Raw genomic sequence first — 451,378 nt, forward strand, 5'->3', positions numbered from 1 at the left:
CCCAGATCGAACAGGTCATTCTGAATGCGCGACAGCGCGATTTCGACATCGCCTTCGGCCTCGGTCCGTGCCACGCCTACAAAAGCGTTCAGCTCGTCCACTGTGCCATAGGCTGCGACGCGGCCCGAATACTTTGCCACGCGCTCTCCGTTGCCCAGGGCGGTTTTCCCGTCATCGCCGGTGCGCGTGTAGATTTTGTTGAGTACGACCATTTATTGAACTCCCTGTCCGCGCAGATACACGAAAAGCACGATCAGCAACACGGCGATGAACTGAAAGAGAATGCGCAGGCGCATCATCTTGTTGCTTCTCTTCGCCGCCTCCATGCCGCCTTTGCCGAAATTCGCGATGCCCAAGGCCAGCACGACGACAACTGCCGCCATGGCCAGAAGAAGAATGACCATTACAAGGTCCATTTGAAGTCACCGTCCGGTTTTTTCGATTACCACCCATCTAGCGTCCGGAGGTCGAAAAGCGAACGGGAAATATCGTCTCAGATATCCGAAAGGATTCGATCAGTGGCGTTTGTAGGCAGAATCCGGCGCAGGATTCCGGCGATGTATGTCGGAGTGGTCACATAGTAACGTGGTCTGGGGCGTCGGGCCTCGACCGCATGGGCCAGCTTGTCCGTGACGGCAGAGGCGGGCAGTTCAAACCGGTCCGGCCCACTGCTTTCGTAAAGACGCTTCAGCAGTGATCCTTCATACTTTTCCCGAATGGCCGAGTTTTCCCAGTCGATGTATTTCTCGAACATGGGGATCGCCTTTTCCCGGAGTTTCGAGGTGATGGGGCCGGGCTCGATCAGGGAGACGTGGATGTCGGTATCCCGAAGCTCCAGCCGCAGCGTGTCGGTCAGCCCTTCGATCGCGTATTTCGTGGCGACATATGCGCCGCGCCACGGGAAGGCGACAAGACCCAGAACCGAGGAACACTGCACGATCCGGCCATGACCCTGTTCCCGCATGACGGGAATGACCTGTCGGGTCAGCTCGTGCCAGCCAAAGACATTGGTCTCAAATATATGGCGCAGGCCATCCGTCGGAACATCCTCTACCGCGCCGGGCAGGCCATGTGCGCCATTGTTGAACAGGGCATCCAGCGAGCCGCCTGTTGCCTCAAGAACATAAGACAAACCCGACGTGATGCTGTCTGTATCGGTGTAGTCGATTCTGGGGCTTTCAAAGCCTTGTGCGCGTAGGCGATCACAGTCGCGTTGCTGGCGGCAGGATGCAAAAACACGCCAGCCTCGTGCACGCATGCCGTGTGCCGCGTCCAGACCGATGCCTGACGAGCATCCCGTGATAAGAATCGATTTCTGCATATGCCTTCCGAGCCTGATCCCCGCCCATAGCTATGGCGGGGTTTGCGGCAGGGCAATGACACTTCGATGTCAGTTCGTTGTTTTCCGGACGAGTGATGCCGAAATCCACCCAACCTGTTGCCCCGGCAACACGCGCAGGCGCAACCAGCCGGTACCTGAATCCCCAAAGACTTCAACCTGCTGACCGATCCTGGCCTTGCCGATGATCGGATAGATCGTCCCCGGTCCATCGCGCAGGTTCACGCGGGTTCCCGATATTTCGCGGATATCCTTGGCGGCCTCGACAGGCGCGGGCAGTTCAACCGTTGGCAGCTCGGCGTCGGTGGTGACCTGCTCGAGAGAGGCCAGACCCTGTTCCAGCGACGCAAGGGTCAGAGTGACGTTTTCGTCAGCGAACAACGAGGGGTTTGCCTTCAGGCCAGCCGCAACTTGCGACAACAGCGCTTTGGTTTCTGCTTCATCCAGCTCGGCGACGGGTTCAGTGACCGGTGCGACCGGCACCGAGGGCTTCACCGCAGCACGCGCGACCAACGTTTCCGCGGGCGCGGGTTCGATAGCTGGCTTTGAAGGTCTCGGGGCATTGGCAACACGCTCGGGCTCTGTGCTGCGGACCCCGCGCGGCTCAAAGTCGGGGCCTCCGCTCATCACGTAAAAAGTCCAGCCGAGTGCGGCGAAGGTAACAAGTACAAGGCGCGTCATGGCGCATCCCCCAATTCAATCGTAACAACAAAATAGGCAGCAATCATTCAATTGTTGGAATGGTAGCATAATAGAAGGGCAGAGTCGAAAATTCGGGGAAAACACCGACTTGCCTCCCCCTGTTGCAAAAAGCCCGACTTGTCCCCAGTAAAATACGCGTTGCTTGCTTTACCAAGGCGTCCTTGCGTCGTATCACATCATATATGAACGATACGATCGACGACCCCAACATGGAGGCCCCCGACCACGGGGGTGAGGTGGCAGAACCGCTGCGCCGCGCGATAGGTGAGCGTTATCTGACCTATGCGCTGTCCACCATCATGCATCGTGCCCTGCCGGATGCGCGGGACGGATTGAAGCCGGTGCACCGGCGAATCCTCTATGCGATGAGAGAGCTGCGACTCAGTGCAACCGGAGGTTTTCGCAAGTCCGCCAAGATTTCCGGCGACGTGATGGGCAATTACCATCCGCACGGCGACGCCGCGATTTACGATGCAATGGCGCGCCTGGCGCAGGACTTCAACGTGCGTTACCCGCTGGTCGACGGTCAGGGGAATTTCGGCAATATCGACGGCGACAACCCGGCGGCCTCGCGTTACACCGAGGCGCGCATGACCATCGTGGCCGAGGCGCTGCTTGAGGGTCTGAACGAAGACGCCGTGGATTTCCGCGACAACTATGATGGCACGCTGACCGAACCGGTGGTGTTGCCTGCGCAGTTTCCGAACCTGCTGGCCAACGGCGCCAGCGGTATCGCCGTCGGCATGGCCACGAACATCCCGCCGCACAACATCTCGGAGCTTTGTGACGCCTGCCTGCACCTGATCAAGACGCCGGATGCGCGCGACGACACGCTGCTGAACTACGTCCCCGGACCGGATTTTCCGACCGGTGGCGTGATCGTCGAACCGCCCGAGAACATCGCCCAGGCCTATCGTACCGGGCGCGGCTCGTTCCGGCTGCGCTGCAAGTTCGAGGTCGAGGATCTGGGCCGCGGTCAGTGGCAGATCGTCGTTACCGAGATTCCCTATCAGGTTCAGAAGTCCAAGCTGATCGAAAAAATCGCGGAACTGATCCAGAGCAAGAAAATCCCGATCCTCGCGGATGTGCGCGACGAATCCGCCGATGACATCCGTCTGATCCTCGAACCGCGCTCCAAGAACGTGGACCCCGAGGTGCTGATGGGCATGCTCTATCGCAACTCGGACCTCGAGGTGCGGTTCAGCCTGAACATGAACGTGCTGATCGACGGGGTGACGCCCAAGGTCTGCTCGATGAAAGAGGTGCTGCGCGCCTTCCTCGATCACCGGCAAGAGGTGCTGCTGCGCCGCTCGCGTCATCGCATGGCCAAGATCGACCACCGGTTGGAAGTGCTCGAAGGCTTCATCGTCGCCTTCCTGAACCTCGACCGTGTGATCGACATCATCCGCTATGACGACGACCCCAAGGCCGCGCTGATGCGCGAGGACTGGGGCATCGATCATGTCCGGGCGACCAGTGAGGCCGACTATGTCTCTCCCAAACCGGGCGAGGGCGAACTGTCGGAAGTTCAGGTCGACGCCATCCTCAACATGCGCCTGCGCAGCTTGCGCCGTCTGGAAGAGATGGAGTTGGTTCGCGAACGCGACGCGCTGATGGAAGAACGCGCCGAACTCGAAGATCTGCTGGCCGATCCCGCCCTGCAATGGGCCAGGATTGCCGAGCAGTTGAAAGAGACCAAGAAGACCTTTGGCAAAGACTACGAAGGCGGTGCGCGTCGAACGCAGTTCGCCGAGGCCGGGCAGATCGAGGAAGTTCCGCTTGAGGCGATGATCGACAAGGAACCGATCACGGTCGTCTGCTCTCAGATGGGCTGGATTCGCGCCATGACAGGCCATATCGACCTGAAGCGCGAGTTGAAGTTCAAGGACGGCGACGGCCCGCGTTTCATCTTCCACGCGGAAACGACCGACCGGTTGCTGGTCTTTGCCTCGAATGGCCGATTCTATACTGTCAGCGCAGCCAACCTGCCGGGTGGGCGCGGCATGGGCGAGCCTTTGCGCCTGATGGTGGATCTGCCCAACGAGGCGCAGATCATCGACATTCTGATCCACAAACCCGGCCGCAAGCTTTTGGTGGCTTCGGACGCGGGCAACGGCTTCGTGGTGCCCGAAGATGATGTGCTGGCGCAGACGCGCAACGGCAAACAAGTGCTGAACGTCAAGGGTGACGAGACCGCGATGATCTGCAAGCCGGTTGACGGAGACCACGTCGCCGTGGTGTCGCAAAACGGCAAGTTCCTTGTTTTCCCAACCCAGGAGCTGCCCGAGATGACGCGCGGAAAAGGCGTGCGTTTGCAAAAGTACAATATGGCGCGTGGCCGGCAGGGAACGCTCGAGCTGGATGGCGGTTTGTCGGATGTAACGACCTTCAACTGGGAAGAGGGCCTGAAATGGTCCATGGGCGGCGACAAGACCCGACATGAGGCGGATATGACGCAATGGCTGGCAAAACGGGCCAGCGTCGGGAAAAAACCGCCCTATGGCTTCCCGCGTGACTATAAGTTTTCGTGATCGCGCAGCAGCGCGGGTGAATTTCCGCCGATACGGCTTGGCACAACCCGTATCGGTGCGCTAGATCAATAAAAAACAGGCCTATCGAGACGAGACATGTTGCGCATTCTGACGCTGATCACCGGACTGGCCCTGATGGCCGCTTGCACACAGACACAGGTGTATGAGCCGCCTGAATCCCTCGGAGAATTCAAGCTTCGTGTGAATTATGCCTTTGCGGACAAGGCCGTTCAGGGACCTGTATCGCGGGACGCCACACCTGAAGAATGGACAAAAGCGATCCAGAACGCGGTTGATATTCGCTTGGGGCGTTACGACGGCTCGCAGGAATATGACGTCGGCATTAGTCTGGAGGGCTACATGCTGGCTCCGCCGGGGATCCCTGTGATTTACAATCCCAGAAGCACTGCGATTGTGCTGGTCAACGTCTATGACGTGAAGAATAAAGAGTTTCTGGCCAAGGGGAAGCAATTCCAGGTGCTGGAAGACACCACCGGCGGAAGTGCATTTAAAGGGTCAGGGCACGAGCGCACTAAAGAAGAACAGATGAGCGGCCTGGCCCTCAAAATAGCCGACCGTGTCGAGGAATGGCTGGCTGAAGAACATGAAGAAAATGGCTGGTTTGACAAAAGGCCGGACCTGATCCAGCCGTTGGAATCTGTCGAGGTTACGCAAAATCCAACGTGATCGGCGCATTTCCCTCAGGATGTGCTTGATTTTCCCCTTTGAACCAAATATCTCGCGCGCGCAGATGTAACCACGGGACCAAGGGTCCCCCAAATCGCAAAAGGGCGCCTGAGGAATGGCAAAGGAAAAGTTTGAGCGTACAAAACCGCACGTCAACATCGGCACGATTGGCCACGTTGACCACGGCAAGACCACGCTGACCGCAGCAATCACCAAGTATTTCGGTGACTTCAAAGCGTATGACCAGATTGACGGTGCGCCGGAAGAGAAAGCGCGCGGCATCACCATCTCGACCGCCCACGTGGAATACGAGACCGACAACCGCCACTATGCGCATGTCGACTGCCCCGGCCACGCCGACTACGTCAAGAACATGATCACCGGTGCGGCGCAGATGGACGGCGCGATCTTGGTTGTGAACGCCGCAGACGGCCCGATGCCGCAAACGCGTGAGCACATCCTGCTGGGCCGCCAGGTTGGCATCCCGAAGATGGTTGTGTTCCTGAACAAAGTTGACCAGGTTGATGACGAAGAGCTGCTGGAACTGGTTGAGATGGAAGTTCGCGAACTGCTGTCCAGCTACGACTACCCCGGTGACGATATTCCGATCATCGCAGGTTCGGCTCTGGCGGCGATGGAAGGCAACAACCCGGAAATCGGCGAGAACAAGATCCGCGAACTGATGGCGGCTGTTGATGAATATATCGACACCCCTGAGCGTGCCGTTGACCAGCCGTTCCTGATGCCGATCGAAGACGTGTTCTCGATCTCGGGCCGTGGTACCGTTGTTACGGGCCGTGTCGAGCGTGGCGTGATCAACGTTGGCGACGAGATCGAAATCGTCGGCATCCGCGACACCACCAAGACCACCTGCACCGGCGTTGAAATGTTCCGCAAGCTGCTGGACCGCGGCGAAGCGGGCGACAACATCGGCGCGCTGCTGCGTGGTGTTGACCGTGACGGCGTTGAGCGTGGCCAGGTTCTGTGCAAGCCGGGTTCGGTGACCCCGCACACCAAGTTCGAAGCCGAAGCCTATATCCTGACCAAGGAAGAGGGCGGCCGTCACACTCCGTTCTTCGCGAACTACCGTCCGCAGTTCTACTTCCGTACGACGGACGTGACCGGCACCGTGACCCTGGCCGAAGGCACCGAGATGGTCATGCCCGGCGACAACGTGTCGTTCGGCGTTGAGCTGATCGCGCCCATCGCGATGGAAAACGGCCTGCGTTTCGCGATCCGCGAAGGCGGCCGCACCGTGGGCGCCGGCGTTGTTTCCAAAATTATTGAATAATTCGCGCAAGCGAATGATCAGACGGAAAGGGCGTCCCGCGGGGCGCCCTTTTTGTTGCTGTGATTTATTGCTTCGACTGTTGAACGGCAATAAACTGCATCGGCATTTGTTAAAGTAGTCTGCGACAAGGAGTAGATTGGGTGGAGGAAGGCGAGACTGATATTGAAGAAAGTGGGCCCAAGTTGCCACTTCAAAATGCTAAAGGAGAACTGACTGAGGCGTTAGAACTGCGATACAAGAAGTATGAATTGCGGCTTGTTGGCTTGGGTGTTTTGATCTCATTGTTGGGATTGGGTTTTCTGGGATGGCAACTAATAATCTTAAACAAGCAAACGATTGTGCTAACTCAGTCAGTTTATAACCAAGAAAGGTCAATTTCGTCTAAGGACAAGATGGATGACTTTGGAATAAAGCGCTTTTTACTCGAAAGATTTTCACCAGATGTATCACCTGAATTTGTCGAAGGGCGGTATTCAGGTGAGTTTGAACATTTTGAGTTTGAGTGGAAGGTCAGAAACAATGGAATTAATCGTTTAGCTGCAGCAAACTATTTCACATTCGATTTTGTGCGTTGCTTTAATAGAGACTTCTGGACCGGAGCGCATTGGGAAACTTTCGCGGAATACCAAACAGCCCAAGACATTACAAATAATGACGGTGAAGGCAGCGCGCTCCTAGGCCTCGACTTAGAAAAGGAAAAGACCACTTGGGTAACGCTACATTCGGACGTTGCCACGCCTGTTAAGTACCACATCCCTTTTTCGGGAAGTGACTACGCTAATTTTCAGGAAGGCGAGAGGATAGGAGTTCAGGTGCTTGCGACTATTTTCGACCCAGACCAGTCATATTTTAGAGATGAGCTAGAAGCACTTGAGTATAGATATGGCACGCAAGTAATCGTAAAAGGCCGTCCATTGGTATTTCCTGCAATTGTCTACACACTTAGTCGAGTTGAAATGTTCGAACTTACATCTGAAGGTTGGTCCAAAATACCCAGTGATGAATCCTGTACGAAATTCATCTTGGAAGATACTGATTGATTGGCTCTTATTGCTTCCAACTTCCCCCTTACCAAACTCTACCAACCCCACCAACACGCGCGCGTTCTCAACGAGAACATCAAGGCGGGGTGATTCCCGCTTTTGAGGCGTGACGAAGGTTGGCGATGCGCGTCTGTCCTCCTCTTGCCGCAACGTCAAGGAAACGGGCAGAGCGTCTCATGTGGGCGCGGTCCGCGCGGATTGAAGCCCCTATTTGGCAAGGGCTGTGATCCAAACCGGCGGCTGACGGTCTTGCCGACAGCCGCTGGTGATTGCAAATCAGGACAGTGCTGATTCAGCCGCCGCCCGAACAGCCCGGATGTTCTCACCATAAACCTCCGGCTGATCCACCGATCCGCCCTTGAACACCGCGGAACCGGCCACCAGCACATCCGCACCCGCCGCGGCCACCAGCGGGGCGGTATTCGGGTCGACGCCACCGTCAATCTCGATATGCACCGGACGATCACCGATCATCTGGCGCAGTTTTTTGACCTTGCCGGTCATGTCGATGAATTTCTGGCCCCCAAAGCCGGGGTTCACGGTCATCACGCAAACCAGATCCGTGAGGTCCAGCAGATGCTCGACCGCTTCGGCGGGGGTGCCGGGGTTCAGGGCAACGCCGGCTTTCATTCCGGCACCGCGAATGGCCTGCAAGGTGCGATGGGTGTGGGGGCCAGCTTCGACATGTGCGGTCAGAATGTCCGCTCCGGCATCGGCATAGGCCTGGATGTAGGGATCGACCGGCGTGATCATCAGGTGAACGTCCATCACCGTTTTCACATGCGGGCGAAAGGCTTTCACGGCTGGAGGGCCAAAGGTCAGGTTTGGAACGAAATGGCCATCCATCACGTCAACATGAACCCAGTCGGCGCCCTGCGCTTCGATGGCCTGAATTTCCTGTCCGAAATTGGCGAAATCGGCGGACAGGATAGACGGCGCGATCTTGATGGTGCGGTCAAAGCTCATGGTGGCCTCGTATCAGCTGAAGAGTCGCGGATGCGTATACCCGTGAGCCGGTGGGATGGATAGCCCCCGCAAACGCTGTGTTGCCACAAAACTCTCACCGCGTGGCATCTGACCCAATGGGCTGAGACCTGGGACCGGCGGTCGGATGCGGCTGAGAACCTTTGTTGGCTTATGCCTCGTTCAGGGTCAGCGTTACACGCTCACCCGCGAAAACCGTGCGGCCGTACTCGACTGGCCGTCCATCCGGGTCGGCATTGATGCCGACCGAGAAGAGAACAGGAGCACCTTCAGACAATTGAAGTTGCAACGCCTGCGTTGCGGTCGCCCCGCGGGCGGTCAGGCGAGTCGACACGCGGACGTAATCCCTGACGCCGCAGGCTTGCAGCGCTTTGGTGACAGATTGGGTTTCGGTCAATGTCTGCAAGATATCCGGAAATCGTTCCGCGGGGAAAACGCTCTGAAACAGGGCTATGGGCTGCCCGTCTGCCAGGGACAATCCGTCATAGACGTGCACTGGATCACCCTTGTTCAGGCCCAGAGCTTCGGCTTCGGCTTCATCGGCGACGCGCGTGGTCAAAGCCAGGATTTTCTTGCCCGGTATCTTGCCGCTGGCCGAGATGTTCTTGTGATAGCGCACCCTTTTGCCGATCGGATAATCCGTTGGCCGTGCCGCAACAAAAACGCCCGCACCGCGCCGAGCGTGCACCAGACCCTGATCAGACATGTCAGCCAAAGCGCGCCGTACCGTGTGGCGGTTGACGCCATAGGTGGCGGCCAGCTGGGCTTCGGTCGGCAGGCGATCTCCGGTTTGATAGCGTCCCTCGGCGATGTCCGAGGTCAGGCGCAGGGCAATACTTTTCCAGATCGGCGTTTTGCTCACACCACCAAACCTTCAAACGGTCGCAGATTGCGTTTTGACAACCTGTCAGTTAACATTTGTCTAGTTGTATAGTTCATGTAGACAACCTGTCCAAGAGGCTTTGATGGCAAACCAGACGGAAATCGGGATCAAGGCACGGAAGGAATGGATGGGTCTGCTGGCGCGCGCGCCGGACGCCGCCCTGATGACGCTGTGGGACGGCATTCAGGACTGCCCGAGTTTCGAATGGCTGCGCAGGCCCGAAGTGGGTGGTGTCATGGTGCGTGGCCGCATCGGAGGAACCGGCGCTTTGTTCAACCTGGGCGAAATGACCGTTACGCGCTGCTCGGTCGTGTTGCAGGATGGTACGGTCGGTCACGGATATGTTCAGGGCAGGTCGAAATCCAAGGCAGAAGCGGCGGCATTGATTGATGCGATGATGCAGACGGTCGCTTCTGATGATTTGCAGGAACGGCTGCTTGATCCGTTGAGGCTGCAAATGCAGTCGATCAAGACAGCGCGCGCCGCAAAGGCAGCGGCCACCAAGGTCGAGTTTTTCACGCTGGCTCGGGGGGAAGACTGATGCCTGATCAAATGCGGTTCTCGGGGGGCTTTATAGACGCACCTGTCGGCGCGGCACATGCATTCCGCGCGGCCATGACCGTCATGGCGCGTCCGGGTGAAATCCGCGCGCTGGCTGGCTGTGAACCACCTGCGCCCTTGTCCGTCGCGGCTGGCACGCTGCTTCTGACGCTTTGCGACGCCGAGACAAATGTTCACCTGGCGGGTGAAGCCGATACCGGTTCGGTGCGCGAATGGCTGACCTTTCACACGGGTGCACCGATAGTGGCGGCGGAAGAGGCTGATTTTGCCCTAGGCACGTGGGATGCATTGGCGCCGCTCAAAACCTATCGTATCGGGACGCCGGAATACCCGGACCGGTCCGCGACGCTTGTTGTGGAATGCAGGCGGCTGGAGCAGAATGGTGCGGTTCTGAGCGGCCCCGGCATCCGGGACACGGCGCGGCTTTCTCTGCCGGATGTTCAGGCTCTTCAGAACAATGCGCTGCTTTACCCTTTGGGGTGTGATTTTTTCTTTACCTGCGGTGAGGCGGTCGCGGCTCTGCCGCGTAGCACGCAAATCAGGTCCAGGGGGTAAGCCATGTATGTCGCTGTCAAAGGAGGCGAAAAAGCCATCGAGAATGCCCATGCGTGGCTTGCCGAAGAACGCCGCGGTGCAACAGATGTCGCGGAACTGAGCCTTGCGCAGATCCGTGAACAGTTGAGCCTTGCGGTGAACCGGGTCATGGCCGAGGGGTCGCTGTACGATCCCGACCTTGCCGCGCTGGCGATCAAACAGGCACGCGGCGATCTGATCGAAGCGATTTTCCTCGTCCGCGCTTACCGCACGACCCTGCCTCGTTTCGGCTGTTCCAATCCCGTCAAAACCGGCGACATGGCCTGTGATCGCCGGGTCTCGGCCACGTTCAAAGATGTTCCCGGTGGTCAGGTTCTGGGGTCAACCTTCGACTACACCCACCGACTGCTGGATTTCAAGCTGGCGGCCGAGGGCGAAATTCCAAAGGCGCCTGAAGGCCCCGTGCGGCTGGAACCGACGCCGCATATTACCGCATTCCTGAAGGATGAGGGTATCATTCAGGATGAACCGGCCCGCGATGACGTTCCGGGCGATCTGACCCGTGAACCGATGGAGTTCCCGTCCACCCGCCCGGTGCGCCTTCAGTCGTTGACCCGTGGGGACGAGGGTTTTGTGCTGGGCATGGCTTATTCGACCCAGCGCGGTTACGCCCGCAACCACGCCTTTGTCGGAGAATTGCGTATCGGCAAGGTCGTGGTTGAGCTGGACATCCCCGAGCTGGGCTTTGCCATCGATATCGGCGAGGTCGAGCTGACCGAATGTGAAACGGTGAACCAGTTCACCGGTTCGAAAACGGAACCGCCGCAGTTCACGCGCGGCTATGGGCTGGTCTTTGGCCAGTCTGAACGAAAATCCATCGCGATGGCACTGGTCGATCGGGCCTTGCGGTGGGAAGAGTTGGGTGAAGACAACGTGGGCGCGCCCGCGCAGGATGAAGAATTTGTCCTGAGCCATGCGGACAACATTCAGGCTACCGGCTTTCTCGAACATATCAAACTGCCGCATTACGTCGATTTCCAGTCCGAGCTGGAACTGCTCCGCAAACTGCGCCGAAAGGCCCAAGAGCGCATGTCAGAGGAGGCCGTGGAATGAAAGCCGTCGTTTTTGATATCGGAAACGTGCTGGTCCAGTGGGATCCGCATCTGGCATGGCTGGAGGAGATGGGCAGCCGCGAGGCGGTGACAGAGTTCCTGACGCGCATCAATTTCCCCGAACGCAACCTGAGGGCCGATGGAGGAGAGATGTTCGCCGATCTGGCCGCTGAACTGGATAATGCGGAAGATCGGCAGCGCCTCAGTGTTTACGTTGAACGTTATGCCAGAACCGTTCCGCAAAAGATCGAGGGGACCTGGCAGGTGCTCTATCGGTTGAAAGAAAAGGGCACTCCGGTTCACGCGATCACCAATTGGTCAGCGGAAACCTGGCCTGTCGGAGTGGGGGCACATCCTGAATTGGGCGAAGTGTTTGGTGTCACCGTCGTGTCGGGGCAGGAGAAGCTTTTGAAGCCTCAGCCAGAGATTTTCAATCTGCTGTGCAAGCGGGCCGGGCTTTTACCTGAGAACTGCATTTTCATCGATGACGGGCTGCACAATGTCGAAGGCGCGCGTGCTGTGGGCATGGATGGGATCCACTTCTCCGCGCCGCACGCGCTGGAACGTGCTCTTGCAGAAAGAGGCTGCTTATGAGCGCATACAATTTCGCCTATCTGGACGAGCAAACCAAGCGGATGATCCGCCGGGCGATCCTCAAAGGCTTGGCCATCCCGGGGTACCAGGTGCCGTTTGCCAGTCGCGAGATGCCGATGCCCTATGGCTGGGGTACCGGGGGCGTACAGGTTTCAGCCGCTGTGTTGACGCCCGAGGATACGTTCAAGGTGATCGATCAGGGCGCAGACGACACGACCAACGCCGTATCCATCCGCAAGTTCTTTGAAAACACCGCAGGGGTCGCCACCACGGAAAAGACGGAAAAGGCCACAATCATTCAGACCCGCCACCGCATCCCCGAGACGAAGTTGCGCGAAGACCAGATCATAGTTTATCAGGTGCCGATTCCGGAACCTCTGCGCTTTCTGGAACCGCGCGAGACCGAGACGCGCAAGATGCACAGTCTTGAGGAATACGGGCTGATGCATGTGAAACTGTACGAGGATATCAGCCAGCACGGGGCGATTTCGACCGCTTATGCCTATCCGGTGAAGGTGTCGGGGCGCTATGTGATGGACCCGTCCCCAATTCCGAAATTCGACAATCCAAAGCTTGAGATGGACGCGATCCAGCTGTTTGGCGCCGGGCGCGAGCAGCGCATTTATGCGGTGCCACCGCATACCAGGGTCGTGAGCCTCGATTTCGAGGACTATCCGTTCGAGGCCACCAAGGCCGATCATCCCTGCGACCTGTGCGGGGCCGAAGACAGCTATCTGGATGAGGTCATCATGGATGACGCGGGCAGCCGGATGTTTGTCTGTTCCGACACGGATTACTGCCGGTCACTCCGTGAGGCGGGGCATGCAGGCCGATTGGCCGGAAAGAACGCGCAATGACTCCTTTGTTGCAAGTCAAGGGCGTTGAAAAACGCTATGGCCGCCGGATCGGATGCGCGGATGTGAATTTTGATCTCTTCCCCGGAGAAGTGATGGGAATCGTTGGTGAAAGTGGGTCCGGCAAGTCGACCTTGCTCAACTGTATGGCCGGTCTTCTGAAGCCTGACGCCGGGCAGGTGATTTTTGATACCCGTGCAGACGGCCCGGTCGATACGGTCACAATGTCCGAGCCAGAGCGCCGGATGCTGAGCCGCACCGACTGGGCCTTTGTCCATCAACACGCGCGCGACGGGTTGCGGATGTCTGTCAGCGCAGGAGGCAACATAGGCGAGCGGCTGATGGCCGTCGGCGAACGCCACTATGGCAGCATTCGGGGTAAGGCCATTGACTGGCTGAGCCGGGTCGAAATTGACGAGAGCCGCGTCGATGACCGCCCCAGCGCGTTTTCGGGCGGGATGCAGCAACGTTTGCAGATTGCGCGCAATCTGGTGACAGGTCCTCGGCTGGTGTTCATGGACGAACCGACTGGTGGTCTGGATGTGTCGGTGCAGGCGCGTTTACTGGATTTGTTGCGCGGACTCGTGCGTGAAATGAGGTTGAGTGCGATCATCGTCACCCATGATCTTGCCGTGGTGCGTCTGCTAGCGGACCGGTTGATGGTGATGAAACGCGGTCGCGTGGTCGAGGCCGGGCTGACGGATCAGGTACTGGACGACCCGCAACATGCCTATACGCAGTTGCTGGTATCCAGCGTTTTGCAGGTTTGAGGCTTTGGGGAAAGATGAAGCGATGATTGAACTTGTTGATGTCAGCAAAAGCTTCACCCTGCACAATCAGGGCGGCGCCACGATCCCGGTGGTGAAAGGCGCGTCTCTGAAAGCGGAGCCGGGTGAGTGCGTCGCCCTGACCGGGCCGTCGGGCGCAGGCAAATCCACGCTGATGCGGGTGATCTACGGCAACTATCTGGCGGCCTCTGGTCAGGTGCTGGTTGCCGGGTTGGACGTGGCCCGGGCTGAACCGCGACAGATCCTGTTGCTGCGTCGTGACACTTTGGGCTATGTCAGCCAGTTCCTGCGGGTCGTGCCCCGGGTGCCGACGCTGGACGTTGTGGCCGAGCCGCTGCTGGCCGTGGGCTGTGACAGACAAGTGGCAATGGACAGGGCAGCCGGGTTGCTGAAACGGCTGAATATTCCCGAACGCCTGTGGACCCTCAGCCCAACGACCTTCTCGGGCGGCGAAAAGCAAAGAGTGAACATCGCGCGGGGCTTTGCGCCCGAATATCCGGCAATGCTGTTGGATGAACCGACGGCAAGCCTGGATGCACAGAACCGGGAAACCGTTTTGTCCCTGATCGAAGAGGCCAAGAACAAGGGCGTGACGATTGTCGGGATTTTTCATGATCTCGACGCACGCGAACGGGTCTGTGACCGCGAGGTCGATGTCTCGGACTTCACGCCGGGGAAGGCTGCATGACGCTTGCTCCGGTCATAGCGGTCGTCGGCCCTTCGGGTGTCGGAAAGGACAGTGTAATGAACGCGTTGGTGGCCCGGGCGTCGGGTGTTCAGCAACTGCGGCGGGTGATTACCCGCCCCGAAGGCGAAGACGGCGAAGATTTCGACCGGGTCTCGGTCCAAACATTTCAGCGGATGGAACGGGATGGTGCGTTTGCGCTGAGTTGGCATGCGCATGGGCTTTGTTACGGCGTACCGAAGACGATCACGCGGCAGCGGCAGGTGGCCGAGGCCGTTCTGGTCAACCTGTCACGAACGGTGTTGCTTCAGGCGCAGGAAGTGTTTGGTGATCTGATCGTGATTTCCCTGACGGCAAAGCCCGAGGTTCTGTCCGAACGCCTGTCCTTAAGAGGGCGGGAAAGCAAGGCGGAACAGACGCGGCGTCTGGACCGGGCCCAAACGTCTTTGCCCAACGGTTTGAACCGGGTCTTGGAAATCGACAACTCTGGTGCGATGGAAGATACGGTTGCCGAAATCCTGTCGCAGCTTCAACCGGAGAGCGCGTAGCGATGGATCAGGTGAAACCGCCCGTCCTCAGCCTCGCCCGCAAGGGCCAGATCCGTGATCTGGAAGGGCTGCGGCAGCAATGGGGCCAGATGGGTTTGCAGCGCGTTTCGAGTTGCTCTCAGGGTTGGTTTGTCCAGCTTGCCGCTCAGCGTGATGTGAAAGCGGAACGCGTTCAGTACGTAAGGATAGCCCCACTGAACCAGGTTGGCGTCTTGCTCTGGGGTCAACCCGGCGGCGCGGCGGCGGGCCAGTGCGGCCTCGGAGGTGGGCGCACGAAAACTGTCCAGTTCCCGAACACAGGCCGCGGCAAGCGCATTCAACGCCCGCGTCTCACCCAGCGGGCGCAAGGCCAGAAAACGGCCAAACCGAGCGATCTCGAGGCCACCCAGCGACACAGTCGGTTGGCGGGAGGCGAGCGAGATGCACGCCTCTTGCAGGGCTTCGAACGTTTTGCCGTCGCGCAGTCTGAACGGTGGCTTCAGCGTCGCGTGCAGCCCGTACTTGCGCGGCACCTCCGTGACAGCGGCAACGTCGATGCCTTCGACAATCGGATGGGCAACCGGCTTTCCCGCCTCCATGTCCCAACCCAGCCAGCTGGTTGCAAATTTCGCCCATTCCGCGCCCGCCGGTGGCGCAAAATAGATCGCGTATCGCGTGAATGTCATATCGGCCTCCGTTTGCGTGGCCTGCCTCGGTCTCAACATGCGTGAAGTTCAGATGACAGAAGACTTGATCCTTGCCAATGCCACGCTTGTATTGCCGCATGAAACCGTAACCGGCAGTGTCCGGATTGTGGGTGGGACCATCGCTGAAGTCGACACCGGAAACGGGGTTCCCGCGGGTGCGATAGACTGCGAGGGCGACTATGTCAGCCCCGGCCTTGTCGAGTTGCACACGGACAACCTTGAACGTCACATTCAACCGCGTCCACAGGTGAACTGGCCCCATGCCGCCGCCATTCTTGCGCATGATGCGGAATTGGCCAGCACCGGTATCACGACAGTGTTCGATGCCATGCGGGTTGGATCGATCCCGTCGGGCGCGCGGCGGTACGGGAAGTACGCCCGTGGCCTGTCGCAGGAGTTGTGGGACCTGCGCGAACAGGACGCGCTCAAGATCAGCCACTTTCTGCACTTGCGGGCCGAGGTGTGTTCGGAAACTCTGGTTGAAGAGCTGAACGAATTTGGACCGGAAGACAGGGTTGGGCTTGTGTCCATAATGGATCACACACCCGGACAGCGTCAGTTTCGCGATATGGGCAAGCTGGAAACCTATCTGAAAGCCAAATATGCCATGGACGATGACATGTACTTTCAGCACGTGGCGCAACTGAAAGGGCTTCGAGATCGCAATGGCGATCTGCACGAGGCCGAAGCTGTCAAGGCGGCCTGCCGTTTCGGAGCAGTATTGGCCAGCCATGACGACACGACGGAAGATCAGGTGAAAGTGTCCGCAGGTCACGGCATCCGTCTGGCCGAGTTCCCCACGACCGTCGAGGCGGCACGCGCCTGCCACGAAAACGACATTCAGATCATGATGGGTGCGCCGAACATAATCCGTGGGGGATCGCATTCTGGCAATGTTGCGGCCTGTGAGCTGGCCCAGCTTGGGTATCTGGACATCCTGTCTTCGGATTATGTGCCGTCGGCCTTGTTGCTGTCGGCGGTTAGGCTGGGCGAAATCTGGGGCGACATGGCACGCGGGATGAAGACGGTAACGCTGGCTCCGGCTCGGGCGGCAGGGTTGGAGGAACGGGGTGAACTGCGCGCCGGCGCCCGCGCTGATGTCATCCGCTTCCGGATGCGCGCGGGTGTACCCGTCCCGAGTTCGGTCTGGGTGCGCGGTCGACGCGTGGCGTAATCAGGCCGTGTAGAACAGGTAACGGTCCGGGGCGATTGTCCTGGGCCCCTGGATCTGGGCAAAGCCGATCAGGGGCTGACCTGAAATCAACAACCCTCCGGGCTGCATGACTTTCGCGATCAGCGGGCTGAGCCGCTCTGCTTCGGCAACGTCCTCGTGCTTGATGCCGCGTCCGAAATCGTAATGCGCCAGCGCGATCCGATGCCCGCCGGCTACCAGTCTGTGCAGCATTGGTTCGGCTTCACCCATCAGGAAATCCTCGGCCGGGGGGGTGCTGTCCGGATGGCATTGCAGGACCCGGTCCATCACCCAGATCCGGCGTTCTGGCAGGATTTCACGCAGGTGATCATAGGTGCGGCCATTGCCCAACCCCATGTCCAGCACATCGCCCGGCTGACCGCTGATCCGCTCGGCTGCCCAGTTCAGTCCGTCACGTTGTGCCGTCAGTCGGCGCAGCATGGAATCCAATCGGCTCATGGTGATGTCCTCATTCGTTCTTTGGCGCGATCCAGGCTGTGGCAGGCCCGCTCAGCAATTTGTTCAGCAGGGCCTCGGTAAAGGCCCAGATGCCCTGGTCATGGACCAGATGATGGGTCAATATGCCAAAGGGCTCGGTGTTGTCTGAACGGCCTTCGCGTCGGTCTCGCAGAAGACCAACAGTCTGTGCGATCAGGGCATCGGGTGAGATCAAGCCACGCGACCCGCGCCAGTCGATCGGGTCAAGGTGGGTGTTGATCTGCTCAAGCCCCGGTGCGGCCAGACGCGATTTGCGGGGCGTTGCGGTGGACAGGATGCGGTATCCCAGCTTTGGCAACTGTTTGGCCATCTCGGGCGCAATGCGATTCCAGGGGGGCACGAACATCTGTCGCACATTGTCACCAAACAGGGACCGAAGACGCGCCATCCCGGCCTGCGCATCCGTCACCATCACGTCCAGCGGACGGTCGAGCCGAAACTCGGCCTTCTTCTCACCACGGGGCGCATGGTTTGTATGCGCCCACCCGTGCACGACCGGAACAAGTGACGTGCGCCCGGCAACGTATTCCGCCAGCGCAGGCGTCGCGTCGCGTGGGATGACGGCCAGATGCACGGGCAGGCCCAGTTTGTCGGCCAGCCCGGAAAGGCGGTCCAATTGCGGTGTTGGCGCAATGGCATCATCATCGCGCCACCACAGAGGCAAGGGCAAGCTTTCGGCACGCCAATGGTTCAACTCGATATCAAGTGGGCGCCAGTCGGGGTTCATGTACGCTGCTCCAGCAGGCGCTTGGCGATGTGAACGGATTGGATGGCCCCGTCAAAACCGAAATCCTGTTGTACACGGGGGCCGTCGGCCAGGACACGCTCCACCGCCTGCGCCAATGCCGCCCCGCTCAACGCTCTGCTTTCCAGAACTTCGATTGCGGGCAGATCGGACAGGCTCTGCCCGCGCAGCCCCTGTTCCACCTCTTTGCCGTCGTCGAAAGGCACAAACACGGCGGCGGTACCACTTTGAAGGATATCCATGGCAGTGTTGTAGCCGCACATGCTTACCGATGCCGCTGCAAGGGGCAGCATCTGGCGGAAATCCGGCCGCACAGGTTCCAGAACAACCGAAGCTCCTTCGGCCATCCGGGACAATTCCGCGATCCGCGCCTTCGCATCCGTTCCACCGACCAGCAGGCGCCAGCGCCTGTTGGGCATCTTTCGGGCGGCCTCGATGGCCGCGCGAAAGATCGGTTGCCCAACGGATCCGCCGCCAGCGCTGACCAGGATTTCATTCTGACCCGCCGCGTCGGGGTGCGGTCGGGGCAATGCAGGCGCCACAAAGCCAGTGTAGTGAAGTCGCTTGGCCAGTCGCTCCGACACCGGCCAGCTGACCGACAGGGGCGTAACGCTTTCGGTGGAATGAACCAGAATGCCGTCATAATACCGGGACACGATTTCATCCGCGCGCTCGACTTTGGCAGGTTTGGAGGGCGGAGCCAGAATGTCCCGGATCGATCCGAGAATGACGGGACGCTCAGGCAACGCGATCGCCGCATTCAGGGCCGCATCGAACTCGGCCGACAGTGATCGTCGGCCAAAGGGGTAAAGCTCGGTGATCAGGATCTGAGGCTGGAAGCTGTTCACCGCCTGCACCAGGGCGGCCTCACGCGCGGCGTGATAGGCCGCGTCAGCCTCGTCGCCGCTTTCGGTCAGCAAACGGGTGAAGTTGGTTCCGTCTGACCTGAGCGGCGGCAAGCCGAACAGGGTCATGCCCGTGTTGTCCAATTGCGGCGCGGGCATGCCACCGGTCACGACCATGACGTCGTGACCATCATCCCGAAAGGCCCGCCCCAATGTCAGCGCCCGGCTGAGATGCCCAGTGCCCAACAGGTGCGTGACGATGATCATCACCTTCATTGCGGGGCCTCGCGTTTGATCAGGCGAACGGGGTCGGCGGCGGCGGTCATTGTTTTCATGTCGACGATATACAGCCGATTGCGTTTGATCTTAAAGGGGGCAGGCCCTTCAAAATTCCAACCCCAGGCCTGAGCCAGAATGACCCGCATGATACCGATATGGCAGACCGCAACCGTATCTTGCCGCAACTCGGACAGCCACGGGTCAAGCCTGTCCCGAACCTCGGCCGGGCTTTCCCCGTTTGGTGGGCGGAAACCCCAGCTCCAACTCTCGATGTTACGATATCCGCTGGATGTGTCCGCGATCAGGTCAACCCCGCGCTGACCTTCCCAATCGCCCCAGTTCATCTCGGTCAACGCGTCCGAGGTGTTCGGGTCGCGACCTGTCACAATCCGCGCCGTCTCACTGGCGCGGTGCAGGGGGCTGGACCAGATGTCAGCCCTGGCCCAGTCCTGCGGCAATCCAAAGCCCGCCAATTCGGCTCGGGCGTCATCGTCCAGCGGTATGTCGCTGCGCCCCTGGATCCGTCCCGCGCGGTTCCAATGGGTGTGCCCGTGGCGGAGCAGTGCAAGCCGGGTCATGATGCGTCCTTCAGCAGGGGTCGGAGGGTTGCCCACAAGCGCTCGGTCGCCTGTGGCATCAGGTGGCGCTCTGCCACGTAGTTGCGTGCCGCAGCGCCGAGAGAGTGGCGCAGCATGGAATCCGAAAGAAGCGCTTGCATGCCTTCCGCAAATCCCCTGGCACCGCTTTCGACAGACGGATAGGCCGCAGGGGACAGAACATCGCGTACACCGGGCCGATCCTGCGCGACGACAGGCAATCCCGCGGCCTGCGCCTCAAGGTAAATCATCCCGTAAGCCTCCTTCACTCCGGGCCATGCAAGCAGAGATGACTGTTGATAGGCGCGTTGCAGTTCTTCTCGGTCAAGCTGACCCAGAAAACGCACCCGCTGTCCGAATGGTGCCATCAGGGCCTCAACCTGCCTGCGCGCCGGGCCGTCTCCTGCGATGTTGAGGTGCCAGTCCCCGATCAAATGCGCCAGGGCTTCGGACAATATCTGATAGGACGCCAGCTTGTCCCCATGCCGCATCATGCCGACGGTCAGCATGGGTTTGCCCCCGATGGCGGCGGGGGGCAATTCGGCCATTGGCAGGAACGGAGGCAATTCGACCAAAGCCTGATCGCCAAAACGATCCCGCTCCAAAGTGATCAGGTCGTTGGCCGTGTGATAAAAGATCACATCCGCTGCATCGCAGGCCTGATGCGCAGCCCTGGCAAACTCAGCCCACGGCCCGCTTAACCGGCTTGATGCGCGGGTGCTTTCCAGCTGCACATAGGGAATGCCACGCGCCTTGCAAACCCGAGGGCCCAGCAGGTCAGGTGCCTTGTAATAGTTGTGGTAGGTCACCCACAGACCTGTATCTGATGGCATGTCAGCGACAAGTCGTTTCGCTTCTTCTTCTGCTGCGCGCCTCAGGGTATGTTGCAGGTCTTCGTCGCCGCTTTTGTCATAGATGCGCAAGTCGGACGCCAGATCGACCGTATCACCCTCGGCGGTCAGCGCCTGCATCAGATTCCGGGCCATTTCACGGTCGCCCGAAGGTTTCGGGCTGTCAGGAGATTTCATCGGGGCATAAAACGCGACCCGCGCCATTACGCGTTTTCCATGCACATGGAATTGAGGCGTTCAGACAGCCGTGCGATGCCGGGGGCCATCCGGAACTCGGCGATCAGGCGATCATAGGCCGCATGCGCCATCTTTGACGCTTGCTGCGGATTGGCTGACAAACGTTCCATGGCCTCTGCAAGTGCAGAGGGGTCGTCATCGGACAAAACCCCATGTGTTCCGGTTTCAATAAATTCGGGGATCGCCGAGACCGGAGTCGACAGGATTGGCAACAGCTGAGACGCGGCCTCCATCAGCACATTCGGCAACCCGTCGCGGTCTCCGTCCTTCGCGATGCGGCTGGGCAGAACGAACAGGTCGGCATCACGCATCGCTTCGATGACTTCGGGCTGGTCGCAGGCCCCTTTCCAGGTGATCCGGTTCGCGATGCCGGCTGCGTTCGCCTGTGCCCGCAAAGCGTCACCCAACACGCCACCGCCGATATGGGTCCAGTGCCAGTTCAGGTCATCGGGCAGCAATGCAAAGGCCGCGATCAGACGATCGAAGCCTTTTTTCTCGACCAGCCGCCCGACGGAAATCATGTGAAAAGGACTGCCCGCAGCCCGCAGGTTTCGCGTTGGGGGCTTGGGAAAGCGAGACAGGTCCAAACCGTGATAGATCAGGTCCACGCGCTTGGGGTCATCGGCCAGGCTGCGCAGATGCTCGGCTCCGATGGCCGTGCAGGTGGCGCCGAACGTGGCCCCGCAGGATGCGGCTTGCAGCTTTTCACGTTTTTCCCAATCCGGCGACGTCCAGATATCCTTGGCATGAGCCGAAAAACTCCACGGCAATCCGCGCATGATGGCGGCGTAACGGGCAACGGAAGACGGCGTGTGCATGAAATGAGCGTACAACCCTTGCGTCCGGGCAGGCAATTCAGCGGCCAGAACACAGGCTTGCCCAAACCGGCGGATGCGATTGGGTGTCGGGTCGCGCTTCAAGTCCTGACGCCAGATCCGATAGGCCCTGTCGTAACCGGGAAGCGTTTGGGCCAAAGCCCGTGCCGCCCAGACCCGTTTGGGTTCGTCATGAAGATACTCGGGAAGGTATCGGACCTGCCCTGTGAAACGGTCATGCAAAGGATGGCGTTTCGTGTCGGTCGGGTGCCGCAAAGACCAGATGTCAAAATGATGCCCGGCATCCAGCAAGGCGACAAGTTCCTGCGCAATGAAAGTTTCAGACAGTCGTGGCCAGCCTTTGACCACAACCGCCAATCTAGGAAAATCTGAGGTCATCCGGTGGCTCGTTCCTGTTCCCAGGTCAGCAGGCTCTCGATGCGGTCGGTGACATAGTCCAGCCCGTCCAGCAATCCGCTCTGGATGGCTTGGGACGGCAGGGACTGGTGCGGCAGTTCCCGAATGGCGCGGATCATCGCCTCGGGCGTCAGGCCATCCCGGTTTTCATCCAGCATTCGGACAAGGCCCAGCCCTTCTGCACGCGAGGCCCGTATCCACTGTTCCAGACGGGGCGTGGTGCGCGGGACGATGACGGCGCGTTTGTCAAAGGACAGAACCTCGCAGAACGTGTTGTAGCCGCCCATGCAGACGACGCCTTCGGCGCCTGCAAACAGTGTTTCGATCTGGGATTCGAAACCAACGGCGGTGACGCGACCGTTCAATGCGGCAACGCGGGTTTCGAAATCTTCGCGCAACTCGCCAGACAGGAAGGGGCCGTAGACCAAAACCGCGCGCGGCGACAGATCCGGATCTTTTTCATATGCAGACAAGACAAGATTGACCATCGCCTTGCCGTCGCCGCCACCGCCGGGCGTGATCAGGATATAGGGTTGTTGCGGAGGCTCGCCGACCGGACCAAGATCGCGGCGCAGATATCCTGTCCAGTGGATGCGGGACTGCGCCGCAGCGCTCAGCGGCAACCCCTGTGTGGGGTCATGAATCGACTGCAAGCCGTAAACCCAGATTTCGTGATAAAACCGTTCGGTGGCTTCAACGGCTTCCTTGCGCGCCCACTCGGCGGCCAGGACTTCGGGTTCATCTAGAACATCGCGCAGCCCAAGCACCATTTTGGTTCCGCAGTTCTTTTGCAGGTATTTCAGTGTCGGCAGCAGCTCACCCCGGAACCCCGTCGGTTCCTTGTCGACGATCAGAACATCGGGGTCGAACTGCTGAACAGCGGTTTGAATCAGACCCGACCGCAATTCGGTCACTTCTTCGATGCCCATTCCGATCGTGCGTGCAGCATAAGACCCGTCTGCGCGTTTGGTGACACCGGGCAGGCGCACGTGATCAACGCGACGGGGAAAGGTAAACCGTCCGGCCACGGGTGATCCCGTCAGGATCAGCGCCGACGCGCTTTGGTCCGCCTGCGTGATCGCGGCCGCCAAGGCCCGAGACCGGCGAAGATGGCCCAGTCCGAACGTGTCGTGACTGTAAAACAGGATACGCGGCGCGCGGCCCGGTTTGGAATTGGTTTTGCCTAGGCTCATCGTGTTGCCTGTCTTCTTGATCCCGGTTCGAAATCCGCGCGTTTGCAAGCGTTACTGTATATATCCCCGTCACGCTTGCCAAAGGAGGAAATGCTCTTCCGCAAATGTTCCAAGCATTGCGATTTGGCAACAGCATATTGACGGTTTCGCGTCATGTCGCACCAAGGCTTGAGAGGGATCGCAAAAGAACCGGTGAACTGGCAAAGGGGCAGGGCCTTCAAACTCCGTTCATATTCAATTTTGGCCAGATTGAAAACATCCGGAATCAGGCGGTGCGCCAAGAACACGCCGGAACACGATATTGAGCAGGGCGCGCCCGAGTGTTTGAACTGCCTGAAACGCTTCTGTAATCTGACCGCTATCGGAAAAACTGGATACAAAACCCTATGAAACACACCTTTCCGGCCGCAGTATTTCTGGCTTTTTGGGCTTTTGTTCTGGCACTTCCGGTCAGCGTCTCAGCGCAGTCGTCCTTGATTCCGGGGTATAGCTCGGGCAGTTCGTCTGAAGCCACGCAAGAAAGTGATTTGGCGGCGGCAATTCGCGCGGCCAGTGAAGCCGGGGCAAGTGTGATCGTCATCGACAGCGCCGGGCAGGTTGTGACAACAGCCGGCAGCACGGATGCGGGCACGGGTGATGCGGCGGGCGATTCGAACAATCCCATGGGTGAGGGATCGCAGCTGATGAAGGCGCAGGAGCGGTTCTCGAAATTCCGTGAGTCCATGCAGTCCCGGCTCGAGGCGTTGCCGTATTCGGTGTTCGAAGTGAAGTATGTCCTGCGTCAGACCAGTCCGGACGGTCGCATTCAGACCTATGTGGAAGTTCTGGGCTGGAACATCCTGTTCCTGCTGTTGGGGCGCTGGCTGTCTATCGAGATTTACGGAAAACGCATCGCGCGCCGCTGGGTTGTTGCGCGGATCAAGGATGAACCGCAGGGCTACCGTGAAAAGATGCCTTTCCTTCTGTTCCGGTTCCTGATGGGTATCGGAGCGACCATATTTGCCATGCTCATGGCCCTGATCGTCGGATATCTGTTTTTTGGCGAAGCAGACGATATCTCGATCCAGTTCACGGTCACGGCGATCTTCACGGCGTTCTTCCTGTCGCGCACGGTGTCCGATCTGTGGCGGATGGTTTTGTCACCCTACCTGAGTCAATACCGGCTGCCACCGTTCTCGGACCGGGATGCCAAGCGACTGTATCTGTGGGCTTCGGCACTCGCGACCTATGACATCACGGTTGTTCTGTTTTCGACCTGGGTTGCGGATTTCGGGCTGAACTACAACGTCTACGCCATGGTCTATGGCTGCCTGACAATGGTGGGCGCTTTGGGCAATATTCTGATGATCCTGTTCAATGCCCGGGCCATTTCAAATGCAATCCGTGGCGGACGAGCGCCGGATCAGGTGTCCTGGTTGTTGCGGTTCGTATCCTTCGGCTGGGCGCCTGCACTGATCGTCTATGTCGTGTTCAGCTGGTTCCGTCTGGCGGTTGATCTTGCACTGGAGAACCCCACGCCGCTGCCGCTGATCGCAAGCAGCTATATGATCTTCATGTCCGTCGTCGTTGCCTATGGTGCAATGAACTACGTGCTGGAGCGGTATTTTGACCGTTCACGCAGGATCAACGAGATAAACGAAGAAACCGCCGCTGCCGAAGCAGATGCAGAGCCCGTGGAAACGCCCGAGGCAGAACAGCGCAAACAGTATCTTCTGACCTATGAAGATCTGGCCCGCCGGGTGGCTGGAATTCTGGCCTTTGTGATCGGTGCCTATGCCCTTGTGGTGATTTGGTATCCCGATGCGGACTGGAGCGAGGACCTGCCGATTGCACGCATGCTGGACGTGATGGTCATCATCTTCATCGGCTATATTCTGTTTCATTTCTTTCGGATCTGGATCGACAGCAAAATAGCGGAAGAAGTCGATGATGGCTCCGAGGCCGAACTGGGCGATGAGGGCGGAGAAGGCGGCCAAAGCCGTCTGGCGACACTGCTGCCATTGTTCCGCGGCGCTATTCTGGCCGTTGTGGTCGTGACGATCATGCTGATCGTTCTCATGGAACTTGGTATCAATGTCAGCCCGTTGTTTGCAGGTGCCGGTGTGGTTGGTCTGGCCGTTGGCTTCGGGTCTCAAACACTGGTGCGAGACATCTTTTCAGGGGCGTTTTTCCTGATGGATGATGCCTTTCGGAAGGGTGAGTACATTGATATCGGAGACGTCAAGGGAACGGTCGAGAAAATCTCGGTCCGGTCCTTCCAACTGCGTCACCATCTTGGCGCGCTGAACACGATTCCTTTTGGCGAAATCAAGGTTCTGACGAACTATTCCCGTGACTGGGTGATCATGAAACTGCCGCTGCGCGTGACCTATGACACCGACGTGGAAAAGGTGCGAAAGCTGATCAAGAAGCTGGGGCAGGAATTGCTGAGCGATCCTGTGATCGGCGAAAACTTCATACAGCCGCTGAAGTCCCAGGGTGTTATCGAAATGCAGGATTCAGCGATGATCATCCGGGTCAAGTTCATGACCAAACCGGGCGATCAGTGGCTGGTACGCAAGAGGGTCTATCAGGAGATTCGCGAGCTGTTCGCGCGGGAAGGCATCAAATTCGCGCATCGCGAAGTCACCGTGAGGTTGGCGGATGGCAAAGAGGCCGATGACCTGACGCCCAAACAACGTGAGGCCGTGACAGGTGCGGTGCAGGCGGCGATTGATGAGGATTATCTGGACGATATCGGGCCAGGCGGCGATGATCGTTAGGGGCGCTCCCGTCGCTTTGGACTGCGTCTCTGACGAGACGCCACCCAAAGCCTTGGGCCCGGCCGCGCGTCCCGCGCGGCGGATGGTCAGTTGGCGGTGAAGGGCCAGACAGGGTCCGAAGCGCCCAGTTTCGACGCAGGCAAATCCCAACGCATCGTCGCTTCGCCGACCCTCAGCGCAGGGTTGAGGCGATGGCCCGGCCCCCAGCCGGAAGTCTCTGTCGCCGTGCCGTAATCTGTTGTTGCCGGGCTGATGGGCGCGGTTTCTGCTTCGTCCTTGCCGAGCACGGCCAGAAGTTCGGCGGTACGCGCCAGAGAGAGATGTGCGTGCATGATGGAATTGCCCGATGCGGCCTCGGCCAGCGCGGACAGGACGGCAGCAGCCATCAGGTAGCCCGTTGCGTGGTCCAGAGCCTGAACCGGCAACGGGGTCGGCTTGTCCGCGTTCGCCCAACCCATCCCGGCATGGGCGATACCCGCGCTCATCTGGACAAGGCTGTCAAACCCGCGCCGGGTCGACCATGGACCTTGCCAACCATAGGCATCCAGCGTGACTTCGATCCGGTTCGGAGCCAGCTCGTCACGTTTGGCCCGTGTCAATCCCAGTGCATCCAGCGCGCCGGGCCGATACCCGTGTACGAACACATCGGCCTGAGACAACAGCCCGTGCAGACGTTCAAGGCCGGTTTCGGATTTCAGGTCAAGATAGGCGCAGTGTTTCCCCAGCGAGATGTCAGGGATCACCCCCGGTTCATCCCAGCCAGGTGGGTCGATGCGCAGAACTTCGGCCCCAAAACCGGCCAACGTACGCGTTGAAACCGGACCGGCCAGAACACGTGTCAGATCAAGCACCCGCAACCCTGCCAGAGGCCGATCAGGGGTTGCCTGAGGTCTGTCGCGCAAATTGACATAGCGCGGTCCCTGCCATCCGATCAATGGGTCGCGCGACACGGCGCGGCCTTGCGGATGATCAAGCCATTCCACTCGGCTGCGCATGGCAGCGGCCACCCCACCTTCGGCAACAACCGCCGTTTCCAGATCCGATATTGCCCAAGACCTGACGGCTTTTACCACGGCTTCACGCTCTGGCCGGGTACCAAGGACTTTCAACGCGGCAGAGCGATGGCGGGGCAGGTTTGTGTGCAGCCTGATCCAGCCATCCGCGGCTTTGTAATCGCCCGCGACCGGGTCCCACAAACTGGGCATGTCCCAACCATCCGGCTTGAAGGAATAGCCGAACCACAGAGATGCCAGCCGGTGATCGATTGTGACCTCAGGTGTCTTCGGAGACAGGTTGAGAGCCTGGATCAACCGGGCCATTTCCCGCCCCACGGCTGCGAAACTGGCGGTGGCCAGTTCGGAAACGGCGAAGGCGCTTGGCAGAACACCGGCACCGACCCTGTGATAGCTGTCAGCAGCGGGAAGCGTGGCCAGAAGACTCATTGCTGATAGGGGTCGAGACTGTCGCGCAGCCCGTCACCAAGGAAGTTGAACGCCAACACCACGACAATGATCGGCAGCATCGGGATTGCCGTCCAGGGATAGATCTCGATCGAAGCGAGGTTCTGCGCGTCATTCAGCATCACGCCCCAACTGACCGCAGGTGCGCGCAGGCCGAGGCCAAGAAAGCTGAGCGCCGTTTCCCCCAGAATCATGGCCGGGATCGACAATGTGGCCGATGCAATCAGGTGCGACATGAAGTTGGGCAGCAGGTGCTTGCGGATCACACGGCCCGAACTTGCGCCCATCATCTCGGCGGCTCTGACGTATTCCTCTTCCCGCAAAGACAGGAATTTCGCGCGAACCGAGCGCGCCAGGCCCGGCCAGTCAAGGATGCCCAGAATGATCGAAATGATGAAGAACACCGCGACCGGGCTCCAGTTCGAAGGCACGGCGGCAGAAAGGGCCAGCCACAGCGGCAGTTCCGGCAACGAACGCAGGATTTCGATGACACGGTTGATGGTCCAGTCGATACGCCCGCCGAAATAGCCGGCCATCGAACCGAACAGGATGCCAAGAAAGAAGGACACCGAGATACCGATCAGACCCACCGTCAGAGACAACTGCGCGCCATAGAGAATACGGCTGAAGATGTCTCGGCCCAGCCGGTCGGATCCCCACAGGAACAGCGTGGTTCCTTCCGGCGGGCAGAACAGGTGTGTGTCGGACGGTATGAAACCGGCCAGCTTGTATTCAGAGCCTTCGCAGAAGAACCGGATCGGGCGCGGGTCTTCCGTGTCGGGGACGAACTTCCATTGGAAGGTTTCAAGGTCCGCTTCGGCGACGATCGGGTAAACGTGGGGGCCGATGAACTCACCCTCGTGAAACCAGTTTACCGATTGTGGCGGCGCGTACAGGTGCTCTCCGTTTCGGTCATTTGGCCCGTAAGGCGCAACAAACCCCGCAAAGGGCAGCATAAGATAACAAAACAGCAGGAAGATACCCGAGATCAGGCCCAGCTTGTGGGTTTTGAACTTGCGCCAGACCAGAACCCAGTTGGGGGCATCCAGATCGGCGCGTTCCAGTTGCTGAATCGAGGCCTGCGGATCAAACGGCGCATCATCGACGTAGCGGTTGTCAGGACGGTTAGTCATGCTTCGCGCCCCTCATACCGAATGCGCGGATCCAGCATCACCAGCAGGATATCCGAAATCATCGTGCCGATCAGCGTCAGCAGGGCGACGAACATCAGGATGAACGCTGACAGGAACTGATCCTGCGTCTTCAAAGCAGTCAGCAATGTAGGGCCGATGGTTTGCAACCCCAGAACGACCGATACCAGAACCGAGCCGGACACCATCGATGGCAGCAGGTTGCCGATATCGGCGACAAAGGGGTTGAAGGCCACCCGCAGCGGATACTTGGTCAGCATCCGTGACGGGGCCATGCCCTTCGCGATGGCGGTTTCCACATAGGGCTTGCCCAACTCGTCCAGCATGTTCGCGCGCAGACGCTGCATCATCGCCGACGCGCCTGAAGTGCCGATGACGAAGGTCGGTACGATCAGGTGGATGAGGATGGATTTCAGTTTCTCCCAACTCATCGGCTGGCCTTCGAAACTTGGATCCATCAAGCCCCCGATCGGCAGGTTGAAATACTGGTGGCCGTAGTAGAACAGGATCAGCGCCAGCAAAAAGTTCGGCGTTGCCAGCCCCAGATACCCCACGAAGGCCGAGGTATAATCGATCCATGTCCGGGACCGCGCGGCGGCGATAACGCCCAATGGTAGTGCCACGGCATAGACAAACAGGATCGCAGCCAGATTGACCACAACCGTCAACCAAAGCGTGTCACCGACGATTTCGGAAACGGGGCGGTCGAATTCAAAAGACCAGCCATAATTGCCCTGGATCAACCCCGAAAACCCGTGCGGTCCGGGCCAGAAACCCATCCAGATCAGGTATTGTTCCCACATGGGGCGATCCAACGCATATTCAGCGCGCAGGAACTCTGCCTTTGCGACACCCGCCGACTGGCCCGAGGCCTGAAGTTCGGCGATCTGGTTGCTCAGATAGTCGCCGGGCGGAAGGTTGATGATTACGAAAACCAGAACCGAGACCACCAACAAAGTCAGCAGCATCGTGAAAAAGCGATACACCACGTAGCGCAGCATGATCATTTAGCTGCTCCTGCTCAGTCGGCGAAAAAGAATTCGTCCGGCCGGTGAATGCCGAAATGTGCACCGGGTTCCCAGGCCCACATAGCTTGTTCCGGAACATTGCGCAGACGGTTTGACACCACAATGGGCTGGGGAGCGCCGTTCAGGATGCCTATGGCATAGACCTGATCGGCGTGGATGTTCAACATTTCGCTCCAGACAGCTGCGCGTTCTTCATCGGTCGTGGCGATTTGCCATTCATGCGCCAATTCCATCAGGCGCTGCGCCTCTGGCATGTCGGGGGCCTCACCCGCTTCGCCACCGGTCTGGTAGTATTGCCCCCATTTTGGCCAGGCCAGGAACACCTGGTCAGTCGGGGCCAGATAAGCCGGGGAGGTGTGCGCCTGCGGAATCCCGTCATCCCAACCGTACCAGACGGACGCCATTGAGTTGCCCGCGAACACGCGGTTGCGCAGGATGTCCCTGTCCAGCGGGCGCATGACCAGTTTGACCCCAATATCGCGCCAGGTGTCGGTTACGATCTGAAGGGCGTTTTCGACCTCCTGCCGCTCGCCTGCGGTTTCGATCACCAGCTCCATCGGACGGCCGTCAGGCAACAGGCGAATGCCGTTTTTGTCGCGCTGATCCAGACCAGCCTCATCCAAAAGCGCATTGGCCTGATCGATATCGTATTGCGCCCAGGCCGCGGCGTTTTCTTCACTGTAGAAGGGCGAGGCGGGAAGAACCGAGTTCGCGGCAGGGTGTGCGAGTTTGAAATATAGGGCCTGATTGATGGTCTGCCGGTCGATGGCCAGCGACAAGGCGCGCCGCACGCGAACGTCCCTCAGTACATCGCGCCAGACGTCATCAGAGAAGTTCAGGTTCGGGTAGATCGCGATCTGCGAGGCCACGCCGGTTTTCCACAGCAGCGTTTTGTATCCGCCTTGTGCTTCGCCTTTCTTCAGGATCGACGCGTCTCGGAAGGCAAGGCCACGGCCTTGCAGATCGCTTTCACCGGCGTTGGTCTTGGCGGCAACAAGACCGGGGGCGACGATCTCCATCTCGACCACGTCAATATAGGGAAGCTGCACCCCCTTGCTGTCGATGCGGTGATAATAGGGGTTGCGCACAAAGTTGTGACGGATTTTCTTGCCCGAGCTGGCGTTCAGCCACGGCTGCAACGTGGGAAGTTCGTGGTTGTCGAATTTGTAAAGATTATCCAGCTTGTTGTGCAGCGCCGCCCAACTTTTGACCCGGGCATCTTCAACCTGAAAGGCAAGCTCTTCCGCGTCCGCGTATTTCTCGTGATACTGTTTCAGAAACGCGGCCGGCCGGTAAATAAACGGTGGTCGTGCTTGTGCCAGAGATTGCAGGAAGTCCGGGTTGGGGTCATCCCATTCGAAGATCACTGTGGTCTCGTCAGGAAACGTGACCTTGGGGGCTTTGCCTTCGACGATCAGAAAATCAGGTGGGCCAGACGGGCTGAGCAACTCGTTGTTGGCGACGTCCTCCCACCAATAGCGGAAGTCTTCCGAGGTAAAGGGTGAGCCGTCCGACCACTTGTGCCCTTCACGCAGTTTCAGGGTGAATTTGCGATTGCCCTCGTTTTCATACGAGGCCAGCAGGTCGGGTACCAGTTCGTAATCCTGGTTGAACCCGACCAGCCTTGCATAACCATAGACAACCATCTGCCGGATATCTTTGGATCGCGTGACCATGGTGCGCAGAGTACCGCCCGGTTTCCCGAATTCTCTTCCTTTTGCGGCCAGATCCACGATCAGAGGGTCCTTGGGCAAACGCTCCTGCACCGGCGGAAGATTGCCGCTTTCAACCTCGGCGCTCCAGAAGGCGCTTTCCTGAGGTGTCGGGATTGTCTCTGCCGCCGCGGACAGGGTCCCGGAAAACGCCAGCATTGCAGCCAGCAGCAGAGGGCGAATGGTATCAAACATGGCAACGTACCTTATGGCCCGGTTCCAATTCCACCAATGAGGGTATCACGGTGTCCGAGAAACGAAAGGCTTCATCCCAACTGTCCGGCGCGCCGGCACCCTGAGAAACCAATTGCAGGTCAATCGGGCGATTGATGTCGGGTTCGGGTTGAGCGGCAATCAGCGCCTTGGTGTATGGGTGGCGCGGATTGTAGAAAAGAGTTTCAGGCGGTGCCTGTTCGACGATCAGACCCCGCCGCATGACGGCAACTTCGTCAGCGATCCGTGCGACAACGGCCAGATCATGTGAGATGAACAGGTAGGACAGATTCAGGCTGTCCTGCAGGTTTTCCAGCAAGGTCAGGATTTGTTCCTGAACAGATACATCCAATGCCGAGGTGGGTTCGTCGCACACGATCAACTGCGGGTCCAGCATCATGGCGCGGGCCACGGAAAGGCGCTGTCGTTGCCCGCCGGAAAACGCGTGCGGATAGCGTTTGAGCATATCACCCGTCAGGCCGACGCGCTGCAACATCTCGGCGGCTTTGTCGCGCTGTTCGGCTGTTGTGCCGATGCGGTGGATTTCCAGTGGTTCGGTCATGGCGTCCTGGATGCGCATCCGGGGGCTGAGCGAACTATAGGGGTCCTGAAACACCATCTGCGCCTTGCGCTGAAACGCCGTGCGCTGGGCTCGGGTCATGTTGTGCACCGTGATCGGGTCGGCATCGGGGGCGGTACGAAACAGGACTTCACCACCGGGGTCGGGCAATTCAGCCCCCAACGCGATGCGGGCCGCCGTCGTCTTTCCCGATCCGCTTTCACCGACAATTGCCAAAGTCTTGCCGCGCGCCAGATTCAGGTCGACTCCACGGCAGGCATAGATTGCTTTGTCGGACTGCCAGCCTTTGCTGGATCGCATGGTGTAGGTCTTGGACACATCCTTCATCTGAAGGATCAGATCCGTGTCGGGCATCGGTATGCCCACCGCATCCTGATCCGGTATTTCCGGCGCGGCATCAAACAGCTGCTTGGTATACGGGTGTGCGGGCGCGGTCAGGATCGGGGCGGCGGGGCCGGCCTCCATGATACGTCCCTTGTGCATGACGACGACCTGCTCGGCCATGTTGGCGACGACACCCAGATCATGAGTCACCAGAATGAGCGCCATGCCAGTTTCGCGCTGCAATTCCTTGATCAGGCCAAGAACCTGCGCCTGGGTGGTCACGTCCAGAGCGGTGGTTGGCTCATCCGCGATCAGCAATTCGGGTTTGGACACCATGGCCATGGCGATCATGGCACGTTGGCGCATACCGCCGGACAACTCGAAAGGGTACGAGTCATAGGCCCGTTGTGGATCTGGGAAACCGACGCGTTCGAACTGCGTCAGGACCTTTTTGCGTGCCGCGGACTCGGACAGCCCGCGATGCAGCCACAAAACCTCGCTGACCTGATTGCCGATCTTGTGCAGCGGGGACAGCGATCTCATGGGCTCCTGAAAGATCATTGAAACCCGATTGCCGCGGATGTCGCGCAACGCACGTTCGGACACTGTGGTGAGCTCGCACATGCCCTTGGAATCGTTCAGGGTAATCGTTCCGCTTCGAATCTGCGCCGTGCGGGGCAGAATGCGCAAGGCGGCGCGGCAGGTGATTGTTTTCCCCGATCCCGATTCACCGACCAGGGCCAGCGTCTGTCCCGCTTCGACATCGAAGTTCACATTCGTGACCACGGAATTGCCCGTACCAAAGCCGATACTGAGGTCTCTTACGGACAACAACGCGCTCATGCGGGTTTTCCACCCGTTTGACCGTTCGATGACATCGGTTACTTCAACTCCCCGTGATTTTTTGTTCAGTGTCGCGCGGTTCCGCCCGTCTAGTCAAACCCGTTCTTGGGCCGAAATGTCGCGAAATCGTGAAACTATGGGCTTCGTCGCTACACAAAGTCTTGAGATTTTGTCATCAAGGGCGGCATCGGGCGCATTTATGCTCTCGATTGGTATCAAGGAGATATTTTCCGGTGTCCGAGAATCAAAGCCGTCTGGATCTGTTCATCGATCGCATGGTGTCACAGCGCGCTTGTCTGGATCACGCAATCCGGCTCACTGCGGGCATGACGGGTCCGGTGTTCGAATTGGGTTTGGGCAACGGGCGTACATATCACCATCTTGTGCAGCACATGGATGGCCGCCCGGTCTATGTGTTCGAACGCGCGGTGGCCTCGCACCCCGACTCGACCCCGCCCGAAGATCGCGTGATTCTGGGCGATGTGCGGGACACCCTGCCTGCATCGGTTGAACGGTTCGGCGCGTCAGCCAGCCTGATCCACGCGGATCTTGGTGGGCACAATCGCGAAAAGAATGACAAATTCGCGCGGTTTGTATCTCCGCTCATCGAGCCTTTGCTTGCTCCGGGCGGGCTGATGGTCTCGAGTGATCGGATGTATTTCGAGGGGCTGACCGAGATGCCGTTGCCCGAAGGCGCCGTTGAAGGGCGCTGTTTCATCTATCGCCGCTGACCGAAAAGGGGTAACGGCATGATTTTTTACGACTGCTCCACTGCTCCGAGCCCGCGCCGCGCGCGGATGTTCATTGCCGAAAAAGGGTTGGATATCGAAACCCGTGAGGTCTCGATTGCGAAAGGTGAACAATTGAGCGAAGCCTTTCGCGCCGTGAACCCACGGGCCACGATACCGGTTCTGGTAACGGATGACGGAACCGTTCTGACGGAAAACCTGGGCATTGCCGCTTTTCTTGAGGCGCAGTTTCCTGAACCGCCTTTGATGGGCCGAACCCCCGAGGAAAAGGGTCTGGTCCTGATGTGGAACGCGATTGTCGAACAGCAGGGCGGGGCGCCGATTGCCGAGGCTTTGCGCAACGGCCATCCCGCCTTCAAGGATCGCGCCATTCCGGGCCCCTCCAATCATGCGCAGATCCCCGAACTTGCGCAGCGCGGGCGCGAGCGTGTGGCATCCTTCTTTGAAATGCTGGAGTCACGTCTGACGGAAAGCCCGTTTGTGGCCGGTGATGTATTCTCCTTGGCGGATATCTCGGCCTTTGTTTTTGTCGATTTCGCCCGCGTCATCAAGATGCGTATCCCGGAAGACAACGCCGCCACCCTGGCGTGGTTTCAAGCCATCCAATCTCGACCAAGCGCAAGCCTGTAAAACTGCCAAGCCGAGCCGGGTTGCGTTGTGGTTTGTACTGTACAGAAATGTCTAGACAGATGTGAACAGTGCCACTAGCGTCTCCTCAGATTCTGTTCAGGGGAGGTCGGGATGAAATCCCAATATCGCGTCGTGGTCATCGGAGGAGGCGTTGTCGGGGCCTCGGTTCTGTATCACCTGGCCAAGTTCGGCTGGTCGGATGTGGTCATGTTGGAACGCCGGCGGCTGGCGTCTGGGTCGTCCTGGCACGCGGCGGGGGGCATTCATGCTTTGAATGCCGATCCGAACATGGCGTCTTTGCAGGCCTATACCATTGATCTGCTCAGCGAGATCGAAAAGGAATCGGGCCAGAATATCGGCCTGCACATGACCGGTGGTCTGACGCTGGCGGGAACCCCCGAGCGGTGGGAGTGGTTGCAAGCCAATTACCGCATCTTCCAGTCCATCGGCATCGACGATTGTGAATTGCTGTCCCCGGAAGAGGCGCAGAAGCGCTGCCCGATCATGTCCACCGACGGCATTCTGGGCGCGATGTGGGCCGACCGCGAAGGCTATATCGACACCACCGGCACCGTGCAGGCCTATGCCAGTGCCGCCAAGAAGCGCGGTGCCGAGTATTATGAGGAAACCAAGGTTGAGGAACTGATCCAGACGGCGGATGGCTGGCAGGTGGTGACCGACCGGGGCACGATCACCTGCGAACATGTGGTCAACGCTGCCGGCCTGTGGGCCAAGCAGGTGGGGCGCATGGCAGGGGTCGAACTGCCGGTTTCTCCGCTGAAACACCATTACCTGATCACCGACACGGTGCCCGAGGTCGCAGCGGCTGATTTCGAGATGCCGATGACCGTGGATCTTGAGGGCTTCACCTATATGCGGCAGGACCAGAAGGGCGTTCTGGTGGGCATCTACGAGGTCGATCACGAACACTGGGCCATGGACGGCGCGCCGTGGAATTATGGCGAAGAGCTATTCCAGGAGCAGCTGGACCGCATCGAAAACGAACTGACGCTGGGGTTCGAACGCTATCCGGCGATCCAGAACGTGGGCATCAAGACATGGGTGAACGGCGCGTTCACCTTCTCGCCCGACGGCAACCCTCTGGTCGGTCCGGTGCCGGGCAAGCGCGGCTATTGGACCGCCTGCGCGGTGATGGCCGGGTTTCTGCAAGGCGGCGGCGTCGGCAAGACGCTGGCCGAATGGATGATCCATGGCGAGCCCGAGGCCGACGCCTGGCCGATGGATGTGGCGCGCTATGGCGACTATGCCCAGAACAAGCGCTATATCCGCGAGACGACCGGGCAGTTCTATTCCCGCCGCTTCGTGATGACCTATCCGAACGAGCAACTGCCCGCCGGACGGCCGCTGAAAATGGCACCGGCGCATGATGCAATGACCGAGGCGGGTTGCAAATGGGGCGTTAGCTGGGACCTTGAAGTACCGCTTTATTTCGCGCCGAAAGGGTTCGAGGAAACGCCGACGCTCAAGCGTTCGAACGCGCATGACATCGTGGCCGAGGAATGCAAAGTGATCCGCGAAGGTGCGGGCTTGCTGGATATTTCGGGCTTTTCGCGGTTCGAGGTTTCCGGTCCGAATGCGGAAGCCTGGCTGGATAAAGTAATGGCCTCCAAGCTCCCCGCTCCGGGTCGTGCGAAACTGGCCCCGATGCTGGGTGAGGATGGGCGCCTGAAGGGCGATCTGACGGTGCTCAACTGGGGCGACGGGACCTGGTGGATCATGGGCAGCTATTACCTGCGGGCCTGGCATATGCGCTGGTTCGACGATCACATGATGGATGGGGTCAATATCCGTGATCTGGGCGAGGAATACTGTGGCTTTGCCGTGGTCGGGCCGAAGTCACAGGCGATTGTCGAAAAACTGGCGGAACAGGATATTTCGGGCTTGAAATTCATGGGCTGCGGCGATTTCGATATCGGCCTCGTGCGCGCCCGCGTCGCCCGCATGTCGGTGACCGGAGAAAAAGGGTACGAGATCAACTGCCGCTATGGCGACCACATCAAGCTGCGCCGCATCCTGCTGGAAGCGGGGGCCGGGGAAGGTATCCGCGAATGCGGCTTCAACGCGATGCTGTCAACACGGCTCGAGAAGAGCTTTGGCATTTGGTCGGCAGAGTTCACGCAGGCCTATACACCGGGCATGACCGGAATGGATCGCTGGATCGACTGGGACAAGGACTTTGTTGGAAAGGCGGGCGCGATTGCCGAACGTGACGGCAACGGCCCCGCGCAAGTTCAGGCGACACTGGAAATTGATGCACTGGATGCAGATGCCAGCGGATACGAACCGGTCTGGGCCAATGGCGAGCGTGTTGGCTTCGTAACCTCGGGCGGCTACGGGCATTATACCGGCAAGTCTTTGGCGATGGCCCTGATCGATCGGGACAAGGCGGAACCGGGCACGGAACTGTCCGTCCATGTGGTGGGCGTTGAACGTCCGGCGCGCGTGATTGCGCCGTCGCCTTATGATCCTCAGGGCAAAGCGATGCGAGGCTGATCATGACTGCTGCGGAGCGCGGACGCCGACGGCGGGGGCGGGGGGCTGAAGCCGCCCCGCAGCCCGGTCGCGATGTGAACTATCGCCAGCTCAGGAATCCTTTTCCATTGATGGAAGTGTTCCCGGCCGACCAAATCGCGGACATGCATGACACCGCGTTGCGGACTCTGGAAGAGTTGGGGGTAAAGACCCTGCTTCCCGAGGCGCGGAAACTGTTCAAACAGGGTGGCGCGCGGGTGGATGAAGACAGTGAGATGGTTTTTTTCGGGCGCGAGATGGTTGAAGCCGCAGTCGCGTCAGCGCCCAAATCCATCGGCTGTCGCGCCGGTGCCCGGCGTCGCGATTTCACGCTGGAATTGGGCTCTTTGGTATTCCAGCCCGGAGCCGGCGCCCCGAATGCCACCGATCTTGAACGCGGTCGGCGCCCGGCGACGGGTCAGGATTATCTGGAGTTCCTCAAGCTCACCCATCATTTCGACGTGTTCCAGATGATCTCGCCACAGGTCGAGCCGCAGGATGTGCCGACCCATCTGCGTCATTACTTCACGACTCGGGCGCAGATGGAACTGACAGACAAGTTTCCGTTCTTCTTTTCGCGTGGAACCCCGCAGGTGATGGACTGCTTTGAGATGCTGACCACGGCCCGCGGTCTTTCGGATGATGCGTTCCGGGGCCATGCCCACTGCTACACCATCATCAACACCAACAGCCCGCGCACGTTGGATATTCCCATGGCGCAAGGTCTGATCGACTTTGCCCGCCACGGTCAGATGTCGATCATCACACCCTTTACCCTGATGGGCGCGATGGCACCGATCACCGTGGCCGGGGCGATCACCTTGTCTCATGCCGAGGCCCTTGCCGCGCTGACTTTGACCCAACTTGCCAATCCTGGTGCTCCGGTCTGCTATGGCACGTTCACCAGTAATGTTGACATGAAGTCCGGCGCGCCCGCCTTTGGGACGCCGTCGCACTTTCAGGCATCGCTGGCTGCCGGTCAACTGGCGCGGCATCTTGGTTTGCCCTGGCGTTCGGCTGCCGGATCGGCGTCAAACATCAACGACGTGCAGGCCGCGAACGAGAACCAGTTTGGCCTTTGGGGATGCCTGATGGCCGGGGCAACGGTGATCATCCACTCCGCAGGCTGGTTGGAAGGAGGGTTGACGGTTTCCTTCGAAAAGCTGGTCTGCGATGCGGAAGTGCTGAACATGGTCGCCGAACTGTGCGCAGGTGCGCAGGCGGGGCCGTCCGAGATTGGGTTTGAATCTGCATTGAGTGAGGTTGAACCCAGTGGCCATTTCTTTGCATCAAGCCAGACGATGGAGCGCTACAACACTGAATTCTATCAACCGCATGTCCATGACTACGCCAATTTCGGCACATGGGCCGAGCGCGGGTCGGTGGACGCAAACCATCGGGCAACGGACGTTTGGAAGGGCATTCTGAATGACTTTCAGGCGCCCGCTGTCGACAATGATCGGATAGGTGATTTACATGACTTCATTGCCCGTCGTACCGCCGATGGCGGGGCACCGCCGGAGAGTTGAATGAGCCCGAAACCGATCCTTCATCGCGATGACCCCGAGGCCGAGCCCTTGATCGGCAACATCAAGGTCACGCGTGACGACTGGCTGAACGTGGCGATGGATGTGCTGATTTCGGACGGGGTGGATCAGATCAAGGTTCTGAACCTGGCCGAACGGATGGCAGTATCGCGGTCGTCGTTCTATTGGTACTTCAAATCCCGACAAGAGTTGCTGGATGCGCTGCTGGCCCGCTGGCAGGCCACCAACACAGCCGCTTTGATCGCGCAGGCCGAAGCTCCGGCCAAGACGATCACAGCGGCCGTCTGCAACGTTCATCGGTGCGTGGTGAACACCGATTTGTTCGATACTGCGCTGGATTTTGCCGTACGTGACTGGGCGCGAAAATCAGGCAAGGTGCGGCGTATGCTGGACCAGTCGGACGCCCGCAGGCTGGAAGCCCTGCACGCCATGTTCGCCCGCTACGGCTATTCCGAGATCGAAGCCGAAACCCGGGCACGCGTGCTGTATTACATGCAGATCGGTTATGATCTGGCGCAATTGAACGAACCTATCGAGATGCGGCTGTCGATGGTGCCGCATTACCTTTACGCCTTCACAGGTGTCGAGCCGAAGCCTGAAGAAGTTGAAGAATTCAGCGCGTATTCTCTGCGCTTTTGGAAAGGAAACCAGACATGAGCCAACCAGACGCAATCATCATCGGTACTGGCGTGATCGGCGCGGCCATTGCGTTCGAGATGTCCAAGGCAGGTTGGAAAACCCTGTCATTGGACCGGAATTCTCAGGTCGGGCACGGTTCTACCGCGGGGTCCTGCGCAATTATCCGGATGCATTATTCCACATTCGATGGAACCGCGTTTGCCTGGGAAGGCTACCACTACTGGCGCGACTGGGCCGAGTATCTTGGCTTGCCGCAAGACGCCAACCTTGCGCAGTTCCGCGAAACCGGCTGTCTGGTCATGAAGACCGAGGCGAACGGGATGCTGGAGAAGCACATGCGCAATTCGTCCGAGCTGGATTGCCCGTTCGAGGAATGGTCAGGTGAAAAAGTGCTGGACCGTTTGCCGGTCTATTCGCTGGACAGCTTTGCCCCGGCGCGGCGCATGGACGATCCGGAATTCGGCCAGCCCAACGGGCGCAAAATGACGGGCGGGGTATACTGGCCTCAGGCGGGCTATGTCACCGACCCGGCCCTGTCGGCGCAGAACCTGATGGATGCTGCGAAGCTGCACGGGGCCGAGGTGCGTACCGGCGCTGAAGTCACGGAGATCCTGACCGAGGGCGGGCGCGTTTCCGGCGTCAAGCTGGCTTCGGGCGAGGAAATCCACGCCAAGGTCGTTGTCAATGTTGCGGGACCTGGTTCGTCGATCATCAACAAGATGGCCGGCGTTCTGGACGATATGACCATCAAAACCCGGCCCTTGCGGCAGGAGGTCGTGCATGTTCCCGCCCCCGAAGGGTTCGATTTTGAACACGACGGAACCATCGTTTCGGACAGTGACATCGCCTGCTATTGCCGCCCGGAACACGGCAATCACATCCTTGTCGGATCGGAAGACCCGGAATGTGATCCGCATCAGTGGTGCGAGGACGATGTGAACTACAATCGGGAATTCACCGACCAATGGACCACACAGGCCATGCGGTACGCGCAGCGTGTGCCCAGCCTTGGCATTCCTTCAAAAACGCGGGGCGTGGTTGACCTGTATGATGCGTCTACCGACTGGATTCCGATCTATGACAAATCCAGCCTGCCGGGGTTCTACATGGCCTGTGGTTCCAGCGGAAACCAGTACAAGAATGCGCCGATTGCGGGCAAGATGATGGCGGCACTGATCGATTACTGTGAAAACGGCGCCGATCACGACGCGAACCCTTTGCAGTTCGAATTGCCATACATCAAGCGGGCAATCGACGTGGGTTTCTACTCACGCAAACGCCCGATCAATGAGGAAAGCAGTTTCTCGGTTCTGGGCTAGCCGCGTTTCGCAAAAGGTCTATGTCATGTGGGGCTGTCAACAAGCGTGGCCTCACTATGACCGACCCAAAGACCACCGTATTGATCCTTGGCAGCGCCCCATCGGCGCTGGCGGCGCGGGCATGGTCGCGCGCGCCTTTCACACATATCGTCGCCATCAACAACGCATGGCGCATCCGAGAAGACTGGGATTACCTGATCCATCCCGAAGACTTCCCGGCAGAGCGCCGCCCTGATAAAGTTCTTGGTACTCAACACATAGTCACTGCCGACGAATACGTCCCAAGACAGAATGACTATGGTGGGTTCGTCTATGCCGGCGGAACGATGGCTTTCACGGCAGGCTATTGGGCTTTGTCAGCCCTGAAGCCGGATGTTCTGGCTTTTTCCGGCTGCGACATGATGTATTCAGGATCGGGGCGAACACATTTTTACGGAAACGGCACAGCGGACCCTTTGCGAGAGGACGTGACACTGCGTTCGCTTGAAGCGAAATCCGCCCGTCTGGGGCTTTACGCAGCCGCACAGGGGTGCAGAACCGTGCGGTTGTCCAGCGCGCCAAGCCGGCTTGTATTTCCGTCCGTCAACATATCTGACCTGACGACCGTACCGCTTCCCGATGTAACTGCCATGCATAATGTGCGGCAAACTGAAGATGAACTTGGATACTATGTTGCTTCGGGCCGGTATTGGGAAGTTGAACACAGGTTCGATCCTGATGAGATTGATGTGTTGGATCGGATGTGGCTAAGGGCCTATCAGCTAGCCGTATCGGAAAACGCGGCCTGGCACGGTCAGGCGGCGGCGAAGGTAACCCAGGCCCAAACCATCGCAACATAAGTCAGGTTGTGCATCAACTGATCCAAACCGGCGGCGCGCCAAAACGCGGGTTGCGTTGGCTCAAGCCGCTTTTTGTCTGAATAGCTGGCCTTGACGAAATCGATATTGAAATGGATGAACCATTCCAGCGCCGCGACGATCAGAATAAAAAGCAGCGGCGCGCCGAACACCAAAAAAACGACGACAGAACCCACAACATGCACAGCGGCATGTTGCGCGCGTCCCAAATGAAAATACTCACCCCGGCCGGAAAGCATCTTCGGTGTCTGGAGGTAATAGTCAGCGAACATATGCTTGATCAGCAAAAGACAAAGCATAAGAAACACTGCGCCAATACTGGCAGTCAAAAGAACCCTCCCGATATCGTTCTCAAGCCAACATTAGGCAATAAAACGGGCGCGCGTAAATGAACTAGTTCACATACGGTCAAGAAATTTTCCAAAAGGGAAAAATTTGCTTATCCTGTCTGGATGGTATTTGATTCATGCTGTTGAAATTGCATGCATTACGTTCAATCCGCGTCGTCGGTCAGCAGCAGGGGCAGGTTCCATAGAACGCACGATTTTCCGCTTTATCTGGAAATACTCCAAACGCGAACAGCTGATCCTGCTGGCCGTGACGGCGACGTTGTTTCCTTTGCTGTACCTCACACTTGAGCTGCCAAAACGAATAATCAATGACGCGATCGGGTCGTCCACCACTGAGGTAACGGTCTGGGGCTATTCCATGTCGCAGACCAATTTTCTGATTGTTCTGTGCTTTGCCTTTCTGGCGGCTGTGCTGTGCCACGGCCTGATGAAAATGCGCATCAACACCATGAAAGGCGTGCTGAGCGAACGGATGCTGCGGCGCTTTCGCTATCAGTTGATCAGCCGGGCGCTGCGCTTTCCTCAACCCTATTTCGAGCGTGTCAGCCAGGGTGAAATGGTGTCAATGATCACCGCCGAAAGCGAGCCGATGGGCGGCCTGATGGGCGACGCGATCAGCCAGCCGGTTCTTCAGGCCGGCCAAATGATCACCATACTTTCCTTCCTGTTCCTGCAAAGCGTCTGGTTCGGGCTGGCCGCCGTGGCGCTGATACCCTTGCAGGCCTGGTTGATCCCCAAGCTGCAACGCCAGATCAACCTGCTGAACAAAAAACGCATTCAGGAGGTTCGCGTTCTGGCGGCGCAGATCGGCGAGAACGCGGTGGGCGCGTCCACCCTGCGGACCAATGGCGGCTGGCGTTATCGCCGGTCGATGGTCTCGGAGCAATTGGGCCGTCTGTTCGGCATCCGTTTCCAGATCTATCAAAAGAAGTTCTTCATGAAGTTCCTGAACAACTTCATCTCGCAACTTACACCGTTCATGTTCTATCTGGTTGGCGGTCTGTTGGTGCTTCAGGGTTCGGTTTCGCTGGGGGCGCTGGTTGCCGCATTGGCCGCGTACAAGGATCTCAGCTCACCATGGAAAGAGCTGCTGACCTATTACAACCAGACCCAGGACATGTCGCTGCGTTGGGATGTGGTCATTGACCGGTTTGCTCCGGCCGGAATGCTCGATGAAGCCTTGTTTGAAGGTGAACCTGCCGAGTGGCCGCACCTGAACGGCAACATCGTGCTGGACCACGTTTCGGTGCGTGACATGGATGGCAATCAGGTGCTCGATGATCTGGACCTCAGCTTTCCTGCCGGAAAGACAATCGGGATCGCCGCCCCCAGCGAGGAAGATCGACGCGCCATCGGCGAATTGCTGACACGGGAAATACGCCCCAGTGCTGGCCAGGTGCGGATCGGGGACCTGAAACTGGCCGAGCTGCATCAGGCGGTTGTCGCCGCGCGTATCGGGTATGTCACATCACGCCCTGTCATGTTTCAGGGTACGCTGGGCGACAACGTGATGATGCCGATGCGGTTCAAACCGCTGACTGACCCGCCGGACGATCCGGACTTTCTCGAAACCCTGAGGGCGGGAAACAGTGCCGATCCGTTCAGAGCGGAATGGCTGGACCCAACTTTGGCCGGCTTTCAGGACGCCGCGGAACTGCGTGCCTGGTGGTTGCAGCTGATTGACGGAATGGGGTTTGGCGCAGCGCTGTTCCAACGGGGCGCCGAACAGAGTTTCGATGCGGCCGAGCATTGTGAACTGGCAAAGAAACTGATCGAGCTGCGCCCGGTCGTTCAGCAGGCTGTTCGTGATGCCGGGCTGGAACAACAGGCGCTTGTCTTTGACCGGAACGCGTATAACGCGGCCCTGCCCGTGGCTGAAAACCTGCTTTTCGCAACGCCACGTGTTCCCGTGACACAAGCTTTGCTTGCGCAACAGAAGGTTTTTCTGGGACAGTTACGCGAATTGGGGCTGGACGAGACACTGATCGCGTTGACTCGCGACGTGATCGAAATGCTGCGCCAGATCTTCGGGATCGATGGAACGGACCACCCGCTGTTTCAAAAACTTGGTCTTGATGCAAAAACCTATGAAATTGCCGTGGATCTGGTGGACCAGACTCGCAAAGATGGTTCGGACGGGCTGGATGACGAGCAGCTTGCAAACATGTTGGCGGTGCCATTTGTGATCTCTGCCGAACAGATCGGACCTGCGTTCACCGATGAACTCAAGGATCGCATCCTCGAACTGCGGCACAGCCATTCCGAGAAACTGATGGAGCGTTTGCAAGACGTCTTCGTTCCATTGGATCCAAATGTCTTTGCGCCCGGACTGACGGTCATGGAAAATGCGCTATTCGGAAAAGTCAGCCAGATTGGCGGTTCCCGTTCAGACGAAGCCCGCAAGCTGATTGTCGATGTGTTGGCTGAAAACGGCGCGCGCCCATTGGTCACAGAGTTGATATATGATGTCCAGGTTGCTTTGGGCGGTCAGAATCTTCCGGCGGTATTTGCCGAGCCCTTGGCCTTTACCCGTGCGACGATCAAGAAACCTGACATCCTGATTCTGGAAAATGCGCTGGCCAGCTACGACATGAAAACGCAGGTGGCGGTCTATAAACGGCTCCGTGAACTGCTGCCGGACACCACTGTTGTCTATCTGAATGATCAGTTCGAAAACCCCGGTGCATTCGACATGTATGTTGAAATCCGGCAAGGTCGTGTGGTCTCGGACGGAGGGCCTGTGGAGGTGGAGGAAGACAGTGCGGCATCGGCGGACTTGACGCGGAAACTACGCGCCTTGGAGCAAACCCCCTTGTTTTCGGGTCTGGATCGGCGTCAGCTGCGCCTGCTGGCCTTTGGCGCGCGCTGGTTTGATGCCGAGCCGGGGCAGGTGGTGTTCTTGAAAGATGACCAGCCCACCGACGGTGCCTATGTGGTGCTGGAGGGCGAAGCAGGTCTGTACCTGCCACAAGAACAGGGGCCTGACCAACTGATCACCAAAGTCGGGCCCGGCGCATTGGTCGGAGAGCTGGGCCTGATCAGAAAAGAACCACGTGCGCTGAGCATGGTGGCGGAAACGCCGCTTTCCTGTTTGCGGATCGGTGAAGAAGAATTCCTTGCCGTTGTGGAAAACGATGCAGCGACCGCATTCAAGCTGTTGCAGGTTATCGCCGGTTATGTGTCCAATTAGCGATCAGCAGTCCGTGCCGCAGAACAAATCGTAAAGCAGACGGATCACTTTTTCCGTGGCTCCGTCGCGCAATGAATAATAGATCGTTTTGCCTTCCCGACGCGTCGAGACCAACTCTTCCTCGCGCAGGCGCGCCAGCATCTGGCTGACTGCGGCCTGCCGCAACTGAAGCAGCTCCTCAAGCTGGCCGACGGATTTTTCACCTCCGCCAAGATGGCACAAGATCATCAGGCGCCCCTCATGCGCCAGTGTTTTGAGAAATGCAGCCGCGCGTGCAGCATTGTCTTTCATGTCCGGCAGAGCGTCCGTTGGGCGTGCCTGAGCTTCGGTTTCGTTAAGTGCCACTTTCTGACCGTCATATCGCGATTTGTGATGGCAATATGCATCAAGGCGACTGGTATTGTCACCCCTCGGTTGCCGGAGCACCCCCCTGAAAAGCATTGCCTTCAACGTAATTACATGGGTCCTCCTGCATTTGCAGATGCAACCCGTCGCCGTCATATGGGTGCGCGCGGGCCAGGTCTTCATCGACATCGATCCCAAGGCCCGGAGCATCCGGGGCGGCGACGAACCCATTCTCGATCCGGATCGAGCCCTTGATCAGTTGATCGTGGAACGGTGTTTCGATGGTTTCCAGAAGCAGCAAGTTGGGAATGGAAGCGGCCAGATGGATGTTGGCGGCCCATTCGACCGGACCGGCATACAGATGCGGTGCCATCTGAGCGTTGAAGACCTCGGCCATGGCTGCGACTTTCTTCATCTCCCAGATTCCGCCTGCACGTCCCAGCGCCGGTTGCAGAATCTCGGCGGCTCCAGCGCGCAGGACGGCTCCGAATTCGGCCTTTGTGGTCATCCGTTCTCCGGTGGCAACCGGAATGCGTACATTGCGGGCGACGCGGGCCATATCTTCGATATTGTCAGGCGGTGTAGGTTCCTCGAACCAAAGGGGCTGATATGGTTCCAACGCCTGTCCCAGCCGAATTGCCCCGGCCGTGTTGAACTGGCCATGGGTGCCGAACAGCAGATCGGCCCTGTCGCCCACGGCCTCGCGGATCGCCTTGCAGAAGGCGACGGACATGGAAATGTCGCTCATCGCGGGCATGTGCCCGCCGCGGATCGTATAGGGGCCGGCCGGGTCGAATTTCACGGCGGTGTAGCCACGTTTTACCATTTCGGCCGCCGTTTCACCGGCCTGTTCGGCAGAGGTCCAGAAATCGTTCAGGTTGTGCCGGGGCAGGGGATACAGGTAAGTATAGGCCCGGATCCGGTCATTCATCCTGCCACCCAGCAGCGCATGGACCGGTCTGTCCCGATCTTTGCCCAGAATGTCCCAGCAGGCGATTTCCAACCCCGAGAATGCGCCCATCACCGTCAGGTCCGGGCGCTGCGTAAAGCCGCTGGAATAGGCGCGACGGAACATGAGCTCGATGTTTTCGGGGTTCTCGCCCAGCATATGCCGGTCGAACACGTCCTGAATGACATGACGCATCGCCTCGGGCCCCACGGACGAGGCATAACACTCACCCCAGCCCGTGATGCCAGTATCGGTCGTCACTTTGACAAGTATCCAGTAGCGCCCGCCCCAGCCCGGGGCGGGCGGGGCGGTGACGATGACGTCGAGATCCCGAAGTTTCATCCCAAATCCTTTCGGTGGGTCAGGTCCTGTCGAACAGGATCACATTTCGCTTGGCCGATCCGGTTTTTGTGTCGGCGATGGCCTCGTTGATCTGATCCAGTGACCAGCGGCCCGAGATCAGCTCATCCAGTTTCAGCCGTCCCTGCTTAAACAGGTCCACCATCCAGGGTATGTCGCGCTGAATGACAACGTCGCCCATTTTCGACCCGACAACGCCCTGACCCAGGGCTGCCAATACAACGGGTTCATAGCTGGCCATGTCACCGGAATGTGGCATCCCGATCATGATCGCCTTGCCGCCGCGCCCAAGATAGCGCGGGGCCTGATCATAGGCGGGAATCGCGCCGACAGTGATCAGAACGGCATCGGCGCCGCGTCCCCCCAGCGCCCTGTATGCGGCTTTCCATGGTTGATCCAAGCTGGCGAGGACGCCGTGGGTTGCGCCGAACTCCTTGGCGATCTCAAGCTTTTCTTCGGTCATGTCCACGGCCACGATCCGCCGCGCGCCTGCAATCCGCGCGCCTTGAATTGCGTTCAGGCCGACACCACCCGCCCCAATGACCACCACGTCCTGACCGGGGCGCACGCCCGCCGCATTCACCGCAGCGCCGACTCCAGTAATTACACCGCAGGACAGCAGGCTGGCCAGTTCCTTGGGCAGGTCATCCGGGATTTTGACGATCTGGCGGTGGCTTACCACGACCTTTTCGGCAAAGGCCCCGCATGCCATCGCCTGTTCGAGCGGGCCGCCATCGCCTGTTTTCAACGGACCTTTGACAGTATCGTAGGGTGTTTCGCAAATAGTCGGTTGCCCGCCTGCGCAGGCAGGGCAAGACCCGCAGGCGCGGATCAGGGTCACCACCACTGGGTCGCCGACCTTGAAGTCCCCGGCCGCCTCTCCGACCGCGCTGATCACGCCTGCGGCTTCGTGCCCGTAAACGGCTGGCAGGAACCCTCCCCATGCGCCGTCGGCATAGGAAATGTCCGAATGGCAGATGGCCACGGCATCCAGTGTCACCTCGACCTCGCCCGAGCCGGGGGGGGCCAGATGAACGTCTTCGATCACCAGTGGTTCGCCAAATGCCCGGCAGACTGCGGCTTTGATTTTTTGCATGTTTTCCCTCATTCCCGTTGGGTTCACGGTGGCGCGGGAAAAGGCGGCTCGCAAGGCAGAAACCGCCATTTGCGTGTCGTTGTTACGCTACGACAGGCCGGGACCGTCTAAACAGAAGAAATCCTGCCAGCATCAACAAGAGTGCCAACAGAAAAGGGGCGCCGGGCAGGTAGAGCGGGGTGTCGGGTCGAATGAACTGCGCGAATACGCTGGTCATCACCAACGGTGAGATCACCATGGAAAGCGCATGCAACGCAGTCAGGACACCTTGCAATTCGCCTTGCTGCGAATCTGGAGTGGCCCTTGACATCATGGCCTGAAGAGCGGGCGTGATGACCGCCCCAATGGCGGTGATTGGGATGAGAAGCAGTGCGATCAGGCCGTTGGTCAGAAAGGCCAGAATGGCGAAGCTTATGATTTCGAAAACCATGCCGTAGATGATTGTACCCCGCTCGCCTAAAAGCCGGATGGCCGGGCGGATCAGGCCGCCTTGCACGACGGCCATGCCGATACCATAGACACCAAGCGACAGGCCGATCATCTGCGCGGACCAACCGAAGCGCTCGGTTGTGAAGTAAGACCAGATGGCGGGATAGACGTAGATTGAAACCGAATACAGGAAATAGACCCACAGCATCGGCCGGATTCCCGGCAATGCTGCAATGGCGCGAAGCGAGTTCACCGGATTTGCACGCCGCAGGTTGAATTCACGCCGATTCTCGGTGGTCACTGTTTCGGGCATCACGAAATACCCGATGCAAAAGGTCAGCGCCGCCAACCCTGCCGCAGCCCAGAACGGCGCCCGGGTTCCAAATTCGCCAAGCAATCCGCCGATCACCGGACCCAGGACGAACCCCACGCCAAAAGCGGCACCCAGAAGGCCGAAATTTGCGGCCTTGTCTTTTGGGTCGGACACATCCGCCATGAAAGCCGCCGCTGTAGAATGGGTGGCCGCCGTGATGCCTCCAATGATGCGTCCGACCAGCAAAAGCCAGATGCTGCCCGCCACGGCCATGACCATGTAGTCCAGCGCCATGACGAACAGGGACACCAGCAATACCGTTCTGCGTCCGTAAGCATCGGACAGGTTTCCCAGAATGGGTCCGAAGATGAATTGCATTGCCGCAAACGCAGTACTCAGCACTCCGCCCCAGATTGCGGCATTGGCCAGGGTGCCGCCCTGAACCTCGACAATCAGTTGCGGCATGATCGGCATCACAAGGCCAATGCCCATGGCATCGATCATGACGATGCTGAGGATGAAGAAAAACGGCAGACGCATGGGACCAGAACAAATGAGTTGTGTGCGGCACCCTAGGCGCGCCCGACGAATGAGGGAAGAGAGAGTTCGCCCTCATGCCCCATGTCGTCGCGACAGGTTGCTAAAGTTCGTTTGCCAGTTCGGTCAAAAGCTTGGCCAATTCCTGCGGATGTGAAAAAAAAGGTGAATGTGAGCTGTCGATTGCGCGCCGAAGATCTTCGGGAACGCAGGCACTCATGTCTGCCTGGTACTCGGTTGGAATCGTGCGGTCATCGGTTGTTCGGATATAGGCCTTGGGGACTTTGGCAAAGCGCGGACCAACCGGCAGCGGTGTTTCTTGTGGATGGATGGCTTGCGGACACAAGCGCGCGTATGCGTATGGCAGGATGTCGTCCGGGCAATCGTGATAAAACAGCTGTGGGATGGCATCCACGGATACGGTGTAGGAAAGCCCGTCCGCAGATTTTTCCACTGCGTGCGCAATGGTTTGCCGTGGCCCGCGCCTGCGCATTTCCGCCATCGAAAGACCATCCCGAGGGACATAGGCACACAGGTAAATCAAGGCACGCATTGCATCCGGGCGGGCCTCGGCCGCGGCGCTGATCGGAAAGCCGGCCCAGGAATGGCCGACGACAATCGTATCGGGTGTACAGGCGTTCAAAATGGCATCGCGGCAACTGTCCAGCGTGACGTCGGCCACCGGTGTGGGATCTGCACCATGGCTGGGCATGTCGATGGCGCGGGCGGTATGGCCCAGGGCTTCCAAGGCGGGGATCAGGTCGCGCCAGCACCAGGCACCGTGGCAGGAGCCGTGGACCAACAGGAAGGATGCCATTGTCATTCTCCTTCAGCCATGTCCGATTTCGGTCAGAAATCCGGTCAGGATTTCTGCGTATTCCGCGGGTTTCTCAACACAAGGCAAATGCCCTGCGCGGCGCATCAGCTGGAACCGGGATCCGGGAACCAGATCAATCGTTTCCCGCACCAGATCGGGTGGGGTCGATCCGTCTTCGCTGCCCGCAATCCCAAGCGTGGGCAGGCGCAGGCCGCTTGTGGGCGCATAAAAATCGGTACCGGCAATGGCGGCACAGCAGCCCAGATACCCTTCGACTGGTTGGCTGACCATCATATCGCGCCAAGGCAGGTGGTTTTGCGCGCGGCGGAATTCGCGCGAGAACCAGCGCTCCATCGTGGCATCGGCCAGAGCTTCGATCCCGCCCTCTCGCACCGCCTGAATGCGCTCTTGCCAGATCGAAGGCGTGGCGATCTTGGCAGCGGTATTCGACAGCACCAGCGCACGTATCTGGTCCATGCGTTTGACCGCCAGCCCTTGTGCGATCATCCCGCCAATCGAGAGGCCGACAAAGACGCAATCGCGAACCTGAAGATGATCCAGAAGCGCCTCTGCATCCCGCACCAAAACGCCCATCGAATAGGGTGCATGGGGCACCGAGGATTGCCCGTGCCCGCGCTTGTCATATCGGATGATGCGCAGCCCGTCGGGAATGTATGGCAGCACCGAGTCCCAAAGATGCAGGTCGGTTCCCAGGGAATTGGCAAACACAATGGGTGCACCGTCCGGGGGGCCGTCGATGCGATAGTTCAGTTTCACGTCGCCCAGATCAGCGATCATCATGACAAAGGTCCTTGTCGTCACGGCGGTCCAGATGCAATTTGCACGGCTTTCGCACCCATGTCAGGTCAGGAATTCCAACGCCTTAGCAAATATTCCCGGATCGACATTCCCACCCGATGTGACGACGATCACATCGTCACCCTCGATCTCGTCACCCCGGAAAAGGGCCGCGGCCAGGGCTACGGCGCCGCCGGGTTCCAACACGATTTTAAGGCGCAGAAAGGCATGGGCCATGGCCTGCAACGCCTCGTCTTCAGTGACAGAGAGTCCGGGCCCACAAAGACGATGGAGGATCGGAAAGGTGATATCGCCGGGCTGCGGTGTCAGGATCGCATCGCATATGTTACCCGACGCCGCAGTGTTGTTTTGAATGCGACCTGACGCCAATGATCGTTTGACGTCATCGAACCCTTCCGGCTCACAGGGGCGCGCCCGCAAATTCGGCGCGTGTTTCTCCAGCGCCAGCGCAATGCCCGAGGTCAAACCTCCGCCGCCGCAACAGATCAGAACATCCGCCTGCGAAACCCCAATTTCCGCTGCCTGCCTGGCGATTTCCAGCCCGGTTGTGCCTTGCCCCGCAATGACTTGCGGTTCGTCATAGGGGCGGATCAGGGTCAGACCACGTTCTGCCGCGATGGCTTCGCCAATCTCCTCCCGGCTTTCATTCGCGCGATCGTACAAAACGACTTCTCCGCCCAGCGCGCGGGTATTGTCGATCTTGAGTTGCGGCGCGTCCGACGGCATGACAATGACCGAGGCAATCCCGTGCTTCGAAGCGGCCATCGCAACGCCCTGCGCGTGGTTGCCCGATGAATATGCGATCACGCCGCGCTTGCGTATGCCCACATCCAGCGCCGAAATGGCCGACCACGCGCCGCGAAACTTGAAACTGCCGGTATGTTGCAGACATTCCGGTTTGATCCAGATCCGGCGGCCCGCGAGGGTGTCGAGAAAGGGCGACGACAGGATCGGTGTTTCGCGGACATGTCCTTTCAGCCGATCTGCGGCGGCTTCGATCATCTCAAGTGTGCTCATGCGGCGTTCTTCAATACCTTCTGTATCAGGTCCAGTGATTGGGGTTCGTTCAGGAACGGAACATGCCCGCGATCCGGTACCTCGACCGAGATCAGGTCCGGGTGTCGATGCCGCATCTCGGCCAGAGTGGCCACGCCCAGAACATCGGAATTCGCGCCCCGGATCACACCGGTGGGAATGTCGCGCAAGGCTTCGAAGAACATCCATAGATCAGGGGCTGCCCCGCTTGCAGCTTGTTCAAGAAGCGCCTTGCGCAGGGCTGGATCGTATCGCAGCTTCAGCCCATCTTTGCGCATTTCATACTGAAATTCTGCCTGTTTGCGCCAGGTTTCCAGTGGAACACCGGGAAACTGCGGCTCCATTACGTGTTTCAATGCGGCGGCGGCTTCATCATAGGTTTTGGCCGTGGGTTGCGCCCCCACGTAGGCCATGATCTTGGCGATACCTGACGGCTCGATAACCGGCCCCACGTCATTCAGAATTACGGCGGCCAGACGTTCAGGATGGCTTGCGGCCAGCGCCATGGCGATCAGCCCGCCGCGCGATGTTCCCAGAATGACTGCTTTCGCGATCCCCAGATGATCGAGCAGTTCAATCGCGTCATGGGATTCGCGAAAGATATTGTAGTTCATGAAATCAGGGTCGTACTCCGAACGCCCGCGCCCCCTGTAATCCATAGCGATCATGCGCAGGCCCGAGGCATGTGGCGCAAAAAACGAAAAATCGCGGCTGTTTCGGGTCAGACCGGTCAGACACAAAAGCGGCGTACCGGTGCCGGTCTCTTCGAAATAGATGCGCCTGCCGTCCGTTGTCATGAACTCTGACATCAGAGACCGGCCAGTTTGGGAATCGAGGTCAGATCAGACAGCACATGCGCAGGTGTCCAGGGAAGGCGGTCCATGGGTTCACCAATCCGATTGACCCATGCGGTCACAAAACCGTACCCGCTGGCCCCGGCAGCATCCCAGCCATTCGAACTGACGAACAACACGTCACCGCGTGCGCAGCCAAACCTGTCTTGCACCAGATCATAGACGCGTGCATGGGGTTTGAAGACGCCGACGCTTTCGACCGACAGCACATCATCCAATACATCCCCGATTCCGGCGGATTTCACGGCTCCATCCAGCATGGGGGGTGACCCGTTGGACAGGATCGCCGTTTGCAGCCCGGCTTCCTTGAGGGCTTTCAACATGGCCGGAACTTCGGGATAGGCCTGCAATTCCCAATAGAGATCAAGCAGACGTTGGCGCAGGTCCGGGTCGCCTTGCAGGCCTGCGGCCTCCAGAGCCCAATCCAGCCCGTCCTGGGTAACGTCCCAGAAATCCGCATGTGCATCCGCCACGGCGCGCAGCCATGTGTATTGCAGTTGTTTCAGACGCCAATGCGCCGCAACTGTGGTCCACTTGTCTTTCAGGGCTTCGAAACCCGGCTCGTCTGCCGCCTGTCGGGCAGCGGCAGCAACGTCGAACAGTGTTCCGTAGGCGTCGAACACACAGGTCGTGATCGCCATATGATCCTCCTCTGATTGCGCGCAGGTTGGCACATCGGGGAATGGGGTGAAAGGGCCGAGGCTTTACAACATTGTGGCAACCTCTAGGGTTGGCTGCTTAACCCCTTAGAACGGCCGGAGGCCACGATGACTGAAATAAAACAGGGCGACACGGTTCGCATCCACTACACCGGGACGTTGCTGGACGGCAAAGTCTTTGACAGCTCGGACGGGCGTGATCCGCTGGAATTCGTGGTCGGGTCGGGCCAGATCATCCCAGGTTTGGACAGTGCCATGCCGGGTCTGTCCACCGGGGACAAGACGCGGGTCGAGATTGCCTGCACGGACGCCTACGGCCCGATCAACCCTGCGATGCGCCAGGAAATTCCCCGCGAAGGCATTCCAGACGACATTCCCCTGGATCCCGGGACACAATTGCAGATGCAAACGCCAGAAGGTCAGGCCGTGCCTGTAACGGTCGTGGATGCAAACGAAGCCACCGTTACCCTGGATGCAAATCACCCGCTGGCAGGGCAGGATCTGATTTTCGAGATCGAAGTCGTTTCAGTCAACTGAGACATGTTTCGGGCCGGACGTCCGGCCCGGATATCACCCTATCAGAGCGTGAATCGCGGCCCGCACCTGTGGCTGCGTAAAGAAGACAAACACCAGCAACAGTGAAGTCAACGTAAGCAATAGCACCCTGGCCCGTTGGCTGAGAAAGCCGGGCTTTCGCCGGCTTTGCGTCGCGCGTGCATTGTTTGCAATGATTTGGTCTAGCTTGCTCATATTGATTTCCTGCCGCGAAATGATGGTGAAATCTGGGCAGCGGCAGGGAAAGATATGGTCACATGGCTTCGGGCTGTGGCATGCCCAGTACGTGGAAACCACCGTCAACGCGGATGATCTCACCCGTTGTGCAGGCGCCGGCATCTGACGTCAGGTACACTGCCGTTCCGCCGACAGCTTCAAGTGTGGCGTTAGAGCGCATCGGTGCATTCTGATCGCAGAATTTGTAGGTCTTGCGGGCGCCGCCGATGGCTGCACCGGCAAGGGTTCTCATCGGCCCCGGGGAAATCGCGTTAACGCGGATGCCATCGGGGCCAAGATCGTTGGCCAGATAACGCGTTGCTGATTCCAGCGCAGCCTTTGCGACACCCATCACGTTGTAGTTGGGTACGACCCGGTTGGAGCCCTGATAAGTCAGGGTCAGCAGAGACCCGCCATTGTCTTTCATCAACGGATAGGCGCGGCGCGCGACCTCGATGAAGGAATAGGCCGAGACATCCATCGAATGCTTGAAATTTGCTCGTGTGGTATTCAGGAACCGACCTGTCAGCTCGGACTTGTCCGAATAGGCGATCGCATGGACCAGGAAGTCTATCGTTGGCCAGCGTTCGGCCAGCTCGCCAAAAGCGCGATCCAGCGACTCGTCGTCGGTGACATCCGCATCGACCATGAAATCGCTGCCCAGGCTCTGAGCCAGCGGCTCCAGCCGCTTTCCGAATGCCTCGCCCTGGTAGGTGAATGCCAGTTCGGCGCCAGCCTCGTGCATGGCCTTGGCAATGCCCCACGCAATCGAGCGGTCATTGGCCACGCCCATGATCAGGCCGCGTTTACCTTTGAGAAGATCCGACATTACTTTCACCCGTTATACCTTGACAGAACCATGGATCCGTTCGTGCCGCCAAAGCCGAAGCTGTTGGTCATGACACTGTCCAGTCCTGCATTTTCAACCACTTGAGTTGCAATTTCACCGGGCTGAATGCCTTCGGCAAGCGTTTCGACATTGATGGATGGCGCAATGAAATCATTGTCCAGCATCAGCAGGCAGAAAATCGTCTCGAGCGCGCCAGCTGCGCCCTGAGCGTGGCCTGTCATAGACTTGGTCGACGAGATGGGGGGCACATTGCCTTCGCCAAAGATGCGGCGCACGGCCTCGACCTCACCCACATCGCCGACGGGGGTCGAGGTGCCGTGGGCATTGATATAGCCAACCTTGCGCCCCTCGGGCACGGTATCCAGCGCAAGACGCATCGCGCGCTCGCCGCCCTCACCTGAAGGGGCAACCATGTCGTGGCCGTCTGAAGTTGCGGCATAACCCGTAACTTCAGCATAAATTTTGGCGCCGCGGGCCAGGGCGTGGTCCAGCTCTTCCAGAACAACGATTCCGCCGCCGCCCGAGATCACGAAACCGTCGCGGTTTTCGTCGAACGCGCGCGAGGCTTTGTCGGGTGTGTCATTGTATTTCGACGACATCGCGCCCATTGCGTCGAACAGGCAGGACAGGGTCCAGTCCAGTTCCTCGCCGCCACCGGCGAACATCACATCCTGCTTGCCCAGCATGATCTGTTCGGCCGCGTTGCCGATGCAATGCAGCGAAGTCGAGCAGGCGGACGTGATCGAATAGTTGATGCCCTTGATCTTGAATGCCGTCGCGAGATTTGCCGAAATCGTCGAGCACATGCATTTCGGCACGGCAAATGGCCCGATCCGTTTGGTCGCGCCCGTCTTCAGAACGGTCTGATGCGCCGTCAGCATGGCGCTGGTCGATGGTCCGCCAGAGCCCGCAACCAGTCCGGTGCGGGGATTGACGATCTGGTCTTCGGTCAGCCCGGAATCGGCAATCGCCTGGCTCATGGCGATATGTGCATAGGCGGCCCCGGGACCCATGAAGCGCAGTGTACGCTTGTCCACATGCTGGGCCACGTCGATCTTGAGCGTACCCGCGATCTGGCTGCGAAAACCATGTTCCGCCATCTGCTCGCTTGCCACGATCCCGGATTTACCTGCTTTGAGCGAGGTCAGAACTTCTTCGGCATTGTTCCCGATCGAGGATACAACCCCCAGACCGGTGACGACTACTCGACGCATGTGCGCACTCCTTGTTTCAGACCGTTCGGGCTCAGGCCTCGGAAAGAACGACCTTCATGTCCTTGACATCATAAATCATCTCGCCATCGGCTTCGACAATGCCATCTGCCACACCCATTGTCAGGCGACGCGTTTGAATCGCTTTTTTGAAATCGATTTTGTACGTCAGCATCTTGCGGTCCGGGCGCACCATGCCGGTCAGCTTTACTTCGCCGACGCCGACGGCCATGCCGCGCCCCTGCCATCCACGCCAGCCAAGGTTGAAACCGGTCAGCTGCCAAAGCCCGTCCAGCCCCAGACAGCCCGGCATGATCGGGTTGCCCGGGAAGTGGCATTCAAAGAACCAAAGGTCGGGTGTGATGTCGAATTCGGCCAGCACATGGCCTTTGCCGTGCAGGCCGCCATCGGCAGAGATGTCGGTGATCCGGTCCATCATCAGCATCGGTGGGGCGGGCAATTGTGCGTTGCCGGGGCCAAATAACTCGCCGCGAGCGCATTTCAGCAGATCATCTTTGTCAAAACTGCTTGGGAACTGGGCCATTCTGCCGCCTTTCCTGCCGGGGGTCTGTCTTTATATCTGGCCTCGTCTAGCACCCGTTTGCAAGGTCCTGCAAGAGCGGTGCGCCACATCATGTTGTGTTGGTTCTTATCCTGCGAATGAATTTCATTTGTAATTGCCGGTGATGCGCCCCTATATATAAAGGCAGCAATAATGGGTATCGGATCGATGACACCTCAGAGCCGCGAAATCGCAACGGGTTGGCTGGTGAATGCCGGCTTGCGACCGACGCGTCAGCGCGTGGCGCTGGCCGAGCTTCTGGTGGGCGACGGCCGCCATCGCCATGTCACCGCAGAAAGCCTTTTTGAATCGGCAAAGGCGAATGGTGATGCCGTGTCTCTGGCAACGGTCTACAACACTCTGCGTGCTTTTTGCGATGCAGGTGTGCTGCAAGAAATCACAGTGGACGGATCCAAAAGCTATTTCGACACGAACACGCATGATCATCCCCATTTTTATTGGGAAGACGACGCAAGGCTAAGTGATGCGCCATCGGATCAGCTGGTCATTCAGCGTCTTCCCGAGGCGCCGGAAGGTGTCGAAATCGCGTCTGTCGATGTCGTCATTCGCTTGCGCAAGAAGTAAAAGACCTTAAACGCCTGTCAGCCCGGCCACCAAAACACGTTCTGTCTTTTCTATGACCGTGTCAGAGGGTCCCGTTCCGTGCCGTGCCAGAACGACGGATTCTGCTGTGTCCGGATTGGCAATCGGCACGCTGACCAGATGCTTGTTGTCATAACTGAAGCTGCTGGGTGGGCTGGCATAGCTGATCCCGATTCCCTCACCATGAGCCGCAAGGCTGCGTTGAATCTCAAGGGATGCGGCCCGGTGCGCGACGGTAGGGCGCAGCCCGTGTTGGCGGAACAGGCCGAGAATGTGTTGAGCGGACAATCCTTCCGAAGACAGAATCAGCGGATAACCTTCCAGCGCTGCAAGGGTGACTTCTGTGGTTGCCGCCAACGGATGATCCGGGGACATCAAGGCCTTTGGTCTGCTGTCGAACAGCTTTGTACGGGCGAACCCCGCATCCATGGTCAGGTCGTATGTGATTGCGATGTCAATCTGGCCATCCATCAATCCATTCAGCAGCCCTTCGAAGGACCCGGCCACATACGTAAGGTTGATATCGGCGAATGTGTCGCGAAGAAGTTGCAGGGCCGGAGCCAACAGGAAGGGGGCCAGGTCCGTAAAGCAGCCCAATCTCAGTTTGGTTGTTTCCGGTACGGAGGTATCGGACGCCTCGATTCGGGCGGCATTTTTCAGCAGGACCTCGGCATGATCTATGAACGTACGCCCCTGAGGTGTCAGTGCCATGGCCGCCCCGCGCCGGCGGACGAACAGCGGATACCCCAAATGGGCTTCAACGCGCGTCAGCGCAGTAGACAAGGCCGGTTGTGAAACGTTGAGATGTTGGGCCGCCGCCGACAAACTGCCGTGACGCCCGACTGCACAGACATATTCATATTGGCGCAGCGAAATATATAACATGAGATTAATAATAACTTCGAAAGATATGATTTGAACAGAATACATTTTTCCGGGCAAAAACAAAAAAACTTCAGGAGCTTCCAATGCCACACCCTCTTGTTTCTCAGCGGATGATCGACACTTATCAGGCGGATGGCGTCGTACTGGTCAAAAGGCTGTTTGCCGATTACGTGGATCAGTTGCGGGACGGGGTGGCTGCGAATATGGCCGATCCCGGTCCGTATGCGTCCGAAAACAAGAAGGCCGGTGAAACAGGTCGTTTCTTTGATGATTATTGCAACTGGACCCGGATTCCACAGTTCCGCGAAGTGATTGAGACATCTCCCGCAGCCGAGGTCGCCGCGGATCTGATGCAATCGAAACGTGTTCAGATGTTTCACGATCACGTGCTGGTCAAGGAACCCGGTACGTCGATGGCGACACCATGGCATCAGGACGGTCCCTATTATTTCGTCGAGGGTCAGCAGACGATCAGCTTCTGGTCTCCGCTTGATCCGGTCAGGCAGGCCACGCTGCGTTGTGTTGCCGGGTCACACCGTTGGAAGAAAGAGGTTCTGCCGACCCGCTGGGTTTCCGAGGACGGCTTCTTCCCGGATGAAGGTCAGTACATCCCCGTGCCGGATCCGGATGCCGAAGGTATGAAGGTCATCGAATTCGAGATGGAGCCCGGCGATGCCGTTGCATTCAACTATCGCACGCTGCACGGCGCGCGCGGAAACCAGTCAGACAGCCGTCGCCGCGCCTTTTCCTTGCGGCTGGTTGGCGACGATGCCCGGTATGTAGAGCGCCCCGGCCGAACCTCGCCCCCGTTTCCCGGTCATGACATGACGCCGGGGCAGCGCCTGCGCGAGGATTGGTTTCCGATTTTGTTGCAGCGCCAGGCCGGCTCAGAACCACTGTCCTGATTCGATCAGTCCGAGATCCAGCAACTGGCGGGACTGCCATTCAAACGGTACCGAGTTGCGCCAGCGAAAGCTTCGGATGTCAAATGTTGACCCTGCATTGGATTTCAGCGCTTTCGCGGCCCGGAAGGAACAAATGGCGGCCGTCAGGTTGTGATGCCAGGGACAGGAATAGGTATTGTATTCCGGTTCGTTGAAGGTGTGGTCGGGCCTCAGCACCAGGTGCTTTTGCGCCTTGAACACTGCGATACGGTCGATCCTGCGACGTTCGTAGGGAATGTGGTCCTCGAACCGCCACCGCAACCCGCCGGAAAGATCCACCTGACGGTCCAGCGGTTGGCCGCTTGGGTCGTGGCGGGTATGGGCATAATACCCAGCGCTGTCGAACATGGCCTGATCGGGGGCCACGCCGTTGGGATGTGCGATCAGATCCTCTGCGTACAGGTCGATGACATAGCTGAGCATCGCATTGCGACGCTCTTCACCGTGAAAGACAAGCATCTCGCCGACGCTACGCGTTTCGCAGTAGGGAAAAAACAGGTATTCGGCGTTGTAGCAATAATACATCCAGATACCGGGTGCGGCCTGAATGATCCTGTTTATGGTTTCGAAGACGACCAGCCGGGGAAAACACTTCAAATTGACCCGATGCACCTTGGCGGACAGGTCTTCTGTCAGGTGAAACTCGTCCGGTGCAAAGACGATGACGGATTTGAAGCCCAGCCTCAGATGATGGTGCAGCGTGCTGGCCAGCTCCACTTCGTCCTCGGCAAAAATCAATGCTACGGGGCCTTTGGCCAGTGCGGCCTGTCCCGATTTCAGGAAATGGTCGAGGGAATCGTACGTCATCGGGTGCTTTTTGGTCCGGCCTTTCTGGAAAGTCCTGCCAAATTCGGGTAAATGCGCCCGCATTGCAAGCGGCGTTCGAAGCGTATAGATGACGCCGATCCAGCGAATGCAAAGGCCCGTCCCATGTCCGAACCGAAAAAGCTGTTTATCAAGACTTATGGCTGTCAGATGAATGTCTATGACAGCGAACGCATGTCCGAGGCGCTGGGCGGGCAGGGCTATGTCGAAACCAAAACGCCTGACGATGCCGACATGATTCTGCTGAACACCTGTCACATCCGCGAAAAAGCGGCTGAGAAAGTGTATTCGGAACTCGGTCGCTTCAAGGGGCTGAAGGCCGAAAAGCCTGACCTGAAAATCGGTGTGGCGGGATGTGTTGCACAGGCCGAAGGTGAAGAAATCATGCGCCGCCAGCCGCTGGTCGATCTGGTCGTTGGCCCGCAAAGCTATCACCGTCTGCCCGAGATGGAGGCCAAGACCCGAGCGGGCGAAAAGGCGCTGGACACTGATTTCCCGGAAGAAGACAAGTTCGAAAAGCTGAAGAACCGTCCCAAGGCCAAACGCGGCCCGACGGCGTTTCTGACGGTTCAGGAAGGCTGCGACAAGTTCTGCGCCTTCTGCGTCGTGCCTTATACACGTGGGGCCGAAGTCAGCCGTCCGGCGGATCGCATCATCCGCGAAGCCCATGATCTGGTTGAACGCGGCGTGCGCGAGATCACGCTGTTGGGTCAGAACGTCAACGCCTATCACGGGGCCGGACCCGACGGAGATATGACCCTGGCCGGGTTGATCTGGGAACTGAACAAGGTTGACGGGCTGGAACGTATCCGTTTCACCACGTCCCACCCCAATGACATGGCCGATGACCTGATCGAGGCGCATGGCACCTGTGACAAGCTGATGCCGTATCTGCACCTGCCGGTTCAGTCGGGCTCGGACCGTATCCTCAAGCGAATGAATCGCAGCCACACGGCAGAAAGCTATCTGCGCCTGATCGAGCGCATTCGTGCGGCACGCCCGGATATCGTGATGTCGGGGGATTTCATCGTCGGCTTCCCCGAAGAAACCGAAGAGGATTTTCAGGCAACGATGGATTTGGTTGAAGAGGTCAAATACGGCTACGCCTATTCCTTCAAATACTCCACACGCCCGGGAACACCTGCGGCCGAGCGGGCTCAGGTTGATCCGGCTGAGGCGGATGATCGGTTGCAGCATCTTCAGGCCCTTATCACCCGTCATCAAAGGGAAATTCAGGACGGTATGGTTGGCCGTACAGTCCGCGTCTTGTTCGAAAAACCGGGCCGTCTGCCTGGTCAAATGGTCGGAAAATCCGAGTATCTTCACTCGGTTCACGTAAAAGGCCCCGAGATTGCCGTTGGTGATCTGAAAGAGGTCCGGATCACCGAGTCAGGCGCCAACTCTTTGGCGGGCGAACTGCTCTGAGTCGGTGAGATTCCGCCGTTCAGGCACCATAGTTGGTGTTTGTTTCCAAAATTTACCCTTGATTTATTGCTTGGAACTATGTTCCGAGAGGAGCCATGTTTTTTGGGGCGCCAGTTTTTGCGTCTAAAAAACGATTATACGCCGATCCGAAGGTCGGAGTGATGGAGGTATGAGTGTCAATCTTGAAGAGCTTCAGGGCCTTGAGCCTGGTGAAAACCTTGCCCGTGGCTTCCGCGGTCACTCTACTTGCCAGCGCGACGATTGCCGGGGATTTGAAAGGCAAAACAACCGATCCAGTTGTAATTAGCCCCAAGAAATTCAGCAGTGACGTCAGTGCATTTTACCTGGGGATTTCTGGTGGCTACGGTTCGGGCAGGGACGATCGATTTGGTCTGAGAACGCCCGCCGGGCTGTTTGATGTCGGCGACCTCAAAGTGTCCGGAACTTATGGTGGCTTTCGCGGTGGTTGGCGCGGTGTTCTGCCTTCCAGGTGGGGGCGTGATTTCGTCTATGGTTTTGAAGTCAGTTATGATTTCGGATCCTTGGATGACAGTGTACGGGCCCAGATCGGCGGGTCAAACGTCGAGGGTGGGGCCGAGATATCTGACGTTTTGTCCCTCAAATATCGAAGCGGCCTGACAAGCCGAAACGGTCGGGTTCTCTACTTTTTCAGCGTCGGGTACCTGTGGGGCGATGTTGAAACGACCAACAGCATCACATCGGGAACTTCGGTACAGAGCTTTTCGGCGTCGGACAGGCGGGGCGGATACACCGCAAGCATCGGTGCCGAACACAAGCTGACCGACAATTGGTCAGTCACCGGCGAATACGAATACGTCCAGTTCAAATCCGAGGACGTTCAATTCGGTTCGGGCTTTTCCACGAAGTCGACACCGAAATACGGCGGTTTGAGATTCGGGCTGAACTATACTTTCTGATGCCCGTCTGACATGAATTTTTCTTTACCGTGATCGGCGCTTTTGTCATCCGTGGGCTTATTTTTGAAACTGTGGCTTGCGCCCACCGAGATTTGTTGGCTACGCTCGGGGTGAACCGCCAAGACAGGAGAACGGATTGGCCATCGGTGCCCTGACCCCACCGCAAGATGAAATGCCCCAACGCGAGGCGTTTGTAGAGTTTCCCGACAACCGATTGTTGATTGACCTGTGTGGCGAATACGACCGCAATCTGACCGACATCGAAAGCAAGCTTTCCGTCCAGATCGTACGCCGCGGCAATCAGCTTGTCGTGATGGGCGATGAGGACGCTCAGAAGCAGGCTATCGAGGTGCTGCAATCGCTTTACACGCGGCTGGAAGGCGGGCGTGAGGTCGAGGCCGCGGACGTGGACCGGGAACTGCGGATGGGTGGTTCGGAACAGGGGACCGGCAGCCGAGACGGCGATCAGCTGGAAATGTTCAAGGGCGGTTCAGTCGAGATCAAAACCCGCAAGAAACTGGTGGAACCGCGCACGGACGCCCAGAAGGCTTATGTGCAGTCACTGTTTCAAAACGAGCTTGCATTTGGCATCGGACCTGCCGGCACGGGGAAAACCTATCTGGCTGTCGCCGTGGGCGTGTCGATGTTCATTGGCGGACATGTGGATCGAATCATCCTCAGCCGCCCGGCGGTCGAGGCGGGGGAAAAACTGGGCTATCTGCCCGGTGACATGAAAGACAAGGTCGATCCCTACATGCAGCCGCTGTACGACGCGCTGAATGATTTTCTGCCCGGCAAGCAACTGGCCAAGCTGATCGAGGAAAAGCGAATCGAAATAGCGCCGCTGGCGTTCATGCGTGGACGCACGTTGGCCAATGCGTTCGTGGTGCTGGACGAAGCACAGAACGCCACGACCATGCAGATGAAGATGTTCCTGACTCGTCTGGGCGAGGGCAGCCGCATGGTAATCACCGGCGACAGGTCTCAGGTCGATTTGCCACGCGGCGTTCAGTCCGGGCTTCAGGATGCGGAAAGACTGTTGAAAACGATTCCCAATATCAGCTTCAACTATTTCACGTCCAAAGACGTGGTTCGCCACCCGCTTGTGGCCGCGATCATCGAGGCGTATGAGGCGGATGCGGGCCGCGAAACCAGTTGATTGCAAGGCTCATTCACAGGGCTGTTGTGCGATAAGATGAATCTGGAACTCACTGTCGAAGACGACCGGTGGCAAGGGCTTGAAGCTTTGTCGCGGCAGGCGATATCCGCCGTCCTGTTCCATGCGGAACTGGACCCGGAGTGTTGCGAGGTCAGCGTTCTGGGTTGTGATGACGCGCGCATTTCGGAACTGAACGCCGAGTTTCGCGGCAAACCTACCGCCACCAATGTTCTGAGCTGGCCGGCAGAAGATTTGGCCCCGGACAAAGCCGGGCAAGCGCCGCATCCGCCAAAGCCGGATTTCACCGGTGAAATTCCTTTGGGCGATATTGCGATTTCCTTCGACACATGTGCGCGAGAGGCCGATGAGGCAGGCAAGGACATTGACGATCACGTCATTCATTTGCTTGTTCACGGAACGTTGCATTTGCTGGGATATGATCACATTCGTGACCCCGATGCCGCTTTGATGGAAGGGATTGAGGTCGAGATACTTGGCAAGTTGGGTATAGATGACCCATATAAGGTATAAAGTGGGTCATGTGACCCGATCAGTTGGAACAAGGTAATGGGCGAAACAGACGGCAGTTCTGGGGCAGCGCAAAGCGCGCAACCTCAGGACAGCGGCAATGATACAGAAGAGAAAAGCGGGTTTATTTCCCGAATTTTCGATGCGTTTTCGGGTCAGGAGACTCCTCAAAACCCGGTGATGAATGGGCAGAGCGCAGCGGCAGCTCGGCCTCATGGGATGATGAACTTGCGCCGGATGCGCGTCGAAGACGTGGCCATTCCAACGGCCGAGATCATCGCGGTTCCTTCTACCATCACCAAGGATGAACTGGCCGACGTGTTCCGGGACAGTGGGTTGTCCAGAATCCCGGTCTATGAAGGAACGCTGGATACGCCGTTGGGTTTCGTTCACCTCAAGGATTTCGCACTGACCCATGGTTTCAATGGCGGTGCGGACAAGTTTGACCTGAAATCCATGTTGCGCACGCTTTTGTTCGTGCCGCCTTCAATGCCGATCGGGGTCCTGCTGACCAAGATGCAGACCGAACGTCGCCATATGGCGTTGGTGATTGATGAATATGGCGGAGTCGACGGGCTGCTGACGATCGAAGACCTGATAGAACAGGTCGTGGGTGAAATCGCGGACGAACACGATGCAGACGAAGATCAGCTCTGGGTGCAGGAAAAGCCGGGCTGTTACGTTGTGCAGGCACGTGTGCCGCTTGAGGACTTCGAGGCCGAGATCGGCAGATCCCTGACCAGCCACGAGGATGTGGATGAAGAAGACATCGACACGCTTGGCGGGCTTGTGTTCATGCTGTCCGGGCGTGTTCCGGCGCGGGGTGAGGTCGTGATCCATCCGGAAGGACCGGAATTCGAAGTGATCGAAGCCGACCCGCGGCGCATCAAACGGTTGCGCGTAATGCTGCCGGACGTGGCTGCATGACGCCTGTCCGGGGCTGGCCGTCATCGTTGAGATTTTTTGCCGCGGCCGCACTGGGCGCCGTCAGCGCTTTTGGCCAGGCGCCGCATGGGTATTGGGGCGCTACGGTTCTTGCGCTGATTTTGATCGTTCCGGTTTTCCTTGCCAGTGAAACCCGCGCTCGCGCGGGGTGGATCGGCTGGTTCTTCGCCACCGGCTATTTTGCACATGCACTAAGCTGGATCATCGAGCCCTTTCAGGTGGACGCAGAGCGCCACGCCTGGATGGCACCGTTCGCGCTGGTGTTCATGGCCGGCGGGCTCGCCCTGTTCTGGGCGGTTGCGTTTCGACTGGCGCGGCATGTTGGCGCGACCGCCATGCAGCAAGGCGTTTTGCTGATCGCAACGCTGTCGCTGGCCGAACTGGCACGGGGATATGTGCTGACCGGATTCCCCTGGGGCGGAGTGGCGCAAATCTGGGTGAATACGCCCGTGGCGCAAGTGCTGTCTCTGGTGGGGCCATATGGCTTGAATGCGCTGACATTTGCCGTGGCGTTTCCGATAGGGGCAGCACTGGTTCAGGAAAGACGCGTGCGTGCACTGGTCCGGCCACTGGGATTTGCGGTTGCGGCGGCGGTGCTGGCGATTGGCTATGGGTCGATGCGGCCAACGGTTCAGGACAGCCCGCAAACAGTTCGTGTTGTTCAGCCCAACGCGCCGCAGCACCAAAAGTGGGACCCGGCTTTTGCGCCCTTGTTTTTCGCCCGTCAGATTGAGTATTCAGCCGCTTTGCCCGGACCGGACCTGATCGTCTGGCCCGAGACCTCAGTTCCAGCCTGGCTGGGCAGCGCACAACCGTATTTGACGGCCATCGCGGATGCCGCTCAGGGGACGCCCGTGGTTTTGGGGATCCAGCGCGGAGACGGCCCGAGGATCTTCAACTCGATGGTCTATCTGGATGAAGCCGGGCAGCAGGGCGGTCTGTATGACAAACACCATCTGGCCCCTTTTGGGGAATATGTGCCTTTTGGCGAGTTGATGGGCCGTTTTGGGATTTATGGGATGGCGGCCACGACGGGGCATGGATTCAGCGCGGGGCCGGGGCCTGATCTTTTGGACCTTGGCGAATTGGGAAAGGCGTTGCCTCTGATCTGTTACGAAGCCGTGTTCCCGCAGGATGTGAACGGTGCGCCGGGCCGGGCAGACTTTCTGTTGCAGATCACCAATGACGCATGGTTCGGAACGCGTTCCGGACCGTTTCAGCATCTGGCGCAGGCCCGGATGAGGGCGATTGAGCAAGGTCTGCCGATGATCCGTTCGGCCAATACCGGCATATCGGCCATGATTGACCCGCTGGGTCAGATCACGGCCTCATTGGCTTTGGGCAAGGCGGGATACGTGGATGCGATCCTGCCGCAGCCACAACGGCCAACAGTTTATTCCCGCATCGGGGACAGCCCCGTTCTTGCTGCGCTATTGTTTCTTGCTGCACTGGCGTGGTTCAACATCCGCCGCCTGACCAAATAATTAGAGATTGACCCCATCTTGAAGCGCGCGTATGCGTCTGTGACCTGTCACAACGGCTTCCTGGCGTGGCGGAGAAACCCCTAATGGAGCGCATTTATGTCCCGACAGAACTATACATTTACTTCGGAATCCGTTTCCGAAGGGCATCCTGACAAGGTCTGCGACCGTATCTCGGATGCTGTCCTTGATGCATTTCTCAACGAAGAACCAGAAGCCCGTGTGGCCTGCGAAACCTTTGCAACAACCAACCGGGTTGTGATCGGTGGCGAAGTAGGCCTGTCTGATCAAGACAAGCTGCACGACTACATGGGGCGCATCGAACAGATCGCTCGTGATTGTGTGAAAGACATCGGTTACGAGCAGGACAAGTTTCACCACGAAACCGTCGAAGTAACCAACCTGCTGCACGAACAATCCGCCCATATCGCTCAGGGCGTTGATGCGGCGGATGACAAGGACGAAGGTGCCGGCGACCAGGGCATCATGTTTGGTTATGCCACGACTGAAACTCCGGCGCTGATGCCTGCACCGATCCAGTATTCGCACGCTATCCTGCGGCGTCTGGCGGAAGTACGCAAGAACGGCACCGAACCTGCTTTGGGCCCCGATGCAAAGTCGCAGTTGTCGGTCGTTTATCAGGATGGCAAACCGGTTGGTGTCAGCTCGATCGTTCTTTCTACGCAGCATCTGGATGAAGCGCTGTCTTCTGATGATATCCGCGCCATCGTAGAACCTTACATCCGTGAAACCCTGCCCGACGGCTGGCTGTCGGCAGAAACCGAATGGCACGTCAACCCGACCGGCAAGTTCGTTATTGGCGGACCGGATGGTGACGCGGGCCTGACCGGGCGCAAGATCATCGTGGATACCTATGGCGGCGCGGCCCCGCATGGCGGCGGCGCGTTCTCGGGCAAAGACCCGACCAAGGTTGACCGTTCGGCAGCTTACGCAGCACGATACCTGGCCAAAAACGTCGTGGCGGCCGGCATGGCCGAGCGCTGCACGATTCAGCTGAGCTATGCGATTGGTGTGTCCAAGCCGCTGTCGATCTATGCCGACACGCATGGTACCGGCCAACTGGCGGATGCGGCTATCGAGAAAGCCGTGGGTGAGGTCATGGATCTGACGCCGCGCGGCATTCGCCAGCATCTGCAACTGAACAAGCCAATCTATCAGCGCACTGCTGCTTACGGCCACTTTGGTCGTCAGCCGAGCGATGATGGGGGGTTCAGCTGGGAACGCACCGATCTGGTCGATGCGTTGAAATCCGCAGTCTGATCTGAACAACACAAAGCGCGCCTTTCAGGGCGCGCTTTTTCCTCGTGTGTACCGCGCGCCCTTGCAACGTTCTCTGGCCCGCAGTATGGCGACCGCCATGAGCACCGAGACCCCACAACGCCCGCGCAGAAACTTCTATGGCCGCTTTAAGGGCAAGACCCTGAAGCCCAGCCAAAAGACCTATCTGAACGAAGATCTGGCGGCTTTGTCGCCCGGCGCGGTGGATTGGGAAACAAACCCTGAACGCAGACCGTTGGACCTGAACAAGTTGTTCGGCGGCAAGCCGGTCTGGCTGGAAGTCGGCTTTGGCGGTGGCGAACATCTGGTTCATCAGGCGCAAAGCAACCCCGACATCGGCATCATCGGGGCCGAGCCCTATATCAACGGCGTTGCCATGCTGCTGGGCAAAATCCGGCAGGCGAGGGTTGAGAATCTTGCTGTACATCCCGGCGATGCCCGTGACCTGTTCGACGTGCTGCCAGAGGCCAGTATATCGCGCGCCTTCCTTCTGTATCCTGACCCGTGGCCCAAAACCCGGCATCACCGTCGCCGTTTCGTGACACCGGAACATCTTGAACCGTTGGCGAAGGTCCTGAAGCCCGGATCGATCTTCCGGGTCGCCACGGACATCCCCGACTATGTGCGGCAGACGCTGGAGGAAGTCCCCCGCGCCGGGTTCGAGTGGCTGGCCGAACGCCCCGCAGATTGGCGCGAGCCGTGGGAAGACTGGATTTCCACACGCTACGAGCAGAAGGCCTTGCGTGAAGGTCGCACGCCCCATTACCTGACCTTCCGCCGCAAAGACTGATTGCCGCTGGACCAACCGGTGCCAATTCGCTAATCGGCTTGAGCACTGATAGCGCAAAAGGAGCCCCCATGTCCGGACACGGAACGCCCATCCCGATGACCTCGCATCCCTGCGGCCCGCTGACCGGCACGGCAGAGGTGCCGGGCGACAAGTCGATTTCGCACCGGTCGTTGATCCTTGGTGCGATGGCCGTGGGCGAGACCAGGATCTCGGGATTGCTCGAAGGTGAGGACGTCTTGGACACCGCAAAGGCAATGCGGGCATTCGGGGCAGAAGTCACAGATCATGGCGGCGGCGAATGGACCGTGCATGGCGTGGGTGTCGGCGGGTTTGCCGAACCGGATCAGGTGATTGACTGCGGCAATTCCGGCACCGGGGTGCGACTGATCATGGGTGCCATGGCGACCTCGCCGATTGTGGCAACGTTTACCGGGGATGCCAGCCTGAACAAGCGTCCCATGGCGCGGGTAACGGATCCGCTTGCGTTGTTTGGTGCGCAGGCCGTGGGCCGCTCGGGGGGGCGTTTGCCAATGACGATCGTCGGTGCGGCGGACCCGACTCCGGTCCGGTACGAAGTTCCGGTGCCCTCGGCCCAGGTGAAATCCGCCGTCCTGCTGGCGGGGCTGAATGCCCCCGGCAAAACCGTGGTTATCGAGAAAGAGGCAACCCGCGATCATTCCGAGCGGATGTTGTCCGGGTTCGGTGCCGAAATCACGGTGGAAGACACCGATGAAGGCCGGGTCATCACTTTGACGGGGCGCCCCGAATTGAAGCCGCAGGTCATCGCCGTACCGCGCGACCCGTCCAGCGCGGCCTTCCCGGTTTGCGCGGCGCTGATCACGCCCGGTTCGGACGTTCTGGTGCCGGGTATCGGCCTGAACCCCACGCGCGCGGGCCTGTTCACGACGCTGCGCGAGATGGGCGCCGACCTGACCTATGAAAACGAACGCGAAGAGGGCGGCGAGCCAGTTGCCGATCTGCGCGCGAAATACTCGCCAAACATGAAGGGCATTGACGTGCCGCCTGAACGCGCGGCCTCGATGATCGACGAATACCCCGTTTTGTCCGTGGTTGCCGCAAACGCCATGGGCACCACGATGATGGGCGGAGTGAAGGAACTCCGGGTGAAGGAAAGCGACCGCATCGATGCCATGGCGCGCGGTCTGCGCGCCAACGGCGTCACGGTCAACGAGGGTGACGACTGGTGGTCGGTCGAAGGGTTGGGCATCGGCAAGGTTCCGGGTGGCGGAACGTGCGAAAGCTTCCTGGATCACCGTATTGCCATGTCCTTCATGGTGATGGGCATGGGCGCGATGAACCCGGTAAGCGTGGATGATGGTGGCCCGATCGCGACCTCCTTCCCGATTTTTGAGCCGTTGATGGCGTCGCTTGGTGCAAAGGTAGAGCGCAGGTGAGCTTCACTGTCGCGATTGACGGACCTGCGGCTGCGGGCAAGGGCACGATCTCCAAGGCCGTTGCGGCGCATTTCGGGTTCGCACATCTGGACACCGGCTTGCTGTATCGCGCCGTCGGGCGGCGTACCCTCGAAGGGTTTGGTGCGCTTGAAGCTGCGCAGGCCCTGACCGCCGAAGAGCTTGAGCAGGGTGATCTGCGCACGGCTGAAATCGCGCAGGCCGCCTCCAAAGTGGCGGTGATCCCCGAGGTTCGCGCTGCCTTGGTGGATTTTCAGCGCGCCTTTGCCCGAAGGTCAGGCGGGGCGGTCTTGGATGGGCGCGACATCGGGACGGTGATTTGTCCCAATGCCGAGGTGAAGCTGTTTGTAACGGCCAGCCCGGAGGTAAGAGCCGAACGCCGGTTTCTGGAGCTTAGCGCAAAAGGGGCTGACGTGACGCGCGAACAGGTTCTGGCAGATGTCAAAGAGCGGGATGCGCGGGACGCAGAGCGCAGCGCTGCGCCGATGAAGCCAGCTGAGGATGCAGTGCAACTGGATACAACAGACCTAAGCATCGAGGCTGCATTGGCCAAAGCGCTTGAAATCATCAGCGCGAAACTGCCCGCGACGCGCTGACGTCGCAGGCAGGGGGGCAGAATTTACAGCTCGCCAACGGCGATGCTTTTGATGTTTGCCCACTGTTCATCCGCCGTTTTTGCGGTGGCGGGAACGTCTTTCAGGAAGGCCGCGCGGGTTTCTGCGTTCAGGAACAGGTACAGTTTTCCATCTGCTACCAGGTACTGATCCGGGTCACCGTCGAACTTCTTGCCGACCGATACGCCGAATGAACAGAACCCACCATGCTGCGGCAGGTAGGCCTCCGGGTTTGCTTCGAACGCTTCGAGGTTGGCGGCGGTGGTGAAGTAATAGGATGCGCCATCATAGGTCGCCGTGTGGGTGGCGAAGCCTTCGACCGGGTTGCCATCATTGACCAATGCAACCAGATCGACCCCATGTGCGGCAAGCGGGGCGCCTGCGGCCGAGATGCCGTTCGACACGTTGATTTCGTCGGCGGCAAAAGCCGGAGTGGACAGGGCGATAGCAGCTGCCAGGGCGGTGAAGACGATGGTTTTCATTACACGTTTCCTTTTGGTTCTGGGTTCGGGTCGATCGGATCGTCGACCGGTGAAACATAGTTAGGGGATGAAAGTTGTACGTGTAATCGCAGATAGCCCATCAGATATTGCAGATCGTACAAGTATCTGAATTGAGGGAAGGCGCATTCACCAAGCTTTGTTTGGTCAGTGTGGTTTTCGGTACCTATGCTGAAAGAATGCCCTCAGGAGTGTCATCATGATCCGATTAGCCCTCATTCTTGTTTTCATTGCCCGAAGCCTTGCCGCGCAAGAGACAGTGCAAAGCCCACCCGAAGCTGAACCGCCGATGACGTATGAACGGCTGGGCAACATTCTTTTTGCACTTGACCCCGAAGCAGAGCCGAGCGGCCCCGGGTTTCAATTGACGATTGCAGGGGTGCAGGTCTTGGTCATCACCGACACCAATGCGGATCGGATGCGGGCCATGGTCCCGATCCGCAGCGCCGAGGCCCTGTCGGAGGAAGACTTGATCCGAATGATGCAGGCCAATTTCGACAGCACGCTGGATGCCCGGTACGCGATCGCCAATGGCACCTTGTGGGCTGCGTTTATCCATCCGTTGTCCCTGTTGGAAAAAGACCAGCTGATCTCGGGGCTGGCCCAGACTGTGAACATCGCCAGGACATATGGCACCCTGTATTCCGGCGGCGCGGCAGAGTTCGGAGGCGGCGACAGCACCGATCTGCAACGAGAGCTGATTGAAGAGCTGCTGAAGAAAGGCGAAGAGATCTGAGCGGCACCGTGAATTTGGGATTGGCGTGACGCCAGCGGACTGGCCGTCGTTGCACGGCCGGGTCTTCAGTCCGGTTCGTCATAGGCCCTAGATGGATTCGGGAAAGCTGTTATAGTTTCTTCCCAGCGAAAAGGGAAAGCTGCGACACAACCCGCACATAAAACGGGGGCGCAGCAAAAAATTCCCAAGCCAACAGGGACAAAACTACATGAACAATCGTTTGAACAAAATCACCATCGTGGGTGGCGGTACGGCTGGATGGATGACCGCGCTGATCCTGGACATGGTATTTTCCCGCACGTCAGCGCCCAAGGATCGACCGAAAATATGCCTGATCGAAAGCCCGAATATCTCGACCGTGGGGGTGGGTGAAGCTACGGTTCCGCGCATGCCTGTCACGCTGCGTCAGGCGGGCATTTCAGAGCGGAGTTTCTTCCGCGAGACCAACGCGTCCTTCAAGCTGGGCGTGAAATTCTGCAACTGGAACAATGACGCCAAGGGCAATCGCATCGATTACATGAATCCCTTTGCGCACGGCCAGATGCTTGAAGGGCTGGAGGCCGCCGAGTATTACCTGCGCTTCGGCAATGGCGACAGGGATTTCACGCAGTCCATATCACCGCATGATGATCTGGCCCGTTTGTGCAAAGGCGCGCGTCCGTTGGGCCAGCCGGAATTCGAGCAACGGTTTGGGTATGCCTATCACCTGGATGCCGTAAAGTTTGCAGGCATGCTGACCAGGGTCTGCACGAAGCGCGGAGTGGAGCATATCCGGGATGAGGTGCAAACGGTCGAGTTGGATGAACAGGGCAATGTCAGTCATCTCATGCTCGAGGCAAAAGGCCGCCATGACATTGAGATGGTCGTGGATTGCACCGGGTTTCGCGGGCTGATCATCAACAAGGCACTCGGTGAGCCATTTTTGGATTACTCTGACTACTTGCCCAATGATCGAGCCATGGCGTTGCAGATCGAACATCCGGATCCTGACAAGATCGAAAGCGCCACAAGATCCACTGCCTTGGGCGCAGGTTGGACATGGCGCGTACCGCTTTTTAACCGCGTGGGCACAGGATATGTCTATTCGTCGGCACACCGCACGGACGATCAGGCCGCGGACGAATACCTTGAATGGCTGGGTGACAGCGGCAAGGGTTTGACACCGCGCGTGATCCCGATGCGGGTCGGTCGCGTGCGCAATGCCTGGGTCAAGAATTGCGTGGCCATAGGCCTGTCCGGCGGGTTCATTGAACCGCTGGAAAGCACGGCGATCCATATGATTGACCATGCGATACGCTGGTTCGCCGAGCATTTGCCTACGCGAGACATCGAGCCTTCGCTGAGGGACAGATACAATCGGCAGATGGACAAGCTCTATAACGAGGTTCTGGAATTCATCTGTTTGCACTATCGGTTGGGCAACCGTACCGATGACCAATACTGGATCGATGCGCGCACCGAGATGAAGATACCGGATCGGTTGGCCGAAAATCTTGAATTGTGGCAGTATCGCCTGCCGATGGACCACGATATCGAGTTCGCCACATTGTTTGACAGCCGCGTTTATCAAACCGTTCTGTTGGGCAAACAGGTCTATGATACCGGCTATGGTTCAGGCATCCGTGATCGACTTCGACCATTGAAGAAACCGATCTGGTTCCAGGGCATGAAGAACGCAAAAATGGATCTGGCGAAAATCATCAAGTCGATGCCGGATCACAAAACACTGTTGCGCGATATCCGGGGGGAGCTTGAGCAACCTGCCTTTGGAATGGCCGCGGCAATGAAACCGACAGTGGCGATGCCGGGCACGGCGCCAGCCCCTGTTGTCATCGAGAACATGCCGAACTTTGCTGAAATTCAAAGCGGCAAAAAGGATCTGCAACTGTTCTGAATGCTTCCTGCCCGTTGCGCAGGGAGTGTTTGCAGGAAAGGCGGGGCGTAAACTCCCCGTCTTTTTTGCTTCCGCCTGCTTTGTCGATGTGTAATGTAATTACATATAAACTGCGAAAGGCGACCGTATTGCGACAACAGAAGAAACAAGGGCAAACAAGGGGGCGGAACTTGCGGAGCACCCTCAAACGTCGGAGACGAAAGGCATCGCCTATGCAGGCTTACGACTCTCTGCCGTCAGGGCTGCGCCAGTGGTTGGCCTCGGCAAGCTTGCCGTGGAGCCCCGTTTCTGCGCAGAAAATCTGGAACCGGGCTGGGGGTGCGCGCAACCCTTCCGCAGCGTTGATGCGATTGGACGCAATCGAACAGGCCATGCTGCGGCGCGATGCCGGGGTTTGGAGTTTCAAAACCGGCAACGCGCCTGGGCACAGGGCCGCCAAACCTTGAAAATATGGGCTTTGCCCTTGCACATACCGGGGAATCCGCCTATACGCGCGCTGTCGATACACGGGCGGTCAACGTCCGGATGACGTTTCTGAGCAGGGCCGGGTTACCTCGGCCCTTTGTGTTTGTTTGCTCAGGGACGCACCGGATCACGCCTGAAGACATCATGAAACAAGACCGGCGGAGACAACCGCTCGGCCAGCAAAAACGTATTGTAAAGGAAAACAACGCCACATGGCTAACGCATCCATGGAGGAATTCGAAGCCCTCCTGAATGAAAGCTTCGAAATGGACACGCCCGAAGAGGGTTCTGTTGTCAAAGGCAAGGTTCTGGCGATCGAAGCCGGCCAGGCCATCATCGACGTCGGCTACAAAATGGAAGGCCGCGTTGATCTGAAAGAATTCGCAAATCCCGGCGAAGCCCCTGAAATCGCTGTTGGCGACGAGGTCGAAGTATACCTGCGCGCCGCAGAAAACGCCCGTGGCGAAGCCGTCATCTCGCGCGAGATGGCCCGCCGTGAAGAGGCATGGGACCGTCTGGAAAAAGCATATGCCGACGACCAGCGCGTCGAAGGTGCAATCTTTGGTCGCGTCAAAGGTGGTTTCACCGTTGATCTGGGTGGAGCAGTTGCATTCCTGCCCGGCAGCCAGGTTGACGTGCGCCCCGTGCGCGACGCCGGCCCGCTGATGGGTCTGAAGCAGCCGTTCCAGATTCTGAAAATGGACCGTCGCCGTGGCAACATCGTTGTGTCGCGTCGCGCAATCCTGGAAGAATCGCGTGCCGAACAGCGTGCGGAAGTCATCGGCAACCTGTCCGAAGGTCAGACCGTCGAGGGTGTCGTCAAGAACATCACCGAATACGGCGCATTTGTTGACCTGGGCGGCGTTGACGGCCTGCTGCACGTCACCGACATGGCATGGCGCCGTGTGAACCACCCATCCGAGATCCTGTCGATCGGCGAAACCATCAAGGTTCAGGTCATCAAGATCAACAAAGAGACCCACCGCATCAGCCTGGGCATGAAGCAGCTGCAGGAAGATCCGTGGGATCTGGTTGCGGCCAAGTACCCGCTGGGCTCGGTCCATCAGGGTCGCGTCACCAACATCACCGACTACGGCGCGTTTGTCGAGCTGGAAGCCGGTGTCGAAGGTCTGGTGCACGTGTCCGAGATGTCCTGGACCAAGAAAAACGTCCACCCTGGCAAGATCGTTTCGACCAGCCAGGAAGTCGACGTCATGGTTCTGGAAATCGACGGCGCCAAGCGTCGTGTGTCTCTGGGCCTGAAGCAGACCCAGCGCAACCCATGGGAAGTGTTTGCAGAAACACACCCCGAGGGCACCGAGGTCGAAGGCGAAGTCAAGAACATCACCGAATTCGGTCTGTTCATCGGCCTCGAAGGCGACATCGACGGCATGGTTCACCTGTCCGACCTGTCCTGGGACGAGCGTGGCGAGGATGCCATCCAGAACTACCGCAAGGGCGACGTCGTTCAGGCGGTCGTCTCGGAAGTTGACGTTGAAAAAGAGCGTATCTCGCTGTCGATCAAAGCCCTGGGCGGTGACAAGTTCGCCGAAGCCGTGGGCGGCGTGAAGCGTGGCTCGGTCATCACCGTCGAAGTCACCGCGATCGAAGATGGCGGCATCGAGGTCGAATACGAAGGCATGAAGTCGTTCATCCGTCGTTCGGACCTGTCGCGTGACCGTGCCGAACAGCGCCCCGAGCGTTTCTCGGTCGGTGACAAGGTCGACGTCCGCGTCACCAACGTCGACAGCAAGACCCGTCGTCTGGGCCTGTCGATCAAGGCGCGCGAGATCGCCGAAGAGAAAGAGGCCGTGGAGCAGTACGGTTCCTCCGATTCGGGCGCATCGCTGGGCGATATCCTGGGTGCAGCGCTGAAATCCGGCGACTAAGCTCGGGTGCAATCCCGAACAAGAATTACGGCCTCGCGCACCCGCGCGGGGCCGTTTTTGTTGCGAATCAATATGTTCCGATTCATCGGCTTGTTCGTGGTATTGCTCGCGCATTAAGTGTGGAAATTGGCCTGACAGGTAAAATTTCGCGCGAGAATGTGGCAAAATAAAGCCTCAAAACTCAGAGTATCCGTTCCCCCCTTCCGGGTTTTTTCCTATACTGTCAAAACAGTAGACCTGTCACACCGGCTGCCTGGGAGGGTATCACGCATGATCCGTTCAGAATTGATTCAGAAAATCGCTGACGAAAACCCGCATCTCTATCAGCGTGATGTGGAGCGGATCGTGAACACCGTATTCGAAGAAGTCACGGACGCCATGGCGCGCGGTGACCGTGTCGAACTGCGGGGCTTTGGTGCCTTTTCCGTGAAAAAACGCGACGCACGTGTTGGGCGCAACCCGCGCACGGGTGAAACGGTGCAGGTCGAAGAAAAATGTGTACCGTTTTTCAAAACTGGGAAGTTGCTCAGGGATCGATTGAACGGTAAAGCCTGACACCATGATGCGTTACCTTCGATATGCTTTTCTGGCGGCCCTCGGGATCGTTCTGATTTCCGTGTCTCTTGCCAATGTTCAGTCTGTTGAACTGAAACTGATGCCGGATGCTCTGGCCGAGCTTCTGGGTTTTAACCTCAGCGCGTCACTGCCGCTGTTTCTGGTGGTTTTGGGCGGTGTGGCAGCAGGATTGGTTATTGGCTTCCTGTGGGAATGGCTGCGGGAACACAAGCACCGCCGCGACGCGACCGTGAAGAAGACCGAAGTGCGCAAGCTTGAGCGCGAAGTCAAGAAACTCAAGAAAAAGCAAAACGAAGGCAAGGACGACGTTCTTGCCCTTCTGGATGAGGCGAGCTGAGCCTGATCGCTATGCCTGATGTTCGGTTCAAAATCTGCGGCCTGACCGCACCTGATCACGTGCGCGCAGCGGCGGAAGCCGGGGCAGGCTATGTCGGGTTTGTTTTCTTCCCGAAATCGCCGCGCAATCTGGATGTTTCGCGTGCCGTAGAACTGGCGCATCTGGTCCCAGTTGGCGTTGCCAAGGTGGCTTTGGTCGTGAATGCCACTGACGAAGAATTGGACGGGATCGTTTCGACTGTACCGCTTGATATGCTTCAACTGCATGGCAGGGAATCGCCCGAACGGGTTTCCGAAATTCGCGAGCGATTTGGTTTGCCGGTGATGAAAGCCATCGGTGTGGCCGAGGCCGAGGATCTGGCGGCCATCGATCTTTACTCGGAAGTGGCCGATCAACTGCTGATCGATGCAAAACCGCCCAGAGAATCCGAATTGCCGGGCGGCAATGGGTTGGCCTTTGATTGGCGGCTGCTGGCCGGACGGAAATACTGGCGGCGCCCTTGGATGCTGGCCGGTGGCCTGACACCCCTGAATGTTGCCGAAGCTGTCCGGATGACAGGTGCCCGTCAGGTGGATGTGTCATCCGGTGTTGAAAGTGCGCCGGGTGTGAAAGATGCGGACTTGATCCGCAACTTTGCAACCGCTCTTGGGTGATCTGATACACAACTTGCTGCGTATCTCTCGAAACGGAGGGATGGCGTATGCTGGCAACAGACCGCTTGGCCGATATGAACAGTTTTCACTACTTCTCATGGATCGGTATCGCCAGCTCTGAGCAGGCGATACAGGTCTGGCGTCAATGCACGCAGGCGGCAGAATGATGCGTTTTGCCCATGGCAAATCCCGCAGCCACCACCTATGAACAACAGATACGACGAGGGAGACACCCATGGCCAACGATCTTTTCAATTCCTTCATGTCCGGCCCTGACGAACAGGGACGTTTCGGCATCTTCGGCGGGCGTTTTGTCAGTGAAACACTGATGCCGCTGATCCTGTCGCTGGAAGAGGAATACAACAAGGCCAAGGATGATCCGACCTTCTGGGCAGAGATGGATGACTTGTGGGCAAACTATGTGGGGCGTCCGTCGCCCCTGTATCATGCCGAGCGCCTGACCGAGCATCTGGGCGGCGCCAAGATCTATCTGAAACGTGACGAGTTGAACCACACCGGCGCACACAAGATCAACAACGTGCTGGGCCAGATCATTCTGGCGCGGCGCATGGGCAAGACCCGGATCATTGCTGAAACCGGGGCAGGGCAACACGGTGTGGCGACCGCTACCGTGTGTGCCAAGTTTGGCTTGAAATGCATCGTCTACATGGGCGCACATGACGTACAGCGTCAGGCCCCGAACGTATTCCGCATGCGTCTTCTGGGGGCCGAGGTGATCCCTGTGACCTCGGGTCGTGGCACGCTCAAGGACGCGATGAACGATGCATTGCGCGATTGGGTGACAAATGTGCGTGACACGTTCTACTGCATCGGCACCGTGGCTGGCCCGCACCCCTATCCGGCAATGGTCCGCGATTTCCAGTCAATCATCGGCAAGGAAGCGAAAGAGCAGATGATGAAGGCCGAAGGCCGGTTGCCCGATACGATCATTGCGGCCATCGGCGGCGGTTCGAACGCGATGGGCCTGTTCTACCCGTTCCTCGACGACAAGGACGTCAATATCATAGGCGTCGAGGCGGGCGGAAAAGGTGTGAACGAGAAAATGGAACACTGCGCTTCCCTGACCGGCGGTCGGCCGGGCGTGCTGCATGGCAATCGGACCTATCTGTTGCAGGATGACGATGGCCAGATTCTCGAAGGTTATTCGATCTCGGCCGGGCTGGACTATCCGGGCATCGGGCCCGAGCATTCCTGGCTGCACGAAATTGGCCGTGCGAATTACGTCTCGATCACCGACAAGGAAGCGCTTGAGGCGTTCCAGCTGTGCTGCGCAACCGAGGGGATCATCCCGGCGCTCGAGCCAAGCCACGCATTGGCCCATGTGATGAAGATCGCACCGGAATTGCCCAAAGATCATTTGATCTGCATGAACATGTGTGGTCGCGGAGACAAGGACGTTCAGACCGTGGCCAAGTATCTGAACTTCGACATGTCCGATACCGAAGGCCGTTCGGCAGATTGATTGGAAACCGGGGCGGCATGTCCCGGTTGCTCTGACTTGGGATCGATGGCTCAAGCAGCCTTGAAAACATTTTTTTTTGGCGAAACGTCCTGAATGTCCAAAGCAGGACGTGCAGGGTAGTCAAACATGTGACATGTCCGCCGAAAGCAGGTTGCCCTGCAACAAAGATCGCCGCCAAGATGCATGTGAAGACACGTCAGAAGCCGGAGGAATCGCCGCCTGCCGTGAAACCTGGATCATTCATTGTGCGCGCATTTTGTTTCCCGACGGCTGCCAGTTGCTATCTCTATCTGAGATTGTTGCGAATACCCCGGCAGAAGCCGAGAATTTGTCACCGGCACATTTTGAGCTTGTGACTTGAACAGTCACGGCTTGCCGTGACCTTTCGCCGTGAAGACACCCTGAAAACACCGGGGTCCGAAGTGTTTTACGGCATTTTTCACCTTTGCCTTGCGGTTTGTGCGCGGCCATGTGGCCCGCACGCCAAAGTTGAGTCGTTTCCAATTCTATACAGCGTCTCAGAATTGAATTAACTATTGGGTAACTGGCGGTGTTGCGGCCGGTTCAGGGGCGTCTCTGCAATGGATGGGACAAGGGATGACGCGGTTCGGGGCACAGTAAAACTGCCCGGATACCCTGGTGTTTAGCACCCTCGCGGTGTTGTAGGAGGTAAAATGGTTAGGTCCGTTATTTCGAGGCTGTTGTGCCTCTGTTTTCTGATTTCAGCACTCATGATCGGAAGTGCGAAACAGGGCGCGGCCCTTGGGGGCGGCTTCATCATAACCTCGATTCCGACACCGAACGGCGGAAGTATCTTTTTCAACAATATCCCGCCTTCAGGCACTGCCTTTGTGTCCCTGGGGGGATCGGGGCAGGTTCCCGGCGGCAGTTTCTATTTCAACAACAGCATTCTGAACCTGACTGCAATCACGCCTGCCGGCCTTGCTTCTCTGGGCTATATCGGCGCGACCATTCTCAGCCAGGATGGCGCGGATTCCACCTATGCGGCTGACGGGTATCTGGGGATTACGTTCACCGCACGCGAATCCGTCGGCGGGCCGCTTTATCGCTATGAGATCGCGTTGTCTGGTGTAACAAACACCCAAATCGTCAACACGCGCGTTCTGGTGGATACCACGCAGCCGACCGCAGCGATCGGAGCCTTGACGCCGACCGGCAGCGGAACGTTTCAAGCAACCATTACGCTGAGCGAACCAAGCACCGATTTCACCGTGGGCGACCTGTCCGTCACCAATGCAACGGCCACTCTGACCGGGTCCGGCACCAGCTATGTCGCCACTTTGACGCCCCAGAGCAACGGCACCATCGAGCTTTTCATTCCCGCAGGGGTGTTCTCGGACGCGGCTGGAAATCTGAACCTGGAATCAAACAGGGTCAGCACGCTTCAGGCCGTGACAAATGCTCAACGTCAGATTCAGGCGTTTCAGAACGCCCGGGCCAACAGCCTTGTGACGAACCAGCCGAAACTGACCCAGTTTCTGCAACGGTCCGGGTCGGGTGTTCTGGACACGTCTGTCACGCAGGGCTCAGGGTATCTGAATTTCGCCAGTGATCCGTCGCGTCCCGTCTGGTTCAGTGTGACCGGCAACTGGAGCTCGCAGGATGATTTTGATAGCTCCTATGCACTGGCTGTTGTCGGGGCGCATCGTCAGGTCAGTTCGAACCTGTTGATCGGAGCCATGCTTCAGTTCGACTATGCCGAAACGGAAAACGGCCCGGCCAGCGTGGATGGTACGGGCTGGCTGGTTGGTCCCTATGTGGTGGCAAAAATGCCCAATCATGCGGTGTTTTTCGAGGGGCGTGTTCTTTATGGACAAGCCGACAACAACATCTCACCGTTTGGCACCTACGAGGACAGTTTCGACAGTGATCGCTGGCTGGTCCAGTCGCGCGTGACCGGTGAGATAAAGCGTGGTGCCCTGACATTGATGCCATTGCTGGACGTAAGCTATGCCAGTGACGATCAGAAAGCTTATACCGATAGTCTGGGCAATCTGATCCCACAGCAGGATTTCAGTTTGACGACGGCACGGCTGGGTATGGATTTCAGCCACCCGCTGCAAGTGTCACGCGGAGAGATGATGCTGACGGGCGGGCTTTCAGGGATTTGGAGCACGACTTCCGGTACCGGCACCGCCCCGGGCGTGACACCGATTGGCGACACCGCCCGTGCCCGCGCGGATCTGGGCTTGGATTACCGGCTGGAAAACAACAGCTTGCTTGCTGCAAACGTGTTCTACGATGGCATCGGTGAAAGCGGTTTCGAAAACTACAGCATCAGCCTGATCTGGCAAATGGCATTCTGACCTTGGGGCGAAACTGGATCGCGGATCAGGTCTCGCCCGGGCGCAATGGCTGTCAGGCATTCGCCTTGTTCTGAAGCAAGATCTCAAGCGGCACAATCTCGAGTGCGCGTTGGTGTGTTGCTTCCAGGTGAACCTTTGGGGCGCATCCTTCGTCATGGGCCTGTAGGAACCGGCCGGCACACAGACACCAGCTGTCACCGGGCTTGAGGCCCGGGAAATCGAATTCGGGCCGAGCGGTGCTCAGATCATTGCCGACGTATTTCGAGAATGCCAGAAACTCGGCCGTCATCACGGCACAAACGGTATGGCTGCCCTGATCCTCGGGGCAGGTATTGCATGCACCATCCCGAAAGAACCCGGTCAGAGGGTCGCGTGAGCAGGGCGCCAGAACACCGCCAAGTACATTGATACTGTCTTGCTTTTGCATGAAGGCACCTTACAGGCTTTCTGCGATCTTGCGGAACATTTCGATATTCTGGTCATTTACGCCAGTGTCGCGGAATTTCCGATCAGCGCCAGTAGACACAATCAGAACGCCGCGAGGTTGATTGAAATAAATGTATTGCCCATACACGCCCCGGGCCAGAAACTCTCCCTCATGCGCGCCTCGTGGAATCCACCACTGATACCCATACCCAATCTTCCCCTGAGCGGTCGGGGCGCTGGGTTGAGTTGCCTCGAATATCCAGTCGGCGGGCACCACTTGCCGACCGTTCAATACCCCATCTTGCAGGATCATTTGCCCGAACCGCGCAAAGTCACGTGTCGTGAAGTTCAAACCACCCAGAACGAAGGCGACACCAGCGCCGTCGGTGACATAGTATCCGTCGCGCTCAAGGCCTAGGGGCTGAAGGATTTTTTCCGTCAAAAGATCCGCAACACTGCGACCGGTCGCCCCGCGTATCACCATGCCCAAAACATGAGTGTCTATGGAAACGTATTGCCAAGTTTCACCGGGCGGTGCGAAACTGTCCTGCAATGAGGCTGCGAAATCGTCCAGTTCACCGCCCAGGGCAATCACACGGCCCATCCTGTTGATGTCAGACTTCGGGTCCAGATAATCCTCGTCGAACATGACGCCGCTGGCCATGTTCAGAACGTTCCGAATTGTCGCCGCGTTATATGCGCTGTCTGCAAGTTTGGGGGCGTATTTGACGACGGGATCATCCAACGACTCGATTGCGCCCTCTTGCAGGAGAATGCCGAAAAGCGCCGACAGATAGCTTTTTGCCACTGACCAGGAAATCCGGCGGTCATCGGGACCGGTGCCCAGATAGTATTCCTCGAACCGGATCTTGCCGTTGTGCATGATGAGCAAAGAAGTGACCGAGCGTTCATTGATCCAAGTGTCGGTGCCTTCAGGAAGATCGAAACCTTCGCCGTAGGGCAGTTCCCATGTTGGGGCGTTTCCGCGTGGCAGATCCACGGTCAGAAATGCTTCATCCATGTGGGAAAAGTTGTGAACGATCCTGTCCTCGGCAAACAGAGAGTTCACCGCCATCAGGCGCTGTAACTCTTCGCGTTTCCAAAGCCCAACGGCAGCGGCGGCCAGAGCCAACGCCAGCACAATGCGCAGAACCCACTTCAATATGGACCGCATCGCATAGCCTCCCTTGCTTGCGGGTATTGGAACGCGGACGTCCCGCTTTCGCAACGCCGACGTAACGGAAAGAGGGCGACGCGCTATTTGAACCTGTCCAACAGCTTTTGCATGGCGGACCGTTCGTCGGCCGGTGGTTCAGGAGGTGCCTTAGGCGCGGTTTCGGCTTTCGGGGCAGCCGTCTTGGACGACCGGGGCGGCGCAGTGCGCAGGGCCACCGCGTTCATGAATTTTCCACCATCGTCCCGCGCCAGATGGGGCGCTCCGTCCGAAACACCCCGAAGGACGTCATCCAGCCAGTCCGCCTCGGATTTCGCAAAGTCGCTCAGGACATAAGCCGAGACCATCTCCTTGCGCCCCGGATGTCCGATCCCAAGCCGGACACGATCATAGGCGGCGCCAATATGGTCGTGAATCGAACGCAGACCATTATGCCCCGCATGTCCACCGCCCGCCTTTACCCGCACTTTGCCCGGGGCGAGGTCCAACTCGTCGTGGAACACGACAACATCAGTGGACTCGAGCTTGTAGAACCGCATCGCTTCACCCACGGATTGACCGGACCGGTTCATGAAGGTCTGCGGTTTCAGCAACAGGATTTTTTCAGAGCCCAACCGCCCTTCCGAGATTTCGCCCTGAAACTTGGATTTCCATGGGCCAAACCCATGGTCTTCCGCAATCCGGTCCACGGCCATAAACCCGATGTTGTGCCGGTTCCGGGCGTATTTCTGCCCAGGGTTTCCCAATCCGACAAAGAGTTTCATGACCATGCTCCGCCTCTGTAGCCTCGAGGCTATGTGATGCCCGGAATCGCCATGGAAATCCAGCCAGCGCCGCGCGTGTTGACCATAAAAAAACGGGGCTCGTCAGAACCCCGTTTCAAAATCCAGACGTTTGATCCGGATTTATTCTTCTTCTTTGCCGACGACTTCGACTTCATCGGCTGCAACTTCCGCTTCTTCACCTTCTTCGTCGTCGCTCGTGGACAGACCGGTCGGTGCTGAGACGTTTGCGATTACGAAGTCGCGGTCGATGGTCGGCTTGGTGCCTTCGGGCAGGTCAACCGACGAAATGGTGACGACGTCGTTGATGTTCATTCCGGCCACATCAACGGTGATCTTCTCAGGAATGTCACCTGCGGTGCACAACAGCTCGACTTCCGGGCGGACAACGGTCAGCACGCCGCCCTTCTTGATGCCGGGGGCTTCATCTTCGTTGATGAATTCAACCGGAATATACAGTGCGATCTTGGTGGTCCGGCGCAGGCGCATCAGGTCCAGGTGGGTCGGCAGGTCTTTGACGACATCGCGCTGAACGTCGCGGCAGATGACGCGAACGTCTTCATGGCCTTCGACCTTCAGGTTCCACAGGGTCGACTTGAAGCGACCGGCCTTCAGGCGCTTGAACAGTTCGTTGAACGGAATCTGAATCGGCAGCGGATCTTTGTCGCCGCCAAACACAACGCCCGGAACCATGCCTTCGCGCCGTGTTTTGCGAGCGGCGCCCTTGCCTGTCCCCGTCCGTTCCAGAGCTACGAGATCAGGAATCTCTCCAGCCATGATAATTCTCCAATGTTAGGGCGGGTATCCTCCAAGGCTGTATACCCGCGTGAAGCCGCGTCCTTATCTCGATTCATCCGGTTTGGAAAGGGGTAATTCACAGCTTGCCGTATTGTGGGGCTCAGCCGCGCGTTCCGAAGTGTTCTTCGCCAGATCAGTGAAGGGTCCGCTGCTTCATCTGGCCAGAAATATCCCGGGGGAGGCGCCCGGAACGGGCGGCGGGGGCAGAGCCCCAAAACTCCCGCGGAATCAACCTTGCCAACGACCACCGAAATCTTCAGGTACCAGAAGACTGTGCGCCCCCAGCGCGCCGACGGTTTTTTCACCGCACAGCGCCATTGTTGTGTCGAGTTCCTTCTGGATCACTTCCAGCGCGGTGGTGACGCCTTTCTGGCCCATGGCGCCCAGCCCATAAACAAATGCGCGGCCGATATACGTCCCCCTGGCCCCCAGCGCCAACGCTTTGAGCACGTCCTGGCCCGAGCGGATACCACTGTCCAGATGCACTTCGACATCATCGCCAACAGCGTCCATGATCTCGGGCAATACCCGGATCGAGCTGAGCGCGCCGTCCAGCTGACGTCCGCCATGGTTCGACACGACAATGGCATCGGCCCCAAGCTTGGCCGCCATTTTGGCATCTTCCGCGTCGAGTATCCCCTTCAGGATCACCTTTCCGCCCCACTGTTCCATCAGTTTTTCGACTTTGCTCCAGTCGAGGGTGGGGTCGAACTGTTCAGCGGTCCAGGCCCCCAGTGAAGACGCGTCCGAGATACCTTGCACATGTCCCACGATGTTGCCGAACTCGCGCCGCTTGGCCCCCAGCATTTCAATGCCCCAGGCCCATTTGGTCATCAGGTTCGCGATGGTCTTTGCGGTCAGCTTGGGTGGTGCGGACAGGCCGTTCTTCAGGTCTTTGTGCCGTTGGCCCAGAATCTGCAGATCCAGAGTGATCACCAGCGCCGAACACTTGGCGTCTTTGGCCCGCTGGATCAGACGGCTGACATAGTCAGCGTCTTTCATCGTATAGAGCTGGAACCAGAATGGTTTTTCGGTGTGCTCGGCCACGTCTTCGATCGAGTTGATCGACATGGTTGAAAGGGTGAAGGGTACTCCAAACTCTTCGGCAGCTTTTGCAGCCTTCATCTCTCCGTCCGCATGCTGCATCCCCGTCAAACCAACCGGGGCCAGCGCAACCGGCATCGAGACCTGCTGCCCAATCATTTCCGAGGCAGTCGAACGTCCGGACATGTCAACGGCAACCCGCTGGCGCAGGCGAATCTTTTCAAAGTCGGAACTGTTTTCGCGGAATGTCTGTTCCGTCCAGCTGCCGCTTTCAGCGTAATCATAGAACATCCGCGGCACGCGACGCTCGTAAATGCGCTTGAGGTCTTCAATATTGGTTATCACAGGCATGACTCAGACCTCCGAACTTACTGGTTCGTTTTCCTTACCAATGCATGTCAAAGGCTGCAATGATCTGGCCTTGTGTCGGGCGGTCAAAAAAAGCCTGCCCCAGAACATTCTGCGGCAGGCTTTCGAGCGTGTTGTTTTAACCGCCGGATCAGGCGCTGTGGGCGCCATCCGACAGGGACTTTACAAAACCCAGCACTTCGTCGACCGGTTTGCCTGCACCGATCTGGCTGACGATTGCCGATCCGACTACGGCACCATCTGCCACAGACGCGATATTGCGGGACTTCTCGGGTGTGTTGATGCCAAAGCCCACGATCACCGGCAGTTCGGTCGCGGCCTTGATGCGGGCAACCTCGGGGGCCACATCCGTTGCCTGCGCCTCGGCCGCACCGGTGATGCCTGTGATCGAGACGTAGTACACGAAGCCCGAGGTGTTTTGCAGAACGCGCGGCAGGCGCTGGTCATCCGTGGTAGGTGTTGCAAGACGAATGAAGTTCAGCCCGGCCGCCTGAGCAGGCAAGCAAAGCTCTTCGTCTTCCTCGGGCGGCAGATCGACGATGATCAGCCCGTCAATACCGGCATCTTTGGCATCGGCCAGAAAGGCCTCAACACCCCGGCTGTAAATCGGGTTGTAGTACCCCATCAGGACAATTGGCGTTGTGTCGTCTGTTTCCCTGAACGCGCGGGCCAGATCCAATGTGCGCTGCAACGTCATCCCGCCATCCAGCGCGCGTTGGCCCGCCGCCTGAATGGTGGGGCCATCCGCCATTGGATCAGTGAAGGGCAAACCCAGTTCGATAATGTCCACACCGGCACCGGGCAGGCCTTTGACCACGTCGAGCGAGGTGTCATAGTCTGGGTCCCCTGCCATCACATAGGCAACAAAAGCCTTCTTTCCTTCGGCTTTCAGGGCGGCAAACTTAGCGTCGATACGGGTCATCGGATGTCCTTGCACTCGGGTTTGGACCCGTGTGCAGAAACTTTGACCGAAAATCAATCCCGCCAACGCAGGAATAGGTCAGAAGCCCAGATGATACCGCAGCAGAACCGCGTTTACACCAGGGTTCTCATCATTGGTGCTGGCGTTGGATTTATGCGTGATCGCAACCGACATTCTGTTGCCGTTGTTCAGGCTGTATCCAAGGCCCAGAAGGCTGCGGATCTGAAAGTCTCCGCCCAGGTCGTTCTTGTCATCGCTAGCGTGATAATAGCCTGGCATGACGCTGCCTTCGACAAACCACCGCTCGTTCAGCGAATACAGGCCGATCAGGCCTGCGCCGACATGTGTATTCCCGCTTTCATCAACCGACAATGCGGCCCCCCAACCCGCGCTGAACCGGGCTGCCTGGTGAAACGGGCTGTGCTGATATTCAAGTGAAATCAGGCCCTGATCCTCGGATGTGTCTTCGGAATAATCAGCATATCCAGCACCAAAAACAACCGTTTGAGCCTGGGCCGCAGCAAATGTGGAGACCGTCAATACGGCCCCAAGAAGGAGCTTTTCCATTATTGTCTTTCTGCCATTTTATTTGGTCGCGCTATGTTAATTGTTTATCCTACCCTTCGTTTTTGAGCACCGACAAGAACACGATTTGAGAACAATTTCGTGATGTGGCCGAAGGGACTCGAACAAAGTAGTCCGGCAATCACTTGCGCATTGATGCGGACCTGCATAGAAGCTGCGTTCGTATTCTATGCAGGAGGCCGTTATGGGCTTTAAGATGGGAATCGTGGGTCTGCCGAACGTGGGCAAGTCGACCCTGTTCAATGCGTTGACCAAAACCGCTGCCGCGCAAGCCGCGAACTTCCCGTTCTGCACGATCGAGCCCAATGTAGGCGATGTGGCCGTACCGGATGAGCGGCTCGACAAGTTAGCCGCAATCGCATCGTCAAAACAGATCATCCCGACGCGCATGACATTCGTGGATATCGCCGGTCTGGTGAAAGGGGCCTCGAAAGGCGAGGGGCTGGGGAACCAGTTTCTGGCAAACATTCGCGAGGTCGATGCCATCGCCCATGTGTTGCGCTGTTTCGAAGATGGCGACGTGACCCATGTAGAAGGCCGCATCGATCCTGTGGCCGACGCCGAGACCATCGAGACCGAGCTGATGCTGGCCGATCTGGAAAGCATCGAAAAGCGCCGTGCCAACCTGGTGCGCAAGCTGAAAGGCAACGACAAAGAGGCACAACAGCAGGACCGCCTGCTTGCCGAAGCGCAAAAGATGCTGGAGAGCGGCAAACCTGCGCGTCTGGTCGAGGTTTCGGACGAGGACACCAAGGCCTGGAAGATGTTGCAGCTGCTGACCACCAAGCCGGTTCTTTATGTCTGCAACGTGTCCGAGGAAGAAGCCGCTGAAGGCAACGAATATTCGGCGAAGGTCGCCGAGATGGCTGCCGCCCAAGGCAACTCTCATGTCATCATCAGCGCCAAGATCGAAGAAGAGATCAGCCTGCTTGAAGCGGACGAGGCGCAGATGTTCCTTGAGGAAATGGGTCTGGAAGAGCCCGGCCTCGACCGTCTGATCCGTGCCGGTTACGACCTGCTCAAGCTGGAAACCTATTTCACGGTCGGTCCGAAAGAAGCCCGCGCCTGGACCATCCGCACCGGCACTGCCGCACCGCAGGCGGCTGGTGTCATTCATGGTGATTTCGAAAAGGGTTTCATCCGCGCCGAGACCATCGCCTATGACGACTTCATCGCCTGCAACGGCGAGCAAGGGGCGAAAGAGGCGGGAAAGATGCGGGCCGAAGGAAAAAGCTACATCGTCAAGGATGGCGATGTGATGCATTTCCTGTTCAATACCTGAGATTGCGTCACAACCCGCAATCGCATTGGTGTATCGAGGCCCGCCAACTCAAATCAGGAATTGAACTGTCCTGTGCTTTTACGTCTGTCCGACGACTGAGGTTGCATCCCAGGATTGCGCAGACTCCTGATAGATTGATTTTTCTGGATTGTATTTTCGCGGATCATCCAACGACGATGCGTGAACATAGATACGATCATTCATAAGACTGCTGCGCCTTGTAAGCTGCGCTCCACAGTTCGGGCAGAAGCCGCTGAACGTTGGTTTGCCCGACCCGCCCAGCATTTCGTAAGTTTTGCAAGCATTGCTTACTTCAAAAGAGCCAAGGACCAGTGGCATCATCTCTGAATGCCCCGAACCTGTGAGTTGCTGGCAGTCGCGACAGTGACAACGAAACATTGGCACATTCAGTCGGGTGCCTGCATAGCGAACCAGACCACATTTGCACCCACCTGTTATTCGTTCCGTCATCCTGAACCTCCGCCTCTGGAAGTTAAGACAATTTCCGGGTTTTGTCAGCTTTGTTTCGCTTGGTTGAGGCCATCATGCGTTTAACTGTTCCTGCATGGCAAATGACTTGAGTTCGGGAATCACAAGTCGCAGCCGGTGCAAAATTTGTGCTCTTTTCTCCTCCGTCGAATATCCGATACTCTGACGAACGACCTGCCAACAGGAACGCCCTGAGATGATCGAAATTCGCGACCTGCAATTGCTCAGTGCCTTGGCACGGCATCGGCATTTTGCCAAGGCGGCAGAGGAATGCGGGATTTCGCAGCCCGCCTTTTCCATGCGCATACGCAACCTCGAGGATCGGCTGGGCGTGTCCATCGTCCGTCGGGCCAACCGGTTTCAGGGCCTGACAGAAGAGGGCGAGATGATCGTCCAGCGGGCGCGGCGCATCCTCGACGACACCAAGGCGCTCGAGCAGCAGGTGCTGGCCACCAGAGGCGAGATCACCGGCACGTTGATTTTGGGCGTGATTCCGACGGCCATCGCCTTTACCGGGCGCCTCACCAAACGCTTTCGACAAGCGCATCCGCGCATCGTTACGCGCATCGAAACCATGTCTGCCACCGCCATTCAACACCGGCTGGATGAAGGTAGCCTGGATGCCGGGATAACATATGGCGACAGCATCGGGACCGACCTGCGACAGGTGCAACCTTTGTACGAGGAAACCTATGTTTTGTTGGTTCCGTCGCATATGACGGACGAATCCGGTCCGATACCTTGGGCGCGCGTGGCCGAATTCCCGCTAAGTCTGCTCGAGCCCCAGATGCAGAACCGGCGTATTCTGGATCATGTATTCGAAGATCAGGGTTTGTACCCGGACGTGGTTGCCGAAACCAGCGGATTTACCGCTTCGATGGTGATGGCACGCGAGGGGCTGGCCGCCACGGTTGTGCCCCGTGTCCTTGTGCGGGCATTGGGCGAGTTGAAAGGGACAAAGGTGCTGCCGCTGATCGAGCCCATTGTCAGCAAACCGATTTGTCTGGCGACACGAAGCCGCGATCCAGAACTGCCAACGGTGCAGGCGCTGCGCGCTGTGGTGACGTCTTTACGGTGATAAGATGTCGTTATCGTGTGATTGCAAAAAGCGATTTGACGATATGCTAGCCTGATGAGACACGGGGCCTGAATCGGAGGGCATCATGGCACCATTAGACACCAAGCCATCAGGCGCACCCAAGGGCGTCTGGAAGTCAGGTAAAGGCAAGGGGCGGCACACGCCCAAAGGTCGTCAGTTCACGGATGAGGCGCAGGCTGAAATTGCAAGCTTGCTGGGCGACCGCCCACGCCGCCGCGACCTGCTGATCGAGTATTTGCACCTGATTCAGGACACGCACGGTCATATCAGCGCCGACCATATCGCCGCGCTGGCCGTCGAGATGCGGATCGGGCAGGCCGAGATCTACGAGACCGCGACTTTCTATGCCCATTTCGACGTGGTGAAAGAAGGTGAAACACCGCCGCCCGCGCTGACCATTCGAGTCTGTGATTCCCTGTCCTGCGAAATGGCCGGCGCGCAACAGCTGAAAAAAGCGCTGGAGGATGGGCTGGACCCGTCCGAAGTGCGCGTTCTGCGCGCGCCCTGCATGGGGCGCTGCGACACCGCGCCGGTGCTGGAAATCGGTCACAACCATATCGACCACGCGACCCTCGAAAAGGTGCAGGCCGCGATTGCTGCGGATGACACCCATGCCCATTTGCCTGATTACGAGACCTTCTCGGCCTATGTCGAGAATGGCGGTTACGCCAAGCTGAATGAATTGCGCGAGGGCGGCGATTGGGAAGAGGTTCAGGAACAGGTTCTGGCCTCGGGCCTGCGCGGTTTGGGTGGCGCAGGTTTCCCGTCGGGCAAGAAATGGGGCTTTGTCCGCATGAATGACGGCCCGCGTTACCTGGCCGTGAACGGGGACGAGGGCGAACCCGGCACGTTCAAGGACCGCTATTACCTGGAACGCACCCCGCATGTCTTCCTTGAAGGCATGTTGATCGCCGCCTGGGCGGTCGAGGCCGAGACCTGCTTTATCTACATGCGTGACGAATACCCTGCGGTTCTGGAAATTCTGCGCCGCGAGATCGCCGCGCTGGAAGATGCCGGAATTGTTGAGCCTGGCTATATCGACCTGCGCCGTGGTGCAGGCGCCTATATCTGCGGTGAAGAATCCGCGATGATCGAGTCGATCGAGGGCAAGAAGGGCCTGCCGCGTCACCGCCCGCCTTTCGTGGCACAGGTCGGCGTATTCGGCCGGCCGACGCTGGTGCACAATGTCGAGACGCTCTACTGGGTATCCAAGATTTGCCGGGAAGGCCCGGAAATCCTCAATTCTGTTGAAAAGAATGGTCGCAAGGGGCTTCGCAGTTATTCGGTCTCGGGCCGGGTGGCGAAACCCGGCGTCTACCTGCTGCCGGCAGGGTCGACCATTCTTGACGTGATTGATGCAGCCGGAGGCATGGCCGAAGGTCATGTGTTCAAGGCGTATCAACCGGGCGGGCCGTCGTCAGGTCTTCTCCCCTCCAGCATCGACGACGTCCCGCTCGATTTTGACACTCTACAGCCGCTGGGCACGTTTATCGGGTCTGCTGCGGTTGTGGTTCTGTCCGATCAGGACACCGCCCGCGATGCGGCGCTGAACATGCTGCGGTTCTTCGAGGACGAAAGCTGTGGCCAATGCACCCCCTGCCGGGCGGGCTGCGAAAAGGCGGTGAAGCTGATGCAGGCCGACACGTGGGACACAGACCTGCTGGAAGATCTGTGCCAGGTGATGGGCGATGCCTCGATCTGCGGCCTGGGGCAGGCGGCCCCGAACCCGATCCGCCTGGTCATGAAACATTTCGCCAATGAGATCTGAGGGAGACAGAGCCATGCTTGATGCAAGCCCAAACAAAACCGTCACCTTCAACCTGAACGGCGATGACGTCACCGTGCCCGAAGGGACCACCATCTGGGAAGCGGCCAATGGCCGTGGGCTGGTGATACCGCATCTGTGTCACAAACCGGCGCCGGGTTACAAACCCGATGGCAACTGCCGCGCCTGTATGGTCGAGGTGGAAGGCGAGCGCACGCTGGTCGCCTCGTGCATCCGCCCGGCTGCTGACGGGATGGTGGTCAAGACCGACAGTGACCGCGCCGAGAAATCGCGCGCCATGGTCATGGAACTGTTGGTGGCCGACCAGCCCGAGGTGGCGCATGACAAATCGAGCCACTTCTGGGACATGGCCAAGCTGAACGATGTCAGCGACAGCCGTTTTCCGGCGAAAGAGCCCGAGAAGATTCCGCTGCTGGATGACAGCCATGTGGCAATGCGGGTCAATCTGGATGCCTGCATCAACTGCAACCTCTGTGTCCGCGCCTGTCGCGACGTGCAGGTGAATGACGTGATCGGCATGGCTGGTCGCGGGCATACCGCTCAGGTGGTGTTCGACCAGAACGACCCGATGGGCGATTCAACCTGTGTCGCTTGTGGTGAATGTGTTCAGGCCTGCCCGACCGGCGCCCTGATGCCTGCAACCGTGCTGGACGACCAACAGCAGGGCGACAGCAAAGATTACGACTCTGAGACCGAAAGCGTCTGCCCGTTCTGCGGAGTGGGCTGCAAGGTTTCGCTGAAGGTCAAGGACGGCAAGGTCAAGTATGTCGAGGGTATCAACGGCCCGGCAAACGAAGGCCGTCTGTGCGTCAAGGGCCGGTTCGGGTTCGACTATATCCACCACCCGCATCGTCTGACCAAGCCGTTGATCCGGCGCGAGGACGCGCCCGAGAAGGGGCTGAACGTCGATCCCGGCAACCTGTCGACCCATTTCCGCGAAGCATCATGGGAAGAGGCGATGGATCTGGCCGCAACCAGGCTGAAAGCCCTGCGCGACGAAGACCCGCGCAGCGTTGCGGGCTTTGGTTCAGCCAAATGCACCAACGAAGAGGCCTATCTGTTCCAGAAGTTCATCCGTCAGGGTTTCAAGCACAACAATGTCGACCACTGCACGCGGCTGTGCCACGCGTCGTCTGTTGCCGCTCTGATCGAGAATGTCGGCTCGGGTGCCGTGACCGCGACGTTCAATGAGGTCGAAAATTCGGACGTGGTTATCATCATCGGCGCCAACCCGATTGAAAACCATCCCGTCGCGGCGACCTATTTCAAACAGTTCGCCAAGCGCGGCGGCAAGCTGATCGTGATGGACCCGCGCGGCGTTGGTATGCGCAAGTTTGCCGACGAAATGCTGCAATTCCGGCCCGGTGCCGATGTCTCGATGCTGAACGCAATCATGAACGTGATCGTCGAGGAAGAGCTGTATGACAGCCAGTACATCCACCGCTGGACCGAGAACTGGGAGGCCGAGAAAGAGCACCTGCGCCAGTTCACGCCCGAGGCGATGGCACCGATCTGCGGCATCGAACCGGATCAGCTGCGCCGCGTTGCGCGCACCTTTGCGCAGGCCAAGGCCGGTCTGATCTTCTGGGGCATGGGCGTCAGCCAGCATATCCACGGCACCGACAATTCGCGCTGCCTGATCAGCCTTGCCCTGATGACGGGCAATGTGGGCAAGCCGGGCGCGGGTCTGCACCCGCTGCGGGGGCAGAACAACGTGCAGGGCGCGTCGGACGCAGGTCTGATCCCGATGTTCCTGCCGGACTACAAGACTGTTACCGATGACAGTATTCGCGCGCAGTTCACCAGTGTCTGGAACTCGGACGACTTCTCGAACGAGAAGGGCCTGACCGTCACCGAGATCATCGACCAAGCCTATGCGGGCAACATCAAGGGCATGTACATTCAGGGTGAAAACCCGGCCATGTCCGATCCGGATGTTGGCCACGCACGTGAGGCGCTGGCCAAGCTGGACCTGATGATCGTGCAGGACATCTTCCTGACCGAAACCGCGAACTATGCGGACATCATCCTGCCGGCCTCGGCGCTGTATGAAAAGAACGGCACGGTGTCGAACACCAACCGTCAGGTTCAGCGTGTCCGTCCGGCCGTGGCTCCTCCGGGTGAGGCACGCGAGGATTGGAAGATCACAGTCGAACTGGCACAACGGATCGGTCTGAACTGGGATTATCCCGATGTGTCTGAGGTCTTTGCCGAGATGAAACTGACCATGGAGTCGCTGGACAATATCACCTGGGAACGGCTGGAAACCGAGACGATCACCTATCCGTCGCTCAGCGAAACCGATCCCGGCCAGTCAATCGTGTTCGGTGATGGTTTCCCCCGCGCGGGCGGCAAAGCAAGGTTCACACCGGCCAGCGTCATCCCGCCCGATGAGGCGCCCGATGACGAGTACCCGATGATTGCCACCACCGGCCGTCAGCTGGAACATTGGCATACCGGTTCAATGACCCGCCGGGCAACGGTTCTTGACGCGGTCGAGCCCGAGGCCAACTGCTCGATGAACCCGCGCACTCTGAAGCTGATGGGAATTGATCCGGGCGAAATGATCCGCCTGACCACGCGTCGCGGTTCGATTGAAATCATGGTGCGCGCTGACCGGGCCATTGCCGAAGACATGGTGTTCATTCCGTTTGCCTATGTCGAAGCGGCGGCGAACATCCTGACGAACTCGGCCATCGACCCTTACGGCAAGATCCCCGAGTTCAAATTCTCGGCCATTCGTGTCGAAAAGATCGAGGATGCGATGGCAGCGGAATAAGATCGCGGCCAGACTGAATGAAGGCGGCCTCTGGCAGGGGGCCGCTTTTTTCTTTGCCGCGCCGTCGTTCAAACGATTGCCCCATCTGACTTGCCCCGGCAATTCGTTGGGTTTTCAATTGGCCGCAGCACCACGCAAGTTTCAGCACTGGCGATGGCATCGCGACCACCAACGAAATCGGAACCAGGCGTCCATTTGGCAATTTGAACACCCGTCACCGGATCGTGCGAAACAAACGGATGGCTCACCTCGGCTTTTTTGACGGTTGGTCAATAGTCACGCTCGAAGAACACACCCACGCCGGTTTCTCCTCGGCCATCGACCGTACCGCGCACCGTGAAATTGTCCGTGACATCAAGGTTCAGGTTCACTTCGGTGTCACCTTCGGTGTTCACGGTGAAGTCTGTATAAAGGTTTTCACCCAGATACGCGCCTGCGCCCAAACGGCCCGCGCCGCTTTCCGTAGCACCTATGTCAACCGTATCCACTCCGGTGGAGTCCCGCAGGCCTTTGGTTGCATCACCTCCCGCACCGCTGAGCTGCGCCAGCGATGCCGCCATCTGCGCGATCAGGAACGGCGAGATTTCCGAAAACCGGTTCCCGAACAACAACATCGCCAGCGCTTCTTCAGCCGGACGTTCAGGGTCGGAAAACACATTGACCTCAGGTGAATCCAGCGGACCAGCAATTTCGATTGTCGCCGTGCCGTCAGACGTGCTGGCTGAAGACTCGAACTCGATATACGGGGTCAGGTCGCCCTGCAACGTGACGATCCCCTTGGTCAGCGCCAATCTGCGGCCCAGGATGTCGAAATTGCCCCGGATCAGTTCGATCTGACCGGACGGAACAACAGATGCTGTGGTGCCGCCGATGAGAATCCGACCGCCCAGTTCTGCATTCACGCCTCGCCCTCTGACAAAAACCGCCTTGGGTGCAAGCAGGCTGATATCCAGCGCAATACGTGATGCGCTTTTCTCGGATCCTTCGGTCACGACCAATCCGGCACGCTCTCGCGTGACGAAACCGGCACGACTTTCGTTGATGTGCTGGATGTCCGGGATAGGTGCCGCGCCCACGGCGCCGGACGCGGCTGCAAGGTTGATGTTGGTTTCGTCAAACGTGATCTGACCGGCCAAAGAACTGTCTCCGGCCAACGCCCCGGTCATGGCAATCTGACCGTTCAGGGTGGTTTCATACAGCAACCGATCCGTCAGCACGAGGTTGTTCAGAGTGGTGGTGATCTGGGCGTTGAACGGAGGGGTCAGGTCAACAGGTCCGTCGACGGTAAAGTTGCCGCCCGCCCGAACCCCGCCATTCAGTGTGATGGTTGCGCGGCTTTGCGCCAGATCCACCTGACCACTGATCCCGGTAATGGTCTGGCCAGCACCCGGAACGGCAAGAGATGTGCCCGAAGTGGTGATCGATCCGCTCAGCGACGCCAGCGCCGGAGCACCTTTGAGTGCCAGATCGAAGCGCGCCGACCCGTCGATCTTGTTTGGTGTGATGAAGACATTCGCGATTCCAAGGTTTATGCCGCCCTGAGCCGTCAGATCCGCCTGACCGCGGGTTTCATCAAAGGTGCCGGCCAAGGTGGTGTCTATGTCGGCGGGCCCTTGCACCTTGGCGTCGATCGTCCAGACTCCATTGTCGCGCTGGGCCGTCCCTGTTGCTGCAACGGTGCCGGGAAACTCTGGAACAAACCGCTCGATCTGGTTCAGTTTGGCGTCAAAGTCGACGTCGGCAGACCCATCCCGCTCAACCGTTCCCTGAAGGCTGGCGTATGAGCTGTCAGGTCCGTCCAGGCGGGCAGTGCCTTCCAGCCCAGAACTGGTCGGAGCGACGTTCCCGCTCAGGTTAAGCGGGCCGGACAAGGTTTGCGACAGACGAGCAAGGTCATCCAGTTTGGCGGAAAAGTCCAAGCCGCCAGCGTTTCGGTCCAACTTGCCTGATGCGTTTGCCGACAGGGCGGTTCCAATCAGTTGGAACGTGCGGATGTTCAGGCCTTCGTCGTTGTTCACCGCGTCCACGGTCAGGTTCGTTCGCCCCTGGATCAGGTCGTCAACGGCGTCGATCCCGGTTTTGATATCGTCCGCAGCCAAATTGCCTTTTACGTCGAACGCCTTGCTGCCGACCGCGCCCTGGCCGGCAACATCGGCCCGGATCGCCCCAGCCAGATCGCGTTTGGCAAGGTTTGAAAACGGTGACAGGTCCGGGATGTTCAGATTGGCCTGCCCGTCAATAGCCAAAGCATTCTTTGGATCGTCTATGGTGGCAGAGACCTTGGCGGTCAGGGCAGAACCGTTCACCGTCGCGTCGCGGATCACAATCCGTTCCTGGTTCAGCGCACCGTCGAACGTAATCTCGTTGCGACCGACCAACAGCGGGTCGATCTCGGCCAGACCGGTCTTGATATCCCGGCCCGATACGCTGGCCGTGCCGTCAAACTCCAGCGTCTGAACGGTTCCTTTTCCGTTCAGTTTTGCTTGCACTGCGCCTCCGAGTTCGCGTTGGGCAAGGCCGGAAAACACGGACAGGTCCCGGGAATTGACCGTCGCCTGACCATCGATCGTCACGTTGCCATCAGGGGTCGTTACCGTGCCGTCGGCCTGGGCGCGCATGGTATCTCCGATCAGGGTGAAATCTCGGATGGTTACGCCATCTGCGCCGCGCCTGGCGTCGAGCGTTATCGTTGTATTGCCCTTGATCACCGGATCGATGTCATCACGCCCGGTCGAGAGGTCGGTTCCTTCGACCTCCAGCTTGCCGTCGAAACTGCCTTCCAGTGGCGAGCCCCGACCGGTCACCTTGGCCGAGACCTCGCCTCCCAACTCCAGTTGCGCCAGTTCCGAAAACCGGGACAGATCCGTGGCTTTCAAAGTGGCGGTGCCGTCGACGGCCAAGCCGGTGGACAGGCCGCTGACCAATGCGTCGACGCCCAATTCGTAGTCCGAACCGACCAGTTCGAGACCGGTCAGGTTCAGGGATTGGTCACTGCCATATTCGAAAGTGCCATCCAGAGTGACGAGGTCGCCTATTGCTGCATTCAGGGCCTCGTCCGCCAGACTAATACCGTCCAACGCGGCCTGCAGGTTGCCATTGATTTTTAGCGCTGCGCCCTGTTCCAGGGTCCCGTGAGCAGTAATTTGCGCGCGCTCCAAATCAACCTGCTCGGCCTGCACGGCGTTTGCAGTCAGACTCAAGTCCCAATGATTGCCGTTTTTTTCGTCGTACAGCGCCGAAATCTGTGCTGCTCCAACGGACGTGTCACCGCCCGAGGCTGGAAGAGTTACCCTTTCACCCTCCGGTGGCGTTATGCGTCCTTGCAGGGCCGCGAGTTGCAATCGCCCACCTGCCGCCAATTGTAGCTGGCCTTTCAGGTTCAGTGCTTGTGACGAGATCTCAAGCTCGTCAATTTCCAGCGCACCCTCAGGTTGGGTTCGCCCATCCACATAGAGCTGTGTTTTGGCACCGAAAAACGTATCCATTTCTTCGGCGACAAAAGGTGTCAAATCACCACCGAGATCGGCAGTAAACGCAATGCCATCTTCTGCGCTGGCCGCGGCAGTCGGGGCCGAGCGTAACCGAACCTGCCCTGTCACCCGAGGCTGACCATCGCTGCTGAGGCCGATATCTGCGGTGAAGTCGGTCACCGGTCCGGACCCTTTCGCGGTCAACCCAATCGGTGGACTGTCCGGAATTTTCAGAGTGGCCGAGATCAGGCCGCCCGCTGCCTCTGTCACCTGAAGGTCAAGATCGATCTGGCTGGTTGAATTCTGGAAGCCCGCTGCCAGCTTGATTTCATCGCCCGCCCGGTCCAGCCGGGTGATATCCAGATCGGTGTCCAGCGTCCCGTCGGCAAGTGACAGGTTGCCATTGACCGCCAGTTCTGCGGCTACTCCGATCAGAGGCTCGCCCAAAGCCAGCTCGTCGACACGAATTTCACCGATTTCGATAGCAACGGGCAGTTCAGGCAGTTGGAAACCTTTTGCCTCTGCGGTTGGCGGCGGCGTATCTTTGGTGGTGGTGCCCGGCGCGCGGGCGACGTCGATCTCTTGTGCAGTCAAGGCATTGACCGAGAACCGCCCACGGATCAAAGCCAGCCGGTTCCAGTCAAGTTCGGCATCCTTTATGGTCAGCCAGACCCCTTCGTCATCGGCAACCGTGATCTCTGCAATCGTGGCACGTGAACTCAGCGCACCTTGCAGGCCTTTGACGGTGACGTTCTGATCGTCGCCCGACAGTGTATCCTGTAGGAACCGCTCGATCATGCTACCGCCTTGGTCCTCCTGCGGATGTCCGGCCACAGGCACGACCGCCAGCGCGCCGATCAGCAGAGGGTATGAAAGGTACCGTCTCAAAATGCCTGTCCGATCCCGATGTAGAACTGTAGCCCGTCCCCGGTGGGGCCGCTGACAGGATAGGCCAGATCAAGACGCAGGGGGCCAAACCCGCCCAGATCATATCTTACGCCGATACCGGCGCCCGAGTGGTCTTCCGCGCCGCTGCCGACAAAGGAAGACGTATCGACGACACCGTAGTCATAAAACCCGACCAGCGACAGGCTGTCGGTAACCTTGCCTCGGATCTCACCGGACAAGCCAATAAATGACTTGCCGCCTGCGACGCCGGTCCCGACCGGAATGCCGAGGCTTTCATACGGCTGCCCGCGCACGGTTCCCGCGCCACCGGAAAAGAACAGAAAGTCAGGTGTGACACCGTCTGCGGGTGGGCCAATCACGGATCCCAATTGCGCCCGCCCCGCCAGTACAATCCGTCCTCCGGTGCCAAGGCTGGTATAGGCGCGGCCATCGAAAAACAGACGAATTCCAGTGTCGCTGCCGGAAAAGCCGACAAAAGGCATGATCTGGGAATCCAGATAGAAACCGCGCGTGGCGCTGACTTTGCTGTCACGCTCATCCCATTCGGATCGGAACGGCACGATGAAATACCTGAACTTGCGCCCGCTGCCATATGCGTCATCTGCATCCGACCACTGAAATCCGGCCGATGCCTCGGCGTAAAGATTGTCCGAGAACGTTCGGCGCGCACCATAGGCCAGCGACGCCACCGTCACATTGTAGTTTTCCGTGTTGCGGCGTTCCAGCAGGGCGCTCCAGAAGGTGTTGTCATCAGGGCCAAGCCGGTCGGGTTGATCCAGACGCAATCCGATCCGGCCATCAATATCCTCTGCACCGCCAATATTTCGGACCGCCGCTTCGAAGCGCAGACGTTCTGCGCGCCTGAACATGTTGCGATGGGTCCACGTCGCGGTCACATCCACACCATCACGAGAGGCCAGTTCGACACCAAAGGTCAACCGACGTTTGGGCAGGTCTTCGAACGTGGCATCGAAATCCAGTGTGCCATCCGGATTCGGCGTCTCTCGTTCCTGCAACGAGACCACGTTGAACGTGCCGGTCCGGCGCAACCGTGTTCCCACCTTCTGAATTTTCTCGGGCGAATAGACCTCGCCACTGGGGAAGCCGGCGATCTTTTCGATGGATCTGTGGCGCACGTCTGAATTGCCCTTTATGAGCATTTTGCCAAATGTCAGCCTGCGCCCGGGGTCAAGATCGATCTGAGCATCCAGGCGGGCCTGGGCGTGGCGCGCGATGATTGTCTGACCCGCAATTCCGGCTTTTGCGTGACCCGCGTCCCTCCATCCCTGAACACCGGCCGAGGAGGCCTGTTGAATGGCACCGGTCGTCGCCAGTTTCCCTGGGGCAAAGTCCTCGGGCAGTTCCGTTTCAGGGGCCAGGGGCTGAACTGTGGCGGTGCCTAATTTGAAGCGTGGCCCGGTTTCGACGGTAATCGCAGCACGGTTGATTTGTGCAGGCACCGTGAGAGAGCTCAGCTCGGCCGCTTCCTGTCCATCAAGCTTGATGCTGACGACCGGGCTGAAATACCCTTCGTCGTACAGGATTTGCACAATCGTTCGGTAATCCGACAAGGCTCCCGAGAGGATTTCAAGCGGGGTGTCGAGGCCGCGTTCTTCAGCCGTGGTTACCGAGGATGTCTTTTCGAGGCGTTCAACCAGTTCTTTCGATGCGCCGGGGGCGGAAAGTGAGGTTTCCAGCGCCGCCAATGTGGTTGGGGCCAAAGTCACGACTGCGGCCATCAGCCAGCGCCCCAGACGGCATTGCCGCTTGCTCCTTCGCATGAATTGCCCCAACTGTCCCAATTCCAGTTCTCTTGCCCGCGTCATGCACGGTCGTTTGAATTCAGGTTAGAGCATCTGAATGCGGATGGGGAAAGGAATTATGCATGAGACGCGTTTTTTTGGGCCAAATTGTGTTGACGTCACCGCCCGGCTATTCGGCTGCCATAAGGCGGGCCACGTCCAGCATTCGCGCCGAAAACCCCCATTCGTTGTCGTACCAGCCAAAGACCCTGACCTGATTTTCACCCACCATACGGGTCTCGGGCCCGGCAATGACCAGCGATTCAGGGCGGGCCCGCAGGTCGGACGAGACCAGCGGCAAGTCAGTCCAGCCAAGCACAGGCGATGCAGCAACGGCCTGCTTCAGGGCATGATCGAAGGTTTCGGCACTCATGCCGCGCTGCAATGTGACCACAAGGTCCACGGCTGACACACTTGCCGTGGGAACGCGGACAGCCGCGCCCGAAATGCGCCCGGCCAGATGAGGCAGGACGACATCGATCAGGTGCATCGCGCTCGATGTGGTCGGCACCATCGACAGTGCCCCCGCCCGAGAACGGGCCAGGTCGCCGCGCGGGGCATCTACCATTGGCTGGCTGTTGGTATAACAGTGGATGGTGGTCATGTGCCCCGATGCGACGCCGCCGATCTCGTCTATGACCTTGACCAGTGGCACCAATCCGTTGGTGGTGCAGGATGCGTTTGACACAATCCGGGCGCTGCCCAGCTGGTCTTCGTTCGCACCCAGAACGATGGTGACATCAGCGGCGGGGGAGGGGCCCGAGATCAGCACTTTGCCTGCGCCCGCGGTCAACCCGCGACGCGCAACGTCCGAACTGCGGGCGATACCGGTACAATCCAGCATGACGTCAACGCCCGACAGATCAACGCGGGACAGATCGGCGCTGTGGGTCATGGGAATTGAGTGCCCATCCACGATCAGCGCAGCGTCCCCCCCGGACACATCGCCGGGATAGGGGCCGAATGTGCTGTCGTATTTGAACAGGTATGCGCAGGTTTCCAGCGGCGCGATGTCATTGATCAGCACCAACTCGATATCTGCCCCTTCCGGCAGGGCCAGAACCTGCCGCAGGATCGTGCGGCCAATGCGGCCGAATCCGTTAATCGCGAGTTTCATGCGCAAGCTATGGCAGGCCGGTCGGGCGACCTCAATGCCTGATCTGACGCCGTGTCAGTTGCAGCTGACCTGCGAGAAAAACTGGCCCGAAATGTTCTGATACATACTGGCCACGATCGGTTTGCACCCGGTTGCCTGCTGAATCGCGGCGATGGCCTGAACGGTGCGCAGGCGCGGCGGCGGGCCGAAGGGGTTGAGGTTGTTGTTGTCACGCGTGGCGCGATAGACGACCGGCGCATCGGAAACCTGTGTCACCGCCCAGGTGCGGCTCATGACGAACACGGATTTGGTTTCTTCTTTGGCCGAGATGGGTGATGCAAAAAGGGCCGCGGATGAAGCGAGTGCTGCGACGGCCAGCAGGGCAGGGCGTAGTTTCATGGAACAATCTCCAGTGCTCAAAATCAGAATTTACTTGGATTTCAGCAAATTCCAGCCCGCCTGTGAAGCCCCAAGGTCAGAAATATGCGGCGCCACCCCGTCGGCCAGGTGTTCCCGGCAAGCTGTGGGCAATGGCAAATACCGGTTGCAGCCGTTGTGCCGCCAATGCCTGAACCACCCCGAATCCCCGCGTTGCGGGCTTGCGAACAGAAGTCTCGCAGACGGGTTTGGTCGCGAGGTTTTGAAGGTTCGCCACAGGGGCTTGGCCCTGCCGGGTTAGGGGTATAACCTTGACCACAAATGATTTCAGCTCTGCGAGGCCGCCATGAATGCCACATTTTTTACCGCCGTCGCCGCATGCGGCATTCTATTGATGAACACCGTGGTCGAGGCCAAGCCTCTGTCCCGAATCATAGCCGAGATGGGGTTGTCTCCGGCAGATTTCGAAGTGGTCAACGCAGCCTCGAACGCGCTTTTGACCAGTGGCACACCATCCGTGGGTCAGGAACGGTCATGGAAGAATGACGACACGGGATCAAAAGGAACAATCCGGGTGCAATCGGTACAGGGAAATTGCGTTGGCCTTCAGCATGTGATTCAGCCGGACGGTGGTGATCAGAGTAGGGAAATCCGAACCCGCCGATGCAACGATGGCAATGGCAACTGGATCCTTACGCCCTGATCATCGGGTCAGGTTTCAATAGCCCTGATCGCGATTGACTTCATGCAGCAAGGGCGCGCCAGAACAGAGGCGTTGGAAGTTTTCAGCCACATCCGACAACGCATCGCCCAGATGCCAGCCTGAAACATGAGGCGTGATCGTCACGCCGGGGTGGCGCCACAGCGGGCTGTCTTGTGGCAGGGGTTCCCGCGAGGTGACGTCCAACACGGCATGCCCCGGAATACCTGCGTCCAGTGCCGCGATCAGGGCGCCCTCATCAATCAGATTCCCGCGCCCCGCGTTCAGCAACTGACTGCCGGGTTTCATCGCCGCCAGCATTCGGGCATCAAACAAGCCTGCGGTTTGAGGGGTCGAGGGCAGGATTGCGCAAACGTGGTCACATTGTCCTAGAAGCGCGGGCAACGCGTCCTGCCCGTGCAAACAAGTTACGCCGTCAATGACCTTGGGCGTACGGCTCCAGCCCATCACCTGAAAGCCCACGGCGCGCAGCATCCGCGCGGTGCGGGCACCGATGTGGCCAAGACCCAGAACGCCGACCACGGTGTCTGGGGTGAAAACCGGTGCGCGCGGGGACCACTCGGCGCGGGATTGGGCCGCTTCGTGAAATGCCATGTGTCGCTGAGCGCGCAGGATATAGGCCAGAAACCACTCGGCAATGCCCTGTGCCGGCGCGTCGGGCTTCAGGCGGGCGATGCGAACACGACCGGGCAGACCGGGATGGCTGACAATGGTTTCAACCCCTGCGCCCAGCTTTTGAACCAGTTTCAGGTTGGGCAGTCGCGTCGGGTGGTCACGTTGCATATCAACCACGGCCAGCATCGTTATGTCATCCGGGTTTCCCAACGTTTCCGCGGTGCGAATATCCGCATCCGGCAACACCGCCCGTAAACTGCGGGCAATTTCGTCATCACTTATCCAGTTGGACAGCCCGGTTTCGATCAACAACGCCATGTACGGCTCCTGCTTGGGTTTGATGCGGTGACGTCCCGTCACTACGGTGGACAGGGCCCGGGCAGTTAAGCCATCCTTGCGGCAAAAGTATAGCCCGGACCCGGTGCTTGACAGGGACAATTCCGAAAACATGACATTCAGCCTGGCCGCGCAAATTCATGATCATCTGCAAGACGTTGCCGATATGACCGGGTTCGAGATCATGCGGCTGGAGGACACATGTTTCCCGGGAGGTGAAAGCGAAACTGATCGCAAGGCCGGTGTGTCCAACATTTTCGCCCCCCGCCGTCGGAATGGCGAAAGTGGTTAAACACCCGGGCCCAGATGAATTGAAACGATTTGCACAAGAATAGACCCGAGGAACACATGGCGGAAGCGCTCGATTTTACGGACAAGACCTATTTTCATCAGCGCGATGACGGGGCCTTTATTGGCAACGATGCCGCGCGCGGGCCGTGGTCTGCCGCTCATTGCCACGCGGGGCCGGTCAGCGGCTTGATCGTACGGGCCGCAGAAACCGAAATCGGCCCCGAAAAGATGCTGACCCGACTGACTGTCGATTTGTTGCGGCCACTTCCATTGGCCGGGCTCCGTGTCGCGGCAGAGACCACGCGCCATACCAAGACGCTGGGCACCACGCGGGTCACGGTACACGATCTTGATGACACGCTCTGCGCCACGGCCACCACGATGCATCTTTTGCGGCGCGATCTGGGGCAGGTGCCGAATGTCGAGATAGATGCGCCGAGGATAGAGGACGTTGTCGAGGGCCCATTTCCGATAGGTGAAATTCGCCACGATTTGCCCGGTTTCGCCCATTACAGCGATATTCGCTATCCGGCAGGGGGAAAACAGGGTGCCGGGCCCAAAACAATTTGGATGCGCACTCCGCAGCTTTTGCAGGGCGAGGATCAGTCGCCCATACAGGCCCTGTGCCCGTTGGCGGATTGTGGCAACGGTATCTCGTGGAACGCGCCAACCTCGGAAATGGGGTTCATGAACACCGACCTGACCGTGCATATCCACCGTGAACCGGTTTCAGACTGGCTGGCATCCGAGTCGGTTTCGCATTGGCAGCCTTCCGGCATCGGCATGTCTCAGTCCGTGCTCTTTGATACGCAAGGTCCAGTGGGTACTGCGCTGCAAACACTGGTTCTGTTTCCGCCGACCTGATGTCGGGCCGGATTTCGCATCGGGATTGAAAATGTCGTTGCCGCCAAACGGAGGGAGACCTATCTTGATCTCATGCGTTACCTTATAACCACTTTGATCCTTTGCTTGCCGATGCAGACCAACGCCCACCCGCATGTCTTCATTGATACCGGGCTGGAATTTATCGTGGATGACGCTAGTCAACTGACCCATGTCCGCGTGACCTGGGCGTATGACGAATTCTACTCGTTGCTGGTTCTGGAAGACATGAAGCTGGATCAGGATGCCGACGGCGTTCTGACACAAAGCGAAGAACGGTTCCTGACCGGGTTCGATACGCAGTGGGTGGAAGGATACAACGGCGATCTTGTCGTTACCGCAGACGGAAACCCGGTTGCACTTTCCGGTCCGATGGAGGCGCACGCGACAGTTGAAGACGGGCGCGTTGTCACCACGCATCTCAGGGCGGTGGAAGCCGGTGCCGTGCCTGCCACGGCATTGTCCGCAAAGGCATTTGATGAGACGTTTTACACCGCCTACGAGGTGACGCGGCCCGTCACCGTCACAGGCCCTTCTGCGTGCCGGATGGATCGGTTTGACCCGGACATCGACGGGCAACTTGCGCAGATGCAGGCGTTCCTGCTGACACTGGACGCAGATTATGACCTCGAGGAAAACGATATTCCTCTGGTCGGTGAAAGCTTCGCGACCGAGATCCGTGTTTCATGTCCCGCTACCTGATTGTTCCGGTTGCTCTTGCCTGCGGTCTGCTGCTCTGGTTCTGGGGCAGCGGAGGTTTTGAAAGTCTTGCGGCCTGGGCCGCGGGGGAGCAACGAGAATTCCAGAACCAGATCGCCCGGTCCTTGCGTGCCGCGCGCGCCGAGCAGCCCGAGGCGGTGGCAACGCTGCTGACGGTCTGTTTCGCCTACGGGTTCTTTCATGCCATCGGCCCCGGCCACGGAAAGGTCCTGATCGGGGGCTACGGTTTGGGTCGGCGTGTTGCTTTCTGGAGGCTATCGGCGATCAGTGTATTGTCCAGCCTCGGGCAGGCGGTGACGGCCGTCGTACTGGTCTATGCCGGGGTGCTGGTGTTCCAGATGTCCCGCGAAAGCCTTGTTGGAACGACGGAACAGGTCATGGCTCCGATCAGCTACGGTGCAATTGCCCTTATCGGTCTTTGGCTGGTGGTCCGGTCCTTGCGCAGTTTCGCAAGGAGACGGAAAACCGCGTCGTCCCATGATCACCATCATCGTGAAAACGATCACACGCATCATCACCACCACGAAGGAGAGGTCTGTTCAGATTGCGGTCACCGCCATGGCCCCACCGCGCAGGAAATTGCAAATGTGGGTTCACTGCGCGAGGCCCTGATCCTGATTGCGGGCATCGCGGCGCGACCGTGCACAGGGGCTTTGTTCGTGCTGATCCTGACGTGGCAGATGGGCATCGCGATGGTCGGTATCGCCGGGGCCTTTGCCATGGCATTGGGCACGGCGTTGGTGACGACCTTGGTGGGATGGACGTCCTTTGGCCTTCGCGGAGGTCTGCTGGCCTCAGCCTCGGCCACACGGTTCGCATCGGTGTTGGCCCCAACCATCGAACTGGTCGCCGGGCTGATCATTGCCGTGATCGCAAGTGGATTGCTTCTGCGAGCGATTTAGGTCAGTCGAATACCGGTTCCGGGTAACCAACCCGCGCCAGATACAGCCCTTGCGGCGGGCACACTGGCCCGCAGGCCGCACGGTCGGCGGCTTCCAACGCCTTGCGAACATCTTCCGGCGTCCACGCGCCGGCGCCCACACGTTCCAGGGTTCCGACGAAACTGCGCACCTGATTGTGCAGGAATGACCGTGCCCTAACGTGGAAAAGGACCTCGGGGCCGGAAAATCCCTGAACCTGTTCAACCCGCAACTCATCCAGAGTTTTGACCGGGCTGGCCGCCTGACAAATCGACGACCTGAAGGTCGTGAAATCATGGCGACCCAGCAGCATGTTCGCCCCTTCCTGCATGGCCTCGACATCCAGCGGATGATTGATCTGCCAAACCTGCCCTTTGTCATGGGTTGCAGGCGCGCGCCGCATCAGGATGCGGAACAGGTATTGCCGTTCGACCGCCGAAAACCGGGCGTGCCAATCCGCGTCGACCCGTGCTGCCTTAACAATCGCCACCGGCTGCGGTTTGAGGTGATAGTTCAGCGCTTCGGACAGGCGGAAAGGATCCCAGTCCTTGGCCATGTCGCAATGAGCAACCTGTCCCAATGCATGAACACCGGCGTCGGTGCGCCCTGCGGCAGCAATCGTATGCGCACCCGGTTGAATGCGGGACAGGGCCTGTTCGATTGCTCCCTGCACGGACGGTTGATCCTTTTGCCGCTGCCATCCGGCAAACAGCTCCCCCTGGTATTCGACTTTCAACGCGTATCTGGGCATGTGCCGCTGGTACAGCGCGGCGCGGGAACGGGCAAGGGGGCGAAAGCGCTGGTATGTGCGGTACCCTCTACCTATCTTGGGTGAAACGATAATTGCGGGGCGACGGATTGGTCATCTCATCACTGGCAGACAGTCTTGTGCGCGGCGTCGAAAACATCGGCGACAGCGTCTCCGAGACATTTTTTGAGCCTGCCATCCGCCTGGGTGTCACCGGGTTGGCGCGGTCGGGCAAGACGGTTTTCATCACCTCGCTGGTGGCGAACCTGCTGGATCGGGGGCGTATGACCGGGTTGGTTGCGCAGCAGGAAGGACGGATCAACGCCGCCTATCTGCAACCGCAGCCTGATGACACCGTGCCCCGGTTCGATTATGAAACGCACCTGTCCGCCCTGACCGGTCCGACACCGCACTGGCCGGACAGCACGCGCGCGGTGTCAGAACTGCGCCTGTCCTTCAAAGCCCGCCCAGCCGGCTTGCTTGCCGGCTTGCAGGGACCGCGCACCGTTCATCTGGACATTGTCGATTACCCCGGCGAATGGCTTTTGGATCTGGCCTTGCTGGACAAGTCGTATGCAGACTGGTCTCGGGAAACACTGACACGTATCGAGGCCCGCTCGGAGGCTGCCGGGTATCTGGCCCAGGTCAATGCCGCAGACCCGTCCGGCGCACATGACGAGCCGACGGCGCAAGCGCTGGCATCGTCTTTCACGACCTATCTCAATCAGGCGCGTGAAGCGGGGTACTACGACTGTACCCCCGGGCGTTTCCTGTTGCCGGGCGATCTGGCAGGCTCTCCGGTTCTGACCTTTGCGCCGTTGGTGGTGCCTGGCCCGTCGCGGCGCAGAACGCTTCAGCGCGAGATGGAACGGCGATTTGAAGCTTACAAAGCGCAGGTCGTGAAACCGTTTTTTCGGGATCACTTCTCGCGGATCGACCGGCAGGTGGTTCTGGTTGACGCGCTGGGCGCAATTCACAAGGGACCGCAGGCGGTCGAGGATATGCGCCGCGCCATGGCTGATATCCTGTCGGCCTTTCGCCCCGGCCGAAATGCATGGCTCAGCCAATTGCTGTTGGGCAAGCGGGTCGAACGCATTTTGTTTGCGGCGACAAAAGCCGACCATTTGCACCACACCCAGCATCCCCGCCTCACCGCGATCATTGAAGCATTGACGCGCGAGGCGCGCGATCGGGCGAGTTTCGCCGGGGCCCGGACCGAGGCCCTGTCTCTGGCATCGCTGCGCGCAACGACCGAAGAATTGCGCAATCACAACGGGACAGACTTGCCATGCGTTCGGGGTACCTTGTTGGATAGTGGGAAACAGGCCGCCTTCTACCCCGGTGAATTGCCCGAGGATCCAGCGCATCTGTTGGGCCCGGCCCGAAATGGGGCTGATACGTGGTTGGGCGAAGACTTCGGCTTCATGGCTTTTGCCCCGGCCCGGCTGACCATGAAACCCGGTGACGGCCCGCCGCATATCCGACTGGATCGTGCCGCCCAGTTTTTGATTGGAGATCGGTTGTGACGGTACTTCTGCGTCCCGCACGCCCAACGGATGCAGGTACCATCGGGACAATCCTGCATGGCTTCGCCCGGGAAAACGACTGGATGCCTGAATTGCACAGCTGCGCCGAGACCATCGCCTTCTGTGGTCGAATGATTGATCAGGAATGGGTGACCGTGGCTGAAACCGAGGCCGGCGTTGTAGGTTTTTTGGCGCTTGACGGTCGTGAAATCCATTCGCTTTATCTGGATGTTTCGGTTCGGGGCCGCGGGATTGGCCAGCAATTGCTGGATCATGCCAAATCGGCCCGCTCAGAGCTGAGCTTGTACGCGTTTCAGGACAACGCCCGAGCCTGCCGGTTTTATGAACGTAACGGCTTTGCCGAGGTGGCCCGCAGCGATGGGGCGGATAATGACGAAAACCTGCCGGACATATTGTTTGTCTGGCGCAGTGAGGGTGTGATCCATGGCTAAAGGCCCGGTTTTGATCGATCTTGAAACGGATGAGCCCCCTGCCGATGTCGCCAAGGCCCCGCCGGTGCCGGACATCGCGCAACCGCAAGGGCAGGCGATGCAAAGCGCGGCACGGCTGGCGGCGCGTAAACCATCGGCTCTGGCACGCTGGTTCTGGGGGCTGGCCCTGGCAGTGGTCGGGGCGGCCGTATCGGTGGCCGCGTGGGATTTTGCAACCTCGCTGGTGGCGCGGACACCTGTATTGGGTTGGATCGTAACCGGATTGATCGCCGCGCTGGTTCTTGTGGCGCTTATGATTGCTGTCCGTGAACTGGCCGCACTGGGGCGATTGTCCCGCGTAGATGGCCTGCGTCGGGCCGCAGACACCGCATTGGCCGACGACGATCTGGCTCAGGCCCGTGCGGTCACCAACCGTATCATCGTATTCTACAAAGGCCGGGAAGACACGCGCTGGGGCCGCGAACGATTGACCGAGCGGATGGCGGACCAGTTCGATGCGTCAGCTCTGCTGGAGCTTGCCGAAGATGAACTGCTGGCCCCTCTGGATCAAGCAGCCAGCCGCGAGGTCGAGGCCGCGGCCCGGCAAGTTGCAACCGTGACCGCATTGGTGCCATTGGCGCTTGCGGATGTGATAACCGCGCTGGCCGCGTCGTTGCGGATGATCCGCCGGGTTGCGGAAATCTATGGCGGGCGTGCGGGTGCGCTGGGCGGCTGGCGTCTGACCCGCAGTGTATTTGTGCATCTGGTGGCGACAGGGGCCGTGGCCGTCGGCGATGATCTGCTGGAGCCTGTCCTGGGCGGTTCCGTTTTAAGCAAACTGTCCCGCCGGTTCGGAGAGGGTCTGGTCAACGGGGCGCTCAGCGCCCGTGTGGGTGTGGCCGCGATGGAGGTGTGCCGTCCGCTGCCCTTCTCGGACAGGCACAAACCTTCGACGCGGGGCATCATCAAACGCGCCTTGCAGGGCCTGTTTTCCAAGGGTTGATCCAAAGCAAGGCGCCCCGGCCTGCGCTTCGACACACTGAAAGTGTCAAAGGAGCCAGCCATGACGGATCACGGTCACAGCCCGCAGGAAATCGCCGAACGGATCAACGCACCGCCTGGACGAGGTGTGTTGCGCGATGTCGTCTATGGCGGCATCGACGGGTCCGTCACCACATTTGCCATTGTGGCAGGCGTTGCAGGGGCAGGTCTTTCCCCGTTCGTTATCGTGGCGCTTGGCCTGGCGAATGTTCTGGCTGACGGGTTTTCGATGGCTGCGGGCAATTATTCGGGCACCAAGGCCGAACTGGACAACATTCGCCGCATCCGCGCGGTCGAGGAACGCCACATTGCGTTGTACCCGGATGGCGAGCGCGAAGAAGTGCGAGAGATCCTTGCGCAAAAAGGGCTGTCTGGCGGCATTCTGAATGAGGCCACGGCAGAGATCACCTCGAGCACCGAAAACTGGATCAACCTGATGATCGAAGGTGAATATGGTCTGGGCAGTGTCGACCCGCACCCAATGAAAGCCGCAGTGGCCACCTTCTTTGCGTTTCTGGTGGCGGGGATGATCCCTTTGCTGCCGTTCCTGGCGTCCTTGCCAAACGCATTTGCGATCTCGGCCTGGATGACCATGGCTGTATTCTTTGCGATTGGCGCGCTCAAAAGCCGGTGGTCACTGGCCCCCTGGTGGCGGTCGGGGATCGAGACGTTTTTGATCGGCGGGCTGGCCGCGCTGATCGCGTATCTCGTCGGGTCCCTGTTCCACCCATGAGTTTTGCAGCGCTGGGATGACGGTTCTTGCGGCAGGCGTTACCGGAGATCCCGGACCTTTTCAGGCCAACGATCGCGCGCCTGACGATTTCGGTGTTTTAGATCGGGTCACGGCTTTCCTGACTGTCACTTTCGGACGGCTCAAGATAGCCTGACCTTCAAAAGGATCGGAGACTCGGTTGGAATCGCTGCTTGTTCTTGTTGGCCTGATTGTTCTGGCCATCCCTGTGACATTGATTGCCCTTTTGGTCGGGCATTCCCGTTTGCGGCGCCGGGTAGAGCAGCTGGAAGCGCAAATCGACGCCTTGGCCTCAGGTGATGCGACCGTCCTGCCGCAACCGGAACAGGAAACGCCTGAACCGCAACCTTCTGCTGAAGAGAAGCCGCGCAGGCCAGCGCCCTGGTCAGCACCAAAGCGGCAGGAAGACAACAGTGCCGACGCTCAAGATGCAGAGGTTTCTTCTCCGGCTATCGTGTTTCGCCATGACAGGTTTGCGGCCTTGGGCGCGTGGCTGCGCGAGAACTGGTTTTATGTGGTTTCGGCCCTGTCTCTGGCGCTGGCCGGTATTTTCCTTGTGCAATACGGCGTCGAAAACGGTTTGCTGCCTCCGGCGGCCCGTGTTTTAGCGGCCCTGGGTTTCGGCGCTGTTCTGATCCTTGCAGGCGAGGTGTTGCGCCGCAAGTTCGGTGATGACGAAGCGGTGGCAACCGCCTATCTGCCCTCGGTCTTTTCCGGTGCCGGGCTTGTCAATTTGTTCGGGGCGATCCTGTCTGCCCGCCAGCTGTACAACCTGATCGGTGCCGAAACGGCACTGGCAGGGATGGTCGTTGTCGCGCTGGTGGGCCTTGTTCTGGGGTGGTTCCACGGTCCGCTGCTGGCTGCGGTCGGTCTGATCGGAGCCTTTGCCGCTCCTTTCCTGGTTGGGGGCGCGTCTGATGATCCCTCTTGGCTTTATGCGTATTTCCTGCTGGTTGCCGTCTTGGGGCTGGGTATCGACACGGTACGGCGCTGGGCATGGATCTCGGTCCTGACGCTGTTCGGGGCCTATGCGGCGAATCTGCTTCTGGTGACCGGGGCGCCGAGTACGGAATCGGGATACCTGATCGCCGCAACGGTGCTGGCGCTTTTGGCAACCGCCATCCCGGTGCGGCGCATTTGGCCTAATCACGCGGGCCCCATGCTGTCTGAGATGATCCGCCGCCCAAAGGCCCGCCCCTGGCCCGAATTCCCAACCCGTCTGGCTGCCGGGGCCATCGCGGCAAGTACGGTGATCCTGTCCTGGCATTGGGCGGATACGGAGCCCGAATTCTGGTTGGGCGTCAGCTTGTTGTCCACCCTCGTTCTGGCGTTGCTCCTATGGGCCAAGGATGCACCGGCCCTCCGGGACCTGACTGTCCTGCCTGCGGCCGGTCTGGTCGTCTTTGTCGCCTCTCACGGGCTTGAGAACGGCGCGGTTCTGGACAGGTTCGCGGGCACTTACGCGGAAACACCCGAGGCCGACTATCCGATGGTGGTGACTGTTCTGGTCGCCTTGGGAGGTTTGATGTCGGCCCTGATGGCCTGGCGTTCATTCACGACCAGCCAGTATCGCGCCGTCTGGGCCGGAGGAGCCGCGCTTTTTGCCCCTGTGCTGGCCATCGCGCTGGAAATAGGCTGGCATCCGGCTTCGGTGATCGGAGCCTACCCCTGGGCGCTCCATGCGATCGCACTGGCGGTGCTGATGGTGGTTCTGGCAGAACGTTTTGCCCGTGTTGACGGCGATGACCGGATGCGAGCGGCTCTGGCCACTCTGTCCGCGCTGTCGTGTCTGGTGTTCGCTTGCGTCATCGTGCTCAGTTCATCGGCGCTCACGGTTGCTCTGGTTGCCAGTGTCGTGGTTGCGGCAGCGTTGGACCGCAGGTTCATCCTGCCGCCGATGAGCTGGTTCATCTGGGCGGGTGTCTTTACCGTCACGGTGCGTCTGGTGCTTGATCCCGGGCTGGACTGGGCCAATTCCGCTCCGGTGTCTGAGATGGCGATGGTCTATGGCGCGGCCACATTGGGATTTGTCGTGGGCTGGTGGCTTTTGCGTCCGTTGAAGCGCCCTCTGGCGGCGCTGCTGCTGGAAAGCGCGGCCTGGGCGACAGCGGGTATCCTGCTTTCATTGCTGCTGCTGCGTTGGCTCGAAGGCTTCGGAGATGGCGGCGCTGACAACAGCCATTGGGGCCTGGGTCTGCTGGCCGTCATCTGGCTTTTGCTTGCGTTCGCGCAGGTGCAGAGGTTCGGGCTGGGTGGCAAGCTGAACTATTTGCGATACCTGCTTGCTCTGTTCTTTGCGGCTCATGGCCTATTCTATCTGTTGCTGGCATTGGCGGACCAGAACCCCTTGTTTGATCCGAATGCAGATCCGGTGCTGGGGGCGCCGGTTTTGAATACGCTGGCCGTTGCCTATCTGTTGCCCGCATTGGCCATCGGCGGTTCGGCCTGGAGGATCCGGGAAATGCCGAAACCGATCATGCAAGCAAGCTTTGCTGCCGCAGGGATTTTGGCCGCAGTTTGGTTGGGTTTGACGATCCGCCACGTCTGGCAGGGTGCGGCGGGTATGTATGAAGGCAACGGCGTCACGCAGCCCGAGCTCTACACCTATACCATCGTTCTACTGCTGATCGGGGCCGCTCTGTTCTATCAATCTCTGGCCCGCCGATCCGACCTGATGCGCAAGGCCGGGCTGGCGGTGATCGGGTTGGCGGTTGCCAAGGTCTTCCTGATCGACATCGCCGGTCTGGGCGGCCTGATCCGGGTGTTTTCGCTGTTGGCGCTGGGCCTTGCGCTGGCCGGTCTTGCGTGGCTGAACCGGTGGGCGAAACTGCGCCATTCGCCGCAGCGGGCAGAACCTCTGGACCATTAGGTGCAGGCGTCATATAAGCGCGGCCATGCATGACCGGATGGCCATCATTATTCGAATTATATCCCCGGCGCTCTGATATCGCGAGACGCCGGGCAAAGGTGTTTGAGACTTCGCACCGACCGCTTCGATCCAATAGACGACCAGATCATCCAAAGGACGCCCCAAATGTGCGCCGACACGATCCAGACACCTGACTACAAAGACACGCTGAACCTGCCCAAAACCGATTTCCCCATGCGCGCCGGTCTGCCGAAACGCGAACCCGCATGGCTGGAACGGTGGGAGACCATCGGCGTCTATGACCGCCTGCGCGAGAAAAAGGGCCGCACACCCTTTACCCTGCACGATGGCCCCCCTTACGCGAATGGTCATCTGCATATCGGCCACGCGTTGAACAAGACCATCAAGGACATGATCGTGCGCTCCCATCAGATGATGGGCTTTGACGCGCGATACGTCCCCGGCTGGGACTGTCACGGCCTGCCGATCGAATGGAAGATCGAGGAACAGTACCGCAAGAAGGGCAAGAACAAGGACGAGGTGAACATTGTCGACTTCCGTCAGGAATGCCGCAAGTTCGCCGAAGGCTGGATCGACATCCAGCGCGAAGAGTTCAAGCGTCTGGGCATCACCGGCAACTGGGCCGATCCCTATATCACAATGGACTATCACGCCGAAGCCGTGATCGCGGACGAGTTCATGAAGTTCCTGATGAACGGCACGCTTTATCAGGGCTCGAAACCCGTTATGTGGTCGCCGATCGAAAAGACGGCGCTGGCCGAGGCCGAGGTCGAGTATCACGACAAGGAAAGCTTCACAATCTGGGTGAAGTTCAAGGTCGTGAATGCGGGCGATCTTGATGATGCCTATGTGGTGATCTGGACGACGACCCCATGGACCATGCCGTCGAACAAGGCCGTCGTCTATGGCAAGGACATTTCCTACGGTCTCTACGAAGTTACTGACACGCCCGAGGAATGCTGGGCCAAGGTAGGCGACAGGTTCCTGTTGGCCGACAACCTGGCCGCCGATGTACTGGGCCGTGCCCGTCTGAACGACGATCAGTGGACCCGTGTGCGCGACGTGACCGCTGACGAATTGGAGAGCGTTCAACTGCTTCACCCGTTGGCCGGGGCCGAAGGCGGCAACGGTGAATGGGACGACATCCGCGATTTCCGCGCCGCTGACTTCGTGACCGATACCGAAGGCACCGGATTCGTCCATTGTGCACCGTCCCACGGGATGGAGGAATTCGAGCTGTACCGTGATCTGGGCATGCTGGAGCAGGTCATCACCTATAACGTGATGGATGACGGCTCGTTCCGCGCTGACCTGCCGTTCTTCGGCGGCAAATACATCCTGTCCCGCAAGGGCGGCGAGGGTGACGCCAACAAGGCGGTCATCGACAAGCTGGCCGAGGTCGGCGGGCTGCTGGCGCGCGGCAAGATCAAGCACAGCTATCCACATTCGTGGCGCTCCAAGGCGCCGATCATCTACCGCAACACGCCGCAGTGGTTCGCATCCGTCGACCGCAAGCTGGACGACGGTATGGGCGAGATGGGCGACACCATCCGCGAACGTGCCCTGCGGTCGATTGACGAGTTGGTGAAGTGGACGCCGCAGTCCGGCCGCAACCGTCTGTATTCGATGATCGAAGCACGCCCGGATTGGGTTCTGTCGCGCCAGCGTGCATGGGGTGTGCCGCTGACGTGCTTCACCAAGAAGGGCGCTCTGCCCACCGATGCGGATTACCTGCTGCGCAATGAAGAACTGAACGCCCGCATCAAGGCGGCGTTTGAAAAGGACGGCGCAGACGTCTGGTATACCGAAGGCTTCAAAGAAAAGATCCTCGACGGCATCGTCAATCCTGACGACTACGATCAGGTCTTTGACGTTCTGGATGTGTGGTTTGACTCGGGTTCCACCCACGCGTTCGTTCTGCGGGATCGCGAGGACGGGACCGAGGATGGCATTGCCGATGTCTACATGGAGGGCACCGACCAGCACCGCGGCTGGTTCCATTCGTCCATGCTGCAAGCCTGCGGCACCAAGGGCCGCGCACCGTACCGGAACGTGGTGACTCACGGTTTCACACTGGATGCCAAAGGCAACAAGATGTCCAAATCGCTGGGCAACACCATCGTGCCGGAAGAGGTCATCAAGCAATATGGCGCCGATATCCTGCGCCTGTGGGTGGCCCAGACCGATTATACCGCAGACCAGCGGATCGGGCCGGAGATCCTGAAAGGCACCGCCGACAGCTATCGCCGCCTGCGCAACACCATGCGGTTCATGCTGGGATCATTGGCCGACTTCACCGAGGCAGATCGGGTTGATCCCGCAGACATGCCGCGCCTTGAACGCTGGGTTCTCAGCCGTCTGGCCGAGTTGGACGAACAGGTCCGCAAGGGCTATGCCGCGTTCGACTTCCAGGGCGTGTTCAGCGCGGTGTTCAACTTTGCCACCGTAGACCTGTCGTCCTTCTATTTCGACGTTCGCAAGGACGTTTTGTATTGCGACGGGGACAGCACACGCCGCCGCGCCGCGCGCACTGTTCTGGACATTCTGTTCCATCGCCTGACCACATGGTTGGCCCCTGTACTGGTCTTCACCATGGAAGAGGTCTGGCTGGAGCGGTTCCCGGGCGACGACAGTTCGGTCCATCTGGTAGACTTCCCGGACACACCGGCCGATTGGCGCGATGCCGAGCTTGAGGCCAACATGGCCAAGGTGCGCCGTGTGCGCCGGGCCGTGACCGCCGCGCTGGAGGTTCAGCGTCAGGACAAGGTGATCGGTTCCAGCCTCGAAGCGGCACCGATCGTGCATGTCGAGGATGGCGATACCCGCGATCTGCTGGCCACGTTCGACGTGGACGACATGTGCATCACTTCGGGCCTGACGGTGACCGGCGATCCCGCCCCGGCCGAGGCGTTCCGTGTGCCGGAAATCGAAGGCGTTGCCGTCGTATTCGAAAAAGCAGAAGGCGAGAAATGTCAGCGCTGCTGGAAAATCCTGCCTGATGTGGGCCGTCACACCCACGCGGGCGTCTGCGGGCGCTGTGACGAAGCGCTTGGATAAGTCAATTCGCCCCCTCGGGTTCACTCGGGGGGGCTTTCCTGCCTATGTCTGCACTGCCTGCGGGACAGGATTGAACAGATCAAAGCCAATGGCAGGGTCCGTCAGCGCTTTCCAAACCTGGTAATCCGTGAAGTAACCGGTATGCCCTCCGGGATCGACCGGGATGTTCCGGTTCGCAAAAATCAGCCCCCCCTCGATTTCCGTTCCAACAAAATCGTCCTGCCGGAAGATGTTGAACCACGCGGCGTTCAGATGACTGGCCGCAAGTGTGAACATTTCGGGAAAATAGCGCTGATAGATATGCGTGACCGGGGAACCCATCGTAACGAGAGTCAGAGGTCGGTTGCCAATACGCTTTTGGACACGTGGGTCCGTAAGCATCTGTGTGGCAATCACGGTGCCCTGCGAATGGGATATCACCGTGATATGATCCGCTGGAAAGATATCGAGAACATAGTACAAAGTGCGATAGAAACGCTCGTCTATCGCCTTGCGATCCGGATAGTTGCGTTGCCGCGTTTCCAGGTCTTTTCCCAGATAGCACTTGTCGCGAATGGCGTAGGTGACGATATCCCGTGCCACGCCCAGCCCGGCGGAAACAAAATCAGAAAACCGGTACATCAATGCAGTTGCACCAAGAACGACCAGGCCGATTTCGCCCTGCGAACAGGCCAACCTGTCCAAAGCCCAAGAGATCAGGTTGGTTTCACCTATTCCCAAGTTGCATGCGGCCTCAAAATTCTGGTTGGCCGCGATCTCTCGGATCGTGACCAGAACCAGCACGATTGTACCAAACAGAAAGACCCACTGTGCCAGCCGGTTCACAATCGCCCGGCTGATCAGACCGCTGCGGGTGTGAAGGTTGGCCTTGTATGTCTTGCGGCCTGCAAAAAGCCCGACGCCAACGAACCCCAACAGAACGATGGCCACAAAGGCCACGCTGAGTGTTTCGATGGACTCGTTCAAATTGCTTTCAAAAAGACGTTGCAGTTGACCGCCGGACAGGCCCGTAACAGTTTCCAGCAATTGCTCTATGGTCAACCAGAGACCGGAAATGAAGAACATCCAGAAAACCAGCATGCCTGCGCATATGCTGGGGTACAGGCGCCTGTGCTCTGTTAGCGTATCATTGATCTGAAGTTTCGCCAGAGACAGCGCGTAAAGGATGATCGTCAGGAAGATAAGTACAGCCCAGAAGATGGACAGCAGAAAAACCTGAAAAGCCACGAATTGCTCCAGGGCCGGTGGGCAGCTTTCCGTGTCGGAAGGGACGCAGGCCCAAAATTTCAGGCCCAGCGGTCCAATGACCAGGCACAGGGTCAGTGCTGTTCCTATTCCGAGCATTCCGCGCCAGAAAACCCGCCTGAGATAGGTCGGCGCGGATCGGCCTTGCCCCAGCCCGACGATGGCCCCGCCGGCGTACAGCCCGAACAGCAGCCAGAACAACAGGGTAGGGTTCTGGAAAACCGAGACAGGTATCCGGTCGGTCATGACCGCTGCGGCACCGATCAGCAAAAAGACGTTCAGCGTCGCAACCGCACCGAAGAAGATCCATGTGAAAAGATGTACCAGCTGTGCCGCCAGTGTATTCCTGCCATTTGGTTGGTCCGAGGCAACGCCCCTGCGGCTGTGGGTTTGCTCGACATTGTCCATCGCCAGATATCCCAACGCCAGAACGACCCAGATCAGATCCAGCACGGTTTTGATCGCTCCTTTCGGGGCCGGAGAGCGATCAGCCCAATAAACTTCGGCAAACAGGGCCTTGTCCTGAGGAACAGCCGGGTCGGTCACCGTGCGCAGATTGACTTCGAACAGCTCTGCATTTCTTGGATTTCCGTCGAAGGTGGATTCGGCAAGTTCGATCATGCCGCGTTCGACTTCGATCGGTGGTCTGGGGTTTCCATCCAGCCAGGTTGTGGCCGCGCCGACCACCTGGTCGACGGTTTCGCCGGGTTTTTGTTCACCGATTCCATGTACCGTGAGGATCAAATGCCGACCCATTGCGTTCTCCAAAATCTCTTTAAGTAACGGCAGAAGCGTATCATGAATGGCACCAATGCCCAAAAATGACGTTTTGCGTAGCCTTGCACACTCCCGCGCTTGCGCTGGGCGCTTTGATCTGAAACCGTCGGTCCATGGCGATGATTTCCGTTGAAACCCGGTTCGGGCGACTTGGTGTTGAAGAAACAGACGGGGCCCTTACGCGGCTTGTCTGGAACGGCAGGGACGAAGGAGAGCCGACCGCGCTGCTGCGCGAAGCCGCCGCCCAGTTGATGGCCTATGATGAAGGGCGGCTTGACCGTTTCGATCTGCCGTATCGCATTGACGGATCAGAGTTTCAAAAGCAGGTCTGTGACCTGATGTATGCCATCCCTCTAGGAGAAACGCGCACCTATGGCGATATCGCCAAAGAACTGGGGCAGTCCGCCCAGCCGGTTGGCCAGGCCTGCGGCGCAAACCCCATTCCCGTGATCATTCCCTGCCACCGGGTTCTGGCCGCAAATGGCCTGGGTGGTTTCTCGGGCGACGGTGGTGTTGAGACGAAAGTTGCCCTGTTGCGGCATGAGCGGGCGGCAGGTCTTTTGATCTGAGCGTCGAAATTCGGTTGCAATCCGCTTTTTGCAGACACAACTTGTAACCGTTGCTGAATTTGAAGGACCGCATTGCATGACCACTGAACAAGACCGTGCAGCCCGCAAGAAGGCCATTATCGACCGGTTGATGTCGCTTGAAGCGCAAGAGCTTGCAACAGCGCAGGCGCATTACGACGCGTTTTTGAAAGATGCTCAATTGGACGACCGGGAAGGTCACGACAAGGATGACATTGCCGCATCGCGTGAGAACGCCGATCTGGCGGCTGCCTTTGACGCCCCGGTCCATGCGCATCATGCCAAGATTGACGTCATCGAAAATACCGATTTCAGTCTGACCGACACGGTCAAGCCGGGTGCCGTGATCAAGTTCAACAACCGCAGATTTGTCGTGTGTGTCTCGACGACGCGGTTCGAGGTGGACGGCAAGACCTATATGGGCATTTCAACCCAAAGCCCGATTTATCTGGCGATGGCAGGTCTGCAAAAGGGCGACGTCTTTACCCATAACGGCACCGAATTCGAGGTTCAGGACGTTCTGTAAAACGGGACGGGCAGCGCTGCGTCAGGCGTGGCGCTGCGGAACAACCTGTTGGGCGATGCCTGCGAAGGTCAGGTACAGGCTGGTGATGACCAGCCCCCAATGGGCCCAGCTTTCGGGGTGAAAATCGACCCAGGCGGCCCAACCCGCGAAGAACGTCCATGCCAGCGCCATCGGCAAGGTCAGGCTGCGCCAGCGCTCGGTGCGGACGGGATGAACGAATTTCAGTGGCAGAAACATGGCCAGCGACAGCAGCGTGACCAGCAGCAGGATGATCCAGAAGTTCGGCTCCAGCGCGAAGATCACGATGACGAACATGTTCCAGCACCCGGGAAAGCCGGAAAAGGAATTGTCCTTGGTCTTCATGCGTGTATCCGCGAAATACATCGCACTGGCAAAGGTGATGACGATGATCGCGAACCATCCGGTCCAGCCGTCCATCAGCCCCGACTTGAACAGGGCAAAGGCCGGGATGAACACATAGGTCAGGTAATCGATGATCAGATCCAGCAGAACGCCGTCGAACTCGGGCGCGTTGTGCTTGACGTGATAATGTCGCGCCAGCGGGCCATCGATACCGTCCACGATGAAAGACACGACCAGCCAAAGATACATAAGGCTCCATTTCTCTTCGACGGCAGCCAGCATGGCCAGCATGGCAAAAACAGCGCCTGTTGCAGTGAAGAGATGAACGGAAAGAGCTTTGAATCTGAGTGTCATGCAAGCGTCATGACCGATGCGCGTCCGAGATGCAAACCAAAAGCCCGGGTTTTCGAATGATGGATAAGTCAGGCTTTGGGATGCGCGCGGTTGTAGACCTCCATCAACCGCGCTGTGTCCACTGCCGTATAGGTCTGCGTCGTCGACAAGGAGGCGTGGCCCAGAAGTTCCTGAATGGCACGCAGGTCGCCTCCGGCTGTAAGCAGGTGGGTGGCAAAGCTGTGCCGCATGGCGTGGGGCGTTGCAGTAGATGGCAGGCCCAATTGCATACGTGCCTTGGCCATGACCCCTTGGATCGCGCGCGGGTTCAGTGCCCCTCCTCGGACGCCGCGAAACAGGGCTTTGTCCTGTGCTTGCGGATGGGGACATAGCTTCAGGTATCTGTCGACCGCTTCCCGAGCCGCGGGAAGAACCGGTACGACCCGCTCTTTGTCGCCTTTGCCGACGATGCGCAGCGTGGCGGGCAAAGGTGCGTCCGAACCGGTCAGGGACAGTGCCTCGGATATGCGCAGTCCGCATCCATAAAGCAGCGTGACAACCGCGACGTCGCGGGCTGCGACCCAGTCCGACGTGGATTGCAGTTCCACTGTATCGATCATGGCGCGGGCTGCGTCTTCGGCCAGTGGACGGGGCAGTTTCTTGGTGAATTTTGGCGCGCGGGTGGACAGAACGGCGGTGGGCTCGAACCCCTCACGCTCTGCCAGCCAACGGTAGAAGCTTTTGACCGCCGACAGTTTGCGCGCCAAAGACCGCGCGCTGACATCTGCGCCGCGCTGATCCGCCATCCAGGCGCGCATATCCGACACCGTGATCCGTTCCAGTGCTTTCAGGCCATGCCGTTCGGCGTGATGCAGGGTCATGAACGACAGAAACTCGACGACATCGCCTCGATAGGCGTTTTGCGTGTTCTCGGATCGTCCGGCCAGTGCGCCGAGGCTGTCCAGCCAATGCTGAAGCGCGTCGCGGCAGGCGGGTGAGATCAGGCTCACGACAGCCAGTGGCGCATCGAGCGTTCGAATACGCCGGCAAAAAAGGCCAGAAGATCGGTGCCCAGCTGCGGAGTGAAATGCCGCGGGTCGCGGGCTGCCATGACGATCATGCCCGGAAGACGACCGGCCCCGAGGTCAAGCTTCAGGCAGGCCTCGGAACGAAGCTGATCGGCCTGTGACCCGAAAATGCGGCGGCTTGGCTGATGGATTTCCCGCAAGATCACGTCCCGTGCGGGGCCACCGCGATCAATGGTCAGATATCGGTCGATGAAGCCGGGTTCCGCGATCGTCAGGACACCACCCAGCGTGTCAATCGCAGGATCGTTCTGAACCACGGTGGTTTCCAGAACCAGCGTAACGCTGTCGACGCGCAGGATGTCCGCCACATCGGCGCCCAGCGCGCGCAGGAAATCTTCGAACTCGACAGGTTCCAGCAATCGCAGAATGGCGCGGTGGACCTGATTGGTGCCCGCAAGGTTTTCATAGGCCGCGGCGATGACGGAACGGTGGGTGTCTTCCAGACGATCCAGCCGGGCCTCGAGCCGTTGCATCGCAATGCCGCGCAGATCAATCACGTTGTCGCCGCGTGCTTGCTCGTTGGCTGCGACAAGCGCCTGCATCAGGTCTTTGTCGTCCAGCACGACATCCGGCTCGGCCAGAATTGCCGCGCGGAGGTTATCCTCGAGTTTGGGATTGCTGCTCATGTTCCGTCCGGTCTTTTTTGTTGTCGCGGCTTATAACATGCCGGTCCGGATTTGCCTTGGAAAAAATGCATGCAAGGGTGGGTTTCCTTGCATGCTGTGGCGCAGGGGCTCCCGCCCGCCATGCCTGATCACAGATCAGGCATTTGGCCGTTGGGCCGGGCGCGGCGCCTTTCGGCGCCGAGCGGTCGGGTCTGGGATCAGAGGATCTTCTGACCGGTTTTGGCCCAGTCCGCGAGGAAGGTTTCCAGACCTTTGTCCGTCAACGGATGGTCGGCCAGTTTCTTGATGACGGCAGGCGGCGCAGTGATCACGTCGGCCCCGATGCGGGCGCTGTCGGTCACGTGGTTGACGGTACGGATCGATGCGGCAAGAATTTCGGTCTCGAACCCGTAGTTGTCATAGACCTGACGGATGTCTGCGATCAGGTCCATGCCGTCGAGGTTGATATCGTCAAGCCGTCCGATGAATGGCGAGATGAATGTCGCGCCCGCCTTTGCAGCCAGAATCGCCTGATTGGTCGAGAAACAGAGGGTCACGTTGACCATCTGGCCTTCGTCGCTGAGCGTTTTGCAGGTTTTCAGGCCCGCCCATGTCAGCGGAACCTTCACGGCGATATTCGGCGCGATCTTGGCCAGCTTGCGGCCTTCGGCGATCATGTCGTCAGCTTCGGTAGCGACAACCTCTGCCGATACCGGGCCGTCGACCAGCTCACAAATTTCTTTGGTTACTTCCAGAATGTCGCGACCCGATTTCAGGATCAGCGAAGGGTTGGTGGTTACGCCGTCCACCATGCCCAGATCGTTCAGTTCGGCGATGGCGTCGATTTCGGCTGTGTCTACGAAGAATTTCATGAGGGCAGTCCTTTGATGGGTTGGCCTTGGTCGCGGATGGCTTTACCTCAAAGAGACCCCTGCTGGAACCCCCTGCGAAGGACATGCCGTGAGCGCTAACGGATTTTTCGACCAAGGAGAGCTGGTTGCGGTGCTGACAACGCAGCCGCTTGACCGGACGCTGGATTACAAAGCGCCCGAAGGCGGGTGCGTTCTGGGCGCGTTTGTCGAGGTTCCTTTGGGCCCGCGCAAGGTGCTGGGGGTGGTCTGGGGGCCGGGGCAGGGTGGTTTTGATCTGAGCAAGGCGCGGTCGGTGATCCGGGTTCTCGAAGTTGCTCCGATGCGCGAAGAGATGCGGGTGTTTCTGGAGAAGGTTGCCGATTACACTCTGACGCCAATGCCTGCGATGCTGCGTCTGGCGACGCGGGCACCGGGCCTGGGTGATCCGCCGTCTATGCGCAAGGTCTACCGGCTGGGTGATACTGAACCTGACCGAATGACCGATGCCCGGACCCGGGTTCTGGAGGTATTGCGGGATTATGGCGGGCTGGCCTTTACCTTGAAGGAACTCGCCGAACAGGCAGGTGTAACGTCATCTGTTGTCAAGGGGTTGGTCAAACAAGGCGCCGTGCGCGAAGAGGACAGCCCGCGCGACCTGCCTTATCCGCATCTTGATCCGGACCTGCCCGGGAAAGACCTGACCGCGGATCAGGCAGCGGCGGTCAAACGGCTTCAGGCCGGGCAGCGGACAGGCGATTACGGCACCACGCTGCTGAAAGGCGTTACCGGTTCCGGCAAGACCGAGGTCTATTTGGAGGCCGTGGCCGAGGCGTTGCGCATGGGGCGGCAGGCCTTGGTTCTGCTTCCCGAGATTGCCCTGACCGCAGAATTTCTGACCCGGGTCGAGGCGCGGTTCGGTGCGCGCCCGGCGGAATGGCATTCCGGCGCGACGATGACGGAACGGCGCCGGGTCTGGCGGATGGTCGGACAGGGGAATGCGCAACTGGTCGTGGGCGCCCGGTCGGCGCTGTTTCTGCCATTCCGCGATCTGGGGCTTGTGGTGGTCGATGAAGAACACGACACGTCCTACAAACAGGAAGACGGCGTGCACTACAGCGCCCGCGACATGGCAGTTCTGCGCTCGGCGATCTGTGGCGCCCGGGTGATTCTGGCCAGCGCGACGCCTTCGCTGGAAAGCTGGGCCAATGCCGAGGCCGGCAAATATGAACGGCTCGACCTGACCTCGCGCTTTGGAGCGGCGGTATTGCCCGAGATGAAGCCCATCGACATGCGGGCCGAACAGATGACTCCCGGAACGTGGGTTTCTCCGTCTTTGCGGCAAGCGGTGCAGCAGCGGATCGAAAAAGGCGAACAATCGCTATTGTTCATCAACCGCCGTGGCTATGCGCCGGTCACGTTGTGCCGGGCCTGCGGTGAGCAGATCGCCTGTGATCATTGCGACGCACGCATGGTCGAGCATCGGTTTCTCAAGCGGCTGATGTGCCACCAATGCGGTGAAACCAAGCCGATGCCCGAAGCCTGCCCCTCTTGCGGCGTGGAAGGCAAGCTGGCCCCGGTCGGGCCGGGGATCGAACGGCTGGCGGAAGAAGCCGAGGCGACCTTCCCAGAGGCAAACATCGCGATGCTGAGCTCTGATCTGTTCGGTTCGGCGCGGGCCTTGAAGGCCAAGATTGAAGAGATCGCCGCCGGGGATGCCGATATTATCATCGGTACGCAGCTGGTGGCCAAGGGCCACAACTTTCCCAAACTCACATTGGTCGGTGTGATCGACGCTGACCTTTCCCTGCATGGCGCGGACCTGCGCGCGGCTGAGCGTACGTTTCAATTGATGCGGCAAGTGGCCGGGCGCGCGGGACGGGCGGACAAGCCGGGGCAGGCGTTGTTGCAGACATTTCAACCGGAACACCCGGTGATCCGGGCCATCCTGTCGGGTGACGAGGAAGGGTTCTGGAAAGCCGAGGCAGCGGGTCGGCAGGCGGCAGGCGTGCCGCCCTATGGTCGCATGGCCGGGATCGTGTTGTCGGGCCCCGAGGTCGGGCCGGTTTTCGATATCGGCAATGCAATGGCACGCAACGATACACCTTTGACGCAGATCGGTGCTCAGGTCTTTGGCCCGGCGCCGGCACCCATTGCACGTATACGTGGCCGCCACAGAGTACGCTTATTGGTGAAAGCCCCGAAAGGGGCGCCGATTCAGGATGCCATTGCCCGCTGGATCGCCCCATTGCGTCTGAAGGGTGATATCCGTCTGACCGTCGATATTGACCCACAGAATTTTTATTGACCTCTGCATCTGTGCAGGGTGATTGTGCGCAGACCGCTTCCCTCTCGCCAAAGCGGTGAAATGGGCGTAGAGGGGGCTCATGCTGAAACCCATGCCCCTTGCCGAGGCTAAGAGCCTGCCGTTCTGGCGCCGCCCCATCACGCTGTTGTTCATGATGGCGCTGACCATGCCCATTGCGTTCAACGCATGGAGCGCGCTGCTGAACAACTTCGTTATTGAGGTGGCGAATTTTGATGGCGCGGATATCGGTCTGCTGCATACGGTGCGCGAGATTCCGGGGTTTCTGGCGGTTGGCGTGATTGCCGTCATCATTTTCATTCGCGAGCAGGTGCTGGCGATGATCTCTCTGATGATGCTTGGTGTCGCAACGGCGGTGACCGCGTGGTTCCCCAGCCTGGGCGGGTTGCTTTTCGTGACCTTGTTCAGCTCGATCGGGTTCCATTACTACGAGACCGTGAACCAGTCGCTTCAATTGCAGTGGCTGCCCAAGGATCGTGCTCCGCAGGTGCTGGGATGGCTGGTTGCGATGGGATCGGCGGCGACCATGGTGGTGTATGGGCTGATCGTACTGACCTGGGATCGCTTTGATCTGTCCTACAACTTTGTATTCATGGCGTCGGGTGGTGTTACGGCTGCGCTGGCCCTGTTCTGTCTGTTCGCCTATCCGCAATTCGATGCGCCCACGCCGCAGACCAAGAAGCTGATCCTGCGCCGCCGGTATTGGCTGTATTATGCATTGCAGTTCATGGCAGGCGCGCGGCGGCAGATATTTGTCGTCTTTGCCGGGTTCATGATGGTCGAGAAATTCGGCTTTGAAGTGCATGAGCTCACCAGCCTTTACCTGATCAACCTGATGATCAACATGCTGGCCGCCCCATTGCTGGGAAAGGCGGTTGCAAAGTTCGGTGAGCGGCGCACGCTGATATTCGAATACACCGGTCTGGCCATCGTGTTCGCAGCCTATGGCGGCATCTATTGGTTCGGCTGGGGTGTTCTGCTTGCGGCGACCCTTTATGTGATCGACCACGTGCTGTTTGCACTGGCTTTGGCGTTGAAAACCTATTTCCAGAAAATCGCCGACCCTGCCGATATCGCGCCGACCGCTGCGGTGGCCTTCACGATCAATCATATTGCGGCGGTGTTTTTGCCCGCTTTGCTTGGCCTGCTTTGGGTCGTGTCGCCGGGCGCCGTGTTTGGCCTGGCCACGGCGATGGCGATCGTTTCGCTGCTGCTGTCCCTGTTGATCCCGCGTCATCCCGAGCCCGGCAACGAGACCATCCTGACCAAATACGCCCCCGCCCCTGCGGAATAGGCCTCGGCGCTTGACCTTGACGGCGCGGCGTCCTAGGCGCGGTGTCAATCGAGACAGGAGGCCCCAATGCCCACATTCACCGCACTGACGACGCTGACAGGTAAGAAGGCCGCCGAAGGTCTGGGCGAGGCGATGGAACGTCTGGAGCCGGAACCAACCGGCGTTGGTGTGTTCGAGGTCGAAGACGGATCCGGCCTGTGGGAGGTCGGCGGATATTTCACCGAAGCCCCGGACGAAACCGCACTGGCGGTTCTGGCCGCCGCGTTCGACGCCAAACCGTTTGTTGTTTCAGAGCTGCCGGAAACCGACTGGGTTGCGCATGTGCGACGCGAGCTTGCGCCCGTCGAGGCGGGGCGTTTCTTTGTCTATGGAAGCCATGATGCCGACAAGCTGCCCGAAGGCCGCATCCCTTTGCTGATCGAGGCCGCAATGGCCTTTGGCACCGGCCACCATGGTACGACGTTGGGTTGCCTCAAGGCCTTTGACAGATTGCTGGACGAAGGCTTCACCGCGACGAAAGTGGCGGATATCGGCTGCGGCACCGCCGTTCTGGCCATGGCCGCAGCCCGGGTCTGGGACGGTGACATCATTGCCAGCGATATTGATGAAGTGGCCGTTGACGTGGCCGAAGCCAACCTCAAGGCGAACGGGATGTCCGGTGCCGTGCGGTGCGTGGAAGCCGCGGGTTTCGACCACCCCGATCTCAGGGCGCACGCGCCCTACGACCTGATCTTTGCCAATATTCTCAAAGGTCCTCTGGTCGCCCTCTCGCCGGAAATCGCGGCGAATCTGCGTCCCGGAGGGTATGCAATCCTGTCGGGGATCCTCAACGAACAGGCCGATGATGTGGTGTCCGTTTATTCTCAAAATGAATTCAATCTTGCTCATAGAGGTGAGATTGGTGAATGGACGACCCTAATCTTAATGAAACAGGGCGCAAACTAGGCCATTTGCAGGAGTTTTGTGGAATTTTGCCACGTTTTTGTCGTAATCTCTTTTTACCGTTTTCTGACTGAAGTCGAGGGGGGCGGTTTTTGGAGGCTGCCATGACGGGTAAACAACTGGAGTTCACTCAGCGCGTTAATCGCCTGAACAAAAAACATCAAAAGATGAGCCGTGGCTATCGCGCGACGATGCGCAGGGATGGTCTGGTCGTCATGAAACCGCAGCGGGTAAGCTCGGCAGTGCCGGCCAGGGTGCTGTTGCTTACGCTGTTGGGTGTCATAGCGTTCAAAGCGTTTCTTTTGTCCAGCCTTGGCCCGACCGGATACCAATACCGGATCGACAGTTTGAACGAAGGCACATCGGTCGAAAAAGCCGGTGCCTGGGTGATGCAGATCGACCCGGTGTCACAGGCGATTGCCGCCCAGCTCAACAAGATTATGTACTGAATCTCGGTTTTCGGAAAAAAACACCGCGTGCCTGGGGCGCGCGGTGTTTCTGTTTGCCCCTCAAGGGAGGAAGTAGGGGCGAATGCGAGTGGTGGTCGGTATTACCGGCGACCTTGAGCGATGGCGTCGATGTCGCCACGGCACAGGCCGATATCTTCCAGTTCACGATCGCTCAGACCGGTCAGCGCGTTGCGGGTAACGCGGGCGTCATTCCATTCGACGGCGGCGTTCACGGCCGATACGAAAAATGCGCCGATACGGCCAACGAGGCCGAACGAGCCAGTGGAGGCGAAGCGGGTGGTGTCCAGTGCAGCCATATCCTGTTTCCTTCTGGTTGGTGTTCACTTTGCAGTCTTGCGATCTGCCCGGCATCTAGTGCCGCCAAATCACCTGCACAAGTTCAGTTTTTGCATGTGTCCTATGCGTTTCCTGCAATGCTCGAAAAGGCTGAAATCCCCTTAAAAAATTGGTGAAAACGCGTTCACAAAAGTGTCGAATTCAGACTTTTTGAAGTCGCAAATGGCGCGTTGAGTCGCCCATGGGACAGGTGTGTCGTTTTCAGGCCTTGGGTCAATTCGCTTGGAAAATGTTCACGCTTCGTGCTAGGCGTTGGAAAAAGATCACAGAACCCGAGCAGGCCGAGGCAAAACATGCGAATTCTGGGCATTGATCCGGGGCTTAGGACCCTGGGGTGGGGCGTCATCGAATCAAATGGCAGCCGCCTGAGCCATGTGGCCAACGGTTTGTGCAAGTCGGATGGGGATGATCTGGGTGAGCGGCTGTTGTCTCTTCACAACCAGATTGTCGAAGTCATCGCCGATCACCGACCGGACCAGGCGGCCATCGAACAGACCTTTGTGAACAAGGATGGCGCCGGTACGCTCAAACTGGGCCAGGCGCGGGGTGTTGCGCTGCTGACGCTGGCACAGGCCGGATTGCCGGTGGGGGAATACGCACCCAACCGCGTCAAAAAGACCGTGGTTGGTGTGGGTCATGCCGAGAAAGAGCAGGTGCTGCACATGGTCAAACTGCAATTGCCCGGATGTCAGCCTAAAGGGCCGGATGCGGCAGATGCGCTGGCGATTGCGATCTGCCATGCCTATTACGGCAAGACGCAACAGGTGCGTGTGAAAGAGGTGCGGGCATGATTGGCAAACTTACAGGTCGCTTGGACTACCGCGCGGCGGATCACGTGCTGATCGATGTGCGTGGCGTTGGCTACATCGTCTATTGCTCTGATCGGACCATGGCCGCACTGCCGGGTGTGGGCGAGGCGGTCTCGATCTATACGGACATGGTCGTGCGCGAGGACCTGATGCAGCTTTATGGCTTTCTCTCGCTGGTCGAGAAGGAATGGCACCGCCTTTTGTGCTCGGTTCAGGGGGTCGGAGCGAAAGTCTCTCTGGCGATCCTCAGCGCGCTGGGGCCGGACGGTGTCAGCCGCGCAATCGCACTGGGAGATTGGGCGGCGGTCAAGGCGGCGAAAGGCGTGGGGCCGAAAACGGCGCAGCGGATTGTTTTGGATCTCAAGGACAAGGCGCCGGGCGTAATGGCCATGGGCGGCACGGTGACCGATGCGATGGATGGCCCTTCGATCGAAGTTGTCGAGCCTGTCGAGGCAGCGCCTGTTGCGAAGCGAACGCCAAAACCGGCCTCCGGGGCCGCTGCGGCATCAGCGGGTGCGCTGTCAGCCTTGTCCAATCTGGGTTATGGGCCGTCGGATGCAGCAGCCGCGGTTGCCGAGGCGGCCGCCAACAACCCGGATGCAGACGAAGCGGGTTTGATCCGTGCTGCCCTGCAATTGCTGGCTCCGAAAGGCTGAATCAATGGTAGACGCTGATCCCACTGTGCGCCCGGACCCATTGCCCGAGGACAATGACCGCGCATTGCGCCCGCAGGGCTTGGATGAGTTCATCGGTCAGGCCGAGGCACGCGCCAATCTGCGCATCTTCATCCAATCTGCCCGCCAACGGGGCGAGGCGATGGATCACACGTTGTTCCATGGCCCTCCGGGATTGGGCAAGACGACGCTGGCGCAGATCATGGCGCGTGAACTGGGGGTGAATTTTCGCATGACGTCCGGGCCGGTTCTGGCGAAAGCGGGTGATCTGGCTGCGATCCTGACCAATCTCGAAGCACGTGATGTCCTGTTCATCGACGAAATCCACCGCCTGAACCCGGCGGTGGAAGAGGTGCTTTACCCCGCGATGGAAGATTTCGAGCTTGATCTGGTGATCGGCGAGGGGCCCGCTGCGCGAACCGTACGGATCGAGTTGCAACCCTTCACGCTTGTCGGAGCCACGACGCGCATGGGTTTGCTGACCACACCTTTGCGCGACCGGTTTGGTATTCCAACCCGGTTGCAGTTCTACACCGTGGACGAGCTGCATGAGATCGTAACCCGAAACGCGCGGAAACTCGGCGCTCCGGCGGATGATGAGGGCGCACGCGAGATTGCGCGCAGGTCGCGCGGGACACCGCGCATCGCCGGACGTCTGCTGCGCCGGGTGGTGGATTTCGCCATTGTCGAAGGGGATGGGCGGATCACGCGCGGTCTTGCGGATGGCGCACTGACGCGCCTGGGTGTAGACAAACTGGGGCTGGATGGCGCCGACCGGCGTTATCTGAAACTGATCGCCGAAAACTATGCCGGCGGGCCGGTTGGAATTGAGACCTTGTCGGCGGCGCTATCGGAAAGCCGGGATTCGCTGGAAGAAGTGATCGAGCCCTATCTGTTGCAACAGGGGTTGATCCAGCGAACACCGCGTGGGCGGATGTTGGCGCAGAAGGCCTGGACGCATTTGGGAATGGCTGCGCCCAAGCGGCAGAGCGATCTGTTTGGTTGAAGCTTGCGCTTGGAAAATTTATGCCTTCGGCGAGAGTATTTTCGAAAAGATGAAGGGCGGGGCGTGACACCGGAAGAGATTGAGGCGCTGTTCACGCGCGAAAGCGGTGAGTTTCTGTTTGCGCGTTGGGGGCGGCCGATCGTGCCGATTGTGTTTGGTGTTGAAGATGAAACGCTGTCCACTGTGAAGGGTGCCTTCGAGGCTGTTGTCACCTTGGCCGGTCACAAAATGGCCGAAACCGACCCCGAGCTTGGTGCCAACTGCATGATCTTCTTCTTTCGGGATTGGCAAGAGCTGCTGGACGTGCCGGATCTTGATCGTCTGATTCCCGAACTGGCACCGTTGGTCGGGCGCTTGGTTGAAGCGGATGCAAACCAGTACCGCGTTTTCCGGTTCGAAGAAGATGGCGCGATCCGAGCGGCTTTTGTTTTTCTGCGCATGGACACGCAGTTGTCCAAGATACCGGCGGAAACGCTGGCGCTGAGCCAGGTAGTGCAGACCATCCTGCTTTGGTCTGATACTGCGTTTCGGAAGCAATCTCCGCTGGCTGTGGCAGGTGAAACGACGATCCTGCGCCCCGATATTGCTGCGTTGATTCGGGCAGCCTATGATCCGGTTTTGCCGGGTTCTGCGCAGGATGCGTCTCATGCGCTCAGGTTGTTTGCCCGGCTGGAGCCACTGCAATGAAACATACCTATCCGGTTCGCGTATATTATGAAGACACCGACATGGGTGGCGTCGTCTATCACGCGAACTATCTGCGGTATATCGAACGTGCGCGTTCGGATTGGGTACGCAATCTGGGCAATGACCAGAACGCGATGCGGGAAGAGGGCATTGTGTGGGTCGTGCGGCGGGTCGAGGCCGATTACCTTGCGCCCGCCAGGTTCGATGACGAGTTGATCGTTGAAACCGAAGTCACGGAAATCTCGGGCGTGCGGCTGACCATGGCGCAGCTGGTCCGGCGTGGCGAGACCGAGATTTTTCGCGCCTCGGTCACTGCCGTTTGCATCAACAAGGACGGCAGGCCGATCCGGCTTCCGGCAGAGATTCGCGCATTGATGTAACAATTTGCGTCTCAGGGGTGGTTATGTTGGCATTTCAGCCCCAACTGCGTTAGCGTTTGGCAAAACAAGGCCAAACAAACGGCCGTCAGGCAAAACAAAGAGCAGGTTCATGGAAGCTGAAACGCTGGCGCTGGCGCAGGAGATCGATTTCTCCATGTGGGGGCTGTATGCCCGCGCGACCTTTATCGTCAAATTGGTGATGTTGATGCTGATCGGCGCATCCATCTGGTCCTGGGGCATCATCATCCAGAAGCTGATCAATTACCGCGCGGCCCGTCGCGAGGCGCAGGCATTTGACGAGAGCTTTTGGTCCGGCAACCCTTTGGACGAGTTGTTCGAGCAGATCGGAACCCAGCCGGATGGCAGTTCCGAAAAGATTTTTGCTGCCGGAATGATCGAATGGCGAAGGTCGCACCGAAACGACGGGGGATTGATTGCCGGAGCGACCGCGCGGATAGACCGGTCCATGGATGTGGCCATTGCGAAAGAGGCAGAGACTTTGCAGAAAGGTCTGCCCATTCTGGCCACGGTTGGATCGACTGCGCCGTTCATCGGCCTGTTTGGTACCGTCTGGGGCATCATGAATGCCTTTGTCGAAATCGCAGAGCAGCAGAATACCAACCTGGCGGTCGTGGCCCCAGGTATTGCCGAGGCCCTCATGGCGACGGGGCTGGGCCTTCTGGCGGCGATCCCGGCAGTAATTTTTTACAACAAGCTCAGTGCAGACTGTGACCGCATCGTGGGCGGGTACGAAGCCTTTGCCGATGAATTCGCCACCATCCTGTCGCGCCAGTTGGACAGCTGACAATGGGCGCGGCGGTTCAGCAATCCTCGGGTGGAAACGGGCGCAGACGCGGTCGACGTCGCGGTCGCGCGCAGCCCATGGCCGAGATCAACGTGACCCCGTTTGTGGATGTCATGCTGGTTTTGCTGATTATCTTCATGGTGGCCGCGCCACTGCTGACCGTCGGTGTTCCGGTGGATCTGCCCAAGACCGCTGCCAGTGCTTTGCCCGGTGACAATGAAGAACCGTTGACCGTGACCCTGACGGCAGATGGACGGGTGCAAATTCAAACAACTGACGTGTTGCGCGAAGAGCTGATCGGCAAACTGCGGGCCATCGCCGCAGAGCGGAGCAGTGACCGGGTTTTCCTGCGCGCCGATGGCGCAATTCCTTACGCCCAGGTCATGCAGGTCATGGGTGCGCTGAACGCAGGCGGGTTTTCCAACGTTGGGCTTGTGACCGATACGGGCGGGCCGACGCTGGATGAAGGTGGAGAGTGAGGCCGCACGGTGGATACCGGCACCAAGATTTCGGCGATTGCGCATGTCAGCCTGATCGGAGCGGCGCTGTTCGGCGGCACCTTCCGGTCCGAGCCGTTGCCGATGGCCGTACAGGATGTGACCGTGATCACCGCTGAACAATTCGCTGCCATGACGGCGCAGCGGGATGCGCCTGCGATCCCGGAGGTGCCGACGGCATTGCAACAGCCGCCCGAACCACAGGCTGAGACCAAGCCGCCCGAACCTGTGGTCGAGGAACAGCCGCGCCCTGAACCTGTTGCGCCCGCCGAACCCGAACCTGAGCCCGCTCCTGTTATCGTCGAAGCGCCGCCGGAACCGGACGTGCCGGATGAGCCGCCGGTACTGACAGAGCCCGAGGTCGAACCTGTTGCACAGCCTGTGCCACCAGGGCCCGAGGCGCAGCCGCGCCCGTCGGATCGTGTCGCCCCCGAGGCCATAGCGCCACCACCGCCCGAGGCAAAACCGGATGATTTCGAAACGCCGCCGGTGTCTCTGGACGAAGGCGCCGAGGTTCAGCAGGAACAACAGGATCAGACTGCGCCGGAAGAAGCGGCCCCCGAAATCGTGACCGAGGCAGAGGAAACCAAAGAGCAGTCTCCGCTTACGTCACCGCGACCGCGGGTGCGTCCGAACCGCCCAAGCCCACCGCCCGAACCTGTTGTGGCGCAGACGCCCGAGGCGGCACCTGAACCTGACGCGCAAGCCGACGAGGCCGCGATCAATGACGCTCTGGCCGAAGCTTTGGGCGGCGGAACCGAGCCTTCCGGCCCACCGCTGACCAGCGGCGAGAAGGACGCGATGCGATTGGCCGTGTCCAAATGCTGGAACGTGGGCTCTTTGTCTACGGATGCGCTGAGCACCGTGGTCGTTGTAGCTTTTTCGCTGAACCGTGATGGTACGGTTGTGGATGGCAGCATTCGGATGCTGGACAGTTCCGGCGGGTCTGCTGGCGCGGCCAATCAGGCCTATCAGGCCGCCCGGCGCGCGATTTTGCGCTGCGGGGCCAGAGGATATGACTTGCCTGCTGACAAATACGCTCATTGGCAGGATGTTGAGATTACATTCAATCCCGAGAGGATGCGGATCAAATGATGAAACTTCTGACCAGCCTCTTTGTCGGCCTGACGCTGATGTCTGCGCCGGTTCTTGCACAGAACGGTCCCCTGCGACTGGAGTTGGACCAGGGCATTATCGAACCCTTGCCCTTTGCGGTACCGAACTTTGTCCCCGATGGCCCGTCAGCGTCGCAATATGCACAGGACATCTCGCGCGTGGTGGCGGCTGATCTGACGGGAACGGGGTTGTTCCGCGAGATATCTTCGGATGCCTTCATCAGTCGGGTCAGCAGTTTCGAAGCACCAGTTCAGTTTGCCGATTGGAAAGCGATCAATGCGGATGCGCTGATCACGGGGGCGGTCAATGTTTCGGGCAAGAACCTCACGGTTCGGTTCCGGGTCTGGGATGTGTTTTCGGGTCAGGAACTGGGCAATGGGTTGCAACTGGCGGGTACCACCGAAGGTTGGCGGCGTATGGCGCATAAGGTGGCGGACCAAGTTTATAGCCGGATCACAGGTGAGGGCGGGTATTTCGACAGCCGTGTGGCCTTCGTTTCGGAAAGCGGGCCGAAAAACCAGCGCCTGAAGCGACTGGCGATCATGGATTATGACGGGGCGAATGTGCAGTACATGACTGACAGTGCCGCAATCGTTCTGGCACCGCGGTTTTCGCCTACCGGCGATCGGTTGCTTTACACCAGCTATGAAAGCGGCAGCCCGCGTATCTATGTTCTGGATGTGGGCCGCGTGAAACGGCAGGAGCTGAAGACGCAGGACGGAACCATGAGTTTTTCGCCCCGCTTTTCGCCAGATGGCCGGTCGATCGTGTATTCTCTGATTCAAGGCGGAAACACGGATCTGTGGAAAATGGATCTGGCCTCGGGGAAAAGCACCCGTCTGACCAACACTCCGGCGATTGAAACCGCACCCAGCTATTCGCCGGATGGCAGCCGGATCGTGTTTGAAAGCGACCGTTCTGGTACGCCGCAGCTTTACGTGATGCCCGCGAATGGCGGCGAGGCAACGCGGATCAGCTTTGGCGCAGGGCGTTACGGCACGCCGGTATGGTCGCCGCGCGGCGATCTGATTGCCTTTACCAAGCAAAATCAGGGCCGCTTCCACATTGGGGTGATGCGCACGGACGGATCAGAAGAACGCTTGTTGACCGCCTCATTTCTGGATGAAGGCCCAACCTGGTCGCCCAATGGCCGCGTCATCATGTTCACCCGTGAAACGCAGGGGGCCAGTGGCCGGGCCTCGCTGTATTCAGTGGACATCTCGGGTCGAAACCTGCGCCCTGTGCGTACGCCGGATGGCGGCAGTGATCCGTCATGGGGCCCACTACAGAATTGATCGCAGCAAAGTTCACAACGAATCGTCCCTGTGGTAGACAGGCGGCAATAATCAAAACACGAGGCACTTGAAATGAATGTATTGAGCAAAGTCCTGGCGTTGGGCGCGCTGAGTGTGATCGCCGCCTGTACGAACAATGACCCATCCGCATTGGGCGGTGCCGGTGGCACTGGTGCGATCGTACCGGGCTCGCCCAGTGACCCGCGTTCGCCTGCGTATTTCCAGCAGACCGTCGGGGATCGTGTTCTGTTCGCAGTGGACCAGTCGACCCTGACACCACAGGCGCAGACCGTGTTGCAAGGGCAAGCGGACTGGCTTCTGGCCAATCCGGATTTCGTTGCCACGATCGAAGGTCACGCGGACGAGCAGGGCACCCGCGAATACAACCTTGCGCTGGGTGCGCGTCGCGCAAATGCCGCTCGGGAGTATCTGATTTCGCGCGGTGTTGCAGGCAACCGTCTCAAAACCGTCAGCTACGGCAAGGAGCGCCCGATTGAGATTTGCAGCACCGAGGAGTGCTATTCCAAAAACCGCCGCGCAGTGACGGTGCTGACCGGATCAACGCTGGGGTAAGACGATGCGTATGGCAGGATGGGTATTGGCGGCAGTCATGGCGACGGCCGGTGTTGCACAGGCACAGGATCAACAGACCCTGGCCGACATACGTCAGGAACTGACGGTGCTGCATGTGGAAATTCAGCGTCTGAAGCGCGAGTTTTCCACCACAGGATCGCCCGCGCCAAACCTGTCCGGCAGTTCGATTCTCGAACGGGTTGACGCCATTGAAGCGGAACTGCAACGCCTGACCCGTCAGACCGAGCAGCTGAACCAGCGTGTGCAGAACATTGTCTCGGACGGGACCAATCGCATCGGAGATCTGGAGTTCCGCCTGTGCGAGCTGGAGGCAAATTGCGAGATTTCAGGCGAACCGACCAGCACACTGGGCGGAGAGGACGCAGATGTAGGTACGGCCGTCATCACGCCTGCCACACCATCCCAAACCGATCAGAGTGAACTGGCCGTGGGCGAGCGGGCGGATTTCGACGCGGCATCGCAAGCACTGGCCGATGGCGATTACCAGACTGCGGCTGATTTGTTTGCGCAGTTTGACGCGAACTATCCCGGCAGTCCTCTGGCGCCCGAAGCGAATCTGAAACGGGGTCATGCGCTTGAAGGTCTTGGCGACACCCGCGAAGCGGCACGGGCATTCTTGGCAAGCTTCACCGGAGATTCCGAAGGAGCATTTGCCCCCGAGGCCCTGTTCGAGTTAGGCGCGGCGCTGGGGCGTCTGGGGCAGACCGATCAGGCCTGCATCACGCTCAATGAAGTTGGCGTGCGCTTTCCATCCGCACCGGCGTTTGCGGCTGCGACGCAAGAGATGTCTGCGCTGGGGTGTTCTTGAAACGACACGGCGAAAACCTGCTTGCAGAGCTTCGCGCCCGGCTTCCCGAAAGGCTTCCGCGTAAACTGGGCGTGGCGGTCTCGGGCGGTGGGGATTCCGTTGCGTTGATGCATTTCTTGCATCAAGTCGCCCAAAACGAAGAGATCACCCTTTTTGTGGCCACGGTCGATCACGGTTTGCGCCCCGGCGCAGCGCAGGAGGCCGTGACAGTGTCCCGCCAGGCCGCTGCATTGGGGTTGCCGCATGACATTTTGCATTGGGCGGGTTGGGACGGAGCCGGCAATGTTCAGGATGAGGCCCGCAAGGCGCGTTACAGCCTGCTTGCCGGTTGGGCACAACAGCGCGGAATCGAGGCCATCGCGTTGGGGCATACAGCGGATGATCAGGCGGAAACGTTGTTGATGCGACTGGGTCGTTCATCAGGTGTCACGGGACTGTCCGGTATGTCGGCAAGTCGGCAACGGGAAGGTGTGACATTGCTGCGACCTATGCTGGGGATCACCCGAAAGGACCTGCGAACCTACCTGTCCGGTATCGGCGCAACATGGGTCGAAGATCCGTCGAATCAGGACCCTCGTTTCGACCGGATCAAGGCACGAGAGGCCGTGTCCGGCCTCAAACCTCTGGGAATTGACGCGCTTTCACTGTCGCGAGTGGCCGACAATCTGGCGCAGGCCCATGCAGCCCTGGGTGTGTTTGCGCAGGAATCCGCAAGGAAGGTCGCCCAGGTCGAACAAGGCGACGTAAGGGTGGACAGGGCCGGTTTTACCGCATTACCCAAGGAAATCCGGCGCCGCGTATTGGTAGGATGCATTGCCTGGATCGCAGGGCAGGGATATCCCCCGCGTCAGGCGGCGGTCGAGCAGGCCATGAAGGCCATAACCGACGGGCGGGCGGGTTCGCTCAGCGGCTGCCTGTTGGTGCCAGAAGGGATGAGTGTTTGGATTTGCAGGGAATTCAAGGCCGTGGAGGCTCGGGTTTCGGCACCTGACGAAGCTTGGGATGGCAAATGGGTCTTGGCCGGGCCCGAGATTTCCGGTGCCAAGATCCGCGCTTTGGGTGAAGAGGGGCTGCGACAGGTGCCCGAATGGCGCGAAACAGGCCGCCCCAGGCTGGCCTTGAGCGCGACGCCCGCGGTCTGGAAGGGGGGCGCGGTGCTGGCCGCTCCGCTTGCGGGATTCGCGAACGGATGGCGCGCGGACATGACGCCGGAATGGCCCGAGTTCCACGCATCTTTTTTATCGCATTGAACATACCACAATCCTCTCTATTTTAAGAGGTAACTTGGCAGTTCCTCACCTGCCGGAACTTTTGGGAGAATTTCCTTGGGCAACGCTCGCAATATCGCGTTTTGGGTCGTTCTGTTTCTGCTGATCCTTGCACTGTTCAATCTGTTCAGTGGACCAGGCGGAACGCTTCAGAGCAATGAAAGAACTTACTCCGACTTTGTCGGCGCCGTGCAAAGCGGTGAAGTCAAGAACGTCACACTGGATGGCGAACAGATCCGCTATACCACCGAAAGCGGTGCGACTTACGTCACGATCAAACCCGGCGACGCCGAGGTCACCAAGCTTTTGATCGATGAGAACATCCCGGTTCAAGCGGTCAAGCAACAGCAGTCGGGCTTCCAGTCTTTCCTGATCACGCTCTTGCCCTTCCTGCTGCTGATCGGTGTCTGGGTTTACTTCATGAACCGGATGCAGGGCGGCGGCAAAGGCGGTGCGATGGGCTTTGGCAAGTCGAAGGCCAAGATGCTGACCGAAAAGCATGGCCGCGTCACATTTGACGACGTCGCAGGCATCGACGAAGCCAAGGAAGAGCTGGAAGAGATCGTCGAGTTTCTGCGCAATCCGCAGAAGTTCAGCCGCCTTGGCGGCAAGATCCCGAAAGGCGCGCTGCTGGTCGGCCCTCCGGGTACCGGTAAAACATTGCTGGCCCGAGCCATCGCGGGTGAGGCGGGTGTGCCGTTCTTCACCATTTCGGGGTCCGACTTTGTCGAGATGTTCGTCGGCGTCGGTGCATCCCGTGTCCGGGACATGTTTGAACAGGCCAAGAAGAATGCGCCCTGTATCGTTTTCATCGACGAGATCGACGCCGTGGGCCGCCATCGTGGCGCCGGTTACGGCGGTGGTAACGACGAACGCGAACAGACCCTCAACCAGCTTCTGGTCGAGATGGACGGCTTTGAGGCCAACGAAGGCGTCATCATCCTGGCCGCGACCAACCGCAAGGACGTGCTGGACCCGGCGCTGCTGCGCCCCGGCCGGTTCGACCGCCAGGTGACCGTCGGCAACCCCGACATCAAAGGCCGCGAGAAGATTTTGGGCGTACACGCGCGCAAGACACCTTTGGGGCCCGATGTCGATCTGCGCATCATTGCGCGCGGTACGCCGGGCTTCTCGGGGGCTGATCTGGCAAACCTCGTGAACGAGGCCGCGTTGATGGCCGCCCGCGTGGGTCGCCGCTTTGTCACCATGGAAGATTTCGAGAACGCCAAGGACAAGGTGATGATGGGCGCCGAGCGCCGCTCGATGGTGCTGACACAGGACCAGAAGGAAAAGACCGCCTATCACGAGGCGGGGCATGCCGTTGTCGGTCTGACCCTGCCACTGTGCGATCCTGTCTACAAAGCCACGATCATTCCGCGCGGTGGTGCGCTGGGTATGGTTGTTTCGCTGCCTGAAATGGATCGCCTGAACTACCACCGTGATGAGTGTGAGCAAAAGCTGGCCATGACCATGGCCGGCAAGGCCGCCGAGGTTATCAAATACGGTGAAGACCACGTTTCGAACGGCCCGGCCGGGGACATCATGCAGGCCAGCCAACTGGCGCGTGCCATGGTGATGCGCTGGGGCATGTCGGACAAGGTCGGCAACATCGATTATGCCGAGGCTCATGAAGGCTATCAGGGCAACACCGCAGGGTTCTCGGTTTCCGCCCATACGAAAGAGCTGATCGAAGAAGAGGTGAAGCGATTGATCCAGCAGGGTTATGAGCGCGCGCACCAGATTCTGACCGAACGGCACGAAGAATGGGAACGCCTGGCGCAGGGTCTGCTTGAATACGAAACCCTGACTGGGGATGAGATCAAGCGCGTTATGAATGGTGAATCACCCAGCGAGGATGACGAAGGCGACAAGCCGGATGAAGGCAGCGCGCCCAGTGTCACGGCCATTCCCAAGACAAAGGCCAAGAAATCTCCGCCCGATGGCGGAATGGAGCCTGAACCCTCCGCATAGTCAAAAAAAGACCCGGCGCATAGTCCGGGTCTTTTTTCTTTTCATCGGTGTTTTGCCGGGCAATATTCGCGCAAGAAAAAGATCGAAAAGGGAAGGCTATGCCATTTTTGCGCGAAACCGAGTTTGCCGCCGAAACCGTCTGGCTTGGCCTTGTTCCTGCGGGGACCTCCTTGCGGGCCAAGGCTGTTGACACGCTGGATCTGGGCTTTGACGGCGTGAAGGGTGAGCGCCACGAGGGGCTAAATCGGGCGTCCTGTGTCAGGGTCTCAAATCTTTATCCAAAAGGCACTGAAATTAGCAATGTGCGTCAGCTTTCAGTTTTGTCCGAGGAGGAGTTGCAGCAGATTGCCCGGGACATGGGGTTGGACCAGCTTGACCCGTCCTATCTTGGGGCTTCCATCGTGCTGCGCGGGATCCCGGATTTCTCACATATCCCCCCGTCTTCACGTCTTCAGGCAAAAAGTGGGATGACGATAACAGTGGACATGGAAAATGCCCCTTGCGTTCTGCCGGGGCGCGAGATCGAAGCGGATCAACCGGGGCATGGTGCGGCTTTCAAACCTGCGGCGGCCGGACGTCGGGGCATCACTGGATGGGTAGAGCGACCTGGACGCATTCAACTTGGGGATCGGCTAAAGCTGTTTGTTCCGGATCAACCTGCCTGGGCTTGTGAAAACGGGCTTGTTTCCGATTAGAAACCCCGGAAACGAACTTACGACGCTTCGCGACGCCAGAATGTCGGAATCCATGGCTATCGGGATTGTACACAAGGGTATGGAATGCACAGCGCCGACGCCCCGCGTCGGTTTTGCACGGTATTCAATCAAGGACCCCGGCCAATGAGCTACAAATCCGATATCGAAATCGCCCGCGAAGCGAACAAAAAGCCGATTCAGGAAATCGGTGCCAAGATCGGCATCGACTCTGCGGATCTGCTGCCTTATGGCCATGACAAGGCGAAGGTCAGCCAGAACTTCATCAACTCGGTGCAGGACCGCGAAGACGGCAAGCTGATCCTGGTGACTGCAATCAACCCGACCCCGGCAGGTGAGGGCAAGACCACGACCACAGTGGGTCTGGGTGACGGCCTGAACCGCATCGGCAAGAACGCGATGATCTGTATCCGCGAAGCCTCGCTTGGCCCGAACTTCGGCATGAAGGGCGGCGCCGCGGGTGGCGGTTACGCGCAGGTTGTTCCGATGGAAGAGATGAACCTGCACTTCACCGGTGACTTCCACGCCATCACCTCGGCGCACTCGCTGCTGTCGGCGATGATCGACAACCACATCTATTGGGGTAACGAGCAGGAGATCGACACCCGCCGCGTCGCATGGCGTCGTGTGGTCGACATGAATGACCGAGCCCTGCGTCAGATCACCGCCAGCCTGGGTGGTGTGTCGAACGGCTTTCCGCGTGAGGCAGGTTTTGACATCACCGTGGCGTCCGAGGTCATGGCGATCCTCTGTCTGGCGAACGACCTAAAAGACCTGGAAAAGCGTCTGGGTGACATCATCGTCGCTTACCGCCGCGACAAGACCCCGGTCTATTGCCGTGACATCAAGGCCGAAGGCGCAATGACCGTTCTGCTGAAGGACGCAATGCAGCCGAACCTGGTGCAGACGCTGGAAAACAACCCGGCCTTCGTCCATGGCGGCCCGTTCGCGAACATCGCGCATGGCTGTAACTCGGTCATCGCGACCAAGACCGCTCTGAAAGTCGCCGACTATGTCGTGACCGAAGCTGGTTTCGGTGCGGATCTGGGGGCCGAGAAGTTCATGAACATCAAATGCCGCAAGGCGGGCATCGCTCCGTCGGCAGTTGTTCTTGTAGCCACCGTGCGCGCGATGAAGATGAACGGTGGCGTGGCCAAGGCTGATCTGGGTGCCGAAAACGTTGAAGCCGTCAAATCAGGCTGTGCCAACCTGGGCCGTCACATCGAGAACGTGAAATCCTTCGGTGTACCGGTTGTCGTCGCCATCAACCACTTCGTCACCGATACCGATGCCGAAGTTCAGGCGGTGAAAGACTATTGCAGCGAGCACGGCGTCGAGGCGGTTTTGTCGCGTCACTGGGAGCTGGGTTCCGAAGGGTCTGCCCCGTTGGCCGAGAAAGTCGTCGAAATCGTCGAAGGTGGCACCGCGAACTTCGCACCGATCTACCCCGACGAAATGCCTCTGTTCGAGAAAATCGAAACCATCGCCAAGCGTATTTACCGCGCTGACGAAGTTCTGGCCGACAACAAGATCCGCAACCAGCTGCGTGAATGGGAAGAAGCCGGATACGGCAACCTGCCGGTCTGCATGGCCAAGACGCAGTATTCCTTCTCGACCGACCCATCGCTGCGCGGTGCGCCCACCGGCCATTCGGTTCCGGTGCGTGAAGTTCGCCTGTCCGCAGGCGCCGGTTTCATCGTGGTCGTCTGCGGCGAGATCATGACCATGCCCGGTCTGCCTCGCAAACCGGCTGCTGAAACCATCTGCCTCAATGACGCAGGTGAGATCGAGGGCTTGTTCTAAGCTGCTGAATAAGACATCTCGTGGTCCGGGGATTCATTCCCGGGCCATGAGGAGATGACGATGCCCACTCTGACACCGCCCCAGAACTGTAACACGATGCAGGACCTGCGGGCCGAGATCGACAAGCTGGATCGCCAACTGATCGAAATGTTGGTGACACGCGCGAGTTACATTGACCGCGCGTCGCAGCTGAAGCCGGGCGAGGGCCTTCCGGCCCGTATCCCGGAACGCGTGGAAGAGGTGGTGCAACGCGTGCGTGCAAGCTCGGATGCGCTGGGGATGGACCCGGATCTGGCCGAGAAGCTATGGCGCATATTGATTGACTGGTCGATTGCACGCGAAGAGCGCGTGATTGGCACCGACTGACTGACCGGGCGCTTTGTGCGCCCGATCCGTTTTTTGAAAGAAGGGATCGAAACATGGTAGCTCAGGTTATCGACGGTAAGGCCTTTGCCGCAAAAGTGCGCGCGCAAGTGGCCGATCAGGTTGCAAAGCTGAAAGAGGAAAACGGCATCACTCCCGGCTTGGCCGTGGTTCTTGTGGGCGAAGACCCAGCCAGCCAGGTCTATGTCCGCTCGAAGGGCAAAATGACTGTTGAAGTCGGCATGAATTCGTACGAGCACAAACTGGATGCCGATACCTCGGAAGAAGATCTTCTGGCGCTGATCGACAAGCTGAACAACGACCCGGCCGTGCATGGCATTCTGGTCCAGTTGCCGCTGCCCAAGCACCTGAATGAAGACCTGGTGATCAATTCCATCGATCCGGCCAAAGACGTCGACGGGTTCCATATCTCGAACGTGGGCCTGCTGGGCACCGGTCAGAAATCGATGGTGCCCTGCACCCCGCTGGGTTGCCTGATGATGCTGCGTGACCACCACGGTTCGCTTTCCGGCATGGACGCGGTTGTGATCGGCCGCTCGAACATTGTGGGCAAACCGATGGCGCAGCTGCTGCTGGGCGATAGCTGCACCGTGACCATCGCGCATTCGCGCACCAAGGATCTGCCGGATGTCGTGCGCCGGGCCGATATCGTCGTGGCCGCGGTGGGTCGTCCTGAAATGGTACCGGGTGACTGGATCAAGGAAGGCGCGACCGTGATCGACGTAGGCATCAACCGCATCGAACGCGACGGAAAGAACAAGCTTGTCGGTGACGTGGACTATGCCAGCGCGTCCCAGCGTGCTGGCGCCATCACTCCGGTTCCGGGCGGTGTAGGTCCGATGACCATTGCCTGCCTGTTGGCCAACACTTTGACTGCGTGCTGCCGCGCCAACGCTCTGCCCGAACCAGAAGGTTTGACGGCGTAAGGTAATCTGGTCGGGTCGATCATGTCGGCCCGGCACACTGCTCGGTTGTGCATGACCTCGTGGGACAATCATTGCACGCTGTGGTCATTTTGCCCTGAATGGGTTTGACAGCTTTGAAAATCGTGATATCCCCGTATTCCCAGTTGGTTACAGGTAAGGTGCCTAAGTGCTTGTCGTGCTAAGGTTGAATTCTGATAAATCGTGCACAAAAGCGGTATGACATCCAAGATCAAAGTTGTCCGGAATGCTTGTACCCCACAGCGAGTGACGGCGGGCGTTGTCTTTCTTCCATTGCTTGCCTACGCGTTTCCACCGTTTCTGGTTGCTGATCTGACCTTTGGATTGCGTCTTCTTTTCTGGACCGGGGTGATGGTTCTTGCCCTGACGGTCACCGGGCTGGCGCGCAAGCTGATGCAGAAAAACCCTGTTCTTTTGAATGTTCCTGCCCGTGATCTGGCATTTGCGGCACTGATCCTGGTTCTGTTCACGCCGTCCCTTTGGATGTTGGCATGGGTCCTGTTCACGTGTGGAGGTCACATGGCACCAGGCGCCCAGACCGTAGCGGTGTATGGGGTCTTGTTTGCAACGGGTCTGGTTCTTGTGCAGCGCAATGATCTGAATCCATTGATGGCCTCAACGCCTGAAATCGAGAAGCCGCGCCTGATCAGGCGTCTGCCGCCTGATTTCGACGGCCAAATCCATCGTCTGACGGTCAGGGATCACAATGTGGATGTTGTGACCTCGGAAGGCACGTTCACGATCCGCTCACGCTTTACGGACGCAATTGCCGAGATGGAGCCGGTTCCCGGGCACTGTTCGCACCGTTCACATTGGGTGGTGGACGCGTCCATCGTTAGGGTTGAAAAAACGGCGGGCAAAACCTTTTTGCGCCTGGCGAACGGCGATCTGGTTCCAGTGAGCCGCAAGTACAAACCGAAGTTGGAAGAAGACGGGTTGATCTGAATTTAACGTGGCATTGGAATCATCCGCGGATGCGGGCCGGTCAGAATGGCCATGGCGTCCGCGCCCAAAAGATCGGAAAGTGCCCGATCCGAACTGCGCAATCCCCCGGTATAAGCTCCGTAGGCAGGCAGGATCAGCCGATTTCTGTCCAGCAGAAAGGCGGGCCGGGAAATGTGCCGGCCTTTTGTCCGAATCTGTGCTTTCGGATGAAAATGGCCTGAAACCTCGCCTTGTGGCCGATCCTGGGCGATATGACGAAAGATAAGCGGGCCACACTGCGATTCGACCAAATGAGAGCCCCCCATCTCGATCGGGCCTGGATCGTGATTTCCTTCGATCCAGATCCACTGACGCCCGGCCTGCAAAGTTGCAATCCTCAACCCTTCTGCGTCGGGCAAGGCCCGGGCCGCTTCGAGATCGTCAAAGCTGTCGCCAAGGCAGATGACGGTTTCGGCGCTGGTGTATTCCAGATCGCGCGCCAGACGGTCTAGCGTCTCGCGACTGTCATAGGGGGGCAGCGTAGCCCCGCCCCGACGGGCCATGCGCTCGGATTTCCCCAGATGCAGATCCGAGACACAGAGCAGTCGCCGCGCCGGCCACCATAATGCGCCAGACGGCAGCGCATCGAGTTGCTGGCCTGCAAAGGAAAATTTGAACACGTTCATGATACGTTCTTGGCCCGATTCCACATCTTGCGCAAGGGGGATCAAAGCTGGTCCAACCCGGCGGCTTCCATCAGGCGCGCGCTTTCTTCGGCAAGCAGCCTTTCTTCGGCTGCCCCTTTGACAGGCACTTTTCCAACCTCAAGAAAAAGCGGCGCGGCCAGTGGGGAAACGCGATCCAGACGCAGCAGGTCTATGCGGTCGCCGATGCGCGCCAGCATCGCCTCGATACGACCGAAGTCAACCAACCCGCGCATGGCCTCTTCGCGGGTGATCTGCATCAACAGATGATCGGGATCATATTTCAGCAGTGTGTCATAGAGAATGTCTGACGAAAACGTGGCTTGCCGTCCGGTTTTACGCTGTCCGGCCATGTTGCGTTCGATCAGACCAGCAATCGTGGCCGACGCGCGAAAGGTACGCTTCATGACTGCGTTGCCCGCCAGCCATGTGTCCAGCCCGTCACGCAGCGCTTCGGGTTGAAACAAAGGGCGCGGGTCAGTGACCGCATCCAAACCCCAAATCAGCGTGGCATAGTCTGTGGCGACAAACCCCAGCGGGGCCAAACCGGTTTCCTCCATCCGTTTGGTCAGCAGCAGGCCCAGTGTCTGTTGCGCATTGCGACCAGCGAATCCGTAAACGCACAGATGCTCTCGCCCGTCACTTGGAAAGCTTTCGATCAACAGACGATCGCGTTGAGGCAGGCGGGACACTTGGCGCTGCAAGACCAGCCAATCCGCCGTATGAGAAGGCAGGTGCGGCCAGTCAGTTTGGGCGAACATGCGCAGAATGCGGTCGCTGAGTTGCGTGGAAGTCGCAAATTTCGTGCCCGAGAAGGTCGCGATCTTTGGTTTGCGATCTGCGCGACGGCTGACCTCGACCACCATTTCGCGCAGGCCCTCATAGCGCACGATCTGCCCGCCGATCAGGAAGGTATCGCCGGGGGTCAGCGAAGCAGCAAAGGCTTCTTCGACTTCGCCCAACGGTTTTCCACCACGGCTGCGCTTCAGGCGTACCTTCAGGGTGTCGGTATCCTGAATCGTGCCCAAGTTCATGCGAATGCGTGACTCAGCGCGAGGATCGCGCAATTGCCATTGCCCGTCGGCACGCTGCTGCAACCTTTGCCAGCGATCATAGGCGCGCAAGGCGTAGCCCCCGGTGGCACAGAAATCCAGACAGGCGTCAAACTCGGGTCGCGTCAACTGTGCATAAGGTCCGGCGGATGTCATCTCGGCATACAGATCATCGGCGTCAAAGGGCCCGGCACAGGCCGCAATCAGAATGTGCTGGCACAACACATCGCGGGGGCCGGGGCCTCGGGGTTCCCCGTCCAGGTCATGGGCTTTGGCGGCCTCGAGCGCAGCGACGCATTCGACAACTTCAAACCGGTTGGCAGGAACCAGCAGCGCCTTGGAAGGCGCGTTATAGCGGTGGTTGGCCCGACCAATCCTTTGCACCAGCCGTTTGACGTTCTTGGGCGCACCGATCTGAATCACCAGATCGACATCGCCCCAATCAATGCCCAGATCGAGGCTGCCGGTGCAGACGATGGCGCGCAATTCGCCACGCACCATCGCGGCTTCGACCCGCTCGCGCTGCTGTCGGTCAAGACTGCCATGATGGATGCCGATGGGCAGGCCGTCGTCATTCGCCAGCCACAGGTTATGAAAATAGATCTCGGCCTGCGCGCGGGTGTTGTGAAAGATCAGCGTGGTCTTGTGCCGCCGAATCTGGTCCAGCACAGCCGGAATGGAATAGGCCGCGCCTCCGCCGGACCATGGCGGCATTTCGGTTGTTTCCAGCATCTGGATGTCCGGGTCCGGGCCGGGGTCGGCCTGCACGATCCGGCAGGGGTCCGGGTGGCGCGCCAGAAAGCGGGCAATCGCCGTGGGGTCTTCGACCGTGGCCGACAGGCCGACGCGACGCAGATCCGGGTTGAGACGCTGAAGACGCGCCAAGGCCAGCATCAGTTGATCACCGCGCTTGCTTTCCGCCAGTGCGTGGATTTCGTCGACGATGATCCGCTGCACCCCATCGAACATGCGCGGGGCATCCTCGTACGAGGTCAGCAGTGCCAGACTTTCCGGTGTGGTCAGCAGGATATGGGGTGGGTCGGCCCTTTGGCGTTTTCTCTGCGTGGCCGAGGTGTCACCGGTGCGATCCTCGATCCGAATGGGCAGGCCGATCTCGTCCACCGGGGTGCGCAGGTTACGTTTGATATCCGCCGCCAGCGCCTTGAGCGGCGAGACATAGAGTGTATGCAAACCGTTGTGGCCTCCATCGGCCAGCTCGGACAGGGAAGGCAGAAAACCGGCCATGGTCTTGCCGCCACCGGTCGGGGCGATCAGCAGGGTTGCCGGGTCCTTCGCCCGATCGAACATCTCTTGCTGATGTGGGTGGATGGACCAGCCTTTGGTGGAAAACCACGTATCAATCCGAGCGGGAATCTGCGTCATGGTCACAGATTACCCGCCCGAAGGAGGGATTGGCACGGCGTTATTTGACGATTTTCTCGTCTTTTACGAACATGTTGGCCCAGGCGCGGTCAATCAGGTCAGGGTTCATCTGATAAGGAATGCCCTCGAACTCGCAGATCGAGATCATCTGATCGATCAGGAAGATCGGTTGGTAGTTGGCATAGATATTGTTGATGGTCGGGTATTTGACCTTCAACAGGTGCACCAATGCCGCCTCGTCCAGCGGCATTCCACGTTTGCGGGCCACCATGGCAAAGATTTTCAGGAAGTTCTCCTGGTTCGGGCCGTCAATCTTGATCTTGAAGAAGATCCGGCGCAGGGCAGCCTGGTCGAAGATCTCGTTCGGGTGGAAGTTGGTCGAGAAGATGACCAGCGTGTCGAAGGGCACTTCGAATTTTTCACCCGATTGCAGGCCGAGGATATCCTTGTTTTCCTCCAGCGGGACGATCCAACGGTTGACCAGCGCCTGCGGCGGCTCGGCTTGCCGGCCAAGGTCATCCACGATGAAAATGCCACCGGTGGATTTCAGTTGCAACGGGGCCTGATAGGTTCGTGCGGTTGGGTTGTAGACCAGATCCAACATGCTGAGCGAAAGCTCACCACCGGTTACGACGGTGGGGCGTTCACATTGGACATATCGGGAATCGAACCGCCTGCGACGACGCAGGCTGTTGGGGTCGTCCGGCTCTTGTTCGATCGCCGTGTGCACGATCGGGTCATAGACCGTGATCACCTGACCCGCATATTCGATGGCGTAGGGCACATAGACGTTGTCACCCAGCGCATCCCGTATGCCGTTCGAGATCGAGGATTTACCGTTGCCCGGAGGACCATACATCAGAATCGACCGGCCCGCGCTGACCGCCGGGCCCAGATGATCCAGCAGGCTGTCGGGCAGGACCAGATGGCCCATTGCACCCACGAGTTGTTCTCGCGTGACCTGAATGTTGCGGATCGACTGGCGTTTGACCTGCTCGCGATAGACATCCAGCGGCACCGGCATCGCACCAAAATACTCGGATTGGCTCAGCGCATCCAGCGAACGGGCCTTGCCCGCATCGGTCAGCTGATACCCCATCTCATTGCCGCTATTGGCGTTCAGTGTTCCGGTCGCTTCAAGCAGTTTCTGATCGCGCGCGATGTCGATCAGTTCCTGAGTAACCGAACCCGGAAGACAGATGGCTTCGGCCACTTCTGACACTGTGCTCGCGTTTTTGCGAAAAATCGTCTTAAGCAGAATATCCCGCATCATTACAAGCGGAAGCTTCATTTCGCCCAGACCCTTGGGGGCAGGGGGGGCCATAACTGAGGAAGTCTGCATATTCATGCGCGGTGCTCGTCCATCAAAATGTCACGCCAAGAACCCGAAAACGGGCGTCTTGAAGAAAATGAACCAGCTTTGTGGCGGGACAAAGGCAGCGGCAAGGCGCGCTGATGATAGTTTACGATCCGAGAACAGTGCCCAGAATCAGGTACATCGCCAATGATCCGCCCAAGGCGAACCCCATCGGAAACTGTTTGCCCCGATCCCAGCTTTCCCAATGCGGTGCAATGGTGCGCAGCTTTGTGATTTTGGCCAAACGATGAGTGAGCACGGCAGCCAGAACGCAGGCGGTCAGGATCATCAGCACAATTCTCAGATCGCCCAGCCAGACAAACGCCGACGCGGCGGCCAGAAACTTGGCATCGCCAGCGCCCATGGTGCCCGCAGCATTCAGCAAGATACCGATTACCAAAACCACGACGATATGCAGCAGTTGCCAGAAATAGACCGGCATGGACACGGTGAACGGCCCCAGATTGCCGCTGATGCCGCCTGTGGACCAGGGCGGGATGGCGATCAGACCTATCACGATGTAAACCAGCGTCAGCGCAAGGACTGCATGGTTCTTGATCCGCATCTCACGCATATCCGTGAAGGCCACGTAAAAGCAGATCGGCAGCACAAACGGCAGAAACCAGGCCGCTGCCACTGCGGGTATCTGCATGTGTCAGGCCCCTTCAAGCGCCCGAAGCGAGCGGACCGCCTCGTCGAAATGCTGCGGGTGGGTTGAAATGGCTTCGCGGAACAGGTTTTTGGCGGTGGTTATGTCGCCCTGTTTGACCGCTGAAATACCCATTGTATTGAGCAGACGCGCCCGTTCGACCTGTGTCATGGGGACGACCGGCAGGTTGTAGTTGCCTTGTGCCGACCGGGCCAAAACCAGGTTGTTCTTGGCGGTAAACAGCGAGTTGTCCTGACGGATCGCTTCCGAGAACAACCGCTCGGCTTCGGCATATTCGCCGCGGCTCAGCTTGGAATATCCCCAGTTGTTCATCACGCTGCCCGGACGTGTCGTCAGCCCGACAGCGGTTTCATAGAAATGATCCGCGCGTTTCCACTCTTTCCGGGAATCCGCAACGACTGCCTCGAGGCGATACCGTTTGAAGGTTTCAAAGGTGGGGGGAACCGAATCCAGAACCGTTTTGGCCTGCGACCAGTCGCCGTTTCGGACCAATGCGTCCGCGTATTCAACCTTGTCCGCGGCGTTCGAGCCCTTCATCGTTGTGACGCGCTTCCACGCGGTTACGGCCTCGGTCGTGCGTTTGGCGCGGCCCAAGGAAATTGCCAGTCCGCGTTGAAGATCGATCCGGTCCGGGTTTTTGAGCGCTGCACCGTGGAAATAGGTCACCGCTTCATTTGGATCTGCGGCGCTCAGAAGCACATCGTTCAGGTTTGTTTCGTCGATAACGTTCACTTCCTGAAACGTTCGTTCAACCTTTTCCTCTTCGGTTTCCTTTGCACAGGCCGACAGGATCAGACCACTGATAACAACAGTCGGAATCAAGAATTGCTGGCGCATTTTTTGCGTCCTTTACTGCTCTCGCCTCAATTACTGGATCTTGCGTAGCGTGAATTGCCCGTCGCCAAGCTGCTCCAGTGTGTATTCTTGTTGTTCTTGTGGGGTATTATTAACAGAATTTTCCATTTTTGCGAGTGCTAAGCGCAGATTGTCCCGGATTGCGTCACTTTCGCCATTGTCCAGCGCATAGGCCCGCCGAAACACTTGCGCGGCCTCGGGGTATTCCTGTTTCTCCATCAGCAGGACACCCAGATTGTTCCAGGCCACCGGCCAGTCCGTGTCGTCTTCGACGGCTCTGCGCAGCAGTTTTTCGGCCTGTCCCAAGCGGCGTAGCCCAATATTCGCAGTACCCAGAGACGTCAGGACCTGGGGCGTCATACCCTGGTCCAGCGCGGCCCGGGTAAAGGTTTCAAGCGCCAGTTCGTATTCTCCGGCTGCCATCAATCTGTTTCCGACCTCGATGCTGTCCTCGGCCTGACCTTTGGTGTCAATTCCCGGCGCATCCAAACCGTTGGGTGACAGGCCTTCTGTGCAAGAAGCCACCATGGCAAAAACCATGGTGGCCCAGAGCATTCGGCGAAACCCGGAAGGGAAGCACCTGAATTCAGCTTTCATATGGCTCTATCCGACCTAGCGTCCAAAACTCGAAATAACATTCGCCGACGGGCCAACCAGAATAATCAGCAGCGGCGGGACCGTCAGCATCATTGTGACAAGAGTCATCTTGGTCGGCAACTTGTTCGCGGCCTCTTCGGCGCGCATCACGCGTTTGTCGCGCATCTCACCGGCGTAAACCCGCAATGCCTCGGCAATTGATGTACCAAATGTCGCCGATTGGATCATGACGGTGACAAAAGAGTTCACGTCCTGAACCCCACAGCGCACGCCGAAGTCACGCAGGACGGTGTCCTTGTCCTTGCCGGCCTTCATTTCATACGCGACGGTTTCGAATTCCTGCGCGATATCCGGATAAGACGCGCTCATTTCACTGGCCACGCGAACGATGGCCTGATCCAGCGATTGACCGGCTTCAACGCAGACCAGCATCAGATCAAGCGTATCGGGAAAGCCGGCGGTAATCGCTTCCTTCCGTTCTTCAACCCGGCGCGTAATCCAGTATTTGGGTGCGAAATAGCCGATCGCGCCGGGGACAAGCACCCGGATCATCATCTGTGTTCCGGTAAACTCCTGGCCGCCGGAAAAAACCGTGACCAGCAGAACACCAATGATAATGCCAAGGATACCCAGAGAAAACTGCGCAAAGTGGAAGAACCGAACCGAATCCTTCGACCTGTAGCCCGCCTGACGCAGCTTCAACTCGACGGCCGAGTATTCTTCTTCGTTCTTGGGCTCAAGGAAAGTTGCGAACTTCTCAAGCTGCTCGTTTCGGTTCGAGTTTCGAAGCTGCTCTTTCTTCCCCTTTTTCTGCTTTGGAGGAGCCGCATTCGATCTTTGCAGTTTCTTCAAGGGGTCTTCGGGCTGCTTCATGATCAATGTGACAGCGACCAGAACCATAAGCAGGCCAAGTACGCCGACAATGATCAGGGGGCCGAATTCGCCCAGGTGCTGGGTCAACAGGTCATTGATGCCGGTCAGGATTTCCATGGTGCTGCCCTCAGACCTTGATGTTGGTGATGATTTTCATGACGATCAGGTTCAGTGTCAGCAGGATGGCGACAACAAAACACGCGGGAATAAACCAGGGGTGATCCAACACCTCGTCGTAATAGCCCGGGTCCTTGACCAGAATGAAAATCAGACAGGCAACAGGGAACCCGGATAGGAACTTGCCCGACCATTGTGCCTCGGCCGTAATCGCCTTGACCCGACGGAACAGGCGAAAACGCGCACGGATCACCTTTGCCAATCCGGCCAGAATTTCGGCAAGGTTACCGCCGGATTGCTGCTGAATACCCACGGCGACTGCCAGAAAGCGCATATCCTGCATGTCCAGACGTTCAGCCATGTCCTTTAGCGCCTCGCCCACATCGCGACCATAGGCGCATTCATCGGCGATAACGCCAAATTCGGTTCCCAGCGGATCCTGAACTTCGTTTGCAACCACCTGAATCGTCGAGACGAACGGGTTGCCGACACGCAACGAGCGCACCATCAGTTCAACCGCATCGGGCAGTTGTTCTTCAATCATCCCCATGCGTTTCTTGGCCTTGTGGTTGACCCAGGCGTAAACGCCGCCAATGCCGATTGCGATGGAAACAACGATGCGCAGTGCCGTGTCCGTAGCGGTTCCGATGCTCAATCCGACAAAGGCCATAGCTGATACCAGCCCCATGATCATGATCAATTGACGTGGAGAAAACGCGATTGCCGCCTTTTGCGCCTTGTCAGCGAGAAGTGAATACAGAGGAATGCTCTGTGATTTCATATGCTGCTGCATTTCTTTGCGCAGCTGTTCCAGCACCTGTTCGCGCCCGGCACCTTTTTCCAGCATGTCCAGGCGTCGGTTGACCCGGCTGTTCAGGCTGATGGACTTGCCGAAGGCAACAAGATAGATGCCCTCGACCAAGGCAAGAACCCCCACAAAGATGGCGACATAAATGATCGCCTCCATAGGCAATTGCATACCCGGTTCTCCTACATTGTGGTTGGGTCGTAGATGGACGCTGGCAAGTCAAAGCCCCATAGACGGAACCGTTCCGAATAGTGGCTGCGGACGCCGGTGGCGGTGAAATGCCCGATGATCTTGTTGTCGGGTGTCAGGCCAACGCGTTGAAAACGAAAGATTTCCTGCATGGAAATCACGTCGCCTTCCATCCCGGTGATCTCGGTGATCGAGGTCATCCGGCGCGACCCGTCCTGTAGGCGGCTGGCCTGCACGATCAGGTTCACAGCCGAGGCGATCTGACTGCGGACCGCCTTGATCGGCATTTCGATCCCGGCCATCGCGATCATGTTTTCCAGACGTGAAATACCGTCCCGGGCCGAGTTGGCGTGAATCGTGGTCATAGATCCGTCGTGACCGGTGTTCATGGCCTGCAACATGTCGATGACTTCGGCGCCGCGCGTCTCACCCACGATGATACGGTCAGGACGCATACGCAGGGCGTTTTTCAGACAGTCGCGCGGGCTGACTTCACCTTTGCCTTCCACGTTGGGTGGGCGGCTTTCCATCCGACCCACATGGGTCTGTTGCAGCTGAAGTTCCGCGGTATCCTCGATGGTCAGAATGCGCTCGGCGTCGTCGATGAAACTGGACAGGGCGTTGAGCGTGGTCGTTTTACCCGAGCCCGTACCCCCGGAAACGATGATATTCAGTCGGGTGGACACGGCGGCCTGCAAATAGGCGGCCATTTCTTCGGTAAACGCACCGAAATTGACCAGATCGTCAATGCCCAGCTTGTCTTTCTTGAACTTACGAATGGAAACAAGCGATCCGTCCACCGCAATCGGGGGCACCATGGCGTTGAAACGCGAGCCATCGGCCAGACGGGCGTCAACATACGGGTTGGATTCATCGACACGGCGGCCCACGGCGGACACGATCTTGTCGATGATCCGCATCAGGTGCTTTTCATCCTTGAAGGTAATGTCGCTGAGTTCCAGCTTGCCGGCACGTTCCACAAAGATCTGTTGTGGACCGTTCACCAGAATATCGTTGACCGTATCGTCCTGAAGCAGCGCCTCGAGCGGGCCGAGACCCGTCACCTCGTCATAAAGTTCCTTGTTCAGCTGGGATCGGTCTTCGCGGTTCAGAACAATGTTTCTTGTTTCCAGAACTTCACTGGCGATGGCACTGATTTCAGCGCGCAACTCTGCTTCGCCGGCGTTTTCAAGCGCGGCCAGGTTCAGGTTTTCCAGCAGTTCGCGGTGCAGTTCGATCTTGATCTCACCCAGCCGCTCCTTGCGTTTGCGGTCTTTGTCTGAACTTGCGACCTCGCCTGCATTCTTTTTCACGGGTTTGCGTGCCACCGCGGTCGCGACAGGTGTCGCTTGTGCAGAAGGCGCCGCTGTTTCAGCCGGTTGTGCCGGCGATTTGACGGGCTGCGCTGCGGGTTGCTTTTTGTATCTTGAAAACACGGCTTATCCCCCCTTGGGATGATGTTTACGCAGCTTCTTCGGCACTGCTGCCGAGGCTGTGAAGCGACTTCGCCAGCTTTGAGATTTCCCGGCGCAACGGGTTCTTGGCGGCCGCATTTGCCAGAGGCAGACCATGATCCCCACTTTGCATGACCGGTTTGCCACCATCAGGCAGCAGCAGGTCGATGGAGATTCCAAGGCTTTCCCCCATGCGTTTCACGCGGCTTTTCCCGTTCAGATCGGTAAATTTCGGCGCACGGTTCAACGCAAAGCGCAGCTTGTTGAATGGCAGTTCCTCTGCCTGCAACGCACGTTTCAGGCGCAGGGCATTCTGGGCGGACCGCATGTCCAACTCGATCATGGCGAAATACACATGGGCGGCCTGCAAAACTGTTTCCGACCACAGGACCAGCGTCTTTGGCATGTCGACAATGACATAGTCGAAATGCGCGCGCGCCATGTCGATCACGCGCTGAATGTCTTCCGGAGTGATCAAGTCAAGCGGCACCATGTCGGACGGCGCCGTCAAAACCTGAAGCTTTTCTTCATATGTTTGAAGGGCTTGCGAGAATACTTCGCTGTCCATCGCGTCCGTGTCCGACAGCATTTCAAACACTGTCTCTCGTCGCGGCAGATCCAGATAGGTGGAAACGGTCCCGTATTGCAGGTCCAGATCGATCAGGCACACGGTCGGCGCGTCTTTGTCCGAGACACAGGCCAGTTCCCAGGCCAGGTTAACGGCCAGTGTCGTTGCGCCGACTCCACCTGCAAGGCCCTGAACGACAAACAATGCGCCTTCCTTGGACGCGCCACCGGCCAGGGGAACGGCGGTCGCCTGTGCCACGGCAACCGGGTCGGGCTGCTTCATACGCTCGATGGCTTCCTGCAATTCGCCTTCGGGAAGAGGATAGGGGACGAACTCGTCGGCACCCTTGCGCAGCAGTTGGTGCAAAGACGCCGGAGTGACATCCTCGGCGATCAGAACAACTTTTACTTTCTTTTCATTGGCTTGAGTGATTATTTCACCCAGCAGAGACAGGTTGTCTTCGTCTTCTCCGTCGATCGCCAGCGCTACGAATTCCAGCGTTTCAGCTTCGGGTTGGCTGAAAAAGGCCAACGCTTCTGCAAACCCCAGATCTCCCCAGCGCTCGCCCAAGATGGCTTCCATGTCTTCGATCAGAAGGTCGAAATTCTGAACATCCCGACTGATGGTGCAGGCCAAGATTGCTGTATTGTCGTCTTGCGGCGTCGCGCTGGTCATAAACACTATCCTCGTCGTGAGGGCTCAGCATGTCATATGAACGAAATCCGCCAGATGGATGTGCTGTCGCCCCAATACGGTCAAATTTGGCCGCAGGTCACCCTATTGTTCACAATGTCGCTTTGAAGTTGGGCAAGAATTGGGCGCAAAAGAACCAATTGTAGGGAAATGGGCGACGATGCCGCCCATTTCAAACGTATTATCCACCGCTTCCAGCGTCCTGGGCGGTCACTTCCTGAATCGTGCTGACTGAGGTCGCGCTTTCCACATACTCGCGGTAAACGATCTCAGCGTATTTACCGTCCAGAAGTTGCGGGTTGCGATCAACGAATCCTGAAACTTCGGTTACCGTTCTGCGATTCCTGCGATCGCGGTTCTGCGTTGCGATCAGCGGTTGCGTTTTGCCGAATGATACCACCGCCTCAAGCCGCGAGCGCGAGATACCCTGCTGCCCCAGAAACGCGACGACTGCTTGCGCGCGGCGAAGGCCTAGGCTTTTGTTGTAGCTGGTCGACCCCACGGCATCCGTATGCCCGTAAACGCGGAACCGGGCCTCGGGGAACTGTTTGATCCAGTCAGCCTGTTGCAAAAGAATGCGCTGAGCTGAAGCATCCAGTTGCGAGCTGTTGAACGCAAAGTTCACCTGGCTGGGTACATCCGCGGCAAACCTGCGGCTGAGAATTTGCGCATAGGTCAACTCGCCGCTTTGAACCTGGACGTTGTTGAGCGTCGCGTTTCCGAAAGTGCCTGCGTCGATCTCGTACCCGGCCTCGCGGGTACAGGCGGCGACAGCGACCGAAAGACCCAGTGTGATAATCCACTTATGCATTGGTCCTATCCTCCTGATCAATCTAGGACGTAGCCGTAGGAGCTGCCGAAGTTCTGTTTGGCAACCTCTGACGCTCCGCCGGCGCCCGTACGCTGTGTGCGCGCCACCCGGCCGTTCAAGAACAAGTCAAATTCGCTGGGCGGTTTGACCCGATCGGTTGGAAGCGCAAGAGTTTCGCCCCGAGTCGGTGAAACCAGATGCGCCGTGATGATAACGACGAGTTCACTTTGCTCGCGCTGGTAGTTGGCGCTGCGGAACAACGCGCCCAGAACCGGCACATCTCCCAACCATGGAATCTGGTTGCTCAGATCCGCGAAATTGTCCTGGATCAGGCCTGCAATGGCAAAGCTTTCACCATCGCGAAGTTCGATCGTTGTTTTTGCCCGGCGAGTGATGAAACTGGGAACCGAATCCCCGTTGATGGTGAAATCCGAGGTTTGATCGATACTTGAAACGGCCGTGCCCATTTCAAGATTGATCAGATCGCCGTCCACGACGCGTGGAATAAAGTCCATCTCGACGCCGAAGGCCTTGTATTCGATGGCCACAACGCCGTCATCCTGCGGTACCGGAATGGGGACTTCGCCACCGGCCAGGAATGATGCCTCCTGGCCGGACAGAGCGGACAGATTCGGCTCGGCCAGGCTGCGGGCCAACCCCTTGGCTTCCAGTGCTTCCAGCAACAGGCGAACCTGCGTCGAACCCGCGCCGAACCCAAACAGGATTGCGCCTGTATTGGCCTGAACAGTCGGAATGTTGTTCGCCAAAGCGTTGTTCAGCGCGAACTGGTTGTTGAGCGTATTGATGCCCCCCGTAACGTCACTTCCGCCGAAACCAAGCGATGCCGTCAGGCTTTTGGCGACCGAGCGGTTCATCTCGGCAAAGCGGACTTTCAGCATGACCTGCTGGACACCACCGACCGACATCAGGTTCGAGACACGATCGGGGGCATACCGTTCAGCCAGTTCCAGCGCGCGTGCCAGTTTGGCCGAGCTGGAGATCGTACCGGACAAAACAATACCATCATTGGCTGTGCGAACCTCGATGGGTTCGTTGGGCAGGATCTGACGCAGACGTTCCTTGAATTCCGTAACATCCGGTGCGACCCGGACGCGGACATTGGCCAAAAGATTGCCCGCGCCGTCAAACAGCGTCAGCGTGGTCAGGCCCGGGGCCTTGCCCAGAACATAGATCGTGCGCTCCGACAAAGAAGAGATATCGGCAATGCCGGCGTTGGCAATGCTGAGCTCTGCGAAAGGTTGCTCGCTTTCTACGACGATTGCGCGGTTCATCGGGACATCAAGTGTTTCCACCGTCCCTTTTTTCACCACGCGTAAAGTTTCAGCCCAGGCGGTGTCGCCAATGGGGGCCATAACAAGCGACAACCCCAGCAGGGTTGCGCTGATCCAGGAACGTATTGTCATGTGACCTGCCTCTCCGATCACGCCTCGTTTTTTTGGGTCTTATGCCCTATGGGATGAGAGACTGCGCGAATTCCGAATTTATTGCAATAATCAATGGTTTCCGTAAGTTTCCTTATGTGGGTAATTGGCAACAATCGCAAAAAAATGAGCCGCACCAAGGGTGCGGCTCTGAACCTGTAACGTTCTGAATTGGCGTCAATTTGTGCAGGGGATAGGCACATTTACGATTTCGCCACCACGGCGGATGCGTGTTGTGCATACCTTTTCGATTTTTGCCTCGGGTTCCGGGGCAGTTTTCTGAATTCCCAACAGCTTGTTTTGGTCCACCTCAATCGTGGACGCAACGGATTCATCCTGTACCCCAACCAAAGCCAGGGAAAGACGCCCCGTGTTCTGGGCCTGTGCCAGCGCGGCGACCTGTTCCGGTGTGGCCGCAACCGTAACTGTACGTGCAATGGTCGTGTTGGTGACGTCCGAGCCAGCGGTCTGGTCGACGGCAATGAGTTGCACGTTGGTTTCGATCAGTCGAGTGATTCCGCCGCTGCTCCCTTCGATCGTTCCACTGGAACCGGTCCAATAGATGTCGACAGTGTCTCCGGGCCGCAGGAATCCGGAAACGCCCGAGGCCACGTCAACGCTGATTGCGAAGGCGCGCATACCTTTTTCAAGACGTGACGTCAGCCCGGCTTTTTCGCCCGGACGAGTGATCTTGACCTCCATGATCGCTTCGTCTTTTTCCATTGCCCTCAAAACGAAACGTTCATTTGCGCCGCTTTCGGGGAACAGGGCTGTGAGCTCGGTGAATGTACCTTCGGGGATCGCGTTTTCCGGCCAGTCAACAGCGCGGATATCTTCCTCTGTCAACCGCTCGCCGTATTTCAGAGCGCGATTCGACACAAAGACAGTGACAGTTGGAACGACATCAACTTTGGCATTGGCCAGGGCCTCTTCCGCGGCAAGTCTTTGGCGTGCCAACTCGCTTTGGTATTCCGCGATATAGTTTCGCGCCATGTAGACGGCGCCCCCGGCCAGTGCAATGCCGACAATCAGGACAAGTCCGAAAACTGCTCGCATGCGTGTACCTCATTCTTTTGTTTGGTCGAATACTTAGCGGCCAAGGAACCACATTGAAACAGCCTATTTGCTAACCGCAAATTGTGTCGAAATGTGGGACAAATATGCCTGATTGTCAGATTCTGCGCCATCTTCCGCACAATTCTTCATGGTGAGCGTTGCCTTTCCTCACGATTGCCAGCGGATCGTGCGCAACAAAAGAGCGCCGCACCCCATGGGCGCAGCGCTTTGCGTCGAAACGGTTAACGTAACGTCTTTGGAAAACAGCTGATGCGTACACCTGCCGCGACTTAGTTTCCGCCGCCAGCGGTTCCCGCCGTGATAATACCAGACGGTGCAGTGTTCGACCCGGTGCTGACGACGGCGCTGTTCATGGCCCCGTTGATATTGCCGCCCATGCTGTTGACGCTTGAGCTGATGACAAGGTAGGTCGCGCCCGACAATCCGATGACCACGGCGGTCAATACCACCCAGTCAACTGTCACCGCTCCTGCTTCGTCGGATTTAAACTGATTAAGGAACCTGAACATGTGCTTATCTCCAAATACGTCGCGTCAGTGCCACCGACAGGTTGGCGCATAACTGGTTCGCGCGGATGGCGAAATTTGGGCTAAATATTGATTTCGAAGGAAATTTTGGTCTCAGACGGAGACCGCGCGTGTGTCGAATTGATCGGGATAGAAGAAACACAGGGGTTGCAGCAAAATACCCCGGGCGTCGCGAAGGTTTGGATGACTTGCGCGCAGGCCGGAACCTGTGCGCCTGGGATTGGGCAGTTTCAGGTCACAAAAAAAGGCCGCGCCCGTTGAGCGCGGCCTTGAAAAATCTTCAGGTCAGCAACTTACTTGCTTTTGCCTTCGCCGGTGATACCACCTGTCGCGGTGTTGCTGCCGGTGCTCAGCGATGCGGCGTTCAGCGCTTCGTTTACGCCGGTTGCCAGGCCAGTGGCGCCAGCCGAGATCTGCTGATATGCAACGGCGGCCAGGCCGATGACTGCTGCGGTCAGAACAACCCAGTCAACTGTTACTGCGCCGTCTTCGTCTTTGCGGAAGTTCTTGATGAACTTGATCATGTTACGTCCCTCCTAAAGGATCAAAAAGAGTTTAACAAACCTCGGCGTCTTTCAGAGCTTTCTCTCTCAGTCCGCTCATGTCCGTCTCGGTATGGGACTATGTTTGACTGTTGGGCATGGCAGGAATTGGGCCAAACACCGATTTTTTTTCGCGCAGCTTAACTTTTTGGTTATAAATTGGATAACCATATGAAAATAAAGGGTAAAAAAATCACCACGATTGAGCCGAAGGCTCTGTAGCGATGCAAAATTGCGCCAAATGAGGCGAAACTGCCCCATTTCGCTTTGTTTTTCTGGCCTTGCGGGAAGATTCGGGGTTCAAATCGCCTAAAAAGAAAACACGAGGCAGGCAAATGAATCTCCGGAACGCACTTCAATGCGCCGGTGTGCTGGCGTTTCTGATATCGGGCACCGCATCCGTAAATGCGACCGAGACAGAGCCGCGCGGCGTATACAAACGCGTCAAAGCCCCAAAACCCGGTGAACGTCCGCGTGTGACCGTGCAGATCACACCGGAAGAACACGCAGCCAAGCCTTCAGCGCCCAGCACGGGCACTGAACTGGTGGTGCCGGAAATCATCGCGCGCACCAAAGTCGCTCCGCTGCCCGCGCCCGGTGCGGAGGTCAAACGAGACCCCAATGGATCGTACAAGGCTTTCTGGAACCGGATTTCACCGCACATTGATGAAGGCGGGGCCGGGCGGCTTGACGCGGCCATCAACGCCCTGGCCGCAACCAACGTGAGATCACCGCGACTGCAATCGCTGCAAGATATCGCAAAGGAACGCGGGATTGAGATCCTTCGTTCCACTGTGGGAACCAATGTTTCACCTGCGCTGGTGCTTGCGGTCATCTCGGTGGAATCGGCCGGGCGTGCAGACGCGGTCAGTTCCGCAGGCGCGCAGGGGCTCATGCAGTTGATGCCCGCCACGGCGGCCAGATTCGGGGTAAAGGACAGCCTTCAGCCCTCTGAGAACATTGCGGGCGGTGTAAAATACCTCAACTGGCTGATGGAAGAGTTCGGGAATGATCCAATACTTGTATTGGCTGGATACAACGCGGGTGAGGGGGCCGTACGCAAACACAGCGGCGTGCCGCCCTATGCTGAAACCCGAGACTACGTGCCAAAAGTCCTCGCCGCGTTCCAGATCGCGCGGGCCTTGTGCACGACGCCGCCGGACCTGATTTCCGACGGCTGTGTTTTTCAGACTTCCAACTAAAAAGGCCCGCGCGATCTGGCGGGCCTTTGCAATTGATCAGGAAACGATTGTCGCTTCCGTCGCGGCGCGCAGCTCGCCTTCGCTGACACCTTCCGCCAGTTCGACGATTTTCAGACCGCCTTCGACCACATCCAGCACACCCAGATTGGTGATGATGCGATCCACGACGCCCTTTCCGGTCAATGGCAGGGTGCATTCCTTCAGCACCTTGCTGTCGCCGTGCTTGTTGGTGTGGTCCATCACCACGATGACCCGTCCGACGCCTGCAACCAGGTCCATCGCGCCGCCCATGCCTTTCACCAGCTTGCCGGGGATCATCCAGTTGGCCAGATCGCCTTTCTCATCGACCTCCATCGCGCCCAGGATCGCCGCCGCGATCTTGCCGCCGCGGATCATGGCGAAGGACGTGGCGCTGTCGAAATAGGCCGTGCGGGACAACTCGGTGATCGTCTGCTTGCCCGCATTGATCAGGTCCGGGTCTTCTTCGCCCTCAAAGGGGAAGGGGCCCATGCCCAGCATGCCGTTTTCCGATTGCAGCGTGATGTCCTTGTCACCCACATAGTTTGCCACCAGCGTCGGGATGCCGATGCCGAGGTTCACATACATGCCGTCTTCCAGTTCCTCTGCCGCGCGTGCGGCCATCTGATTGCGGTCCCAGGGCATTATGCTTCCTCCTTCTTGCGGGTGGTGCGCTGTTCAATGCGCTTTTCGTGGCCGCCCTGAACGATGCGATGCACATAGATACCGGGCAGGTGGATGCAGTCGGGATCCAGCGAACCGCGCGGTACGATCTCTTCCACTTCGGCCACGCAGATCTTGCCGCAGGTCGCGGCAGGAACGTTGAAATTGCGGGCGGTCTTGCGGAAAACCAGATTGCCGGTGTCGTCAGCCTTCCAGGCTTTGACGATGGCCAGATCGGCAAAAATGCCTTCTTCCAGAATGTAGGTCTCGCCGTTGAAGTCCTTGTGCTCTTTCCCTTCGGCGATCACGGTGCCGACGCCGGTCTTGGTGTAAAAACCGGGAATGCCCGCCCCACCGGCGCGCATCCGTTCGGCCAATGTTCCTTGGGGGTTGAATTCCAGTTCCAGCTCACCACTCAGATATTGGCGCATGAACTCGGCGTTTTCACCGACATACGAGCTGATCATCTTTTTGACCTGCTTGGTCTGCAACAGGATGCCGATGCCGAAATCGTCCACGCCTGCGTTGTTTGACGCAAAGGTCAGGTCTTTGACGCCCGATTCCCTGATGGCCTCAAGCAACAATTCCGGAATGCCGCACAGGCCAAACCCGCCAGCGGCGATCAGCATGCCATCCGACAGCAGCCCATCGAGCGCCTCGGTGGCATTGGCATAGACTTTCTTCATGGAAAACTCCCCCAGTGACATGGTGATGGGCAGGTTGTGCCGTCGCGTCACGGGGAAGTCAATGAAACCGGAGGCGGGGTCGTATTTCTACCAATGGAAAGAGCTGTTGCAATTGATCAGGCGGCTCAACATGTCTGCCGCACCATTATAGGAGGTTGATAACATGAAGCGAATTTGTGCCGAAGCAACCGCTGGTGCTGCGCTTTTGGCTATGTGAGCCTATGAGCCTGAGCAGGCGGCGGTACTTCAGCTCGATGATAACAAGATCAAAGCTGTTGGTGCCGGATACTCTGAGAAGTCTTCATTTGAATCTGCAATTTCAACCGCCAATGAACGGTGTGCGCATCAGGGCAAGAAGGGCCTTCGTTCTGGCCAGCGATACCGGCTGTCAGGGGGTGGACAAGAATACAGCCCTGATCGTCTATGTCCTGACCGCCGCTGCCCAGAAATCAGGCCGCGCCCGGTTCCTCTCCAAGCTCAAGCGGTTCGGAAGACCGGCAGACGACGCTCGAAGTGCGGTGCGACCCTCAGCCATGGTCATTCGCTGACAGCCCACCGCAATGTCGAAAAGGCGATTGCAGGGGGCTTTTCCAACCCCGACCACCTGTCAGCCTAGGTTGTTGCTTTCTTGGTGGTTGCTTTCTTTTTGGGCGCGGCCTTTTTCTTGGTGCCTTTTTTGGCAGCGCGCTCGTTGACAAGCTCGATGGCCATCTCCTGCGTCACGTCCTCGGGTTTGATGTCCTTGGGGATCGTCGCGTTGACCTTTTCCCATTTCACGTAGGGCCCATAGCGCCCGTCCAGAACCTGCATCGCGCCGCCATCCGGATGCTCACCCAACTCTTTCAGAGGCTTCGCCGCGGCCCGCCGTCCCCGACCGGGGTTTGCCCGTTTTTCGGCCAGCAACTCAACGGCGCGGTTCATGCCGATCTCGAACACGTCATTGGGGTCTTTGAGGTTGGCATAGACCGGCTTTGCCTCCTCCGGCAGCTGATGCATCAGGTAAGGACCGAACCGCCCGAAATTCGCGCTGATCATGCCGCCTTCGGGGTGTTCGCCGATCTGACGGGGCAGGGACAGAAGCGTCAGAGCCTTTTCCAGGTCCATGTCATCCTTGCTCCACCCGCGCGGAAGGGATGCGCGCGGGGGCTTTTTGTTCTCGGGCGTGGGTTCGCCCCGCTGAACGTATGGACCGAACCGGCCGGATTTCAACCAGATCTCATCCCCGGCATCTTCACCCAGCAGCCTTTCGTCACCTTCCGCGCCTTCACCGGCAATCGGGCGCGTATAGGTACATTCCGGATAGTTTCCGCATCCGACAAACCCACCGGTCCGCGAGGTCTTCAGGTGCAACTGACCGGTACCGCATTTCGGGCAGATACGTGGATCGGACCCATCCTCGCGCGGCGGGTAGAGCTGCGGAGCCAGAGCTTCGTCGAGCCTGTCCAGCACTTCGGAAATCCGCAGCTCGGACGTCTCGCCAATCGCGGCTGAAAAATCACGCCAAAACTTGCCCAGCAGGTCCTTGTAGTCGCGTTCCCCGGCGCTGACGTCATCCAGTTCTTTTTCCAGATTGGCGGTGAACTCATAGCCAACGTACTGCCGGAAGAAATTCAGCAAGAAGATCGTAACGATCCGCCCCTTTTCCTCGGGGATCAGCCGGTTCTTGTCCTTGCGGACATATTCCCGGTCCTGGATCGTCGTTACGATCGAGGCATAGGTCGAAGGCCGTCCGATCCCCAGCTCTTCCATCCTTTTGACCAGTGTCGCTTCGGTATAACGCGGGGGCGGTTGGGTGTGGTGTTGAAGGGCCAGAACGGATTCGTTCTCGGACAGGATCGCTTCTTTCGCGACCTTGTCGCCGCTGTCGCTGGTCGCCTTGGCAAACTGATCCTTCAGAGAGGTCTTGGCAAAACGGGCCGGATCGCCCTGCGTGATCTGTGGCAGACGCTTTTCATCCTCGTCCGCGACGTCATCCCGGCCTTCTTCGTACACCCGCATGAACCCATCGAACATTACGACCTGGCCCGTGGCGCGAAGGCCGACCTGACCGTCGTCGCTGCCGATCTCGACGGTGGTGCGCTCCAGACGCGCGGCGGCCATCTGACAGGCGATGGTACGTTTCCAGATCAGATCATAAAGCTTGCGCTGATCCTCGTCTGTCACTTTCAGCGCCTTGGCATCGCGCGACATATCCGTCGGGCGGATACACTCGTGCGCTTCCTGCGCGTTCTTGGCCTTGTTTTTGTAGATACGCGGGCTGTCCGGTACATATTCCGCGCCGTAGCGATCAGCGATGGCCTCGCGGGTCGCGGCCACGGCCTCGGGCGCCATGTCGATGCCGTCGGTCCGCATATAGGTAATGTACCCGGCCTCATAAAGCCGCTGCGCCACCTGCATTGCGTGGCGCGCACCCATGCCGAACTTGCGGCTGGCTTCTTGTTGGAGGGTCGAGGTCATGAACGGCGCGCTGGGGTTGCGGGCGGCGGGTTTGGCCTCGACCGAGGTCACGCTCAGCGCGCGGCTAGTGATGGCCTGAACCGCCAGCTCGGCCTGCGTCGCGTTGGCCAGATCGTGCTTGTCCAGCTTCTTGCCGGCCAGCGTGACCAGACGCGCCTCATAGGTCTGCCCGCGCGGTGTCTCGAACAGCGCCCGAACCGACCAGTATTCCACCGGCTTGAATGCCTCGATTTCCATCTCGCGTTCGACGATCAGGCGCAGACAGACGGATTGCACGCGACCCGCCGATTTAGCACCCGGCAGTTTGCGCCACAAAACCGGAGACAGGTTGAACCCCACCAGATAATCCAGCGCGCGGCGGGCCAGATAGGCCTCGACCAAAGGCATATCGACCTGACGCGGGTTCTGCATCGCCTCGGTCACGGCGTCCTTGGTAATGGCGTTGAAGGTCACGCGGCTGACGGGCGTATCCTTCTTGATCGAGCGGCGTTTGGTCAACGCCTCCTGTAGGTGCCAGCTGATCGCCTCGCCCTCGCGGTCGGGGTCGGTGGCGAGGATCAGCGCATTGTCTTCTTTCAACGCGTCGGCAATGGCCTTGACATGCTTGCGGCTGTCGTTGCCGACCTCCCATTTCATCGAGAAGTCATGCTCAGGATCGACCGATCCATCCTTTGGCGGCAGGTCCCGCACATGGCCGTAAGAGGCCAGAACTGTGTAGTCGGGGCCCAGGTATTTATTGATTGTTTTTGCTTTGGCCGGAGATTCTACAACAACTACGGGCATTTAAGGGGAATCCTCGCTCGACGAATTTGGCGCCTTCTATGGTGGTGCAAAATGTGTGGGGCAAGCAGGAATTGTCAATGCGTTCCTTTCGTCGGTGGAAAAGCGCCGTGATTTCAGTGCGCTACCACAGATCTTCAGAAACCGGGCACGCCGGAACGAGGGTTCGATCAACTTGCCAGCGACAGCAGACCTCCGGGCTGACGCTGGATTCGCCCATCAAGTTCAAGGTCGATCAGCGCCGGTCCAAGCTCACCGGCCGAGGCCGCGATATCCCGCAGCAATTGATCTTCGGCGATGGGCGAGGGGCCAAGCCGCGCGATGATCTGCTCGTGCAGGTTTCTTGCAGGGCGCGCGATTGGTTCCGAGGGCGGTTCGGTTGGCCGGGAAAACAGGTCGTCCTGCCGCGGCAAGGCTTCAATGACGTCTTCAGCGGATCGGACAAGTGTGGCGCCATCACGAATCAACAGATTGCAACCGGCGGCCCGCGCATCGAACGGATGGCCGGGAACGGCCAGAACCTCGCGCCCCTGATCCAGTGCGTCCCGTGCCGTGATCAGACTGCCGGACTTGGCAGCAGCCTCGACGACGACAACCGCCTGCGCGAGGCCCGAAATGATCCGGTTACGACGCGGGAAGTGCCGCGCCTGCGGCGTCACGCCCATCGGTTGTTCTGAAATCCGCAAGCCGCTGGACGCGATATCATGGGCCAGTTCCGTGTTTTCGGCGGGATATATCACATCAACGCCACCGGCCATGACAGCCACCGTGCCGGTCTCCAGCGCGGCCATATGCGCGGCTGTATCGATGCCACGCGCCAGGCCAGAGACTATAACGTGCCCCTTGCTGCCCAGCTCGGTGGCCAGGCCACGGGCCATCCGCGCGCCGAGCGAGGAACAGTTTCGCGCACCGACCATCGCAATCGCTGGTTTTTGCAGCAGCGAAAGGTCCCCGATCGCCCAAAGCAGCGGCGGGGCTTCGTTCAGTTCAGCCAGGGTCGCGGGGAATTCAGCGGACCCAAGGCACAAAAGCCGCGCTTTGGCGGCTTTTGCGGCCCTGAGTTCCGCCTCGATCACGCCGGGGGGGCAGGTTTCATACCCTGTTATACCGGCGGCGCGTGCCATTTCAGGCAGCGCGGCCAGCGCGTTCTGCGCTGAGCCATGTTCGCGAAGCAGCCGACGAAATGTCGCCGGACCGACCTTGCGAGAACGCAACAGACGAAGCCACGAAAACCGGTCCTCTTCCGTGGTGGGTGGGAGTGGGGGGTGATTGGAAGAAAGCTGCTCTTCGGTCATCCGTTGCTCCGCCTTGTTGCAGAACTGGTTTACGGGACAGGCAGTTAACAGCTTGTGAATCGTTGAAAATTAGAAGTGTTTTTTTGCAATCTTATCAGGGTTGTCGAATGTAAGATGTTGATAATAAATAAAATAAAAAACTTTCAGTCAGAAAGAGCGCTTTGAACACTAAAGGCGATCTTCGCGAAAAAAGAGGCGCTGGGTTAACCCTGCGCCTCTTGGATTGCGCCGCGTCCGACTCAGGCGGCCGAGCCGCCGACAGTCAGCCCGTCCATCAGGACGGTCGGCTGGCCAACACCCACCGGCACCCATTGCCCGTCCTTGCCACAGGTTCCCATGCCGGGGTCCAGCGCCATATCGTTGCCCAGCCCGCGGATGCGTTTCAAGGCCGAGGGCCCGTCACCGATCAGCGTGGCGCCCTTGACCGGCGCGCCGATTTTACCGTTTTCGACCCGATACGCCTCGGTGCACGAGAAAACGAACTTGCCATTGGTGATGTCCACCTGACCGCCGCCGAAGCCAACCGCCCAGATGCCGTCCTTGATATCAGCCACCAGAGCCTGCGGGTCGGCTTCGCCGCCCAGCATGATCGTGTTGGTCATGCGCGGCATGGGTTTGTGTGCATAGCTCTGCCGCCGCCCGTTGCCGGTAGGAGCAACCCCCATCAGCCGCGCGTTCTGGCGGTCCTGCATATAGCCGGTCAGGACGCCGTCTTCGATCAGCACCGTGCGTGCGCTGGGCGTGCCCTCATCATCCACGCTGATCGAACCGCGACGATCAGCAATCGTGCCGTCATCCACCACGGTCACACCTTTGGAAGCAATCTGCTGACCCATCAACCCGGCAAAGGCCGAGCTGCCCTTGCGGTTGAAGTCGCCTTCCAGGCCATGGCCGATGGCCTCGTGCAGCAGAATGCCTGGCCAGCCGGGGCCAAGCGCGACTTCCATGACACCGGCCGGTGCGGGAACTGCGTCCAGGTTGACCAGCGCAATGCGCAGCGCTTCGCGTGCCTTGGCCTGCCAGTCGGCGGGGTCGATCAACCCGCTCAGGCCAACCCGGCCACCACCACCGGCGGATCCGCTTTCGCGGCGTCCGTTCTGTTCGACAATGACCGATACGTTCACGCGGGTCATGGGGCGCACATCACGGACCATCACACCATCGGGGCGCAGAATCTCGACCTCTTGCACGGCTGCCGCGATCGTGGCGCTGACCTGAACCACACGCGGGTCCAGATCGCGGGCGAAGGCGTCGATCTCACGCAATGTCTCGATCTTCACCGGGAACGCGGCGGATTCAATCGGGTCTTCGTCCGTATAGAGGCGCGTATTGGTGGAACGCGGAGCATCCGCCAGGACCCCGCCGCCATCCCCCACAGCCAGTCTTGCGGTTTCCGCCGCCCGCTTCAGGGCAGGAATCGAGACGTCTGTCGAATGCGCATATCCAGCCACTTCACCTTGTACGGCACGCAACCCGAACCCTTCCGACGCATCGTAGGACGCGGTGCGCAGACGTCCGTCATCGAACACGAGAGACTCGGATTTTCGCCGCTCGACAAACAGCTCTCCGTCCTCGGCACCGTCCGTGGCCGAGCGCAAAATGGCAAGCGCTTCATCGTGCGGAAGAGCGCTTTCAAAGGGGCGAAACGGGGCGTCGGACATGGGTTGGGACCTTTCGGGTTTGATCCAGATCAAAAATAGCGTCTGTTTGACGCAAGCATTTTGCTTTATCTACCCGACGGAATATGGTTTTTAACGCGGCCAAAGACAACGGGAGAGGTGCGACCGATTCACACCTTTTCGCCAGGGACGCAAAGATCAAACGATCAGGACAGAACATGAAGAATGCTTTGATGCTTTCAGGGTTTATGACAGCCCTCTCCAGCCTTCCAGCCATGGCTCAGGAGCTTGAGATTATTGGCAAGCCGGTTGACGGCGGTATGGGTTTTCAACCCGCGGCTACCAGCCTTGCCACGGGAATTCAGCGTCTGGACGGCATGATTCTGGTGATCATCACCGCAATCTGCCTGCTGGTAGCCGGTCTGCTGGTCTACTGCATCGTGCGCTACAACGAACGTGTAAACCCCAAGCCGGCAAGGTTTTCGCACTACACCCCGGTTGAAATTGCCTGGACCCTTGGCCCCATCCTGATTCTGGTCTTTATCGGTGCGTTTTCGCTGCCGGTTCTGTTCAAACAGCAGGAAATCCCCGAAGGCGACATCACCATCAAAGTCGTGGGCAACCAGTGGTACTGGACCTATGAATATGTCGATCACGAATTCGCGTTCGACAGTTACCTGCTGGGTCATCCGGCCACTCTGGACGAGGGCGCGCGCCCGGCCGACGCGGACGTGACCCCGTTTGTTCTGGATGATGCCATGCGTGCCAAGCTGGCCGATGCCGGCTACAGCGAAGACGAATGGCTGCTGGCCACCGATACCGCCGTGGTCGTTCCGGTTGGCAAGGTTGTCGTGATGCAGGTTACCGCATCTGACGTGATCCACTCCTGGACCATCCCGTCTTTTGGCGTGAAGCAGGATGGCGTACCCGGTCGTCTGGCGGAGCTGTGGTTCCAGGCCGAGAAAGAAGGCATCTACTTCGGTCAGTGTTCGGAACTCTGCGGCAAAGACCACGCCTATATGCCGATCACCGTCAAAGTCGTCAGCCAGGAAGCGTATGACCAGTGGCTGCAAGGCGCGATCGAAGAATATGCGGGTCTGCCGCAAAACTATCAGGTTGCTTCGAACTGAGCACGCTGAGGGCGGGTTGAAGCCCGCCTGACACGAAATGCAGGCTGTGCGGGCTGACCGCGCAGCTTTCGCCCCAAAAGGACCCGAGATGACCGACGCAAGCATCAATGCCAGCACAGCGACCGCCCACGCGGACGAGGCCAGCTTTGGCGATTACTTCGCCCTGCTGAAGCCGCGCGTGATGTCTCTGGTCGTGTTCACGGCGCTGGTCGGTCTGCTGGCGGCCCCGGTTCCGGTCCACCCCTTTGTCGGGTTCTGTGCCATTCTGTTCATCGCCATCGGCGGCGGCGCATCCGGTGCGCTGAACATGTGGTGGGATGCGGATATCGACAAGGTGATGAAACGCACCAAAGGTCGCCCGATCCCCTCCGGCAAGGTGGATGAGGGTGAGGCGATGGCCATCGGCCTGACCCTGTCGGGCCTGTCGGTGATCATGCTGGGCCTTGCGACCAACTGGTTCGCGGGCGCGTTTCTGGGCTTCACAATCTTTTTCTATGTCGTTGTCTACACGATGTGGCTGAAACGCTCGACGCCGCAGAACATCGTGATCGGTGGTGCGGCGGGCGCTTTCCCTCCGGTGATCGGCTGGGTGGCTGCAACCGGGTCCATGGCGGTTGAGCCGTGGCTGATGTTTGCCCTGACCTTCATGTGGACACCGCCGCATTTCTGGGCTCTGGCCCTGTTCATGCGCTCGGACTATGACGATGCGGGCGTGCCCATGCTGACCGTGACACACGGCCGCCGTGCAACGCGTGTACACATTCTCGTCTATACGGCCCTGCTGGCGATTCTGGCGGTGGGAACCGCGTTTTCTGGCATCGGTGGTCCCATCTACCTGACCGTGGCTCTGGTGTTGAACGCGTTGTTCCTGCGCGGCGCCTGGCAAATTTCGCGTCGGACCGAGGATGACTCGGAGGCCGACAACTTCAAGGTCGAACGCAGCTTTTTCAAACTTTCGCTGCTCTATCTCTTCCTGCATTTCGGCGCTGTTCTGGCCGAAGCCTTGCTGAAGCCCTATGGTTTGGGAGGATGGTCATGAGCCTGCGCAAAAGCCATGAACTGCATCAGCGCCGGTTCAGCCGCAATCTGGGCGTTGGACTGACGCTGGCTGCCTTTATCGTGATCATCTTTGGCCTGACCATCGTCAAGGTCTCGGGTACTGATTTCAACATGGCCACGCAGGAGGTGCAGAACTGATGGCGCTGTCTGGTCCTCAGAAAACGGTCGCTCAAACCGTGGGTGTGGTTGTCCTGATGGGCAGCCTGGCCTGGGCATCGGTACCGTTCTACGACTGGTTCTGCCGCGTTACCGGATTTGGCGGAACAACGGGTGTTGCCGAAGCCGCCCCCGAAGAAATTCTGGACCGCACGGTCACCGTACGGTTTGATGCATCCAAGGCCAAGGACATGGCCTGGGAATTCAAGCCCGTCGTCCGCGAGATGGAAGTGCGCATCGGCGAGACCGGACTGGCTTTCTATGAGGCCTACAATCCAACGGATCGCCCAATCGCGGGGCAGGCCTCATACAATGTGGCACCCTATTCGGCAGGCGGGTATTTTCAAAAGATTGCCTGTTTCTGCTTTGAAGAGCAGGTGCTGCAACCCGGTGAACGCGTAGAAATGCCGGTGACCTTCTTCGTCGATCCTGAAATGGTCGAAGATCTTGAAGCAAAGTATGTTCATACGATCACTCTGTCGTATACATTCTACGAAATCGAACTGCCCGAGGGCTATGCCGCCCTTGAAGCGCAGGCAGAAACAAACACGAACTAACGCCTGTAGGTGAGGGACGCTGATGGCACACGCTAAAAACCATGATTATCACATTCTGGCCCCGTCGATCTGGCCTCTGATCGGAGCTGTCGGCGGCTTTGTGATGTTGTTCGGAGCCGTCCTTTGGATGCACGGCGTGACGCCGTGGATGTTCTGGGCCGGTCTGGTCGCAGTTCTCTACACCATGTTCGCATGGTGGTCCGAAGTCGTTGTCGAGAGCCGACAGGGGGACCACACTCCTGTGGTTCGCATCGGCCTGCGTTACGGTTTCATCCTGTTCGTCATGTCCGAGGTGATGTTCTTCTTTGCCTGGTTCTGGTCGTTCTTCAAACATCGCATGTACCCGATGTACGACTATGCCGGCACCGAATACATCCAGCCGGACATCCACGCCGTTGACCCGTTCCACCTGCCGCTGATCAACACTCTGGTCCTGTTGCTGTCTGGCTGTGCAATTACCTGGGCGCACCACGCGCTGGTGCATGACAATGACCGCAAGGCGCTGATCAACGGTCTGGCCATCGGTATCGTTCTGGGCATCGCCTTTACCGGGTTGCAGGCGTTCGAGTATTATGAGCTGCTGGCCCATGAAGGCTGGAAGTTTGGCGATGATCAGTTCTATTCGAACTTCTTCATGGCGACCGGCTTCCATGGCTTCCACGTCATTATCGGCACCATCTTCCTGTCGGTCTGCCTGATCCGGGCCCTCAAGGGCGACTTCACACCTGAAAAACATGTCGGGTTCGAGGCGGCCGCCTGGTACTGGCACTTCGTTGACGTTGTCTGGCTGTTCCTGTTCTTCGCGGTCTACATCTGGGGACAGGCTCCGCTGATGTAAGACCGGTCAGGTGATCCAATTGCAAAAGCCGCCCCTTGGGGCGGCTTTTTCTCTATTCCGGGCGCAAGATTGCGCCCCATACAATTGCGTGGTTGCAATTTGGCCCGCACGCCCCTTAACAAGACGCCGGTTCCTGAAACGAGGTTTGACCCTGACATGCGCCGCATTCTGTTCCCGCTGATCTTCGGCCTTGCCGGTTTGGGCGTGCTGCTGTCGCTGGGCATCTGGCAGCTTCAGCGTCTGGCCTGGAAGCAGGAGGTGCTGGCCGAGATCGAAAGCCGAATCTCAGCCGCACCCACCGCCTTGCCCCGGCAGGTTTCAGAAGACTCTGACAAATATCTTCCGGTGACGGCTACGGGCGAGATGGAACCAGGCGAAATCCATGTGCTTGTTTCGGTCAAACAGGTGGGGGCAGGGTATCGGATCATCCAGTCGTTCAGCACCGAGGGCCGCACAATTCTGGTGGATCGGGGTTTTGTACCGACAACGGCCAAGCAGGCGCCGCGTCTGACCGGCCCGATGGAGATCACCGGCAACCTGCACTGGCCGGATGAGGTCGACGGTTACACGCCTGAACCCGATATCGATGAAAACATCTGGTTTGCCCGCGACGTGCCAAATCTGGCCGCCGCTTTGGGGGCCGAGCCGGTGCTGCTGATCGCGCGGTCTGAGACCGACCCGAACGTGACGCCTTTGCCGGTGGATACGGCGGGAATTCCAAACGATCACCTGCAATATGCAATTACCTGGTTTGGCTTGGCTCTGGTCTGGGCTGTGATGACCGGGTATTTCCTGTGGCGCAACCGCGCCCCTTCTGAGAGAGAAGAGCAATGAAATACATCTCGACCCGTGGCCAAGCGCCAGAACTGACCTTTGAAGAGGCGATGCTGACCGGTCTGGCCCGCGATGGTGGTCTGTATCTGCCCGCCGAGATCCCCGTGATGAGCCATGACGAGATCGCGGCGCTTGCTGGGTTGTCCTATGAAGACATCGCATTCCGCGTGATGTGGCCTTATGTCAGCGGGTCCTTTGCCGAGGATGAGTTCAAGCAGATCATCGGCCGCGCCTATGAAGGTTTCGGCCATGACGCCCGCGCGCCGCTGAAGCAGTTGAACGAAAACCATTTTCTGCTGGAGCTGTTCCACGGGCCGACACTGGCCTTCAAGGATTTCGCCATGCAGTTGATCGGTCAACTGTTCCAGGTGGCCTTGAAGCGTCGCGGAGATCGCGTGACCATCGTCGGCGCGACCAGTGGTGACACCGGCTCGGCCGCTATCGAGGCGTTCCGGGGGCTGGACGCGGTGGACGTGTTCATCCTGTTCCCGCATGGCCGCGTGTCCGAGGTGCAGCGTCGCCAGATGACGACGCCTGCGGACAGCAATGTTCATGCTCTGGCCGTGGATGGCGATTTCGACGATTGTCAGGCCGCGCTGAAGGACATGTTCAATGATTTCGACTTCCGCGACGGTGTCAAACTGGCCGGTGTGAACTCGATCAACTTCGCGCGGGTGCTGGCGCAGATCGTTTACTACTTTTCATCCGCCGTCAGCCTCGGCGCGCCGCACCGCAAGGTCAGCTTCACTGTGCCCACCGGCAATTTCGGCGACATCTTCGCGGGCTATCTGGCCAAGCGCATGGGCCTGCCGATCGACCGTCTGGTCGTGGCGACCAACCAGAACGATATCCTGCACCGGTGCCTGTCGGGCGAGGGATATTTCAAGGGCGACACGATCCCATCGATCAGCCCGTCGATGGACATTCAGGTCAGCTCGAATTTCGAGCGCGCGTTGTATTACGCCTATGGCGAGGACGGTGGAGCCGTGGCGCAGTTGATGGATGAGCTCAAGTCCGGCGGTTTCAACGTCAGTCAGGGCGCGATGGAGGCGCTGCGCGAGACTTTCGACTCGGGCCGGGTGTCCGAGGACGAAACGCTGGCGACGATTAGGCATACGCTTGCCCACAGCGCGGAACTGGTCTGCCCGCACACTGCGGTCGGGATCAAGGTCGGTGAAGAACACCGTGCCACCGGCACCCCGATGATCACCTTGGCCACTGCGCACCCCGCCAAGTTTCCGGCCGCAGTCGAGAAGGCAAGCGACGTGCATCCGCCTCTTCCATCCCGCATGTCTGATCTGTATGAACGTCCGGAACGGGTGACCCGGATTGCCAACGATCTGGGTGCCATCGAGGATCATATCAAAGGGCACATCGCCGAGTGACTGTCAGACAAGACCAACTGAAGAACGGCTTTCGTATCGTCAGTGAACACATGCCGGGGCTGCAATCTGCGGCCATCGGCATCTGGGTGACCGCCGGTGGGCGGCATGAGCGGATCGAACAGAACGGCATCGCGCATTTCCTTGAGCACATGGCGTTCAAGGGAACCGAGCGGCGTTCGGCGCTGCAAATCGCCGAGGCGATCGAGGATGTGGGTGGATACATCAACGCCTATACCTCGCGTGAGGTGACGGCCTATTATGCCCGGGTGCTTAAGGATGACGTGGCGCTGGCGATGGACGTGATCGGCGACATCGTTCTGAACCCGGTTTTCGACCCGCGCGAAATCGAGGTTGAGCGCGGCGTGATCTTGCAGGAGATCGGCCAGGCCTATGACACGCCGGACGATGTAATCTTTGATTGGTTGCAGGAGCAGAGCTATCACGACCAGCCTCTGGGCCGTACCATTCTGGGCCCGACCGAACGGGTCAGTGCGTTCTCGCGCGAGGATCTGTCGGGGTTCGTGGCCGAGCATTATGGCCCCGATCAGATGATCCTGTCCGCGGCCGGTGCCGTGGAACACGATCAGCTGATGAAAATGGCAGAAGAGATGTTCGGTCATCTGCAACCACGCACCGGGCTGATCGCCGAGCCTGCGCGTTTTACCGGCGGTGAAGCACGGCAGGAGAAAGAGCTGGAGCAGGCCCATTTCGCACTTGCGTTGGAAAGCCCGGGCTATCGCGACGATGCGATCTATACGGCGCAGATCTATTCCACCGCTTTGGGTGGTGGCATGTCTTCGCGGTTGTTCCAGGAGGTGCGCGAGTCGCGCGGTCTGTGCTATACGATCTTTGCCCAGACCGGAGCCTATGCCGATACCGGTACGACGACGATCTACGCCGGTACGTCGGCAGATCAGGTGGCAGAGCTTGCCACCATCACCATTGACGAAATGAAGCGCGCAGCCGAGGACATGACCACGGAAGAGGTTGCCCGTGCCCGTGCGCAGATGAAAGCCGGGATGCTGATGGGGCTTGAAAGCCCGTCAAACCGGGCCGAACGCTTGGCGCGGCTGGTTCAGATCTGGGGGCGGGTCCCGTCTCTGGAAGATACGGTGGCCCGGATTGATGCGGTCAGCACCGAAGATGTGCGCGTATTCGCCGAGCAGATGGCCGTCAACGCACCTGCCGCTTTGGCGCTGTACGGGCCGGTTTCGGGGGCGCCGACATTGGCCGAACTACAGGAGAGGCGGGCGGCGTGATGCTGTTGGGCAGACGCAAGCTGAAACTCGAGACTGCGCGGCTCAGCTTGCGCCCGCCTGTACATTCCGACTTCAACGATTGGGCCGCATTGCGGCGGGCCTCGAAAGACTATCTGACTCCTTGGGAGCCGATCTGGGCCAAGGACCACCTGAGCCGCAAATCCTTTACCAACCGTGTGTATTGGGCACAACGTTCTGTAGCGGCCGGGACGGCAATTCCGCTTTTTCTGTTTCGCCGCGAGGATGACGTCTTGGTTGGGGCCATCACGCTGGACAACATACGGCGCGGTCCCGCGCAGGCGGGCACATTGGGGTACTGGACAGGTCAGGCCTTTGCTCGACAGGGGTATATGCGTGAAGCCATCGGCGCGATGGTTCACCATGCCTTTACCCGTTTGGACCTGAGCCGGATCGAAGCCGCCTGCCTGCCGGAAAACCGGGCGTCGCGCGGGCTGCTGGAAAGCTCGGCCTTCAAGTATGAAGGCGTGGCGCAGTCTTATTTGCAGATCAACGGACGGTGGCGGACGCATGTTCTGTATGCCAGCCTGCGGTCCGATCGGCGCGGAAAAACCGACGCGGGATAGGGGGCGCTGCCCCCGTCGCGGCAAGCCGCGCCTCCCCCGGGATATTTGGGGCCAGATGAACAAGGGGCATGACTTGTGGGCGTTCTGCGCTACACTTCGGGAATGCGCTGTTTGATTGCGGCATTGATGGTGATTTCGGGCGGGGCCGCTGCGCAGGAGCGTCGGCCAAGCCACTGTATCGCCATTGCCGATGCGGCGCCCGGAATCGAGTATCTGCACAAGGCGGCCTGGCAGGATCCGGTACCGGAATTCTCGGTGCGGATCAGCTATATCGCGCACGCGTCCTTCATGATCCAGACCCGCGGCGGGCTGAATGCGGTGACGGACTTTACCGGGTTTATCGGCAGCGCAAACCTGATCCCGGACGTGGTGACGATGAACCATGCCCACGGCACGCATTGGACGGCCCATCCGGACCCGGCCATTCCGCATGTTCTGCCGGGATGGGGAGAGTTCGGGAAAGGTATCGAGCATCATCTGGATCTGGGAGAAATGCTGGTGCGCAATGTCTCGACCGATATCCGGTCTGTTTATGGTGGGGTCGAAGAGCGCGGCAATTCGATTTTTGTGTTCGAGGTTGAGGGGTTGTGCATCGGTCATCTGGGGCATTTGCATCATGTCCCGTCGGATGAGCAGTTTGCCGCGCTTGGGCGGCTGGATGTGGTCATGGCCGCCGTTGATGGCGGGACCACCATGCCTCTGCCCGAGATGATTGCGGTTCTGAAACGGCTGAAAAGTTCTGTCATCATTCCGATGCACTGGTTCTCGCAGTTTTCGCTGGATCGCTTCCTGGCGGATATCAGGGATACATTTCCGGTCGAGCGCGAAGGGGTGTCGGAAATCACCGTCTCATTGCGGAACCTTCCGGACCGCCCCACGGTTGTGGTGCTTGAGCCGCGCTATCTGATCGATCTTGAATAAGGCTTGCGGCAATCGCATCGCTTGGGCATTGAATGCGTATGAGTTTGAACCCCGCTGATGACCGTTTTGCCGCGCTGATCCGTTCGAAACTGGGCGACGGGGTGCTGCGCCCCGTAGAAGAACGGTATTTGGACGAACCGCGCGGTCGGTTTGCCGGACAGATCGGTCTGCTGGCCTTGCCGCGCAATACCGAAGAGGTGGCGGTGCTGGTAGGATTGGCTGCGAAAGCGCGGGTCCCGATCGTACCTTATGGCGGCGGCACCGGTCTGGTTGGCGGGCAGGTGATGTCAGAGGATCCGGCGCCTTTGCTGATCTCGTTGGAACGGATGACCGCCATCCGGTCAGTCTTTGCGACCGAGAACGTTCTGGTCGCCGAAGCCGGGGCCATTCTTCAAGACGTTCAGGCCGCAGCCGAGGCGGTAAACCGGTTGTTTCCTCTGTCGTTGGCGGCACAGGGATCCTGCCGGATCGGGGGCAACCTGTCGACCAATGCAGGGGGCGTCAACGTTTTGCGGTATGGCAACGCGCGCGACCTGTGCCTGGGGCTTGAGGCGGTGTTGCCCAGTGGCGAGATCTGGCACGGCCTCAGCCGGCTGCGAAAGGACAATACCGGCTATGACCTGCGCAATTTGCTGATCGGGGCCGAGGGGACGCTGGGGATCATAACGGCCGCATCGCTCAAGCTGTTCCCGCGACCCGCCGGTATCGGGACGGCGGTGTTTCAGGTGGCGTCTCCCGAAGCGGCGATCGACCTGCTGGCTTTGGCGCGGGACAGGGTGGGTGAGGCGGTCAGCACGTTTGAGCTGATCCACCGGCAGGGGCTTGATTTTCTGGCCGAGGTTCTGCCGGATGTTCGCCAACCGTTCCGCACGCCGCCAGAGTGGAGCGTATTGATCGAGCTGGGTCTGGCTGACGGGCAATCACCATTTGCCGCGTTGGAGGAACTCTTTGTTCGCGCTGACGAACTCGGTCAGGTTCAGGACGGAGTAATCGCCCAAAGTGAAGCGCAGCGGGCCGATTTGTGGGCGGTGCGCGAACGCATCCCCGAAGCCAATGGTCTGATCGGGTCAGTGTCGAGCCATGATATCTCGATCCCGATTTCCAGAATCCCCGACTTCATTCGCGATGGCAGAGACTTGATTGCAGGTCTCGGGCCCTTTCGGATCAATTGCTTTGGCCATCTTGGTGACGGCAATCTGCATTACAACGTGTTCCCGCCCAAAGGCCAGAGCCGATCGGATTTCGAGGACCAAAGAGGTGTGATCAAGCGGGCCATACATGATCTGGTTGACGCCTTTGACGGCTCGGTCAGTGCTGAACATGGGGTGGGGCGCCTCAAGACCGAGGATCTGGAACGCTATGGCGATCCTGCCAAGCTGGGCGCGATGCGAGCCATCAAGACGGCACTGGATCCGCAGGGCATCATGAACCCCGGCGCGGTCCTGAAAGGGTGAACACGGCCCCGGGCTTTGGGCCGTGTCCAGGTGTTTTCCTACGATGCAGGCAGGATCACCTTGTCGATCACATGGATCACGCCGTTCTTGGTTTCGATGTCGGCCTGAACAACGTTGGCGTCATTCACCATCACACCTGAATCCAGGTCGATCGTGATATCACCGCCTTGAACGGTTGCAGCCGTCATGTCGTCGCTCAGATCACCTGACATCACTTTGCCCGGCACGACATGGTAGGTCAGAATGGCAACCAGCTGATCCTTGTTTTCGGGTTTCAGCAAGTCTTCGACCGTACCTTCGGGCAAAGCCGCGAACGCGTCATCAGTGGGGGCAAAAACGGTGAAAGGACCTTCGCCCTTGAGTGTGTCCACCAGTTCGGCGGCCTGAACCGCCGCGACGAGTGTTTCAAAGCTGCCAGCGGCGACGGCCGTGTCGACAATGTCCTTGCCGTGACCATCGGCGATTGCAGCAGTGCTGAACAGGATCGAGGCGACACCGGCGGCGGCGAATTTGCGGAACATGAGCTTAACTCCCTGGGTTGAAATGCTTCAAGCAGCATCACCCAGTATACGGGGCAGCCTGACCACAAGATCACTTGAGTCGATCCGTTTTGCTGCTTGATCGGCGCGAAAACCGCGCTAAGCCTGCCCGGTTTTCGGTTTCCAATCACGTTTTTGTGAAAAACTCCTAGTCAGAGACCCTCGAATTCGCACAGGACATGCACGTCCATGCCCATCTCTTCCAACACTTTACGGCCACCAAGATCGGGCAGGTCAATGATGAAGGCGCAAGAGACGATTTCGCCCCCAAGCCGCTCGATCAGCTTGATACCCGCCGCAGCAGTTCCGCCCGTAGCCAGCAGATCGTCGACCACCAGAATCTTTTCGCCGGGTTGGATGGCATCGTCATGGATCTCGACGATCGCCTCTCCGTATTCCAACTTGTAGTCCTGACTGATTGTTGTGCCGGGCAGTTTGCCTTTTTTGCGGATCGGGACAAAACCGACGCTCAACTGATGTGCAATCGCGCCGCCCAGAATAAAGCCGCGTGCTTCAAGCCCGACTACTTTGTCGATCTGCTCACCGGCATAGGGGTGCAGCATCTGGTCAATTGCCATTCGAAACCCGCGGGGGTCGGCAAACAGGGTTGTCACATCCCGAAACATGATCCCTTCATGGGGGAAATCGACGATGGTTCGGATATAATCTTTGACAGATTTGTTTCTGGACATGGGCCAACCTTTTAGCGTCAAACAGCAATATTGTGTTTGGCCCAAGAGGGTTGGCCATGCAAGGAACAATTCCGCGGCCGGATCAGCACGGGTGCGAGGTTTCAGCGTTGAGCAGGACAAAAACCGGGGCAACCTTTGCGCCGGCCACGACAATTGCCCGACCCGTTTGATTGCTTGCTGCCACCTGTTCCAAACAGCCCCGGCGCTCGGATTTCCAGGAGCGCGATGAGAAAACTGTCTGGTTTGCAATTCGACATGTCCGGTTCTCAGGCGTCGTCGGCTTCAATTGAATGGACCTGGCTCAAGAACTGCCTGAAGGTTGCACGGTTCGTTGTCAGTTTCCCATCCTTGCCGTTAAGTGCCCGATAACGACAAAATCTATGCTATGGATATACACAGCATCGCCAGATAGAGCATAACTTCGTTGGGAAAAAATGCACGTGGCCGGGAATGAAGGCAAAGGGTCGACCAAGAAAAACAGTCAGTTGGTCTTGCGCCTCGACAGGGATGAACGAGACTCGTTTGTCGAGCTTTGCAAAGAGCTGGACACGTCTGCTGCGCGTGAAATCCGCAGGTTCATCCGCGGATTCATGAAAGAACACGCCGAAGACTGATGCGGTGTCAGGCCGGTCGGCGCAGGACCGCCGTGGCCATACCCATGCCGATCAAGGTCAAGCCGCCAAACCGTGTCATTGCCGTAATGACGCTGGCGCGCCCGATCAGCCGCCGCAACCTGTCTGCCAAAAGGGCGTAGGCCAACGCATTCACCCAGGCCAGCCCGACGAATGTGGCAATCAGGATGACGAACTGAGGTCCAAGCGGTTCAGCAGGGCGTATGAACTGCGGCACAAAGGCAATGAAGAAGGCGATGGATTTCGGGTTCAGGGCAGTGACGGCGGCTGCGTGACCGAATACGCTGCGCGCGGTGACATCCCGCCCGGTGTCGACCGTGCTCAATCCGCCGGCTGGTGCGCTGCGCAACAGTTTGATCCCAAGCCAGATCAGATAGGCCGCGCCCACCCATTTGAGAACGGAAAACAACGTGGCCGAAGCCAGAACAAGCGCGCCAAGCCCCAACAAAGATGCGGTCATGGCCACAAGATCGCCCACTGCAACCCCCGTGGCCGAGGCGACGGCGACACTGCGCCCCTTGGACAGGGCATAGCTGAGCACCAGCAACACCGTCGGGCCGGGGATCAGCAGCAATGCCGTGGAAGCAGCCACAAAGGCCAGCCAGACTTCAAGTGGCATGATGCGGTTCCTTTTCCAACTCAAGTCACACGAGTTTTCAGCCATACTACGAATTGGGCTCAAGTCGACAGCACCTGAGTCAAATTTCCCGTTTCAGGACTCAAAAAAAGGCGAACACTACTGCACGCATAACCGAAGAATATGCAGACAGGGCTTTCTTCAGGATATTCCGAATGAAAAAGCTGTTGAACTTGCCACCCGGACACGCGGCCAGAACGACAAACCGTACCAGTGCTCGGAGCCACACCGGATTTCGGAGCGATCCTCAGCCATCTGTAGAAAAACCGGGCTTTTACATCACACGCCCGGCCACCGCGTCCAACTTGGCCAGAAGCGCCGGGTCGCGCTTTTCCGGTGCGGTCAGGATCGCGTATTCCAGCGCCCGGTCGCAGCCATGCGGGCAAGGTGCCCGCTCTGCGCCCAGAAGGGATGGAAGGCCCTTGACCAGTGCGCGACCTTTTTCGGCATTACCGGTCAGGGTGGCGATGATCGTGGACACGTCCACCTCGCCATGGTCCGGGTGCCAGCTGTCATAGTCGGTGACCATCGCGATCGACGCGTAACACAGCTCGGCCTCGCGGGCGAGTTTCGCTTCGGGCATGTTGGTCATGCCGATCACGTCACAGCCCCATTGCTCGCGATACATCCTGGATTCCGCAAGGCTGGAAAACTGAGGTCCCTCCATCGCCAGATAGGTGCCGCCCCGGTGGATGGTGATACCAGCGGCCTTGCCCGCCGTCTCGCATGCGTCCGACAGGCGTGGGCAGGTGGGGTGGGCGACGCTGACATGGGCAACGCAGCCCGATCCGAAAAAGCTTTTGTCCCGTGCAAAAGTGCGATCGATGAACTGATCGACAATCACGAAGTCACCCGGTGCCATATGCTCGCGGAACGATCCGCAAGCCGACACCGAGATCACGTCCGTCACACCCAACCGTTTCAGCGCGTCGATATTGGCGCGATAGGGTACATCTGTCGGCGAGTGCACATGACCGCGCCCATGACGCGGCAGAAAGGCCATTTCGATACCGTCAAGCGACCCGGTCAGGATCTGGTCTGACGGTGTTCCCCATGGGGTCTCAACCTCTACCCATTCCGGGTTTTCCAGCCCATCGATGTCATAGATGCCCGATCCGCCGATGACGGCTATCCTGGTTTGGGTCACTGTCCTGCTCCGCCTGAATACCTGATGTTGAATTTGTGCGGGTTCAGCCCGGATTTGACAAGAGGCCTATTCCCGCATCGTCAACAGGTTGCGCTGTTGCGATTGCCCGGTGAAATCGGCCCAGGCCGCGCCGAACATGCCCAGAGACCAGGTCAGATCCTGTGATTGCCCGTGCCGGTCCCGGAACACGAAGCGGAACGCATCGCCGGTCAGCATGGCGTCCAATAGCGCCTTGGCGCGTTGGCCTTCGAAAGTACAGCCAAGCCCGGTCAGGCATCCGGGGCGCCGGGTGCGCCATGTGGTTTCTTCGCCCTTTTCGATGCGAAATCCGGATGGGGTGAAGAAAGTACCCGGCTCGATCCCGAATTCAATTTTGAAACCTTCCGGTTCCGGCGTAATGAAAACGAACTGTGCCGCGAATTTTGGCCGAAGGGAAAACACCTCTGCCCGTCGGATGTAGCACCGCTGCTGTAACGCGCCGCTTTCTTCGCGCTCGTCACAGATCGAATTCCAGATGCCGAAAATTTCGTGATGCGTTACCCGCCAGTTGCCGGCCGTGTCATTGCCATCCAAATCCTGTGCTAGGACGGGAAGGGCCGGGAACAGTAAGAACAGTAAGAAGAGGATCCAACGCATGGCCTCACATGTGGTGGCTTCATAGTGGCTCCTCAAATCACCTTGCCGTGAGCGCCAGGTATGCGCTTTGCGCATGGCTGCATCCCACATAATGCAGTAGCTCAATGCCGGCGCGCCAGCTACAACAACGCCTTCGCGCGAACATATAATCCTATAGGACTGTCTGATGCCCCGAGCCTTGCTGGCAAGCTTTGCCAATCGCCTCGCCATTCCCGATCTGCGCTGGGTGCCAGATGAGGGACTGACCTTCTCACGCCTGCGGATTGAGCTGCTGTCCGGTCTGACGGTTGCCCTTGCACTGGTGCCCGAGGCGGTGGCCTTTGCCTTTGTGGCGGGCGTGCACCCGTTGGTCGGTCTCTACGCTGCGTTTTTGGTGGGTCTGATCACGGCATTGATCGGTGGGCGACCGGGCATGATCTCGGGCGCGACCGGCGCGCTTGCGGTTGTCATGGTGGCACTGGTGGCCGAACACGGGGTCGAATACCTGTTCGCGACCGTTGTTCTTATGGGAATCCTTCAGGTCATTGCCGGAGCCATGCACTGGGGGCGTTTCATTCGTCTGGTGCCGCATCCGGTCATGCTGGGCTTTGTGAACGGTCTGGCCATCGTGATCTTTCTGGCCCAGATGGGACAGTTCAAAGTGCCCGGAACCATGGAAAACACCGGTCATGGACTGAGCGGCGGCGAATGGTTGTCCGGGATGCAGCTTTACACCATGCTGGGTCTTGTCGGGCTGACCATGGCAGTGATCTGGATCATGCCGCGTATCACGCGCATCATCCCAGCGCCTCTGGCCGGTATTCTGGTGGTCGCGGCAATCGTGATCGGATTTGGCCTTGATGTGCCGCGCGTCGGCGATCTGGCATCGATCGAAGGCGGCCTGCCTGCGTTCCATGTTCCAATGGTTCCTTTGAACTGGGAAACCTTTGAGATCATTCTGCCTTACGCGGTCATTCTGGCCGCCATTGGCCTGATCGAATCCCTGCTGACCCTGAACCTTGTGGGTGAGATCACAGGCAAGCGCGGCGGGGCCTCTCAGGAATGCATCGCACAGGGCGCGTCGAATATCGTGACCGGATTTTTCGGTGGCATGGGCGGTTGCGCGATGATTGGCCAGTCTATGATCAACGTGAAATCCGGCGGGCGTACACGTATTGCCGGTATCGCGGCAGCGCTTTTCCTGCTGGTCTTCATCCTGTTCGCGTCACCCCTGATCGAGCAAATCCCGCTGGCCGCGCTGGTTGGCGTGATGTTCATGGTTGTGATCGGCACCTTTGCGTGGAACTCGTTCAAGATTCTGCGCAAAGTGCCAATGACCGATGCCTTCGTCATCGTTCTGGTCACCGTCGTAACGGTGATGGAGGACTTGGCCGTTGCCGTCGTGGTCGGCGTCATTGTCTCGGCGCTGGCCTATGCCTGGAACAATGCCAAGCGCATTCATGCGGTTACGCGTGAATCCGAGACTGAGAAAGGCGCGAAGGTCTATGAAATTCAGGGGCCGCTGTTCTTTGGATCCTCTGACGGATTTATCGAACTGTTCGACGTCCCGAACGATCCCGAAACCGTTATCATCGATTTCGCCGAAAGCCGCGTGGTGGATCAGTCCGCCCTGCAAGCCATCGAAAACATCGCCGCAAAATACGAGGCGGCAGGCAAACGGGTCATGCTGCGTCACCTGAGCCGCGACTGTCACAAACTGCTGAACAAAGCGGGACACCTCATGGTCGACAGTGATGATGATCCGGACTACGAGCTGGCGGTAGATTACTCTGTCCGCACCGGTATTCTGGGCGGGCACTGACTTCGAAAGGCGGCCAATCGGGCCACCTTTTTCAAGGGCCCAAGCGCTCCAGCTTATCGATATCTCCCGTCAGCAGAGCGCTTTCGGCTTCGGCGATCAGTTCGACTGGCCAGTCCCACCACTTCAAAGAAAGCAGCCGCTCGATTGTGTCGGCGTCAAACCGGTATCGCCGTACCTCGGCAGGATTGCCCGAGACGATCGCATAAGGCGGGATGGTTCCACGCACGACTGAACCCGCGCCGATTATCGCTCCGTCACCGATATTGGCTCCGGGCAGGATCAACGCGCCATAGCCGATCCAGACATCATTGCCGATCACGGTGTCCCGGACGTCCGGCTGGAATTCCAACATCTGTTCCGGATCGAAAACCGGAAAGGGAAAGCAGGTTATCCCATCCATCGCATGATTTGCCGAGGCTGTCACAAAGCGGACGCCGTGGGCAATTTGGCAAAACTTCCCCAAAATCAGCTTTTCGCGCGAAAACTCGAACAGATAAGGGGCCAGCCGATTGGCCCAATCCTCGGGTTCGTCAAAATCTGATGCGTAAGTGTAATCTCCCACCTGAATTCTGGGGTGGTCGATCACTCGTGACAGAAAGGCCGTTCCTTTGTGTTCCGTGCCGTCAGGCAGAGTGACAGGATATCGGCGCGCAGCGTCAGGCAGGGGCATCAGTCATCCGGTCTCGAAAGGCTGAACAACTCGGAAACGACAGAGTAATCGCGATACCCGAGCCGCGCCAAAGGTTGGAACGAGGTCACGTCGAACATGCCATCCCGAATATGATCGTCGTGCAGGTGTACACCTGTCACTTCGCCAAACACCACCCGATTGGCTTCACCGGGCAGCGTGACGATCTGCGTCAGCTTGCATTCCAACGCAGCTGGGACCCCTTCGATCCGTGCGCAGGGTATGGTTTCGCATTCTATGGGTGAAAGCCCGGCATGCGAAAACTCATCAACTTCTTTCGGCAACCCGGCCGAACTTGCATTCATCGCGTCCCGATGCGCATGGGCCACGACATTCACGCAAAACACGCCCGTAGCCGCGATATTGGCGATGCTGTCCTTGCCGACGCTCTGATCTTGTTTGGTGCCGGTCGAGGCAAACATGACCTGTGGTGGCGTATAGGCGACGCCGTTGAAAAAGGAATAGGGCGCCAGATTGTTGATCCCATCCGCGTCCCGAGTCGAAATCCAGCCAATCGGGCGTGGCGTGATGATGGCGTTGAACGGGTTGTGCGGCAATCCGTGGCCGTCTTCGGGGCGATAGAACATCTGAACTCCAAGCGTTTGCCCAAGGCGTAGCGAAGTGCTAGGGCGATTGCCAGCAAGTAAAAGAGGGCAGGGTGCAGCAATTCGGGATCAGGCCGGAAGAGCCGGACGACTGGTGGGAGGTCGAAGCCCTATATGACCTGTGTTTTGCGCCGGGTCGCGAGGCCTTGTCGTCCTACCGCTTGCGTGATGACGTGCCGCCGGTTGCGGGCTTGTCTATGGTCGCGCGCGACGGTCAGGGGATTCTGGCCGGTGCGATCCGGTTCTGGCCGGTTCATGTCGGTGATCACGATGCTCTGCTGTTGGGGCCGGTTGCCGTGCACCCCACCCACCAAGGTGAAGGCCTGGGCGGATATTTGATACATGCAGGAGTCGAGGCGGGGCGCACACGCGGTTGGCAAAGGGTCATGCTGGTGGGGGATGAGCCCTATTACAGCCGGTTCGGTTTCACACGATTGCACGCGGTCGAGATGCCTCCGCCCACCAACCCTGACCGGGTTTTGGGGCTGGAACTGGTGCCCGGCGCCTGGTCCGGGGTTCAGGGTGCGGTAACGCGTTGGGGCCGCTGACCTATTGAAACCATGCTGCGCAGCGCCGATGTTGGTAGGCAGGAGGGCGTGAATGCAGAACGTTGTTCTTGTTGAAAACGTGGATACCGAGGCCGAACTGGATCGTTTGGCGGACCACTACCGATCCGCCGGAGGGGCTGGCGTGAAACTTCTCAACAAACTTGGGGGGTCAGCCGAGTCATTGCTGGAGCAATTGCCCGAACCCGTTCGGAATGGCCTGACAGGCGCAACCGAACAGGCGTTATGGCTGGCGATGCATGCGGCCGAGGGCTCGCGGCGCGCGGTTCCTGATCAGCAGCCCTGGGTCAACACCGCGGTGACGACTGCCATGGGTGCGGCCGGGGGGCTGGGCGGCGTTTCGACAGCCCTGATGGAGCTGCCCGCGACAACCGCGATGCTGCTACGCGCCATTCAGGGGGCCGCCGCGCGCGAGGGGTTTGATCCCTCTGCCGAAAACGTAAAGTTCGATTGCGTCCGCGTTTTGTCGGCGGCAGGACCATTGTCGCATGATGATGGGGCAGACCTGGGTTTTTTCTCGGTCCGGCTGACGCTGACCGGACCGGCCATGCAACGCCTGATTGCCGCCGTTGCGCCGCGTTTTTCGATTGTACTGGGGCAAAAGCTTGCAGCCCAGTCCGTTCCTGTGCTGGGGGCATTGGCCGGGGGTGGCACGAATTATGTCTACACGCGCTATTACCAACAGATCGCGCGCGTGCATTTCGGTTTGCGCCGACTGGCAATTGACGCTGATATTCCCCATGACGATCTGGCACGGCGGCTTTCTGCCCGAATGTAGGCGATATCCTGATCGACGCGAGTGACTTGGCGTGTGATACATCATGTGGTATGGTTTCGGGCGTCGGCCTCTAGATCGGGTGGGCTTACGAGTTTGGATGGCTGACGTTTGACCGAAAGGGAGCGTCGCTCGATGAATGCAGGATTGTTGCTTCATGACCTTCCAAAAGCTGCAAGGCAGCCAGTTTTGCGGCAATCCTCGGCTTTGTGTTTCCGGATCAAGCGCGGCCGTCCCAAGATTTTGTTGGTCACGACACGCAAGTCACGGCGATGGATCATACCCAAAGGATGGCTCATCCCCGGTCTGAGCCCGCAGGAAACCGCATTGCAAGAGGCTTGGGAAGAGGCGGGCGTATCTGGACGGATCAACGGGGCGCGACTGGGGCAGTTCCTGCATCTCAAGCACCATTCGAACTGGCCCCCATCCTTGTGTCTGGTGGATGTTTTTCCAGTGCATGTAAGCGCTGTGTCGCCAGACTACCCGGAAAAGACCGAGCGTCGGCGCAAGTGGTTTTCGCCGAAAAAAGCGGCGCTAAAGGTCGATTCTGATGAGCTTGCTGAATTGTTGCGCGACTTTAAGCCGTACTCACATTAAAGTAGCATCTGATAGGCTTGATATTGTCATCTTGATCGGTATCTATTCGCCAATCGTTTTTTTGGACTGAACATGATTCAATACGCGTTGAAATGCAGCGAAGGCCACAGTTTCGACAGCTGGTTCCAATCCGCCGCAGCCTATGACAAGCTGGCCTCTGTGGGTATGGTCACCTGCGCGGTTTGCGGGTGCACGCAGGTCGAGAAAGCGGTCATGACGCCACGCGTCCGCCCGGCGCGGAATGCACGTAAGAAAAGTGAAATCCGTTCCACCCCTGAAGAAAAGATCGACGTGGCCACCCCATCGCCTGAAATCGAGAAGGTTTTGGCCGAAATGCGCCGCCACGTCGAAGAAAACTCGGATTATGTAGGGAAAGATTTCGCCAGCGAGGCGCGCAAGATTCATCTGGGCGAGGCTCCGGAGCGTGCGATTTACGGAGAAGCCAAGCTGGATGAGGCGAAATCCCTGATCGAAGATGGCGTGCCGGTGGCTCCGCTGCCGTTTGTTCCAAGCAGAAAGACCAATTGATCATGCACGTCATGATCACCGGCGCCAATCGCGGCATCGGGCAAGCCCTGGCACAGCGTTACGTCAACCGGGGGGACAAGGTCACCGGGACGGCGCGCGACGGCAGCATACAGGTGCGTCTGGATGTGTCCGATCCCGTGCAGCAATCAGCCATGGCAGAACAGTTGAAAGACCAGCCCATCGACCTGCTGGTCTGCAACGCTGGCGTGTATTTGGACAAGGGGCATTCGATCGATGGCTACCCGGCCGACATGTGGGCACACAGCTTTGCGGTAAATGTCACGGGAGTCTTTCTGACGATACAGACACTGTTGCCCAACCTACGCGCGGCGGGTGGCAAGATCGCGATCCTTTCGTCGAAAATGGCGTCGCACACGCTTGCGCCGGGTGGCAGTTATATCTACCGCGCGTCCAAGGCGGCGGCTCTGAACCTTGGGCGGAATCTGGCGATGGATCTCAAAGATGACGGGATTGCCGTCGGCATCTATCATCCGGGCTGGGTTCAGACGGATATGGGCGGTGCAGCGGCCGATATCGATGTGGATCAGGCCGTGTCCGGCCTGATTGAACGATTTGATGCCCTGTCGCTAAGCACAACGGGCTGTTTTGAAACCTATGACGGGCAACCGCACGCCTATTGAGAGGTCAATGCGGCTTTGGGGATTTCAAAGACCTCACCGGGCTCAATGTAGACCACCATCATATCGCCGCGCGTTTCATGTGAGATTTTCGAGGTCGAGTTGCTGGAGTCCGGCACGCCATCCTTGAAATAGATATTGCGCACTTGCCCGCCACCCAGGGCCACCGCGACCGTTATGTTTCCGTCATCATGGCGGCGCAGTTCGGCGTGGCAGCTTTGTACCGGATCACCGGCATTTGCCGCGCAGGGAATTGTGCCCAGCGCGTTCTTGCCGTCCGTCCCTGCGACACTCGCGACCTGGGCCAGTGCCGGCGATGACATTACTGCAAAGGCAAGGGCTAGGCGAAACATGAAGAACCTCTTGATCTGGTTGATGTCCTTAGGCTGACATCGCGCCAGTCCAATGTAAAGCGGCCCTGCGCCGCAGGGGCGACCGCTTTGCGCCCTTGCCCTTGCGGTGCCCCTCGCTTATGAGGCACGGAACTTCTAATCCAAGGCGCGGAGACTTTTGCCCCCATGCCCGTACTCGTAATGAAATTCGGCGGCACATCGGTCGCCAATCTGGACCGCATCCGCCGCGCCGCCAAACGGATCGGCGTTGAAGTCGCCAAGGGCTATGACGTGATCGTCATCGTCTCGGCCATGTCGGGCAAAACCAACGAGCTTGTGGGTTGGGTGAACGAAACGTCGCCTCTGTTCGACGCCAGGGAATACGATGCCGTCGTGTCCTCGGGCGAGAACGTGACCGCTGGCCTGATGGCCCTGACCTTGCAGGAAATGGACATCCCCGCGCGCAGCTGGCAGGGCTGGCAGGTGCCGCTGCTGACCACCAGCGCGCACAGTCAGGCGCGGATCGAGGAAATTCCGACCGAGAACCTGAACCAGAAATTCAGCGAAGGCATGCGCGTGGCCGTGGTTGCCGGGTTTCAGGGCATCAGCCCGGAAGGCCGGATCACGACATTGGGCCGGGGTGGGTCGGATACAACGGCCGTTGCCTTTGCGGCAGCCTTCGACGCCGAACGCTGCGACATCTATACGGACGTTGATGGCGTCTATACCACCGATCCGCGCATCTGCGAAAAGGCCCGCAAGCTGGACCGCATTTCGTTCGAGGAAATGCTTGAACTGGCGTCGCTTGGTGCCAAGGTGCTGCAAACACGCTCGGTCGAACTTGCGATGCGGTACAAAGTCAAGCTGCGCGTTCTGTCAAGCTTTGAAGAACAATCCGATGAGGCCGGCACGCTGGTCTGCGACGAGGAGGATATCATGGAATCCAATGTTGTGGCCGGTGTGGCCTATTCCCGCGACGAAGCCAAGATGACCGTTGTTTCCGTGGCCGACCGACCGGGCATCGCCACAACCATCTTCTCGGCGCTCAGCGAAGAGGGCGTGAATGTCGACATGATCGTCCAGAACATCTCGGACGAGGGTCGCACGGACATGACGTTCTCGTGCCCCACGGATCAGGTGGCTCGCGCCGAAAAAGCGCTGCTGGCGATCAAGGAAAAGGGCGAGCTGAACTATGCCGAACTGGTTGCAGACACCGATGTCTGCAAGGTTTCGGTTGTGGGAATCGGGATGCGCTCGCAATCGGGCGTGGCGGCCAAGATGTTCAAAGTGCTCTCGGATGAGGGGATCAACATCAAGGTCATTACAACCTCCGAGATCAAAATTTCCGTCCTTGTGGATCGGAAATACATGGAACTTGCTGTTCAGGCACTGCATGATGCCTTTGAACTGGACAAGGCGGCCTGAGCTTATCGGCCAAAGGTATCGCCTGACACACTAAATCGGTTGGGCCATGTCAGACGGCACGGAAACAGAATCCCGCAAGCTGCTGCGGCGGTTGCGCGAAGAAATGGCGAGCGAAGCCGCCGGTCAAGAACGTCTTGACCGGATCACGCACCTGATCGCTGACAGTATCAGGGCCGAGGTGTGTTCCATCTACCTGTTTCGCGATGAAGACACGCTGGAACTTTGCGCGACCGAGGGGCTGTCTCCGGAAGCGGTCCATAAAACCCGGATGCGCATGGGCGAAGGTCTTGTGGGGCGGGTTGCCAAGTTCGGCAAGGTTGTCAACACCGCCGACGCGCCGTCGGCCAAGGGCTTCCGCTACATGCCGGAAACCGGCGAGGAACGGTATTCCTCTTTCCTGGGTGTGCCGGTTCAACGCCTTGGGGAAAAGCTGGGCGTTCTGGTCGTCCAGTCCCGCGAGGCGCGCGAATTTTCCGCCGATGAGGTCTATGCGCTGGAAGTGGTCGCCATGGTGCTGGCCGAAATGGCCGAGCTTGGCGCCTTTGTCGGCGAGGGTGCGGCCCTGTCACCCCTGCACCAGCAATCGGTTCTGCTGCGCGGCGGTCCGGCACAGGAAGGATCCGCCGAAGGGCATGTCTGGCTGCACGAACCCCGCGTGGTTGTGACCAATCCAATTGCCGAAGACCCGCACCGGGAACGCGAACGTCTGGTCGAAGCGGTGGAAGAACTGCGCGTCGGTGTCGACAAGATGCTCGAAATTTCGCAGGGCGGCGACAAGGAACAGCTGAAGGTTCTGGAAGCATACCGTATGTTCGCCAATTCCAAAGGCTGGATGCGGCGGATGGAGGAAGACATAGCCCTGGGGCTCAGCGCCGAAGCCGCGGTGGAGAAGGAACAATCCCAAGCCCGAGCGCGCATGGGGCAGGTCACAGATCCTTACTTGCGTGAACGTCTTGCGGATCTGGACGATCTCAGCAATCGCCTGCTGCGCATCCTGACCGGGCAAGGCAAGACGGACAGTGCCGATCTGCCACCCGATCCGATCCTGATCGCGCGCAATATCGGCCCCGGCGACCTGCTGGAATACGGACGGGCGCTGAAGGGGATCGTGCTTGAAGAAGGTTCAGTCGGCAGCCATGCCACCATAGTTGCAAGGGCGCTGGCTATTCCTTTGGTCGTGCATGTGGGCCGGATCACCACCGAGGCCCTGAACGGAGATCACATTTTGGTCGATGGTGATCAGGGTGTTGTGCATCTGCGCCCGGAAGACAGCGTGGTCAGTGCCTTCCGCGACAAGATCGCGATGCAGGCCAAGGCGCAGGAACGTTATGCGTCGATCCGCGAAACTCCCTGCGTGACGCGGGACGGATCGCGGATAAATCTGGTGATGAATGCGGGTCTGATGGCCGACCTGCCTTCGCTTGGTACCTCGGGCGCCGAAGGCGTTGGCCTGTTCCGCACAGAACTGCAATTCCTGATCCGCAACCAGATGCCGAAACGGTCGGAACTGGTCAGCCAGTATAAGCGCGTTCTGGACGCGGCGGGGGACAAAAGGGTGGTATTCCGCACACTCGATATCGGGTCGGACAAGGTTCTACCCTATATGAAGCACGTGGCGGAACCAAACCCGGCGCTGGGCTGGCGCGCCATTCGTGTCGGTCTGGACAAGCGCGGCGTCATGCGAATGCAGTTGCAGGCCCTGCTGCGCGCCGCCAATGGCCGACCGCTGACCATCATGTTCCCCTTTGTCGCACAGGCCGAGGAATATCGCGACGCCCGCTGGGAAGTGAACAAAACCATCGAGCGGGAAAAGCGATTGGGCCATGTTCTGCCCGAAACGCTTGAAGTGGGCGCGATGCTGGAAACCCCGTCGCTGGCCTTTGCGCCGCAGAAATTCTTTGACGAGGTGGACTTCATTTCAATCGGTGGGAACGATCTCAAGCAGTTCTTCTTTGCCGCTGACCGTGAAAACGAACTGGTCCGCCGTCGTTATGACACACTGAATGTCAGCTTCCTGAGCCTGATGGAGCGCATCGTCGAACGCTGCGATATCTCGGACACCCCGCTCAGCTTCTGTGGTGAAGATGCGGGCCGCCCGGTCGAGGCGTTGTGCCTAGCGGCGATGGGGATTCGGACGCTGTCGATGCGTCCCGCCTCGATTGGCCCGGTCAAAAGCCTTCTGTTGCGGTCCAATCTGACGGAGGTTCGCAAAATCATCGCTGACGCGCGCCACCGCGGAGAACAATCGGTGCGCCCCGCGGTCATGGACTGGCTGCGCCATCAGACCTGATGCGCAAAACGGCACGGTTTCTTCAAACTGTGCTTGATTTTTCATGAGCGGCTTTCTAATAGACTTGCAATGTTAGCGATAACATATCAGGTTTTGCGGGTTTTCACGCCGTGCTAAGCTGATATCGGCAACCTCAGAAGGAGCCTGTGATGGTTTCACGCGTAATTCCGGTAGAGCCATTTGATCTGGTGCTTTTCGGTGCGACCGGCGATCTGGCGCAGCGCAAAATCCTGCCGGGCCTGTACCATCGCTTCGAGGTCGGGCAAATGCCCGACGACGCGCGGATCATCGGCACGGCACGCTCGGATATCGACAATGACGGGTTTCGCGATCAGGTTCGCAAATCGATGCAACAGTTCGCGCCCGGCTTTTCCCAAGAGACATTGGATCGGTTCCTTGCCCATGTCGAATACGTGCCCGTGGACGCTCTGGGTGAGGCCGGGTGGTCCGACCTGAAAGAGCTGATGCGCGATGACGTCGTGCGGGCCTTTTACTTGTCCGTTGGTCCAAGCCTGTTTTCGGGTATCGCGCAGCGGCTGCATGACGCCGGTCTTGCGACACCGGACAGCCGCATCGTCGTCGAAAAACCATTTGGGCACGACCTGGCCTCGGCGAAGGCGCTGAACGAGGGCTTACGTGCCTGTTTCGAAGAACATCAGATTTACCGGATCGACCATTATCTGGGCAAAGAGACCGTGCAGAACCTGATGGCGCTGCGCTTTGCAAACTCGCTGTTCGAACCGCTCTGGAATTCGACCCATATCGATCACGTGCAGATCACGGTGGCCGAGACCGTAAGCGTCGAAGGGCGCGGGGCCTATTACGATCAGTCCGGCGCGATGCGGGACATGGTCCAGAACCATCTGGTGCAGTTGCTGTGTCTGACCGCGATGGAGCCGCCGTCGAAATTCTCGCCCAACGCGGTGCGAGATGAAAAGGTCAAAGTGATCGAAGCGCTGGAGCCCGTCGCCCAATCCGACATCGCGCGCGGCCAGTACCGGGCCGAAAAGGGCGAGGGCGGTTATGTCGATCATGTCGGCAACCCCGCCAGCCGTACCGAAAGCTTCATTGCGCTCAAGGTTCATATCGGCAACTGGCGCTGGGCAGGTGTGCCGTTCTATCTGCGCACTGGCAAGCGCCTGCGGGCCCGCGAATCCGAAATTGCGGTGTTCTTTCGTGACCCACCGCATACGATTTTCCCCAATGTCGGCCCGCTGCACGGAAACGTATTGGTGATCCGGTTGCAACCTGATGAAGGCATCACCTTGCGCACCACGATAAAGGACCCGGGGCCGGGAGGCTTCCGGCTGTCGGACGTTGCGCTTGACATGAGCTTCGCCGATGCGCTTGGGGACGAAGCGCAAGCCCCCGACGCTTATGAGCGGCTGATCATGGATGTCATCCGTGGCGATCAGACATTGTTCATGCGCGGGGACGAGGCCGAGGCCGCCTGGGCCTGGGTCGATCCCATCATTCAGGGCTGGGAGCAGCGCGGAGACCGCCCATCCCGGTATGATCAGGGCAGTTCAGGCCCCGAAGAAGCATTGATGCTGATGCATCGCGATGGGCGTCGCTGGCGTCAGATCGGAGGGTAATCATGGTTCACTCAGTCATTTCCGATGTCACCAGACGGATCATCGACCGCAGCGCCGATCTGCGCGGCCCACATCTTGAACGGATGGAACAGGCCAGATCCAAAGGTCCTGCCCGTGCGCATCTGTCCTGTAGCGGTCAGGCCCACGCCTATGCGGGTGCAGGCGAAGACCAGCAATCGATGGCCACCGGCACCGCCGGCAATCTGGGCATCGTCACCGCCTATAATGACATGCTTTCGGCCCATCAGCCGTTCGAACGGTATCCCGCCCTGATCCGCGACGCGATCCGCGCCGCCGGAGGAACGGCACAGGTGGCAGGCGGTGTGCCAGCCATGTGTGACGGTGTCACCCAGGGCGAAGCAGGGATGGAGCTGTCGCTGTTCTCACGCGATGTGATCGCACTGGCGACCGGTGTGGCGCTCAGCCATAACACGTACGACGCGGCCGTGTTCCTCGGGGTTTGTGACAAGATTGTCCCCGGCCTGATCATCGGCGCGCAGGCCTTTGGCCATCTGCCAGCCGTGTTCCTGCCCGCAGGACCGATGACCAGCGGCTTGCCGAACGACGAAAAAGCCAAGGTCCGACAGAAATTCGCCGCCGGAGAGGTGGGCCGCGAAGAACTGATGGCGGCCGAAATGGCAGCCTATCACGGCCCCGGCACCTGTACCTTCTACGGCACCGCCAATACCAACCAGATGCTGATGGAGTTCATGGGCCTGCACCTGCCGGGCTCCAGCTTCGTCAATCCGAATACCCCGTTGCGCGATGCCCTGACCGAGGAAGGCGCGCGGCGTGCCCTGTCGCTCAGTGCGTTGGGCAACAGCTATACACCAGTTTATCAGGTTCTGGATGAACGCGCCTTCGTCAACGGCATCGTGGGCCTTATGGCGACCGGTGGGTCAACCAATCTTCTGATCCACCTGATCGCCATGGCGCGCGCCGGTGGCATCGTGCTGGACTGGCAGGATTTTTCCGACATATCCGCAGTCGTGCCGCTGGTCGCGCGGGTTTATCCCAATGGTCTGGCGGATGTGAACCATTACCATGCGGCCGGCGGCCTAGGGTACACGATCGGAACGCTGCTTGAAGATGGCCTGCTGCACCCTGACACGCTGACCGTCGCGGGGCAGGGGCTACACAACTATACCAAGGAACCCAAGCTGATTGATGGTGAGCTGATCTGGCAGGACGGCGCGGGTCACAGCCTGAACGAAAAGATCCTGCGCCCGGCCAAAGACCCGTTCCAACCCACAGGTGGCCTCTCGCGCCTGACAGGAAATCTGGGCACCGGGGTCATGAAAGTATCAGCCGTCGCGCCAGAACATCAGGTCGTCGAAGCCCCCGTGCGCGTGTTTCACGGTCAGGATGAGGTCAAAGCCGCATTCAAGGCCGGAGAGTTCACTGATGACGTCATCGTCGTGGTCCGCTTTCAGGGGCCAAAGGCCAATGGGATGCCCGAGCTGCATTCGCTGACACCTATCCTGTCGATTTTGCAGGGCCGTGGACAGAAAGTGGCACTGGTCACAGATGGCCGCATGTCGGGTGCATCCGGCAAAGTACCCGCCGCCATCCATGTCTGCCCCGAGGCACTGGACGGCGGGCCCATCGCCTGCCTGCAAGACGGTGACATCCTGCGTGTCGATGCGGTCAACGGCGAACTGGAAATCCTGACCAATGGGGTTTTGGACCGGTCCCCCGCCACCGCCGACCTTTCTGCCAATCAACACGGTGTCGGGCGCGATCTCTTCGCTGCGTTTCGGCAGAATGTCGGGTCCGCCGACACTGGCGCCAGCATATTCGGAGCATAAGAGATGTCGAAAACCCAACGCACCCGCGAAATCTGTGCCCTGGCGCCTATTGTTCCCGTGCTGGTCGTCGATGACGCCGCACAGGCCCGCCCTCTGGCCGAGGCGCTGGTCGCCGGCGGCTTGCCCGCGCTTGAGGTGACCTTGCGCACCCCGGCGGCGCTGGATGCAATCAAGGCCATGTCCGAAGTGCCCGGCGGCGTGGTCGGTGCAGGCACGCTGGTCACGCCCGATGATGTCCGGGCTGCCAAACAGGCCGGCGCGCTGTTCGGCGTTTCCCCCGGCGCCACGGATGCCCTGATCGCGGCGTGCGAAGCCGAAGGCCTGCCGCTGCTGCCCGGAGCCGCCACGGCAAGTGAAGCGATGGCGTTGCTGGAAAAGGGCTATGACATGCTGAAGTTCTTCCCGGCCGAAGCCTCAGGTGGTGCACCTGCGCTGAAGGCGATCGGCGCGCCGTTGCCACAGATCAGCTTCTGTCCTACGGGTGGTGTGTCCCCCTCCAACGCCCGCGATTACCTGTCATTGCCCAACGTGATCTGCGCCGGCGGCAGTTGGGTTGCGCCGAAGCAAATGGTCGAAACCGGCGATTGGGCCGGGATCGAAACACTTGCGTGCGAGGCATCGAAGCTGGCGGATTGACGCTGCGCGACCCCTCGGTAATGTGGGTGTCAATTCATACAGGTTGACCCCATGACACAGACAGTTTCCCTTTCCCAGGGGCGGGCATATTTGGCCATTCCAGGCCCTTCGGTCATGCCGGACGCGGTTTTGCAAGCCATGCACCGCCCGTCGCCCAACATCTATGATGGCGAACTCATTGATATGATGCCCGGCCTGACGCGCGATCTGTGCCGGGTTGCCGGCACAAAGCACAACGTCGCCATCTATATCGCCAATGGCCACGGCACGTGGGAGGCGGCGCTGTCCAACGTGATCGCCCCCGGCGAAACCGTTCTGGCCCCGGCCTCGGGCAGGTTCACCCATGGCTGGGCCGAAATGGCCGAAGGGATCGGGGCAAAGGTACAGTTGATCGATTTCGGCACCTCTTCAGCCTGGGATTTCGACCGGATCGCAGATGCGTTGCGTGCGGATCAAAGTCACCAGATCAAGGCGGTTCTGGCGGTGCACGTGGATACATCCAGTTCGATCCGGAACGACATCCCGGCGCTGCGCAGGCTTCTGGACGACTTGCAGCACCCGGCGCTGTTGATGGCAGACTGCATTGCTTCGCTGGGCTGTGACAGGTTCGAGATGGATGGCTGGGGCGTGGATGTCACAGTTGCCGCTTGCCAAAAAGGCCTGATGACCCCGGCGGGCATCGGCTTTGTTTTCTTCAACCAGAAAGCACAAGCCAAACGGGCCACCATGCCGCGCGTTTCGCAGTATTGGGACTGGCAGCCGCGCGCTAACCCGGACCTGTTCTATCAGTATTTCAACGGCACCGCACCCACACACCACCTCTATGGCCTGCGCGCCGCGCTTGATCTGATCCAAGCAGAGGGGATCGAACAGGTCTGGGCCCGCCATGAGCGCCTGGCCAATGCCATCTGGGCGGCCTGTGAGACCTGGGCCGAAGGCGGCATGTTGCACCTGAACGTCGCTGATCGCACCTTTCGCAGCCACGCCGTCACTGCTTTGCGGTTGACGGAAGGTCGCGGCACGGCCCTGCGTGGGTTCACCGAAACCCGGTTGGGTCTGACACTGGGCATCGGCCTTGGGATGGAGGACTATGACAGCTGTTTCCGTCTCGGCCACATGGGGCATATCAACGGGCAGATGGTCATGGCCATTCTGGGCGGTGTGGAAACGGGCATGGCTTCACTTGACATATCGCGTGGCAAGGGGGCCCTCGAAGCCGCCGCCGCCGTGCTGGCCGCCTGACATTCTACGGGCGTCTCCGCCCGATCCGTCTCTTCATCTGGCCAACAATATCCTCGGGGGGGAATCGCGCCGTGGCGCGATGGGGGGCAGACAGCCCCCCTTTGCTGTCCGGCCGGGCGGATAGGGATCAATCAGCCCAACCGCGCAACCGCAAGCGCCTTGGGCAAAGCGGCGGCGAACGCGTCCAGATCAGACGCCGGGCCACAACTTACCCGAATGCACCTGTTCTGCGGTGCCGCGAACGGCATTCGGGCAAAAATCCCCTGCGCCATCAGGGCGTCCAGCACGGCCTTGGCAAAAACCCCGTCGCGCCCGCAGTCAATCGCTACGAAATTGGTGGCCGAAGACAGGACCGCCAATCCGTTTTCCCGGGCAATCGCGCCGATCCGCTCACGCGCCTCTGCGATCTGTGCTTGGATATGCTCCAGCCACGCGCCATCCTGCAAAGCCGCCAAAGCCCCGGCCTGCGCAGCGCGGTTCATGCCGAAATGGTTGCGCACCTTGTTGAAGGCCGCGATCAGATCCGGCGTGCCCATGGCATAGCCAACCCGCGCACCCGCCATGCCATAGACCTTCGAAAAGGTTCGCATCCGGATCACGCGCGGATCACCAGCACTCACAGGTGCAGCCGTCCCCTCGGGTGCACATTCCACATAGGCCTCATCCAGAACCAGCAGGCACCCATCAGGCAAGGCATCCATGGCGGCCACGATGTCCGCGCCGGTATGCCAGCTGCCCATCGGATTGTCCGGATTGGCCAGATAGACCAGCTTGGCACCAACCTCAGCAGCCTTGGCAAACAGGGCCGAAGGATCCTCGTGGTCACCTGAATACGGCACCTTGTGAATCACCCCGCCGAACCCGGCCACATGATAGTTGAAGGTCGGATACGCCCCATCCGAAGTGACAACGGCATCCCCGGGCCCGACGATCAGCCGCACCAGATAGCCCAAAAGCCCATCAATCCCTTCGCCCACGACGATATTTTCCGACGATATGCCATGATGGTCGGCCAAGGCATGACGCAGGTCATGGTTTTCGGGGTCGCCGTACATCCAGATATCTGACGCGGCTTGCGCCATGGCCTCGATCGCGCGGGGCGAGGGTCCGAAAATGCTCTCGTTGGCTCCCAATCGCGCAACAAATGGCGTGCCACGTTGACGCTCTTGCGTTTCGGGGCCCACAAAGGGCACGGTGGCGGGCAGGGTTTGGGCAAGCGGGGTGTATCGAGGTCCGGTCATGTCCGCAGATAACCCCAAGCCCGATCAATGAGCAAGCACGCACCATGTTTGGGCGCGCCGGAAAAGAGATTTGAAAAAGGAGCGCAGATGCGCGTTTTCGTTGCCGTTATTCTCCTGGGCCTCGCCTATCTTCTATTCTGGCCCGTCCCGGTTGAACCTGTTGCCGTCGAGTTGCCGGAAGATGCCGGATTCACTGGGGATTTCGTTGAAAATACAGCACTGGACGCAGCGCAGCTGATCCGCCTGCCGGGGGAAGAGATCGGCCCTGAAGACATCGCCGTCATGCCCGATGGAACGGTCTACACGACCAGTCTGTCAGGTACCCTTTACCGCATCGACGGGGCGGATCCGGTTACAGTTGACCAGCTTGGCGGGCGTCCGCTGGGCCTCAAGGCCGGACCGGATGGCGCGCTTTACATCGCCGACAGCTATCGGGGCGTGATGCGCTGGACCGGTCCGGGCACGTTGGACAGGGTGGTGAGTGACATCAACGGCGCGCCGGTGATCTACGCCAACCAGTTGGACGTGGCGCAGGATGGCACGATTTACTTCTCGAATTCATCTGATCGCTTTGACCCGGAAACCATGGGCGGGACCAAACCGACCTCTGTCCTCAGCATCTGGGAACAGTCCGATACAGGTTACGTCGCGCGCCGCACTCCCGATGGCAGCACCCAGAAGATCGCCGAGGGGTTTGTCTATACCAACGGTGTCGCGCTTTCTCCTGACGAGGATTTTCTGCTGATCGCGGAAACAGGTCGCGCGCGCGTGCACAAGCTGTGGCTGACCGGACCAAAAGCAGGGCAACAAGAGATCCTGCTGGAAAACCTGCCCGGCTATCCCGACAACCTCGAGGCTCAGGGCGACGGCACCTATTGGATGGCCTTCGCCAGCCCGCGTGTCCCGTCCGAGGCACTGATGCCGTACCCGTTCCTGCGTAAGGTGATCTGGCGGTTGGGTCCGGCAGTACGCCCCGCGCCAATCCATCGCGGCATGATGGTGCAGTTCAACGGCGATGGTGCGATTCTGCGCACGCTACAGGACCCGCAAGGCCGCTTGGGCATCACGACCGGGGGCAAGATCGTGGGTGATCAGTTCTATGTCATGACCCTCGATTCCCCGTGGTTCGGACGAATGCCTGTCGGCGAAATGCCCTGACGTCGCAGTGGTATTCCGCATTCTGTCCGGGCATGTTTGCAGCAATAGAAATACCGGAGGTCCCCCATGTCACGCGTATCCGTTGCCTATCAAGACCACGTTGCCCATGTCACTCTGACCCGAGGCGACAAGATGAATGCGCTGGATGATGCGATGATCAAGGCGCTTCTGTCCGCCGGGCAAGAGGTCGCCGCGTCGGATGCCCGTGCCGTGGTCTTGTCTGGTGAAGGCAAAAGCTTTTGCGCCGGGCTCGACATGGCAAGCTTTGCCAAGATGGCCCATATGGACCCAACGGAATGGCTGATGACCCGCAGTCATGAAGACGCCAACGAGATGCAGGAGCTGGCGTTGATCTGGCGTCGCGTACCGGTTCCGGTGATCTGCGCAATTCAGGGCGTGGCCTATGGCGGTGGCCTGCAAATCGCGCTGGGCGCGGATATCCGTATCGCGCATCCCGAGGCGAAACTGGCCGTGATGGAGATGAAATGGGGCATCATCCCCGACATGGGTGGCATGGTTCTGTTGCCTCGTCTGGTCCGGTCGGACGTATTGCGTCTGCTGACCTATACGGCCCGCCCGATCGGTGCGCCGCAGGCGGCCGATTGGGGCCTTGTCACGCAGCTGTCCGATGACCCGTTGACCGAGGCGCTTGCCATCGCCGAAAATATCGCCGGTCAAAGCCCTTCGGCCATCCGTGCCGCCAAGCGATTGATCGAAGTCGCCGAAACTCAGTCACGCGCTGACGTTCTGATGGCGGAATCGGCCGAGCAGGTGGAATTGATCGGCAAGCCCGACCAGATGGAAGTTGTCATGGCGCAGATGCAGGGCCGCAAGCCCGTGTTCAAATGATCACCGCATGAAAGACCGCCGCGCGTCGCGGGCCATGTTGTAGCGCATCTCCAGATCGGCGATACGAGCCATGGCGGCCTTACGCTCGGCGGGGTCCGTCAGGGTCGCATAGTTCTGTCGCTCTGTGTCGAGCTGCTTTTTGATGGCGAATTCTTCCGGCAACACGCCTGCCTGCGCCATGATCCGATGGCCGGCGGCGGTGGCCGGATCGCTCAATGCCTCGGATGACCGGTCAGGCAGCGGTTGGCCTTCGCCCTCGAGGCCCTGCAACTGACCCTCGGCCTGGGCTTTCTTGATCTGGCGTTCGACCAGTTTTCCCAGTGCACCAAACATGCCACCATCATACGTGACCCGCAGGGAGGTTGAAACCGGCTATCTGACGCGTTGCGCAACCAGATAGGCGGTGCCACCCGCCAACAGACCCCAGACAGCCGCGCCGAGTCCAAACGCGGTAATGCCGGATGCGGTGATGGCAAAGGTCAGGATGGCCGCTTCGCGTTCGGCCGGAACTTCCAGCGCGGCGGATGTGGCATTGGCCATCACCCCGATCAGCGCAACACCGGTCAGCGTGCCCATCAACAGTGGATCGGCATGAATTGCGAACCCGGTGATTGCCACGGCGAACACCCCGAACAGGCAATAGAATACCCCACCCATCACCGCGGACCAGTAGCGTTGTTCGGGGTCTGGATGGCTGTCTTCGTTGGAACACATCGCAGCGGTGATCGCCGCAAGGCAGGTGGCTGGGGCACCGAACGGAGAAGACAAGATGCTGGAAATGCCTACGGCCGAGAACAGCTTGCCTGTCTGCGGCGCGTAGCCAAAGCTGCGGATCACCGCGATTCCGGGGATGTTCTGGGTCGCCATCGTGACGATGAACAGCGGCACGGCAATCCCGATGACCGAAGCCACAGAGAAGCCGGGCGTGGTCCAGACCGGAGCCGCGATCCATTTCGTCGGTGTCAGGGACGCGTCCCCGGCGTTCAGAACCACGACGACGGCTGCAGCAACAACCGCAGCCGGAACGGCAAACAGGCGGTTGATCCGGCCGGCGATGAACCATGTCAGGATCACAGGCAAGGCTTGCCATGGCATCTCGACCGCCGCCTGAAAGGGCAGGATACAGAGCGGCAGCAACACGCCCCCCAACATGGCCTGCGCCAGAGTCGTCGGTATCGCCGCAGCCAACCGCCCCAAAGGTCGCCAGAGCCCGGCCAACACAGTCAAAGCCCCTGCGCAAAGGAACGCGCCGGTCGCTTCGGCAAACCCCAATGCGGGTGTGGCGGAAACCGCCAGCAGGGCCGCACCCGGCGTGGACCAGGCCACGCTGATCGGCTGTCGGTACCACAGGCTCAGCACGATGGCGGTCAGGCCCATGGCGATCGCCGCCATCATCAATCCGGACGCCGCCTGCGCCGGGGATGCCCCCATCGCCGCCAATCCCTGCAATACAATCGGGAAAGAGCTGAAGAAGCCGACGATTGCCACAACCAGCCCGGTCGAGACTGTCTGGAGCGGTGGGGCTTTGTGCGTCATGACGGCCTCGGAATTATGTGTTCGCTGATTGCTAACAAGCGGGGGCAGGGTCGGGCAAGGTCCCATCGCGCACAAGAAAACCCCGCCGTTGTGGTCGCGACGGGGTTCTGGATTTGAGTATTTGGAAAAAGATGAAGATCAGGCGATTTCGGTCAGTCGAGCAAGCGCCTCGTTCAGTTTCGCTTCTTCCTCTTCGCGGGCGGCGAGGTTGGCTTTGGCCTCTTCCACGACCTCTGCGGGCGCCGAGGCCACGAATTTCGGGTTGTTCAGACGGCCGCGCAGGCCGCCCAGTTCCTTGGCCAGCTTGGCCCTGGCCTTTTCCAGCCGTTCCTTTTCCGCGCCGATGTCGATGATATCCGCCAGCGGCAGGCCAAAGGAGGCTCCGGGGGCGGCAATCGAGATCGTGCCCTTGGGCAGTTCATCCGCTTTGGTCAGGCTGTCGATCCGCGCCAACCGCTTTATCAGCGCCTCGTTTCGGTCCCAGGCGGCCTGGCCGTGGGCGTCGATCTCGGTCACCAGCATCGGCACATAAAGACCAGCCGGAACGCGCATCTGGGCGCGGGCCGAGCGGGTGTTCTCGATCACCGAGATAACCCAGTTCATCTCGCGATCCGCGTCGGCATCGACCAGATCGGCGGCGGCATAGGTTGGCCAGTCGGCATGCACCAGCATTTTGGCGCGGCTGCCCGTCAGGCCCCACAGTTCCTCGGTGATGAAGGGCATGATCGGGTGCAGCAGGACCATGCACTGGTCCAGAACCCAGCGCATTGTGGCGCGGGTCTCGGCCTGGGCCTCGGCGTCGTCGCCTTGCAGCAGTGGCTTGGACAGTTCCACGTACCAGTCACAGACCTTGCCCCAGACGAAAGCATAGAGCCCGTTGGCGGCATCGTTGAAGCGATAGCTGTCCAGCGCCGCGTCGACCTCTTCGCGCACGCGGGCGGTTTCACCGATGATCCAGCGGTTGACGGCGGCCTTGGGCTTCAGGTCAGCCACGTCCAGTTGCGGCACTGCGTCGGTGAAGACCTCGTTCATTTCGGCAAAGCGGACGGCGTTCCACAGCTTGGTGCCGAAGTTGCGATAGCCGGTGATACGTTCGCGCGACAGTTTCAGCACGCCGCCGATGGCCGCCATCGAGGCGTTGGTAAAGCGCAGCGCGTCGGCGCCGAACTCGTCCACGATTTCCAGCGGGTCGATGACGTTGCCGGTGGTCTTGGACATCTTCTTGCCCTTCTCGTCGCGGACGAGCTGGTGCAGATAGACGGTGTGGAACGGGACCTGATCGACCACGGCCAATTGCATCATCATCATCCGGGCGACCCAGAAGAACAGGATGTCAAAACCGGTGATCAGGACATCGGTGGGGAAGTAGCGCTGCAACTCCTCGGTCTGTTCGGGCCAGCCCAGCGTGCCGATGGGCCAGAGGCCGGAGGAGAACCAGGTATCCAGCACATCCGGGTCGCGCCAAACCGGATAGACCAGCTTGGTCGGATCCTGATCAACGGCGTACTGCGCCAGGCTTTCGGCGAACCGATGGATCGCCTCCTGCTTGTCGGCGACTTCGATCACGGTCGCGTGGCTCAGAGGGCTGGGAATGTCCGCATTGTCGTCAAGGAACTTTTCGGTAACGGCCTCAAAGCTCGCGGCACATTCCATGACATTGCCACGGTGCAGCATGCCGCCTTCGTTCAGCAACCGGCCCAATTCAACCAGATCAAGGTCGCCATCATTCTCATCGTCAATGAAGTCTTCCGCGGACAGGTCGAGACCATACCAAACCGGAATCTGATGTCCCCACCACAGCTGGCGGCTGATGCACCAGGGCTCGATATTTTCCAGCCAGTGGTAATAGGTCTTCTCGCCCGACTCGGGGATGATCTTGACCGTGCCGTCCTTGACCGCGTCCAGCGCGGGGCCGACGACCTTTTCGGCATCCACGAACCACTGATCGGTGAACATCGGCTCGATCACCACCTTCGACCGGTCGCCGAAGGGCTGCATGATCGGTTTGCTCTCGACCAGCGGCACCAATTTGTCGGCCCCTTCCTGATCCGGCTTCAAAGCGGTCGAGCCCAGACGCGGATCATCCGCGCGGGTCATCACGGCCAGACCATCAGCCGTGATCTCTTCCACCACCTTGGCCCGCGCTTCGAACCGGTCGAGGCCGCGAAGATGATCCGGCACCAGATTGATCGCGTCGATTTCGTTCTCGGTGAAGGCGCGGCCGCGCGCGTATTCCTGTGCCTTGCCTGCCTCGTCTGCGTAAGGGGCTCCATCGGCCCGCATCGCGCCCTTGGTGTCCATCAGGCGATACATCGGAATACCGCCGCGTTTGGCGACCATGTTGTCGTTGAAGTCATGCGCGCCGGTGATCTTCACCGCGCCCGAGCCGAAATTCGGATCGGGGTAGTCATCGGTGATGATCGGGATCTGGCGGCGATGCTCTTTCGGACCAACCGGGATTTCGCACAGCTTGCCGACGATCGGCGCATAGCGTTCGTCCGTGGGGTGCACCGCAACCGCGCCGTCGCCCAGCATGGTTTCGGGGCGGGTCGTGGCGATCGAAATATAATCACGCTCCTCGCGGAAGATCACATTCCCATCTTCATCTTTTTCCAAATACTCATATGTCTCACCGCCTGCCAAAGGGTATTTGAAGTGCCACATATGGCCGGCGACTTCGATATTCTCGACCTCGAGGTCCGATATCGCGGTTTCGAAATGCGGATCCCAGTTGACCAGCCGCTTGCCGCGGTAGATCAGGCCTTTGTCGTACATGTCGACAAAAACCTTGATCACCGCGTCGTGGAAGTTGGGGCTGTTTTCGTGGCCCGTGCGCGGATCGCCCGCCGCACCGGCCATGGTAAATGCGTTGCGCGACCAGTCACAGGAAGAGCCGAGGCGCTTCAGCTGCTCGATGATGGTGCCGCCGTATTCACCCTTCCATTCCCAGACTTTCTCCAGAAACTTTTCGCGACCCAATTCGTTGCGGCTGGGTTGTTGGGTGGCGGCCAGCATCTTCTCGACCTGCATCTGGGTTGCGATGCCGGCGTGGTCCTGCCCGGGCTGCCACAACGTGTCAAAGCCACGCATCCGGTGCCAGCGTATCAGGATGTCCTGTAGAGTGTTGTTGAACGCATGGCCCACATGCAGCGCACCGGTCACGTTCGGCGGCGGGATCATGATGCAAAAGCTCTCGTCGCGCGATTTGTTCGCGCCTGCCTTGAAGGCTCCGGCCTGTTCCCAGGCCTCATAAATGCGGGCCTCGGCCTCGGCCGCGTTGAATGTCTTTTCCATCGCCATTGGATGCGTCCTGCGTCAACAAATTCGGGTCAGCGCCTGCAATAGCGAATGCGCGCGGCAAGGGGAAGGCCTAGTGCGCCTAAGCCATACCAAAGCGCGCCTTGAAATAGGCGTCAACGCGTTGATAGGCGGGTTCGTGGAAATCCAGCGTCAACAGCGAATGATCCTTGCCGGGATATTCGACCGTTTCCAGTAGATCGCCGAACGCCTGTTCAAGCGCCCGCATCAGTTTCTTGGGGGCAAGCCTGTCTTCTGAATACCGCATCGCCAGGCCGGGGCCTTTCGCGGCCATACCCGCAGAGGCCGCGCCGATGTCTTCAGCGCTCATGTGCAGATGGCGGCCCCCGAGGATCGGCAGCGCAGTTTGGCTGGCTACCCCGCCCAGAACGGCGTCTTCGGCCATGAGGGTAAGGGCGAAACTGCCGGTCAGGCACATGCCGATGACGCCTACACCGGCGCTGTTTTCGCACTGCTTGATTTCACGGGTCAGGGCGCGCATCCATCCTGCAACGGGGCTCTGCCTGCCACGGGCGAAAATGCTGAACTCGCGCCGCACGCAGAACAACCGGGCCATGTTCTTTGCCATTTCAACCTTGCCATAGGTTCCAAACAAATGAGGCAGGTAGACGCGAAAGCCGGATGCGTTGAGCTTTGCGGACAACGCCAGCGTTTCTGGCCCGATCCCTGGCAGTTCCTGAAGGATCAGGATCGGTGGGCCTTCACCGCCGACATAAACGTCATGTGTGGTCGTCTGCCCGCTGGTCATCGGGGCAGAGAAGGGAAAAACGGTATCATGCGCCCAGCTCATGGCCCAAGGCTATCCGAACACCCTTTGCGCGCAAACGAATTTCGGTGAACCCCGCTGGACATCGCCGGGTCGCGGGCTAGGCTCGCCCCTGATATCGCGCAGGAGGGCCACCCATGGAAAAGTTCGGCAGAAGCCAGCCGGTGAAACGGACCGAGGATCAACGGTTCCTGACCGGGCAGGGGCGTTACATGGATGATGCGGTACCCGGGAACGCTTTGTTTGCCGCATTCTTCCGCAGCCCGGTGGCGCATGGTGACATCACCTCTCTGGATGTCGATGCCGCGCGGGCTGCCGACGGTGTTCGGCTGGTCATGACGCTGGACGATCTGGCCGCATCAGGCATCGACACGGTGCTGAATGCGGCTGTCTTGCAGAACCGGGATGGGTCCAAGGCCGCTGCGCCGGATCGGCACATGCTGGCCAGGGATCGCGTGCGTTTCGTGGGCGAGCCGGTGGCAGTTGTCATTGCGGATACGCTGACGCAGGCGCAAGACGCGGTCGAGTTGATCTGGATGGATACAGAAGAACGCCCGGCCAAACTGGACGTCGATGCAGGGGGAGAGACCCTGCACGCGGAAGCGCCCGAGAACCGTGCTTTTGATTGGGGATTGGGCGACGAAACCGCGACCGAGGCTGCCTTTCAGGCCGCCGCGCATACCGTGTCGCTGAACGTCGTCGACAACAGGGTCATCATCAGTTCGCTTGAACCGCGTGGCTGCCAGGCCGATTGGTCCGAGGGGCGTCTGCATTTCTCTTACGGAGGTCAGGGCGTCTGGGCGATGAAGGCCCAACTGGCACAAAAGCTGAAACTGGATGCGGAAGACATACGCGTCACGACCCCGGATGTCGGTGGCGGGTTCGGTATGAAAGTGATGCCATACCCTGAATATTTCTGCGTCTCCGTGGCGGCGATGAAGCTGGGTCGGCCGGTGCACTGGATGTCCGACCGGTCCGAGGCGATGCTGTCTGATCATCATGGCCGGGATCTGACCTCGCTGGCCGAGCTGGCCTTTGACGCCGATCACAAGATCATTGCCTACCGGGTCCACAGCAAGGTGAATCTTGGCGCCTATAACAGCCACTTCGGTCAGGCGATCCAGACCAGCCTGTTCAGCAAGGTGTTGATGGGTGTCTATGACGTCCAGACCACTTATCTGCGGGTCGAAGGCTTCTATACGAACACGACGCAGGTCGACGCGTATCGCGGTGCAGGTCGGCCCGAGGCGATTTACGTGCTTGAACGCGCGATGGATCGCGCCGCGCGCGAACTGGGCGTCGACCCGTGGGAGCTGCGGCGCAGGAATTTCATCCGTCCCGGCGATTTCCCCTACACCTCCTCCACCGGCGAGACGTTTGATGTCGGTGATTTCGACATGGTTCTCACCCGTGCGGCTGACCAGACTACCGGGTTCGAGGCCCGCAAGGCCGCGGATGCCGAACGCGGGCTGATCCGGGGGCAGGGTCTCTGTTACTATATCGAAAGCATTTTGGGGGACCCTTCCGAAAACGCGAAGGTCGCGTTTTGCGAGGATGGAACGGTGAATCTTTACGTCGGCACACAATCGAACGGGCAGGGGCATGAGACGGTGTACGCCCAGTTCCTGTCGGATCAGACGGGAATCCCCATGGACAAGATCACCGTCATACAGGGCGATACCGACCGGCTTGCCCATGGCGGCGGCACTGGCGGGTCCCGCTCGGTCACTGTGCAAAGCACCGCCACCCTGGTCACGATTGACAAAATGATCGCCGCATTCACGCCTTATCTTGCCGATAAGATGGGGGTCGAGGAAAGTGATGTGAGTTTTGACCACGAGACATTCCGCGCGCCGGGCTCCAACCTGACGCCGACCCTGACCGAAGCCGCCGAGATGGCGCGTGCCGATGGTCGAACGGATCTGCTGCAACATGAGGCCCGCGCCAACCTGGATGCGCGCAGCTACCCGAACGGCGCGCATGTTGCCGAAGTCGTGATCGATTCCTACACCGGCGAAACCTGGGTGGACCGCTACACCGTGGTTGACGATTTTGGCAATCTTATCAATCCGATGCTGGCCGAAGGGCAGGTGCATGGCGGGGTGGTGCAGGGAATCGGGCAGGCCCTGACCGAACATGTCGTGCACGATGCACATGGGCAACTGCTCACGGCTTCGTTTATGGATTACGCCTTGCCCCGTGCAACCGACATACCCATGATTAAGTTTACCTCGGCGCCGGTCCCGTCAACTTCAAACCCGATGGGGATGAAAGGGTGTGGCGAGGCTGGCACCGTGGGCGCGCTGGCCGCTGTGGCAAACGCGGTTCAGGATGCGCTCTGGGATCACGGGGTGCGGCAGGCGGACATGCCTTTCACACCTCAAAGAGTATGGGAATTGCTGACGCATGAATCTGTCGCGGCTGAGTAGAAAGGTTCTGGGATGGCTCGGGCGGCCTTTGCGGTCCGAGCATTCCGCCGAGACGCGGCACCGTGAACCGATCAGCCATGTCATCATCCTTGATGGCACCATGTCCACCCTCGAGCCCGGATTTGAAACTCATGCCGGTCAGACATTTCGCCTGTGCTGCGAGATGGGCAGCAAGGTTTCGGTGTTCTACGAGGCAGGCGTGCAGTGGGAAAGCTGGAAGTCCTCGCTGGACGTGATGATGGGCCGGGGCATCAACCGCCAGATCCGCCGCGCCTATGGGTATTTGGCGTCCCGCTACAAGCCGGGCGACAAGATCTTTTTCATCGGTTATTCGCGCGGTGCCTATGGCGTGCGCAGTCTGGCCGGCGTGATCGACATGATCGGCCTGCTCAAGGCGGAACACGCCACCGAACGAAACATACTGCAAGCGTACCGCCACTATGAATGTAATCCAGACGGCATCGCCGCCAGCGAATTCCGCCGACGTTTCTGCCACGAAGGGGTCGAGATCGAGATGATCGGCGTCTGGGACACGGTCAAGGCGCTGGGATTGCGTCTGCCGCTGCTGTGGCGCTGGGCCGAGGATAAGCACGCCTTTCACAACCATGAGCTGGGCCCGGCCACCCGTCATGGGTATCACGCCATGGCGCTGGATGAGACGCGCGAAGTGTTCGAACCAGTTCTGTGGACCTGCACGCCCGAGTTCAAGGGTCATGTGGAACAGGTCTGGTTCCGCGGAACCCACGGCGACATAGGTGGCCAATTGAACGGCTACGAAGAGGCGCGGCCGCTGAGCAACATTTCCCTGATCTGGATGCTGGACAAGGCGGAATTGCACGGTCTGCCCTTGCCCGACGGCTGGCGCGATCGTTTTCCCATTGATCCCCATGCGCCGTCGGTTGGCACATGGCGCGGCTGGGGCAAGATTTTCCTGCTGCGAAAGCACCGCAAGGTCGGGCAGGACCCGTCAGAACGCCTGCATGTTTCCGTTTCGCCGGACGAACTGCCCGGATGGGTGGCGATGCCGAAACTGCCGACACATCCCGCGCAGTAGGGGTCAGCTTGGGGCGCAGACATTTCTGACCGGCTCGATCATTGCATCCGGGCGCTCAACCGGATCGAAACGCCATCTTCCTGGAGACCAGTTATAGACCCGTTGCCCATCGGGATGATCTACTAACATCAGCCCGTGAAAGTACCATTTTGACGTGGATTTGTCTCCCGTCGCAGTCGTGTAGAATGAGAAACCCCGTAAATCGCGTACTGCCTCGATTGGCGCGTTTTTCGAATGTTCGGCGATGCAATAGGGCGCGCCATCCGCAATGAAACGCGCCTGAACAAGGATCATCGGAACTGTCAACAACGACCAGAGCGCGGCGATTGTCCCGATTGAAATACCAATCTTCGCCGCCCGAGAGGGCTGTGGTTGCCCACCCGATCCCGACCAAATGAGAAAGCTTGCGGCGACGGCTATCGTCAGGGTGACACCGTGCAGAATCTGAGTGTCAGAACCAAGCGATGGCACCATCCCAAATAACGTCAAAAACAAGCCGGAAACGATTGAAAAAACGGCGATACATCTGGCGAGAGATCGTGGGATTGAAGGCAATCCCAATAGCACAAAGCCACCAATGAATGCAGGAATGGCGGGCGCAAGCCATGAGTACAAGTATGTGGCCTGAAAAAACAAAGGCAGGGTTTTTCCGCGCCCATTCGGCTCGAATATCGAAGGGTCAAATGGCTCGATGTACGCCGCGAAAATCAGCACACTGTAGGCGCAGAACAGGATCTTGTATTTCATGGCGGGCTGAATGACCAAATCTTTTGGTTCAAAAAATACTGCCCACTCATCTTGCGACGGGTGGGCAGCCAAGAAAGAAGAAAATGTCACGCTGCTAAAAGCAGCGTTCATAGCTGAATTCTAACGCCGACGATCCCTGCGCGAGCTCATCGGCTGGAAGGCCACGCCCACATGCGCCTCGCAATAGGGCTTGCCCGCCTCAACCGGAAGGCCGCAGAACCAGAAATCCTCGGTCGCGGGGTCGCCTACGGGCCACTTGCAGGTTTTTTCCGTCAATTCCATCAGAGTCAGCTTCTTGGCCTTTTTCTCGATCTCGTTGACCTTGGCCAGCGCTTCGGGGCTGATCTCATTGGCCGACGGCTGCGGTGGCAGCGGCTGACCGGCGGGGATAATCTGACGGCGGGCCGGAACGACCGGTTTCGCCTCGGCGGTCGGGGCCGGGGCCGGACGCGCCGGTTCGGTCTTGGGCGCAGGTTTGGGTTTGGCCTCGGCCTTGGGGGCGGGCGCCGGTTTTTCTTTCGGTTCCGCCTTGGCCGGGGATGCGCCTGCCGTCCGGTTGGACAGGCCCAGGCGGTGCACCTTGCCGATCACCGCATTGCGGGTCACGCCACCCAGTTCCTTGGCAATCTGGCTGGCCGACTGGCCTTCGCCCCACATCTTCTTCAGCAGTTCTACGCGCTCGTCTGTCCAGGACATCGTTAGCCTTTCAAAAGCGGAAAGCGGCCCCGGATTCGGGCCGCCTTGGGAATTCGTCTCAGCCCCCTATTCTAAACACTGCTGCCCGAGTTACAAGCTGTCTTCGAATCAGTTTGAGGGCAAAACATGCAGAATCCCGCAGATCAGACCGCGCGTCGCTTCGGAGCAGTCAACTGGATGGGCCTTTACACGCTGGCGCAGCGCGAAACCCTGCGCTTTCTGGCTGTCTGGACCCAGACGGTTCTTGCACCTCTGGTTATGGCGGGGTTGTTTCTGTTGATCTTCACCATCGCCATCGGACCCAGCCGACCAGATGTCATGGGCGTGCCGTTCGTGATGTTTCTGGCTCCGGGGATCATGATGATGACGGTGATCCAGAACGCCTTTGCCAATACCTCGTCCTCGATGGTGATCGCCAAGGTGCAAGGCAACATCGTTGATACCTTGATGCCACCGCTGTCACCGCTCGAGATTCTGCTGGGCTATCTCGCGGGTGGCATTGCCCGCGGCGTGATGATTGCACTGGTGATCTCGATTGCGTTCCTGGTCTTGCTCTCCATCGCGCCTCAGCACCCGTTGATCGCGCTGACCTTTGTCGTTCTGGGCGGCGCGTTCATGGGCGCCTTGGGTCTGTTTGCGGGTATCTTTGCCAACAAGTTCGACCAGATGGCCGCGATCACCAACTTTATCGTCACGCCGCTGGCCTTCCTGTCGGGCACGTTCTACTCGGTCGAGGCATTGCCGCCCTTGCTGAACCGCCTGACCCATCTGAACCCGGTGTTCTATCTGATCGATGGCTTGCGGTATGGCATGATCGGGGTGTCCGACAGCTCTCCGTGGCTGGGAATGGCGGTCTGTACGTTTGCGACACTCGTGATCGGAGCCATCACCTGGCTGATGCTGCGCACCGGATATCGCCTCAAGGCTTAAGGAGGCCCGGCCATCGCGGCCGGTTGCAAGGGCCGGAATGCAGGCGCACCCGTTCCCGTCGCGTTGGGCAGGCTCTCAGGCGCGGCGTTGCACGGCTTCTCGCCAGACCAGGATCAGCCCGCCGGCCAGGATGGTTGCGGACCCGACCAGACTGATCCAGTCGGGGATCACATCAAAGACCGCAAAGTCGTAAAGGGCGGCAAAGATCAGTGTGGCATAGCTGATCGGGGCCACAAAAGATGCGTCCGCCCGCGCCATGCCGTTGACGAAACAGGCCTGCGCGCAGGCCATCAGAACGCCGATCCCCAACAATGCTGCCCACTGCTGCGGGGTCGGCATCTGAAAGACGAAGCTGACGGCTATCGTGGCGATCACCAGCCCCATCGCGTTGTTGATCAGCAGGATCTGCATCGGTGGCTCGCGCCCGGAAAGTTTCTTGATGAAAATCAGCTCCATCCCGATCAGCGCAGCCGCCGCCAGCGCCAGAAGGGCAGCGGGCTGAAAACTGGCGGGGGTCGGACGCAGCAGGATCATCGCGCCCGTCAAGGCAACAGCCGCCGCCAGCCAGCGCCACGGACCAACCCGCTCTTGCAGCAGCGGAATGGCCAGCACCATACCGAAAACAGGGTTCAGAAAGGATATCGCCGTCGCATCCGCCATCGGAATGAAGGCAACCGAGGCGAACATCAGTGTCACCCCCGCCCAGCCGAAACTGGTCCGCCCGACGTGAAGACCCCAATGGGGCCGCACCAGCCGGGGCCGCAGAATTGCGACCGCCAGCAGAATCGCCAGCAGGGCAAACAGAAACCGCCCGTGACTGATCTGCATGGCGTGCAAGGGCGGGCCCAACGCATCCGTCCCCAGCGCTTTGGCCAGCAGCGTCGTGGCCGCGATAAAGGCGGTGGCGACAAAGATAAGCGCGGCCGCAAGCGGTGGATTATGGTGTTTGGGTTCGAACATGGCCAAGCGGTGCGCGGTTGCGCGGGCTTTGGCAAGGGCAAAATTGGATCGCTTCAAAATACCGGCTTCCCAACCTGCGCAAGCATCGCTATACGGACGGCCATGATCAAACATGTGCATATCCAACTGCTCCGACGCCGACGCATCTTTGCGTAACCGGCCTGTTTGATCTCGTGTGCCCGGCAAATCGGCACAGACCTCACCAAAATTGTTGACGAACCGGGCCTTCGTGTATCACTCACGAGGCTCATACCACCTGAAAAGGATGATCCCATGATCCCGTCCGTTCTGCCGACCTACAACCGTGCGCCCCTGACATTCGTGAAGGGCGAAGGCGCCTGGCTGACCGAGGCGGATGGCCGACGTTTTCTGGACCTCGGCGCAGGGATCGCGGTGAATGCGCTGGGCCACGCCCATCCGGCCTTGGTGGCCGCGCTGACTGACCAGGCCCATGCGCTGTGGCATGTTTCGAACCTGTACAACATTCCTCAGCAACAGGCGTTGGCTGACAAGCTGGTGGAACACAGTTTTGCCGATACGGTTTTCTTCACGAACTCCGGCACGGAATCCTGCGAACTGGCCGTGAAAATGGCCCGCAAGTATTTCTATGACAAAGGTCAGCCCGAGCGGGTTGAGATCATCACCTTCGACGGTTCCTTCCACGGCCGGTCGTCAGCCGGTATCGCGGCTGCCGGGTCCGAGAAGATGACCAAGGGCTTCGGCCCGCTTCTGCCGGGTTTCGTGCATGTGGCCTTCGGCGATCTCGACGGCGTGACCGACGCCATCACCGATGAGACCACCGCGATCCTGATCGAGCCCATCCAAGGCGAGGGCGGCATCCGCCCGGTCCCCGACGCCGAACTCAGGGCCTTGCGTCAGATCTGCGACGACAACGGGCTGCTTCTGATCCTTGATGAAGTCCAATGCGGCGTTGGCCGCACCGGCAAGCTGTTCGCGCATGAGTGGGCAGGGATCACCCCTGATATCATGATGGTCGCCAAGGGCATCGGCGGGGGCTTCCCGCTGGGGGCGGTGCTGGCGACCGAGGACGCGGCATCCGGTATGACCGCAGGCACCCACGGCTCGACATATGGTGGCAACCCGCTGGGCTGCGCGGTGGGCTGCGCGGTGATCGACCAGGTCGCAACCCCGGCCTTTCTCGAAGGCGTCAACCGCAAGGCGGGCCTCTTGCGCCAGAAACTCGAAGGCCTCGTCGCCGATCATCCCGACGTGTTCGAAGAGGTCCGCGGATCGGGCCTGATGCTCGGCCTGAAATGCAAGCCGACAAATATCGACGTGGTCAACGCAGGGTATGACAACGAAGTTATCACCGTTCCCGCCGCCGACAACGTGATCCGTCTGCTGCCGCCGCTGACCCTGACCGAGGACGATATCGCTCAGGCCATGATCCGTCTCGACAAGGCCGCTCAGCAGATCGAGACCCAACTCCAAACCACCTGATCTTCATCTTTTCCCAAATACTCCGGGGGTAAGGCGGCAGCGCCCCCGGCAACCGACAGCCAGGAAACGAACCGACATGAATCATTTTCTCGACATCCACAAAACCGACGCCGCCGCGCTGCGGTCCATGATCGACCAGGCCGGAGCGATGAAACAGGCCCGGTTGGGCCGCCCCAAGGCCGCGCCCGACGACGAACAGCCGCTGGCGGGCCGCATGGTCGCACTGATCTTCGAAAAGCCCTCGACGCGGACGCGCGTGTCTTTCGATGTGGGCGTGCGCCAGATGGGCGGGCAAACCATGGTGCTGTCCGGCAAGGACATGCAGTTGGGTCACGGAGAAACCATCGCCGACACCGCCCGCGTGCTGTCGCGCTATGTCGACATGATCATGATCCGCACCTTTGATGAAACCATCCTGACCGAAATGGCCGAATATTCGGACGTGCCGGTGATCAACGGCCTGACCGACCGCACCCATCCTTGCCAGATCATGGCTGATGTTCTGACATTCGAGGAACACCGCGGCCCCATCGCCGGCAAAAAGGTGGTCTGGACCGGCGACGGCAACAATGTCTGCGCCTCCTTCCTGCACGCCGCCGGTCAATTCGGCTTCGATCTGACCTTCACCGGCCCCGCTCAGCTTGACCCGGAAGAAGAGTTCATAGGGTTTGCCCGCCAGAAAGGGTCGAAAATCGTGATCGAAAGGGATCCGCACAAAGCGGTGGAAGGCGCCGACCTCGTCGTCGCAGACACCTGGGTTTCGATGCATGATTCCCAGTCGGCCAAGGAACGCCGCCACAACATGCTGCGTCCCTATCAGGTCAACGCTGAACTCATGTCGCATGCCAAACCGGATGCGCTGTTCATGCATTGCCTGCCGGCCCACCGCGAGGAAGAAGCGACCTCCGAGGTTATGGACGGACCGAACTCGGTCATTTTCGATGAGGCCGAAAACCGCCTGCACGCGCAGAAGGCGGTCATGCGCTGGTGCCTGGGCGTTTAAGGACGCCGACGGATCTCCCACACCTTCAGCTTGGCGAGTGCGCTTGCGCTCGCCAGCAGGACCAGTGCGCAGAGCGCCGTCTTGGTCATGATCTCCATCGTGCCTTCGATCAGCATGGCGTGAACAACGCTGCCGACAATCGTCACCCCGGCCAGCACGGTGTGGCTCAGCCGCCAAAGACGAAATCGCAGGCGCAGGTGCTGGCGGAAGACACCCATCAGGGCCGCCCCGAAAGCTGTCCACATGGCAATGACGCCCCAGGCCGAGAACGGTGTCGGAGAGACGAACAACAATGCATCCACCACATCCGGCGGGCTGGTAAGCCACAATCCCGCGACATGGACCACGATCGCCAGCACCAGGGACAGGCCGATCCAGCGGTGAAGGTGGCGGCTCATCATTACCGACAATCCCGGAAGGTATCTCCCGGCCAGAAGCGGTTGCAGCAACAGCAGATCCAGGCTCAGAATCCCGGCAAACCCGCCGAGGATGTAGACAGGATCGCGCCATGCAAGGTAGGGGCTGCCTGCCGCAGCGATCAGCGGAACGGCAAGGGCGGCGATCAGTGTCGCCCAGATGACACCGGTTGGGATCACCGGGATCAGAACGGTTGCAACACGAAATGCGCAGCCAGCGTCTTGTCCTTGGAACTGGACATCACAGGCCGCAGGAACACGGTTTCGAACGCGTCGCTGTCATAGGCCAGATGCCCGTGCGGTTGACCGAATGCGGGAACGATCTGCGGCATTTCCAGCCGGAATTCACCCTTTTCATCCGTCAAAGTCGCCCCATGGCTTTGCGGGTCACGTTCGTGCCCTTCTGTGGTATGGGCCCAGATCTGAATGCGCTGGCCGGGCAGGGGTGCGCCGTCGCCCGCCCGTCGTACGGTGCCGGTCATCCAGAACCCGCCGCCACCGATCCGGTCCACGATTGGCGCGCCGGGGCGATAGTTGTTTGATCCACCCCGCATCGAAGGCGTCGGCGCAAGCCCGGCTGCGCGGGCAGGCACCAAAAGTCCCGCGGCCCCGGTTGCGACAATGGCAGCACCTTGGGTGATCAGGGAACGACGGGACAGCAACGCATCTGTCATCGAGAAACCTCCAATACGCGATCCAATCTTGTCAGTCTGCGGCTTCCAACTGAAACATAGCATGTTTCTTTCAAAATCCGAGGCCGTGCGCGGTTGGAAACCTGCACCCTCACGGTTCTGTGTTTGATTCCGTGCGTCGAAACGAATCTCTTTGACCTCTCGTGCTGTGCGGTGCGATGCTCGGGGCCACCAAAACACATCGGGATGATCCTTCCATGACGACAGCAGATCTGGTTACACAGGAAGACATTGCCGCCTTCCAACGCGATGGGGCTGTTGTTCTGCGGTCGAAGTTTTCATCTGACTGGTTGTCATTGCTACGCGCAGGTATCGACGCCGACCTTGACACTCCGACGGACAATTTCACCCGTCATACCAGGGATCCGAACGCCCCGGGCTATTTCGAAGACTACTGGGCCTGGAACAAGATCCCGCAATTCAAGGAATTCGTTCACAATTCCCCCTGCGCACCGCTTGCTGCCGGGTTGCTGGGGGCGCCATCCATCAACCTTGTCATGGACAACTGGTTCCTGCGCGAGGCCGGCTCGACCTCGCGCCCGCCCTTCCATCAGGATCTGTCTTACTTCGACTTCGAAGGCACGATGTGTGTCCTTTGGCTGCCGCTGGAACCCGTGACCAAGGAAAACGGCATCGCTTTCGTGAAGGGCTCACACCTGTGGGACAAGCTGTTCATGCGGGTGCGGTTTGCCGATGGCCATCCCAGCCATCAACCCACCGAAGTTGCCGGGCAGACCTATCATCCGCCACCTGATGTCAATGCCGACCCCGGCGCGTATGACTTGCTGCAATGGGATCTGGAGCTTGGGGATTGCATTTTCTTCGACATGCGAACGCTGCATGGCGGGCTGTCCTCGATCACGCCGTCGGAAACGGTGCGGCGCTTCACCCTTCGCATGACGGCGCCTGATGGTGTCATCCGGTATCGCGGCGACTGGGCCAAGGACGAGCGCGCGCAGTTCGAGGCAGCAGGCTATGGCGAGGGGGATCGGATTGACGGGCCGTTTTTCCCGCAACTTTGGCCGCGTTGATTGGAACGGCGCCGCACTCAATCTGTGCGATTGTGCACTTTATGGGCTGCTTTGCGTGGCTATTTCTTACCTGAGTGAACGCGGGTGGCCTGACCATCTGCAACGAAGGGAGAGCTGAAATGAGTTGGAACCCGACACACAATCCGGACTGCATCTCGGAGAATCCGGCGCTGGACACATTAATCATCCCGCGTGCCCGTGACCTGGGTGGGTTCGAAGTGCGCCGCGCGTTGCCTTCGGTAAAACGACAGTTGGTGGGCCCTTTCATATTTTTCGATCAAATGGGGCCCGCTGAATTCATTACCGAAGGCGGCATCGACGTGCGGCCCCACCCGCATATCGGTCTGGGCACAGTCACTTACCTGTATCAGGGCGAGTTCGAGCACCGCGACAGCCTTGGCACACATCAGATGATCTATCCCGGCGAAGTCAACTGGATGGTCGCAGGCCGTGGTGTGACCCATTCAGAACGCACCAGCGACGAGACCCGAGGCAGGAAACACAGCCTGTTCGGCATTCAGACCTGGATCGCCTTGCCCGAAGCGCATGAGGACATGGCCCCGGATTTCGAACATCACAAACAGGCCGCGCTGCCGCATCTTCAGGATGCGGGCGTCAGCGCCCGGTTGATCCTGGGGTCGGCCTATGGTGAGACCAGCCCGGTCACGATGTTGTCCGAAACCTTCTATCTCGATGTGCAATTGGAACCCGGCGCGTCCTTCCCTCTGCCTGACGACCACGAAGACCGCGGTGTCTATGTCACGCAAGGTTCGGTCGAAATCGCGGGCGACAGGTTTGACGAGGGCCGCATGATGGTGTTCCGGCCCGGGGACAAGCTGTCTGTCACGGCGGGCGCACTGGGCGCGCGGCTGATGCTGCTGGGCGGAGCGACCCTGAATGAAGACCGCTACATCTGGTGGAATTTCGTTTCGTCTTCGAAGGAAAAGATCGAAACCGCAACCCGTGAGTGGAAAAGCGCCGATTGGGCCAATGGTGCATTTCAACTGCCTCCGGGTGACGATCAGGAATTTATCCCTATTTCCAAAGAGCTTGAGCGCACCAAACCCCGGCTGGCCCGCTAGCACGCGACGTCGGGGGCAAGCGGGCTTGTGTCACGGGTCGTTTGCGGTGATCCTTTTCGGGTGTACCGGAGGGGGTATCATGAAACTTGTCCTTGCAGGCGCAGGCAGCATTGGCTGCTTCTGCGGAGCCTTGCTGGCCCGGTCGGGGCACTCCGTGACCCTGTTGGGACGCGCACATGTGCTGGACCCGATCCGTGAGCGCCGGCTCAGGGTCACGGATTTTGACGGCCTTGATTACACGGTCCCGCCGGAATCGCTCGTGCTCAGCGAAGATCCGGCCTGCCTGGGCCAGGCCGAACTCGTCATTTTAACGGTCAAATCTGGCGCAACATCGGATATGGCCGAGCAGATAAGTGCCTTTGCACCCCGGGACGTGCCTGTCCTGTCCTGGCAGAACGGGATCGAGGCCGCCACAACACTGCGCAATGCCCTTCCCGGGCGCGACATACGCGCCGGAATGGTTCCGTTCAACGTGGTGCCAACGGCCCCCGCCACCTATCACCGGGCCACGTCCGGAGAGATCGTCATCCAAAGCGGCGCCGGCGATCTGGCCGCGCAGCTGAGCTGCGCGGACCTTCCCGTTGCGTCCAGCGACCAGATCGAGGCTGTGCAATGGGGCAAGCTGGTGATCAACCTGAACAATGCGCTCAATGCCTTGTCGGGCCTCGCGCTGGTAGATCAACTGATGAGCCGCGACTGGCGCAATCTCATGGCGGATCAGATGTCCGAGGCGCTGACTGTCCTCAAGGCGGCGGGTCATCCCGTGGCCTCGACCACACCGCTTCCGGCATGGATGACCCCGCATATTCTGCGGCTGCCGACACCGCTGTTCACCCGGATCGCGGCCCGGATGCTGACGATCGACCCGCATGCGCGAACGTCCATGGCCTATGACCTCATGGCCGAACGCCAAACGGAAATTGACAGTCTGCAAGGGCATATCATCCGGATGGGTCACGAAACCGGAGTGCCAACGCCCATCTGCACGCAGGTGTCCGACCTGATCAAACATGCACCCGATCACCCGTTGTCGCCGGAACAGATCAGGCTCTGACGTCATCGCTCAGGCGAATGCGGTCAGCACCCAGTAAATGATGGCCGACATGGTTGCGGCGGCGGGCACGGTGACAATCCATGCGGCCACGATGGTCATGAAATGCGACCGTCGTACCAGCTTGCGACGGCGGTATTCTTCCGGGGCAAGGTGTTGCGCTGTGCGCTGAATCTTTCCCTGTTTGCGCCGGCGCTCAGCATCCCACTCGCGGTAGAAGCCGACGCCAAAGACTGCACCAACGGCGATATGGGTCGAACTGACCGGCAGGCCCAGCCAACTGGCCAGAATCACGGTGATCGCCGCCGACAGGGCGACGCAAAAGGCGCGTATCGGGTTCAGCTTGGTGATCTGGCGGCCCACCATCCGGATCAGCCTGGGGCCGAACAGGAACAGACCGAAGGAAATCCCGAACGCTCCGATGATCATCACCCAAAGCGGGATGGAAACCGTTGCGGCGAACTCTTCGAATTCAGCCGCGTGAACAATCGCGGCCAACGGGCCGACCGCATTGGCCACGTCATTTGCGCCGTGGGCGAAACTCAGGAACGTGGCCGAGATCACAAGCGGCAGGCCAAACAGCGTTTTCAGAGACCGGGTCCGGTTTTCCATTCTTTCTGATTTGCGTTTGACCCACGGGACGGTCACGGACCAGGCCAGAAGCCCCACAGACAACCCGATCAGCAAAGCCATCTCCAGATCAATTGTCACGATCCGCTTCAGCCCTTTGACGGACATATATGTGGAAAAGGCCCCAGCCATCACCGCCAAAAGGATTGGCACCCATTTGCGCGCGGCTGCAATCTTGTCGTCCTGATGCTGGATCTTTGACCTGATCAGCGCCAGAAAAGCCGCCGCAACCGCACCCCCGAGTATCGGCGAAATCACCCAGCTGGCTGCAATTGCGCTCATCGTGCCCCAGCTCACCGCGCTCAGGCCCGCTGCGGCAATGCCTGCACCCATGACCCCACCCACGACTGAATGCGTGGTGGACACAGGGGCGCCGATCCAGGTTGCCAGGTTGACCCACATGGCTGACGATATCAGCGCCGCCATCATGGCCCAGATGAACACCTCGCTGTTTTGCACCGAGGCCGGATCGATGATCTCCTTGGAGATGGTCGAGACCACATCACCCCCCGCAAGCAAAGCGCCTGCGCTTTCGGCAATGGCGGCAATCACGATGGCGCCGCCCATGGTAAGCACATTCGCGCCGACCGCGGGGCCCATGTTGTTGGCCACGTCATTGGCACCGACATTGATCGCCATATAGGCCCCGAACGCGGCCGCCGCGACCACGATATGGCTGCCATCCGCCCGACCGAACAGGACCACCGCCGTCAGCCCGGCCAGCGCCATGAAGGCCAGCGCGACCCCCGGTGCCAGCAGGTGGCGCGCGACATGGATGTTGGCGGTCTCGACCCGCGAAATTCGGTGCAGGTCGCTGTCCAACGTTTGCCAGCGTGGTTTCGGATTCGTGTCAGACATGAACTTGGTCAAATGTTGAGGGATCGTGCGCCACTAACGGTATCCGGCTGCTCAGGCAAGCTGGGTGCCATCAAAATGTTGCGAATTCCTTACAGTTTGCGCAACAAGGCCTGAAGCTCGGGCTCCTGCACCAGCGTGGCCGCTTCAGCCGGCGAAAACCAGCTGCGCTCGCGCTGATCGGCCTCGGGAAAGTCATCGGCCAGCGCACGTACCGAAATCCTGTAGACATTGGTCAATACCGGTTGCGCTGATCCGTCTTTGAGGATCTTGTCGTAAGTGAATTGACCGATGGGTTCATCGTGAACCGCATCCGCGCGTACCCCGGCCTCTTCCCAGGCCTCCTGAAGGGCTGTTTCCGCGCCACTCAAACCATCGATGGGCCAGCCTTTCGGGATGATCCAGCGTTTCGTGTCACGGCTGGTGATCAGAAGGACCTGGTCCTGTCCGTCATGAACGCGGGTGCACAACGCCGCAAACTGCACCCGTCGGGGGCGCAGGAACAGCGGTCGTCCGACCTCTTCCCAGATATTTTGCAGCCATGCATTCATCAGTTTTTTGTCTGTCTACTCTATGCCTTCAAAGCCGACATGACTTAACACCGGAAATGGTGGGTTTCAAATAGACCTTCCAATTTTGGCCGGTTTTTGAGGGTTTGCCGGGTTGTTTTGTGGATTTTGGGCAAAGCTCGGGTTTTTCTGACGGCTCTATTCCCGTCTGCGCTTCGCCCTCAGCGTGGGATCAGCCCGGGTCGGGTCTTCGGGCCAGGGATGTTTGGGATATTGCGCCCTCATGTCCTTGCGTACATCCGCGTAAGAGCCTGCCCAGAAACCGGGCAGGTCACGCGTTATCTGGATCGGGCGCTGCGCTGGTGACAGCAGGGTGATCTTCAAAGGCTGGCCGCCGATTGCCGGGTGTCGGGTCACGCCAAAAACCTCCTGCAAGCGGACCGAGATTTCAGGCACGGCAGCGCTGTAATCAATTGGCACCTTGCGACCCAGGGGCGTTTCAAATGACCCCGGAGCGCGCCGGTCCAGTTCCTGCATCTGTGCCCAGTCCAACCGCGCGCGCAGGGCGGGCAAAAGGTCGAATTTCTTCCAGTCTTCGGCGCTTTTGACACCTGACAGCATGGGCAGCAACCAGTCGTCCATCTCGGCCATCAGGCCCTCGACAGAGAAATCGGGCAAATCAACGCCATCGGCACGCACCAGTTCGACACGGGCGGCCAGGCGCGCGGCGGCACCTTCCAGCCGCAAGCCCAGATCGCGGATCCCGTCCAGCATCGCGCGGGCCACGGCGTCGTCGGGGACGTCCTTCCATATGCGGTCGTCCAATGTGATCGCGCCGAACCGCTCTTGCCGCCGCGACACGACCCGCCGCTCGCGTTTGGACCAGGCGCAGGTCTCGACCCAGCGGATCTGATCCGCGAACAGATCGCGGATGTCGCGTTCCGAAATCTGGGTGGCCATCCGGACCTTCGCCTCGCGCGGGTTGCCATCCGTGTCGATGGCGACCAGAAACGGCGCGTTGGCCAGTGAATCCGCACTGTCCAGAACAACGCCTTTCCCCCCTGACAGCACATAGCGCGGCGCGTCACCCTTGCGCCGCTGCCCGATGCGGTCAGGATAGGCCAGCGCAGCCATGGCGGCGGAGCTCAGATCAGCCGAGTCGCCCTTGACCTGTTTCCGCAGCCGTCTGGTCTCGGCATTGATCCGATCCACTGCGCCCATGTTGACCTGCCAGATCCTGTTGCGCTGAAAGGCCCGGGGGTCGCGCAGCGCCTCTTGCCGCAGGGTGATATCCACCGGCGCACCGCGAAGGGGGTCACGCTCTGCCATCAACGCCGCCAAGGGGGCCGCGTTCGGACCGGCCCGCACAAGCATGTGCCCCAGCCGGGGATGCAAGGGCAGTGCTGCCAGGGCGCGCCCATGATCGGTGATCCGTCCATTGGTATCGAGTGCGCCCAGCATTGTCAGCAAAGCCCGCGCCTCGGCCATCGTCCCTTCGGGAGGTGGAGTCAGGAAGGCAAGATCGGCCGGGTCAGCGCCCCACAGTGACAGCTCCAGCGCCAGCCCGGTCAGGTCAGCCGCTTCGATCTCGGCAGGCGGGTAGGCCGCCAGCGCACCGTCTTCCCCCTTTGACCAGAGCCGGTAACACACCCCTTCGGCCACACGTCCGGCCCGGCCCGCACGCTGTGTGGCCTCGGCCCGGGTCACCCGTTCTGTCACCAGCCGTGACATGCCCGATCCCGGATCGAACCGAGCCCGCCGGGCCTGCCCCATGTCCACGACAACCTTGATATCGGGGATCGTCAGCGAGGTTTCGGCAATCGACGTCGCCAGCACGACTTTGCGCCCATGTTCCACCGGGGCAATCGCGGCTCGCTGGGCCGCAAAGGGCATGGCTCCGAACAACGGGCGCACAACGCAACTGTCGGGCAGCAGACCGTTCAAAAGGCTTTCAGCGCGTCGGATTTCGCCCTCTCCCGGCAGGAAAACCAGAATCCCACCACCTGACTTGCGCGTCTCACGCTCGGCCTGAACCACCAGATCGACCAACCCATCCAACCGCCGCGCTTGCGGTCCCAATGGCCGATCCAGCCAGCGCGTCTCAACCGGAAAGCTGCGCCCGTCCGATGTGACCAGAGGCGCCGCCATCAACGCGCCGACGGGATCTGCATCCAGCGTGGCTGACATGGCCAGCAGGATCAGATCGTCCCGCAATGCGCCCGTTACCTCGAGGCACAAGGCCAGCCCCAGATCGGCGTTCAGAGACTGTTCATGGAATTCATCGAAAATCACCGCACTGATGCCGGGCAGATCGGGGTCGGTTTGCAGCATCCGGGTCAGGATGCCCTCGGTCACCACTTCGATCCGGGTGTCTTTCGACACTTTCGCCTCGCCGCGCACACGGTAACCCACGGTTTGGCCTGTGCGCTCTCCCAAGGTCTCGGCCATCCGTTCGGCTGCGGCCCGGGCCGCCAGCCGCCGGGGCTCCAGCATCACGATCCTGCCGTCGCACAGACCTGCCTCGAGCATTGCCAGAGGAACCCGCGTGGTCTTGCCTGCACCGGGTGGTGCCTGAAGCACCGCGCGACCCTGCGCACGTAAAGTGTCCAGCAGTTCGGGTATGGCGTCGTCGATGGGCAGGCGTATCGTCATCCGGCTCTTATCCGCCATCATGCAGGTGGCGTCCAGTTCTCGCAGGGTGCGAGCACCTTGGTGCAACCCATGGTGCCAAGACCATAACCGGAAGTGTCACGCGGCGCACGAATTGACGCAGCTATTGCCTTGATCGCATTTCCAGAGACCTCCGGTCTGGACAAACGCCCCCGGAGCGCGGCAACTATTCCTGCCTCTAGGATCGGGACAAGAATGCAGACAGACAACCTCAGCGACAGGATTTTGAAGGGCGAGCGCCGGGCGCTGGCACGTGCGATCACTCTGGTGGAAAGCAACCGCGCCGATCATCGCGCACAGGCCAGCGAGCTGTTGGCCCAGCTCGCAGGATCGGGGCGTCAGGCGCTGCGGATCGGTTTGTCGGGTACGCCCGGGGTGGGCAAGTCCACCTTCATCGAAAGCTTTGGCATGATGCTGACGGGGCAGGGGCTGCGTGTCGCGGTTCTGGCGGTTGATCCAAGTTCGGCTCGGTCAGGGGGGTCGATTCTGGGGGACAAAACCCGGATGGAACGCCTGAGCCGCGAGAAGAACGCCTTTATCCGCCCCTCCCCCAGCCAGAGCCATCTCGGCGGTGTTGCCCGGCGGACCCGCGAGGCCATCGCCCTGTGCGAGGCCGCGGGATATGACGTGGTGCTGATTGAAACCGTGGGCGTCGGGCAGTCCGAAACGGTGGTGTCCGAATTGTCGGACCTGTTCCTGTTGCTGTTGGCCCCGGCGGGCGGGGATGAATTGCAGGGTGTGAAACGTGGCATCATGGAGATGGCCGACATCATCCTGATCAACAAGGCGGATGGTGACCTGAAGGCCACGGCGACCCGGACATGCGCAGATTATGCCGGCGCGCTGCGATTGCTGCGCAAACGCCCGCAGGATCCCGAAGGTTTCCCCAAGGCAATGACCGTTTCAGCGGTCGAAGAACAGGGGCTGGAGCAAGCCTGGGACGAGATGCAATCCCTGATCCAATGGCGCCGCGACAACGGTATCTGGGAGGCCAACCGCGCGGCGCAGGCGCGATACTGGTTCGATCAGGAGGTCCGCCATGCCCTTCTGGCCCGGCTCGACACGCCGCAGGCCAAGGTCGAGATGGAACGCCTGAACGCCGAAGTCTCGGCCGGGCGTCTGAACCCGGTCCGCGCGGCCGAGGAACTGCTTGGCACGCTGAGCTGACGGGGTGAAAGGGGCAAGGTTTGAAAGGCGGGCGCAAAATGAAAGAATTCGTCCGGTCCGTCTTGACCCTTCCTGCGATTCCCACTACACGCATCCAACCAGTTTTCGGGCGCGACTTCGGGTTGTGCCCCTTGTGATTTGGCCGAGGGCTTTGTGCCCGGCCTCCAGAAACAAAGGAAGAAACCATGTCGCGCCGTTGCGAACTGACCGGAAAAGGCCCGATGACTGGCAACAATGTCAGCCATGCCAAAAACAGAACTCGTCGTCGTTTCCTGCCGAACCTGAATGACGTTACCTTGCAGTCCGAGACCCTGGGCCGCGGCGTGAAGCTGCGCATCTCGGCAGCCGCTCTGCGTTCGGTTGACCACCGCGGTGGCCTGGACGCATTCCTGGCCAAAGCCAAGGACGAAGAACTGTCGGCGAACGCGCTGAAAGTGAAGAAGGAAATTGCCAAGGCGCAAGCCACGGCCTAAGCCTTTTCGCTTACGGTTTTCAGGCCCTGCACCTCTGAGGTGCAGGGCTTTTTCGTTTTGAGACGCCCGCTGCCGCCTTGCATTGTTTTCAATTTCGAAATTATTTTTCGCCATTGGTGAATTGCTTCACATACGGACTCACGAATCTGACCTAACGTCACTGTTATTCATCAGGCGGGGGCCTCACTATGACGTTAAAAAGTTTCTACCTTTTCCTGTTTCTGGCCGCGGTTTTTCGCAAAGCAATTTCGGCTTGTACGCGGATGCAGCGCAGGGTGAATCGTTCCCACACCAGCTTCAATACAAGCAAGGTGAAACGACCGGGAATTGATTACTGAAACCAGCTTCAAGCGCGACCCTTTGGCGCTTGAAGCTACTCTGCCGACTGACCTATACCCGGGTCAGGATGAGACCAGCCATAACACGATTCCTGCCTTATGTTCTGTCCCTGCTTTTGGTTCTGACCGGGCAGGGCCTTGCTGTGTCCCGCGGCATGGACAGGGCCGTGGGTCAGATGGTGTTGTGCACAGGCACCGGTCCGGTCGTTGTCTATATGGACGAAGACGGGCAACCGACCGCACCACCGCATTACTGTCCAGACTATGCGCTGTCCCTGATGGGCGCGGTCGCCGTTGCCCAGCCACCCATGCCCATGGCGCCAGAGCGGGCGCGGATAGCGCCGCTGCGACATCTGGTCAATCAAATCGCCTCGCCGGTCCCCGGCACCCCGGCGCGCGCGCCGCCTGTACGTGTCTGAAAACAAAACTTTTTCAAACCTACAATACAGGAGAGGCACGATGTCCCTCAAAACTACTCTGTTTGCAACCCTGGCCGCTGTGACCCTGGCCCTGCCCGCTTTTGCCGAAGGCACCATCAAAGTCGATGACGCCTATGCCCGGTCGTCGGGAAAGACCGCCAAGGCAGGAGCCGCGTTCATGATGATCCAGAACCTGGGCGATGCGGACGACCGTCTGGTCGGCGCGTCTTCGGATGCCGCTGCCCGGGTTGAACTGCATACGCACAAAGTCGACGAAAATGGCGTGGCCAAGATGGTGCATGTCGAAGAAGGCTTTGCCATTCCGGCAGGTGAAACCCACATGCTGAAACGCGGCGGCGACCACGTGATGTTCATGGGGCTGACGGCACCGTTCGAGCAGGGTGCCACGGTTCCGGTGACGCTGATCTTCGAAAAGGCCGGCGAGGTTGAAGTCGAAATCCCGGTCGATCTGGAGCGTCAGGACATGGGCGGGCACGGATCACATTCGAACTAGGGCAACGCCTGTCTTCGGGCCGCGCTGCGGCCGTCATCCATGCGTCAGGCCGGGCATTGCCCGGCCTGTTGTCCTTGTGGCTGCCGCTGGTGCTATTTGTTGATGGTTTTCAGGCCAACACGGTCACCGGCCTGGCGGAATCGGGACGCCAGCCAGAACATGACTGCGGCAATGGCGAGTGCCGAAAAGGCGATACCCCATCCCAGTGCAACAAGCGCGACCGCTGGCCAGATCATCAATACGAGCCCGACGACAAGCGCGACGAAACCCGAGACGCGCATGGAGCCGCGTTGCGGGTCTCTTTCGTGCATTTGCCCAGATGCCGCCAGCGACCCGATCCCGATGATCAGCACCCAGGCGCCCATCAGGAAAAAGGCCAGTTTGACCGTGCCTTCCGGCCAGATCAGCAGGACAAGCCCAATCAGAAGCGCACCGATTGCAGCGCCACCCATCACCCCGCGACGCCCAACGCCCAAAAGTGTCAGGCCGCCATCGAGGATCAGCAGCACACCAACCAGCCGCAGCAGCAACGCGATGCTGCCCGACGGCCAGAACAGTGCGGCAATGCCGACAAGCCCGGCCAACACTCCGCGCAGCAGAAAGGTCCACCACAGGTTGGAAAGCTGCTCCCCCAGCATGTCGCGCCCGGCCATGCTGCCTTCATCCAGAATTTCACCGGTCCGGGGGTCCTGATCAGCCATTTCTCGTCCTCCAGTCGTTTCGGGGGCAGTCTAACCGAATTAAGCGCGTGTTGTCTGTACCTTAAGTGTGCGGCGCAAGCAGGTGCCCGACCCATCGGGGAACTGTTTGAGTCGCTTTGCCAACCAAACGTTCGTCAAACCCGGATGTGCCCGGCGACGGTTCCAGATTGATCTCGATCGTCCGTGCGCCCGCCGCTTGTGCCTCGTGCACGAACGCTGCCGCTGGATAAACCTGACCCGACGTGCCAATGGCGGCAAAAAGTGACGCGCTTCTCAGGTGGTCATAAATCTCGTCCATGAAATAAGGCATCTCGCCAAACCAGACCACATCGGGCCGGGCAGTGGGCCGCGCGCAGGCGGGGCAGGATTCCCCAACCGCCATTTCGGGCGGGGCGGTCCAGCGATGGCCGCAGGCTGAACACAACGCGCCCGCCAAAGTTCCGTGCATGTGGATGACACCTTTTGCGCCGCCCGCCTCGTGCAGGCTGTCCACGTTCTGGGTGACAATCACGACGTCTCCGGGCCAGTCCCGTTGCAGCCGGGCCAGTGCTTCATGAGCGGCATTGGGTTGCACCTTGGAGGCCTGAACCCGCCGCGCATTGTAAAACCCCTGAACCAGTGCAGGGTCGCGGGCGAATCCTTCCGGCGTGGCGACATCCTCGATCCGGTGCTGGGCCCATAATCCACCCTCATCGCGAAAGGTGCTCAACCCGCTTTCGGCGGATATTCCGGCCCCGGTCAGAATCACGATCTTTTCCATTTCTCCTCCGCGCGGTACAGCTTGGTGCATGTCACACCGTATCCTCTTTGTCTGCCTGGGCAATATTTGCCGCTCACCTGCGGCAGAGGGCGTTTTTCGCGCCCACGCGCCGCACCACGTAACCGATAGTGCCGGAACCATGGGCTGGCATGCGGGAAAACCGCCCTATGGCCCGATGCAGGCAGCTGCGAAGGTCAGGGGAATTGACCTGGGTGACCTGCGCGCCCGTCAGTTCACGGCTGCCGATTTCGACCGCTTCGACCTGATCCTGGGCATGGACGCCAACAACATCGCGGATATCGAGGATCTGCGCCCCGCCGACAGTGACACCCCGGTTCGCCTGCTGACCGATTTCGCCCTTGAAACCGGCGCGGATCATGTGCCTGACCCATATTACACACGGGATTTCGATGGCGCTCTGGACCTGATCGAAGCGGCGGTCGAGGGGCTTGCCGCCCATCTGGACAGTTAATCGCCGATCACCCGCAGCGATCCGCTCAGCCAGGGCAGTGTGGCCAAAGCCGGGTCCACGATCTGGTTCTGCATCAGACGCCGTGTCATGCCCGCCACCTCCTGCGGTACCTGATCGGACCAGCCCGTACGCGCCAGCAATGATATGCTGCGCGAGAAATCCCCGAACGGGGCAGGGTGGGCCTCCAGCCCTTCATGGAACCGCGCCGCGCGCATGAAGCCCAGCGGCGTCGTGATCGCCCAACCCAGGCCCCGTGCAACCATGGCCATCAGTGCCATGTGCGAGCCGATCTCGAACCGTTCCTCGAACTCTAGCGCGCCGCGCGCCATATGCGCCTCGATCTGCCGGCTGATCAGTTGCTCGCGGGCATAGCGCAGATACGGCAGGCTGTTCTGTACCGCTTCCACTCCGCCCGACCCCTGTGGTGCAACCAGAATGAACGGATCCCGGACCAGAGGGTACTCGACCACCCCCTCAAGAACTTCTCCGCTATGGGCGGTTACGGCCATGTGCAGGCGTTGTTCGGCCAAGGCCTCGAACAGATCGAGGCTGGACAAGGTGATCAGTTTGAAATTCGATCGGGTCAGACTGTCTGCCAGCAACGTGGCCAGCCGCGGGGTCAGATCATTGTCGAAGTCGTCGATCAGCCCGATGGACAGCGTGGTCAGATGCCCCAGATCCATGACCGACAATTCGCTTTGTGCCATTTGCAGCTCGGCCAGAACCGCCTCGGCCCGCACCAGAAAGCTGCGCCCGGCCTGCGTCAGGCGCATCGGTCGGCGCCCGTGGTCGACCAGTTCGGTGCCCAGAGCCTTTTCCAGATTGCGCAATTGTTGGGAAACGGATGGCTGGCTGAGCCCCGTGATCTCGGCGGCCTGTGCCACCGATCCCGTCCGCGCCAAAGCCTCGAACACCTCAAGGCCCCGCAGGGTCAGCCCTTTCATCACCATAAGATACACCTTTCGCTGCGCCTTTCTGGGGCGCAGCGTGGATCAGGTCAAGGTTTCAGAAGGGCTCAGCTACAGATCGCCTGCGCCATCTGGCCAAAGTTCTGGTACCGATCCCACAGCGCATCATCGCGCGCGGTTTTCGACATCTTCAGCACCTGCGCCTGATGCGGGTCCTTGAACCATTTCGCCACGGTCTTCTGATCGCTGCGCGTCAACGCCTGATCGGCCACGCGCTGAATGCAGCTGCACCGGTCCCGCGTCGCGGCCGAGCGGTCCGACGCCATGCACGCCTGCCTAATCTGCGCCGCATCCGCGACCGGAGCAACCGCCGTCAGCGATGCCGCACAAAATGCGATAATGAGGAACTGTTTCATACTCGAGCCTCGTTTTTGCCTGCCCGGACGGGTCTGACGCCCCTCTCGGTCTGCGGCGGAGTATGAATCAAACGGGCGCGCGGATCAATCATACGTTGCGAAAAAGTGATCGCACGATCCGGAAACGATACACCCCCACCACCCCCGTAGGCCGGGCTTCAGCCCGGCACCGGTCAGTGCAAGTACGGCAGCCAGTCTTCGATGGCTTTGATCAACGCTTCAATTTTCTCTGGATACTTTGCAGCATACCCTGCTCCTGTCGCAGGAATACCCCACTTGATCAAAGTATCGACCGCAAGATCGCCTTTGCCTGCGCACCACTTGAGAAATCCTGCCAATCCGGATTTGAACTTAGCTAGAATAGCCTCAATCCGCTCGCGAGCAGGGCGTTCCTCTTCCAAAGCCGTCGAGAGTTCTTCGGTCGCTTCCCAGATCAAGGTTATCGCGCCGGACAACCGTTCGTCTTCGATTCTCTCAGGAGGGTTGTTCCCACCGATACCGTGGCGCGCTGAGGTTCTGACACGCAGGCTATCTTTGATGTCCGATAAGGCTTTCTCGACTTCCCATCGCGTCCGGATTTGTTCGATCTCATAGGCAATTGCGTCAACCCCAGAGTTCCATATGCTCTCATCGATCAGCGCAATCCTTCGTTGAAGTTCCCAGTCCAACGGTTCACCCTTCAGCATTCCCTCGTACCATTCAGCCCAAAACTCCCATGGCGTCTCGGGGGCATTTTCGGAGAACTGCTGCGACAAGCTGGCGTACGGTTCTGGTACTGCACCATGCCACAGTTCGGTGGCAAACACCTGCGCAGTTTCATCTGGTGTCGCGGTTAGCGCAATAGCATCGGCAGATAGCGCTTGGGTAATTTCGGCACCGTATGTGAATGCGTTGGCATTGAGATCGTGAATTGCTTCGGCAGACGTGGCGCGTGTTGCATAGAAGGTTGCGGCGACGGCAGTTGCGACATTGGATAAGGTCGGTTCGGTTAACGTGCCGTACCCGTTTTCGGTATTGGCGGCGTCGAGGGTGGCTAGAGCACTAGAGGTGACAGAACCTATTTCTGGGTAAAGCCCAGCACCAACGAGTCCAGAAACAATATTGGCTCTAAAGCAAGCTAGAAGGAATTGCGCCTGTTCGCGGCTGCTACTTTCTTGATCTGATAAAACAAAAGCATAGGGAAGAACTTGTAAGGCTGAACGCGTCGCAAATGCTTTCAGTGCCGTGTTTGAAAGCGAATTTAGCCAATCGTCAAACTCTTCTGGACGGGATAATATAACCATGTGCATCCCTGCTAATATGTGCGTTCCAGCCTACCCTCCGGCTGTTTAGCACACAAGCAATGAAACTCTGTCGCGTTTCTATTGACCAACCCACGATTCCTCTACATATCCCCACTCCATGACAGACCTCGCTCATATCCGCAATTTCTCCATCGTCGCGCATATCGACCATGGCAAATCCACCCTTGCTGACCGGCTCATCCAGGAGACCGGGACAGTGCAGGATCGTGACATGAAGGAACAGCTGCTCGACAGCATGGATATCGAACGCGAGCGTGGCATTACCATCAAGGCCAACACCGTTCGCATCGACTATACCGCCGACAATGGCGAGCAGTACGTGCTGAACCTGATCGACACCCCCGGTCACGTGGATTTCGCCTATGAGGTCAGCCGGTCGATGCGCGCGGTCGAGGGCTCTCTGCTGGTCGTGGACTCCACCCAAGGGGTCGAGGCGCAGACGCTGGCAAACGTGTATCAGGCCATCGACGCCGATCACGAGATCGTGCCGGTGCTGAACAAGATCGATCTGCCCGCGTCCGACTGTGACCGTGTGGCAGAACAGATCGAGGACGTGATTGGCATCGACGCGACCGATGCCATTCAGGTTTCCGCCAAGACGGGGCAGGGTATCCATGAGACGCTCGAGGCCATCGTGCAGCAACTGCCCGCGCCGCAGGGCACTCTGGACGCGCCGCTCAAGGCGATGCTGGTGGATTCGTGGTACGATGCCTATCTCGGTGTCATCGTTCTGGTCCGCATCATGGACGGCACGCTGAAAAAGGGGATGCGGGTCAAGTTCATGTCGAACAACACCCTGCACCATGTCGACCGCGTTGGCGTCTTCCGCCCCGAGATGCAGATGGTCGACAGCCTTGGCCCAGGCGAGATCGGCTTCCTGACCGCATCGATCAAACAGGTTCGCGACACCCGCGTCGGTGACACCATCACCAATGACCGCAACGGCACCGAAGAGGCGCTTCCGGGCTTCAAGCCCGCGCAGCCGGTGGTGTTCTGCGGCCTGTTCCCGGTGGACAGCGCCGAATTCGAAGACCTGCGCGATGCGATCGACAAACTGGCGCTCAACGATGCCTCTTTCTCGTTCGAAATGGAAACCTCGGCCGCGCTGGGCTTTGGCTTCCGCTGCGGCTTCCTGGGCCTGCTGCACCTCGAGGTCATCCGCGACCGTATCGAACGTGAATATGATATCGAGCTCATCACCACCGCGCCGTCGGTGATTTATCACGTCTACATGAAAGACGGCGAGATGATCGAGCTGCACAACCCCGCCGACATGCCCGACCCGTCGAAGGTCGACCATATCGAGGAACCGCGCATCAAGGCGACCATCCTTGTGCCGGATGAATTCCTTGGCGACGTGCTGAAACTCTGCCAGGACCGCCGCGGCATCCAGCTGGACCTGACCTATGCGGGCAGCCGCGCCATGGTCGTCTATGACCTGCCGCTGAACGAGGTCGTTTTTGATTTCTACGACCGCCTGAAATCGGTGACCAAGGGCTATGCGTCGTTTGACTACCAGATGACAGGCTATACCGAGGACAACCTGGTCAAGATGTCGGTACTGGTGAATGATGAACCCGTTGACGCGCTGTCGACCATGGTTCACCGCGACCGGGCCGAGATGCGGGGCCGGGCGATGTGCGAAAAGCTCAAGGACCTGATCCCGCGCCACATGTTCAAAATCCCGATCCAGGCCGCCATCGGAGGCAAGGTCATCGCGCGCGAGACCCTGTCTGCCTTACGCAAGGACGTGACCGCGAAATGCTACGGCGGCGACGCCACGCGGAAACGCAAGCTGCTGGACAAGCAGAAGGCGGGTAAGAAGAAAATGCGCCAGTTCGGGAAGGTCGATATCCCGCAGGAGGCGTTTATTTCTGCTTTGAAGATGGACAGCTGAAGCTGTCCGTTTTGAACAGTCACTGACAGGTTTGCTTTTTGGGTTCGAGCTTGATGCCACCTGATCAGGTGGCGGCTCGCACCAAATGGAATTCGCAGTCCGTCAGGCCGAATTCGCTGTAATCAATCGGCTTGGAAAAGTTCAGGCGCCTCAACTGTCTGTCCGCAATTCGAACCGGTCTGAGGTTGGAATCGTCATGCACGATGAAGGCACCGGACGGCATGAGAGCGTGGAGGGCCAGAACCTCTCTGAGGTGCGTGTCCTTGGCCCCGTCCAGGTGCAGGAAATCGATTTTCGCATCAGGGTGCCTCAGGGCGTATGCCGGAGCTTCGATCAGAGAGTTTCCTTTTATCAGCTCAACCCGGTCAGGAAACTTGTACCTTAGCCAGTTGAATGCTGCCGGCACGTAAATGTCCACGCGGGCCCACCGGCGGTTCAATCTCTGGCAGACATCCACGCCGACGCACTTGATTTCAGGGTTGGCCATAAGCGCCAACAACATGCTGTGGCCCGCATTCACGCCTATTTCGAACAGACGTGTCGAGCGTCGGGCCAACTCAAAGAAATTTCTTCGTTTGGGTTCGAATCTTTCAATAAATGGCTGTGTTTGAAAACCCGTCGCGCGGTGTTCATAGAACAGATTGCCATTCAGCGCAGGTGGTTCACCCACTTGTTCAAGCGAATGTGCGACATACTGATTGAGGTCGCGCAAGTTTTCGTTCCACTGTGCTGAGGACAAGAGATCGTCATAATCTGAAGGATGGAAGTTGGAAGACACAGTACTTTTCCTCGAAACCCTTTAGTTCCATTACACGCGAGGTTTTCGTTAAACTGTTGAAGCGATGGAAAGTAAACCTTTGAAGCGAAAAACAAGTATTCTCGTTTTGTGGGCCTAAAGTGAGTTCCGTCAGTAACGTATAAGCACGAATGCCCGCCTTTGGGATGACCTTCCTGCGTCAACCTCAGGGTTTACCTTCGAAAAAAACGGGTGGTGCGTTTGCGCCCTTGGACTCTGCCCGTTCGCGGCTGAATTCGTGCACTGGACGAATTCCGAGACGCCGCTCACCCCCTCGGGTTGGCGCTGCCCTCATCACTTGGATTTCTGTGACTAGCCGCTGACAGATCACCTCGTTAGGTTGTTGCTATGGCAATGAACTATAGAACTATCTTGGAGCGCTGGCCCGTCGCGACGATTGGCCTGACTTATTTTTCATACTTTGCTTTGCAAAGCACTATGGACCACACTTTCCGCGCCTTTGATCAGCAGGAGTTTAACCCTGGTTGGGTGCTGTTTCTTATTTTTGGTGGTTGGGGATTCTACAGCATGTTTCACACAATCTTTTATCTAATTCGAACGTTTAAATAGCATCGTATCAGTTGTCCATCTAACACCTGTGACCAACCTCACAGTCCCATCCACACCCTCCTGCTACACTTGACCCAACGGCAACCTCGGCAGGAGGCCCTTATGTCCACATCGCTCATCCCTCTCATCGCCCTCGGATCGGCGGGTCTCTATTCCGTTGCCATGATCTCGATGAAGTTCTGGTGGAAGATTCCCGGTGTTGGCCTGACCCTTTTGATTGTTGCCACGTTGCTGGCCGCCGCGACGCTGGAACTTGCCGCGCTGCGCAACGAACGATTGGGCATCATCTATACCGGCATTCTGGGGGCCGAGGTCGTGCTGATCGCCATCGCCTCGTATTTCCTGTTTGGCGAGAACTTTTCCTATCGCGAGGGGATCGGCATCGCGCTGGTCATTGTTGGGACGGCTCTGGCCTGGGCCTGAAGCCCCATTCTAAGCCCCCGGTGAACCAATCATGAAGTTTCCCTAAGGTAAGTTGCAACCGCCACGTGCCCTCCCAATCTGTTGACCAGACGAACAGGAGAGAGCCATGACCAGATACATGACTGCCGGAGCAGCCGCTTTGGCCACGACCCTCGCCCTTGGAACGGCCGCGCTGGCCGATACCACGCCCGACCTGCGCGGCACATGGCTGGGGTCCTACACGACCGTCCAGCCCAGCCATTACTACAAAGGCGATCAGCCCCGGTTCAATCAGGCCGAATGGATGCTGGATGTGCAGCTTCAGGACGGCAACGTTTTCTGGGGGCACAGCAAATGGCGTCGCGATGGCGATACCGACTGGAATGAATACGAGGCCACCGGCACCATCAGCCTCGATGGGACGGGCAGTATCGGCATCGTCGAAACCTCACCTCTGCTGATCGGCGCGAATGCGTTGATCGATGCGCGGTACGAAGATGGCAGGATTTTTGCCGATTTCCGTAGCCTGCGGACCGGAACGACCTACAGCACCGTTCTGGAACGTCAGGTGAACTGAAGCGTGTCCGGCCCGGGCGATTGTAGGGGGTAAGTACCGCTGCTGCGATATTGACTGCGGCGGAGGTTAGTAGGTTGCCACGCGCGGGTCGGACCGCTTCTCAAAAACGGAACAATCGTCTCCACAGCGAGGAGACGGGCCGGGCGGCCAGTTCACCGCCTGCGACAGGATCCAGACCGCCCCGCGCAAGAATGCGGCGTTCCTCGGCGCGGGTCATCTGGATTTCGCGAACCTTCAGCGCGGCTTCGCGCGCGGTGACATAGCTGCCGTCCGGTCCCGGTTCCATTCCGGGGATGTTGCGTCCCTGCGACCACATCCCGCGAATTCCCGACAGCGGGTGTTTCCACCCGATCTCGTCATCATCCTGCAAATGCCAGATCCGCTTCGCCTCGGCGACCGAGACCAGAGCGGCCAGCGGTTTGCCGTGCCGGGTCAGAATGATCACTTCGCGCGGGTCCTGTGCACGGGTGACCAGAGCGCCCAAATTGGCGCGCGCATGGGAAATGGTGCAACGCATCGGCGAATCTCCGTATGTACGATTCGAAAGATTGGTGGTCCGAAGGTTGTACAAATCCTGCAATTCTCAACTAACGGCGCGTGCGGTGGCCTTTGCGCCCGCAGCATTGGGCAAAAAACCGGGGTCAGGTTCAGGCCTGAAAATTTCCCGGGACAAACATGCGTGGAGTCAAAACTTCTCGGATTATCCACAAAGATTTCCCGGCAGATACCAACAGTTTATCCCCGTCTAATTTTCATGCTGCGGTGCTATTTTCTTGTCAGATACAAGGCGTGCTGCAACAGTCTGAACACCACACAGGTTCTTCGGAACCGAAGGTGGGGCGCAAAGGCCCGGGGGTCTTGGCAGAGAGACCGGATCTTAGGATTTGCGTTGAACTGCAATGGCTTACCGGTGGGTGATCGGCCGAGTGCGGGTTTCGTGCCCAAGTCGGATGGCCACCTTCTCAGAAGGCCGATGCACGCTGTGATGTTCCTTCGGGGGCAAAGCGGCAGCCGCAGTCTCTCAGGAGGCTGGGGCAACTGGATCGGGGTGCCCTTCGGGGTGCATCGAACCGGTAAGGCGTCAGGAGTGTCCGAAAGGATGCATGCAAAGACCGCGTCTGCGCACCTGACGCCTTTTCCTTTGCCGATTTCGGTTTCATACAGGCTACCACTCACCCCTGCCGAAAGGGACCGGGGCTCTTCTGCGTGTGCAAAAGAGCCCCGATTTAGCGTCAGATGATGCAATGCCGCGTCTATGCACCTGTAAGGGCAAGCTACCGCGGCATGCGAGGTCTTTCAACCATATATTGATGATTGTTCTACGCCCGCCGCAAAATAAAGTGTCTTACAGGCTTTCCTGCACGTCGGTTGCTGCGCCTTGAATGGCATCTCCGGCTTTTTCGATGTCCTTGCCGGCGCCTTTTGCGGTTTCGCAGGCGGTCAGTGCAAACAGACTCAGGCCAATCAGAATTACGCGGATCATATTCGTCTCCTTGGTGCTCGATCTTTTTTTCGGTAGCACCTTTTTTCAGGCGGAGCCAGTTCTTAGGCCGAGGCTTCGCCGCAGAAGAGCTCGTAAACGACTTCGAGCATGCGGCGCGGACGTTCATCCGCCAGACGATAATAGATGGCTTTGCCTTCCCTGCGAGGTATCACCAGCCCTTCAAGTCGCAGACGGGAAAGCTGCTGTGAAACAGCGGCTTGCCTGGCGGACAGCAACTCTTCCAGTTCGGTGACGGATTTTTCACCTGACACAAGGTGACACAGGATCATCAATCTGCCTTCGTGGCTTATAGCCTTGAGGAAATTGGACGCGCGCGTCGCGTTGGTGACCATGCGGTCAAAATCTTCTTGTGACATGTCATTGGACAGCTGAGGAAGTGCCATCGATTGAGTTCCTTGCAAACCCGTTGGCCGGGCGTTGTTTCCGTACGTAAAGAGACGTGAGTGTGAGACCCTTCAGTACATGTTTCGTACATTCATTTCTATATGTATGAATCAAAATAGCGTGATGTGTGAAAGGCGAGTTCGGATTGAATGTTCCCGAAACGCAAGGGGCGTGTAATTCAAATGATGGCGATTGGCGGATCGGCCCTGGAAACAACAGATGGTTCGCTTTGACGATTGATGATGATCGACATTCGGTCAGCGTTCTCACTTGCCCCCCTTGCAGCCCCCCTTAGCCGACACTAAGACTCAGGTAACACTTGTTGGGATATTGTCCCGATCCATAGCTAAACAGGCAGGTTACGAATGTTCGATCCCGTAGAAACCTACATGAATACACTTGTCCCCATGGTCGTTGAGCAGACCAGTCGGGGCGAGCGCGCCTATGATATTTTCTCCCGCCTGCTGAAAGAGCGGATCATATTCATCAACGGACCGATCCATGATGGGATGAGCCATCTTGTTGTGGCGCAATTGCTGCACCTCGAGGCGGAAAACCCGAACAAGGAAATCTCGATCTACATCAACTCGCCCGGTGGTGTGGTGACCAGCGGGTTGTCGATTTACGACACAATGCAATACATTAAGCCGAAATGTTCGACATTGGTTATCGGTCAGGCGGCCTCGATGGGCTCGGTTCTGCTGGCCGGGGGCGAGAAGGGAATGCGCTTTTCGCTGCCCAACAGCCGCATCATGGTGCACCAGCCCAGCGGCGGGTACCAGGGCCAGGCCAGTGACATCATGATTCACGCGGCCGAGACGCAAAAGCTGAAGGATCGCCTGTATGACATCTACGTGCGTCATACCGGACAGACGAAAAAGGCGGTCGAAAAAGCGCTGGATCGTGACAATTTCATGAGCCCGGAAGAGGCCAAGGAATGGGGTCACATCGACGAAATCGTCGAAAACCGAGCGAAAATGGACACGGAAGAGGCCTGAGGCCAATACCCCGCGTCACCGGCGCGGGGGTCATTTTGAGATTGTAGCCGCCAGAGTGCTGGCCTAAGCTGCACACACAGGTGTAAGCGCCCCCGAAAAGGGGTGCAGGGACGAAGCCCGAAAGGTAGATCATGGCGACGAATTCAGGCGGCGATGGGAAAAACACGCTCTATTGCAGCTTCTGTGGCAAAAGCCAGCATGAAGTCCGGAAGCTGATCGCAGGCCCCACGGTTTTCATCTGTGATGAATGTGTTGAGCTGTGCATGGACATCATCCGCGAAGAGACCAAGGCCAGCGGGCTGAAGTCTTCTGACGGTGTTCCGACGCCCAAGGATATCTGCGAAGTGCTGGACGATTATGTAATCGGTCAGGCCACCGCAAAGCGGGTTCTGTCGGTTGCCGTTCACAACCATTACAAGCGTTTGAACCACGCTCAGAAAGCGGGCAGCGATATCGAACTGGCAAAGTCGAATATCCTGCTGATAGGCCCGACCGGTTGCGGTAAAACGCTTCTGGCGCAAACGCTGGCGCGTATTCTGGACGTGCCGTTTACCATGGCTGACGCGACCACGCTGACCGAAGCCGGCTATGTGGGTGAGGATGTCGAAAACATCATTCTCAAGCTGTTGCAGGCGAGTGAGTACAACGTCGAACGTGCGCAGCGCGGCATCGTCTATATCGATGAGGTCGACAAGATTACCCGCAAATCCGAGAACCCCTCGATCACGCGTGACGTGTCCGGTGAGGGCGTGCAGCAGGCATTGCTGAAACTGATGGAGGGGACAGTGGCCAGCGTCCCCCCACAGGGTGGCCGCAAGCATCCCCAGCAGGAATTCCTGCAAGTGGACACGACGAACATTCTGTTCATCTGTGGCGGTGCATTCGCGGGTCTGGACAAGATCATCGCGCAACGCGGCAAAGGTTCGGCCATGGGCTTTGGCGCCGATGTACGCGACAATGATGACCGCGGTGTCGGCGAGATATTCAAGGAACTGGAACCCGAGGATCTTCTGAAATTTGGCCTGATCCCGGAATTCGTCGGTCGTCTGCCGGTTCTGGCGACGCTTGAGGACCTGGATGAAGACGCGCTGGTGACTATCCTGACCAAGCCCAAGAACGCATTGGTCAAGCAATACCAGCGTCTGTTCGAACTGGAGGATGTTGAGCTGGCCTTTACGGATGATGCCTTGAAGGCAATCGCCAAAAAGGCCATCGAGCGCAAAACCGGCGCGCGGGGTCTGCGGTCGATCCTGGAAGATATTCTGCTGGATACGATGTTCGAATTGCCTGGAATGAAGAATGTCAGCGAAGTTGTGGTGAACGAAGAGGCGGTCATGTCTGACTCGCAGCCTCTGTTCATCTATACCGACGCTGCACCGGAGTCGGCATCGGCCGGTTGAGATCGGGCTATTTGCCGCGACGGTGGGACTTCACTTGAACCGGTTCAGGGGGCTCTGCCCCCGCTGCCCTTCGGGCATCCCCCCGAGATATTTTTAGCCAGATGAAGCTGTGGATCCGTCGCTCGCACATGAGTGTCGGTGCAGTTAGGCGGCGGAAGCTTAAGCAAGTTTTCGAACAACAAAGGTGACGAATTATGGCAGTGAAGCGCATTTCTTCGGGCGGTGAGTTCGAAGCCAAGGTCGGGTACTGCCGTGCGGTGGTCGCGGGCGGATGGGTTCACGTCGCCGGTACTGTCGGGCAGGGTGAAGGCGCGGTTGAACAATGCCGATCAGCCCTGGCGACGATCGAGAAGGCTTTGGCAGAGGCTGGCGCGGGCTTTCACGATGTGGTTCGCGTCACATACATGCTGCCCGATCGCAGTGAGTTCGAGCCGTGCTGGCCGATCCTAGCCGAAACTTTCGGAGCCAATCCTCCGGCAGCGACAATGATCGAATGCGGTTTGATCGATCCGAAATACAGGATCGAGATCGAAGTGACCGCCTTTCTGCCGGAGTGACGCAGGTGGTATCAGGGGTACTGGACCTTAGCGGGCCTTTGGTCCATACCTTTCCTCGACGAAATGCCGGAGGCACCCGATGGGAATCCTGAACAGTCTTTTGCGAGCCGTGACCTGGTGGAATGGGTCGACTTTGAACACTCAGATCTACACTGCACGCAAGGGCGTGAAAGTGGGCGAAGACAATGAAGGCAACGTGTTTTACCGCAATGCCGATGACAGCAGGCGTTGGGTTATCTTCAATGGCGAGGCCGAAGCCAGCCGGGTTGATCCTGAATGGCATGGTTGGTTGCATCGCACTTGGGACGAGCCTCCGACGGATAAACCGCTGCCGCATAAATCCTGGGAAAAACCACATCAGGAAAACCTGACCGGCACCGCGCTGGCCTATGCTCCGGCCGGATCTCTGCGTCGCGCGGAACCGGTTGAACGTAAGGACTATGAGGCCTGGAGCCCGGAATAGACGAGGCGATAATGTCGACCCATAACTGGACCGAAGTTCTTGTCGGCGGTGTCGTATTGGCCGGTGCCGTGGCGTTTGGTGTCTATGCCAGCCAATCGACGGGCTTGTCGCAAGGGGCTGCTGGATACGAACTGGGCGCGTCTTTCAGATCACTGGAGGGCGTGGGTGTCGGCACGGATGTGCGCCTTGCTGGCGTCAAGATCGGAACCGTGACGGGCGTCACCCTGAACCCTGAAACCTATCGAGCTGACACGACTTTCACGATTGCGGACGGGATTCTGGTGCCGGACGACAGTGCCATAGTCATTTCGTCTGAAGGACTGCTGGGGGGCAATTTCGTCGAGGTAATGCCCGGCGGCTCGCCATTCTACTTTGATCCCGGCGATGAGATCGAGGATACACAGGGCGCGGTCAGCCTGATTTCGCTCCTGGTAAAGTTCGTAGCCGGAGACGGCAGCGAATGATACGCGCCGCGTTTCTGGCCTTGTTGCTGGCCGCCACTGGTGCGGCTGCGCAGCAGAAAGTTCAATCTGGACCCGGGGCAATGTTGCGGGGCCTCGACAAGGTGAACGGCCAGACTGTCGATGTTGAATTGCAGACCGGCGAGACAGCAGCGGTTTTTGGGCTGGATGTTGCCTTGGGAGATTGCCGTTATCCCGTTGACAATCCAACCGGTGACGCATTCGCCTATCTGACCATCTGGGAGAGCGGAAAGGCCGATCAGCTGTTTGACGGTTGGATGATCGCAACCTCCCCCGCGTTGAATGCGCTGGATCACGCGCGTTATGACGTTTGGGTCATACGGTGTATCACACCCGCCGCCGACTGATTCAGCGGTGCCGAGAAATCGGCGCTGTGGTTCAAGGCCTCTTCCAGTTCTTTCTTGTAGGCACCGCGCGGAATTTCGATTGCGCCCAAAGAGGCCAGGTGCGCGGTCAGAAACTGCGTGTCAAACAGGCGGAAGCCGGTTTGCCGCAGGCGGTCCACAAGATAGGCGAGGGCGATTTTCGAAGCGTCCTTGCGCCTTGAAAACATGCTTTCGCCAAAGAATGCCGCGCCCAGGGTCACGCCATAGACGCCCCCCACCAGCGCATCGTCTTCCCAGATTTCCAATGAATGCGCATGCCCGGTTTGGTGCAACTGACGGTACAGGTCATGAAGCTGGGCGTTGATCCAGGTATCGGCCCTGTCGGCACACCCGTCGACGACGCCAGAAAAATCCTGGTCGATCGAGATATCGAACCCGCAGTTTCGGATACGGCGCGCCAGGCTTCGAGAAATGTGGAATCCGTCCAGTGGAAAGACGCCGCGGAACTTGGGATCGACCCAAAACAGCTCGGGGTCATCGCGATGCTCGGCCATCGGAAAGATACCGATGGAATAGCCATGCAACAAAAGTTCGGGGGACAGGCTCATGTCAGGTATGAGGCAACCGGAGGGCATGGGCCCTCCGGTCCTTGGTGACTATTGTTCCATGTTCTCCGCAAGCCAGCGCTCCAGCCAGTGGATGTTGTAGTCGCCGCTGCGCAGATCGGGTTCCTGCAACAGTGCGTGGAACAGAGGTACCGTGGTATCGATGCCGTCGACAATCAACTCCCCCAATGCGCGTTCCAGTCGGGCCAGCGCTTCGGCCCGGTCACGGCCCTGCACGATCAGCTTGGCGATCAGCGAGTCATAATAGGGTGGAATCGAATACCCGTCATAGAGAGCCGAGTCCATTCGAACGCCAAGGCCACCCGGTGCGTGGTACGCGGTGATCTTGCCGGGACAGGGCGAGAAATTCGGCAGCTTTTCGGCGTTGATCCGAACCTCGATGGCGTGGCCGTTGATTTCCAGATCGTCCTGACCGAACGACATCGGTTCACCCGCGGCGACAAGGATTTGCTCGCGCACCAGATCGACGCCAAAGATACCTTCGGTGACTGGATGTTCCACCTGAAGACGGGTGTTCATTTCGATGAAATAGAACTCGCCATTTTCGTAGAGGAACTCGATGGTGCCGGCGCCGATATAGTTGATCTTGGCGACCGCGTCGGCGCAGACCTTGCCGATCTTGGCGCGTTCTTCGGGCGTGATGCAGGGGCCGGGGGCCTCTTCGAACACCTTCTGGTGGCGCCGCTGAAGCGAACAATCCCGTTCGCCCAGATGAACAGCCTTGCCTTTCCCGTCGCCAAACACCTGAATTTCGATGTGGCGCGGCGTGGTCAGGTATTTCTCGATATAGACTTCGTCATTGCCAAAGGCGGCCTTGCCTTCGGCCCGTGCAGTCATGAAGGCGCTTTCCATTTCGTCAGCGTTCATCGCAACTTTCATGCCGCGACCGCCGCCGCCTGCGGTAGCCTTGATGATGACCGGATAGCCGAATTCCTCACCGATCTTCTTGGCCGTCGCAAGATCAGGCACGCCGCCGTCTGATCCCGGCACACAAGGTACGCCCAGAGCCTTCATCGTGTCCTTGGCCGTAATCTTGTCGCCCATGACGCGGATGTGTTCCGCAGTGGGGCCGATGAACGTGATTCCGTGATCTTCGACGATCTGCACGAACTCGGCATTCTCGGACAGGAAGCCATAGCCAGGGTGGATCGCCTGCGCTCCGGTGATTTCACAGGCCGAAATGATCGCGGGCACGGACAGGTAACTCTGGGGGCTGGGCGGGGGGCCGATGCAGACCGATTCGTCCGCCATGCGCACATGCATCGCGTCGCTATCCGCGGTGGAGTGGACGGCTACCGTCTTAATCCCCATCTCGCGGGCGGCGCGGATGACGCGCAGGGCGATCTCGCCTCGGTTGGCAATCAGGATCTTGTCGAACATGGGCCCGCCTTACTCGATGATGACCAGAGGAGTGCCGAATTCCACAGCGTCGCCATCGCCGACCAGAACACGCTTGACGGTACCCGACTTGGGCGCGTGGATGTGGTTCATGGTCTTCATCGCTTCGACAATCAGCAGCGTGTCGCCTTCGGACACGGAGGCGCCGACCGAGATAAATGCGGGGGCGCCGGGCTCGGGCTGCATGTAGACGGTGCCAACCATGGGCGACGTTACAGCGCCGGGGTGGCTGGCTGGATCTTCCTGGGCAGCAGGGGCTTCGGCCACGGCAGGCGCAGCCGCGGCAGCAGCTGGTGCCGCCGCAGGTACGGCAACCTGAACTGGTGCGGCTGCGGCCTGTGTCATGCGGCTTACTCGCACGTTCAGGCTGTCTTCCTCGCCATATTCGCGCTTGACCTGCAATTCGGTCAGGTCGTTGTCACGCAGCAACTCGGCCAGAGCCTTGATGAATGCCACATCCGCTTCGTGTTTGGTGTCTGTCATGAGTGTCCTCGACGGTTCCCCTTTGGCCCGTCTGTTTCTTGCGGGCTCTGATCAAATTACGCAGGGTTATAGGCTAAGCGGCGGTGCATGAAAAGCGCCGACTCGCACCATCACAGGCGGGAATCCCGTATAATTTAAAGGGGCGGACAGGTTACAGAGGCATCCCTGACAATTTGGCGACAAGCTCGGGCAGTTTGCGGGCGCCGAATTTCTCAAGCAGGCGGGCGCGATAGGCTTCGATTGTGCGGTAACTCAGGCCCAGTTCGACGCCGATTTCCTTGGCGGACAGGCCGCGGCAGGACAGGATCGCCACTTCGCGTTCTCGCACGGTCAATTCGACAAGGGGACGTTCTTCCGAGATGTCGGAAAAGCTCCAGATTCCATGGCGGAAGGGGTCATCGGGCGTCAAAGAGCGGCCACGGGCGCGGCACCAGAACAGATCGCCATTGCGACGCCGCATGACGCGTTCATCCGTGTAGTACCCGGTGTCTCGCATCACTTGCAGGCTGCGTTCCCCGATCCTCTCCCAATCCGCGACCGAGGGATAGAGATGCAACAGCGGCATGTTGCGGTAATCGGCCTCTTCCCCGCCGAAAGTGCGGGCGAATTGCAGATTGCAGCGTCTGATGATCCGGTTTTCCAGCTCAACAAGCCCGATCGGTGCATATTCAAAGGCGGGGTCACTCATCCGCTTATCGTGCCGGGAAACCACGCGGAATTGAAGGGGAGATGCGGTTTCCTGTGGCCATTGATGCGCATTGGCGGCTGCCGCTTTTGTCAAGGTTGTAAATACGGTTTGAAAATCCCTGGGTAAACCGGTGAAACACATGATATGTTCTGAAAAAAGAGGCTGAAGCCTGGTCAGGAGAATACGATCATGCGTGATATGTTGACGGGAAGCCGCATTCGGGAGAGACGGCAGATTGCCGGGCTTCGGCAGGCGGAACTTGCCCGCCTTGCCGGGATTTCCGCGTCCTACCTGAACCTGATCGAACATAACCGCCGCCGGATCGGTGGCAAATTGCTGGTGGGCATAGCGTCTGCGCTTTCCGTCGAACCCTCAGTCCTGACACAGGGGATCGAGGCGACCCTTGTGTCGGCCCTGCGGGAGGCGGCGGATGACGCCGTCGGGCAGCAGGCCGAAGTGGACGGGCTGGAGGAATTTGCCGGGCGCTTTCCCGGATGGGCCGGGGTGCTTGCGCAGATGCACCGCCGTGTTGTTTCGCTTGAACGGAATGTCGAGATCCTGTCAGACCGGCTGACTCATGACCCGCATCTTGCGGCATCAATGCACGAAGTGCTGTCAACGGCGGCGGCGATTCGTTCAACGGCGGCAATTCTTGCAGACACAGAGGACATCGAAGCAGAGTGGCGGGAACGATTTCACAAAAACCTGCACCAGGATGCAGAGCGGCTGGCCGGCAGTTCAAAGGCACTTGTAACCTTTCTGGACGAAAGCGACTCGTCAATTGATCCGCGCGGTGTTCCGCTTGAAGAGGTCGAAGCGTTCTTCGAATCCCGCAGGTACAGTTTTTCGGAATTGGAACAGGGCGAGGACGTGGATGCCGTTGATCTGAGCAGTCTCAACACGTCGGCTGCGCGAACTGTGGCGCGTGAAGTTCTGAAGATGTATCGCGATGATGCCGTAGCTTTGCCGCTGGATGCGCTTCGATCACGTCTGCAAAAAGGCGACACGGATCCCATCGCGTTGGCTTATCGCTTTTCCGTAGACGTCGCCACCGTTCTGCGACGACTGGCGTTCATACCCGATGACGTGTTGCCGCAGCCGGTTGGCATGGTGCTGTGCGATGCATCCGGCAGCATATTGTTCATCAAGCCGATTCCGGGCTTTGCTTTGGCGCGGCATGGTGAGGTTTGCCCGCTGTGGCCGTTGTTCACGGCTTTGAGCCGCCCACTTGTTCCGGTGCGCAAGCAGGTTGTCCAGATGGGACGGACCCCGGCTGAATTCGAATGCTTCGCCTATGCTTGGCCTTATGCGGTATTGGGGTATGATCAGGATCCCGTTTATCGCTCGGTTATGCTGGTCCGTTCGGGCAACGAGGCGGCAGGCGGCGCTCCGGTCACGCAAGTCGGGCCGAACTGCCGTGTCTGTCCCAGCAATGCCTGCAAGGCCCGCCGCGAACCGTCGATTTTGAGCGAAGGCTTTTGACACTTTCCCGACAGAAGGCTTAATCTGGACGGGACCGATCTGAGGATGGAGGAACGGTCTTGGGGAGGAACTGAAAATATGAGCCGTAAGGTTCTGTTGATCGAGGACGAGCCGAACATTGCCGAAGCAATCCGGTTTCTGTTGACCCGCGAGGGATGGCAGGTGGACACGCATGGCGATGGCACGGATGCGGTTCAGGTGATTCAGAGGGCACAGCCCGATCTGGTCATTCTGGACGTCATGCTGCCGGGCAAGAGCGGCATGGATATCCTGCGGGACATCCGAGAAATGGAGGAGCTGGCAGGTTTGCCGGTTTTGATGCTGACGGCGCGCGGTCAATCGCGCGACAGGGAAATGGCGGAAAACGCAGGCGTCAGCCGTTTCATGACCAAACCGTTTTCCAATGCCGAAGTTCTGACGGCCGTGCGCGATCTTCACGCGCAGGCGACACGGATATGATGTCTGGCGAGGGCAAAAAGGACGCACCACAGGGCGCACGACCCTCGCTTTTTCTCGAACGTCAAAGCTATCGCCGACGTAGGCTGGCGGATGCGGCGCGGCTTTTGCCGTTCATGGGGGGGGCTCTGCTGGCGCTTCCGTTGCTGTGGCCCGATCAGCCCGGCAAGGGCGAGGCTGTCCCCCTGTCTTCAGCAATGTACTACATCTTTGTCTGCTGGGGCGCGCTGATCGTGGTTGGGTTGTTTTTTGGAATTGCCGCCCGCCGTTTGGGCGTGCGCGAGGATCAGGACGCGGACGCTGAGTGATGGCAACCATTAACACGCTGATCCTGGTCTGCCTTGGCTATGTCGTTTTCTTGTTCGCCGTGGCTTTCGCCGCTGACCGGATGGCTGCGGCAGGGCGGGGCAAGTGGCTGCGGTCGCCCCTGATCTATACGTTGTCGCTGTCGATCTATTGCACGGCATGGACATTCTATGGTGCGGTGGGCAATGCCGCGCGGTCCGGGTTGGAGTTTGTAACGATTTACCTTGGCCCAACCCTGGTGATGGTCAGTTGGTGGTGGGGACTGCGCAAACTGGTGAGGGTCGGGCGCAGTCAGCGGGTGACCTCGATCGCGGACCTGTTGTCTTCGCGCTATGGCAAGTCGAACACGCTTGCCGTGTGTGTGACCGTTCTGGCCGTGCTTGGCGGGACGCCCTACATCGCGCTTCAGTTGCAATCGATTACCCTGTCATTTTCGATATTCGCCGAAGCCGATCCATCAGGTCTGTATCGCGAAGGGGCCAGTGTTTTCTGGGTCGCCGCGGGGCTGGCCGTGTTCGCAATTCTCTTCGGTACGCGTAATTTGGACGTAAACGAGCGTCACCACGGTGTGGTCACCGCCATTGCCGTGGAAGCCGTTGTCAAACTGTTTGCTCTTATCGCCGTGGGCGTTTTCGTGGTGTGGGGCATTGCCGGTGGCGTTGGCCCGATGATGGAGCGGATAGATGCCTCGGAAATCGGACAGTGGAACGTCGATGCCGGGCGCTGGACAACTTTCATATTCCTGTCCGCCGCGGCCTTTATCTGCCTGCCGCGCATGTTTCAGGTGATGGTGGTCGAAAACGATGACGAAAGCCATCTGCGAACCGCCGCATGGGCGTTTCCGCTCTATCTGCTTTTGATGAGCCTTTTTGTCGTGCCAATTGCCGTCGTTGGTCTGGACCTGTTGCCAGAGGGGGCCAATCCCGACCTGTTCGTGCTGACGGTACCGCTGTCGCAGGGCAATGACTGGTTGGCCATGCTGTCCTTTATCGGCGGGTTTTCGTCCGCAACGTCGATGGTCATCGTCAGCGCAATGGCCTTGTCGACGATGGTGTCGAACCATGTGGTCATGCCGATTTGGCTGAGCACGCATGAAGGAACAGGGTCAGTCTCGGGCGATGTGCGCAGCATTGTTTTGATAGCGCGCCGTGTTTCCATCGCCGTGATCATGGCGTTGGGTTTCTTCTATTATCGGTTGTCCGGCGGGGGTGCGGCACTGGCCTCGATCGGATTGATCGCCTTTGCGGGCATCTCGCAGATCCTGCCTGCTTTGGTCGGGGGATTGTTCTGGCGCGGAGCAACCCGCACAGGGGCACTTGTCGGGTTGAGCGTCGGTTTCTCATTGTGGATTTATACGCTGTTGTTGCCGGGTATGGGCGCGCCGTGGATGCCGGAGGCCGTCATGCAGAATGGGCTGTTCGGCCTTGCCTGGTTGCGTCCTCATGCCCTGTTCGGGATCGAAGGGATCGACCCGATGGTCCATACCGTGATGTGGTCTCTGTCCCTCAATACCATTGCCTTTTGCGTGGCGTCCCTGCTGAGCTTTCCCAGCCCTCTGGAGCGTTTGCAGGGCGCGCAGTTCGTCAACGTTTTCGATCACTCGGTTTCACCGGGTGGCTGGTCCGGTTCGGTGGCGCAAAGCGAAGACCTGATGATCATGACACAGCGTATTCTGGGCACCGCCCCGGCGCAGGAGTTCTTTCAGGCTGAGGCTGAAAAACAGGGTGGCCGGTCGCATATGCCGGAACCCACCCCGGGTTTCCTCAACCGTCTGGAGAGAGAGTTGAGCGGGTCGGTTGGCACCGCCACGGCGCATGCGATGATCGCTCAGATCGTCGGTGGGTCTTCAGTTTCCGTAGAAGATCTGCTGGCGGTGGCGGATGAATCGGCGCAGCTTCTGGAGTATTCGGGGAGGTTGGAAGAGAAGTCGTCCGAATTGTCCCGTACGGCGCGCCAACTGCGTGAAGCGAACACCAAACTGACGCAGATTTCCGAGCAAAAAGACAGCTTCCTCAGCCAGGTCAGTCACGAGTTGCGCACGCCGATGACCTCGATCCGGGCGTTTTCCGAGATCATGCGGGATACAGAGGGCCTGAGCCGAGAGGAGCAGACCCGCTATGCTGCAATCATTCACGATGAGGCCTTGCGCCTGACCCGGCTTCTCGACGATCTGCTGGACTTGAGCGTGCTGGAAAACGGGCAGGTCAATCTGAACCTCAGCGATGACAGTTTGCGTTCGGTTCTGGACCGGGCGGTGTCCAGCGCACTGGCCGGAGCAGAGCGGAAAATCATGGTCCGGCGGACTTTTACGGCAGAGCGAATGCGCCTGCATACGGATCTGGACCGATTGGGGCAGGTGTTCATCAATCTGATCTCGAACGCGCAGAAATACTGTGACGCGGAAGATCCGGTATTGGTCATTTCAGCCCACGACGTCGGCGGCAGGGTCATCATCGATTTCATCGACAACGGCAGCGGCATTCCCCCCGGCGCGCGTTCGATGGTGTTCGAGAAATTTGCCCGAGTCGGGGTCGACAAGGCAGGGGGCGCAGGTCTGGGCTTGGCCATTTGCCGCGAGATCATGCAACGGTTGGGCGGTGAGATCACATATTTGCCCGGGCAGGGCGGCGCGGCATTCCGGGTCAGCCTGCCTTTGGCATTCCAGCAGGCCGCGCAATGACACAGCCATAAAGAACTTCGTAACGCTCGGCAGGGTAAACCAATAGCCAGTTATTGAAGCAACTGGTGATCGGGCGCCATGTCACAAACTGTCAGCGCTGCTTTGGCGCGCAAACTGTCTGTTGGACGAAAAGATCTAGGCGATCGCCCGCGTTCGGTTCTGCGGGCGCTGCGCTTGGGGTTTGCGCGGGCAGCAAGTGAGCGATTGAACCTTCCCTTGGCCGTCGTCGGGGCAAAACAGGCCGACCGCACGCAGGATGACATGGTGGAATCAGTCGCTCAGGATTGGCTGATGTTGGTGTTTGACGGGCCGGAGGCGCGCGCTGGGATTTGCCTGAGCCCGCATGTGGTGTCCGCCGTTGTGCAAACCCAGACCATCGGTCACGTACTGCCCGGTGATCCCGACCCAAGGGCCTTCACGGATACGGATGCCGCCATGGTGGTGCCATTTATCGAAACCGCTCTGACCTTGTCCGCCGGCTCCATAGACGCTGCGGCCGAGGAGGTCTGCCTGACGGGATATGAGTTCGCGACACGTGCGAAAGATTCGCGCGGCTTGTCGTTGGCCATGACTGAAGATGAATACCGCGTCTTCGATCTGACGGTTGATCTGGCCGGCGGGGCGCAGCAGGGACAGATCTCGATCTTTCTTCCAGAGCATCCTGCCACCCCGGAAAAGGCAGAGGAGGTCTCGGACCCGGCCGGTCCCCGACTCGAGCAGGCATCGGGTGTTGTGCGGGCGGAACTGAACGCCGTCTTGTGCCGGATGTCGCTGCCATTGTCCGATCTGTCAGAAATTCAACCTGGATGTGTTTTGCCATTGCGCGGGGCGCGTCTGGACAGAACTGAGATATTGACCATCGACCGAAAGCCAACGGGTATTGGCCGCCTTGGTCAATGTGGTGGGTTGCGCGCCGTTCGATTGAACGAACATGCAGCCTTACCCGCCTTGTCGGGGGACGACGCGCAGGAGTTCATCGAGAGCCGAGGGAGAATGCAGCCGCACGACCACCTGGTCGAACCAGATTCCAGCGCGGTGGATGTCATGCCGCCGGCAATAGGGGACGAGGGTTTGGACCTGACGGACACCGATCTGTCATTGAACGATTCCGAGCGGATGGTCGCAGAGATTTCGCAACTGGCTGGCCTTGACGCCGCCGACACGAATCCCGACGCAGAATAGGGCCTAGTCTGCCTTGCTGCGGAGTTGTTCCAGGGCAGGGCGCAGGTTTTCCAGTTGATACCCGGCATTTGTCGTGGCGGCTAGAATGTCGTCCGTGCTCATGCGGTCGCATTGACCAAGGGCCCAGACCACCGAACATCGAGTGCCCGAGGCGCAATAAGCCAGAACCGGACCATCGCAGTTTTCTGCCAGGTCACGCTGCCGCTTTGCGATCTCGGGCGTCATGGTCTGGTGGGTCAGCTCCAACACCTCGTATTCCATGCCCGCGGCACGGACGGCTTCACCGATCGCGTCGGATTGCATGATCGCGGGAACCTCAACATCGGGCCGGTTGCAGATCACCTTGACGAAGCCTGCCTCGGCAATTGCCGGGACGTCTTCAACCGTGATCTGCGGCGAGACAGCATAGCGGGGCGTGATCGGTCGAATCTCCATGCGAAATCCTTAGGCCGCGTTTGCGGCTCTGTCCAGTTGAGCCCCTAGCGTTGGTGCGATGAACATGCCTGCAATCATCGCGATCAGAAAGACCAGCCCACCCAAACCACCATATGTCAGCGAGGCCATCGCCGGTCCCGGGCAAAGCCCGGCCAAGCCCCAGCCCATTCCGAACAGGACGGAACCAATGATGAGCCTGCGATCAACCTCGGACCTCGCAGGGGGTGGAAAATCGCCTCCGGTCAAGGCCTTGCGCCCGGTGGTCAGCCTCCAGGCCAGAAGCATCGGCAGGATGGCGCCACCCATCACAAAGGCCAAGGTCGGGTCCCAGTTTCCGAAAACATCCAGCCAACCCTGAACTTTGGTCGTGTCCGTCATGCCAGAAATCAACAATCCGGCACCGAAAAGCGATCCTGCAAGCAAAGCAATCAAAAGGCGCATCAGATCAACCCCCAAACATGGCGCAGCAGGACGAGGGTCATTCCGCCGGCAAGGATATAGAATACGGTGGCCACGATGCCGCGCAGAGAAAACCGCGAGATGCCACAGACCCCGTGACCCGACGTGCAGCCATTGGCGATACGCGTTCCCACACCGACCAGAAGCCCGGCCACAACAACAAGGCCTAGATTGTTGGTAAGATGCGTTTGGGCCTCGGGGGCGATCAGTGGCCGCAGCAGAAGCGGCATTCCGATCAACCCGGCGATGAAGGCCAGACGTTCAGCTTTGGTGTCGCCGGCCTCACCATCGACAAGGCCACCCAAAATGCCGCTAGCACCCATGATCCTGCCATTTCCAAGCAGGTACACGGCTCCGCCCAGGCCTATCAGCAGGCCACCGCACAGCCCCCAGATCCACTCGATGTTCATGTGGGTTTATCCTTTTTTGATTGATTTGACTTGCGTCAGATTTTGTTCACCGGCAGCTTCAGGAATACATCGCCTTGCTCATCAGCAGGCGGCATTTGCCCCGCCCGCATGTTGACCTGCAAAGAGGGCAGGATCAGGCGCGGCATGGCAAGGGTGGCGTCCCTTGCGTCGCGCATTTCCACGAATTCTTCGATGCTCCGCCCTTTTCCGATATGGACGTTCAGCGCTTTCTGTTCGCCTACCGTCGTTTCCCAGGCATATTCATCGCGGCCCGGCGCTTTGTAGTCATGTCCGACAAAGATGCGCGTTTCGTCTGGCAGCGACAGGATTTTCTGGATCGATTCAAACAATGTGGCTGAGGAGCCACCGGGAAAATCGCAGCGCGCCGTTCCGAAATCCGGCATGAACAGCGTGTCGCCCACAAAGGCGGCGTCGCCTATCACATAGGTCAGGCAGGCCGGGGTATGCCCCGGGGTATGGAGAACATCGCCCCGCATCTGCCCAATGTGGAAACTGTCCCCCTCCGAGAACAAGGCGTCGAACTGGCTGCCATCGCGCTGGAACTCGGTTCCTTCATTGAAGACTTTGCCGAACGTGTCCTGCACGGTGACGATCTGAGCGCCTATTCCGATTTTGCCACCCAGTTCCTGTTGCAGGTAGGGGGCCGCGGACAGGTGATCGGCGTGAACGTGGCTTTCCAGAATCCATTCGACCTTTAGATCGTGCGCGCGCACAAAGTCGATGATTGCGTCAGCCGATTTTGTCTCTGTGCGCCCCGACGCGTGATCGAAATCCAGGACACTGTCGATGATGGCGCAGGCACGCCCTTGCGGTTCATGAACAACGTAGGACACCGTGAAGGTTTGATCGTCAAAAAACGCTTTCACTGTGGGTGTCATGATTTCCTCCGTATCAGTTGTCACGATCATATATGTAAAATGGAATGTGATGCAACATCGAACCTGTGTTTGATGCGGGTCAAGGCATTCGCGATTGAAACAGCCTAAAATTTGGGTCATCCGCGCCGGATTGCCGAAAACGCGAACGTGTTGGGCAATATCCCGCACAATTTCAGGTTAACATCAGCGGGTCTTATTCCCGTTACCTATATCTGGGATACTGGCGACACTTGGGAGGGTATTATGACATCGACAAGTCTTTATTCCGAAGCAGAACGGCTTGAGCAAGAGCTCAGAAATGCGAGCCTTGATACGCGTTTGGCGCTTCAGCCGAGTGTGAGCAAGGTTGTCGACCGTATGCGACAGCAGGGGATGCAGGTGCCGTCCCGCCTGCGGCGTCTGGATGCAGCCCTGTGCGAAGACGCTATGGAAGCGCAGTTCGATAACCTGCCGGTTTGATACAAGAAGTCATCCAAAGGATATCCCGAGGATGACCAGCATCAATCCAAGAACGGACAGGAACAAAGACGCCAGGTTCCAAGGCAAAACGCCCTGAACGGTCGCGCGCAATTCGTCGTCTGACAGACCCGCTTTGCGCGCTTTCATCACGCGAAGAATACACCAGACCAGGCCGGCGAGTCCGGCCAGAGAAAGGGCTGCGCCGCCCCAGGTGATGAATTCGAACATGGTGCCCTACATCTCTTCTTGAACTACCCCCCCCCCCGCGCTTACCGGATCGGATCGCGCCGTACAAGCACACTTGGGGTTTGGGTGGGATTGGGTGCTTGCGACCCGGGCGGCGGCATTGTATCCGGCTTCCTGCATCAGATTTCAGCCCGTGGGACGGACGCGTATGGAAGGCATCATCAACAATCAGGCTGCCCCCAACTGTCGCGTGACTGCTGATGAAACGTGCCAGTTCATCGAACGGTTTGAGGGTCTGGATGCGGTGAAAACAACCTGGTGGAACAACGAAAAGAAGCCATGGCCGAGGCCCGGGCACGTCGTTGCTTCTGCCTCTAGAAAACTGTTTTGTGTGTAGCAACCAAAGCTTGAGACGAATACACGGGGTATGAACTGTATTCTCTTAGCGGTGATGATCCAGAATTGGGAAGAATTGGATGAGCATGTCGGAAGAAGCAGAAGCAAGTTACAAGGTCACCTCTGGGGAGCTGCGCCAATTTGTTGAGCGTATCGAGCGCCTGGAGTTGGAAAAGAAAGACATCGCGGATCAAATAAAGGAAGTGTACGCAGAGAGTAAATCACGCGGCTACGATGTGAAGGCTCTTCGCAGCATCATTTCTCTCAGAAAAAGAGATAAGGATGATATTGCCGAGCAAGAGGCTGTCATTGAGATGTACAAAGAAGCCTTGGGCATGAACTAAGACCGGTTCTTGGCAAAAGTGCTATTTCAGTCAGGCTGACGAAAGCTTTGCGAAGAAAAGCGCGTCACTGGCCAAACCTGCAACAATGTGCAGCCAGACCGGGCTGAGATTCCAAAAATCGCAGACCTGGCTGGCTGTCCGGTGATTGCTTTTTGCCTCAGTGGCCTTGTGGGTTTGCAGGGCCCTTGCGGACGACCAAATCTCGTTTTCGTTGGCAGATCTTCAATGTGTCAGAAAGCCGAAGCTGCGGTTGCTGAAGACCTTGTTGCCTTTTTTGATAGTTTATCCGAGGCAAGTCCTGCCTCGTGATTGCCCGAAGGCATGCGGCTCAAGGGCTGGTTTTTTTTGGTATTGAAAATCGTTGAAGATTCCTAATCCGTATTTTAGCCGTGTGGCACATGCGACGGAGCTTTGCAGAATCCTCGATCGCCACTGAGGGCGCGAGCGCCGCAAAGCATCCTGTCGGTCAACCAAAGGCCGGTCATGCACCAACCAACAATGCCAGACCACTCATGTGGGGCTGATCAGCGCGACCGACACCTTTTTGGCATAGGGCTTGGTAGTGTTTTGAACTCAGCGCTCGGTAATGAAGGACAGTCCGGACACGAGCTGTTTCAGTCCAAGCGCCGCACCCGCAAAGATCGCGGCGAATGTCACGGGCGCGCTGTAGGCCAGAAGTGAAAAGGCAGATATGCCTTGTCCGACGCTGCAACCGACTGCGATGATCGCTCCGGGGCCCATGATCGCCGCGCCCAGCATTTGCCGTTTCAGTTCACGTGGATCTTCGCAGGCTTCCCAGCGAAAATAGCCCTTTGACCAGGATCCCAAAAACGCGCCGATCAGAACGCCCGAGACGGATCCGACGGCAAAAGACAACGTGTTTCCGGACGCTGTCATCAAGTAGAATATCGTGTCACCCAAGGGTGCAGCGAAGGTGTGGGTTTGCACCGGCTCACCGTCAAAACCGTGGGTCGCTACCCAGTTCGTGCCAAGCCAGCCCGAAACGATCGCCAGTCCAACCACAGATCCCCAGAACACTTGCGCTGGCGTGCGGCGGAACTGCTGGTTCGCCAAAGCAAAGACCACCAAAACAATACCGACGGCAGAACCGAAGAGCCACGCCGGAACAGTAGTCATCCGTTCAGCAAGAAAGCTGACGCTTTGGGGGGCGCTGAGATCCATTTCCACTGGAAACAGCCAAACCCGAAGATATGCCAGGGGGCCCGACATTACGACATACGCCGTAAGACCCATGATCAGAACGATGACGAAGGATCGAAGGTCGCCACCGCCCAGTCTTGCCAACGCGCCATAGCCGCAGTTCCCGCTGATGGCCATTCCATAACCGAACATGAGGCCGCCCACGATCGAACCGATCGGGTTCCAGGTCTGGGCAAGGTAGCGTGTCCCGACAGGGTCAAGCCACCCGAACGCCATGGCGGTATGGCTTCCAACAATCGCAACGCCAATCGCAACCGCCCACATGCGAAGACGCCGATCATCATCCGCGTAAAGGTAATCTTCGATGGCACCCAACGTGCAAAAGCGCCCGATGCGTGCGGCCAGCCCCAATGCGATGCCTCCAATCAAACCGATCAGAGCAACGGCATTTGCGTCTCCCAATGCTTCGAGCATTGCCAGTCTCCTCCCAAAGCTGGCGGCGTCTTGACCGGCTTCTACGTGTCCCGGCAGAAAAGATCGTAGACGACTTCCAGTATTTGCGTCGAACGATCATCAGCCAATCTGTAATAGATAGTCTTACCCTCGCGCCGTGTTTTGACCAAGCCCTCAAAGCGCAGTCGGGACAACTGTTGGGATACGGCGGCCTGTCTCGCCGACAGCATCTCTTCCATCTGGGTGACAGACTTTTCACCCGATGACAGATAGCACAAGATCATCAGGCGCCCCTCGTGGCTGATGGCCTTAAGGAAGTTTGATGCCGTTTGCGCGTTCTCCATCATTCGGTCCAGATCTTCTGCGCACATGTCTTTTGTGAACACTGGCAGTTTCGATGGTTTATCCAACAAGATCGCCTCGCTTTCTCAGCTTCACGCATTCAAAACAGTTTATGTAATATACCGTCGTTTATCCAGAAGTCTCAATCTGTACCCCTGCGTCACGTAGCAGCACGCCCAACATGCCCCAAAAAAAGTCTTCGCCGGGGTACCCTTCGATCCGGCCGACTTCGCGGCCGTTGTTCAGCAAAACAAAGGTTGGAGTGTAGTACAGAGGTCTTCCCAGTTCGATTCCATCCGGCATGGATGCATGGATGTCTATCCGCTGAAGCGGGGCGGCATTTCCTTCCGGTGTCTTCGGGTAGATCCCCGAGATTTCGGAATCCCATCGGGCACACCACATGCACCCATCTTCTTCGGCCATCAGAAGTGTCATTTCCGCCCGTAAAACCCGGGGCGAAACAAGCAGCGTGACCGCAAGCACAAGCAGGAAAAGGTGGCGCATCTCAAGCTCCGATTGACCGCGGCGACATATCTTTATTACTTTGAATGTATGAATGATAGCGCGCCAGGACAGGTTTGACCATGCTCGACATTACATTTGCAGGAGCTCTGGTTGCTGGGCTGTTGTCCTTTCTGTCCCCCTGCATCCTTCCGATTGTGCCGTTCTACCTCAGCTATCTGGCGGGTGTCGGGATGGAGCAGATTTCCGCGAATTCCGCCATTTCCGGCAACGTTCGCCGCAGGGCAACGCTTGCTGCAATCGCATTTTCAGCGGGGATCATAACGATTTTTATGGCTCTCGGAGCCACGGCTTCGATATTCGGACAACTTGTTCGCGAATACTTCGATATCCTTCGTTGGATAGCGGCAGCCATCATCGTGACGATGGGTTTGCATTTCCTTGGGCTGATTCGCATCGGGTTTCTGTATCGCCAGTTTCGGGCAGACGTCGGCGAGACATCAAACCTGAGCCTGATCGGGGCATATGTTCTTGGACTGGCATTTGCTTTCGGCTGGACGCCTTGTGTCGGGCCGGTGCTTGCTGCAATCCTGTTTACAGCGGCCGGAACCGAGACGGCTTGGCGTGGAGCGGTTCTTTTGTTCGTCTACGGGGTAGGAATGACCGCACCGTTTGTTCTGGCGGCTTTCTTGGTTCGCCCCTTCATGCAGTGGATGGCGCGGTTCAGAAAGCATTTGCCTCTGATCGAGAAGGGGATGGGCGCGTTGTTGATTCTGTTCGGCGTCCTGATCGCAACCAACTCGATCAATCAAGTCGCCCAATGGATGCTGGACCATATGCCCTGGCTTGCGGCCATCGGATAATACGGGAGGAAAATATGAAGCGAACATTGTCAGTATTGATGGCATGCTTGTTGGGCATGGCGGTTTCCGCCGCCGAGCTTGGCGACGACGGGTTGCATAAAACACCGTGGATGCGCGACACGTTCAAAGACCTTCGCGAGGATCTTGAAGAGGCGTCAGGTGAAGGCAAGCGGTTGGTTTTGTTTATCGAGCAACAGGGCTGCATCTATTGCAAGAAAATGCACGAAGAGGTTTTCCCCCAGCCTGACCTAGCGGCGTTCATCGAAGAGAACTTTTTTGTCGTCCAACTGGATTTGCACGGAAGTACCACGGCCACCGACTTTGATGGGGAAGAGAGCGAGCAAAGAGCGCTGATGCGCAAATGGGGGATTCTGTTTACCCCGACCCTTGTATTTCTGCCGGAAGAAGTTCCCGAGGACGCCACCGCCATTGAAGCTGCGGTTGCAGTAATGCCGGGAGCGTTCGCCAAAGGAACAACTTTGGACCTTTTCACCTGGGTCTACGAGAAGCGGTACGAACTTGATAATGGTGAAGATTTTCAGCGATATCATGCGCGACGCATTCAGGGGCGAAACAATGTTTCGCAAGACTGAGGGTCGGAGTTATAAATAAAAAAATTCATTGTAATGAATTTAATGTTGCGACAGACCGCACTCGTCGACTACGGTACACAAATGCTTTGGGTCGCAAGGCGCCGTCGGCGTATTAGCAAATGGGAGGGATCATGAAGCTGAGACTCTTAACATTGGTCTGCGCAATGACGGGGGCTGCCGCTTTTGCTGCGGAGACAGACCCGGAAAGCGTAACCTATGGTGAATATGGTGAAGTAGAGGCGTCTTTGACCGGCACCGCCGGTGATGCGGCAAATGGCGCGCTGATCGTTGGCGACAAGTCAAAAGGCAATTGCGTGGCGTGCCACGCGGTATCGGCTTTGGCCGACATTCCATTCCAGGGCGAGGTTGGCCCGGCGCTGGATGGTGCCGGTGATCGTTGGTCCGAGGCCGAGCTTCGCGGACTGGTTGCAAACGCGAAAATGACGTTCGAAGGCACGGTGATGCCGGCATTCTACAAGGATGACGGCTATATCCGCCCGGGCGACGCCTATACCGGCAAAGCCCCGACCGAGCCTCTGACGTCGATCCTGACAGCTCAGGAAATCGAAGACGTGGTCGCGTTTCTTGCGACCCTGAAAGAGCAATAGTCGCGCTTCCAAAGTGTGATTGTCGAAGATTCAAAGGAGATTGAAAATGGAACTCTCTCGCCGCGAAACTCTGGCCCTTGGGCTGGGTGCCGCGTTCCTGACAATGATGCCGCTTCGTGCAAATGCGGCCGCTGAGGATGCGATTGCCGCGTTTACAGGTGGGGCGGATGTGGCTGACGGCGGTGTTACACTGACGGCACCTGAAATCGCCGAAAACGGAAACACCGTTCCGATCGAAGTAAGCGCCCCGGGTGCAGCGTCGATTCTGATCGTTGCAGCAGGCAACCCCGAACCGGGCGTCGCAACGTTCAATTTCGGCCCGCTGGCTGCTGAACAAGCCGCTTCGACCCGTATCCGCCTTGCGGGAACGCAAGACGTGATTGCCGTGGCGAAGATGGCAGATGGCAGCTTTGCCAAGGCATCCGCGACCGTAAAAGTGACAATCGGCGGCTGCGGCGGCTGATAGCCACGCATGCCTCGAAGAACAGGAGACTAACCAATGGCATCCGGTGTGAAACCCCGCGTCAAGGTTCCGAAGAAAGCCGCTGCTGGCGAAGCCGTCACGATCAAGACACTGATCAGCCACAAGATGGAAAGCGGACAGCGCAAGGACAAAGAAGGCAACGTCATACCTCGGTCGATCATCAACCGTTTCACCTGCGAGTTTAACGGCGAAATGGTGATTGATGTGACGATGGAGCCGGCAATTTCTACCAATCCGTATTTTCAGTTTGAGGCAACCGTGCCCGAGGCAGGTGAGTTCGTGTTCACCTGGTACGATGACGACGGCTCTGTCTACGACGAGAAGAAATCGATCGAGATCGCCTGACGGCTCGACCACTAAGGCAGATCAGCGCCGGACATGACGTTTGGCGCTGGTCCACCAAGGGAGGAACGTAATGAATACAAAGGCATTAACGGCGATCGCGGCAGTTCTGGTTTTCCCAGCGGCAGCAATGGCCGGACCGGACGAAGACAATCTCGTGATCAATGGCGAGCTGGACATGACCTCGGTCACCGAAGCGCCGGCGCATCTGGAAAACCTGGACACGATCTATTCCGGTTGGCATTTCCGTACGGATGAAACCCAGGCCCTTCAGATCGATGATTTCGACAATCCGGCGATGATCTTCGTCGATCAGGCCGCCGACCTTTATGAGACGGTCGATGGTGCTGCCGGCAAAAGCTGTGCCTCGTGCCACGACGGGGTGGAAAGCTTCAAGGGATTGCAGGCTTCCATGCCGAAGGTTGATGCCGAAACCGGCAAGCTGGTGGTCATGGAAGATCTGATCAACGAGTGCCGAACCGAGCGTATGGAGGCCGATGCCTGGAAATGGTCCGGTGGCGATATGCAGGGCATGGTCGCTTTGATCGGCCTTCAGTCACGCGGAATGCCCATGAACGTTGCCATTGACGGTGATGCAGCCCCGTATTGGGAACAGGGCAAGGAAATGTACTACACACGCTATGGTCAGCTGGAGCTGAGCTGTGCCAACTGTCATGAAGACAATTGGGGCAACATGATCCGGGCAGATCACCTGAGCCAGGGAATGATCAACGGGTTCCCGACTTACCGCTTGAAACAGGCCAAGCTGATCTCGCGACACAATCGTTTCCGCGGTTGTATTCGTGATACGCGGGCGGAAACCTTTGCCGAAGGGTCGGACGAGTTCCGTGCGCTGGAGCTTTATGTTGCCTCGCGTGGCAACGGGCTTTCAGTCGAAACCCCGGCTGTGCGCCAATAACGAACGACCCGCGTGGGCGATGTCCCGCGCGGGTTTTTCAGGAACGCAACATTCACACATTTATATGTGTAACAGGAAAGCTGAAAGATGATTTCTCGACGTGACTTCTTGCAGGTTTCAATGGCGGCATCGGCTCTGTACGGGGCGTCCGGGTTTGGCAATTGGGCCAGACTTGCAGCGCAGCAAAGTCTGACGCAGAATCAGCTGCTGGAGTTTGAAACCTTTGGCAATATCAGCCTGATCCATGTCACCGACATTCACGCGCAACTCAAACCGATTTTCTTCCGTGAACCCGAGATAAACCTTGGTATCGGCGAGGCAAAGGGACAGATGCCGCACGTTACGGGGGCCGCGTTCCGCAAGGCCTATGGGATCGAAGATGGCAGCCCCTCGGCCTATGCATTGACCTATGACGACTTTGCAGCCCTGGCAAAAACCTACGGTCGGGTCGGTGGTTTGGACCGGGTTTCTACAGTCATCAACGCCATCCGTGCGGAACGACCCGATGCCCTGCTTTTGGACGGCGGCGATACCTGGCACGGGTCTTACACCTGTTACCAGACAGCCGGTCAGGACATGGTCAATGTCATGAACGCGCTGAAACCCGATGCAATGACCTTCCATTGGGAGTTCACGCTGGGCAGCGACAGAGTGAACGAAATCGTCGAAGGGCTGCCCTTTGCCGCCTTGGGTCAGAACATTTTTGATGCCGAATGGGATGAACCCGCGGAATTGTTCAAGCCCTACAAGTTCTTTGACCGGGGCGGTGCAAAAGTTGCCGTGATCGGGCAGGCATTCCCATACATGCCAATCGCGAACCCGGGTTGGATGTTCCCTGAATACTCTTTCGGTATCCGGGATGAGAACATGCAGGCAATGGTTGACGAGGTTCGCGGTGCCGGCGCTGATGTCGTCGTCGTCCTCAGCCATAACGGCTTTGACGTAGATAAAAAAATGGCAGGCCGGGTGCAGGGGATCGACGTGATCCTCAGCGGCCACACTCATGACGCGCTGCCCGAGCCGGTTCTGGTGGGCAAAACACACATCATCGCGTCAGGCTCGAACGGCAAATTCGTCAGCCGTGTGGACCTGGATGTACGGGATGGGCAGTTGATGGGGTTGAAGCACAAGCTGATCCCGATTTTCTCTGATGTTATCGCTCCGGATCCTGCGATTACCGCTCTGATAGATGAGCAGCGCGCGCCGTATGAGGCCACGCTCAGCGAAGTGATCGGTAAAACGGACTCGTTGCTCTATCGTCGCGGCAATTTCAACGGCACTTGGGATGATCTGATCTGCGACGCCCTGCTCAAAGAACGTGAGGCAGACATTGCCATGTCGCCTGGCGTTCGATGGGGCCCGTCGATCCTGCCGGGGCAGGAGATCACGCGCGAGGACATCTGGAACGTCACCTCGATGTCTTACCCGAATGCCTATCGCACGGAAATGACGGGTGAATTCATCCATGTGATCCTCGAGGATGTTGGCGACAACCTGTTCAACCCTGATCCTTACTACCAGCAGGGCGGCGACATGGTCCGTGTCGGTGGGCTGGGCTACCGCATCGACGTGACCAAGCCACAAGGGCAGCGGATCAGCGAAATGACTTTGCTGAAGACAGGTGAAGCGATTGATCCGTCGAAAACCTATGTCGTGGCCGGCTGGGCCAGCGTCAACGAAGGCACCGAGGGTCCGCCGATCTGGGATGTCGTCGAAAACCACATTCGCAATCTAGGCACCGTAACGGTGCAAGAAAACACCAGTGTCGATGTCGTCGGCGCTTAAGAAACAGATGGAGACCTAAGAGATATGGATGACGCGTTCAAACCGTCGCGCCGGGCCTTCCTGAAAGGCAGTGCCGCGGTCGCCGCGGGGTCAGTTGCAGGTGCGGCAGTGGCAGAAACGCCCGACCCCCTGATAACAGAGCTTCAGGATTGGGCATCGTACACGGGTGCAGGCGTTGACGAGACACCTTATGGCATGCCGATCAGCTATGAATCGCATGTCGTGCGCCGCAATGTGGAATGGCTGACTGCCTCTCCGATTTCGTCGATCAACTTCACGCCGATCCATGCGCTCGAAGGGACGATAACGCCGCAGGGCTGCGCCTTTGAACGTCATCACTCTGGCGCGATTGAACTGCGCAAGGAAGACTATCGGCTGATGATCAACGGGCTGGTCGATCGCCCGCTGGTCTTTACGTATGACGACATCGAGCGGTTCCCGCGCGAAAACCACGTGTATTTCTGCGAATGCGCGGCGAATACCGGGATGGAGTGGGCAGGCGCGCAACTCAACGGTGTGCAATTCACCCATGGTATGATCCACAACATGGAATATACCGGTGTCCCGCTGCGCACGCTGTTGCAGGAGGCCGGCGCCGATATCTCGCCCGACAAATGGGTCTATGTCGAGGGCGCGGACGCGTCGTCCAATGGCCGCTCCATTCCGATGGAAAAAGCGCTGGATGACGTTCTGGTGGCCTTCAAGGCAAATGGCGAAGCCCTGCGGATGGAGCATGGCTATCCTGTGCGCCTGGTCGTGCCAGGCTGGGAAGGCAACATGTGGGTCAAATGGCTGCGCCGGATCGAGGTCGTCGACAGGGCGGTGGAAAGCCGCGAAGAAACTTCGAAATACACCGATGTCTATGCCGATGGCACGGCCCAGAAATGGACCTGGGTGATGGATGCGAAATCCGTCATAACCTCGCCCAGTCCGCAAATGCCGATCAAACATGGGCCCGGGCCGCTGGTGATTTCAGGGCTTGCATGGTCAGGCCACGGACAGATTACCCGTGTTGATGTATCCAAGGACGGCGGCATCACGTGGGAAACGGCACGCCTTGGCAAGCAGGGCGACACCAAGGCTTTGACACGTTTCTATCTCGACACGAATTGGGACGGGGCACCCATGCTCCTACAGGCCCGAGCAATGGATGAGACCGGCTATGTACAGCCGACCAAAGACCAGCTGCGCGAAAAGCGCGGCGAAAACTCGGTCTATCACAACAACTGTATCCAGACGTGGTACGTAAGCGCAGAAGGGATCGCCGAGAATGTCGAAGTCTCTTAGTCATGTTTTCCTGCCGGTATTCGGCGGCACAGCGTTGGTGCTTGCGGGGGCGTTGGTGTTCGCCAACCGAAACTTCGGCCAATCGAAGATCGAAACTTTGGAAACCCGGCTTGGCCAGGTTGAGGCCCACGCAGCAGCCGCACAGGAAAAAGCGAAGTCAGAGGCCGAACGAGCAGCCCAGCTTGAGCTCAAAGTACAGGAAATTCAGGCTGCTGCCGCGGAACGGGTTGCGAATGGCGCGAACCTGACCGCACCCGCGCCCAGCCGCGAGGGTACCTATGGGCTTGGACGGCCTGCGCTGGAGGAAGAGATCGCGGCCTGGGACGTTGACGTTCTGCCGGACGGGCGGGGCTTGCCTGTCGGATCGGGCGACGTTTGGACCGGGGAAGAGGTTTTTGCCGACCGCTGCGCGTCCTGTCACGGAGAATTCGCGGAAGGTGTGGACAACTGGCCTGTTCTTGCCGGTGGGTTCGATACGCTTGCAAACGAAGATCCCGTGAAGACCGTCGGGTCCTACTGGCCGCATTTGTCTACTGCCTGGGACTACATTTCCCGATCCATGCCATTTGGCGAGGCGGGCACTTTGACCGCGGATGAGACCTATGCGATTGTTGCCTACATCCTGTATTCAAATGATTTGGTGGATGACGATTTCGAACTGAGCAACGAAAACTTCGCCGAATTCGAGATGTACAACAAAGACGGTTTTGTCGTCGATACACGACCCGAGACCGAGTACGCTGAATGGCGCAAAGAGCCTTGCATGGAAAACTGCAAGGCAGAGGCCGCTGTCACGATGCGCTCTGTTTTTCTGGTCGAAACGCCGCCCGAAGGTGGGTCGAACTCGGTGATGAATGACGCCACCGTGGACGGGTTGCCGACATTCACTGCGGACGGCCCGTCGTTCATTCCGGCAGCGGCACCCAAGCCCGAGGAAGAAGCCGCTGCGGAACCAGCCGTTCAAGAGGCCGAAAAGACTGACGAGGCAACGGAACTGGTTGCCGCCGGAGCAAAAGTCTTCAAGAAGTGCAAAGCCTGCCATCAGGTGGGTGAAGGTGCAAAGCACAGTACCGGGCCGGCATTGAACGGGATTGTCGGGTCCAATGCAGGATCGGTCGAGGGGTTCAAATACTCCAAGGCGATGAAAGCCGCAGCCGAGGCCGGCCTTGTTTGGACGGATGAGGAAATGGCGGCCTTCCTGACGAAACCCAAGGATTACATGAAGGGCACGCGAATGTCTTTTGCGGGGCTCAGGAAGCCGGATGACATTGAGGCCGTGATTGTCTACCTTAAATCGTTCGGAAGCTGATCATGCGGTGGTCGAACATATTGTCGTGCGCAGCGGTTCTGGCGGCTTTCGCCTCATCGACCTACGCAACCGAAAACCTGGGTGATGCCGAGGCCGGGAAAACAGTGTTCGCCAAATGCAAAGGCTGCCATCAGGTTGGCGAAGGCGCTGAAAACAAAATCGGCCCGCATCTGAATGGTGTCTTTGGGCGCAAGGCTGCGGGTCTCGATGGTTTCAATTATTCCAAGAGCCTTGTGCGCGCGGGAAATTCGGGTTTGGAATGGCACGCTGACACCTTGTCGGCCTATATCGAAAACCCACGTGCATTTGCGTCGGGCACAAGGATGAGCTTTCGCGGCCTGAAAGACCCGGAAGACCGTGCCAACGTGATTGCCTATTTGCGGGCGTTTTCAGACAATCCCCGTGATATTCCCGAAGCGGACCCAACCGCGAAAGGTACGGATCATTCCGTCGATCCAGCGATCCTGGCGATTCAGGGAGATCCCGAATACGGCGCATATCTCAGCAGCGAATGCACGACGTGCCACCAGATCGAAGGCGGTGACCAAGGTATCCCATCGATCGTCTATTGGCCCGACGAGGATTTTGTTGTCGCCATGCACGCATACAAGGACAGACAGCGGCCACATCCGGTTATGCAAATGATCGCCGGAAGGCTGAGCAATGACGAGATTGCGGCTTTGGCCGCCTACTTCAATAATCCAGAGTGACTGTGCCTAAGGGGAGGAAACGCGATGACACTCAATAGACGAACATTTCTAGGAGCCGCCGGGGTGGTGGCAGCCGGACTATCTGCGCCGATGGTTCTGGCTCAGGGCAGACCCCGGGTCGTTGTTGTCGGCGGCGGCGCAGGCGGCGCTACGGCCGCCCGCTACATCGCCAAGGACAGCAAAGGTGAGATCGACGTGACGCTGATCGAGCCGTCACGGACCTACTACACCTGCTTCTTCTCGAACCTGTATCTGGGAGGGTTTCAGGAACTTTCGGATATCGCCCACAGCTATGGCACGCTTGCAGCTGAATACGGGATCAACGTGGTCCACGATTGGGCCGTCGGCGTGGATCGCGATGCCAAGACTGTTTCGCTGGCGGGTGGTGGCTCGGTCCCGTACGACAAGCTGATCCTGAGCCCTGGTATCGATTTTGTCGACGGGGCAGTTGAAGGCTGGGACGTCTCGGCGCAGAACAAGATGCCGCATGCGTACAAGGCGGGCTCTCAGACGGAACTTCTGAAGGCGCAGATCATGGCGATGCCAGAAGGCGGTACCTTTGCGATGGTTGCACCACCAAACCCGTACCGGTGCCCGCCCGGGCCCTATGAACGGGTCTCGATGGTTGCGCATGTTCTGAAAGCAAACAACCCAACTGCGAAAATCATCGTGGCAGATCCAAAGCCGAAGTTTTCGAAGATGGCATTGTTCCAGGAAGGCTGGGCGAACCACTATGAAGGCATGGTCGACTGGATCGGCGAAGACTTCGGTGGCGGCAATGTCTCGGTAAACCCGGACGCGATGACGCTGACCATCGACGGAGAAGAGACCAAAGTCGACGTCTGCAACGTGATCCCGGCGATGAAAGCCGGACATATTGCGGAAATGGCCGGAGTGACCGACGGCAACTGGGCGCCGGTGAACGCCGCGGACATGTCCTCCAAGGCTGATCCGGACATCTATGTCCTTGGCGACGCCAGCCAGCAGGGCGACATGCCGAAATCGGGTTTCTCGGCCAACAGTCAGGCGAAAGTCTGTGCGAATGCCGTGCGGGGCGCGTTGACCGGATCCAAGGTGTTCCCGGCCAAGTTTTCCAACACCTGCTGGTCACTGATCGACACGGATGATGGCGTGAAGGTTGGGGCAACCTACGAGGCGACGCCGGAAAAAATCGCCAAGGTGGACGGCTTCATCAGCCAGACCGGCGAAGATGCCGATCTGAGAAAAGCAACCTACGAAGAGTCGCTGGGTTGGTATGCCGGTATCACCTCGGACATGTTCGGATAGAAGTTCGGGGGTTTTGACACGGGTCAAAGCCCCCGGAAGTTCAATCCGAGAAAATGCGGCTCAGGAGGAGGATCAGAACCATGAAACACTTTATCGTTACGGCCGCATTTTTTGCAGTCTCCGCCGGTCAGGGACTCGCCGAGGATATCATCACCACTCCCTTTGACGGAAGTTTTGATGATGCCACCTTTGCCGTCGAATCCGCCATTGTCGGGCAGGGGCTGGTCATCGACTATGTGAGCCACGTTGGGGAAATGTTGAACCGAACGGGCGCTGATGTCGGCAGCGACAAACAGATATTCGCGGCGGCGGACATCTTTATTTTTTGCTCGGCAAAGATTTCGCGTGAGGTGATGGAAGCAGATCCGATGAATATCGGCTATTGCCCATACGGGATATTCGTGACCGAGGACGATGACGGGGTGAAGGTAGGATACCGAAGCTATCCGGACGGCCCAATGCAAAAGGTCCAGACCCTGTTGTCCGGAATCGTTGAAGAGGCTGTTGGGGATTGAAATGAACTACCAGCAGTATTTTCGTGATCAACTTGGTCTACTGAAAGACGAAGGAAACTACCGGGTTTTCGCGGACCTCGAACGTCAGTGCGGCGCGTTTCCAAAGGCGCGCAGTTACACGGGGAATGGTCCCGAAAAAGTCACTGTCTGGTGCTCGAACGACTATCTTGGAATGGGCCAGCACCCAAAAGTCCTCGCAGCCATGCATGGGGCGATTGACAAAAGTGGTGCCGGGGCAGGGGGAACGCGGAATATCTCGGGAACCACGCACGAACATGTGCTGTTGGAGCAGGAGCTTGCGGACCTTCACGGCAAGGACGCGGCATTGCTGTTCACGTCTGGTTACGTATCCAATTGGGCCGCCTTGGGAACCTTGGCGTCCCGCATTCCTGGCATCACGGTTTTGTCCGACGAATTGAATCATGCCTCGATGATCGAGGGGATTCGTCACAGTCGTTGCCAAAAGCGGATATGGAAGCACAACGATCTTGCGGATCTTGAAAGACACCTTGCGGACCTGCCTGCAAATGCGCCAAAGCTGATTGCGTTTGAAAGCGTCTATTCCATGGATGGCGACATTGCACCGATTGCCGGGATCTGTGATCTGGCGGATCGTTACGGTGCGATGACCTATCTGGATGAGGTTCACGCGGTCGGGTTGTACGGTCCGCGCGGCGGAGGCATTGCCGAGCGCGAGGGCCTGATGGACCGCCTGACCGTGATTGAAGGGACTTTGGGCAAGGCGTTCGGCGTGGTAGGAGGATACGTCGCGGCGTCGAAGGAGCTTGTCGACTTTGTCCGATCCTTTGCCAGCGGGTTTATTTTCACCACTGCTTTGCCTCCGGCCGTGGCAGCAGGTGCTGCGGCTTCGGTGAAGCACCTGAAGCAAAGCAATGCAGAGCGGCAACAGCACAAGAAGCGCGTGCGCGAAGTCCGGGACAGGCTGGACGATCTGGGTATTCCCCATACACCGAACCCAAGCCATATCATTCCGGTCATGGTCGGCGATCCGGTCAAGTGTCGCTTCATTTCGGATGTGCTGATGCGTGACTATGGGATCTACATTCAGCCCATCAACTATCCAACTGTCCCCAAAGGAACGGAACGTCTGCGGATTACGCCGTCGCCGGTGCACACCTGTGAAGATGTCGACCGGCTGGTATCCGCATTGGGAGAGTTATGGACGCAATGCCAATTGGCGCGCCGGCCGATGGCCGCGCAATGACGATGACGAATTGACCAAAGGCAAGGACACATACGCAACGAAGTGAGAGTTTCTGCCCATGGAGAGGCTCATCGATCTGCTGGGAGACCCTGGCGCATTGGCATTTGCCGGAGTGCTCGTCGGTATCTTGTTCGGCGTGACGGCTCAGAAGTCCCATTTTTGTTTGCGCGCGTCGACTGTCGAAGTCGCCGAAGGTAAGCTTGGCCCCCGTTTGGCGGTTTGGCTGATTGCCTTTACCGCGGCACTGACGCTGGTTCAGGCGCTTGTCTCGCTTGAATTGCTGGACCTTTCAGAAGCACGCGCCATCGCGTCAACCGGCAGCCTTAGCGGTGCGGTTATCGGCGGAGCGATGTTTGGCATCGGAATGGTTCTTGCGCGCGGATGTGCATCTCGCCTGTTGGTCTTGGCCTCGTGCGGCAACCTGCGTGCACTTGTGACAGGATTGATTTTGACCTTGGTGGCCCAGGCAGCCTACACAGGAGTACTCAGCCCAGCCCGTGAAGCGATTTCCGGTCTGTGGACCATCTCAGGAGGCGCACAGCGCGATCTTTCAGCAATAATCGGGCTTTCGCCACCGGCCTATACAGCCGTTGCCGCAATTGGATTTGTTCTGGCAATTGTGTTTGCTTTTCATAGAAATGTCGCACCTGCAAAGATCGTGACAGCCGCAGGCGTGGGCGGGGCAGTGGCGCTTGGGTGGTTCATGACATATTCCATCGCGCAAGCTTCTTTCGAAGTCGTGCCTGTGTCTTCAGTGACGTTTACCGGCCCGGCCACAGACACGCTGATGGCGTTGGTTGCAGAGAGAAATGTGGCGCTGTCTTTCGGCATCGGCCTTGTTCCCGGCGTGGCCATTGGCGCAGCAGGATCTGCCATCCTTTCCGGCGAGTGGAAGATCGAACGTTTTGGCTCGGATACACCGATGGAACGTTACCTGGTCGGAGCTGTCCTCATGGGGTTCGGAGCGATGCTTGCCGGAGGTTGCGCCGTGGGCGCCGGGCTTTCAGGCGGGGCCGCCCTGTCATTGACAGCCTGGCTTGCCGTTTTCTTCATGTGGGTTGGGGCGATAGGCACGCACAGGTTTTTGATGCGTCTACCGGTACTACAGCATTCCTGACTTACTCGAACTCCATCTGTTCGAAAACGCGCCCGGCATTCTTTGTTGCCAGTTCCTCGTACGTGTCCAGATGGGCATAGGGGGACTGATCGACATAATAGGCTTCGGTCAGATCGCCGCCTGCATCCATATGTTCTTGAATCCTGGTTCGCAGGTACACCAGGTAATCGCGTGTATAGCGGCGTACCTGATCCATATTCGTGGGATGACCGTGCCCGGGAATGACATACGTGGCATTCAAAGCCTCGAACTCGTTGTCCCAGGTTTCCAGCCAATCCGCGGTATAGGTATCCTGAAAGATCGGCAGCATGCGCTCGTGGAACGCCATGTCACCCGCGATGACAAGGCCTTGGTTCGGCAGCCAGATCGAGATATCGCCGGGGCTGTGGGCCGGTCCGAGGTATTTTGCTTCGATCCGGAAGTCGCCCATCTCAACCACGTATTCATCATCGAATGTCTCGGTTGGGCCTGCCAGAAACGTACCCTCTGCCTTGTCCTGATTGTATCGTTTCATTCCTTCCAGAATCTGAGGGCCATACTCCTCGAACTCAGCTGCTGCATCCGAATGGGCGACGATTGGAACACCGATTTCCGACCAGTAGGCATTGCCAAGCATCGCGTGCCCCTGACCGTTTTCGTTGAAGACAAGCGTGACGGGCTGATCCGTAATCGCCTGAATTTCCTTGTGCAGCGCCTCGGCAAGGACATAGGCCGCACCGCCGTTGACAACGACCACACCTTCACCGGTCACGATGAAGCTCAGGTTGTTGTTGTGACCAGAGTTTTCGTAGGTCGGTGGAGCGGTTGCGCCAATGGCGGAATAGACGCCAGGAATGAACTCGACCGGCTTGGAATACAGAACGCTTTGCGGATACTGGTCAGCAATATCCTCGCTTGCCCAAGTTGGCGTGGCGAAAGCAACCGCAATCATGAGTGATCGTATCATGACGCCTCTCCAATGAACCTGTAGGCCGAACCGGTCTTTTCGACGCGGCCAATTCCACCGTTCGGCAGGTGGAAGCCAATCATTCTCATTTTCTCTTCGGAAATCTGATCCAGAAGTGAGTAACGCGCAGCTGCGGCGACCTGGGGGTCCTGATCCGTTCCACTGTGCCAATCGGGGTGTTCAAACGCAACGTGCGGATTTCCGAGCGCGTCGCCTACGACCATCACCGACTCATCCCCATTTCGAAGCTCAAAGGCCATGTGACCGGGCGTGTGCCCAAAGCTTGCCCGTGCGGCAATACCGGGAAGGATCTCGTGCCCATCCTCAAAGAACGCGACCTGATCCTCGATTGCTTCCAATCGGCGTTTGGCACCGACCGCGAACGCGGTGCGATCTTCGCCAATCGTGTCCACCGTTGAGGGGTTCCACCAATAATCCCATTCTTTGCGTCCAATGAGGTGCGTCGCATTTGGGAAAAGCAGGTCGTCGAAGTCATCCAGAACACCCCAGATGTGATCGGGGTGTGCATGGGTGAAGACCACATGCGTAACATCCTCGGGCGACAGGTCGATTGTTTCAAGAGTCTCCAAAAGCTTGCCAGATGTAGGCATGAAGTCCGGCCCCGCGCCAACATCAAATAGTACGGTGTTTTCATCATCTCGATAGAGCGTGACGTTGCACTCTGGCTCGTACTTGGTCGCGTCCGCTTGATTGCGGATCAGGATTTGCTCGATCTCCTCTTTGGGCATGGCTCCGAAAACAACATCAGGTGGGAATGACAGGTATCCGTCTGACACGGTTGTAATTCGGGCTGAAGGGCCGAGCCGCAGCTCTGCCTGCACGATCCTGGTTTGAGCTCCAAGTACCGCGAGGCACGTGGCATTGAACAGGAAACTGCGTCGGGACAAAGAAATTCCATTCATACGCAATCATTAAATTGAATATTATTATTTGTAAACGATGGAAGTACCAACAAAGGATCATTCCAAGACGCTGAAAAACCGGTCGGGTCTTCTTTGCGATTGGGCGAAGAACGGTTTTCAGTGGTGGTAAATAGAGGCGACACCAAGGTCATGCGCAAAGTGAACGTGCAGCGCAATCCGCGCCATGATGGTTTGCCGAGGAAGAGATGATGTCGGAAAGGCGATTGTTACGTGACCTCGAAACAGGGGAGAGGCCCAGCCGCTGAACGACGGCGACGGCAGACGCAGCTTTGCACCGAAAAATCCCGGCCCATCTGCGTCAAAGCGCATTGTTCTCATCCCGCTGTGCTTGTAAGGAAATTGCACGGCCCCAGGGGCTGCGCCGTGCGGGCGTGATGGAATGGTAGACATATCAGACTTAAAATCTGAAGGGCGTATGCCCGTGTGGGTTCGAGTCCCACCGCCCGCACCACAAAAATTTTCAAAAAATGCCGTGACTTATGGGCGCGTGGCAGGACGCGCCGTGGGGGATGCTCGCGTGCTGCGAAGGCCCCGCTCAACTCTGCTGTGCAACCGGCCCTAAACCGGAAACCCCAATTGTCGGATCAGTTTCCAAATGTCCCTGTTTGCGGCTGACAGCTGATCAACGACTGCTTCGATCTGGAGCAGAGCATCGTCGTCGACGGTATCCTCGCGGCCGAGTTTTATGTCGGTTTTGCGGTCAGCGATCCGCATGAGGATCGTTTTCGGGTTTCCGCTTTCAGGGTCGAAGGAATAGATGCAATGGTTGTACTTGTTGCGGATGCCGGAAAGCTTGGCCAGCCTTTGCGTGTGTTCAAGGATCGGATCGCGAACCGGGGCAGGGCGCCCTTCCATTTTTGCAAGTCTTTCAACCAGATCTATTCGCGCGCGGGTGGTGTTCAAAGTCAAAAAGATGATTACGGCCACGTCCTTGGACGTTCCGGTCAGGCCGGCGATCAGGTGGATCAGCAGGCTTTCGGTATTTGTCCACATATAGTTCAGTCTGCCGACCAAAAGGATCAGGCGGTCGAACCGGGCTTCGAACGGATCAGTCAAGGGCGGTCTGCTGCGCCTCGTGAGGCGCTACCTCGAAATAGAAATGAGCAGCCGCAGTCCTGTTGCTGACGCCGATCTTTCCGACAACGTTATGCATGTGCAGCTTGACCGTGTGTTCCGTGATGCCCAGCTTGGCCGCAATCAATTTGTTGCTTTTGCCTTCTGAGACCAGTTGCAGAACCTGTTTTTCGCGGCGTGTCAGCTTGGAGTATTGTGCATGCCGATCCGCGCCGTTGGATGTAATGGCTTCCCGTTGCCGTGGTCTTTCAGGCGCGCGCTGACAGGGGGATGAGACACAGTCAGCCAGGAAGCTGGGAAGATACAGTTCCTCGTGCATCAGCAATCTGAGGATGGCCCGCCACGCGTCCGGCGCGACATTCATCGGCAGAAAGCCTACATCTCCAAACTGCGCGCGGTGCCAGTCTTCGAACAGGTGTCGGGCCGAATCCTCTTTGCGATAGGCGAAGGCAAGACAGCCGGAACCTGCACTTTTGGAGTATGCATTGGGGCGCGCCAAAAGGTCCTCGATCAACATCTGATCCACGACGACGATCTTGCCGCTGTCCGGAACAACTGAGCGCATGGCCTCGAGTGTTTCGAAGCGAAAAGCGCGGACGCCAAATTCAGTTTGAACGCTTCTTAGGGTTTGATTTGAATAGAATAGTTCTTTCCCGAGGAAGACAATCGAAAAATCTTCTGAATAAAGACTCTGATTGCCAGATTCATTGTTCAAAGACTCACTCATTATATTCCCTCACAAAACGGGGTTAACCGGAAATGGCTTTATCGAAATGGAATTGCCGGTGCAAAAGTAGTTAACTAATCAAAGAATTACGTAAGATTTATTGTAGCTGAAAACGTGATTTTCTACAACCAGACGGTATAGTTCAAGTGCCCGAGATATAGAACTATTGTTTAGGTTTTTCGGCTTGTCATTGTGTAACTGGCGGAAACAATTGCATTATTTTTTGTTGTTTTTCTTGTTTAGAACTTTTTGATCCAGGCCGGGAATAGTTTCGCGGTTTTTTAAAATAAACATAAAATACAACATGTTATCCATATCAGAACTTTCAGTTAGCTAGTCGCAAGCGTGCGTCGCTGCAAACATGGTCAGGCTTTAATTGTGAAAGCGTCTGTCCCTGCCGCGCCCGTTCCTTGCGTATTTCAGCATCGATTGTGAACGGCCGCGAATTCGGCTTAGCCGGGAAAGGAGGTGGCCTCAGGAAAACAATCGTGGACCGCATTCAGCGTGCTTGAACGCTGTGCGGGTATTTAAGTTTCAATCACGCCCGTTGCCGCTTTGTAGATGAATGGCGGTCAGGCGTTCCAGTAATGGGAATTTGTTATGAGACGTAATGTAAACAATACAAACGTAACGACCGTTGACGAAATTGTAGTCGAAAACCTCGAAGCTCCGGTGGATGTCGAAATTCAGGTTGATGAGGCCCTTGTCGAAGCCGACGTGACTGCGCAGCAACAGCAGCAGGACCAAAATGTAGAAAACGCCAACGAGCAAGGCCAGGATCAGGGTCAGGACCAGGGTCAGGATCAAGACCAGGGTCAGGATCAGGACCAGGGTCAGGATCAGGACCAGGGTCAGGATCAGGACCAGACGCTTAATGCCGGCGACAACACCAACGACAACTCCAACAGCAACTCAATCAACATCGATTTCGGCGGCGGTGAGTGGATTCCGCGCGACGATGATCAGGTTGATCTGGACCTCGGCGACTCGGCGACAGTGGGTGACGTGATCACTGCTGGTCGCGATCTGACCTATGATCCAGGCGATGACATGAATCTGGATGTCTCGATGGATGGCGCCGGAACAGCGATGTCATCCGTGAACAGCCAGGTCGCCAGTCTGAGTGATGATGACACGTTGGACTCACCAAGCGTATCCAACAATGCCGACTTCTACCAGAACGGCGATGCCAATGGTGGTACTGCTACTGCGGCTGAAGGTATCAGCTCGGATGCCGGCGGTGGAAAATCGGGCGACGGTGGAACCAGTTACGGCGGCGCGGCCGATTCATCGACGCTGGGCAGCCACGCGTGGGCTGACGGTGGCGATACCGGCAGTGCCGATGCCGATTCCAGCGGCGGCCGGGGCGGATCGACCGGTGACGCAAGCAATGCCAGCAACGGTGTTGGTATGGCGGGCGCAGGATCCGACGGTGACAGTGCCGGCGGAGATGGCGGTGCCGCGGATGGTTCCGCGTCGTCTGACAACGATGGCAGCACAAGTGCCGATGGCAGCGGAACCGGCGGAGCCGGCGGCAGCGCGGATTCGTTTGGTCTGGGCCTGGGCCTGGGTCTGTCCGGTTCGAATGCATCCGGTAACGCAAACGGCGGTGACAGCGACTCCGACTCGACCGGAACGGGTACCGGAACGGCAGATAACGCCGCGGACGCGTCCGGCGCGGACGGTGGCGACGGTAATGCTGCGGCAGATGGTTCGGCTTCGAACACCAGCGACAGCAACACCGATGCAAATGATGCCACTGCGGGTGACAACACTGCGGATGGCTCTGCTGACAGCGGCGCGGACAGTTCGGCTGACGGCTCTGGCGGAACCGGAACCGGTGGTGACGGATCCGGCGGTGACGGCTCTGGCGGTGACGGCACCGGTGGCGACGGCACCGGCGGCGACGGCGAAGGTGGATTCGGCGCGATGGTCGAAGCTGCAATCATGGCTCTTCAGGAAGAGTTGGGCATGATTGACGCCGAAGCAGGCGAAGGCGGCGACGGGACCGGCGGTGACGGCACCGGTGGCGACGGCACGGCCGGCGACGGTTCGGGTGGCGACGGCTCGGGCGGCGACGGTTCCGGTGGGACCGCTGACGCGGATTCCGATGCTCAGGGTGTTGGCGATCAGTCGGCAAGCGGGCCGGACATCGACCAGAGCCCAGGCGACGTGAACGGTGCGGCCAGCAACTCGCAGGACACCGACGGCAGCGGCGGTGACGGCGGGTCGAACGCAGCAGATGGCGCAGCGGATGCGGCCGGTACCGGAACATCGGCTGCCGACGGCGACGGCGGCGCGGGCGGCAGCACGACGCCGACATCATCGTCTACCGGCAACGGAGCCGGGTCTGCCGACGCGGCCAATACCGCGGGTGGTGGCGGAGCTGCCGACATCTTCGGAGACGCCGACACAAACGGTGCGGCTGACAGCCTGGCCGAAGCAATTGCCGGATACGGTGGCGAAGGCAGTTCCGACAATGATGCCACATCGACTGGCTCTGGCGATGCAGCTGGTGCGGCCGACTCGGGTAACGGTGGTGCCGGTGGCGCATCCGCCGCGGACGGCGGAACCAGCGGAGCTTCGATGGGCACTGCAACGTCAGGCGATACCATGGGTGGCATGATCACCGGTGGTAACGGTGGCGGCGCCTATTCAGGTGACGGTGGTGCCGGCGGCAATGGTGGTGCTTGGGGCGCGAACAATGGTGGCGATGGTATCGTAACCGGCGAGTCCTATGCATCGGCTGCGGCTGTCGTTGATACGTCTGCGTTCAACCAGTCGATCATCATGGGCGCCAACGTTCTGGGCAACACGGTCGATACGACCATGGTGGGTGGTTCGATGACCATGTCCCACGCCAGCGACGACACGGACGTTTAAGTCAAAAGGCGGGGCTCGCATTTTCGGGCCTTGCTACCTTTCAAAAATGCCGGGGCCGCAAAACGCGGCCCCGGCCCAACTGAACCCAAAGCGGTAATTACGAGCCGCCGCGGGCAAAAAGGATAACCGACATGGCACTTGACGGTATTACGGAAACGATAGCGCATTTTGTTGGAACTTTTGAGCTTACGATAGAACAAGCCCGCCTGCGGGATCAGTACGAGGAGTTCAGCGCCCTGAGGCGGAAAGCTGAAATAGACGGGCTTGACGAGCCAACCTCGATTCACATCAAAGCTGATCTGGATATCCCGGCGGGCGAATACAAAGCCCTGCCGTTCAACTTTCTTCCCTCTCAGCCGGAGCTGCCGTTGCCAAAAGCTCCTGTCGGGCCGGTGCACGAGGCGGTCATCATCCTCAACGGTGACAGCGCGGAGTCCGCGCGATTTGTTCCAGACAGCATATCCGGCCCGTCTTCCGCACCTGAACTGATCATTCTTCGACCGGATACGGTGCCATTGGGGTCGGCAATGACGTTCACCGTGCAAAAGGTGGTCATGCGCGACAACGACACGGTGGGGGAAGGGGACTTTCGTGATACCGAGGCGCTGATCGCCCAAGGCGAAGAGATGCTGGACATGGCGCTGTCGCTTCATGCCGTGGCAGCCCCTTCGCTTTCGCTCGCGGATTACAAGTCGACCGAAATGCTCGAGGCGCTGGCCCAACAGATGACGGCCCCGGCAAACGCGAATATCGACGGGGTCACGGTACATCAGTTTCATGGGGATGATGCGTTGGGGGTGATCGTGAACGGCAAGTACGTTGACGACGCTCCGGTATGGACAGACATCCTGCCTGCGTTCCATCAACCGGAGGAAGCCGGAGAGGATGAGGCCGAGTCCATGCTTCCGGCCGAGTGGGATCAGTCGAAAGATCCTGACTTTGATGACGGACACCTGGTCGTGACCGGAGGAAACCTTGCGATCAATGCCGTTTCGGCATCTGTGGGTTGGGTTGACGCCCCCTATATCGCCGTCGGAGGGCAGGCGATCAGCCTGACCGCCATCAGCCAGGTTGCGCTTGTTTCAGATTGGGATGTGGGGGCGCCGGGAACGGGCAGCGGCACCAACGTGATTCAGTCCTCGAAGATTGAAGTCGAAGGCCGAGATGCCCCCTGGCTGGACAATGGCGCCGGAACAACCGGACAACCTGAGTTCATTGTTGTGGATTGGGTCCACGGTGATCTGGTTGTGGCCAACTTCGTCAAACAAGTTATCGACGGCACGGATATCGACAACATACAGACCGAGATTTCGGCCGCATCGACATTGTACGCGTTGGGCGACAACGAAATGTTCAATGTCACCGACATCGTGCAGCTGGGCAGTTTTTACGACCTGATCATGATCGACGGGAATATGATTTCCGTGGACATGTTGTACCAGACCAACGTCCTGATGGATGACGATATCATCAGCGGCGGTATGCCCGGCGCAATGGCCGGAGATGATGACAACGTGATCATGAATGACGCGTCGGTCAAAACGATAGGCGAAGATACACATCAGGGTCTGCAACAGAACCTGTCCGACGCCATGGCGCTTGATCAAACGGACATGGATGCGTTGGAGAACGCGCTGCTCAACGATCCCCTGTTCGCAGGGATGGAACAGATGCGCGTGCTCAAGATCGACGGAGACTTGTTGCAGGTGAACATCGTTGAACAGGTCACCATGATGCTGGATCAGGATCAAATTGACCTGTCCGGTCCCAGTGCCGCCGATACCGAGGTCGTCGCAGGCAGCAACGCCCTGATGAACTCGGTCAATCTGACCAAAATGGGCGTGGATTCGACGGTAATGGCCGCTGACGGATCTTACTCCGACCTGCTGCTTCATCAGGCCAGCCTGATTGACGTGCCAGACAACCAGGAAATCACAGATATGACCAACGAGGCGATCGCCGCAATCATGGCGGACATGTCTGTGCCGCAACCGGATGCGGCCCTGGCACTGCACGCACAATCCACTGACACAACGACACCAGATGACGGCCTGCAATCCATGCTGGCCTGACCCCCCACCAAGTTTTTATCGAGTGACCAGAAGGTTTGTATATGTCGATTGTTTTTTCGTCGCGCCGCCCACTCTTATCCAGTCCCCTGGACAGGCAGGGCGGTTTGGGCCCGAAGCGCCAGCGCGCAGACGGTGGGGCAGATCCCGCGACACGACGGGCCAAAGCCCGGTTGCACCTGACGCAGGAGATGCGCGTGTCTGTGTCAGATCCAGATTCGCCGGTTGAAACCGAACTACCACAGCAATCCGAAGACCGAAAACGCTCACGCGAACAACGGCGCGCTGATCCTCCCCGTCAGCGTGCGCAACCGCAACCCGCGCAAAATGAAGACCCGGCGGGTGGCGGCAATGGGGTGGCCGACGCCGACGGCCCGGATCCGGCATCTGCCGGGGACTCGACAGCGCGCAAGACCCCCTCTGCGCGCGCTTCCGGTGGGAACGGCATAGGCACCACGATCGAGGCCAAGGCAAACCAGCCACTGTTGCAAACGAATTCCGGCGGCGGTGATGGGAACGGGCCACCCCAAACCTTCCACAAACGCACCCCGCCCGAAGACTTCCAGCGCACGTTGCGCGTTTCGATGCGGGCGATCCGGCGCAATCTTGCGTTTGTTCTGGTCCTGACCTGCGCTACGAACATCCTGATCCTGGCGATCCCGATCTATCTGTTCCAGATCAGTGACCGGGTTCTGACCAGCCGGTCGCTGGATACGCTGATCATGTTGACGGCCATCGTTGCAGGGGCAGTGGTCTTCCAGTCAGCTTTTGATGCGGTGCGGCGGTTCATGCTCATGCGGACGGGGGTTGAAGTGGCGGCCCGGCTGGGCGCACCGGTTCTGAGCGCGGCGGCCCATGCGTCGCTGCATGGAAACGGGCGCGAGTATCAGACATTGGGCGATCTGCAACAGCTTCGTGGTTTTCTGGTCTCGGGCACGCTGCTTTCGTTTCTGGACGTGCCGTTTGCGCCGCTGTTCATTCTGATGATTTTCCTGGTGCATCCGGAACTGGGCATGATCGTGGTGGTTACTGCGCTGATCCTGATGACGATTGCGCTGATCAACCAGAAAATGACTGCCAAGCCGTTTGCCGAGGCCAACAAGGCACAGTCCATGGCAAACCTGCATCTGGATTCGATGTCTCGCAACAGCCAGATCATCAACGCCCTGGCAATGATCCCCGAGGCCGTGCGGATCTGGGGGCGGGACACTGCCCAATCCCTGACCTGGCAGGTGCGGGCACAGGACCGCAACGTGATCTTCGCTTCGATCTCGCGCGCCGTTCGCCTTTTGACGCAGATCGGAATTCTGGGTTGGGGCGCTTTTCTGGCGCTGCAAGGAGAGATCACGGGCGGTATGGTGATTGCGGCCTCGATCATTGCCGGGCGTGCCTTTGCGCCAATCGAAGGTTCGATTGAAGGATGGAACAGCTACCTGCTGACGCGCGGAGCTTATGGCCGGATCAAGGCGCTGCTGTCGACTTCGGCCCTGCAATACGAAAAACTGCGTCTGCCACGCCCCGAAGGTCGTCTGGATGTCGAACGCCTGCTCTATGTACCGGGCGGAACCAAGCGCGTGGTTCTGAACGGCATCACGTTCTCACTGGTTCCCGGCGAAACATTGGCCATCATTGGCAATTCCGGTGCGGGGAAAACCACGCTTGGAAAAACTCTGGTGGGATCCATCCTGCCCACATCGGGCAGCGTTAGGCTTGACCTGATGGACATCCGAAACTGGGACCCGCGCCAGTTTGGCGAAAGCATCGGCTACCTGCCGCAGGATGTTCAGCTGTTCCCGGGCACGATCAAGGACAATATCGGCCGGATGCGGGCGGATGCCACTGACGAACAGATCCATGATGCCGCCGTTCTGGCCGATGTTCATAACATGATTGCAACGCTGCCGCAGGGATATGAGACCGTGGTGGCCGCTGATGGCTCGCCTTTGTCCGGTGGTCAGAAGCAACGTATCGCACTGGCACGGGCGTTCTTCGGCAATCCCAGAATGGTTGTGCTGGATGAACCGAATTCAAATCTCGACGTCGCGGGGGACAAGGCGCTGGCATGTGCGATCGAACAGGCGCGTCAAAGCAAGATCACCGTGGTCGTCATTACGCAAAAGCCAACGCTATTGAGTGTTGTCGACAAGATCATGCTTTTGACCGACGGGCGCGTGGCCCTGTTCGGTCAGCGTGATCAGGTTCTTCAGCAGCTCAACGGGCCGCGCAAGCAGACTGGAATTGAAGGCCAGCAGGGGGGCTGACCATGAATAACCTCGTACCTGTGAACAACTCAGCCAATGATCCCGAAGTCTGGTATGCCGAGGTTCCACGCTCGATCAACAGGTTGATGGTGATCGGGCTGGTCATGCTTGTCGTGTGTTTCGGCGGTTTCGGGGTCTGGTCTTTCAGTGCCCCGCTGGCCGCAGCGGTCATCGCGCAAGGCAGCTTTGTTGCCACGGGCCGAAACAAGATTGTCCAACATCTTGAAGGCGGCATCATCGAAGACATCAAGGTTGTGGAAGGTCAGGCGGTTCAGGCTGGTCAGGTTCTGATGACCCTGGACCAGACCTCGGCCCAGGCCAATGAGCGTGAGCTGTTTATTCGCAAGCTGCGCCTTCAGGCCATGACCGAGCGGTTGCTGGCCGAGTACGGGGAACGCGACCGCCTCGTGTTTTCGCAAGAGCTTGTCGAAGCATCCGAAGATCCTGAAGTATTGGCCATTCTGGATGGGCAAAAGCTCAGCTTCGATGTGTCGCGCAAGACGCTGCTGAATGACTTGGCGCTGCTGGAACGCAATATGGAAGCGCTGAAAATCCGGTCCAGTGGATTTGAGGCGCAATTGGACAGCATGACCCGGCGTGCCGAAATTTTGCAGGAGGAGTTTGAGGCCAAAAACCAACTGTTCGAAAAGGGCCTTGTCCGCAAAGGAGAACTGAACACCATCCGTCGTGTCCAGGCCGAAGCCGAAGGGCAGCAGGCCCGGTTGCAGGCGGAAGCCGCTGAAATCAACCAGATGCTGCTGAAATATGACGAACAGATTGCGCGTACGCGGTCCGCCTATCGTGAGGCCGCACTGGACGAACTGGGCGTGATCGAAGCCGATCTGGAAAGCGTTCGTGAAAAATCCCGTCAGGCCCGCAGCGTTCTTGATCGGGCCGTGGTGCGCGCACCGGTGACAGGAACGGTGGTGCGGTTGCATTATCATACGCCGGGCGGTGTGATTGAAACCGGGGAACCGATAGCCGAGATCCTGCCCGCGGATGCGCCCCTGATCATCGAGGCACAGATTCCGCGTACCGAGATTGACAGTGTTGTCACGGGGCAGACCGCCACAGTCCGCCTGATCGCATTGAACCAACGCACGACGCCTGTTTTGTATGGCGAGGTCTTCTATATCTCGGCCGATTCACTGCTTGAGGATTCGACCGGTGTTCCGCAGGAGGTCTATCTGGCACGTGTCTCACTGACCCCGGATGAGTTGCAGCGCGTGCGCGGCTTTGTTCCGACACCGGGGATGCCCGCTGAAATCATGATCCAAACCGAAGAACGCACCTTTGCGGCCTATATCGCCAAACCGGTATCAGACAGCATGTCGCGCGCGTTTCGCGAGCAGTAACACCTGCGTTCCCCTCCATGTCGGGACCTTCCGGAATTCGCATGTTAACCTCTGCGCTGTGACGTAAAGGAGAACTCGTATGACGGTGACGGTCAAAGAGATGATGGAGGCGGCCAACGCTGTGGTCGAACGTGTCGATGCAGCCCAGGCAAAGACGATGACCGAACAGGGGGGGCTGCTGTTGGACATACGCGATGCGAATGAGCTGGAACAGACGGGCCGCGCCGCCGGGGCGCATCACATACCTCGTGGCATGCTGGAGTTTCGGGCAGATGATACATTGCAATCACATGACCCTGAACTGCGCAAGGATCGCCCCATAGTGTTGTACTGCGCATCGGGTGGGCGCGCGGCCTTGGCCGGAAAACTTCTGAAGGATATGGGATACCAGAGGGTGTACAATCTTGGGGGATTGACGGACTGGGTGAATGGGGGCGGTGAAATCGCCAAATCCTAGCTTCGGAACCGTCTGCATCTGACACAAATCAAAGCGCAACATATTCGAATCGTGAAATATTTGGCCGGAAGCCATCAAAAGGAAAGCCCGGCCATGTTTCGCCTTGCTGCTATGCTGTATTCACTGATTGCAACTGCTCTGTCCGGTTCGGCCGTAATCGCCGTGCTTTCGGCTGGAATGGTGTCCGTCAGCGCAATTGTGGGCGCTGCGGCCGCGGGGGCCGTAATCGCCGCCCCGGCATCTTGGATGGTGGCCAAGCGGCTGTATCAAGGCGCTTGATCAGGCGTTCAGGAAGGTCCTGACGGCAGCTTCGAACTCGCGCGGTTTTTCGGCGTGCAGCCAGTGACCGGCACCGGGGATCTTGGCAAATCGCGCGCCGGGGAACAGTGCGCGGATTTTGGCTCGATGTTCCGGCAAGACATAATCTGACTCGCCCCCTGACAGGAACAGCGCGGGGCCTTGCCACTGGGCGTCCAACTCGGGAAAGCCCATGATATTTGGCATCTGGTCCGCCAACACGTCCAGGTTCAGCAACCAACGCTTTCCCTTGATGTCCAGCGATTGGGTGAAGAAGCTTTGCAATGCTTTTTCAACGCCTTGCTCGGCCAATTGCTGCTCGGCATCCGAGCGGCGCGCTATGCGCGAGAAATCCACGGCACGCATGGCCTCGATGAACTGAATTTGGCTGTGCGTGTATTTCACCGGCGCAATATCTGCGACCACCAGTTTGTTCACCAGCGCGCCGTGTTGCAGCGCAAGTGTCATCGCGGCCTTGCCGCCCATTGAATGCCCAAGTACGTCCGCCGTCCCGCCAATCCGTTCGATGACCTCGGCGATATCCTGCGCCAGGTGAGGATAATCATGGCAAGAATCCCACGCACTGTAGGCGTGGTTACGCATGTCGACGGCCACAACTTGCCGCTCGTCCGACAACCGTCTGGCAATCACGCCCCAATTTCGGGCCGATCCATACAGGCCGTGGGCAATGACAACGGGCGGTCGGGCGGTTGGTTCGCCATGTATGATGGTGTTCAGCATGTACCGCGTGATACAAGTCAATGCCGGAAACGGCCAGCCCCATTGTAGGTCATTGACGCTGCCGTTAGATTGCCACGGCAGGAGGCCACCAATGTCGCAGGACCCAGACATTCAGACCCGGATCGCCGAAACGGTTGTGTTGCTGCGCGCAAAGCTCGGGGTGCGCGACAAGACGCTCGAGGCATCGATCCGCAAGGCCAAGCGCCGACTGCCGCGGCGCGTCTACAACCAGGCTTTGATTCTGGCCCGGGCCGAGGCGATGGCGTCTCATCCCAAACTGAGGCTGGTTCTGGATAACCCCAGGCTGATCAAGGCGTCTGACGTGGTGCAGGAACATCTGGGGTCCATCAATCTTGCGGATCGCAGATGGGGGTGGTTCCTTGGCCTGTTGGGGGGGCTGGCCTTCAACATGCTGGCTCTGACGACACTTTTGCTGGTTTTCCTGTGGTGGCGCGGCTTGATCTGACCATGGATTCTGGACTGCGCACCAAGGTCTGAACATGGTGCAAATCCCTGGGTGCGGTGACATCGAATGCACGGATTCGGTGTGAATAGCTGCGCGAAAGGCTGGTCGAGGCGAAAAAAGCGCGTATTGACCAGAATGGCCCGGGCGGCTTTGGGGGCCGGGACCTTGCCCAAAACACCGGATTTGCGCTGGGCGAGATCCAGAACGTTTTCAGAGATCTTACGCAATAAAACGGCGCCTCATGGCGCCGTTCTGTGTTGGAGGGTGGACCAGTTACAGGTTCGGATAGATCGGGAAGCGTGCGCAGAGGTCTGCCACTTCGGCCTTGACCTTGGCTTCGACGGCGCCGTTGCCGTCTTCGCCATTGGCAGCCAGGCCGTCGACCACCTCGATGATCCAGTCGGCGATCTGGCGGAATTCGACCTCGCCGAAGCCGCGGGTGGTGCCGGCGGGCGACCCCAGACGGATGCCCGACGTGATGGTCGGCTTTTCGGGATCAAACGGCACGCCGTTCTTGTTGCAGGTGATATGCGCCCGGCCCAGAGCCTTCTCGGTGGCGTTGCCTTTCACCCCTTTGGGGCGCAGGTCGACCAGCACCACATGGGTGTCGGTGCCGTGGGTCACCGTGTCCAGACCGCCCTTGATCAGCTGATCCGACAGCGCCTGCGCGTTGGCGATCACCTGCTTGGCATAGTCCTTGAACTCGGGCCGCAGGGCCTCGCCAAAGGCCACGGCCTTGGCCGCGATCACATGCATCAGCGGGCCGCCCTGAATGCCGGGGAAGATGGCCGAGTTCACTTTCTTGGCGATATCTTCATCATTGGTCAGGATCATGCCGCCGCGCGGGCCGCGCAGGGTCTTGTGGGTCGTCGTGGTCGCCACATGCGCATGGGGGAAGGGGCTGGGATGCTCGCCCGCCGCCACCAGACCGGCAAAATGCGCCATGTCCACGTGCAGATAGGCGCCCACCATATCGGCGATCTGACGCATGCGGGCAAAGTCGATCTGGCGCGGGATCGCCGAGCCACCGGCGATGATCAGCTTGGGCTGGTGTTCCTTCGCCAGCGCCTCGACCTGATCATAGTCCAGCATGTTGTCCTGCTGGCGCACGCCGTATTGCACCGCGTTGAACCACTTGCCCGACTGGTTGGGCCGCGCACCGTGGGTCAGGTGGCCACCGGCATCCAGGCTCATGCCCAGAATGGTGTCGCCGGGCTTGATCAGCGCCTGAAACACGCCCTGATTGGCCTGAGAGCCGGAATTGGGCTGCACATTGGCGAATTCACAGCCGAACAGCTGCTTGGCGCGGTCGATGGCCAGGTTTTCGGCAATGTCGACAAACTGGCAACCGCCATAATAGCGGCGACCGGGATAGCCTTCGGCGTATTTGTTGGTCATCACCGAGCCCTGCGCCTCCATCACGGCGGCAGAGACGATGTTCTCGGACGCGATCAGCTCGATCTCGTCGCGCTGACGACCCAGTTCCGACGTGATCGAGCCAAAAAGCTCGGGATCACGATCAGCAAGGGACTGGGTAAAAAATCCGGTGTCACGAAGATTGGCGTTCATGGGCGCTCCACATGGCTGGGTAAAAATCTTGCGGATTTCCTATCGGAAACGCCACATTTGCAAAAGGCTTAAAGCGACGATTTGGCCCGCTGCGGCGTCAAGACTGGCCTATCGGGGAAAGGTATGTTTGTTTCGGAACCAAATGTGCAGCACCGGAAACCGGAAAACATGAAAAAAAGAATCGCCTTTCTTGCCAGTGAGGTCAAAGTGGCGCAAACGGCCCGGGATATTCTGGTGTCCAAACACGGTAATGCGGCGCCCCGCGACGCAGATGTTGTGGTTGCTCTTGGGGGGGATGGCTTCATGTTGCATACCCTGCACAACATGCAGCACCTTGATACACCGGTATACGGGATGAACCGTGGCACGATCGGGTTCCTGATGAACGAGTATCACGAAGACGACCTGATGGCCCGCCTGGAAGATGCCGAGGAAGAGGTCATCAATCCGCTGGCGATGCGGGCGATGGATCAGTCCGGAAAGCTGCACGAGGCGCTGGCGATCAACGAAGTATCGCTGTTGCGCGCTGGGCCACAGGCGGCTCGTTTGAAGATCAGTGTTGATGGCCGCGAGCGCATGGATGAACTTGTCTGCGATGGAGCGCTACTGTCCACTGCGGCGGGGTCGACGGCGTATAATTACTCGGCACACGGGCCTATTCTGCCGATTGGCTCGGACGTTCTCGCGTTGACCCCGATCGCCGCATTCCGCCCCCGCCGATGGCGTGGTGCATTGCTGCCGAAAATCGCGAAGGTGCGGTTCGATGTGCTGGATGCGGACAAGCGACCCGTTATCGTTGCCGCTGATTCCGTAGCTTTCCCAGACATTGACTGGGTCGAGATCCGATCCGATCCCACGATCTCACACCGCATTCTTTTTGACCCCGGGCACGGTTTGGAAGAACGACTGATTTCCGAACAATTCACATAAATTTTCGTTTCTGCGAGCTTTTTTGAGCCTGTGTGAAGCAGTTCACAGGGGATTTGCTCACAATTGGATAGTGTGGACTTGCCCGGAGAACACGCCAAGGTGGGAGTGAGTGGCCACCTGAACGGCGTATTCGAATGATTGCGCAGATTTTGCGCTGGCGAGGGTGGGTGGTGCTACGCTCGTCATCAGAAATCCGGGCTTATTTTAGCAGTCGGGCCCCGGGTACAATGTCCCGGGGTCTATTTTTTGCAGCCACCCTGCAACTCTGTCTTTTCCCAAAGCGGCAGGCACATTTGCCCCACGCGTGCCTCGATTGCCGCGGCCGCATCCACCGCCAGATCTTCGCGCCAGCGCTGCGCGGCAATCTGAACACTGATCGGCTGAGGACCCTTCGGCAATTCAGCCAGCCGGGCCGGGACACATGCCGCAGGCAGGCCCAGAAAGTTCATCGCATAAGAATATACGGCGCACCCCAAAACCTCGTGCACACCCTCAGCGCCTTCGGTGTCTCTGTCGGGTTTGAAGAACGGTTGTGGCAGGAAAGGCGACAGCACCAAAGGGTAATCCTGCAAAAACCGGGACCATTCGCGCGCATAGTGGCTTCGTTTGGCCAGCATCCGAACCATCTCGGTTTCGACAATTGGCGGGAATTCCTGAAAATACACCGCAAAGATATTCTGAATCGTTTTCGAACCAGCGGCTTCGATATCTGATTTCATAAGCGTCAGCACTTCGCCCATCAGCGTACGATAACCGATTCGACCGCATTCAAAAACGTCAGGCGGGTCAATCTCTTGCACCACATATCCCGCATCAACCAGCGCCTCTCGTGCCGTGTCGAGTGCTTTCTCGACCTCGGGGTGCAAGGCATAGCCGAATGTGTTTTTCGTAAAGGCCACCTTGACGGGCGCGTCGGGGGCAGGGCCACGCCAGGGCATCGGCACGTGAAACGGATCACGCGCGTCGGCGGCGATCAGGCTGGGCATGGACAGATGCAGGTCAGCGGCCGACCGGGTTATCAGGCCCTGAACAGACATCGACTGCGCCAGCAAACCGCGTTCGGCTTTCTGGCTTGGGTTCCATGCCGGGACGCGCCCCAGCCCGGGCTTCACCGTCACGGCTCCGTTGGCCGCCGCGGGAAAGCGCAGGCTGCCGCCGATATCGTTGCCGTGGGCCAGCGCGCCGATTCCGGCCATGACCGCAGCGCCAGCCCCGCCGGAAGAGCCGCCGGGTGAGATATGCCGCCCCCAGGGGTTGTGCGTACGGCCATACAGCGGATTGTCCGTGTCGGCGCGGAAAGAGAACTCGGGCGTGTTGGTCCGCCCGACAACAACAGCCCCGGCCTTTAGCATATTGCTCACAACCGGGGCGTCATCCGGTGCAATTACATCTTTCAGTGCGACGACACCGTTGGTTGTGGCATGGCCTTTTTGGTCAACATTCACCTTGATCGTGACCGGCACGCCATGCAGCGGACCCGTGGGTTTGCCGCCAGCCCACGCATTGTCCAGCGCTCTGGCGCGTTCCAACGCCTGCTCGCGCAGGTCTTCCACCACTGCATTCAAATCCGGGTTGACCTCATCCATTCTCTCGATCGAGGCCTGAACCGCCTCGGTCGCACTCAGGTCGCCGCGTCTTGTCAGGGTGGTCAGGTCTGTGGCGCTGAGACGCCAGATATCGGTTTGTGTCATGGGTCCTCACTGTCTTAACGTGACAGTAGGGAGGCTGCTTCCGGTTGCAAGAGAAGACACGATAAAGGGCGGCTTGCGCCGCCCTCGGGTTACTTGGCGTAACCGATTGTCTGCAAGGCCTCTCTGATCTCGTCAAGAATGGCTGGATCATCGATCGTTGCAGGCATTTTATAGTCCTGACCGTCTGCAATCGACACCATCGTACCCCGCAGGATTTTACCCGAACGTGTCTTGGGCAACCTGTCGACGACGACGGCCAGTTTGAAGGCCGCCACCGGGCCGATCTTTTCCCGAACCATCTTGACGACTTCCTGAACCACGTCGCCATGATCCCGATCAGCGCCGGCATTCAGGCACAGGAACCCAACGGGCATCTGACCCTTTAGCTGATCCGATACACCGATCACCGCGCATTCGGCTACGTCCGGGTGAGCGGCAAGCACTTCTTCCATCGCCCCGGTCGACAGGCGGTGGCCCGCGACGTTGATGACATCATCGGTGCGCGCCATGATGTAAAGATATCCGTCCTCGTCGATCATTCCGGCGTCGCCGGTTTCATAGTACCCGGGGAAGTGCTCCAGGTAGGATTTCCTGAACCGCTCCTCGGCGTTCCAAAGGGTCGGCAGGGTGCCCGGAGGCAGCGGCAGCTTGACCGCGATGGCCCCCAGTTCGCCGGCTTTCATCGGGTGGCCACCTTCGTCGAGAATTTGCACGTCATAGCCGGGCATCGGTTTCGCGGGCGAACCCAGCTTGATCGGAAGCTCTTCGATGCCCAGCGGGTTTCCAGCAATGGCCCAACCGGTTTCGGTCTGCCACCAATGGTCGATCACCGGAACCTTCAGCGCATCCTGTGCCCAGATGATAGTGTCGGGGTCAGCGCGTTCGCCCGCCAGATACAGCGCCCGCAGATGAGACAGATCGTATTTGGCGATCAATTCGCCCTTTGGATCTTCACGTTTGACGGCACGGATCGCCGTAGGGGCGGTGAAGAAGCTTTTCACCTTATGTTCAGAGATCACGCGCCAGAAGGTTCCCGCATCAGGGGTGCCGACCGGTTTGCCTTCGAACACGATCGTCGTGTTCCCGTGGATCAGGGGTGCGTAGCAGATGTAGGAATGTCCAACGACCCAACCCACATCGGATGCCGCCCAGAATACATCACCCGGATCGACGTTATAGATGTTCTTCATGGTCCAGTTCAGCGCCACCAGATGCCCGGCAGTGGGGCGCACGACGCCCTTGGGTGCCCCTGTGGTGCCCGAAGTGTACAGGATGTACGCCGGATCGTCTCCGTCGACGGGAACACATTCCGCCGGTTCAACACCGTACTGGAACCCGTGCCAGTTGTAGTCACGCCCTTCGATCAGCTGAGCAACTTCTTGTTCGCGCTGAAAGATGACGCAGAAATCCGGCTTGTGCTCGGCAAGTTCGATGGCGCCGTCCAGAAGCGGCTTGTAGTGCACGACCCGGCCAGGTTCCATACCGCAGGACGCCGCAATGACGGCTTTGGGTTTGGCGTCGTCGATACGGACCGCCAGTTCATTGCTGGCAAATCCGCCGAACACTACGGAATGGACAGCGCCCAGACGTGCGCAGGCCAGCATCGCCTCAAGCGCCTCGGGGATCATCGGCATGTAGATGATGACGCGATCACCTTTCTCGATGCCTTTCGCCCGCAGCGCGCCGGCAAGATTGGCCACGCGGTTGCGCAGCTCGACATATGAAATCTCGCGCTTGGTATGGGTGATCGGGCTGTCATAGATGATGGCGGTTTGTTCGCCGCGCCCGTTTTCCACGTGGCGGTCCACGGCGTTCCAGCAGGTATTGACCCGTGCGTCGCTGAACCATTCGTACAAGGGCGCGTTGTCGTCGAACAGAGCTTTGCTGGGTTCTTTAACCCAATCGATCCCCTTGGCTGCGTCCATCCAGAACGCCTCGGGGTCTTTCTTCCAACTGTCATAAACGTCCTGATACGCCATCTCGTCCTCCTCACAACGACTTGGTCTTTGTGTTAGGACCCAGAAAACTATCGGGCAAGCGCGTCAAATGACGACGCGTCAGTTTATCGCAAAATATTTGCAGTAATTCGCGCAAAGGCTTGCAAATTTTTGCAAACTTCTTTCTCGCCATTGGATTTTCTGCGCCGAAGAGGCCATTTTGCAAACTTGCAAACTCGACCGTGCAAAAGATCACGTCCGAGGCGAGTCGGCACAATGCCAATTCGCCATTCTTCCGCGTGCCCCAGGGTTCCCACGGAGATGCCACGACATATAGCCGTCAAAGTGTGAGAATTGTGTTAACCGCACCCCCGCGGGGGATGCGGTTCAGGGTGTCGGGCGGCCGGTTTACCCGTAATGTGCCACCGGCGTCCCCGCGATGGCAGCCATGTTCAACAATCCGCGTGCGGTAATGGATGGGGTGACGATATGCGCCTTGTTGCCCATTCCCATCAGAATGGGGCCGACTTCGATCCCGTCCGCTTTCATTTTCAGGATATTGCGCACGCCGCTGGCCGCATCCGCATGGGCAAAGATCAGCACATTTGCCGCGCCCTGTAGGCGTGAACCCGGAAAAATCCGCGCCCGAAGATCCGCATCAAGGGCCGCATCCAGGTTCATTTCGCCTTCATATACAAAGTCGCGCGGTTTCTGGTCCAGGATGTCCAATGCTGCGCGCAGGCGTTTTCCCGATCCTTCCGCCTGATTGCCGAATTGCGACTGCGAGCAGAACGCGATCTTGGGTTCGATCCCGAATCGACGAACATGCCGCGCGGCGCCAATGGTCGATTCGGCCAACTCCTCCGGTGTCGGCAATTGCCGGACATGCGTATCGGCGATGAACAGGGGGCCGTCTTCCAATATCATCAGCGACAACGCGCCGTGCGGGCGCAGGTCGCCGTCGGCCAGCACCTGTTCAACATAGTTCAGATGCCAGCGATATTCGCCGAACGTGCCGCAGATCATACTGTCAGCCTCGCCCCGATGCACCATGATCGCGCCAATGGCGGTTGTATTTGTGCGCATGATCGCTTTGGCCAGATCCGGGGTCACACCTCGGCGCTGCATGATCTGATGATACGAGCTCCAGTAATCGTAATAACGCGGATCGTTTTCCGGGTTCACGATCTGGCAGTCCGTGCCCGGGCGAATGGTCAGGCCCAGTTTTTCGCAACGGGATTCGATGACTTCGGGGCGTCCGATCAGGATCGGTGTTTCCGTTGTTTCCTCAAGAATGGCCTGTGCAGCCCGCAGCACCCTTTCATCTTCGCCTTCGGCAAATACGATGCGACGGGATGCGACGGCCGCGGCCTCGAATACGGGGCGCATCAAAAGCGCCGACTTGAAAACAGACTGGTTGAGTTTTTCCTTGTAGACTTCAAGATCCTTGATGGGGCGCTTTGCGACGCCGCTTTCCATGGCTGCCTTGGCAACGGAAGATGAGACGACGCCCACCAAACGCGGATCAAAGGGTTTCGGAATCAGATAATCCGGCCCAAAGGTCAGTTGCTCGCCCTTGTAGGCGGCAGCCGCCTCGGCGCTTGTCGTCGCGCGGGCCATTTCCGCAATGCCGTCAACGCAGGCGATCTGCATCGCGTCATTGATCTCGGTCGCGCCCACATCCAGAGCGCCCCGGAATATGAACGGGAAACACAATACGTTGTTGACCTGATTGGGAAAATCGCTGCGCCCGGTGGCGATGATCGCGTCCGGAGCAACCTCACGCGCGGCCTGAGGCAGGATTTCTGGCGTCGGGTTGGCCAGTGCGAAGATGATCGGACGATCGGCCATTTTCTGAACCATTTCAGGCTTCAGGACATTCGGGCCGCTCAGGCCCAGAAACAGATCCGCATCGCCGATGACATCATCCAGAGTCCGCAAGTCCGTTTTCTGCGCGAACTGCGACTTGTGCGGGTTCATATCCTCGGCACGCCCCTCGTAGACGAGCCCGTGAATATCGCACAGCCAGATGTTTTCCTGTTTCACACCCAGTTTCACCAGCATGTTCAGGCAGGCAATCCCCGCGGCCCCGCCGCCGGTTGAAACGACCTTGATGTCTGCAAATGTCTTACCGGCTACATGCAGAGCATTCTTCGCAGCGGCCCCCACGACAATGGCGGTTCCGTGCTGGTCATCGTGGAAAACGGGAATGTTCATGCGCTCGCGGCACAGCTTTTCGACTATGAAACAATCCGGCGCCTTGATGTCTTCCAGGTTGATGGCCCCGAATGTCGGCTCCAGCGCGCAGACGATATCCGCCAGCTTTTCCGGATCGGGCTGATCGACTTCGATATCAAAACAGTCAATGCCTGCGAACTTTTTGAACAGGACGGCTTTGCCTTCCATCACCGGTTTCGAGGCCAGCGCCCCGATATTGCCTAAACCAAGAACCGCAGTGCCGTTGGACACCACGGCGACAAGGTTGCCGCGCGCCGTATACTTTTCCGCGTTTGCGGCGTCGGCTTTGATTTCAAGGCTGGCCTCGGCAACGCCGGGCGAATAGGCGCGCGCCAGATCGCGACCATTGGCCATCGGTTTTGTGGCCTTTATCTCGAGTTTTCCAGGTTTCGGATGGGCGTGATAGTCAAGCGCGGCCTGTCGCAGGCTGGGGGTGTCAGACATTGGAGATTCAGTTCCCTCTGAGAATTTGATTTAACATTAAACTATTCGTCCGAGCTTGGCTACGTTGCGTAACAGTGCCGACGTGTCGCAGTTGCGAGCCGGACATGGGTTGAATTTTGACACAATTTTTTTACATCTAGATAACTTTGCGAAACGCACAAACACTCAGGCAAGACGAAGCAGCAATGACATACAAGACAGATGATCAGGCCCACGGCCTGTCCAACGGTCCTGGGGCCGGCACTGGACTTGCGCGGCTGACCATATGGTTTGCGGCGGTGACGGGAATTATGCTTCTCGGTGCGATTGTCATCTGGCCGGAACAGGCAGCGTTCTTCAACCAGGAAGGCGGATTGTTCGAAACGGTTTCCGCGGTTTGTTTGCTTGTTGCGGGGGTGGTGGCGTTGTGGCGATACCCGGGTGTCACCCGGCTGTATATCGGGCTGACATTCCTATTGTTGGCCGAGCGTGAGCTGGAAGCAGGCGTTTACCCTGAAGGCAGTTTGCCGTTCCTGATCCTTGACGGTCTGGATGTCGTGCTGGACGTCAATGTGGTCAGGGTCTTCCTGGCCTGCGTTATCCTGGGCGGCGTCATCTGGCATGGGGCCCCGACGGGATGGCGTGCTGTCAAACGGCGCGCTCCCTTTATGATCGCGTTCATGGCGGCCGGCTGTCTTGCCGTCATCGCTCAGCTTCTTGAGGAATATACCGGGCTGCACAGCGACGCTTTGTCGACAGTTATGAAAACGCGGCTTTTCGTCATGGAAGAAACGCTCGAGATGTTCTTTTCGATTGGCATTTTGGCCTCTGTTCTGATCGGATGGCCAAAATCGAAATCTGACGAGACATCTCATGACAAAGACAGCCGAGCCTTCGCAGACCCAAGCTGAATTTCGTTTGCCAACCCAGGAAATTCGAAACGACATCCCCTTTTATACCAAGGTGTTGGGGATGCAGATGGACATGATCTATCCCGCAGACGATCCGCGCGTCGCAGTGTTTTCAGGGCACGGTCTGCGGTTGCGGATCGAAAAAGACGCGCCCGAAGGTCCGGGAACATTGCGCATCCTGACAGATGACCCGGAACGCTTTGCAGATGGCCAACGCGTTCTTGTTGCGCCGAATGGGACCCGGATCGAAATCGAAGAGCGAAATCCGCCGCTGGTGATGCCTGAAACAGTTCATTCCTTCGTGGTGCGCAGGCTCAAGGATCAGGCTCCCTGGATCATCGGTCGGGCGGGGATGCATTATCGCGATCTGGTGCCGGATCGTCTGGGCGGATCGATCATCGCCAGCCATATCCGCATCCCGGACGGGGGCCCGGTGCCCGATATGGTGCATTTTCACAAAGTCGGGTTCCAACTGATATTCTGCATTCATGGCTGGGTGGATGTCGTCTATGAGGATCAGGGAGAGAGAATGCGCCTGACCGCAGGGGATTGCTTTATCCAGCCGCCGGAAATTCGTCACCGCGTGCTTGAGGCGTCGGACAATGTTCAGGTCATCGAGATAGGTGTGCCAGCGGAACATTTCACGGAAATCGACCATGACATGCAGCTTCCCACGCCGCATTTTCGCCCGGACCGCGAATGGCAGGGACAACGCTTTGTCTACAACCGGGCCAAGGACGCCGAATGGGTACCGTTCCGCCTTCCGGGTTACATCTGCCGCGACACGACAATTGCCGAGAACACCAAAGGGGTCGCAGGCGTTCAGGTCGTTCGCAAAGGGCAGGGCGATACCGAATGGGCCAGCCACGATACGGACATTCACTTTACCTTCGTGATGGACGGAGCGGTCACACTGGAAGGCGAAGGACGCGAGCCCTATCGGCTGGAGCAGGGAGACGCCTTTGTCATCCCGCCCGGGATGCGCACGCGCTTGTCCTCGCCCTCGGACAACATCGAGTTGCTGGAAGTCACCTTGCCCGGTACGTTCACGACAACACTGGGCTGACTGAAAAACATTGGCTGGGGGCTTCAATTCCTCTGCCTTTTTACTTAACGGTCCAAATTTCTGACCAGATGATCAAAAAAACGGGGAATCGCCATGTCGCTCAAAGACGCTGCCTTGTCAGTCCGCGAAAACGCCTATGCGCCTTATTCGAATTTCAAGGTTGGCGCAGCGCTTCGATCCTCCTCGGGTCAGGTCTATTCCGGTTGCAATGTTGAGAACGTGGCATATCCCGAAGGCACTTGTGCCGAGGCCGGTGCAATCGCCGCGATGGTTGCCGCGGGCGAGCAGGAACTGACCGAGGTCTACGTGGTTGCCTCCAGCCCTCAGCCTGTGCCGCCCTGCGGTGGGTGCCGCCAGAAACTGGCCGAGTTTGGCAAGCGCGATGTGAAAGTTACACTGGCAACCGTGGACGGTGCCGAATTCGAGACAACCATTGGGGATTTGTTGCCGGGCGCATTCGACGCGTCTCATATGGAGGATGTCTGAACGCATGGATGCCCGCTCGATCATAGCAAAACTGCGCAGGCAGGAGGTGCCCGGTCGCGAGGAGCTGATCTGGTTTGCGCAGGGGCTTGCGGACGGAAGCGTCAGCGACGCGCAGGCCGGGGCTTTTGCCATGGCCGTCTGCATGGGCGGTTTGGGCCCTCGGGGACGTGCGGATTTGACGATCGCGATGCGCGACAGTGGAGACGTACTGACCTGGGATGTGGACGGACCGGTGGTCGACAAGCACTCGACCGGTGGTGTCGGGGACAGTGTCAGCCTGGTTCTTGCCCCGGCGCTTGCGGAATGTGGGGCGTATGTCCCAATGATCTCGGGCCGGGGCCTGGGGCACACCGGTGGAACGCTTGACAAGCTTGAGGCCATCCCGGGGGTCAGCACTCAGATAGGGCAGGACCGTCTTGCGCAGATTCTGCGCGATACCGGCGCGGCCATCGTCGGGGCGACGGGCCAGATCGCGCCCGCAGACAAGCGTCTTTATGCGGTGCGGGATGTGACCGCGACAGTCGAGAGCCTGGATCTGATCACAGCGTCGATCCTGTCCAAAAAGCTGGCCGCCAGCCCGGACGCTCTGGTTCTTGACGTCAAGGTCGGCAGCGGCGCTTTCATGAAAACGATGGAAGATGCCCGCAAATTGGCCACCGCATTGACCGAGACCGCCAACGCAGCAGGGTGTCGCACGTCGGCGGTGATCACTGACATGAATCAACCCTTGGCCCCGGCGTTGGGGAGTGCTTTGGAGATCGCTGAGGTGATGAAAGTGCTGACCACGTCGGATATGTCACCTTTGGCAGACATTTCTGCCGAGTTGGGGGGCGTCTTGCTGACCGATGCAGGAATGTGCGGTTCGGTCGAGGAGGGGCGTGACAAAATCTTTGAAATCATCCGTGACGGACGCGCCGCAGAGCGATTTGGTCGCATGATGGCAGCTGTTGGTGGCCCCGTTCAGTTCGTCGAGACCTGGGCTCGGTTCCTGCCTGAGGCGAATGTCATCCAAGAGGTTCCGGCCCCGCAGGACGGCTTCATCTCGGCCGTCGATGGCGAAGCTCTGGGTCTTGCCGTGGTTGCGCTGGGCGGTGGCCGTCAGGTCGAAAGTGACGAGATCGACCCCGCCGTCGGGATATCCAGTATTCTTCGGCTTGGCGATCGCGTGTCCAAAGGCGCGCCGATTGCCGTGATCCATGCTGCGCGGGAAGATGCCGCGCGCCGAGCCGCAGAAACCGTGCTGAGCGCGATTGAGATCAGCGATACGGCTCCGACGCTTCCAGATCTGATCCACGAAAGGGTTCGCGTATGAGCCGTGCTTTTCTTGTCGTCATGGATTCCGTCGGAATAGGCGGTGCGCCTGATGCCGATCGTTTTTTCAATGGCGACGTCCCGGATAGTGGGGCAAACACGCTGGCTCATATCGCGCAGGCCTGTGCCGAAGGGCGGGCCGAAGACGGTCGCTCGGGTCCTTTGAACCTGCCGAACCTCGACGCACTGGGGTTGGGTGCGGCTGCGCGACTGGCGTCTGGGGACGCAACCCCCGGATTGGACGCCGAACCCAATGGGTTGTGGGGCTGCGCGCGCGAGCATTCGCCCGGCAAAGACACGCCCTCGGGCCATTGGGAGCTGGCAGGTCTGCCGGTGCCCTGGGATTGGCACTATTTCCCGGATACGGTTCCAGCTTTTCCTGCGGACCTGAGCCGCGCAGCGGCCCAGGCCGCCGGGACCGAAGGCATCCTTGGCGATTGCCATGCCTCGGGCACGGCGATCATCGCTGAACTGGGTGCCGAGCATATGCGAACCGGCTGGCCGATCTGCTACACCTCAGCCGACAGTGTGTTTCAGATCGCAGCCCATGAAGAGAGTTTCGGGCTGGACCGTTTGCTGGGTATGTGCCGCGCGCTTGCCCCGCGCTTGCACGAGATGAAAGTGGGTCGTGTCATTGCGCGCCCCTTTGTCGGCACGCCAGAGGCGGGCTTCAGACGGACAACCAACCGCAAGGATTTCGCCATTCAGCCGCCCGCTCCGGTTCTGACCAATTGGGCGCAGGATGCCGGGCGGAAAGTGCACGCAGTGGGCAAGATCGGCGACATCTTTTCCATGCAGGGTATCGACACGCTGCGCAAAGGGTCGGACGCTGAACTCATGCAGCACCTTTCAGATCTGGTGGATGACGCCGAAGAGGGCAGCCTGACTTTCGCCAACTTTGTTGAATTCGACAGTCTGTACGGCCACCGCCGCGATATCAGCGGTTATGCCCGAGCATTGGAATGGTTCGACCACGAGATCGGCGAGATTCTGCCCCGGCTCCGCCCCGGCGACCTGTTGGTTTTGACCGCCGATCATGGCAATGATCCCAGTTGGACCGGGACAGATCACACACGTGAACAAGTACCGGTTCTGATTTCCGGGTCAGGCACGGGGCAGATCGGCCAGGTGGACTTTGCCGACATTGCCGCCAGCATCGCCCATCACCTGAACATTCCGGCGCAAGGACCGGGAAGGAATTTTCTATGAGCGTCGCCGACCTGCCGAAAATAGAACTGCACCTGCATCACGAAGGCGCCGCGCCACCGGCGTTCATTCGCCAGCTTGCGCATGAAAAACGGGTGGATCTGAGCGGTATCTTCAAGCCGGACGGATCTTATGATTTCCGCGATTTCGCGCATTTCCTGAATGTGTATGAGGCCGCCTGCGAAGTCCTGAAAACGCCTGAAGACTTCCGGCGGCTGACATTGGCCATTCTCGAAGAAAGCGCCGAAAATGGTGTCGTCTACTCTGAGACTTTTCTGAGCCCCGATTTTTGTGGCGGCGGCGACCTGCACGCCTGGCGGGACTATCTGAACGCCATTCAGGACGCGGCGGACGAGGCCGAGCGCAAGTTTGACATTACTTTGCGCGGTGTCATTACCTGTGTGCGCCATTTCGGTCCCGATCAAGCCAAGCGCAGCGCCTATTGCGCGGCAGAGACTGCGGGCGACTGGATCACCGGTTTTGGCATGGGGGGAAATGAATCCGTTGGCACTCAGGGCGATTTCAAATGGGCTTTCGACTGCGCACGCGAGGCCGGGCTTCGCCTGACGACACATGCCGGAGAGTTCGGCGGCCCTGAAAGCGTGCGCGATGCCGTGCGCGATCTGGGGGTCGAGCGCATCGGACACGGTGTTCGCGCCCTCGAGGATCCAGACCTTGTTCGCGAACTGGTCGACCGGGACATCACTCTTGAGGTCTGTCCTGGATCGAATGTGGTTCTGGGGCTTTTCCCCGATTTTGCGGCCCACCCGATTGCGAACCTGCGCGATGCAGGCGTGAAGGTCACGGTATCCACAGACGACCCCCCGTTTTTTCACACGACCATGCGACGGGAATATGAGATGTTGAACGCAGCCTTCGGCTGGGAGGCCGAAGATTTTGCGGCCCTGAATCAGACCGCCCTGGAAGCGGCCTTTTGTGATGATGATACCCGTGCGCGGGTCAAGAAAAGACTGGAGAACACATGAGCGAACATCTGACCGTCGTCGATCACCCGCTGGTGCAACACAAACTGACGCTCATGCGGGACAAGGGGACCTCGACCGCCGTATTCCGGCAGTTGCTGCGCGAAATTACGCTGCTGCTGGCCTATGAGGTCACGCGCGAAATACCGTTGACCACGCGCCATATCGAAACACCGATGGAAGAAATGGACGCCCCCATTCTGGCGGGCAAGAAAATGGCGCTGGTGTCGATCCTGCGCGCTGGAAACGGGATGCTGGATGGGGTGCTGGAGCTGGTTCCCTCCGCGCGCGTCGGTTTTGTCGGCCTGTATCGCGACGAAGAAACGCTGAAGCCCGTGCAGTATTACTTCAAAGCACCCGAGAGCCTGAAGGACCGTTTGGTTATCGCGGTGGATCCGATGCTGGCCACCGGCAACAGTTCGGCTGCGGCGATTGACCTGCTGAAAGAGGCGGGGGCGACGGATATCCGCTTTCTCTGTCTGTTGGCCGCGCCGGAAGGTGTTGCGCGTATGAAAGAGGCGCACCCGGATGTGCACATCGTCACCGCCGCACTGGACCGCGAACTGAACTCGAAAGGCTATATCATGCCGGGTCTGGGCGATGCGGGCGACCGGATGTTTGGAACCAAGTAACCCGGATTATTCGCCGCATATGTTTTGCAGCCGGACCCAATCGCGGTCCGGCAACACCTGTTCCAGGGTACGGCCAGCCATGGGATCAGCCTCGATCAGACCCAGTACTGATTCACCGGTAATGTCCTGAGCATAGGCGTAAGGGGTAGAGGGCAGGGCGCTTTGCGAGAACATCGCCAGCAAGTCGTCGTCCGGAAGGGATGGTCGGGGCTGCGAGAGGACCTGTTCGGTATAGGTGTCAATGATCTCAGGTGTCAGTTCCCCGGTCGTCAACAACCGAAAGGCCGAGGATGCCCCGGTTCTGTCCAGCAGATCATCCAGCGGGTCCTTGAGCGCCGTCCGCGCGCGCTCTGCGATAACATAACCTGCTGCGACCGCAGGGTCTTCGTGGTCTTCTACCAGGGCACGATTCAATAGAACGGTGCCACCCGGCAGGCTGAGGCTGTCCTGAACGCCCGCGGGCAGAATAACGATCTGCCGGACGCCCGTACGACTGGCCATGCGATCCAGTGAAGCCTGCGCATCCACAGACGTGCAGGCCGGGCCCGAGACGCGCTCGATCCGCCGCAAAATCGTGTCTCCGATCTCCTGTCGTTTGATTTCGGGCACGACCGAGACAACATGGTTTTGCAACGCACCGGGCAGCCAAAACAACAATACCGCCAGAACCGCGGCCACAACGCCTCCGACGCTCATCCAGCGCAAACGACCGGGATGAGGACGAGAGCGTTCGATGGCACGTTGCAGCCGGTCGATCGCTTCAAGCATCGTGGTTTCGGATTCTCCCAGTTCCAGTGTCTCATCCGGATCGCCGTCGGGGCAAAAAACAGCCGGAAAGACACCGGGGTTCTGCCGTTCAAGCGCTGCCAAAGACCAATGCGTCAAAGCCCTGTCATTGAAATCGGAAATGGTCAGGGTGGCCTTGCCAATCGATACCACAACTTCGCGCCGCTGTTCATCGGGCGAAGGGCGCCACAGACCGGTGGCTTCGATCCGCTGGTACTGTTTCAGGGCCGTCATCTGGTTGGGGTCTGCTCGAAATTGTTTTGCCACAGCTTAGCATGGTGAAATCGCCGGGCGCAAACCTGTTGCGCAGGTATTCCGATTTGTGCTGGATACCCGTCAGGAAAAATTTGATCGCAACAAAGGCGCGGACATGCAGCAAGACACGACCACCTCTCCGGTGCTGGCTTCGGTCCTTATGGTGGCTGCAATGGCGATCATCGGCGTGATCGACAATGTTGTGATCCTGCTGGCCGAGACGGTCGGGCTGTGGCAATTCCATTTCATGCGTGCATTGCTGATGCTGCCGCTGATTGTCGGCCTGTCCCTTATGGGGCTGGGCGGGCTGAGGCCCCATCGGTGGGGAGCGGTCACCTTGCGCAGTCTTCTGATCACGACGGCCATGTTTTTCTATTTTGCGTCGCTGTCGATGATGCCGATTGCGCAAGCCCTGGCAGGGTTGTTCACCTCGCCGATTTTCGTGCTGTTGATTTCGTCCATAGCGCTCGGGCAAAAGATCGGGCCATGGCGCATTCTGGCCGTTCTGGTCGGTTTTTCGGGCACTCTTCTGGTTTTGCAGCCAAACCCGGTTGCATTTGACATGCGTTCGGTTTTCCCGGTTGCCGCTGGTTTTTTCTATGCCTTGAGTTCGATCATGACGCGGACATATTGCGCGCGTGAAAGCACGGTAGCGATGCTGGCAGCCATGGTCATTACCCTTGGGCTGTCAGGGGCCGTGGGTGCCGCCTTGTTCACAGTTGCACCCGTTGCCACGCTGGACGGGCCGGACGGCTTTGTTACACGGGGTTGGGTCTGGGAAGTGGGGCCCGCGCTGCAATGGATTGTTGTTCAGGCCGTCGGGTCAACGATTGCCGTCTTCATGCTCATCAAGGCCTATCAGGTAGGCGAGACCTCTTACGTGGCCGTGTTCGAGTATTCGGTGATGATCTTCGGGCCGCTCTTTGCATTCGTCGCACTGGGTCAGGCCCTTGATTTGATGCAAGTGTCCGGGATTGTCCTGATCGCGGCGGCAGGGGTTTTGCTGGGCTGGCGGGCCAGGCGGTCATCCACCCAGCAGGAACTTGCCTGAAACGTACAACAGCGCACTGCCAACGGATTTTGCGGCTGCAACCTCAACAAGCGGGTTCATTTCAACGGATCAGGTGCAGATGGATTCGTAAGTTCCATGCATGCTGACCGTTTCGAAAATTGCACAAAAGCCTGTTTAAGCCTTGTGAGTGTTTACCAAATCGCCCTGAGAACGCGCTGAGACGGCCTAAATTGGGCATAAATATGTCCGAAATAAGACAGTCCCGATTTTTGATGTTAGCTGTTTGGCATAGTGAGTTTGTGCCAAAGGGGGTTAGGCACGTGTCTGAAGTTACGAGTATTTCCGTATATCTTGATCAGTCGTTAGAAACTGATCCATCCGGTTTGAACCACGCCGTGAACGCGCGCCGTGGTGGCTTTTTGAACGGCACGAAGGTTGCGACAACCAGCGGGTGGAAACCGGTTGAACGCATTGCCGTCGGCGATCTGGTCCGAACTCTGGATCACGGGTTCAAAGAGGTGCGCCGCATCTCGACCAGCGTCGTGGTCATTCCTGCCGAAGAGCGCCGTTCCGAGTATTTGCCGGTTTTCGTACCTGCACGCGCCGCATATAACGGGCGCCCCGTCTGGCTGATGCCCGAGCAGGGCATCGCTCTGAACCTGTCGCAGATTGATGCCAGTGTCAGCGGCTGTTCCGTTGTCTCCGCACGATTGCTGAATGGCGTGGGTCGGTTTATGTCGCAGGCACCGGGATCGTCGTTTGAAGTCCGTTCCCTGTTTTTCGACGAAGATCAGGTGATCTTTGTCGAGGGCGGCCTGCAAGCGTACTGCCCTTCCGGCCTGTTCAACATGCGCGGCACAGCCAGCGGGGCTGGTTACGATGTCGCCGATGAAGACACCGGCACAGAGCTGGTCAACCAGATTGCAAGCAGGGGCGATATGTCGGCCCTTGCCAATCCATTGGGTGCCCTGCCTGCACCCATTCCGCAGGAACCGATATTTCCGATCCGTCCGCCCTCTGGGGTCAGGCGGCCGGGTCGACCGGGGCGTCCAAACGCACCGGTGCTGTTTTTGCGGCCCGAATGGCAGATCTAACCAAACACTGACAAAAACGATGCAGGCGCGTGAACTCACGCGCCTGCATCACTGTTTCAGGCAGCTTTTGCTTCGGGGTTGAAGCGCCCGTAGAAGGTTTGCCCCTTCTCGGCCATCTCACGCAGCAGCGGCGGGCAGGCAAAGCGTTCGCCATATTTCTCGGCCAGCTGATCGCATCGTTCGGCTGCGTAGGGCGTGCCGATGATGTCGAGCCAGCTGAGCGGACCACCGGACCAAGGCGCAAAGCCCCAGCCCAGAATGGCGCCTACGTCGCCTTCACGGATGTCTTCCAGCACACCTTCTTCCAGCGCCCGAACCGCTTCCAGAACCTGCGCGAACATCAGGCGCTCCTGTACTTCGATCAGGTCGGGCTGGTCTTTGGCAAGTGGATACTTCTCTTGAAGACCCTTCCAGTATTCGACGCGTTTGCCCTTTTCGTCATAGACGAAGAAGCCGGCGTTTGCCTTGCGCCCCAAACGGCCCTGTTCTTCCATCCAGAAGATCAGATCGTCCGAGGGGCTTTCCGGATAGGCATCGCCCATGGCTGCCTTGGTCGCACGGGCGATCTTGGCCCCCAGATCAATCGAGGTTTCGTCGGTCAGCTGAATCGGCCCCACCGGGAAGCCCAGCTGACGCGCCGCGTTGTCGATCAGCACGGGGCTTACGCCTTCGGTGATCATCCGTGCACCTTCGTTGATGTACGGAATGATGCAGCGGTTGGCGTAGAAGAAGCGCGCATCGTTGACCACGATCGGCGTCTTGCGGATCTGGCGCACATAGTCGAGAGCCTTGGCAACGGCGCGATCACCGGTTTCCTTGCCCTTGATGATCTCGACCAGCAACATCTTCTCGACCGGCGAGAAGAAGTGGATGCCGATGAATTGGTCCGGACGCACGCTTGCCTTGGCCAGATCTGAAATCGGCAGGGTCGAGGTGTTCGAGGCAAAGATGCAGTCTTCCGGGATGATCGCCTCGACCTTTTTGGTCATCTCGGCCTTTACGCCCATGTCTTCAAACACGGCTTCGATGATCAGGTCACACCCTTTCAGATGGTCCAGATCCGGTGTCGCCGTGATGCGCGCCAGCATGGCCTCTTTCTTTTCAGCCGTGACCTTGCCGCGTTTGATACCTTTGTCCAGATAGGTTTCGGTATAAGCTTTGCCTTTGTCGGCCGCTTCCTGATCACGGTCGATCAGAACGACCTCCATGCCAGCTTGGGCAGAAACCAGTGCGATACCGGCCCCCATCATGCCAGCGCCCAGAACGCCGATTTTCTTGACGCGTTGATCGGGCACACCTTTCGGACGGACCGCGCCTTTTTCAAGCGCTTCCTTGTTGAGGAACAGTGTCCGGATCATCGCCGACGAGGACGGGTTCATCAGAACGTTGGTGAACCAGCGGGCTTCGATTTTCAAAGCGGTGTCAAAATCAACCAACGCGCCCTCATAGATCGCGCTCAGAAGGGCTTTGGCCGCAGGAAACGCACCTTGAGTTTTTCCGTGAACCATGGCGCTCGCGCCCACGAAGGTCATGAAACCGGCAGGGTGGTAAGGCGCGCCACCGGGCATCTTGTAGCCCTTCGCGTCCCAGGGTTTCACCAGATCAGCGTCCTTGGCATTCAGAACCCATTCCTTGGCCGCGGCAACCGGATCGTCGGCAACCGCGTCGATCAACTGCGCGCCCTTGGCCTTGGCCGGGTCCATCATCTTGCCTTCAAGCAGTACGGGGGCCGCCGCCATTGCACCAACCATGCGGCTGTAACGGATGGTGCCGCCGCCGCCGGGGAAGATGCCCAACAGGATTTCGGGCAGACCGATCTTGGACTTTGGATTGCTGGTCATAACACGGTGATGACACGCCAGTGCGATCTCGGTCCCGATCCCGGCGCAGGTTCCGTTGATCGCGCAGGCGATGGGTTTGCCGCCTTTCTTGGTCTTGGGGTCCATGCCCGCCAATTCCAGCTTGCGCAGGATGTGATGCCCGCCCATGACGAAATCAAACAACGCCTGTGCGGGTTCGTCACCCGCTTCCTGACGGATAGTCGCCAGTGTGTTCAGGTCCATGCCACCGGCAAAAGAGCCTTCCTTGCCCGAGGTGATGACAATACCTTTGATCTCGTCGTCGCTCAGGGCCTGATCAATCAGTTGGCTGACTTCCTGAAAAGCTTCGCGGGTCAGCACGTTCATGGATTTCCCCTGGGCGTCCCAGGTAACGAAAGCGACGCCGTCCGCGTCTTTGGTCAGAGTGAAATCAGTCATTGTCATCTCCAATCTGGTCAGCCGTCAGCGGGCTGCCGTCTTTCCGGGTGAAAGAGAATCCGTTCTCATCATCCTTCACCATCATGTCTATGTCGCTGTAATAGCCGGTCTCGGTCGGGGTCCGTGTGCCCACCACCAAAAAGGTCGCGGGCGCATCGGTTTTGTTCACAAGGTGGTGGCCGTTGGCCTCACCAGCGGGCCAAGCGGCGCAGTCACCGGGCAGCATCTCATGCTCACCATCGTCATCGATCAGCACGCATTTGCCACTGAGCATGATGGCAAATTCGTCCTGCTCCATATGGTAGTGGCGCAGCGACGAAAGGCCCCGGGGCTCCAGCCGCACGATGTTGACCCCGTACTGGGTCAGCCCGCCCGCATCCCCGACGCGCTGCACGAAACGACCAGCGGTCGCCTCGGCCAGCTTGCCCGGATAGGACGAGCCCCCCTTGAACGGGATCTGAGAGAGATCCAGCTTGGGCATCAGACCCGCTCGATAATCGTTGCCGCACCCATGCCGGACGCAATGCAGAGCGTGGCCAGACCGATTTCCTTGTCCTGGCGCTCCAGTTCGTCCAGCAAGGTGCCGATGATGATCGCACCGGTTGCGCCCAACGGGTGACCCATCGCGATCGAGCCGCCGTTGACATTGACCAGGGCCGGATCGACGTCAAACGCCTGCTGGAACCGCAGCACGACCGAGGCAAAGGCTTCGTTGACTTCGAACAGGTCCAGATCGCTGATCTTCATGCCGTTGTCGGCCAGGATCTTCTCGGTCACCGGAACCGGGCCGGTCAGCATGATGGTCGGGTCGGTGCCGATCTTGGCGGTCGCCTTGATGCGGGCGCGCGGTTTCAGGCCGTATTTTTCGCCAAATTCCTTGTTGCCGATCAGGACGGCCGCAGCCCCATCCACGATGCCCGAGCTGTTGCCGGCATGGTGGATGTGATTGATCCGCTCTAGATGCGGGTATTTCAACATTGCTACCTTGTCGAAGCCGGGCATCTGTTCGCCCATCATCTGGAAGGACGGGTTCAGTGCGCCAAGGCTTTGCATGTCGGTGCCGGGGCGCATGTATTCGTCACGGTCCAGAATGGGCAGGCCGTTCTGGTCCTTGACGGTGATGACCGACTTTTCGAACCGGTTGTCGGCCCAGGCTTCCGCCGCGCGCTTTTGCGATTCAACCGCAAGAGCGTCCGCGTCATCGCGGCTGAATCCGTATTCCGTTGCAATGATATCGGCCGAGATGCCCTGCGGCACAAAGTAGGTCTCCATCGCCAGAGAGGGGTCAACGGCAATCGCCGCGCCGTCGCTGCCCATGGGAACACGGCCCATCATCTCAACGCCACCTGCGATGTAAGCGTCGCCCGCGCCGCCCTTGACCTGGTTTGCGGCCAGGTTCACGGCTTCCATTCCGCTCGCGCAGAAACGGTTGATCGCCAGGCCGGGGATCGACTGGTCCAGGTCCGATGCCAGAACAGCCGAGCGCGCCAGACAGCCGCCTTGTTCCATCACCTGCGTGACGTTGCCCCAGATCACGTCTTCGACGGCGTGGCCTTCCAGGTTGTTGCGTTCTTTCATCGCGTTCAGGGTCAGGGCGGACAGGCGCACCGAGGTTACCTCGTGCAGGCTGCCATCCTTGCGGCCCTTGCCGCGCGGTGTGCGCAGAGCGTCATAAATATAAGCTTCGGTCATGGGTCTTCTCCTCAAGCTCGATCCGACGGGTTGCCGGGCATCAGGTCATAGGGGTGTTTCCAGCCGGGCTGCTCGGACAGGCGAGTCAGCCAGGCGTCGATATTGGGCCAGTCGGCACGGTCAAAGCCGAATGGTTCGGGGTAGTAAAGGTAGCCGCAGCAGCTGAGATCAGCGTTGGTTACGCCGTCGCCGACGATCCAGTCGCGGCCTTCCAGATGCGTGTTCAGCACCTGATAGGCAGCCTTCAGGCGGCCCTGGTTAAAGGCGATCACATCCGGGTTGCGATGCTGTTCGGGCAGAAAATTGATCAGGAACCGGGTCAGGCCCGCCATCGAGCTGAGCTTGTGATTGTCCCAAAGCACCCAGCGCAGGATGTCATAGTTCTCTTCCCGGTTTTTGCCGCCGAACTTGCCGGATTTTTCAGTCACATAGGCCTGAATGGCACCAGATTGGGAGGTTTGGAAATCACCATCGACCATGAAGGGTGCTTCGCCCATCACGTTGAGTTGTGAACGGAACTCGGGGCTGCGGGTGACACCCTTGAAGAAGTCGACAAAGACAGGCTCCCAATCGAGACCGGACATTTCCAGCGCCAGAGCGGCCTTGTAGGAATTGCCGCTTTCTCCGAAACAGTGCAGTTTTATGCTCATGCAATCGCCCCTCCCGTGGCGCACGTGGCTAAGCCGGAATTGAGTATTTTTGAAAAGATGAAGGTCAGTCGGTAACCTTTGATCAACCATCTTCCTATTCAATGGTCGCGCGGTACAGGCTGGAGAGCCGATGACCGCAAAAGGTGAAGTCGTCCCTGTCCTGATGGCGAGTGCGCCCGGTGGCAGGGACGCGTCGCAGCTTCATCTTTTCATAAATACTCCCGCCGGAGGTACCCGGCATCCAAGTTAGCGGTTTGTAATAAATCGCCGCTGGCATTCACTTTTTCCGGGCTTCCAGTTCGGAATTAAAAATTCGCAGGCGATGGGTCAGGTTGTCCTCGTTGATTACGCTGTTGAAGTTTTCGAACAGAAACGACAGCGCCTCTCCCTCGTCCAGACCGGCTTCGCGCGCGAACGCTTTGAGCTTGCGATACCCGTCCTCGGTCATTGCCACGGGAAAGCGGCGGGTCAGGCGGAAACGTTTTGGCATGTTGTTCCTCCGGTAAGCTGGGTCCGGTCAATGTTGCCCGGACCCAGATTGAGATCAGAAGCTTGCCGCGTCCAGCGCCATGACCGTGTCCTCACCGGTTTGAATGCGCGACAGGTGCAACGCCGTGGCGGGGAGGCGCCGGGCCATGTAGAAGCGGCCGGTGTTGATCTTGGTCTCGTAGAACTCTTTGTCCGACGTGCCATTGTCCAGCGCTTCTTGCGCGGCCTTGGCCATACGCGCCCACATCAGGCCCAGGCAGACATGGCCAAACATGTGCATGAAATCGTAGGAACCGGACAGCGCGTTGTTCGGATTCTTCATGCCTTCCTGCATGAAATACATGCCGGCAGCCTGCAGATCCTTGGACGCAGCCTTCAGCGGTTCGATGAAGGCTTTGTCATACGCCTCGTTCTGGCCCGCGTTTTCCTTGCAGAAGGTTTTGACCATGTCGAAGAAGGCCATGACATGCTTGCCGCCATCCTGCGCCAGTTTGCGGCCAACAAGGTCCAACGCCTGTACGCCGTTGGCGCCTTCATAGATCATGGCGATCCGGGCATCGCGGGTATATTGCGACATGCCCCATTCCTCGATGTAGCCATGGCCGCCATAGACCTGCTGCGCCTGAACGGTCATGTCGTAACCTTCATCCGTCAGGAAGCCCTTGATGACCGGGGTCAGAAGCGAGATCAGCCCGTCCGCGTCCTTGTCACCCGACCGGTGCGCCTTGTCGATCATCGTGGCACCCCACAGAATGAATGCGCGTGCACCTTCGGTGAAGCTTTTCTGGTCCATCAGGTTTCGTCGGATGTCAGGGTGAACGATCAGCGGATCGGCCGGGCCGTCCGGGTTCTTTGTGCCAGTAACATCACGGCCTTGCAGGCGATCCTTGGCGTATTCGACAGCATTTTGATACGCAGCTTCGGCCTGAGACAGGCCTTGCATGCCCACACCCAGACGCGCTTCGTTCATCATGGTGAACATGGCGCGCATGCCTTTGTGCTCTTGGCCCAGCAGCCAGCCGGTGGCCTCGTCATAATTCATGACGCAGGTCGAGTTGCCGTGGATGCCCATTTTTTCTTCGATCTTGCCGACCGATACGCCGTTGCGTTCGCCCAAAGAGCCGTCTTCGTTGACGATGAACTTGGGAACGATGAACAGCGAGACACCCTTGATACCCTCGGGGCCGCCGGGGATTTTCGCCAACACCAGATGGATGATGTTGTCGGCCATGTCGTGATCGCCAGCCGAGATAAAGATCTTCTGGCCCGAGATTTTATAGCTGCCGTCACCCTGCGGTTCCGCTTTGGTGCGCATCAGGCCCAGATCGGTGCCGCAATGCGGTTCCGTCAGGTTCATGGTGCCGGTCCATTCACAGCTGACCATTTTGGGCAGGTACTTGTTCTTCTGTTCGTCCGTTCCATGCGCCAGAATCGCCGATGCAGCACCGTGCGTCAGGCCCTGGTACATTGTGAAAGCCTGGTTGGAACCCGAGAACATCTCGCCCACGGCGGTGCCCAGCACATAGGGCATGTTCTGACCGCCATACTCTTCCGGCATGTCGAGGCCAGTCCAGCCACCTTCCTTCATCTGCTCGAAGGCGTCCTTGAACCCGGTCGGGGTGTACACAATGCCGTTTTCCAACCGGCATCCTTCGGTGTCGCCGACAACGTTCAGCGGATGCAGAACATTGGTGGCAACCTTGCCGGCTTCTTCCAGAACCGCGCCGGTAAACTCGGCTTCCAGTTCGTTGTAGCCGGGTATGTCCGACTGCGAGACATTCAGTACGTCGTGCAGGATGAACTGCATGTCTTTGGTTGGCGCGTTGTAAACGGGCATGTGAAGCTCCCTTAATTCATATGTCCGGATGACAGGTCGAGGTTACTCGGCTGCCTTCTTTTCCTGTTTCATCGAGGCGATGACTTTCTCGCCCCAGCGCAACTGCTCTTTCAGATCGTCGATGGCCTGCGTCAGCTCTTCGCGGCGCAATTCCATGTCCTCCAGACGCTCGCACGCGATTTCATAGGTGCGGGTCATCTGCGTGACCTGCTGGTCGCCGACATGGTACAAATCCAGCAGTTGCCGAATTTCTTCCAGGCTGAAACCAAATCGTTTGCCGCGCAGGATCAGTTTGAGCCGCGCCCGATCACGCTTGGTGAACAGACGTTTCTGGCCTTCACGGATCGGGAACAGAAGTTCCTTGGCCTCATAGAACCGCAAGGTGCGTGGTGTGACATCATAGGTCTCGCACATCTCGCGGATGGTCATCACATCTTCGGTCATTCGTCATACTCTCGTCACTGGCGTCATGAGATATGAGTTGCGCAGTTGATACGCGCTTTACAACACGAGAGTGACGTTTACGTAATCCAGACGCTGCGTCATTTCAAAGTTGACGTAACATCCGGTCACGTAAGCATGGTCTGACGCAATTTTCTTTCCGTCACGTCATGCAGTTTTTCCCGCCAAAGCTGTCGCAATTGTGGAAACACTGCGCATTTGTTTGCGCGGATTCAGGGTGATCAATTTGGTTTTTCGGACTCGGAAGGCGCGACTATCCCAACGACTTGGCCGTCTGGTCGCGCAGACGCTTGAGTTCGTCCATGGCTTCATCCAGTTGCTGGCGCTGCTGCTGAAGCTCGTTCATCTGGCGATCCGCCATCTCGACGAACGTGGCCATCTGCGCCTCATTGCCCTGATCTTCGTAGATCAAAAGCCATTGGCGAATCTCTTCCAGGGGGAATCCGAACTTGCGGCCGCGCATGATCAGCTTCATCCGCGCGCATTCACGCGGGCCGTAAAACCGGGACCGACCTTCACGGTCCGGTTGCAAAAGCTCGATGTATTCGTAATAGCGCAGAGTGCGCGGGGTCACGTCGAACTCGGCGCACATCTCTTTGAATGACAAACGGTTGTTGGACATTCCCGATCTCCTTGTCAGCAACCTAGGCGGTCCCGATCCCGAGCGCAACAGGTGGGCTTGCCCTTTGCGGAAACAGCGGCTCATAAAGGACGGGCAGAGAACAGGACGCAAACCTATGGTCGACAAGACAGTTTTAGCCCGCCAGTTTATCGAGGCGATCCCCCACGCGCGGGCATTGAACCTCAAGCTCACGCAGATCGGCGAGGGCGAGGCAGAGATCACGTTGCCCTACAATGAGGATCTGATCGGTGATCCGCGCACAGGGGTGATTCACGGTGGGGCGATTTCCACAATTCTGGACACTTGCTGCGGTGCTGCTGTGATGAGCCACCCCTCGGCCCCCGGCGGGACAGCCACGATCGATCTGCGAATTGACTACATGCGCGCGGCGACACCGGGTCAGACGATTACGGCGCACGCCGTCTGCTATCACATCACGCGGAACGTGGCTTTTGTACGAGCGACGGCTATGGACGACGACAAGGACCTGCCGGTGGCCACGGCCTCGGGGTCTTTTACGGTTGAGGGGAAATAACATGGCAAGACCTCGTCCCGAACCAATGCAGGTGGTCAAGCAGCGACGCGATGCAGCGTTGCGTGCGCTGGTTGACGGTGTGCCTTACATCCGCTTTCTCAATATCAGCTTCGACCGGCGCGGGGATGAACTGACCGGTGTTCTGAACTTCGATGACAAGTTGATTGGCAACCCGTTCCTGCCTGCGATTCACGGCGGTGTAACCGCGGCATTCCTCGAAGTGACCGCTGTCATTACCCTTAGTTGGGAGCATTTGTTCCCGCGCATCGAAAGTGGCGAGATCGACGGAGAGGCCATTGTGACCGACCCGAATATCCGCTTTCCCAAAACCATCGACTTTACCGTCGACTATCTGCGTTCGGGCCTTCCACGGGACGCATATGCGCGTGCCTTTATCAGCAGATCCGGGCGGCGGTATGCCTCGGTCCGGGTCGAAGCCTGGCAGGACAATCATGCGAAACTGTTTGCGCAGGCTTCCGGGCATTTCCTGATGCCGCACCCCCCCAGAGATCAGAGCTGACCATGCAGGACGCCTCGGCGCCCATTACGCACAGGCGGGTGTTGAAGATCGCGGTGCCGATTGTCCTGTCGAATGCCACCGTGCCCATTCTGGGTGCGGTGGATACGGGCGTGGTCGGGCAGATGGGCGAGGCGGCCCCAATCGGGGCGGTCGGCATCGGCGCTGTGATCCTGTCCACAGTCTATTGGATTTTCGGTTTCCTGCGGATGGGAACCACCGGGATGGCGGCGCAGGCACGCGGGGCAGGCGATATCGTTGAAACCCGGGCGCTGCTGATGCGCGGCCTGATCCTGGGAGGCGCGGCAGGGCTGTTCTTTATCCTTGGGCAAGTGGCCGTGTTTGCGGGTGCGTTCGCGCTTTCCCCGGCAAGCCCCGAAGTCGAAGCCCTGACCCGGTCCTACCTGGAGATTCGCATCTGGGGGGCACCTGCCACCATCGCGTTATATGCCGTTACCGGCTGGCTGATTGCCGTCGAGCGTACGCGCGGCGTGTTCGCCCTTCAGGTCTGGATGAACGGGTTGAATATCGTTCTCGACCTGTGGTTCGTTCTTGGGCTTGGCTGGGGGGTCGAGGGAGTTGCCATTGCCACCCTGATTGCAGAATGGACAGGATTGGCATTGGGGTTATGGCTTTGTCGGGATGGGTTCGCAGATGGAATCTGGCGCGATTGGGCGCGGGTGTTCGATGCTGCCCGGCTGCGGCGCATGTTGCAGGTCAACGGTGATATCATGCTGCGTTCGGTTCTGTTGACCGGATCGTTCACGACATTCCTTTTTGTTGGCTCGGATCTGGGTGACGTGAATCTGGCCGCCAATCAGGTCTTGCTTCAATTTCTTGAAATCACCGCCTTTGCGCTTGATGGGTTTGCCTTTTCCGCCGAAGCGCTGGTCGGAGGCGCAGTCGGGGCCAGAGACAGGTATCAGGTGCGTCGCGCCTCGGTCATGGCCTCGCAATGGGGTGTTGGGGGGGCGCTGTTGCTGGGAACGGTTTTCTTCTTGGCCGGCCCGGCGCTGATCGACCTGATGTCAACTTCACCGCAGGTGCGTGCAGCCGGACGGGAATACCTGTTCTGGGCTGCAATCGCCCCGGTGATCGGAGTGGCAAGCTGGATGTACGACGGTATCTACATCGGTGCCACCTGGACCCGCGCCATGCGCAACGCGATGATTCAGTCAGTGGCGATCTATGTGGTCGCACTTTTCATACTGGTGCCGAGTTTCGGCAATCACGGCCTGTGGGCCGCGTTGATGGTTCTCAACATCGCACGTGGGGTGACAATGGGCTGGCGCTATCCCAAGCTTGAGGCACAGGTCGCCTAGAGCAGCGTCAACAGGTTTTCCGGCGGACGCCCGATGGCGGCTTTGTCTCCGGCAATTGCCAAAGGCCGCTCGATCAGGATCGGGTTTTCGGCCATGGCACGGATCAGGTCTTCGTCGGGCGAGATTTTGGCCAGCCCCAGTTCCTTGAACCGTTTTTCGCCCGTGCGCATCATTTCGATGGGCGACAGCCCAAGGGCGGATTGCGCAGCGCGCAACTCATCTATTGACGGCGTGTCTTCCAGGTATTTTCGTACAGAGATCTGCGCACCGTTTTCTTCCAAAAGCGCCAGACCGGCGCGGGATTTGGAACAGCGGGGGTTGTGCCAGTATTCGATCACAGCCAATCCTCTCGTTTGCTGCCGACAGCTTGCGATACGGTGTCAAAACCGTCACGCGCCAGCAAGTCATCCAGCCCTTCGGCGATGTCGGCAGCCAGGGAAATGCCGCCATACACCATCGCGGTATAGAACTGCACAGCCGATGCCCCGGCACAGATCTTGGCATAGGCCTGCTCGGCATTGCTGATGCCGCCCACGCCTATCAGGGGGATATCCCCGTCCGTCAGTTTGCTCAGCCGCGCCAGTACACGGGTGGACTTTTCAAACAATGGGGCGCCCGACAAACCACCGGTTTCGTCTTTGTGTACGCTGCGCAAACCGTCGCGGGACAGGGTGGTGTTGGTGGCGATCACAGCGTCCACCCGGGTTTCGCGGGCGACCTCGGCGATGTCCTGCAACTCCGCCTCGGTGAGATCCGGTGCGATTTTCAGGAAGATCGGCAACGGGCGCGGCAGCGCATTGCGCGTCTCGATCACACCGCTCAAAAGCGCGGTGAGTGCGGCTTTGCCCTGCAAATCCCGCAACTTTTCCGTGTTCGGGGATGACACGTTGACGGTCGCAAAATCCAGATATTCGGCACAATGGGCCAGCACTTTTACAAAGTCGCCGGCGCGGTCTTCGCTGTCCTTGTTCGCCCCCAGATTCAGGCCGATGACCGCGTCTTTGGGGCGGTGTGCCAGCCGTTTGGCCATCACCTCCATGCCTTCGTTGTTGAAGCCAAAGCGGTTGATGGCTGCCCTGTCCTCGGTCAGGCGAAACAGGCGGGGTTTGGGGTTCCCCGGTTGCGGGCGCGGCGTGACCGCCCCGACTTCGACAAAACCAAACCCGGCGCGGGACAGCGGGGTCAGAACCTCGCCGTTTTTGTCGAACCCGGCAGCCAGCCCGACCGGGTTCGGCAGGTTCAGCCCGGCAACGACGGTTTTCAGGCGCGGCGTCGTTACCGGCCCCGGTGCGGGTGCAAGCCCGGACTTCAACGCCTTGATCGACATCCCGTGGGCGGTCTCGGGGTCCATGCGGTGCAGGGCGGCAAGGCCCAGTTTCTCCAACAGTTTCATCCGAATGTCGCCCCGGCTTCACCTGAACCGCATCGGATCAGGCGCGACGTTTCCACCGCCGCCTGACGGTGGATCACCGCCGCCCGATAGACCGGGTCAGTGACCATTTCCAGAAATGCATGTGCCGTCGGATAGCGGGCAATGAAAACGGCATCCCATGCCTCGTCCGCCGGTCCAATCAGGGTTGCTTCAAACACCCCACGCCAGAGGATGCGCGCCCCGATGCGTTCAATGATCGGAGCGGTTTCTGCCCCGTAGTTTTGATAGGCTCGCGCTCCGGTCAGCCCTGCATTCACCAGTTCATGCGCGGTTGGGTACTGCGCCTTGGCCCGAAACTTCACCAAATTGAGCATTTCGATCGGCATGTCCCGATCCAGAGCTTTGAATGCCTCGAACTGGTCGCGGTCCGGGTCGATGTAAGATGTCATGTCATGTCCTTTGGGAACTGGTGCGCGGTGCCGTCAAAGGGCAGAGGGCGTGACCAGACGACATCGCTCATCCGGATCTGGCGATAAAGGTGCGGGAACAGGGCACCCCCGCGCGAGACCTCCCATTTCAGGTCGTCGCCCATCGCGTCTGCGTCACAGGCCAGCAAAACCAGACCATCGACACCGGCAAAATGTCTGGCTGCGGTTTCAGCGGCTTGTTCAGCGGTGGAAAAGTGGACAAACCCGTCAGCGACATCAATCTGTGCGCCGTCCGAGGCACCCTGGTTCTGCAAGGCGGCCCACTCTTCGGCTCGGAAAATCTTGTAAATCAGCATACGGACCTGATGCCCCGCGCCGAAGATGGAATCAAGTCGGATTTCTTCTTTGACTCTCTGCCGTCATGCGCGCACGATCACCACAAATAACAACTGGGAGTACCATGATGCAGACCCGAATTTTGACTTCAGTCGCGGTTCTGGGCCTGACCGCCGGAGTTGCGGCAGCCGACTACAAGTTGACAATTTTGCACACCAACGATTTTCATTCTCGTTTCGAGCCGATCAACAAATACGACAGCGGATGCGACGCGGAAGACAATGCCGAAGGAAAGTGCTTTGGTGGATCGGCGCGCCTGGTCACTGCCGTGAAAGACGCACGTGATCGTGCCGACAATTCGATTCTGGTGGATGGCGGCGATCAGTTTCAGGGGTCTCTTTTCTACACGTATTACAAGGGCAAGGTCGCTGCCGAGTTCATGAACAAGCTGGGCTATGACGCCATGACCGTGGGCAACCACGAGTTTGACGACGGCCCGGAAGTGCTGCGTGGCTTTATCGACTCGGTCGATTTCCCGGTCCTGATGTCCAATGCCGATATTCGCGACGAAGAGCTTCTGACCGACCACATCAAGAAATCCACCGTGATCGAGGTGGGTGGCGAACAGATTGGCCTGATCGGGCTGACGCCGATCGATACGCATGAACTTGCGTCGCCCGGTCCCAACGTGACCTTTTCAGACCCGGTACCGGCGGTGCAGGCCGAGGTCGACAAGCTGACGGGCGAAGGCGTCAACAAGATCATCGTGCTCAGCCATTCGGGCTATGGCGTTGACCAGCGTGTCGCGGCAGAGACAAGCGGGGTCGACGTGATCGTTGGCGGGCATTCGAACACCTATCTTTCGAATGCATCGGACAAGGCCGTGGGCCCGTATCCCACGGTGGTCAACGGTGTGCAGATCGTTCAAGCCTATGCCTACGGCAAGTTTCTGGGCGAACTGAACGTCACGTTTGATGACGACGGCAATGTGGTCGAAGCCGTTGGTGAACCCTTGATCATGGACAACACCGTGACCGAGGATCAGGCCGCATTGGATCGGATCGCCGAACTTGCTCAGCCTCTGGATGAAATCCGAAACAAGGTTGTCGCCAGCGCGGCCGAGGCCATCGAGGGGGACCGCTCTGTATGTCGTGTACAGGAATGCCAGATGGGCAATCTTGTTGCTGATGCGATGCTGGCGCGGGTTGCCGATCAGGGTGTACAGATTGCCATCGCGAACTCGGGTGGTTTGCGGGCGTCTATCGACCCCGGAGACGTGACCATGGGCGAAGTGCTGACCGTGCTGCCGTTCCAGAACACGCTGTCCACTTTTGAGATCACTGGACAGACCGTGATCGACGCACTTGAAAATGGCGTCAGTCAGGTGGAAGACGTGAAGGGGCGTTTTCCTCAGGTCGCTGGCCTGCGCTTTACCTGGGATCCCAGTGTAGCGCCGAACGAAGGGCGTATCATTGATGTGATGGTCGCCGAGGGCGATGGGTTTGTTCCGATCGACCCGAACAAAACCTACCTGGTCGTAACCAACAATTACGTCCGCAATGGTGGCGATGGGTATTCGATGTTCGAGGGCGATGACAAGAACGCCTATGATTTCGGTCCGGATCTTGCGGATGTAACCGCGGAATACCTGGCGGCAAATGCTCCGTATCAGCCTTATGTTGATGGGCGCATCAAGCAGAAGTGACTCTGTTTTCGAAAAGGACAAAAGCCGCGTCATCATGATGCGGCTTTTCTGCTTCTGCGGATCAACTGAAATCGTATTCCGGCCAGAGTTCCGAGCCCAGGCCGTCAAGCATCGGTTTGATCTGATCCGCGACCTCGCGCCAGCCCCGGATTGACTTGGACGAACCCCTGGCGGTTGGCAAGCTTGCACGCGTTTTTGCAGGCACTTCCGGGTTGTCGGAGTTTGAGGCCAATTTGCGGGTGGTGAACCGGGCAATTGACCTCCAGTTTCCCCCTCACGCCTACTCTCGTCCATGACCCGCACAAGGTTCCGCTGGTCTGGGAATTGTATTTCCTTTTCGGGTATCAGCCAAGGCACGCGTTACCCGATCCGTGTGTATCAGCGCGTTCGCCGATTTCTCGGCAAACTGCGGATCATCGGGCTTTGTCCACGAGGCTTCAGTGAAATGTGAGCAGGGCTTTCCTTACAGCTTCACCCCGGTCAAAACGAAGCCGGAAAAGGCTTGATAGTCCGAGTTCTTCTGGAACTTTTTGAGTCCCCGTGGGGTCTTTTTAGTACCTGTGGACGCTTGTCAGCCTCCCAAAAGGCCGCCGCTTTGCTCTTGTGGGATCGCGTTTTCTGGTTTTCCATGCAATCCAGTAAGGTCCTGTGTCAGAACCAGGATTGGAACGGTGGTCCATTACCATGTGCGGACGGTTCGCAATAACTCTTCCCAATGACGCGATGGCGCAGCTGTTTTCCGCGCGCCCGGCTAATGCGTTGCCAACCGTCCCGAATTTCAACGTGTGTCCGACAAATCAGGTGCATGTGGTGCGGGGTGGTGAATCAGGCCGTCATCTGGATGCGCTGCGCTGGGGGTTTTTGCCACATTGGTACAAGACGGAAACTGCCGGCCCGTTGCTGATCAACGCACGTGCCGAGACTTTGGCGGAAAAGCCCGCCTTTCGCGATGCCTGCCGATCACGCCGCTGTCTGATTGTCGCAACAGGGTTTTACGAATGGACCAAGACGGACGAGGGAACGCGCTTGCCCTGGTACATCCATCGCAGGGATGACGCCCCCATTGCTTTTGCAGGGATCTGGCAGGACTGGGGGGTGGATGAAAACCGTCAGGGCACCTGTGCCATCGTGACAACGGCGGCCAACGAAAACCTTGGCACCATCCATCATCGGATGCCGCTGATCCTTGAACCCGAGCACTGGTCATTGTGGCTGGGTGAAGCGGGAAAGGGGGCTGCTCGTCTGATGCAGCCGGGGGCAGAGGATGTGCTGACGTTTCATCGCGTTGATCCGGTCGTGAACTCGAACCGGGCCAGCGGGCCTGATCTGATCGAGCCTTTGCACGTGTGAGGGCGTGCGGCCTTTCCTTTGCAAACGCGGCAAGCTAGACCTTCGGCATGGCTCTGAACTTTCCTGATCTGACACAGCTTTATGCCCATGGTTTTGACACAGTCATCGATGTGCGCAGCCCGGCAGAGTTCGCTGAAGATCATCTGCCTGGCGCGATCAACCTGCCGGTTCTTAACAACGAGGAACGCGCCCGTGTCGGGACCATGTATGTACAGGAGAGCCCGTTTCTGGCGCGTAAACTCGGGGCCGCTCTGGTGTTCCGCAATGCGGCCAACCACATCGAGCAACATCTAAGCCACCATGAAGGCAGCTGGCGCCCTCTGGTCTATTGCTGGCGCGGCGGACAGCGTTCCGGGTCGTTCACATGGATGCTGCAACAGATCGGCTGGCGCGCGGATGTGATCGAGGGCGGCTATCGCACCTACCGCAGGTTGGTGAATGCGTATCTGTACGATGATCCGTTGCCACATCGGTTGGTGGCGCTGGATGGCTATACCGGAACGGCCAAGACAGAATTGCTGGCACTTTTGCAGTCACGCGGGGTGCAGGTTCTGGACCTCGAAGCACTGGCCAATCACCGAGGGTCCCTGCTGGGGGAAAGACCGGGCGGGCAGCCCAGCCAGAAAGCTTTTGAATCGGCTCTGGCTGGGGCGCTTTGTGCGATGGATACGGCGCGCCCGGTTGTCATCGAAGCGGAATCTTCCAGGATCGGCAGCCTGATACTGCCACCCAGCCTGTGGAACGCTTTGTGCGCAGCCCCGCGGGTGAACATTTCGGCTCCGCTCGAGGCGCGTGCCGCCTATCTCGTTCAGGCCTATGACGACATCCTGTCTGACAGCGACCGGTTGCGAGAACGGCTGTCGCCGCTGCGTTCTCATCGTGGGCACGAGGTTGTTGATGGTTGGGTGCAGCTGATCAATGCTGGTCAAAAACAGGTGCTGACCCGGGCCCTGATGGAGCAGCATTACGACCCGGCATACGCAAAGTCGCGGTGGTCTCGTTCCGTCGAGGTGCTGGCCGATATTGAGATCGCCGTTCTGAACGACGCCGGCCTGAGCGAGGCAGCGACCCGGATCGAAACCCTGCTGGATCAGCTTTGAAGACGCAGCCCCGGTGCTTCGGTGAGTTCGCCGATTGCCATGGCTGGATAGCCAGCGTTCTTGAGGTCTTGCAGGACGGTATCGGCATCCTTTGCCGCGACCGCGGCCAGCAGGCCGCCTGCTGTCTGCGGGTCGAACATCAAGGCGGCTTTGCCCTCGGCGGGCAGGGCAGGTGCTATTGCCCGGTTGTCTGCAAAAAGGGTTGACCGAACACCCCGGTCCGTCAGCTCCTGCGCGCCATCCATCACGCCCACGGCACCCAGGTCCATCATGGCCCCACATCCGGAAGCGTCACAGATGCCTTGCAGATGTCCGGCCAGACCAAACCCGGTCACGTCGGTCATCGCATGGGCCCCGGCCAATATGCGGGCCGCCTTGCCCTGCGGCTGCGCCATCTGCTGGTAGGCTGCGGCGACCCAGGCACCATTGGCCTGGCCGGCCATCTCGGCCGCCATAAGAACACCGCTTCCTATGGGTTTGGTCAGGATCAGACGATCCCTCGGTTGCCCGCCCGCCAGTGTGATCGGGGCGGATTCGCACAACCCGGTCAGTGTGAAGCCGATCGTCATCTCGTCACCCATGGAGCTGTGTCCGCCCACAATCTCGGCACCGGCGTCCCGCATGACGGCTCCTGCGATCGACATGATTTCCGACATGGTTCGGCTTTGCAGGGCAGAAGACATGCGCGGCAAGATGATGGTTGCCGTGGCTGCCTGAGGCGTGGCCCCCATGGCCCAAATATCGCCTAAGGCGTGAACAGCCGCGATACGGGTCATAAGCGCAGGATCGTTGGTGAAAGCCCGCAGGTGATCGGATGTCATGACCTGCTGAACTCCGCCTGTCTGAAGCAGAGCCGCGTCATCGCCGGGCAGGGGGATGATGTCCGGGCGAATGGGGGCGGGCTGCGATTTCAGCGCAACCTGCAATGCACCCCGCCCGACCTTGGCACCGCATCCGCCACACATCGGTTTTTCACCCAGCGCCTCGACAAGTCCGGCGGCACGTGCGCGCGGCAGCGCAGGGGGCCTCATCTGCGGCAGGTCCCGGAACTTGTTCATGAAGGTCTGGTCGATGTGGTTCTTCCATTGCCACATCATCGCTCCGCTGTAGGACAACCCAAACCGCTCACCCAGCGCTGATTTGCCGCCCAGCGAAATCAGCTTCAGGTAATCTTTCTGCGGGACATATCTGCGCATCCGCCCAGCCCCCAGCGCCGCGCGCAGATTGTCGAACAGAACCGGTGCTTCGCGCACTGCATAAACTCCGGCCTTGGGTCTGGGATTGTCCGTCAGATGGGCGCAATCACCGGCGGCAAAAACCACGGGATCGCTGGATTGCAGGTAGCTGTTCACCCGGATGAAGCCATCCTCAAGGTCCAGCCCGGTCTTTTCGATCCAGTCATACGGGCGGGCTCCGGCCGCACCTGTCACGAAATTGGCGGGAATTGTGCGCCCGTCCTGCAATGCGACGTGATCCGAAGCGATCCGGCTGATTGCCGCGTTTTCGATCACCTTTACACCAAGATTCTGCATGGCTTGCCGGATCGTCGCTGCCGCCTTGGGTTTGGTGGCGGTCAGGGCGAAGGCATTGTCGATCAGTGTAACCTGTGCTGTCCGACCTTTGGCCCTGAGCGCGTGAGTCATCGCCATGACCAGTTCAACTCCGGCGACTCCACCGCCGATTACGACGACCGAGGCAGGGCCGCTGCCTTCCAGATAAGCGGCCCACTTTGCCGCGAATGGCCCCAGTGGTTTGGCCGGTACCGCATGTTCCGCAAAGCCGGGCATTGCGGGCATGTCCGACGTGATGCCAACATTGACCGATGCCACGTCGAAACCAACCGGAGGATGCCCGGGAACATGGATTTCCTGACGATCGGTATCGAGTCCGTCGGCCGAGCCCAGAATGACCCGTGCGCCTGCAAAACGCGCCAGTTTGACAAGATCGATGTCCAGTTCCCACCGGTCATAATGCCCGGCGATGTAACCTGGCAACATTCCGGAATAAGGGGCCGTCGGGCCGGGGTTGATCACGGTCACCCGTGCCCCGGGCAAAGGGTTCATCCCCCATTTGCGCAGCAGCAGCGCGTGGGTGTGACCTCCGCCAACCAGAACCAGATCGCGGGTCAGGGGCAGTGGGGGAATATGCATAGGTTTCAATTCGCGCTATGGTCCGGGACGTCCTCGACCTGCTCGACGGCGTGGGTGGCCCAAAGCTCATCTTCGCCAGCATCCGGCAGGTCTTCTGGTTTTTCATGACGGTGTATGTGCCATTTTGCAATGAACAGGGCCGTGATCGGAGCGGTCAGGAACAGGAATAGCGTGATGAGCAGTTCGTGCAGGGACAGCTTTCCTTCCAGAAAAACAGAATGTGCGATCGAGGCCAAAAGCACGCCACCCACCCCCAACGTCGTTGCCTTGGTCGGCGCGTGCAGGCGGGACATTGGGTCTTTCAACTTGATCATGCCAAAAGACCCGACAAAGCCGAAGATACCCGAGACAATCAGGAAAAAGGCGATCAGCAGTTCCACGATGAATGTCATCCCGCCCTCACTCGATAATATTGCCGCGCAACATGAAGCGCGCGTAGGCCACGGTGGAGACAAAACCAAGCATGGCTATGATCATGGCGGCCTCGAAGAAGATCTCGGTGCCCTGATCCAGCCCATATAGGATCATCAGGGCGATGGTGTTGATCACCATCGTGTCCAAGGCCAGAACCCGAGTGCCAACCCCGTCAGCGGTGATGATCCGCCACAGACACATCATGATCGCCGCACCGAAACAGGCAAATGCAAAATAAATCGCGTAGTCGATCATTCGAAAATCTCCTTCAGGCGACGTTCATAGCGCTGCTTGATCTGGTCTCGCACCTCGCCAGGGTTCGGTGCGTCGAGGCAATGTACCAGCAGGTTGTGCCCCTGCGCCGAAAGATCGCAACTGACGGTGCCGGGAGTCATCGTGATGGTCCCGGCCAGAAAGGTGATTGCTTCGGGGGTGCGCAGCTCAAGCGGGACACAGACCCAGTTGGGCTGGCGGTCATCATTGCGCTTGAACAGGATGATCCGGGCCACTGTTACGTTTGCAACCACGATATCCCAAAGCACCACCAGCATGTATTCCACAACCATTGGCCAGTTGCGCACTTTGGGACGATCCGGCCAGTATGGCTGTGTGATGAAAGGAATGATGATCCCGAGGATCAGGCCAAAGACCAGAGAGTTCAGCGAAGGCTTGTTCGCCAGCAGAATCCAGACCAGCGTCAGCAAAATCGTCAGGTGTGGGTGCGGGAAAATCCGGCGCAGCAGTTTCATCACTCTTCCCTTCCCAATACGGCAGAGATGTAGTTTTCAGGCGTAAACAACTGCTCTGCGGTTTTGCTCGTGTACTCCAGAGCTGGACCTGCGAACAGGGTCAGCAGGATCAGACCTGCCACGGCCCCGAACACAGCCGTAAAGGCAAGGCCGGGTTGCGGTTCGGGGGCGGCGGGAGCAGGCGCCTCATCGCCTTCGGCGGTTTCATCGGCTGTGACAACCTCAGCGTCGTAGCTTTTCCAGAAAATCAGCGTCCCGGCGCGGGCGAGCCCGACGATGGTGACGAATGATCCAATCAGGATAACCGCCCAGACCGTGGTGGCATCGGATGCATCGCGCGAAGCGTCCAGAACCAAAAGCTTGCCTACAAAGCCGGACAGCGGCGGCATTCCAGCCATCGCGATGGCGCCGACAAAGAACAATGCAGCTATCAACCCGCTTTGCGGCATCGGTGGCTTGGGGGCTATGGCACCTCCCTGCCGTTCCATGATCAGGTCAGCAATGAGAAACAGCAACGCGGTCGCAAGTGTCGAATGAAAAACGTAATAAAGGGCGGCTGCCGTCGCGCCGGGCGTGAATTGCGAAATCGCGATCAGCAAAGTACCCATGGACGCGATGGCGCAGAAGGCAACCATGCGGGCAATATGCTGCGATCCCAGAATGCCGACGGCACCGACCGCAAGCGTCAGCAGCGCCGCAGGTTGCAGCCACTCGCCAACCAGACCCTGCGTGACTTCGATGTCGGGGCCGAAGGCCAGCGTGTACATTCGCAGGATCGAATAGGCCCCGACCTTGGTCATGATTGCAAACAGGGCCGCAACAGGCAGCGGAGCGTTGGCATAGCTGGCGGGCAGCCAGAAATGCAGCGGCAGAACGGCAGCCTTGATGCAGAAGACCAGCAGCAACAGTACTGCGCCAACCCGCAGCAATGCGGTATCTTCGGCCGGAATTTCTGCAACGCGCACGGCGATGTCCGCCATGTTCAGCGTGCCGGTCACGCCATAGATCGTACCGAGGGCAAACAGAAACAGGGTCGACCCCAACAGGTTATACGCCACATACTGCACACCCGCTTTCAACCGCACCGCGCCACCGCCATGTGTCATCAGGCCGTAAGAGGCGATCAGCAGAACCTCGAAGAACACGAAAAGGTTGAAGGCGTCGCCGGTCAGGAAGGCCCCGCAGACGCCCATGAGTTGGAAATGGAACAGCGCGTGGAAATGCTTGCCCCGGTCATCCCAGCCCGACGCAATGGCATACAGCACGATCGGCAGGGCCAGCAGGGCGGTCAGCAGAACCATCATTGCGGACATGCGGTCCAGCACCATGACAATGCCAAAGGGGGCGGGCCAGTCGCCAAGCTCGTACACCTGAATGTCCCCGCCCGAGGCCTGAGCCGTGATCGTCAGCGCAATCCCAAGCAAAGCCACGACACCCGCGACCGAGAAGATACGTTGCAGGTCCAGGTGGTATCGCAGGACCATGATGATAAACGGGGCCAGAATCGCGGGCAGGACGATCGGCGCAACGATCCAGTGGTTCATGCGTCATCTCCCGGCGCGTCAACACTGTCCTGGGCGGTCATGTCGATATGGTCGTCTTTGGCGGACAGGTATGCGCTGAGTGAGATCATCACGATCACGGCGGTCATCCCGAACGAGATCACGATAGCCGTCAGGACCAGCGCCTGTGGCAGAGGGTCGGTATAGGGCACGTCCTTGTACTTGTTCAGAACCGCTGGCGCGTTCAGCGCCAGTCGTCCGGTCGCGAACAGGAAGACGTTCACCGCGTATGTGATCAGAGACAGGCCGAGAATGACCGGAAACGTCCGGCGGCGCAGGATCAGGAAGATCCCGGCGGCAGTCATGATGCCAACGGCGGAGGCTACGAGCGCTTCCATCAGGACTGCTCCTTCTCTTGTTTTTCTTCCAGAAGATCATCCCGCAGTGGGTTGATATCCATCGGGAATTCCTGAGCCATTCCCGGCTGCCACGCAAAGCGGGACAGGCTGTCCAATGCAAGCATGACCGCACCCAGAACCGCCAGGAATACGCCTGTATCAAACAGCATGGCGGTGGCCCATTCGAACTCCTCCAGCGGAGGCCAGTCGATGTAGCCGAAATCGCTGGTCAGGAAAGGACGATCGTTGAACCATGCACCCAGTCCGGTTGCTGCGGCGATCAGAACGCCCCAGCCGATGGTGCCGTGGTAATAGAACCTCTGCCGCTCGATGGCCCAGGTATAACCGCTGGCCATGTACTGCATCAGGTAAGCGATGGCGACGATAAGTCCGGCGATAAAGCCACCGCCGGGCTGGTTGTGCCCGCGGAAGAAGATGTAAGCCCCGACCATAAGTGCGATCGGCATCATGACGCGGGTGACAACAACCATCATCAAGGGATGAGAGTCGCCGGATTGAGGCCAGTGCGGTTTGCGGTTCAGCAGATAGCTGCGGACGTTGGTGCTGAGCACGGATTCCGTCAGCGCAAAGATGATCAGTGCAGCGATGCCCAGAACGATGATCTCGCCAAAGGTGTCAAAACCCCGGAAGTCGACAAGGATCACATTGACCACATTGGTGCCGCCGCCGCCTTTGTAGGAATTGGCCAGATGGAACTCTGAAATCGTCGGGAAAGCGAAATCGCGCATCATCATCGCGTAGATCAGCGCACCGGTACCAAGGCCCGCGACCACGGAAATCGCCGCGTCCCGCCAGCGCCGCGCCGCCGAACTGTCCCAGGGCGTTTCGGTCGGCAGAAAGTTCAGCGACAGCAACAAAAGGATCATTGTCACCACCTCGACCGAGATTTGCGTCAAAGCAAGGTCAGGGGCCGAGAGATAGTTGAAGGCAATCGAAACGATCAGGCCGACGACACCGATCAATACCAGCGACAGAAGACGATTCCGGTGGAACCACATGATGCCCAGCGTCGCACCCACAAGGCAGATCCAGCCAATGATCGGAATGATCTGAGCCGGCAGCGGAACGCGGGTTTCAATACCAATTGTCCCGGTCGAATACGCGTAATAACCCAGGCCAACGGTAAAGGCGACAAAGATGATGGCATAGCGGCTGAGGACCCCGTTGTGCAATTCATCCGTGATCCAGCGGCTCAACCTGGTCAGCGCTTCTATGATTGCTTCGAAGATCTGTTTGGCTTCGGGGCGGGGCAGGGCGTTCCAGATCTGCTCACCCCGTTTGTGCAGCGCCAGCAGGAACAGACCGCCCAGAGTCGCCACGACCGACATGTAAAGGGCCGGTGTGAAGCCATGCCAGAGTTTCAGCGAGTAATACGGAAGCTTCTCGCCGCCAATCACTGCGCTTGACACCACTGCAACCAGAGGTCCGACAATGGCAGCGGAATAGAGGCCGATCAGGATGACAAGTACGACCAGGAATGCAGGCGCGATCCACAACCCAACGGGCGGGTCATGCGGATGAGCCGGATAGTCTTCCCTCTGTGGACCAAGGAAAACGTGACTCACAAAGCGGAAGGAATAGGCAGCCGAGAACAACGCAGCCAACAGCGCCAGCCCCGGCACCAGGTAATGAGAGTGAAGCCATGTGGTATGCACGGTCTCCTCAAGCATCATCTCTTTGGACAGGAAGCCGTTCAAGGGCGGCAGCCCGGCCATCGAGAGGGCGGCAATCGTGCCAATGGTGAAGGTGATCGGCATCAGGTGGCGCAAGCCGCCCAGCCTTTTGATGTCGCGCGTGCCGGTCTCGTGATCCACGATCCCGGCGGTCATGAACAAGGCGGCTTTGAACGTCGCGTGGTTGATGATGTGGAACACGGCAGCGACGGCTGCAATCTTTGTGCCAAAGCCCAGCAGCATGGTGATCAGGCCCAGATGCGATACGGTCGAAAACGCCAGCAATGCCTTCAGATCGTCCTTGAACAACGCGATAGACGCGCCGATCAGCATGGTAACCAGACCCGTGGTGGCCACGATATAGAACCACGCATCCGTACCGGCCAGAACCGGCCACATCCGTGCCATCAGAAACAAGCCGGCTTTCACCATGGTGGCAGAGTGCAGATAGGCCGAAACCGGTGTCGGCGCGGCCATGGCGTGCGGCAGCCAGAAATGAAACGGGAACTGCGCCGACTTGGTAAAACAGCCCAGCAGGATGAGGATCAGCGCCGGCATGTAGTAGGGTGAAGCCTGGATCAGTTCTTTGTTCTGCAAAATGACGCTGAGGTCGTAGGACCCCACGATATTGCCGAGGATCAGCATCCCGGCAATCATCGCCAAGCCGCCAGAGCCAGTGACAGCCAAGGCCATGCGCGCGCCCTGACGACCTTCGGGAAGGTGCTTCCAATAGCCGATCAGCAGGAATGAGCTGAGCGATGTAAGTTCCCAGAAAATAAGCAGAAGCAGGATATTGTCGGACAGGACAATCCCGACCATCGCGCCCTGAAACAGCAAAAGATAGGTAAAGAACTGCCCCATCGGGTCTTCGCGCGACAGATAGAACCTTGCATAAAGGATGATCAGCAACCCTATGCCCAGGATCAGCAACGCGAACAAAAAGCCCAATCCGTCCAGCATGAAATTTGCGTTCAGACCCAGCCCCGGTATCCAATCGAACCGGGCGGTCACCACCTCTCCGCGCATCACTGACGGGATATGAATCAACAAGCCCATCAGGGCCAGGAATGTGGTCAACCCGGCGGCGGAGGCGGCTGCGTTCCGGCCTGCCCGGATCAGCAGGGCGGGAAAAACAGCGCCAAGGAAGGGAAGGGCCGCGATAAGGAATAGGGACAAGTGCGATACTCCGATCTGGGCGGTCAGTGTGAAGCCAATTTTGTAAGGATATTTTCCCGACTGTCCAGATATTGTAACTTTTTTACAGAGTCCTAATGGCCCGGTCAGGAATTCTGCCATGTTGCGAAAAAATGACGCGATCTTGATGCGGGTCGGAGTTTTTCAACGCCCCCGTTTCAGACCATCTGTGATAGAACAAATCTCAGCGAACAGGAGGCTGAATCTTGGCCGAGAAAGTGAACCGAGCCCGAAGATGGATGTTGATCGGCGTTTGTGCTGCGATCGCAGGCGGGTTTGCGATCAGGGAATACCGTTTGATCCCCGAAGACCACGGCGGCGGCCGGATCAGCGTAGCCGTTGCTCATGAACAGGCATCAGACGGGCGCATTCTGCTGGTCGATATCCGCACGCCGCGCGAATGGCGGGCATCCGGAATTGGCGAGGGTGCTGTGCCGCTGGACATGCGGCGAGAAGATTTCGTCAATGCACTGGTGGAATTGACCGGCGGCAATCAGGCAGCGCCAGTGGCGCTGATCTGCGCGCGCGGTGTGCGTTCAGCACGCCTGAGCAACCACCTGATTCAGGCTGGATTCACCAATGTGATTGACGTGCCAGAGGGTATGCTGGGTTCGGCCGCAGGGCCGGGATGGGTTCGGGCCGGATTGCCGGTGCGCAAATATGATGAGGATGCAGGATGATCCGGCAGTTCAGCCTGGCTTTGGCCTTGTCAGTGACCGGGCAGAGCGCTTTCGCGGGGTGTGCCGGCCAAGAGGATACCTGTGAGACTCCCATGGGAGCCTACCACATCGAACTGCCCGATGCGGACAATGCGCCCATGGTGGTGTTCCTGCACGGGTATGGCGGCAGCGGGTCGGGTACGATGCGCAATCGCGGGATGGTCGAACCGCTGTTGAAACGCGGGTATGCGGTGATGGCCCCTGAGGGGCTGGAACGGCCCGACCGGGGCGGAATCAAAAGCTGGAATTTCTATCTAGGCTTTGGGGATCGGGACGAAACCGCCTTTCTGACCGAAGTGGTGCAAGACGCGGCAAAGCGGTTTGGTATCGACGCCGACCGTGTCTTGCTGGGCGGGTTTTCCGCTGGCGCTTTCATGGTGAACTATCTGGCTTGCAAGGCCCCCGATGCGTTCTCGGCCTATGTTCCGGTGTCCGGTGGTTTCTGGCGCCCGCACCCTGATGCCTGCAAAGGTCCGATCCGCATGTTCCATACGCATGGCTGGACCGACAATGTGGTGCCGCTGGAAGGGCGCCTGCTGGGCGGAGGGCGCTTTCAGCAGGGGGATATCTACGCGGGCCTGGAAATCTGGCGTGATGCCAACGGTTGTGTCGATCACAAACCGGCCGGGTTCAGCACGACGGGTGAATTCATGCGCCGCCGCTGGACCAATTGTGCCGAAGGCAGCGCGCTGGAATTTGCTTTGTTTCCCGGAGGGCACACCGTTCCCGCGGGCTGGGCCGACATGATGGTCGATTGGTATGAAGGGCTTCCCGGCAGCTGATCACTCGGCCGGGGTCATGTTGCCTTTGCCTTCGACCAGTCGCTTCAGTTCATCGCGATAGCGGCGCGCTGACCGGGTAATGGCGGGTTCGCTGAAATCCTCTCGCATTCCGACCATCTTGCGGGCGGCACCTGCCGAGACACCGCTGAGCGCCGACAACGGGATAGCCAGCGCCAGGCTGACGGCGATCGGGGCCAGCCAGATCGACACCAGACCGGACAGGATACCGACGCTCAGCGCCACTCCGCTTACGGTTTCAAGCGCGTGGCACAGGATCAGCGTTCGCAGACCATAGGTGCCACCGTCGCGGGCCTGTGGCGACCAGCCGTGCTGAATGCCAAAAGCCGTACGGAAAACAGCGATCATCTGTTGCACCATCAGGATCGGAGCGTAAAGGATCGACAACAGAACCTCGGCCAGGAAAGAGCCGAGGAATTTGCGCCCGCCACCGAAATCCGCATAGCGTACACCGCTCAGCGGCAGGGCCAGAACGCCCAGAACCTTGGGGGCCAAAAGCATCGCGTACATGACCAGAATGATCAGCACGTGACGGGTTTCCGACATCTCGGGCCATTGCGGGAACAGAGGATTGTCGGGGCTGAAATAATGCAGGACAGAGGCATCCTGACCCTGACCGATCAGCGCCCACATCAACAATAGTGCAAACCACAACGGGGACATCAGATAGCCGACTGCGCCATGGAACATGTGGAACCGCGACACGGCACGGAATCCGGAAGAACCCAGCAGTTTCAGGTGTTGCAGGTTGCCCTGACACCAGCGGCGGTCCCGCATGGCGTGATCGATGAGGGTGGGCGGTGTTTCTTCATATGACCCGCGTATACGCGGCAGGAAGCGCACGGCCCATCCGGCACGGCGCAGCAGGCCGGCCTCGACGAAATCGTGGCTCATGATCAGCTTGTCCTGACCGCTGAACGAACGCAGCTTGGGCAGTCCGGCGCTGGTGGCAAAGGCCTTGGTGCGGATAATCGCGTTGTGGCCCCAATAGTTGCCCTCTTGCCCGCACCAACGGGCCAGACCTTCGGCAAAGGCGATGCCATAGACGCCATTTGCGAATTGCTGCATCCGGGCAAAGACCGACTGCGCGCCGATCAACTGCGGATAGCTTTGAATCAAGCCCGCACCCGGATCGCATGCCAGTGCATCAGTCAGGCGATGGATCGCGCGCCCGGTCATCAGGCTGTCGGCATCCAGCACCAGCATGGCATCCCAATCCGCGCCCCAGCGGCTGACCCAGTCGGCAATGTTGCCCACTTTGCGATCGGTATTCTGTTCGCGGCGGCGATAGTACAGCTCAAGCCCAGGTGCCAGCGTGGTGCGCAGCGCCTCGACGCTGGCCTGTTCCTGCGCCGCAATCTCGGGGTCGCGCGTGTCCGACAGAATGAACATGGCATAATGATGTTTCCCGCCGCGTGCCTGAAGATCCTCCAGCATGGTGCGGGCATTGCCCAGTACGTTCCAGGGGACCTCGTTGTACACCGGGGTCAGCAGGGCCACCCGCAGGGGTTGCGCTGCGGTCAGGCGCTCGGGACGTTCCTGTTTTGCCAGCGATACCATGCCCAGCAAAACGGTGCAGACGGTGAAGGAAATCCAGAAGAAGTTGAACGAAATCAAAGTTAAAAGGATGCCTTCAATCACGTTGATGCCTTCCGCACCGAACCAATCGCTCATGACCCATAGCAAGGCCAGAGTGGCGGCCATTGCAGGCGAAAAGGCCAGTGCGCGCCAGAATCCGGCAGATGATTTGTGTTGACCGGAAGGTGCATCCGCATCCCGGAACCGTGCGCTGAAGTTCTGCGCAGGCATCGCCAGGGGCGCCTCGGGCGGCATGATATGCAGATCGCTGCTCATGTGGTCCAACGGTATAGCCAGACCTCTGAGGCAGGCTGTTTGTCTTTCAGCAACTGCGCCCGCAATTCCACATGGTTACGCTCGCCGGGCTGGAATGAGAACGCCAGACGCAGGCCACCGGTATCCGGGTTGCGTTGCAAGACGCCTTCCGAGGTTTCCGCATGGGGGGAATCCACGAAAATCGTGATCGCGTCTATATCCGCGAACAAATCGCTTTCTTCAAAGTCGATGACGGCCAACCGGCCTTCGCCAAAAGTGTTTTCGCCCATCGCGGTGTTGATCACGCGTGGCATCGGTGTGCGCTGGGGTTCTTCCCCCCAGATCAGGCGATAGGACAGGTCGACCTGACTGCCTGCCGCATAGGGTTCAGCGGGCCGCCAATAGGCAACGATGTTGTCATAGATTTCCTGATCTGCCGGGATCTCGACCAGCGTGACCGAGCCTTTGCCCCAATCTTCACGGGGCTCGACCCACAGGCCCGGGCGCTTGTGGTAATTGGCTTCAAGATCGGCATAGTCCGAAAACTCTCGTTTGCGCTGCATCAGACCAAACCCGCGCGGGTTTGTGTCGACGAAGGATGAAACCTGCAAGCGGGTCGGGTTGGCCAACGGACGCCACAGCACTTCGCCTGCGCCATTGCGGATCAGCAGGCCGTCGCTGTCGTGCACAGCAGGGCGGAAATCGTCGAACCGGCTGTGGTTGGTCTGGTCGAACAGGAACATCGAAGTTCCCGGAGCGATGCCCACATGGGACAGGTCTTCGCGCGGGAACAGCGTTGCCTCGATATCCATGATGCAATCCGCGCCCGCCGTGACGTTGAAACGATAGGCGCCGGTCACGCTGGGGCTGTCCAGCAATGCATGCACGACCATGTTGCGTTGGCCCGGTTCGGGACGCTCCAGCCAGAACCGGATGAATTCGGGGAATTCCTCGCCATCCGGATCGCCGGTTTTCAACGCCAGACCCCGCGCGGACAGTCCGTAAACCTCATGCAGGCCAATGGCGCGGAAATAGCTGGCCCCCTGCCAGACGCAGAATTCATCTGTCTTGCCGGGGCGGTGCATTTCAGTGCGCAGGCGCAGGCCCGAGAAGCCCAGCGTGTCATCGATCGGCAGTTGCGGCACGTCTTCGGACTTGTCGAACATTTCCAGATCGAAGGCGACCGGCTTGGTCATGCCGTTCTCGACCGTCTCCACCTTTACGGTGCGGGGGAAATACAGGCCGGGGGTGAAGAAATCGACATTGAATGGCGTCTCGGTTTCATACCACAGCGCCCGATCAAGTCGGAACCGGATGGAGCGGTATTGCTGATAGGTCAGGTCCTGCCATTCCTGCGGTACCATCTCGCGTTCCACATAGGGGCGGCTGGCCAGATCGCGGGCCATTTTGATCACATAGTCGCGGTCAAAAGGCGTTTCACCGCCCGTCGCGTACGCGGTCGGGGCAAAGGCCAAAGCAGTCGTCGAGACGAGGAATGCGCGGCGGGTGAATTTCATTTCTTCGACTTCCAGGGTTGTGACTTGAACCAAGCTGCCAGATAGGCAACGCCGATGATCATCGCAAACCCAATCATGTTGGCGACAAAGACAGTGGCGACATCCCGCCCAGCCTGATCCAGCGCGACGCCGATCAGCCGGGCCGCGGCCATGGAAAACACAAAGACGGCAAGGGATTGCTGGCCGACTTTGGTGACAACGGCCAGCAGGAATTGCCAGATACGTGCGCCCACACCATGGCCTGTCGCGATCAGACGGTGGCCGTGCTCGCCCGCTGCAACCCATCCCAGATAGGCCAGCGACAGAAAGTGGACATATCGCAGAAGGCCGAACTCGGTCTTGCCGCGCAGCTCTTCGGTCAGGGGCCAGCCCTTGCGGATCATTGCGCCAAGCTCGGGCGCAGCCGTATTGATCCAGGTGAAGACCTTCCAAGACCCGAACGGGGCTGACAATACGACAAAGGCAATCGCCACCCAGATCAAAGATTTCGACACGGGCGGGGCCGGAATCCAACCGCGCATGAAGGCAAAACCGGTGAAGAACAGCAATTGCCAGCCAAAAGGGTTGAAGAACCACTGGCGCGCGGACCAGGGTTCAGCGGGAAGGGCCAGCGCGCCGGTTTGTGCGATGAACCAGATGGCCACGCAAACTGCCGCCATCAGCCAGAAACTGACGCGATGGAGCGCCATGTAAAGCGGCATCAGCGCCAGTACGACCAGATACATCGGCAGGATATCGAAGTAGTTCGGAACATAGGTCAGAGTGAAAATCCCGACCATTTGCGGCGCTGGATCATTGAAGAAATGCTGTAGGTTCAGCGACGAGACATAGGTTTTCTCGAACGCGCCAGTCTGATCCAGCGCGGCCATTGTCATGGCAACAAAGAAGAACAGGGCAATATGTGCCCAATAGACCTGCCAAATGCGGTACGCGACACGTGCGGTTCCCATCCACCAGCCTTTGCGCAGAAATGCACCTCCAAATGCGATGGCCGAGGCCATGCCCGAACAGAACACAAAGATCTCGGTTGCATCGGAATAGCCAAACCGCGCGGGAATCCATTTGGCCCAGGGATCGTTTGGAATATGGGCGATCAGGATGATGAACATCGCAATGCCGCGATAGAAATCCAGACGCGGATCGCGCGTGCTGGCAGGGGCAGCGGCCGGGGCCGCAGCGGGTACATAATCAGAAGCGGGCGATATGGTCGCCATACGTTTTCTGTCCTTCTTGGTCTTTTTGTTATTCTGCGGGAACGCTTTGTGCGTCACCGCTGTCGCGGGCCGCGTCGATCAGGGCGCGGCGCGCGATGGCATAATTGTCTTCGCCCCCGGCGCGCTTGGCCCGGCGATCATCCAGAATACGCTCGACTGCATCGAGGCGCCCGGCCCGAAGACCGGAATCGATGGTAATGCGTTCAAATACATCACGTTGCGCATGGCTGCCACCGGCCAGTTGCATGGAATCGCGTGCCGTCAAAAGATGATCAAAGGCCGTGGCGTAATGACCGTCACCAAAGGCCTCGAGGCCCATGGCAGCGGCAACACCGGGGTCTGCCATGCGGCGGGTCATGTCGTCATTGGCGCGCGCTGCATCCTTGTTCATGCGGCTCAGCATCTTGGCCGTGGCGTCGGCGCGGTTATCGCCGGTCAGCGCCAGCATATAGTGTAGATCCGCAAAGATCAGGCAGCCGTCTTCTGTTCGTGCGGCACTCAGATCAGCCAGTTCTTCCCAGCGGTTCCCAACATCTATGCCTTCGAGCTCAAGCCGAGACAGAAGTGAAGTTGCGTTCGAGATGTCCCGGTAATCGTCGGTTTTGTCCTTGCGAATATGGGCGTCATACAGTTCCATCACCTGATCGACCTGACCCAGATCCAGATGCATCAGCGCCTTGTGCCACCACACGTGGTAACGGAAATTGTTGCAGTGGGACCAGGCGGCCTCACGCCCGGCCAGCCAGTCAAGGCCCAGCTGCGCATTGCCCGTCATCTCATGGACATGGGCCACCGCGTGCAGGCCCCAGGCATCATCGGACACCATCCACAGCGCCTGACGGCCCGCGATTTCGGCCTTTTCGTAAGCGCCTGTTTCTTCCAGTGCGAAGGAATGACAGCCCAGCAGATAGCCGCGCCCCGGATGATCGGGTTCATAAGCGGGCAACACCCGCTCGATCGAGCGGCGCATCCCATTGGCGTCACCCAGGACAAAGCGGGTTGCGTGGCTTAGTTTCATCGCCAGCGTGTCCTGCGGGTGATCGCGCAGAATCGTTTCGAATTTCTGAACCGCCTGCGTCTGTTGCCCCGCCAGATAGAGGGCAAGCGACTCCACATAAAGACGCTCACGCGTGGTGACGGGCTGGCGTTCCATCGCCGCGTGGGCAGCAGCCAGCGCTTCGACGGCAACGGCCATCATCTCGCGCCGCCCAAGCAGCGCCATGAACAGACCTTTGATCGCATGACCCAGCGCGAAGTCGGGCTCGAGTTCAAGCACTTTGCCCAAATGCTGAGGCGTGACAGCGGCATGAGCCATGAACCCAAGCAGAACACCATTCCACGCTTCGACGGCCGCCGGCTGGGTCAGGGTGTTCATCTGTCCGAAAACGTCTTGTTTCATGCTTGGGTCCAATCTGATTGCGATATTTGACACTGTTCGATGTAACAGAGTGTGCAAGAGCGGCGTAACAGTATCGACGCTGCTCTCGAATTGGTGAAATGACGTGTGCGAAAAAGACGAAAAAAACCGCCGATTCAAGGGCATGTTTCAGCGACTTGCCGCCTAATTGTGCAAGTATTTCAATCCTCGAACGGGTTTTTTGCGCTCAGAACGGCCGCGGTATCGGCTCCACAGACCGGTGGAGCGTTTCGATATGTTACAGGCGTGCGAGACAGGTTCAGAGGATTCCCGATCAGGTTGACCTGACCCGGCTGGGCCTGCATGGCAATCTGCATTCGTCTTGCGGCCACCTGTTCCGTGTTGAACACCTGATCCAGCGTCTGAACCGGGCCGACGGGCACTTTGACAGCTTCGAGGCCGGAAATGACGGTCTGGGTGTCCAGCGCCTTCACTGCGGGGCGAAGGATGGAATTCAGTGCATCACGATGTTCCAGACGGGCCGGGTTGGTCGCGAATCTCGGATCGCCTGCCAGTTCAGGAGCATTGATTAAGGCGCAGAGCTTTCTGAACTGGCCGTCATTTCCAACCGCGAGAATCACGTGCCCATCAGCGGTTTCGTAGACGTCATAGGGGACGATATTCGGGTGCCCGTTGCCGCGTCTTTGCGGAACATCGCCTGACGTCAGATAGTTGACGCCTTCATTGATCAGCCAGGCAATCTGAGAATCCACCAGCGCCAGATCGATCTGCTGGCCTTCGCCGGTCAGGTCGCGGTGGCGCAGCGCGGCCAGGATACCAACAGTCGCATACATCCCGCACATAACGTCGGCGATGCCAACACCCACTTTCATGGGGGCGCCCTCGGGGTCTCCGGTCAGCGACATGATCCCGCCATAGCCTTGCGCCATCAGGTCATAGCCGGGCTTGCTGGCATTCGGCCCGGTTTGACCGTAGCCCGAGATTGAACAGTACACGAGGCTTGGAAACTCTTGCGACAGGGTGGCGTAGTCCAGCCCATACTTGGCCAAGCCGCCCGGTTTGAAGTTCTCGATCAGAATGTCCGCGTGTGACGCCAACCGTCTGATTTCCGCCTGACCCTCGGCCGAGGAGATATCCAGCGCGACGGATTTCTTGTTGCGGTTGGCCGACATGAAATAGGCGCTCAGGTCCGAGCGGTTGCCCTCGGCATCGCTCACGTAGGGCGGGCCCCATTGCCGCGTGTCATCGCCCCCGGTTGCCGGGTTTTCGATCTTGATGACGCTTGCACCCAGATCGCCCAGCAGTTGCGTGCAGGTGGGGCCTGCCAGAATCCGGCTAAGATCCAGAACCTTGACACCCTTCAACGGGCCTTCAGATGCGGCCATCATAGCCTCCACGCTCAACTTCTGCAGCAATCACCGTAAATGTCTCAGCCTTTACAGCAGCTTCCAGTGCGGTACGCAACTCTGTCCTGTTATGAACCGTATGGCCATTGCCGCCAAAGGCCCGGCCCATGGCGGCAAAGTCATGATGGCCGAAATCGACGCCCGTGTTGCCCATCTGCCGCTGGCGCTGTTTCAGCTCGATCAGGGCAAGGCTGGCATCCACGAAGACCAGAAAAATCGGGTTGCCGCCCATTTCAGCAGCAGTCGACAACTCGCCCGCAACCATAAGGAACCCGGCATCGCCCGAGAAGCTGATCACCGGGCGGTCCGGTTCGGCCAGTTTCAGGCCAATGGCCATCGGAACAGCGCAGCCCATGGTGCAGAGCGCCGAGGATTGGATCAACCCGCGTTCTTCGTTGCACGCCCACATCTGGCTCAGCAGAATGCGATGCGCGCCACTGTCGGCCGTGGCCAATGTTTCAGGCGGCAGGACGGCACGGGTTTCGGCAATGACGGCAGCGGGGCCCCAGCTTTCATCGGCGGGGAAGGCCTTTGCCAGCGCGGCTTTGACCTGCGCGGGTTCGTTGCCCGGCCATGTTTCATGGGCCGGGTTGCCTTTGGCTATTGCCTCCAATGTCTCGCCCGTGTCGGCGACAAGGTTCAATCCAGCCTGATGCATGTAGTGGTCGTTGACCACGGCAGAGATATCGATGACGCGCTTTTCTTCCGGATCCCAGATCTCACGCCAGCCGGGGCGCATTTCGATCGGGTCATATCCCAGACACAATACCAGATCCGATTGTTCGATCAGAGGCACAAGATGCTTGTCAGCCAGCGGCGACAGCCCCGCGCCACCCAGACAAAGCGCGTGATCCTCGGGCACGACGCCTTTGGCCTTGTAGGTCGTCACGAAAGGAATACCAAAATGTTCCAGGAACGCCTGTACCACACTGCGCGAGTCGTCATAGAGGACATCCAGGCCGATGATGGCGATGGGGCGTTCGGCCTCGGCCACCCAGCGGCGGGCCTTTTCCAGGCATTCGCCACCGGGGCTGACCGGCGCAACCTTGGCCAGCCGGCGGCGTTTCACGCCGGTAACAGGCGTATCGGCAACCGAGATCGGGACATCGATATGAACCGGGCCCGGTCGTGGCTGCATGGCCAATGACACCGCCTTGTCAGCAATGACATCCGCGCCTTTGGCTGTCAGCGTATAAGTGCCTTTGGTGATCGAGCGATAAACCCGGCTGTGATCCATGACCTGATGGGTATAGGTCAACGCTTCGTCGGCATCGACGCATCCGGTCAGAACGACCATCGGCACACGATCCTGCAAAGCGTTCGCCACCACATTGATCCCGTTCATTGCACCCGGACCCAGGGTGGCCACCAGAATCGCAGGTGCTCCGTCGCGATGATGAACGGCCTCGGCCATGAACCCGGCAGAGTTTTCGTGCTTGGTCAGATGAAAGGTGATCCCAGCCTTTTCCAGCGCATCGACCAGCGTCAGGACCTCGCCCCCCGGCATCCCAAAGGCGTGACGACAGCCCGCTTCATAAAGACGTTGGGCCAGAAGATCCGCAGCGCGGGGCGAGGGGTCCTGCATCAGTCATGCTCCGAGAAAACTGTTTCGAAGCAGATTGCGGAGGACGCCTCTGGACGCAAGGCGGTTCACGGCAGTGTGACTATTTGACTGCGCGTTCAGCGATCGATTGAAACTTTGTGTCAAGCTCGGCGGCAATATTCAGCAGGTCTTGCCCACCTTCCGGGGCGTAAGGCGCAAAGACAAAGCTGGGGGTCTTGTAAGACAGGGTCGCCGTCCCGTCCTGGTTCTCGGTTACGTAAAACCGGATCGGAGCCTCGATCATCGCGTGGACCGAGGTCTCCAGAACCCGCACGGCGTAGTCATTGTTGAAGGCCCCGATCACGCGATTTCCGGGAATCGAAATCCCACGTGCTGCCGCCGCTTTGGTCGGGCCCGCCTGTGTCACGACGATCAACCCGTTTTCCTTGATCGCGGCTTTGGTTGCGTCAACCAGTTCTGCATACGGTTTCTGGGTTGGGTATACGGCCCAGCCCTCGGGCGCATTCTGAGCCCACAGAGGGAAAGCGATCAGGCAGAGCAGGGGAATGAGAGCTTTCATCAACGCGTCTCCGGTATCTTGCTTTGACCTGTGTGCCAGACTTGAGGGTTCTGCGCAGTCACGAATCCGTGTTCACCGCGCGCTGCTGCCCCCCGCGTTTCTTCAGCAAGTAGATATCCATGATCCAGCCATGGTCGGCTCGGGCGCGGGCGCGTGTGTCAAGGATCCGCTGCGCGACCTGGTCCAAAGGGCCGCTGATCAGCAGTTCTTCTTTCATGCCCACATAGGCCCCCCACCAGATGTCATACTCTGCCATCCTGAGGGACTGGAACGAGCATTCCCCGTCCAGCATGACGGCGACTTTCGAAGCGGCTTCAGGCCAGCCTTCATCCCTGATACGGCGTCCGGTGGTCACGACATAGGGTGCGCCCAGATCATTGATCGGGATCGCATGAGCCGCGGTCAAAGCCTGCAAGGCCGTGATGCCCGGGATCACCTTTGTGTTGGGCCTGGGGTCCAGCCGCGCCGCGATTCGCAGCGAACTGTCATACAGGGACGGATCGCCCCAAATCAGCAGCGCAATGTGCTGCGCCTCCGGGTGGGCCGCGATCGCCTCCTGCCAGCGCAGTGCAATGGCGTCATGCCATTCGTCTACGCCGCGCAGATAGCCGTCATCCGCCCGGCGCTTGGGAATGTCAAAATAGGCTATCCTTGGCGGTGTCTCGGTTACCCGATCGATGATGTCCTCTCGCAGCCCGGCCAGATCAGCTTTGTTTTCACCCTTGCGCGGGATCAGGATCAGATCGGCCGACCTGATCGCCTGTGCACCCTGAAAGGTCACATGATCCGGGTTGCCGGTGCCGATGCCAATCAGGCTCAGGTCAATCATCTTCGCACTCCGCCAGCGGCCCATAAAGGATCAGGGCCGGAGCTGTGCCGATCTCGGATTTCAGCTGTTCGGCCAAGGCGCCGATGGTGGCGCGCGTCAGCTTCTGATCCGGGGTCGAAACCGATTCAGCCATCAGGGCGGGCGTATCCAAAGGCAGGCCGTGTGAATGCAGCGCTTCTGCCAGAAGCGGGAAAGTTCGTTTGCCCATGAATACGACAGTGGTGGCCTGAGAATCGGCCAGTGCGGTCAGGTTCAGATCGTCCGGCAACGCGCCGCTGACGTCATGTCCCGTTACGAACTGCACCCGCCGTGCGGTCAGACGACGCGTCAGAGGAATGCCAGCGGCAGCTGCGGCGGCCACGGCAGACGGGATGCCGGGAATGATCTCGAATTCAATGCCTGCATCACGAAGGGCAACAAGCTCTTCTTCCAGGCGCCCGAACATGCCGCCATCGCCGGACTTCAGCCGCACGACATGCTGGCCGGTCTGGGCGTAGTCCACAAGCAACCGGCTGACATGGTCCTGCTTGGGGGACGGTCGACCAGCCCGTTTGCCCACGCCCACAAGATCCGCGTCTTCGCGCGCGTGGCTCAATATCGGCCCGCTGCTGAGGTCATCGAACAAAACCGCATCGGCCTTTTGCAGGCGATCCACGGCCTTCAGTGTCAGCAATTCCGGATCGCCAGGGCCGGATCCGACGAAAGAGACAAATCCGGTCATTCAGATGCCTCCGCAATCAGGTGAAAGAACGTACCGGTGACATTGCCCCGAACAGAGCCGGTCTGAGGTCCTTCTGCGCCTTCGGCATCGAACACACGGGCCAGCGGCGCGTCAGGCTGATCCACGATCGAGGAATAGTGGAACTCATGCCCGCGCAGCGCCGTATTCTGTGCAAATCCCGGCATCGGGGCCAAGAGTTCCGCTTTGCGATAGCCCAGGTTGAATTTGCGTTTTTGGTACGACGTCACCAGCCCCAGCAAGCCAGCCATTTCATGCCGCACGCCATCCTTGTCGATCAGCGCATGACCCAGCGCCATATACCCACCGCATTCGCCATGCACAGGCCTTGTTTCCGCGTGCTTGCGCAGACCCGCAAGGAACGTTTGGGCAGCAGCCAACGTCCCGGCATGCAGTTCCGGATATCCGCCGGGCAGCCAGACCAGATCGGCATCCGCCGCCGGCGCTTCGTCGGCCAGAGGCGAGAAGGGCAGGATTTCGGCCCCAGCTGCGCGCCAGCCTTCCAGCAAATGTGGATAGGTAAAGGAAAATGCCGCGTCCCGTGCCAGTGCAATCCGCTGGGCCGGAGGGCGCGGCAGCGCGTCTGACGATGGCCCAATGGGGCCTGAGGAAGCCGCCCGTTTGATCGCCTCGAGATCCACATGTTCGCGCAGAAATGCGGCATAGCCTACGATGGCGCTTTCCAGATCCGGGTGTTCGACGGCCTGGATCAACCCCAGATGCCGCTCGGGGAGGGTCAGATCGCCTCGGCGCGGCAGCACACCCAGAACCGGCAGGCCGGCGCGTTCCATCCCCAGCCGGGTCAGGCGCTCGTGCCGGGGGCTGGCGCAGCGGTTCAGGATCACTCCCGCAAAGGGAAGATCGGGGTTGTATATCTTGAACCCCAGCGCTGTGGCCGCCGCAGATTGCGCCTGACCGCCAACATCCAGAACCAGTACGACCGGCCAACCCATCCGTGCGGCAGTCTCGGCGCTTGACCCATGACCCAACTCGCCCGGCTTAGCCACGCCATCGAACAGGCCCATCGAGCCTTCGGCCACCACGATGTCAGCGCCTTCGGCCTGAGCTGAAATTGCGTTCAACAGCGGGTCACCCATCGCCCAACTGTCCAGATTAAACGAAGCCCGCCCAGCCGCTGCTCGGTGGAAGGCGGGGTCAATATAATCCGGTCCGCTCTTGAACGGTTGAACGGTCAGGCCATCCTCGGCCAGCGCTCGCAACAGGCCCAGCATGACCGTTGTCTTGCCCGTGCCCGAGGACGGTGCGGAGATCAGAAGGCCAGGAGGGTTAATCATCACCATGGCTCCAGCTTGACCAGGGGCTCTCGGCGCTTTGCGGGCGATAGCGGCGGTCGTAATCTTTCGAATACAGACAGCTCTCGTCGAAACCTTCGCCCGCCAGGGCCGGACCGACCATGATCAACGCAGTCCGCGAGATGCCGTCGTCCAGGGCTTCCTTGAGCGTTTCCAGCGTCGCGCGGATGATCCGTTCATCCGGCCAGCTTGCGCGATAGACCACGGCGACCGGACAGTCGGCCCCATAGGCCGGGGTCAGATCGGCAATGACCTTGTCCAGATTGCCGATCGACAGATGAATGGCAAGTGTCGCCCCTGTGCGTGCGAAATTCTCCAACGTCTCGCCTTCGGGCATGGAAGATGCACGGCCCGGGGTCCGGGTCAGAACCACGGATTGCGCCAGCCCGGGCAGAGTAAGTTCGGTTCCCAAAGCCGCCGCAGCCGCCGCAAAGGACGGAACGCCCGGAGTTACGCTGACCGGGATGCCCATTTCCTTGAGGCGGCGGATCTGTTCCCCCATCGCCGACCAGACCGACAGGTCGCCCGAATGCAGACGGGCCACATCCTGGCCGGCCTGATGTGCGGCCTCGATCTCTGCCATGATCTGATCCAGGTCCATTGGCGCGGTGTTCACGATCCTTGCGCCTTCGGGGCAGTGGCCGAGGATTTCTTCAGGAACCAGGGAACCTGCATAGAGGCAAACGGGGCAGGATGCGATGATGTCGCGTCCACGCAGTGTCAACAGGTCGGCAGCGCCCGGTCCGGCGCCGATGAAATGAACGGTCATGTCTGTCCTCCGATGGCAATGGCGCAGGTCGCCAGCCGGTCGTCTGAAATCTGTCTGGGTGAAAGCAGCCGCGCGCCCGGGCCAAAAAGCTTTCCGGCGGCGGCCAATGCGGATGCTTCGGCCACGCTTCCGGTGCCATAGGTGGCGCGGCTGCGGGTCGAGCAGGTTAGCGTGCGTTGACTGGCCAGATCGGCGGCGGCAACGAAATGCAGTGGAAGGGACAGTTCTTCGGCAAAAACTGTCAGGGCGGAATGACCTTCCTTGTCGGCAACGGATGCCAGGGCGGCGACATCGTGGTTTGCGGCCGCCGTGTCAAATACGGCGCGCAAGCTGTCAACCGTGGCGGCGGACGAGAATCCCAAACCGGCAACGATCATAGCGTCACGCTCCACTGCACCACCGGATAGGCGGATTTCCAGCCGCGGCGCGGTCCAAGCGGCGCCGACTGCGCGAGTTCGATCCGCAGGAGTTCTCCGCCCAGCTTCTCATGCCAATGGGCCAACGTGGCCTCGCTTTCCAAAGTCACTGCATTGGCAACCAGGCGCGTGCCGGAAGGCAGGTTCTGGTGCAGCCAGTGCAGCAGGTCTGGATCAAGCCCTCCTCCGATGAACACCACGTCGGGGAATTCCAGCCCGTCCAAAGCGGCGGGCGCGGTGCCATGGATGACATTCAACCGATCCTGACCCAATGCATCGGCATTCCGACGAATGCGCTCAACCCTGTCAGCACGGGGTTCTATGCTGGTTGCGGTCAGGGTCGGATCACACATCAGCCATTCGATGCTGATCGAGCCGGTGCCCCCTCCGATATCCCACAGATGCTCGCCCCGTTGCGGAGCAAGCGCCGAGAGTGTCAGCGCGCGGATCGGGCGTTTGGTGATCTGCCCGTCCGTCTCGAAGATGGCGTCCGGTTTACCAGACGCCTTGGACAGGGCAGGTCCTGCACCGGAAACCTCCAGACCGACGCAGACCGGATGGTCGAACGTACCCAGCAGCGCCTCGGTCAAGGTGACTGTTCGGGTGTTTTCGCGCGGACCACCTAGGGCCTGCATCACATGCAGGGCCGAGTCGGCAAAGCCTGTCTCGGTCAGATACCGTGCCAGTTCCGCCACCGCCTTTCCGTCACGCAGCAACAGGATCGCGTGCGCTCCCGGTGCCAGATGAGGACGCAAACGGGTCAGCGGCGCGGCGTGCAGGCCGAAGGTCAGTGTGCTTTCCAAAGGCCAGCCGAGCCGGGCAGCGGCCAGCGAGAAGGTGGATTGGCCGGGCAGGGCAGCCCATTCACCGGCATCGAAATTGCGCGCAATGACAGAGCCTGCGCCAAACCAGAACGGATCGCCCGAGGCAAGAACAACGGTCTGCCGGCCACGCAATCCTTTCAGGATCGGCAGCCCATCCGAGAACGGCACAGGCCATTCGACACGTTCCGCCCCAGTTTCAAGCAGCAACGACAGGTGACGGGGCGGCCCCATGATCACTTCGGCCCGGTCCAGCACTTGACGGCCGGATGGCGACAGGCCATCAAACCCACCTTCGCCCAATCCAAGAACGGTCAGCCACGGAGATTCAGACATGACAAACCTCCTGATCCTTGGCGGCACGACCGAGGCCAATGCGCTGGCCAAAGCTGTTTCGGAACAAGGGATTGCGGCTGTGTATTCCTACGCTGGACGGGTCGAAAACCCGCGTCCGCAGCCCTTGCCGGTAAGGGTTGGCGGTTTCGGCGGTCCGGAAGGTCTGGCCGCCTATATCCATGAGAACGCCATCACCCATGTCGTGGACGCGACCCATCCATTTGCGGCCCGGATGAGCCGGAACGCGATTGAAGCATGCACCGCGACGCGGACGCCATTGGCCGCGTTGACACGCGCGGCGTGGACACCGCAGCTCGGCGACAACTGGTATCGCGTCCCGGACCTTGCAGCGGCTGTCGACGCGTTGTCCGGCGAAGCCCGGCACGTTTTCCTCGCCGTTGGCCGTATGCACCTTGAAGACTTTGCCGCCCAGCCCCAGCACCGCTACCTGCTGCGTCTGGTGGATGACCCCGACACTGTGCCCTTGCCGAACGCAGAGGTTGTCGTTGCCCGAGGGCCGTTTACCGAAGCTGACGACCGGGCGCTGATGCAGCGCCACGGCACGCAGTTGGTCGTATCCAAGAACGCAGGCGGAACGGGCGCGCGCGCCAAGCTGGACGCGGCGCGGGCGCTGGGCCTGCCCGTGCTGATGATCGACCGCCCGGTTCTGCCGAAGCGGACCGAGCTTTCGCGGGTCGCACAGGTTCTGGACTGGCTGCTTCATCCCTGATCCTTATCAGGGGTGAAGCGCGGCGTGTAGACGATCGGTGCGCCGTTGCGTTCGATCACACGGGTGCGGGATGACCCCACGATCACCACGGTCTGCATATCCGCCATGTCGGGCGTGGCTTCGGCCAGTGTCGAAATACGCATCTCTTCATCGGCCCGCGATACGGCGCGGGCGAACAGGATCAGACGTTCGGGCTCACACTCTTCACGCAGGATTTCCAGCGTCTTTACAAAGCCTTCCGGGCGGGACTTCGAGCGTGGATTGTAAAAGGCCATCGAGAAATCCGCCTGTGCAGCAAGGCGCAGGCGTTTCTCGATCAATGACCATGGTTTGAGGTTGTCGCTGAGGTTGATGGCGCAGAAATCATGCCCCATCGGGGCGCCCGCGCGCGCGGATGCAGCCAACATCGCCGTGATCCCCGGCAGCACATCGATCTGAAGATCGCGCCATTCCACGGGGCCGTATTCCAGCGCTTCGAAGACGGCTGCCGCCATGGCAAACACGCCTGGATCACCCGAGGACACAACGACCACGCGTTTGCCTTCTGCGGCCATTTGCAACGCGTGTTGCGAACGGTCGATTTCGACCCGGTTGTCACTGGCATGCAGCGTAAGGCCCGGGCGCTCGGCAATACGCGCCACATATGGGATATAGCCCACAACATCGGTGGCTTCGGCTAGCGCGGCCGTTACTTCCGGCGTTACAAGCGCCTCGTCACCCGGCCCAAGACCGGCAATTTTGACCCAGCCGCTCATGGTCGCCGCCCCTGACCGTGCACGACGATGATCGAGAAATACGGGGTAATCTTCTCGCAGGCTTCAGACAGCTTGGTCACCGTCTGGTTTGGCATCTGCGCATATTCCACGATCCATGCCCGGTCATACAGGCCAGCGGTCTTCAGGGCGCGTTTCACCTTGTCGATGTTGCGCCCGATTTTCATCACGACCAGTGCATCGGTTTGAGCCATGCGTTCAGCCAGCGTGTCTTCGGGCAGAGTGCCAACCAGCACGGTCAGAACGTCATCACCCCAGGTGATCGGGTCTCCTGTCGCTGTCCAGGCGCCGGACATGCCGGTAATGGCGGGTACAACTTCGACCGGCGCGTCTTCGCGCAGGCGACTGTAAAGATGCATGAACGAGCCATAGAAGAACGGATCACCCTCGCACAGAACAACCACGTCCTCACCCTGTTCGGACAGGGCCCTGAGATGCTTGGTGCAGTCTTCGTAGAACGCCGCCAGCAATTCGTTGTAGCGCGGATCTGTGACCGGGATCTCGGTGGTCACGGGATATTCCATAGGGAACTCGATCGCACCTTCGGGGATCATCCCGTTGACGATCTTGCGGGCCTGGCCGCTGCGACCGGGTTTGCGGAAGAACGCCACATGCTTTGCATTGCGCAGCAGGCGATCAGCCCGGACGCTCATCAAATCCGGGTCGCCGGGGCCAAGGCCCACACCGTATATGGTGCCCATCTTCATTCCGCCCGGCTTGCGATGGCGTTGACGGCCGCCACCGTGATGGCGCTGCCGCCCAGACGACCTTTGACGATGCAGGACGGCACCGGTTGCGCCTGCCACAGCGCATCCTTGGATTCCACCGCACCGACAAAGCCAACCGGGCAGCCGATGATCGCGGCAGGGCGCGGGCAATCCGGGTCTTCCAGCATGTTCAGCAAATGGAACAGTGCGGTGGGCGCATTGCCGATGGCGACCAGCGCGCCCTCCAGATGCGGCCGCCACAGCTCCAGCGCAGCGGCGGAACGGGTGTTGCTCATCTCGGCGGCCAGCGGGCGTACGCGTTCATCGTGCAGGGTACAGATCACCTGGTTGTCGGCGGGCAGGCGGAAGCGGGTGACGCCTTCGCTGACCATGCGCGCATCGCACAGGATCGGTGCACCGTTTTCCAAAGCAGCGCGGGCCGTTTGCACGAAGCCGGGCGAGAAATGCACGAACTCTTCCAGCCCGACCATACCCGCGGCGTGGATCATGCGAACGGCAACCTGCTCTTCATCGGCATCAAACCGGGCCAGATCAGCCTCGGACCGGATGGTGGCAAAGCTTTCCTTGTAGATCGCTGCGCCATCGGTTTCGTATGTATAGGGCATCAGGTGAAGTCCATGGTCATGAGTGTTTGGGGGTCAAGCCCGCGCTGGCAGGGCTCATCCCCCGCGCGGCCCTGTTTGACAAGATCAAATCGTCCGTTATCGCCTACCAATGTGATGTCCGCAGTACCCATGCGAGCGCATCCCTTGCTACAGCCTGAAACATGGAGGCGTCCGGAAACCCGCGAAGCCAACGCCCGGGCGATGTCGCGCGTCTCTGCCTGCGCCTGCGGGCAGAACGGCGCGCCGGGGCAGGCGTCGGTGGTCATCAACGGATCGGTTCCATCTTCGACAAAGGCCGGGGCAGGTATCGCCGCCCCGCCTTCCAGCAGGATCAGCCGCCACGGGGTGACGCGCAGGGCGCAAGCACCGCTATCTTCGATCAGATCATACAGCTTGCGCGCCGGCAGCGACCCAAAAGCCGCGCCGTACAGAGCACCCAGTTCGCAGGGGCCGGGTTGAAGCCTTGCGCCAACTGATCCGGGCGCACAGCCTTGCCATTCCTGTGGAAGGGAGTCGATGACACGCGCCATGCGGCGCCTCTCGGGCGTGTAGGTTTCAGCAAACCACATTGCCAACGCGATCGCGTGGTCAATGGCGTCGGTCTCGGTCACGCTCCGCCCGGTTTCGCACCCGTCAGCGCGCAGGATCAGGCCGTCCGCACCGGCTTCCAGACGAATATCCGCCGAATCCGACGCCAGCAGACGTTCGGGGCCCGTGTCGATGGCAAAGCCGAATTTTGCGGGCAGGGCCGGCAGCTCCGCAAGCCGGTCGATCAGGTCACGGGTCAGTCGAGCGGTCAAATCGCCCGCCTGATAGAGCGGTGTAACCAGAATATTCCGGCGTATCTCGATACCGGGTTCCGCATCCAGCAGGTTCAGCGCGGCAAGCTCTTTGAGCAGGGGCTGGTGGTCTTCCTCTTCCACGCCCCGCAATTGCAGGTTGGCGCGATTGGTCAAATCGATCGAGCCGTTGCCAAAACGGTCCGCCAGATCGCACAGTCCCAGAGCCTGATCGGCGTCCAGACGCGCCAGCCGGGGCCTGACCCTGACGACCAGACCGTCACCGGACATCATCGGACGATGGGCGCCCGGGCACCAGCCCTGAACAATCGGAGCACTCATCTCAATCCCTCCAGATCAGCCCGGATGGAATTCCGGCGCGTGTTCCAAAGCCCGGCCTCAAGCAGCGCGCGGAACCGGTCCTGCATGGCTTGATGAGCTTTGGGATTGGCCTCTTGCAGGAACGCGTCCACCTCTTCGTTGCCCAGCGTGGCATCATGGTAGAGGTCAAAAAGATGCGGTGCGACCGTGCCGGACAGATGCGCGAATGAGGCCATATGATCCAGCGTTGCCGCGATTTCAGCCGCCCCCCGGAAACCATGGCGTTGCATCCCGGCGATCCAGTTGGGATTTGCGGCCCGGGCGTGGACGACACGGCTGATTTCTTCGCGCAAAGTACGGGCACGCGGATTTTCGGGGTTGGTGTTGTCCAGATGGTAAAGCTGCGCGGTTCCGCCGGCGATCTTCTTGGCGGCGGCAAAACCCGCCTCGTGTGTGGCATAATCGTTGGCCAGAAGAAGATCGGTTTCGGTCAGGTCCTGCAAGTGGACAAAACTGTCTGCATTTGCAACGCGTTGGGTGATGCCGTCCTTGTCCTGCGCGATGTGTTCGCCTTCCAATGCAAAGGAACTGGCCTCAAGCCACGCCTCACCGGCCTGTGCACGGGCCTCGTCGGTATACACCTCGGAAAGCTCGGTCATGTTGACGCCATAGCTTCCGGGCGCAGGTCCATAGACACGCGCTGCCGGCTCCTGCCCGGCATAGGGGTTCCAGTCCGTCGCTTCATCGCGCGCGGCCAATGCGCGAACCGCTTGGCCAAACAAAGCGGACAGCGTCGGGAATACATCCCGGAACAGGCCCGAGACCCGCAAGGTCACGTCCAGGCGCGGGCGGCTCAGGTCAGTGATCGGCAGAACCTCGATGCCGGAAACCCGCTCGGACCCTTTGTCCCATACGGGTTTGACGCCCAGCAGGTGCAAGGCCATGGCAAATTCCTCGCCGGCCGTGCGCATGGTGGCTGACCCCCACAGATCGACGATCAGCCCTTTTGGGTAATCGCCTTCTTCCTGAAGATGGCGTCGCACCAGTTCCTCGGCCAGTTTCACGCCTTGGGCATAGGCCGCACGGGTCGGGACCGACCGCGGATCGGTGGTGTAAAGGTTCCGCCCGGTGGGCAGAACATCTGACCGACCACGATAGGGTGAACCCGAAGGCCCGGCATCGATCCGTTTGCCTTCGAGCGCTTTGATCAGCGCGTCGCGTTCCGCATGGGCTGACGGGGCCGGATCGAAATTGCCCGTCACCTCGGGCACGCGCCCGAAGATGTGCAGCCCGTCGCCAAACTGGCTTTCCTTGATGTCACAGACAAAGCGGTCGATGCGGGTGATCGCTTCGGCGGTGCAGGTTGCCTGATCAAGGCCGAGATCGCTTTCCAAGCCAATGGCCTGCGCTTCACCACGGATATCTTCCTGCAAGCGGTCACGGCGTTTGGGGTCAAGCCCGTCGGCGTTGGAAAACTCATCCAGCAGCGATTCAAGCCGCACCATCCGATCCGGCGTGCCGCTGTCCTTCATCGGCGGTGGGATGTGGCCCAGCGTGACGGCTCCGATCCGGCGCTTGGCTTGCGCGGCCTCGCCCGGGTCGTTCACGATAAACGGGTATATCACCGGCAGATCGCCGATCAGCGCCTCGGGCCAGCAAGCGGCAGACAAGGCGACCGATTTTCCGGGCAACCATTCCAGCGTTCCATGTGCGCCGATATGGATCAGCGCATCCGCACCCAACCCTTTGCGCAGCCACAAATAGAAGGCGACATACCCGTGGCGCGGGGTGCGCGAGAGGTCATGATAGTCGTCATCCCGCAGCTCGGGCGTGCCGCGTTCGGGTTGCAGCGCGACCAGCGCCTTGCCGCGTCGCATTGCGGTGAAATGGAAGGCCCCATCGGCACAGGCCGGATCATCTTGGGGCGCGCCCCATACGGTGTGCAGATCGGTGCGCAGGGTTTCGGGCAATTCCGCGAGCGCATCCAGATAATCCCCGAGCGACAACGAAATCCGGGCGTCCAGAAGAATGTCGGCAATCGGTTCGCCAGTCGCGATGTCATAGCCTTCTTCGTCAAGATCGGACAGCATCGCCTCGGCCGAGGCCAGCGCGTCAAGGCCAACCGCATGGGCCATCTGCCAGTCTTTGCCGGGATAGGTGGACAGGACCAGCGCGGGAATCTGATCTGCCTTGGGTTTGTCGTTCAGTGCAAGCCAGCCCGATACACGGTCGACGATCGCTTCGATCCGGTCCGGTTCGGGCCGATGTGCAAAGCGCGCGTATTCCAGATGCGGATCACGTTTGCCTGGTTCCTTGAAAGACGCGATTCCCGCCGAAATCCGCCCATCGACCTCGGGCAGTACCACATGCATGGCCAGATCGGCGGGGGACAGCCCGCGTTCCGCCTCGGCCCAGGCTTTGCGGCGCGAGGTGGCGAGGGCGACCTGAAACACCGGCACTCCTGCCGCGTCCAGAGGCGATGTTCCCGACGCGCCTTTGCCCGAAAATGAAGTGGCATTGACAATGGCGGATGGGTTCAGCGCAACAACCTGGTCCCGCAACCAGTCGGCGGCTACAGGCGCCTTGAGCGACGGGGCAAACAGGCCCACCGCCTCGAACCCACGGGCGCGCAGGCTGCGGATCAGGGCCGCGATCGGGGCGGTGTCCGCCGAGGTCAGGTAAGCGCGGTAGAAGGTGACGAGGATGCGTTTGGCGTTACCTTCGAACGCGGTTTCCACCGGGATTACGCCGCGATCCGGACACCACGCGCCACATTCGGGCAAGGTCTTGGCGCCCATCACCGGCCCGGCATAAAGCCCCGCCGCCAGCGCCATCTGCGCCAGCGCCGCCTGTGCCGCGACCTCGCCGCCGGTATCGCACAGATGCGCCAGCCGCCGCAGGGTGGAAACGGGCAGGGTGGAATAGTCGTCCAGCCGCGTGTCCTCGCGCCCGTCGGCGGGCAGCACCGCCAGCGCGATGCCTTTGGCCTGTGCCAGCGCCAGCACCTGCTGCAACCCGTAGGACCAGTAGGGAACCCCGCCGATCAGACGGATCAGAATGCCCTTGGCGCCCTCCAACGTCTGTTCGACATAGGTATCGACCGACAGGGGGTGTTTCAGCGCCGTCAGGTTGGCCAGCCGCAACGAGGGCATCCGCCCCTCGGGCCCGCCACCACGATGCCAGCCCGCCGCGAAAGCACCCAGGTCGCTGTCCGAAAAGGACAGCACCACCAGATCCGCCGGGCTCTGGCCCAGATCGGTCGGGGTCTCGGTTTCCTCGAGCCCGTGACTTTCGCGGAAGACGACGTGCATGGGTCTTACTCGGCAGCCTCACGCACACCCACGAGGATTTCGCGGATTTCCGCCTCTTTGATATCGTCATGCTCGGCGATGACGACCAGACGCGAACGGCGTTCTTCGCCGGGTTCCCACGGACGGTCATACTGGTGCCGTACCCGCGCACCGACCGCCTGAACCAGCAGGCGCATGGGTTTGCCCTGAACGGCAGCATACCCTTTGACCCGCAGGATGTTCAGCTCGTTCGCCAGACGCTCGATATTGGCCACCAGTTGGGTCGGATCGGCTTGCTCGGGCAACTCGACGATGATGCTTTCGAAATCGTCATGCTCGTGATCATGGTGGCCGTCGTGATGCGAGGGTCGGGCGTCCATGTCATCCTCGGCGGCGGCTTCCAGACCCAACACGACGCGAACGTCCACGGCACCTTCGGCCACTTCGACCACGGGCAGGGGGCGCGGCGCCTCGGCTGCGATGATCTCGCGCGCCTTCGCCACGCCTTCGGGGCCGGCGAGGTCGGGCTTGGTCAGCAGGATGATGTCGGCGCACGAGATCTGATCCTCGAACACCTCGGACAGGGGCGTTTCGTGGTCGATCGAGTCATCGGCCATGCGCTGGGCGTCCACCGCTTCGACATTGGGCGCGAAACGACCGGCGGCCACGGCCTCGGCATCGGCCAGGGCAATCACGCCGTCCACGGTGATCCTGGAACGGATATCGGGCCAGTCGAACGCCTTGAGCAATGGTTTGGGAAGCGCCAGTCCCGAGGTTTCGATCAGGATGTGATCCGGGCGCGGGTCCAGCGCCATCAGAGCCTCGATGGTGGGAATGAAATCATCGGCCACGGTGCAGCAGATGCAGCCATTGGCCAGTTCCATGATGTTTTCCGCCGGGCAATCCGGGATGGCGCAGGATTTCAGGATGTCGCCATCGACGCCTACATCGCCGAACTCGTTGACCACGACAGCAAGGCGCTTGCCCTGCGGGTTCTGCATCAGGTGACGCACCAAAGTGGTTTTGCCCGAGCCAAGAAAGCCGGTGATCACTGTGACGGGGAGTTTTTCGAGGTTCGACATGTCAGGCTCCAATCGGGGGAATGCGCGAGGCACAGTTCTTGCGAAAATGTTCGGGGCGTTCGCGCCATTTCACCAAACCATCTTCAGTGGCCAGATACTTGGTCGCACCGTCGACAATGACGTCGACATGATCTGTTTCGCTCAGGTTTTCGTACACGAAGGTCCAGCGGCCCGGCCCGCCGCGCAATACGATCGAACAGCCTTGATCGCAGTTTGACAGGCATTCAACGGCTTTCAGGGTGACACCGTCGGGCAGGTCCGCCTGTTCCAGGGCCTTGTGCAATAAAGCGCCCGGGCGTTGCGCGTCATCTTCGACAGGCAGGCCGCGACGGCAGGTGGTACAGACCAGCAACTCGACTGGTGCGGTCTCGGTCATGTCTCTCATCCCCCCAAATCCTCTTCGCGGGGGACGGGGTTTCATGCGGGCCACGATTGGTCATGGACCCGACACCGGAACACCCCGCCCGGTTTCAACTTCGGTTGTTGGCAGGTCTCCCGGCTTGCGGATGCCAGAGGCGGGCCTCTGTCGGATGTCCCGCCTTCCCGGCTTTCGGGCCAGTGGCATTGGGCATCCTCTCCGTTCACGGTCGCGGGGGCGGCTGCGTTTGGCGGCATGACCGTTGACGCATTCCCTTTTCATCGGCTGTCACCGACACCAACGAAAGGGACATGCGGCACCGCTGGCCTGCTTGTCAAGCGAGTCGCGCGCAACAATGATGCAGAGGAGTAGAAAGCGACCTGTGGGCGTCGATGGGCGGCATGTCGTGCGGGGTTCAGCCTGAGATGGGCCCAGAGACCAACGGTATCTCTGCCAGGGTCGTACACTGTGGTGAGCGGGTGGCTCAAGGGAACCTGTCCCGATGATGGGAAAAGAACACCGAATACCCCGGATCCTCTCGCGCTAATAAATGACGTTGATCATGAGCAGCGAGACGACCAGAAACAGCACAGTCATGATCCCTCCGGACCGCACGAAATCCATCACCTTGTATCCTGCCGGCCCCATGATCAAGGCGTTTACCTGATGGGTTGGGATGATGAAGCTGTTCGATGTGGAAATGGCGACGGTCAGGGCAAAGACGGCCGGATTCCCGCCAGCCGCTATCGCAATCGATACCGCCAGAGGCACCAGCAGAACCGTGGCCCCCACATTTGACATGACCAAAGAAAAGGCCGTCGCCAGAATGGCGATGCCGGTTTGCAGCGACCATAGCGGCCAGCCGTCCAGAATTATCATGATCTGCTGGGCGATCCACGCAGCGGTGCCTGTGTTCTGTACGGCTTGTCCCAACGGTATGAGGCAGGCGAGCAGGAAAACGGTGTTCCAGCCGACCGCGCGGTATGCCTCATCCACGCTGAGCACACGAGTCAACATCATGCCCACCGCTCCGGTAAGAAGGCAGAGTGAAAGCCGGACATCCGTGAACAGGATCAACGACAGCGAAATGGCGAAAAATGCCAGGGCCCAGCCGACTTTTTGCGGCCTCAGCTCGTCCTGTGGAAAGTCCGTTGTCACAACGACGAAATCCGGATCTCGTTTGATCCGCATCAGGTTGTCCCATCTGGTATGCGCCACGAGCATGTCGCCCGCCTGAAACTTTTCGAGCCCGATCTGAGTGGATTCGTGATCCTCGGTCTCGACATGGCTCAGCGTCTCTTCGCCGCGGTGAATGGCCAGCAGCGACATCCCGTAGGTCTTGCGAAACAAAAGCTCGCGGGGGCATTTGCCGATCAGCTTGCTGTCGGGCGTGATGACCACCTCGGCCACGCCTGCATTGGTTGGGGCGAACTCTTCGACGAAAACGTCCAAGTCGGGAAGAACGGTCAGCCCGTATTTCTCGGCGAATTTCTCGACCTCCCAACGGCGGCCGACGATGGCCAGCCGACACGGCGCTGCAATTTCCGCTGTCAAAACCTGAACCATCGAGGTTTTGCCGCGATAGAAGGTGGAAATGATGTACAGGTGGTTTTCGTGGTTGATGTCGGCCAGAATCTTGCCGACCAGGGGGCTGTCCTCGGGCACCACGACTTCGAACACATCGGCTTTGAGGCCATAGACCCTTTGCAGGTATTCCTGTGTCCCTTGTCCGGTACCCGTATTGTCAGGCTCTTCAGCCTCGGGCAAAACCCAGCGTCCCAACAGCAGAAAGTAACCAATTCCGGTCAGGATCAGAACCGCACCGATCGGCGTGACCGAAAACAGGCCGAAGGGCTCCATTTTCTGAGAGGTCGGCAGACTGTCATTTGCCGTCAGGATCAGATCGTTCAGCAGGATAAGAGGAGACGACCCGACCATTGTCATTGTGCCGCCCAGAATGGCGCAGAATCCCATCGGCATCAGCAGGCGCGACAGCGGTATACCTGACCGTGAAGATATTCGGCTGACAACGGGAAGAAACAGAGCAGCGGCGCCGACATTCTGCATGAACGAGGAAATGACGCCAACGGTTCCGGAGATGATGGGAACGACCCTGCCTTCCGATTTGCCGCCGTATTTGAGGATGACGGCAGCCACCTTGTTCATGATCCCCGTCTTGTCCAGACCAGCCCCGACGATCATGACCGCTATGATCGAGATGACGGCATTGGATGCGAAGCCGTCGAACAGAAGGGTGACATCCGCCAGATTTCCCAGCCCGGGCGCGTAGCTGAGCAAACCTATGAGAACCAGAACCAATATGGCGGAAAGGTCGATCCTGATGATCTCGGAAACGAACAAGAAAACGGTGAAAGCCAGAAGGGTGCAAACGACCCCCATCTCGAAGGTAAAGGCAATGTGTTCCACAATACGTCCAGAACTTTTTCTTTGTTAGATTCCTAGTTCATCCTTCCCTGCTTGTCATGAAGTTTCGTTTTTCGATCGCCTGGGGACATTATATTTCTCAAGGAATAGCGGTTTGAGTAATGGTAAAGACCTTGTTTGACGAACCTGTCAGATAGAGGCGTTTGCCAATTCGCATGAGGCAGCCCCCGAACCTGGCATGAGAGGTGCAGTCCTCACATGGTCGAAGCAGAGCAAACGGAAGGGGTTGAAACACGACCCGGACAACAGACGATCCGGAAATGTGAAAGCCCGCAGCACACGACTTGCCCAAGGGTCTTTTGCGGTTGCCCGAACAAGACCAGAGCTGCGAGCAAAAGCGGCTGTCAGCCCGCGCAGCAGGACAGCTTGCCAACGTCTTTCTCAAATGTCTGCGCGGCCAGTTTCAGGCCCTCGACCGTCGTGAGGTATGGAAAGATCATGTCACCCAAGTCGTCGTAGGTCATACCCATTTTCAGAGCCATCGCAGCGGTCTGGATTGTGTCTGATCCTTCGGGCGCGATGATATGGGCACCAAGCAGTTTCTTGCTTTGTTTGTCCGCCACCAGCTTGATCAGGCCGCGCGTATCGCGGGCCGCAAGCGCGCGTGGGACGTGCTCCAGGCCCAATACGGATGTGATGACGTCATGGCCCTGAGCAGCAGCCTGCGCTTCAGTTGCACCGACGCTGGCGACTTGAGGATCTGAAAAGACCACAGAAGGCATGACGCTATTGTCATAGCTCAGCGAGTTTCCGTTCATGGCATTCTTTGCCGCCAGCTTTGCGCCATAGGCAGCCATATAGACGAACTGGTCATTGCCGGTTACGTCACCAGCGGCATATACACCCTCGCGGGAACTGTTCATCGCAGGATCGACGATTACTCCGCCTCTTTCGTCCGTCGCAATCCCTGCGACATCAAGCGCGAGGGATCCGGTGTTCGGGACGCGCCCTGTCGCCAGCATCAGTTTTTCTGCATCCACTGTCACCGGCTGGCCGTTTCGGGTGGCGTGCAACCGAACTACGCCATCCATGGCTTCCAACCGGTCGTAGGACAGGCCATCAAGATGCAAGAAAGCGTGCCAGATCACCAGCCCTATGCGGGCAGCGAGTTCGTAGCGATATTCTTACAGATGTTCGCTTTTGCTCATAAGACGGAGGGATAGGCCACCGGAAATAATAAACACCATGTCTTGAAAGGCTTAGGTAGGATGACTGCATCATTGTAGGTGTGTCCCACTTTGTGTCACACCCGAGCACCACAGGGCTAAGTCAATGATTTAGAATAAAATGGAGGCGAGTACCGGAATCGAACCGGTGTACACGGATTTGCAATCCGGAAAATTTCGTTGATTTAAAAGGGCAAGATTGTAAACGTACTTGTTTCGTTCAGGGTCACTTTTCAATAGGTTACGAGGCCCAAGTAAACGGTTTTTCACAGGCTCTTGCTCTGGCGAAAAGGCAAAGAAAAACCGCTGAGGGGGCGGCCACCCACCTCAACGGCATAGAAGAATATTTCCGTCTCCAAACATATGGCATTTCCGGTCTGACCTCAACCCAAATGGCGGTGAGATCATGAGCTGGCGCATCGCAAATGAATGCGCCGAGCGTCGCTTTGGCAGCGCCGCGCGCAAGCAGATCATCATGTTCTTGGCCGACAAGGCGAGCGATGACGGCTCTGGCATCTGGTGTTCCAAAGGGACGATCCAGCGCCACACAGAGCTCAGCGAGAGCACGGTCAAGCGCACCATCATCGACTTCCTGCGCGAAGGCATTCTGATCGAGACGGGGCGGCGGCACTGCAAGAATGGCTACACCGTCATTTACCGCATCGTTCTTGAGCGCGTGGCCGCGCTCGAGCCCACGGCTGAGCCCGACATCGACACGGGGGTCACTGTGAACCCCGTCCAGCCTGAACCCGGTACGGGGTCCACGGTGAACGGGGTACGGGGTTCACGGTGGACCCCAAACCATCCTAAAACCATCCATAAACCACCTACGCGCAGGCGCGAGGCGGCGGAGGAGGTTGACGATCTTGAATCTGAGAAGATCTTGGCGGCCTATCCCGAAGACAGGATCCGAGACAAACGAACTACTCTGCGCTTGATCGCTGCATCATTGAAAGCCGGTGTGGAGCCCGATGACCTTCTGCTGGCGGTCAAAGCCTATGCCAAGGAAAGCGAAGGCTACACACGCAGCAAGGTCTGCTTCTCAGACAACTGGTTCAAGATGCGCCGATGGGAGAAGGGACTGGCCCAGATACAAGCGGATCGTGAGAAAGCGCGAGAGTCCGAAGCCAAAGGACGCGCCAGCCTCGCCGAGTGGATCCATGAGCGCCATCCCCTGTGCCGCCACATCACCAACCGGCAGATCGAAGATTTGATTGCGTCAAAACTGGTGACGCCCGAGCAGGTGCGCGCGGCGGGGCTGCAGGCATGACTTTCGAAGGAAGGCAACGCAATGGTTTCGTTCGAGCAGACGAGTTGTATGAGTGCGGTGAGGCAACGAGGCCATGTTTCGTACTGGTAACCTTAATTCTCTCGATGTTATGTAGAGATAACATAAACCTTGGTGCGAGCTGGGGTGTTGGATCGTCAGGTTAAGCGATGAAATTTGACATTAATGTTTTCTCAGCGTAACATATTTGTGCTTAGTGTCACTTGGAGATATCATTATGGCTGTTCCGATCAAAATGCCCAGGGCGGCGCGTAAGGAGCTCGTGGCACTTGGGGAAAACATTCGTGTTGCACGACTGCGCCGCAAACTGACCGCTGAGATTGTTGCGCAGCGTGCTGGCACAACGCGGCAGACCATCGCCAAGATCGAAAGCGGCAACCCCGCAGTCAAGATCGGCACTTACGTGGCCGTGTTGCAGGCGCTCGGCCTTCTGAAAGGTTGGGGGGATATCGACGATCCGGTTGGCGAGCAGATGGCCCTGGATGACCTCCCGCAGCGTGCGAGACTGAAAAATGGTTGAGGTCTGGATCGACTGGAAGGGGCTGAAACGGGTCGGCACGCTCCACCGCACAGCGGGGCGCGGCCGAGAGCGGGTGTCCTTTACCTATCATGACGGCTGGCTTGCCGACGAAAATGCCTTTGGGCTTTCGCCGGACATGCCTCTCGTCAGAGGGCAATTCGTGCCTGAGGCAGGGCAGGACATGCTTGCACCGCTTGGGGATTCTGCCCCTGATACCTGGGGCAGAACGGTCATGCGGCGTTTTGAGGGTCGCATGGCAGAGGCCGAGGGGCGACGTCCGAGAGTGCTGCAAGAAACCGACTACCTGCTTGGCGTGAATGACGAGACCCGTTTGGGTGCGCTGCGCTTCAGGGTTGAAGGAGTGTTTCAAGCGCGCGAGGGCATTGGCGTGCCTGCGCTCGTGAGCCTCGGGGATTTGCTTCATGCGTCTCAGCGCGTTCTGCGCGGGGAGGAGACTGCTGAGGACCTCAAGATGCTGTTTGCACCGGGAAGTTCTCTGGGTGGCGCACGGCCGAAGGCCAGCATCCTTGACCAACACGGCCGTCTGTCCGTCGCCAAGTTCCCGAAAGAGACCGACACCTATTGCGTGGAACGCTGGGAGGCCATAGCGCTGGAGCTGGCAAGGCGCGCTGGAATTACGGTCTCGGATCACACGCTTGAGATGGCTGGCGACAAGCCTGTTTTCCTGTCCCATCGGTTTGACCGGAACGAGGACGGCAGGATCCCGTTCATCTCAGCTATGGCGATGCTGGGCGGCAAGGATGGCGAAAGCTACAGCTATTTGGACCTAGCCGATATCATCACTTCAGAAAGCGTAACGCCCGACCAAGACCGCGAGGAACTCTACCGGCGGGTTGCCTTTTCCATTCTCGTGACGAACCTCGATGACCATATGCGCAATCACGGGTTTCTGCGTGGGCGTGGCGGATGGCATCTCTCACCAGCCTACGACATCAACCCTGTGCCGAACCAACCGCGTGTGCTAAAGAGCTATGTCGACGATGACAACCCGGATGCCAGTATCGCCCTGCACCGCGTGCAACATGACTCCTATCTTCTCGAACGCGGCGAGGCAGATCGCATCATTGCCGAGGTGGCCGAAGCGACTATTGCTTGGCGTGATGTTGCCCGTGCCTTGGGGGCTCCGGAGCGAGAGATCAGGGAGATGGCAACAGCCTTCGAGCACGAGGAAGCGGATCTGGCGCGTGCGTGAGCTGGGGCCGCTGTTGAATTAGATTGACCGAAAGCCGTTTGGCTGCAGCGAGATTTTGAGGTCCTTGGCCATTCCGATGCGTGATGACGTGGCAGGTCGATTTTGGAGTGCCGAACTCAGACCCTCAACGCTGTGTTTCTGATTGCTGAACATAAGCGGGCAGCCGTGCCGGACGCGGGGCAAGCCCCGCTTCAACAAGAAAATTCCCCTGCGCCAGCGCATTCCTCGCGAGGCAAGTTTCTCGCTGACAGCCCCTGGGTGCCAGCTTTGGTCATGTTCATCGAAACACTCAAAGTGAGGATCAAAAATGGCTACTCAAACTCTGAAACTGAACGTCAAATCCGGCGAAAAAGACGGCAAGAACTTCTGGGACCGCTGCGGCGTCCTCTTCGTCAACACCGACGACAGCGGCAACATTACCTCGATCAACGTCAAACACAGCATGTTTCCCGACGTCGAAATGGTCGCCTTTCCGCGCCGCGATGAAGATCCAGTCACCGAGTGACCTCAGTTCCAGGGCGGGTTCTCCGCCCTGGCCTTCATCGGCGAAAACAAGGTTGCCAGCTAGGTTGCTTCGTCTTGAGAGCGGACCTGCCGGTTCAGGCGCGTAAGCGGTTCGCTGAAAGCCGTTTCCAGTTTTTGGATATGAGCCGCAAGCCAACCAATCATCTCGGGCCACGCTTCTCTGTTGAAGCCGTCAAAAGGTTGAGCGTAGACGATGCGGCTTGCCTTCTTATCGTCCATGCGCCGCCAATCGAGTTCGGCCCCAAAAGCTGTTTCGATGGCATCTTTCTGGCCATAGAGCTGATCGAACAACCATTTGTTCTCTGCGGTTTCAGAGCGCTGCAAGCTTATCTCGACCCGCGCTTCATCTCTCGAGAAGATCATCTGATAGGGGCAAGACCGGGTCCCAGATCCTGCGCTGAGCCAATGATCCTTGGTCGGGCTGATATTCTGGTAAAGTGTAACGCCGTCGACACGCAGCTGTTCAAGGGCCGCTTCCCAGAAGTCCAAGCGCAGTTTGTGTCGCTTTTTCTGCGTGTCCTGGACGGCTTTCTCTTCGTTTTCTTTGCTCGACATCCCGATCATGAAGTCCGCCGCCTCAGGCGTGGGTATGATCTGTTGAATGTCGACCATCAGCTCGTCGCCAAACGAATACGGAGTCACCTTAAAGCACTGTGCGCGAATTCCGCGGCTGAGGAGCCACAGGACTGTTGCCGTGACCTCGCGACGAAAATTCGCTGCGATGAATATCATCCTTTGGTCATTGCCTGGGTTTAGAACGGTCTCTTCGAGCTCTTCAACTTCCATGAACTCGCAAATCCGCACGGCCGCATTGCCGCCGCCCGCATAGCGGTCGAGGTATTGCTGATAGATGTCGACGATTTGCGTCTTGGTCAGGCCGGAGACGTAGGCGGTGTACTTCAGCGCCTGCCACGTCACATCTCTCCCGCTGTCATCAAGCTTGTTCTCGATCACAACGAGGTTGCCGTCCTTGTCGAGCGCCAAGAGATCTAGGCGTTCTCGGGTTTCATCAAACCCGTCGAACTCTTTCTGAATGATCAGCAATTCTTCACCGAGGGCGTCAGGCTGGTTGGCCAGCCACTCCTGCAGATGGTCGCGCTCGCGCAGGTTCAACTCAGAAAAGCGCATTTGGGACAGGCGGGACAAACGGTTTTGGCTTAAGTCAACTCGGAACATCACTCACCTCGAAAATCGGAGAAATCTATAATCGCAACACCAGCCAGATCATGCTTGAGAATGTACTGCGACATAAAAGTACGGTCGCGGATGCGCTCAAAAATCTGACGCCTATCCCCTGGCATCGAGCGATCTGCCTCGCCAAAATCAATGCCCAGTGCGCCCATAGCGTTACAGTTGCCGGACGGTGTGAATAGGCGGTGCCAGGGCTTTGAGTGCTTCTTCAACTTGCTTAGAGCGTTACTCTTTTCTGCTTCAACTTTCTTTGCACACGCGATCGAGCACCCCCAATAGCTTCGCCCCCGATAGGGGTGTTCGCCGCCCCCATTGAGGAGGCTGGAGTTAGTGCCGTGGTCGTGGTTGAAGAAAACATAGAGCGGGATGCTGGTCCCCGCGTTGGCAATCAATTTTGCCGATTGCCCCGATTTGGGGTCTAGACCGCCATAATCCGTTCCTTTGCTGGCGTGATACAATCTCTTGGCCTGGACACGGAGGCCCAGATCGCACCACGGCGTTCGCACGATCCATTCCCAGTCGGCACCGTTGATGCCTTCCTCGGTTTTATTGAACATCGTGACGCTCAAGCCGTGTTTGGCATGATCGCGGGCCATGCGAAGCAAAAGCATTTCGGTAAGAGTCTCTTCCTGAAGTGATAAGCCCTGCTTGAAAGCATGACCCTGTTCGTTCCAAACCCACGCGGCGCGTCGACGCAAATAGTCGCGAAGTGTTATGGGGGCAGCCATTGTCAAACCTCGACAGAAACCGAGTCAGAATCGTCGCTTTTCATTTTGTCGATGAACCACTTCACGATCCCAGGAAGTTTATCCGTGCCGCCAGTCAACGCGGTGACGCCAAGGTTAATTGCCTGCTTTCCAACTTCATTGCCTGCACCTTTAACAGCATGCTCAAAGAATAGGCGGACAAGGTTCTGATTGTCTTGAGCGTGCAATGCTTCTTTGTGTTCATTAAGCTCCGTTTCGATCTTCTCGCGCGCAGATTCCGGCATCACCTCAAATGCAATTGCCAAGAACTTGTCGCCGGAGAGCACTAGGATCGAGCTGTTAAAAGATGAGTCGACGATCCCAAAATCTTTCTGAACCAGATCCTTTGCAAACTCTCGAAGAAATCCATCCTCGATCTGGATGCGGACCTTATTGTTTTCAAAAAGCTCTTCACCTTCCTCACGCACGCGATCCGTGATGATCTTGCGTAGTCGTTTTCGGGCCGTGTCTTCATTCGCGAGGTGGCGAAAGGAAATTTCGTCCATCATGGACCGCATTTTGCTTCTTGTGGCACGCAACTCCTGAGACAAAGCAAAGGCGCTCGGCGGCTCTTCCCAGGACCAACTTTCACGATGCTCGATCAACATGCGCAATACTAGTAGGTCGATTTCCCGTTTCGGCATGGTCGTGTAGCCATTCTCTAGGTAGGTTTCGAGAAAGGCTTTGGCGAAGGCCTCAAGGTCTATTTCTTCGGTCAGTTTCATTGGTCTGTTCCCTAAATCTATGCGCTCGAACTCTGGCCATGATGAAAAAACTGTGGTGACGCTGTAAAGCGTCGCAGCCTGATGGATTCGCAGGGTGCTTTTGCGAAAGGCGAGAAAATTTTATCTCGCTCAAATCAACGTGGATCAAAGGCTACCCCTCAAGCACGGCTAGTTGCCCCGAACTGCAGACATGAGCTCAGAAAAGTCTGACACAACATCATACTTTACCCGGTCATTCGGGACGCTGTTCGCAATCTCCTCGAAAAACTTTCTGGCGCACTTGATTTTTTCTCGCTCCAACTCGCGGAACTTGAGGGACGGCTGGGAGCCCTTTGTTTCCGCAACAAAATAGATGTGCTGCACGGATTGCTCTTTGAAAGCTATCGCCCAGTCGGGATTGTAGTCACCGACGGGCGTAGGGATGAGAAACCCCTGCGGTAGCTTCGAATAGACGACGATTTCATCGCTTGTATCCAGATCTTCAACAAATTTGCGTTCGACCCCAGAGTCGACCACCGCATAGTCATAGATGTGGTTTCGCAACTTCCCGACGGCCTGCGTCAGATCAGTGCCACTCTGGGTCGCGGGGAAAATATCGGTGTCGTATCTGTCGGCAGTTGCATCATAGGTCAGATGCTCGATGACAGTCGTGGCCTTCTGCTCTTTGATTATGCGTGAGGCCTCAGAGATGAACTGTTCAGGGTTGGCCTGGAACGTCGAGAACTTCGCAGCGCTCATTCCGGTCAGAATTTTCCCGATCGTCCCACGCGTCAAGTCTGCTCCTTCGGCAAGTTTGCCGATGACATCATATGAAACCAGCGAGTGGGCAGAGCTGCTTTCCTCACTGCGTATAGCCGATTGCTTGAACGCAGCTCCGGTGCGAAGCTGAGCCTCAGTCAGCTCATCCGAAAGTTTGCCTTCGGTGACGACGTATTGCAGAGGCGAGACAACGAGATCCCGGTCCAAAGCATCGATGCAGCGTCTGACCAGGTCATTGGAGTCAAATTCGACCTGATAAACAGCCTTGCGGTTGATGCGCTGCCAAAGTTCCTGAAACTCCTTCTTTTCGAAGTTCTTGTTTCGCGGGATTGCTTTGGGCTTGCGGCCATCGCCCATCATATTCTCGAGCTGGCTTCCGTTGAACACGGTGTCGACCAGTTGCAGGATCTGTTCCTGTTGGTCCAGCAGTTCTTCGGGCAACGCAGCCAGCGTGCCCGCCTCACGCGCGTCATGATACGCTTGAGTGATGCCATCATTATCATCGATGTAGTCGTTCTTGACGAGATACCGCTCGATGCGTTTGGCCATGTCCTTGGTTACAGTGGTTTCACTGCCATTGACCGTGATCGACTTGCCTTCGAAGTACTCGGCGTTCGCTTGGCGCGGGCGCTCCGACAGGTTTTCAGCGATTTCCTTCTGAAGCCCGCCGACAAAGTCTTTATAGCTTTCGCTGGCCACCACGGTCAGGACGTTGATGTCATGCACGGTTGCCGCGTGATCCATACGATCGCCGTTTTTGTTGACCGAAATGCGGAGGCCCCGGCCAACCTCCTGGCGACGCGATATGGTGTTGTCGCTGTGCTTGAGCATGCACATCACAAAGACGTTCGGGTTGTCCCAGCCCTCGCGCAACGCGGAGTGGGAGAAGATGAACCGCGTCGGTTCTTCGAAGGAAAGCAGCCGCTCCTTGTCCTTCAGGATCAGATCGTAGGCTGAAACGTCATCCGTCAAACCGGCGAACTCACCACGCGCTTTGACCTTTGGATCAACCAGCTTGCCCTTCTTGTCGATCGAGAAATAGCCGTTGTGGGTCGCACCGACGTCGATGCTGTCCAGGTGCTTTCGGTAAGCCTCATCCTCCAAGGGCAACTCGCCGAGGTATTCGGCTTTCAGTGCTTCGTATTCTTCCTCGAAGACACGCGCATATTCGCCTTTTTCGTCCTCAGCGTCGTAGTCCCGATACTTTGCCACCTCGTCGATGAAGAACAGGGACAGCACCTTGATGCCCTTGGCGAACAGCTGCTTTTCACGCTCCAGATGGGCCGCGATGGTCTCGCGGATCTGAATGCGGCGAATGTCACGTTCGGTGATGTCACCACTGGCTTCACCGGCCTGCAAAACCGCGCCGTTGGTGAAATGCACCTCGTCCACGCGTGCGTCGATGTCAGAGACGACGAAATCCCGGTACTGATCGAGACCCTTGGATAGATCGAACAGGTTGCGACCTTTTTCGACCTTGCGCAGCACCCGCTTGATGCCGGAGTTGGTTTTGACCTCCATCTCAACCCGCGCTACCGGGTCGCTTTTGGAGATCTGTATGCCTTCCAGATAGAGATACGCATTCGTTCCGGTCAGACCCTTGGCCTGAATGCCGCGCACTTCGATCTTCTTGACCAGCTTCTGGCTGAACGCGTCGACCGCATCCAGGCGATGCACCTTGTTATGGATCGTCTTGTGGGTTGCGGAGTAGCGCAGGATGAACAGCGGGTTGAACTTGGGCAGGGCGTTCTGGGTTGCCGTGCCTTCCATCTTCTGCGGCTCGTCGAGGATAAGGATGGGTCGGTTCTTGGCAATCACGTCGATGGGGCGGCGCGACTGGAAATCATCCAGCTCTTCGTAAATCCGCCGGTTGTCAGCGCCCGACGCGTTGAACGCCTGCACGTTGATCACCATCACGTTGATGCCTGCGTCCGAGGAAAAGCTCTCCAACTCATGCAGCCGCTTGGAGTTATAGATGAAGAACCGCGCCTTTTTGCCGTAGCTTTCGACGAAATGCTCTGCCGTCATCTCCAGCGACTTGGCCACGCCTTCGCGGATCGCGATTGACGGCACCATGATGATGAACTTGGACCAGCCATAGCGTTTGTTCATCTCGAAGATGGACTTGATATAGCAATAGGTCTTGCCCGTGCCGGTCTCCATCTCGATGTCGAGGTTGATGGCCGCGCCCGCCTTATAGCTGGCCTTCTTGGGCTTGCCCTTGTCATCTACAAAGGTGCTTAGGCTTTCGGACAGGGGCAGGTTCTGGCGCTGCTGCACCTTGCGGATGTTTTCCAGCACTTGGCTCGCAGGCATGGCAATATCAGCGTTGCGGAAGCCGTCTTCATCCGCCCGCATCTGCGCGCGGACACCGGGGTCGATCCGATAGACTTGCGCCGCCGTGTTGGGCTGACCTTCGAAACAATCGACCACGGCCTCGACCGCCGCTGTCTGATAGGGTTGCGACTTGAACTTGATCTTCATGGGGTCAAATCGCCTTCACTTCGGTCTCAGGCGAGATGGCCTTGAAGATCTGGCGCACGTTGATCTTGGTCTGGTCGTCGGCAAAGCCTGTGTCCTTGAACACGATCCGCATGGGGGCGTGGCCTGCCAGCTCTTTGACGAGGTCCTCGGAAATACCATCGTCGAAACAGGCCATCAGGGCGGTGTCGGCTACGAAGAAGACGGTTTTGCCCTGAACCGTCTCGCGGCGGATGGGCAGGGTCAGGTCAACGCCCCAATCGAGCAGAACTTGGAACAGCAAATCCTCGGCCGTGCGGTCGGGTTTGATATTGTCCACGCGGGACAGCAGATCGGCCTGAGAGGTTTGATCTGGTGTGTAGAACACATCGGCCATGTTGGAGCTGTCGATCTTGAGCACGCGGAAGCCGACATCCTTGTTCCAATCGGGGTGACATTCGCCTTCGAGGATTTTCTGCCCCGCGCGGCGGATGCGTTCTTTGGTGATATCTGATATTTTTTGGAAGCCGGCCCGATATGTTTCGGTGTCTTCCGGGACGTCCTCTGGAATCTGAACCGAAAGGCTGTTTAGGTTCAGGCCGCTTGCTGACCCGATATCCATCGTAAAATGAGCGGTTGTGCCTGATCCAGCAAAGAAATCCATCACTGTGTCGCCATCAGAAAGCGGCACAATAGAGGCCAACTCTTTCAAGAGGCGGAGCGGTTTCTTGCCGCTACGGAAATCAATTCCTCCTTCATGGCGGCAGTTTCCAAAGTCGGCTGCTAGATCGAGATAGGTGACAATTGGTTTTTGCTTCAAAGAGTCAGTCTCTAGTTTTCCAGAGGGAACGCCTTGGTAGTATTTTCCTTTGGTAGCGCCTTCTCTCTTCGGACCTGTGAAATATCGATAGTCCAGTTGATCGTCTCCGATACCCCAAACCTTGTAGAGTACGCCAAGACCATCATCTGCAGCACGTCCTCCTAGGTAGTCTCGAAAAAAACGGCCAGAAGAGTTTCCGTCAAGAATTGTTCCAGTAGCCCAAATTTCTTTCAATGCAGAGGCGCTTGGTTCGACTTTGTTTATTGAGAACGAACCCGGTTCAAATACGTCGACTCGTTTGCCGCCCAGTTCGATAGTCTGCGGTTCGCCAACTTCAGAGACGTTCCATTCAAATTTGTCGTAGCTGTAGTCTTCTGTTGGTTGAACCAACGAAACGTGTGCTCGTGACTTGGCGTATACAACGATATTTTCGACAACTTTTTGGAAGAGCATATCCTCGACGAGCGTCTTACCCTCATATCTCACTTTGATGGTGTAAGTAGCTAAATGGTTCTCATGGCCAAAAACGTCGTCGCAGACCTTGGTCAAATTCGAGAGTTCATTGTCGTCGATGCTTGCAAAGAAGACCCCGTCGTCTGCCAGAAAATTTCGAGCCAAACGAAGTCTTGGATAGATCATTGAAAGCCAGTCGGAATGGAATCTACCGTTGCTAGTCGGGTTGGAAACTAGCCGGTTTCCTTCACCGTCCGTTTGGTTCGAACGCTCGAAGTATTCGTCGGTTTGTTCCGCAAAATTGTCTCGATAAACGAAGTCCTTCCCGGTGTTATACGGCGGGTCGATGTAGATCATCTTGACCTTGCCCAGATAGGTCTCTTGCAGCAGCTTCAGCGCCTCTAGGTTGTCACCTTCGATGAACAGGTTCTGGGTGGTGTCGAAATCCACGCTTTCGTTGCGCGCGGGGCGCAGGGTTTTGGCGATGGGGGCGTTGGCGGTGATCAGCGCTTCGCGCTTGCCCGGCCAGTTCAGGTGATAGCGTTCCTGCGGCCCCTCGACGATGCTGTCGGACAGCTCTTGGCGCAGCTGGTCAAAATCCACCGCCAGTCGCAGCTTGCCATCCTCGCCCGCCGCTTCGGTCACGCAGCTGGGGAACAGCGCGCGGATATTGGCGATGTTGTCCTGCGTCAGGTCAGGGCTGTGCATTTTCAGCTTTTCGATCTCGTTACTCATTTCTTCCCCTGCCTATTCCGGCTTTTTCAGATGCTCGAAGTCCGCCTGCGCCTCACGCAGTTGACTGTGCAGTGTCATTTTGATGTTGAATTGCGTCTCGCGTTTCAACCTGGATTTCAGCTGGCTGATCTCACGCTCTTTGGTTTTGAGGGCGTGCGTCCGGTCCATCCGCGCGCTCAAGGATTCCGCCGTTTGCGGCACAATCGGCATGAGCGCCGTCAGGATCTGTTCATAAAGCACGCCAAGGTTCAGCGCCACTGGCAATAGGCTGCGGGGCGTGTCGATGGGAAGCCAGTCCGAGCGCAGATAGTCCGAGAGCACCCATTTGGCCGCGTCCGCCTCTGACGGGCGTTTGTGGGCGGCGGCGATCTGGATCTGGCCGTCCTGTTCCAGTTCGAACAGGATCGGAAAGGGGATGGCGCGGTCGATGGCTTTAAGCACGTCGTCTTGCACCGCGCTCGATTTCAGCGTGACGCGGAAGACCTGTATCTCTGGCACGGATTTGGTGGCAGGCAGGTTGATCGTTTCCGGGGCCAGCTTGGCGCGCCATGTGATCTGGTCAACTTGGGCGACGAATTTGTCCTTGAGCGTTGTGGTGGCCTGGACGCGGTCATAGATCCGCGTCTTGGGCACGACGCGCTTCAGGAGCGTTGATTTGGGGTAGTCGTAGAGCGCAGTCATGCGGGATCCCTCACGATGATGAAGGCGAGCAGTTCAAAGTCATCGAGACCGGCGATGGTGTGGGTCAGCGCGGTGGTGTGGCCACCGGAAAAGAGGCTGTCGAGGTCACGCTCTTCCTTCACCTCGATCATGGATTTGATCGCGTCGCTGAGCAGTTCGGAATACTTGCCCATCTCACGCCCGTCGCGGGTTTCGGAGTTGAAGGCGTCGCAGAGCGCCTTGATCGGTTTGTCCAGACCTTTGCTGCTGGAGCGGATCAGGTCGAGCAGGCGCTTCACCTCGGTATGGTCGGCGATGACGTTCGCGTCGTTGTCGAGGTAAATCAGGTAGTAGGGGTGCAGCCGGTTCTGCTGGTTGACGTTCACATCAGGGTGGATGTTGCGCAGAGCGAAGATCACACCAGGCTGCAAGCCTTTTGCGGGGTTGGACGGGACGATGGCGTGCAGGCCTTTTGGTTGGCCCGCCAGATCGCCATGTTCCTTGGTGTAGTTCAGGAGGTCCATACGGAAGTCGTTCAGGCCCAGGTCTGTGATGGAAACGCCGGTTTTGACGTCTTCGAGCTCGATCACTTCTTCCTGCAGGCGCTGTAACTGGTCCTTGCGATAGGCGACGTCACTGCTTTTCGCCGTCAGCACGTTGTCTTCGCCGGTGCCAGTGAGGTCGACGATGTGCATCCGGTTTTCGACCCGTTCCTTGAGGTTGATGTACTCGTCGAGCGAGATGTCGGGCCAGTAGTTGACCAGCTGAATGGCGGTGTTGGGCGAGCCGATCCGGTCAACCCGGCCAAAGCGCTGCACGATGCGAACCGGGTTCCAGTGGATGTCGTAGTTGATCAGGTAGTCGCAATCCTGAAGGTTTTGCCCTTCGGAAATGCAGTCTGTTCCGATCAAGATATCCAGCTCATCTGGCACCTCCGGCATGATCAGCGCCTTCTCTTTCGCCCTGGGGGCAAAAAGGGTCAGAACCGACTGGAAGTCATAGTGAGGCTTCAAGGTCGTCTTGGGGTTCCCTGAGCCCGTGACGATGCCTGTCTCGGAGCCCATCGCGCCTTTGAGGGTGGGCGCGACGTGGCGATAAAGATATTCGGCGGTATCCGCGTAGGCGGTAAAGATCAGAACCTTGCGATTGCCTGGATTCAAAGGCGACGCCATCTTTTTCGTGATGACGTCGATAAGGTGCTGGAGCTTAGCATCCTCTCCAACGCCAACCTTGTTCATCTCGGTCAAGAGGCCTTGAATGATCTCACGGTCGCCGCCCAAGTCAGCTTTCCACGTCGGGATATCCATATCAGCGAGGTCGATTTGGATCTTCTTGCCGATTGTGAATTCGCCAAGTCCCGACAGGTCGTCATCGTCGGTATCCAAGTTGTCCACGTCATTGAAGACGTCTTCGATCCTGCCATTGCCGCCACTCGCCTCGAACCGGTCGATGGCCTCCAGCATCGCGCCGATGTTTCGGTCAAGCGCGCCAAGTGTGAGACGGAATGCCTCTACTGAGCTTTCAAGGCGCTTTAGAAGGTTCGTCGTCATCAGCGCTTGCAGGCTGCGCTCGCGATCGGCCTGGCGCAACGTACCTTTGGAGCCTTCTGTCTTGGTGTCGTAGAGCTCTTCATATTTTCTAAGGCGGCTCGGTTGGATGTAGTTCACCGGTGCGTAGACAGCCATTTTTAGAAGGGATAGGTCGCTGTAAATCTCGTCAAATCCCACGACATCTTCGCGGAACGTGATCGGGAGGTGATGGGAAATTGGCTTCTTACGCTCGGGGAATTGCCCGATGTCGGCAGTGTCGTAGAATTGCTCAATATGCTTACGAGAACGCGCAATTGTCACCGAATCCAGGAGCTCAAAGAAATCAAGATCCAGCGCTCTAAGAATGGATTGCGCCGTGCGTTCCGCTGGAGGGAGCTCCGACCAAGTATTGAAAGCGGTTTGAGCCTTCCGGAAAATCTCTTCAACACTGGATTTGGTCTTTAGGTTTCGGCTCAAAGTGTCCGAATGCCCCTCGTATGCCAATGCGAGCTGGTTGCGTAGGTCGGTGAACCTGTTGTTAACGGGGGTCGCGGAAAGCATCAGAACTTTTGTCTTCACGCCGGATCTGATGACCTTGTTCATCAGCTTCTGGTACCGAGTTTCCCGATCTTTGTAGACGTCGTTGTTTCGGAAGTTGTGAGACTCATCGATGACGACCAGATCATAATTGCCCCAATTGACCCGATCGAGCGGGATGCCCAGAGACTCGCCGGATGTTCTGGAAAGGTCAGTGTGGCAGAGGACATCGTAGTTAAAGCGGTCGGCCGCAAACAGGTTTGTCTTGAGGTTCGTGTTGTAGTTCCGCCAATTGTCAGCAAGCTTTTTTGGGCAGAGAACCAGAACAGATTTGTTCCTTAGTTCATAATATTTGACTACCGCGAGCGCAGTGAAGGTCTTTCCCAAGCCGACGCTGTCCGCAAGGATGCAGCCGTTATAGGTTTCCAGCTTGTTAATTACCCCAGTTGCAGCGTCTCGTTGATAGTTGAACAGCTTGTTCCAGACGAGGCTGTCCAGGTACCCTGTTTGGTCATTGGGCAGTACATCCTCATCGACCTCCTCAAGGAACTCCCTGAAGATGTTGTACAGGATCAGGAAGTAAATCCTTTGCGGCGAATTCTCCTGGTAAACGGCCTCAATGTGCTGAAGGACTTGATCCGTCACATCTTGAACGTTTGCGGGGTTGGCCCAAACCTGATCAAACAACGAAAGATAAGTTTTTGCCGAAAGGTCGTCCTCGAAGGCATGCGTGAAATTCGAAACAGCGTTGCCAGGCTGGTAGCCCAAATCAACGGCGGAAAATCCACTGATAGGCGAGAAAACCTTGTTTCCCTTGCGCGCTTCGATGGTCGCGAATTGCTGCATCGGGGCGTCAGTAGCGTTGGATTTAAAGGTGGCTTTCCTCCGGATCCAGTCTGCGCACTGTTTTGCAATGGCCTTTTGAGTTAATTTGTTCCGAAGATGAATCTCAAATTCTGTGCCGTAAAGAGCGGTTTCCCTGAGCTGTTTCGGGATAAAGAACTCTCGTTTCTCTTTCCTTGAACGCCCGAGAGCTTCGTTCGGAATAAACGTCGGATCTGTCAGTATGAACTCGAGCTCTTTGACGCTTTCCAGTTCATTCCGCAGTGCTTCATATGCAAAGATTGAGAAGCAACTGGCCGCCACCCGGATTTTCGCACCTGCTTCGGACCCCGCTTTCAGCTCATCTCCCAAGAGGACAGAAATGTTGTCGATGATTTTCAAAAGATTGCCCTGAATTCGAACGGTTTTTTGTAAACGTATCGCGTAACGGCCTGTGTTCACAGCCCAAATTCAACCTATGTACACGGATTATCTTTCGGATCATCGCCAAGGCTGTTTGACGATCAGAAGTGCCGCAACAGGTCGTTGCGACACGCCAAGCTGATGTTCGTCTTGTTTCGAGCCCACGCCTAATCGCGCGGGCAACATCTCCCAGTAGACTGCACCGAGGCTCAACGGGCCGTTGGCCCGCTCACCCCGGTCCAGGCATCATTCCTTTTGTTTGGTCCGCCCAACATCCCTGACCGTGGCGGTCAACCTTAGTCCATCCCCAAAATCAGCCACCAATTTCCCCTGTCTCACAGGCGAGCCATTCCTCGCGCGGCAAATTGGCGTCCGATTTTGACGCAGACATTTTCTTCGCAAATGTGGCCGATTGACAGCCCCGTTCAGGGCCGTGGGTCGGGCTTTGCCCTCTCCCACTCTGTTCCGCCGAATACATGCGTATTCGGTCAGATCAGGTGGCCGAGGCGCAGCCCATCGGCGGAAAGGGGGCGCGAAGCCTCACCCGCGTCACTTTGATCGAGGAGGCCACAAATGGCACCAAAGTTTGATGTTTATGCCCATGTCACCGACACCATTATTGCAGAGATCGAGGCGGGCACGCCGCCATGGCGCAAACCGTGGACAGGAAGCGCGTCCGGCGTTGCCCTGCCGATCCGACACAACGGGGAGGAGTATCGCGGAATTAACGTCCTGATGCTCTGGGTCATGGCGGCCAAGCATGGTTATGTGTCCAGCCGCTGGATGACCTACAAGCAGGCTCAGGAGCTGGGTGGACAGGTCCGCAAAGGTGAAACGTCGTCGACCGTGGTCAAATACGGGACGTTCACCCGAGAGAACGAGCAGGGCATTGAGGAAGAACTGCCCTATGCGCGCGCATACCGCGTGTTCAATGCCGATCAGATCGAAGGTTTGCCGGAGGAGTACTATATCCGGCCCGAGGCCCCGCGCGATCTTGGGACGGCGGAAGATCCAGCGCTTGAGGCGTTTTTCAGCCGAACGGGGGCGGAGATCCTCACCAGCGACGACCCACGCGCTTATTACAGCCCCGCCAAAGATCACATCCACATGCCGCCGATTGCCACGTTTCACTATGCGTCACGCTATTATGGGACATTGGCGCATGAGTTGATCCATTGGACTGGCAGCGAAAAGCGGCTGGAGCGGATCAAGAAATTTGCGAACCGCGAGGCCTATGCCTTTGAAGAGTTGGTGGCGGAAATCGGGGCTTGTTTCCTTGGGGCTCAGATTGGCGTTCCACCGGAGTTTGACCAAAGCGCCGCCTATGTCGAAGGGTGGTTGAAAGCGCTCAAAGAGGACAAACGGGCGATTTTTCGCGCGGCGTCCGAGGCGCAGAAGGCCGCCGATTTTGTCCTAGCAGCCGCTGATCAAGAGAAAGCGACCGCAGCATGAGCGGCCGCGCAATCCTGCCCCAGATGACGTATCGCAAATGCGGCACGTCAAACCCGGTGATCTTTCTCGCGCCGGTCATCGTGAAAGTCAGTGGCACCTGTATTTGCTTGGATTGCGCAGAGGCGCGCAATTGGCTGGATCCGGACGGAAACTTGAAGGCCGGTGTTGAACTTTGAGCACCTGCGGCCCGCCTCATGTGGCGGGGCGCGAGGTCAAACTCAACGCGGTTCTTTTGAGCATTGTGGGGTTTCCCTCTCGGTCGTAAGGTGCCGAAAAATATGATTTTCAGAAGGAATTCCAGATGCCTCTTTTTTCACGGTTCGGCGCAAAGAAGAACCCTTCGGATCACCCAATGTTTGAAAGACTTCGCGAGCTGCTCTCCGATGAACAATGTGACCATTATTTTGTGATGGCGCTTTTCTCAGACAAAGTTCAGGTGCCCCTGTCTCATGGATTAAAGGTTCAGGAAGCGCTCTCATTGGCAAGAGAGATTTCGAAAGCCACCGGCGTCACTGCAGAAAAGCTATACGAAGACATACAAGAACAAAGCTGATCTCCAGACAGGCTTAGAAATTGTGGCCCGTGCTGCTGCGCACGGGCCGCCCTGAGAAACGGACTGTGCGGAGGATCGACTGGCTTTCAGCCCGCTCACCTCCTTCAGGCTTCTTTCAATTTGATTGGTCCGCCCAACATCCCTGTCGTGTCCCGTCAATGGGCAAGCGCCGCGCGGGCGCGTCGTCAAAGCCTGCAACCCGTGTCCTCGCGCGGGGCGCGCTGCGGGCCGCACCAGTTGCGGGCTTTGACCCATTGACTGGCCGCGCCAGGGGCGTGGGTCGGGCTTTGCCCCCCACCCACTCTGTTCCGCCGAATACATGCGTATTCGGTCAGATCAGATTGGCCGGTGTGCAGCCCATCGGCGGAAGGGGAGCCAAGCCCCGACCGCAGCACCCAAAAGGAGGCCACAAATGGCTCACAAATATCAGCCCCCGAAATTCTGGACCTGCGACTGTGATCGCACTACCGGCGGTCACATCATCGACGGGCTCTATAGCACCTGCGTCTATTGCGGAAAGCATCGGCACGAGCTGAAAGAGATCGTTGTTCCGTCAGGTTTGGGCGGTGTGTTCTGCGTCGAGATCCTCAGCGTCGAGGGCGATTGCGCCAAGGTGAAGGTGGCCAAGAGCTCGAACGGCTTTGACGCGCTGCCGCCCTTCACTGTGCCGTTCAAAGACATCGCCCCGCGTTGGAAGCACAAGGCGGGAGAAATCTGATGACCCCAGACTATCGCAGCGATGATTTCGCGACCGCGCGTCTGGAAGATACCGTCAGCTTGCGAAGCGCCGCCAGAGAGGCGCGCGCCACGCTTTACGCGGTGTTGAACCGGCTGGAGCTGAACGATCTGGACGGCGAAGAACAGCCTTTTATCGACGATTGTCTTGGGGCTCTCGCAATCCTTGAGGAGGCGTTGCGATGACGGCGGAAGAAATCAAAGCAGCAGTGGACGCGGGCAACCGCGTTCACTTCACGGTTTGGGGCGAGTTGTCGGCATCGGCTTGGTGGTGGGGAGGGTTCTTGTGCTCCTTAATCCTCTGCTCCAGTCGAGACGGAAAACTCGAAACCTCAGCTGCAAACCTAATCGATTTTGGGATTTTGGGTCGCACCTCGCCTTTTTTGTCAGAGGCGGCACATTGAGCCGCATAGGAGGAAAGAATCCGATTAGCTTTCTTTCTTTGCCTTCCCACTTTTTGGCGGAACGGTTTGTGGTACCCGTTGCTTTTCGCATCCATAAGTGGGTTCCGACGCTCGTCGTTACTGACGCTAGGCCATTCAATGCCCAAAATTCTGCAGCAGGCACACGATAGGGAAAAGTGCTCTAGAAAGTCATCGTTCGTCGGTGCGTTTTTGGGCTTCTTGGCTTTGGCTTTCTTCTTGCCTTTCTGCCGCTTGGTTCCAGGCATCGGAGAAAGCGGGTCATAAGACCAACCCCGCCCGCCAGGGTAAATGATTGTGCTACCACCTGAATAGCCGCCGCGCCCCATCTCGAACCTCACAAAACAAAAATCAATACCGCCAGTGTAGCGCTGGTCTTTGTCAGCGCAAGTATTGGCGGTCGCAGCCTATGGCTGCTCCAAACGGAATACAGGCAGTTGATGCAATATTATAATATTGAATCAATTATAGCGAAATGCCATAACAGGGCTGCCTGTATGATGCTGGCAAGAAATAGGGGTGATTACTTCACATGGGCCGACCGCGCGCACCACGGCACAAACGACTGACGCAGAACCAGCGTTTTGCCATCGTGCGCAAGCGTGCCGAGGGGGTGCCGGTCGAAGATCTGGCCCGCGAATTCGGCGTCACGACCCGCAGCATTTTCTACACGTTGAAAGCCGATCAAAGCCGCAAACTTGATGCGCGCGTGCGCTCTGAGTTGGTGAATGTCCGGCTCACACCGAAGGAGCTTGCGGGCTTTGATGCGGTGCTGACGCGGCATGATATCGCCAGCCGGGCGGAAGGGCTGCGTCGGCTAATCCATGCCTCGAACGATCTCTTTGTCCCTGATGATGAACTGGCCAATCAGATGCAGGGATTGTCGGCCTCTCTCAATCGCACCGGCAACAACATCAACCAAATTGCGCAGCGCCTGAACGAGGCAAAGCGCCAGGGAAAAACGCCGCCCTATGGCAACTCTGCCCATGGCCAGGTTCGTGCTTTGGCCGGGCTGATCTTCGATATCGCCGACCAGGTTCAAGACATGGCGCAGCGCCGCCGAAGTGCGCTGTCTGGCGAGGTTGCTCGCGTTCTGGGAGGCTTTGCCGATGGCCCGGAATAGCGCCGTTGCCGCCGCGCAGGAGGCCTTCTTCGATCGCGACTGGAGCCGCATTCGCGGCAGCGTGCCGCGTGCCCGCGCGAAGCAGATGGCGCGCGCCGCCATGGGGCATTCCCCCGCGATCTTCAAAGCCATTCGCGACGGGGGCACACACAACAAAACACAGCTGCGCAACCAGCTGGAATACCTGACCACCAAGTCGAGCTTCATCGTCGACAGCCGTGGTACCTATGACGGCCAAAGCGTTCTGTCAGCCAAAGAGATCGAGCAGGTCACACGCCGATTTTCAGCGCAATGGAATGAGGGGTTTCATCCCAAGCTGGGACATACCTCGCACCTCTTGATGGCGTTCCCAATTGGCACGCGTGGCGAAGATGTTGCCGAGATCACGCGCGAGATTTGCGAACGGTTCTTTCAGGGCGAAGGCAGCCACTTCGACTACATCGCAGCCGTGCATGAGGACCGGGATCACCCGCACGCGCATATCGTCCTGAACCGGCGCAGCAAGGACGGTGAATTCTTCTTTCTGAAAGAAGGGCACCATTTCAACTACGACAGTTTTCGCGAGGCGATGGTGGAGGTGTCAGACCGCTATGGGCTGCGCCTTGAGGCGACGCGAAAGCTCGAGCGTGGGGTCACGACGAAGAGGCCGAGCGATGTAGATCAGCGTCGCGCGGAAGCCACGGGCCAGAAGCTGACCGAACGTGACCGCGTGGGGCCGGAGCTTGACCGTGCCTTGGTTGAGGTGGCGCAGAACGCGCGGCTTTATCGCGGCCTGGCTGCCGAGGCCTCGCGCGAGAACCAGCATGACATTGCAGCAGCCTTGGACAAGGCCGCGACGCTCTTGGCGCAGGGTAAACCAATTGAAGCAGATGGAAAGGTATATGGCATGGCCGAAGAACAGCATTCGTTTGATGAGGTCGTGGATGCCTTTCACGACAAGATCCATCAGGTCGAACGGATCGTCGCGGACGCTCCGGTTGAACGGCGGGCGGCGCTCGAGCATGAGCTCAACGACATCTATCGCTCACTGTCACATCTGAGCCCAATGGGAACGCAGTCCCACACCTTGCTCGAAGACGCGTCCCAAAGTGGTATCTATTCGGCCGCGAATATACGGGCCGAGGCCCAAGGAGCTTTGCAGGCTCCAGCTTTGGCAGAGCGTCTTCAGCAGGCTTTGAAAGGCACCGGCATTGACGCGCAAGAGGTGACGCGTCGTGTCGAAATAGGCGCGGGCAATGCCGCGCTGGAGCGGCAATGGCTTGGACAGGATCTGAAGGTGATTGCCGAGAAGGAAGGCTATGACCTGTCTCGCGCCGATGAGCTTGAGAAAGCAATCGATCGCCTCGACCAGGTGCACGGTGATCTGGGTCGTTTGTTGGCCGGTGCTGACGTTCTCAAGGATAGTGGGTCGGTGGAGGCTGACCGGCAGGAAGCCATCACCGACCGGCTTCCGCCGATCACTGCTGAAATCCTGAGCCGTATGAGGGACGACCCAACCGCAGATCCATTCCGCAGCGATCTGGAGCGCGAGACCTTGAGGGCCGAACTGGAGGATCTGGCCGGAGAAGAAAACACCCCGGACTTGGCAATTGGCGATGAGACTGCGTTGGAGGAACATATCGAAGACCGCCTGGACCGGCTTTATGCGGCCAAAGCCTATCTGCAGAGTGATGCCGCTCTGGCGAGCAGCGTGGCGATGGAGCACGTCCTCGACGAGATCGCCAATGAAGAAATCGACGTTCAACGCGAGCGGCATGTCGATAGCGATGGCGAAAAGGGTGTGACGCATGGGTAAGACGCGGATCGCACTCGGCGTCTTGAGCTTTGCTCTTCTGGGAGCGGTGTTGGGCTATGTCCTGGCGTCGGCCTTTCTGACATTCCGCTGGTTTGGGGTCGGGGCGGACATCGATTTTCTGATGTTGGCACGCAGCTATGGGGTTCTCCGAATGACCCATCCGGCCGATATGCAGATTGTTCACCTGATCGTGGGGGGCAATGCAGCAGCCGGTGTTTTGCTCAGTGCGATCTTGATGAACGACGCGCTGACCAAATTTGGGGAAACCCACTGGCAGCACATGTCAGAGATGAAGCGGAACGGCTTTTTCGGCAAGCCTGGCCACGGCTTTGTCCTCGGCAAAATGGGCAAGCCTAAGAGTCGCAAACCCTTCGTGATGTCCAAGGTGTTCCCCCATGCCCTGATCGTCGCCCCGACCGGACGCGGCAAAACGACGGGGTTCGTCATCCCGAACCTGCTTACCTATCAGGGCAGCGCGGTGGTGTTGGACGTGAAGGGTGAGAACTTCGAGGCGACGGCGCGCCATAGGGCCGCGCAAGGCGACAAGGTGTTTCGGTTTGCGCCCACTGATTGGAAGGACGGCCGCTCGCACCGGTACAATCCTTTGCTGCGAATATCGGCGCTGGAAAACGTCGACCGCCAACAGATGGAGCTGCAACTCCTGGCCTCGCTGTTTCTGCAAGCAGATAACGACCGCGTCCAAGGGCTCCTCGACGGCGGTATCGATCTGTTCGTGGCGGCAGGGCTTTTGGCGTTCGAGCGAAAGCGGCCGACCCTGGGCGAGATCTATCGCATCACCGCATCAGGCGGAGACAAGCAGAAAGAGTACCGCCGCCGTGCAGACGAGGTGGTCAATCCAGCCGCCAAACTGATTTTCATGCGCATGGCCTCGACCAACAACGACACGCTGACGTCTTACCTGTCGCTTCTCATGACCTCGGGCCTCAAGCAATGGTCGAACCCCGCCATCGATCGGGCGACCGCAACGTCAGACTTCGATTTTCGCGACATCCGAAAGACGCCGTTTTCCGTCTATCTGGTGGTCGAGCCGCTGATGGTGAAACCGCTCGCGCCGCTGATCCGCCTGTTCTTCTCGGACTTGCTGGCATCGCTACAAGACCATGAACCTGGCAAGGATGAGCCTTGGCCGGTGATGATTATGCTCGATGAGTTCAACCGCCTCGGCAAAATGCCGATCGTTCTGGACAGCATTGAAACACTGCGATCTTACCGGGCGAATCTCGCGATCGTCACACAGACGATCCCAGCTTTGGATGAGATCTACGGCGAAAATGCCCGGCGTGCCCTGCAGGGCAACGCGGGCATCAAGCTCTATCTCACGCCCTCAGATGAGAAGACCATTGAAGAGCTCAGCAAAGCCGTCGGCAAAACCACCAAACGGGTTGTGACCCGCTCGCGCTCGGTCGGCCGCAACCCATTTACCGGGCGCAGCATGTCTGAACGAACGGAAGAAACCGCGTTGCTGCCAGAGGATGAGGCGCGGCGCATGGATCTTGATGACATCGTTCTGGTGGTCGACGCGCAAATGCCCGTCCGCGCCAAGCGGATCAAATACTATGAGGATCGGTTTTTTAAGCAGATCTTCGACAAGCAGACCGGCGATCTGCCGTACCCCACAGCCGGGGACCAAATGCGCGGGCTGCAGGGGCAGATCAAGGCACTGGAGGCGAAGATCGGGGCACTTGAGGTGCCGAGAGCGGTTTCAGATGACGGGTCTGAGGGTGGTGGGAAACGGCGTGATGAGATTGATAGTCTGGCCAGCGAAAAGCGGGGCGAGCCGAACGAGGGCAAGCCAAGTACGGATGAGTATCGGGCAGGTGCCGAACGGGTGGAGAGATTTATGGAGGAGGCAGCTCGCGGATAAACGGGCGGGAAGCGGTCCTTCTCTGCTACCTCGAACCCGTCAGCTCGAAAAGCTGGAAGCCGACGTTCAATCTAACCCAATCACTGTCTCCACTCTGCATCGCCGCGAGGCGCCTAGTACCCGATGACTTCCCCCAACACTTCTCCTGCGGCGCCGTCGGGTGGGCGCGTATCTGCGATCGCGGCAAGCGTCAGCGCTAGGTCGACCGTGTGGACGCGGCGCGAGACCCGCTGAGGCGCGAGGCCGAACCCGGCAAAGGCGATGGGCACGTGGGTGTCATAGCGCCAGGGCGAGCCGTGGGTGACAGTGACGGATAGGCCGTCGAAATCGTTGATGAACCAGCCGGGGCTGGTGACGAGGTAGATGTCGCCCGAGCGGTCGGGGTTGTAGTTGTTGGCCACGGCCCGCATCAGCGCATTGTCGGGCAGGGCGCCCGTGCGAATGCGCGATGAGGGCACGGCGAAGGCGATGCCTTCGAAGGCCGAAAGCTCTTCGGCGATGGCGGTTTCCAGCGCGACAAGGTCAATGTCTGTGCGGCTGTGCACCTCGTCCGAGAGGGTGAGATAAGGGTGGTCATAGCCCGCGATCAGCGGACCGGTCAGGCCAAAGCGTGCGCGGATGCGGTCGGCGGCGGGTTGGGTCGCCCAGTGCTCGGGGTTGACATAGCCGCCCATCTCTCCCAGCTCGGCCAGGTATCCCGGCGCCTCGGGCGTGCCGTGATCGGCGGAAAGGGCGATCAGGGTGTTCTCAAGCCCGATCTCGGCGTCGATGAAGGCGAAGAGATCGGCCAGGGTGCGGTCAAGCCGGATCAGGTTTTCCTCGGCCTCCAGGCTGGAGGGTCCGAAGCCGTGGCCGACATAGTCGGTCGCCGAAAAGCTGACCGACAGGTAATCGGTGATATCATCCTGGCCCAGCCCCTCGGCTGTGATCAGGGTCTTGGCGAAATCGGCGGTAATCTCGTCCCCGGCAGGGCTGAAGGTGAGAAGCGTGGCGAAATAGGGGTCGTTCTTCCACGACAGCGGGTCGATGGTGGAATAGGGGTGCGGAAAGGTGCGTCCGAACCCGGCAAGGTCGGTTTCCCATTCCTGATCGTCGCGGTCACCGAAGAGGTAGCTGTCGATGGGATGGGTCAGCTCCCAAGAGGTGTTAAGGTAATTCTGCAGGAAATCCTTGGCGTTCCAGTCGGTCACCCAAGAGGGGTAGCTGTCATAGTAGTAGCTGGAGGTGACGAATTCGCCGGCGGATTTGGAGAACCAGAACGCCTTGCCCGTGTGGCCTGCCATTGAGACGGCGCCGCGATCCTTGACCGAGACGCCAAAGACCTTGGCGCGGCCCTGGGTGGCGATGGTGAGTTCATCGGAAAAGGTGGTGGTCAGGATGGCGCGGGGCGAGCGGCCATCGGAACTGGCGGCAAGCTGGGTGGGGTCGACCTCGGTCTCGGGGTTGACATCGGCACCCTGGGTGAGGAGCGGATAGGCGGCGTCCTCGACATTGTAGATGGTGCGCCCGGTGGCGCGGTCGTACCAGAGGTTGCCGACCATGCCGTGGGCCGCCGGATTGGCGCCGGTGGCCAGCGTGGTATGGCCGACGACGGTTTCGGTGTTGGCGTGGGCGTGGTGAGCGTTGTCGAAATAGACGCCCTGATCCATCAGATAGCGGAAACCGCCCGGGCCGAATTGGTCGTAGTGGCGAAATGGCAGGTCGCCGCGCAGTTGATCCACAGTGATCTGGAGGATGAGGCGCGGCTTGTCCTCGGCGACTGCAGCGTTCGCCAAGAAAAACGCCAGGAACAAGATGCAACTGGCCATTTGGATAGGCTGTTTTACCAACATCGAAGGCTCCTTCCTCTCGTCGGTCGGCCCACGCGGTGCGCGGGCCGTGGCGTTATCAGTTTACGGGCAGTATATCCGGGAACACCCAACTGCCATCAAGAACCTCGGCGCGCGGCTCATAGAGCCGGACCGTGTAGTTCCAACCCGACGTGACGGGGATGCAGTTGATACGCCCGTCCTCGCAGGCCCCAAAGTGAATGGTATAGGAGCCATCTGCGTTCGGCGTGGCGGAGGTGTTGTTGTAGCTGTTCCGCCCCAGATCGTTGGGTGCCAGGTAGCCCTCGGCGTCGTAGATGGTGATCGACCAGAAGGCGTCCACCGGCACGTCCTGCAACGTCACCACATGGGGTGTCTCGCCATCATTCTGATCAACGCTACCGACGATGCCCTGCGCCGTGGATCCCGGTTGCCCAGCCCAGCCCGCCATGCCGATCAGGTGGTCGAGCGGGTCGATTTCGCCTGGGCGACCGAAGGAGGTGGTGGATTCAAGCCCAACGACCGCTGCCAGGTCGCTGACGGCCTGGCGCGCCGCGGCGAGGGCGTCGAGATCCCAGTCCGGCGCCTCGAAGGGGCCCTCGCCGCCGCCGTCGAGGACAATTCCGTCCTGCACGGCATGAGCGCGGGCGGCATCGTCCGGGTCGCCTGCGTCGATGAAGGTGCGGAACAATAGCATCGCGAAGCGCGTCCCGACCTCGTCCCCGGTCAGTTCATAGGCGCCGGGCTTGGCATAGGCGAAGTTGTAGTGATCCTGGCTGATCACCAGCACCGACTGGAACCGCCCGTCGCCCTCGGGCAGCGTCACCGTCACCGGCTCGGACAGGTCGATGATGGCGGCGGAATAGAGCGTGTCCTGATTGGGCCGGATCACCGGCTGCGGCCCATCGGCGGAGACAACCTCGCGATCATGGGCGATCTCGCCCACGCCAATACCGTATGTCTGCATACCGAGCCGGAACATCGTATCGCTTTCGGCGCGCATCAGGGTCTGGATCGTGATGTCCTCGGCGAGGAGTGGCAAAGGCGCGCAGAGCGCGAGGGCAAGAAGAAGGCGTCGCATATTCTGGGTCCTTTCTATCCGTTCACGGGCTGGACGGCAGGGAAGGTCCACGACCCGTCGAGGACCTCTGGCGCCGCCCTGTAGAGCCGCACGGTGTAGTTCCACCCCTCGACGAGCGGCAGGCAATTCACGCGCCCGTCCTCGCAGCCGCCCAGATGCACGGTCATGCTGCCGTCCTCGTTGTACGTCCCGCTGACGGAATTGATGACATAGGCATCGAGTGCGTTCGGGGCAAAATAACGGTTCGCATCATAGACACTGACCGACCAGAAATCCTTGACCGGAACCTCGGCGGGTACCTCGAACTTGTATTCCCCGACCGGCAGGTTCGGCGTTTTTCCGACATAGAGCGCCTCATGCTCAGGCAACCCGCCCCAACCGCCGGCCGTGCCGATGAAATGCCGCACCGGGTCGACATCCCCCTTCTTGCCGAACATGCGAAAACTGTTCGGGACGTAAGAGTAGAAACCGACGGCGGCCCTTATGAGCCCCTCGTAGTTCTCTTCGTCATAGGGCGGGACGATGAAGGGGTCTGACGATGCTGCGTCAATCGACATCTGGTCCTGGATCGCGTGCACGGCGGCCATGTCCGCCGGGTCGGTCGCATCCACGAGGATGCGCAGATAGACCGCGACGTAGTCGGTATCGAAGGTCTCCGTATTCAGCGTGTAGGTGCCGCCACCGTGGAACACCTCGTTGAGGTAGTGATCCTGGTTGATGACCATCGCCGACATGTAGCGGTCGCCGACATCCGGAAGGGTGAATGTGGCGCCCTCGCTGATATCGATGATCGCGGTGCTGTAGAGCGTATCTCGGTTCGCGCTGACGGTCGTCTGATTGTCGACGGGCATCATCTCGCGGAAGTGGTAGAACCTGTTCACCCCTCCGGCGAGGGCAACATATTTGCCGAACTCGATATCGGTGGCGGCGCGGATGAAGTTGTCGACGTTAACCGGGATCTCGCGGGCGTCCACGAGGGCGTCGAGGTTGTCATCGGCGAACTGGGCCGAGGCGGGGGCGGCGCACAGGCTTGCGACAGCGGCCGCGATGGCAATGCTCTGAATTTGTTTCTTCATCGGATTTTCCTTCTCAGAAGTGTTTGGGCAGACATGCGCTTCCCGTCATCTTTGGAACACAAACTGGACCTGCAGGCGGAACCGCCAGCCCTTGGGCCCGCCGGCCGGGCTCTCAAGCCAATAGCCGGCGCCGGCCTGGAAATTGACGGGCCGCCCGGCAATGAGGGCGAGTTTCGAGACCGACGCGTTGATCGGCACAGACCAGGCGTCGGCCTTCCAGTCATAGGTTGACTCGCTCTGCAGAGAGAAAGTCCAGGCGTCTTCGGTCGAATAGGCGACGAACGGCTGCAAGAAGGTGGCGCTGGTGGGCGTCGTGGGATTGCTTTCGACATCCCAAAGATGGTTGGCCAGGGCGCCATAGGTCCATGGGCCGGTCTGCTGAAGGGCGATGCCGGTGATGCCCGCCGCCCAGGTGTCCGTGGACACGTCGGACCCTGTCGGGATGCGGACAACGGGGCCGATTCCCCATGTCAGGTCCGTCTCGGTCGTTCGCGAATACCACGCGCTAAAGAGCACGTCGCCGATGCCGCTCTGTGACGTGCCGGGGATCACGTTCTCCTGCCAGACATAGGGGATGATCGTGCGCGTCACGATGTTCGCCCCATTGTCCAACGCAAAGGGGATCACCGGCTGCAGGTTCAGCGTCGTCCGGCTTCCCTGACCGGCGACGCCGATGTTCTGGTCATAGTTCAGCTGAAGCGGCACCGAGATGATGGCGGCCAGCGGGTTCGCAAGATCCTGCGCCAAATCAGCTGTGTCTTGCGCAGCGGCGGCAACTGGAAATAGCGTGCAGGCCGCGAGAAGACAGCGGCGCAAAAGCAGACACATAGACATCAGATACGCCTTCAGGGAAGCGTTTTTCGGGTCAGGCTGGCCGGTCATCCATCAAAGGCCGCCATCGTGTTCTTCACGGCGTCATCCACAGCGCCGGCGAGAAGCCGACCGGGATCGTCGTCGCAGGCGTCTTCCAGTTCCTCGGTGAACTCATCCCTCAGACCGGCGCGCTTGTCTTCGTCGGGCACCAGGGCCAGCACGTCGATCTGACGGTTGTAGAGCGAGACCGCGACCATCAGGCGGACGATCCCAGCAACCGCCTCGTCATCGTCGGGATAGGTCTCCAACACGCTTTCGCAGCTGTGATGCATGTGCGGCATCGCCTCGTCGAGCATGAGTTCCATTGCCTCATCGGCCTGGGCTGAGCATGCGAGAGTGACAAGACAGGCGGTAACGACCGCATGTTTCAAAACAGAATTCGGCATTAAGAAGCTTCCTTGCTGGGCCAGTTCAGGCTGCAATTTATTTCGTGGCGCCTGCGATGGCGCCGACAATCGCCCCGGTCTGGACAGCGCCGCTCCCCCCAACCAGAGCTCCGACGCCAGCTCCAATGAGCGCGCCGCCGATCGTGTTCTTGGTGCGCTGTCGCCCGGCATCCGCCGACATGGGCATTGCCATAAGCAAGGCCAAGGCAACGCCGAACGTTGCGATGAGGTTCTTTCGATTCAGCCCCATTCCTCTTTTCTCCTTCTTGCTTGGTTTTTCGCCCGTCCGCCGACCTTTCCGTCACCGGTCGGTCCTGCGAGGGGACGGGGAATCTATTTTCAAGAAGGTTTCTAACATTGTCCTGCCGGTCATTTTCCGACAATATCGAGGCATGCAAAGAAATCTGGTGAACCTCATCGAAGTCGGTCACGTGATCGAATTGCTGGATCGCTACGCCCCTCGCGACATAGTCGACAGGGCGTTGCAGTCCGAGGGGCTTAACCGGGGTATGTTTCTGAAAGCTAAGGGTTTCTTGCCTTATGCATCCGAAGCCATCGTGGTCGAATCCGTTGCGCGTTCTATCGGCGACCGGCACCTGGGGGCGCGGCTTGGGCGCGACTTCGATTATGGGACCTATGGGGCCTATGCAAGCTACGTTTTGGGCGCCCCCGACCTGGCAACGGCACTTGACCGGGGACGGCGAGCGTTGTGCCTTACCCATCCTGGATCGAAGATCGTGCTTCGTGAAACCCACGCGCACCTCGTTGTTGGTCGTGATTCCCGCGAGTTTTCAGTGATCGGACACAGGCATCTCGACGAAGGCGCACTGTTCGTGATCGGCCATGTGGCGCGTTATTTCCTAGGCCCCGATTGGCGACCTGACTGGGTCGAGCTCCCCGAGACCGATGCGGGTGAAGTAAAAGCTCTTGAAGAATTGACAGGGGCTCCGGTCCGCCTGGGATGCGCTGTGCCGGGCATCGCAATCCGAAGGTCCGACTTGGCCGCGCTCAATCCCGGGAGAGCCAGATCGGACCGCGACTTGTCGCTGGAGGAACTGGGAGCGCTTATGGGGGTCAAACCGGTTCAAACGATGCGAGAATCCGTCGGACAGATCATGGACATCATGCATCCTAACGTCATTCTATCGGAAGAAGCTGCGGCGCGCTTTCTGGCCGTTGGACCCAGAAGCTTGCAGCGCGCGCTGAAGACCGAAGGCGTGTCCTTCCGCAAGATTCGCGCAGAAGTGCTCCAGCGACGCGCGCTCGAACTCCTGCGCGAGACTGAATTGCCGATCGAGGCAATCGGCGCGCGCCTTGGATACGCCGAACCCAAGAGTTTCAGGCGTGCTTTCAAGCGCTGGGTCGGGGTGTCACCGATGCGATACCGGTCCGAAGGGGAGTTTCAGGAAAACAGGGAGTCAGGCGAATAGCTTGGTTTCACATTGCCGACGGCGCCCGGTTTTCGAAGCACAGGTAGATACAAACGTCCCTCTGGCCGAATGGGAAAGCGATCCACTGTGCCAAGGAACTCGCCCCTCGACGACCTCTGCCAGGTGGGATGCCTGCGGCCCTGAAAGACGCCCCGGCAGCCGCTGAGTGGGGAGAAGCATTGGCTCAGTCCCTTCCATTCCGTAAAGATTTCCGGTTTCGCGATGAAGAAACCGAGGAGGGCAGTGGCAAAGGTCATTCCTAGAACGACTACAGAGCCCTACGCATTCCAGCCCCAAGTTGATCCGGGGTTACGTTGCATGCTCCTGCTGCCTCGACGGTGTCTGGAAGAAGGTCTTAGGTATCAGGCCCTTCGTTTCGACTCGGATGCGCGGACGGTCTGTCAACTTGCCGTTCTTGAGATTTTGCGGTCGCGGCGAATGGCTGGCCCGGTGATGCCGCACCGCGGAGACTGCAAACGGGGTGAAGGTCCGGAAAAGGCCGTTCGTGCCGATTGAGACGGAATGTACGAAGGTCCGTTTGGTCCCGCTGAGCGGGCCTAGCTGGACCGGCGAATGCGGTGGTTTGTGATCGATAATTTGAGATCAACTTTGGCGCGAGCAAGCAGTGAGTCCCTGCACCTTCACAGTCTAGAGCACAACCGGTTTCCCGTGAGGGGTCCGAAAGTATGCGGCTTCCCAATCGGTGCGCCGCTGCACGCGGGTCTCCTCGGAAATACCGGCGCTCTCGGTGAGCGTTTCAAGTGCACTGAGGACTGCTGCGTAATATGTGTCAAGATCATCTGGAGCCCCTTCGCTCTCGGCACTCCTCAATTCTTGGCCGAGCGCTTCGGCCCAAGCCGTCGCGGTAAAATGACCGGCTTGGACCAAATTGTCTGCTAGGGCGAGCGCCTGCGCCTGCCAAGGCTCATCAAAGACCGGCTGGGGTGGGGCAAGTGGATCGTCAGGCTGGAACAAGGTAGCTTTCCCACAAATCGAGTGTGACATCGTCGCGCGGATCGGAATCCTCGCCCCATAATGTAACGGCGCGGAATCCAACCGTATAAAGATGTTCCGGCACCTCGACCCCTTCGGCATTGCGGTCTGGCAGTACATGCGCGCCATGATGGGCAAGAACCACACCCTCTAGACCGCGCACGTACCGCGGAAGGCGGGTATGATTTGCATTGATATGACGCCGGGCTTGGACCGTGTCTCCGACGGAAAAAGCGGGCCGTTGCAACGTGTCTCTCTCAAAACTGAAAGCCGACGCGGCCACATCCGCTACTGCATCCTGAACGGTCATGGCAGGAGGAGGCGCAATGGGGTTTTCGACGTGACCGCGTTTGACGTCTTCAAGTGTTATCGTGCCGTTATCGAGCATCCTTATCAGATCGTTGGTGCACCACTTTTGGAAGTATGAAAAGGCAAGGTAGTCAGCAGGCACCATGCGTTCGAGCCCGTGGCGAAACCAGTCTATGGTGCTTCCGGGCGCAATAGGCGACCAGTTCAACGCAAAGGCGCGTTTTTCCCAATCTTCCAAGTCGCGAAAATCCTTGTCGCCGCTCTTTACAGGCACCGGGCCAAAACCCTCAACGCCACCGAGATCGTGAATGCCGTCCATCAGCCCGCCTCCGCCTTCAAATCTCGCTCTGTCCCGATCATGGAGTTGCGGGTGACAAGGGCTGCCAGGCGTTCCTCGCTCCACCCATCGGTTCCCGAGGGCCGTTGCGGAACAACGAGATAGCGAAGCTCGGCCGTGCTGTCCCAGACGCGGACGCTCACATCTTCAGGGAGAGCAACGCCAAACTCTGTAAGCACTTTGCGAGGCTCTCGAACGGCGCGGGCGCGATATTCGGTCGATTTGTACCACGCCGGTGACATCCCAAGGATTGAAAAGGGATAGCAAGAGCATAGCGTGCACACGACCATGTTGTGCTGCGTATCGGTGTTCTCGACCGCCTTCAGGTGAGCACTCGCGTCCCCCTGATAGTCAAACTCCTTGATGGCTTCTGCCGCGTCATCCAACAGGCGTGTCCGAAACCCCGGATCAAGCCATGACCGCGCCACTACATGCGCCCCGCGTTTCGGTCCGATATGCTCGGAATAGGCTTCAATCCAAGCGTCGAGGCTTTCAGGCGCGACCAGACCACGTTCAACTGCAAGACTTTCCAATGTCTTAACCCTGAGCACAGGGTCTGACGGCAAGTGTGTATGCAACTCGCGGTGCAGCTTTGCAGCGTTTTCACTGTCAAATGTAGGCATTCGCGTTCTCCCCAACACGACACTAGCACCGCCCGCTAAGTGATGCGACGTATTTTGGTCTTGCCTGTCAGGACGGTTTGAGAACCTGACTTCCATACAAAGCACAGCATCCGGAAAATGGGTTCGCAGATGTCGATGAAGTTCCAATCCGATAGCAACCCCTGCGTGTGAACCGCTGCGGTTATAGCGCCAAAAACGGTCGTTATTGCCGATGACAGAAAGGGTTGAGTTTTGGCGCATCCTGCGCTGCGGAGAAGGTCTGGAGTGAGCCCTTTTTGCAGTTCACTGCACATAGCGCGAAGGGCCGCAGTCCATCTTGGTTCACTTCATGGCGATTCTGCATCGGACAACTCAGTCTCAGACCGTTTCGCCCGCATGTCCGCAAGCATTTGAACGCGCGGTTCATGCCGCTTGCGATACAGAAACCGTGCCCAGAGCGCGAAGGCCCATGACATCCAGCCCGCGTCGATTTCAATGACGTCGCGCAGCCTGGATCCTGACTGCTGCGGTTCCACGGTCAGAGTGTGACGCCACGATTTGACGCCTGCGCCCTTTTCAGAAGACCGCAAAATCATTGCTTCGTCGTCGCATTCCAGGACTTCCATGAAATACGGCTGAGGCGGTAACTTCCCGAACAGCGACACCTGCACGGTAATTCTCTGGCCTTGGTATACGCGACCGCTCGGCAACCCTTCGAAGCTGACAACCCCATCCATGATTTCCCTGAGTGCATCGAGGTCCGTTGCCAGCGCCCAGACCTCCTTCGCCGGTGAGGCGTATTCATGTTCGAGGATGACAGTCTTCACAGTCGCTCCTGTGGTTCAAAAAGCTATCCCTGCTTGATTGACCTAAACCAAACATCTGCGCAACCGCAGCGAAAGCCAGCTCTGTCCCGCACACCGGACACAAACCCAGTGACAGAACCTGCACGCCAAAGACGGTCGTTTGCGCCAGTGACAGAAACGGTTGAGTTTTGGCCGATCAGTGTTCGTGACGACAAAGCTGGTGATCGGCTAGGGATGCCAGTACGTAGCAATCTTCTGACACGCCTTCACCGTCGCAGCCCTTCGAAATGCGAACCAGTTCCTTTTCCAGTGCCCTCAGCCGCTTGATCTTAGCCCTGACATCGGAAAGTTGTGAGACGGCAATATCTGTCGCGGCTTGGCATGAACGATCCGGGTGGCCTTGAAGCTCGATCAGTTCAGAGATCGCTTCAATCGAGAAGCCAAGATCGCGCGCGTGTTTGATGAAGCTGAGGCGCTCCAACCCTGCTGCATCGTAGCGGCGTTGGTTGCCTTCGGTTCGTTCAGGCTCAGAAAGTAAGCCCATTTCTTCATAGTAACGGATGGTCGGAACCTTGACCTTTGTGCGCTTTGAAAGCTCTCCAATAGAAAACATCAAAATACCTCTTGAACCTCTAGTCACTAGAGACACTACACTATGCTCAAGACAGATTCAAAAGGGCTTTCCAATGTCAGGATGTTGCGGACATGACGCCAAGTTTGACGGCGTTTCGGGCGACTACAAAAGGCGGCTATGGGTCGTCATAGCGCTGAACGCGACGATGTTCGTCGTTGAGATGACCGCCGGTCACTATGCAAAGTCGCAAGCGCTTCAGGCCGATGCTTTGGATTTCCTCGGGGATGCGCTGACCTACGGCATCTCGCTTGCGGTGATCGGGGCTTCGATCCGGGCGCGCACCAATGCAGCCCTGGCTAAGGGCCTGAGTTTGCTCCTGATGGGTCTGTGGGTGTTCGGTTCGACCGTCTACCGCGTTTTCTATGTCGGCGTACCCGAAGCGGAGATCATGGGCATTGTCGGATTCTTTGCGCTGCTGACCAATCTTGCGAGCGTGCTTTTGCTGGTTCGATACAAAGACGGTGATGCCAATGTACGCTCGGTCTGGCTCTGTTCACGCAATGACGCCATCGGCAATGTGGCCGTGATGTTCGCAGCCCTGGGCGTCTGGGGCACGGCGACCGGCTGGCCTGACCTGATCGTCGCATCCATTATGGCAACTCTGTTCCTATCGTCTTCCTTCCAGATCGTTCGACAAGCATTGGCAGAACGTCGCGAAGCCACGACGCATAACCACGCCGAAGCATGATGGAAACGGGACTTACAATCGTGGGGCTGGGGATCGCGCTGTCCACCCTTGCCGCGATCCTTTGGTCCATTGCACGACCCTCGCAACGGCTGTGGCCGCCCACCAGATACACGGCTCTGACTCCGATCTTGATCTGGGTACCTACCTTTGTGCTCTTTGGTGCTTTGGTCGCACTCGGCGTTTTGGGTTGGGGAGAGCTGCCGATACCACAATGGTTCCGCTTTGGAGCTGGCATTCCGCTGATCGTGATCGGGAACATTGTGGTATGGAGCGCGGTCGCAGGCTTTGGCATTCATAAGACTGGCGGTGCCGTTGGCACGTTGCAAACCGGCGGTCTCTATCGTTTCTCGCGCAACCCTCAGTATGTAGCAGACATCGCCATAGTTCTGGGATGGATGGTCCTCACAGCCGCGCCTTTGGCGATGCTGGTAGGTCTTGCTGCAATCATCGTCTTGGCTGCTGCGCCGTTTTCTGAAGAGCCGTGGCTACGCTCGCAGTATGGTTCCGACTTCAACAAGTATGCTGCGCAGGTTCGACGCTATCTCTAGTCCGTGCCAATAACCCCCTGACAATACCCATGCGCCAAAAACGGTCGTTTTTGGCCGCTAGAACCGGCCCGCGCAGGATCAACCTCTTTGCCAAGACAAAAACTCCCGGCAGAACTTTTGCGATTTTGGCAGGTTTTTGTCTCGGTTGACGAGGGACGTCCACAACCTTCTGTAAATGTCTGCTTTCGGGAAGCTGCGATGCAGCATTGAACCGCTCACTCAGCGTCCGCGTTGGGCCGGTGGCGGCAGCGCACCGCCGCCCAGTTCAGCGCGCTTATGCTCCAAGCTCTACCGAAAGAAAGCTGATGATCTCTTTGGCAAGGCTGTCGTGGAGTGCGCTGCGCGGTTGATCCCCGGCATCTTCGCAAAGCGCATCCGGTTCGCCTTCACGCACGAGGATCTGCGCGCCGTCCGGCTTGCACTGCGCCAGAAAACTGAAATGCGAGGCGCCGGGCAGCGTAGCGTATTGTGCGGACGGAATGCTTTCGGCAAGTTTGGCGGCATAGACACCTGACGGCACGTCTTCCTCGCGACCCAGATTGATGACCAGCATGGGCATGTCGATCGCCGCAATACTGTCCTCAGTCAAAGTGCTGACGATGCCCGGATCCACAACGACGGCAGCAGAAATACGCGGATCCGCCAAGTCTTGTCCTGCAGGACTCAAATCCATCTCGTGCAGGTCGATCCCGAAATGTGCGAGGAAGGCACAATCCGACATCCCATGATCCGTATCGTCACAAAACCGCTGAAGACGGTCTGGATCAACACGGGCACCCGAGACAGCAAGCGCTGTATATCCACCAGCCGAGAACCCAAGCACGGCAAGGGCATCGGTATCGATAAACGGGTAGCGTTCCGGATGACCGGTCACCTCGTCAATCACGGCCGTCAGGTCAGCGGGGCGTTCCCATACGCGCACGGCGGCCTCGGCAGAGGCATTGCCCGTGGTGGTTCCTGGATGGTTCGGCAACAAGACAACATACCCGGCTTCAGCCAGCTTTTCGGCGATCCAGCCGAACTGGCCAGCGTTCCCTCCGGCCCCATGCGATATCAGGACGGCCGGAAACCGGCCTTGTTTGTGCGGTGCACGGCGGCCCGCTTCGGTGCCGTAGAAAACGCCGTTGCCTCCGACCTTTACCGTCTTTCCTCCAGGCTCGGCTGGATACCAAATGTGAAAGTCCAAAGACCGGTTGCGAGCAGGGGCGAAGGCCTCGCCATAGGTTATACCTGCGGCCCCGGTATACGCCGGGCGATTCAGTTCGTAGATGCCGTATCCCCCCGCGAGGGCGGCTGTCGCCAGTGCCGTAGATTTCAGGATTGTAGTTAGTCGTTCCATGGTGGCTCTCCGATCAATGATACTAGCCAGAACCTTGAGACACAGGATGCCGCCCTGCGTCCTGAAACGCGTTTTCGGTCGTCCTCAAACGCGATCCAGCCTAAAGTGCCTGAAAAACGAATGGGTCTACGGTATTGATTTTTGTACCAATAACGCTCTTTGCGAGCCTTACGCTGTTGTGGATGATGGTCTGGTTCGCGCGAAGGAACGACCTGCGATTGCGGGCGCACCAGCTGTTTCTGGCAACAATTTCGCTTTACGCCTTGCAGTCGATCCTGATCACCTTGCGGTGGGGGTATGCCATTGACTGGGCCGCCCGCCCGGTCGCTTTCGTTGCGCCGGTTTTGCCGGTGCTTCTCTACCTTGCCTATTCCGCCCTGAATGCGCCCCTGACGCTTCGGCGGCTCTGGCCTTTGGTCGCGGCGGCTCTTTGCTGGGTCGGTTTGCTGGTCTGGCCCGACCTTGCAGATGTGCTGATCCTTCTGTGCTTTCTCAGCTTCGGTGGGCTTCTGGTCGTGCAATCCGCCAATGGCGCGGACCATGTCGCGCTGACGCCTTTGGGCGCAGCGGACAAGGTTGTTCTTGCCATGAAGCTATCGGGGACCGTTCTGATCCTGTCAGGGCTCGCGGACGTCTCCATTCTTTTTGACTTCATCACCAACGAGGGCCGAAATACCGGATTGATCGTCAGCCTGCTCCAAGCCGGTTTCATTATGATCATCGGCTTTCTCGCAGCATTCGGCCAAATCTCGGAGAATGAGCACCAGGAAGTCACCCCGATACCTGACGACTCCGGCATGACTGAGGAGGACGCAGGTATCGTCACGCGTCTCGAAGCGCTCTTTGCTATAGAAGGATTACATCGGGACGAAGATCTGAATCTGCGTCGTCTAAGCCGCAGGTTGTCTTTACCCGACCGGCGGGTCTCCAACGCCATTAACCGATACAAGGGGCAGAGTGTTTCTCAATTCGTCAATGAGTTCCGGATCAAGGAAGCCTGCGAGCAGTTGAAGGAATCCAATGCGACTGTTCTGGCGATATCATTGGCCGTCGGGTTTGCGTCCAAATCGAACTTCAACCGAGAGTTCCTGCGCGTCACCGGTGTTTCGCCAACGCAGTGGCGTGCGGCCAATGCAAGGAAAGGCGTGACCTGATGGCGCGTTTGTCAGGCATCATGCGCGTGCTCGCTGCCGCCGTCCTCTGCCTGCCTGGTCCGGGCCGGGCGCAGAGCTTTGGGGTTGCCGGGTCCCCGGTGGAGACAATCGAGGACAGGGACTATCTGCGTCTGTTCACGGCATTGAAATCCAATGGGATCGACACCTACTTTCCGACGTTTCAGTATCAGGAAGTGCCCCACGCTTCGAGCCTGGGATATGAGATTGATTTCATGCCACCCTGCACACCGGGCGATCCTGCCTTCGCGGCGTTGCGTGCATCCGGTATGACGCTTCTTCTGCCGGGGGAACTTCTATATCCGGATGCTGCGGCGCTTCGTCAATTGCCCATGGATGAAGACCCGCTCCGCCAGGTTCTGAGCTGTGCCGGGCCAGAACATGTGGCCGCGATAACGACTTACGATGAAGCCATTTTCAACGGTCGCCCTATCGAGGATGTCGCGGCTTTTTACGCACGGGTGAAGGCCGTCGCGCCAGAACTGCCAGTTCTGATGGTGCATGCCCCCATTCTGACCGATGACCCGACTTTCAAAACACTTGACCAGATCCAGCGATATCTGAAGGAGGTTACAGACTATTCGGCACACGCCGATGCAGTAGGTTTCGATATTTATCCTGTGCCGGCGGACCTGTCCAATCTGGCCACGCCCGTAAGCGGCGGAGCCGTCGTGGCAGAAGACAGGGCAGTTGCGGATTACCTGTCCTGGCTGGAGGACGCAGTCCCGGCTCGTCAGCGATTGGTCGTTTTGCAGGGCTTCGGCTATGCCGATCTCTACGAAAGCAAGTTTCTGGAGGCCAGCTTTCCGGCGGAGGTGATCAACGCGGCCCGCGCCCCGACAGGAAAGGAAACGGACCTGATGGTGTCACAAGCGATTTCAGCTGGCGCTGAATGGGTGATCTGGTGGGGGCCATCGCTGTTGAAAGAGACCGGCTCGGCGCCTTGGCAAACCATTCTTGATATAGCGGGCCGATCACACAACTAAGGTGAACTTTGCTGAGGTCTCCTTTTTCGCAGCCGAACCAAGGCGGAGCATGTCGGTTGTGAGTGGCCTTTGCGGAAAGCCGGCTGAGTCCTGTGGCATGAAACATCCCGCGGCACGAAAACAAGGCGCCCAATAATCGCCTCAACACTATGTACTATTTCTGCGGCGATCACTTGAGGAATCAATCATGGATGCCGAATTCAGAAACGAGATCAAACGCGGGCATCGGTTCATCGGTCTTCTGGCGGTTCCCCTCTTCGCTTTCATCGCGACGGTCATCGGATCGTTTTTTGGCATATTCAGCAGTGAAGCCCGTGACCTGATTGCGTCCGTCCTCCAAGGTGATATGTCCCGATCAGGCGACCTTTTTGCGTATATGGCGATCCTTGGATTATGTGTTGGCGGCACCGGTATCGTTGTCATCGGTAGCCTGTACAGCGCGCTCTTCAAACCTGATCATATCGTCACCATCTCGCCGGAACGGCGAATGGTCGACGTGCAATTTCATCTTCCGTGGCGTGAGCCCCGATCTGCCAGCTACCGGTTTGATGAGATTGAGGCCGTTGAACTGAAATACGACGATGAGCAGAATGAGATCCTGCTTCGGCTTCCTGATCGCAGACGGCCTCTGATTTTGACGCGCGAGTTCAGGCCCTGGGCCGCCGAGGCAAAATTGAGGCAGCTGAATGAGATGGGCCTGACAAGCAAGTGATCAATGCAACGCGACCTTTTTGCGTCGCCACCGATCTGGCCTTTTGAAACAGGTTTGTTGGAAATATCTCTTCGCTAACGCAGCGAACGTCCGGTCTGGCGGGCCGCATTGCGGCAGAGAAAGCCTTCGCCGGATGGCCGCTAAGGGCCGATTTCACTCCAGTCTTTTCGCTCGTTCTGCCACTCTTTGAACCATTGAAACAGAAGCGCCACCTGCCTGCCGTATTCCAGCCCCTGCGATCTCTGCATTTGACCTCGTCCCAAACCTTGCTCGCGCCCGTGACCCCTTGGTGCCGATCAAACCTTTGGCAAATCCGCCCGGTCCGGGAATGCTCGGCGGTCCGGCCATCATGAAATTGCCAGAGATTGAGCGGACGATTAGCGGGGTGGCGATGATCATGCCGCCTGCGAGAAACATCATCATGAAGAAGGGGACCAGCGCGCCGATATTGCTGGCTCCAGAGGGATCTCCGAGCTCGGTCATGAGTGAGCGCGACATCCCGACAACGGTGGAAAAAACGCCCGCGATTACGAGTGGGTAAAGCGCGTAGGATACTGTGCTGGACAGCCAACGGTGGAAATAGTCCTTGCTGACATCAAAGAGCGAAAGCGCGATCATGATTGGGGCGATGCCGATCATGAAGGCCAGCATGATCTTTGCGAAGATCAGGACAAGACCACAGAGCGCGCCGATCACGCCGAGGAGGAACGCGCCGATCGCGCCGATCAGGGCTCCGGCCATCCAATGCATGTTGTCACCGGCCGCGTTCAGGTAATTGCCGAACTCTTCGATGAGATCGTCAAAGGCTTCGGCAAAGTAGGATGCACCTGCGCCGCCGCCGCCAAGCCCGGCGACCATGCCACCCGCGAGCTGGTCGAGCCCACTGATGAGTGCGCTGGCCACAGCGTTGAATTGGACCCAGTTTATCGCAAACAGAGAGATGAGCATGAGCTTGAGGGCAAACCAGAAAGCGGTCCGCCCATCCATGGATCTGTATTGAAAAACCATGTTGAGGAAGATGCCGATCACGGCGAGCGTCGAGGCCACGGCGATGACGCCGCCGAGCTGCCCGGCGACGTTGCCAAAGGTGGTTTGGGCTGCGTCGTCCAGAAAGTTGTCGGTTGTCTCAACCATCCAGGTGACGACGCCCATCGGATTCTCCTCGGTTAGGTTTAGGCGCTCGCGCCGGTGCGCCGCTTCAAGAAGGCCTTCAGGATGTGTTCGCCGTCGAAATCCGGCACGACGGAGACCAACTCCCAACCATCCTGACCAAGAGCGGTCAGCTGCGCTTCGATCTTCGGTGGCTTGGTTTTGGCGGTGTTGATCTGTTCAATCTTGTATTCAAACATGGGCTGTTTCCTTTGAATGGGCCGGATCAACCGGCAGGTAGAATTCGGTGATGCCGCGCGCGCCTTCATGGCGACCGGCCTGGATGATCACATCGATCGAGCGGGTGATGTAGTCGTTCATGTCCTGGTAGGTCATGGGCACGTCGGTTTTCAGGGCGGCGATGGCGAGACGCTGAACCGCCAGCTGAGGTGTTTCAGCGTGCAGCGTGGTGAGTGAGCCACCATGGCCGGTGTTTATTGCCTCAAGGAAGGTCATGGCCTCTTTGCCGCGCACTTCGCCCAAGACGATGCGGTCCGGCCGCATGCGCAGGGTGGAGGTCAGCAAGACATCAGCGCTGCGCGTGGCTTCATCGCGATCAGACATCAGTGTGACGACATTGGGCTGCGTTGGACGTAGTTCGGCGGCTTCTTCGATGGTGATGATGCGTTCGTCGGCGGGCACAAAGGAGAGGATCTTGCGCGCTGTTACGGTCTTGCCGGTCGAGGTCCCGCCGGACACGATCATGTTGAGCTTGTGCGTGACACAGAACTTGATCGCGGCGTCGATGTCGCCGGTCGCCACAGCATCGCGTAGCTCGGCATTGCGTTCGCGCCTTGCACCTTCATTGCTGCGCTCTTTTCCGAACAGGTAAGACAGCTTGATCTGCTCCAACGGCAAATCCGCGAAGAACCTCAAGGAAATCGCGTAACCGCCATCGACAGCGGGGGGCTGGATGACTTGCGCGCGGATCGGGCGGTTCCGGTAGGTGATACTGACCGAGACGATCGGTTTGGTCCGACTTAGCGTGGTGTTCGCGGCGGACGCAATCTGATTGCCCAAGTCCTTGATCTCGTTGTGCGAGAGCTGTCGATTGACGCGCCGCATAAAGTGATCCCCCTGAAACTCGGCCCACAGCGTGCCTTCGGGGTTGATGCAAAGCTCGATCAGCTTGGGGTCACGCGCCTCGGGGATCTTGTCCATCGAGCTTTGCAGATAGCTGGCCGCCATGGTCAAAAAATCTCCAGATCGCGGTCGACCATCACGGTAACGCGGGCACCTTGATCGACATAGATCACGGGCGAGACGGACAGATATTCGCCAATCACGCTTTGCGCGCTGTCCTGAAGGTCTTCTCCAATGCCCTCGAGCACATCAGAGGTGATCTCATCTTCGGTGTTTTGGGCGGCCACGGCGGGCAAGGCTCCGATCAGCGATATAAGGGCGGCTGACCCGAACCGCGTGCCAAAGCGGCTGTCGACAAAGCCGGTTGTGCCGGCGCGGCCCAATTCATCGCCACCGAAGGCGCTGATTTCGACGGTCTGGTTGCTGGGCAGAATGATCCGGTCCCAGGCGATGGTCACGCGTTGTTGCGCGATGTCGAGGCCGGATTGATACCGCCCGATCAGACGCGCGCCGCGCGGGATCAGTATCCGCGAGCCGTCATAAGCGTGGACATCTTCCGATACCATCGCACGGACCTGACCGGCGAGCGAGCTGTCGATTGCGGTCTCCAGCACCGCCTGGATCATCGTGCCCTGAACAACCGTATTCGACGGATTCACGATCAACTGGGCTTGCGTTACCTCAGCAGGTTCAGCGCCGTTGCGGACAAAGTCTGTGTCGCCATCAAGCCGCCGCTGCTGCGCGGCGGTTTCGTTGTTGCCGCCTCCGGTGCCGCCAAAGGCGATGATAGGACTGGCGATGCGGGCTTGGAGTTCCTCAAGTTCTGCTTGCCGCCGCCGCTCGAGTTCCTGAAGGCGCAGTTCTTCGGCAGTGGGGCCGGTTGGTGCGAGCGTGCGCGGCGTTTCCAAGCGTGCAAGCTCTAGATCGTTCTGCAATCGCTGGATTTGTCGGGCACGTTCTTCCAGTTCTTCGCGCAAGGCGGTTTGCGTCGCAGCGGCCTCGCTGCGCAGGGCATCGATCTCTGCGCCTAAGGTATCAAGCGCCTCAGTGTCGACGGTCGGGGATTCGGGAGCTGGCGCGTTGCGCAGGGCTTCAAGCTCGGACCGCATAGCGTCCATTTGCGCGCGTAGCTCTTCTGTCTCGCTTGCTGGCTCTGACACCGATGGCGGCGGAGAGGTGTCAATTGGCGCAGGGGTTGGCTCGAGCGCTCCAAAGCCCGGTCCCGCTGCTTGGAACTCATCCGGGGACGCGGTTTCCAGGCTATCGGGTTCAGAGCTGCCAGAAAGCAATAGTAAGAGGCCGCCAAGAGCCGCGATTGCCCCAATGCCTAGGGCGAGGGCGAAAAAAGATGGTCGCGCTTTTGGGTTTTGTGGTTTTCCTTCAAGTGCTTCGAGGCGTTTCTTAAGCTCAGCTGTTTCACTCATCGTGGTTTGCCTCGCTCATCTCTTGGACGCAGATCTCGTCCTCGCCGAGTCGGAGAACCCATCGATCGCTGACACCTGACACGCGGATCACGCCATCAGGTCGGGCCAGAGCATTCACGCTGCGCTCATTGCCGTTTGACCAGCGAAAGATCGCAGGCAGCGGCGCGTTCGCGGCAAAGCGGAAATAGGTAAAGGTGCCGTCGTCCCAAATCTCGCGCGGGGTGATCTCGGATCGCGCGCTGACGCCATAGGCGTGGTTTGCAGGTTGGCTTGCGGCTACTCGGGATTGCCGAGGGGTTGCATCCGGATAGGTGAAGCGGATGACGTAGAAGGTCGGCGAGCTCGCCTCGGTTACGTTGAAATAATAGCTGCGTCGGTTGGTGTAGACCGTGATGTTGGTATGCGCGCCGCGCGAGACGGGTTTGATCGCAAAGGCCTGGCCACCAGGCACGCCGTCCAAAAGGAACCCTTCGGTATCGCCAGCAATGATTGAGCGGATGGTCTCGCCTTGGCCGAATTCAATGCTGGTCACATGGGTCAGGCTGGTGCGGATGCGGTAGACCTGCCCATCCTGATAGGTGGCAAGCCGGACGCGGGCATCATAGGGGCCTTGGCGCGGCTGCGTTTCGGCATAGGCGGTGCCTGCAATCGGAACAATGAGGGCGAGGATCAGGAACAGGCGACGCATGGTTTACTCCAGACGATCCGAGCGGATCGCGTATTCGGTGACGGTGAAGCCGAAAGGGTTCTGCCAGACATCGTCGATCGACCGGCTGTTCTCGGGTCGAAACTCAAACATCAGGGTTGCGGTGAAGAGCCCGTTTTGACTGCCGCGCGGCGAATTGAGCCGCTTGCGAAGGCGCACTTGGGCACGGTTGGCGCTGATATGGGTGATAGACAGAACCTCGACTTCAAGGCGCGCATCTGTGCCATAGCTGTCCGGCGGATAGGCCTCATGGCCGCTGGTCCAAAGCGCGCGCAGTCCTGCGGCGGCCGCGCCGTCCGACTGGTCCAGGACCCGCCGCACCCGCACGTCATTGTCGAGCTGATTGTAGGTCTCTCGATCGATCACATAGCGGTAGACCTGTGCCTCGATGATAGCGGGGCGTTCCGTGAGTGAGACCGCTTCAACCATGGCATTGGGGAGGGCCATGCCGGTTTCGCTATCAAAGGGCACGATCATGGGCGGCGGGTCCGCGTCGAACAGGGCAACGAGGGCGGCGGCGAGGCAACCTACCATGCCAAACGCCATGCCTGTCAGCCCCAGTTTCTGCCACATGAGCTCGCGTCGTCGTGCGCCGTAGACGAGCTCTTCTTCGATGATTTCTGCCTCGCTGTTCATGGATCAGTCCGCGCGCAGGTCTGGCAGGGTGAAGTCCATATAGCGGCGCTCTTCGGCCAGGGTGGCTGCATCCACCACCCCGGATTGTCCCGCGCCAACGGTCTGGATGGCTTCAAGCTCCCACATGCGCGTCATGGCAATCGCAAGCTCGGCGGTGACGCGGGTGTTGTGATCGACCGCTTCCTTGAGCGTTTCCATGTCCGGGATCAGCGAAACCAGCTGTTCGACCCGATCGAGGGACTGTGCCGCCTCCTCATAGCTGTTCTCAGCGGCCGCCGACATCACTGCCCCGGTGCTCGCTTGGCTGGCAATGCGCTCAGCCCCTGGATTGCCGCTGTTGGCCATGTCGGACAGGCTGTCTTGGTCAAAGCCTGCGTCCTCCAAGGCTTGCGTCATACGGCCTTCCATCTGAGGGGCGGCATTGCCGATCAGGCCGCTGAAATCGCCGCTCTGGATTTGCCGTATGGTGCCAAGGAGATCGCCGAATTCCTGATCGAGAAGTCCGTCGAGATCACCACCCATGGTCATTTCAATGATATCCGTCGCGCCGGTTAGCGCAGCGTAGGTCTCGTTGAGCGTGTCGAGTTGCCGCTGCACCAGGTCGAGCTGGTCGAGAAGCGTGTCGAGCTGGTCGGTCTGGATCCCGAAATCCTCCAGCATCTGCTGCAGCTGGCGAATTTCCTGGGCGATGTTGCGCGTGTCGACAGTCGGCACGCCTTGAGCAATTGCAGGAGACGCAACCAACAATGCGCAGGTGGCTACGGCAGAAAGAAAGCGGATCATCGGAGAGCCTCCAGATCGAATTGCATGAAGTCTTGTTCGCGGGCCTGCGCGGCCGCCATGGCCAGCGCTTCGGCGCTGAGCGGACGGGTATGGGTGGCCTTGAGGCGCGTGCGGATTGCGATCAGGCGCGCGAGTTCGGCCCGCGCGTAAGTGTTGAGCGACATGGCCGCGTGAATGTCATCTGTCTCGCCAATGCGGGTGATGATGTCCTGCACGCGCAGCGCGGCCGCTTGCACTGAGACCATGGAATAATCGCCATAAACCCCTGCGCCGAAAGAGGTGAGGCTCATGGTAGAATTGGCGAGTAGAACCGGATCGATGGTGCCAAGCGCATCAACGCCGCCGACGCGGGCAAGGTAGAGATTGTAACGCTGAGGGATCACCTGAACGTAGTGTTGGGTCTCAGCAAAGGGCGGCACGCCGGCGTAGCGCTGCACGTTGCCGGGACCTGCATTGTAGGCAGCGAGCCCGTGAATGATGTTGCCGTCAAACATGGCCAGCATCTGTGCCAGATAGCGCGCGCCACCGGTGACCTGAATGTAGGGGTTTTCATAGTAGGCCGGGTAAATCCCGAGATCCTGCGCCGTGCCAGGCATGATCTGGGTCAGGCCAAATGCACCAACAGGCGAGCGCGCGCCGATGGTGAAACGGCTTTCTTGCCAGATCAGCGCCTGCAACAGGCAGCGCCATTGCTTGGGCGAAAGGCCCGCCGCGCGCACTCCGGACATTTGGTGCGTTTCCTGCGCGGCGCGAATGATCAGCTCTTCAATCGAGCCTGAGGCGTCGCCGAACATCTGGGCCGCGCCGGGATTCGTATCAACCGGACCATAAAGCGTTTCTGCGGCGCTCTCAGGCGATGAACCCGCTTCCAAGCTCGCGACCAGTTCGCCCGAGTTCCCGCTGGCAAGCGTCGCGGCATCGAGAATGCTTTCCAGCGCCTGGAGTTGTTCTTGTTCCAGCTCTTCAAGCTCTTCTTCTTTGGTCAACCGATCCCGCTGCAGAGCCAGATCCTGTTCGCCTTGCTGCAGCACGCGTTCGCGCTGCAAAAACATGCCCGCATCAAAGGTCGGCACGCCTTGGGCAAAGGCCATTGGCGTGGCGAACCACACCAAGCCCGCAAAGATCTGCAGGCGGTGCTTACTCACCGAGACCACCAATCGGCCCGAGCAGCTCGAAATTGCAGCTGCTGCGGCTGACTTCGGCAAAAGACTTGAAGCATTCTGCTTCGGACGGCCGGTATTCCGCGCAGGCTGTTAGGGTCAAAAGGGTAAGGGTCAGTACGCCAAGTCTAGCCATCAATCAGTCTCCAAAAGTCGGGGTTCTGGCGATAATTCGCGCCGACCAGCGCTTCGCCTTTTTCCATGCCGCCAAGGATCGTGAGGTAAGGGCCAAGCGCGCTTAGATCAGCGTCGATCACCACTGAGCCTTGGTCGTCGCGCACCAGAGCCAAGCGGGAGTTACTGCCTGTGCCAAGCAGAACGCTGAGCTCTTTCTCAGAAAGGCCCAGCATGGTGTAGTCACTGGCCGAGGCGCGAATGTTGGGAAGCAAAAGCTGCGTCGGCACTGCTTCAACGATCGTCTTGCCGGTACGGGTTTTCTCGAGCTGGCTTGCGTATTGGGTCATCATCACGACGACCGCGTTCTGTTTGCGCGCCGTGACCAGCCAGTTGCTGAGCCGGTCGGCAAAATACGGGTTGTCGAGCGCTTTCCAGGCTTCGTCGATGATGATCAGCGTTGGCTTGCGATCCTCTATGACGCGCTCCACTCGCCGAAACAGGTAGGACAGCACCGCCATGCGCTCTTTCTCGCTTTCGCTGTCGAGAATGCCGGTCAGGTCGAACCCGACAACATCACCATCGAGCGAGAAGGTATCTTCAGAACTTTGCCCAAAAATCCAACCGTAGCGACCATCAGCGGTCCATTCCTGAATCCGTTCGAACAGATCCCCTTCATCCGCCCCCGCCACAAAGAGGGAGGCCAAATCCTGCCAGTTGCGCAGGGCGGCATCGCTCGCCCCGGCGTTCTGGCGCACTCCTTCTTGGATGCGATTGATCTGAACCGGGCTCAGGTGCTTGTCGGTGCGATGCAGCAGGGTGGCCAGCCAATCAGACAGCCAGGCTTGCCCGCGCCCATCGATTTCTGTGCGCAGAGGGTTGAGGCCGGTTGCCTCGCCTGCCTTGATGGCGCTGTAGCGCCCGCCATTGGCCCGCACGGCCATTTCCATGCCAGCGCGATAGTCGAAGACAAAGACGCGCGCGTCGCAGCGACGGGCTTGGGTCATCAGAAAGGCCGACAACACTGACTTTCCAGAGCCAGGGCGGCCGAGGATCAAGGTATGCCCGCTGGTCGGCTCTTTGTCCGGCTGCCCCGTCTCGTGGTAGTTGAATAGAAAGCCTGAGCGTTCAGGCGTCGGGAACAGGGAGATTGGTTTGCCCCAAGGCACTTGGTGTCCGGGTTTGCCCAGTTGACCGCGATGCAGCGCTGCGAGGTCGGCAAAGTTCGTGTTCGTGATGGCGGCCTTGCGGCTGCGCATCTGTCCGTTGCCCGGATGCTGCGCGAAATAATGGGTCCGAGCCGCAAAGCTCTCATTCACCAGATTGACGCCTTCACTGGCGGCGATGTTGCGCACCTCGGCCGCGATGGCTTCCAGTTTTTCTTCGTTCTCGGCGAAAACCGTGACGGTCATGTGATGATCGCCGAAGCTAAGACGCTTGGATTCCAAGTCATCCAGCGCGTCGACCAGTTCTTCAGCAAGGGAAATCGCACCATCATCACTGGCCTTCATCAGGCGCTGTTGCCGCTTGATCCGGCTGGCCATGATGTTGCTGTTTATCGGTGTGAAGGAGTGTGTGACCACCATGTCGACCGGCAGGTTCAGCTCATCGAACATGGTGCAGCTGGTTTTGGTCGGGTAGGTCTTGATCGCAAAACTGGTACCAAACCGCTTGCCCGCCGTCCCATCGTCGAGCGTAAAGCCTCGCCCCTGAAACGTGACGCGGGTATTGACCACATCCTCGGCAATCACGCCAAAGCGGGATCTTGCAAAGAGCGGTCGCTCTTGACCAATGTTGAGCGCCCCGAGGAACCCGAGTAGTTCGCCGCTTTCAGCGCCGAGTAGGCGCGGGTTCAACTCGGCAAATGACGAGAGCAGAAACCCGACGACCTCCTCAAGCTTGCGAAGCTGCTTAGCCGTCCGGTCTTTCAGCTGAGCGATCGAGTCTGAGCGCTTCAGGCGGAGCCGTGCGCCGAGGGGAGGACGTTTCAGCACCGTGAGCGTGAGTGTCTTGTCCCTCAGCCCCGCCCGTGTCATTGCCATTTGCCAACGGCTGTCCAGCGCTTGAGCAAACCCCTCATTGGGCACCGGCGACAAGACGGTCTCGATCGCTTTTGAAACCTTGTGGACGTAGAAACTGTACTCTGGCCCAATCTGCGCAATGATCGCCGCGAAGAGCGCGCGGATCTTCTCCAGATGCGCGTCATCGCTGGTCATGCTGTTGATGCCGTCAAGGCGGATACACTGGAACAAAGCATTGCCGCGTGTGCGGATCGTCACGTCATTCACGAGGCTGACATAGGGCAGCATGCTGGCCATCGGGCGCTCTTTGCGCGCCCAGTCTGGCAGCGTTGCAAGATCATCCGAGGGGTCATGGAGCATAGCTGTCACCCGAATGGATCTTGCGGTTCGGGGTAGGCGGCGTTTCCTGTAGGGCGGTGACCATTACCTCAAGAAAGGCAGGGTCCCAATCCGCCGCTTTCCATAGCGCGGGATAGGCCAGAGCGGCGATGATGATCACCGGCCAGCTCTGGACCCACAGAAACAGCAATACAAACCCGAAGAGCCAGACCATGGCATACATGATCGGCAAGCCGATGAGCTTTGGTGGCCGGATCAGACCGAGGAAGAGGCGGGTTTGCGTTGCCATGCCGGAATTACGCGCCCCAGATGGCGGTCACGATGGTTGGCGCGGCCGCGATGCCTGCAATGGCAACCAGCACCCAGAGGGCTTGGCGGAAATCCAGAATGCCGAACAGCCAGGAGAGGAACACGCCAATCAAGGCCAAGGTGCCTATGACGATGCCCAAGGGGCCGGTGATCGTGTCGACAATGCCTTGAAGAAGGTTCTGCACCGGGGAGAGATCGATGCTTTGCGCAAATGCCGGGTTGGCAATCATCAAGCTGGCCAGAACCAGCGACAGGATCGTGCGGAATTGTATGTGCATCAGGAGGCTCCAGTCAGTCGGTCACGCACAGCCATGACGCGGCGCACGTGATTTTGGGTTTCTCGGTAGGGAGGAATGCCGCCATAGCGCGCGACCGCGTCTGGTCCCGCGTTATAGGCGGCAAGCGCAAGTTCGGGCGTGCCGAACTGCGCCAACATCATCAGAAGGTAGCGGGCAGAGCCATCGAGGTTTGCCTGCCAGTCATGCGGATCCACGCCGAGCTGAGCGGCCGTTCCGGGCATCAACTGCCCGAGGCCGATCGCACCGGCTGAGCTGCGCGCATTCGGACGATAAGCGCTTTCGATCTCGATATTGGCTTGGAACAGTGCCTGCCATTCCGTCACCGACAGACCCGCGCGACGCAACGCCGGGTGCCCACCATAGCGATGCGCGGTGCTTTCAAGCGCTGCGAGGATTTCGGGGCGGGGAACTGCGCGGGCGGGTGCAGGAGGCGGATCTTCAGGCTCAGGCGATGCGAAAACGATCAGCTCTGGCGGGTTTGCGCCAATCCCGTCGACATAGCTTTGCGCAAAACCTGATTGGGGGGCTTTGGTCTCTAGCTGGCCGTCGACCCGCATGGAAAGCACGAAGCCTTCGGAATAGGCGGGGACAGCAAGGCATGCTGCGAGGACGGCAAGTAGCTTAGCCCGCGTCGTCCAGTTTGTGTGAGGCGACTTTGCCTTCGAGCATCGGGATCGAGACGATCGAGACACCAAGTCCAGCAAGGAAGCTCGATAAGCCGTTGATTGTCTTGAACTCTCGGGCAGCCATGTTGTTGCGCGCTGTAACAAGCAGGCGACGCGTCTCACCATCTGGCGAGACGCAATGCACGGTCCAAACTCCGGACCACTGAGCACCTGTTCGTTTGGGCGTAACCCGGCACACAACATCTGCCGAATGACCTTCGGCAAGAAGCGTGCGCAGCCCGTCTTCACTGACAACATTGGGGGCGTCTTGCATCAGATTCATAGGATCGAGCCTTGCAGAATTGTGCATTGACCCGGCAGTCCCTCATGGACTACCGAACCGATACAATATTATAATCTTGCAATCAATAGGTGCAATTTGAGTTATTGCGCCCTTCATGCGTTGAAACAAATTTACTGCAACGGAGTGGCTGAGCCAAGATAATATGGCGCTTTTGAAACAAACATTGGCGGTTATGGTCGTTCTGAGCTGTGGTTCTGCCGCGATTGCGGGCAGTTGCCTGTCGCCTGCACCGCCCTGGATGCCGACCGATGCCGATGACCTGCGAGCTTATGCTGACCTGTTGAGGCGCGATGCGGAGACGTATTTCACCGATGTTGAGCAGTACTTCCGTTGCCTGGATCGTCAGCGCAGAGATGTCTTCGAGGAAGCGCGCGCGGTCACTGGAGACTACGCGCGTCTCTTGGAGCTTCTGGACGACGTGAGGTATTGAGACCCGTCCTTGCCTATTGATAGCGGCCGCTCATCAGAGCTGCGGCAAATGTCGACAATGCGGGACTTTGCCGACATTGATGTTTAGCCATGTTGCTGACGCAGCATTTGTTTTCTCTTGCAGCACAACCATCGCTGCGTTGCGGCCGCGAGCCGCGGGAGCGGACATTCAGAGTTCGTCGGGCCCCAAAAATCTGTTCCACTACCGAATGACGGAGGGGAGCCCGTAGTTCCAACCCTGTACCTTGCTCGAACAACCGCTAGACGTCGCCACTTCAAGGTTAACGATCGCCATCGGAGCTGAGATCTTTCCCCGTAAGCTCCTGACACAATGACAGCGCAACTTCGGCGAGGGTATCAATCAACTGCTTTTGAATTGGTCGGATACGTCAGGTGTCCGCGACGTAGAACTTCAGAATGTCTGGCGCGACACCCACGCCGTTGACTGGCGTGACGTCTTGAGGGCAGGCGGACATGACGGCGATGACGTCCATATCGGCGCGGAAGGTCACTTGGTCATCCGGTTTTGACACGGGTGCGACGAAACTTGTGCTGCCGTCGGCTTGCACAGGGACGTTCATCCAAAGATTGAAAGGGGCGGGAACAGCTGGCGCTTTGAGGCCAATGGCCATCAGCGCCATCCGCAGATTATCAGCGCAATTGTCGTGGTATTCCGTGCAGCCCAATTGCTGGTACCGGGCATGATCGCAGCAGGCGATTATCGTGTCATGCACACCATCGGATGTGTCTTCCGTGATTGTCATCAAGGGGCGACGCAGGTTGGAGGTCACACTGTCACCTACTTTGGGGAATATCGAGCCTAGGGCTGTGTGCAAATGCTCCATCGAAGAATACTCACCCACATCATCTGCTGCAAAAATCCAGAAATCGCAGACTTGATGGCCGCTGGGGTTCATCACGGTTAGCTGTTGACCTGCGCCGACGCGCACCGCCACGCCGCATCGCGCGTCGATTGTGTAGGTGTGGTTCATTCTGGGTGTGCCGTCAGCGGAAACGGCAATCTCAAGACTGCGGTTGGTACCATCGGGTCGGGAGGGGTCGAACGAGGCCATGGGCACGGGCTTTCGTGGATTATGTCTGGGTAGTTGCATTGTTTGGCGAGGGGCCATTCGCAAAGGAGCATAGACAGTTCTCGGCATATTGGAATGAAGCTTACGTGCTTCTCGTCGGAGACGTGCCGAAGATTAGCTCCGCTTTGACATCGGCTGGTTTTGCAAAGAACCGCAGGCGTTCTCATCGAGATGCATTCATTTCCAAGCTAAATGAACTAATAAGCACAATAAATTTTCTAAATTCCATTGCCGATGATAGCGTCCTCGCAATAACCGGGATTGAGAATTGAGATGGATCGACACGACTTCAAAAAGACCTTTGGCGCAACTGGTCCTGTCATTCTTCCTGTCATTCATGTGCTTGACAGCGAACAGGCCGAGCGGAACATCAAAGCAGCCATTGCTGGCGGGTGTCCGGGGGTTTTTCTGATCAACCACGACTTCGAGAAAGAGAAACTGGTCCCGATCATCAAGGAGATGCGGCAGGCGTTCCCGGACATTTGGCTCGGGGTGAATTTTCTGGCGGTCACCGGCAAGTTTGCCTTCCCAATTCTGGGAGAGATGCAAGCTGAAGGGTGCAAGGTCGATGGTTACTGGGCCGATGACGCACGTATGGATGAACGCCGTGCGGAAGATGATCAGCCCGAAGCAGATGAGATCGCGGCCATCCGCGAAGGAAGCGGTTGGACCGGGCTTTATATCGGCGGCACCGCATTCAAAAAGCAGCGCGACGTTGATCCAGCACAGTATGGCAAAAGCGCGCGCATCGCGACGCACTACATGGACGTCGTTGTGACCTCCGGCGTGGCGACTGGCCACGCAGCCGATGTTGGCAAGATCGACACGTTTCGCGCGCATTGCGGCGACACGGCACTTGGCCTTGCATCCGGCATCACACCTGAAAACGCAGCGCAATATGCAGATGCGGTTGATCTTTTCATGGTCGCGACCGGCATCAATTTTGACGGCGATTTCTACAATATTGATCCTGAGCGCCTGAAGCGGCTCATGGACCTCACACAGACATAAGGGAGAGAAAAGATGGCTCAAGACAAAGGACCCAGAGACGACCGTTGGTACTTCTCGCTGATGGCCCCGAACACCAAAGGCGACAAGTTTGCATGGCTTGACCCGACCTCAATCTACATCAACGGCAAGGCGTATCATGATCTGCTGGATGATCTGGTGGCTGATCTAGATGCCGATGAGATTGACGTCGTCGCGGGCCTTGATGCGATGGGCTTTGTTCTGGCGGCGGGCATCGCGGCCCGTATCGGGAAGGGGTTTCTGCCCATTCGCAAACCCGGAAAGCTCTGTGTGGATACAGACAGCGCGTCTATGACCAACTACTCCGGTCAAACCCAGTCGATGGAAATGCGCACGCCCGCCTTTGCACCCGGAACGCGGGTTTTGCTGGTGGATCAGTGGGTTGAAACCGGCGGCACGATGCATGGTGCTGTCCAGCTGGTTGAACAGCAGAAGGGCAAAGTTGCGGGCATGGTGGCGATTGTCATGGAAGAGAATGACAATACGAAGTCCTATCGCGAAAAGTACAAGGTCGTCACCGCGATCCAGCCCGGCACCGAATGGCAGCGCCAGGCCAATGCGCAGTATCTGGAAAGCTTCAAGACCTACAAACCCGAGATGGCGTTCCCGGTCTAAGGCCTGAACCCGGCGCACATCCAATCAAACTCTGACCAGAGGGGCTCGACAGATGAAATTGATCTGTGGAAACAGTAACCGTCCGCTTGCTGAAGCGATTGCCGCGCATATGCGTGTCCCTCTGGCTGAGTGTAACGTGCGTCGGTTTGCCGACGAAGAAGTCTTTGTCGAGATACAGGAAAACGTGCGCGGCGATGACGTCTATGTCATCCAATCAACGTCCTATCCAGCCAACGACAACCTGATGGAGCTGCTGGTGTTGATCGACGCGCTGCGCCGATCCTCTGCCGGGCGGATCACCGCCGTGATCCCCTATTTCGGCTATGCCCGTCAGGACCGCAAATCAGCCCCGCGCACGCCGATCACGGCAAAGCTTGTGGCGAACATGATCACGCAGGCGGGCGCGCATCGGGTGCTAACTATGGATCTGCATGCAGGGCAAATTCAGGGGTTCTTCGACATTCCCACCGACAATCTTTACGCGGTGCCCGAAATCGTGCGGGATATCGAAAAGCAAAAGGACCGCGACAATGTGATGGTCGTATCCCCGGACGTAGGCGGTGTAGTGCGCGCACGCGCTTTGGCGAAACGTCTCTCGACTGGCCTCGCAATTGTAGACAAGCGCCGCGACAAGCCCGGCTCGTCTGAAGTCATGAACATAATCGGGGACGTCTCTGGCAAGTCCTGCATGTTGGTCGATGACATTATCGACTCTGGCGGTACGCTCTGTAATGCCGCGACGGCGCTGCTCGAAAATGGCGCGGCGGAAGTTTCTGCTTACATCACCCATGGGGTCCTGTCCGGCAAGGCTGTCGACAGGATCAATGCATCTGATCTGACGTCCCTGGTCATCACCGACACAATTTGCGCTACCGAAGCGGTCACCGCATCATCGAAAATTCGCGAGATTTCGATTGCGCCAATGTTCGCCAAGGCGATCACACGGATCGCGAATGGAGAGTCCGTCAGCGTCTTGTTCGAATAGAGGGTGATCATACGATTTGCATAAAGCAACTTTATCGTTGTTCGCTACACATTTTCAGCGCTAATGTTCTCGTATGGGCGCGGTCAACCTTTCAACAGAGCTCCTCAGAGCTTTCATCACTGTCATTGAGGTGGCAAGTTTCACGCGCGCGGCCGAGATACTTGGTCGGACGCAACCTGCCATCAGCCTGCAAGTGAAGCGCTTGGAAGAAGCGGTTGGCTATCCGCTCATTGCGCGGAAGGGCAAAGAGATATCGCTCACGGAGCGGGGGGAGGCTCTGGCCATACATGCGCGCCAGATTCTGCGCCTGAACGATCTGGCAATGGCGGAGTTTGAGCAGCGTGATCCCGCAGCAAGATTGCGGGTGGGGTTGCCTGTGGACTATGCGGTCAACACCCTGCAAGCCTGTTTGACGGACGTTGTCCGACAATTCCCCGATACACAGATCGAAATTCGATGTGATCTGTCCAAGCATCTGCTGGCGGCCATGCGGAGCAACGAAATCGATATCGCCGTGGCATTGTTCGACGGGGACGACCAGCAGTTCCTATTCCGCAACTGGAAAGAACAACCAACCTGGGTTGGCGCCAACGGGTTCGAGATCCCGGAACATGCTGACATCCCCCTTGTCGCGCACCCCTTTGGTTGTGTGTACCGCGACCGTATGGCTACCGCTTTGAAGTTGGTGGGAAAAAGCTGGCGCATCGCTTACTCCAGTCCCGGCATTGGTGGCGTTCAACGCGCGGTCCAGGATGGCCTTGGCCTTTCGTGCCTGACTGCTCCGACGGTCCAAAGCGGCATGCGCACTTTTTCTGAACAAGACGGCCTGCCGGTTCTTGCCCCTTTGCACATCGGGCTTTTCGCACGACAGGCTCAGTTGGGTGCGGGCGGATACGCGGCCATGGATGCCATGATCAACACCTTGGAGCAACGCTCATCGAGCGCTATTGACGCATAACTGCTCATTATGAAGGCATATCAACGATAAATTTCCTAAAAGTCTCATTTTACCATACCATTCTACAAAAATCAGACTGAACACTATGGTTCGGCGAAAAATCAAATGCTCTTTTGCTGGGAAAGAGTGACCAACCGGGAGACACAAATGTACAGACCAACCGTAACTTCATCACTATTGGGCTTGAACCGCCGCCAACTGCTGAAAGCTGGCGGCGCAGCCGTTCTGACAACACCATTTGTCAGCCGCGCCTGGGCGGCAACGACCGAAATCAACATGCTTGCGTGGTACGGCCATGGAGAGGCTGATGTGGTTGCGGAGTATGAGGCTGCAAACAACGTGAAGTTCGTGCCAAAGTATTATGCTGGTGGCGACAACATGCTGGCGCTGATCGCCCAATCCCCTCCGGGCACTTACGATCTGATCCTGTCTGACGCAGAATTCGTGCAGCAGCTGAACGCAGCTGGCTACATCGAAGAAATGAACCCGGCAGATTATCCGCTGGATGACATGCTGCACGAAGACTTCTCGCAGTTCCCCGGCCACTGGGCGGACGGCAAGATGTATTCCATGATCCTGCGCGGGGGGCACTTGGGTGTTTCCTACAACAAGAACTCCGTGACAGCGAAAGAAGCGGAAAGCTATTCCTGCTTCTGGAAGCCGGAGCTTCAGGGCAAAGTGGGCCATTTTGACTGGCACCTGCCGACCCTAGGTCAGATGAGCCTTTATGATGGGAATGGCGCTGACCTTTGGAACCTGAACGACGATCAGTGGTCCAAGGTTCAGGAGACCACCATGAGCCTGCGCTCGCAGGTTGGCGGCTTCTTTGACTATGGCGGCACGTTCAATGGCCTGAAAAACGGCGAGATGCAGGCGATGGTTGGCATCGGTGACTGGATCACCGGCGTTCTAGAAAAAGACGGCGCGCCTGTCGCGTCCGTGATCCCGAAGGAAGGCGGCATTCAGTTCACTGAAAGCTATTCCATCGGCAAGGGCAGCGAAAAGGCCGAAGAGGCCAAGAAGTTCATCCAGTACATGATGTCCCCTGCAGGTCAGGTGAAATCTGCACAGATGGCGGCCTATCCCGGCTTCTGCGTGACCAAGGCTGGCCGCGCCGCCCTGATCGAGGCTGACATGGCGGAAGCCAAGCGGTCGCACCAGGTCGATGGTGATCCGCAAGATCCGATCGCACTGATCAAGGAAGGCCGGGTCCATTACCGCGACATTCCTCAGCAGCAGACGCTGGAGGACTGGAACGACTTCTGGTCCGAGTACAAGAGCGCCTGATCTAGGGCCCAAAGAACCAAAAAAGGGCGGCCAACAGGTCGCCCCTTTTTCCCTTAAGACGCGAAAGCCCTGCACAGCCCCATGTCTTCCAATCCTGAAAATCGCCCAAGCCTTTATGCGCTGACGTGGCGTTTGCCGATCATCTTCTGGCAGCTGATCTTCTTTGTCGGGCCGGTTCTGTTCATGGTCGCGATGTCGTTCTTCCTGGTGAAGAACTATCGCATGACCGAAGCCTTCGAGTTCGTGAACTGGTCGCGGATGCTGACGCGCGGGTTCTTCTGGGACAGCTATTGGTACACGATAGGCATCGCCACACTGTCCACCGTCTGCGCGATGTGTATCGCCTTTCCGGCAGCCTTTGCATTGGCCTTCCGCGCTTCTGAAAGCACGCGACGCTGGGCGATCTTTCTGCTGATCATTCCGTTTTTCACCAGCTATCTGGTGCGCACATTTTCATGGTTCGTGATTCTGTCCGAAAGTGGCGTGGTAAATGCCGTGCTGGGCTACATCGGCCTTGGCCCCTACACCATGCTGAACACCAACTTCGGCACGCTGGTGGGCTACATGACTCTGACCCTGCCGCTGGTGGTCATACTGCAAACCGTCACGATGGCCAATATCGACAAAAACCTGATTGAGGCGGCGCGCAACCTTGGCTGTTCGCCCCTGCGCACGATCTGGCAGGTGATCATTCCACTGTCCAAGACCGGGCTGATCATCGCGGCGATCTTCTGCTTTATTCTGTCCTTTGGTGACTTTGTGGCACCCTTCTATCTGGGCGGATCGCAGGAACCGACCCTGCCAATCCTGATCCTCGATACCACCAAGTCCGGCCAGCAATGGCCGCGCGCAGCCGTTGTCGCGATCATGATGATGGTTACGCTCTTTGCCATCGCCTTCACCGGCATTGCTTTGGCCTATCGCAAGGGGAAGGGCGCAAAATGAAACAGAGCCGATCCCTCAACTTTATCCTTGGCATCTATGTCGTCCTGATCTTCGCCTTCGTATTTGCGCCCATCATCTTCAGCATGATCTTTTCCTTCAACTCGCAGCGCTTCCCGACGATCCCGTTGGGTGAGTTTTCGACCGAATGGTACGCTAAGGTCCTGGCCGATCCGGACATCTGGAAAGCCGCGCGCAACAGCCTGATCGTCTCCTGCTCAACGGCTGTGATCGCGACATTCCTAGGCTTTTGCACGGCCTATTCCGACTTCCGGTACAACTTCCGATTCAAAGGCCCGTACCTTGCGCTGATCCTGCTGCCGCCCACGATTCCGCTGATCATCATGGCGCTGGCCATGCTTGCGTGGCTGTCCAAGATCGGGATGTCCGGGCAGCTTTATTCGATCATCATTGCGCACAGCGTGCTGACAGCACCTTTTGCCATGGCTGTGATCCGCCTGCGGCTGAACCAAATGGACCCGGACCTCGAATCCGCTGCATGGAACCTGGGCGGATCGGAATGGCAGACCATGCGGCATGTGATCGTGCCGTTCTGCAAGCCTGCCATTTTTTCAAGCCTGTTCCTGACGGCCGCTGTCTCCTTCGACGAATTTGCTGTGTCATGGTTTGTCTCTGGCCTGAATTCTACGTTGCCCGTGGTCGTTCTCGAAATCGTTCAGGGCAATATTGACCCGCAGGTCAACGCCATCGGGACATTCGTCTTCCTCACATCAATGACGCTGGTTGTGCTGGCACAGCTCTTCTTCGCCAGCCGCCAAATCAAGGGCCTGCACGCATGAGCAAACCGCTGGTTGTCTTTGACAAAGTACAAAAGCACTTCGGCAATTTCGTTGCAGTTAAAGAACTGGATTTCGAAATCCGCGAAGGTGAGTTCCTCGCAATCATGGGGCCATCCGGCTGCGGCAAGACCACAACTTTGCGCATGTTGGCCGGCCTCGAAGCGCCGACGCACGGCGAGATTCGCCTAAATGATCGAGTGATGAATGACGTTGCCCCGCACGAGCGCGACACGCCTTTGGTTTGGCAGTCACTCGCGCTCTTCCCATTCCTGACGGCGCGCGAAAACGTCGAATTTGGTCTCAAGATGCGTGGCGTTGACAAGGCGGAACGCAAAGAGCGTGCGATAAAGTGGCTCGACAAAATGGGGATCCTCGAATTTGAGAACCGCCATATTTCGACCTTGTCAGGTGGCCAGAAGCAACGTGTTGCACTGGCTCGTTCGCTGGTGATGGAGCCACAGATCCTGCTCTTGGACGAACCATTGTCAGCTCTGGATGCTCATTTGGTAATTCGCATGCAGGCCGTCCTCACGGACCTTCAGCGCGAGTTGGGGATTACCTTTGTCTACGTGACCCACTCCCAGTCCGAGGCCTTTGCGATGGCCGACCGCGTCATCATCATGGGCAAAGGCGAGATTGGTCAGATCGGCACGCCCAAGGAAATCTACCGCGCCCCTGCAAACCAGTTCGTCGCCGAGTTTGTGGGCCGCAACAATATTCTGGCAGGCAAAGTCAAATCTGTTGACGGCGGTACGGCGCGCATCACAACCACCTCTGGCGAATTCACAGTACCCACGAACGAGGTGCAGCTGGTCGAAGACCACAACGCCAGCTTCGTGATCTCCGCCGATCTGGTGCACATCGCATCAGAAGAACCCGTCGGCGGGAACAAGGCGTATTGCAAGCTGATTTCTGAAGAATTCGTCGGCTCCATGGTCACCCTGTTCCTCGAAGACGCGCAGGGCCATGAATTCAAGGTCCAGATGCAGGAACGCGAACTGTCCAAGTTCGATCTGCACTCTGGTGATGAAATCTGGCTGTCGTGGGACACGCAAAGCGCCCACGTCCTGAACGAAAGCTGACGATGTGATCCGCAACCCCATCCCCTGGCCCAATGGTGCCAAATGCGCCGTGGCAATTACGTTCGACATGGATGCGGACAGCCTGATCCACATCGCCAAGCCCGAAGACAGCCACGACCGGCTCTACCCCATTTCAATGGGCCGCTATGGCCCTCTGGTCGCGCTACCCCGCATCCTCGACACCTACCGGTGTCTGGGCCTGAAGCAATCGTTCTTCATCCCCGGCTGGTGTTTGGAGACCTACCCGGATGTGGCCGAGGCGATCCTGAAAGACGGGCACGAGATCGGCCACCACGGATACTTGCACGAAGACCCTATAAAGACACGCGGGGAGCAGCGCGAGTGGTTCGAGCGCACGCTCGATGCGCATATGCGCATCTGCGGGCAAAAGCCGCGTGGTTACCGTGCACCGGTCTACAACATAACGCAGGAAGTCGTCGATCTGATGATCGAACACGGCATTCGCTATGACAGCTCAATGATGGCCGACGACATTCCGTACCGTTTGGACACGGCCAATGGATCTCTCTACGAAATGCCTGTGCATTGGGGTACCGACGACTGGCCCCCCTTCGCGCATTACGACGAGATTGGGTACATGATGCCAGTTGCAAGCCCGTCGCACGGGCTCAGCGGTTTCTGGGAGGAATTCGAGGCGCAGTATGACGCCGGTGGTTTCTTTATGCTGATCATCCATCCTTTTCTCACAGGGAGATTGGCGCGGTGGAAGCAGGTTGAAGCATGGATTGCCAAAACGCAGGAAACCAAAGACGTCTGGTTTGCCACCCTTGACGAGATTGCCGATCATATGGACCAGTTGCAGGAGAATGGCACCTGGATGCCAAGCGTTGAACGGCTGCCCTACTACGACGGGCCAATCCTGGGGGACAAGACATGAACGCTGACGACACACGCTTGCTGCGCATCGCTTACGACGAGGCCAAAGCCGGGTTTGAAGAAGGCGGGTGCCCGATAGGTTCAGTGCTGGCGCGCGGCGGCGAAGTCGTAGCCCAAGGGCGCAATCAACGTGTCCAAAAAGGCGACCCGATTGCCCATGGCGAGATGGATGCGTTGCGCAAGGCCGGCCGCCAGAAGACCTATCGCGACACGACGCTTTATACGTCGCTCAGCCCGTGCATGATGTGCACCGGGACGATCATTCAATTCGGCATCCCGCGCGTGGTGATCGGCGAAAACACCAACTTCGGCGGGAACGAAGAGTTCCTACGCTCGAAAGGCGTTGAAGTGATAGTCGCAGATGACCCCGATTGCATTGCTCTGATGCAGCGCTTCATCGATGAAAAACCGGAGCTCTGGGCAGAGGACATCGCGGAGTAATCGCGTCCTGTGATCAAAAACGAGAGCATGACTGTAGATCGGCCGGATCTCGTGCCCGCGGGGGCGTTCAGCTATCCGGTCAAGGATCCCAAGGCAACCCGGTGGTTCGGGTTCCTGCTGTTGCCCCAATTCACTTTGCTCGCGTTCAGCGCTGCTCTGGATCCTCTGCGCATCGCCAACCAGCTGTCCCAAAAACCACTCTATGGATGGCTGGCCATCTCAGATGACGGCAGGGCTGTTTCGTCATCCTCCGGCATCGATATTGATGTGCATGGCAGCCTGGACGATCTGAACCCCGATACCTACCTCTTTGTCTGTTCGGGCAACAATAGTATTCAGGCGGCCTCCGACGATGTCTTGGGGGGCATACGCCGCCACGCCCGGTTTGGCGGCAAGCTTGGCGGCATCTGCACCGGTGCTGCGACCCTCGCGCGCGCGGGTTTTCTCAGGGACAAGACTTTCACCCTTCATTGGGAAAACCAGCCCGGATTTGTTGAGGCATTTTCCGATCTGGAGCCCACACCACAGAGGTTCGAAAGGGACGGAAGTCTGCTGACTTGCGGTGGTGGTGTTGCGGCAACTGAAATGATGATTTCGATCATCGCCGAAGACTATGGCGAAGACTTTGCAATCGCCGTTTCGGATATGTGTTTGAACGGCCCCGATGTCGCGACCCGCAGCGAACAGCGCTCCTCAATCGCCAAGGCCATCAGCTCTCGCAATCCTCGTATCCTTGCTGTTCTGCGGGCCATGTATGACAATATCGAGGACCCGCTGACGCTCGATGAACTTGCCACAAGCGCGGGTATTTCGCGCCGTCAGATTGAACGTCAGTTCAGACAATTGCTGAACGAGGCTCCGGCGCAAACCTATCGCAACATCAGATTGGAACGCGCGCGCACATTGCTTACAGAAACCAACCTGAGTGTCATGGAAGTTGCCATGGCGTCAGGGTTCAACTCGAACAACGTATTCTCACGGCATTACAAAGAGCGATACGGCGAAACACCCTATGGGCACCGAGGGCGGCTCAAAACGGTGGGCAACAACAAATAGTGTCGCGCTAGATGTGGAACCTCAACAGGTTGTTCCGATCAAAGTCTAGCCGGCTGATGGGTGGTTTTGATTTTAGCGCCGTGTGTGGGCGGTGCCAATTGTAGAGGTGGGTCCAGACCGGCAGATCGGCGGCGCGGTCGTCTGAGGTCTGATAGACTCGGGCGTAGGCCCATTCACGCAGAGCAGTCTGGATGAACCTCTCGGCTTTTCCGTTGGTTTTGGGCGTGTAGGGTTTGGTGCGGATGTGGCGGATGCCAAGCTCGGCACAGGCGGCCTTGAAAGCATGAGATTTGTAGCACGACCCATTGTCTGTCATCACCCGCGCAACCTTCACCCCGATGGACGCATACCAGGCCACCGCCGCATTCAGGTGCGCCACCGCGCTCACCGCCTTTTCGTCGGGATGGACCTGGGTGAAGGCCAGGCGCGAGGCGTCATCGACACAGACATGCACATATTCCCAGCCGATCCCTCGGCTGTTCGACTGGCCTGTCCTGTCGCCCGTGATGCGGTGCCCGGCGCGCTCAAACTTGCCAAGACGCTTGATATCGAGGTGGATCATGTCGCCGGGATGATCGCGTTCATACCGGCGTACAGGCTCGGCAGGCTCCAGATCGCGTAGCCGCGAAAGGCCCGCCCTGCGCAGAACCCGGCTGACCGTCGCCGCCGAAACGCCGGTCCTTGCCGCAATATGTGCCCCGGTAAGACGCTGACGGCGCAAGGCGATGATCCGGTCTGCCACGTCATCAGGCGTAGGATTGCGCAGAGAATAAGGGCGTGAACTGCGATCCTGCAAACCTTCGCGCCCCTCCTGTTCATACCGCCGCCACCACTTCGTGGCCGTCTTGGCAGAGCAGCCGCAGATCGCCCCAGCCTGCGCAAAACTCATCCCGCATGCAATCATCCCCACTAGCCGCTCTCGACCCAATGGCGTCAGTCTGGCATTCTTGTGCACGTTCATTCGATCCCTCCGAACAAGGTTGGTGCTTGGTAACTCCAACCAACTCGGTCTGGATCGAATGGACAACCTGCTGAAAGCTCACAGCTAGAGCCGGTATGAGCAGCTGTAGCCGCTCATACCTTGGATCAGGACTGTTTACCCGACGACGTTGTGCTCCGGTCCGTAGGGGAAACCGGTGATGTTCTCGTTACCGTCTTCGGTGATGACCAGAATGTCATGCTCGCGGTAGCCGCCTGCGCCGGGCTGGCCATCAGGAATCGTCAGCATTGGCTCCATCGAGATCACCATCCCCGGTTCAAGCACAGTGTCGATATCTTCCCGCAGCTCAAGCCCTGCCTCACGGCCATAGTAATGCGACAGAACGCCAAAGGAATGGCCATATCCAAAGGTCCGGTACTGCAGCATGTCGCGCTCCGCAAAGAAGTCGTTGATCTTGTGCGTGACCTCGGCGCAGGACACACCCGGCTTGAGCAAGCTCATTCCGTATTCATGGGCAGCGACATTCGCTCCCCAGACCTTGAGGCTGGCCGGATCCACCTCCTCGACGAAAAGTGTGCGCTCGAGCGCCGTGTAGTAGCCCGAGATCATCGGGAAGGTATTGAGGCTGAGGATGTCACCGCGCTCTAGTTTGCGGCAGGTCACAGGGTTGTGCGCGCCATCGGTGTTAATGCCAGACTGGAACCAGACCCATGTGTCGCGGATTTCAGAATCTGGGAACCGTTTGGAAATCTCCAATTCCATCGCATCGCGTCCGGCCATGGCAACGTCGATCTCGCGCGCTCCGGTTTTGATCGCGTCCTTGATGGCATATCCACCAACGTCCGCTGTCGCGGCACCTGCTCGGATCAGTTCGATCTCTGCCTCAGATTTGTGCATGCGCAACCGCATGGTTGTCGGCGCGATGTCTTTCTTGACAGAGGGTGCCAGGAATTCATCCATCAAGCCCAGTTGTGTATAGGAAATGTGATCCCCTTCGAATCCGACTACCTTACCGGACCCCGTCACAGACTGGATCGCACGCCAATAGTTGTTCCGCTGCCAATCAGTGTAGGTGATGTTGTCACCATAGCCACGACGCCAGGGCTGTGCCGCGTCGATGCCTGCGCTGAACGTGACGGTTTCGGTCGCTGTGACCACCTGAGCGTAAGGCCGACCAAACGCACAATACAAAAAGCCCGAGTAGTAGGAGACGTTGTGCATTGAGGTTAACACGCAGGCATCAATGCCCTCATCGGCCATGACCGCACGCAGCTTGGTCAAGCGTGCTTCATATTCGGCGTCGGCAAAAGGCAGCACCTTTTCGCCTTGGTGAAAACGGTAAAAATCTGGGCGCTGTCCTGCAACGCCAAACTCGGATATTCCGGACATCGGTATACTCCTGTTCAGGCCGAGTGTGACGAGGAGGAGCGTGCTTCATACCGGTTGCACCTTCCCTCACCACAAGAGCGGCAAAGCAAGATCCCGGCGTTCAGGATGGTTGGATAGGGATGCTCTAATCGGAATTCGGTTAGTGACGACGCCATCGTCAATCCCATGGTGCACTAATAGACAAAAAGCATCGCCCAATCAAGAATGTTCACCGCCGAACTTCTGAAAAGACGCAAGCTGTTAGCTGACTTTGGACGCGTCCTCTTGCACGCTCACCCTGACGACGACGGGAACGTCCCACAACCCTGCGGATTCGACCAAACCCAGATTTTGCAGCCGCAGGGAACAGCCGCAATGCCCGCTTCGACCGCAGCATCCGTGACTATGGGTTCGCATTTCGTTTTCGACGTCGCGTGATCTCAGATCTCTTATGATCTGGCGAACGGTAAGCACCGTTCGCCAACATTGCTTAGATATCGATGCGCTCCGCAATACTCAGAGCATCTTCCAACTCAACGCCTAAATATCGCACCGTACTGTCAACTTTTGTGTGACCAAGCAGAAGCTGCACCGCGCGAAGGTTGCCAGTCTTGCGATATATCTCGGCAGCTTTGGTCCGACGGAGCGAATGAGTGCCGTAACCGCTGGGTTCCAGTCCAATTGCAGTCACCCAATCACGAACAAGTCGAGCATATTGCCGCGCGGAGATGTGAGGTCGGTCATGAAATCGGCTGGGAAACACGAAAAGGCGGCCGATCATTTCAGGCGATCTAACCCAAGCAGTAACCGTTTCTCTCGTGTTTTCAGTCAGTTCAAACCGAACCGGCTGATTGGTTTTGCTTTGGATCACCGACACTCGTTCGCGAACGCGATCATCTCTGACCAAATCGGTCACGGCGAGTTTGACTAAGTCGCACCCTCGCAACTTGCTATCAATCGCGACGTTGAACAGCGCGAGGTCGCGAAGGTAGCCTGCAATCTCGAGCCGAGCGCGGATTGCCCAAACTTGTTTGGGAAACAGCGGCCGTTTCTGGCCGATTATCCGCCCTTTGTTCCAAGCTTTGCGTTTTGGGGTGACTGCGGGAAGTTGGACTCGTGGCATAACATGCCCTCCAATCCTCCCTCCAAACCCAGACGTCAGCGCCGCGCTGACGTCTGGAGCATAGCATCGGGTCGACACGCTGTAGCCCATCGATGGTGTTTAGCTTTTTTGCCTTGGTTTTTTGACGTGGGAAGCTCCGCGACCTGATCCTTGAATGCCACACCAAAGCTCCAGATTGCGCGAATGGCTGCTTCTTACACCGTGTTGCAGCATCAAAACCTTCGCCAATGCAGCACAATCCGTGCTGCGAGCGCACGCAGCACAAAATAAGGACTTCCGGTGTGGGCTCTTTCCCGACTTTAGCCGCGTTTTAAGCCAACGTCCGGTTCAGCGGAGTGGTCTGAGCAGACTTGTGTTGTAGCGATGTCATTATCGTACAGCGCAGCCTGCGTCTCGCCGTTGTCCCACTGATACAGCAGACCGATTTCTTCACCTGTCTTGATGCATGAAATACGGCCGATGGCTTCGGCCGTTGTGCGAACACTCTCAAGTTTGGGCAAAACTAGCCCCTCTCGTTAAACAATTCCTTGGGATCGACCTCGAGGGCATCCGCGATCCGCTCCAGAACATCGATTGATGCTGAATTTTTGGCGAGTTCAATCTCGCTGATATAGCTGCGATCGATGTTCGCGGCCAAAGCTAGCTGTTCTTGGCTCAATCCTCTGGAACTTCTTAGATTCCGGACATTTAACCCTACTCGTTCCCGTAATTTCATGGCCTCTATTCGGCCAGATCACAAGAACCGCTCTACGGAATATATTCCACAAAGCGCGCGCGAACATCACAATCGCTATACTCGCATATGGTGTGATGGCCCGGGTTGGAGGTACGGTGTCAATAATGCAGTAATGTTATCATGAGGCATTTATTGTTATGTGGTGCAGACTTATCAGAACTTGGACCGCCGGAGCTGTCGTAGCTCTTTTTTCAACCGTGGCCCCGCAGGCGGCAAAGGCCTACCAAGTCGACTGTGCCATTCTGCTTTGCCTGGCTGGTGGGTGGCCCGCGTCAGCAGAATGTGCCCATGCCCGCGCCGTGTTTATCCGTCGGATCACGCCCTGGCCGATTGAGCCGCCGTTGCAAATCTGGCGCTGCCCTATGGGTGTTTCTGAGCTTGCGCCTTTGCAAAGCACGGCCCCGAAGATCTGGGAGGCCAACAACCCCAATGGTCAGACACTCGCCCAGGTTATTCAGGCTCAGTTGGCTGAAGGCGGTGCCGATATCGACATCAGCGGTCTGGAATTTGATTTTGTCCGCTCGATCCGCGTCTGGGATGTGCGGCACTACAGCCATCGCGAACGCGGTCGCGACGATGATTGTTCCGAGAGTTACAACATGCGCCTCGGGACTTATGGCACGCAGGGCGAATTCGGCTGGCAGCGCACGACACCTGCAGCTGCCCCACAATGGGTTCTGCCGACGCGGCGCTGTTCGTCGTCAAATTGGCGGCGCGGGGTCGGTGTCGAATGGAGAGATCACGAGGGCAACCACGGATATGAGTGGGTGGCCTACTGAGGCTATTCGCCGATGTCCTTCATACGTTCCGCGATATCGCCCGCAATGCGCTCATATAGGGCGGCTTGCTTATCTCGGGGAGTTCCGGGCTTCGGGTTTCTTCGACGGATGCGTTTGGCAAGCCAGAAGAGCATCCGGGCTGCTGGATCCGACGTCGCGTCCGGTTCTGCAGCCGGGTACTTCTCCTCAAGGGCGACGACGATTTCCTGAGACAGGCTGCGCCGGTTCAGTGTTGCATGCGTTTCCAGACGCTTCTTGAGCGCGGCAGGAAGCAAGAGTTTGAATTGGACCAAGGCTTCTTCTTTCATGATTGTATGATGGACAATATTTGTCCTCAATGATATGGACATTTTATGTCCTTTTGTTGAGGTGTAAATATGAAGACAACCCAGTTCAAACTTAACCTTCCAGCGGACGTGAAAGCCTGGCTTGAAGAGGAGGCCGTTCGGAACTTGCGCTCGCAAGGCGCTCAGGTGGTGTCTTGTTTGCGGGCAGCCATGTCGCGGCAAGAAGCCGTGGGTGAGAGGGCCGAAAAATGAGCCCAAGCCATATTCAGCTGATTCCGACCCCAGAGCTTGCGATTCTCTTCGGCTACAGTGAGCCGAGCGCGTCCTTCTATGACTTCTGCCGTAGGACGGGTATCGCTCCGGTGCCAGGGCGGCGCGGGTGGTATGACCCGAAACTCATTCGCGCGCGATTGGATGCTGTTCAGGGCATCAGCGTCACCGAACGCGAGGCCACTTCGCAACCGAGCCTCGTTGCACAGCGGAGAGCGCGCCGTGCCCAGAAGTAACCTTCCCAAGGGCGTCCACCGCGTCCGACGCAAGGTTGTGTCCGGTGTTCGCTACCATTTCTATGCTTGGCGGGGCGGCCCAAAATTTTGGGAAGGGACGGACCCAAACCCCAAAGAACCCGAATTCTTCCATGCGTTTTCGCAGTGCGGTACGCCCGTGAGCCCTGCCGAATATCTGACGACTCACTTGGTCGACGATTTTCTGTCCAGCGCGTCCTTGCCCAAGGCTGAGCGTTCAAAGGCTGATATCCGCAAATGGTTGGAACTTTTTCGCGAAGAATTCGGTGCCGATCCTGTTGCGATGTTCGAAGAGCGCGCCTCGCGGGGCGAGGTTAACAATTGGCGCAAGAAGTGGCTTCACTCGCCCAAGCAGCACGATATGGCGGGCACCCATGCGACGCGCGTCCTCAATTGGGCCGTGGAAGAGGGGAAGCTGAAAGAGCATCACTGCCACAAGCTCAAGAAGCTCTACCAATCGAACCGCACAGAAATCATCTGGACGAGCGGCGATATCGCACAGTTCAACAAACATGCACCCAAGTGGGTCCAAAGGATCCTGACCGCCGGATGCGAAACCGGCTTGCGAGCGGCCGATCTGGTTCAGGTAAAAATGGACCAATTCGAAGATACGCCGCACGGCAAGCGCCTTCGTTTCAGGACCAGTAAGCGCGGCCAGATCGCATATATCCCTGCCACATCGGCACTTGAGAAATTGATCGCAGAGACGCCGGAAGGCCAAGAGGTGCTGCTGGTGTCAGAGCTTGGCAGGCCTTTGACGGCCCGTTGGGCATCGAACCAGATCACCAAGTGGCGGCGCGAAGCTCAGATCCCCCCTTGGATCGACGGCAGGGAGAAGACTTTGTCTGATACGCGCGGGACGGCAGCGACAAGACTGCTAAATGCCGATCTGTCCCTGCGTCAGATTGCGGTGCTGATGGGGTGGTCGGTTCGCTATGCCGCGCAGGTAATCGAGCATTATGCGCAGGTTAGCCCGGACGAAAGCGATGCGGTTCTGCGCAAGCTCAATCGAGCAAAATCACTGTCTCAAGACACAAAAATGTAAACGCCCCTGTAAACGCGGGGTCTCAAACACGGCAAGGAGTGATGTAAGTGATTGTTTTTAAATGGAGGCGAGTACCGGAATCGAACCGGTGTACACGGATTTGCAATCCGCTGCGTCACCACTCCGCCAACTCGCCTTTTCAAGTAATATCAAATACTTGTCGTGGTGTGCGTGGGTTTTTAGCAGCTTTCCCAAGGGGCGTCCAGAGGATTGCGCGCAATTTTGACGATGAGATTGAAATTTGCCGAAGCCCGCAACCGAAAACGCTCAGGCGCAGGGGGTTGCGTCAACAGGGCCGTTGCTGGGCGGTTCAGGATGTGGCACAAGCCGGTTAACTTTGGGAATGACTCGAGAGATCCTATGACAGATTTCGCTGCCCGGCGCCGCACTATGGTTGATACGCAAATCCGACCTTCGGATGTTACAAAGTTCCCGATCATTGAGGCGATGCTGAATGTCCCGCGCGAAAACTTCGTACCTGACGCACAGCGTGAGGCGGCCTATGCCGACACTGTGATCGATCTGGGCAACGGGCGCTGTATGCTCGAGCCGAGAACGCTCGCTAAAATGCTGGATGCGCTCAACATTTCAAACGACGAGATGATTCTCGATATCGCTCCGGCGACAGGGTATTCCACTGCGGTTGCCGCGCGTATGGCCCAGTTGGTTGTTGGTGTGGAAAGCGACGACTCGCTGGCGTCCGAGGCGCAAAGCCTGTTGGCTGAGGCGGATGTGGACAACGCCATCATCCACGTCGGTCCTTTGGACCAGGGTGCGGCTGAACACGGTCCTTACGATGCGATCATGGTGCAGGGCGGTGTTGAACGGGTTCCCGATGCTCTGTTGGATCAGCTCAAGGAACATGGCCGGATCGCCTGCCTGTTTGTTGAAGGAAATCTTGGGACCGTGCGGATCGGTCGAAAGACCGGAGGCCGGGTCAGCTGGCGGGATGCCTTCAACGCCAGTGCACCGATACTAGAGAACTTTTCGGCGGAGTGTGCATTTTCGCTATAGTTCGCCGATAGATTCGGCTGGCGCCTTGATTAGTTGAAAAGAAGACCGCAAACTGCCTTCAGGGCAGTGTAATTTCGTTTGAGAGGATTTCGGTATGCGTGGTTCAGCGACAGGCAAGCTGGTCAAGGCATTCGCAGTGACCGCAGGACTTGCCATCAGCGTTATGCCAGGGCGTCCGGCGTGGGCTGACAACATAACAGACGCCTTCATCGGCGCATACAACACAAGCGGCTTGCTGGAGCAGAACCGGGCGCTTCTGCGCGCGGCAGATGAAGACGTGGCGATCGCGCTTGCCGCATTGCGGCCGATCATCAACTGGACCGTGCAGGTCAGCCAGGACTATACCCGGTCTCGGACCAACAATGTGGTCACGACGACCGAGCCGTCCAGATTTTTTACCGGGCTGGGGCTGACCCAGCTTCTGTATGATGGTGGTGCCTCGGTTCTGGGCAAGCAATCGGCGCAGGAAACGGTTCTGTCGACACGGCAAACCCTGATCGATATTGAACAACAGGTGCTTATCCGCGCTGTGAATGCTTACCTGGGCGTGCTGCTTCAGGAAGAAACAGTCGCAATTCGCCAGAACAACGTGGATGTTTCGGCGGAAGAACTTCGCGCATCGAATGACCGCTTCGAAGTCGGCGAAGTGACGCGCACGGACGTTGCGCTTTCCGAGGCGCAGTTGGCAAGCTCGCAGGCGGATCTTGCGGTTGCACGCGGTGAATTGAGCATCGCGCAGGCTGAATATGTCAACGCGGTCGGCAAGGCGCCAGGGCGGACGGCTGGTCAACCAAGCCTGCCCAATCTGCCGCGGAGCGAGGCAGAGGCAATCAGCCTCGCGCAACGCAACCACCCGGCGATTCTGGCGGCGCAGCATCAGGTCCGGGCCTTTGATCTGATTGTCCAGCAACAGCGGGCCAACCTTGGGCCGAATGTCAGCCTGAACGCGGATGCGGGCGTGCGGGAAAGCTATGACAACAACGACTATGTGAATGACGCAACCGTTTCGCTGGACTTTACACAGCCGATTTACGCCGGCGGCCGGTTGGCCGCGAATGTGCGGCGTGCCATGGCAAACCGGGATGCGTCTCGTGCGAACCTTCTGAACGTGCAAAAGAACATCATACAGGGCGTCACGGACCGGTATGCGGCGTTTCAGGCGGCCAGCGCCAGCCTCAGGGCTTCGACGGAACGGGTTCGCGCATCGCGGGTCGCGTTTGATGGCATCAGGGAAGAAGCGACCTTGGGTGCCCGGACCACCTTGGATGTTCTGAATGCTCAGCAGGATTTGCTGGACGCGCAACTGGCCGAAGTGGCATCCCGCACGGAACGATCCCGCGCAGCGTTTCAGCTGTTGCAGGCGCAGGGCCTTTTGACGGCGGAACGTCTGGGCCTGGCGGTTCAGATCTATGACCCGACTTTGTATTACAACCTGGTCAAGAAAGCCCCCGCGCGTGTCAGCAAACAGAGCAAAGATCTGGATCGAGTCCTCAAAGCGTTGCGTCGGGATTAACCGGCAATACTATTTGTTGTAGGGCTCGGATTGTTTGGCTACACTCGATCCAACGATAGAGCGGTAGAGAACAATGTCTGATAATGTCGTGAAAGCAGGGATCGAAGACGTTCTGTCTTCGGTCAAACGTCTGGTCAGTGAAGACAGTCGCGGTAAATCCTCCTCGGATCAACAGGGTGCAACGCGCAAGCCGGGGCGTTTGGTGCTGACGGACGCGCTGCGCATCAGCAAACCCGCTCAGCCCAAGGTCATGCCCGACAAGCCGTCAACCGATGTTGCCGGGTCGGCCAAGCCGATGCTGCTGCGGGCCTGCGATATTGTCAGGGCAGGTGATCCGGCCAACACAGCGGATGACGCGACCGAGGCAAATGCCGCGGAATCCGGATCGACTGATGATCGCGCGATCAGCCTGAGTGCCAAGATCGAAGCGCTGGAAGCGGCGATCGCGCAAACCGAGGACCAATGGGAGCCGGATGGCGACAGCGCAGACGCCTATTCCGGCACACCGACGCAATCCCTGCCGTGGAATGTCGAAGAGGAATTCGCGGCCGCGAGGACCGTCGTTCTGACTGACCGGGAAGATCCGGAGGATTCGCAGCCTGAGGCCGATTCGGCACAAAACGCAGAGTTCATCCGGGCAGCGCAACCGGCTGAAACCGGTCGTGACACTGAAGTGGTGGAAAACGTCGCGACAACCGACTTGGACGAAGAGACATTGCGCGACATGATCGCGGAAGTTGTCCGCCAGGAGTTGCAAGGCGCGATGGGCGAGAGGATCACGCGAAACGTGCGCAAAATGGTGCGGCGGGAAATCGCCCGCGCGCTCGCCGCGAAAGATCTGGGATAAGATTCAGCCACGCTGTGGTGGCTGCGCCAGGCTCAGCATCAGGTCAAGATTCATGTGGCGCTCCAGATGATCGGCAAGATCATCCAGCGCCTGCTCTACACCGTCTTCGTAGGCAATGTCCGACGTCACGCCCAGCGTTGACAAATAGCGGGCGCGAAATGCGTCTGACGAGAAAATGCCATGCAGATAGCTGCCCTTGACCCGGCCGTTGCTGCTGGCGGCGCCTTCTGGTCTGCCTTCGATCTCAAGCCATGCGCGGGCGCGGTCCGGGCCGTCGGTATGGCCCATGTGGATTTCGTACCCGCTGACCGGTTCCCGGTCGGGCAGGGCATGGGCCGAACGCAGGATGACCTGTTTCTGGCCGCCCATGACGGTATCGACGTTCAACAATCCCAATCCATCAACCTTGCCCGGTCGGCCATCCACGCCATCGGGATCGGAAATGGTTTTGCCCAGCATCTGATAGCCGCCGCACAATCCCAGGACATGGCCGCCCCGGCGAACATGGGCATAGAGGTCGATATCCCAGCCCTGTGCGCGGAAATAGCTCAGGTCTCCGATCGTGGATTTGCTTCCGGGCAGCAGAACAAGATCCGCATCGCCGGGCAGGGGACGTCCGCCGGGAATGACCTCGACGCTCACGCCGGGTTCGGCGGACAACGGATCGAGATCGTCGAAATTCGCCATACGTTCCAGCTGAGGCACAACGACCTTGCACGCGCCGCCTGTATGGGAGCGGATGTCCATCATGTCTTCGGCCGGCAGTTTCCAGGCGTCGTGAAACCATGGCACGACCCCAAGGCAGGGCCAGCCAGTTCGGGTCGAGATATCATCACGGCCTTCGTCGAACAGGGACACGTCGCCCCTGAAACGGTTGATGGCAAAACCCCTGATCTGCGCCACGTCGCCTTCGTCCAGCACGGCCTGAGTGCCAACGACCTGCGCAATCACCCCGCCACGATGAATGTCCCCGACCAGTACAACAGGTATGTCCGCTGCACGGGCAAATCCCATATTGGCGATGTCACCTTTGCGCAGGTTGGTCTCAGCCGGGCTGCCAGCGCCCTCGATCAGAACCAGATCAGCGTCGGCGCAGAGCCTGTCAAAACTTTCCAACGCTGCGCCCAGCAGCTTGGATTTGTCCCTGCGATAGTCACCGGCCTTTATCGTGCCAGCGCGCTGCCCCTGAACGATGATCTGCGCGCCGGTATCGGTTTCAGGTTTCAGCAGAATAGGGTTCATGTCCGTGTGGGGTGCCCGCTTTGCCGCACGGGCCTGAAGGGCCTGTGCGCGGCCAATTTCGCCGCCGTTTTCGGTGACGGCAGCATTGTTCGACATGTTTTGCGGTTTGAACGGCGCGACCCGAAGCCCCCGACGCGTGTAGGCGCGCGCCAGCCCGGCCACCAGAACCGATTTTCCGACATTGCTGCCGGTGCCTTGAATCATGATGGCGCGAACCATGTTTTGTCTCCTATAAGTCTGGGCGCAGATGATCTGATTTGAGCCGAAAGGGAAAGCCCCGGATGAATACGCCAGCGCATCTTTTGATCGGGGCTGCCGTGTTTGCCCGGCCGCCGCAAGGACGTATCCTCTGGGCTGCGCTCCTGGGAGCTTTATTGCCGGATCTGTCCCTATACGTGATGGCGGGCGTGTCCCTGTTTGTTCTGGGCGTTCCCGAACAGGTGGTCTTCGGGCAGCTTTACTATTCCCCGGCTTGGCAGACCGTATTCGCCATAGACAATTCCTTTATCCTCTGGGGGCTGGCATTCCTGCTGGCACTCTGGAGAGGTTGGCAGGTTCTGGCTGTCGGCGCAGCGGCGGGTCTGTTGCATCTTGCGACAGATTTCCTGCTTCATGCGGGCGACGGACGGCCACAGTTCTGGCCCGTCAGCGACTGGGTGTTCCACAGTCCTGTCAGCTATTGGGACAGCGATCATCATGCCTTGTGGGTGGCGCCGGTGTCAGCCTTTGTCTGTCTGGCTGCATATGTTCTGCTGTGGCAGCGTGGATTGCCGGTCTGGGGCAAAGCCCTGTTCGCAACCATGCTGGCGGCTGAATTCTGGGTGGTGCGGCAATGGCTGTTGTTCTTTTGAGCCTTTGGCTTCATGCCCGACGATCAGGCATAGAAAAACGCGCTCTGATAGGCAGAGCGCGTTTGTTCAATCCAAATCCGCCCTGATTCAGGCAGCTTCGGCTTGCTGTGCAGCGTTGCGGCGTTCGCTTTCTTCACGCGACAGGGCAACCGAGGTGCGGACACCGCGTCCAACGAATTCCATCAATCCGCTGACAACCCGCTCGTTCGGGTCAATTCCTGCGCAGGACAGCACTTCGCGCCCATCGCGCGAACGCGCCCAGCGGGCGATTTGTTCGGGGCCGTTGCCGTATTTCTTGTCATCGGCGATAGCATCATCAAGCGCAGCCAGGACAACGGCCGCGAAAAGTTTGCGCGCACGATTGCCTTGCTCATTGTTAAAGGCAGTGCCGTCAACGAAATCTCTCATCTCGTCTTCCTTGTTGTTCTTGCTCTTGCATTTTCGGCGTGAGGGTCCTTATGACCTATTAGGTGCGATTCGGATACAGCTAAAATGCATAGTTGCGTTGCGTCACTTGCATGGCTTGCTGCAAGTGCAGCACTAGGTGTCGTTGTCTTGTCAGGTGTGATCCCGCCAGATATAGGGACCGCAACTGATGCATCAACCGTTTGTGAAGGATTTATGTAATGCCCAAGATAAATGGGAACGAAATTCGCCCCGGCAATGTGCTTGAGCATAACGGTGGCCTGTGGGCAGCGGTCAAGGTTGACCATGTAAAGCCGGGCAAAGGCGGGGCTTTTGCACAGGTGGAACTGCGCAACCTGCGCAATGGCTCGAAGCTGAACGAACGCTTCCGCTCGGCGGACAAGGTTGAACGCGTGCGTCTGGAACAAAAGGATCAGCAATTCCTGTACGAATCCGACGGGATGCTGGTGTTCATGGATTCTGAAACCTACGAACAGATTGAATTACCAGCAGAATTGCTGGGTGACCGCCGTCCGTTTCTGCAAGATGGCATGACCATTGTTGTCGAATTCTACGAAAGTGAGGCGCTGAACGCGACGCTGCCGCAGAAAGTGACCTGCAAGATCGTCGAGACCGAACCGGTGGTGAAAGGTCAGACCGCGGCGAATTCGTTCAAGCCCGCGCTGCTGGACAATGGCGTGAAAGTCATGGTTCCCCCCTTCATCGGCCAGGACGAAATGATCGTCGTGAACACTGAAACTATGGAATATTCCGAACGCGCGTGACGTTTCGTCACGTTACGCATCAGACCGCGCAGGTACCCGCCGCGCGGTCTTTTCTTATGCGTTGGGTCGATGGCGATAGCGGGTTGGATCCGGGCCGAACAATTCCAGCATCAGTTCGTACTTGATACGATTGGCACTGACCTGACGATAGAATGCGATCAGAAAGGCAGTGGGCCCCTGAATGCGGCTGAGCCCACTGGTAGCGGCAACCACGGTGCCGACATCCGTTTTCCCTTGCAGGACCAGATATCCCCCCAGCATCAGGATGCCGACGGTGCCGGCCCCGTTGATAACGCTCAGCAGGAACTTTGCCGACAGCTTCCACAGGAACATCCGCCGACGCGTGTCGTAAATGTCATCGAACATGGTGTTGATGTCCCGCTCGACGGCTTCGATATCCTCGGTCGTAAGCCGGTCCGTGGCACTGCGCAGAATGCGAACGCGTTCCGCCACGAACGCGTTCACTTTGCGCTGCGAGGCCAGTACGATGATGATCTGCGGAACGATCATCGACAACGCAATCAGCCCCAGACCTGGTTGCGTGGATGAGATATAGCCGATGACGCTGATCAGCGTTCCGATCTGAACGACCGGATCCGAGAAAGCGCCGCCCGCAAATTTCCCCAATTCTTCAGCCTCAGCCGAGATGGCTGTGGTCATGGTGCCCTTGCGAAGGTCTTCGCCGGTTTCCTTCAGGTCGGTCGAGCGCCAAAGCAAGCGCTGGCGGATCAGGCGTATCATATCTTCACCCAAGGTTCCGGCGCGAAACCCCAGCACCCATTTCAGTGCCAGGCTCAGCAGGATGACCGCCATCATGCCAATGCCCAACTGGATCAGTTTCTCGATCCCGACATCATCGGAGGTCAGGTGGTTGATGATGTCGCGCTGAAACTCCAGCGGCACGGCGGCAAGGCCTGCAATGGCGATGGACAGCAGGATGAGTATGATTTGCCGCCCGGCACTGGCGCGCCAGATCGCGGAGTAAAGTCGAAACATGCGGGTATCCGGTTTGCCCTGTTTGCCTGCACTGTGGCAGTGCAGGACAACGGGTTCAAACTTTACGATGCAAGCTGCTGTGCCGGACGTGCCGTTTAGGCAACAAGGTTGGTTTAGTCCTCTAGGCGAACGGTGGCATCACCGGCCTGCATCTCTCCGCTTGCGCGATCAAATCGCAGGTACGCAATCCCGTGCCCGCCTGACTGTGTGTACAAAGTCCCGACAGGTTTGCCATTTGCCGTGATTTCGGTCCCTGCCGGAGTAGAGTCCCGAACGGCGACACGTCGCAGACCTTTGCGCAATTCGGTTTTGTGCTTCATACGCGCAGTCACTTCCTGTCCGACGTAGCAGCCCTTTTTGAAATCCACGCCATTAAGTGCTTCGAACCCGGATTCCAGGATATAACTGTCCGGGGTCAGCTCAATGCCTGACTCGGGAATGCAGTGCCGGACGCGCAGCGAATCCCAGTTGGTTCCGTCATCGCCCTCGGGTTCTGTGGAATAGGTGCGCCAGCCCATGTCCGGATGGCGGGGATCGGGCAGGGCGGTTTCCGGCGCAGCCTTGGTGCCGCGTTGCAGGTTCAGATCGGTTCCCTCGATCGTCACATTCGCACGCAGCTTGTACATCGTCAGACGTTTGACCAGATCATCCGCAAGATGTTCGGCCACATCCAGAAGAACGCCATCGCCATCTCGTTTCAGGAAAAAGTCCGCCAGGTACTTGCCCTGCGGTGTAAGCAGAGCGGCGTAGACCAGCCCGTTGTCCAACCCTTTAATGTCGTTTGTAATCAGATCCTGCAAAAAGCTTTCGGTATCTGAGCCGGACAGGCGCAGTATGCGGCGGGTGGGCATGGCTTGGTCCTCGTCATTTCCTCAGGCCTCGTGATATAGGAAGTTCCGATGCCAAGACCAGAGGTTATCAGACGTGCCCGCACCCATTTCCGTTGTGATTCCGACCTTTGATGCCGCTGACGCCTTGCCGGCCTGCCTCGAGGCCCTGATGGAAGGGCTGCATGGCGGATTGATCCGAGAGTTGATCGTCAGCGACGCATGCTCAACCGATCACACGCTGGATATAGCGGAAGAGGCCGGCGCGAAGGTTGTGACCGGCCCGCCCTCCCGAGGTGGTCAGCTGCGCCGGGGCTGCGCGCAGGCCAAAGGGGATTGGTTGCTGATCCTTCATGCGGACACAGTGCTGCAACAGGGATGGAGCGAGACCGTGAGCGCCCACCTGCCTTCGGGCAAACCGGCTGCTTTTCGGCTGGCGTTCCGCGCGCGCGGGATCGCGCCGGCCTGGGTGGCTGGCTGGGCCAATCTGCGCAGCAGGCTGCTGGGATTGCCCTACGGAGATCAGGGATTGCTGGTTCCGCGTCACGCGTATCAATCGGCAGGCGGGTTTCCGGACCAGCCGTTGATGGAAGATGTGGCTTTGGTGCGCGCGTTGCCAAAGATAAAGGTGCTGAATACTCGCGCCTTTACGAGTGCGGAGCGGTATGAGCGGGCGGGGTGGATTCGGCGCGGTGCTCGGAACCTGTGGACTCTTCTGCGTTACTTTCTGGGGGCTGATCCGCAGGTTCTGGCGCAGGCTTATCGACGTTGAACGTGGTGCGCAGCTCGACCACGGATTTGCCAAGCCGAAACGGTGCCGCAAAACTGACAAGGCATAGGGCCACGATTTGCAGGACAAGAATATGAGCATTGTCCTGTAGGTATTCCCATTCTTCTTTCAGCTTCCCGACCTGCGCGATCAGGTCGTCGTAGCTCTGCGCAAGTATCAGATAGTCGCCCGCAATCGCGGGAACCTTGCGACGCATGTTGTCAATGGCGGTCTGTGTGCTTTCGTCCAGTGAAGTGAAGACAAGGAACTGGTCGATGTCAAAAGCATCGGCCTTGGCGGCCATGTCACGTATGTCGTCCATTTCATCCTTGGACTGACCCCCAACCAGGAAGTGAAGCCCCTGTAAGGGCGCCACTTCGTTCGTAACCGCAATGAACAGGGGCAGTTCCGAGTTGCTGGCGGTCGAAGCTGAAAGGAATTCAACCTTTTCGCATAAAACGGCGGTGTCGGGATCATAGGCCGGATCACAGAACCGCAGGCGAAACCGGGCCGCATCCCTGTCAAATGCCAGCGTTGCGGCATAGGCCACGTCGATCTGTCGGTCCAGACGCGAGCTGTCCGACGAATAAAGTCCGGCCAAGACAGCGACCAACGCCCCGATGCCACCCAGCACAACCCATACCAGATCAGCCAGCTTCCACGCCCGGTGCCCTGCCGGTTTGCGAAACAGAAAGGCAGTGCCGATTGAGCCGATGACAAAGAACAGGATCAGCAGGGGCAATTGATTGTCGGTCACAAAACTCATGGGTCCGATCTTAGGACCTGTGACCCGTCCTGCAACAGGGATCACGGGCTGTTGTAACGTCTTTCCATATCCCCATACTGGAAACAGCGCAGGGGGGGACTTCGATGACCAAGGAAATCGTTCTTATCCACGGAGCATTTGCCGGACCTTGGTGCATGCAGGATTACGCGGCCTTTTTGCGGGACCGAGGTTGGACGGTTCACGTTCCTGCCTTGCGTTACCATGACGGTGATCCGAAAGCGGACCCCGACCCGGGTCTGACCGATACCAGTGTCATGGACTACGCCAATGACATCGCCGATTTTGTTCAGGGGCTGGACCGCAAACCTGTCATTTTGGGGCATGCCATTGCCGGGGTGGTGGCACAGCAAGTGGCGTCTCGTGGTTTGGCCAGTGCCACCGTTCTGATCAATCCCAATGCACCCTGGGGCACCTTGCCCGAAACCGATGACGAACGGGCTGTACCGCGCACCTTGATGGAAGGCGGCCCGTTCTGGAAGCAGCCGATGCGGGTCGGGTTCGATTTGATGGCCCCGTTTGCTCTGAACAAGATGGATGAGGCGCAGCAACACGCTGTATTCGACCGATTGGGCGCGGAAAGCGGGCGCGTGATGTTTGAAATGTTCTTTTGGATGTTCGATGACCATCACGCAATCAAGGTTGATTTCGACAAGGTTGACTGCCCGGTTCTGGTGGTCTCGGGTGCCGAAGACAGGGCTGTCAACCCCGATACCTGCCGCGCACTGGCAACGCGCTATGGGGATCGCGGAACCTTTTTGCTGGTCGAAGATCATGCGCATTTTCTGTTCATGGAGCCGGGTTGGGAAGGGCCGGCCTCGAAAATCGAGACCTGGCTGACAACCCAGGTGACCTGAAACGGGCTTGACAACAATCCACCCTTTGCAGACATGGCGCCGAGTGAATGGGGCAGTTGACCCTTTTGGCGCGAAACTTCTGCGGGAAAGGTCCGGACATGACCCTGTTCGTTGTCCTTGTTATTCTTTCGGCTGCTTTGCTGCACGCGGTGTGGAATGCAATCGTGAAGACAGCGGCGGATCGAACCACCATGCTGGGTTTGGTCGCTTTGGGCCAAGTGCTGCCTGCGGCGGTCATGGTGATGGTGCTGCCGCTGCCGAACCCAGAGAGCTTTATCTACATCCTGCTCTCGACCATTGTGCATTTCGGCTATTACTTCATGCTGGGTAAAGCCTATCAGCATGGTGATCTGAGTGTGGTCTACCCCATTGCCCGTGGAATTGTCCCGGCGCTGGTTTCGCTTTGGGCAATGTTCCTGGTCGGAGAAGTGCTGCCATTTCAGGCCTGGACCGGTATCGCCCTGATTGCCGCGGGCATCCAGCTGAGCAGTTGGAAAGCTCTGCGCTCGGGCGTTGGGCGCAGCGCACTGATGTTTGCGCTGGGCACCGGGTTCTGCATTTCGATCTATTCGGTCGTTGACGGGATCGGCGTTCGGCTGTCGGGCAACACGCTCAGCTATTGGGCGTGGGGGGCGTTTCTGCACCTGTTCATTGCCGGGTTTGTCGGGGTTCGGAAACGTGCGACCCTCAAAGACCTGCCAGCCAAAGTTTGGATGATCGGTATTCTTGGAGGGCTGGTATCGATGACGGCTTATGGTCTGGTGCTGTACGCCAAGAACTTCGCACCGCTGGGCGCGGTTTCGGCGCTGCGGGAAACTTCGGTCATCTTTGCCGCACTGATCGGGTTCGTATTCCTCAAGGAAGGCAACTGGGCGCGACGGTTGGGTGCCGCGGCGCTCATGGCCGTGGGCGTCGCCCTGATCGGATTGGCTGTCTGATCCGGCTGAAAAGCCTTGGGCGACAGTGATGTCTCTGGCTTAGCGGCCGACCTGAAACGTGCTTTGTGGCTTCCAGTGCATGGTGCCCTTGTCGCTGCTCACGCATCGCAGCAAGCGTTCCTCGCGCGTGTTGATCGTTTCTGTGACGGTGTTGTCGCCAAAGATCACGATGAAGGAGTCCGGGGAATAAGCCAGCCCCTTGTAATAGCAAAACCGTGTTTCCGCCCCGTCCGGGATCGGAGATGCCAGGCTGAGCGTCTGTTGCGCCGGGGCCTGGGTTGCCAGCATGGCAAAGGCCAGCCCAATAGTCAGTGTTTTCATGTCGTCCTCTCGTCCTGCAAATCTGTTGTCGATCAAAAAGGGTTTGGACGCCCGGACCTCAATCATGGTTTTTTGTTTCAGCAAGTTTGAACGGGATCAACGGGTTAGGCAACGAAAATCCTACAAGCACAGTGACAACCTCAGGGGCCGGTTTTTTCGATCGGTCATTTCTGTGGTAACATGGCCGCATTGTTTCAGGAGAATTGAGAGATGTTCAGACCCTCTGTGGAAGCGATTATGGATGTCATGTCCCAAAAGGATTACGTGGTTTTCGACACCCCAACTGTCGATTGGAACCTGAACATAGTGGGCATTCGCGCCCATCCGGTTTCACCCAAGAAATTCGATGATGTCATGACGGTGTTCCACCGGTTTCTTGGCGTTTGGGATATTGCCTATTACCCGATGACGGCCGATCCCAGCGATCACTACCTGAAGAACCCGATAAACCCGGATGGGACGGCCATTCTGGCGCCGGGGCAATATCGGTCCTGCTACAAGATCGATATTCATAAACGAGGGCGGCCCGGAGGCCACAAGGCGCTGTGTCAAAGGCTGGGAAACGTTACCGTGTTTCGGGACAACAACATGGATGGAAACCTGAACCTTGTTAATCCTCAAATTGGGATGTTCGGCATTAATCTGCACAAGGGGCCAAACAACGGTGACGATGACACTGCGAATTCGATCTATTCCGCCGGGTGTCAGGTATTCGCGGATCAGCGTCACTTTGCCGAGTTTCTGCTGAAATGCGAAGCCGGGCGCGACGCGTTCGGCAACAAGTTCACCTATACGCTGCTGGATCAGGCAGATTTCGAATAAGGCGATGCCTTGCGAAGGTTCCGCAAGCGCCGGGGCAGGTCAGGGGCTTTGGTCGTGCCCGGACCCCGAACCGGGCCTTGGCCCTAGGTCTCGACTTCGGCCTGAAGGTCTCGGAAATAACGGATGGTTGCGTGCAGCCCTTCTTTCAGTTGCACTTTGGGTTCCCAGCCCAGCAGGGTCCGCGCCAGAGTGATATCGGGCTGGCGCTGTTTCGGGTCATCCTCTGGCAATTCCTTGAAACTGACAGGGGTCTCGGCCCCCACAAGGGCCTGCACTTCGTGGGCCAGTTCGTTCATCGAGAATTCGTTGGGATTGCCCAGATTGACCGGGCCGGTGACGTCCGGGCCGGTTTCCATCAGGCGGATGAACCCTTCGATCAGATCATCCACGTAGCAGAATGACCGGGTTTGCGTACCGTCGCCAAAAATCGTGATCGGCTCGCCGGTCAGGGCCTGCATGATGAAGTTCGACACGACGCGCCCGTCGGCGGGGTGCATTCTGGGCCCGTAGGTGTTGAAGATGCGGGCCACCTTGATCTCAAGCCCCATCTGCCGGTGGTAATCGAAGAACAAGGTCTCGGCGCAGCGCTTGCCCTCATCATAGCACGAGCGCGGACCAACCGGGTTGACGTTGCCCCAATAATCTTCGGTCTGCGGATGGATGGTCGGGTCGCCATAGACCTCGGAGGTCGAGGCCTGAAATATCTTGCATTTCAAGCGTTTCGCCAGACCCAACATGTTGATCGCACCATGCACGCTGGTCTTGGTCGTCTGCACCGGATCGTGCTGGTAATGCACGGGCGAGGCCGGGCAGGCGAGGTTATAGATCTCGTCCACTTCCACGAAAAGCGGGAAGGTCACATCGTGGCGCATGAACTCGAAACGCGGGTTGTTGTGCAGATGGTCGATATTGCGCTTGGTGCCGGTGAACAGGTTGTCGACGCACAGAACCTCGTGCCCCTGATCCAGAAGCCGGTCGCACAGATGCGAGCCCAGAAACCCGGCCCCACCGGTTACGAGAACACGTTTTCGACTGTCATAAAGGCGGGCCATTGCAAATCCTTAATCGTTAAATCCAAGCCAGCTTGCCGCGGGGAAGCCGGTTCTTGGTTTGATTTGTAAACCGAAGGGGTTTGAATTGCAGTAGATTTTGGTTTTTTGAGGGCGTGTGTGGTATGGGTGTGTCTTCTGTCCACCCAATGATTGATGCAAGGCATCAAGCACGCTCCCGACACGCCCCCATGGGCGGGCGCTAGGGTTTTGATTGGGTGGGGTGGGTGTTTACACCCAAATATATGCGCGCAATTTGATAGGTGCGAGCACCCACCCTGCGGTCGCTAGGTGTTCAGTCCCGGCATCTTGGGGATAGGATTTAGGAAAATCATTCATTATTTTTTCCCTTAAAATTAAAGTAGTAATAATATGCAATCGCAATAATAAAACCCGCGCCAATAAGCTCCAAAGAGACGTATACTTCTTGAGATCGTATTCTAAAGAACGCGCCTCCGAATACTAAAGCGCAAGTTATCAGAAAACTTATCAGATTTTCGTTTTTCTTCATTTTCACACTGTCTTCTCTTTAGGTAGAAAGGTAAACGACTTGAAGCCACCTTAGGGTCAGGATTCATAACCAGTAGATGACGAGCGCGGCCAGAGCGATGGCAGAGAGGAAGACCTTTGGGCAACGGTCGTAGCGGGTTGCCACGCGCCGCCAATCCTTCAGCCTGCCGAACATGATCTCGATCCGGTTTCGGCGTTTGTATCGACGCTTATCGTATCTGACGGCTTTCTTGCGCTGCTTTCGTCCAGGGATGCAGGCGCGTATCCCTTTGTCTTGCAACGCTTCCCGGAACCAATCGGCATCGTAACCGCGATCCCCGAGCAGCCAGTCGACCTTTGGCAGGCTGCTGAGCAACGCCCGCGCACCGATGTAGTCGCTGACCTGACCGGCGGTGACGAACAGGTTGAGTGGGCGGCCTTGGCTATCGCAGATGGCGTGCAGTTTGGTGTTCATGCCGCCTTTGGTTCGACCGATCAGGCGCCCACGCCCCCCTTTTTCGCGGCCAGACTGGTCGCTGTTCGATGGGCCTTGAGGTAGGTCGCGTCGATCATCACGGTCTTCTGTTCGCCGTGTTCGGCGGCCAGACCCGCCATCATCCGCGCAAAGATGCCTTTCTCGCTCCAGCGCTTCCAGCGGCTGTAGAGCGTCTTGTGCGGACCATAGGCGGCAGGAGCGTCACGCCAGCGCAAACCACGGGGCGATGATCGAAGGGTACTTGGCCGTCTGATTGGTCGAACCAAGGGCGGCTGAATTCCAAACTGCATGCTGTCTGTGACAGCCGAGGGCGACTACTCAGCCTTTTTGTCACCGCTGGTCAAGTCAGTGACTACATCGGTGCGCGTGCGCTACTGAGCAGCTTACCTAAAGTCGAATGGTTGCTTGGGGATCGTGGCTATGACGCCGACTGGTGCCGAGATGTATTGAAGACAAGGGGATACGTGCCTGCATCCCAGGTCAAAAGCAACCTAAGACCAAAGTGAAGTACGACAAGCGCCGATACAAGCGGCGCAACCGTATTGAGATCATGTTTGGTAGGCTCAAGGACTGGAGGCGCGTAGCGACACGTTATGATCGTTGTCCCAAAATCTTCCTGTCCGCAATCGCACTCGCAGCAACCGTCATTTATTGGTTACGAATCCTGACCCTCAAACATCCAGCTCCTCCACAAACCGCGCGTTCTCCTGAATGTATTGGAACCGCAGTTCGGGCTTCTTACCCATCAGGCGCTCGACAAGATCGCCGGTCTCGCCGGGTTCGTCCTCGTCGATGGTGACCCGGATCAATTTCCGGGACGCGGGGTCCATCGTGGTTTCTTTCAGGTCCTTGGCGTCCATCTCGCCCAGACCTTTAAAGCGGGACACGTCGATCTTGCCCTTGCCGCCCAGACCTTTTTTCAGCCATTCGTCCCGCTCGGCCTCGTCCAGACAGTAAACCCGCTTGGCGCCTTGGGTCAGACGATACAGAGGCGGGCAGGCCAAATAAAGGTGGCCTGCGTCAATCATCGGGCGCATCTGGGTGAAGAAGAATGTCATCAGCAAGGACGCGATATGCGCGCCGTCCACGTCGGCGTCGGTCATGATGATGACCTTGTCATAGCGCAGGTCGTCGAGGTTGAACTTGCTGCCCAGCCCAACGCCCAGCGCCTGCGTCAGGTCGTTGATCTCGGCATTGGTGCCCAGTTTCGAACTGGCTGCGCCCAGCACGTTGAGGATCTTGCCGCGCAAGGGCAGCAGGGCCTGCGTTTTGCGGTCGCGCCCCATTTTGGCCGAGCCGCCCGCCGAGTCGCCCTCGACGATGAATAGTTCGGTGCCTTCGCGTGTTGAACTGGAACAGTCCACCAGCTTGCCGGGAAGACGAAGTTTCTTAGTGGCGGACTTGCGTTGTGTTTCCTTCTCGGCCCGTCGGCGCAGGCGCTCTTCGGCCCGCAGGATCAGGAAGTCGAGGATCGCGCCGGCGGATTTCGTGTCGGCGGCCAGCCAGTTGTCGAAGTGGTCGCGGACCGCGTTTTCGACCAGCCGCTGCGCCTCGACCGTGGCAAGGCGGTCTTTGGTCTGGCCCACGAATTCGGGTTCGCGGATGAAGCATGATACCAGCGCGCAGCCCCCGGTGATCAGGTCGTCGCGGGTGATCTGCGCGGCCTTCTTGTTGTTGATCAACTCGCCATAAGCCTTGATCCCCTTGAGGATCGCGGCCCAGAACCCGGCCACATGGGTGCCCCCTTCGGGCGTCGGCACGGTGTTGCAGTAGGATTGGATGAAGCCGTCGCGCGAGGGCGTCCAGTTGATCGCCCATTCGACCTTGCCGGGGGTTCCGAATTTCTCCTGAAAATCCACGGTTCCGGCAAAGGGTTGGTCGGCATAGGTCGACGAGCCATTCATCGTCTCTTTCAGGTAGTCCGACAGCCCGCCGGGGAAGTGGAAGGTGGCCTCGGTGGGGGTTTCGCCGTCGTCTATGGCGGATTTCCAGCGGATTTCCACGCCCGAGAACAGGTAGGCTTTGGAGCGGATCGACTTGAACAGGCGGGCGGGTTTGAACCGGTGGTGTCCGAATATCTGGTCGTCAGCGTGGAAGGTGACTGTGGTGCCGCGCCGGTTGGGGGCGGCGCCGACCTTTTCGACAGGTCCCAGCGGGACACCGCGCGAGAAACGTTGTTCGTACAGTTGCTTGTCGCGGGCGACCTGAACGACCATCGAATCCGACAGCGCGTTCACCACCGAGGCGCCCACGCCGTGCAACCCGCCCGAGGTCTGATACGCTTTGCCCGAGAACTTGCCGCCCGCATGCAGGGTGCACAGGATCACCTCGAGCGCGGATTTGTCAGGAAACTTGGGGTGCGGATCGATCGGAATGCCGCGCCCATTGTCGCGCACGGTCAGGGCGTAATCGGGGTGCAGTTCCACCTCGATCCGGTTGGCGTGGCCGGCCACGGCCTCGTCCATCGAGTTGTCGAGGATCTCGGCCACCATATGGTGCAAAGCGCGCTCATCCGTGCCGCCGATATACATGCCGGGTCGCTTGCGGACCGGTTCCAAACCTTCGAGCACCTCGATCGAGGAGGCGTCATAAGTTGTGGTCGCTTCTGGCGTCAACAGATCGTCGGGCATGGGTGCTGCTCTTGTTTTTGAGTTTCCCCCATTATGGCAGGTGATGTGGTCCGGGGGAAGAGGGGCGCGAGGTGTTGTGGGTGGTTTAAAGGCGCGGGGCCGCGGTTTGCTTGCACAATTTGGCGGACGTCATGATCGGCGGTCTTGCTTGAAACCACCACCCCCGGCCATGGCGCGGGAAGGTTCTGTACTGCAGTTATCGCTAGATGGTCGGGGCCTGTATTCCCTTCGCATTTTTCACGGCAAACCCGTCCGATACAACCAGCGACACGTCAAATACCGTTATGCGATCGGATGCAAGTCAGCCTTGCGACGCCTCGGGCTCATTGACGGAATCGCATTAAAAATATATCGTGAAGGCAGACTCCCAAATTATCTTTCTATTGGTTCCAAGCGTTCAAGAGTTACGTTTATTCGTAATTGGAAGGCTGCTATGGCTACGTTTCAGGACGTTCAGGCAGCAGTGCATGATATTGCTGCCCGTTTGAATGTCACCCCAGAGCTTGCTCGTGCTGCGCTGATTAACCCCGTGTTGGCGCTTGAGGAACTTGGGTTCGATCTGGATCTTTCAGGTCGGCTCGAGCTGGAGGACAGAGCGCGGTTTTCCAAGAAACAGATCGTCGAACGCAAAAGCTTGCGGAAAAAGATTTTCGCCGCGTCCGGGCATGAATTTGACCCCGGGCAGGAACAGGATCTGGCTGTGGTGCTTTTCGACGAGTTGAAGCTGGTCGATGATGCTTCAAAACGCCCTGACCTGTCTCCGTTGTCCTTGCCGACGCGAAAAGTGCGTTCTTCCACCTCCAAAGTGAAGGTGGCCAGGGTCAAGGCATCGGAAATCGCGCGCCGGTTTCCCGGGAAAGCCAAGGGCAAATCCGTCGCCGGACTCGATCCAAGTCTGATCGAGCCCGCGAAGATTCCCGACCCGCTGGAAGCACTGGGCAAGGCGCACAAAATCATCGCTCCGCTGCTTGCCTACCGGCAACTTGATGCGTCGACACCGCGTTTTGCGACCGAGGCGCTGTATCGTGCCGTGCGAACCGGGAAACGCAGGCTGGTCAATATCACGCCCCGCGCCGTTGTCACCGGCACTGCTTGAAGACACCCGGGCGCGATTCCCTCGCGCCGTCACACCGAGGACGTCAGGATGGCAAATACAAGAGGATATGAAGTTGTCGTCGAAGCCTCGGAAGAGGTCCTGCGAAAGGTCATTCGGGGGGCGTGGAAGTCCGCGGAATGCGACGATGATCCCGGCGATGAAGGCCGCATTCCCGAATTCATGGATGTTCCCGCAGGTGAAACCTTTGGCGGTTTCGTCGTAGCTGACGGGTCGGTTCAGATTCCCGAAGACCAGTTGGACGCCAGCCTGCGCCCGGACATCACCGGTGCCGAAATTCAACTTGGTGTCCTGATCCAGATCGAAATCGAAAACCCCCCGGTTCCTTCCGCGCAAATGCTGACGATGACGGCCGATCTTGCTGCGGCTGCGCCGATCGGTCTGATCCCCGGGCGGCAGGATGTGGGATGGCTGTTGGACGGTCTGCCTCGCAGCCAGGTGTCCGCAACGCTGACCAGCGGCGATCCGATTGCGTCCAACATCGAATTGTTCGCAAGTGAATTCGTGGACAAAGCCTATGAGAACGGTGGCCCCGGCGGACCGATTGACCCGGCCTTCCCATCCATTCCCCATGTCATCGATGAGACCGCGCTGCCATTTGCCTTGGGAGCGTTGACGACGGATGTCCATGCGGAAATCTTCAACGACGACTCGGTTGCGGCGCACGATATTGAAACCACCGTGTCCGGCGGTGACATAACAATTTCGCTGCCGGTCTATCTGCGGATGTTCAACATTGTTGTCGGTCCGGCCGTACAGCTCTTTTTCAATCCGCAGGATCCCATGGGGATCGAAACGCGGATCAACATCACGGCACCTTTCAGCCGGGTCGGTTCAGAGTTCCGCACGGATTTGAATGCGGCCATCGTCACCGTGGACGCGATCAATCCGGCCGGTCCGGAATATGGGCCAGAGGGTGACAACTATATCGATAACCGCGATCAGCTTGCGGCGATCCCGTTGGTCGCGATTGACCTCGACGCCCAGATTTCCAGCGAACTGGTGTCGCGTGGGCAGGAACTGGCCAGTGGCCTGGGCGAGATTTCCATTGCTGCCCCGACCGTGGCCGAGATCGAAGAATTCATCGGCGACTTCTTTCACCGGGATCTGGAAGCACGCGACTTCGTTTACATCTGGGGACCGGAGGCAACGGACGAAGAGTTTGAAGTCGACAGTATCACCGTCGGAGTGACAAACGAGTTTCTGGCCATCGCCTTGAACGATGATGGTGGCGGTGACGTAGGCGGGCTTGCCAATTTCATTCCGGCCGACAGGGATTTTGCAATTGCCATCAGCGCGGCCCAGGTTGAAGCATCGATTGAAACGGCGCGCATCGAAGCTGAATTGTCGGATGATGACCTTCCGAAGACCTTTACACCTGACGGGCGCGAAGTCCGGCTGACCGATCTGGACGTGAGCCTCAGGGCGGGGGCGATCAGAATATCGGGCAAAGTGACGGTCGTGGATGCGATCCTGGGCAGCATTGATGTGGATGCCGACTTTTTCAACGACGTCGGTTTGCGCTGGCAGCCGAACGGTTCGCTGGGCCCAGACGGCGGGCAGCAAATGGATCACTTTGAAATCGACAGCGATGTCGATCCCGAAGAATCCGTGCTGCTTTGGGTGCTGACGGCAATCGCCGCGATACTGTCGTTCGGCGCTTTCGGAATTCTGGGCGCACTGGTCGTTGTGATCGTGGCCCTTGTCGTCCGCGGTATTGCCGAAAGCATGGGCAGCGAAATCCTGTCAGATGAAGTTACGAATACGGTTACGGGCATCACCGGCTGGCCGGAAAACCTTGCCAGGATCGGGCGGGTCGAAGCGGTATTCTCGGACCCGATCGTGATTGATACCGACGGTCTTGAAATCGCCGGAGATTTCACTGTCATAAGCAGTTGCGAGGCCACGGATGTCGTCCCGGCGGATTCGGGTGGGGCACGGTCGGGTGCGGCCGCATCGGCCATGTCGCTTGCGGCTGTGAATGAACATCCTGACGCGGGGTACGAATGGTTGCCGGGTGACGGGACACCGGCCGCGGTCTTGCCCTCGATTCAGCATGTCTATGCGGCAAGTGGCGTCTATACCGCAAAACATGCGCTGACGATGAACCAGCCGGGCGGCGCGCGCAGTCGCAGTTTCTCGCTTGTTACCGTCGAAAACGTGCCGCCGACAGTGGATGCCGGACCGGATCTGACGGTGCAGGAGGGCGAAGAGGTCACTCTGGTCGCGCGGTTCCGAGACGTCGAATACCCCGACACCCACGAATCCATGTGGTATTTCGGTGATCACCACGCGCCGAAACCCGGTGTGATTTCCGAAACCAATGGTCCTCCTGCGGCGACAGGCACGTCGACCGTGACCCATGCCTGGTGCGATAATGGCGAATACACGGTCACGGTGCGTATTCGCGACGTCAATGGGGGCGAGGCCATCGACACCCTGCGTGTCACCGTTACCAATGTTCCGCCCAAAGTCGAAGCTGGCCCGGATCTTTATGCGTATGTCTGCACACCGATCACGCTTGTCGCCGATTTCCGGGATCCCGGCTGGTGTGACACGCATACAGCCAAGTGGGATTTCGGCGATTGCAGCGAACCCCGCACCGCCCTGATCGAGGAGACGAACGAGCCACCGGCAGCCGAAGGCACGGCGACCGCCTCACATATCTATGAAAACTGTGGTGACTTCCGGGCCATCTGTACCGTCATGGATGACGATGGCGCCTTTGGTCAGGATGACCTGACCGTCCGGGTCGTGCATCTGCTGAATCCCGGTTTCGAAGATGGTTTCCGTTCGCTTCCGGCGGGCAATGTCGGTCGGTTCTGGACACCCTATGCATGGCTGACCGACTTGGCAGCCTTTCACGCCGGAAAGGGAAATCCCGTTCCGCAATTGGCCCCGATCCCCGCCGATGCCTTTGACTGCGAAGGTTGCATCGTCCGGACCGGCGACAGATCCCAACGGGTCATCGCGCAGCGCGGTCTTCGTGTTGGCCTGTGGCAGTCGCTGGGTTCAAACCCGGGATGGGATTATGAGTTCTCGTGTTGGTTCACAACAGAAGCCCGCAGTGCAGGCAGCTATGCTCTGGGGTTGGACCCGCGCGGTGGTGATGATCCGCGGGCGGCCTGGGTGGAATGGTGGACTGGTGACCTTGACGGTGCCTGGCGCCAATTGCGGGGCCGCGTGACGGCGGAAGCCGAAGCCGTAACGGTATTTCTGGAATTCAGCGGAGATGATCCGCGCAATGATGTGCTTGGATACATTGATGATTGTGCGTTCATCGCGATTCAACCGCATTGCCCTGACCAGCCGAAGCCCGATCCGGAAATTCCCCCGCGTGAACGTTGCATTGATTTTCGCGGCCAGAAACTGCCTTCCCGCCATCCGGTATTGAACGTTGGCGGTGTGCGGTTCCTGCCGACCAAAGGCAGCCTTCTTCAGATCATTGGCGGGTTCCAACCGCAAGGCACACCCAAACTGTTGCTTTCCATCGCCGGTGTTTTTGCCCATCTGCCGGTCGTCGCTGACTGGGCCCGCCTCAAGCTGAGCTTTGCTGGTGGAAAGCCCATAACGATCATCGCACTTGATGCGGCGGGCAATGTCCTGACGACCCAGACAGGAACGCAGCAGCAGGGAGTACAGGTCATCGAGGTTCAGGCAAGCGGCATGGTTACAATCGCCATGCGCGCGCAGGAAGCAGCGTTGATCGAACTGTGTTTCCGGCCGGAACACCCGCGCAGTACGCCTTCGGCAGAGCCTGAACCGGGGCCCGGCATTGTCGTTAACCCGCGCTTCGATCGTGCCGTCGCCCCGGCTATGTTCAGCGTGGCGGCGACCGAGGAGGACAAAACCTTGACCGAAACCAACAGCAACCGTCCGTTTGGTTTGTCCGAGGCGGCGTGGGGCAAGCTGGACACGCAGCTGCAATCGGAATTGGCGAAGGCCGTAACAGACGGTGGTGATGGGCACTCGGTGCAGGTCATATTGCGCTTGGCGCCAGACACGGAAGGCAATGCGCCCTCTTTCCGGCGCGCCGAAACAAAGGCACGCGAAGATTACTTCCGCCGACGCACACGGCCCCTGGTCGGTACTCTGGAAAACCTGGGCGGTGCCGGGATT

439 protein-coding genes, 2 tRNA genes, 4 pseudogenes and 2 riboswitches (2 of these 447 cut by a window edge) are annotated in these 451,378 nt (G+C 58.8%); of the genes and pseudogenes, 226 read left to right on the top strand and 219 right to left on the bottom strand.

The window, feature by feature from the left end; genetic code table 11:
- From NOR97_RS02765 to NOR97_RS02780, 4 genes are all read right to left on the bottom strand, one after another.
- Positions 1 to 212: the 5' end (the start) of a cob(I)yrinic acid a,c-diamide adenosyltransferase gene (locus NOR97_RS02765; protein WP_170344859.1), read on the bottom strand. It extends 361 nt beyond the left edge of the window; 212 of the gene's 573 nt are visible here — the first part of the coding sequence; its start codon is at positions 210 to 212; its stop codon lies off the left edge, out of view.
- The gene (locus tag NOR97_RS02770) at positions 213 to 416 is read right to left on the bottom strand and encodes a twin transmembrane helix small protein (RefSeq protein ID WP_171727088.1); all 204 of its coding nucleotides are present in this window, start codon (positions 414 to 416) and stop codon (positions 213 to 215) included.
- Between the two features lie 77 nt (positions 417 to 493).
- Entirely contained in the window at positions 494 to 1,321 is an 828-nt protein-coding gene (locus NOR97_RS02775) for an SDR family NAD(P)-dependent oxidoreductase (RefSeq protein ID WP_170344861.1), read from the bottom strand.
- A gap of 69 nt (positions 1,322 to 1,390) precedes the next feature.
- Complete coding sequence (locus tag NOR97_RS02780; protein ID WP_253285455.1) at positions 1,391 to 2,020, bottom strand: SH3 domain-containing protein; 630 nt, start codon at positions 2,018 to 2,020, stop codon at positions 1,391 to 1,393.
- Positions 2,021 to 2,223: 203 nt separating this feature from the next.
- On the opposite strand from NOR97_RS02780, the gene NOR97_RS02785 reads away from it, so the two are divergent.
- The 4 genes from NOR97_RS02785 (at position 2,224) to NOR97_RS02800 (ending at position 7,590) form a co-directional block, all read left to right on the top strand.
- Positions 2,224 to 4,572, top strand: a complete 2,349-nt coding sequence (locus NOR97_RS02785) for a DNA topoisomerase IV subunit A (protein ID WP_257600140.1) — start codon at positions 2,224 to 2,226, stop codon at positions 4,570 to 4,572.
- Positions 4,573 to 4,668: 96 nt separating this feature from the next.
- Positions 4,669 to 5,259, top strand: a complete 591-nt coding sequence (locus NOR97_RS02790) for a hypothetical protein (RefSeq protein ID WP_257600141.1) — start codon at positions 4,669 to 4,671, stop codon at positions 5,257 to 5,259.
- A 115-nt stretch (positions 5,260 to 5,374) separates the two neighbouring features.
- Positions 5,375 to 6,550 carry an elongation factor Tu gene (tuf, locus tag NOR97_RS02795; protein WP_152457114.1) on the top strand — a complete coding sequence of 392 codons (1,176 nt, stop codon included), beginning with the start codon at positions 5,375 to 5,377 and terminating at the stop codon, positions 6,548 to 6,550.
- 140 nt (positions 6,551 to 6,690) lie between these two features.
- Positions 6,691 to 7,590 carry a hypothetical protein gene (locus NOR97_RS02800; RefSeq protein ID WP_257600142.1) on the top strand — a complete coding sequence of 300 codons (900 nt, stop codon included), beginning with the start codon at positions 6,691 to 6,693 and terminating at the stop codon, positions 7,588 to 7,590.
- A 279-nt stretch (positions 7,591 to 7,869) separates the two neighbouring features.
- Here the strand turns inward: NOR97_RS02800 and rpe are convergent, their stop codons facing one another.
- Together rpe and phnF are read right to left on the bottom strand one after the other, a co-directional pair.
- Positions 7,870 to 8,559: a ribulose-phosphate 3-epimerase gene (rpe, locus tag NOR97_RS02805; protein ID WP_257600143.1), complete on the bottom strand. Its 690-nt coding sequence runs from the start codon at positions 8,557 to 8,559 to the stop codon at positions 7,870 to 7,872.
- A gap of 169 nt (positions 8,560 to 8,728) precedes the next feature.
- Entirely contained in the window at positions 8,729 to 9,439 is a 711-nt protein-coding gene (gene phnF / locus NOR97_RS02810; protein WP_257600144.1) for a phosphonate metabolism transcriptional regulator PhnF, read from the bottom strand.
- Positions 9,440 to 9,542: 103 nt separating this feature from the next.
- Between phnF and phnG the strand changes: the two genes are divergently transcribed.
- From phnG to phnN, 8 genes are read left to right on the top strand one after another with little or no spacing between them, the layout of a single operon-like run.
- Positions 9,543 to 10,001: a phosphonate C-P lyase system protein PhnG gene (gene phnG / locus NOR97_RS02815; protein ID WP_257600145.1), complete on the top strand. Its 459-nt coding sequence runs from the start codon at positions 9,543 to 9,545 to the stop codon at positions 9,999 to 10,001.
- Positions 10,001 to 10,576, top strand: a complete 576-nt coding sequence (gene phnH / locus NOR97_RS02820; protein WP_257600146.1) for a phosphonate C-P lyase system protein PhnH — start codon at positions 10,001 to 10,003, stop codon at positions 10,574 to 10,576. The genes phnG and phnH overlap by 1 nt, the downstream gene beginning before the upstream one ends.
- Before the next feature lie 3 nt (positions 10,577 to 10,579).
- Complete coding sequence (locus NOR97_RS02825; protein ID WP_257600147.1) at positions 10,580 to 11,668, top strand: carbon-phosphorus lyase complex subunit PhnI; 1,089 nt, start codon at positions 10,580 to 10,582, stop codon at positions 11,666 to 11,668.
- Entirely contained in the window at positions 11,665 to 12,261 is a 597-nt protein-coding gene (locus NOR97_RS02830) for an HAD family phosphatase (protein ID WP_170344870.1), read from the top strand. The genes NOR97_RS02825 and NOR97_RS02830 overlap by 4 nt, the downstream gene beginning before the upstream one ends.
- Positions 12,258 to 13,118 (top strand): alpha-D-ribose 1-methylphosphonate 5-phosphate C-P-lyase PhnJ, encoded by an 861-nt coding sequence (locus tag NOR97_RS02835; RefSeq protein ID WP_257600148.1) that lies wholly within the window; start codon positions 12,258 to 12,260, stop codon positions 13,116 to 13,118. Before NOR97_RS02830 ends, NOR97_RS02835 begins: the two co-directional genes overlap by 4 nt.
- The gene (phnK, locus tag NOR97_RS02840; protein ID WP_257600149.1) at positions 13,115 to 13,885 is read left to right on the top strand and encodes a phosphonate C-P lyase system protein PhnK; all 771 of its coding nucleotides are present in this window, start codon (positions 13,115 to 13,117) and stop codon (positions 13,883 to 13,885) included. The genes NOR97_RS02835 and phnK overlap by 4 nt, the downstream gene beginning before the upstream one ends.
- A 22-nt stretch (positions 13,886 to 13,907) precedes the next feature.
- Positions 13,908 to 14,591 (top strand): phosphonate C-P lyase system protein PhnL, encoded by a 684-nt coding sequence (phnL, locus tag NOR97_RS02845; RefSeq protein ID WP_170344873.1) that lies wholly within the window; start codon positions 13,908 to 13,910, stop codon positions 14,589 to 14,591.
- Complete coding sequence (gene phnN, locus NOR97_RS02850; protein ID WP_257600150.1) at positions 14,588 to 15,136, top strand: phosphonate metabolism protein/1,5-bisphosphokinase (PRPP-forming) PhnN; 549 nt, start codon at positions 14,588 to 14,590, stop codon at positions 15,134 to 15,136. The genes phnL and phnN overlap by 4 nt, the downstream gene beginning before the upstream one ends.
- Here the strand turns inward: phnN and NOR97_RS02855 are convergent.
- Entirely contained in the window at positions 15,118 to 15,801 is a 684-nt protein-coding gene (locus tag NOR97_RS02855; protein ID WP_257600151.1) for a DUF1045 domain-containing protein, read from the bottom strand. The two genes, phnN and NOR97_RS02855, sit on opposite strands and share 19 nt — an antisense overlap.
- A gap of 52 nt (positions 15,802 to 15,853) precedes the next feature.
- Here NOR97_RS02855 and NOR97_RS02860 point away from each other — a divergent pair, with 52 nt between their 5' ends.
- Positions 15,854 to 16,996, top strand: a complete 1,143-nt coding sequence (locus NOR97_RS02860) for an alpha-D-ribose 1-methylphosphonate 5-triphosphate diphosphatase (protein ID WP_257600152.1) — start codon at positions 15,854 to 15,856, stop codon at positions 16,994 to 16,996.
- On the opposite strand, the gene NOR97_RS02865 is transcribed toward NOR97_RS02860, so the two are convergent.
- The 7 genes from NOR97_RS02865 to NOR97_RS02895 are packed head-to-tail and all read right to left on the bottom strand — an operon-like array spanning position 16,997 to position 23,490.
- Positions 16,997 to 17,473 carry a class I SAM-dependent methyltransferase gene (locus NOR97_RS02865; protein WP_257600153.1) on the bottom strand — a complete coding sequence of 159 codons (477 nt, stop codon included), beginning with the start codon at positions 17,471 to 17,473 and terminating at the stop codon, positions 16,997 to 16,999. It abuts the gene before it with no gap.
- Positions 17,474 to 17,483: 10 nt separating this feature from the next.
- Positions 17,484 to 18,239 (bottom strand): polysaccharide deacetylase family protein, encoded by a 756-nt coding sequence (locus NOR97_RS02870; RefSeq protein ID WP_257600154.1) that lies wholly within the window; start codon positions 18,237 to 18,239, stop codon positions 17,484 to 17,486.
- Positions 18,236 to 19,378, bottom strand: a complete 1,143-nt coding sequence (locus NOR97_RS02875; protein WP_257600155.1) for a glycosyltransferase family protein — start codon at positions 19,376 to 19,378, stop codon at positions 18,236 to 18,238. Before NOR97_RS02875 ends, NOR97_RS02870 begins: the two co-directional genes overlap by 4 nt.
- Complete coding sequence (locus tag NOR97_RS02880; protein ID WP_257600156.1) at positions 19,375 to 19,959, bottom strand: histidine phosphatase family protein; 585 nt, start codon at positions 19,957 to 19,959, stop codon at positions 19,375 to 19,377. Before NOR97_RS02880 ends, NOR97_RS02875 begins: the two co-directional genes overlap by 4 nt.
- Positions 19,956 to 21,032, bottom strand: coding sequence for a glycosyltransferase family 4 protein (locus tag NOR97_RS02885; protein ID WP_257600157.1), 1,077 nt, complete (start codon positions 21,030 to 21,032; stop codon positions 19,956 to 19,958). Before NOR97_RS02885 ends, NOR97_RS02880 begins: the two co-directional genes overlap by 4 nt.
- Positions 21,032 to 22,279 carry a glycosyltransferase family 4 protein gene (locus NOR97_RS02890; protein ID WP_257600158.1) on the bottom strand — a complete coding sequence of 416 codons (1,248 nt, stop codon included), beginning with the start codon at positions 22,277 to 22,279 and terminating at the stop codon, positions 21,032 to 21,034. Before NOR97_RS02890 ends, NOR97_RS02885 begins: the two co-directional genes overlap by 1 nt.
- Positions 22,276 to 23,490, bottom strand: coding sequence for a glycosyltransferase family protein (locus NOR97_RS02895; protein WP_257600159.1), 1,215 nt, complete (start codon positions 23,488 to 23,490; stop codon positions 22,276 to 22,278). The genes NOR97_RS02890 and NOR97_RS02895 overlap by 4 nt, the downstream gene beginning before the upstream one ends.
- A gap of 386 nt (positions 23,491 to 23,876) precedes the next feature.
- On the opposite strand from NOR97_RS02895, the gene NOR97_RS02900 reads away from it, so the two are divergent.
- Positions 23,877 to 26,252: a mechanosensitive ion channel family protein gene (locus tag NOR97_RS02900; RefSeq protein ID WP_257600160.1), complete on the top strand. Its 2,376-nt coding sequence runs from the start codon at positions 23,877 to 23,879 to the stop codon at positions 26,250 to 26,252.
- Positions 26,253 to 26,338: 86 nt separating this feature from the next.
- Here NOR97_RS02900 and NOR97_RS02905 read toward each other — a convergent pair whose 3' ends face one another.
- From NOR97_RS02905 to NOR97_RS02925, 5 genes are read right to left on the bottom strand one after another with little or no spacing between them, the layout of a single operon-like run.
- Positions 26,339 to 27,694, bottom strand: a complete 1,356-nt coding sequence (locus tag NOR97_RS02905; RefSeq protein WP_257600161.1) for a CoA transferase — start codon at positions 27,692 to 27,694, stop codon at positions 26,339 to 26,341.
- The gene (locus NOR97_RS02910) at positions 27,691 to 28,845 is read right to left on the bottom strand and encodes an ABC transporter permease (RefSeq protein WP_257600162.1); all 1,155 of its coding nucleotides are present in this window, start codon (positions 28,843 to 28,845) and stop codon (positions 27,691 to 27,693) included. Before NOR97_RS02910 ends, NOR97_RS02905 begins: the two co-directional genes overlap by 4 nt.
- Positions 28,842 to 29,870, bottom strand: a complete 1,029-nt coding sequence (locus NOR97_RS02915; protein ID WP_152457137.1) for an ABC transporter permease — start codon at positions 29,868 to 29,870, stop codon at positions 28,842 to 28,844. Before NOR97_RS02915 ends, NOR97_RS02910 begins: the two co-directional genes overlap by 4 nt.
- A 14-nt stretch (positions 29,871 to 29,884) precedes the next feature.
- The gene (locus NOR97_RS02920) at positions 29,885 to 31,798 is read right to left on the bottom strand and encodes an ABC transporter substrate-binding protein (RefSeq protein WP_170344887.1); all 1,914 of its coding nucleotides are present in this window, start codon (positions 31,796 to 31,798) and stop codon (positions 29,885 to 29,887) included.
- Entirely contained in the window at positions 31,791 to 33,563 is a 1,773-nt protein-coding gene (locus NOR97_RS02925; RefSeq protein ID WP_257600163.1) for an ABC transporter ATP-binding protein, read from the bottom strand. The genes NOR97_RS02920 and NOR97_RS02925 overlap by 8 nt, the downstream gene beginning before the upstream one ends.
- A gap of 275 nt (positions 33,564 to 33,838) precedes the next feature.
- Here NOR97_RS02925 and NOR97_RS02930 point away from each other — a divergent pair, with 275 nt between their 5' ends.
- The 7 genes from NOR97_RS02930 (at position 33,839) to NOR97_RS02960 (ending at position 41,818) form a co-directional block, all read left to right on the top strand.
- Positions 33,839 to 34,294, top strand: coding sequence for a class I SAM-dependent methyltransferase (locus NOR97_RS02930; protein WP_257600822.1), 456 nt, complete (start codon positions 33,839 to 33,841; stop codon positions 34,292 to 34,294).
- Positions 34,295 to 34,312: 18 nt separating this feature from the next.
- On the top strand, positions 34,313 to 34,942 hold the full coding sequence (locus NOR97_RS02935) for a glutathione S-transferase family protein (RefSeq protein WP_171205580.1): 630 nt from the start codon (positions 34,313 to 34,315) through the stop codon (positions 34,940 to 34,942).
- A gap of 111 nt (positions 34,943 to 35,053) precedes the next feature.
- A complete protein-coding gene (locus NOR97_RS02940) occupies positions 35,054 to 37,456 on the top strand; it encodes an FAD-dependent oxidoreductase (protein WP_257600164.1) in 2,403 nt (800 codons plus the stop codon).
- A gap of 2 nt (positions 37,457 to 37,458) precedes the next feature.
- The gene (locus NOR97_RS02945; protein WP_257600165.1) at positions 37,459 to 39,003 is read left to right on the top strand and encodes a trimethylamine methyltransferase family protein; all 1,545 of its coding nucleotides are present in this window, start codon (positions 37,459 to 37,461) and stop codon (positions 39,001 to 39,003) included.
- Positions 39,004 to 39,678: a TetR/AcrR family transcriptional regulator gene (locus tag NOR97_RS02950; RefSeq protein ID WP_170344892.1), complete on the top strand. Its 675-nt coding sequence runs from the start codon at positions 39,004 to 39,006 to the stop codon at positions 39,676 to 39,678. It abuts the gene before it with no gap.
- Positions 39,675 to 40,979: an FAD-binding oxidoreductase gene (locus NOR97_RS02955; RefSeq protein WP_170344893.1), complete on the top strand. Its 1,305-nt coding sequence runs from the start codon at positions 39,675 to 39,677 to the stop codon at positions 40,977 to 40,979. Before NOR97_RS02950 ends, NOR97_RS02955 begins: the two co-directional genes overlap by 4 nt.
- Before the next feature lie 56 nt (positions 40,980 to 41,035).
- A complete protein-coding gene (locus NOR97_RS02960) occupies positions 41,036 to 41,818 on the top strand; it encodes a hypothetical protein (RefSeq protein WP_257600166.1) in 783 nt (260 codons plus the stop codon).
- On the opposite strand, the gene NOR97_RS02965 is transcribed toward NOR97_RS02960, so the two are convergent.
- A complete protein-coding gene (locus NOR97_RS02965; protein WP_374041614.1) occupies positions 41,773 to 42,135 on the bottom strand; it encodes a DUF3307 domain-containing protein in 363 nt (120 codons plus the stop codon). The genes NOR97_RS02960 and NOR97_RS02965 overlap by 46 nt on opposite strands.
- 244 nt (positions 42,136 to 42,379) lie before the next feature.
- On the opposite strand from NOR97_RS02965, the gene NOR97_RS02970 reads away from it, so the two are divergent.
- Positions 42,380 to 45,376, top strand: a complete 2,997-nt coding sequence (locus NOR97_RS02970; protein WP_257600823.1) for a cyclic nucleotide-binding domain-containing protein — start codon at positions 42,380 to 42,382, stop codon at positions 45,374 to 45,376.
- Positions 45,377 to 45,379: 3 nt separating this feature from the next.
- On the opposite strand, the gene NOR97_RS02975 is transcribed toward NOR97_RS02970, so the two are convergent.
- The 9 genes from NOR97_RS02975 to NOR97_RS03015 form a co-directional block, all read right to left on the bottom strand.
- On the bottom strand, positions 45,380 to 45,667 hold the full coding sequence (locus NOR97_RS02975; protein WP_171205760.1) for a helix-turn-helix transcriptional regulator: 288 nt from the start codon (positions 45,665 to 45,667) through the stop codon (positions 45,380 to 45,382).
- 112 nt (positions 45,668 to 45,779) lie between these two features.
- A complete protein-coding gene (locus NOR97_RS02980) occupies positions 45,780 to 47,012 on the bottom strand; it encodes a mandelate racemase/muconate lactonizing enzyme family protein (protein WP_170344896.1) in 1,233 nt (410 codons plus the stop codon).
- 19 nt (positions 47,013 to 47,031) lie between these two features.
- Positions 47,032 to 48,126: a Zn-dependent alcohol dehydrogenase gene (locus NOR97_RS02985; RefSeq protein ID WP_257600167.1), complete on the bottom strand. Its 1,095-nt coding sequence runs from the start codon at positions 48,124 to 48,126 to the stop codon at positions 47,032 to 47,034.
- Between the two features lie 82 nt (positions 48,127 to 48,208).
- Positions 48,209 to 49,408 (bottom strand): TCR/Tet family MFS transporter, encoded by a 1,200-nt coding sequence (locus NOR97_RS02990; protein ID WP_257600168.1) that lies wholly within the window; start codon positions 49,406 to 49,408, stop codon positions 48,209 to 48,211.
- A 100-nt stretch (positions 49,409 to 49,508) separates the two neighbouring features.
- Complete coding sequence (locus NOR97_RS02995) at positions 49,509 to 50,222, bottom strand: alpha/beta fold hydrolase (RefSeq protein WP_257600169.1); 714 nt, start codon at positions 50,220 to 50,222, stop codon at positions 49,509 to 49,511.
- A 12-nt stretch (positions 50,223 to 50,234) separates the two neighbouring features.
- Positions 50,235 to 51,023 (bottom strand): 3-oxoadipate enol-lactonase, encoded by a 789-nt coding sequence (gene pcaD / locus NOR97_RS03000; RefSeq protein WP_257600170.1) that lies wholly within the window; start codon positions 51,021 to 51,023, stop codon positions 50,235 to 50,237.
- 60 nt (positions 51,024 to 51,083) lie between these two features.
- Positions 51,084 to 52,058, bottom strand: coding sequence for a threonine/serine dehydratase (locus tag NOR97_RS03005; protein WP_257600171.1), 975 nt, complete (start codon positions 52,056 to 52,058; stop codon positions 51,084 to 51,086).
- The gene (locus NOR97_RS03010) at positions 52,055 to 52,885 is read right to left on the bottom strand and encodes an alpha/beta fold hydrolase (protein ID WP_257600172.1); all 831 of its coding nucleotides are present in this window, start codon (positions 52,883 to 52,885) and stop codon (positions 52,055 to 52,057) included. Before NOR97_RS03010 ends, NOR97_RS03005 begins: the two co-directional genes overlap by 4 nt.
- The gene (locus NOR97_RS03015; protein WP_257600173.1) at positions 52,885 to 53,571 is read right to left on the bottom strand and encodes a haloacid dehalogenase type II; all 687 of its coding nucleotides are present in this window, start codon (positions 53,569 to 53,571) and stop codon (positions 52,885 to 52,887) included. Before NOR97_RS03015 ends, NOR97_RS03010 begins: the two co-directional genes overlap by 1 nt.
- A gap of 126 nt (positions 53,572 to 53,697) precedes the next feature.
- Here NOR97_RS03015 and NOR97_RS03020 point away from each other — a divergent pair, with 126 nt between their 5' ends.
- Complete coding sequence (locus tag NOR97_RS03020; RefSeq protein ID WP_170344904.1) at positions 53,698 to 54,126, top strand: peptidylprolyl isomerase; 429 nt, start codon at positions 53,698 to 53,700, stop codon at positions 54,124 to 54,126.
- Between the two features lie 271 nt (positions 54,127 to 54,397).
- Here NOR97_RS03020 and NOR97_RS03025 read toward each other — a convergent pair whose 3' ends face one another.
- The 3 genes from NOR97_RS03025 to fabA are packed head-to-tail and all read right to left on the bottom strand — an operon-like array spanning position 54,398 to position 56,965.
- On the bottom strand, positions 54,398 to 55,189 hold the full coding sequence (locus NOR97_RS03025; RefSeq protein ID WP_257600174.1) for an enoyl-ACP reductase: 792 nt from the start codon (positions 55,187 to 55,189) through the stop codon (positions 54,398 to 54,400).
- Positions 55,190 to 55,194: 5 nt separating this feature from the next.
- Entirely contained in the window at positions 55,195 to 56,424 is a 1,230-nt protein-coding gene (gene fabB, locus NOR97_RS03030) for a beta-ketoacyl-ACP synthase I (protein WP_170344906.1), read from the bottom strand.
- Positions 56,425 to 56,455: 31 nt separating this feature from the next.
- Positions 56,456 to 56,965 (bottom strand): bifunctional 3-hydroxydecanoyl-ACP dehydratase/trans-2-decenoyl-ACP isomerase, encoded by a 510-nt coding sequence (fabA, locus tag NOR97_RS03035; protein WP_152457158.1) that lies wholly within the window; start codon positions 56,963 to 56,965, stop codon positions 56,456 to 56,458.
- Positions 56,966 to 57,151: 186 nt separating this feature from the next.
- On the opposite strand from fabA, the gene irrA reads away from it, so the two are divergent.
- Positions 57,152 to 57,568, top strand: coding sequence for an iron response transcriptional regulator IrrA (gene irrA / locus NOR97_RS03040; RefSeq protein ID WP_170344907.1), 417 nt, complete (start codon positions 57,152 to 57,154; stop codon positions 57,566 to 57,568).
- Positions 57,569 to 57,574: 6 nt separating this feature from the next.
- On the opposite strand, the gene NOR97_RS03045 is transcribed toward irrA, so the two are convergent.
- On the bottom strand, positions 57,575 to 58,516 hold the full coding sequence (locus NOR97_RS03045; protein WP_306978867.1) for a LysR family transcriptional regulator: 942 nt from the start codon (positions 58,514 to 58,516) through the stop codon (positions 57,575 to 57,577).
- Between the two features lie 38 nt (positions 58,517 to 58,554).
- Between NOR97_RS03045 and NOR97_RS03050 the strand changes: the two genes are divergently transcribed.
- Entirely contained in the window at positions 58,555 to 59,376 is an 822-nt protein-coding gene (locus NOR97_RS03050) for a phytanoyl-CoA dioxygenase family protein (RefSeq protein ID WP_257600175.1), read from the top strand.
- Here NOR97_RS03050 and NOR97_RS03055 read toward each other — a convergent pair.
- Entirely contained in the window at positions 59,359 to 60,222 is an 864-nt protein-coding gene (locus tag NOR97_RS03055) for a hypothetical protein (RefSeq protein WP_170344910.1), read from the bottom strand. The genes NOR97_RS03050 and NOR97_RS03055 overlap by 18 nt on opposite strands.
- Positions 60,223 to 60,345: 123 nt before the next feature.
- On the opposite strand from NOR97_RS03055, the gene miaB reads away from it, so the two are divergent.
- The 10 genes from miaB to cmk all read left to right on the top strand — a co-directional run bounded on the left by miaB (position 60,346) and on the right by cmk (position 70,834).
- Positions 60,346 to 61,665: a tRNA (N6-isopentenyl adenosine(37)-C2)-methylthiotransferase MiaB gene (miaB, locus tag NOR97_RS03060; protein ID WP_257600176.1), complete on the top strand. Its 1,320-nt coding sequence runs from the start codon at positions 60,346 to 60,348 to the stop codon at positions 61,663 to 61,665.
- Between the two features lie 173 nt (positions 61,666 to 61,838).
- Positions 61,839 to 62,603 (top strand): outer membrane protein, encoded by a 765-nt coding sequence (locus NOR97_RS03065; RefSeq protein ID WP_257600177.1) that lies wholly within the window; start codon positions 61,839 to 61,841, stop codon positions 62,601 to 62,603.
- 136 nt (positions 62,604 to 62,739) lie between these two features.
- Positions 62,740 to 63,762 (top strand): PhoH family protein, encoded by a 1,023-nt coding sequence (locus tag NOR97_RS03070; RefSeq protein ID WP_170344912.1) that lies wholly within the window; start codon positions 62,740 to 62,742, stop codon positions 63,760 to 63,762.
- 36 nt (positions 63,763 to 63,798) lie between these two features.
- Positions 63,799 to 64,293 carry an rRNA maturation RNase YbeY gene (gene ybeY, locus NOR97_RS03075; protein ID WP_257600178.1) on the top strand — a complete coding sequence of 165 codons (495 nt, stop codon included), beginning with the start codon at positions 63,799 to 63,801 and terminating at the stop codon, positions 64,291 to 64,293.
- Between the two features lie 36 nt (positions 64,294 to 64,329).
- Positions 64,330 to 65,217, top strand: a complete 888-nt coding sequence (locus tag NOR97_RS03080; protein WP_257600179.1) for a hemolysin family protein — start codon at positions 64,330 to 64,332, stop codon at positions 65,215 to 65,217.
- Entirely contained in the window at positions 65,214 to 66,719 is a 1,506-nt protein-coding gene (gene lnt, locus NOR97_RS03085) for an apolipoprotein N-acyltransferase (RefSeq protein ID WP_257600180.1), read from the top strand. The genes NOR97_RS03080 and lnt overlap by 4 nt, the downstream gene beginning before the upstream one ends.
- Positions 66,720 to 66,760: 41 nt before the next feature.
- A riboswitch (SAM-SAH riboswitch) is annotated at positions 66,761 to 66,810 on the top strand.
- A gap of 5 nt (positions 66,811 to 66,815) precedes the next feature.
- A complete protein-coding gene (gene metK, locus NOR97_RS03090) occupies positions 66,816 to 67,997 on the top strand; it encodes a methionine adenosyltransferase (protein WP_170344916.1) in 1,182 nt (393 codons plus the stop codon).
- Positions 67,998 to 68,094: 97 nt separating this feature from the next.
- Entirely contained in the window at positions 68,095 to 68,805 is a 711-nt protein-coding gene (trmB, locus tag NOR97_RS03095; RefSeq protein ID WP_257600181.1) for a tRNA (guanosine(46)-N7)-methyltransferase TrmB, read from the top strand.
- Positions 68,806 to 68,873: 68 nt separating this feature from the next.
- Complete coding sequence (gene aroA / locus NOR97_RS03100) at positions 68,874 to 70,220, top strand: 3-phosphoshikimate 1-carboxyvinyltransferase (RefSeq protein WP_170344918.1); 1,347 nt, start codon at positions 68,874 to 68,876, stop codon at positions 70,218 to 70,220.
- Positions 70,217 to 70,834, top strand: a complete 618-nt coding sequence (gene cmk / locus NOR97_RS03105) for a (d)CMP kinase (protein WP_170344919.1) — start codon at positions 70,217 to 70,219, stop codon at positions 70,832 to 70,834. Before aroA ends, cmk begins: the two co-directional genes overlap by 4 nt.
- A gap of 23 nt (positions 70,835 to 70,857) precedes the next feature.
- Here cmk and NOR97_RS03110 read toward each other — a convergent pair whose 3' ends face one another.
- Entirely contained in the window at positions 70,858 to 71,334 is a 477-nt protein-coding gene (locus tag NOR97_RS03110; RefSeq protein ID WP_257600182.1) for a YHS domain-containing (seleno)protein, read from the bottom strand.
- Positions 71,335 to 71,551: 217 nt separating this feature from the next.
- Between NOR97_RS03110 and NOR97_RS03115 the strand changes: the two genes are divergently transcribed.
- From NOR97_RS03115 to NOR97_RS03155, 9 genes are all read left to right on the top strand, one after another.
- On the top strand, positions 71,552 to 72,088 hold the full coding sequence (locus tag NOR97_RS03115; protein WP_257600183.1) for a hypothetical protein: 537 nt from the start codon (positions 71,552 to 71,554) through the stop codon (positions 72,086 to 72,088).
- A 208-nt stretch (positions 72,089 to 72,296) separates the two neighbouring features.
- A complete protein-coding gene (locus NOR97_RS03120) occupies positions 72,297 to 73,982 on the top strand; it encodes a tryptophan halogenase family protein (protein ID WP_170344922.1) in 1,686 nt (561 codons plus the stop codon).
- A gap of 212 nt (positions 73,983 to 74,194) precedes the next feature.
- Positions 74,195 to 74,428, top strand: coding sequence for a DUF6525 family protein (locus NOR97_RS03125; protein ID WP_170344923.1), 234 nt, complete (start codon positions 74,195 to 74,197; stop codon positions 74,426 to 74,428).
- A gap of 231 nt (positions 74,429 to 74,659) precedes the next feature.
- Positions 74,660 to 76,336: a 30S ribosomal protein S1 gene (gene rpsA / locus NOR97_RS03130; RefSeq protein ID WP_170344924.1), complete on the top strand. Its 1,677-nt coding sequence runs from the start codon at positions 74,660 to 74,662 to the stop codon at positions 76,334 to 76,336.
- 270 nt (positions 76,337 to 76,606) lie between these two features.
- Positions 76,607 to 76,891 (top strand): integration host factor subunit beta, encoded by a 285-nt coding sequence (gene ihfB / locus NOR97_RS03135; protein WP_050603110.1) that lies wholly within the window; start codon positions 76,607 to 76,609, stop codon positions 76,889 to 76,891.
- Positions 76,892 to 76,898: 7 nt separating this feature from the next.
- The gene (locus NOR97_RS03140; RefSeq protein WP_170344925.1) at positions 76,899 to 77,249 is read left to right on the top strand and encodes a lipopolysaccharide assembly protein LapA domain-containing protein; all 351 of its coding nucleotides are present in this window, start codon (positions 76,899 to 76,901) and stop codon (positions 77,247 to 77,249) included.
- 11 nt (positions 77,250 to 77,260) lie between these two features.
- The gene (locus NOR97_RS03145; protein ID WP_257600184.1) at positions 77,261 to 77,902 is read left to right on the top strand and encodes a phosphoribosylanthranilate isomerase; all 642 of its coding nucleotides are present in this window, start codon (positions 77,261 to 77,263) and stop codon (positions 77,900 to 77,902) included.
- A 235-nt stretch (positions 77,903 to 78,137) separates the two neighbouring features.
- Positions 78,138 to 79,385 (top strand): tryptophan synthase subunit beta, encoded by a 1,248-nt coding sequence (gene trpB, locus NOR97_RS03150; protein WP_170344927.1) that lies wholly within the window; start codon positions 78,138 to 78,140, stop codon positions 79,383 to 79,385.
- 674 nt (positions 79,386 to 80,059) lie between these two features.
- Positions 80,060 to 81,712, top strand: coding sequence for an Ig-like domain-containing protein (locus tag NOR97_RS03155; RefSeq protein WP_257600185.1), 1,653 nt, complete (start codon positions 80,060 to 80,062; stop codon positions 81,710 to 81,712).
- A gap of 52 nt (positions 81,713 to 81,764) precedes the next feature.
- Here the strand turns inward: NOR97_RS03155 and NOR97_RS03160 are convergent, their stop codons facing one another.
- From NOR97_RS03160 to NOR97_RS03190, 7 genes are all read right to left on the bottom strand, one after another.
- Positions 81,765 to 82,139, bottom strand: a complete 375-nt coding sequence (locus tag NOR97_RS03160) for a DUF2237 family protein (protein WP_170344929.1) — start codon at positions 82,137 to 82,139, stop codon at positions 81,765 to 81,767.
- A gap of 9 nt (positions 82,140 to 82,148) precedes the next feature.
- Positions 82,149 to 83,312, bottom strand: coding sequence for a serine hydrolase (locus tag NOR97_RS03165; RefSeq protein WP_257600186.1), 1,164 nt, complete (start codon positions 83,310 to 83,312; stop codon positions 82,149 to 82,151).
- Positions 83,313 to 83,395: 83 nt separating this feature from the next.
- A complete protein-coding gene (pth, locus tag NOR97_RS03170; protein ID WP_170344931.1) occupies positions 83,396 to 84,076 on the bottom strand; it encodes an aminoacyl-tRNA hydrolase in 681 nt (226 codons plus the stop codon).
- Between the two features lie 141 nt (positions 84,077 to 84,217).
- Positions 84,218 to 84,871 (bottom strand): 50S ribosomal protein L25/general stress protein Ctc, encoded by a 654-nt coding sequence (locus NOR97_RS03175; protein ID WP_170344932.1) that lies wholly within the window; start codon positions 84,869 to 84,871, stop codon positions 84,218 to 84,220.
- Positions 84,872 to 85,120: 249 nt separating this feature from the next.
- Positions 85,121 to 86,287: an alpha-hydroxy acid oxidase gene (locus NOR97_RS03180; protein WP_257600187.1), complete on the bottom strand. Its 1,167-nt coding sequence runs from the start codon at positions 86,285 to 86,287 to the stop codon at positions 85,121 to 85,123.
- 148 nt (positions 86,288 to 86,435) lie between these two features.
- The gene (gene trpA, locus NOR97_RS03185; RefSeq protein ID WP_170344934.1) at positions 86,436 to 87,227 is read right to left on the bottom strand and encodes a tryptophan synthase subunit alpha; all 792 of its coding nucleotides are present in this window, start codon (positions 87,225 to 87,227) and stop codon (positions 86,436 to 86,438) included.
- 78 nt (positions 87,228 to 87,305) lie between these two features.
- Positions 87,306 to 87,794 (bottom strand): acyloxyacyl hydrolase, encoded by a 489-nt coding sequence (locus tag NOR97_RS03190; RefSeq protein ID WP_257600188.1) that lies wholly within the window; start codon positions 87,792 to 87,794, stop codon positions 87,306 to 87,308.
- A gap of 202 nt (positions 87,795 to 87,996) precedes the next feature.
- Between NOR97_RS03190 and ychF the strand changes: the two genes are divergently transcribed.
- Positions 87,997 to 89,094, top strand: a complete 1,098-nt coding sequence (gene ychF, locus NOR97_RS03195; protein WP_170344936.1) for a redox-regulated ATPase YchF — start codon at positions 87,997 to 87,999, stop codon at positions 89,092 to 89,094.
- A 78-nt stretch (positions 89,095 to 89,172) separates the two neighbouring features.
- On the opposite strand, the gene NOR97_RS21185 is transcribed toward ychF, so the two are convergent.
- On the bottom strand, positions 89,173 to 89,565 hold the full coding sequence (locus NOR97_RS21185; protein ID WP_374041595.1) for a GFA family protein: 393 nt from the start codon (positions 89,563 to 89,565) through the stop codon (positions 89,173 to 89,175).
- A gap of 214 nt (positions 89,566 to 89,779) precedes the next feature.
- Here NOR97_RS21185 and NOR97_RS03200 point away from each other — a divergent pair, with 214 nt between their 5' ends.
- From NOR97_RS03200 to fdhF, 3 genes are all read left to right on the top strand, one after another.
- Positions 89,780 to 90,661: a LysR family transcriptional regulator gene (locus tag NOR97_RS03200; protein ID WP_257600189.1), complete on the top strand. Its 882-nt coding sequence runs from the start codon at positions 89,780 to 89,782 to the stop codon at positions 90,659 to 90,661.
- 85 nt (positions 90,662 to 90,746) lie between these two features.
- The gene (locus tag NOR97_RS03205) at positions 90,747 to 92,450 is read left to right on the top strand and encodes an NAD(P)H-dependent oxidoreductase subunit E (protein ID WP_257600190.1); all 1,704 of its coding nucleotides are present in this window, start codon (positions 90,747 to 90,749) and stop codon (positions 92,448 to 92,450) included.
- 13 nt (positions 92,451 to 92,463) lie between these two features.
- Positions 92,464 to 95,247 carry a formate dehydrogenase subunit alpha gene (gene fdhF / locus NOR97_RS03210; protein ID WP_171636784.1) on the top strand — a complete coding sequence of 928 codons (2,784 nt, stop codon included), beginning with the start codon at positions 92,464 to 92,466 and terminating at the stop codon, positions 95,245 to 95,247.
- A 269-nt stretch (positions 95,248 to 95,516) separates the two neighbouring features.
- Here fdhF and NOR97_RS03215 read toward each other — a convergent pair whose 3' ends face one another.
- The 4 genes from NOR97_RS03215 to NOR97_RS03230 form a co-directional block, all read right to left on the bottom strand.
- The gene (locus NOR97_RS03215; RefSeq protein ID WP_257600191.1) at positions 95,517 to 99,605 is read right to left on the bottom strand and encodes a translocation/assembly module TamB domain-containing protein; all 4,089 of its coding nucleotides are present in this window, start codon (positions 99,603 to 99,605) and stop codon (positions 95,517 to 95,519) included.
- Complete coding sequence (locus NOR97_RS03220; RefSeq protein ID WP_374041615.1) at positions 99,602 to 101,365, bottom strand: autotransporter assembly complex family protein; 1,764 nt, start codon at positions 101,363 to 101,365, stop codon at positions 99,602 to 99,604. Before NOR97_RS03220 ends, NOR97_RS03215 begins: the two co-directional genes overlap by 4 nt.
- Before the next feature lie 193 nt (positions 101,366 to 101,558).
- Positions 101,559 to 102,545, bottom strand: coding sequence for a type I glyceraldehyde-3-phosphate dehydrogenase (locus NOR97_RS03225; RefSeq protein ID WP_170344941.1), 987 nt, complete (start codon positions 102,543 to 102,545; stop codon positions 101,559 to 101,561).
- Positions 102,546 to 102,599: 54 nt separating this feature from the next.
- Positions 102,600 to 102,923 carry a hypothetical protein gene (locus NOR97_RS03230; protein ID WP_170344942.1) on the bottom strand — a complete coding sequence of 108 codons (324 nt, stop codon included), beginning with the start codon at positions 102,921 to 102,923 and terminating at the stop codon, positions 102,600 to 102,602.
- Between the two features lie 325 nt (positions 102,924 to 103,248).
- On the opposite strand from NOR97_RS03230, the gene NOR97_RS03235 reads away from it, so the two are divergent.
- Complete coding sequence (locus tag NOR97_RS03235; RefSeq protein WP_257600193.1) at positions 103,249 to 103,605, top strand: hypothetical protein; 357 nt, start codon at positions 103,249 to 103,251, stop codon at positions 103,603 to 103,605.
- Between the two features lie 15 nt (positions 103,606 to 103,620).
- On the opposite strand, the gene NOR97_RS03240 is transcribed toward NOR97_RS03235, so the two are convergent.
- Positions 103,621 to 104,556 (bottom strand): glyoxylate/hydroxypyruvate reductase A, encoded by a 936-nt coding sequence (locus tag NOR97_RS03240; RefSeq protein ID WP_257600194.1) that lies wholly within the window; start codon positions 104,554 to 104,556, stop codon positions 103,621 to 103,623.
- A gap of 130 nt (positions 104,557 to 104,686) precedes the next feature.
- On the opposite strand from NOR97_RS03240, the gene NOR97_RS03245 reads away from it, so the two are divergent.
- The 4 genes from NOR97_RS03245 (at position 104,687) to NOR97_RS03260 (ending at position 107,369) form a co-directional block, all read left to right on the top strand.
- Positions 104,687 to 104,866, top strand: a complete 180-nt coding sequence (locus tag NOR97_RS03245) for a hypothetical protein (protein ID WP_257600195.1) — start codon at positions 104,687 to 104,689, stop codon at positions 104,864 to 104,866.
- A gap of 56 nt (positions 104,867 to 104,922) precedes the next feature.
- Complete coding sequence (locus tag NOR97_RS03250; protein WP_257600196.1) at positions 104,923 to 105,729, top strand: thioesterase family protein; 807 nt, start codon at positions 104,923 to 104,925, stop codon at positions 105,727 to 105,729.
- A 72-nt stretch (positions 105,730 to 105,801) separates the two neighbouring features.
- Positions 105,802 to 106,449: a DUF1007 family protein gene (locus NOR97_RS03255; protein ID WP_257600197.1), complete on the top strand. Its 648-nt coding sequence runs from the start codon at positions 105,802 to 105,804 to the stop codon at positions 106,447 to 106,449.
- Positions 106,434 to 107,369 carry a nickel/cobalt transporter gene (locus tag NOR97_RS03260; protein WP_170344948.1) on the top strand — a complete coding sequence of 312 codons (936 nt, stop codon included), beginning with the start codon at positions 106,434 to 106,436 and terminating at the stop codon, positions 107,367 to 107,369. Before NOR97_RS03255 ends, NOR97_RS03260 begins: the two co-directional genes overlap by 16 nt.
- Before the next feature lies 1 nt (position 107,370).
- On the opposite strand, the gene truA is transcribed toward NOR97_RS03260, so the two are convergent.
- Positions 107,371 to 108,138, bottom strand: a complete 768-nt coding sequence (gene truA, locus NOR97_RS03265) for a tRNA pseudouridine(38-40) synthase TruA (protein ID WP_257600198.1) — start codon at positions 108,136 to 108,138, stop codon at positions 107,371 to 107,373.
- Positions 108,139 to 108,245: 107 nt separating this feature from the next.
- On the opposite strand from truA, the gene NOR97_RS03270 reads away from it, so the two are divergent.
- From NOR97_RS03270 to ileS, 6 genes are all read left to right on the top strand, one after another.
- A complete protein-coding gene (locus NOR97_RS03270; protein ID WP_257600199.1) occupies positions 108,246 to 109,661 on the top strand; it encodes a YcjX family protein in 1,416 nt (471 codons plus the stop codon).
- Entirely contained in the window at positions 109,658 to 110,113 is a 456-nt protein-coding gene (locus NOR97_RS03275) for a GNAT family N-acetyltransferase (RefSeq protein WP_257600200.1), read from the top strand. Before NOR97_RS03270 ends, NOR97_RS03275 begins: the two co-directional genes overlap by 4 nt.
- Positions 110,106 to 111,095 (top strand): YcjF family protein, encoded by a 990-nt coding sequence (locus NOR97_RS03280; RefSeq protein WP_257600201.1) that lies wholly within the window; start codon positions 110,106 to 110,108, stop codon positions 111,093 to 111,095. Before NOR97_RS03275 ends, NOR97_RS03280 begins: the two co-directional genes overlap by 8 nt.
- Before the next feature lie 60 nt (positions 111,096 to 111,155).
- A complete protein-coding gene (locus tag NOR97_RS03285; RefSeq protein ID WP_257600202.1) occupies positions 111,156 to 111,866 on the top strand; it encodes a VIT1/CCC1 transporter family protein in 711 nt (236 codons plus the stop codon).
- A 178-nt stretch (positions 111,867 to 112,044) separates the two neighbouring features.
- On the top strand, positions 112,045 to 114,753 hold the full coding sequence (locus NOR97_RS03290; RefSeq protein WP_257600203.1) for a DUF2339 domain-containing protein: 2,709 nt from the start codon (positions 112,045 to 112,047) through the stop codon (positions 114,751 to 114,753).
- Positions 114,754 to 114,918: 165 nt separating this feature from the next.
- Complete coding sequence (gene ileS / locus NOR97_RS03295; protein WP_170344955.1) at positions 114,919 to 117,831, top strand: isoleucine--tRNA ligase; 2,913 nt, start codon at positions 114,919 to 114,921, stop codon at positions 117,829 to 117,831.
- A gap of 42 nt (positions 117,832 to 117,873) precedes the next feature.
- On the opposite strand, the gene NOR97_RS03300 is transcribed toward ileS, so the two are convergent.
- The gene (locus tag NOR97_RS03300) at positions 117,874 to 119,832 is read right to left on the bottom strand and encodes a hypothetical protein (protein WP_257600204.1); all 1,959 of its coding nucleotides are present in this window, start codon (positions 119,830 to 119,832) and stop codon (positions 117,874 to 117,876) included.
- Positions 119,833 to 119,966: 134 nt separating this feature from the next.
- Here NOR97_RS03300 and NOR97_RS03305 point away from each other — a divergent pair, with 134 nt between their 5' ends.
- A complete protein-coding gene (locus NOR97_RS03305; RefSeq protein ID WP_257600205.1) occupies positions 119,967 to 120,422 on the top strand; it encodes a methylated-DNA--[protein]-cysteine S-methyltransferase in 456 nt (151 codons plus the stop codon).
- Between the two features lie 76 nt (positions 120,423 to 120,498).
- The gene (locus tag NOR97_RS03310) at positions 120,499 to 120,966 is read left to right on the top strand and encodes a hypothetical protein (RefSeq protein WP_170344958.1); all 468 of its coding nucleotides are present in this window, start codon (positions 120,499 to 120,501) and stop codon (positions 120,964 to 120,966) included.
- 21 nt (positions 120,967 to 120,987) lie between these two features.
- Here NOR97_RS03310 and NOR97_RS03315 read toward each other — a convergent pair whose 3' ends face one another.
- The 4 genes from NOR97_RS03315 to fsa all read right to left on the bottom strand — a co-directional run bounded on the left by NOR97_RS03315 (position 120,988) and on the right by fsa (position 124,227).
- A complete protein-coding gene (locus NOR97_RS03315; RefSeq protein ID WP_170344959.1) occupies positions 120,988 to 121,683 on the bottom strand; it encodes a phosphatidylcholine/phosphatidylserine synthase in 696 nt (231 codons plus the stop codon).
- Between the two features lie 68 nt (positions 121,684 to 121,751).
- Positions 121,752 to 122,672, bottom strand: coding sequence for a tyrosine recombinase XerC (locus NOR97_RS03320; RefSeq protein ID WP_257600206.1), 921 nt, complete (start codon positions 122,670 to 122,672; stop codon positions 121,752 to 121,754).
- Positions 122,669 to 123,376 carry a DUF484 family protein gene (locus NOR97_RS03325; RefSeq protein ID WP_171616316.1) on the bottom strand — a complete coding sequence of 236 codons (708 nt, stop codon included), beginning with the start codon at positions 123,374 to 123,376 and terminating at the stop codon, positions 122,669 to 122,671. The genes NOR97_RS03320 and NOR97_RS03325 overlap by 4 nt, the downstream gene beginning before the upstream one ends.
- 197 nt (positions 123,377 to 123,573) lie before the next feature.
- Positions 123,574 to 124,227, bottom strand: coding sequence for a fructose-6-phosphate aldolase (gene fsa / locus NOR97_RS03330; RefSeq protein ID WP_117869747.1), 654 nt, complete (start codon positions 124,225 to 124,227; stop codon positions 123,574 to 123,576).
- 88 nt (positions 124,228 to 124,315) lie between these two features.
- On the opposite strand from fsa, the gene NOR97_RS03335 reads away from it, so the two are divergent.
- From NOR97_RS03335 to NOR97_RS03350, 4 genes are all read left to right on the top strand, one after another.
- Positions 124,316 to 126,511, top strand: coding sequence for a primosomal protein N' (locus tag NOR97_RS03335; protein WP_257600207.1), 2,196 nt, complete (start codon positions 124,316 to 124,318; stop codon positions 126,509 to 126,511).
- Positions 126,512 to 126,590: 79 nt separating this feature from the next.
- A complete protein-coding gene (locus tag NOR97_RS03340) occupies positions 126,591 to 127,823 on the top strand; it encodes an MFS transporter (protein WP_257600208.1) in 1,233 nt (410 codons plus the stop codon).
- A gap of 66 nt (positions 127,824 to 127,889) precedes the next feature.
- Positions 127,890 to 128,768 (top strand): 50S ribosomal protein L11 methyltransferase, encoded by an 879-nt coding sequence (locus NOR97_RS03345; protein ID WP_170344964.1) that lies wholly within the window; start codon positions 127,890 to 127,892, stop codon positions 128,766 to 128,768.
- A 101-nt stretch (positions 128,769 to 128,869) separates the two neighbouring features.
- On the top strand, positions 128,870 to 129,214 hold the full coding sequence (locus tag NOR97_RS03350; RefSeq protein ID WP_257600209.1) for a hypothetical protein: 345 nt from the start codon (positions 128,870 to 128,872) through the stop codon (positions 129,212 to 129,214).
- A 101-nt stretch (positions 129,215 to 129,315) separates the two neighbouring features.
- Here NOR97_RS03350 and NOR97_RS03355 read toward each other — a convergent pair whose 3' ends face one another.
- Positions 129,316 to 129,531, bottom strand: coding sequence for a DUF1127 domain-containing protein (locus NOR97_RS03355; RefSeq protein ID WP_170344966.1), 216 nt, complete (start codon positions 129,529 to 129,531; stop codon positions 129,316 to 129,318).
- A gap of 333 nt (positions 129,532 to 129,864) precedes the next feature.
- On the opposite strand from NOR97_RS03355, the gene ruvC reads away from it, so the two are divergent.
- From ruvC to NOR97_RS03445, 18 genes are all read left to right on the top strand, one after another.
- A complete protein-coding gene (gene ruvC, locus NOR97_RS03360) occupies positions 129,865 to 130,362 on the top strand; it encodes a crossover junction endodeoxyribonuclease RuvC (RefSeq protein ID WP_170344967.1) in 498 nt (165 codons plus the stop codon).
- Positions 130,359 to 131,036: a Holliday junction branch migration protein RuvA gene (ruvA, locus tag NOR97_RS03365; protein WP_170344968.1), complete on the top strand. Its 678-nt coding sequence runs from the start codon at positions 130,359 to 130,361 to the stop codon at positions 131,034 to 131,036. Before ruvC ends, ruvA begins: the two co-directional genes overlap by 4 nt.
- Before the next feature lie 4 nt (positions 131,037 to 131,040).
- Complete coding sequence (gene ruvB, locus NOR97_RS03370; RefSeq protein ID WP_171117487.1) at positions 131,041 to 132,060, top strand: Holliday junction branch migration DNA helicase RuvB; 1,020 nt, start codon at positions 131,041 to 131,043, stop codon at positions 132,058 to 132,060.
- A gap of 63 nt (positions 132,061 to 132,123) precedes the next feature.
- Positions 132,124 to 132,747, top strand: coding sequence for a hypothetical protein (locus NOR97_RS03375; protein ID WP_257600210.1), 624 nt, complete (start codon positions 132,124 to 132,126; stop codon positions 132,745 to 132,747).
- Positions 132,744 to 133,127: a tol-pal system-associated acyl-CoA thioesterase gene (gene ybgC, locus NOR97_RS03380; protein WP_170344971.1), complete on the top strand. Its 384-nt coding sequence runs from the start codon at positions 132,744 to 132,746 to the stop codon at positions 133,125 to 133,127. The genes NOR97_RS03375 and ybgC overlap by 4 nt, the downstream gene beginning before the upstream one ends.
- A 109-nt stretch (positions 133,128 to 133,236) precedes the next feature.
- On the top strand, positions 133,237 to 133,932 hold the full coding sequence (tolQ, locus tag NOR97_RS03385) for a protein TolQ (RefSeq protein WP_257600211.1): 696 nt from the start codon (positions 133,237 to 133,239) through the stop codon (positions 133,930 to 133,932).
- A gap of 2 nt (positions 133,933 to 133,934) precedes the next feature.
- The gene (tolR, locus tag NOR97_RS03390) at positions 133,935 to 134,411 is read left to right on the top strand and encodes a protein TolR (protein WP_152457226.1); all 477 of its coding nucleotides are present in this window, start codon (positions 133,935 to 133,937) and stop codon (positions 134,409 to 134,411) included.
- Between the two features lie 9 nt (positions 134,412 to 134,420).
- Positions 134,421 to 135,524: an energy transducer TonB gene (locus NOR97_RS03395; protein WP_257600212.1), complete on the top strand. Its 1,104-nt coding sequence runs from the start codon at positions 134,421 to 134,423 to the stop codon at positions 135,522 to 135,524.
- Positions 135,521 to 136,840: a Tol-Pal system beta propeller repeat protein TolB gene (tolB, locus tag NOR97_RS03400; protein ID WP_170344974.1), complete on the top strand. Its 1,320-nt coding sequence runs from the start codon at positions 135,521 to 135,523 to the stop codon at positions 136,838 to 136,840. The genes NOR97_RS03395 and tolB overlap by 4 nt, the downstream gene beginning before the upstream one ends.
- A gap of 72 nt (positions 136,841 to 136,912) precedes the next feature.
- Positions 136,913 to 137,413, top strand: coding sequence for a peptidoglycan-associated lipoprotein Pal (pal, locus tag NOR97_RS03405; RefSeq protein ID WP_170344975.1), 501 nt, complete (start codon positions 136,913 to 136,915; stop codon positions 137,411 to 137,413).
- Between the two features lie 4 nt (positions 137,414 to 137,417).
- Positions 137,418 to 138,242, top strand: coding sequence for a tol-pal system protein YbgF (gene ybgF / locus NOR97_RS03410; RefSeq protein ID WP_257600213.1), 825 nt, complete (start codon positions 137,418 to 137,420; stop codon positions 138,240 to 138,242).
- Positions 138,233 to 139,492: a tRNA lysidine(34) synthetase TilS gene (gene tilS / locus NOR97_RS03415; RefSeq protein WP_306978947.1), complete on the top strand. Its 1,260-nt coding sequence runs from the start codon at positions 138,233 to 138,235 to the stop codon at positions 139,490 to 139,492. The genes ybgF and tilS overlap by 10 nt, the downstream gene beginning before the upstream one ends.
- A gap of 75 nt (positions 139,493 to 139,567) precedes the next feature.
- Complete coding sequence (gene ftsH, locus NOR97_RS03420; RefSeq protein WP_257600215.1) at positions 139,568 to 141,481, top strand: ATP-dependent zinc metalloprotease FtsH; 1,914 nt, start codon at positions 139,568 to 139,570, stop codon at positions 141,479 to 141,481.
- A 98-nt stretch (positions 141,482 to 141,579) separates the two neighbouring features.
- Positions 141,580 to 142,176 carry an MOSC domain-containing protein gene (locus NOR97_RS03425; protein WP_257600216.1) on the top strand — a complete coding sequence of 199 codons (597 nt, stop codon included), beginning with the start codon at positions 141,580 to 141,582 and terminating at the stop codon, positions 142,174 to 142,176.
- Positions 142,177 to 142,320: 144 nt separating this feature from the next.
- Positions 142,321 to 143,997: a formate--tetrahydrofolate ligase gene (locus NOR97_RS03430; protein WP_170344980.1), complete on the top strand. Its 1,677-nt coding sequence runs from the start codon at positions 142,321 to 142,323 to the stop codon at positions 143,995 to 143,997.
- A gap of 60 nt (positions 143,998 to 144,057) precedes the next feature.
- Positions 144,058 to 144,363 (top strand): chorismate mutase, encoded by a 306-nt coding sequence (locus NOR97_RS03435; protein WP_170344981.1) that lies wholly within the window; start codon positions 144,058 to 144,060, stop codon positions 144,361 to 144,363.
- A gap of 53 nt (positions 144,364 to 144,416) precedes the next feature.
- Positions 144,417 to 145,307 (top strand): bifunctional methylenetetrahydrofolate dehydrogenase/methenyltetrahydrofolate cyclohydrolase FolD, encoded by an 891-nt coding sequence (folD, locus tag NOR97_RS03440; protein WP_170344982.1) that lies wholly within the window; start codon positions 144,417 to 144,419, stop codon positions 145,305 to 145,307.
- A 216-nt stretch (positions 145,308 to 145,523) separates the two neighbouring features.
- On the top strand, positions 145,524 to 146,270 hold the full coding sequence (locus NOR97_RS03445; protein WP_257600217.1) for a LytTR family DNA-binding domain-containing protein: 747 nt from the start codon (positions 145,524 to 145,526) through the stop codon (positions 146,268 to 146,270).
- A gap of 2 nt (positions 146,271 to 146,272) precedes the next feature.
- Here the strand turns inward: NOR97_RS03445 and pdeM are convergent, their stop codons facing one another.
- The 15 genes from pdeM to NOR97_RS03520 form a co-directional block, all read right to left on the bottom strand.
- Positions 146,273 to 146,935 (bottom strand): ligase-associated DNA damage response endonuclease PdeM, encoded by a 663-nt coding sequence (pdeM, locus tag NOR97_RS03450; protein WP_257600218.1) that lies wholly within the window; start codon positions 146,933 to 146,935, stop codon positions 146,273 to 146,275.
- 41 nt (positions 146,936 to 146,976) lie between these two features.
- Positions 146,977 to 149,388: a ligase-associated DNA damage response DEXH box helicase gene (locus NOR97_RS03455; RefSeq protein ID WP_257600219.1), complete on the bottom strand. Its 2,412-nt coding sequence runs from the start codon at positions 149,386 to 149,388 to the stop codon at positions 146,977 to 146,979.
- Positions 149,389 to 149,428: 40 nt separating this feature from the next.
- The gene (locus NOR97_RS03460) at positions 149,429 to 150,736 is read right to left on the bottom strand and encodes an ATPase (RefSeq protein ID WP_170344986.1); all 1,308 of its coding nucleotides are present in this window, start codon (positions 150,734 to 150,736) and stop codon (positions 149,429 to 149,431) included.
- A gap of 115 nt (positions 150,737 to 150,851) precedes the next feature.
- Entirely contained in the window at positions 150,852 to 151,397 is a 546-nt protein-coding gene (locus NOR97_RS03465) for a prepilin peptidase (protein WP_170344987.1), read from the bottom strand.
- 3 nt (positions 151,398 to 151,400) lie between these two features.
- Positions 151,401 to 152,252 (bottom strand): lipopolysaccharide assembly protein LapB, encoded by an 852-nt coding sequence (locus NOR97_RS03470; protein ID WP_257600220.1) that lies wholly within the window; start codon positions 152,250 to 152,252, stop codon positions 151,401 to 151,403.
- A 30-nt stretch (positions 152,253 to 152,282) separates the two neighbouring features.
- Positions 152,283 to 152,825 (bottom strand): tetratricopeptide repeat protein, encoded by a 543-nt coding sequence (locus NOR97_RS03475; protein ID WP_374041596.1) that lies wholly within the window; start codon positions 152,823 to 152,825, stop codon positions 152,283 to 152,285.
- Positions 152,826 to 152,882: 57 nt separating this feature from the next.
- A complete protein-coding gene (locus NOR97_RS03480; RefSeq protein WP_257600221.1) occupies positions 152,883 to 153,857 on the bottom strand; it encodes a type II secretion system F family protein in 975 nt (324 codons plus the stop codon).
- 10 nt (positions 153,858 to 153,867) lie between these two features.
- A complete protein-coding gene (locus NOR97_RS03485) occupies positions 153,868 to 154,836 on the bottom strand; it encodes a type II secretion system F family protein (protein ID WP_152457244.1) in 969 nt (322 codons plus the stop codon).
- 11 nt (positions 154,837 to 154,847) lie between these two features.
- Positions 154,848 to 156,290: a CpaF family protein gene (locus NOR97_RS03490; RefSeq protein WP_170344990.1), complete on the bottom strand. Its 1,443-nt coding sequence runs from the start codon at positions 156,288 to 156,290 to the stop codon at positions 154,848 to 154,850.
- A gap of 25 nt (positions 156,291 to 156,315) precedes the next feature.
- Entirely contained in the window at positions 156,316 to 157,551 is a 1,236-nt protein-coding gene (locus NOR97_RS03495) for an AAA family ATPase (RefSeq protein WP_170344991.1), read from the bottom strand.
- A gap of 199 nt (positions 157,552 to 157,750) precedes the next feature.
- Complete coding sequence (locus tag NOR97_RS03500; RefSeq protein ID WP_257600222.1) at positions 157,751 to 158,380, bottom strand: OmpA family protein; 630 nt, start codon at positions 158,378 to 158,380, stop codon at positions 157,751 to 157,753.
- A 17-nt stretch (positions 158,381 to 158,397) separates the two neighbouring features.
- Positions 158,398 to 159,804 carry a type II and III secretion system protein family protein gene (locus NOR97_RS03505; RefSeq protein ID WP_257600223.1) on the bottom strand — a complete coding sequence of 469 codons (1,407 nt, stop codon included), beginning with the start codon at positions 159,802 to 159,804 and terminating at the stop codon, positions 158,398 to 158,400.
- 195 nt (positions 159,805 to 159,999) lie between these two features.
- Entirely contained in the window at positions 160,000 to 160,878 is an 879-nt protein-coding gene (gene cpaB / locus NOR97_RS03510) for a Flp pilus assembly protein CpaB (RefSeq protein WP_170344994.1), read from the bottom strand.
- Between the two features lie 290 nt (positions 160,879 to 161,168).
- Positions 161,169 to 161,408, bottom strand: a complete 240-nt coding sequence (locus NOR97_RS03515) for a hypothetical protein (RefSeq protein ID WP_170344754.1) — start codon at positions 161,406 to 161,408, stop codon at positions 161,169 to 161,171.
- Positions 161,409 to 161,719: 311 nt separating this feature from the next.
- A complete protein-coding gene (locus NOR97_RS03520; protein ID WP_224857492.1) occupies positions 161,720 to 161,950 on the bottom strand; it encodes a Flp family type IVb pilin in 231 nt (76 codons plus the stop codon).
- 353 nt (positions 161,951 to 162,303) lie between these two features.
- On the opposite strand from NOR97_RS03520, the gene NOR97_RS03525 reads away from it, so the two are divergent.
- Entirely contained in the window at positions 162,304 to 163,170 is an 867-nt protein-coding gene (locus tag NOR97_RS03525; RefSeq protein ID WP_257600224.1) for a lytic transglycosylase domain-containing protein, read from the top strand.
- 36 nt (positions 163,171 to 163,206) lie between these two features.
- Here NOR97_RS03525 and NOR97_RS03530 read toward each other — a convergent pair whose 3' ends face one another.
- Together NOR97_RS03530 and NOR97_RS03535 are read right to left on the bottom strand one after the other, a co-directional pair.
- Positions 163,207 to 163,833: a 3-oxoacid CoA-transferase subunit B gene (locus NOR97_RS03530; protein ID WP_257600225.1), complete on the bottom strand. Its 627-nt coding sequence runs from the start codon at positions 163,831 to 163,833 to the stop codon at positions 163,207 to 163,209.
- On the bottom strand, positions 163,833 to 164,537 hold the full coding sequence (locus NOR97_RS03535) for a CoA transferase subunit A (protein ID WP_170344997.1): 705 nt from the start codon (positions 164,535 to 164,537) through the stop codon (positions 163,833 to 163,835). The genes NOR97_RS03530 and NOR97_RS03535 overlap by 1 nt, the downstream gene beginning before the upstream one ends.
- Before the next feature lie 305 nt (positions 164,538 to 164,842).
- Between NOR97_RS03535 and NOR97_RS03540 the strand changes: the two genes are divergently transcribed.
- Positions 164,843 to 165,085 carry a hypothetical protein gene (locus NOR97_RS03540; protein WP_257600226.1) on the top strand — a complete coding sequence of 81 codons (243 nt, stop codon included), beginning with the start codon at positions 164,843 to 164,845 and terminating at the stop codon, positions 165,083 to 165,085.
- 64 nt (positions 165,086 to 165,149) lie between these two features.
- Here NOR97_RS03540 and topA read toward each other — a convergent pair whose 3' ends face one another.
- The 3 genes from topA to tldD all read right to left on the bottom strand — a co-directional run bounded on the left by topA (position 165,150) and on the right by tldD (position 170,730).
- Complete coding sequence (gene topA / locus NOR97_RS03545; protein WP_257600227.1) at positions 165,150 to 167,777, bottom strand: type I DNA topoisomerase; 2,628 nt, start codon at positions 167,775 to 167,777, stop codon at positions 165,150 to 165,152.
- Positions 167,778 to 167,944: 167 nt separating this feature from the next.
- Positions 167,945 to 169,069, bottom strand: a complete 1,125-nt coding sequence (gene dprA, locus NOR97_RS03550; RefSeq protein WP_257600228.1) for a DNA-processing protein DprA — start codon at positions 169,067 to 169,069, stop codon at positions 167,945 to 167,947.
- Positions 169,070 to 169,308: 239 nt separating this feature from the next.
- A complete protein-coding gene (gene tldD / locus NOR97_RS03555) occupies positions 169,309 to 170,730 on the bottom strand; it encodes a metalloprotease TldD (protein ID WP_257600229.1) in 1,422 nt (473 codons plus the stop codon).
- Positions 170,731 to 170,906: 176 nt separating this feature from the next.
- Between tldD and coxB the strand changes: the two genes are divergently transcribed.
- The 11 genes from coxB (at position 170,907) to NOR97_RS03610 (ending at position 180,865) form a co-directional block, all read left to right on the top strand.
- Positions 170,907 to 171,818, top strand: coding sequence for a cytochrome c oxidase subunit II (gene coxB / locus NOR97_RS03560; protein ID WP_170345002.1), 912 nt, complete (start codon positions 170,907 to 170,909; stop codon positions 171,816 to 171,818).
- Positions 171,819 to 171,906: 88 nt separating this feature from the next.
- Positions 171,907 to 172,857, top strand: a complete 951-nt coding sequence (gene cyoE, locus NOR97_RS03565; RefSeq protein WP_257600230.1) for a heme o synthase — start codon at positions 171,907 to 171,909, stop codon at positions 172,855 to 172,857.
- Positions 172,854 to 173,015 carry a hypothetical protein gene (locus tag NOR97_RS03570; RefSeq protein WP_162896804.1) on the top strand — a complete coding sequence of 54 codons (162 nt, stop codon included), beginning with the start codon at positions 172,854 to 172,856 and terminating at the stop codon, positions 173,013 to 173,015. The genes cyoE and NOR97_RS03570 overlap by 4 nt, the downstream gene beginning before the upstream one ends.
- Positions 173,015 to 173,590, top strand: a complete 576-nt coding sequence (locus NOR97_RS03575) for a cytochrome c oxidase assembly protein (protein ID WP_257600231.1) — start codon at positions 173,015 to 173,017, stop codon at positions 173,588 to 173,590. Before NOR97_RS03570 ends, NOR97_RS03575 begins: the two co-directional genes overlap by 1 nt.
- Positions 173,591 to 173,612: 22 nt before the next feature.
- Complete coding sequence (locus NOR97_RS03580; RefSeq protein WP_170345005.1) at positions 173,613 to 174,428, top strand: cytochrome c oxidase subunit 3; 816 nt, start codon at positions 173,613 to 173,615, stop codon at positions 174,426 to 174,428.
- Between the two features lie 156 nt (positions 174,429 to 174,584).
- Entirely contained in the window at positions 174,585 to 175,262 is a 678-nt protein-coding gene (locus NOR97_RS03585; protein ID WP_257600232.1) for an SURF1 family protein, read from the top strand.
- On the top strand, positions 175,259 to 176,647 hold the full coding sequence (gene thrC / locus NOR97_RS03590; RefSeq protein WP_171616270.1) for a threonine synthase: 1,389 nt from the start codon (positions 175,259 to 175,261) through the stop codon (positions 176,645 to 176,647). Before NOR97_RS03585 ends, thrC begins: the two co-directional genes overlap by 4 nt.
- On the top strand, positions 176,644 to 177,906 hold the full coding sequence (locus NOR97_RS03595) for a pitrilysin family protein (protein ID WP_257600233.1): 1,263 nt from the start codon (positions 176,644 to 176,646) through the stop codon (positions 177,904 to 177,906). Before thrC ends, NOR97_RS03595 begins: the two co-directional genes overlap by 4 nt.
- Positions 177,906 to 178,490, top strand: coding sequence for a GNAT family N-acetyltransferase (locus NOR97_RS03600; RefSeq protein WP_117869702.1), 585 nt, complete (start codon positions 177,906 to 177,908; stop codon positions 178,488 to 178,490). The genes NOR97_RS03595 and NOR97_RS03600 overlap by 1 nt, the downstream gene beginning before the upstream one ends.
- Positions 178,491 to 178,592: 102 nt before the next feature.
- A complete protein-coding gene (locus tag NOR97_RS03605) occupies positions 178,593 to 179,411 on the top strand; it encodes an MBL fold metallo-hydrolase (protein ID WP_170345124.1) in 819 nt (272 codons plus the stop codon).
- A 38-nt stretch (positions 179,412 to 179,449) separates the two neighbouring features.
- Positions 179,450 to 180,865 carry an FAD-binding oxidoreductase gene (locus NOR97_RS03610; RefSeq protein WP_257600234.1) on the top strand — a complete coding sequence of 472 codons (1,416 nt, stop codon included), beginning with the start codon at positions 179,450 to 179,452 and terminating at the stop codon, positions 180,863 to 180,865.
- 38 nt (positions 180,866 to 180,903) lie between these two features.
- On the opposite strand, the gene NOR97_RS03615 is transcribed toward NOR97_RS03610, so the two are convergent.
- Positions 180,904 to 181,386: a fasciclin domain-containing protein gene (locus NOR97_RS03615; protein WP_170345010.1), complete on the bottom strand. Its 483-nt coding sequence runs from the start codon at positions 181,384 to 181,386 to the stop codon at positions 180,904 to 180,906.
- A 170-nt stretch (positions 181,387 to 181,556) separates the two neighbouring features.
- Positions 181,557 to 182,096: an adenine phosphoribosyltransferase gene (locus tag NOR97_RS03620; protein ID WP_170345011.1), complete on the bottom strand. Its 540-nt coding sequence runs from the start codon at positions 182,094 to 182,096 to the stop codon at positions 181,557 to 181,559.
- Between the two features lie 440 nt (positions 182,097 to 182,536).
- Here NOR97_RS03620 and NOR97_RS03625 point away from each other — a divergent pair, with 440 nt between their 5' ends.
- A complete protein-coding gene (locus NOR97_RS03625) occupies positions 182,537 to 182,710 on the top strand; it encodes a hypothetical protein (RefSeq protein ID WP_170345012.1) in 174 nt (57 codons plus the stop codon).
- Positions 182,711 to 182,717: 7 nt separating this feature from the next.
- Here NOR97_RS03625 and NOR97_RS03630 read toward each other — a convergent pair whose 3' ends face one another.
- From NOR97_RS03630 to NOR97_RS03640, 3 genes are all read right to left on the bottom strand, one after another.
- Positions 182,718 to 183,347, bottom strand: coding sequence for a LysE family translocator (locus NOR97_RS03630; RefSeq protein WP_170345013.1), 630 nt, complete (start codon positions 183,345 to 183,347; stop codon positions 182,718 to 182,720).
- 292 nt (positions 183,348 to 183,639) lie between these two features.
- Positions 183,640 to 184,512, bottom strand: a complete 873-nt coding sequence (locus tag NOR97_RS03635) for an S-methyl-5'-thioadenosine phosphorylase (protein WP_170345014.1) — start codon at positions 184,510 to 184,512, stop codon at positions 183,640 to 183,642.
- 66 nt (positions 184,513 to 184,578) lie between these two features.
- On the bottom strand, positions 184,579 to 185,148 hold the full coding sequence (locus NOR97_RS03640; protein ID WP_170345015.1) for a hypothetical protein: 570 nt from the start codon (positions 185,146 to 185,148) through the stop codon (positions 184,579 to 184,581).
- A gap of 166 nt (positions 185,149 to 185,314) precedes the next feature.
- Here NOR97_RS03640 and NOR97_RS03645 point away from each other — a divergent pair, with 166 nt between their 5' ends.
- On the top strand, positions 185,315 to 186,949 hold the full coding sequence (locus NOR97_RS03645; RefSeq protein ID WP_257600236.1) for a SulP family inorganic anion transporter: 1,635 nt from the start codon (positions 185,315 to 185,317) through the stop codon (positions 186,947 to 186,949).
- A 31-nt stretch (positions 186,950 to 186,980) separates the two neighbouring features.
- Here the strand turns inward: NOR97_RS03645 and NOR97_RS03650 are convergent, their stop codons facing one another.
- Together NOR97_RS03650 and NOR97_RS03655 are read right to left on the bottom strand one after the other, a co-directional pair.
- Positions 186,981 to 187,619, bottom strand: a complete 639-nt coding sequence (locus tag NOR97_RS03650; protein ID WP_170345017.1) for a CatB-related O-acetyltransferase — start codon at positions 187,617 to 187,619, stop codon at positions 186,981 to 186,983.
- A complete protein-coding gene (locus NOR97_RS03655) occupies positions 187,619 to 188,224 on the bottom strand; it encodes a flavin reductase family protein (protein WP_170345018.1) in 606 nt (201 codons plus the stop codon). The genes NOR97_RS03650 and NOR97_RS03655 overlap by 1 nt, the downstream gene beginning before the upstream one ends.
- Before the next feature lie 71 nt (positions 188,225 to 188,295).
- Here NOR97_RS03655 and NOR97_RS03660 point away from each other — a divergent pair, with 71 nt between their 5' ends.
- The 5 genes from NOR97_RS03660 to NOR97_RS03680 all read left to right on the top strand — a co-directional run bounded on the left by NOR97_RS03660 (position 188,296) and on the right by NOR97_RS03680 (position 191,349).
- A complete protein-coding gene (locus NOR97_RS03660; protein WP_257600237.1) occupies positions 188,296 to 188,790 on the top strand; it encodes a GNAT family N-acetyltransferase in 495 nt (164 codons plus the stop codon).
- 52 nt (positions 188,791 to 188,842) lie between these two features.
- Positions 188,843 to 189,586 (top strand): EcsC family protein, encoded by a 744-nt coding sequence (locus NOR97_RS03665; protein ID WP_170345020.1) that lies wholly within the window; start codon positions 188,843 to 188,845, stop codon positions 189,584 to 189,586.
- Positions 189,587 to 189,718: 132 nt separating this feature from the next.
- Positions 189,719 to 190,180: an NUDIX hydrolase gene (locus NOR97_RS03670; RefSeq protein WP_257600238.1), complete on the top strand. Its 462-nt coding sequence runs from the start codon at positions 189,719 to 189,721 to the stop codon at positions 190,178 to 190,180.
- Positions 190,181 to 190,252: 72 nt separating this feature from the next.
- Positions 190,253 to 190,708: a DUF1178 family protein gene (locus NOR97_RS03675; RefSeq protein ID WP_257600239.1), complete on the top strand. Its 456-nt coding sequence runs from the start codon at positions 190,253 to 190,255 to the stop codon at positions 190,706 to 190,708.
- A gap of 2 nt (positions 190,709 to 190,710) precedes the next feature.
- Complete coding sequence (locus NOR97_RS03680) at positions 190,711 to 191,349, top strand: SDR family oxidoreductase (protein WP_257600240.1); 639 nt, start codon at positions 190,711 to 190,713, stop codon at positions 191,347 to 191,349.
- Here NOR97_RS03680 and NOR97_RS03685 read toward each other — a convergent pair.
- Positions 191,343 to 191,699: a hypothetical protein gene (locus tag NOR97_RS03685; RefSeq protein WP_170345024.1), complete on the bottom strand. Its 357-nt coding sequence runs from the start codon at positions 191,697 to 191,699 to the stop codon at positions 191,343 to 191,345. The two genes, NOR97_RS03680 and NOR97_RS03685, sit on opposite strands and share 7 nt — an antisense overlap.
- 165 nt (positions 191,700 to 191,864) lie before the next feature.
- Between NOR97_RS03685 and NOR97_RS03690 the strand changes: the two genes are divergently transcribed.
- The 6 genes from NOR97_RS03690 to NOR97_RS03715 all read left to right on the top strand — a co-directional run bounded on the left by NOR97_RS03690 (position 191,865) and on the right by NOR97_RS03715 (position 200,674).
- Positions 191,865 to 193,103 (top strand): aspartate kinase, encoded by a 1,239-nt coding sequence (locus NOR97_RS03690; protein WP_152457283.1) that lies wholly within the window; start codon positions 191,865 to 191,867, stop codon positions 193,101 to 193,103.
- Positions 193,104 to 193,149: 46 nt separating this feature from the next.
- Positions 193,150 to 195,393, top strand: coding sequence for a phosphoenolpyruvate--protein phosphotransferase (gene ptsP, locus NOR97_RS03695; RefSeq protein ID WP_170345025.1), 2,244 nt, complete (start codon positions 193,150 to 193,152; stop codon positions 195,391 to 195,393).
- A 149-nt stretch (positions 195,394 to 195,542) separates the two neighbouring features.
- Complete coding sequence (zwf, locus tag NOR97_RS03700) at positions 195,543 to 196,988, top strand: glucose-6-phosphate dehydrogenase (RefSeq protein WP_170345026.1); 1,446 nt, start codon at positions 195,543 to 195,545, stop codon at positions 196,986 to 196,988.
- A 2-nt stretch (positions 196,989 to 196,990) separates the two neighbouring features.
- The gene (gene edd, locus NOR97_RS03705) at positions 196,991 to 198,796 is read left to right on the top strand and encodes a phosphogluconate dehydratase (protein ID WP_174818384.1); all 1,806 of its coding nucleotides are present in this window, start codon (positions 196,991 to 196,993) and stop codon (positions 198,794 to 198,796) included.
- A 3-nt stretch (positions 198,797 to 198,799) separates the two neighbouring features.
- Positions 198,800 to 199,432 carry a bifunctional 4-hydroxy-2-oxoglutarate aldolase/2-dehydro-3-deoxy-phosphogluconate aldolase gene (eda, locus tag NOR97_RS03710; RefSeq protein ID WP_257600241.1) on the top strand — a complete coding sequence of 211 codons (633 nt, stop codon included), beginning with the start codon at positions 198,800 to 198,802 and terminating at the stop codon, positions 199,430 to 199,432.
- 51 nt (positions 199,433 to 199,483) lie between these two features.
- Positions 199,484 to 200,674 carry an alanine--glyoxylate aminotransferase family protein gene (locus NOR97_RS03715; protein WP_257600242.1) on the top strand — a complete coding sequence of 397 codons (1,191 nt, stop codon included), beginning with the start codon at positions 199,484 to 199,486 and terminating at the stop codon, positions 200,672 to 200,674.
- Positions 200,675 to 200,805: 131 nt separating this feature from the next.
- Here NOR97_RS03715 and NOR97_RS03720 read toward each other — a convergent pair whose 3' ends face one another.
- The gene (locus tag NOR97_RS03720) at positions 200,806 to 201,915 is read right to left on the bottom strand and encodes a pyridoxal phosphate-dependent aminotransferase (RefSeq protein ID WP_257600243.1); all 1,110 of its coding nucleotides are present in this window, start codon (positions 201,913 to 201,915) and stop codon (positions 200,806 to 200,808) included.
- 87 nt (positions 201,916 to 202,002) lie between these two features.
- On the opposite strand from NOR97_RS03720, the gene NOR97_RS03725 reads away from it, so the two are divergent.
- Positions 202,003 to 203,073, top strand: a complete 1,071-nt coding sequence (locus tag NOR97_RS03725) for an SMP-30/gluconolactonase/LRE family protein (RefSeq protein WP_257600244.1) — start codon at positions 202,003 to 202,005, stop codon at positions 203,071 to 203,073.
- Positions 203,074 to 203,139: 66 nt separating this feature from the next.
- On the top strand, positions 203,140 to 203,922 hold the full coding sequence (locus NOR97_RS03730; protein WP_257600245.1) for a crotonase/enoyl-CoA hydratase family protein: 783 nt from the start codon (positions 203,140 to 203,142) through the stop codon (positions 203,920 to 203,922).
- Here the strand turns inward: NOR97_RS03730 and NOR97_RS03735 are convergent, their stop codons facing one another.
- The 4 genes from NOR97_RS03735 to NOR97_RS03750 all read right to left on the bottom strand — a co-directional run bounded on the left by NOR97_RS03735 (position 203,923) and on the right by NOR97_RS03750 (position 209,566).
- Positions 203,923 to 204,255 (bottom strand): DUF1992 domain-containing protein, encoded by a 333-nt coding sequence (locus tag NOR97_RS03735; protein ID WP_257600246.1) that lies wholly within the window; start codon positions 204,253 to 204,255, stop codon positions 203,923 to 203,925. It abuts the gene before it with no gap.
- 39 nt (positions 204,256 to 204,294) lie between these two features.
- The gene (locus NOR97_RS03740; protein ID WP_257600247.1) at positions 204,295 to 205,458 is read right to left on the bottom strand and encodes a benzoate/H(+) symporter BenE family transporter; all 1,164 of its coding nucleotides are present in this window, start codon (positions 205,456 to 205,458) and stop codon (positions 204,295 to 204,297) included.
- A 138-nt stretch (positions 205,459 to 205,596) separates the two neighbouring features.
- The gene (locus tag NOR97_RS03745; RefSeq protein WP_257600248.1) at positions 205,597 to 208,758 is read right to left on the bottom strand and encodes a valine--tRNA ligase; all 3,162 of its coding nucleotides are present in this window, start codon (positions 208,756 to 208,758) and stop codon (positions 205,597 to 205,599) included.
- Between the two features lie 79 nt (positions 208,759 to 208,837).
- Entirely contained in the window at positions 208,838 to 209,566 is a 729-nt protein-coding gene (locus NOR97_RS03750; protein ID WP_257600249.1) for a dienelactone hydrolase family protein, read from the bottom strand.
- A 113-nt stretch (positions 209,567 to 209,679) separates the two neighbouring features.
- Here NOR97_RS03750 and NOR97_RS03755 point away from each other — a divergent pair, with 113 nt between their 5' ends.
- Positions 209,680 to 211,971 (top strand): xanthine dehydrogenase family protein molybdopterin-binding subunit, encoded by a 2,292-nt coding sequence (locus NOR97_RS03755; RefSeq protein WP_257600250.1) that lies wholly within the window; start codon positions 209,680 to 209,682, stop codon positions 211,969 to 211,971.
- Positions 211,949 to 213,025 carry a DUF2235 domain-containing protein gene (locus tag NOR97_RS03760; RefSeq protein WP_257600251.1) on the top strand — a complete coding sequence of 359 codons (1,077 nt, stop codon included), beginning with the start codon at positions 211,949 to 211,951 and terminating at the stop codon, positions 213,023 to 213,025. Before NOR97_RS03755 ends, NOR97_RS03760 begins: the two co-directional genes overlap by 23 nt.
- A gap of 3 nt (positions 213,026 to 213,028) precedes the next feature.
- Here the strand turns inward: NOR97_RS03760 and NOR97_RS03765 are convergent, their stop codons facing one another.
- On the bottom strand, positions 213,029 to 213,883 hold the full coding sequence (locus NOR97_RS03765) for a hypothetical protein (RefSeq protein WP_257600252.1): 855 nt from the start codon (positions 213,881 to 213,883) through the stop codon (positions 213,029 to 213,031).
- Positions 213,884 to 213,892: 9 nt separating this feature from the next.
- Positions 213,893 to 214,468, bottom strand: coding sequence for a GcrA family cell cycle regulator (locus NOR97_RS03770; RefSeq protein WP_170345039.1), 576 nt, complete (start codon positions 214,466 to 214,468; stop codon positions 213,893 to 213,895).
- 126 nt (positions 214,469 to 214,594) lie between these two features.
- Between NOR97_RS03770 and NOR97_RS03775 the strand changes: the two genes are divergently transcribed.
- Positions 214,595 to 215,398: an ABC transporter permease gene (locus NOR97_RS03775; protein ID WP_257600253.1), complete on the top strand. Its 804-nt coding sequence runs from the start codon at positions 214,595 to 214,597 to the stop codon at positions 215,396 to 215,398.
- A 75-nt stretch (positions 215,399 to 215,473) separates the two neighbouring features.
- Here NOR97_RS03775 and NOR97_RS03780 read toward each other — a convergent pair whose 3' ends face one another.
- The gene (locus NOR97_RS03780) at positions 215,474 to 216,358 is read right to left on the bottom strand and encodes a DMT family transporter (RefSeq protein WP_257600824.1); all 885 of its coding nucleotides are present in this window, start codon (positions 216,356 to 216,358) and stop codon (positions 215,474 to 215,476) included.
- A 273-nt stretch (positions 216,359 to 216,631) separates the two neighbouring features.
- Between NOR97_RS03780 and NOR97_RS03785 the strand changes: the two genes are divergently transcribed.
- Positions 216,632 to 217,819 carry an aspartate aminotransferase family protein gene (locus NOR97_RS03785; protein WP_170345041.1) on the top strand — a complete coding sequence of 396 codons (1,188 nt, stop codon included), beginning with the start codon at positions 216,632 to 216,634 and terminating at the stop codon, positions 217,817 to 217,819.
- 76 nt (positions 217,820 to 217,895) lie between these two features.
- Positions 217,896 to 218,822 (top strand): ornithine carbamoyltransferase, encoded by a 927-nt coding sequence (argF, locus tag NOR97_RS03790; RefSeq protein ID WP_257600254.1) that lies wholly within the window; start codon positions 217,896 to 217,898, stop codon positions 218,820 to 218,822.
- On the opposite strand, the gene NOR97_RS03795 is transcribed toward argF, so the two are convergent.
- Together NOR97_RS03795 and NOR97_RS03800 are read right to left on the bottom strand one after the other, a co-directional pair.
- On the bottom strand, positions 218,819 to 219,418 hold the full coding sequence (locus NOR97_RS03795) for a ferric reductase-like transmembrane domain-containing protein (protein ID WP_374041597.1): 600 nt from the start codon (positions 219,416 to 219,418) through the stop codon (positions 218,819 to 218,821). The genes argF and NOR97_RS03795 overlap by 4 nt on opposite strands.
- A gap of 5 nt (positions 219,419 to 219,423) precedes the next feature.
- Positions 219,424 to 219,912: a twin-arginine translocation pathway signal gene (locus NOR97_RS03800; protein WP_257600255.1), complete on the bottom strand. Its 489-nt coding sequence runs from the start codon at positions 219,910 to 219,912 to the stop codon at positions 219,424 to 219,426.
- Between the two features lie 215 nt (positions 219,913 to 220,127).
- Here NOR97_RS03800 and NOR97_RS03805 point away from each other — a divergent pair, with 215 nt between their 5' ends.
- The 3 genes from NOR97_RS03805 (at position 220,128) to NOR97_RS03815 (ending at position 223,097) form a co-directional block, all read left to right on the top strand.
- Positions 220,128 to 220,961: a phytanoyl-CoA dioxygenase family protein gene (locus tag NOR97_RS03805; protein ID WP_257600256.1), complete on the top strand. Its 834-nt coding sequence runs from the start codon at positions 220,128 to 220,130 to the stop codon at positions 220,959 to 220,961.
- A 119-nt stretch (positions 220,962 to 221,080) separates the two neighbouring features.
- On the top strand, positions 221,081 to 222,043 hold the full coding sequence (locus NOR97_RS03810) for a pirin family protein (RefSeq protein ID WP_257600257.1): 963 nt from the start codon (positions 221,081 to 221,083) through the stop codon (positions 222,041 to 222,043).
- 79 nt (positions 222,044 to 222,122) lie between these two features.
- Positions 222,123 to 223,097 (top strand): 2-dehydropantoate 2-reductase, encoded by a 975-nt coding sequence (locus NOR97_RS03815; RefSeq protein ID WP_257600258.1) that lies wholly within the window; start codon positions 222,123 to 222,125, stop codon positions 223,095 to 223,097.
- 9 nt (positions 223,098 to 223,106) lie between these two features.
- Here the strand turns inward: NOR97_RS03815 and NOR97_RS03820 are convergent, their stop codons facing one another.
- From NOR97_RS03820 to hrpB, 3 genes are all read right to left on the bottom strand, one after another.
- Entirely contained in the window at positions 223,107 to 224,582 is a 1,476-nt protein-coding gene (locus tag NOR97_RS03820; protein ID WP_170345047.1) for an inorganic phosphate transporter, read from the bottom strand.
- 89 nt (positions 224,583 to 224,671) lie between these two features.
- Entirely contained in the window at positions 224,672 to 225,130 is a 459-nt protein-coding gene (locus NOR97_RS03825; protein ID WP_257600259.1) for an NUDIX hydrolase, read from the bottom strand.
- 156 nt (positions 225,131 to 225,286) lie between these two features.
- Positions 225,287 to 227,761: an ATP-dependent helicase HrpB gene (hrpB, locus tag NOR97_RS03830; RefSeq protein ID WP_374041598.1), complete on the bottom strand. Its 2,475-nt coding sequence runs from the start codon at positions 227,759 to 227,761 to the stop codon at positions 225,287 to 225,289.
- A gap of 192 nt (positions 227,762 to 227,953) precedes the next feature.
- On the opposite strand from hrpB, the gene meaB reads away from it, so the two are divergent.
- The 4 genes from meaB to NOR97_RS03850 all read left to right on the top strand — a co-directional run bounded on the left by meaB (position 227,954) and on the right by NOR97_RS03850 (position 230,669).
- Positions 227,954 to 228,925 carry a methylmalonyl Co-A mutase-associated GTPase MeaB gene (gene meaB, locus NOR97_RS03835; protein WP_257600260.1) on the top strand — a complete coding sequence of 324 codons (972 nt, stop codon included), beginning with the start codon at positions 227,954 to 227,956 and terminating at the stop codon, positions 228,923 to 228,925.
- A 185-nt stretch (positions 228,926 to 229,110) separates the two neighbouring features.
- Positions 229,111 to 229,398: a 50S ribosomal protein L28 gene (rpmB, locus tag NOR97_RS03840; protein WP_050603240.1), complete on the top strand. Its 288-nt coding sequence runs from the start codon at positions 229,111 to 229,113 to the stop codon at positions 229,396 to 229,398.
- A gap of 406 nt (positions 229,399 to 229,804) precedes the next feature.
- The gene (locus tag NOR97_RS03845; protein ID WP_170345051.1) at positions 229,805 to 230,155 is read left to right on the top strand and encodes a hypothetical protein; all 351 of its coding nucleotides are present in this window, start codon (positions 229,805 to 229,807) and stop codon (positions 230,153 to 230,155) included.
- Between the two features lie 40 nt (positions 230,156 to 230,195).
- Positions 230,196 to 230,669: a copper chaperone PCu(A)C gene (locus tag NOR97_RS03850; RefSeq protein WP_170345052.1), complete on the top strand. Its 474-nt coding sequence runs from the start codon at positions 230,196 to 230,198 to the stop codon at positions 230,667 to 230,669.
- A 92-nt stretch (positions 230,670 to 230,761) separates the two neighbouring features.
- On the opposite strand, the gene NOR97_RS03855 is transcribed toward NOR97_RS03850, so the two are convergent.
- Together NOR97_RS03855 and NOR97_RS03860 are read right to left on the bottom strand one after the other, a co-directional pair.
- A complete protein-coding gene (locus NOR97_RS03855; protein WP_170345053.1) occupies positions 230,762 to 231,370 on the bottom strand; it encodes an HdeD family acid-resistance protein in 609 nt (202 codons plus the stop codon).
- 61 nt (positions 231,371 to 231,431) lie between these two features.
- Positions 231,432 to 232,130 (bottom strand): NAD-dependent deacylase, encoded by a 699-nt coding sequence (locus NOR97_RS03860; protein ID WP_257600261.1) that lies wholly within the window; start codon positions 232,128 to 232,130, stop codon positions 231,432 to 231,434.
- A gap of 28 nt (positions 232,131 to 232,158) precedes the next feature.
- On the opposite strand from NOR97_RS03860, the gene NOR97_RS03865 reads away from it, so the two are divergent.
- A complete protein-coding gene (locus NOR97_RS03865; RefSeq protein ID WP_257600262.1) occupies positions 232,159 to 232,602 on the top strand; it encodes a low molecular weight protein-tyrosine-phosphatase in 444 nt (147 codons plus the stop codon).
- On the opposite strand, the gene NOR97_RS03870 is transcribed toward NOR97_RS03865, so the two are convergent.
- The 3 genes from NOR97_RS03870 to NOR97_RS03880 form a co-directional block, all read right to left on the bottom strand.
- Positions 232,599 to 233,552, bottom strand: coding sequence for a LysR family transcriptional regulator (locus NOR97_RS03870; RefSeq protein WP_257600263.1), 954 nt, complete (start codon positions 233,550 to 233,552; stop codon positions 232,599 to 232,601). The genes NOR97_RS03865 and NOR97_RS03870 overlap by 4 nt on opposite strands.
- Before the next feature lie 65 nt (positions 233,553 to 233,617).
- Complete coding sequence (locus NOR97_RS03875) at positions 233,618 to 233,926, bottom strand: hypothetical protein (RefSeq protein ID WP_257600264.1); 309 nt, start codon at positions 233,924 to 233,926, stop codon at positions 233,618 to 233,620.
- A 173-nt stretch (positions 233,927 to 234,099) separates the two neighbouring features.
- The gene (locus NOR97_RS03880; RefSeq protein WP_257600265.1) at positions 234,100 to 235,209 is read right to left on the bottom strand and encodes a hypothetical protein; all 1,110 of its coding nucleotides are present in this window, start codon (positions 235,207 to 235,209) and stop codon (positions 234,100 to 234,102) included.
- 118 nt (positions 235,210 to 235,327) lie between these two features.
- Between NOR97_RS03880 and lepA the strand changes: the two genes are divergently transcribed.
- Positions 235,328 to 237,127: a translation elongation factor 4 gene (lepA, locus tag NOR97_RS03885; protein WP_257600266.1), complete on the top strand. Its 1,800-nt coding sequence runs from the start codon at positions 235,328 to 235,330 to the stop codon at positions 237,125 to 237,127.
- Positions 237,128 to 237,191: 64 nt separating this feature from the next.
- Here lepA and NOR97_RS03890 read toward each other — a convergent pair whose 3' ends face one another.
- A complete protein-coding gene (locus NOR97_RS03890) occupies positions 237,192 to 237,905 on the bottom strand; it encodes a class I SAM-dependent methyltransferase (protein WP_117869650.1) in 714 nt (237 codons plus the stop codon).
- A 690-nt stretch (positions 237,906 to 238,595) separates the two neighbouring features.
- Between NOR97_RS03890 and NOR97_RS03895 the strand changes: the two genes are divergently transcribed.
- Both NOR97_RS03895 and NOR97_RS03900 read left to right on the top strand, forming a co-directional pair.
- Positions 238,596 to 238,916: a hypothetical protein gene (locus tag NOR97_RS03895; RefSeq protein WP_170345061.1), complete on the top strand. Its 321-nt coding sequence runs from the start codon at positions 238,596 to 238,598 to the stop codon at positions 238,914 to 238,916.
- 106 nt (positions 238,917 to 239,022) lie between these two features.
- Entirely contained in the window at positions 239,023 to 239,472 is a 450-nt protein-coding gene (locus tag NOR97_RS03900; RefSeq protein ID WP_170345062.1) for a hypothetical protein, read from the top strand.
- Positions 239,473 to 239,572: 100 nt separating this feature from the next.
- Here the strand turns inward: NOR97_RS03900 and NOR97_RS03905 are convergent, their stop codons facing one another.
- The 3 genes from NOR97_RS03905 to NOR97_RS03915 form a co-directional block, all read right to left on the bottom strand.
- A complete protein-coding gene (locus NOR97_RS03905; protein ID WP_257600267.1) occupies positions 239,573 to 239,989 on the bottom strand; it encodes a type II toxin-antitoxin system Phd/YefM family antitoxin in 417 nt (138 codons plus the stop codon).
- A gap of 828 nt (positions 239,990 to 240,817) precedes the next feature.
- The gene (locus NOR97_RS03910; protein WP_117869646.1) at positions 240,818 to 240,955 is read right to left on the bottom strand and encodes an entericidin A/B family lipoprotein; all 138 of its coding nucleotides are present in this window, start codon (positions 240,953 to 240,955) and stop codon (positions 240,818 to 240,820) included.
- Between the two features lie 62 nt (positions 240,956 to 241,017).
- Positions 241,018 to 241,359 carry a helix-turn-helix transcriptional regulator gene (locus NOR97_RS03915; RefSeq protein WP_257600268.1) on the bottom strand — a complete coding sequence of 114 codons (342 nt, stop codon included), beginning with the start codon at positions 241,357 to 241,359 and terminating at the stop codon, positions 241,018 to 241,020.
- A 366-nt stretch (positions 241,360 to 241,725) separates the two neighbouring features.
- Here NOR97_RS03915 and NOR97_RS03920 point away from each other — a divergent pair, with 366 nt between their 5' ends.
- The 6 genes from NOR97_RS03920 (at position 241,726) to NOR97_RS03945 (ending at position 245,607) form a co-directional block, all read left to right on the top strand.
- Complete coding sequence (locus tag NOR97_RS03920; protein WP_117869644.1) at positions 241,726 to 242,358, top strand: ATP-dependent Clp protease proteolytic subunit; 633 nt, start codon at positions 241,726 to 241,728, stop codon at positions 242,356 to 242,358.
- 131 nt (positions 242,359 to 242,489) lie between these two features.
- Positions 242,490 to 243,758, top strand: a complete 1,269-nt coding sequence (clpX, locus tag NOR97_RS03925) for an ATP-dependent Clp protease ATP-binding subunit ClpX (protein WP_257600269.1) — start codon at positions 242,490 to 242,492, stop codon at positions 243,756 to 243,758.
- 194 nt (positions 243,759 to 243,952) lie between these two features.
- On the top strand, positions 243,953 to 244,315 hold the full coding sequence (locus NOR97_RS03930; protein WP_170345066.1) for a RidA family protein: 363 nt from the start codon (positions 243,953 to 243,955) through the stop codon (positions 244,313 to 244,315).
- A 79-nt stretch (positions 244,316 to 244,394) separates the two neighbouring features.
- Complete coding sequence (locus NOR97_RS03935; RefSeq protein ID WP_170345067.1) at positions 244,395 to 244,778, top strand: NADH:ubiquinone oxidoreductase subunit NDUFA12; 384 nt, start codon at positions 244,395 to 244,397, stop codon at positions 244,776 to 244,778.
- Between the two features lie 11 nt (positions 244,779 to 244,789).
- Positions 244,790 to 245,242, top strand: a complete 453-nt coding sequence (gene mlaD / locus NOR97_RS03940) for an outer membrane lipid asymmetry maintenance protein MlaD (protein WP_170345068.1) — start codon at positions 244,790 to 244,792, stop codon at positions 245,240 to 245,242.
- Positions 245,239 to 245,607, top strand: a complete 369-nt coding sequence (locus tag NOR97_RS03945) for a DUF2155 domain-containing protein (RefSeq protein WP_170345069.1) — start codon at positions 245,239 to 245,241, stop codon at positions 245,605 to 245,607. Before mlaD ends, NOR97_RS03945 begins: the two co-directional genes overlap by 4 nt.
- On the opposite strand, the gene aat is transcribed toward NOR97_RS03945, so the two are convergent.
- The 4 genes from aat to NOR97_RS03965 form a co-directional block, all read right to left on the bottom strand.
- Positions 245,562 to 246,194 (bottom strand): leucyl/phenylalanyl-tRNA--protein transferase, encoded by a 633-nt coding sequence (aat, locus tag NOR97_RS03950; protein ID WP_217355936.1) that lies wholly within the window; start codon positions 246,192 to 246,194, stop codon positions 245,562 to 245,564. The genes NOR97_RS03945 and aat overlap by 46 nt on opposite strands.
- Before the next feature lie 48 nt (positions 246,195 to 246,242).
- Positions 246,243 to 247,592, bottom strand: a complete 1,350-nt coding sequence (gene accC / locus NOR97_RS03955) for an acetyl-CoA carboxylase biotin carboxylase subunit (RefSeq protein ID WP_170345071.1) — start codon at positions 247,590 to 247,592, stop codon at positions 246,243 to 246,245.
- 9 nt (positions 247,593 to 247,601) lie between these two features.
- Positions 247,602 to 248,093: an acetyl-CoA carboxylase biotin carboxyl carrier protein gene (gene accB, locus NOR97_RS03960; RefSeq protein WP_257600271.1), complete on the bottom strand. Its 492-nt coding sequence runs from the start codon at positions 248,091 to 248,093 to the stop codon at positions 247,602 to 247,604.
- A 151-nt stretch (positions 248,094 to 248,244) separates the two neighbouring features.
- Positions 248,245 to 248,781 carry a LuxR C-terminal-related transcriptional regulator gene (locus NOR97_RS03965; RefSeq protein WP_170345073.1) on the bottom strand — a complete coding sequence of 179 codons (537 nt, stop codon included), beginning with the start codon at positions 248,779 to 248,781 and terminating at the stop codon, positions 248,245 to 248,247.
- A gap of 189 nt (positions 248,782 to 248,970) precedes the next feature.
- Here NOR97_RS03965 and NOR97_RS03970 point away from each other — a divergent pair, with 189 nt between their 5' ends.
- The 5 genes from NOR97_RS03970 to NOR97_RS03990 all read left to right on the top strand — a co-directional run bounded on the left by NOR97_RS03970 (position 248,971) and on the right by NOR97_RS03990 (position 254,887).
- A complete protein-coding gene (locus tag NOR97_RS03970; protein WP_257600272.1) occupies positions 248,971 to 250,263 on the top strand; it encodes a helix-turn-helix domain-containing protein in 1,293 nt (430 codons plus the stop codon).
- A 78-nt stretch (positions 250,264 to 250,341) separates the two neighbouring features.
- Complete coding sequence (locus tag NOR97_RS03975; RefSeq protein ID WP_152457354.1) at positions 250,342 to 250,722, top strand: response regulator transcription factor; 381 nt, start codon at positions 250,342 to 250,344, stop codon at positions 250,720 to 250,722.
- Positions 250,719 to 251,027 carry a hypothetical protein gene (locus tag NOR97_RS03980; protein WP_257600273.1) on the top strand — a complete coding sequence of 103 codons (309 nt, stop codon included), beginning with the start codon at positions 250,719 to 250,721 and terminating at the stop codon, positions 251,025 to 251,027. Before NOR97_RS03975 ends, NOR97_RS03980 begins: the two co-directional genes overlap by 4 nt.
- Positions 251,027 to 253,705 carry a sensor histidine kinase gene (locus NOR97_RS03985; RefSeq protein WP_170345075.1) on the top strand — a complete coding sequence of 893 codons (2,679 nt, stop codon included), beginning with the start codon at positions 251,027 to 251,029 and terminating at the stop codon, positions 253,703 to 253,705. Before NOR97_RS03980 ends, NOR97_RS03985 begins: the two co-directional genes overlap by 1 nt.
- A gap of 78 nt (positions 253,706 to 253,783) precedes the next feature.
- On the top strand, positions 253,784 to 254,887 hold the full coding sequence (locus tag NOR97_RS03990) for a FliM/FliN family flagellar motor C-terminal domain-containing protein (RefSeq protein ID WP_257600274.1): 1,104 nt from the start codon (positions 253,784 to 253,786) through the stop codon (positions 254,885 to 254,887).
- Between the two features lie 3 nt (positions 254,888 to 254,890).
- Here the strand turns inward: NOR97_RS03990 and NOR97_RS03995 are convergent, their stop codons facing one another.
- The 4 genes from NOR97_RS03995 to NOR97_RS04010 are packed head-to-tail and all read right to left on the bottom strand — an operon-like array spanning position 254,891 to position 257,090.
- Positions 254,891 to 255,322 (bottom strand): TIGR01244 family sulfur transferase, encoded by a 432-nt coding sequence (locus NOR97_RS03995; protein ID WP_170345077.1) that lies wholly within the window; start codon positions 255,320 to 255,322, stop codon positions 254,891 to 254,893.
- A gap of 9 nt (positions 255,323 to 255,331) precedes the next feature.
- On the bottom strand, positions 255,332 to 255,763 hold the full coding sequence (locus tag NOR97_RS04000) for a DUF6691 family protein (RefSeq protein WP_170345078.1): 432 nt from the start codon (positions 255,761 to 255,763) through the stop codon (positions 255,332 to 255,334).
- Complete coding sequence (locus NOR97_RS04005; protein ID WP_170345079.1) at positions 255,763 to 256,191, bottom strand: YeeE/YedE family protein; 429 nt, start codon at positions 256,189 to 256,191, stop codon at positions 255,763 to 255,765. Before NOR97_RS04005 ends, NOR97_RS04000 begins: the two co-directional genes overlap by 1 nt.
- A 35-nt stretch (positions 256,192 to 256,226) precedes the next feature.
- Positions 256,227 to 257,090, bottom strand: coding sequence for an MBL fold metallo-hydrolase (locus NOR97_RS04010; protein ID WP_170345080.1), 864 nt, complete (start codon positions 257,088 to 257,090; stop codon positions 256,227 to 256,229).
- Between the two features lie 243 nt (positions 257,091 to 257,333).
- Between NOR97_RS04010 and NOR97_RS04015 the strand changes: the two genes are divergently transcribed.
- Positions 257,334 to 257,549 (top strand): hypothetical protein, encoded by a 216-nt coding sequence (locus NOR97_RS04015; RefSeq protein ID WP_170345081.1) that lies wholly within the window; start codon positions 257,334 to 257,336, stop codon positions 257,547 to 257,549.
- A gap of 9 nt (positions 257,550 to 257,558) precedes the next feature.
- Here the strand turns inward: NOR97_RS04015 and NOR97_RS04020 are convergent, their stop codons facing one another.
- The gene (locus NOR97_RS04020; protein WP_257600275.1) at positions 257,559 to 257,777 is read right to left on the bottom strand and encodes a hypothetical protein; all 219 of its coding nucleotides are present in this window, start codon (positions 257,775 to 257,777) and stop codon (positions 257,559 to 257,561) included.
- A gap of 434 nt (positions 257,778 to 258,211) precedes the next feature.
- Here NOR97_RS04020 and NOR97_RS04025 point away from each other — a divergent pair, with 434 nt between their 5' ends.
- Positions 258,212 to 258,475, top strand: a complete 264-nt coding sequence (locus NOR97_RS04025; protein WP_152457363.1) for a DUF2312 domain-containing protein — start codon at positions 258,212 to 258,214, stop codon at positions 258,473 to 258,475.
- Between the two features lie 573 nt (positions 258,476 to 259,048).
- Here the strand turns inward: NOR97_RS04025 and NOR97_RS04030 are convergent.
- From NOR97_RS04030 to NOR97_RS04040, 3 genes are all read right to left on the bottom strand, one after another.
- A complete protein-coding gene (locus NOR97_RS04030) occupies positions 259,049 to 260,110 on the bottom strand; it encodes a YeeE/YedE family protein (RefSeq protein ID WP_257600276.1) in 1,062 nt (353 codons plus the stop codon).
- A gap of 41 nt (positions 260,111 to 260,151) precedes the next feature.
- Positions 260,152 to 260,460 (bottom strand): metalloregulator ArsR/SmtB family transcription factor, encoded by a 309-nt coding sequence (locus tag NOR97_RS04035; protein ID WP_170345129.1) that lies wholly within the window; start codon positions 260,458 to 260,460, stop codon positions 260,152 to 260,154.
- 100 nt (positions 260,461 to 260,560) lie between these two features.
- Entirely contained in the window at positions 260,561 to 260,935 is a 375-nt protein-coding gene (locus NOR97_RS04040) for a hypothetical protein (RefSeq protein ID WP_170345084.1), read from the bottom strand.
- Positions 260,936 to 261,015: 80 nt separating this feature from the next.
- Between NOR97_RS04040 and NOR97_RS04045 the strand changes: the two genes are divergently transcribed.
- The 14 genes from NOR97_RS04045 (at position 261,016) to NOR97_RS04110 (ending at position 273,937) form a co-directional block, all read left to right on the top strand.
- Positions 261,016 to 261,756, top strand: a complete 741-nt coding sequence (locus NOR97_RS04045; protein ID WP_170345085.1) for a cytochrome c biogenesis CcdA family protein — start codon at positions 261,016 to 261,018, stop codon at positions 261,754 to 261,756.
- Between the two features lie 14 nt (positions 261,757 to 261,770).
- A complete protein-coding gene (locus tag NOR97_RS04050) occupies positions 261,771 to 262,349 on the top strand; it encodes a thioredoxin family protein (RefSeq protein ID WP_374041616.1) in 579 nt (192 codons plus the stop codon).
- 131 nt (positions 262,350 to 262,480) lie between these two features.
- Entirely contained in the window at positions 262,481 to 262,957 is a 477-nt protein-coding gene (soxX, locus tag NOR97_RS04055; RefSeq protein WP_257600278.1) for a sulfur oxidation c-type cytochrome SoxX, read from the top strand.
- Between the two features lie 46 nt (positions 262,958 to 263,003).
- Positions 263,004 to 263,420, top strand: a complete 417-nt coding sequence (gene soxY, locus NOR97_RS04060) for a thiosulfate oxidation carrier protein SoxY (protein ID WP_170345088.1) — start codon at positions 263,004 to 263,006, stop codon at positions 263,418 to 263,420.
- Between the two features lie 36 nt (positions 263,421 to 263,456).
- A complete protein-coding gene (gene soxZ, locus NOR97_RS04065; protein ID WP_170345089.1) occupies positions 263,457 to 263,786 on the top strand; it encodes a thiosulfate oxidation carrier complex protein SoxZ in 330 nt (109 codons plus the stop codon).
- A 70-nt stretch (positions 263,787 to 263,856) separates the two neighbouring features.
- Complete coding sequence (gene soxA / locus NOR97_RS04070; protein WP_170345090.1) at positions 263,857 to 264,702, top strand: sulfur oxidation c-type cytochrome SoxA; 846 nt, start codon at positions 263,857 to 263,859, stop codon at positions 264,700 to 264,702.
- 87 nt (positions 264,703 to 264,789) lie between these two features.
- Positions 264,790 to 266,487, top strand: a complete 1,698-nt coding sequence (gene soxB, locus NOR97_RS04075; protein ID WP_257600279.1) for a thiosulfohydrolase SoxB — start codon at positions 264,790 to 264,792, stop codon at positions 266,485 to 266,487.
- 24 nt (positions 266,488 to 266,511) lie between these two features.
- Positions 266,512 to 267,774 (top strand): sulfite dehydrogenase, encoded by a 1,263-nt coding sequence (gene soxC / locus NOR97_RS04080; protein WP_170345092.1) that lies wholly within the window; start codon positions 266,512 to 266,514, stop codon positions 267,772 to 267,774.
- Positions 267,758 to 269,083: a c-type cytochrome gene (locus NOR97_RS04085; RefSeq protein WP_257600280.1), complete on the top strand. Its 1,326-nt coding sequence runs from the start codon at positions 267,758 to 267,760 to the stop codon at positions 269,081 to 269,083. The genes soxC and NOR97_RS04085 overlap by 17 nt, the downstream gene beginning before the upstream one ends.
- A gap of 2 nt (positions 269,084 to 269,085) precedes the next feature.
- Positions 269,086 to 269,793: a c-type cytochrome gene (locus tag NOR97_RS04090; RefSeq protein WP_171330267.1), complete on the top strand. Its 708-nt coding sequence runs from the start codon at positions 269,086 to 269,088 to the stop codon at positions 269,791 to 269,793.
- A gap of 24 nt (positions 269,794 to 269,817) precedes the next feature.
- Positions 269,818 to 271,080 (top strand): NAD(P)/FAD-dependent oxidoreductase, encoded by a 1,263-nt coding sequence (locus NOR97_RS04095; protein ID WP_170345095.1) that lies wholly within the window; start codon positions 269,818 to 269,820, stop codon positions 271,078 to 271,080.
- 80 nt (positions 271,081 to 271,160) lie between these two features.
- Positions 271,161 to 271,595 (top strand): DUF302 domain-containing protein, encoded by a 435-nt coding sequence (locus NOR97_RS04100; RefSeq protein ID WP_170345096.1) that lies wholly within the window; start codon positions 271,161 to 271,163, stop codon positions 271,593 to 271,595.
- Position 271,596: 1 nt separating this feature from the next.
- The gene (hemA, locus tag NOR97_RS04105) at positions 271,597 to 272,820 is read left to right on the top strand and encodes a 5-aminolevulinate synthase (RefSeq protein WP_257600281.1); all 1,224 of its coding nucleotides are present in this window, start codon (positions 271,597 to 271,599) and stop codon (positions 272,818 to 272,820) included.
- Between the two features lie 58 nt (positions 272,821 to 272,878).
- Positions 272,879 to 273,937, top strand: coding sequence for a YeeE/YedE family protein (locus tag NOR97_RS04110; protein WP_257600282.1), 1,059 nt, complete (start codon positions 272,879 to 272,881; stop codon positions 273,935 to 273,937).
- A gap of 1 nt (position 273,938) precedes the next feature.
- Here NOR97_RS04110 and NOR97_RS04115 read toward each other — a convergent pair whose 3' ends face one another.
- The 3 genes from NOR97_RS04115 to NOR97_RS04125 all read right to left on the bottom strand — a co-directional run bounded on the left by NOR97_RS04115 (position 273,939) and on the right by NOR97_RS04125 (position 276,136).
- Positions 273,939 to 274,883, bottom strand: a complete 945-nt coding sequence (locus NOR97_RS04115; RefSeq protein WP_257600283.1) for an MBL fold metallo-hydrolase — start codon at positions 274,881 to 274,883, stop codon at positions 273,939 to 273,941.
- Entirely contained in the window at positions 274,880 to 275,806 is a 927-nt protein-coding gene (locus tag NOR97_RS04120) for an MBL fold metallo-hydrolase (protein ID WP_257600284.1), read from the bottom strand. The genes NOR97_RS04115 and NOR97_RS04120 overlap by 4 nt, the downstream gene beginning before the upstream one ends.
- 117 nt (positions 275,807 to 275,923) lie before the next feature.
- Positions 275,924 to 276,136, bottom strand: a complete 213-nt coding sequence (locus tag NOR97_RS04125) for a hypothetical protein (RefSeq protein ID WP_170345101.1) — start codon at positions 276,134 to 276,136, stop codon at positions 275,924 to 275,926.
- Positions 276,137 to 276,192: 56 nt separating this feature from the next.
- On the opposite strand from NOR97_RS04125, the gene NOR97_RS04130 reads away from it, so the two are divergent.
- Positions 276,193 to 276,278 (top strand) — tRNA-Leu (locus NOR97_RS04130).
- A 107-nt stretch (positions 276,279 to 276,385) separates the two neighbouring features.
- Here NOR97_RS04130 and NOR97_RS04135 read toward each other — a convergent pair.
- Both NOR97_RS04135 and NOR97_RS04140 read right to left on the bottom strand, forming a co-directional pair.
- The gene (locus NOR97_RS04135) at positions 276,386 to 276,883 is read right to left on the bottom strand and encodes a hypothetical protein (protein WP_170345102.1); all 498 of its coding nucleotides are present in this window, start codon (positions 276,881 to 276,883) and stop codon (positions 276,386 to 276,388) included.
- Positions 276,876 to 277,466, bottom strand: coding sequence for a response regulator transcription factor (locus NOR97_RS04140; protein ID WP_170345103.1), 591 nt, complete (start codon positions 277,464 to 277,466; stop codon positions 276,876 to 276,878). Before NOR97_RS04140 ends, NOR97_RS04135 begins: the two co-directional genes overlap by 8 nt.
- A 762-nt stretch (positions 277,467 to 278,228) precedes the next feature.
- On the opposite strand from NOR97_RS04140, the gene NOR97_RS04145 reads away from it, so the two are divergent.
- From NOR97_RS04145 to NOR97_RS04170, 6 genes are all read left to right on the top strand, one after another.
- Complete coding sequence (locus NOR97_RS04145; RefSeq protein ID WP_172978466.1) at positions 278,229 to 280,511, top strand: hypothetical protein; 2,283 nt, start codon at positions 278,229 to 278,231, stop codon at positions 280,509 to 280,511.
- A 131-nt stretch (positions 280,512 to 280,642) separates the two neighbouring features.
- The gene (locus NOR97_RS04150) at positions 280,643 to 282,583 is read left to right on the top strand and encodes a type I secretion protein (protein ID WP_257600285.1); all 1,941 of its coding nucleotides are present in this window, start codon (positions 280,643 to 280,645) and stop codon (positions 282,581 to 282,583) included.
- A 194-nt stretch (positions 282,584 to 282,777) separates the two neighbouring features.
- The gene (locus tag NOR97_RS04155) at positions 282,778 to 284,841 is read left to right on the top strand and encodes a type I secretion system permease/ATPase (RefSeq protein WP_374041599.1); all 2,064 of its coding nucleotides are present in this window, start codon (positions 282,778 to 282,780) and stop codon (positions 284,839 to 284,841) included.
- Between the two features lie 2 nt (positions 284,842 to 284,843).
- Positions 284,844 to 286,196, top strand: coding sequence for an HlyD family type I secretion periplasmic adaptor subunit (locus NOR97_RS04160; RefSeq protein WP_170345107.1), 1,353 nt, complete (start codon positions 284,844 to 284,846; stop codon positions 286,194 to 286,196).
- 79 nt (positions 286,197 to 286,275) lie between these two features.
- Positions 286,276 to 286,653, top strand: a complete 378-nt coding sequence (locus NOR97_RS04165; RefSeq protein WP_257600286.1) for a rhodanese-like domain-containing protein — start codon at positions 286,276 to 286,278, stop codon at positions 286,651 to 286,653.
- Between the two features lie 93 nt (positions 286,654 to 286,746).
- On the top strand, positions 286,747 to 286,932 hold the full coding sequence (locus tag NOR97_RS04170) for a hypothetical protein (RefSeq protein ID WP_170345109.1): 186 nt from the start codon (positions 286,747 to 286,749) through the stop codon (positions 286,930 to 286,932).
- Here the strand turns inward: NOR97_RS04170 and NOR97_RS04175 are convergent, their stop codons facing one another.
- On the bottom strand, positions 286,933 to 287,691 hold the full coding sequence (locus NOR97_RS04175) for an alpha/beta fold hydrolase (protein WP_257600287.1): 759 nt from the start codon (positions 287,689 to 287,691) through the stop codon (positions 286,933 to 286,935).
- A 91-nt stretch (positions 287,692 to 287,782) separates the two neighbouring features.
- Here NOR97_RS04175 and NOR97_RS04180 point away from each other — a divergent pair, with 91 nt between their 5' ends.
- Complete coding sequence (locus NOR97_RS04180) at positions 287,783 to 288,157, top strand: hypothetical protein (RefSeq protein ID WP_170345111.1); 375 nt, start codon at positions 287,783 to 287,785, stop codon at positions 288,155 to 288,157.
- A gap of 273 nt (positions 288,158 to 288,430) precedes the next feature.
- On the opposite strand, the gene glyA is transcribed toward NOR97_RS04180, so the two are convergent.
- On the bottom strand, positions 288,431 to 289,726 hold the full coding sequence (gene glyA, locus NOR97_RS04185) for a serine hydroxymethyltransferase (RefSeq protein ID WP_257600288.1): 1,296 nt from the start codon (positions 289,724 to 289,726) through the stop codon (positions 288,431 to 288,433).
- A 168-nt stretch (positions 289,727 to 289,894) separates the two neighbouring features.
- Between glyA and NOR97_RS04190 the strand changes: the two genes are divergently transcribed.
- Positions 289,895 to 290,656 (top strand): NAD kinase, encoded by a 762-nt coding sequence (locus NOR97_RS04190; protein WP_254440103.1) that lies wholly within the window; start codon positions 289,895 to 289,897, stop codon positions 290,654 to 290,656.
- A gap of 239 nt (positions 290,657 to 290,895) precedes the next feature.
- Here NOR97_RS04190 and NOR97_RS04195 read toward each other — a convergent pair whose 3' ends face one another.
- The 3 genes from NOR97_RS04195 to NOR97_RS04205 all read right to left on the bottom strand — a co-directional run bounded on the left by NOR97_RS04195 (position 290,896) and on the right by NOR97_RS04205 (position 296,966).
- Positions 290,896 to 292,347, bottom strand: coding sequence for an amidase family protein (locus NOR97_RS04195; RefSeq protein ID WP_257600289.1), 1,452 nt, complete (start codon positions 292,345 to 292,347; stop codon positions 290,896 to 290,898).
- Positions 292,348 to 292,436: 89 nt separating this feature from the next.
- Entirely contained in the window at positions 292,437 to 294,326 is a 1,890-nt protein-coding gene (gene prpE, locus NOR97_RS04200; RefSeq protein WP_257600290.1) for a propionate-CoA ligase PrpE, read from the bottom strand.
- Positions 294,327 to 294,692: 366 nt separating this feature from the next.
- Positions 294,693 to 296,966 carry an NADP-dependent malic enzyme gene (locus NOR97_RS04205; RefSeq protein WP_257600291.1) on the bottom strand — a complete coding sequence of 758 codons (2,274 nt, stop codon included), beginning with the start codon at positions 296,964 to 296,966 and terminating at the stop codon, positions 294,693 to 294,695.
- Positions 296,967 to 297,151: 185 nt separating this feature from the next.
- On the opposite strand from NOR97_RS04205, the gene NOR97_RS04210 reads away from it, so the two are divergent.
- The 7 genes from NOR97_RS04210 (at position 297,152) to upp (ending at position 303,540) form a co-directional block, all read left to right on the top strand.
- On the top strand, positions 297,152 to 297,856 hold the full coding sequence (locus NOR97_RS04210) for a hypothetical protein (protein WP_257600292.1): 705 nt from the start codon (positions 297,152 to 297,154) through the stop codon (positions 297,854 to 297,856).
- Complete coding sequence (locus tag NOR97_RS04215) at positions 297,819 to 298,922, top strand: cupin domain-containing protein (RefSeq protein WP_257600293.1); 1,104 nt, start codon at positions 297,819 to 297,821, stop codon at positions 298,920 to 298,922. The genes NOR97_RS04210 and NOR97_RS04215 overlap by 38 nt, the downstream gene beginning before the upstream one ends.
- A gap of 93 nt (positions 298,923 to 299,015) precedes the next feature.
- Positions 299,016 to 299,408, top strand: a complete 393-nt coding sequence (locus tag NOR97_RS04220; RefSeq protein ID WP_170347243.1) for a cytidine deaminase — start codon at positions 299,016 to 299,018, stop codon at positions 299,406 to 299,408.
- A gap of 4 nt (positions 299,409 to 299,412) precedes the next feature.
- Complete coding sequence (locus NOR97_RS04225; RefSeq protein ID WP_257600294.1) at positions 299,413 to 300,720, top strand: thymidine phosphorylase; 1,308 nt, start codon at positions 299,413 to 299,415, stop codon at positions 300,718 to 300,720.
- The gene (locus tag NOR97_RS04230) at positions 300,717 to 301,928 is read left to right on the top strand and encodes a phosphopentomutase (protein WP_257600295.1); all 1,212 of its coding nucleotides are present in this window, start codon (positions 300,717 to 300,719) and stop codon (positions 301,926 to 301,928) included. The genes NOR97_RS04225 and NOR97_RS04230 overlap by 4 nt, the downstream gene beginning before the upstream one ends.
- A complete protein-coding gene (locus NOR97_RS04235; RefSeq protein ID WP_257600296.1) occupies positions 301,925 to 302,911 on the top strand; it encodes an adenosine deaminase in 987 nt (328 codons plus the stop codon). The genes NOR97_RS04230 and NOR97_RS04235 overlap by 4 nt, the downstream gene beginning before the upstream one ends.
- Positions 302,908 to 303,540, top strand: coding sequence for a uracil phosphoribosyltransferase (upp, locus tag NOR97_RS04240; RefSeq protein WP_170347240.1), 633 nt, complete (start codon positions 302,908 to 302,910; stop codon positions 303,538 to 303,540). Before NOR97_RS04235 ends, upp begins: the two co-directional genes overlap by 4 nt.
- Before the next feature lie 6 nt (positions 303,541 to 303,546).
- Here the strand turns inward: upp and NOR97_RS04245 are convergent, their stop codons facing one another.
- On the bottom strand, positions 303,547 to 304,560 hold the full coding sequence (locus NOR97_RS04245) for a hypothetical protein (protein WP_257600297.1): 1,014 nt from the start codon (positions 304,558 to 304,560) through the stop codon (positions 303,547 to 303,549).
- Between the two features lie 136 nt (positions 304,561 to 304,696).
- Here NOR97_RS04245 and NOR97_RS04250 point away from each other — a divergent pair, with 136 nt between their 5' ends.
- The gene (locus NOR97_RS04250; RefSeq protein WP_257600298.1) at positions 304,697 to 305,632 is read left to right on the top strand and encodes a DMT family transporter; all 936 of its coding nucleotides are present in this window, start codon (positions 304,697 to 304,699) and stop codon (positions 305,630 to 305,632) included.
- Positions 305,633 to 305,913: 281 nt separating this feature from the next.
- Positions 305,914 to 306,687 carry a Hint domain-containing protein gene (locus NOR97_RS04255; RefSeq protein WP_257600299.1) on the top strand — a complete coding sequence of 258 codons (774 nt, stop codon included), beginning with the start codon at positions 305,914 to 305,916 and terminating at the stop codon, positions 306,685 to 306,687.
- Between the two features lie 56 nt (positions 306,688 to 306,743).
- On the opposite strand, the gene NOR97_RS04260 is transcribed toward NOR97_RS04255, so the two are convergent.
- The 8 genes from NOR97_RS04260 to NOR97_RS04295 all read right to left on the bottom strand — a co-directional run bounded on the left by NOR97_RS04260 (position 306,744) and on the right by NOR97_RS04295 (position 314,697).
- Positions 306,744 to 308,945, bottom strand: coding sequence for a 3-hydroxyacyl-CoA dehydrogenase NAD-binding domain-containing protein (locus NOR97_RS04260; RefSeq protein WP_257600300.1), 2,202 nt, complete (start codon positions 308,943 to 308,945; stop codon positions 306,744 to 306,746).
- Positions 308,938 to 309,426 (bottom strand): cupin domain-containing protein, encoded by a 489-nt coding sequence (locus NOR97_RS04265; protein WP_170347235.1) that lies wholly within the window; start codon positions 309,424 to 309,426, stop codon positions 308,938 to 308,940. Before NOR97_RS04265 ends, NOR97_RS04260 begins: the two co-directional genes overlap by 8 nt.
- Positions 309,426 to 310,637, bottom strand: coding sequence for an acetyl-CoA C-acetyltransferase (locus tag NOR97_RS04270; protein ID WP_171363086.1), 1,212 nt, complete (start codon positions 310,635 to 310,637; stop codon positions 309,426 to 309,428). Before NOR97_RS04270 ends, NOR97_RS04265 begins: the two co-directional genes overlap by 1 nt.
- Positions 310,638 to 310,648: 11 nt before the next feature.
- Positions 310,649 to 311,287 (bottom strand): glutathione S-transferase family protein, encoded by a 639-nt coding sequence (locus NOR97_RS04275; RefSeq protein ID WP_170347233.1) that lies wholly within the window; start codon positions 311,285 to 311,287, stop codon positions 310,649 to 310,651.
- Between the two features lie 277 nt (positions 311,288 to 311,564).
- Positions 311,565 to 311,777, bottom strand: coding sequence for a hypothetical protein (locus tag NOR97_RS04280; RefSeq protein ID WP_257600301.1), 213 nt, complete (start codon positions 311,775 to 311,777; stop codon positions 311,565 to 311,567).
- Positions 311,778 to 311,831: 54 nt separating this feature from the next.
- Positions 311,832 to 313,613, bottom strand: coding sequence for an acyl-CoA dehydrogenase C-terminal domain-containing protein (locus NOR97_RS04285; RefSeq protein WP_257600302.1), 1,782 nt, complete (start codon positions 313,611 to 313,613; stop codon positions 311,832 to 311,834).
- Positions 313,614 to 313,655: 42 nt separating this feature from the next.
- A complete protein-coding gene (locus NOR97_RS04290) occupies positions 313,656 to 314,057 on the bottom strand; it encodes a MerR family DNA-binding transcriptional regulator (protein WP_257600303.1) in 402 nt (133 codons plus the stop codon).
- Between the two features lie 271 nt (positions 314,058 to 314,328).
- Positions 314,329 to 314,697 carry a MerR family DNA-binding transcriptional regulator gene (locus NOR97_RS04295; protein WP_152457425.1) on the bottom strand — a complete coding sequence of 123 codons (369 nt, stop codon included), beginning with the start codon at positions 314,695 to 314,697 and terminating at the stop codon, positions 314,329 to 314,331.
- 115 nt (positions 314,698 to 314,812) lie between these two features.
- Between NOR97_RS04295 and NOR97_RS04300 the strand changes: the two genes are divergently transcribed.
- From NOR97_RS04300 to NOR97_RS04310, 3 genes are read left to right on the top strand one after another with little or no spacing between them, the layout of a single operon-like run.
- Positions 314,813 to 315,232 (top strand): PaaI family thioesterase, encoded by a 420-nt coding sequence (locus NOR97_RS04300; RefSeq protein ID WP_257600304.1) that lies wholly within the window; start codon positions 314,813 to 314,815, stop codon positions 315,230 to 315,232.
- Position 315,233: 1 nt separating this feature from the next.
- Entirely contained in the window at positions 315,234 to 315,752 is a 519-nt protein-coding gene (locus NOR97_RS04305; RefSeq protein WP_170347229.1) for a PaaI family thioesterase, read from the top strand.
- 2 nt (positions 315,753 to 315,754) lie between these two features.
- Complete coding sequence (locus tag NOR97_RS04310) at positions 315,755 to 317,071, top strand: MATE family efflux transporter (RefSeq protein WP_257600305.1); 1,317 nt, start codon at positions 315,755 to 315,757, stop codon at positions 317,069 to 317,071.
- Here the strand turns inward: NOR97_RS04310 and arsC are convergent.
- The 4 genes from arsC to NOR97_RS04330 are packed head-to-tail and all read right to left on the bottom strand — an operon-like array spanning position 317,068 to position 319,227.
- Positions 317,068 to 317,409, bottom strand: coding sequence for an arsenate reductase (glutaredoxin) (arsC, locus tag NOR97_RS04315; protein WP_257600306.1), 342 nt, complete (start codon positions 317,407 to 317,409; stop codon positions 317,068 to 317,070). The genes NOR97_RS04310 and arsC overlap by 4 nt on opposite strands.
- The gene (locus NOR97_RS04320; RefSeq protein WP_257600307.1) at positions 317,406 to 318,464 is read right to left on the bottom strand and encodes a quinone-dependent dihydroorotate dehydrogenase; all 1,059 of its coding nucleotides are present in this window, start codon (positions 318,462 to 318,464) and stop codon (positions 317,406 to 317,408) included. Before NOR97_RS04320 ends, arsC begins: the two co-directional genes overlap by 4 nt.
- Positions 318,461 to 318,892, bottom strand: a complete 432-nt coding sequence (locus tag NOR97_RS04325) for a DUF1330 domain-containing protein (protein WP_257600308.1) — start codon at positions 318,890 to 318,892, stop codon at positions 318,461 to 318,463. Before NOR97_RS04325 ends, NOR97_RS04320 begins: the two co-directional genes overlap by 4 nt.
- Complete coding sequence (locus NOR97_RS04330; RefSeq protein ID WP_257600309.1) at positions 318,889 to 319,227, bottom strand: DUF952 domain-containing protein; 339 nt, start codon at positions 319,225 to 319,227, stop codon at positions 318,889 to 318,891. The genes NOR97_RS04325 and NOR97_RS04330 overlap by 4 nt, the downstream gene beginning before the upstream one ends.
- A gap of 107 nt (positions 319,228 to 319,334) precedes the next feature.
- Between NOR97_RS04330 and NOR97_RS04335 the strand changes: the two genes are divergently transcribed.
- The 3 genes from NOR97_RS04335 (at position 319,335) to mnmH (ending at position 323,362) form a co-directional block, all read left to right on the top strand.
- Positions 319,335 to 320,912 carry a bifunctional UDP-sugar hydrolase/5'-nucleotidase gene (locus NOR97_RS04335; protein ID WP_257600310.1) on the top strand — a complete coding sequence of 526 codons (1,578 nt, stop codon included), beginning with the start codon at positions 319,335 to 319,337 and terminating at the stop codon, positions 320,910 to 320,912.
- Positions 320,913 to 321,596: 684 nt separating this feature from the next.
- Complete coding sequence (locus NOR97_RS04340; protein ID WP_257600311.1) at positions 321,597 to 322,262, top strand: SOS response-associated peptidase; 666 nt, start codon at positions 321,597 to 321,599, stop codon at positions 322,260 to 322,262.
- 47 nt (positions 322,263 to 322,309) lie between these two features.
- Positions 322,310 to 323,362 (top strand): tRNA 2-selenouridine(34) synthase MnmH, encoded by a 1,053-nt coding sequence (gene mnmH, locus NOR97_RS04345; RefSeq protein WP_257600312.1) that lies wholly within the window; start codon positions 322,310 to 322,312, stop codon positions 323,360 to 323,362.
- On the opposite strand, the gene selD is transcribed toward mnmH, so the two are convergent.
- The 7 genes from selD to NOR97_RS04380 are packed head-to-tail and all read right to left on the bottom strand — an operon-like array spanning position 323,353 to position 331,445.
- A complete protein-coding gene (selD, locus tag NOR97_RS04350; RefSeq protein ID WP_257600313.1) occupies positions 323,353 to 325,512 on the bottom strand; it encodes a selenide, water dikinase SelD in 2,160 nt (719 codons plus the stop codon). The two genes, mnmH and selD, sit on opposite strands and share 10 nt — an antisense overlap.
- 5 nt (positions 325,513 to 325,517) lie before the next feature.
- Complete coding sequence (locus NOR97_RS04355; protein WP_170347219.1) at positions 325,518 to 325,904, bottom strand: Na+/H+ antiporter subunit G; 387 nt, start codon at positions 325,902 to 325,904, stop codon at positions 325,518 to 325,520.
- 7 nt (positions 325,905 to 325,911) lie between these two features.
- Complete coding sequence (locus NOR97_RS04360; RefSeq protein ID WP_152457439.1) at positions 325,912 to 326,181, bottom strand: K+/H+ antiporter subunit F; 270 nt, start codon at positions 326,179 to 326,181, stop codon at positions 325,912 to 325,914.
- Complete coding sequence (locus NOR97_RS04365) at positions 326,178 to 326,675, bottom strand: Na+/H+ antiporter subunit E (protein WP_257600314.1); 498 nt, start codon at positions 326,673 to 326,675, stop codon at positions 326,178 to 326,180. The genes NOR97_RS04360 and NOR97_RS04365 overlap by 4 nt, the downstream gene beginning before the upstream one ends.
- Positions 326,675 to 328,219 carry a monovalent cation/H+ antiporter subunit D gene (locus tag NOR97_RS04370; RefSeq protein ID WP_170347217.1) on the bottom strand — a complete coding sequence of 515 codons (1,545 nt, stop codon included), beginning with the start codon at positions 328,217 to 328,219 and terminating at the stop codon, positions 326,675 to 326,677. The genes NOR97_RS04365 and NOR97_RS04370 overlap by 1 nt, the downstream gene beginning before the upstream one ends.
- Positions 328,216 to 328,575 (bottom strand): Na+/H+ antiporter subunit C, encoded by a 360-nt coding sequence (locus NOR97_RS04375; RefSeq protein ID WP_117869526.1) that lies wholly within the window; start codon positions 328,573 to 328,575, stop codon positions 328,216 to 328,218. The genes NOR97_RS04370 and NOR97_RS04375 overlap by 4 nt, the downstream gene beginning before the upstream one ends.
- Entirely contained in the window at positions 328,575 to 331,445 is a 2,871-nt protein-coding gene (locus NOR97_RS04380; RefSeq protein WP_257600315.1) for a monovalent cation/H+ antiporter subunit A, read from the bottom strand. Before NOR97_RS04380 ends, NOR97_RS04375 begins: the two co-directional genes overlap by 1 nt.
- A gap of 257 nt (positions 331,446 to 331,702) precedes the next feature.
- On the opposite strand from NOR97_RS04380, the gene NOR97_RS04385 reads away from it, so the two are divergent.
- Together NOR97_RS04385 and NOR97_RS04390 are read left to right on the top strand one after the other, a co-directional pair.
- Positions 331,703 to 332,143 carry a rhodanese-like domain-containing protein gene (locus NOR97_RS04385; protein ID WP_257600828.1) on the top strand — a complete coding sequence of 147 codons (441 nt, stop codon included), beginning with the start codon at positions 331,703 to 331,705 and terminating at the stop codon, positions 332,141 to 332,143.
- On the top strand, positions 332,140 to 332,964 hold the full coding sequence (locus NOR97_RS04390; RefSeq protein WP_374041600.1) for a PHB depolymerase family esterase: 825 nt from the start codon (positions 332,140 to 332,142) through the stop codon (positions 332,962 to 332,964). Before NOR97_RS04385 ends, NOR97_RS04390 begins: the two co-directional genes overlap by 4 nt.
- On the opposite strand, the gene mdoH is transcribed toward NOR97_RS04390, so the two are convergent.
- The 13 genes from mdoH to cbiE all read right to left on the bottom strand — a co-directional run bounded on the left by mdoH (position 332,965) and on the right by cbiE (position 347,676).
- Positions 332,965 to 334,836 carry a glucans biosynthesis glucosyltransferase MdoH gene (gene mdoH, locus NOR97_RS04395; RefSeq protein ID WP_257600317.1) on the bottom strand — a complete coding sequence of 624 codons (1,872 nt, stop codon included), beginning with the start codon at positions 334,834 to 334,836 and terminating at the stop codon, positions 332,965 to 332,967.
- Complete coding sequence (locus NOR97_RS04400; protein ID WP_257600318.1) at positions 334,833 to 336,332, bottom strand: glucan biosynthesis protein; 1,500 nt, start codon at positions 336,330 to 336,332, stop codon at positions 334,833 to 334,835. Before NOR97_RS04400 ends, mdoH begins: the two co-directional genes overlap by 4 nt.
- On the bottom strand, positions 336,329 to 337,546 hold the full coding sequence (locus NOR97_RS04405) for an OpgC family protein (protein WP_257600319.1): 1,218 nt from the start codon (positions 337,544 to 337,546) through the stop codon (positions 336,329 to 336,331). Before NOR97_RS04405 ends, NOR97_RS04400 begins: the two co-directional genes overlap by 4 nt.
- Before the next feature lie 28 nt (positions 337,547 to 337,574).
- A complete protein-coding gene (locus tag NOR97_RS04410; RefSeq protein ID WP_257600320.1) occupies positions 337,575 to 338,945 on the bottom strand; it encodes a tetratricopeptide repeat protein in 1,371 nt (456 codons plus the stop codon).
- Between the two features lie 179 nt (positions 338,946 to 339,124).
- Positions 339,125 to 340,309 carry a CaiB/BaiF CoA-transferase family protein gene (locus NOR97_RS04415; RefSeq protein ID WP_257600321.1) on the bottom strand — a complete coding sequence of 395 codons (1,185 nt, stop codon included), beginning with the start codon at positions 340,307 to 340,309 and terminating at the stop codon, positions 339,125 to 339,127.
- Complete coding sequence (locus tag NOR97_RS04420; protein WP_257600322.1) at positions 340,296 to 341,915, bottom strand: thiamine pyrophosphate-binding protein; 1,620 nt, start codon at positions 341,913 to 341,915, stop codon at positions 340,296 to 340,298. The genes NOR97_RS04415 and NOR97_RS04420 overlap by 14 nt, the downstream gene beginning before the upstream one ends.
- A gap of 79 nt (positions 341,916 to 341,994) precedes the next feature.
- Positions 341,995 to 342,453, bottom strand: a complete 459-nt coding sequence (locus tag NOR97_RS04425; protein ID WP_257600323.1) for a DUF302 domain-containing protein — start codon at positions 342,451 to 342,453, stop codon at positions 341,995 to 341,997.
- A gap of 58 nt (positions 342,454 to 342,511) precedes the next feature.
- On the bottom strand, positions 342,512 to 343,282 hold the full coding sequence (gene cobF, locus NOR97_RS04430; protein ID WP_257600324.1) for a precorrin-6A synthase (deacetylating): 771 nt from the start codon (positions 343,280 to 343,282) through the stop codon (positions 342,512 to 342,514).
- Positions 343,275 to 344,003, bottom strand: a complete 729-nt coding sequence (cobA, locus tag NOR97_RS04435; RefSeq protein WP_257600325.1) for a uroporphyrinogen-III C-methyltransferase — start codon at positions 344,001 to 344,003, stop codon at positions 343,275 to 343,277. The genes cobF and cobA overlap by 8 nt, the downstream gene beginning before the upstream one ends.
- Positions 344,000 to 345,322 carry a cobyrinate a,c-diamide synthase gene (locus NOR97_RS04440; protein WP_257600326.1) on the bottom strand — a complete coding sequence of 441 codons (1,323 nt, stop codon included), beginning with the start codon at positions 345,320 to 345,322 and terminating at the stop codon, positions 344,000 to 344,002. The genes cobA and NOR97_RS04440 overlap by 4 nt, the downstream gene beginning before the upstream one ends.
- Positions 345,309 to 346,103, bottom strand: a complete 795-nt coding sequence (gene cobM / locus NOR97_RS04445; protein WP_257600327.1) for a precorrin-4 C(11)-methyltransferase — start codon at positions 346,101 to 346,103, stop codon at positions 345,309 to 345,311. Before cobM ends, NOR97_RS04440 begins: the two co-directional genes overlap by 14 nt.
- Positions 346,100 to 346,480 (bottom strand): cobalamin biosynthesis protein, encoded by a 381-nt coding sequence (locus NOR97_RS04450; RefSeq protein ID WP_257600328.1) that lies wholly within the window; start codon positions 346,478 to 346,480, stop codon positions 346,100 to 346,102. The genes cobM and NOR97_RS04450 overlap by 4 nt, the downstream gene beginning before the upstream one ends.
- Positions 346,477 to 347,676 (bottom strand): precorrin-6y C5,15-methyltransferase (decarboxylating) subunit CbiE, encoded by a 1,200-nt coding sequence (gene cbiE, locus NOR97_RS04455; protein ID WP_257600329.1) that lies wholly within the window; start codon positions 347,674 to 347,676, stop codon positions 346,477 to 346,479. The genes NOR97_RS04450 and cbiE overlap by 4 nt, the downstream gene beginning before the upstream one ends.
- Between cbiE and NOR97_RS04460 the strand changes: the two genes are divergently transcribed.
- Complete coding sequence (locus NOR97_RS04460) at positions 347,675 to 348,406, top strand: cobalt-precorrin-6A reductase (protein ID WP_257600330.1); 732 nt, start codon at positions 347,675 to 347,677, stop codon at positions 348,404 to 348,406. The two genes, cbiE and NOR97_RS04460, sit on opposite strands and share 2 nt — an antisense overlap.
- Here the strand turns inward: NOR97_RS04460 and cobJ are convergent.
- The 10 genes and pseudogenes from cobJ to NOR97_RS21145 form a co-directional block, all read right to left on the bottom strand.
- A complete protein-coding gene (gene cobJ / locus NOR97_RS04465) occupies positions 348,397 to 349,161 on the bottom strand; it encodes a precorrin-3B C(17)-methyltransferase (protein WP_257600331.1) in 765 nt (254 codons plus the stop codon). The genes NOR97_RS04460 and cobJ overlap by 10 nt on opposite strands.
- On the bottom strand, positions 349,158 to 349,886 hold the full coding sequence (locus tag NOR97_RS04470) for a precorrin-2 C(20)-methyltransferase (RefSeq protein WP_170347200.1): 729 nt from the start codon (positions 349,884 to 349,886) through the stop codon (positions 349,158 to 349,160). Before NOR97_RS04470 ends, cobJ begins: the two co-directional genes overlap by 4 nt.
- Positions 349,883 to 350,512, bottom strand: a complete 630-nt coding sequence (locus NOR97_RS04475) for a precorrin-8X methylmutase (protein ID WP_257600332.1) — start codon at positions 350,510 to 350,512, stop codon at positions 349,883 to 349,885. Before NOR97_RS04475 ends, NOR97_RS04470 begins: the two co-directional genes overlap by 4 nt.
- Complete coding sequence (locus NOR97_RS04480) at positions 350,512 to 351,633, bottom strand: cobalamin biosynthesis protein CobG (protein ID WP_257600333.1); 1,122 nt, start codon at positions 351,631 to 351,633, stop codon at positions 350,512 to 350,514. The genes NOR97_RS04475 and NOR97_RS04480 overlap by 1 nt, the downstream gene beginning before the upstream one ends.
- On the bottom strand, positions 351,630 to 354,923 hold the full coding sequence (gene cobN / locus NOR97_RS04485; RefSeq protein ID WP_257600334.1) for a cobaltochelatase subunit CobN: 3,294 nt from the start codon (positions 354,921 to 354,923) through the stop codon (positions 351,630 to 351,632). The genes NOR97_RS04480 and cobN overlap by 4 nt, the downstream gene beginning before the upstream one ends.
- 5 nt (positions 354,924 to 354,928) lie before the next feature.
- Positions 354,929 to 355,984: a cobalamin biosynthesis protein CobW gene (cobW, locus tag NOR97_RS04490; RefSeq protein WP_257600335.1), complete on the bottom strand. Its 1,056-nt coding sequence runs from the start codon at positions 355,982 to 355,984 to the stop codon at positions 354,929 to 354,931.
- 1 nt (position 355,985) lies between these two features.
- Positions 355,986 to 356,360 carry a DUF1636 domain-containing protein gene (locus NOR97_RS04495; RefSeq protein ID WP_257600336.1) on the bottom strand — a complete coding sequence of 125 codons (375 nt, stop codon included), beginning with the start codon at positions 356,358 to 356,360 and terminating at the stop codon, positions 355,986 to 355,988.
- A gap of 91 nt (positions 356,361 to 356,451) precedes the next feature.
- Positions 356,452 to 356,659: riboswitch (cobalamin riboswitch) on the bottom strand.
- Positions 356,660 to 356,885: 226 nt separating this feature from the next.
- Positions 356,886 to 358,742: an SLC13 family permease gene (locus NOR97_RS04500; protein ID WP_257600829.1), complete on the bottom strand. Its 1,857-nt coding sequence runs from the start codon at positions 358,740 to 358,742 to the stop codon at positions 356,886 to 356,888.
- 389 nt (positions 358,743 to 359,131) lie between these two features.
- A pseudogene (locus NOR97_RS04505) lies at positions 359,132 to 359,851 on the bottom strand (FAD-dependent oxidoreductase); the annotation flags it as partial.
- Complete coding sequence (locus NOR97_RS21145) at positions 359,847 to 360,008, bottom strand: DUF6538 domain-containing protein (protein WP_306979159.1); 162 nt, start codon at positions 360,006 to 360,008, stop codon at positions 359,847 to 359,849. The gene NOR97_RS21145 and the pseudogene NOR97_RS04505, both read right to left, overlap by 5 nt.
- A 351-nt stretch (positions 360,009 to 360,359) precedes the next feature.
- On the opposite strand from NOR97_RS21145, the gene NOR97_RS04510 reads away from it, so the two are divergent.
- From NOR97_RS04510 to NOR97_RS04525, 4 genes are all read left to right on the top strand, one after another.
- Positions 360,360 to 361,223: a hypothetical protein gene (locus NOR97_RS04510; protein ID WP_257600337.1), complete on the top strand. Its 864-nt coding sequence runs from the start codon at positions 360,360 to 360,362 to the stop codon at positions 361,221 to 361,223.
- A 235-nt stretch (positions 361,224 to 361,458) separates the two neighbouring features.
- Positions 361,459 to 361,761: a helix-turn-helix domain-containing protein gene (locus tag NOR97_RS04515; protein ID WP_058260762.1), complete on the top strand. Its 303-nt coding sequence runs from the start codon at positions 361,459 to 361,461 to the stop codon at positions 361,759 to 361,761.
- Positions 361,754 to 362,974, top strand: coding sequence for a type II toxin-antitoxin system HipA family toxin (locus NOR97_RS04520; RefSeq protein ID WP_257600338.1), 1,221 nt, complete (start codon positions 361,754 to 361,756; stop codon positions 362,972 to 362,974). The genes NOR97_RS04515 and NOR97_RS04520 overlap by 8 nt, the downstream gene beginning before the upstream one ends.
- A 307-nt stretch (positions 362,975 to 363,281) precedes the next feature.
- Complete coding sequence (locus NOR97_RS04525; RefSeq protein ID WP_035262952.1) at positions 363,282 to 363,479, top strand: hypothetical protein; 198 nt, start codon at positions 363,282 to 363,284, stop codon at positions 363,477 to 363,479.
- Between the two features lie 59 nt (positions 363,480 to 363,538).
- On the opposite strand, the gene NOR97_RS04530 is transcribed toward NOR97_RS04525, so the two are convergent.
- From NOR97_RS04530 to NOR97_RS04560, 7 genes are all read right to left on the bottom strand, one after another.
- A complete protein-coding gene (locus NOR97_RS04530; RefSeq protein WP_257600339.1) occupies positions 363,539 to 364,675 on the bottom strand; it encodes a DUF4268 domain-containing protein in 1,137 nt (378 codons plus the stop codon).
- Positions 364,675 to 365,418 (bottom strand): DUF6615 family protein, encoded by a 744-nt coding sequence (locus NOR97_RS04535; RefSeq protein WP_257600340.1) that lies wholly within the window; start codon positions 365,416 to 365,418, stop codon positions 364,675 to 364,677. The genes NOR97_RS04530 and NOR97_RS04535 overlap by 1 nt, the downstream gene beginning before the upstream one ends.
- Before the next feature lie 2 nt (positions 365,419 to 365,420).
- Positions 365,421 to 366,161: a hypothetical protein gene (locus NOR97_RS04540; protein WP_257600341.1), complete on the bottom strand. Its 741-nt coding sequence runs from the start codon at positions 366,159 to 366,161 to the stop codon at positions 365,421 to 365,423.
- Positions 366,162 to 366,329: 168 nt separating this feature from the next.
- Positions 366,330 to 369,404 (bottom strand): type III restriction-modification system endonuclease, encoded by a 3,075-nt coding sequence (locus tag NOR97_RS04545; RefSeq protein ID WP_257600342.1) that lies wholly within the window; start codon positions 369,402 to 369,404, stop codon positions 366,330 to 366,332.
- 4 nt (positions 369,405 to 369,408) lie between these two features.
- Positions 369,409 to 371,388, bottom strand: a complete 1,980-nt coding sequence (locus NOR97_RS04550) for a site-specific DNA-methyltransferase (protein WP_257600343.1) — start codon at positions 371,386 to 371,388, stop codon at positions 369,409 to 369,411.
- Positions 371,389 to 371,400: 12 nt separating this feature from the next.
- Positions 371,401 to 372,069, bottom strand: coding sequence for a DUF4391 domain-containing protein (locus tag NOR97_RS04555; RefSeq protein ID WP_257600344.1), 669 nt, complete (start codon positions 372,067 to 372,069; stop codon positions 371,401 to 371,403).
- Positions 372,066 to 375,338, bottom strand: a complete 3,273-nt coding sequence (locus tag NOR97_RS04560) for a helicase-related protein (protein WP_257600345.1) — start codon at positions 375,336 to 375,338, stop codon at positions 372,066 to 372,068. The genes NOR97_RS04555 and NOR97_RS04560 overlap by 4 nt, the downstream gene beginning before the upstream one ends.
- Before the next feature lie 594 nt (positions 375,339 to 375,932).
- Here NOR97_RS04560 and NOR97_RS04565 point away from each other — a divergent pair.
- The 9 genes from NOR97_RS04565 to NOR97_RS04605 all read left to right on the top strand — a co-directional run bounded on the left by NOR97_RS04565 (position 375,933) and on the right by NOR97_RS04605 (position 383,324).
- Positions 375,933 to 376,811, top strand: a complete 879-nt coding sequence (locus NOR97_RS04565; protein WP_257600346.1) for an ArdC family protein — start codon at positions 375,933 to 375,935, stop codon at positions 376,809 to 376,811.
- The gene (locus NOR97_RS04570) at positions 376,808 to 376,987 is read left to right on the top strand and encodes a hypothetical protein (RefSeq protein WP_257600347.1); all 180 of its coding nucleotides are present in this window, start codon (positions 376,808 to 376,810) and stop codon (positions 376,985 to 376,987) included. Before NOR97_RS04565 ends, NOR97_RS04570 begins: the two co-directional genes overlap by 4 nt.
- Positions 376,988 to 377,112: 125 nt before the next feature.
- A complete protein-coding gene (locus tag NOR97_RS04575) occupies positions 377,113 to 377,364 on the top strand; it encodes a hypothetical protein (RefSeq protein ID WP_257600348.1) in 252 nt (83 codons plus the stop codon).
- A gap of 412 nt (positions 377,365 to 377,776) precedes the next feature.
- A complete protein-coding gene (locus tag NOR97_RS04580) occupies positions 377,777 to 378,082 on the top strand; it encodes a hypothetical protein (RefSeq protein ID WP_257600349.1) in 306 nt (101 codons plus the stop codon).
- The gene (locus NOR97_RS04585) at positions 378,082 to 378,285 is read left to right on the top strand and encodes a hypothetical protein (protein ID WP_257600350.1); all 204 of its coding nucleotides are present in this window, start codon (positions 378,082 to 378,084) and stop codon (positions 378,283 to 378,285) included. The genes NOR97_RS04580 and NOR97_RS04585 overlap by 1 nt, the downstream gene beginning before the upstream one ends.
- The gene (locus NOR97_RS04590) at positions 378,282 to 378,503 is read left to right on the top strand and encodes a hypothetical protein (RefSeq protein WP_257600351.1); all 222 of its coding nucleotides are present in this window, start codon (positions 378,282 to 378,284) and stop codon (positions 378,501 to 378,503) included. Before NOR97_RS04585 ends, NOR97_RS04590 begins: the two co-directional genes overlap by 4 nt.
- 550 nt (positions 378,504 to 379,053) lie before the next feature.
- A complete protein-coding gene (locus NOR97_RS04595; protein ID WP_257600352.1) occupies positions 379,054 to 379,644 on the top strand; it encodes a hypothetical protein in 591 nt (196 codons plus the stop codon).
- On the top strand, positions 379,631 to 381,439 hold the full coding sequence (locus tag NOR97_RS04600) for a relaxase/mobilization nuclease domain-containing protein (RefSeq protein ID WP_257600353.1): 1,809 nt from the start codon (positions 379,631 to 379,633) through the stop codon (positions 381,437 to 381,439). Before NOR97_RS04595 ends, NOR97_RS04600 begins: the two co-directional genes overlap by 14 nt.
- Positions 381,432 to 383,324, top strand: coding sequence for a type IV secretory system conjugative DNA transfer family protein (locus NOR97_RS04605; RefSeq protein ID WP_257600354.1), 1,893 nt, complete (start codon positions 381,432 to 381,434; stop codon positions 383,322 to 383,324). Before NOR97_RS04600 ends, NOR97_RS04605 begins: the two co-directional genes overlap by 8 nt.
- Before the next feature lie 113 nt (positions 383,325 to 383,437).
- Here the strand turns inward: NOR97_RS04605 and NOR97_RS04610 are convergent, their stop codons facing one another.
- From NOR97_RS04610 to NOR97_RS04635, 6 genes are read right to left on the bottom strand one after another with little or no spacing between them, the layout of a single operon-like run.
- Entirely contained in the window at positions 383,438 to 385,156 is a 1,719-nt protein-coding gene (locus NOR97_RS04610) for an alkaline phosphatase family protein (protein ID WP_257600355.1), read from the bottom strand.
- 55 nt (positions 385,157 to 385,211) lie between these two features.
- On the bottom strand, positions 385,212 to 386,213 hold the full coding sequence (locus NOR97_RS04615) for a DUF1214 domain-containing protein (protein WP_257600356.1): 1,002 nt from the start codon (positions 386,211 to 386,213) through the stop codon (positions 385,212 to 385,214).
- 14 nt (positions 386,214 to 386,227) lie between these two features.
- Complete coding sequence (locus tag NOR97_RS04620) at positions 386,228 to 387,289, bottom strand: DUF1214 domain-containing protein (RefSeq protein ID WP_257600357.1); 1,062 nt, start codon at positions 387,287 to 387,289, stop codon at positions 386,228 to 386,230.
- Positions 387,290 to 387,334: 45 nt separating this feature from the next.
- Positions 387,335 to 388,171 (bottom strand): transporter, encoded by an 837-nt coding sequence (locus tag NOR97_RS04625; RefSeq protein WP_257600358.1) that lies wholly within the window; start codon positions 388,169 to 388,171, stop codon positions 387,335 to 387,337.
- Entirely contained in the window at positions 388,168 to 388,548 is a 381-nt protein-coding gene (locus NOR97_RS04630; protein WP_257600359.1) for a hypothetical protein, read from the bottom strand. The genes NOR97_RS04625 and NOR97_RS04630 overlap by 4 nt, the downstream gene beginning before the upstream one ends.
- Before the next feature lie 37 nt (positions 388,549 to 388,585).
- Positions 388,586 to 388,798, bottom strand: a complete 213-nt coding sequence (locus NOR97_RS04635) for a hypothetical protein (RefSeq protein WP_257600360.1) — start codon at positions 388,796 to 388,798, stop codon at positions 388,586 to 388,588.
- A 157-nt stretch (positions 388,799 to 388,955) separates the two neighbouring features.
- Between NOR97_RS04635 and NOR97_RS04640 the strand changes: the two genes are divergently transcribed.
- On the top strand, positions 388,956 to 389,978 hold the full coding sequence (locus NOR97_RS04640; RefSeq protein ID WP_257600361.1) for an AraC family transcriptional regulator: 1,023 nt from the start codon (positions 388,956 to 388,958) through the stop codon (positions 389,976 to 389,978).
- A 648-nt stretch (positions 389,979 to 390,626) separates the two neighbouring features.
- Here NOR97_RS04640 and NOR97_RS21190 read toward each other — a convergent pair.
- The 5 genes from NOR97_RS21190 to NOR97_RS04660 form a co-directional block, all read right to left on the bottom strand.
- Entirely contained in the window at positions 390,627 to 390,983 is a 357-nt protein-coding gene (locus NOR97_RS21190) for a nitrile hydratase accessory protein (protein ID WP_374041601.1), read from the bottom strand.
- Positions 390,940 to 391,599 carry a nitrile hydratase subunit beta gene (gene nthB / locus NOR97_RS04645; protein WP_209599652.1) on the bottom strand — a complete coding sequence of 220 codons (660 nt, stop codon included), beginning with the start codon at positions 391,597 to 391,599 and terminating at the stop codon, positions 390,940 to 390,942. Before nthB ends, NOR97_RS21190 begins: the two co-directional genes overlap by 44 nt.
- Positions 391,599 to 392,240: a nitrile hydratase subunit alpha gene (nthA, locus tag NOR97_RS04650; protein ID WP_209599651.1), complete on the bottom strand. Its 642-nt coding sequence runs from the start codon at positions 392,238 to 392,240 to the stop codon at positions 391,599 to 391,601. The genes nthB and nthA overlap by 1 nt, the downstream gene beginning before the upstream one ends.
- Positions 392,241 to 392,566: 326 nt before the next feature.
- Entirely contained in the window at positions 392,567 to 393,046 is a 480-nt protein-coding gene (locus NOR97_RS04655) for an SRPBCC family protein (protein ID WP_051372163.1), read from the bottom strand.
- Positions 393,047 to 393,221: 175 nt separating this feature from the next.
- Positions 393,222 to 393,638, bottom strand: coding sequence for a helix-turn-helix domain-containing protein (locus NOR97_RS04660; RefSeq protein WP_257600362.1), 417 nt, complete (start codon positions 393,636 to 393,638; stop codon positions 393,222 to 393,224).
- 73 nt (positions 393,639 to 393,711) lie between these two features.
- On the opposite strand from NOR97_RS04660, the gene NOR97_RS04665 reads away from it, so the two are divergent.
- Both NOR97_RS04665 and NOR97_RS04670 read left to right on the top strand, forming a co-directional pair.
- Entirely contained in the window at positions 393,712 to 394,347 is a 636-nt protein-coding gene (locus NOR97_RS04665) for a cation transporter (protein WP_257600363.1), read from the top strand.
- Entirely contained in the window at positions 394,344 to 394,895 is a 552-nt protein-coding gene (locus NOR97_RS04670; RefSeq protein WP_257600364.1) for an isoprenylcysteine carboxylmethyltransferase family protein, read from the top strand. Before NOR97_RS04665 ends, NOR97_RS04670 begins: the two co-directional genes overlap by 4 nt.
- Before the next feature lie 274 nt (positions 394,896 to 395,169).
- Here the strand turns inward: NOR97_RS04670 and NOR97_RS04675 are convergent, their stop codons facing one another.
- Positions 395,170 to 396,234, bottom strand: coding sequence for a dienelactone hydrolase family protein (locus NOR97_RS04675; RefSeq protein WP_257600365.1), 1,065 nt, complete (start codon positions 396,232 to 396,234; stop codon positions 395,170 to 395,172).
- Positions 396,235 to 396,416: 182 nt separating this feature from the next.
- Here NOR97_RS04675 and NOR97_RS04680 point away from each other — a divergent pair, with 182 nt between their 5' ends.
- From NOR97_RS04680 to NOR97_RS04690, 3 genes are all read left to right on the top strand, one after another.
- The gene (locus NOR97_RS04680) at positions 396,417 to 397,388 is read left to right on the top strand and encodes an AraC family transcriptional regulator (protein WP_257600366.1); all 972 of its coding nucleotides are present in this window, start codon (positions 396,417 to 396,419) and stop codon (positions 397,386 to 397,388) included.
- Positions 397,388 to 398,392 (top strand): hypothetical protein, encoded by a 1,005-nt coding sequence (locus NOR97_RS04685; RefSeq protein ID WP_257600367.1) that lies wholly within the window; start codon positions 397,388 to 397,390, stop codon positions 398,390 to 398,392. Before NOR97_RS04680 ends, NOR97_RS04685 begins: the two co-directional genes overlap by 1 nt.
- Before the next feature lie 187 nt (positions 398,393 to 398,579).
- Complete coding sequence (locus NOR97_RS04690) at positions 398,580 to 399,104, top strand: hypothetical protein (RefSeq protein WP_257600368.1); 525 nt, start codon at positions 398,580 to 398,582, stop codon at positions 399,102 to 399,104.
- A 153-nt stretch (positions 399,105 to 399,257) separates the two neighbouring features.
- Here the strand turns inward: NOR97_RS04690 and NOR97_RS04695 are convergent, their stop codons facing one another.
- The 13 genes from NOR97_RS04695 to NOR97_RS04755 all read right to left on the bottom strand — a co-directional run bounded on the left by NOR97_RS04695 (position 399,258) and on the right by NOR97_RS04755 (position 410,075).
- Positions 399,258 to 400,256: a type IV secretion system protein gene (locus NOR97_RS04695; protein ID WP_257600369.1), complete on the bottom strand. Its 999-nt coding sequence runs from the start codon at positions 400,254 to 400,256 to the stop codon at positions 399,258 to 399,260.
- A gap of 20 nt (positions 400,257 to 400,276) precedes the next feature.
- Complete coding sequence (locus NOR97_RS04700) at positions 400,277 to 400,453, bottom strand: DUF4177 domain-containing protein (RefSeq protein ID WP_257600370.1); 177 nt, start codon at positions 400,451 to 400,453, stop codon at positions 400,277 to 400,279.
- Positions 400,446 to 401,441, bottom strand: coding sequence for an ATPase, T2SS/T4P/T4SS family (locus NOR97_RS04705; protein WP_257600371.1), 996 nt, complete (start codon positions 401,439 to 401,441; stop codon positions 400,446 to 400,448). The genes NOR97_RS04700 and NOR97_RS04705 overlap by 8 nt, the downstream gene beginning before the upstream one ends.
- A 2-nt stretch (positions 401,442 to 401,443) precedes the next feature.
- Positions 401,444 to 402,760, bottom strand: a complete 1,317-nt coding sequence (locus tag NOR97_RS04710; RefSeq protein WP_257600372.1) for a TrbI/VirB10 family protein — start codon at positions 402,758 to 402,760, stop codon at positions 401,444 to 401,446.
- Complete coding sequence (locus NOR97_RS04715; protein WP_257600373.1) at positions 402,753 to 403,448, bottom strand: TrbG/VirB9 family P-type conjugative transfer protein; 696 nt, start codon at positions 403,446 to 403,448, stop codon at positions 402,753 to 402,755. The genes NOR97_RS04710 and NOR97_RS04715 overlap by 8 nt, the downstream gene beginning before the upstream one ends.
- A 3-nt stretch (positions 403,449 to 403,451) precedes the next feature.
- Positions 403,452 to 404,102, bottom strand: a complete 651-nt coding sequence (locus NOR97_RS04720) for a virB8 family protein (protein WP_257600374.1) — start codon at positions 404,100 to 404,102, stop codon at positions 403,452 to 403,454.
- 3 nt (positions 404,103 to 404,105) lie between these two features.
- Complete coding sequence (locus tag NOR97_RS04725) at positions 404,106 to 404,885, bottom strand: type IV secretion system protein (protein ID WP_257600375.1); 780 nt, start codon at positions 404,883 to 404,885, stop codon at positions 404,106 to 404,108.
- Entirely contained in the window at positions 404,882 to 405,976 is a 1,095-nt protein-coding gene (locus tag NOR97_RS04730) for a lytic transglycosylase domain-containing protein (protein ID WP_257600830.1), read from the bottom strand. Before NOR97_RS04730 ends, NOR97_RS04725 begins: the two co-directional genes overlap by 4 nt.
- 197 nt (positions 405,977 to 406,173) lie before the next feature.
- Positions 406,174 to 408,540, bottom strand: coding sequence for a type IV secretion system protein B4 (locus NOR97_RS04735; protein ID WP_257600376.1), 2,367 nt, complete (start codon positions 408,538 to 408,540; stop codon positions 406,174 to 406,176).
- On the bottom strand, positions 408,530 to 408,808 hold the full coding sequence (locus NOR97_RS04740; protein WP_024096577.1) for a type IV secretion system protein VirB3: 279 nt from the start codon (positions 408,806 to 408,808) through the stop codon (positions 408,530 to 408,532). The genes NOR97_RS04735 and NOR97_RS04740 overlap by 11 nt, the downstream gene beginning before the upstream one ends.
- Positions 408,809 to 408,815: 7 nt before the next feature.
- The gene (locus NOR97_RS04745) at positions 408,816 to 409,106 is read right to left on the bottom strand and encodes a TrbC/VirB2 family protein (RefSeq protein WP_257600378.1); all 291 of its coding nucleotides are present in this window, start codon (positions 409,104 to 409,106) and stop codon (positions 408,816 to 408,818) included.
- Positions 409,106 to 409,684 carry a lytic transglycosylase domain-containing protein gene (locus NOR97_RS04750; RefSeq protein WP_257600379.1) on the bottom strand — a complete coding sequence of 193 codons (579 nt, stop codon included), beginning with the start codon at positions 409,682 to 409,684 and terminating at the stop codon, positions 409,106 to 409,108. The genes NOR97_RS04745 and NOR97_RS04750 overlap by 1 nt, the downstream gene beginning before the upstream one ends.
- A 64-nt stretch (positions 409,685 to 409,748) precedes the next feature.
- A complete protein-coding gene (locus NOR97_RS04755) occupies positions 409,749 to 410,075 on the bottom strand; it encodes a hypothetical protein (RefSeq protein ID WP_170415557.1) in 327 nt (108 codons plus the stop codon).
- A 163-nt stretch (positions 410,076 to 410,238) separates the two neighbouring features.
- Between NOR97_RS04755 and NOR97_RS04760 the strand changes: the two genes are divergently transcribed.
- The gene (locus NOR97_RS04760; RefSeq protein ID WP_257600380.1) at positions 410,239 to 410,526 is read left to right on the top strand and encodes a hypothetical protein; all 288 of its coding nucleotides are present in this window, start codon (positions 410,239 to 410,241) and stop codon (positions 410,524 to 410,526) included.
- Between the two features lie 388 nt (positions 410,527 to 410,914).
- Here the strand turns inward: NOR97_RS04760 and NOR97_RS04765 are convergent, their stop codons facing one another.
- On the bottom strand, positions 410,915 to 411,598 hold the full coding sequence (locus NOR97_RS04765; protein ID WP_050687544.1) for a DUF1989 domain-containing protein: 684 nt from the start codon (positions 411,596 to 411,598) through the stop codon (positions 410,915 to 410,917).
- A 291-nt stretch (positions 411,599 to 411,889) separates the two neighbouring features.
- Here NOR97_RS04765 and NOR97_RS04770 point away from each other — a divergent pair, with 291 nt between their 5' ends.
- From NOR97_RS04770 to NOR97_RS04820, 11 genes are all read left to right on the top strand, one after another.
- Entirely contained in the window at positions 411,890 to 412,627 is a 738-nt protein-coding gene (locus tag NOR97_RS04770; RefSeq protein WP_050687546.1) for a BtpA/SgcQ family protein, read from the top strand.
- A gap of 12 nt (positions 412,628 to 412,639) precedes the next feature.
- Entirely contained in the window at positions 412,640 to 413,260 is a 621-nt protein-coding gene (locus NOR97_RS04775; protein ID WP_050687554.1) for a phosphoribosyltransferase family protein, read from the top strand.
- 52 nt (positions 413,261 to 413,312) lie between these two features.
- The gene (locus tag NOR97_RS04780) at positions 413,313 to 414,245 is read left to right on the top strand and encodes a ribose-phosphate pyrophosphokinase (protein ID WP_050687556.1); all 933 of its coding nucleotides are present in this window, start codon (positions 413,313 to 413,315) and stop codon (positions 414,243 to 414,245) included.
- A 130-nt stretch (positions 414,246 to 414,375) separates the two neighbouring features.
- Positions 414,376 to 415,203: a LysR family transcriptional regulator gene (locus NOR97_RS04785; RefSeq protein WP_257600384.1), complete on the top strand. Its 828-nt coding sequence runs from the start codon at positions 414,376 to 414,378 to the stop codon at positions 415,201 to 415,203.
- A gap of 147 nt (positions 415,204 to 415,350) precedes the next feature.
- A complete protein-coding gene (locus tag NOR97_RS04790) occupies positions 415,351 to 416,490 on the top strand; it encodes a PotD/PotF family extracellular solute-binding protein (RefSeq protein WP_050687560.1) in 1,140 nt (379 codons plus the stop codon).
- A gap of 81 nt (positions 416,491 to 416,571) precedes the next feature.
- Entirely contained in the window at positions 416,572 to 417,435 is an 864-nt protein-coding gene (locus tag NOR97_RS04795; RefSeq protein WP_050687562.1) for an ABC transporter permease, read from the top strand.
- Positions 417,432 to 418,232, top strand: a complete 801-nt coding sequence (locus NOR97_RS04800; protein ID WP_050687564.1) for an ABC transporter permease — start codon at positions 417,432 to 417,434, stop codon at positions 418,230 to 418,232. Before NOR97_RS04795 ends, NOR97_RS04800 begins: the two co-directional genes overlap by 4 nt.
- Positions 418,229 to 419,314 carry an ABC transporter ATP-binding protein gene (locus tag NOR97_RS04805; RefSeq protein ID WP_050687565.1) on the top strand — a complete coding sequence of 362 codons (1,086 nt, stop codon included), beginning with the start codon at positions 418,229 to 418,231 and terminating at the stop codon, positions 419,312 to 419,314. Before NOR97_RS04800 ends, NOR97_RS04805 begins: the two co-directional genes overlap by 4 nt.
- Before the next feature lie 4 nt (positions 419,315 to 419,318).
- The gene (locus NOR97_RS04810) at positions 419,319 to 420,212 is read left to right on the top strand and encodes a polysaccharide deacetylase (RefSeq protein ID WP_050687567.1); all 894 of its coding nucleotides are present in this window, start codon (positions 419,319 to 419,321) and stop codon (positions 420,210 to 420,212) included.
- On the top strand, positions 420,209 to 420,652 hold the full coding sequence (locus NOR97_RS04815; protein WP_050687569.1) for a nucleoside deaminase: 444 nt from the start codon (positions 420,209 to 420,211) through the stop codon (positions 420,650 to 420,652). Before NOR97_RS04810 ends, NOR97_RS04815 begins: the two co-directional genes overlap by 4 nt.
- Before the next feature lie 27 nt (positions 420,653 to 420,679).
- Positions 420,680 to 421,708, top strand: a complete 1,029-nt coding sequence (locus NOR97_RS04820; RefSeq protein ID WP_050687621.1) for a GlxA family transcriptional regulator — start codon at positions 420,680 to 420,682, stop codon at positions 421,706 to 421,708.
- Between the two features lie 7 nt (positions 421,709 to 421,715).
- Here NOR97_RS04820 and NOR97_RS04825 read toward each other — a convergent pair whose 3' ends face one another.
- From NOR97_RS04825 to NOR97_RS04845, 5 genes are all read right to left on the bottom strand, one after another.
- Positions 421,716 to 422,669, bottom strand: coding sequence for an IS481 family transposase (locus NOR97_RS04825; RefSeq protein WP_257600385.1), 954 nt, complete (start codon positions 422,667 to 422,669; stop codon positions 421,716 to 421,718).
- A gap of 135 nt (positions 422,670 to 422,804) precedes the next feature.
- Positions 422,805 to 424,037 carry an aminopeptidase P family protein gene (locus tag NOR97_RS04830; protein WP_050687573.1) on the bottom strand — a complete coding sequence of 411 codons (1,233 nt, stop codon included), beginning with the start codon at positions 424,035 to 424,037 and terminating at the stop codon, positions 422,805 to 422,807.
- Between the two features lie 469 nt (positions 424,038 to 424,506).
- Entirely contained in the window at positions 424,507 to 425,139 is a 633-nt protein-coding gene (locus NOR97_RS04835; protein ID WP_050687576.1) for a tyrosine-type recombinase/integrase, read from the bottom strand.
- A gap of 299 nt (positions 425,140 to 425,438) precedes the next feature.
- Positions 425,439 to 425,639, bottom strand: coding sequence for a hypothetical protein (locus NOR97_RS04840; RefSeq protein WP_257600386.1), 201 nt, complete (start codon positions 425,637 to 425,639; stop codon positions 425,439 to 425,441).
- A 2-nt stretch (positions 425,640 to 425,641) separates the two neighbouring features.
- Positions 425,642 to 425,797 carry a helix-turn-helix domain-containing protein gene (locus tag NOR97_RS04845; protein ID WP_233486594.1) on the bottom strand — a complete coding sequence of 52 codons (156 nt, stop codon included), beginning with the start codon at positions 425,795 to 425,797 and terminating at the stop codon, positions 425,642 to 425,644.
- Positions 425,798 to 426,012: 215 nt separating this feature from the next.
- Between NOR97_RS04845 and NOR97_RS21195 the strand changes: the two genes are divergently transcribed.
- Positions 426,013 to 426,654, top strand: a complete 642-nt coding sequence (locus tag NOR97_RS21195) for a hypothetical protein (protein WP_374041602.1) — start codon at positions 426,013 to 426,015, stop codon at positions 426,652 to 426,654.
- A gap of 2 nt (positions 426,655 to 426,656) precedes the next feature.
- Here NOR97_RS21195 and NOR97_RS04855 read toward each other — a convergent pair whose 3' ends face one another.
- Positions 426,657 to 426,962 carry a hypothetical protein gene (locus tag NOR97_RS04855; RefSeq protein WP_050673817.1) on the bottom strand — a complete coding sequence of 102 codons (306 nt, stop codon included), beginning with the start codon at positions 426,960 to 426,962 and terminating at the stop codon, positions 426,657 to 426,659.
- A 672-nt stretch (positions 426,963 to 427,634) separates the two neighbouring features.
- Between NOR97_RS04855 and NOR97_RS04860 the strand changes: the two genes are divergently transcribed.
- The gene (locus NOR97_RS04860; RefSeq protein WP_257600388.1) at positions 427,635 to 428,510 is read left to right on the top strand and encodes a site-specific integrase; all 876 of its coding nucleotides are present in this window, start codon (positions 427,635 to 427,637) and stop codon (positions 428,508 to 428,510) included.
- A 62-nt stretch (positions 428,511 to 428,572) separates the two neighbouring features.
- On the opposite strand, the gene NOR97_RS04865 is transcribed toward NOR97_RS04860, so the two are convergent.
- Positions 428,573 to 428,646: transfer RNA gene (locus NOR97_RS04865), tRNA-Cys, on the bottom strand.
- A gap of 224 nt (positions 428,647 to 428,870) precedes the next feature.
- On the opposite strand from NOR97_RS04865, the gene NOR97_RS04870 reads away from it, so the two are divergent.
- The 3 genes from NOR97_RS04870 (at position 428,871) to NOR97_RS04880 (ending at position 431,884) form a co-directional block, all read left to right on the top strand.
- A complete protein-coding gene (locus tag NOR97_RS04870; RefSeq protein WP_257600389.1) occupies positions 428,871 to 429,524 on the top strand; it encodes a protein-L-isoaspartate O-methyltransferase in 654 nt (217 codons plus the stop codon).
- 94 nt (positions 429,525 to 429,618) lie between these two features.
- The gene (locus NOR97_RS04875) at positions 429,619 to 431,037 is read left to right on the top strand and encodes a TolC family outer membrane protein (RefSeq protein ID WP_257600390.1); all 1,419 of its coding nucleotides are present in this window, start codon (positions 429,619 to 429,621) and stop codon (positions 431,035 to 431,037) included.
- 73 nt (positions 431,038 to 431,110) lie between these two features.
- On the top strand, positions 431,111 to 431,884 hold the full coding sequence (locus NOR97_RS04880) for a hypothetical protein (protein ID WP_257600391.1): 774 nt from the start codon (positions 431,111 to 431,113) through the stop codon (positions 431,882 to 431,884).
- 3 nt (positions 431,885 to 431,887) lie between these two features.
- Here the strand turns inward: NOR97_RS04880 and NOR97_RS04885 are convergent, their stop codons facing one another.
- Complete coding sequence (locus NOR97_RS04885) at positions 431,888 to 433,345, bottom strand: cobyric acid synthase (RefSeq protein WP_257600392.1); 1,458 nt, start codon at positions 433,343 to 433,345, stop codon at positions 431,888 to 431,890.
- A gap of 62 nt (positions 433,346 to 433,407) precedes the next feature.
- Between NOR97_RS04885 and NOR97_RS04890 the strand changes: the two genes are divergently transcribed.
- Positions 433,408 to 433,977: a cobalamin biosynthesis protein CobQ gene (locus tag NOR97_RS04890; protein ID WP_257600393.1), complete on the top strand. Its 570-nt coding sequence runs from the start codon at positions 433,408 to 433,410 to the stop codon at positions 433,975 to 433,977.
- 87 nt (positions 433,978 to 434,064) lie between these two features.
- Here the strand turns inward: NOR97_RS04890 and NOR97_RS04895 are convergent, their stop codons facing one another.
- Complete coding sequence (locus NOR97_RS04895) at positions 434,065 to 434,385, bottom strand: DUF6280 family protein (RefSeq protein ID WP_037310273.1); 321 nt, start codon at positions 434,383 to 434,385, stop codon at positions 434,065 to 434,067.
- A 218-nt stretch (positions 434,386 to 434,603) separates the two neighbouring features.
- Here NOR97_RS04895 and efp point away from each other — a divergent pair, with 218 nt between their 5' ends.
- Complete coding sequence (gene efp / locus NOR97_RS04900; protein WP_170346480.1) at positions 434,604 to 435,167, top strand: elongation factor P; 564 nt, start codon at positions 434,604 to 434,606, stop codon at positions 435,165 to 435,167.
- A gap of 54 nt (positions 435,168 to 435,221) precedes the next feature.
- Here the strand turns inward: efp and NOR97_RS04905 are convergent, their stop codons facing one another.
- Both NOR97_RS04905 and NOR97_RS04910 read right to left on the bottom strand, forming a co-directional pair.
- Complete coding sequence (locus tag NOR97_RS04905) at positions 435,222 to 436,163, bottom strand: ABC transporter transmembrane domain-containing protein (protein ID WP_257600394.1); 942 nt, start codon at positions 436,161 to 436,163, stop codon at positions 435,222 to 435,224.
- 113 nt (positions 436,164 to 436,276) lie between these two features.
- Positions 436,277 to 437,014: a folate-binding protein YgfZ gene (locus NOR97_RS04910; RefSeq protein WP_257600395.1), complete on the bottom strand. Its 738-nt coding sequence runs from the start codon at positions 437,012 to 437,014 to the stop codon at positions 436,277 to 436,279.
- Positions 437,015 to 437,087: 73 nt separating this feature from the next.
- Between NOR97_RS04910 and NOR97_RS04915 the strand changes: the two genes are divergently transcribed.
- Positions 437,088 to 437,762: a TIGR04283 family arsenosugar biosynthesis glycosyltransferase gene (locus tag NOR97_RS04915; RefSeq protein WP_257600396.1), complete on the top strand. Its 675-nt coding sequence runs from the start codon at positions 437,088 to 437,090 to the stop codon at positions 437,760 to 437,762.
- 7 nt (positions 437,763 to 437,769) lie between these two features.
- Here the strand turns inward: NOR97_RS04915 and NOR97_RS04920 are convergent.
- Positions 437,770 to 438,525: pseudogene (locus NOR97_RS04920) on the bottom strand (hypothetical protein); the annotation flags it as partial.
- A gap of 104 nt (positions 438,526 to 438,629) precedes the next feature.
- Here NOR97_RS04920 and NOR97_RS04925 point away from each other — a divergent pair.
- Positions 438,630 to 439,400 carry an alpha/beta hydrolase gene (locus NOR97_RS04925; RefSeq protein ID WP_257600397.1) on the top strand — a complete coding sequence of 257 codons (771 nt, stop codon included), beginning with the start codon at positions 438,630 to 438,632 and terminating at the stop codon, positions 439,398 to 439,400.
- A 98-nt stretch (positions 439,401 to 439,498) separates the two neighbouring features.
- Complete coding sequence (locus NOR97_RS04930) at positions 439,499 to 440,338, top strand: DMT family transporter (protein WP_257600398.1); 840 nt, start codon at positions 439,499 to 439,501, stop codon at positions 440,336 to 440,338.
- Positions 440,339 to 440,377: 39 nt separating this feature from the next.
- Here NOR97_RS04930 and NOR97_RS04935 read toward each other — a convergent pair whose 3' ends face one another.
- Positions 440,378 to 440,659: a hypothetical protein gene (locus NOR97_RS04935; RefSeq protein WP_170346485.1), complete on the bottom strand. Its 282-nt coding sequence runs from the start codon at positions 440,657 to 440,659 to the stop codon at positions 440,378 to 440,380.
- 210 nt (positions 440,660 to 440,869) lie between these two features.
- Between NOR97_RS04935 and NOR97_RS04940 the strand changes: the two genes are divergently transcribed.
- Entirely contained in the window at positions 440,870 to 441,481 is a 612-nt protein-coding gene (locus NOR97_RS04940; protein WP_257600399.1) for a hypothetical protein, read from the top strand.
- Positions 441,482 to 441,564: 83 nt separating this feature from the next.
- On the opposite strand, the gene NOR97_RS04945 is transcribed toward NOR97_RS04940, so the two are convergent.
- Positions 441,565 to 442,533, bottom strand: coding sequence for a UDP-glucuronic acid decarboxylase family protein (locus tag NOR97_RS04945; protein WP_170346487.1), 969 nt, complete (start codon positions 442,531 to 442,533; stop codon positions 441,565 to 441,567).
- 571 nt (positions 442,534 to 443,104) lie between these two features.
- Positions 443,105 to 443,733, bottom strand: a pseudogene (locus NOR97_RS04950) (IS5 family transposase); the annotation flags it as partial.
- Positions 443,734 to 443,758: 25 nt separating this feature from the next.
- On the opposite strand from NOR97_RS04950, the pseudogene NOR97_RS04955 reads away from it, so the two are divergent.
- Positions 443,759 to 444,173 (top strand): annotated as a pseudogene (locus tag NOR97_RS04955) (IS5 family transposase); the annotation flags it as partial.
- A 13-nt stretch (positions 444,174 to 444,186) separates the two neighbouring features.
- Here NOR97_RS04955 and parE read toward each other — a convergent pair.
- Positions 444,187 to 446,145, bottom strand: a complete 1,959-nt coding sequence (parE, locus tag NOR97_RS04960; protein WP_257600400.1) for a DNA topoisomerase IV subunit B — start codon at positions 446,143 to 446,145, stop codon at positions 444,187 to 444,189.
- 433 nt (positions 446,146 to 446,578) lie between these two features.
- Between parE and NOR97_RS04965 the strand changes: the two genes are divergently transcribed.
- Positions 446,579 to 447,241: a hypothetical protein gene (locus tag NOR97_RS04965; protein ID WP_170346490.1), complete on the top strand. Its 663-nt coding sequence runs from the start codon at positions 446,579 to 446,581 to the stop codon at positions 447,239 to 447,241.
- A 48-nt stretch (positions 447,242 to 447,289) separates the two neighbouring features.
- Positions 447,290 to 451,378: the 5' portion of a PKD domain-containing protein gene (locus NOR97_RS04970; protein WP_257600401.1), read on the top strand. 141 nt of this gene lie beyond the right edge of the window; only the first 4,089 of its 4,230 coding nucleotides appear in the window; it begins with the start codon at positions 447,290 to 447,292; its stop codon lies beyond the right edge, outside the window.

Source organism: Ruegeria sp. YS9 (genome assembly GCF_024628725.1).
GTDB lineage: Bacteria > Pseudomonadota > Alphaproteobacteria > Rhodobacterales > Rhodobacteraceae > Ruegeria > Ruegeria atlantica_C.

Bases quoted from the DNA above. Each gene is read 5' to 3' on its own strand.
- NOR97_RS02770 (WP_171727088.1), bottom strand. From the start codon at position 416: ATGGACCTTGTAATGGTCATTCTTCTTCTGGCCATGGCGGCAGTTGTC.
- NOR97_RS02775 (WP_170344861.1), bottom strand. From the start codon at position 1,321: ATGCAGAAATCGATTCTTATCACGGGATGCTCGTCAGGCATCGGTCTG.
- NOR97_RS02780 (WP_253285455.1), bottom strand. From the start codon at position 2,020: ATGACGCGCCTTGTACTTGTTACCTTCGCCGCACTCGGCTGGACTTTT.
- NOR97_RS02785 (WP_257600140.1), top strand. From the start codon at position 2,224: ATGAACGATACGATCGACGACCCCAACATGGAGGCCCCCGACCACGGG.
- NOR97_RS02790 (WP_257600141.1), top strand. From the start codon at position 4,669: ATGTTGCGCATTCTGACGCTGATCACCGGACTGGCCCTGATGGCCGCT.
- tuf (WP_152457114.1), top strand. From the start codon at position 5,375: ATGGCAAAGGAAAAGTTTGAGCGTACAAAACCGCACGTCAACATCGGC.
- rpe (WP_257600143.1), bottom strand. From the start codon at position 8,559: ATGAGCTTTGACCGCACCATCAAGATCGCGCCGTCTATCCTGTCCGCC.
- phnG (WP_257600145.1), top strand. From the start codon at position 9,543: ATGGCAAACCAGACGGAAATCGGGATCAAGGCACGGAAGGAATGGATG.
- phnH (WP_257600146.1), top strand. From the start codon at position 10,001: ATGCCTGATCAAATGCGGTTCTCGGGGGGCTTTATAGACGCACCTGTC.
- NOR97_RS02825 (WP_257600147.1), top strand. From the start codon at position 10,580: ATGTATGTCGCTGTCAAAGGAGGCGAAAAAGCCATCGAGAATGCCCAT.
- NOR97_RS02830 (WP_170344870.1), top strand. From the start codon at position 11,665: ATGAAAGCCGTCGTTTTTGATATCGGAAACGTGCTGGTCCAGTGGGAT.
- NOR97_RS02835 (WP_257600148.1), top strand. From the start codon at position 12,258: ATGAGCGCATACAATTTCGCCTATCTGGACGAGCAAACCAAGCGGATG.
- phnK (WP_257600149.1), top strand. From the start codon at position 13,115: ATGACTCCTTTGTTGCAAGTCAAGGGCGTTGAAAAACGCTATGGCCGC.
- phnL (WP_170344873.1), top strand. From the start codon at position 13,908: ATGATTGAACTTGTTGATGTCAGCAAAAGCTTCACCCTGCACAATCAG.
- phnN (WP_257600150.1), top strand. From the start codon at position 14,588: ATGACGCTTGCTCCGGTCATAGCGGTCGTCGGCCCTTCGGGTGTCGGA.
- NOR97_RS02855 (WP_257600151.1), bottom strand. From the start codon at position 15,801: ATGACATTCACGCGATACGCGATCTATTTTGCGCCACCGGCGGGCGCG.
- NOR97_RS02860 (WP_257600152.1), top strand. From the start codon at position 15,854: ATGACAGAAGACTTGATCCTTGCCAATGCCACGCTTGTATTGCCGCAT.
- NOR97_RS02865 (WP_257600153.1), bottom strand. From the start codon at position 17,473: ATGAGCCGATTGGATTCCATGCTGCGCCGACTGACGGCACAACGTGAC.
- NOR97_RS02870 (WP_257600154.1), bottom strand. From the start codon at position 18,239: ATGAACCCCGACTGGCGCCCACTTGATATCGAGTTGAACCATTGGCGT.
- NOR97_RS02875 (WP_257600155.1), bottom strand. From the start codon at position 19,378: ATGAAGGTGATGATCATCGTCACGCACCTGTTGGGCACTGGGCATCTC.
- NOR97_RS02880 (WP_257600156.1), bottom strand. From the start codon at position 19,959: ATGACCCGGCTTGCACTGCTCCGCCACGGGCACACCCATTGGAACCGC.
- NOR97_RS02885 (WP_257600157.1), bottom strand. From the start codon at position 21,032: ATGGCGCGGGTCGCGTTTTATGCCCCGATGAAATCTCCTGACAGCCCG.
- NOR97_RS02890 (WP_257600158.1), bottom strand. From the start codon at position 22,279: ATGACCTCAGATTTTCCTAGATTGGCGGTTGTGGTCAAAGGCTGGCCA.
- NOR97_RS02895 (WP_257600159.1), bottom strand. From the start codon at position 23,490: ATGAGCCTAGGCAAAACCAATTCCAAACCGGGCCGCGCGCCGCGTATC.
- NOR97_RS02900 (WP_257600160.1), top strand. From the start codon at position 23,877: ATGAAACACACCTTTCCGGCCGCAGTATTTCTGGCTTTTTGGGCTTTT.
- NOR97_RS02905 (WP_257600161.1), bottom strand. From the start codon at position 27,694: ATGAGTCTTCTGGCCACGCTTCCCGCTGCTGACAGCTATCACAGGGTC.
- NOR97_RS02910 (WP_257600162.1), bottom strand. From the start codon at position 28,845: ATGACTAACCGTCCTGACAACCGCTACGTCGATGATGCGCCGTTTGAT.
- NOR97_RS02915 (WP_152457137.1), bottom strand. From the start codon at position 29,870: ATGATCATGCTGCGCTACGTGGTGTATCGCTTTTTCACGATGCTGCTG.
- NOR97_RS02920 (WP_170344887.1), bottom strand. From the start codon at position 31,798: ATGTTTGATACCATTCGCCCTCTGCTGCTGGCTGCAATGCTGGCGTTT.
- NOR97_RS02925 (WP_257600163.1), bottom strand. From the start codon at position 33,563: ATGAGCGCGTTGTTGTCCGTAAGAGACCTCAGTATCGGCTTTGGTACG.
- NOR97_RS02930 (WP_257600822.1), top strand. From the start codon at position 33,839: ATGGTGTCACAGCGCGCTTGTCTGGATCACGCAATCCGGCTCACTGCG.
- NOR97_RS02935 (WP_171205580.1), top strand. From the start codon at position 34,313: ATGATTTTTTACGACTGCTCCACTGCTCCGAGCCCGCGCCGCGCGCGG.
- NOR97_RS02940 (WP_257600164.1), top strand. From the start codon at position 35,054: ATGAAATCCCAATATCGCGTCGTGGTCATCGGAGGAGGCGTTGTCGGG.
- NOR97_RS02945 (WP_257600165.1), top strand. From the start codon at position 37,459: ATGACTGCTGCGGAGCGCGGACGCCGACGGCGGGGGCGGGGGGCTGAA.
- NOR97_RS02950 (WP_170344892.1), top strand. From the start codon at position 39,004: ATGAGCCCGAAACCGATCCTTCATCGCGATGACCCCGAGGCCGAGCCC.
- NOR97_RS02955 (WP_170344893.1), top strand. From the start codon at position 39,675: ATGAGCCAACCAGACGCAATCATCATCGGTACTGGCGTGATCGGCGCG.
- NOR97_RS02960 (WP_257600166.1), top strand. From the start codon at position 41,036: ATGACCGACCCAAAGACCACCGTATTGATCCTTGGCAGCGCCCCATCG.
- NOR97_RS02965 (WP_374041614.1), bottom strand. From the start codon at position 42,135: ATGCTTTGTCTTTTGCTGATCAAGCATATGTTCGCTGACTATTACCTC.
- NOR97_RS02975 (WP_171205760.1), bottom strand. From the start codon at position 45,667: ATGAAAGACAATGCTGCACGCGCGGCTGCATTTCTCAAAACACTGGCG.
- NOR97_RS02980 (WP_170344896.1), bottom strand. From the start codon at position 47,012: ATGAAACTTCGGGATCTCGACGTCATCGTCACCGCCCCGCCCGCCCCG.
- NOR97_RS02985 (WP_257600167.1), bottom strand. From the start codon at position 48,126: ATGCAAAAAATCAAAGCCGCAGTCTGCCGGGCATTTGGCGAACCACTG.
- NOR97_RS02990 (WP_257600168.1), bottom strand. From the start codon at position 49,408: ATGCGTCTGCCGTTTTTCTTCATCCTCAGCATCGTCATGATCGATGCC.
- NOR97_RS02995 (WP_257600169.1), bottom strand. From the start codon at position 50,222: ATGGCATCCTTCCTGTTGGTCCACGGCTCCTGCCACGGTGCCTGGTGC.
- pcaD (WP_257600170.1), bottom strand. From the start codon at position 51,023: ATGATGATCGCTGATCTGGGCGACGTGAAACTGAACTATCGCATCGAC.
- NOR97_RS03005 (WP_257600171.1), bottom strand. From the start codon at position 52,058: ATGAGCACACTTGAGATGATCGAAGCCGCCGCAGATCGGCTGAAAGGA.
- NOR97_RS03010 (WP_257600172.1), bottom strand. From the start codon at position 52,885: ATGTCAGAGTTCATGACAACGGACGGCAGGCGCATCTATTTCGAAGAG.
- NOR97_RS03015 (WP_257600173.1), bottom strand. From the start codon at position 53,571: ATGGCGATCACGACCTGTGTGTTCGACGCCTACGGAACACTGTTCGAC.
- NOR97_RS03020 (WP_170344904.1), top strand. From the start codon at position 53,698: ATGACTGAAATAAAACAGGGCGACACGGTTCGCATCCACTACACCGGG.
- NOR97_RS03025 (WP_257600174.1), bottom strand. From the start codon at position 55,189: ATGTCGGATCTTCTCAAAGGTAAACGCGGCCTGATCATGGGCGTGGCC.
- fabB (WP_170344906.1), bottom strand. From the start codon at position 56,424: ATGCGTCGAGTAGTCGTCACCGGTCTGGGGGTTGTATCCTCGATCGGG.
- fabA (WP_152457158.1), bottom strand. From the start codon at position 56,965: ATGGCCCAGTTCCCAAGCAGTTTTGACAAAGATGATCTGCTGAAATGC.
- irrA (WP_170344907.1), top strand. From the start codon at position 57,152: ATGACACCTCAGAGCCGCGAAATCGCAACGGGTTGGCTGGTGAATGCC.
- NOR97_RS03045 (WP_306978867.1), bottom strand. From the start codon at position 58,516: ATGTATTCTGTTCAAATCATATCTTTCGAAGTTATTATTAATCTCATG.
- NOR97_RS03050 (WP_257600175.1), top strand. From the start codon at position 58,555: ATGCCACACCCTCTTGTTTCTCAGCGGATGATCGACACTTATCAGGCG.
- NOR97_RS03055 (WP_170344910.1), bottom strand. From the start codon at position 60,222: ATGACGTACGATTCCCTCGACCATTTCCTGAAATCGGGACAGGCCGCA.
- miaB (WP_257600176.1), top strand. From the start codon at position 60,346: ATGTCCGAACCGAAAAAGCTGTTTATCAAGACTTATGGCTGTCAGATG.
- ybeY (WP_257600178.1), top strand. From the start codon at position 63,799: ATGAATCTGGAACTCACTGTCGAAGACGACCGGTGGCAAGGGCTTGAA.
- NOR97_RS03080 (WP_257600179.1), top strand. From the start codon at position 64,330: ATGGGCGAAACAGACGGCAGTTCTGGGGCAGCGCAAAGCGCGCAACCT.
- lnt (WP_257600180.1), top strand. From the start codon at position 65,214: ATGACGCCTGTCCGGGGCTGGCCGTCATCGTTGAGATTTTTTGCCGCG.
- metK (WP_170344916.1), top strand. From the start codon at position 66,816: ATGTCCCGACAGAACTATACATTTACTTCGGAATCCGTTTCCGAAGGG.
- trmB (WP_257600181.1), top strand. From the start codon at position 68,095: ATGAGCACCGAGACCCCACAACGCCCGCGCAGAAACTTCTATGGCCGC.
- aroA (WP_170344918.1), top strand. From the start codon at position 68,874: ATGTCCGGACACGGAACGCCCATCCCGATGACCTCGCATCCCTGCGGC.
- NOR97_RS03110 (WP_257600182.1), bottom strand. From the start codon at position 71,334: ATGAAAACCATCGTCTTCACCGCCCTGGCAGCTGCTATCGCCCTGTCC.
- NOR97_RS03115 (WP_257600183.1), top strand. From the start codon at position 71,552: ATGATCCGATTAGCCCTCATTCTTGTTTTCATTGCCCGAAGCCTTGCC.
- NOR97_RS03120 (WP_170344922.1), top strand. From the start codon at position 72,297: ATGAACAATCGTTTGAACAAAATCACCATCGTGGGTGGCGGTACGGCT.
- NOR97_RS03125 (WP_170344923.1), top strand. From the start codon at position 74,195: ATGCAGGCTTACGACTCTCTGCCGTCAGGGCTGCGCCAGTGGTTGGCC.
- rpsA (WP_170344924.1), top strand. From the start codon at position 74,660: ATGGCTAACGCATCCATGGAGGAATTCGAAGCCCTCCTGAATGAAAGC.
- ihfB (WP_050603110.1), top strand. From the start codon at position 76,607: ATGATCCGTTCAGAATTGATTCAGAAAATCGCTGACGAAAACCCGCAT.
- NOR97_RS03140 (WP_170344925.1), top strand. From the start codon at position 76,899: ATGCGTTACCTTCGATATGCTTTTCTGGCGGCCCTCGGGATCGTTCTG.
- NOR97_RS03145 (WP_257600184.1), top strand. From the start codon at position 77,261: ATGCCTGATGTTCGGTTCAAAATCTGCGGCCTGACCGCACCTGATCAC.
- trpB (WP_170344927.1), top strand. From the start codon at position 78,138: ATGGCCAACGATCTTTTCAATTCCTTCATGTCCGGCCCTGACGAACAG.
- NOR97_RS03155 (WP_257600185.1), top strand. From the start codon at position 80,060: ATGGTTAGGTCCGTTATTTCGAGGCTGTTGTGCCTCTGTTTTCTGATT.
- NOR97_RS03160 (WP_170344929.1), bottom strand. From the start codon at position 82,139: ATGCAAAAGCAAGACAGTATCAATGTACTTGGCGGTGTTCTGGCGCCC.
- NOR97_RS03165 (WP_257600186.1), bottom strand. From the start codon at position 83,312: ATGCGGTCCATATTGAAGTGGGTTCTGCGCATTGTGCTGGCGTTGGCT.
- pth (WP_170344931.1), bottom strand. From the start codon at position 84,076: ATGAAACTCTTTGTCGGATTGGGAAACCCTGGGCAGAAATACGCCCGG.
- NOR97_RS03175 (WP_170344932.1), bottom strand. From the start codon at position 84,871: ATGGCTGGAGAGATTCCTGATCTCGTAGCTCTGGAACGGACGGGGACA.
- NOR97_RS03180 (WP_257600187.1), bottom strand. From the start codon at position 86,287: ATGCCTGTGATAACCAATATTGAAGACCTCAAGCGCATTTACGAGCGT.
- trpA (WP_170344934.1), bottom strand. From the start codon at position 87,227: ATGACCCGTATCGACGCTAAGTTTGCCGCCCTGAAAGCCGAAGGAAAG.
- NOR97_RS03190 (WP_257600188.1), bottom strand. From the start codon at position 87,794: ATGGAAAAGCTCCTTCTTGGGGCCGTATTGACGGTCTCCACATTTGCT.
- ychF (WP_170344936.1), top strand. From the start codon at position 87,997: ATGGGCTTTAAGATGGGAATCGTGGGTCTGCCGAACGTGGGCAAGTCG.
- NOR97_RS21185 (WP_374041595.1), bottom strand. From the start codon at position 89,565: ATGACGGAACGAATAACAGGTGGGTGCAAATGTGGTCTGGTTCGCTAT.
- NOR97_RS03200 (WP_257600189.1), top strand. From the start codon at position 89,780: ATGATCGAAATTCGCGACCTGCAATTGCTCAGTGCCTTGGCACGGCAT.
- NOR97_RS03205 (WP_257600190.1), top strand. From the start codon at position 90,747: ATGGCACCATTAGACACCAAGCCATCAGGCGCACCCAAGGGCGTCTGG.
- fdhF (WP_171636784.1), top strand. From the start codon at position 92,464: ATGCTTGATGCAAGCCCAAACAAAACCGTCACCTTCAACCTGAACGGC.
- NOR97_RS03220 (WP_374041615.1), bottom strand. From the start codon at position 101,365: ATGGCCGCAGTCGTGACTTTGGCCCCAACCACATTGGCGGCGCTGGAA.
- NOR97_RS03225 (WP_170344941.1), bottom strand. From the start codon at position 102,545: ATGAAACTCGCGATTAACGGATTCGGCCGCATTGGCCGCACGATCCTG.
- NOR97_RS03230 (WP_170344942.1), bottom strand. From the start codon at position 102,923: ATGAAACTACGCCCTGCCCTGCTGGCCGTCGCAGCACTCGCTTCATCC.
- NOR97_RS03235 (WP_257600193.1), top strand. From the start codon at position 103,249: ATGAATGCCACATTTTTTACCGCCGTCGCCGCATGCGGCATTCTATTG.
- NOR97_RS03240 (WP_257600194.1), bottom strand. From the start codon at position 104,556: ATGGCGTTGTTGATCGAAACCGGGCTGTCCAACTGGATAAGTGATGAC.
- NOR97_RS03245 (WP_257600195.1), top strand. From the start codon at position 104,687: ATGACATTCAGCCTGGCCGCGCAAATTCATGATCATCTGCAAGACGTT.
- NOR97_RS03250 (WP_257600196.1), top strand. From the start codon at position 104,923: ATGGCGGAAGCGCTCGATTTTACGGACAAGACCTATTTTCATCAGCGC.
- NOR97_RS03255 (WP_257600197.1), top strand. From the start codon at position 105,802: ATGCGTTACCTTATAACCACTTTGATCCTTTGCTTGCCGATGCAGACC.
- NOR97_RS03260 (WP_170344948.1), top strand. From the start codon at position 106,434: ATGTCCCGCTACCTGATTGTTCCGGTTGCTCTTGCCTGCGGTCTGCTG.
- truA (WP_257600198.1), bottom strand. From the start codon at position 108,138: ATGCCCAGATACGCGTTGAAAGTCGAATACCAGGGGGAGCTGTTTGCC.
- NOR97_RS03280 (WP_257600201.1), top strand. From the start codon at position 110,106: ATGGCTAAAGGCCCGGTTTTGATCGATCTTGAAACGGATGAGCCCCCT.
- NOR97_RS03285 (WP_257600202.1), top strand. From the start codon at position 111,156: ATGACGGATCACGGTCACAGCCCGCAGGAAATCGCCGAACGGATCAAC.
- ileS (WP_170344955.1), top strand. From the start codon at position 114,919: ATGTGCGCCGACACGATCCAGACACCTGACTACAAAGACACGCTGAAC.
- NOR97_RS03300 (WP_257600204.1), bottom strand. From the start codon at position 119,832: ATGGGTCGGCATTTGATCCTCACGGTACATGGAATCGGTGAACAAAAA.
- NOR97_RS03305 (WP_257600205.1), top strand. From the start codon at position 119,967: ATGGCGATGATTTCCGTTGAAACCCGGTTCGGGCGACTTGGTGTTGAA.
- NOR97_RS03310 (WP_170344958.1), top strand. From the start codon at position 120,499: ATGACCACTGAACAAGACCGTGCAGCCCGCAAGAAGGCCATTATCGAC.
- NOR97_RS03315 (WP_170344959.1), bottom strand. From the start codon at position 121,683: ATGACACTCAGATTCAAAGCTCTTTCCGTTCATCTCTTCACTGCAACA.
- NOR97_RS03325 (WP_171616316.1), bottom strand. From the start codon at position 123,376: ATGAGCAGCAATCCCAAACTCGAGGATAACCTCCGCGCGGCAATTCTG.
- fsa (WP_117869747.1), bottom strand. From the start codon at position 124,227: ATGAAATTCTTCGTAGACACAGCCGAAATCGACGCCATCGCCGAACTG.
- NOR97_RS03340 (WP_257600208.1), top strand. From the start codon at position 126,591: ATGCTGAAACCCATGCCCCTTGCCGAGGCTAAGAGCCTGCCGTTCTGG.
- NOR97_RS03345 (WP_170344964.1), top strand. From the start codon at position 127,890: ATGCCCACATTCACCGCACTGACGACGCTGACAGGTAAGAAGGCCGCC.
- NOR97_RS03350 (WP_257600209.1), top strand. From the start codon at position 128,870: ATGACGGGTAAACAACTGGAGTTCACTCAGCGCGTTAATCGCCTGAAC.
- NOR97_RS03355 (WP_170344966.1), bottom strand. From the start codon at position 129,531: ATGGCTGCACTGGACACCACCCGCTTCGCCTCCACTGGCTCGTTCGGC.
- ruvC (WP_170344967.1), top strand. From the start codon at position 129,865: ATGCGAATTCTGGGCATTGATCCGGGGCTTAGGACCCTGGGGTGGGGC.
- ruvA (WP_170344968.1), top strand. From the start codon at position 130,359: ATGATTGGCAAACTTACAGGTCGCTTGGACTACCGCGCGGCGGATCAC.
- ruvB (WP_171117487.1), top strand. From the start codon at position 131,041: ATGGTAGACGCTGATCCCACTGTGCGCCCGGACCCATTGCCCGAGGAC.
- ybgC (WP_170344971.1), top strand. From the start codon at position 132,744: ATGAAACATACCTATCCGGTTCGCGTATATTATGAAGACACCGACATG.
- tolQ (WP_257600211.1), top strand. From the start codon at position 133,237: ATGGAAGCTGAAACGCTGGCGCTGGCGCAGGAGATCGATTTCTCCATG.
- tolR (WP_152457226.1), top strand. From the start codon at position 133,935: ATGGGCGCGGCGGTTCAGCAATCCTCGGGTGGAAACGGGCGCAGACGC.
- tolB (WP_170344974.1), top strand. From the start codon at position 135,521: ATGATGAAACTTCTGACCAGCCTCTTTGTCGGCCTGACGCTGATGTCT.
- pal (WP_170344975.1), top strand. From the start codon at position 136,913: ATGAATGTATTGAGCAAAGTCCTGGCGTTGGGCGCGCTGAGTGTGATC.
- ybgF (WP_257600213.1), top strand. From the start codon at position 137,418: ATGCGTATGGCAGGATGGGTATTGGCGGCAGTCATGGCGACGGCCGGT.
- NOR97_RS03425 (WP_257600216.1), top strand. From the start codon at position 141,580: ATGCCATTTTTGCGCGAAACCGAGTTTGCCGCCGAAACCGTCTGGCTT.
- NOR97_RS03430 (WP_170344980.1), top strand. From the start codon at position 142,321: ATGAGCTACAAATCCGATATCGAAATCGCCCGCGAAGCGAACAAAAAG.
- NOR97_RS03435 (WP_170344981.1), top strand. From the start codon at position 144,058: ATGCCCACTCTGACACCGCCCCAGAACTGTAACACGATGCAGGACCTG.
- folD (WP_170344982.1), top strand. From the start codon at position 144,417: ATGGTAGCTCAGGTTATCGACGGTAAGGCCTTTGCCGCAAAAGTGCGC.
- NOR97_RS03445 (WP_257600217.1), top strand. From the start codon at position 145,524: ATGACATCCAAGATCAAAGTTGTCCGGAATGCTTGTACCCCACAGCGA.
- pdeM (WP_257600218.1), bottom strand. From the start codon at position 146,935: ATGAACGTGTTCAAATTTTCCTTTGCAGGCCAGCAACTCGATGCGCTG.
- NOR97_RS03455 (WP_257600219.1), bottom strand. From the start codon at position 149,388: ATGACGCAGATTCCCGCTCGGATTGATACGTGGTTTTCCACCAAAGGC.
- NOR97_RS03460 (WP_170344986.1), bottom strand. From the start codon at position 150,736: ATGAATATGCAGACTTCCTCAGTTATGGCCCCCCCTGCCCCCAAGGGT.
- NOR97_RS03465 (WP_170344987.1), bottom strand. From the start codon at position 151,397: ATGCAGATACCCGCAGTGGCAGCGGCCTGGTTTCTGCCGTTTGTGCTG.
- NOR97_RS03470 (WP_257600220.1), bottom strand. From the start codon at position 152,252: ATGCGCCAGCAATTCTTGATTCCGACTGTTGTTATCAGTGGTCTGATC.
- NOR97_RS03475 (WP_374041596.1), bottom strand. From the start codon at position 152,825: ATGCTCTGGGCCACCATGGTTTTTGCCATGGTGGCTTCTTGCACAGAA.
- NOR97_RS03480 (WP_257600221.1), bottom strand. From the start codon at position 153,857: ATGGAAATCCTGACCGGCATCAATGACCTGTTGACCCAGCACCTGGGC.
- NOR97_RS03485 (WP_152457244.1), bottom strand. From the start codon at position 154,836: ATGCAATTGCCTATGGAGGCGATCATTTATGTCGCCATCTTTGTGGGG.
- NOR97_RS03495 (WP_170344991.1), bottom strand. From the start codon at position 157,551: ATGACCAGCGCGACGCCGCAAGACGACAATACAGCAATCTTGGCCTGC.
- NOR97_RS03500 (WP_257600222.1), bottom strand. From the start codon at position 158,380: ATGCATAAGTGGATTATCACACTGGGTCTTTCGGTCGCTGTCGCCGCC.
- NOR97_RS03505 (WP_257600223.1), bottom strand. From the start codon at position 159,804: ATGACAATACGTTCCTGGATCAGCGCAACCCTGCTGGGGTTGTCGCTT.
- cpaB (WP_170344994.1), bottom strand. From the start codon at position 160,878: ATGCGAGCAGTTTTCGGACTTGTCCTGATTGTCGGCATTGCACTGGCC.
- NOR97_RS03515 (WP_170344754.1), bottom strand. From the start codon at position 161,408: ATGTTCAGGTTCCTTAATCAGTTTAAATCCGACGAAGCAGGAGCGGTG.
- NOR97_RS03520 (WP_224857492.1), bottom strand. From the start codon at position 161,950: ATGATCAAGTTCATCAAGAACTTCCGCAAAGACGAAGACGGCGCAGTA.
- NOR97_RS03525 (WP_257600224.1), top strand. From the start codon at position 162,304: ATGAATCTCCGGAACGCACTTCAATGCGCCGGTGTGCTGGCGTTTCTG.
- NOR97_RS03530 (WP_257600225.1), bottom strand. From the start codon at position 163,833: ATGCCCTGGGACCGCAATCAGATGGCCGCACGCGCGGCAGAGGAACTG.
- NOR97_RS03535 (WP_170344997.1), bottom strand. From the start codon at position 164,537: ATGAAGAAAGTCTATGCCAATGCCACCGAGGCGCTCGATGGGCTGCTG.
- topA (WP_257600227.1), bottom strand. From the start codon at position 167,777: ATGCCCGTAGTTGTTGTAGAATCTCCGGCCAAAGCAAAAACAATCAAT.
- dprA (WP_257600228.1), bottom strand. From the start codon at position 169,069: ATGACCGAAGAGCAGCTTTCTTCCAATCACCCCCCACTCCCACCCACC.
- tldD (WP_257600229.1), bottom strand. From the start codon at position 170,730: ATGTCCGACGCCCCGTTTCGCCCCTTTGAAAGCGCTCTTCCGCACGAT.
- coxB (WP_170345002.1), top strand. From the start codon at position 170,907: ATGAAGAATGCTTTGATGCTTTCAGGGTTTATGACAGCCCTCTCCAGC.
- cyoE (WP_257600230.1), top strand. From the start codon at position 171,907: ATGACCGACGCAAGCATCAATGCCAGCACAGCGACCGCCCACGCGGAC.
- NOR97_RS03570 (WP_162896804.1), top strand. From the start codon at position 172,854: ATGAGCCTGCGCAAAAGCCATGAACTGCATCAGCGCCGGTTCAGCCGC.
- NOR97_RS03575 (WP_257600231.1), top strand. From the start codon at position 173,015: ATGGCGCTGTCTGGTCCTCAGAAAACGGTCGCTCAAACCGTGGGTGTG.
- NOR97_RS03580 (WP_170345005.1), top strand. From the start codon at position 173,613: ATGGCACACGCTAAAAACCATGATTATCACATTCTGGCCCCGTCGATC.
- NOR97_RS03585 (WP_257600232.1), top strand. From the start codon at position 174,585: ATGCGCCGCATTCTGTTCCCGCTGATCTTCGGCCTTGCCGGTTTGGGC.
- thrC (WP_171616270.1), top strand. From the start codon at position 175,259: ATGAAATACATCTCGACCCGTGGCCAAGCGCCAGAACTGACCTTTGAA.
- NOR97_RS03600 (WP_117869702.1), top strand. From the start codon at position 177,906: ATGCTGTTGGGCAGACGCAAGCTGAAACTCGAGACTGCGCGGCTCAGC.
- NOR97_RS03605 (WP_170345124.1), top strand. From the start codon at position 178,593: ATGCGCTGTTTGATTGCGGCATTGATGGTGATTTCGGGCGGGGCCGCT.
- NOR97_RS03610 (WP_257600234.1), top strand. From the start codon at position 179,450: ATGAGTTTGAACCCCGCTGATGACCGTTTTGCCGCGCTGATCCGTTCG.
- NOR97_RS03615 (WP_170345010.1), bottom strand. From the start codon at position 181,386: ATGTTCCGCAAATTCGCCGCCGCCGGTGTCGCCTCGATCCTGTTCAGC.
- NOR97_RS03620 (WP_170345011.1), bottom strand. From the start codon at position 182,096: ATGTCCAGAAACAAATCTGTCAAAGATTATATCCGAACCATCGTCGAT.
- NOR97_RS03630 (WP_170345013.1), bottom strand. From the start codon at position 183,347: ATGCCACTTGAAGTCTGGCTGGCCTTTGTGGCTGCTTCCACGGCATTG.
- NOR97_RS03640 (WP_170345015.1), bottom strand. From the start codon at position 185,148: ATGCGTTGGATCCTCTTCTTACTGTTCTTACTGTTCCCGGCCCTTCCC.
- NOR97_RS03645 (WP_257600236.1), top strand. From the start codon at position 185,315: ATGCCCCGAGCCTTGCTGGCAAGCTTTGCCAATCGCCTCGCCATTCCC.
- NOR97_RS03650 (WP_170345017.1), bottom strand. From the start codon at position 187,619: ATGCCCCTGCCTGACGCTGCGCGCCGATATCCTGTCACTCTGCCTGAC.
- NOR97_RS03655 (WP_170345018.1), bottom strand. From the start codon at position 188,224: ATGTTCTATCGCCCCGAAGACGGCCACGGATTGCCGCACAACCCGTTC.
- NOR97_RS03665 (WP_170345020.1), top strand. From the start codon at position 188,843: ATGCAGAACGTTGTTCTTGTTGAAAACGTGGATACCGAGGCCGAACTG.
- NOR97_RS03670 (WP_257600238.1), top strand. From the start codon at position 189,719: ATGAATGCAGGATTGTTGCTTCATGACCTTCCAAAAGCTGCAAGGCAG.
- NOR97_RS03675 (WP_257600239.1), top strand. From the start codon at position 190,253: ATGATTCAATACGCGTTGAAATGCAGCGAAGGCCACAGTTTCGACAGC.
- NOR97_RS03680 (WP_257600240.1), top strand. From the start codon at position 190,711: ATGCACGTCATGATCACCGGCGCCAATCGCGGCATCGGGCAAGCCCTG.
- NOR97_RS03685 (WP_170345024.1), bottom strand. From the start codon at position 191,699: ATGTTTCGCCTAGCCCTTGCCTTTGCAGTAATGTCATCGCCGGCACTG.
- NOR97_RS03690 (WP_152457283.1), top strand. From the start codon at position 191,865: ATGCCCGTACTCGTAATGAAATTCGGCGGCACATCGGTCGCCAATCTG.
- ptsP (WP_170345025.1), top strand. From the start codon at position 193,150: ATGTCAGACGGCACGGAAACAGAATCCCGCAAGCTGCTGCGGCGGTTG.
- zwf (WP_170345026.1), top strand. From the start codon at position 195,543: ATGGTTTCACGCGTAATTCCGGTAGAGCCATTTGATCTGGTGCTTTTC.
- edd (WP_174818384.1), top strand. From the start codon at position 196,991: ATGGTTCACTCAGTCATTTCCGATGTCACCAGACGGATCATCGACCGC.
- eda (WP_257600241.1), top strand. From the start codon at position 198,800: ATGTCGAAAACCCAACGCACCCGCGAAATCTGTGCCCTGGCGCCTATT.
- NOR97_RS03715 (WP_257600242.1), top strand. From the start codon at position 199,484: ATGACACAGACAGTTTCCCTTTCCCAGGGGCGGGCATATTTGGCCATT.
- NOR97_RS03720 (WP_257600243.1), bottom strand. From the start codon at position 201,915: ATGACCGGACCTCGATACACCCCGCTTGCCCAAACCCTGCCCGCCACC.
- NOR97_RS03725 (WP_257600244.1), top strand. From the start codon at position 202,003: ATGCGCGTTTTCGTTGCCGTTATTCTCCTGGGCCTCGCCTATCTTCTA.
- NOR97_RS03730 (WP_257600245.1), top strand. From the start codon at position 203,140: ATGTCACGCGTATCCGTTGCCTATCAAGACCACGTTGCCCATGTCACT.
- NOR97_RS03735 (WP_257600246.1), bottom strand. From the start codon at position 204,255: ATGTTTGGTGCACTGGGAAAACTGGTCGAACGCCAGATCAAGAAAGCC.
- NOR97_RS03740 (WP_257600247.1), bottom strand. From the start codon at position 205,458: ATGACGCACAAAGCCCCACCGCTCCAGACAGTCTCGACCGGGCTGGTT.
- NOR97_RS03745 (WP_257600248.1), bottom strand. From the start codon at position 208,758: ATGGCGATGGAAAAGACATTCAACGCGGCCGAGGCCGAGGCCCGCATT.
- NOR97_RS03750 (WP_257600249.1), bottom strand. From the start codon at position 209,566: ATGAGCTGGGCGCATGATACCGTTTTTCCCTTCTCTGCCCCGATGACC.
- NOR97_RS03755 (WP_257600250.1), top strand. From the start codon at position 209,680: ATGGAAAAGTTCGGCAGAAGCCAGCCGGTGAAACGGACCGAGGATCAA.
- NOR97_RS03760 (WP_257600251.1), top strand. From the start codon at position 211,949: ATGAATCTGTCGCGGCTGAGTAGAAAGGTTCTGGGATGGCTCGGGCGG.
- NOR97_RS03765 (WP_257600252.1), bottom strand. From the start codon at position 213,883: ATGAACGCTGCTTTTAGCAGCGTGACATTTTCTTCTTTCTTGGCTGCC.
- NOR97_RS03770 (WP_170345039.1), bottom strand. From the start codon at position 214,468: ATGTCCTGGACAGACGAGCGCGTAGAACTGCTGAAGAAGATGTGGGGC.
- NOR97_RS03775 (WP_257600253.1), top strand. From the start codon at position 214,595: ATGCAGAATCCCGCAGATCAGACCGCGCGTCGCTTCGGAGCAGTCAAC.
- NOR97_RS03780 (WP_257600824.1), bottom strand. From the start codon at position 216,358: ATGTTCGAACCCAAACACCATAATCCACCGCTTGCGGCCGCGCTTATC.
- NOR97_RS03785 (WP_170345041.1), top strand. From the start codon at position 216,632: ATGATCCCGTCCGTTCTGCCGACCTACAACCGTGCGCCCCTGACATTC.
- argF (WP_257600254.1), top strand. From the start codon at position 217,896: ATGAATCATTTTCTCGACATCCACAAAACCGACGCCGCCGCGCTGCGG.
- NOR97_RS03800 (WP_257600255.1), bottom strand. From the start codon at position 219,912: ATGACAGATGCGTTGCTGTCCCGTCGTTCCCTGATCACCCAAGGTGCT.
- NOR97_RS03805 (WP_257600256.1), top strand. From the start codon at position 220,128: ATGACGACAGCAGATCTGGTTACACAGGAAGACATTGCCGCCTTCCAA.
- NOR97_RS03810 (WP_257600257.1), top strand. From the start codon at position 221,081: ATGAGTTGGAACCCGACACACAATCCGGACTGCATCTCGGAGAATCCG.
- NOR97_RS03815 (WP_257600258.1), top strand. From the start codon at position 222,123: ATGAAACTTGTCCTTGCAGGCGCAGGCAGCATTGGCTGCTTCTGCGGA.
- NOR97_RS03820 (WP_170345047.1), bottom strand. From the start codon at position 224,582: ATGTCTGACACGAATCCGAAACCACGCTGGCAAACGTTGGACAGCGAC.
- NOR97_RS03825 (WP_257600259.1), bottom strand. From the start codon at position 225,130: ATGAATGCATGGCTGCAAAATATCTGGGAAGAGGTCGGACGACCGCTG.
- hrpB (WP_374041598.1), bottom strand. From the start codon at position 227,761: ATGATGGCGGATAAGAGCCGGATGACGATACGCCTGCCCATCGACGAC.
- meaB (WP_257600260.1), top strand. From the start codon at position 227,954: ATGCAGACAGACAACCTCAGCGACAGGATTTTGAAGGGCGAGCGCCGG.
- rpmB (WP_050603240.1), top strand. From the start codon at position 229,111: ATGTCGCGCCGTTGCGAACTGACCGGAAAAGGCCCGATGACTGGCAAC.
- NOR97_RS03845 (WP_170345051.1), top strand. From the start codon at position 229,805: ATGAGACCAGCCATAACACGATTCCTGCCTTATGTTCTGTCCCTGCTT.
- NOR97_RS03850 (WP_170345052.1), top strand. From the start codon at position 230,196: ATGTCCCTCAAAACTACTCTGTTTGCAACCCTGGCCGCTGTGACCCTG.
- NOR97_RS03855 (WP_170345053.1), bottom strand. From the start codon at position 231,370: ATGGCTGATCAGGACCCCCGGACCGGTGAAATTCTGGATGAAGGCAGC.
- NOR97_RS03860 (WP_257600261.1), bottom strand. From the start codon at position 232,130: ATGGAAAAGATCGTGATTCTGACCGGGGCCGGAATATCCGCCGAAAGC.
- NOR97_RS03865 (WP_257600262.1), top strand. From the start codon at position 232,159: ATGTCACACCGTATCCTCTTTGTCTGCCTGGGCAATATTTGCCGCTCA.
- NOR97_RS03870 (WP_257600263.1), bottom strand. From the start codon at position 233,552: ATGGTGATGAAAGGGCTGACCCTGCGGGGCCTTGAGGTGTTCGAGGCT.
- NOR97_RS03875 (WP_257600264.1), bottom strand. From the start codon at position 233,926: ATGAAACAGTTCCTCATTATCGCATTTTGTGCGGCATCGCTGACGGCG.
- NOR97_RS03880 (WP_257600265.1), bottom strand. From the start codon at position 235,209: ATGGTTATATTATCCCGTCCAGAAGAGTTTGACGATTGGCTAAATTCG.
- lepA (WP_257600266.1), top strand. From the start codon at position 235,328: ATGACAGACCTCGCTCATATCCGCAATTTCTCCATCGTCGCGCATATC.
- NOR97_RS03895 (WP_170345061.1), top strand. From the start codon at position 238,596: ATGTCCACATCGCTCATCCCTCTCATCGCCCTCGGATCGGCGGGTCTC.
- NOR97_RS03900 (WP_170345062.1), top strand. From the start codon at position 239,023: ATGACCAGATACATGACTGCCGGAGCAGCCGCTTTGGCCACGACCCTC.
- NOR97_RS03905 (WP_257600267.1), bottom strand. From the start codon at position 239,989: ATGCGTTGCACCATTTCCCATGCGCGCGCCAATTTGGGCGCTCTGGTC.
- NOR97_RS03910 (WP_117869646.1), bottom strand. From the start codon at position 240,955: ATGATCCGCGTAATTCTGATTGGCCTGAGTCTGTTTGCACTGACCGCC.
- NOR97_RS03915 (WP_257600268.1), bottom strand. From the start codon at position 241,359: ATGGCACTTCCTCAGCTGTCCAATGACATGTCACAAGAAGATTTTGAC.
- NOR97_RS03920 (WP_117869644.1), top strand. From the start codon at position 241,726: ATGTTCGATCCCGTAGAAACCTACATGAATACACTTGTCCCCATGGTC.
- clpX (WP_257600269.1), top strand. From the start codon at position 242,490: ATGGCGACGAATTCAGGCGGCGATGGGAAAAACACGCTCTATTGCAGC.
- NOR97_RS03930 (WP_170345066.1), top strand. From the start codon at position 243,953: ATGGCAGTGAAGCGCATTTCTTCGGGCGGTGAGTTCGAAGCCAAGGTC.
- NOR97_RS03935 (WP_170345067.1), top strand. From the start codon at position 244,395: ATGGGAATCCTGAACAGTCTTTTGCGAGCCGTGACCTGGTGGAATGGG.
- mlaD (WP_170345068.1), top strand. From the start codon at position 244,790: ATGTCGACCCATAACTGGACCGAAGTTCTTGTCGGCGGTGTCGTATTG.
- NOR97_RS03945 (WP_170345069.1), top strand. From the start codon at position 245,239: ATGATACGCGCCGCGTTTCTGGCCTTGTTGCTGGCCGCCACTGGTGCG.
- aat (WP_217355936.1), bottom strand. From the start codon at position 246,194: ATGAGCCTGTCCCCCGAACTTTTGTTGCATGGCTATTCCATCGGTATC.
- accC (WP_170345071.1), bottom strand. From the start codon at position 247,592: ATGTTCGACAAGATCCTGATTGCCAACCGAGGCGAGATCGCCCTGCGC.
- accB (WP_257600271.1), bottom strand. From the start codon at position 248,093: ATGACAGACACCAAACACGAAGCGGATGTGGCATTCATCAAGGCTCTG.
- NOR97_RS03965 (WP_170345073.1), bottom strand. From the start codon at position 248,781: ATGAGTGACCCCGCCTTTGAATATGCACCGATCGGGCTTGTTGAGCTG.
- NOR97_RS03970 (WP_257600272.1), top strand. From the start codon at position 248,971: ATGCGTGATATGTTGACGGGAAGCCGCATTCGGGAGAGACGGCAGATT.
- NOR97_RS03975 (WP_152457354.1), top strand. From the start codon at position 250,342: ATGAGCCGTAAGGTTCTGTTGATCGAGGACGAGCCGAACATTGCCGAA.
- NOR97_RS03980 (WP_257600273.1), top strand. From the start codon at position 250,719: ATGATGTCTGGCGAGGGCAAAAAGGACGCACCACAGGGCGCACGACCC.
- NOR97_RS03985 (WP_170345075.1), top strand. From the start codon at position 251,027: ATGGCAACCATTAACACGCTGATCCTGGTCTGCCTTGGCTATGTCGTT.
- NOR97_RS03990 (WP_257600274.1), top strand. From the start codon at position 253,784: ATGTCACAAACTGTCAGCGCTGCTTTGGCGCGCAAACTGTCTGTTGGA.
- NOR97_RS03995 (WP_170345077.1), bottom strand. From the start codon at position 255,322: ATGGAGATTCGACCGATCACGCCCCGCTATGCTGTCTCGCCGCAGATC.
- NOR97_RS04000 (WP_170345078.1), bottom strand. From the start codon at position 255,763: ATGCGCCTTTTGATTGCTTTGCTTGCAGGATCGCTTTTCGGTGCCGGA.
- NOR97_RS04005 (WP_170345079.1), bottom strand. From the start codon at position 256,191: ATGAACATCGAGTGGATCTGGGGGCTGTGCGGTGGCCTGCTGATAGGC.
- NOR97_RS04010 (WP_170345080.1), bottom strand. From the start codon at position 257,090: ATGACACCCACAGTGAAAGCGTTTTTTGACGATCAAACCTTCACGGTG.
- NOR97_RS04015 (WP_170345081.1), top strand. From the start codon at position 257,334: ATGACATCGACAAGTCTTTATTCCGAAGCAGAACGGCTTGAGCAAGAG.
- NOR97_RS04020 (WP_257600275.1), bottom strand. From the start codon at position 257,777: ATGTTCGAATTCATCACCTGGGGCGGCGCAGCCCTTTCTCTGGCCGGA.
- NOR97_RS04025 (WP_152457363.1), top strand. From the start codon at position 258,212: ATGAGCATGTCGGAAGAAGCAGAAGCAAGTTACAAGGTCACCTCTGGG.
- NOR97_RS04030 (WP_257600276.1), bottom strand. From the start codon at position 260,110: ATGCTCGAAGCATTGGGAGACGCAAATGCCGTTGCTCTGATCGGTTTG.
- NOR97_RS04035 (WP_170345129.1), bottom strand. From the start codon at position 260,460: ATGTGCGCAGAAGATCTGGACCGAATGATGGAGAACGCGCAAACGGCA.
- NOR97_RS04040 (WP_170345084.1), bottom strand. From the start codon at position 260,935: ATGCGCCACCTTTTCCTGCTTGTGCTTGCGGTCACGCTGCTTGTTTCG.
- NOR97_RS04045 (WP_170345085.1), top strand. From the start codon at position 261,016: ATGCTCGACATTACATTTGCAGGAGCTCTGGTTGCTGGGCTGTTGTCC.
- NOR97_RS04050 (WP_374041616.1), top strand. From the start codon at position 261,771: ATGAAGCGAACATTGTCAGTATTGATGGCATGCTTGTTGGGCATGGCG.
- soxX (WP_257600278.1), top strand. From the start codon at position 262,481: ATGAAGCTGAGACTCTTAACATTGGTCTGCGCAATGACGGGGGCTGCC.
- soxY (WP_170345088.1), top strand. From the start codon at position 263,004: ATGGAACTCTCTCGCCGCGAAACTCTGGCCCTTGGGCTGGGTGCCGCG.
- soxZ (WP_170345089.1), top strand. From the start codon at position 263,457: ATGGCATCCGGTGTGAAACCCCGCGTCAAGGTTCCGAAGAAAGCCGCT.
- soxA (WP_170345090.1), top strand. From the start codon at position 263,857: ATGAATACAAAGGCATTAACGGCGATCGCGGCAGTTCTGGTTTTCCCA.
- soxB (WP_257600279.1), top strand. From the start codon at position 264,790: ATGATTTCTCGACGTGACTTCTTGCAGGTTTCAATGGCGGCATCGGCT.
- soxC (WP_170345092.1), top strand. From the start codon at position 266,512: ATGGATGACGCGTTCAAACCGTCGCGCCGGGCCTTCCTGAAAGGCAGT.
- NOR97_RS04085 (WP_257600280.1), top strand. From the start codon at position 267,758: ATGTCGAAGTCTCTTAGTCATGTTTTCCTGCCGGTATTCGGCGGCACA.
- NOR97_RS04090 (WP_171330267.1), top strand. From the start codon at position 269,086: ATGCGGTGGTCGAACATATTGTCGTGCGCAGCGGTTCTGGCGGCTTTC.
- NOR97_RS04095 (WP_170345095.1), top strand. From the start codon at position 269,818: ATGACACTCAATAGACGAACATTTCTAGGAGCCGCCGGGGTGGTGGCA.
- NOR97_RS04100 (WP_170345096.1), top strand. From the start codon at position 271,161: ATGAAACACTTTATCGTTACGGCCGCATTTTTTGCAGTCTCCGCCGGT.
- hemA (WP_257600281.1), top strand. From the start codon at position 271,597: ATGAACTACCAGCAGTATTTTCGTGATCAACTTGGTCTACTGAAAGAC.
- NOR97_RS04110 (WP_257600282.1), top strand. From the start codon at position 272,879: ATGGAGAGGCTCATCGATCTGCTGGGAGACCCTGGCGCATTGGCATTT.
- NOR97_RS04115 (WP_257600283.1), bottom strand. From the start codon at position 274,883: ATGATACGATCACTCATGATTGCGGTTGCTTTCGCCACGCCAACTTGG.
- NOR97_RS04120 (WP_257600284.1), bottom strand. From the start codon at position 275,806: ATGAATGGAATTTCTTTGTCCCGACGCAGTTTCCTGTTCAATGCCACG.
- NOR97_RS04125 (WP_170345101.1), bottom strand. From the start codon at position 276,136: ATGCGCTTTGACGCAGATGGGCCGGGATTTTTCGGTGCAAAGCTGCGT.
- NOR97_RS04140 (WP_170345103.1), bottom strand. From the start codon at position 277,466: ATGCGCTCAGTTGTTCCGGACAGCGGCAAGATCGTCGTCGTGGATCAG.
- NOR97_RS04145 (WP_172978466.1), top strand. From the start codon at position 278,229: ATGAGACGTAATGTAAACAATACAAACGTAACGACCGTTGACGAAATT.
- NOR97_RS04150 (WP_257600285.1), top strand. From the start codon at position 280,643: ATGGCACTTGACGGTATTACGGAAACGATAGCGCATTTTGTTGGAACT.
- NOR97_RS04160 (WP_170345107.1), top strand. From the start codon at position 284,844: ATGAATAACCTCGTACCTGTGAACAACTCAGCCAATGATCCCGAAGTC.
- NOR97_RS04165 (WP_257600286.1), top strand. From the start codon at position 286,276: ATGACGGTGACGGTCAAAGAGATGATGGAGGCGGCCAACGCTGTGGTC.
- NOR97_RS04170 (WP_170345109.1), top strand. From the start codon at position 286,747: ATGTTTCGCCTTGCTGCTATGCTGTATTCACTGATTGCAACTGCTCTG.
- NOR97_RS04175 (WP_257600287.1), bottom strand. From the start codon at position 287,691: ATGCTGAACACCATCATACATGGCGAACCAACCGCCCGACCGCCCGTT.
- NOR97_RS04180 (WP_170345111.1), top strand. From the start codon at position 287,783: ATGTCGCAGGACCCAGACATTCAGACCCGGATCGCCGAAACGGTTGTG.
- glyA (WP_257600288.1), bottom strand. From the start codon at position 289,726: ATGAACGCCAATCTTCGTGACACCGGATTTTTTACCCAGTCCCTTGCT.
- NOR97_RS04190 (WP_254440103.1), top strand. From the start codon at position 289,895: ATGAAAAAAAGAATCGCCTTTCTTGCCAGTGAGGTCAAAGTGGCGCAA.
- NOR97_RS04195 (WP_257600289.1), bottom strand. From the start codon at position 292,347: ATGACACAAACCGATATCTGGCGTCTCAGCGCCACAGACCTGACCACC.
- prpE (WP_257600290.1), bottom strand. From the start codon at position 294,326: ATGGCGTATCAGGACGTTTATGACAGTTGGAAGAAAGACCCCGAGGCG.
- NOR97_RS04205 (WP_257600291.1), bottom strand. From the start codon at position 296,966: ATGTCTGACACCCCCAGCCTGCGACAGGCCGCGCTTGACTATCACGCC.
- NOR97_RS04210 (WP_257600292.1), top strand. From the start codon at position 297,152: ATGACATACAAGACAGATGATCAGGCCCACGGCCTGTCCAACGGTCCT.
- NOR97_RS04215 (WP_257600293.1), top strand. From the start codon at position 297,819: ATGACAAAGACAGCCGAGCCTTCGCAGACCCAAGCTGAATTTCGTTTG.
- NOR97_RS04220 (WP_170347243.1), top strand. From the start codon at position 299,016: ATGTCGCTCAAAGACGCTGCCTTGTCAGTCCGCGAAAACGCCTATGCG.
- NOR97_RS04225 (WP_257600294.1), top strand. From the start codon at position 299,413: ATGGATGCCCGCTCGATCATAGCAAAACTGCGCAGGCAGGAGGTGCCC.
- NOR97_RS04230 (WP_257600295.1), top strand. From the start codon at position 300,717: ATGAGCCGTGCTTTTCTTGTCGTCATGGATTCCGTCGGAATAGGCGGT.
- NOR97_RS04235 (WP_257600296.1), top strand. From the start codon at position 301,925: ATGAGCGTCGCCGACCTGCCGAAAATAGAACTGCACCTGCATCACGAA.
- upp (WP_170347240.1), top strand. From the start codon at position 302,908: ATGAGCGAACATCTGACCGTCGTCGATCACCCGCTGGTGCAACACAAA.
- NOR97_RS04245 (WP_257600297.1), bottom strand. From the start codon at position 304,560: ATGACGGCCCTGAAACAGTACCAGCGGATCGAAGCCACCGGTCTGTGG.
- NOR97_RS04250 (WP_257600298.1), top strand. From the start codon at position 304,697: ATGCAGCAAGACACGACCACCTCTCCGGTGCTGGCTTCGGTCCTTATG.
- NOR97_RS04260 (WP_257600300.1), bottom strand. From the start codon at position 308,945: ATGACTGATTTCACTCTGACCAAAGACGCGGACGGCGTCGCTTTCGTT.
- NOR97_RS04265 (WP_170347235.1), bottom strand. From the start codon at position 309,426: ATGCCCAAGCTGGATCTCTCTCAGATCCCGTTCAAGGGGGGCTCGTCC.
- NOR97_RS04270 (WP_171363086.1), bottom strand. From the start codon at position 310,637: ATGACCGAAGCTTATATTTATGACGCTCTGCGCACACCGCGCGGCAAG.
- NOR97_RS04275 (WP_170347233.1), bottom strand. From the start codon at position 311,287: ATGAGCATAAAACTGCACTGTTTCGGAGAAAGCGGCAATTCCTACAAG.
- NOR97_RS04280 (WP_257600301.1), bottom strand. From the start codon at position 311,777: ATGCCAAAACGTTTCCGCCTGACCCGCCGCTTTCCCGTGGCAATGACC.
- NOR97_RS04285 (WP_257600302.1), bottom strand. From the start codon at position 313,613: ATGCCCGTTTACAACGCGCCAACCAAAGACATGCAGTTCATCCTGCAC.
- NOR97_RS04290 (WP_257600303.1), bottom strand. From the start codon at position 314,057: ATGACCGAAGATGTGATGACCATCCGCGAGATGTGCGAGACCTATGAT.
- NOR97_RS04295 (WP_152457425.1), bottom strand. From the start codon at position 314,697: ATGTCCAACAACCGTTTGTCATTCAAAGAGATGTGCGCCGAGTTCGAC.
- NOR97_RS04300 (WP_257600304.1), top strand. From the start codon at position 314,813: ATGGTCGACAAGACAGTTTTAGCCCGCCAGTTTATCGAGGCGATCCCC.
- NOR97_RS04305 (WP_170347229.1), top strand. From the start codon at position 315,234: ATGGCAAGACCTCGTCCCGAACCAATGCAGGTGGTCAAGCAGCGACGC.
- NOR97_RS04310 (WP_257600305.1), top strand. From the start codon at position 315,755: ATGCAGGACGCCTCGGCGCCCATTACGCACAGGCGGGTGTTGAAGATC.
- NOR97_RS04320 (WP_257600307.1), bottom strand. From the start codon at position 318,464: ATGAAACTGTTGGAGAAACTGGGCCTTGCCGCCCTGCACCGCATGGAC.
- NOR97_RS04325 (WP_257600308.1), bottom strand. From the start codon at position 318,892: ATGACATCTTACATCGACCCGGACCGCGACCAGTTCGAGGCATTCAAA.
- NOR97_RS04330 (WP_257600309.1), bottom strand. From the start codon at position 319,227: ATGCTGATTTACAAGATTTTCCGAGCCGAAGAGTGGGCCGCCTTGCAG.
- NOR97_RS04335 (WP_257600310.1), top strand. From the start codon at position 319,335: ATGCAGACCCGAATTTTGACTTCAGTCGCGGTTCTGGGCCTGACCGCC.
- NOR97_RS04340 (WP_257600311.1), top strand. From the start codon at position 321,597: ATGTGCGGACGGTTCGCAATAACTCTTCCCAATGACGCGATGGCGCAG.
- mnmH (WP_257600312.1), top strand. From the start codon at position 322,310: ATGGCTCTGAACTTTCCTGATCTGACACAGCTTTATGCCCATGGTTTT.
- selD (WP_257600313.1), bottom strand. From the start codon at position 325,512: ATGCATATTCCCCCACTGCCCCTGACCCGCGATCTGGTTCTGGTTGGC.
- NOR97_RS04355 (WP_170347219.1), bottom strand. From the start codon at position 325,904: ATGACATTCATCGTGGAACTGCTGATCGCCTTTTTCCTGATTGTCTCG.
- NOR97_RS04360 (WP_152457439.1), bottom strand. From the start codon at position 326,181: ATGATCGACTACGCGATTTATTTTGCATTTGCCTGTTTCGGTGCGGCG.
- NOR97_RS04365 (WP_257600314.1), bottom strand. From the start codon at position 326,675: ATGAAACTGCTGCGCCGGATTTTCCCGCACCCACACCTGACGATTTTG.
- NOR97_RS04370 (WP_170347217.1), bottom strand. From the start codon at position 328,219: ATGAACCACTGGATCGTTGCGCCGATCGTCCTGCCCGCGATTCTGGCC.
- NOR97_RS04375 (WP_117869526.1), bottom strand. From the start codon at position 328,575: ATGGAAGCGCTCGTAGCCTCCGCCGTTGGCATCATGACTGCCGCCGGG.
- NOR97_RS04385 (WP_257600828.1), top strand. From the start codon at position 331,703: ATGTTGATCGGCGTTTGTGCTGCGATCGCAGGCGGGTTTGCGATCAGG.
- NOR97_RS04390 (WP_374041600.1), top strand. From the start codon at position 332,140: ATGATCCGGCAGTTCAGCCTGGCTTTGGCCTTGTCAGTGACCGGGCAG.
- mdoH (WP_257600317.1), bottom strand. From the start codon at position 334,836: ATGAGCAGCGATCTGCATATCATGCCGCCCGAGGCGCCCCTGGCGATG.
- NOR97_RS04400 (WP_257600318.1), bottom strand. From the start codon at position 336,332: ATGAAATTCACCCGCCGCGCATTCCTCGTCTCGACGACTGCTTTGGCC.
- NOR97_RS04405 (WP_257600319.1), bottom strand. From the start codon at position 337,546: ATGGCGACCATATCGCCCGCTTCTGATTATGTACCCGCTGCGGCCCCG.
- NOR97_RS04410 (WP_257600320.1), bottom strand. From the start codon at position 338,945: ATGAAACAAGACGTTTTCGGACAGATGAACACCCTGACCCAGCCGGCG.
- NOR97_RS04415 (WP_257600321.1), bottom strand. From the start codon at position 340,309: ATGGCCGCATCTGAAGGCCCGTTGAAGGGTGTCAAGGTTCTGGATCTT.
- NOR97_RS04420 (WP_257600322.1), bottom strand. From the start codon at position 341,915: ATGCAGGACCCCTCGCCCCGCGCTGCGGATCTTCTGGCCCAACGTCTT.
- NOR97_RS04425 (WP_257600323.1), bottom strand. From the start codon at position 342,453: ATGAAAGCTCTCATTCCCCTGCTCTGCCTGATCGCTTTCCCTCTGTGG.
- cobF (WP_257600324.1), bottom strand. From the start codon at position 343,282: ATGATTGACCTGAGCCTGATTGGCATCGGCACCGGCAACCCGGATCAT.
- cobA (WP_257600325.1), bottom strand. From the start codon at position 344,003: ATGACCGGATTTGTCTCTTTCGTCGGATCCGGCCCTGGCGATCCGGAA.
- NOR97_RS04440 (WP_257600326.1), bottom strand. From the start codon at position 345,322: ATGGTGATGATTAACCCTCCTGGCCTTCTGATCTCCGCACCGTCCTCG.
- cobM (WP_257600327.1), bottom strand. From the start codon at position 346,103: ATGACCGTTCATTTCATCGGCGCCGGACCGGGCGCTGCCGACCTGTTG.
- NOR97_RS04450 (WP_257600328.1), bottom strand. From the start codon at position 346,480: ATGATCGTTGCCGGTTTGGGATTCTCGTCCGCCGCCACGGTTGACAGC.
- NOR97_RS04460 (WP_257600330.1), top strand. From the start codon at position 347,675: ATGACAAACCTCCTGATCCTTGGCGGCACGACCGAGGCCAATGCGCTG.
- cbiE (WP_257600329.1), bottom strand. From the start codon at position 347,676: ATGTCTGAATCTCCGTGGCTGACCGTTCTTGGATTGGGCGAAGGTGGG.
- cobJ (WP_257600331.1), bottom strand. From the start codon at position 349,161: ATGAGCGGCTGGGTCAAAATTGCCGGTCTTGGGCCGGGTGACGAGGCG.
- NOR97_RS04470 (WP_170347200.1), bottom strand. From the start codon at position 349,886: ATGAAGATGGGCACCATATACGGTGTGGGCCTTGGCCCCGGCGACCCG.
- NOR97_RS04475 (WP_257600332.1), bottom strand. From the start codon at position 350,512: ATGCCCTATACATACGAAACCGATGGCGCAGCGATCTACAAGGAAAGC.
- NOR97_RS04480 (WP_257600333.1), bottom strand. From the start codon at position 351,633: ATGAGTGCTCCGATTGTTCAGGGCTGGTGCCCGGGCGCCCATCGTCCG.
- cobN (WP_257600334.1), bottom strand. From the start codon at position 354,923: ATGCACGTCGTCTTCCGCGAAAGTCACGGGCTCGAGGAAACCGAGACC.
- cobW (WP_257600335.1), bottom strand. From the start codon at position 355,984: ATGTCGAACCTCGAAAAACTCCCCGTCACAGTGATCACCGGCTTTCTT.
- NOR97_RS04495 (WP_257600336.1), bottom strand. From the start codon at position 356,360: ATGACCGAGACCGCACCAGTCGAGTTGCTGGTCTGTACCACCTGCCGT.
- NOR97_RS04500 (WP_257600829.1), bottom strand. From the start codon at position 358,742: ATGGGGGTCGTTTGCACCCTTCTGGCTTTCACCGTTTTCTTGTTCGTT.
- NOR97_RS21145 (WP_306979159.1), bottom strand. From the start codon at position 360,008: ATGATGCAGTCATCCTACCTAAGCCTTTCAAGACATGGTGTTTATTAT.
- NOR97_RS04510 (WP_257600337.1), top strand. From the start codon at position 360,360: ATGAGCTGGCGCATCGCAAATGAATGCGCCGAGCGTCGCTTTGGCAGC.
- NOR97_RS04515 (WP_058260762.1), top strand. From the start codon at position 361,459: ATGGCTGTTCCGATCAAAATGCCCAGGGCGGCGCGTAAGGAGCTCGTG.
- NOR97_RS04520 (WP_257600338.1), top strand. From the start codon at position 361,754: ATGGTTGAGGTCTGGATCGACTGGAAGGGGCTGAAACGGGTCGGCACG.
- NOR97_RS04525 (WP_035262952.1), top strand. From the start codon at position 363,282: ATGGCTACTCAAACTCTGAAACTGAACGTCAAATCCGGCGAAAAAGAC.
- NOR97_RS04530 (WP_257600339.1), bottom strand. From the start codon at position 364,675: ATGTTCCGAGTTGACTTAAGCCAAAACCGTTTGTCCCGCCTGTCCCAA.
- NOR97_RS04535 (WP_257600340.1), bottom strand. From the start codon at position 365,418: ATGGCTGCCCCCATAACACTTCGCGACTATTTGCGTCGACGCGCCGCG.
- NOR97_RS04540 (WP_257600341.1), bottom strand. From the start codon at position 366,161: ATGAAACTGACCGAAGAAATAGACCTTGAGGCCTTCGCCAAAGCCTTT.
- NOR97_RS04545 (WP_257600342.1), bottom strand. From the start codon at position 369,404: ATGAAGATCAAGTTCAAGTCGCAACCCTATCAGACAGCGGCGGTCGAG.
- NOR97_RS04550 (WP_257600343.1), bottom strand. From the start codon at position 371,388: ATGAGTAACGAGATCGAAAAGCTGAAAATGCACAGCCCTGACCTGACG.
- NOR97_RS04555 (WP_257600344.1), bottom strand. From the start codon at position 372,069: ATGACTGCGCTCTACGACTACCCCAAATCAACGCTCCTGAAGCGCGTC.
- NOR97_RS04565 (WP_257600346.1), top strand. From the start codon at position 375,933: ATGGCACCAAAGTTTGATGTTTATGCCCATGTCACCGACACCATTATT.
- NOR97_RS04570 (WP_257600347.1), top strand. From the start codon at position 376,808: ATGAGCGGCCGCGCAATCCTGCCCCAGATGACGTATCGCAAATGCGGC.
- NOR97_RS04575 (WP_257600348.1), top strand. From the start codon at position 377,113: ATGCCTCTTTTTTCACGGTTCGGCGCAAAGAAGAACCCTTCGGATCAC.
- NOR97_RS04580 (WP_257600349.1), top strand. From the start codon at position 377,777: ATGGCTCACAAATATCAGCCCCCGAAATTCTGGACCTGCGACTGTGAT.
- NOR97_RS04585 (WP_257600350.1), top strand. From the start codon at position 378,082: ATGACCCCAGACTATCGCAGCGATGATTTCGCGACCGCGCGTCTGGAA.
- NOR97_RS04590 (WP_257600351.1), top strand. From the start codon at position 378,282: ATGACGGCGGAAGAAATCAAAGCAGCAGTGGACGCGGGCAACCGCGTT.
- NOR97_RS04595 (WP_257600352.1), top strand. From the start codon at position 379,054: ATGGGCCGACCGCGCGCACCACGGCACAAACGACTGACGCAGAACCAG.
- NOR97_RS04600 (WP_257600353.1), top strand. From the start codon at position 379,631: ATGGCCCGGAATAGCGCCGTTGCCGCCGCGCAGGAGGCCTTCTTCGAT.
- NOR97_RS04605 (WP_257600354.1), top strand. From the start codon at position 381,432: ATGGGTAAGACGCGGATCGCACTCGGCGTCTTGAGCTTTGCTCTTCTG.
- NOR97_RS04610 (WP_257600355.1), bottom strand. From the start codon at position 385,156: ATGTTGGTAAAACAGCCTATCCAAATGGCCAGTTGCATCTTGTTCCTG.
- NOR97_RS04615 (WP_257600356.1), bottom strand. From the start codon at position 386,213: ATGCGACGCCTTCTTCTTGCCCTCGCGCTCTGCGCGCCTTTGCCACTC.
- NOR97_RS04620 (WP_257600357.1), bottom strand. From the start codon at position 387,289: ATGAAGAAACAAATTCAGAGCATTGCCATCGCGGCCGCTGTCGCAAGC.
- NOR97_RS04625 (WP_257600358.1), bottom strand. From the start codon at position 388,171: ATGACCGGCCAGCCTGACCCGAAAAACGCTTCCCTGAAGGCGTATCTG.
- NOR97_RS04630 (WP_257600359.1), bottom strand. From the start codon at position 388,548: ATGCCGAATTCTGTTTTGAAACATGCGGTCGTTACCGCCTGTCTTGTC.
- NOR97_RS04635 (WP_257600360.1), bottom strand. From the start codon at position 388,798: ATGGGGCTGAATCGAAAGAACCTCATCGCAACGTTCGGCGTTGCCTTG.
- NOR97_RS21190 (WP_374041601.1), bottom strand. From the start codon at position 390,983: ATGTCACACTCGATTTGTGGGAAAGCTACCTTGTTCCAGCCTGACGAT.
- nthB (WP_209599652.1), bottom strand. From the start codon at position 391,599: ATGGACGGCATTCACGATCTCGGTGGCGTTGAGGGTTTTGGCCCGGTG.
- nthA (WP_209599651.1), bottom strand. From the start codon at position 392,240: ATGCCTACATTTGACAGTGAAAACGCTGCAAAGCTGCACCGCGAGTTG.
- NOR97_RS04660 (WP_257600362.1), bottom strand. From the start codon at position 393,638: ATGTTTTCTATTGGAGAGCTTTCAAAGCGCACAAAGGTCAAGGTTCCG.
- NOR97_RS04665 (WP_257600363.1), top strand. From the start codon at position 393,712: ATGTCAGGATGTTGCGGACATGACGCCAAGTTTGACGGCGTTTCGGGC.
- NOR97_RS04670 (WP_257600364.1), top strand. From the start codon at position 394,344: ATGATGGAAACGGGACTTACAATCGTGGGGCTGGGGATCGCGCTGTCC.
- NOR97_RS04675 (WP_257600365.1), bottom strand. From the start codon at position 396,234: ATGGAACGACTAACTACAATCCTGAAATCTACGGCACTGGCGACAGCC.
- NOR97_RS04680 (WP_257600366.1), top strand. From the start codon at position 396,417: ATGATGGTCTGGTTCGCGCGAAGGAACGACCTGCGATTGCGGGCGCAC.
- NOR97_RS04685 (WP_257600367.1), top strand. From the start codon at position 397,388: ATGGCGCGTTTGTCAGGCATCATGCGCGTGCTCGCTGCCGCCGTCCTC.
- NOR97_RS04690 (WP_257600368.1), top strand. From the start codon at position 398,580: ATGGATGCCGAATTCAGAAACGAGATCAAACGCGGGCATCGGTTCATC.
- NOR97_RS04695 (WP_257600369.1), bottom strand. From the start codon at position 400,256: ATGGGCGTCGTCACCTGGATGGTTGAGACAACCGACAACTTTCTGGAC.
- NOR97_RS04700 (WP_257600370.1), bottom strand. From the start codon at position 400,453: ATGTTTGAATACAAGATTGAACAGATCAACACCGCCAAAACCAAGCCA.
- NOR97_RS04705 (WP_257600371.1), bottom strand. From the start codon at position 401,441: ATGGCGGCCAGCTATCTGCAAAGCTCGATGGACAAGATCCCCGAGGCG.
- NOR97_RS04710 (WP_257600372.1), bottom strand. From the start codon at position 402,760: ATGAGTGAAACAGCTGAGCTTAAGAAACGCCTCGAAGCACTTGAAGGA.
- NOR97_RS04715 (WP_257600373.1), bottom strand. From the start codon at position 403,448: ATGCGTCGCCTGTTCCTGATCCTCGCCCTCATTGTTCCGATTGCAGGC.
- NOR97_RS04720 (WP_257600374.1), bottom strand. From the start codon at position 404,102: ATGAACAGCGAGGCAGAAATCATCGAAGAAGAGCTCGTCTACGGCGCA.
- NOR97_RS04725 (WP_257600375.1), bottom strand. From the start codon at position 404,885: ATGATCCGCTTTCTTTCTGCCGTAGCCACCTGCGCATTGTTGGTTGCG.
- NOR97_RS04730 (WP_257600830.1), bottom strand. From the start codon at position 405,976: ATGGCCTTTGCCCAAGGCGTGCCGACCTTTGATGCGGGCATGTTTTTG.
- NOR97_RS04735 (WP_257600376.1), bottom strand. From the start codon at position 408,540: ATGCTCCATGACCCCTCGGATGATCTTGCAACGCTGCCAGACTGGGCG.
- NOR97_RS04740 (WP_024096577.1), bottom strand. From the start codon at position 408,808: ATGGCAACGCAAACCCGCCTCTTCCTCGGTCTGATCCGGCCACCAAAG.
- NOR97_RS04745 (WP_257600378.1), bottom strand. From the start codon at position 409,106: ATGCACATACAATTCCGCACGATCCTGTCGCTGGTTCTGGCCAGCTTG.
- NOR97_RS04750 (WP_257600379.1), bottom strand. From the start codon at position 409,684: ATGCGGGTCGACGGCCAGCTAGAGACCAAAGCCCCCCAATCAGGTTTT.
- NOR97_RS04755 (WP_170415557.1), bottom strand. From the start codon at position 410,075: ATGAATCTGATGCAAGACGCCCCCAATGTTGTCAGTGAAGACGGGCTG.
- NOR97_RS04760 (WP_257600380.1), top strand. From the start codon at position 410,239: ATGGCGCTTTTGAAACAAACATTGGCGGTTATGGTCGTTCTGAGCTGT.
- NOR97_RS04765 (WP_050687544.1), bottom strand. From the start codon at position 411,598: ATGGCCTCGTTCGACCCCTCCCGACCCGATGGTACCAACCGCAGTCTT.
- NOR97_RS04770 (WP_050687546.1), top strand. From the start codon at position 411,890: ATGGATCGACACGACTTCAAAAAGACCTTTGGCGCAACTGGTCCTGTC.
- NOR97_RS04775 (WP_050687554.1), top strand. From the start codon at position 412,640: ATGGCTCAAGACAAAGGACCCAGAGACGACCGTTGGTACTTCTCGCTG.
- NOR97_RS04780 (WP_050687556.1), top strand. From the start codon at position 413,313: ATGAAATTGATCTGTGGAAACAGTAACCGTCCGCTTGCTGAAGCGATT.
- NOR97_RS04790 (WP_050687560.1), top strand. From the start codon at position 415,351: ATGTACAGACCAACCGTAACTTCATCACTATTGGGCTTGAACCGCCGC.
- NOR97_RS04795 (WP_050687562.1), top strand. From the start codon at position 416,572: ATGTCTTCCAATCCTGAAAATCGCCCAAGCCTTTATGCGCTGACGTGG.
- NOR97_RS04800 (WP_050687564.1), top strand. From the start codon at position 417,432: ATGAAACAGAGCCGATCCCTCAACTTTATCCTTGGCATCTATGTCGTC.
- NOR97_RS04805 (WP_050687565.1), top strand. From the start codon at position 418,229: ATGAGCAAACCGCTGGTTGTCTTTGACAAAGTACAAAAGCACTTCGGC.
- NOR97_RS04815 (WP_050687569.1), top strand. From the start codon at position 420,209: ATGAACGCTGACGACACACGCTTGCTGCGCATCGCTTACGACGAGGCC.
- NOR97_RS04820 (WP_050687621.1), top strand. From the start codon at position 420,680: ATGACTGTAGATCGGCCGGATCTCGTGCCCGCGGGGGCGTTCAGCTAT.
- NOR97_RS04825 (WP_257600385.1), bottom strand. From the start codon at position 422,669: ATGAACGTGCACAAGAATGCCAGACTGACGCCATTGGGTCGAGAGCGG.
- NOR97_RS04830 (WP_050687573.1), bottom strand. From the start codon at position 424,037: ATGTCCGGAATATCCGAGTTTGGCGTTGCAGGACAGCGCCCAGATTTT.
- NOR97_RS04835 (WP_050687576.1), bottom strand. From the start codon at position 425,139: ATGCCACGAGTCCAACTTCCCGCAGTCACCCCAAAACGCAAAGCTTGG.
- NOR97_RS21195 (WP_374041602.1), top strand. From the start codon at position 426,013: ATGTGGTGCAGACTTATCAGAACTTGGACCGCCGGAGCTGTCGTAGCT.
- NOR97_RS04855 (WP_050673817.1), bottom strand. From the start codon at position 426,962: ATGAAAGAAGAAGCCTTGGTCCAATTCAAACTCTTGCTTCCTGCCGCG.
- NOR97_RS04870 (WP_257600389.1), top strand. From the start codon at position 428,871: ATGACAGATTTCGCTGCCCGGCGCCGCACTATGGTTGATACGCAAATC.
- NOR97_RS04875 (WP_257600390.1), top strand. From the start codon at position 429,619: ATGCGTGGTTCAGCGACAGGCAAGCTGGTCAAGGCATTCGCAGTGACC.
- NOR97_RS04880 (WP_257600391.1), top strand. From the start codon at position 431,111: ATGTCTGATAATGTCGTGAAAGCAGGGATCGAAGACGTTCTGTCTTCG.
- NOR97_RS04885 (WP_257600392.1), bottom strand. From the start codon at position 433,345: ATGGTTCGCGCCATCATGATTCAAGGCACCGGCAGCAATGTCGGAAAA.
- NOR97_RS04890 (WP_257600393.1), top strand. From the start codon at position 433,408: ATGAATACGCCAGCGCATCTTTTGATCGGGGCTGCCGTGTTTGCCCGG.
- NOR97_RS04895 (WP_037310273.1), bottom strand. From the start codon at position 434,385: ATGAGAGATTTCGTTGACGGCACTGCCTTTAACAATGAGCAAGGCAAT.
- efp (WP_170346480.1), top strand. From the start codon at position 434,604: ATGCCCAAGATAAATGGGAACGAAATTCGCCCCGGCAATGTGCTTGAG.
- NOR97_RS04905 (WP_257600394.1), bottom strand. From the start codon at position 436,163: ATGTTTCGACTTTACTCCGCGATCTGGCGCGCCAGTGCCGGGCGGCAA.
- NOR97_RS04910 (WP_257600395.1), bottom strand. From the start codon at position 437,014: ATGCCCACCCGCCGCATACTGCGCCTGTCCGGCTCAGATACCGAAAGC.
- NOR97_RS04925 (WP_257600397.1), top strand. From the start codon at position 438,630: ATGACCAAGGAAATCGTTCTTATCCACGGAGCATTTGCCGGACCTTGG.
- NOR97_RS04930 (WP_257600398.1), top strand. From the start codon at position 439,499: ATGACCCTGTTCGTTGTCCTTGTTATTCTTTCGGCTGCTTTGCTGCAC.
- NOR97_RS04935 (WP_170346485.1), bottom strand. From the start codon at position 440,659: ATGAAAACACTGACTATTGGGCTGGCCTTTGCCATGCTGGCAACCCAG.
- NOR97_RS04940 (WP_257600399.1), top strand. From the start codon at position 440,870: ATGTTCAGACCCTCTGTGGAAGCGATTATGGATGTCATGTCCCAAAAG.
- NOR97_RS04945 (WP_170346487.1), bottom strand. From the start codon at position 442,533: ATGGCCCGCCTTTATGACAGTCGAAAACGTGTTCTCGTAACCGGTGGG.
- parE (WP_257600400.1), bottom strand. From the start codon at position 446,145: ATGCCCGACGATCTGTTGACGCCAGAAGCGACCACAACTTATGACGCC.
- NOR97_RS04965 (WP_170346490.1), top strand. From the start codon at position 446,579: ATGGCTACGTTTCAGGACGTTCAGGCAGCAGTGCATGATATTGCTGCC.